This is a genomic window from Verrucosispora sp. WMMC514 (genome assembly GCF_027497295.1).
GTDB lineage: Bacteria > Actinomycetota > Actinomycetes > Mycobacteriales > Micromonosporaceae > Micromonospora > Micromonospora palythoicola.
This window is the reverse complement of record NZ_CP114906.1, coordinates 2,059,768-2,521,140: the sequence shown is the minus strand read 5'-3', so window position 1 is coordinate 2,521,140 and position 461,373 is coordinate 2,059,768. Positions and strand designations below refer to the sequence as shown.

The following is a 461,373-nucleotide window of genomic DNA, read 5'->3' as shown; positions in this document are numbered from 1 at the left end:
GGGCCAGCGCGTCCAGGGCGGCCTCCTCGGCCTCCGGCAGCACCCAGCGGACGTGGGCCTTCTCCGACACCCGGCACCAGTACGCGGCACGCGCGGCGGCCAGCCGCTGCGTCGGATAGATCGCCGCGTTGGCCCGCTCCAGGGAGGCGCGCACGGTCGGATCCTCGGCGGCCTCGGGAGCCAGCCAGAACTCGAAGCCCTCGTGCAGGCTGACCTCCAACGGGCCGTCGACCAGGATGTCCTGCAACCGGGGACCCGGGCCGGGCAGTGGTGGCACCGCGACCTGTGCGCCCGGGGCGGTACGCAGTGCGCAGAGCAGCGACTCGGCCAGATCGCGCGAGACGTCACCGGACTGGAGATGACGCTGAAGCCCGATGAAGATGTGGCCGTCGTCCCGGCTCATCGCGGGAGCGGCCATCGGCAGCACGGTGGCCAGGGTGACCGGCCGGTCGCCGTGCTCGTCGACGAGTGCCGGGATCAGCCGCAGGGGCGCGGAGGCGGCCGGCACCAGCTCCCGCAGGGCGATCCACTCGGGCTCGTCGACCAGCCCCTCGAAGGGCCGGGGAACGAAGACGTCCCGGATCCGTTCCCGCTTGCCGGAGGCGGTGGCCGCCCGCTGGTTCTTTCGACGCTTGCTCACGGCGACACAGCCTAGAGCCCTCCGGCGGCCGGTGGGGGCCGGACCCGCCTGCGCGCCGCGACGACGGGTCGACCCACCGGTTCAGCCGGTCGTCACCAGCGCCGGCCGGTCGCCGACCGGATCGAAGTCGGCCCAGACGCTCTGACCGAGCCCATCGCGTTCCACACCCCAGCTGGTCGCCAGACCGGAGACGATGTGCAGGCCGCGCCCGTCGGCCGCGTCCGGATCGGGTGGGCGGATCCGAGGGCCACTCGCGGCCCCGCCGTCCGTGACCCGCAGTCGCAGCTGCGGCCCCTCGGGCGGGTAGCGCAGCCGCCAGGCGACCCGGACCACGCCGCCCGGCAGCGGGTCGGCATGCCGGACCGCGTTGCCGACCAGCTCGGCCAGGACCGCCACCAGATCCGCGAGCATCGCCGGGGAGACGGCTCCGGCCAGCTCGGCGGCGAGCCGGTGCCGGGCGATCCGCGCCCCACTGGGATGGTGCGGCACCACCACGCACCACGCCCGTTCGACAGCTGTCGTCGCCACCTCTGCCCCTCTTTCGCCCCGTGACCCCCACTGTCACCTGCGGGGCAGCCGCACCTCTGCGACCGTACCCCCACCACTTCTCGGACGAAGGAATACCCAGCCATTCTGTTGTTCAACGATCCGGCGGACCAGATAGAGGCCGAGACCGGTGCCGGGATAGCGACGCCGGTCACCGGAGTCGCCCTGCCAGAACCGGTCGAAGGCCCGTTCCACGTGCTCCGGGCGTACGCCGATGCCCCGGTCGGCGACCCGGAAACAGACCGTCTGGCCGTCCGCACCGGCGGCGACGTCGATCGGGGAGTCGGGTGGGGAGTACTTGCCGGCGTTGGTGACGAGTTCGGTGAGCACGGTGGCCAGGCTCTGCCGATGCCCGATCGCTCTGGGCAGTTCGGCCGGCACCTCGAGGGTGGTCCGTCGACGCAGGTCCGCGGGCAGGTCGGCGATCGCGACCCGGAGCGTCTCGGTCAGGTCGAAGGGGGCCGGTGGCCCGTCGCCCGGCCACGCCTCGGCCGCGGACGAGAGCAGCCGGTCGAGCAGCCGGGCCAGCTCGTTGGCCCGCTGGCCGATGACCCGGGCCGCCTGCCGCCGGTCGGTCTCGCTCAGCGACTCCCAGTGGTCGGTGAGGGTGTCCGCGTAGCCCTTGATGACGGTGACCGGGGTACGCAGTTCGTGGCTGGTGACCGCGACGAAGAGATCCCGTTCGTGGTCGTGCCGCTGCTGGTCGGTGGTGTCGCGGAAGGTGACCACCCGCAGGGCGCCGGGGCCCGGCAGCTCCCCGGAGGTGATCCGCAACCAGCGTCCGCTCGGCAGTCGATGATCGAGAACCTGCCCCGACGGCGGCAGCGGGAAAGGTAGCGGTTGGTTCATCGCCTCTGCCGTGGACCGGCCGGTCACCTGCGCGGCGGCCGGATTCCAGAGTCGTACCTGGGCGTCCCGGTCGACCACGGCCAGACCGTCGGCGAGCGCCGCGACCACCGGACCGTCGCCGTGCACGGGCAGGCCGCTCTGGTCGCCGTACATGTGGGCGATGCACGAGCCGAGGTATCCGACCACGCCGCGTTCCTCCGCCGTGGGTTCCTCGTCGCCGGCGAGGTAGAGGGCGTGCAGGCTGCCGACGGTGTGGCCACCGATCTCGGCCCGGGAGACGACCATCCGTCGCAGGCCGCGCTCGGCCAGTTCGCTGGCGAGCGCGTTGGTGAACCGGTCGGTCCGTACGCACTGCACCCGGGGACCGGCGAGCAGGCAGATGGTGACCGGGTCGTTGGCGGGCAGCGGCCGGCCGACGGTCCACTCGGCGGCACCGGTGGCGGCGATCACCCGGCCGCCGCTCGGCGCGAACTCGACGAACGCCATCCCGGCTGCCCCGAGCGCCGGCTGGGCCACCCGGAGCAGCTGGGTCAGCACCGGCAGACCCGCGTCACCAGAGTTGATCATCTCGATGACGGCGGTGTGCCCGGCGATCAGAGCCGAGTAGTCGGTGCGGTCCGGCATGACCCGAGTGTGCCTGCCGGCCGCGTTTCCGGGCACCCCCGGCCCGGCTGCGATTAGCGACGCAGCCGGGCGAGAGTCTGCGCCGGACGGTCGGTGATCACGCCGTCCACCCCCGCTGCCAGCACCAGGTCGAGGTCGGCCGGTTCGTTCACGGTCCACACGTAGACCTGGTTGCCGGCCGCCCGCAGCGCCGGCACCAGGGCCGGGCGGGCGCGGACCAGCGCGATCCCCGGTCCGGCGATGCCGGCACCGAAGGGCAGCCGACCCATGGGCAACCAACGGGGCAGCACTTCCAGCAGGAGCACGGTCGGCAGCGCCGGAGCCAGCGTCCGGATCCGGCGCACCGCCAGCGGGGAGAAGGACATCACAGTGACCCGTACCGGTGCGTCCGGGCGTGGCTCGGCCAGCCCGTACCGGTGCAGCAGCGTGACCAGCCGCCGCTCCACGTTGCCGCCGTAGCGGGACGGATGTTTGGTCTCCACGAGCAGCCGGACCGGCCGGCCGGCGGCCAGCACCGCCTCCAGCAGCCGTTCGAGGGTGAGCAACCGGGTGTGTGCGTCGTCGAGCACCTCGTCGCCGTTGGCCGGAACACCCCCCGGATGCCAGGAACCGAAGTCCAACTGCTCCAACTCGGCGAGCGTACGGGCGCTGACCAGACCGCGACCGTTGCTGGTCCGGTCCAGCCGCCGGTCGTGTACGCAGACGAGGTGCCCGTCCCGGGTCAACCGGACGTCACACTCCAGCCCGTCGGCGCCCTCGTCGAGGGCGCGCAGATAGGCGGCGAGGGTGTGCTCCGGCAGGTCGTACGAGGCGCCACGGTGGGCGAAGACGAGGGGTCCGGCCACGTTTCGTGTCCTACAGAACCCGGCCCGGCTGCCCGTCGGAGCCGACCACCGGTCGACCGGCCGACGCCCAGTCGCCCATTCCTCCGGTGACGTTGCTCACCTGTTCCCAGCCGTTGCGCAGCAGATACGTCACGACCTGAGCGGATCGTCCGCCGGAACGGCAGATGACCGCCACGTCGCGGTCCGTCGGCACCTCGGCCAGGCGGGCGGGGAGCTCCATCATCGGCAGGTGGTGGGCGCCGGGGGCGTGGCCGGCGGCCCACTCGTCGTCCTCCCGGACGTCGAGCAGGTACGTCTGATCGTTGATCGCGGAAACGGTCACGGTGGGTATCTGAGGTCCGAACACAGGTACCAAGCCTAGAACCTCGCCGCGCGGCTGCCCGCGACCGCACGGCGGCCACCGTCCGTTCCCGGCCCGGTGCCGGTCAGAGCCGGGTCACCCAGCGTGGATGGGCGCCGGCCCAGTCCGACATCCGGCTGCCGCGAACCGCCGCGAACAGCCCGTCACCCTCGTCGTCGAGCCGGACGTAGGACACCTGGTCGATCATCTGGGGGTAGGACGGTACCTGCACGCCCCGTAGTCCGTCGGTGGCCAGGCCGTGCAGGGCCAGCAACAGGTCCTCCACCGGCACACCGTTGGTGTCCACGGTCAGCGAGTCGCCGACGGCCCCGATCAGCCGGTGCAGCCGTACCGGGTCGGTGCGCAGCCGGGTCTCGCCGGCCTGTTCCAGCATCGCCCCCAGCAACTGCTGCTGATGGGTCTGCCGGTCGTAGTCGCCGCCCGGCAGGTCGTAGCGCTGGCGCACGTAGTCCAACGCCTGCGCGCCGTCCATCCGCTGGCAGCCCGGACGGAAGACCCGGTCGGTGTGGATCGACCGAACCTCGCTGCGTACGCACATCTCGACCCCGCCGAGCAGGTCGATCACGTTTCGCAGGCCGGCGAAGTCGACGAGTGCGGCACCGTCGAAGCGGAGGCCGGTGAGTCGGGCCAGGGTGGCCGAGAGCAGGTGCGCACCGGGCTGGCCGCCGCCGCCGTACTCGTACGCCGTATTGATCTTGTCTTCGCCGCCGGGGTAGCCGCCGCCCGGCGGAATGGCCACCAGCAGGTCGCGCGGCACGGAGACCAGGTAGCCCTCGCGTAGCCCGGGCGGCACGTGCACGATCAGGATGGTGTCGGTGCGCTGCTCGGAGCCGGCGTCACCGGGACGCCGGTCCGAACCGACGAGCAGGTAGTTGAGCGGGCCGTCCAGGTCGGTGTGGTCGGCGCGGGCGCTCGGGTCGAGCAGCTCCGCCCGGGTCATCGTGCCTTCGTACCGGTTGGTGAGCACCCGCAGCCCGACCACGGCGAGCGTGGCCAGCAGCAGCACCGTCAGCCCGATGCCGAGCAGCACGCGGGGCCATCGCGGTCGTCGGGCCGGCGCGCCCGGCGACCGCTTTCCGCTCGTCCGTCCAGTCCTGGCCGTGACGTCCCTCCCGCAGACCTGACATGAATCCTTCTCACGTCAGGTTACGGAAGCGTCACCGGGAGTGTCGGCGGTTCGGTCATCACGAGCCGGCCGGTCACTTCCGTGAGGAGATCACCTCGGGGTTGTAGAACACGAACTCGGCGAGCTTGTCCTTGCGAACCGCCTGGAACATGTCCAGGGTCTGCTCGCTCAGCGCCTCGGTGCCGTTGCCCTTGGCGTTGTACGTGCCGCCGTTGGTCTTCAGCATGATCAGCTCGTTGCCGGTCACCCCGCGCATGGTGAACACGAAGTCCTCCACCGGCACCCCACCGGTGTCCAGGATGAACGCCTTGCCGGCCGCCTTGATCAGCTGGTTCAGCTTGACCGGGTTGGTCAGGCTGCCGTTCTGGGTGGCCTTCTTCGCCATCGCCTTGATCAGCTGCTGCTGGTTCTGCTGGCGGTCGTAGTCGCTGTTCTTGAGGCCGTACCGCTGGCGGGAGAAGTCCAGGGCCGCCCACCCCTCCATCTCCTGGCAGCCCTTCTTGTGCACCACCGGGGTGCGGGGCTTGCCGGTCTTCTTGGCGTCCGCGTTCCACATCGGCTCGCCGTCGACGTACGACATGTGGATCGAGGTGACCTCCTGCTTGGGGCAGATGCGCACCGAGCCGAGTGAGTCGATCACCTTCTTGAAGCCGCCGAAGTTGATGATGGCGGCACCGTCGAAGCTGACCCCGGTCATGCCCTTGATCGTCTGCGCCATCAACTGGGCGCCGCCCTCCCAGCCGCCGCCGTTCTGGGCACCGGCCTGGAACGCGCCGTTGATCTTACCGACGCCGCCCGGGTAACCGGTCTTCTCGAACGCCGGGATCCGCGCCTCGGTGTCCCGGGGAATCGAGATCAGGTACGCCTGGTCGTGGGTGGCTGGGATGTGCAGCACGATGATGCTGTCCGCGCGTACGTCGTCGGCCGCCCAGCGCTCCCGGGCGTCGACCCCCAGCAGCAGCATGTCGATCGGGCCCTTGAGGTCGGCCCCACCCTCCGCGGAGGTCTTGCCGGCATCGCCGAGCAGGTTGCGCTGGGAGATGCTGCCGGTGGCCTGACTGATCACCGCCTTGCTGCCGACGATCGCCACCCCACTCGTCATCATCAGCGCGGCACCGAAGACCACGGTGAGCCGGGCCCAGAGCGGATCCTTGCGCCGGGTGCGCTTCTTGCCGGACTTACCGGACCCGGCGTTGCGGGTGGGCGGGGCGGCGGACGCGCGCGGCGGCTCAAGCAGGGAGGGGCTGTGAACCGGCATGCGTGCTCCAGCTCGTGTACGCAGAAGGGGGCGGGAACACTTTACGTTCGCATTCCGGCGCTGGCGAGTTCACGTGGTGTCCAGTTCACGTTCTCCACCACGTCATCCTGCTGAAATGGCCGATCGTCCACAGCAAAGTAGACGATCGGCCGTTCCTGGCGTACCGGTCGTGGTCAGCCGTTGCCGGTGGTCGACGGTTTGTTGGCCCGCATCCAGTCGGCCATCGTGTCCCCGGCCATCGCCCGGTACATGGTCAGCGCCTTCTCCCGGTCGGAGACGACCACCGACTCACCGTTGATGGTCTGGCTGCCCAGGTGCGGGCTGGTGACGAAGGTCAGGTTCTCGCCGCGCAGATTGCGGAACTGCACCGCCATGTCGGTGAGCGAGAAGCCCTGGTCGACGGTGACCGCTTCGGTGACCGACTGGAGGAAGGCGTTGAGCTTCTTCGGGTTGGTGAGCGTGCCGGTGCTCGCCGCCTTGTCCATCAGCGCCCGGAGGAAATCCTGCTGGTGGCGCATCCGGGCGAAGTCGCCGTCCGGGAACTGCTTGCGCTGACGGATCCAGTCCAGGGCCTCGGCGCCGTTCATGTGGTTGGTGCCCTTGGTGAACTTCCGGTACGGCTTGTGGATCGAGGTGATGGTCTGCTCCACCTCCAGGTCCACCCCGCCGAGGGCGTCGGTGACCTGCTTGAACCCGGCGAAGTCGATGGCCATCACGTGATCGATGTGCACGTCGGTGAAGCACTCGACCGTGCGTACCGCCAGGGGTAGACCACCGAACGCGAACGCAGCGTTGATCTTGCGCCGTTGACCCGTCTCACATCCGGCACCGGCGCTCTCCGGGATCGGCACGTACAGGTCCCGGGGGATGGAGACGAGGTACGCCTGCTTGTGGTCGGCGGGGATGTGCATGACGATGATCGTGTCGGCCCGCCACTCGCCGGCCCGGTCCATCGGCGCGTCCGGATCCCGCGAGTCGGTGCCCACCATCAGGATGTTGAGCGCACCGTTCACCGCCTTGGCCGGCCGGTCACCGGTGATCTCCGAGAACGGGTCGGTGCGGGCCATGTTGTTGTCCAGGCTGCGGGCGTAGAACCAGGCACCCGCGCCGGCGATCAGGGCCAGCACCAGCACGGCGACGCCGGCCACCAGCGCGATGCGGCGCCAGTGCGGTCGCCGCCGCCGCGGCGACGGACCGCCACCGGGACCCCCCGGACCCAGCGGACCGCGCGGTCCTCCCGGCCCGGCGGGTGGGACCGACTCGTCGTCGTACGCCGGGTGCCACCGGGTGTCGGCCGGTCCGCCGGCCCGGCCCCCGCGTCCCGGGCCCGGCACTGCCGCCCGGCCGGCGCTGCGGTGCAGGTGAAGGGCCGGCAGGGCGGCGGAAATGGTCGCTGACATATAACTCAATGTACGCAGCACGAGCCAGTCTCGCCCCTACCGAGCGGTGCGCCGCCGGTGTCGGGCTACCCCAACCGTTGGCGGAAGTGCTCGATGGTGCGCCGCAGCCCCTCCTCGGGAGCGACGGTCGGCTCGTAGCCGAGCGCTTCCCGGGCCAGGGTGAGATCCGGGCGACGCATCTCCGGATCGTCGGCACTGCGCGTGACGAATGTCACCTCGGAGCGGCTGTCGCAGAGCGACACGATCGTCTCGGCCAGCTGCCCCATGCTCATCTCGTGCTCGGTGCCGCAGTTCACCGGCCCGCTCTCGGTCGAGTCGAGCAGCAGCAGGATGCCCCGCACCAGGTCGGCGACGTAGCAGATGGAACGGGTCTGGTTTCCGGTGCCGTGCACCGTGATCGGTTCGCCCCGCATCGCCTGCGAGATGAAGGTCGGGATGGCCCGCCCGTCGTCCGGCCGCATCCTCGGCCCGTAGGTGTTGAAGATTCGCACGATCGCGGTGTCCACGCCGCGACTGCGGCGGTACGCCATCGTCGCGGCCTCCGAGAAGCGCTTCGCCTCGTCGTAGACGCTGCGAACGCCGATCGGGTTGACGTTGCCCCAGTACGTCTCCCGCTGGGGGTGCTCCTTCGGGTCGCCGTACGCCTCCGAGGTGGAGGCCAGCAGGAACCGGGCGCCGTCGGCGGCGGCCCGCTCCAACAGGTGCAGGGTGGCGACCGAGCCGACCCGCAGGATCTCCACCGGCAGCTTCTCGAAGTCGGTCGGGCTGGCCGGCGAGGCCATGTGCAGGATCGCGTCGAACCGCTCCGCCACCGCCGGATGGCTGGGCAGCCCGTCGGAGATGTCGGCCTCCACAAGCGTGAAGGTCGGCGTGTCGAGCAGGTGTGCGACGTTCTCCTTGGAGCCGGTGACGAAGTTGTCGAGGGCGACGACCGTGCAGCCGCGTTCGATCAGGGAATCCACCAGGTGCGACGGGACGAACCCGGCCCCGCCGGTGACCAGGATGCGGTGACCGGGACCGAAGCGCTGCTCAACCTTCATGAGTTGTCAGCCTAAAGGAGCGCGATGACCGCTCCGTCGGGACGGTCAGGCCAGTCCCCGGTAGCGGCCCCGGTGGTGCAGCAGCGGTTCCACGTCGTCGCCCAGTTCCACCCGCTCGATGGTCGCCTCCACCAGCAGACCCCAGCCGTACTGCCGGGCACCGTCGAGGCGGCAGCCGGCCCAGCCACCCGCGTCGTCCGGCACCGGCCCGTACGGCGTGTCCAGCCAGGCACCGATGGCGAAAAGGCCGCCCGGCGAGGGGAACAGGCCGGCGAACCGGTCGGCGAGCTGCCGGTGCGCCGGGCCGAGCGGGGCCACGGCGAAACAGCCGGCCTCCTCGACCGCCGCCCACAGCTCCGACTCGGCGTCCACCAGCCCGAGCAGACGTCCCGGCTCACCCTCGGCGACCAGGGTCGACGACACCGTCAGGCCGGCCGGCCCCGGCGCCGTCCAGAGGGTCACCGGCGCGGCGAGCCGACCCCGCAGCCGGCGTACGGGTGAACGATTCCCGGCCGGCGCGGCGAACGGGTCGGTGTGGTGGATCCGGGCACCCGGCTCATGATTCACGTGAAACATTGTGACCCGTCCGCCCGGTTCGACCGGCCCTGGCCGCGGCTTCGCGACATGCCGGCCCGGTGCGGTATCCCACGAACGGGACACCGCACCACGCCGCGTCCGGTGCGGCCTCAGCGTCGCGGGGTGACCAGGGCGAGCAGTTCGGGCTGGCGGCGGTCCAGCACGTCGCCGGCCAGGTACGCGCCGAGCAGCGCCGCGCCGACGCCGTAGGCCACGCCCAGCGGCAGGCCCAGCCAGAGCCACGCGTCGCCGAGCAGTGCCGCGGCGAGCACCATCGGTGCGGCGAGCGCCCCGGTCGCCACCATGGCCAGCAGGGTCAGTATGCCCTTGACCACCCCGGCTCCGCTGTTCATCGCGAACGGGTTGCTCGTCTCCGGCAGCGAGTACGCGCCCAGCACGGAGACGAACAGGTTGACCGCCAGCCCGGCACCGTAGGTGGCGACCAGCGCACCCGCCATGAATCCGATCCACGTCGGCCGACCGAGCACCAGCGCGATCACCACGGCGACCACCGCCAGCATCGGCAGCACGTAGAGCGAGAACGCGGTGATCCGGGCGCGCAGCTCCAGCCGCCCCGGCACGCCGGCCACCACGTTCGCCGCGTACGCGCTGCCGTCGAAGCCGAACTGGTTGGCCAGCGTCACCGCGGCGAGCAGACCGACGAAGAGCATGGAGAGGCTGACCAGCACCGGCGAGGTCTCCCCGGCAGGGCTGAATCCCTGGTCGCTGTCGAAGGTGAAGCCCTGCCCGCCGAAATTGACCATCACCGGCACGAAGAGACCGACCACCGCGATGGTGATCAGGTTGGCGCGTCGTCGGGCGTCCCGCCACCAGTAGCGCGCCTCCCTGGAGACCAGGGCGCCGAACCGGTCCCGGCTCAGCCAGCCGGCGGCCCGGGGGAAGAGCTGGGCCACCACGCCGCCGCTGACATCGGGCCTCGCCCTGGTGGGTCCGGCGCTCGCCGCGCCCACCATCGCCGACTCCAGCGAGCGTGACCACCAGGCCAGCAGCGCGACGATCGTCACCACGGTGATCAGCAGCTTCACGGGAGCGGCCCAGGCCCGGCCCTGCGCCACGTCGATACCCGCCGTCCACGGGGCACCGAGGGGGGTCCAGCCGATCACCGTCGCCACGCCGGTGAGCCGGTCCCAGTCGGTGTCCTGGATCGCGGCCAGGCCGGCGAGCTGCAACGGGCCGAGCGAGGCGGCGAGCACCGCGAGCAGGACGGCGGCCAGGTCGCGTACCCGGCGGGAGCGGAGCATGGAGGCGAACGCGCTGGTCACCGCTCGGGCACCGGCGACGCAGAGGAGCAGCCCGCAGACCACCCCGACGGCGGTGACCACGGCGGCCGACCAGCCGCCGAACACCCCGGCGGTGACCACCAGCCCGGAGAGGGCCAGCAGCGCGGCGACCGTGGGCACGCTCACCAGCGCCGCCGCGAACAGCCCGGTCACCAGGGTGCGTCGGGACAGCGGCAGCAGCGCGAAGCGGGCCGGGTCGAGGGTCTCGTCGACGCCGAAGAAGACCAGCGGCAGCAGCAGCCAACCGAGCACCGTCAGCCCACCGGCGAAAGCGGCGACCAGCAGGGCGTACCGGTCGTCGCCGGCCAGCCCGGGAGCGGCCAGGCCGAAGAAGGCGCCGACCGCGAACCAGAGCCCGATCAGTGAGCCGACCAGGAACAGCGCCACCCGCCAGCCCTGACCACGGAAGTTGTTGCCCATCACCCGCAGCTTGAGCCGGACGAAGTGACGCGCCGAGACCGGCCGCACCTGGCTCGCCGGTGCGGTCACCGGGACAGCCACGCCAGCTCCTCACCGGTGGCGGTACGGCCGCCGACCACCTCGACGAAGACGTCCTCCAACGAGCGGTCGCCGCGTACCTGCTCCAGCGTGCCGACCCGCTTGATGGTGCCGGCGGCGAGGATCGCCACGTGCGAGCAGAGTCGTTGCACGACCTCCATGACGTGGCTGGAGAAGACCACCGTCCCACCGCCGGCCACGTACCGCTTCAGGATGTCCCGGATGAGTGCCGCCGAGACCGGGTCGACCGCCTCGAACGGTTCGTCGAGCACGAGCACCCGGGGACCGTGCAACAACGCGCAGGCCAGACCGATCTTCTTCTTCATGCCGGCGGAGTAGTCGACCACCAGGGTCCGGCCGGCGTCGGCGAGGGCCAGCACGTCGAGCAGCTCCGCCGCCCGCTGGTCGACCACGGCCGGGTCCATGCCGCGCAGCAGACCGTGATAGGCGAGCAACTCGGCTCCGCTGAGCCGGTCGAACAGGCGTACCCCGTCCGGCATGACGCCGAGCAACCGCTTCGCGGTGACCGGGTCGGCCCACACGTCGTGGCCGAGCACCCAGGCGCCGCCGGCGTCGGGACGTAGCAGTCCGACGGCCATCGACAGGGTGGTGGTCTTGCCGGCGCCGTTCGGGCCGAGCAGCCCGTAGAACGAGCCGGCCGGGACGTCGAGATCCACGCCGGCCACCGCGACCTTGCCGTCGAAGCTCTTGGCCAGGCCGCGCAGCGCCAGCGCCGGGTGCTCACCAGTCATGCGCCCGACCGTATCCCGTGCCGACCAGCCCGCCGCCCGACCGGAGGAGGATCCGCAGCTCATCCCCGAGGCGGACCAGCGCCGAGCCGGTGCCGCAAGCGCATTCACGAGTGGAGGGCGTCGGGGGCGTGCAGGCGGAGCATGGTGCGGCCGATGTCGGCCGGGGCGCGACGGCGGGTGGCCAGCGAGACCGCGATCATCACCGTGAAGGCCAGCGGCACCGTCCAGGCGGCCGGCTGGGCGATGAGGGTGGCCGGCCAGCCGGTCAGGGCCGGCCCGAGGACGGTGACCAGGACCGACGCCACGGCGGCCCCGCCGCCGACGAGGATTCCGGCGGCGGCGCCCGCGTCGGTGAGACCCCGCCACCAGATGCCGAGCACCAGCAGCGGGCAGAAACTGGACGCGGCGACCGCGAACGCCAGGCCCACCACCTGTGAGACGTCCAGACCGGAGACGTTGAGGGCGAGGACCGTCGGCACCACTCCGGCGATCACCGTGGCCAGCCGGAAACCGCGCACCGAGCCTCGACCGAGCACGTCGGTGGAGATCACCCCCGCGACGCTGGTGAGCAGCCCGGACGAGGTGGACAGGAAGGCCGCGAACGCCCCGGCGGCGACCAGCGCCGCCAGTAGTCGACCGGTGGTCCCGGCACCGAGTGCCGCCTCGGGCAGCAGCACCACCACGGCGTCGGTCTGGCCGGTGATCAGCAGTTGCGGTGTGTAGATCCGGCCCAGCACGCCGTAGATGGTGGGCAGCAGGTAGAAGACGCCGACCAGGGCAAGCACCACCAGTGTGGTCCGGCGGGCGGCGGCCCCGTCGGGGTTGGTGTAGAAGCGCACCAGCACGTGCGGCAGCCCCATGGTGCCCAGGAAGGTGGCCAGGATCAGCGAGTACGTGCCGAACAGCCCCCGGTCGTCGGAACCGGCGTCGCTGGGCAGCAACCAGTCGGTGGCACCGTTGGCCACCCCGGAGACCTCCGGCACCGGTTCACCCTCGGCGAAGCTCAGCTCGTCGCCGGGGCGTACCTCCAGGGTCTGACCGTCGGCGAGGGTGAGCACGGCGCGTTGCTCGACCACGACGGTGGTCGCGGTGCGGAACGTGGCTCCCTCGGGCGGGGTCACCGCCGGGCGACCGTCGGCCTGCCACTGCAACGCGAGGAAGATCGCCGGTACGGCCAGCGCGGTCAGCTTGAGCCAGTACTGGAACGCCTGCACGAAGGTGACCGCCCGCATCCCACCCAGGGCCACGTTCGCGGTGACGACGGCGGCCACCACCAGCGCGCCGACCGGGTACGGCGACCCGGCCAGCGTGGCCAGCGTCAGACCGGCACCCTGGAGCTGCGGCACCAGGTAGAGCCAGCCGATGAAGATCACGAAGACGGTGGCCAGCGTCCGTAGCCGGCGGGACCCGAGCCGCAGCTCGCAGAAGTCGGGCAGGGTGAAGGCACCGGATCGACGCAGCGGCGCGGCAACGAACAGCAGCAGGGCCAGGTAGCCGGCGGCGAACCCGACCGGGTACCAGAGCACGTCCACGCCGTACTTGAGGATCAGCCCGGCGACGCCGAGGAAGCTCGCCGCCGACAGGTACTCGCCGCCGATCGCGGCGGCGTTCCAGGTGGGGCTGACCACCCGGGAGGCGACCAGGAAGTCGGAGGTGGTGCGGGCCAGCCGCAGCCCGTAGAAGCCGATGGCGACGGTGACCAGGGTGACCGCCACGATCGCCGGTACGACGAGATTGTTGCCCACGTCAGCGCTCCGGCCGCTGGACCAGGTCGGTGAAGTCCTGCTCGTTGCGCTCGGCCAGGCGGACGTACGTCCACCCGACGGCGACCAGGAACGGGAAGGAGAGCACCCCGAGCAGCAGCCACGGCAGGTTGACGCCGAGCACGGTCATCCGGCCGACCGAGGGTGCGATGGCGAACAGCCAGGGCAGCCCGCCCAGCCCGACCATCACCACCGCCGACAGTTGCAGGGCCAGCGCCAGCTGAGCGCGGACCAGGCCACGGACGAGCGCCTCACCGACCCGGGTCTGCTGGGTCAGCTCGGTGTGGGTGCCACCCGCCCAGCGCGACCGGCGGGACACCTCGGCCAGCACCACCCGGGTACGCGCCGGTGGCCCGGTTCCGACGGTCGAATCGGAGGTTGCGTCGGGTTCGGGTCGGCGGGGTGCCGGCGGTGCATCCTCGGCGGCCATCCCGGCAGTCTGGTCCGCCGGACGGGATTGTCAAGGGGCCTGTGGACAACTTGTGGATAACGAGGTGGAGCTGTGGACAACCGCATGGCCCGGGGGCGCCTGTCGCCCCCGGGCCATGCCATCAGCTGGTCGAGATGACCAGATCAGCGGTCATCGAACCCGATGCGGGCACGGTGAACCGGGCCAGCCGTCGGGTGCCGTCCGGGTCGGTCACCTGGTACCGGCCCGAGTACATCTGCTCATCGTCGAAGTACACGTCGTAGCTGAAGAAGATCCGCTGGCGGCCGGTCAACCGCATGGTGAACTCCCCGTTGGAGACCCAGCCGCTACCGGCGTAGTCACCGGTGTCCACGCTGTGGGCGAGCACCCAGCCGCTGCGCAGTGGCGTGCCTTCGGTGTTGCGGAAGGTGCCGTTGAGCTGCACGCCACGCCTGAGCGTCGCGTCGAGGTTGGCGGTGGCGCCGGCACCTACCTGCACCGGAGTCGCGCTGAACCGGCTTGCCGCACCGCCGGACCAGACGGTCGCGTACCCCCCACGGCTGAAGACCACCGGCCACTCGTACGGGCCGAGCCGGCTCAGCGTGTAGTCGCCCTGGTCATCGGTGACGGCGTCCTCGGCGCCGACGCCAGGATGGCCGGTAAGCACCGAGACGTTGACGTCCGGCAGGGCAGCGCCGGTCTCGGCGTCGGTGACCCGGCCGGTGACCTGGCCCGCCCGGTCGAGCTGGATCACCGGGCCGGTGGCCACCTGGCCGACGGTGGCGGTGACGGTCGCCGCCTCCCGCTCGTCGCCGGTACCGCCGGCGGCGCCCACCCACTGCCGGCCGTACGTCGTGTTCTGCGGTACGGCGAAGAGCTTGTACTCACCGGCGGTGAGCGGACCGACGCGAACCTGGCCGCTGCGGTTGCTGCAATTGCCGTAGCCGTCCCGCAGCGTCGCCCGCTTGGGCGCGAAGGCGTCCAGGCAGACCCCGGAGACGGGCGAGCCGCTCTGTCGGTCCAGGACGGTGGTGGTGATGACCGCGCCCGGACGGAGCTTGATGGTCAGCTCGGTGGTCTGGTCGGCACGCACCCGTACGCCGGTGCGCTCCCGGGGGAAGTACCGGCCGTCGGGCGCGTACACGTAGATGTCGTGCCGGCCCTGGGTCAGGTCGCTGATGGTCACCCGGCCGCTGCCGTTGCTGCACCCGTCGTGGGCGCAGAAGTTGGCCACCGGTGCTCCGGTCACCGAGTCCACCGCGCTGATCCGTACGGAGCCGGTGCCCAGCAGGCTGTCGGTGATGGCGGTTTGCTCGCCGCCGCGCACGGTGACCAGTTCGGCCTGGTCGGATTCGAGCTGCCCCGGGTAGTACTGGTGCCGCTCGTTCGTGTAGAGGCCGACCTTGTAGGTGCCGGCGAGAAGCTGGGCCTCGAAGGTGCCGTCGGCGCTGGTCCCGTCCGAGTGCACGCTGTACATGTTCGGGGTGTAGACGTAGACGTCCGCGTTCGTCAACGGTGCCCCGGCGGCGGTGGTGAACCGGCCAGACAGCGTGCCCACGGACAGTACGGTGTCGTCGGCCACGACCCGCGCGCCTTCGGTGACCTCGAAGAGGGTCGCGCTCTCCTCGTCCACCTGCCCTGGCACGTACTGCCTCTGGTAGGAGCCTTCGATCGGCTCGAATTGCACCCGGTACCGGCCCGCGACCACGTCCATCTCGTACCGGCCGTTTTCGTCGGTGCGTGCGCTGGCCACCAGGTTGGCGTCGGCCTCGATGGCGAGCACCCGCAGGTCGAACACGGGCTCACCGGCGGCGTCCAGGAGCTGGCCGGAGATGGTGCCGGTGGGCAGTAACTGTTCGTCGACCGTGGTCGTGGCACCCGCGGTCACGACGACCGGGTCGGCGTCCCAGGGTCGCAACTGTTGCCGGTAGTACTGCTCCGGACGGCTGTCGGGCAGGTATCCGACGGTGTAGGACCCCGGGTTGAGCTGGGGCAAGGTATACGCACCGTCGGCGTCGGTCATCGTGCTGGCCAAGACGTCGTACTCGCCACTGGGATAGACGACGACCGGGACGTCAGGTGCGGCGGCGCCGGCGGCGGTGGTCAACCGGCCGCTGATCGTGCCGGTCGAGGCGGCCAGCGCGGGTGTGGCGCCCGGCAACAGCACGGCGGCGGCCGTGACGCAGGCCAGGGCGGCCCGGCGGATGAGGGGGATATGCATAGCTGTCCAAACCGGAGGGGGTGGGGCGGCTCAGGCAGGCACCGCGCCCACGCCGGTCCCGCGCCCCGTGTTGGACCGGCCACCGGAGGATAGAACAGCAATGATCTCTATAGGGGGCGAGAACGGCTCACCGGCCGGTCAGCGGCTCCACTCCTGCTTGGCGGCCCGGACCAGCTTGTCCTTCAGCTCGCGGGTGTGCCGCCGGCTCACCGGCAGCTCGGTGTCGTCGATGACCACCACGTAGCCGGAGTTGACCAGGCGGAGTTCGGCGATCAGCCGCAGCTGCACCAGGTACGACCGGTGGATCCGGACGAACCCCGCATCGGCCCATCGTTCGGCGAGCGTCGCCAGGGAGACCCGTACCAGGTGCGAACCGTCCGCCGTGTGCAGCCGGGCGTAGTCGCCCTGCGCCTCGACCCACCGCACTGCGGAACGGGGCAGCATCCGGGTGGTACCGGCCAGCTCGACCGGGATGGTGGGATCCTCCTCCGCCCGGGCCAGCGCCGCGGGATGGGTGGGTACCACCCGCGCGCCGACCACCCGGCGCAGCGCCTCGGCCAGCCGCTCGGCGCGTACCGGCTTGCGTACGTAGTCGGTGGCACCCACGTCGAAGGCGTCCGCGGCGCCGTCGTCGTACGCGGTGACGAAGACGATCGCCGGCGGTCGGGCGAAGCGGCGCAGTACCCGGGCCAGCTCCATGCCGTCGAGGCCAGGCATCCGGATGTCCAGGAAGACCACGTCCACGTCGTCGTCGCGCAGCACCCGCAGCGCCTCGGTCGCGTCACCGGCCGTGTGCAGCCGGGCCACCCGGGGGTCGGCCCGCAGGTGGTACGCCAACTCGTCGAGTGCCGGTGGCTCGTCGTCGACCGCCAGCACCCGCAGGAAGCCGGCGCCGGGGGCCGGGCCGGAGCCGGTCACGAACCGGCCCGTACGCCGGGGTGGAACTTCGGCACCCGCATGCTCACCTTCGTACCCGAGCCGACCCCGGTCTCGACGACCAGGCCGAAGCCGTCGCCGAAGACCGACCGCAGGCGCTCGTCGACGTTCGACAGCCCGACGTGCTGGCCCGGATCGTCCCCCGGGTCGCCGGTGGACCCGGCCAGCTCGGCGATCCCCGCGGTCAGCGTGGCCGGATCCATCCCCACTCCGTCGTCCTCCACCGTTATGTGGCATTCGGCGCCCGCGTCCCGGGCCTCGATGCTCACCATGCCCGTGCCCGGCTTGCGCGACAACCCGTGGCGTACCGCGTTCTCGACAAGTGGTTGCAGGCACAGGAACGGCAGGGTCACCGGCAGCACCTCGGGGGCGATCTGGAGCCGCACCTGGAGCCGGTCGCCGAACCTGGCCCGTTCGATGGTCAGGTAGCGGTCGATCGAGCGCAGCTCCTCGGCCAGCGTGGTGAACTCGCCGTGCGCCCGGAACGAGTACCGGGTGAACTCGGCGAACTCCAGGATCAGCTCCCGCGCCCGTTCCGGGTCGGTGCGGACGAAGGAGCCGATCGCGGTCAGCGCGTTGTAGATGAAGTGCGGGCTGATCTGGGCGCGCAGGGCGCGTACCTCGGCCCGGGCCAACCGCTCCCGGGACGAGTCCAGCTCCGCCAGGGCCAGTTGGCTGCCGGCCCAGTGGGCGGTCTCCAGGGTGGCCTGGACCAGACCGGGTGCCGGTGCGCCGTCGGTGACCGCGACCAGCGCACCGGCGATCCGGCCGGACGCCCCACCGAGCGGGGCCACCACCGCGCCCCGGACCGGACAGTCGATCCGGTCGCAGGTCAGCTCCGCCTCGCCCAGCACGGTGGAACGCTCGGACGCGATCACCCGTCGGGCGGCGGTCCGGAGCTGCTCCCGGTGGTGCGCGCCGCGTCCGTCCAGCGCGAGCAGGTCGTCGGCGTCGGTCAACGCCAGCCCTTCCGCGCCGACCAGGGTGCGCAGGTGACGGGCGGCCTTCGCCGCGCCAGCCGGGCTGAGTCCGGCCCGCAGCGGTTCGGCGGCCAGTCCGGCGGTGTGCAGCACCTCGTAGGTCGCCCGTTGTCCGGGCGTGGCGATGCCGCGCCGACCGCGCAGCCGACCGACCGCGTACAGCGCCCCGGCCAACACACTGACCAGTGAGAAAACGCCGATCACGGCGGAGATGTTGCCACCCACGTCGACGATCCTGCTGGTTGCGGGCGCTGCGGGAAAGGGGTGGGCGCCGGTCAGTAGGCGCCCTTGCGCGCGACCACCACGCCGACGGTGCGCCACAGGATGCTCAGGTCGTACGCCAGCGACCAGTTGTCGACGTAGTACAGGTCCAGCCGGACGGCCTCGTCCCAGGAGAGATCGGAGCGACCGGACACCTGCCACAACCCGGTCATCCCCGGACGGACCAGCAGTCGGCGTCGCACATCACCGAGGAAGTCACCGTCGTCGGCGGGCAGCGGACGCGGCCCGACCAGCGACATCTCACCCTTGAGCACGTTGATCAGCTGCGGCAGCTCGTCGAGCGACGAGGCGCGCAGGAAGCGGCCCACCGGGAACACCCGCGGATCCTGCTTCATCTTGAACAGCATGCCGTCGGTCTCGTTCTGGTCGACCAGGCTGGCCAGCCGGTCCTCCGCGTCGACGTACATGGTCCGGAACTTCCACACCCGGAACGTGCGCCCCTCGTGCCCCACCCGGGGTTGCCGGAAGAACACCGGACCCGGGTCGGAGATCCGGATCGCGATGGCGATCGCGATGAACACCGGGATCAGCGCGAGCAGTCCGAGCCCGGCGGCGACCCGGTCCATCATGTTCTTGGCCAGCAGCGCCGGCCCGGAGAGGGTGGGCTCCTCGACGTGCAGCAGCGGCAGGCCCTCGATCGGGCGGATGTGCACCCGGGGCCCGGCGATGTCGGTCAGCTGTGGGGCCACCACCAGGTCGACGCCGGAGCCCTCCAACTGCCAGGCCAGGCGGCGCAGCTCACCGGGTTCGGCGCTGGCCGAGCCGCAGACCGCGATGGTGTCCGCGCCCATCTCGCGGACCAGGGCCAGCACGTCGCGACCGGCGTACACCGGGACCGGGGTCTGCACGCCCTTGGCGGCCGCGTACCCGTCGGTGATGTGGATGGCGACCGGGACCAGCCCGGCGGCCGGGGTGCGGGTGACGGCTGTGTACACCTCCAGGCACTCCGGCAGGGTGCCGACCAGCACCATCCGGTGCGCCGCCTGCTGGATGTTGCGCCGGACGGTGTGCAGCACGAAACGGGCCAGGATCCGGCCCAGCAGGATCAGCAGCAGCGCCAACAGCAGCGCCGTGCCGACGGTGAACCGGGACAGGTCGGTCTTGGTGGCGAAGGCGAGGAACGACAGCGCCGCGCAGACGGCGACCCCAGCCCGGATCACGCGCTTGAACTCGTCCGGCCCCAGCCCGAGACAGCGCCGGTCGTAGGCCCCGTTGAACCAGAGGGTGACCAGCCAGCCGAGCGGCAGCAGCAGGAACGCCACCGTGTAGAACCAGGTCGGGTCGTTCTGGGCCTGGTGGAAACCCGCGGTGGCCTGGTCGAAGGTGCGGATCGCGGTGTAGCTGGCGAAGGCCGCGGCGGCGAAGTCGAGCAGCAGCAGGATCGCCGTGTACGGCCGGTGCCAGCGCGACACGCGACGCCGCGCCCGAGCCCACGCCGATCGGGGTACGCCGTTCGGAGACGGCGGGTTCGGCGGCTGGATCTCGAAGCTGTCGACGTGCCGCACGAGTCTGCTCCGGCCTTCGTTGGTCACCGGGCGCTGGAGGCTAGCCGTCACCTCACCCATGTCCTCCCGCATGACCCGTGGCGTTCACTCGCCGTGACCGCCCGGGTCGCCCACCGTTCCAGTTTCCCACGCGAGTTCCGTTCCGTCGCCGACCCGAGGGACATTGCGCGGCGGCCACCTACCGCCTGGGATCTGGCCGGCCCCATGCCATCCGGAAGCCGGGGACCGGGGCCACTATACCGATGGATGGCGGCCCCGGTAGAGCGCCGGACCGGTGGTTGCGCACCGCGCGTCCGATTCCGCTCCGTAATCAGTGAGTGGTGTTACTCACCGTACGAGTCTGGACAACCGTCGGTCAGCAAGCGGCTTTCCGCCGGTCTGGCAGGTGGGGCAGTACTGGAGGCTGGAGTCGGCGAACGAGACCTCCCGTACGGTGTCGCCGCAGACCGGACAGGGCAGCCCGGTACGGGCGTGCACCTTGAGCCCGGACCGCTTCTCGCCCTTCAACTCCGCCGCCCGCTGCCCCAGCGACCGGGTCACCGCGTCACCCAGCACCCGTCGGGTAGCCGCGTGCAGGGTCGCCATCTGGTCGTCGGACAGCCGGTCGGTCAACGCGAACGGCGACAGCTTCGCGGCGTGCAGGATCTCGTCGGAGTACGCGTTGCCGACCCCACCGAGCACCGACTGGTCGGTGAGCACCCCCTTGACCTGGCCCCGGCGGCCACGCAGCGCGCTGGCGAAGGTGGCCAGGTCGGCCGAGAGCGCGTCCGGCCCGAGCTTGGCCACCCCCGGCACCACCTGCGGGTCCGTAACCAGGTAGGCGGCGAGCTTCTTCTGCGTACCGGCCTCGGTCAGGTCGAAGCCGGAACCGTCGTCGAGGCGTACCCGGATGGCGATCGGTCCCTTGCCGGGGCGTAGCGGGACGGTCGAGGCGAACGCCTCCCGGTAGTGCAGCCAGCCGGCGCGGGCCAGGTGGACCACCAGGTGCAGACCACCGTCGAAGACCACGTCGAGGAACTTGCCGTATCGCCGGGCGTCGGTCACCGCCCGGCCCGCGACGGCGGTCGGCGCCGGGTCGTACGTCTTCAGGGCGCTGATGGCGGCGACCTCCAGACGGTCGACACGCCGGCCCACCGCACGCTGTCGCAGGTAACCGGCGAGCGCCTCCACCTCCGGTAGTTCGGGCATCGTCCAACGGTAGCCTTCTTTCCCGTGAGAATCGTGGTGGCGCACAACCGGTACCGAGAAGCTCAGCCGTCCGGTGAGAACACCATCGTCGACGCCGAGATCGCCCAGCTCACCGCCGCCGGGGTGGAGGTGCTGCCGTTCCTGCGCAGTTCGGACGAGATCCCGACGATGCCGAGGACGGCGAAGGCGCTGCTGCCGATCTCCCCGATCTACGCTCCCCGCGCCCAGCAGGAGCTGGCCCAGCTGCTCACCGAGCACCGGCCGGACGTGCTGCACCTGCACAACCCGTACCCGCTGCTGTCGCCCTGGGTGGTGCGGACCGCGCACCGGCACGGGGTGCCGGTGGTGCAGACGGTGCACAACTACCGACAGGTCTGCTCCTCGGGGCTGTACTTCCGGGACGGCATGATCTGCCAGGACTGCCGGGGTCGGGCCCTGGGCGTGCCGGCGGTGGTGCACCGCTGCTACCGGGGATCGCGGGCGCAGAGCGCGCTGATGGCCACCACGCTGGCCGTGCACCGGGGCACCTGGAAGTCGGTGGACCGGTTCATCGCCCTGACCAGCGCCGTCGCGGATCACCTGCGCGACTACGGCATCCCCGATTCGCGGATCGTGGTGAAACCGAACGGGATTCCGGACCCGGGTACGCCCGCTCCGCTCGGTCGGGGTTTCCTGTTCCTCGGCCGGCTCTCTCCGGAGAAGGGGCTCGGCCTGCTGCTGGAGGCGTGGCGCCGGCACCCGGACGGGGCGCTGGGCCCGCTGCGGGTGGCCGGGGACGGCGAACTGCGCCCGCTGGTCGAGGCGGCGGCCGAACGCGCGGACGTCACGTTCCTCGGCCCGCTCGATCGGGCCGGCGTCCGCGACGCGCTGACCGCGAGCGCCGTGGTGCTGGCCACCTCCACCTGGCACGACGTGCTGCCCACAGTGATCATCGAGGCGCTGGCCAGTGGGCGGCCGGTGCTCGGCACCGCGCTCGGCGGCATCCCGTACCTGCTCGGCGCGGACACTCCCCGCGAACCCGCCGGCACCGGTCCGGCGGTGACCGCCTCGGCACCCGCCCCGCCCAGCCCCGGCGGGCCCACAGCCCCCGTTGCGCAGGCCGGCGGGGCGGTTACCCAGCCGCAGACCGGCCTCCCGGTCGGGATCCGGGCCGGCGAGGCCGGCTGGGTCGTGTCGCCGGACCCGGCCGCGCTGGCCGCTGCGCTGCCGATAGCCGCCGCCGGAGCCGCCGCCCTGTCCAGTTCCGCCCGGAACCGCTACGAGCGCACCTTCCACCCCGACGTGGTCACCAAACGCCTCATCGACGTCTACGCCTCCCTAACCCACCCCTGATCAACCCCACCAACAGCCTGGTTGATCATGAGGTTGGCGGCACTAATTGATCTTCAAGGTGCCGCTAACCTCATGATCAACGGGGTGGGGCAGGGTTAGCGGAGGGAGGTGTGGGCGGAGAAGGCGATGCTGGCCAGGAGGAAGGCGCCGTTGACCGCGGTGAAGGCGATCATCGCCCATAGGGTGAGGGCTGGGGCGACGGCCAGGACCAGGGCGGCCACGAAGATGACGGCGCCGTAGTCGCGGACCAGCTTGACCAGGCGTACCGGCAGGCTGGTGGAGGTGACCATGCTGGCCGCGTTCGGGCCGGACTGCATCACCGAGGTGACCAGGTTGACCATCCAGGTGCCGGCGAACGCCGCCACCAGCCAGGTCGGCGTCGTCGGCCGCTGCGCCACGGCGGTGGCGGACAGGGCGGCGACCAGGGCGATCTGGGCGGCCACGTCACAGAGCACGTCGACCCGGGCGCCCGCCGCGCTGCCCTGCCCGGTCACCCGGGCCAGCTGACCGTCGGCGCAGTCCAGGGCGTACGCGATCTGCCAGCCGACGAGTGCGACCAGCCCGACCAGCGGAGCCGGCACCTCCCCGGCGGCGACCGGCCCGGCGAGGGCGACCACGGTGACCGAGGTGGCCAGCCCGAGCAGCAGGTTGGTGATGGTCAACGCGGTCGGCCGGAGCCCGAGACGCTGGGCGACGAGCGCGAAGACCGCGCCGATCCACTGGCTGACCGACTCGCTGAACAGGCCACCGCCCCGGTTCACCCGGTGGAAGTCGGTGACCGTGGGGTGGGACGGCTCAGCCAAGGTGCTCACGAAGGGCGTCAACGTAGTCTCCCAGCCGGGTACGAAGGTCGTCGGCGGACAGCGTCAGGTGTTCGAGGATCGTGTAGCGGTCGGGACGGGTACGCGGGGCGAAGGCCACCGCCTCGACGAACTGCTCGTCGGTCAGCCCGAGGTCGCCGGGTCGGGTGGACAGCCCGTGCCGGTGCAGGCAGCGGGCGAGCTGGCCGAACCGTTCCAGGTCGCCCCGGAGGAAGGTGCAGAAGAGCGCACCGAGGCCGGCCTGCTCCCCGTGCGAGGCGGTGCTCGGGAAGAGGTGGTCGATGGCGTGCGAGATCTCGTGGTCGCCGCCGCTGGCCGGCCGGCTGGACCCGCAGATCGACATCGAGATGCCGCCCAGGATCAGCGCCTCGGCCAGCGTGGTCAGGAACCCGTCGTCGGTGATCTTCCCGGGATGGTTGACCAGTGCCTCCGCACCGGTGCGAGCCAGCGTCACGGCCAGCCCGTCGATCGGCTCGCCGCGAACCTCGTGGGCCAGCTCCCAGTCGGCGCAGGCGCTGAGGTTGCTCACCGCGTCGCCGATGCCAGCCTGGGTCTGCCGGTCCGGTCCGTTCTCCACGAAGTCGAGGTCGACCAGGACGGCGATCGGGATGTGCACCCCGTACGAGCCCTTGCCGCCCTCGTGCGTCAGCGACGCCACCGGAGAGGCGATCCCGTCGTTGGCGAGGCTGGTCGCCACGGTGACCATCGGGATGCCGTAGCGGGTGGCGGCGTACTTGGCGGTGTCGATGGTCTTCCCGCCGCCGATCCCGACCACGGCGTCGTAGTTGCGGCGGCGCAGCTGGTCCCCGAGCTCGTTGGCGGAGTCGACGCTGCCGCCGGCGACGGTGAACACGTCGGCCGACCCGAGCGAGGGCCGGCACAGCTCCACGATCTTCTCGCCCTGACCCGGGCCGACCACCACCGCGACGTCGCCGCCGCTGGAGATCCGACGATCGGCCAGCAGCGAGCCGAGGTCGGCCACCGCACCCCGGCGGACCTCGATCGACAGCGGCGTCGCGACGGTACGGGCTAGTAGCGGCACGCGATCTCCCGCGCCCGGGCCAGGTCGGCGTGGTTGTCGACCTCGACCCAGGCCACGTCACCGATCGGTGCGGCCCGGACCTCGCCGCCACGGTCGGCGAACTCCTGGTACCCGTCCTCGTAGTACAGGTTCGGGTCGCGTCGCCAGGTCGCCTCCAGGGCGTCGGCGAGCGGCTCGGCCACCTGCGGCTCGATGAGCGTGGCCCCGATGTACTCGCCGTACGCCTCGCCCGGGTCCATCAGCTTGGTGATCCGGGTGAGCTGGCCGGCGGCGTCGAAGGTGGTCTTCATCTCCTCCTCGGCCAGCGGCTTGAGGGTGTCGACCGCGAGCAGCACGCCCGGCCCCCGCTCGGCCAGCAGGGTCTTCTCGATGCTCACCGGGTGCACGGTGTCGCCGTTGACCAGCAGAACGCCCCGGGAGAACCAGGCCCGCGCCAGCCAGAGGGAGTACGCGTTGTTCCACTCCTCGGCCTTGTCGTTGGGCACCAGGGTGATCGTGACGCCGTACCGACGCTCCAGCTCTGCCTGGCGTTCGCGGACGGCGTCGGCGGCGTAGCCGACCACCACCACGACCTCGGTGAGCCCCACCTCGGCCAGGTTGCGCAGCGCGATGTCGAGGATGGTGATCTCGCCGTCCACCGGCACCAACGCCTTGGGCAGGGTGTCGGTGTACGGGCGCAGCCGGCGACCCGCGCCAGCTGCCAGCACCATTCCGACCATGCCCGCATCAGTTTCTGTTCTCGCAGCGTTCACCGAAGGAGGATAGCGCCGCCCGGGGCGGCGCTGTCGCCGGTCAACCGGCCACCGCTCGTCCCCGTCCGGCGGCGACCTCGGTCAGCCCCGGCAGAACCGCCGGGTCGGCTCGTCACCCGGTGACCGCGGCCCGGCCGCGTCGCTCACGAACCGGTGGACCGCAGGACGGCGAAGGCCCGCTCGGCGATGTGCCGGATCAGCCCGTCGTTGACGTCACGGTGCTCGTCGAGCAGGTCGAGGTCGCCGGGGCCGAGCCAGCGGTACTCGGTGTGCTTGCCGGCCTCCAGCACGGGTGCGGCCAGATCGCCGTCGACCCGGACCAGCCAGTCACTCTCGATCCGGGCCAGGCCGTCGTCCCCGACGTAGCGGTACTCGCCGATCTCGGCGATCACCTCGGTGACCCGCCAGCCGGTCTCCTCGGTGACCTCCCGGTGCAGCGCGTCCTGCACGGACTCGCCCGGTTCGAGGTGCCCGCCGACGATGTCCCAGCAGTTGGGGAAGAGCCGCCGGTGTGGCGAGCGGCGTTGGAAGAACAGGCGTCCGTCGGGGGCGACGATCAGCGCTCCCGCGCAGCGCAGCGGCTCGGTGGGCACGTCAAGCACAGTAGTCGCGACCGTACCGCCACGACGATGTCCGGTCTTGTCCTGGAAACCTGCGGGGCTCACCATTGCGGGTAACCGGGTGCAGCCGTCCCAAAGGGGTGATGTGTCATGCAGGTTCGGGAAGCCATGTCCAGTGAGATCCTCGTGGTCGGTCCGGAGCACACGCTCCGGCAGGCGGCGCGGATGATGTCGGAGCGCGGTATCGGGTCGGCGGTGGTGATCGACCCGGATTCCGAGGGCATCGGGATCATGACGGAGCGCGACGTGCTCAACGCGATCGGAGCCGGGCTCGACTGCGATATCGAGCGGACCGGGGCCCACCTGACCTGGGACGTCGTCTACGCGGGGCCGGAGTGGACGATCGAGGAAGCGGCGGCGGCGATGGCCCGGGGTGGCTTCCGGCACCTCGTCGTCCTCGACGGTCGCGAGGTCGCCGGGGTGATCTCGGTACGCGACATCATGCGCGTGTGGGCGGCCAGCCGGATGGTCGGCACCGGCTGACCACGGTGGGCCATCGGTCGATCCGTCGCGGGTTGGGCAGGCTGATTGGCGGGTAATGCCCTAGCTGCGGGCGCGGGCGGAGCGTGTCCCGCGTGGGGAGGCGTGATGCGTGGCGCGGACCGGTTGATCCAGCAGCAGTACGAGATGCTCCTGCGGCGGGACGTGGCTCGCCTGCCGGAGCTGTACGCGACGGACGCCCACTACGCAATGCCGGGCGTCACGGTGCGTCCGCCCGAATTGCCGGCCCTGCTGCGTACCTGGACGGGTGCCTTTCCCGACCTGCGGGTCGAGCCGCTCGGTGCGGTACGCACGGCCGGTGGAGCGGCGGTCGAGCAGTTGCTGACCGGCACCCATACCGGCGTGCTGCACACGCCGTTCGGGACCGTCGCGCCCACCGGACGGGACGTCGCCTGGGAGGTGGTGGACGTGGTCCGGGTGCGCCGGGGGCGGATCGCCGCCTGGCGGTCCTACTTCGACTGGGGCCAGCTGATGACTCTGCTGGGTCTGCAGGTGGCGGGGACGTCCCGGCGGCCCTCGGAACCGGTGGGCGTTCCGGCCTGAGCTGCCGCACAGTCGGCGCGGGCGGGTCAGCCACCGGACGCGCCCGTTCACCCGACCCGGTGGCTCAGGATGCGGACATCGCCGTGCCTTCCGCGTACGTCCCACCTCCGCCCGTACGCTGAACAGCCATGACCGCCGAGCAGCTGATCTCCTTCGCCCGTGGCGCCCCCTCACTGGACATCGTCGATGTCGAGGGGCTCAAGGCCGCCGCCGTCCGCGCCTTCGACGCCGACCCAGCCGGGGTGACCGCGTACGGCACCTCCGTCGGTTACGTCCCGCTCCGCAGGTGGATCGCCGAGAAGCACGGTGTCGAGGCGGAACAGGTGCTGGTCACCAACGGCTCGTTGCAGGCCGACGCCTTTCTCTTCGACCACCTGGTCCGCCCCGGCGACGCGGTGGTGGTGGAGCGGCCCACCTACGACCGCACCCTGCTCAACCTGCGGAACATGGGCAGCGAACTGCACGCCGTCACCATCCAGCCGGACGGGATGGACACCGCCGAGCTACGCAAGCTGCTGGAGTCCGGGGTGCGCCCCCGGCTGGCCCACGTCATTCCGAACTACCAGAATCCGGCGGGTGTGACGCTGTCCCTGGAGAAGCGTCGCGAACTACTGGACCTGGCCGCCGAGTTCGGTTTCACGATCTTCGAGGACGACCCGTACGCCGACATCCGGTTCCGGGGTGAGGCGCTGCCGTCGATGCTGTCGATGGACACCCGCAACGTGGTCGTGCACGCCTCCAGCTTCACCAAGACCGTCTGCCCGGGCGTTCGGGTGGGCTACCTGGTGGGTCCGGCCGACCTGATCGGCGACATCGCGAAGAAGGCGACGAGCCTCTACATCTCGCCCGGCATGGTGTCCCAGGCGATCGTGCACCAGTTCTGCGTGTCGGGGGACATCGGCCGGTCGATCGAGACGGTGCGGGCGGCCCTCGGCGAGCGCGCCACCGTGCTCGCCGAGTCGCTGCGCCGGCACATTCCGCAGGCCCGGTTCGTGGAGCCCGACGGTGGCTACTTCCTCTGGGTCGAGTTGCCGGAGGACGTCGAGGTCGACCGGCTGGCCCCGGCGGCGGCCGAGCGTGGCGTCGCGGTGGTCAAGGGCAGCGACTTCGTCCTGGACGGTGGGCGGCACGCCCTCCGGCTGGCCTATTCGGCGGTCACCGCGGACCGGATCGACGAGGGCGTTCGGCGGCTGGCCGACGCGATGACGTCGGTGCGTGGCTGAATTTCTGTCGGCTTTCTGACAGAACAGCGATACCGGCCGGCTCGGGTCTCCCACTGACGGGGCTCGGGGCCCACAATGCTGCGAGCGTTACTCACCACGCGTAGGCACAACCCCCGCCCCCACGGCGCCGGGCGGGCCGGATCGCCCCCTCACCCCCCGATGCGGTCCGGTCCGTCCGGCGCCACCCCCCGGCCGTCCGGCCATGATCGCTACGGCGGCGTAACCTGCAAACCGCAGCCGGCGGGGGGGAGGGCGTGATGACGGAGCGGACGCGGCGCACGGGGACGACCGCCCCGGCCACCGCCGGCAACCGGACCGCGAGCACCAACGGCGGCCGGGCCCTGCGGCCGCGGAGCTGGTCGCCGGTCCGGGCCGTGACTCGTCGGCTCAGCCCGGACGGACCGCAGTCCGGCCAGCCGTCGACCGAGCGGCCACGCAGCGCCGTGGTCGACTGCGCGCTCTACCTCGACGGTCAGCGGCAGGCCGGCGACTGGGACTACGCCGACGCGCTGGCCGCGGCGCGTGGTGCCGAAGCGGGTTTCGTCTGGCTCGGCCTGCACGAGCCGGAGCTGGCCGAGATGACCGAGATCGCCACTACCTACGGGCTGCACGAGCTGGCCGTGGAGGACGCGGTCAAGGCCCAACAGCGTCCGAAGCTCGAACGTTTCGGCGAAGTCAGCTTCCTGGTGCTGCGCACCGCCCGGTACTGCGAGCACACCGAGCTGACGGAGAACTCCGAGGTGGTGGAGACCGGGCAGGTGATGCTCTTCATCGGCCCGCAGTTCGTGATCAGCGTCCGGCACGGTGACGCCTGCCGGCTGGCGCCCGTCCGCGAGGAGTTGGAGGCTCGCCGGGAGCTGCTGCTCAACGGCCCCTGGGCCGTCGCGTACGCGATCACGGACCGGGTCGTCGACCTCTACCTGGAGGTCGCCGACCAGCTCGAGGACGACATGGACGTGCTGGAGACGGAGGTGTTCGACCGCCAGACCAGCGGCCGGATCCAGCGGATCTACCAGATGAAGCGGGAACTCGTCGAGTTCAAGCGGGCGGTGATGCCGTTGCAACGGCCGCTGGTGACGCTGACCTCCCAGATGAACCGGGACGTGCCCAAGGAGGTGCGCCGCTACTTCCGGGACGTGCAGGACCACCTCAGCCGCACCGTCGAGCAGGTCAACTCGTACGACGATCTGCTCAACTCGATCCTCCAGGCGCGGCTGGCCCAGGTCACGGTCGATCAGAACAACGACATGCGCAAGATCGCGGCTTGGGCGGCCATCGCCGCCGTGTGGACCGCGATCGCCGGCATCTACGGCATGAACTTCGACTTCATGCCGGAGCTGAGGATGACCTACGGCTACCCCGTGGTGCTGGCCCTGATGCTCAGCATCTCGTTGGCCCTCTACCGCTGGTTCCGCCGCAACGACTGGCTCTGACCCTCGCCCCACCCGACCGCGCGCCGCGCGGTCGCGTCGACCATGAAGTTGTTGCCGCGCTCACCGGAGTGTCGCGGCAACAACTTCATGATCAACCCCGTCGGGGGCGGGAGGGGTCAGGCGCGGGTGTTGGACTTGTGGTTGGTGGCCTTGCTGAGGTCGTCGGCGGGGCGGCCGGTGGTGGTGCGGGCACCCTCGGCGGTCGAGGGGACCTTTCCGGAGGTGGCGACGCCGGACGGGGCGGTAGCGGTGGTGGCGCTGTCGCTGGCGGCCACCGCCGAGCTGCCCGCGCCGGTCGAGACCTTGCCGGCACCGGCCGGACCGGCCGTACGCACCTCGATGGTCTCCACCTCCTCGTGCATCGGCTCAAGCGCGGCACCCGCGTCGTACTCGGCCCACTCCTGCTGCTCACGGTGCCGACGCAGGGCCATCGCACCGGCGAGACCGGCCACCGTGCCGGCGGCCAACAAGCCGATCATGGTCCCGCTCCGGCGGGACTTCTTCTTCGCCTTCATCTTCTTCGCCTTCCTGGTGACCGAGGCCTGCTTGGCGAGGGCTGCCTTCTTTCCCTTGACGGCCCGATCGGCCGCGTCGGACTGCGCGTGACGCACGGCCAGCGCGAGCGGCGCGAGAGCCGCGGCCGTCGACGCGAGGCCGCTCGACGCCCGGTCCCGGACGACGACGGCGGTCGGTGCCACCGCACCGCGAGCTGCCTGGAACCGAGGGCCGACCGTGTCGCCGGCGCCTCTCGCGGCATGCGTAGCGGCCTGCCGCAGGTGACCGATGCCGCGGTTCAGTTCGGTCCGGGCCAACTGCGCCTGGCTCTTGCGCCGCCAGTTTCCAAACACGGTCCCACCTCCTGGGAGTTGCTCTGTCTCATCCTCCACCTTCGGATGCCTCCGCATGTCCAGATCGGGCACATGGGAGGATCCGCATGGAACTGACCAACGAGTAAGGAGTACCCGTGGCCGAGGCTGTCTACGCCACCGTGCACACCAACGCCGGCCCGATCCGGCTGGAACTCTTCGCCAACCACGCGCCGAAGACCGTTCGCAACTTCGTCGAGCTGGCCGAGGGCACGCGTGAGTACACCGACCCGCGGACCGGGCAGCCGGGCAACGGTCCGTACTACGACGGCACCATCTCGCACCGCGTGATCAGCGGGTTCATGATTCAGATGGGCGACCCGACCGGCACCGGGCGTGGCGGGCCGGGCTACACCTTCGCCGACGAGTTCCACCCGGAGCTGCGGTTCGACCGGCCGTATCTGCTGGCGATGGCGAACGCCGGGCCTGGCACCAACGGTTCGCAGTTCTTCATCACCGTCTCGCCGACGCCGCACCTGAACAACCGGCACACCATCTTCGGACAGGTGGCCGACGAGCAGTCCGCGAAGATCGTCGAGGCGATCGCCAACACCCCGACCGGCCCCAGCGACCGGCCGCTCCAGGACGTCGTCATCGAGCGCATCGAGATCGAGCGCTCGGCCTGACCCGCGCTGGACCCGGCCCGCCGGCCGAGGCTGGGCGCGGCGGGCCGGGCGCGGGCGAGCTGGACGGGGCACACGCCTACCCGCCTGAGCGGTGGCTCGGGGTACCTTTGCTCGCATGACTGAGCGCTCGGGTGTCTGGGGCCAGCGATGAGCGAGTCCCCGCCGACCACGCCGGCCTGCTATCGCCACCCGGGCCGGGAGACGTACGTCCGCTGCACCCGCTGCGACCGGTCGATCTGCCCCGACTGCATGAACGAGGCGTCGGTCGGCTTCCAGTGCCCGGAGTGCGTGTCGGAGGGACGCCGTAGCGTGCGGCCGGCGCGCACCGCCTTCGGTGGCGGGGTCGTCGGTCGGCAGGGTTACGTGACCAAGACCCTGATCGCCCTCAACCTGCTGGTGATGCTGGTGTCGATCGCCTCGGACCGGGGCGGCGACGCGGCGGCCGGCGGCAACGGCTTCGGCGGGTTGATGGGCGGCGGCACCCCGTTGACCGAGTGGGGCGCGGTGCTGGGTCGGGCGATGTTTCTCGACGGCACCGTCGGCGGCGTCGCCGAGGGCCAGTGGTACCGCCTGGTCACCGCGATGTTCCTGCACTACGGCGTGGTGCACCTGCTGCTGAACATGTGGGCGCTCTGGGTGCTCGGTCGTTCGCTGGAGGCGGTGCTCGGGCCGCTGCGCTTCGCCGCCCTCTACTTCATCGCCGGCTTCGGCGGCAACGTCGCGGTCTACGTGTTCAGCGCGCCCAACCAGATGTCTGCGGGAGCGTCGACCGCCATCTTCGGCCTGTTCGCGGCGATATTCGTGATCATGCGGCGACTCGGGCGGGACACCTCGGCCATCGTCCCCATCCTGGTGATCAACCTGATCTTCACCTTCACCGTGCCGCAGATCTCGATCGCCGGTCACCTGGGCGGCCTGGTGTTCGGCGCGCTGATGGCCCTGGTACTGGCCTACGCGCCGCGCTCGCGCCGGACGCTCGTGCAGGTCGGCGGTGGCGCGATCATCCTCGTGGTGCTGCTCGGGCTGGCCCTGGTCCGCACCGCCGCGCTACTGGGCTGACCGCTGCCGGCGCCGTGCCGGCGGGACTGGTCCGCACCGCCGGCCCGGGTGCGCCGGAGCGGATCAACCGGTGCCGCCGGGACTCGCCGCCCGGGCGGCTCGCAACGCGTCGGCGACCTCGGCCGGATCGGTGCCGAGATCGAGCCGGCTGAACAAATGCAGCGAGTCGCCCGTGTCGATCTCCAAGGTCGGTCCGGCGAGTCCCCGCCCGGACCGACGGTGCACCTCGATGGTCGCCACCGTCGGCCAGGGCAGGTGCCGCCGGCTCAGCATTCCGGCCGGCACGGTGACGCCGGTCGCGTCCACCGCCAGCCGTACCGGTGCGAGCAGATCCCGCAGGCCCCAGCCGACGAGGACCGTCGCGGCCAACCCGCCGAGCACCGGCCGGAGCGGGTCACCCGCGGCGAGCAGCAGCCCCAGGGCGAGCACGACAACCGCCGCAACCAGCTTGAGGACGGGTAGGGCGGGTGGCACCCGCCACTGCTGTGCGATCGTGTCGTCCGCCACGGCACCAGCATGCCAGCGCCGCCGGGAAGCGGCATCCGCGCCGGGGCCGCGCCCGAGGGCGGGGTCGGGGAGGCTGCCCGGGTGGGGCGTAGGATCGGGGGCAGCCCAAGTTACCGGGGAGTAGACATGAGTGACGCGGTTATCGTCGGTGCGGTACGCACCCCGGTCGGGCGGCGCAAGGGCAGCCTGGCCACGGTGCACCCGGTGGATCTGTCCGCACACGTGCTGCGCGCCCTGGCCGAACGCACCGGGATCGATCCGGCCCAGGTGGACGACGTGGTCTGGGGCTGTGTGTCGCAGGTCGGGGAGCAGTCGTGGAACGTCGCCCGCAACGCCGTACTGGCCGCCGGCTGGCCGGAGTCGGTGCCGGGTACCACGGTTGACCGGCAGTGCGGTTCCAGCCAGCAGGCCCTGCACTTCGCCGCGGCCACCGTGCTCTCCGGCCAGGCGGATCTGGTCGTCGCCGGCGGGGTCGAGTCGATGACCCGGGTGCCGATGGGCTCCAGCGTCGCCGGTGGGATGCCGTTCAGCGAGCAGATCCTGAACCGCTACCGGGGGGTCGAGGGAGTCGCCGAGGACTCCCCGCTGCCCTTCAACCAGGGCGTGGGAGCGGAGCTGATCGCGCAGCGCTGGCGCCTGTCCCGGTCCCAGCTCGACGAGTTCGCGCTGACCAGCCACGAGAAGGCCGCCGCCGCGCAGGACGCGGGAGCGTTCGAGGCCGAGCTGGCCCCGGTGGCGCTGGCGGACGGCGGCAAGTTCGCGGTGGACGAGGGCATCCGGCGCGACACCTCGCTGGCGAAGCTGGGCGAGCTGCCCACTCCGTTCCGCCCCGACGGTGTGGTCACCGCCGGCTCGGCCTCGCAGATCTCCGACGGTGCCGCCGCGCTCGCGGTCACCACGAGCGAGTGGGCCAGCCGGCACGGGCTGCGCCCGCTGGCCCGCGTACACACCGCCGTGGTCGCGGCCGACGACCCGGTCGCCATGCTCACCGCGCCGATCCCGGCGACCGCGAAGGCGCTACGACGCGCGGGGCTGGGCATCGAGGAGATCGGGGTGTACGAGGTGAACGAGGCGTTCGCCCCGGTACCGCTGGCCTGGTTGGCGGAGACCGAGGCGGACCCGGAGCGGCTCAACCCGCGCGGCGGCGCGATCGCCCTCGGGCATCCGCTCGGCGGCTCCGGTGCCCGGATCATGACCACGATGCTCGCCCACATGCGCGACAACAACATCCGCTACGGCCTGCAGACCATGTGCGAAGGCGGCGGCATGGCCAACGCCACCATCCTCGAACTCCTCTAACCACCCACCCACCCACCCACCTCCACCCCACCCCACTACGCCGGTTGATCAAGAAGTTTTGGTCGGGCTGAGCGCGATCGGCGACCAGAACTTCTTGATCAACGTGGCGGGTCCGGGTGGGGCCGTGGGCGATGTGGAAATTGCAGAAAGCATGTCCACCGGCCATGTCACCGCGGGGACCGGGTCGTTGGGCAGGTCATGGACGTCTTCTCCCGAACGTTCCTTCCGGCCGCCGCCGAGGCCGGCTTGGCGGTGCAGACCGCCAGTCGGCACATGCCGGTGTTCCGTCGCTGCGTGGGTTCCGGCGACGCCACCGTCCTGGTCACCCGGTGCAGCCGGCCCGACCGGCCGGTCCACGGGGAGTATCTGCTGCTGCTCACCCATCGACGGCTGGTGGTCACCCGGCAGACGCGGGTGCTGCACCGGCTCCGCCTGCACCTCAACACGGAGCTCCGCGAGCTGAGCCACGTCACCTGGAGTCCCGACCCGCGGCTGCACTGCGTCGAACTGGCCGCCACCGCGATCGACGGCATCCGCGAGCGGTTCCTGATCCGCACCCAGCGCCCGAAGCAGGTGTGGCAGCTGGACGCCTTGCTCGATCACGCGTTCCGGACCCGCGTCCGCAGCGCACAGCCACGGGTCGTGACCACCGTCGCCGAGCCCGCCACCGCTCGGCCGGTCACCTTCCAGCCCGTCGTGGCACGCTGAGCGGGTCTTCTTACCGAATCCGAACACGGCCTGACGCTGCCGGATCCCGTCGATCGGCAATCATGGCCCAGTGACCGCCGAGAACCCGCAACGCGGGCTCGTCCTCGTGGTGGAGGACGAACCGAGCATCGCCGACCTGGTCCGGCTCTACCTCAGCCGGGACGGCTTCGGCGTACACGTCGAACGGGACGGCAGCGCCGGTCTCTCGGCGGCTCGCCGGCTGCGTCCGGTGGCCTGCGTGCTCGACATCGCCCTGCCGGGTCTGACCGGCACCGAGATCTGCCGCCGGCTACGCGAGGCCGGCGACTGGACCCCGGTCATCTTCCTCACCGCCCGCGACGACGAGGTGGACCGCGTCGTCGGCCTGGAACTGGGGGCCGACGACTACCTCACCAAGCCGTTCAGCCCCCGGGAACTCGTCGCCCGGCTGCGGGCGGTGCTGCGCCGCGCCGCCGGTCCGCCGGGTGGTGCCGGGCAGCCCGTCGTGCTCGGCACGGTCACCGTCGACCCCGACCGCAGGTCGGTCACCGCCGACGGCGTGCCGGTGCAGCTGACCTCCACCGAGTTCGACCTGCTGGCCCACCTGATGAGTCGGCCCGGTCGGGTCTTCTCGCGGGAGGAACTGCTGGCCGCCGTGTGGGGGTACGCGGCACACGCCGGCACCCGTACCGTCGACGTGCATGTGGCGCAGGTGCGGGCGAAGCTCGGTGGGGCCAGCGTGATCCGGACCCATCGCGGAGTCGGATACGCCGCCGATGGCTGATCGTCCCGGCCGTACGCTCACCGCTCGCGCGGTGTTGGTGACCTGCGCGGTGGCCCTGGTGTCGGTGCTGGTCACCGCGATGGTCGCGGTGCCGGTGGCGGTCCGCGCCGCCGAACGGCGGGACCGGCAGGCGCTCGCCGCACAGGCACAGGTCGCCGCCGAGCTGCTGCGGGCGCGCCCCGGCCGGGTCCGGGAACTGGCCGGCGAGCGGTTGATCCGCCAACTCGGAAACCAGGGCACCACCATCTTCCTGATCTCCGGCGGTGAGGTGGACCGTGCCGGCCTGCCTCCCCAGGTGGTGAGCCGGGTGTCCAACGGGCGGAATGTCTCCGGTCGGCGGTTGGTCGACGGGAAACGGGCCCTGGTCGAAGGCCGGGCACTGCCCCGCGGCGACGGCGTGGTGCTGACCCGTCCACTCGGCGCCGGGGTGTGGCGTGAGGTGCTGCGCGGCCTCTGGCTTCCGCTGCTGGCGGGGATGGTCGCGGGTGCCATGGCCGGTTCGCTGCTCGCCCGTCGGCTGGCCCGGCCGATCCGCCGGGCGGCCCTCGTCGCGGCCCGGCTGCGAGCCGGCGACCGCACCGTCCGGGTGCCGGTCGAGTCGCCGGCCGAGGTGGCCGACCTGGCGTACGCGCTGAACGGGCTGGCCGCCGCACTGGCCACCAGCGAGGGACGACAGCGGGAGTTCCTGCTCTCCGTCTCGCACGAACTGCGTACCCCGCTCACCGCGATCCGTGGCTACGCCGAGGCGTTGGCCGACGGGGTGGTCGAACCGTCGGCGGCGGCCGAGACCGGTCGGACCATGCTCGACGAGGCGGAGCGCCTGGACCGCCTGGTCACCGACCTGCTCGCCCTGGCCCGCCTGGAGGCGGTCGACTTTCCCCTCGAACCGGTGCCGGTGGACCTGGTCGCTCTGGCGGCCGACGCCGGCCGGACCTGGGCGGACCGCTGCTCCTCGGTCGGGGTGACGTTCCGCACCGAACTGCCGGGGCAGCCGGTGCCGGTGTACACCGACCCGGGGCGGATCCGGCAGGTGATCGACGGGCTGCTGGAGAACGCGCTGCGGGTGGTGCCGCCGGGTGCGCCGGTGGTGCTGGCGGTCCGGCCGGCCGGTGCCGATCCGAGCGCCGGCGGAGTGGTCGAGGTCCGCGACGGTGGACCCGGGTTGACCGACGACGACCTGACAGTGGCCTTCGAGCGCGGGGCGCTGCACCAACGCTACCGAGGGCTACGCGAGGTCGGCAGCGGGCTCGGACTGGCGCTCGCCGCCGGACTGGTCCGCCGGCTCGGTGGTGAGACAAGCGCCGGGCACGCTCCCGAGGGCGGTGCCGCGTTCACCATCCGGCTGCCGGGATTCCTTACCTGACCCGAACGTCGGCCTGACGGTCGGCTCACCCGGTCGGTCCACGCTGGGGACGGATCCGCGCCGACCGTGACGCGGCGCGACGAGATCCGGCAGACCAGCACCGACGAGAGGACGAGGAATGGCACGCAGGGGATCCTTCACCGCCACCGGCGCGCTACTGGTGACGGTCGCGTTGGCCGCCGCCGGCTGCGGGGTGGGCCGGGCCGAGCGGGACACGCTGCAGGACAGCGCCGTCGAGGTGGTCGCCGCGCTGGGCGCGGAGGGCCAGGCACTGGCCGCGCTCGGTCTCGACCCCGAGGAACTGGACGCCGACCCGGGCACGGCCGCGCCGGTGGAGCCGACCCCGAGCGCGGCCGACAAGCGCAAGGAGCGGGTCGAGGAGTGGCGCAAGCGCCGGGCGGCCCGGGTGCTGCTGCGCAAGAACACGTTGCACGGCGACGTCGTGGTGCAGACCAAGGACGGCGGCACCAAGACCGTCTCGGTGCAGCGCGGCGAGGTGACCGCCCTGACCGACGACAAGATCACGGTCAAGTCGACCGACGGCTTCACCAGAACCTGGACCTTCACCGACGACCTGCGGGTGATCGAACGGCGCAAGTCGATCGCCGCCACGGACATCAAGGTCGGCACCAGGCTGGGCGTGGCCGGCACCGTGTCCGGCGAGCAGGCGCAGGCCCGTCTGATAGTCGTACCGTTCGAGCAGAAGTGACAGTGGGCCCGCCGGGCCCGGCGCGGTGATCGAACCAGACCACCCGGTGCCGGGCCGGCGGGCCCGCCTGCTCCCGGCCTCAGTAGACCCGGGAGCCGATGAAGTCGTCCCGCCCGTACCCGACGGGCTGGGCGAACGACCGCGACTCGAACGACCACTGCTGCCGGGAACTGCTGGAGCAGGTGGCCAGCCGCAGTCGGGGCGTACCGAACAGCGGGTTGTCGAAGGCCAGACAGAGGTTGGTGGCACCGGCGGCGCGGATCTGGTTGCCGGAGAGGGTGAACCGCTGGTTGGTGCCGCCGTGGCAGTCGTAGACGTTCACCGCCGTGCCCGAACTCAGCGATCCACCGGCGACGTCCAGGCAGCGGTCGTGGGAGAGTTCGGAGTGCAGCGACTGCCGGGTCGGGTCGTACCAGAAGCCCTGGTTACGTCCGCCATGGCAGCGGTACGACTGCTGCGCCGTGCCGTTGCGCGAGTTGTAGCCCTTGCCGTCCACGCAGGTGCCGGTGGCGGCGTTGCGCAGCTGCCGGAACTCCATCAGGCCGGCATAGAGCTGACCGTCGCCGGTGCTCGCCGGGTCGACGCAGGTGCCCTGCTGCTGGCCGGAGGCGTAGAACTGGGTGATGCACTGGGCGAACATGCCGTGTCCCCGGTAGTTCGGGTGGAACGACTGGCGGGCCGCGTTCTCGTCCCAGATCCCCACCTCGATGTAGAGCCCGCGTACCGAGGTGTTGTCGGTGCAGACCTCGTGGCCGTGGAAGAGGCGGCTGGCGTCGAGGTAGCGGGTGCCGGTGTTGGCCGCCGCCGCCCGCAGCGCCGACTCGAACAGCGGCACCGCCTTGTTCCGGGCGAACGCGGCGTCGGCGAGGTACAGCAGGCAGCCGCCGGAGTACCAGCCGGGGAAGTTCGGGTTGTCCTCGACGTCCGGACTGCCCGGGCTGGAGTACGACATGAACACCAGCTCGTAGTCGGAGCTGAGATAGCCGGCGTTCGTCATGGTCCGGCGGATGTCGGTGAGCGCCTCCTCGACGGCCCGGCGGCTGCCGTCGGTGCGTACCGTCCACTGGTCGGTGTAGGTGGGCCAGCACGGCCCCTGGAAGAGGACGCGGCGGAGCGCGCAGTCGGTGGCGACCGGGCCGAACTGGATCGTGCCGTCGCCGTTGGCGCCGGCCACCACCCAGATCAGCTTGATGTGCGTGTTGCGCGCCTTGATCGCCAGGTGGTCGCCCTGGTTCAGCTCGTTGTGCTGGGTCGGACCACCGGCGATCAGGTTCCACGGGGTGGCGCCGGAGCAGGCGATGTTGTAGCGCTCGTCGGCGGCGATACCGGTGCGGAAGACCGCCTGGTCGTACGAGCGGTCGCACCAGTTGCCCGGCTGGTGGGTGCCGGGCACGTAGTTGCCGACCCCCTCCCCGGAGATCTGGCTGTCACCCATGGTGATCAGTGCGGTGCGGCGCTGGTCGATCGGCCGGATACCGGGGTCGCCGTAGAGCGCGGTGGCCTCGGCGGCGCGGATGGTTTCGAGGTGGGCGGGGAGCGGCTGGACGGCGGGACGGTCGGCCGCGGCGGCGGGTGAGGCCGTGGCCAGCATCGGCAGGACGAGAGCGGTGGCGAGGACGGCGACCTCGGCAAGACGCCGTCGAGGTGTCCGTTCACGCCTGGCGTGGGTACCAGACATCGACGCACTCCTTTCGGTCCGATCGCGGGACGTCGATCGGGTTACCGGACGGTAACGCGTGCGATGCAGGTATGTGAATACGTCTCGGAATACTTGCGTGCTGCGGCGAACCGGGCCAATGGTCCTTTACCGGCCCGGACCGCTCGACGTGCCGCGCTGACCGGTCACCGCTGCTCCGGCAGGGCGTAACCGACGTAACTGCGGAACTCCAGCCGCCAACCGGCGGGCACCAGGTCGGCGCAGAGTTTCCGGCTGCCGACACAGAGGATCGCGTCGACCGAGGCCGGATCGGCCGGTGGCCGATCGTCAAGCACCGACTGGAGCGCCAGCAGGTCGGGCGGGTTGCCGTCCGCGTCGCGGAGCAGCAGCCACCAGGGGTACTCCCAGTCGTCGTTGCGCTGGGACAACCCGATCCGGCGCGCGTCGGCGGCCCGGACCGCGTCGGCCGCCCACCGGTACTCCGCCGCCCACTGCGGACGCCGGATGAACCGGCTCTCCCAGTCGGAGGTGGTGAAGACCGAACCCGCGCCGACCAGTCGGCGCGGAAAGCCGTACGACACCGCCAACACCCCGGCCAGTGCGCAGGTGGCCAGCACCGTCACCGCGAGCCCGGCGGCGAGGGGTCGCCGACCGCCGGTGCCCGCCGGATCACCGCCCCGGACGCCGGACGCGACCCGACCCGAGCGGCGGAAGAGGGCGTCGAGCCAGAGACCGGCCAGCGGCACCGATGCCGCCAGGGCGTAGAGGATCAGCCGGTTCCCCCACGGTTGCCACTTGATCATCGCGGTGTGCAGCACCACGGCGACGACCACCACCAGGGCGTACCCGCGCAGCGCCCCCGCCGCGCCCGGACTGACCCGGGTCGGGCCGCGCAGCGCCGCCAGCGCGCCGATCAGCGCCAGCGCACCGGCCAGCGGGAAGGCCACCCGGTCCTCGTCCGGATACCAGGACGCGACCGGGAAGATCTCCCGGCCGAACGTGATCGCGCGGTCCTGCGGGTCGACCCCGATCAGCCCGGCCAGCCCGATGATCGCCTCGGCGGACACCTCGCGCAGCGGCGCCAGCGGAGTGTCCAGCGCGGTGTGTCCGATCCGGAGCGCGTTCACCAGGACCGATGGTGGGTCGTGGCGTTCCATCGGCACCGACTCGCGCAGCCGCTCCGGTCCCAACGGGTGGCCGAACTCGACGTACACCCGGCCCAGGAAGGGGCCGACCACCGCGGCGGCGACCAGCAGGATCAGCACCGAGGCACCGACGGTACGGGTGATCCCGGCGACCGGGGCCCGGCGGTGCGTGGTCGACCCGTCGAGGTACGCCAGGCGTAGCTGGCCCACTCCCCAGAGCACCAGCAGCGGCCCGACCGCGAGCAGTCCGCTGGTCTTGGTGACCGCGGTCAGCCCGGTGGCCGCGCCGAGCGCGAGCAGGTCACCCAGGTGCGCCCGTCGACGCAGCCCGTCCAGGGCGAGGGTGCCGGCGCAGAGCACCCAGGCGGCGCAGACCAGGTCGGTCTGGGTGCTGGTCGCCTGCAGGGTGACCATCGGCGTGGTGGCCAGCACGAACACGGTGAGCAACTGCGCCCGCCGACCGCCACCGAGCTGCGCGGTCACCCGGGCGGCCGCGAGCAGGCAGACCAGGCCGGCGGCCCACTGCACCAGGTGATGCAGCGCGTCACCGCCGGTGAGCAGCCGCAGGTGCAGCAGCAGGTACTCGGCGCCCGGTGGAATGGTGACCTGCCGGTGGACCGCGGTCGCCCAGAACGTCAGGTCGCCCTGGGCCACCCACCGTTCCACCTTGGGCAGGTGGTACGTCTGCGAGTCGTAGTTGTTCGGCGCGGCCAGCAGGGCGATCAGCAGTTCGACCAGGAGCAGCCCGGCGACCGTACCGGCGAGCAGTCGTTCGCCACGGCTGGCCGTACGCCAGAGATCGCCGGCGGCGCTGCGCCAGCCGCCGGTCGTGGCGGCACCCGGCCTGGTGTCCGGATCGGCCGGCGCCGGACGGTCCGGACCCACGGTGACCGTACCGACCGTCGCCGTGGCCCCCGACGCCTCGCCGGCACCCGCCGACGGCCCCGCCGCACCGGATCGGGCAACGCCCGCCAGCGACGGTGGCGTGCCACCACCGACGGTCACGGTGCCCGGGAGCCCGGCCGCGTCCCGCTCGCGGCTGCGGTTGTCGACCCGCCGTCGCCACACCGCCGCCAACGCCGTCACGACGAGGAAGCTCAGCCACGTCAGGGCGAAGGCGGGCGCGGTGAGCAGCCGCAACGCACCGAGTACCTCGACGGTCGCCACCGCGAAGGTGCCGACGACAAGGGTCGCCCGGAGCACCGCGAGCCGTCGGGATGCCACGACGCCCACCTTCCGTGGCCGTAGGGCCACGCCGAGTAGAACGAGCGCGGCGACGGGAACCAGGACGAACGGGAAGCCGGCGGCCGACATGGCCGGAAGTAAACACCATCAGCCTGGACGCCCGAGCGTGGATCGCCGTCGGTGGTCGTCGCCACCTGGCTGACCTGCCGGGCTAGGCTATGGCCGACACATTGCCCGCCCTCGTGGAGATTCCCGTGAAGCTGTCGATCCTCATGCCGGTCTACAACGAGGAAGAACGCATCGCGGATGCCCTCAAGCAGGCGCTGGCGGTGGAGTATCCGTGCGAGATCGAGCTGCTGGTGGTCGACGACGGCAGCCGCGACGGCACCGGGGAGATCCTCGGGCGTGCCGACGACGCCCGGCTGCGGGTCATCACCCACCAGCGCAACGCGGGCAAGGGCGCGGCCATCCGCACGGCGGTGGCCAACGCCGACGGCGAGTACATGGTCATCCTCGACGCCGACCTCGAGTACGACCCACAGGACATCCCCAAGCTGCTGGCCCCGGTGCTGGACGGCCGGGCGACGGTGGTCTACGGCAACCGCACCTTCGGCAGCCACAGCGCCTACAGCTTCTGGTACGTGATGGGCAACAAGGGCGTCACCATGGCGGCGAACGTGCTGTTCAACTCCTACATCGGCGACCTGGAGACCTGCTTCAAGCTGATGCCGGTCGCGCTCTACCGCTCGCTGGACGTGCGTTCCCGAGGGTTCGGCATGGAAGCCGAGGTGACCGGCAAGCTGCTGCGGCGCCGCATCCGACCGTACGAGGTGCCGATCAGCTACCGGGCCCGGGGACGCGAGGAAGGCAAGAAGATCACCTGGCGGGACGGTGTCGAGGCGCTCTGGATCCTCGGCCGCGAGCGCACCCGTCGCAATCCCGGCACCACACCCCGCTGACCGTCCTGCCGGCCGCGCCACGAGGTGGCTGCCGGTCGCGGCAGGTCGGGCCGTACGTCGCTGGTGCAGACCGCGACATGCCGCGAACCGAGCAGCGCTCAGACCAACGCCGGTGACAGGAAGTCGGTGATCGAGCGGCGCAGCCCGGCCGCGTCGAGCCCGTGCCACCGGGCGTGATCCGCCGCCGAACCGTAGCGCCGTAACTCCTCGCGACGAACCCCGAGCGCCGACAGCCGGTGCGGTCGATCGGCCAGCGCGGCCGAGACCAGCCGGGCCGAGGTGCCCGCCAGGTACGGCTCGACCAGGATCACCGCACTGTCCACGAGCGCCCGTAGGCCGGCGGTGTCGAACGGGCGGGGCCGGTGGGTGTACGCCACGGTCACCGGCAGGTCCGCGGTCGCGTCGAGGGCCGCGTCCACCGTGGGACCGACCGCCACCAGCAGCGCCGCCCCCGGCCCGGCGTCCCGGAGCACCCGCAGGTCGCCCGCCTCCGGGTACGCCCGCGCGTTGCTCTGCGTGGAGAGCCGCACGTATGCCGAGCCCTGGCCGCAGACCACGGCGCGCAGCAGCCCGGGTACCTCGTCCCGATGCCCGGGCACGTGCACCGTCCAGTCGTGCAGGGTGTCGATCAGGGCGACGTCCGCCGGGCTGAGATGGGTGCGCCCGGCTGCCGCGCGGTCGTACGACGCCCCGACGCTCACCAGCACCGCGCCGACCCCCTGATGGTCGAGATCCAGCTTGATCTGCTCGTACGCCCGCTCCACGAGGAACGGTGCGTAGCTGTGCACGATGGGGCGCAGCCCGGTCAGTGCCAGGCCGCCCGCCACCCCCACCATGAGCTGCTCCCGGATGCCGACGTTCACCACCCGGTCGGGATGCCGGGCGGCGGCCGGAGCGAACGCCGCGGCGGAGATGTCGGCCAGCACGACGACCGTTCGAGGGTCGTCCAGGAACTCGGTCGTGGTGGCCACGAAGGTGTCCCGCACGATCACTCACCGTCCCCGACGAGCGCGACGACAAGATGTGGCCGGTGACCGTGGTGTCCGGTCAGTGCCGGGTGGAGGGCGTCCCGGTCCCGCCCGTCCACTGTCGCGGCGGTCCAGCCGTTGGCGGTGAACCGGGTGGCCACTCCGCCCGGCCAGCCGTGGGTGGCGGAGAAGTTGTCGACCACGATCGCGGTCAGGTTGCCCAGCCCGACCGCTCCGGCGTACGCGATCGCCTCGTGATTCGAGCCCTCGTCCAGCTCGGCATCGCCGAGCAGCACGTAGACCCGGGGGGCGAGCCGGCCCTGGGCGCGTAGCCCGAGTGCGGTGCCGACGCCCAGCCCCAGACCGTGCCCGAGCGAGCCGGAGCCGATCTCCACGCCGGGGATCAGGGTGCGGTCCGGGTGGTCGCCGAGCCGACTCGACGGCCCGCCCTGGTCGTCGAGCCAGTCCGGCGGAATGAAGCCCCTCGCGGCGAGCAGGGCGTAGTAGCCGGCCACCGCGTGGCCCTTGGAGAGCAGAAAGCGGTCACGGTCAGGGTCGTCGACGGTCGCCGGGGTGATCCGTAGCACCCGGTCGTAGAGCACCTGGAGCACGTCGAGGGTCGACAGGACGTTCGCACCGAACTCCCGGCCGGCGCGAACGCGCTCAAGCAGCGGGGCGAACTGGTCGCGTCCGTCGATCGGCGCGGCGGCCTCGGCGACCCGGGCCGTGGTGGCGGATGTGGTCATACGGATAGCCTGCAAGTTGAAGCGGGGTTCAACTCAAGGCGACGTGATGCAGGAAGCATTGACCATTGGCCAACTCTCCGCCCGCAGTGGGGTGGCGCAGTCCGCGCTGCGCTACTACGAGCGGCTGGGGCTCATCCGGGCCGAACGGACCAGCGGCAACCAGCGCCGCTACCACCGTGGTGAGCTGCGCCGGGTGGCGTTCATCCGGATCGCCCAGCAGGTCGGCATCTCGCTTGAGGAGATCCGTGCCGCGCTCGACTCGCTGCCCGCCGCCCGTACGCCCACCGCCGAGGACTGGGCCAAGCTCTCCACCGCCTGGCGGGCCAGGCTCGACGAGAAGATCCGGCTGATGAGCCGGCTCCGCGACGACCTGGACGCCTGCATCGGCTGTGGCTGTCTCTCGCTGCGGCGCTGCACCCTCTACAACCCCGAGGACAACCTGGCCGGCGACGGCCCGGGGGCCCGGCTCGTGCTACCCGGTTAGTTTCCCGACCGCTGCCCGGCTGCCGGCACGTGATCCGGCTCAGCCGACGGTGAGCAGGACCTTGCCGACGTGCTCGTTGGACTCGACGAGTCGATGCGCCTGCGCCGCCTCGGTGATCGGCAGTCGCCGGTCGATCACCGGTCGCACCCGGCCCGCCTCGACCAGCGGCCAGACCTGCTCGCGCACCCCGCGTACGATCGCGGCCTTCTGCTCAAGTGGCCGGGAACGCAGCGCGGTGGCCGCGACGGTGCCGCGCTTGGCCAACAGCGCACCCAGATCCAACTCACCCTTGCGACCGCCCTGCATGCCGATCACCACCAGCCGTCCGTCGGCGGCCAGGGCGGCGACGTTCCGACCCAGGTACGACGCGCCCATGATGTCCAGGACGACATCCGCGCCCCGGCCGTCGGTGACCCGCCGGACCTCCTCGACGAAGTCCTGCTCCCGGTAGTCGACAAGCAGGTCGGCCCCCAGCGCACGCAGCCGCTCGTGCTTGCTGGCCCGCGCGGTCGCCACCACCGTCGCGCCGAGCGCGGCACCGAGCTGGATCGCGAACGTGCCGATGCCGCTGCCGCCGCCGTGCACCAGCAGCGTCTCTCCCGCCGTCAGGCGGGCCACCCGCACCACGTTCGACCAGACCGTGCAGGCCACCTCCGGCAACGCGGCGGCGTCGACCAGGTCGACGCCGGCCGGCAGCGGCAGCAACTGTCCGGCCGGCACCGCCACCCGTTCGGCGTACCCGCCGCCGGCCAGCAGCGCGCAGACCTGGTCACCCACCCGCACACCGGCCACCCCGGGACCGGTCGCGCTCACCACCCCCGAGCACTCCAACCCGGGGTACGCGGGCGCGCCCGCCGGCGGCGGATAGTGCCCCTGCCGCTGCAACAGGTCGGCCCGATTCACCGCGGTCGCCCGTACGTCCACGACCACCTCGCCCGGACCCGGCCGCGGGTCCGGCACCTCGCTCCAGGTGAGTACGTCGGGTCCGCCAGGCTCGGCAATGGTGATCGCTCGCATGGCCCAGTCTTACCCGATCCCGGGCCGGCTCCACGTCGCGCCCCGAGCGACCACGCAACGTCAGTGCTCACGGCGCACCGGGTAGCTCGACCGTTCGCCGACGTACGCGGCGTGGCAGACTAGGCACGGCCGCGCACGGCGTGGTCCGGGAGGGTTCGCCTAGTGGCCGATGGCGCTGGTCTTGAAAACCGGTAAGGCAGCGATGTCTTCGTGGGTTCGAATCCCACACCCTCCGCTCACCTGGCCCGCGAGTGGGATCCCGGCTCGGCGAGGACGGCTCAGGCTGCTGCCAGCGCCGCCAGGGCGCGCTCCATCGCGGCGTTGAACTCCTCCGGCTTGAGCGGTAGCCGGGATTTGACGTCCCGGCTCCACTGGTCCGCGAGGACCTCGGCGGAGCCTGCCTCGACTCCGTCGAGCGCCGCGTCCGCCAGGTCCGACGGTGCGATCTTGTCCACCGGCCAGCCTGCGGACATGTCGGTGTCGGCCAGGCCGAGGTGCACCGCCGTCACGAGAGTGCCCTGCTCGGCGAGTTCCAGCCGGACTCCGTTGGTCATGGCCCACGCGGCGGCCTTGGTCAGGTGATAGGCGTTGGCGCCCCGGACCCCGAACCACGACATGGCGGAGAGGACGTTCACGATCGCGCCCCCGCCGTTGCTGGCCAGCGTCGGGGCGAACTCCCGGATCATCCCCAGATGACCGAACACGTTGGTCTCCAGTTCGTGCCGGACCGCGGCCAGCGAGCCGGTCACCAGGTCGGTGCCGGTCTGGATTCCGGCATTGTTGACGAGCAGCGAGACGTCCGAGGCGGCTTCGGTGGCGGCGCGTACGGAGGCGGCGTCGGCGATGTCGAGCGGCAGCACCTCGACCCCGGGCAGATCGATGGTCTCGGGCCGGCGGGCTGTCGCGTAGACCTTGCGGGCGCCCCGTTCGAGCAGGCGCCTGGCGAAAGCGTGGCCCAGGCCGCGATTGGCTCCGGTGACCAGGGCAACCGAGTTGTTGATATCCATGCCGGCTACGCTAAAACCTGACGCTGACGTCAGAGGCAAGCTTTGGACGTCGGTGCCGGCGTGAGAGGAGTCACCATTGACCACCGAGGAGCGACTGATCCGGATCGGCGAGGTGGCGCGGGAGGCCGGCGTCTCGGTACGCGCCGTGCGCTACTACGAGCAGCAGGGGCTGCTCACCGCGGAGCGCAGCCCGTCCGGGCAGCGTCTCTACCGGCAGGACGCGGTCACCCTGGTGCGCTTCTTCCAGCAGATGTACGCCGCCGGCCTGACCAGTCAACGGATCGCCGAACTGCTGCCCTGCTGGAGTTCCGGGCACACCGACGCCGAGCAGCGAGCCATGCTGCGCGCCGAGCGCGACCGCATCCAGGCCAAGGTCGACGACCTGCGGGCCGCCCTGGACCGCCTCGACGAGGTCATCACGATCACCGACGCGCATCCCTAGGACTGGTCGACCGAGTGCCACCCGCCTCAGGTGCTCTCCGGAGGGCGCTTCCGCTGTTCCTCGCGGATCTTCTCGTCGGCGAGCCGGTCCAGTGCCCGGCGGCGTTCGTCGTTGAGGGCAGCCTCGTCACGTCGGCGCACGGCATCGATGACGGCGGTGATGAAGTCACGCCAGACTCCGGCCAAGAGACTCCTTCGCTAGTTGTTGCAGGGTGACAACCGCCGTGAGGCGCTCTCGGTTACGGCGGACTTGAGGCTGGTTCTGTCGAATGTCAGCGCGGCACAGGGTATGAAAGGGGCGCAGAACACCACTTCCACCGGAAGGACCTGTGTCGATGACCCTGGAACGTCCCATCGCTCCGGACCCGTACGAGCTGCTGCCGACCGTCGCCTCCTTCACGCTGACAAGTGACGATGTGCAGAACGGTGAGCCGATGGACGCCGCGCACGCGCACGGCAGCACCGGCGGCGACAATGTCTCGCCGCAGTTGGCCTGGTCGGGCTTCCCGGCCGAGACCAAGGGTTTCGTGGTGACCTGTTTCGACCCGGACGCACCGACCGGCAGCGGCTTCTGGCACTGGGTGCTGGTGAACCTGCCGGCCGACATGACGGAACTGCCGCGCGGCGCGGCCGAGAAGGATCTGAAGGGCGCGTTCACCGTACGCAACGACTACGGGGAGCACGGTTTCGGCGGTGCCGCGCCGCCGCCCGGCGACCGTCCGCACCGGTACGTCTTCGCGGTGCACGCCCTCGACGTCGAACGCCTCGACGTCACCCCCGAGGCGACTCCCGCCTACGTCGGCTTCAACCTCGCCTTCCACACCCTGGCCCGGGCCACCATCCGCCCCACCTACCAGATCCCCGGCTGACCCGACCCAGCCTCGATCGATCATGAGGTTGGCGGCGACTTCGATCTCTGCAAGTGCCGCCAACCTCATGGTCAACGGGACGGGGTCGGTCCCGGGCAGCCTGGTTAGGCGGGGGTGCGGGCCACGGCGAAGACGGATTGGCCGAAGGGGGGACGGACGAGCTGCTCGGCGGCCTTGGTGGCGGGGAGGACCAGGGTGTCGTAGACCTTCACCATCGGGCCCTCCTTCGGCATCAGGCGGAAGACCTTGGTGGCCATGAAGTAGCCGATCAGGCCGAGCGCGTTCGCGTAGTGGATCTTCTCCACCTGTAGGCCGGCCTCGGTCATCGCGTTGGCCAGCGTCTTCTTCGTGTACCGCCGGACGTGGCCGGTGGCGATGTCCGCCGGGCTCATCGCGAACTGGAAGGCCGGCACGATGATGACCACCGCGCCACCGGGCCGGACCAGCTGACCCATGCAGCGCAGCGCGCCGACGTGGTCCTCGATGTGCTCAAGCACGTTGTAGGAGACCGCCGCGCTGTAGTCGCCCCGCTCCGAGTTGGGCAGCAGCATCTGGCGAACCTCGATCGAGGGCCGGTCCGCGAGACGCTCCTTGAGGGCGACCAGTCGGTCCGGGTCGGCCTCGGTGGCGGTGAACCGGGGGAAGCTCTCGCTCCACTCCAGGGCGTAGTCGCCGAGGCCGCTACCGATCTCGATGGGGTTGTCGCCCAGGTAGGGCACGGCCAGCTCGACGAACCAGCGCCGGTGATTGACCGCCGTGGCGAGGCCCTCCAGGACCTCGGACTGCACGCGCTGATCCCCAGTGATTTCTGCCATGCGTCGCTTCCTCACGATACGACTCGACCCGCGTCGGGACCGACTGAGTGAACCATCCGCTCGGACGGCGGGAATATCGGGGCCCGCGATGGCCGATTAACGGTAGGGGTGGCTGCACGATCGGTGGTGGCCAGCGAACCTTGCCGATACTACGCCAGTGCCCCGAAGCCCGCACGCTGGCCACTTAGGCCAACTACGCTGTGAATTGTTATGACTACTCCCGATTCGGCGCGACAGCTGCCGCGGTCCGAGGCGGGAAGGGCGGCGCGCCGGCCGGAAGGACCGAGTGGCGGGGCGGGTCCCGGACGGTGGAGGGACGCCGCGGCGGTGGCGAGCTTCGCGGTTTTCGGCCTCTGGATCACCGCACGGATGTGGCTGAATCCGCACGACGGTATTCGCGACAACCCTACCGATATGGCGCAATTCGAGTGGATGTTGGCGCATGGTGCCCGGGTGGTGACGGAATTCGCCTACCCGTTTTCGTCGGACCGGATGAATGTGCCGGAATCGGTCAATCTGATGGCGAATACGTCGGTTCTGTCCGTCTCGTTGCCGATGACGCCGATAACCCTGCTCTTCGGCACCCGGGCCGCGTTCCTGGTATTCCTCACCCTCGGCCTGATCGCCACCGCCACCGCCTGGTACTTCCTGCTCTCCCGCGTGGTGCTGCCCGGCGCCCGCGGGCCGGCCTGGCTGGGTGCGACGTTCTGCGCGTACGCGCCGGCCATGGTCTCCCACGCCAACGCGCATCCGAACATCGTGTCGCAGTACGTGGTACCGCTGATCATCTGGCGGACCCTGCGGCTCGGTGACTCCGGGCGATGGTTGCGCAACGGTCTGCTCCTGGCCCTGGTGATCGTCTGGCAGGCGTTCCTGAACCTGGAGATCCTGCTGATGACCGCGATCGGTGTCGCCGTGGTGGTCGTCGCGATGGTGATCGGCCGGTCCGAGCTGCGGGCCCGGGTCCGTCCGTTCGCCGCGGGCATCGGGGTGGCCGCCGTCGTCTCCGCCGTGCTGCTGGCCTACCCGCTGTACGTGCAGTTCTTCGGTCCCGGCGCCTACCACGGGCTGTCCTGGGTGATCCGGGGCTACTCCACGGACCTGGCCTCGTTCTTCGCCTACTCCCGCGAGTCACTGGCCGGTGACGCCCGCAGCGCCGCCGGACTGGCCAAGAACCCCACCGAGGAGAACGCCTTCTTCGGTTGGCCGCTGGTGATCCTCGTGACGGCACTCGTGTGGTGGCTGCGGCGCAACGTCGTGGTGCTCGGCCTGGCCGCCGTCGGGCTGCTCTTCGCGGTGCTGTCGCTCGGCCGGGAGATCCGCTTCGATCGGCGTGGCACCGGCGTACCCGGGCCGTGGGCGCTGCTGGAGGAACTGCCGGTGCTGCACTCGGTGGTGCCGACCCGCTGGGCGCTGGCCATCACCCCGATCATCGGACTGATCCTGGCGTACGGTGCGGAGCGGGTCCGCGACCTGGCGTCCCGGTACCCGGACCGTCGGTCGCAGATCCGGCTCGCCACGGTGACCGGGCTGGCGATGGCGTTGGTGCCGGTGCTGCCCACTCCGTTGCCGACGAAACGGCTCGAACCGGTCCCCGCGTTCGTCACCTCCGGTGCCTGGCGGCCCTACCTGGCCGGCGGGCGCAGCGTGGTGACGTTGCCGTTGCCCGACACCGAGTACGCCGAGCCGCTGCGCTGGTCCGCCCGCACCCGGCAGGAGATGCCGATCGCCCGTGGCTACTTCCTCGGCCCGGACACCCGGCCGGGGCAGGACCGGGTCGCCCTGTTCTCCGCACCTCCGCGCCCCACCAGCAGCTTCTTCGGCACCATCCGCCGTACCGGCGAGGTGCCGCCGATCAGCGAGCGGGCGCGTCGGATGGCGGTGGAGGACCTGCGGTACTGGCGGGCCGGGGTGGTGATCCTCGGGCCGCACGAGCACGCCGACGCGCTGCGTACCGGGATGACCGAGCTGACCGGCATCCAGCCCGAGCACACCGGCGGCGTCTGGCTCTGGGACGTGCGCCCGCTGACGGAGTGAGCGGCGGGACCGGCTCAGCTGCGGATGCAGCAGCCCTGGCAGACCTTCGGCTGGGGCAGGGTGAACGCCAGGCAGCAGGTGCGGCGCTGCACGACCGGCTCACCGTTCGGCCCGGGCACCAGCTCCACCAGGTCGGCCAGATCGAGTGCGCCGAGCAGTGTGTCGATCGCCTCGACCGTGGAACCGGGCACGTTGTCGGCGGCACGCAGCAGCCCGTGGGCGATACCGGACGCCACCGAGCCGAGGAGGGTGCGGGCGCCGATCCGCACCCTGCCCTGGATCGCGGAGACCACGGGCGACAGGTGCCCGTCCAGGAGGGTGGCGCGCAGTGCGGTGAGCAGCTCCCGCTCGTCGGCCACCACCCGCACCTGGGGCAGCCCGGCGAGCGCCAGCGGATCGTTCGGCAGCACCGCGACCGGGATCGACTCGCGTAGTCCCACGGTCACCAGGGCACGCCGGTCGGCGAAGTGGATCAGTGCCTCGGTGTGGTCGAGCAACGGCACCCGACGGGCGGCGGCCCAACCGAGCACCACCGGCAGTGCGGCCCAGTAGCTGTACGCCTTCCAGGCGAGCGCGGCGGAGGCGTGTGGGGTGCCACCCCAGAGCCGGACGGCCGAGTCGAGCAGCTCCGGCAGTCGGGCACCGGTGAGGGTGGTCGCCGGGGCCCAACCGGCCTCGTCGACGACCAGTAGGCCCGGGGCCAGCCCGGGCAGGTCGTCGGTGCCGAACATGGCCCGCAGGGTTCCGGTGACCGGCGCCAGGGGCGTGGTGGCCGGATCCTGACGGGGCAGCACCGCTGTCACCTGATCCACCCCCCACTCGATCCGAAGCGTCCATGACGCCTACTAAGGCTAGCCTAACCACACTTCTGGGCACAGGGAAACCCGACGGTGGGATCGGGTGGGCGACGCGGGTCACGGCGCTGGCGAGCGCTACGCACGGTGTCGGCGTGGAAACTGCGGGCAGTATCGGTAGGAACCGCACATCAGTCAAGGTTCTTGTCGACTAGGTGCCAGATGAGTGTGCGGCCGGCGACTCAACGTGAAACTTGGTACTCCCGGCCACGAGGAAGCTGATGACGACCTCACCGCTCGATCGGGCTGCCGACTCCTTCGCCGCCGAACTCGCCCGGCACCGGACGGAACGGGGGCTGTCCAAGAAACAACTCGCCACCCTGATGGGCTTCGACCCCTCGTACGTCAGTCACGTCGAGGGACGCCGGCACCGGCCCACGGAGGACTTCGCCCGGCGCGCCGAGGCCGTCCTGGAGGCCAGCGGCGCGATCTGGCAGCGCTTCCGGGAGTACGACGACCTGCGCCACGCCCGCGGCGAACGTAACCATCGGGAATCCAGCCTGCCCGGCCAGTGGATGCCACCCGGCACCGGACTGATCGTCGAGCGCGAGACGGCCGTCCTGACCCACACCGAGGACGCCTATCGCTGCGTCATCCGCCGTGAGCTGTACAACGCCGGGGTCGAGCCGGTCACCCGCTACCTGATCCGCGTCGCCGTGGACCGCTATCCGAGCGATCCGGGCCGCTCCAACCGCCACCACCGGGAACACCCGCTCAGCTTCGCCGAACTGCAACTGTCCGCCTGCCGCGAGGAGTCCGGCGAGCGGGAGACCATGCACTGGCGCGCCAAGCACGACCGGGACGCGTTCAAGGAGATCTGGCTGCTCTTCGAGAACGGCGAACGCCGCTTTCCGCTCTACCCCGGTCGCCGCGCCACCATCGAGTACGCGTACACGGTCGGGCAGGACAAGTGGGGGCCGTGGTTCCAGCGGGCGGTCCGCGTACCGACTCGGCATCTCGCCGTACGCCTGGATCTGCCGGTCGCACTGGATCCTCAGGTCTGGGGCGCGGAAACCTCGCTCTCGGCGGAGGAAGGCCCGCTGCGCACGGCGGTGACCCGTCGCGACGAGGGCGAGCGAGCGATCTTCGACTGGGCGACCGACGAGCCGCCACTGAACGCCCGGTACCGGTTGCAGTGGCGGTTCCGGGCCCAACCGGAGCCCGAGACGGACGGCGGGCGCGTCCGACCGTCGGACCGGATGCGCGGGCTCGGCATCGTGCAGCGCGGCGCCGACCAGCTGCGCCAGCCGGCCCGCCCGTTCGACCTGCCGCGCGAGGAACCGGTCGCCCGGGAGATCGTCGACCGACTGGTCACCGCGCTGGCCCGGCTGGACGAACTGCACCCCTTCACCAAGGGGGTGGGAATCGCCGCCCCGCAGCTCGACCTCGACCGCGCCGCCGCGGTGGTCCGCCCGCCGGACCGAACCGCCGAGCCGGTCGTGCTGCTCAACCCCCGGGTGGTCGACGCGGCACCACACACCGACGAGCAGTACGAGGGGTGCCTCTCCTTCTTCGACCATCGCGGACTGGTGCCGCGGCCGCTGCGGCTGGACGTCGAACACGCACAGTTCGACGGCGGTCGGATCATCACGTCCTTCGAGTTCGGCATGGCCCGGCTGGTCGCGCACGAGATCGACCACCTCGAAGGTCGGCTCTACGTCGACCGGATGGCACCCGGTGTGCCGCTGGTGCCGATCGAGGAGTACCGCGAATCCGGCCACCCGTGGCGCTACTGAACCCGATGTGACGACCGTCCGGGCACGAGGCGCGACCCCGCCCGCCCGGGTGGGAACGACGGCCGGACGGGCGAGGTGGCGCGGGGCGGTGCCGGGCCGCCCGATCGGGGGACCGGGGCGCGTGCCCCAGGGGGCAGGGGCACGCGCCCCGGCTCGGGGGGAGCAAAGTTCTACAGGTTGCCGAACGTGTCGTACCGGGTCCGCTGCGGCGGTACGTCGTCGGCGGCGAGCACCCGGAGGGTGGCACGCACCATCGGCGCCGAACCGGAGATGAAGCAGTCGTGCGTCGTCCACGGCCCGTACCGGGCCACCACGTCGGAGATCTCGCCCTGCTCGCCGTCGAAGTCCGGGTCGTCGCTGCACGCCGGAGTCACCGAAAGCCACGGATGGGCGGCGACCAGATCCCGCAGCCGGTCCAGACCGTACAGGTCCGACTCGGTCCGGGCACCGTAGAAGACGTGCACCCAGCGGGCCCGGTTGTAACCGGTCAACTCCTCCACCAGCGCCTTGATCGGAGCCAGTCCGACGCCACCGGCGACGCAGAGGATGTCCCGCTCGGACGAGCGGTCGACCGTCATCGAGCCCATCGGCGCGGCCACCCGCAGCAGGTCGCCCGGCCTGGTACGACGGACCAACGCGCCGGAGACCCAACCGGCGGCGTCGGCCGGCGTCCGGACGTGGAACTCCAGGACGTTGTCCTCGTTCGGCGCGTTGGCGATCGAGTACGTCCGCCACACCCGGGGATGATGGCGCGGCACCTCCACACTGACGTACTGCCCCGCCTTCCAGGACAGCGGATGCTGTAACGCCCGGCAGGTGAGGACGGCCGTGTCCGGGCCGTGCCGCTGGTGGGTCAGCACCTCGGCGTGCCAGAACGGTGGGTCGTCGTCCGCCGCCGCCCCGGCGAGCATCTTCTCGGCGATCGCCGCGTACGCGTCCCGCCACGCCTGGTCGTACTCCAGGTTCCAGCCGTCGCCGGCGATGCTGCGCAACGCGTCCAGCAGCGCCACGCCCATCGTGTCGTAGTGGGCCGCCTCGACGTGGTACTTGCGGTGGTCCCGGCCGAGCGCCCGGAGGAACTCGTCGAAGCCCTCCGGGTCGTCCACGGTGTGGATCGCCGCGATGATCGCTTCGAGCAGTCGGTCGCCCTGGCCGGTCATCTGGACCGGGAAGAGCTTGCGCAGCTCCGGGTCGAGGAGGAAGAGCCGGGCGTAGAAGTGACCGCTCAGCCGAACCCGGTCCTCCTCGACCAGGGTCCAGCTCTCCTTCAGCAGCCGCGCGAAGTTGTCCACCGGGGGCGCTCCTTCTTCTGACGGCGGATCGGGCCCAGACAGAATCTCCACGGAGCGTGTATGAAGGTCGCACAGAATGTGCGATCGCATCATGAGGGTTGCTCGCCGGAGGGCGGGTGTCACCAGGAGCGTCGGCGGTCGGGCAGAGTGGACCGGTGACCGTTGAGCTCACCCGCCCGGTGTCCCGCCGGCTGCTCGGCACCGAGACGCTCCTGGTACTCGGTCTCTCGCTCGGCCAGTCGGCCGTCTACGCCGCCGTGTCGATCATCGCGAAGTTGACCGCGGAAGGTGGCCTGTCGCGACAGACCGCCGCGCTGAACACCTCCGCGTCGGCCCGGCCCTACCTCGACCTGGCGTACCAACTGCTCGGCATCGTCTTCGCGTTGCTGCCGGTGCTGCTCGCCGTACACCTGCTGGCGCGGGATCCCGGCGACCCGGCGCAGATCCTCGGCCTGGACGCCGGACGGCCCGGGTCGGACCTGGCCCGGGGCGCCGGGCTGGCGGCGCTGATCGGGCTTCCCGGCCTGGCGCTGTTCTGGGCGGCGGCCCAGCTCGGCATCAACGCCACCCTGGTGCCGGCCGCCCTGCCCGACCTGTGGTGGACGGTGCCGGTGCTGATCCTCGCCGCGTTCCAGAACAGCATCCTGGAGGAGGTGATCGTGGTCGGCTACCTGATGACCCGACTGCGCCAGCTCCAGTGGCGGGTCGGCGCGATCATCGCCACGAGTGCGCTGCTGCGCGCCTCGTACCACCTCTACCAGGGCTTCGGAGCGTTCATCGGCAACGCGGTGATGGGAGTGGTGTTCAGCCTCTTCTACCTGCGTACCCGTCGGGTCATGCCACTGATCGTGGCCCATGCCCTGCTGGACATCGTCGCCTTCCTCGGCTACGCACTGCTTCCCCGCGAGTGGTTCAGCTGGCTCTGACCAGCCAACCTCCCTCCCGGCGAAGCTCGCAGCCGCCGCCCGGTCCCCGTGTCCCGACGCGAACCTCTTGGTCAACCGCCTCCGTCAGTGACCGGGGCGAGGCCGGCGGGCTGGGCGGTAGTCGGTGGTGGCGCGGTAGTGGGTGGTGGCGCGGTAGTGGGTGGTGGCGCGGTAGTGGGTGGTGGCGCGGGCGGCCAGCCGTTCGGCCACCGACGAGTTGCCGGCCGCCGCGGTCAACGCCGCCGTACCCGGCAACAGCCGGGACACCAGCCGCAGCACCAGCCAACCACCCGCCTGCGCGGCCAGCGGGGCCGCCAGTCGCCAGGCCGCCTCGACCGCCCGAAGTCCAAGCTCCTCCTCCGGTCCCTGCGCCGCCCGCGCCGCCGCCACCGCCGACTCCGCGCTCGCCAGGTCGGGGTGCACCTGAGTCAGGGTGAGCAGCTCCGCGGCCCGAGCCGGATGCGCTGGATCATGGCCGTACGCCGCCGCCAGATGCAGCACCAGGTTCGCCTGCGACCAGAGCACCACCGCCAGTTCGACCACCGGCGCGACGACGCCGGTGAGCGCGGCGGTCGCCCCACCGACCCCGGCCTGCCGGGCGAAGCGGCGAGTGGCGAGCCGGGCCAACCCGTCCGCATCCGCACCCGGGTACAACTCCCGCAGCCGCCGGGCCCACTCGGCCGCACCGGGTCCGAGGGCCTCCACCGCGGTCAGCGCCAGCAGCTCCGGGGCGAAGCCCGGGTGGTCGAGCACTCGCGCGACGATCACCCGCAGCTCCGATTCCGGCGTACGCTCCGAGACGCCGCGCCCGGCGACGGCGTCGAGCGGCGCGGCCCCAGCCGTCGCGCTGGTGGTCGTGGCGTCGGTGGCCGGTCCGCTGCCGGCCGTCGCGCTGGTGGGCGTGCCGCCGGTGGCCGTCTCGCTGATGTGCGTGTCGTCGGTGACCGGTCCGCCGGTGGCCCTCCGGACTGCTTTCTTCGTGGCTTTCCGGGCCGCCTTGACCGGTGCCGTCTCGGTAGCCGCAGCCGCCTCGTCTGAGGCGGCAGCCGCGCCGGCTGTCGTTCGCCGCGTGGCCTTCCTCGCCGCCTTCGCAACGCTCGGCGCCGCGCTTGCCGGTTCAGGTGCCTTCTCGTCGCCCGCTCGCGCCCTTCTCCGCGCCGCGGCCTTTCCTGCCGGAACCCCTCCGGCCTCGGTCGCCGCCGAACCCGTCGTCGCACCGCCCGTCTGCTTCGAAGCCGCCTTCCCGGTGTCGACGGGGCCGGTGTCGATGGTCCGGGAAGCCGTGCCGCTGTCGTCGCTCCGCTGGCTTCCCCCCTTCGTGGCCTCGACGGCTCGGGCGTCGTTCGACGGGGCTTCGGAGCGGGAGCCGGCAGATCCAGCCTGCGTTGGCAGCACCCTGTCCGGGTCCGCCTTCCGGCGGGTGGGGCGGACGTCGGCCGGAGCCTTGTCCGCCTTGGCGGGGTCGACACCCGCGGCCGCCGACTGGCCGGCCCGACCGCGGCGACGCGCCGAGGGTACCGCCGTCGCATCCCCGCTCTTCCCGATGGCCGGCGAGACCGTACGTTCGCCGGGGTCGACCACCCCGGAGCCGCTGGTGAACGGCGGCACCGGAGCGACCGGAGGCGCGGCGGGGTCCGCCCCGGACCGGGGTGGCAGCGGTTGCTCCGGCACCGGTGGCGGCTGGAAAACCACGCTCGGTGCCGCCTTCGACCGTCGAGGACGGGACCCGGCAGGATCCTCCTGATCCTCGGGCGGCGGCGGTGCCGGCGGTGCCGGCGGTGGCGTGAAGGTCGCCTTCGGGGAGCGTCGACGGGCTCCCTCAGCAGGCTCACGGCGGTTGTGCTCGCTGGGCGGCTGCTCCTGCATGTCGATGGAGCGTAGTCCTGATCACACCAATGCACAGCGGGAGCGGTCCCCTCGCACCTGGGCGCAGCCTGTTCCGGTAGTCGCTTTGCTCCCGGCCGGGCGGGGCCTGTATCCTCGGGCCCGGTGGTCTGCGGGCCACCTGGGAGACTTCGCCTAGTCTGGTCTATGGCGCCGCACTGCTAATGCGGTTGGGGTCTTAAAGCCCCTCCCGGGTTCGAATCCCGGAGTCTCCGCGCGAAAGCCGGTGTGTAGACTGGCCGAGCACCAGCGCCCGTAGCTCAACGGATAGAGCATCTGACTACGGATCAGAAGGTTAGGGGTTCGAGTCCCTTCGGGCGCGCCACGCGATCAAGGCTGTGACCAGCGGAAACGTCGGTCATGGCCTTGACTCTTTCCCAGCATGTGCCATGATCTCCCACGATGTGGGAGCTTGGTGCTCCGTTGGTGCTCCAAAGTTTGCGTGCCGTCTGAGGGGCGGTTCGTGCGCGTGTGTGCTGACCAGTGCGTGTGCGTGTCGCACCGTCTGGATCATGGCTGAGGTGGCCGTCATCCGAACGCGGATGACTGTCCATTGTGATCGGCGATGTGGATCTTACTAGTGGTGATGCTGCGGGGGTGTCGCGGTCGGTGCTCAGCTGGGTCGACGCCGTGGCGGTAGGGCGGCACGGCCAGCTGGAGGCGGATGGTTGGAGGTGACGATCATGTGCCCGTGCATCTGATTGCGCCACGGTTGATCTGGTGGCGTGGTGGGGGCGAGATTTCCGATCGGGAAGGGCTGAGGTGGCGTGGGCAGCCGAAGCCGACCCTCGTGACGGAGAGCCGGTTGCTTGATCGAGGCCCCGCCTGCGTTGACGGGCGGTAGGCGACACGGCGCGGCCGACCCTGAGAACCGGTCGGGACGCGTTCAGGGGCCGCCGGGCGGCGCGGCAGCGAGTCGGACAGCGCCCTATCCACGAACGCTGTCCGTGTTGCCGGCAGCCCATGGCGGCGTTCGACCGGGCACGCTCATGGCACCCCTCTATGTCAAGGCGTGGCCGGAGAGAGTGTTCTAGGGCGGGGCTTGGCGGGTTCGGGAAGTGGCTCGTCCGAAGTGTCGGGCCTTGGGCCGACGTGGTCATCATGCCCTCTCCCTGAGACAGGTCGGTCACCGATCCAGTGCCCTGATAACGACCGCGGGCAGGGGTCGCGTTCGCGCCGCGGTGTGCTGGCGTGCGACGGCGGACTAACCGCCGCCTGAGATCGCTCCAATCACAACGCACGCGGTCGCCTGGTGGCTGGGTGTGTTGTGGTGTCAGAAGGCCGCCAGCCGCGCGTCCGGGCCCGAGCCGCAACGGTGGGCGGCCAGCAGATCGCCGGGCCAGCTACCGCCGGGCGCCCGCCGCGGGTCGTTTTCCGCTTGTGCGACGACGATTCCGCTGAGCACGCGCTCGACATCCAGGCGGGGTAGCTCGCCCTCGGTCGCGCGTCGTAGCTCCGGGGTGATCAGTTCGTCGCCGAAGTCGGCTCGAACGGCAAGCCGCACCAGACGGGCCGGGGCGCTGATGCGCTCGGCGATGTGAGGGCTGGTGTGGACGGCGATCGCCGTCCACACAGCTTCGAGTCGGTCCGTCGTCCAGCCATGCCCGGTGAGCAGGTCGACGGCCAGGTCGGCGCCCTGCACCTCGAAGCGTTCTGGACCGCTCGCCAGCCTCGAAGCCCCAATGTCGTGCAGGAGGCAGCTATGTACCAGCACTTCGTCCTCGACGTCGAGGTTGTCCTGCTCGCGCAGCGCCAGCGCATAGCGCAGAACCCGGATGCTGTGATGAACGATCGCCGGATCACAGGCATCGTTGAGAAGGGCCAAAGCTGCCGGCCCTGCGGGGACTGCGTACACGAGGCTGTCGGAGATGCCCATCCAAACCTCCTAGCAGATCGGCCACCTGCGCCTCGTCAGAGCAGCGTTGACCACTGCCCCAGGTACGGGCCTGGAGCGGCGTCGTTCAGCAGAAGCCGTCAGAGGCGATGGCATCGTCGGTCACAGCGTTGTACGCGCCGAAGGTTGGCAGGCGAGTCGTCAGACAGCGGTCAGGCCGCCGTCGATCGCGAGCGCGGCTCCGGTGACGAACTGGGCTTCGTCGCTGAGGAGGAAGGCCGCGAACGCGGCGATCTCCTCGGGCCTTCCGATCCGGCCCACGGGGTGCATGGCGCCGGCAGCACGGAGGGCCTCCTCCGGGTTCGGGCCCATGTTGCCGCGCAGCAGGGGGGTGTCGACACCACCGGTGACGAGCGCGTTGATCCGCACGCCCGTCGCGGCCACGTCGAGTGCCGCCGACCGGGTGAGCCCGACAACGCCGTGCTTGGCCGCACTGTAGGCAGCCATGCCAGCCATGCCGGTGACACCGAGGTTGGATGCGTTGTTCACGATCGAACCCCCGCCGGAGGCCTGCAGTGCGGGGATCTGGTGCTTCAGACCGTGAAAGACGCTGTTGAGGTTGAGTGCCAGTTCGGCACCCCAGGCGTCACCATTGATGTCGGTTACCGGGCCGTACGCGGTGGCCGCGCCGACGTTGTTGAAAGCGCCGTCGAGCCGGCCGTAGTGGTCAACCGCCTGCTGGACCAGCCGCGCCACCTCGGCCTCGACCGTCACGTCGGTCGGCACGAAGAGGGCGTCGCGCCCGGCGGAACGCATCTCGGCGGCGAACGCGTCGCCGGCGTCCTTGCTGCGGGCCGCCAGGACGACCTTGGCGCCTTCGGCGGCGACCCGCTCGGCGGTGGCTCTGCCCATGCCGGAGGTGGCACCGGTGATCAGAATGACCCTGTCTGCGAATCGGGTGGACACGATTGATCCTTGTCTCTTGTCAGTGGAATGTTTCAGTGGATGGTTCAGGCTGGGTAGTCGGTGTGTGGTTCAGAAGGTGAGCACGAGTCGGCCGCGGACACCGCCGGCGGCGAATCGGCGGTGCGCGTCGGGTGCCTCGGCGGCGGGTAGGGTCTTCGCCACCCGCGGAATGAGCACACCCGCCTCTGCGAGCCGACGGATCTTGTCCAGCTTGTCCGTCCGGCCGGCGTAGTCGGGCACGAACGGCGTCAGCACCGTGATGCCCCGGGTGCTCGCGGCCTGGTAGCCGCCGGGCTCGTCCGCTTGGCGGACCTGGATCAGGGTGCCACCGTCACGAACGACATTGAACAGCCTCGTTCCGAGCAGCGCCACGTCGGCGACGGCGTCCACCCCGTCCGGGAAATGCGCCCGGATACCGTTGACGACCTCGGCTCCCCTGGCCACCACGATGGCTGCACCGGATTCCCGGACCAGGGCCTCGTCGGCCGGGGCGGCGTCGGCGACCACGGTCAGCCCGGCGTTGCTAGCCATCTGGACCAGGTAGCCGCCGAGCGCCCCGGCGGCCCCGACTACGGCCAGGGTCGAACCTGGCGCGAGTGCCAGCTGATCGAGCGCCAACAGCGCGGTGAGCCCGTTCATCGGCAGCGTCGCCGCCGCCTCATGACTGACGCCCGCTGGCGCGCGGACGACCCAGCTGGCCGGACGCACCACGTACTCCACGTAACCGCCACCGCTGTTCTCCAGGGTGCCTTCCGCGGTCGGGGTCACCGGCAGGAGCATCGCCATCACCCGGTCACCGACCGACAGATCGGTGACCGTACCCGGGCCGATCTCATCGACCACGCCCGCGACATCCATTCCGGGCACGTAGGGCCCTGGCACCCCGGCCAGGGCCGACGCGTGCACGCCCGAGCGCAGCAGGATGTCGGACGGATTAACCGCCGCCGCGTGTACGCGTACCCGAACCTCGCCAGGGCCCGCATGCGGTTCCGGCAGTTCGATGACGCGCAGCACCTCCGGCCCGCCGAATTCATGTAGACCAACAGCTCGCACGACACATCTTCCTCTCGTGGTTCATCAAACAACCGGCGTACTGGGTTCGCCGGTGCTCCCGCCGCTGGGCAGTTCACACCCGTGCGCGTCGCATCCGGCCTGGTCGCCAGCACCGAGGACCGTCAGCTCCGGTTGGCGCTCAACCCAGGCCCGCCTCAGTACCTCGGAGAAGGCTTCGACCGACTGGGCACCGGAGACGCCGTACTTCCGGTCGATCACGAAGAACGGCACGCTGGTGATGCCCAGCTGCGCGGCCTCGCCCTCGTCCCCGCGCACCTCGTCGGCGTATGCCCGCCTGTCGGCTAGCACGGCGCGTACCTCGGCCTCGTCGAGTCCGGCGCGGATGGCGATCTCCACCTGGTGCTCGGAGTCGTAGATGCTTCGTTTTGCGGCGAAGTTGCCCTGGTAGAACAGCGTCAGCAGCTCATCATGCAGGCCCCGGGCCGCCGCCAGGTGCAGCAGACGGTGCAGGTCGAAGGTGTTGCCATGGTCCCGGAAGTCGACAAGGTAATCGAGTCCTTCCTTCCTGGCGATGCCCGCGAGGTTCTCCTCGGCCGCCCGAGCCTCGGCCGACGTCAGGCCGTACTTCTTTGCATGCGCCGCCCCGGTCGTCGGGCCGGTGTGGGCAAGCTGAGGGTCGAGTTCGAAGGAGCGGTGGGTCACCTCGACGTGGTCCCGATGAGGGAACGCGGAAAGCGCCTTGTCGAAGCGAGCTTTGCCAACAAAGCACCATGGACAGGATATATCCGACCAGATTTCGACATGCATGGTCTGCCTCCCTATTGGCAAGGGTCTGTCGCGTGCAAGGAGGTAGCGCCTGCGGCTAGCAGAAGCTTGGGCCTACCTTGTGGGTGGCATCTCCGGTGGTCCTACCTGGCGGACTGTGGCCCGGACCCGTCAAGAGTTGTTCGCCCGGGGGCACGCATGCCGTCGAGCAGGATGGTGACGACGCGCCGCCACCCGCCGGGTCCCGCGTCGACACCGAGACAGTGATCGGTGTCCAGCGACGCGCGTGAGCAGATCATGATGTCCTGCCAAGTCACGTCGGCACGCAGCTCGCCGGCGGCGTGCGCCCGCTCGGTCAGTTGGATGACGGCGTCCTGGAGTGCGGCGGTCCGCTCCGCCAGCTCGGGTGACGGCGGCCTTTCGCACGCTGCGGTGACCTCTGCCAGGCCGCGACTGTCCCGATGTGCTCCCGCCAACTCCATGACGAAATCGGCCAGCCCGCTCCATGGATCCGGGCGCTCGATACAAGCTTGTGCGGTCTCGCACAACTCGTCGTAGAGGCCGAGGACCACGGCGTCGAGCAGTGCCTCTTTGGTGCCAAAGCGCCGGTACAACGTGCCCACTCCCACGCCCGCAGCCGTGGCGATGTCCAGAGCCGACACGTCGAGCCCACGGGCGGCGATCGCCTCTCGTGTGGCGACGATCAGTTGGCGTCGGTTGCGGCGAGCATCCGCCCGGACGTCAGACATGGCACCCAGGCCAGACATATAGGATCCGGCGCTCCTCACTGCTTCCGATCGCCTTCGACGCGTCCCGCAGCCGGGAACCTTTACTGGAATGACTCACGGAGCCTCCCTGCGCATCCATCACCAATCGAGCATAACTAGGCGGACGGGTATCGTCCGCATCTGACTCTAACTCAACAGGACGGGTGTCGTCCGCTTTCTGGGCCTTCGGCAACGTGACCCTGGCCACCGTCCCGTCAAGGGCGGGAGCGCCCACAGGCGGGGTTGACCGATTGAACGGGTTCGGCCCGTCGGCGACCGCCAGTGCCGGCGCGACGACGCACGCCGGCGTCCGCGCCGATTGTCAGCCGAAGACTGGGGCGCGTGCGGGCGCGCTGAAACCGGCGGGACGCGTCCGCCACGGACGCCGGATCAGACGACGACCCTGTCACGTCGGATGACAGGGAATCGGCCAGCAGACAACAAAGTTGCGGCTGTCCGACCGCCGCCTCCCCGCCCCGCTCCCACGCCGCCTGCTGCCTCTCGGTCGCGGGTCGTCGCATCAACGACCGGCGGCCCGTCCGCCCATGCCGGGTGGCACCTCGACCGCGCCCTGCCCGACCCGGGCGTCCAGCCCTCAGGTCGCCAATGCCGGTCAACTCGGCTCAGCAGGGCGCCTGTCGGCGGCATGTCGGCTCCGGTGCCGCAACCTGGGGTGGTCAGGGCCACCTAGTCGACCGCCAGCAGAAGCGGACGAACATCGTCCCATTGAGCTAAGCTCGCTGTCAGCTAGAAGCGGACGCCTTCCGTCCGGGTAGAGACGGAGGGGCAAAGTGCGGGATTGTCCGATCTAGGCCCCTTCGCCTTACGAGGGCACGAAATCCGAGCCGTCCGAGACCGTTACAGAGACGAAAGGAACCACGTCATGAACAAGCAGGAAACCCGCCGGGCAGGGACGTTGCGTTCGCGGGCCAGCGCGGCGGTCGCGGCGGCCGCGTTGCTGGTCGGCGGTGGGGTGGGCCTCGCAGCCCTTACCTCCCAGGCGGCGAGCGCGCACGACCACTCGACGAGCGCCTCGCCCAAATCACTCGCTGACCGCGTGCAGCGCTTGGAGGACATCGAGGAAATTCACCAGCTCAAGGCCCGCTACTTCCGCTTCGTGGACGAGAAAAAGCACGATGAACTGGCCGCGCTGTTCACGCCCGATGCCAAGCTCGTGACCGACGGGATCACCTGGAAATCGCCGAAGGAGTTCGCCTCCACGATCCGTGACCTCACCGGCGCCGCTCCGTCAGCTCACTCGGGAGCCATGCCAGAGATCACGATCACCGGACCGGACACGGCATCCGGAACCTGGTCGATGGAAGACATCCTTACCTTCCCGGCCGGCCCGAACGCTCCCGAGGGGCACAACGGCTACGGGCAGTACCGCGAAACCTACAAGAAGGTCAACGGTGAGTGGCTTATCGATTCGCTACTGCTCACCCGCTTCTGGATGGACCCGCTGCCCGCCTGGACTCCTCCGGCGACCACGACCCCTTCGACCCCCAGCACCCAGCCAGCAACCACGAACGGCAAGTGACGCAAGTGGCGTGTCCGGTTGCGTAATGGGACGGCGGGTGGACGTGCCGGTGCCCTGGCCTGGCGAACTGTCAATCCTGTCAACGCTTCCAGTGCTGCTGCTTGGTCGGGCGGTTAGCTCATGTCGATTGCGTATGCCTGTTCGCGTACGTCGGCGTCGGGGTGTCGGCGCAGCCGGATCAGCAGGTCCCGCCATGGGGTTTTCCACCCGTAGCCGGCCCCGTGGCGGACCAGGGCAACCGCGAACAGGCCGTTGGTGAGGTCGCCGCGTCCCGTCAGGCGTGTGATGGTGTCGGTGAGGGCCGCGGGGTCGGGCGACTCCCGGAGGTTTTGTAGGCGGGTGCCGACGCGTTCGGCGGTGCGAGCGGCTAGGACGGGCCGGTCTGCGCACACTGCGGCGATTTCGTCGAGGTTGTCGAGTCGGCCGAGGTCGACCAGCAGGCCGGTGGCGGTGCTGGCGAAGGCGGGCCGGCCGGCGAGCCAGCGCGCGGCTTCGATCAGGGCGGTCCGGTCGGCGCTGGTGGGATGGTGAGCGGATCGGATCACCGCGCCGTGTGCGAGGAGTGCGATGCGGCGTCGGGCCGGGCGATCCGTGGCCGGGTCGCCCGGATGGTCGTCCTGGGCGTCGCGGTCCACCAGCCGGGCCAGCGCGGTGCCGAGGATGTCGTCGCCTCCGGCCTTGAGCAGGTGGGCGACCTCGGTGGGCACCATCGTTTCGTCGAGGTCGGTGAGTCGGTCGGTGACCAGGTCGGTGATTCCGGCCAGCCACGGTGACCAGTCCCCGAGTTGGTGGAAGGCGGTGCGTCGAACTTCCCGGTCGGTGGCCTGGCAGGCTTTGACGATGAGCGCGCCGTAGGCCGGGCGGTGTCGGTGCGGGATCGTGTCCGGGGATGCGTCCAGGACGGCGCGCCGTTCCTCCCGGCTACCGTCGACCGCGGCTCGCAGGATGGTCCAGCTTGCCTCGGCCTGTACTCGCTGCCGGGCGGCGGAGACGATCGCCGCGCGTAGGTCGCGGTGCGCGTCCGGGTGGTGATATGTGTCGAGCAGGGTCGCCATGACCTGCGGCGGTCCGTGGCGTGCCAGGAGCCGGGCGGCCTCTTTCCGGCTTGTGATCTTCGCCGGGCCGGTCAGCACCTCGGTGAGGACAGGGACCAGCCGGGGCGGCGCGACGTGCCGGGCGGCCCGGCCGGCCGCGTACAGCGCTACCCGCGCCCGGTCGCTGTCGGCGTAGCGGAGCAGCACCGGCAGTGCCTCGTCGGGCCGGTCGGTCCAGACCAGCGCGCCCAGCGCCGCTTCGGCGATCGCCACGTCGGGGGCGTCGAGGTGGCGCAGCACCAGCTCGCGGCCTGCGCCGGGCACGTGTGCGGCGGCTCGGATCGCCGCCGCGCGCTGCCACACTCCCTGGTCGGTGTCGGCGAGGATCAGCTCCAACTGTTCCACGAAGCGGGTCTGTTGGCGGGGCAGCCAACGCTCGGCGTGCGGCACCCAGGCGGGCACCCACCGTATTCCCGGTTCCACGAACCGGCCGCGTGGGCGGCGTTTGAGTACCTGGTCGAGCAGGTCGGTGCGGGAGGCGCAGATGATCGCCCACACCTCGTGGAGCGTCACCGCTGTCGGATCGGTGGCGAGTACCTCGGCGACGCGGTCCGAGCGGGTACGCGGGTCATCGAGCCACAACCGGATCGCGGTGCGGGCCACCGACGCCAGCGTGTGCGGGCCGATCGCCTGACGGAGTAGGTCCTGCAGTTGTGGCAGCCGCCAGGCCCGCTTGCCGAGCGCGTGGGTGAGGGCGAAGAGCGGGCCGTACCGGCCGCGGGCGATGCCCGCCTCGATCCAGCCGCGTAGCCGCTCGAAGACCAGTGTCTCCTGCCCGCGGCGCAGGACGGTGTCGAAGCGGCGCAGTACCGGCACGGCGGCGCCGGTGCTGACCAGGTCGATTGTCAGTAGCGCCCATTCGCGTAGCTGCGGCTCGGCGACGTGGTGCTGCAGGACGTCGGCGGCGAGCGAACTCAGCGCTGTCGTGGTCGCGGCGGAGGCGTCGCGGGCGTCGACCGCGTCGGTGGTCAGCTGCGTGAGCCCGGCTACCGTGTCCGCGGTGAGGAGCGGCGCCACCTTCGCGAGCGCGGTGAGCGCGGCGGCGCGTACCGGGTCCTGCTCGTTGCGCAGCCGGCTGAGCCGCACGACCATTTCCGCGACCACCCGCGGGTCGCGGGAGCGGCGGGCGGCCTGCACCAGCAGCGCGTATCCGTGTGCCCGCTCGTCGGCGTCACCGGAGCGCAGCGCGACGTCCAGCGCCGCTGACGCGTCCGGCCAGGCCAGGTACGCGCTCCAAAGGCGCACCTCCGCCTCACGCTCCTGAATTCTCGCCAGGCCCAGCACCCGCCTCGCCTCGCGGATCCGGATCGCGGCCGGTAGCACCTCCATGATCTCGGCAGCCGGGATCAGCATCGCCGTGTCGACCTCGGACAGTGCCCGGTCGTATAGGTCCGCGCGTCGGGCCGGGGCGACGGCGTCGAGCAGCGCCGCCAGCGCCCGGCTGTGTTCCCGGTACCGGCTGGCCAGGGGCACCAGCTCGTCGGTGGGCAGGACCGCGAGGCGGCGCAGTAGGGCCGGCGGGAGCACGTTCCGGCGTAGCCAGGCCGCGCGGCCGGGTGTGGTGAGCAGCCGGGCGACGCGAACCGGATCGTGTGCCGCGAGTCGTCCGTACGCGTCGAGCGGGCCGGGTAGCGACTCCTCCGGTGCGTACCGTTCGAGCAGATCGAGTGCCTGCGCCGGGTCACACCGCAGCACCGCGGCGGCGGCGTCACCCCAGATCCTTGCCCGCGGTTCGGGCGGGGCTGCGGCCAGCCGCTCGCGGATCCGCTCCAGGAGCGGACCTTCATGCCGCCGGACCAGCCGCTCCAGGCGCAGCGCGTGCTCCAGATCCGGCAGCAACGCCCGTACTGTGTCGTCGCCGCAGGCTGGCAGTAGCGTGGCGGCCTCCTCGTCACCGAAGTGGGCGTGGACCTCACTGATCAGCGCGTCGGCGACAGCCGGCGCATACCGGCGGCGCAGGCTTCGATAGACACGACGCCGCTCCATCGCGGACCGGTCGGTGATATCGCCGACCGGGATGTCGGCGCGCAGCGCCGCGGTGAGCGCCGCACCCCTGATCGACGGCTGCGGGTCGCGGGCCGCCGCGGCGATGCCCTCGGCATCGCGGGTCGCCATCGCCGCGACCAGGGCCAAGTGCCGCGCATAGGGATCCTGCTCGCGCAGATCCCGACAGACCTGGACACGATCAGTCGCGGTACGTGCCCACTCGACGAGCCGGCTCATCCGCACGGGGTACGGCAGCGGATCGAGCGACGTCAGCAGGCTGCGGGTGGCGGTCAGCACGGCGTTCATTGTGCCCGCAGGCGCACCGTAACGAGATCGATTAAACGTCCAGCGCGACCGTCGCTTAGTCGGCCACTATCGATGTATATCCCAGTAGCCGAGACAACGGGAAGGAAGTTCTTGACAAAGCCTAGAAACAATACATCGATCCCCAAATCGGGCTGCGGGAAGGAATTTGATCAAGGCTCTGAGCTGTGGCGTCTGACTTCTCGTCTACGGATCAGAAGGTTAGGGGTTCGAGTCCCTTCGGGCGCGCAAGGTCATAAGGGCCTGAGCTGTCGCAACGGCAGTTCAGGCCCTTACTTGTTTCGTCTGTTGTGGTCGGTTGGTTGCTCGGATGGTGCTCGTGCGACGAGCATCCCTAGGGTCCGGGTAGGGTCCCGCCGGGTTCTGACCAGTCCGAGCCTGTTTCGGTCTCCGGCCTGCGGCGTTCTGGTGTCGATAATTGTGGAGCGAGAGGTCTTTTCCGTGCCGCTGGCTGGTTCCGGCGGTGGTCCGTTACGGTGACGTCGCTTTGCGTCAATGGGCTGTTGTTGCCGTAGTGGGCTGTGGAGGGGCGGGCTTCATGATCGACCCGCAGCGGATAGCTGAGGCGAAACGCGCACTGGGTGCGACGCTTGCCGCGTGGCGCCACGCTCGGGGGCTGACGCAGTTGGAGTTGGCTCGGCGGGTGCCGGTTTCCCGAACCACGATCGCGGGGGTGGAGGGCGGGCGGCAGTGCCCAGACCGGGTCTTCTGGCAGCGCTGTGAAGCGGCCCTGGCAGCTGGTGGAGAGCTGCTGGCGGGCTATGACGAGTACCGAGGCCTCAGGCAGCAGCTTGATCAAGAGAAGGCTGAAGCGGCACAACGTGCCCGGTGGGGCGAAGTTGAGGATCAGCCGCCGTCGGCTGGTGTTGCTGGGGTCGCCACGTTCGCGGCAGGCAGGCCGCTGCGAGAAACGGCAACTGAAGGTTCGGCGGCTGGTGCGCCGAGTGGCCTGCCAGCAGTACCGTCTCAGGTCGCCGATGTCGTGGTGGTCCGCGAGAAGGACCTGGCCGAGGGAGACGCGGTTACGCTTGCGATCGTGTCCGACGGGCAGGCGAAGTCATGGCGGGTAAGTCGACGAGCTGTGCTGGAACTCGCCGCCGGCCTCGCCACACTGCCAGCGATGACCGCATCTGGCATGCGGGCGGTGGACCCGGCCGTCGTGGAGCACTTCGCCGAGCTCCGCGCGCTGCTGGTGCAGGCAGACGACCGGCTTGGTGGTCTGACCATCCTGTCGACCGTTGAGCAGCAGATCGCGCTGATAGCCGCCCTGCGCCGGCAGGCACGCGGGTCACTTCGTGGCCGGCTTCTCAGCACGGAGGCTCGCTGGAGCGAGTTCGCGGGCTGGCTTAGTACGGCAGCCGCCGTTTGAGATCTTGCTGGTCAGGTGGGGTGGACGCGAGACGGCCACCGCGTGATCGTCTGTGCGTTGTGGACACAACATCAGATCGGGCGGTGGCCGCGTGCCACAGCGTAGCCGTTGTCGGATGGGAACGTGTGCTGGCCGGGGTGCTCGGGTGCTTCGCGGGCCGGTTCGGGCGGGTCGAGCCGCGACGTGCGGCCCGACAGTTCGTGACCGGGCTGCTGTCCGATTGTGAGGTCAAGACGTGTTGGCAGTTGGCGGAGCAGGCCGGACACGCCCGGCCGGACGCCATGCAGCGCCTGTTGTACCGGGCGGTGTGGGACGCCGACGCCGTCCGCGACGACCTGCGCGATCTGGTCGCCGGCCGGTTCGGTGACCCGGATGCGGTCCTGATCCCGGACGAGACGGGGGACCTGAAGAAGGGCACTCACACGGTCGGGGTGCAGCGGCAGTACACGGGCACGGCCGGCCGGATCGAGAACAGCCAGGTAGGGGTCTTCCTCGCCTATGCCAGTGCGCACGGGCACACCCTGATCGACCGACGCGTGTACCTGCCGGTGTCATGGACCGACGACCGCGATAGGTGCCGGGCCGCCGGTGTGCCTGACGAGATCGGCTTCGCGACCCGGTCGGAACTGGCCGCTGACATGATCACCGCCGCCCTCGACGCCGGTGTTCCAGCAGGGTGGGCCGCTGCGGACGAGGCCTACGGCAACAGCACTGCCTTCCGCGCCCACCTGCGCGGACACGGGCTCGGCTACGTCCTCGCGGTCTCCCGCAATCACCTGATCCCGCTCGACGGCGGCAAGACCCGCGTCCGGGCCGACCGGATCGCCGCCGACCTACCCGCCACGGCGTGGCAACGCCGCTCAGCTGGCGCCGGGTCCAAGGGTCCACGCTTCTACGACTGGGCGTGGCTCGACGACGTGTGCACCGACGCCGACCCCGACGACGACGGCCGGCACAGCCTCCTCATCCGCCGTAACACCACCACCGGCGAGCTGGCCTTCTACCGCTGCTGGACCCCGCGACCGACCAGCCTCGCCCAACTTGTTCGGGTCGCGGGCATCCGATGGACGGTCGAGGAAAGCTTCCAGGCCGCCAAGGGCCAGGTCGGTCTGGACCAGCACCAGGTCCGCCGCTGGGACTCCTGGCACCGGTTCACCACCCTCACATTGGCCGCCCTCGCCGTCCTGGCGATCTGCGCCGCCGACGCCGCCCACAACGACCCGACCGACACCGGACAGATCAAGCTCACCGTCAACGAGACCCGCCGCCTGATCAACGCCCACATCATCCGCCCGCTCCACGACCTCGCCCACCGTCTGCGCTGGTCACAACGGCGACGCCGGCATCAAGCCCAAGCCCGGCGATCCCACTACACACGCCGCCTCAACCTCGAACTACAGCCATGATCCCAAACGGCGGCTGCCGTACTAACCCACCGATTCACGGCAACTGGGGCGCCCTCGGTCGACCGTGCCCAGATCTCGGCGCAGCACCCGCCCGATGGAATGACACACTCACATCGGATCCGCAAGCATGGTTGTTCCCCGGCTATCGTCTCAACTACTTCGGGTAACCACGAGTCTCGGGTCCTCTGTGCCTCAAGTCGGTGTTGACGAGGCGGTCCGGCCGCGCGGCTCCCGGCCGGACCGTGGTTAGTACGGCAGCCGCCGTTTGGGATCATGGCTGGAGTTCGAGGTTGAGTCGGCGTGTGTAGTGGGCTCGGCGGGCTCGGGCTTGATGCCGGCGTCTCCATCCTGACCAGTGCAAACGGTGGGCGAGGTCGGTGATCGGGCGGATGATGCAGGCGTTGATCAGTCGGCGGATCTCGTTGACGGTCAGCTTGATCAAGCCGTGGTCGGTGGAAGCGTCGGTCGCGGCGTCGGCGGCGCAGATCGCCAGGACGGCGAGTGCGGCCAGGGCGAGGGTGGTGAACCGGTGCCAGGAGTCCCAGCGGCGGACCTGGTGCTGGTCCAGGCCGACCTGGCCCTTGGCGGCCTGGAAGCTCTCCTCGACGGTCCAGCGGATGCCCGCGACCCGCACGAGCTGAGCGAGAGTGGCCGGCTTCGGGGTCCAGCAGCGGTAGAAGGCCAGCTCACCGGTGGTCGTGTTCTTTCGAATCAGGAGGCTGTGCCGTCCGCCGTCGTCCGGGTCGGCGTCGGTGCACACGTCGTCGAGCCAGGCCCAGTCGTAGAAGCGTGGGCCCTTGGATCCGGCCCCGGCCGAGCGGCGTTGCCATGCGGTGGCGGGCAGGTCGGCGGCCACCCGGTCGGCGCGGACGCGGGTCTTGCCGCCGTCGAGCGGCACCAGATGACTGCGGGACACCGCGAGGACATAGCCGAGTCCGCGTTCGCGCAGCAAGGCACGAAACACGCTGCTGTTGCCGTATGCCTCGTCCGCGGCGGCCCACCCCGCCGGGACACCGGCATCAAGGGCTGCGGTGATCATGTCGGCGGCCAGCTCGCACCGGGTCGCGAACCCGACCTCGTCGGGCACCCCCGCGGCGGCGCAGCGGTCACGGTCGTCGGTCCACGACACCGGCAGATACACCCGTCGATCGATCAGAGTGTGCCCGTGCCGGCTTGCGTAGGCGAGGAACACCCCGACCTGGCTGTTCTCGATCCGCCCGGCCGTGCCCGTGTACTGCCGCTGCACCCCGACGGTGTGGCTGCCCTTCTTCAGGTCTCCCGTCTCGTCCGGAACCAGGACCGCGTCCGGGTCACCGAACCGGCCCGCGACCAGAGCCCGCAGGTCATCACGAACGGCGTCGGCGTCCCACACCGCCCGGTACAACAACCGCTGCATCGCGTCCGGCCGGACGTGCCCGGCCTGCTCCGCCAACTGCCAACATGTCTTGACTTCAAGGTCAGATAGCAGACCAGAGACGAACTCTCCCGCCGCCCGCCGCGGCTCCACCCGCCCGAACCGGCCCGCGAAGCAGCCGAGCACCCCGGCCATGACCCGCTCCCACGCGGCGGGGTCTACGCTGTGGCCTGCGGCCACCGCCAGATCTGAAGTTATGTCCACAACGTACAGACGATCACGCGGTGGCCGCCTCGCGTCCACCCCACCTCAACAGCAAGATCTCAAACGGCGGCTGCCGTATTAGCGACGATCTCGGGGACCGGGCGGCCGGCGACCGCTGGTTGGACCGTGCGGGAAGCATGGCGCAGGAAGCCGAGGACCAGGAGTTCTCGGCGTACGTGCTGGCCCGCAAGGCGCAGCGGATGGTGGGAACCGGCGACGAGGACCGCGTCGTTGGGCTGGCCCGCGCGGCGTCCCGGCTGCCGAACGCGCCTCCGCTCGTGCAGGCCTTCGCCGCAGTACAGGAGGGACACGGCAGCGCGATCGAGCGGAACGTTTCCGCTTTCCAGGCCGCGATCGAGCACGCCCACAAGCTCGTGGCAGCCGCCTCGCCGGCCGGGGATACCAGCGCGCTTGGTTCCTTCTGTACCCGGCCGTACCTGGCTGCGCAGGAGGGCGAGGGATGGCTGCGTCTCGATCAACCGTGGCGGGCTGTCGACAGCTTCACCGCTGCGGTCAACGAGTGGCCAGACCGCTACCGCCGCGAACGTGGTGTGTACCTTTCCCGCACCGCACACGCATACCTGGCAGCCTCGCAGCCCGCCCAAGCCGCGACGGTTGCTGCTGAGGCGTTGTCCGTGGCGACCACGACCGGCTCGGCTCGGGTCCGCCGCAACGTCACCACCCTGGCCCGACACCTCGAGCCCTTCTCCCGACAGCCGGACGTGCGTCAATTCCTCGACCAACTGGCCACCCCCGGATGAAGGATCAATCACCTGGGCAGACCCGCCGGCCGCAGCCGGCGCCTCAGGTCGCCTTTATTGGCCGCGCCAACATCGACATCACCGTTCGGGTTCCTCAACGGCCCGTGGCCGGCCGGACAATGTTCGCCTCGGCCCCCGCCACGACCACGGCTGGGGGCAAGAGCCTCAACCAGGCCCTGGCCGCCCGTAAGACCGGTGTCCTCACCAGCCTGATCAGCGCCGCCGGTGACGACCCGTGGGGCACCTTTCTGCACCGAGCCCTTACCGACGCGGCCGTCGACGTGTCGTTCTTCCAGCTCGTATCCGCAGCGTCGACCGGTGTCGCGATTATCGAAGTCACTCCCGACGGAGAGAACTACATCGTCCTCGCCCGCCACCCGGAAACCGAACTCACCGGCGAACACGTGCACCGTGGACTCCAGCAGTTACAGGCACCGATCGTGGTGACCCAACTCGATCTCCAGCCGGATGCCGTCGATGCCGTCTTTCGGCATCACCGCGCCCAGACGATCGTCGGCAACCTCGTACCCCATCCCACACTCGGGCGGACCGCGCTGGTCCCGCTCGACCTGTTCGTATCGAACGAGGCCGAAGCCGCAGCGATCCTGGGCCGCCACCACGTCGATCCTTCAGTCGCGGCCGAAGAACTGCGCAAACTCGGACCGCGAGCAGCCGTGGTAACCGCCGGCGCTCACGGCGCGGCGTACAGCAGCCCCGATCACACCGCGCTCATACCCGCGCAACATGTCAACGCCCTCAACACCAGCGGAGCGGGCGACGCCTTCCTCGGCACCCTCGTCGCACAACTCGCACGCCAGGCACCACTACCGCACGCGGTCGTCGAGGGCGTTGCCGCCGCGACAACCTTTGTCCAGATTGGCGGAAGATAGTCGCCTGCCCGATGCGTAAGGACGGCCGGGCGTAAGTAACGGTGGTAGTGCCTGCCGTTAGGTCACTGACCAGGCCCGACTTGCCCGTCGCCCAGGCCTGCCAAGCAGGCGCCAACGAGCGCCATAGCGCCAGACCAAACGGTGACTCAACAGCGATCCTGTTCATCCGTCGAGTCGATGCAGGGCTCCTCTGTCAGTCGGGACGGGAGAGCAAGCTGCAACGGATTCCTTGAGCCAGTCAGCGGCCCGCCTTCGCGTGGTACTCATCCACGATCTCCTGTGGAATCCGGCCCCGGTCAGAGATGTCCTTGCCCGCCTTCTTGGCCCACGCCCGGATGGCCTTGTTCTGCTCGCGGTCGACCCCGGCAGAGCCTTGACCACGAGCGGCACGACCACCCACGACCATGCCGCCGCGACCAACCTTCGTGCCATGGGCAACGTACGGAGCGAACACCTCACGCAACCTCGCCGCGTTGCCATCCGAGAGGTCGATTTCGTACTGCACACCATCGAGAGCGAACTTGACGGTCTCGTCCGCGTCTCCGCCATCCAAGTCATCGACCAGCTTATGAATAATCTGCTTCGCCACGTCTGGCACATTCCTCTCGAACAAACAATCCTACGAAGGTTCGAGCACAATAACCTGTCCTGCACTTGCTACGTCAACATGGGCCTCGTGTAACCGCCGCAGTCTCTCTGGCGTTCCAAGACAAGCGCGCCGTGTGCAACCGGTAGCGACTCGTGCGCGAGGCGTCTACGGCGGTGTGTTGGAAACAGGCTCGACACGGCAGCGGTGCGGACGGATCACAAACTGAGGGCCATCCGGACAGCTTCCCAGCCGGGGAGAGTGCTCGACGCACGAATTCGGATGGTGCGACGTGAAGGTTCGTAGATCATGCGGTTGCTGGGTAGCAGATCTGATGGATTGGAGCCGTTGTTGATGCCCAGGTCGGCGCGACCTGCGCGAACGATTTCCCGGTTCCCGTACGATACGCACCCGCACCCGCGCTGAACTCCGGATCGGACAGGCGTCTCGTCTCAGCCATGAACCTCTACTCCTCATGTTCTGGCCTCCACGCTACGAAGGGAACCGCAGGATCCTGCGACGGTTTAGGGAGCCGTTGCAGGCTAAAGATTCGGTTCCGGGCGACATCCAGTACCTCTGAAAGTTCTTCTTCGAAGGCCCGGTGGGTGATGATGTTCGACCGGTAAAGCCCGTCGTCCGAGGTGAACTCGTTGAAGATCCCGCGGCAGGCGCGGGAGAGCGTCTGCCAGTGCTCGCGGGTCTCCGGGTCATCGCGACTGCTAGGCACGAGGACCGCAGTGATGACGCCGGCTCTACGCAGGATCGTCGTCAGTTCGCCAAGCGCCTGCCATCGTTCTGGCAGGCGGGTCATCCAGGCGTCGACGATCAGCACCAGGATCTGGTTGTAGCGGGCGGCCAGCTCGGCGCTGTGCGAAAGCTGGTCCATCTTCACCACTGTGGACTGGTAGCTGTGGTCGGCGGCGATCTCGCGGGCGTAGTCGATGAGCGGCTCCGGCATCGTTGGTCGGTACGGTGCCCACTGCAACGCGTCGTCGCCGTACACCGTGACGTGCTGGCGTATCACGCGCATCTCGTCCCGGTTGGACGCGGCCACGACGAAGTGCACGAGCATCGGGTCGGTGGCGTCCCCGCCGGCGGGGACGCCTGAGACAGCTTCGTGTGGGACGTTCTTCCGGTGGAAGGCGCTCTCGACGGACTGATAGTCGACTGCGCGTACCGGCAGGGTATTGGCCTCCACGCTGGCCACGATCTGGCTGGCCAGCTCGAACACGAAGGTAAGGTAGTCGTCCCTGTGCCGTTGCAGGCGCATCAGCTGCCGGATCCCGAGGCGCCGGTAGAGGTCACCGAGACTGTCGGAGTAGTACTGCAACGGGTGGGCCACCGGGTGGATCCGGTCCGGCTGTGCGGGAATCCACATCAGCGGCTTGATCAGCGAGGCGTCCACCCGCCCCTGGCTTTCGAACCGGGCGGTGCGCTCGGCGAAGAGCTGCCACTCCTGCCCGCACACCCGGCTCTGGAAGTACCTGGGTGTCATCAGCGCAACAAAGGACCGGCAGCTACCGAGCGCCTCGACCAGCTCCTGCGGCCACCGCTCGCCGGGCAGCATGGTCCGGTCGATGAACCCGACCCGTTCGTCTCGGGATAGACCGGCGGTCAGCCGCACATCTGCACTGAGATCCTCGAAGAAGCGTTGGACGAGTGCGTCCTCGTCGCCTCTGGCGTAGCTGAGGAAGAAGTAAAGGGTGCCACCTTCACTTGTTGAAACGGGGGTTTCTGCCTCACGGTCGAGGTGTACCGGCACCGCCGATCCGCTCGACTGGTGCTGCGGTGTCACGAGTGACTGGCTCGGCTGCACCTCGTAGTCTCCGTCTTGGGACGACGGAGACTCGTCCTGCGCGGTAGGTGCCGGGGATAGGCCCAGCTCGTTGATCGCCGCGGGGTCAAGGGTAGCGAAGGTTTCGGCTTCTAACTCAATGGGGCCGCCCATTCCGACGAGAGCGGGAAAGCTGGCTTTCGAGGTGCCGGTGTGTTGGGCGATGTAGTTCGAAATGACGGTGTGGACGAGGAGTTTCTCGCTGGGGCGGAGCTGGCCGTGTAGGGCGTGTCGGATGTCAGGTGGAAATGTGAATGTGTCGTCGCCGGTCTGTGTCAGCAGCCCGCCGAGGATGACTTCGGCGAGTGCAGAGGGGTCAGCGGTGGGCAGGACTAGGTGTTGGACGAGCCGCATGATCGGCAGGGTCAATGGTACGGCGGAGAGGCAGATCGCGAGTTGGTGGGCCGCCGGGGAGGCGTTGGCGAGGAACCTTGCCATTAGCTGCTGGTTGTTGTCCGAATTGCGTTTAGGGTTAGGGTTAGGGTTAGCCGGTGGCGGTGCGGCGACGGCGAGTGACAGGTCGGACGCGGGGCCGGCGACGAGGCGTGCCCAGGAGGCGAGGCCGGTCGACTCAACTCGGAGGACTGGAATCGGCGTGTGGTTGGTGGCGCGTCGGCGACGGTAGGCAACTCGCCATTCGATGTTGGGGGTGCCCGATGTCCGTGTGCTCAGTCGTGCAGGTAGGCAGGGGAGGCCGGTACGGTTCCACATGGCTTCGGGTAGGGCGTGCAGGACGGCGACAGGGCCCGTACGTGCCCAGTCGGTGAGGGCTGCTGTGGCTTCACCGGCATGCCAGGCATTGGCAGATCCGTCGGTGAGGACAATGAACAGTCGGCGGCGCGCTGGGTCGATCAGTTCGCGATGACTGCGGGCGGCGGCGCCTAGGCGAGGTTGTAGGGCGACGCGGTCGGTTGTGGTGGTCAGCCACCATGTTTGGATGTCACGGAAGGCGCCGGTCCGGGTTAGCACGGCGCGCAAATCGTTGATCATCGGGCGCCATAGCCGCATGGCTGGTGCGGCGTCGACGGCCAGAACAACATCGAACCAGCGTTCGGGTTCCGGGCGCAGCACCGGTGCTCGCACGCCGGTGCGCGCAATGAAGGTGGCGGTGGCGTCTTCGTCGAGGATCCGGCGGTGACGGGAAGGCCTGTAGCGGCGCAGGGGCCGTAGTGCGCGTAGGACCTCCGGCCGGCGGAGAATTCCAGGCAAGGCCGGTATCCGGACAGGGTGGCCCCGCAGCGGGGTACCAGATGTCGTCGCGGCGGTGGCTAGCGGGACCGGTGGCTGTTGGGCAGCCGTATCGGCCGGTGCTGCGTCAGCGACTGTGCTGTCGGGTGAGACTGGAGGCGGCTGCCTGACTAGCCGGGCGTCGGTGGTCAGTGGTGGAGCGGTCAGGTGCTCGGCCAGCCAGATAGCTTCAGCGAGTTCCCGCGCGGTGGGCTGGATATCAGCCCGGTGCAGCAGCTGGGAGAGACGGTGGATGGACATGACGGTCAGTCGGGAACGTTGAGGTGTCGCAGGATCAGGTCGGCCAGTTCGCTGCGGTCATTAGCGTGCGTGACGTCGCTGTGCATGGTCACGAAGATGGCATTGAGGAGTTGGTCGGTGGCCAGCTCTCCCGTGGTGCGCTGTTGAAGGAAGCGATTGACGATGTCGGTGCTCGCGGCGAGGGCCTCTGCGCCGAGGTGGGAGCGCACGATCGCTTCCAGATGTTGGTGATCGGGTTCGGTGATGTCCAGTCGAACGCATCGGCGAAGGAAGGCGGGTGGGAAGTCCCGCTCGCCGTTGCTGGTCATGACGACGATCGGGAAGGCCCGGCAACGTACGGTGCCGTGGTTGATGCGCACTGGGGCGCTGGCGTGTTCTATGCCGACTTCAACCTCGTTGTCGGTGTCGGCGATGCGGACCAGCTCCGGAATCCGGAACTCGCCTTCTTCGAGCACGTTGAGTAGATCGTTGGGCAGGTCGACGTCGCTTTTGTCGATCTCGTCGATGAGCAGGACACGGGGGCGTTCGTAGGGAAGCAGAGCGGCGCCGAGCGGGCCGAGTTGCAGGTAGCGGCCAATACTGGCGGGCGACTGGCCAGGCTGGAGGTTGGCGTCCTGCAGGCGGGCGATTGCGTCGTAACGGTACAGACCGTCCTGCAGGGTGCTCCGGCTGGTGATCGGCCAGCGGAGAACAGGGGACAGTTTCAGTTCGTGGGCTATGGCGTAGGCGAGGGCGGACTTACCGGTGCCTGGCCGGCCGGTGACCAGCAGGGGACGTCGGAGCAGGAGCGCGACGTTGACCAGCTCGATCTCTCGGCCGTGGGCCTGGTAGGTGCGGGCGCGTTCCAGCTCGTTGGGATAGTCGGCGGCCCAATTGTCGTGGTAGGGGTGTTCCACTATCGGCTGACCCCTGAACTGGCGCCACGGCGGCGCTGGCGGCATGTCCCAGTCGTGGGGCTCGCCGTTGCCGCGGAAGATCTGTCCCGTCATGGCGAGGGCTCCAAGGGTTGATAGGGCGGTTGTCGGATGGGTGCCAGTGGGCAGATCGTCCGGGTTGGATCGTCGTAGAGCAGCACCACACCGTGACAATCGCGGTCGGTGGGATCGGGACACTGGCTGGCAATCCGGTTACGTAACAGGCGGACCGCCTCCGGGAGGTCGCTGACCTCGCCGTCGGTCAGGATGGCGCGCGACGCCTCGTAAAAGCGCTGCCCCGTGCAGTCCGGGTGGGCGGCAGCATGGTCGTGTTCGGGACAGGCGCCGCGTCGCCACAGCCCGATCGGCAGACCAGACTCCAATGCCACCCGCAGCATGTCGATGGCTGGGGCGTACGAGGAGGGCTGCCGGGTCAGCGCGATGACGCTGGTCTGCGGCCGCTGTTCGAGTTCGGCGGAGAACTCGATCTGCGAAAGGTGTTCACGGCAAGTAATCCAGCGGACGTCTACTGGGCTGGTGGACGTCGCGTGCCAACGTCGCTGCCAGTCATGCCAGGTGAGCTCGTCGGCTTGGCGGTCGTAATCACGCAGCACGGTCCGGTACTTGCGTCCCAGGGTCAAGTAGGGCCTGGTCGGTGTCAGTTCGTCAAAGGGCTCATCGAACAGCTCCACCGGCACCACAAACTCGATTAAAGGGCTGCCGCCCAGCCAGGACAGCGCGTACCGCAGTTGCTCGCTGACTGCTTGCATGACGTCGGTCAAAGTGTGCACAGCGTCGGGATCCTGGTAGAACACCTGGTGACCACGTGCAGTGTCCTGCACTGTCACTGTAAGCCGGAACCGTTGCGCTTGAGCGCTGCCCGGCACGATCTGTATGGATACGACACCCCCGTGGCCTTCGATGAAGGCCATGGTTTGACGTAGCGACTGCAACTGCTCTATTTGTCGGTGACGGGCGGCGAACGCGGTGATCCAGTCATGCAACTCCTGCCGCACTGTCTGCGGTGCTGCGCGGACCAGGTGGTGCGCCATCTCCACCACAGACCAAACGACCTGCGCGGGTGGACCTGCGTTGTCCAACAGGGCATAAAGCAGATCTCGATACGCTGTCAATAGATTGGCCGGAGGGCGGTTGTCCGCGCAGAAGCGCCCGTATATCCGTAGCAGCCCATCCTGGGTGGGTGGAGCTAGTTCGGCCACTAGGCCGAGGAACTGGGCTTCCTCGGTTGGCAGGACGAGACGGTCAACTGCCCGTCCGCGGTGCCGTGGCCACGCTGGACGTCGATGATGGAATCGGTCGTGCGCCGCCAGCAGGTCATGTCGGCGGTGTTGCCCCGGCTGAGCAGGCAGCTGGCGTAGTGCGTCGATGGGGACGAGATAGCCGCCGCGGTCGGCGCCCTCACCTACGGTGGTGGTGACGATCCCACACACCGCGCCCACGTCTAGGTCGAGTACCGGGCCGCCGGACATTCCAGGCACGACCTCTAAACCCGCGAACTGCCACAGACGGCCATTGCCGAACTCGTGCCACCCACCCAGGTGAGCGTCGGCCGCTCGCAGCCGTAGTCCTTCGCCGAGGGTGGCCGAATGGCCGAGCACCAGCAGATCGCCGGTCGGTGGTGCCTCGGAAAGCCAGGCGCAGGGATGACTTGGTGGCTCTGTCACCTGGATGATCGCCAGGTCAGGATAGGGCCACAGGTTGCCGTACCCGTCTTGCGGCGTACGGTCGGTGACTGTCCCCGTCAGCACCTGCCCATGCCAACCGACCTCGACCTTCATGCCCACATCCGGAACGACGTGCGCACAGGTCAACACCGCACCAGGAGCGATCCACGTGCCCGAGCCGCCCTGCTCCGATCCCTCCCCGACGTCGACCCCGACCCGTACGCAGCAGTCAGCGGCAAGATCACGGAGCCCGCTATCTCGATCGGTCACTGCCAGCTACCAATCAGGTTGTTGCGGATGCCGGACCGATCGCTGCATGGTCAGCCTGCCCTTTCCAGGTCAGCGTGACCTTGACACTCGCGGTGGCTCCCGCCTCCGCCAGCACACTCGTCAATCTGCCCGCCTTCAGGGCAAGCTCCAGACCAAACTCCACCTGCAACTCATCCGGAACCAGCTCATCGACAGCCTCTCGCAAGCATGCCGAGACACCTCGCACCGTACGACGCAGGTCCTCGATGTCCAACCGACGCAGCGTGTTGGCCGCGACGTTCGCCGCACCATCAACGGCGACCATCGCCCAGATGACCTCACCCGTCGGCAATTCCACCTGAATCGACCTGCTGCTCATCCCCGCCTCCGCAGCTCCACAATGCACACATGCTCTTTAGTGACCGTGACGTTACAGTCACCCGGGCTGGTTACGCATGAGCCATCAGCCGGGTTGTTTCACCCCAGTTGGCCGACCTCTGCCAGCCGTGCAAGCCGCGACCACCAGGAGCCGTAGCTTGGGTCCGACGCTGGCGGCGCGCTGGGCCGATCAGATTAGGCGAGGGCGGCCGCACGGTAGTCAAGAAAGGATCCATCCTGGCGTCGAGGTCTGTCATCCCGTTGCCGAGGACTTCGCCACCCAGCCCGCCGCCGCCGTGTGCGCACGCGGCTCCGAACCGCTGTGCGGCGGTCACGCGAGTACGGCACTCACCGCCCGTGAATCAGTAACATCCAGCGGCCTACCCGCTGCCGTCAACCGCCGATCCATCGAGGGGAGCTGAGGGGCCAACCCCGGCTCGGTGTCGTCACCCTTGGGCGAACTTCAGTTGCGGCACGTCGTACAGGTCGGTGTTCGGGTGTCGGTACATCGTGGGTGAGGTGATCTCGATGATGAGCATCTCGGTGAGGAACTGGACGGTGGCGTCGAGGAGGTGGCTGGTGTGGGCGGTGGCGCTGTGTTCCTTCAGGCCGACGGTGATGTGGATGTGGGGGGTGATCGTTTGGGTGGTGTCGTCCAGGCGATGGTGCCGCCGCCGAGGGCTTCGATGTTGGTGAGGTCGACGTGTGACCAGACGGGGGCGTCGGGGTTGTCGAGTCTTTGGCAGGTGCCGACGATCTTCGTGGTGGACACGCCGGCGATGAACATGGGGATGTAGCCCTGGCGGATGCCGTGGGTGTGGCAGGCGTCGGTGAGTGCGGTGAAGAAGTCGTCGCCGTGGTCGAAGACGACGCCGATCATGCGGCCAGGGTGAGGTCGTGGCTATGCATCCGTCGTGCTCGTTCCCGTGGGCTGGTGGACAGTGGTGGGCCAGGGCCAGGCGGTGGGGTCGGTAAGTCCGCCGGCGGTGGTGATCGCGGTGGCGATGTCCTCGGGTTTCGCGGCCGCCGCGAGGAGGGTGTGCAGCAGGATGCGGGCTTTGTAGGGGTGTAGCCAGCCGGCGGGGATGAGGCCGCGTGCGATGAGGTCCTGTTCGGAGCCGGGGAAGCCGTAGGTCTGGGTGAGGGTGGGCCCGGCGGGGGTGCGAGAGGCGAGGACGACGGGGATGCGTGCGGCGAGGGTGGTGAGGGTGCCGATGAGGGGTTCGGGGACGTGGCCGACGCCGAAGCCGGCGACGACGAGCCCGTCAACGAGAGCGCCGATGGCGTCGAGGACGGTCGGGTCGTCGTCGAGGGTGACCGTGTGCAGGGCGACGCCCGTCTGGGTGGTGGGGTTCGGCGGGGGGACGGTCAGCCGGTACGGCAGTCGGGTCAGCATCCGTACGGTGCCTTCCAGGACGTAGCCGAGGGGGCCGGTGTCGGGTGAGCGAAAGGTGACGGCGCTGGTGGAGTGGGTTTTGGTGACCCAGCGGGCGGCGTGGATCTCGTCGGCGAAGACGACGAGACAGCCGTGGTTCCGGGTGTGGGGTGAGGCGGCGGTGTGGAGGGCGGCGAGGATGTTGGCGGGTCCGTCGGCGCCGGCGAGGGTGGGGTTGCGCATCGCGCCGGTGACCACGAGGGGTTCGGGCCGGTGGTGGAGCAGGTCGAGCAGGTAGGCGGTTTCCTCGATCGTGTCGGTGCCCTGGGTGACCACAACCCCATCCGCACCGCCAGCGAAGGCGTCGGCTGCGGCGGCCGCGAGTTCGGTGAGGTCGGCGATGGTCAGGGACGCGCCGGGACGGCGCCGGAAGTCGACCACCTCGATGTCGATGCCCGCGTCGGCGAGCCCGGGCACGGCGTCGACGAGCTGCTGGGTGGACAGGGTGGGGCTGACCGCGCCGCCGGTGTTGCTGGTCATGGCGATGGTGCCGCCGAGGCCGAACACGACCACCTTGGGTGCGGACGTTGTCGAGGTCGAGGGCACCGGAACTCCTCCAAGATGTACGGCGATCGTGGTGATGCGGCGAGCCTGTTGGGGACGGCTTGTCGACGGGAGGCGTCCCGCGCCCAGCGCATCTGGTTCGATCCGGTCGTCCTAGCCTGGGATGGGCTATAGGTCGGCGAACGGGGTCCAGCGTGCGGTGTCATTGCGTTGTTGGATGGACCGTAGTCGGACCGCGAACTCGCGTGCGACGTGTGGTCCTGAGGCGAGGAGCGGGACGGCGGCGACGACCATCTTCAGTTCCCGGGCGTCCCTGAGGAGCGGCCACGCTGGGTCGGTGGTGACGTCGTATCCGTAGGCGGCGGCGAGGCGCTGGTGGGCGCCGGGGCGGCGGAAGCGGACTTCACCGACAGGGACGGCGACGAGGTCCGCCTGCCAGGGGCCAAGGCAGGTGGCGTCGAAGTCGCACAGCACGGGGCGGCCGTCGTGGCGACGGAGCAGGTTCCCGACGTGAGCGTCACCGTGGACCAGCCGGGCTGGTGTCTGCTGGTGGAGCTCAGCGATCTGGGGGTCGAGTCGGTCGCACCAGTCGAGGAGGAACTGACGGTCGGAGTCGGACAGGGCCTCGGCGTCGGTGAGGCGGGCGCGGGCGTCACCGACCGGGTTCCATACCGGGAGTGGCAGGTCGGCAGGTTCGAGTTGGTGGAAGAGGCGTAGCACTGCGCCGAGGTCGGTCACCTCCGGTGCGGGCGGTTGGGGCGGCAGGTAGGTCCAGATGGTGGCGTGAAGCCCGTTGACCGCGATCGGTTGTTCGTGGCCGGGGGCGAGTCGGATGGTGGGTGCGTCGATCTGGGCGAACCAGCGGCCGAGGGCGGCTACCTTGACGACCCGGTCGTGGAGGCGTCGGGAGCGGGTGATCCGGATGACGATGCCAGCGTCGGGGATGGCGAACACGGCGTTGTTGGTCAGCCGCAGCAGCCGCAGATTGTCGCTGTCGACGCCGAGTCGTGCCGCTATGTGCTGTGCGGCCTGCCGCATGGTGGCTTCGCCGTATCGGCCGCCGGGCTCGGGGTTGTTCGTGCCGTTGGTCATGCGGCCGGCGGGGGAATGCGGGTGATGGTGTGTCGGAAGTCGGCGAGACGGCTGTGGCGGGTGTCCGGGGGGATGTCGCGGGAGAGGTTGCGGACGCGGTCTCGGACTCGTCGCGAGGTCAGGTGCCGTTCGTGGTGGATCACGTCGGTGCCGACGGCGATGGCCTGGTCCGGTTCGCCGGCAGGAGCGAGCGCGCTGCACAGACCGATCTTGTTGAGCACCGTGCTGCGCACATTCTGCGGGCCGAACGTGCTGATCGCAGCTTGGGTCCATTCCACGGCGGTATCGGCGTGGCGGTGGTCGTGGCGGGCGAGGTCGCGGTGCACCCGGCCGTACTGGGCGAGTAGTTCGCCGCGCTCGTAGAAGCGCATCCAGGCTGGCTCCTGGTCGGGATCGATGTCCTCGAAGTGGCTGCGGGCGTGCTGCAGGGCGGTGGTCGCGGCGGAGTGCTCGCCGACTGCGGCCAGGGAGGCGGCCTCGGTGCCGCGCAGCATGGCCAGCAGGGCGGGTGTGGCGTCGGAGCCCAAGGCGTCGTAGGCGAGGCGGATGGTGGCGAGGGCGTCGTGGTTGTGGCGCAGGTGCTGGAACTGGCGAGCCTGGCAGTAGCGGATCCGCGCGGCGAGTTGTCGGTCGCCCACGGTGACGGCGGTGCGTTCGGCGGCGAGCCAGTGGCGACCGGCGTCGCTGTGTCGCCCGGCGTCGAACGCGGTCCAGCCGGCCAGCTGCCGGGCACCGGCAACCGCCGTGGCGAGGCTGCTGGCCCATCGGCCCGCGTCGGCTTGGTGGAGCAGGACGGAGGTGGCTTCGGCGAAGCGGCCGACCTCGGCACACAACGCGCCGCCGCCGATCTCGTAGTCGACCGATCGGTACAGCGTGGTGACGGCTTCAATGCGGGCGACGTCACTAGCACCGACGCGCCGACCCACCCCACTCACCGTCAGGCCCAGCAGCCCGGAACCGGCGACGACACCGGCGATCGACGCCAACAGACTGCGCCGCTGCATGTCGACGCCGGTTGTGTCGACGCGATGATCGTCGCGTGCCGGCGCGCCCCCGTCTAGGAGGTCAGCGTCGGGGTCGTCGGCCATCGTTCCTCCGTCCATCGCCGTTACCCAGCGTGCGCGGCGTGCGGCCTCGGCCTTCTCGGTACGGTGTCTGGTCTCGAGTCGGCGGTAGGTGTCATAGGCGGCGATGAGTTCGCCTTGGGCGTTGAGGAGTGACTCGCATTGCCGCCAGAAGACCCGGTCCACCACCTGATGGCCGCGCTCGACCATGGCAACGGTGCTGCGGCTGCTGCGGACCTGCCGTGCGAGATCACTCTGGATGAGTTGGCGTGCCTTACGCCAGCTGGCGAGCTTGCGGCCGAGCTCCTGCCGCGCTTCCTGGAGCTGCTGGCGGTCGATCATGAGCTGCCTACCCATCTGGAGACTGTCGCCCCGGGCGCGGCGGCAGTGTTCGACGCACGGCAAGCCGACACTAACGAATCGCAGTCGACATCGGCTGGCTCGCCTCACCGTGCTGAGCACTCGCTGAGGCAGACACGTCGCCACCAGGTGCCTCGAAGTCTGCTGACGGCGTCGCGGGAGGCAGCGGCCCCTTGACCTGGCCCGGCCAGTGCTCACCCGCGGGCACCGGAGGGACGCCGAAGATGGCTTCGGTGGCGGCGTGGGCGAGCGTGGACTGGGTGGTGGCGGGTATCCCGATCCTGTTCCAGTGGAAGATCACGTGTTCGGCGATGACCGCGCGCACACCGCGGGTGAGCTTTCCCGTTTCGCGTAGGCGGTGCAGGGCTGTGCCGGTGGTCTCGAAGGCGGCCTGCCAGTCGCCGGGTGTGCGGGCGGTGCCGAGGAGCAGGTGACGGACCTTGCCCGTGAACGACTCCCAGGTATCGGCGTCGGGTGCGGGCCGTTGGTGGGGTTGTGCGGTGCGGCGGTGGGCGAGGCGTGCCCAGACGTCGCCTTGTTCGTTGAGGTCGAGCCCGGCGGCGCGCATGAGTGCGGTGCACAGGACCAGGGAGCGTTCCCGCCGGTCGGTGGGCTGGTCGTGGAGGTAGGTGAGCAGGTGACGGCTGTCGTGGTGGAACAGCGTGTGGGCGGTGTCCATCCCCTGGGGGCCGCCGAAGGTGTGGATTTCGGGTTCGTAGATGTCGCCGCTCCAGGCGCATCCCTCGGTGAGCAGCTCGATCAGCGGCTGAGGGCCGGTGGGCGTGGTGGGTAGGTAGCGGATGCGCCACGGTCCTTTGCGGATGAACCACCAAGCGCTGATCAGGCCGGCGGTTTCGGCGGCGGGTAGTACGCGGCTGAGGTGCGTTACCGCCTGCTGTTCGCGGTCGTGGCGGCTGCGGCCGGGGTAGCTGATGGTCACGTGCTGCCAGGCGGTTCGACTCATGGCGGGGCCCCTTTCAGGTGAGCAGGAGGCAGGCGTCCCACCCGGTGGCGGTGGTCGCGGCGGTGGTGAGGCGGCAGCCGGTGGTGCCGTCGAGAAACCCGGCAGGTTCGTCGGCGACGGGCGCGGCGTTCTGGTGCAGGCGTGCCAGGTCCGTGAGGGGTGTGGGGGTGAGGGCGTCGGCGGCGATGCGTCGGCCGGTGGCCAGCAGGCCAGCGGTGCCGTGGCAGAGGCTGCGGTCGGTGAGCCGCCGCAGTTGTGCGGGGTCGGTGACGCAGGTGGTGAACGCGGTTTCGGCGAGGCGTTGGCGGGTGGTGTCGTGCAGGGCGAGGGCGGCCAGTTGGTGGGCACGGGCGATGCCGGGTGTGCCGTAGCACCAGGACGGGCGCCCCGGCTGGTGTGGGGCCGGTACGCCGCGGTGCAGGTCGTCGAGGGTGAGGGTTTGCGGCCACCAGATGCCGGTTTCGGTGTGCTGTTGCCAGGTGTCCAGCCACCGGCAGATGCGGGTGATCGCAGTGGTGTGTCCGTCGACGGTGATGCCGTCGCGGTGGGTGAGGGCGAGCAGCGCGAGGGGGCCGGTGATGCCGTGGGCGATGCCGTGGTTGGCGTGCCCTCCTGGTGGGGGTGGCTGGTGGCGGTGGGGTCCGTTGGCGCACCACCAGCCGGGCAGGTCACCGACGGGTTCGGTGAGCCGGACCAGATAGTCCAGGACGTGGCGGAGCAGGACGTGGTCGCCGAGGCGGCGTAGGACGACGCCGAGGCCGGTCAGGCCGCGGATGAGGTCGTACTCGGCGTAGTGGGGCTGCTGGCGGGAGTCGATGCGGCGGTGCGCCGTCTGCAGCCGCCGGTGGGTGACGGTGGCGGTGCCCGTGGCGGCGATTGTTCGTGCGCGGGTGAGGCCGGGTTCGTGGCAGGTGGCGAGGACGAAGGCGAGGGCGGGGGCGCCGTAGAAGAGGCTGGCGCCGGCGGCGATGCTGACGCCGTGGGCGGTGGCCTTGCGCAGGGCGGCGTACGCGGCGGCCCGGTTGCCGGTTTCCAGGTGCAGCAGGGCGACGCCGGCCGCGCCGTCGGCGAGGGACTGCCCGGTGGTCATGCCGGTGCCGGTCGGGTGCGGGCGATGGTGCGGGCCAGGCGCAGGCAGTGCCGTTCGGAGGCGAGGTCGACGCCGATCATGCGGGCGTGGTGCAGGTGCAGCAGGTCGGCCAGCACCTGGTCGAGGTCGAGACCGTCGACGGCGGCCAGATCCCGGTAGGCGGCGACTGCTGCTGCCAGGTCGCCGTCGCGGTGCGGGGTGCGGGCGAGGTCGAGCTGGGCGGGGTCGAGGCGTGAGCCGCGGTGGTGGGGGACGTGGTCGGCGAGCCAGCGCAGCCCGTGACCGGTGAACGCGTCGACGATGGCGATCATGCCGGCGGCGGTGCGGGCCTGCCGGTCACCGGTCAGCCGCCGCAGGACAGTGCGGGAGTCGGCGGCGAACACCGCCTCCGCAGCCGTGAGGGTGTGTCCGGTGCCATGGCGGGTTTCGGGCCGGTAGGTGTGCAGGCTGTAGTCGTGCACCACACCGTCGCCCTCCAACCGCTGCACCCATTCGGCGAGGGTCCTGGCGGTGACAGTGAACTGGCCTGCGTCGCCCAGGGGGATGCGCAGCCGCAGGTGAGGTTCCGGGTCGGGGTAGCGCAGGAACCACCAGCCCGCCGGCAGCAGCGGCGCGGTCCGGCGGGCGAGGTCGATGACGATGTCGTCGACCCGCCCGGACAGGTGGCCCTCCAGCCACGACGACTGCCCGGGCCGATGCCGCACCGTGCACGCCTCCCGGGCAGGTCGAGGCGGACTGGCCGGTGGGGTGTGGGTGAGGGTGAGCAGCAGTTCGGCAGGCCGGTTGTCGATCCAGCCGGCTGGTCCCGGGGCCTCGGTGACGACCGTGCGAGCCTGCCGCTGCAGGTGCCCGCGTAGCACCGCCAGGTGGGCGTTGTCGTTCAGGTCCAGGCGCAGCTGCACGTCGTCGGCGCCGACCAGGATCTCGTCTGACAGCTGGCGGCGTTCGCGCCACCGCTGCCAGGCATCACGCCACCGCGGCCACGCCACACCCCGAGGGAGAACCGACTGGTCGATGAGCCAGCGGGCGGGATGCAGGATGCTGCGTCCGCGTCGCACGCGGGGCAGGAACGGCAGATCGGCGGCGTGTCCCCAGTCGAATCTGCCGCACGGTGCCGCCCACGCGGTCCCAATCTCGGTCAGGAACCGCACCAGCGGCTGCTGCAGACCCGGGAGCAGCACACTGTTGAGCAGCAGCGGCTCGACCGGCCGCCCGCTGAGGCGCGACACCAGCCACAGCCGCTGTCCGTCGCCGGTCACCGCCAGGTCCGTCACCGTGAACGGCGGGTCAGGATGGAAATCGCCGACGGGCAGGACGGGCAACACCTCGGCAGTGCGGGCAACCGCAGCCAGGTGAGCGTCCAGCGGCGGCCCGGACACCTGCACCGCGACCGCGCCGGGCAGGACCGTCGGCAGGTTCCGGTAGACGTCCTGGAAACAGGCCCGTTCGGCGGGGGTGAGCAGGTGCAGGAACCGGCCGGCGGACACCCCGGCGTGACGGGATCCGCTGAGCACCGTCAACGCGAACCTGCCTCGATCCACGTCTTGCGGGGTTGCGGCGGCGAGGGTGAACCGCAGCTCGGTGTGCGGGACCGGCGGCCGATCATCGCCGTCCCGGAGGCGGCCGATCAGGGCGTCATCGAGGATCACCTCCGCGCCGCCGTCCAGCGCCGACTGCTGGGCCAGCTGCCCGAGCAGCCGGTCCCGACCGGTGACCAGCGCCGGTGCGCGCCGAGTGGAGCCGCGGTAGCCGGCGGGAAAGCCCAGCACGGTCAGCACCTCGCGCACCGGCACGGCCGCACCCGGACCCCACCGCTGGATGAACGCCCGGTGGTACTCCACCCACCCCCGCATCCGCGGCGCGACCGTCGTCAGCGTCGCCGCAGCCCGGCCGGCCTCCCGCAGCACCGCCGGCGGCAGCGTCACCGACACATCGACACGCAGATCCACCGCGACCTGATCGCCGGGGTTGGGTAGCGGGGCGTGGCGGGCCAGGTGAGCGGCGGGGTCGGTGACGGTCATCGCCGGCCGCACCGCCGACAGCAACACCCCAGCACCGACCAGCGAACCCAGCATGCGCTCGGCCGCGCCGATCCTGGCCGGCTCCGGCCCGGCGACCTTGGTGGCAAGGTCACCGAACGCGATCGGGGAATCCGCCGCGTGCAGTGCCGCCCGCACCGGCCCGGTCAGGCGGACCTCGACGTCCCACCGGCGGTCGCCGTCGGCGCGGGCGCAGGGCAGCACCCACACCTCACCGCGCTGGTAGCCCACCGCGTTCGTCACCACCGCCACACCGCGCAGCACCCTCAGGTCCTGCTCGACCCGGGCGGTGTGCGCGGCGATGAACCGCCCGTCCGGCCGGACGACCCTCCGGTGCGCCTCGCCGCAGCGAACCGACGCCCGGGCACCGAAGTCGACCGGGGCTACCCCGGCAAAGGTGCCGAACGGTGTCGCCCGGCCGGTCCACCGCAGCACATACCGCACCATCGACTCAACGAGGCGCCGCAACCGATCCGGATCAGCAGGCTCGCCGGTCACCGCCCGGGTGACCTGCTCGCACAGGTGCGGGGAGGCGCAGGCGACGGCCTCCGCGAACCCCGGCAGCGCCCACACACTGGTCAGCCACTGCCGCCACTGCTCCGGTCGCTGCGCGGTCAGGTCGGGCCACGCGGGCAGGGTCAGACCGCTCGGGTAGGCGGCGACTCGGATCAACGCCGCACCAGCCGCAGGAAACACGCTGCACCACCGAAAACAAGGGGAAGGGGCCCGGTGTCGGCGGACACCGGGCCCCGACAGAGGGTGCGGACAGGGGTTACTTGCTGCCGCCGGAGCAGGCGTTGGAGCCCGTGTTACCGGAGCCGCAGTTGTCGTCGGTGCTGGTGGCGTACCCACCGGCGGCGGGGCCGGCGTCCACCAGCGTGATGTCCAGGTCGAACTCGTCGAGGTCCGTGGTCTCCACTCGCTGTGCCTTCCTATGCGGGGGTGAAGGTGAGGACGAGGCGGCTGTGCCGCTTGTCCAGCACCGTCCCGGCCGGCAGGTCGCCGTCGGGAGTCCGTGCGGGCAGCACGTGCAGCACCGGAGCCGGTTCGCCGCCGTCCACCCACGCCCGCATGTGCGCCACCATCCGCCCTGCCGCGCCGGCGGCGTCCGGTCCGTGGGCACACGCGCCAAGGTCGAACATGTCATCGGTCCAGCGCAGCGCCGACCGGTAGACGAACGTGCCCCCATGCAAGCCTGCGGGCGTGCCGAACCGCCACGCCGGAGCGACGACGCCGGCGTCGACGGCCTCCTGCTGCGCCGCAAGCACCACGAACTGATCCACCTCGGCGGCAAGACGCGCCGCCAGCCACAAGTCCAGATCAGCCAGGACCGTCCGAGGCGGCAAACTCACTCCCGCCCACGCCTGCTCCCGCGGCCGCGACAACAGCCCACCCACCAGGTTCGGGCTGACCTGCTGACCCTCATCCAGCCGCAGATGCACACCGTCGGCGACGTCGATGTACCGCACGTCATGGGCTCCGGCGCCTTGCATCGCCACGAACCCACACAGGCGCTGGCTGAGGCTGACCAGCCGGTCACCGCCACGACGCAGCGCCCACGACCGGGTCATCCCGAACGTCCGCAACGGCACCACCAACACGCCGCCCTCGACCAGCTGACCGGTCCACGCCGCCGGGATGTCCCACGCACCAACGGTCACGATGATCAGGTCGAAGCAGGGATCCGGAACCAGCGGCTGCTCGGCGTCGGCGCACACCACGGTGACGTCGCCGTACCCCGCCGCCGTCAGACACGCCACCGCACGCTCGGTCACCTCCGGGTCGATGTCCACGCTCGTCACCGACCCCGACTCACCGACTAACTCGCGCAGCAGAGACGCGTTGTAGCCACCCGAGCCGATCTCCAACACATGCCGGCCCGCCAACCCGTCATCGAGAGCGTCGACCGCCTGACCTAGCATCTCCGCGATCAACCACGGCGCCGACACCGAACTGACGGTCTCCTCGCCGCGCCGCTTCGTGACCACCGCACTATCGCCGCGGTATGCCTCCTCGACCGCCACGCCCGGCGTGAACACCTCGCGAGGCACCGTCCGCAGCGCCGCCTCCACCTCGGGCTGCATCACCAGCCCTTTCGCCTCATGATCAGCGACCAGTTGGTCGACCATCGCGTTCCGGAGGCCTTCGCCGCTTACCGTGCCGACACTCATTGCTGTCACTCTTCCTATCCGCCAGGGTCGTCCCATCGAACGACCCGCTCTTCCCTCTGGTCCTGCGGCTCGCAGGGCGGCCTCGGGGGTATAGATCCCTATGAGCCGCAGGGCTCCAGCGTTCGTGGGACCGGGCGCGCCGGCCGGTCAATCACCTGGACCATCGCGGTAAATGCGTTGCGTCAGGTCTAACGTCGCCTCAGTTCAGCGCGTATTCGGGGTCGGTTGGCCGCCGATCGGGGGAAGCGACGACCAACCGACCAGCACCACCGGGGCAACAGGTGGCGGTCCCACCGGAAGGCGCAGATACCTCTTGGCTAATCACGGGCCCGGGGTTGCGCGGATCATCAAGGGACCGGGATACGGGATCCATGAGGTGAACTCCTTCCGTGGACGAAGCCGACGATCGGCCGTTCGGGGCCGCGCTCATCGCATCACCACTCAACGCCTGCCCGCCGGTGTCGAACACCCTCGACACGAATTCTCGACACCGGACAGTGCCCGATGACGGCGTAGTGACGATGCAGAGACAGGTAGGGTTGAGTGCCACTCGTGCATCGGTTCAACCTGCTGCCAGTACCTGCGCTGGCGCAACGCCAACGCCCGCCACCCTGACGTCCTCGCCGCGTAGCGCCACGAACGCGCCTGCAGTGAGCGACAACGACGCTGGGCCAGCCGCGATCGCGCAGCCTGCCCGATTACCTCAACGCCTTTTGCAACGGCACAAGCGACGGTGCCTGCGCGACGTGGCCCAGGCGGATTCACCCATACACCGTCCTTGAACCGGTCGATTGCGTCGGCAACGAAGCCGTGCTTGCGTTAAATCGCCTGTGCACGAGGGCTCGGATCGGCGACCCACAGCGCCGTCGACTCCGCTGGGTCGATGACAGCCTCCAACCTGGCATGCCCAGCGCCCGTGTCGTGCTCGGGCTGCATACACAGCGGGCGGAGCCCAAGGTGCTCGCGGGTTCGCGAGAGGGAGGCCCTGCCATCACTTTGGGTGGGATCTCTTCATAGAATAGTGACAATCTTCGTAGTTTGATCTTATGGCGAGGGGTGGGTGGGTGCTGTGCCCCGTTGTAGTCGACGGTGGGTATGGACTGGACGTGCCCTGTTTAGCGGGATCGCAGTGGTGCTCGTGGCCCATTTCGCCATCGTCGGGCTCGACGAGGCGGACAAGTTGGCCAGCAGCATCGGCGCAGTCGTGGCATTGGTCGCCTTGGGAGCTCCGTACCTTCTGCCCCCACCTTCACCGCAAGAGGCGTTGATGCCTGCTGCCGACCTCGTCGAAGGCTCCGGAAAGGCCACTGCCACCGGCGGCGGCCAGGCCAACACCGGATTGCGTACGTCGGCGGCGAGCCGTACGGCGCAGGTCATCCGTTCGGGGGATGCGACAGCCGATGGCCCTACGTCAGTGGCCAACACCGGCATCCAGCGCGGGATCCGGCCGTGACTACCAGCGAGGGACCGACCCACCCGCCGCCGGGTGCGACCATCACCGCATCCGGTGATGCCTCCGCAGCAAACGGTGGTATCGCCAACACCGGCATCATGGGCGATCTCACGATCAACCATCATCCCGTTGCCATCCAGCAGCCGGTGTCGGCAGTCCAAGTGGGACAGCCCCCTGCCCTAGCATCGGCGTTCCAGCCACGGCAGGATCTCAAGGACAAAGTCCTCGCTGCCCGTCGGCGCGGCGATGACGTAGTGCTGGCCCAGCCTGATGACGTATCCGCCAACGCCGGGCTAGGCACCCGGCTCCTAGCGGGCGGCGGGGGCGTCGGGAAGTCCCAACTAGCCGCGTGGTTCGCCCACGACGCTGCCGAACACGGTACCGACCTGGTGATGTGGGTGCGGGCCAGCAGCCCCGATCAGGTCATCAACACCTACGCGCGCGCCGCGGCACGGGTCGATGCGCCCGGTGCCGACGGCACCGATCCGATCGCCGACGCCAAAGCGCTGTTGGAGTTGCTGCACACCACCGACCGCACCTGGCTGATCGTCCTCGACGACGTCACCGACCCCGCACACCTGAGTGGGTGGTGGCCGCCGCATCGGCCCACCGGATGGACCCTGGCCACCACCCGGCTGCAAGACGCCACGCTCGCCAGCTCCGGCCGGCAGAAAATTGACGTGGACGTGTACACGCCGAGTGAGTCGGTGGCATACCTGACCGACCGGTTCACCGACGCCAACCAGCCCTATCTGCTCGATGCGAGCGCCCCCGAGCTGGCCGCGGCGCTGGGGCACCTGCCCTTGGCGCTGTCTCACGCCGCCGCCTACATGATCAACCAGGAAGAAGGGTGCGCGGTTTACCTAGACCGCTACACCAATCGCAGGGAGCGGCTAGTGGAACTCATGCCCGCCGACGCCGATCCTGACGCCTACGGCCGACCTGTGGCCGTCACTCTTCTCCTCAACCTCGAGGCCGCCGACACCACCACCCCCGAAGGGCTGGCCCGTCCCGCCCTCGCGATAGCCGCCCTTCTCGATCCCACCGGTCATCCCGACTCGCTCTGGGCCACCACCGCTTTCATCGACTACCTGTCAGACAGCCGAGCCCACGCCACCGATCAGCCCGTCACCGCCGATCAGGCATGGAAGACGTTACGGCTGCTGCATCGCTACGGCCTGCTCACCCACACACCCATTGACGGCAACCGCGCCGTACGCATCCACGCCCTGACCGCCCGCGCCACCCGCGAGACCACCGAGACCAGTCAAGGACTCGCTCACTCCGCAGCCAACGCCCTACTGCAACTATGGCCGTCGAACGACAACACCCACCCCGAGCTGGCCGCAGCACTGCGTACCAACACCACCACACTGGCAAGCCTCGCCACGGACCTACTCTGGCAGCCCAGCGGGCATCCGTTGCTGTACCGAGCCGGCACCAGCTACTTCGACGCCGGCCTGCCCGGTATTGCCGTCACCTACTGGAACCACACGACTGAACAGGCCGGTCGGCTGCTCGGCGACGAGCACCTCCATACGATTACCGCACGCGCCAATCTTGCCGCCTCTTACTGGCAGGCAGGACGCACTACCGAGGCCATCGGTCTCGAGGAGAAGGTGCTCGCTGACCGGAAGCGGCTGCTCGGCGACGAGCACCTCCATACGATTACCGCACGCGCCAATCTTGCCGCCTCTTACTGGCAGGCAGGACGCACTACCGAGGCCATCGGTCTCGAGGAGAAGGTGCTCGCTGACCGGAAGCGGCTGCTCGGCGACGAGCACCTCCATACGATTACCGCACGCGCCAATCTTGCCGCCTCTTACTGGCAGGCAGGACGCACTACCGAGGCCATCACCCACGAGAAGCAGGTGCTCGCCGACCGGAAGCGGCTACTCGGCGACGAGCACCCGGACACCCTCACCGCACGCGCCAATCTCGCTGCCTCCTACCTGCAGGCAAGACGCACCACCGAGGCCATCATCATTGAGGAGAAAGTACTCGCAGACGCTGTACGGGTTCTCGGAAACGAGCACCTCCACACGATCACCGCACGCGCCAACCTTGCCGTCTCCTACCGACAGGCAGGACGTACCACCGAGGCCATCATCCTCCTCGAGAAGGCCCTCGCCGACCGGGAACGACTGCTTGGCAATGATCATCCTTTAACGGCAGCGACGGATGCGGCTCTGCAAGAGTGGGTCTAACGCGTCACAGCCGCCAATCCTGGCACCCCCTCTGCCGCGCATCTTCGGCCAGTCGATGAGTACTCAGGTCAGCCGTCTACAGCCACGGCCTGGCCTTACGCCAACACCAGGTCGTTGAGCCGTCGCACCGACCGGTCGATCTGCTTAGCCCGGATCACGCCAATATTGAAGAGACGTGCTCGGCCAAGCGTCGCCAGTATTCGACAACCGTGTTCGGCGCCGCGCGGAGGTCTCTCCTGGCGGGATTCATCGCCGTCGCCAGGACGGGACGGTCACCCCTTCCCGTTCGCTGCTCGCTGTAGTTGAGGCGTGACGTGAATGTGATCCTCATGTTTGACTGTCGGGTATGCGAGCGGGGCAGGCGCGGCTGGCGATCGATTGTGGAAGCGCCACGACGACCGCGGTCCTGGCATGGCCGGACGGGTCCTGGTCACCGCTGCTGTTCGACGGCGAGCCAGGGCTGCCCAGCGCGGTGCTGGTGGCTGGTGATGGGTCGGTGGTGACGGGGCAGCGGGCGTGGCAGGCGGCCCCCACCGATCCGCAGCGGTTCATACCCCGGCCCCGGGGCCCCGCCGACGAGCAGGTGAGCGTGGCCGACGTGCAGGTCGCACCCGCGTACCTGGTGGCGGCAACCCTTCGGCGAGTCATGGATGAGGCCCGCGCGGTGGCCAGCGGGCCGGTGGAGGATGTGCGGCTGGTGGTGCCGGCGGGGTGGGGGCCGCGCCGGCGGACGTGGCTGCGGCAGGCCGCCCACCGCGCCGGCCTTGCGCAGCCACGCCTGGTGGAGGCACCGGTGGCGGTGGCCTCGGACGCCCTCGCCTCGGGTGTGCAGCTGCCGGTGGGGTCGGTGGTCGTGGTGTGTGACCTGGGCGCCGGTGTCGAGGTGAGTGTGCTGCGGCGCGGTCCGGCCGGGTTCGAGGTCCTGTCGACCCTCGCCGACCCCGACGCCGGTGGTGACGCCATCGACGCCGCGTTGACCGCCACCCTGCTCCCCGACAGCAAGGTGCCAGTGGGGGATGGGTGGGCGCTGACGGCGAGCCTGCGCACAGCGAAACACGCCCTGGCAGGGCATGCGGCGGTGGCCGTGCCGGTGCCCTCACGGCCGGCGGTGGTACTCAACCACACGGCGGTAGAGCAGGCCGCCCGCCCGGCCCTGGTACGGGCGGCGGGCGTGGTGCGCGACGCGGTCGACGCCGCCGAAGTCGACCCCGCCACGATCGCCGCTCTGTGGTGCGTCGGAGGCACGGCGCAGATGCCGCTGGTCGCCGACGTCCTGGCCGCGGAGACCGGGTTGCGACCGCTGCTGGTGCCGGATCCGGTGGTGGCGGCGGCCCGCGGCGCGGCCGACGCCGGCGGCCTCACTACGGAGCAGGCGACGTCGGTGGGGGAGCCGGTGCCGTCGGTGTGGCGGGCGGTGGCGATCGGGGTGCCGGGGTTCGCGTCGCTGGCGTTGGTGTCACACGCGCTGTTCACGCCGACGTGGCATGGCGGGCTCATGCGGGAGTGGGCGTTCATGAACTGGGGTGAGGTGGCGATGGCGTCGGTGTTCGCCGTGATCGCCTGCCTGGCCGCCGGCACCGTGCTGGGTTCCACGTTGGCCGCCCGCACCGACAGCGGGGTGCCGTTGTCGGCGGGGGCGCAGGTCGCCACCGGCATCCTCACCTCCGCCTGGCTCGGTGTCGCCGTGGTGGGCATGTATGCGGTGGTGGGTTCCCAGTACATCGGCACCGAGTTGGGGGCGTTCCTGCGCTGGACGCTGGTGCCGGTGGTGCCGATGCTGGTGGTCGCGATGGTGCTGGCGCTGATCGCGTTCCGCCAGTGGCGCACCCCAAAGGGCGGCTGGTCGGACTTCCTCGCCTTCCCGGTGACCTCGGTGGTGACCGCGGCGGTGGGGATGATGCTGGTGCAGTGGTCGCTGCCCGCGACCTACGCGCCCGGCATGGAGGTGTGGCTCGGCGTCGGGCAACGGGTGGGTGGGGTGCTGATCGGGGTCGGGGTGATCACCGCGTTGGTGTCCGGGTGGTGGTTGCGGCTGGTGATGGGTGTCCCGTTCGCGATCCTCACCGCCACCCTGGTCGGCCGGTACAACACCGGCACCGTCGCCGGTCTCTACATCGTCGCCGCCACCGTGTGGTGGCTCGGTCGCCTGTGGACCCGCATCCTCTACACCGCCCCCACCCACCCCCGCCGCAGCCTGCCTCTACCCGGCCCACCACACCCGTGACGCGCACGCCGGGAGGGGGTGGGTGATGCGGTGGCCGCAACGGGCCGCGGCAATGCTGCTGACCACCGTCCTGCTGGCCGGCCCGCCGATCCTGCTGGTACGGCTGGTGGGCTGGCCGACGACCGACACACCACGCGTGGCGCTGTGGCAGTGGGTCCGCGACCCACTGACCGAACAGAACCTGACCCTGATGCTGGTGGTCGCGGCCTGGGCGCTGTGGGCCTTCATCGCCTACCTCGTCACCGCCACCACCGCCACTCGGCTGTGGGCCGGCGTGCGATGGCTGCGCCACCTACCGCTGCCCACCCCCTGGCAGGCCACCGCCACCGGCATCGCCGGCGCCGCCGCCCTCACCATCACCACCCCCACCGCCCTGAGCACCGTGGACGAGCATGCGGGTACGACGGTCGGCACCCTCGATACCCACCCCTCCGACGGCGCTGAGCAACCAAATGCCGCCGACGGTGTCAGTGTTCCCGGCGGCTGGCTGCCCTCGCAGGTCGCCGAGCAGGTCGGTGCCGCAGCGAGCCTGATGTGGCTGCGACGCCGCCGCGCCTACCGCCCTGCTCACCCCGGCCAGACCGGCCCTGTCGCCGATGAGCTGGCACCGCTACCGGCCACCGTGACCGAGGTCCAAGCCGCGATCGCCACCCACGACAAGCCCGCCCTGACCGGGGCCGCAGCGGGCGGGATCCTGCCGGAAGGGTTTCCGCCCGCGGGAGCGAGCATCCTTGGCCCGGGTGCCGCAGCCGCCGCTCGCGGCCTGCTGGTGACCGCCCTCCTTGCCCGCCTACGGGACCACACCGCACCGGAGGTGGTGGTCACCCGCGACGCGGTGGCCGCCTTACTCGGTCCGGCGGCCCCGCGACTACGTCCCGGTCCAGGGCTGCGGATCGCCGACGACGCCGACCACGCCGCAACACTCCTGTCGGCAGCAACCGCGCCCATCCCAGCGGGCGGGGGCGGGCGGCCGCGGTCGGTGCTGATGCTCGCCGCCCCACCCAGCGGCCGCCTCGCGGACATCCTTACCGCCGGCCCTGTGACCGCGGTCGTCGTCGCGTCCTGGCCGCACGCACCGGTCTGGCACGTCGACACTGACGGCCACACCACCACTGATGCCGGCGACGGCCAGGTGGTCGGGCCGCGGATGTGCGTGCTGGATCCGCTCGCCACCACCGACCTGCTCACCGTTACCGGACACGCCCACCCCGCACACCACACCACCCCGACGCAGCCACGAATACCGCGCCAGACCGGCCCGCAACCCGCCCCCGTGGACCCAGGGCCGCGACTACAGGTCCGGGTGCTCGGCGAACCGGACCTGCTCCTCGACGGCGCACCCCTGCCCGTGCGGCGCAGCGCAGCCCTGCACGCCGTCGTCTATCTGGCCGTGCACGCCGGCGGGGTCGACAGCCAGCAGTTGGCCGAAGCGTTGTGGCCGGGACTGCCCGCGCACCGACTCACCGCACGCCTCTACACCACCCTCAGCGACCTACGTACCCTGCTGCGCACGACCACCGGACACACGATCATCGACCGCACCGGCGACCGCTACCGCCTCAACCCGGACCAAGTCGACGTGGACCTGTGGCACCTGCGTCGCGCGGTCACGCACGCCGCGTCCACCCTCACCGATCACGGCGCCGCCTGGCAGGCGGTCGTGAACGCCTACACCGGCGACCTCGCCACCGGACACGCCTGGCCGTGGCTGGACCCGCACCGCGAGGCCGCCCGCCGCCACGTCCTCGACGCCTACGCGGCCCTGGCCGCCAGCGAACCCGACCCGAGACGGGCACTGGCCTGGCTCCAGGGCGGGATCCGCGTCGACCCGTACAACGCCACCCTGCACCAACGTGCCATCGCCGTCCTCACCGCCCTGGGCGAGCACACGGCGGTCGCCGAACTGTCCGACCGGTACACCCGGCGTCTTGCCACGGCAGGCCTCGACAGCGCCCTGAACGCCGCCACCGTGCCCGGCCCTACCACCTGAAACTCTCATTTGTCGGTGTACAGGACCGGGTTTACAGGCAGGTACGTCCCGAAGTACAAAGATCCGCATCTATGAAGAGCCGACGACGCTTTGTCGAGCAAACCCCGTGCCACAACGACGGACCCATTCCCCGACTACACCCCGTCGCTGCCGGGGGTAGTCGCGCTCCGGGTGGTTCACCTGTCCGTTTGCGCTGCTCTTCCGGGAGACTCAAGTGCCGACCGACCGTGTGCATCAGGCCGTGATAGCTGGGGAGGATGTCGATCAAGGTGGACAGGATGGCCGATGAAGCGTGGTGCGGCTTGAGCGATCCGCTCGTGGTCTGCTCGCGTGGCTCCGTGGTGGAGCTGGCGGCGGTGCTACCCGCGTCCGGCAGATTCGTGGTCGCCCGCCTTGACGGCACGAGGATGGCAGATTCGGACCACGTCTTCTACGCGTTCTCGAACGCGTTGCTCTTCCCCAGCTACTTCGGCTGGAACTGGAACGCACTGTCCGACTGCCTCCGAGATCTGCACTGGCTGCCGGCGGACGGCTACCTGGTGATCGTCGACAACGCACCCCAGCTGTTGCCGGACAGCGCCCAGGACCGGCACACGCTCCTCCGTATCCTCGCCCGGGCAGCCCGCCACTGGGCCAGCCCGCTCGGCCGACCGCAGGGGCAGGTCACCCCGTTCAAGGTCCTACTGTTGTGCGACCGCGACGAAGAGGCAGTGCACCTACGGCACGACATCACACAGGCACTCCACAACGGGCACTGACGTCCAACCGCACACGAGGGTTGCCGTCCACTGCTCGCGCGGGATCAGGATGCTGATCGTGCGAGGGATCCGTCTCGACGTGCGCGGCGGCCGGATGTGCTGGCCAAACATGACGCGTGGCGGGCCGTGTGACCTCCACGAGCGGTCCGATGACTCGGGTCGAGTACGGTGTCGGATCGACTGTAGGGAGCGTCATGTTCCAGGGGCCTGTTCAGCGGATCTTTCCGGATCTTGACCCGGGCAGATTCTGGGACGACAACGAGTATGCGCGGGCCGCCTACGTCGATGTGCCTCCGTCGCCGACGTTGATCGATTCGGTCGAGGCGGAACTGGGCTACCGGCTGCCGGCGTCGTACGTGACGTTGATGCGGTCGCAAAACGGCGGGATACCGCACCACAGGTGCTGTCCGGCGCCGAGCCGGACCACGTGGGCCGACACTCACGTCGCGGTGGAGGGCATCATGGGTATCGGACGGGAGAAGCGCTACTCACTGGCAGGCGAGGCCGGCAGCCGGTTCTGGATCGAGGAATGGGGCTACCCGGCGATCGGCGTGTACGTCGCTACCTGCCCATCCGCCGGGCACGACATGATCGCCCTCGACTACCGGGACAGCGGGCCCGACGGCGAGCCGCGAGTAATCCACGTAGACCAGGAGTGGGACTACCAGATCACAGTGCTGGCACCGAACTTCGTGTCCTTCGTGCAGGCCCTGCGCCCCGAGAGCGAGTTCGACGAAGAGGCTTGAAGCTTTCCGCCCGACGCACACCGAGACTGCCCGGTTACACGACGGGAACTACTACCACTCAGCGGCGCGACTGGCGCCAGGTTGGTACGAGCGTGATGACGCCGGTGTAGCGCCATCGGCGGTGCCAGGTGAGGATGCTCCACCGGAATTCGTTGTCAGGCCCTGCTGGGGGCGCAGCCTGCCGACACAGGAATGTCGCGGGAGGTCCGCGCAACACGGGGCCGCAGCGCGGCGGCCGGGCTGGGCCGATGATCTAGATTGGCGTCAGTCGACACGCGGGGGATACATGACGGTCTTCGGCTGCGAAAGCTGCGACGCCACTCTGACGGTTCCGCTGTCGAGGGTGGCGCTGCCCGTCCACGCGGACCAGAAGTACGGGAACGGGCCGGGGTCGCTTGCGCCGGCACTGGAGCCCGGCACGTTCGCGGTGAATCCGCTCCCCTCTGGCTCGCCGTGGCGCCGGTGGGCCGAACTCGAAGCCAGTGAGGCCGAGGCGCTCGGCTGGTACGCGCCCAGGTTCAGCATCTCCGCCGGGCCGGTCGACCGAGTGTTGCTCACCCCGGGAGACGTCCGCGACGCCGTCATCGACCCGGCACGGGTCGGCGACTCCGCGTGCTGTGGCCTCGACGGCGACGAGCCCAACATGGTCTGCGTCACCTGCGGCACCCCGGTGGCCACCCGGATCGACGACTGTGGTCTGCGGCAGGCGATCTGGCTGGACCCGCTGACCACCCGCGTAATCGAGGACGGTCCCGGCCCGCACCCGGTACTCGACTGGGCGGACCTGATCGACCAGCGGCCCGGTATCCCGCCGTCCGAACCGGCCGGCGGCTGAGGTTCCCCCGATAGCTCGGAGACTTTCGATCATGGTCTGATAGGCCCTGACCAGGAGGTTTTCTGTGCCCGCCCCTCGTAAGTACCCGGACGAGTTGCGCCAGCGTGCGGTGCGGCTCTACCGGGAGTCCGACCCCAAACCGGTGATCAAGCGCTTGGCCGAGCAACTCGGTGTGCATCCCGAGGCGCTGCGTAACTGGATCCGCCAGGACCAGGCTGATCACGGTGAGCGCTTCGACCAGCCCACCACCGCCGAGGCCGAGGAACTGCGCCGGCTCCGCAAGGAGGTCGCTGAGCTGCGCCGAGCCAATGAGATCCTCAAGGCCGCGTCCGCTTTTTTCGCATCGGAACTCGACCCGACCCGGCGACGGTCATGACGCTCGTGAGCGAGCTGCGCGACCGCTTCGGGGTCGAGCCCGTCCTCCGGGTCCTGAACATCGCCCCGTCGACCTACTACGGGTGGCTGGCCCGCGAGGCCACTCCCGGCCCGCGGGAGGTCGAAGACCGCGGGCTGCTGTCGGAGATCGTCGACATCCACGACCGGTCCGGGCAGACGTATGGCAGCCCGCGCGTGCATGCCACCCTCGCCCGCCGGGGCATCCGCGTGGGCCGCAAGCGCATCGAGCGGCTGATGCGTGAACACGACCGGCAAGGAGCCTTCCTGCGTAAGGGCTGGCGGGGCGGGTCCACGAAGCAGAACCCGAAGGCCGATCCGGCACCGGACCTGGTCAACCGGAACTTCACCACCGACGCCCCGAACCGGCTGTGGGTGGCCGACGCGACCCGAATCACCTGCGGTGATGGTGTGCTCTGGCTGGCCGCGGTCCGCGACGCGTTCTCCAACCGGATCGTGGGCTGGAAAACCTCCGACCGGTGCAACACCGACCTCGTCCTCGGCGCCCTCGAGTACGGGATCTGGTCACGCGACGTGCGTGACGGTCAGTTGATCCATCACAGCGACCGCGGATCGACCTACACCGCGATCAAATTCTCCGAACGCCTGGCAGACAACGGGATCCTGCCCTCGATGGGCTCCGTCGGGGACTCCTACGACAACGCCCTGATGGAAAACTTCTTCAGCACCCTGAAAATCGAACTGGTCTACCGCACCTCGTGGCGTACCCGAGACGAAGCGGAGAACGCGATCTTCGCCTACATCGACGGGTGGTACAACCGCGAACGCATCCAGAAGGACCTCGGCTGGCTGTCACCCGACGAGTACGAAGCCGCCTGGTACACAAAGAACATCGATACACCGAACCCCGTGAACACCACCCACGAACAGGCTCTAGCCTGCTAAAACGCCCTCCGCGTTATCGGGGGAACCTCAGGCTGGCACCCGATGTGGGCGGCCGCCGCCGCCTCAGCGCTGGCACACCTGCTGGCTGCCTCGGGCGGCGACCCGATCCTGATCCCGGAACACCAGGTTGCCGAGGTATTCCGGCCCACTCTCGGCCGTCTCGTCGGCACGGTTCCGGAGCGCACCCTCGTCCTGGCCGGGCCCGGCCTTCCGGAGGCCGACGGCGACTTCGCCCTTATCCCGGAACATCCGCAGACCGGTGAACCCTGGCCGGTGGCCCCGTCGCTGAAACCGGTCCCGCTGGCCTGGGACGTCTGGCGGCACCTCGCGTTCCATCAAACCTCGAAGCCGGTCGGGCGGTCGGTCCCGGTCCCGCCGGAGACCCTGCCGGCACTGCTTCCGGGCCACCGCTTCGAGCCCGACGGCCAGATCTTCCTCAGCGTTCTGGCCCGACTGTCCGAGGTCAGGCAGCCACAGTTGCGTGCCATCTATGAACGAGGCCGTCCCTACAACTACACGTTCTACGTCTTCTGACCGCCTGGCTCGCCGTGATAGCGCCCTTCGTCCGGCGGGTTCACTCTCATCGGCTACTTTCGAGCGCAGAGCCCACCGCACGCCCGTCACAGGCTGTGACGCCCGGTCGGCGGCAAATCCGTATACCTGCGAGGTGCGATGCTCAAGACGGACGGCGGTGGATTGCCATGTGTGGGTGACTCAATGCTGGGCCGCCTGGAGCATCAGGCAGCGCGAACCAGCGGTCTTCAACCACCTTGCGTAGGTAGCCCTCTCGAACAAGTTGGGTGCAAGCCACGACGATGTCCTCATTGCTGTAGCCGTCGTCGGCGGCTTCGTCGAGGAACCAGCGAATTCGCCAGGCATCGAATGCTTCAACCTCGCGCCCGAGCAGCGGATCGGTGACCAGATCGACGTCGACCTCCCGGCCGGTGGAACTGATCATCCGGCACCCGGCGCCGTGGACGTTGTACTCGATGCCGCTACGGGTGAGGCCCTCCCGGGGCAACTCCCGGCGCGACCGGACCGCTGCCAGAAGATCCGCGATGTCTGCGACGGGGGATAAGTCCGCGAGCAGCCGACCACGTATCTCTTGCAGGGCAGCGGCGAAGCGCCGCACAGCGTCAACCGACGAAGCATCCGGGGCCATACGCCCCAGTATGAGTGTCCTGCCCACAGGTGTGATCACTGTCGCGGCAGGGTCAACGGACATCCGCTCATCGGCAGAGCCGTGAGCGGCTGGTCATGTTCCGGAGGCCATGTAGGCGGCCAGGATGTAGTTGGGGTGTCGGTCGAGGTTCTTGCGGGCTCGGTCGTAGCGCATGGTGGTTCTCGGGTCGGCGTGGCGGGCGGCGATCTGTACGTCGCGGAGGCTGACGCCGGCGTCGAGCATGGTCGTGACGAAGGTGTGGCGCAGCATGTGGGGGTGCATTCTCGGCATCCGGATGCCCGCGGTGTGGGCGAGGTGCTTGAGTCGCCGGGTGGCGGCGTGTCGGTCCATCCGCCGAGCGTGGGTGTTGCGCAGGATCGGCCCGGCCTGACGTTCGTCGACGGCCCGGTCGATGGCTCGGGCCACTGCTGGTGGTAGTGGGACGAGGACGACCTTGCCGCCCTTGCCGCGTACGCGTAGTACCCGGTGGCCGTGTTCCTCACCGAGGTCGGTGATGTTCGATCCGGAGGCTTCGAAGATCCGCAGCCCGAGTAGGCCCAGGAGGGCGACCAGGGCGAAGTCGTTCGGGTTCGAGGACTTGCGGGCGGTGGTGATCAGCGCTTCGAACTGCAGGTGTCCCAGTCCGAGGGTCGGTGACTCGGCCGGCACGGTCGGCCGGCGGACGTAGTCGGCGGGCGAGTGTTCCAGGATGGCGTCGATGACGCAGACCCGGTAGAAGCCGACCACGACCAATAGCCGGCGGGAGACGGTCGAGGGCTGGTACCGGCGGACGTCTTGCAGCCAGCGCACGTACCGCTCGATGTCGACCCGCGCCGCAGCGAGCGGGTCCAGGTCTTGGTTGGTGCACCACCGGAGGAAGACACGCAGGTCGGACTCGGTGTGGACACGGGTCTGACCACGGTAGCGGCCCAGGAAGGCCGACACTGCGGCGTGTACGACGAGTTGAGCGGTCGGTACGACACTGGCGGAGACAGGGGAGGTAGCCATATATCACCGTGCGTCACCACCGGCGATGAACACCAGTCCACCCGGAGCGGCAGATCCGGATGCCAGGTAGTGCGCTTCAGCCGGAAGGCTCCTTCCCGAACTTCGCTGTAGATACACCGCTGCGATACAGGTTGCCCTGCGTGCCCATCGTCGATCTGCTACGAGCCGTACTGACCGCACCGGGCCTGACCGGGCACCGTGGATCGGGGCATCCCGCTGGAACTCAAGCGTCTAAGCCACCGCGGAGAAACTACGAGGCGGATGTCGGTAGTCGGGTTCAGACTTGTGTTGCGTTCTGCAGGGAGGTGTGGTCGTGACCGCCGAGTTGAGGGCTCCGATGACCGAGGAGCTCGTGTGGGCGAATGTCATGCGCCCGCGAATTCCGCTCGTGTACTTGGACTTGAACACGATCATCTACATCGCCCGGGCGCTGGGCGGTGACACGAAGGTCCCGGAGAGTTACGTTGACCTCTACAAGGCGGCTCTGCGAGCGAAGCTTGAGCAGCGGGCCATGTTCCCGCTTAGTGGAGAGCACCTGTGGGAGATCTCGAAGATCACCAACCCGAAGCAGCGCGGCGACCTCGCGGACATCCTCGAGACTTTGTCTGACTACAACTACCTGTTGGGTCGCACGGTCATCGCGGAGCTCGAGTTCGAGGCAGGCATGGCGCAGATCATGGGTGAAGATATCTCGGCAAAAAGCGTGCTGCTCGTCCGGCCGACGTTTGGCCAAGCGTTCGGGTGGGTCGGCGGGATGAAGATCCGCAATGGCGCCGGAGGCGACGGCTCCGAAGCCGTTCGTGCAGAGATGAGCGACGCCGACTTCGACAAGCTGATGGCGAGGATGAACTACGAGATGGAGCGCCGAATGCTGCGGGGCCCATCTGATGAGGACCTCGAGGTCCTCCGAGCCGATCCGAACTTCCAGCCTGAGGTGGCGCTCGAAGGTCAGAAGCAACGGGTTGAATGGGAGCTCGACACCGAACGCGTGCTCAACGAGCACCCGAAGTGGCGCCGTGGCCGGCTGCGGGATCTCATCGGCGCGCGCGAGATCGTGCACGAGTGGATGGACATTTACACCCGGATGCGGATCGATCGTAGGAAGGGGGGAATGCCTGATTTCGAACCAGCGGATGATGAGTTGAGGTCGTTCATGGGCTCGATGCCCCACACCCAGGTAGCGATCAGCGTGAAGACGAGGTACCACAAGAATCCACTGCACAAGTGGACGGTGAACGACATCGTCGACATCGACGCAATCTCAGTCGCTTACGCATACTGCGAGGCGGTGTTCCCTGACAAGGCTGTACGGGCGGCGCTGCAAAGTTCGAAGGAGCTGCGGACGATCGGGACCTTCGTGCCTCGGCGTCCCGAGGAGCTCACCGACTGGCTGGACAGCCTGCCGACGGTAGTTGCGCCCCACCTGTTGGTGCCCCATCCGATCCCGCGGCCGGCTCGCGCCGATACTGCCCGACGCCCTTCCCACCTGCTGTCCCAGCCGAACGCGGCAAGGGATGGGCGCGCGGGGTAATGCCGCTACCAGCGAGCGACCCGACAGTAGGTACGGCCGGGTGATGCGCACCCTTACGGACGCCGTCCCGATGGCAGCCTGGGTGGATAACTGAGCGGCGGGGCATGCCAGGCCCGGCGTACGCTCGTGGCCATTGCCGAACAGGTGTAACAGCGTGGCGGACGACGCCCGCGTTAGGACGACGGCGACGCGGAGGGTGGTGCCGGCCATGGAGAACGGCATGACGCCGGTTGACGAGTTGACCGGCATGATCGAGCAAAGCAACGACGTTGACGTCCGACTGGCCCTATACGGCGAGAAGGATGCCTGGAGGATCGGCTACGGCGAGGTACTCATCGACGCCGACAGCCCTCTCCGCGAGCGTAACTGGACATACGGCGAGGACGCTTTCGTTGAGCGCCGCCTGCCCGGGCCCTTGGCCGCCGACCTGGTGCGGGGCATGTCGCAGCAAGTCGCCGAACTAACGGTGTCTGCCCCGGCCGTACAAGACAGCGGCAGCTTCCAGCGGATCGCCAGTCAGGTGCGCTACAACAACGCGGTGTTGCCGTGGCCACGCACCGAATGGCAGCTCAGCCCGACGACGCAGGTCCCGACGCGGCCGCGGAAGGTGCTGGTCGGCGACGGGCCGAGCTTCCTCAACACCGAAGCGGCATTCAACGCCTTCTTCTACAAGACCACCGTCGAGAACGGTCCCCGGCCCACGCACATGCTGTGGCGCATCGTCCGAGCTGACCGCCGCGGCTGGCTCGACCGTCTCACCATCGCCCCCGACGCGCTGACCGTGCACGTGAAGGGAACCGAGCTCGCCGGAGCACAAGTGGAGCTGGCCACCCCGGAGAACCGGCAGATCCGCCCGGTCGGCACGACCGGGCGCCTCCGGTTCCGGCTGCCGCGAGGCCTCGCGCCTGCCACCATAGTGATGTTGCGCTCCGACGACGACTGGCTGGACTTCCGCTACTTCCCCGCGCCTGGGCCCGGCGGCGACACCGACAGTTCGGTCATCTGGGACCTGCCCGGCGCTGACGCGAGCGTGCTGATCGCCGGCGGCGAATCGCAGTACGTCGAGTTCAAGGAGCAGCTACCCGTCAGCGAGCACAGGAGAAAAATGCTCAAAACGGTGGCCGCGTTCGCCTCCGGCGAGGGCGGAACCGTGCTGATCGGGGTGACCGACGACAGCCAAATCGTCGGCGTTGACGCGACGAAGCTGGACGAGCTCATGCTCGCGCTGCACAACATGATCCGCAGCAACATCGATCCGGACCCAGAGGCGACCGTGCGCCCGGTGTCGGTGGACGGCAAAACGGTGCTGCTGGTCGAGGTCCCCGTCGGGACCGGCTGGCATGCATACAACCGGGAGAAGCCCGAGTTCTATCTGCGCCGGGGCGCCAACACCGTCCCGGCGCGGCTGATGGAGATCACCAGCCGCTTCGTGCAGCGACAGACCCTGCAGTGGTAGCAACGCCTGGGCGAGGTAAGGACAACGCCCAAATCAGCGCCGACAGCGGAAAGAACTGGGGCAGACCCGTGTCGGCGGTGTCGAGCCGGACGTGGAAACGCGATCGACGACCAAGAGAGCCGCACGCGACTCGCGGCAGGTGAGTGCTGCGAGCGACGGATAGATGATCGCGGACGACGCACCTCGGGAACTTCGCGGAGAGCGGTTTGGTGTCCGGTAGCGTGGTCTGCCGGTATTGGAGGGGGCATGGGGCAGGCACGACGACATCACCAGGTTCCGCAGTTCTACCTCCGAGGCTTTGCGGATGCGGCTGAGCGCGTAAAGGTCGTCCGGTTCGGTGCGACGCCTCGCACGTTTGTGGCCGGGATCAAGAACGTCGCGGTGGAGGCGGACTTCTATAAGGTCGACTGGCTCGACGCTGACCGCGAAGGTCTCGCTGAGCAGCTGATTGGGCAGGTGGAGTACGCGGCGGCGGAGCCGCTTCGGCTGCTCGCAGGGCACGGTGAGTTGTCGGCCGAACAGCGATATGCGGTGGCGTCGTGGGTGGTGCTGCAGTACTTGCGCGGGCGTGGCAAGCGGGCGGACTCGGTAGGGCTGCAGAAGGTGATGCTGCGCGCGGACCTGGCGCTTGGCGGTAAGCAGCGCATGGCGTCGCAGCTCGGCCTCGATGACCCTGCTGCAGTCGACGCCCTGTGGGAACGGGTGGTGGTCCGGGGCGAGCTGTCGGACCCGCCGACGGCGCGGCGCAATCATCTGCGGACGATGTTCCAGACCGTGTCGAAGGTGGCGGCGGAGTACGCCCAGGCGCAGTGGCAGGTGGTGACGTTCCAGCGGCGGCGGCTTTTTACGTCCGATCAGCCTGTGTGTCTGTGGCGCCGGTCGGACGACGACCCGGGCATTGGTCTGCTCACTGCGGATATGGTGTCGATTGCGCTGGACCGGAGAACTGGTCTGGTGATCTTCCCGAGGATTTTGTCCGGTACGACGGGTGTCTCGGCGCCGACGACGCAGTACTACCGGTCATTCGCGATCAACACCTGGATGTCGGCCGAGGAGTTAGTGATCCTGCACCCGGACGACGAGTTGCCTGACTGGCTGCCTGCACACCGCCCTGCACGCCTGGGCACGCTGGAACTGCCAGACGTCGCGCAGTTCATCGAGATGGGAGAAGCGGTGCGGGCGCACCATGACCGCCAGCGGGCGGTCGACCCGGCGTCGTGACCAGCGGAGAGGCGAGGGCTGCGTACGACGAGGCAACGCAGCTACAGGCGATCGGCGCGACAGGGCCCAGAGCTAGTACGGCAGCCGCCGTTCGGGATCATGGCTGGAGTTCGAGGTTGAGGCGTCGGGTGTAGTGGGCTTGGCGGGCTCGGGCTTGATGGCGGCGGCGCCAGTCTGACCAGCGCAGACGGTGGGCGAGGTCGCGGATCGGGCGGAGTACGAGGGTGTTGATCAGCCGGCGGGTCTCGTTGACGGTCAGCTTGATCAGACCGGTGTCGGTGGAATCATCGTCGGCTTCGGCGGCGCAGATCGCCAAGACGGCGAGGGCGGCCAGGGCGAGGGTGGTGAAGCGGTGCCAGGAGTCCCAGCGGCGGACTTGGTGTTGGTCGAGGCCGACCTGGCCCTTGGCGGCTTGGAAGCTTTCCTCGACCGTCCAGCGGATGCCGGCGACCCTCACGAGCTGGGCGAGGGTGGCCGGTCTGGGTGTCCAGCAGCGGTAGAAGGCCAGTTCACCGGTGGTGGTGTTGCGGCGGATCAGGAGGCTGTGGTGGCCGCCGTCGTCGGGGTCGGCATCGGTGCACACGTCATCCAGCCAGGCCCAGTCGTAGAAGCGTGGGCCCTTGGATCCGGCGCCTGCGCTGCGGCGCTGCCACGCCGAGGCGGGCAGGTCGGCGGCGACCCGGTCAGCCCGCAGGCGGGTCTTGCCGCCGTCGAGGGGGACGAGGTGGCTGCGGGACACGGCCAGGACATAGCCCAGGCCGTGTTCGCGCAGGTGAGCGCGGAAGGCGCTGCTGTTGCCGTAGGCCTCGTCCGCAGCCGCCCACCCGGCCGGGACGCCGGCGTCGAGGGCAGCGGTGATCATGTCGGCGGCCAGCTCGGACTTCGTGGCGAAGACGACCTCGTCGGGAACTCCGGCGGCCTGGCATCTGTCCCGGTCATCGGTCCACGACACCGGCAGGTAGACCCGGCGGTCGATCAGTGTGTGCCCATGCCGGCTGGCGTAGCCACAGAACACCCCTACCTGCGCGTTCTCGATCCGGCCGGCGGTGCCGGTGTACTGGCGTTGCACCCCAACCGTATGCGTGCCCTTCTTCAGATCCCCGGTCTCGTCAACGACCAGCACCGCGTCCGAGTCACCGAACCGGGCCACGACCACGTCACGCAGATCGTCGCGGACGGCGTCGGCATCCCACACCGCCCGATACAACAACCTCTGCATCGCATCCGGCCGCGCATGCCCGGCCTGCTCCGCCAACTGCCAGCACGTCTTGACCTCGATATCCGCCAGCAGCCCGGTCACGAACGCCGCCGCAGCCCGCCGCGGCTCGACCCGCCCGAACCGACCCGCGAACGCATCACACACCCCGGCCAGAACCCGCCGCCACCGGGCAGGGTTTACGCTGTGGCACGCGGCCACCGCCAGATCTGAAGTTATGTCCACAGCAGACAGACGATCACGCGGTGGCCGCACCTCGTCTACCCGGCCCCACCAGCGACATCTCAAACGGCGGCTGCCGTACTAGAACAGCTAACTTGCTCTTAGATTTCATGGCCTACCGCGGGCCGCCTCGAAGGATGAGAATCGGGGGCCGATTTTCTTCACAGCCCGTCCTGCCGCAGTCGAGCGGGTGACGCTACGACAGGTGCGCTCGGCGGATCGGGCGGGTTAACTGCCGCCGGGACCCGGCGCAGCTGGGCAGAGCGAAGCAAAACCATCAGCCCGTGCCTTCTTCTGCGGGAAGTAAGCACCGCAACTCTCTAATGAGCCCGATGAGTTCGATGACGTCATTCTTCGTGGCGCGAGTGTCACGCACACCGTGAGCAAGCCTATTTCTCATATCCTGGTGCGCTCGAATCTGATTAAGCTGTTCCTGGCTTAACACTCCTTCCTCTGTCAACGCTGCACCGAGGCTCGCCGCCAAAGGGCGGTAATCGATGTCGCTGCGAGAAGCGAGCATTGCCACGCAGGACTCAAGTGCCGCAAATCCTGCTAAGAACATACCGCCAAGCAAGGCGTCATTGTTTGGATACTCCGCAACCAATGCCAGGAAAGTCTCGATTTCATCCACGCGACGCTCAATCTCCGGCAGCGGAAGAAGCTCGGGAGATGGCTCAGGGAGGATGATGAGCTCGAAACTCCATCCAGGAATCTTCTTAATGGCGTTGCGCAGCAGGCGAAGCTTTTCCACCTTTCGTTCGTCTTGCAGGCTGTGCCGCCCAACAGCGATCTCATAAACAACGCCAGTTCGGCCGTCGGTCACGACCGCATCCAAGCGCAACGAGCCAAGAGGGGCTGGCAGCATGTCTGCGCTAGGCTCGAAGTGAAAGTCAAACCCTTCGGGAATCTTCCCAATCCTTTTTCGAATTTCTTCTCTCATCAAAGGCCGACCCACAGGATGTTCCTCTCCTCGACCGGAAAACCGATTCTAATAAGAACGAATGGCTGTTGCCAAGCCAAAGCATCGACCAGAGCTTCCGAGGGATTGATAAAGCGAAGGTTCGGATCCAGGGGGCGCCGGGAGCCCGAAACGTCCTGCACCAACTGGTCATCGACAATAATGCCGGGCAAAAGACCATCCACGATTGGCTTAAGGCAATTGTCAACGTCAAGCCTCTCGCCGGGCCTGTTATCCCAGCGGTCCACATCGTAGAAGTAGGTCACTCCGACCGCCACGGGGCAATCTAGCGGGAATTGATCGCCCACGAGATTGGCCGAGCGCTCCCGTACGGCCTTAGTCCACTTCGCCTTGCGCGATGGCTTTCTTGTCTGCGCCGAGACGGGAACTCCCTCAACAGCGAAATCCCACACTTTGCAACCTACTGTGAGCTGGGCGGCTAGCTGTGGCAGCTTACAGTGCAGGAGCCGCCGCGGGTAGCAACGCAGCGAGATGGCCACGCACTATCATCGGCAGATCCGCATGCCAAGAGGACGGGCGATTCAGCAACATCCCGTAACGCAACGTTACCGACTTGGACCGTCGCCAGAGTGGGCAGCGACTCGCCGGGCGCAAATCGACCTTGGCGTCGGGGTTGCACTTGCAGCCGTATCTAACCTCTGGAGTCGGATCTGTACACCGACACCATTCTCTGCGTCGTCGAGCCCGATACGCCTGCCGGCTGATCGGTGCTGCGTCCTGCTGTGTAGCTGCCTGACCTGGGGTTGTGAGGTCGTGTTAGGTGCTGTGAGGTGCTGTAAGCCGCCGATGCGGCATCGGCGACCCTGCCTGCTCCTACGGTCGGTGAGACCACACCAGCCGATTGGCATGGATCTGGGGACGGAGGCAGGGCATGGCGAAACCACCGGTCTCGGCCGCCACCGTGGTCGCGGTCGTCCTCGCGGCAGCACCACTCGTCCTGGCCTACCGGGCAGGCTGGTTGCGCCCGACCACACCGTCACCGGAGCAGATGAGGGCATGGCTGCAGCAGCCGCTCACTACCGGCTTCCTCACCACGCTGCTGCAGACCTGCGCGTGGCTGCTGTGGACTTTGCTCGCCACCAGCGTTGCCCACGGCTTGGACCGGCAGCTGCGGGCACGTATGCGGTGGCGGCTCGCGCTGCGCCTACCCGGGCCGTTGCAGGGTCTCGCGGCGGCGGTGCTGGGCGCCACCGCCGTGACCTCGTCCGCCCTACCCGCCGCCGCGCACACCGGCTCCACGGCCGACGCGTTCCCCGCGCTACCTCACGGCGACGACACAGCCCGGCCGGTGCTTGGCCCGCACCAACCGTCCAGCACTATCGAGATGGGCCGAGCCGCCGCCCCCAGCGTGCTCGATGCGGCAGTACACGACTCTGCGGATCAACGTCTTCGGGCTGGCACTGACACCGGGCGGCCGGAGCAGGGACACCGGCCGGCGGCACACACCACCAGCGTCTCGTCCGAACAGCCCGCTACCTGCCGGGTGGAACGTGGCGACACGTTGTCGGACATCGCCGCACAGTGGCTTGGTGATCCTGACCGGTGGCCCGAGATCTTCGCCCTCAACCGGGGCACTCATTTCCCCGACGTCGGCGGCACGCTCACAAACCCGGACCTGATCTACCCCGGCTGGCTGCTGACGCTGCCCGACGACGCCACCCCACCGGCCAGCACACCATCCCCCACCCCACCGCCCGCCGACCCCAGTCCGGCAGAGCCCGAACGACCTGCCCCCGCCCAGCCGCTGCCAACGGCGACCCCGTTCGAGACCCCGACGGCCGAACCGGCTCCACCCGGGCAGCAGGACGATGACGACGGCGTGGTGGAACCTTCCGCACCGGCCACCGAACCCGCCGCACCGACGGAACCCTCACCGATCCCCACAACCCCGACGACCAGCCCCGACAGCGGCGACGAACAGCAGCGTCCTCACCCTCAGGCGGAACCGCCGGGTGTTCTACTCGGCACGGGGAGCTGGCTTGACCTCGGGCTCGTCACGGCGATCCTCGCGGCCGTCGTCTTCGTCTGGGCACAGCGCCGTCGCCGCTACACCCCCCAACCCCCCACGCCGCAGCTGCGCATCAACGACCCGAGCCTCGCCCCGATGCCGAAACTGGTCGCCCGGATCCGCCGCAGCCTGCGCCCGCCAGCGTCCGACACCCCACACGAACTCGTCGCCGACCAGGACGTGAGCGCCGACGACGAAGCCGATAGCGTGCCGACAGGCGTGGCACGACCACTTACGCCGGCGCTCGACGGTCCGATGATCGAGGTGTGGCCACCCGCCGGGCTTGGACTGACCGGTCCTGGCGCCCACGCCGCAGCCCGCGGTTTCCTGGTATCGGCCCTCGCCGCAGGCGGGATGAACGACGCCCGCGGGCGCGGCGGCCAGGTCGTCATCCCCTCCAGCACCCTCACCGCCCTGTGGGGCACCACCGAGGCCGTCGTCCTGCCGGACACGCCGCGGCTGACCGTCACCGACGGGCTCACCGACGCTCTGACGCTGCTAGAAGAGCAGACCCTGCACCGCACCCGGTTGTGCTTCGACGCCGAAGTCGATACCACCGCCAGCCTCCACGAGCTGAACCCGCAGGCCGGACCTTTGGCACCGATGGTGCTCATCGCCGATGCCACCGCCGCGTATGAGCGGGCCCGTATCGCCGCGCTGCTCACCCAGGGACAGCGGCTCGACATCCACGGCGTCCTGCTCGGCGCCTGGCCCGACGGCGACACCGTCGTCGTCGCCCGCGACGGATCCGCCAGCCCCGCCGACGGCACCGCCCACCGACACAGCCACCACCCCTCCGACATCGGACGCCTCACCGTCATCGACCCGACCGAAGCCACCGACCTGCTGAGGGTCCTCGCCGAATCCCACACCGGCCACACCCCGCCACCAGCGGACGACGCACACCCAACCGTCGACATCCCACCCGGCCCGGCAGTCACCGACAACCGCGACAGCACACCCCACCACGCGGGCGACCTGCAGCCCGGGCCCGGCGAACCGCATCCGCAACCCGCTCCCACCGCAGACGAACCAGCCACACCACAAGAGGCGACCCAACCACCAATCCCTCAAGACCAGCCTGAAGCCGACGATGCCGATGCCGCTCAAGACGACGCAGCGGCCACCGGTCGAGTCCGGGTCCAGGTCCTCGGCGACGCCCGCATCGTCGACATGGCCACCACACTGCCGCTGCGCGGCAAAGCCCGCGAACTGCTCACCTACCTGGCCGCCCGCCACGGTGTGGCAAGCCAGGAAACCATCCTGGAAGACCTGCTACCCGACGCCGCGACCAGCAAAGCACCACACCGGCTGCACACCTACGTCTACAACCTGCGCCGCGTCCTCGCCAGCACCGGCGGCCCCGCCACCTACCTGACCCACCCCGGCCGCCGCTACATCCTGCACCGCGACACCCTCGACGTGGACCTGTGGCGCATGAGCGACGCCCTCGACGAGGCCAACCGCGCCACCACCCCCACCGCCCGCATCGCCGCCCTCCGCCGCGCCGTCACCACCTACCAAGGCCCACTCGCCAACGGCAAAGACTACGAATGGATCGAACCGTACCGAGAAGCCGTGCAACGCCAAGCCGTCGACGCCGCCCTCGCCCTGGCCGACGCCCTCCACGACCAACCCGGCGAAGCGCTCGCCGTGCTCACCACCGCCATCGGCCACCACCCGCACACCGAAGCCCTGTACCAGGCGGCCATGCGCGCCCACGCGGCACTCGGCAACCCCACCGCCATCCGCGACCTGCACCGCCAACTCGCCCGCGCCCTCAACGACATCGACACCACGGTCAGCGACGACACCACCGCCATCGCCCGAACCCTGCTCAACCAGCCGCAGCGCAGCCAACCCGCCAACGGCGATGACAAGGGCCCCTCATGACCGCCACACCCGCGGTCACGGGCCGCACCAACGGCACCACCTGGCATCCCGCTGCCTCGCCCAGCCATCTCCCCGCCGAACACAGCCCGATCCGAGCCGGTCAGCCCGTCGGCGAGCATACCGACACGCAGCTGAACCGGGCCGTCCACCGCGCCGCGCAGATGCGCACGCTCTTCTACGTCGTCGTGCTCCTCGTGGCACTCGCCGGACAGGTCACCGCCGCGACACAGAAACTCGACATCCACCCCCTCATCGCGATCCCCGCCGTCGGCGCCCTGGAACTCGGCGGCATCGTCGTGATGACCAACGCCGACGTACGCCGCCGCCTCGGCGAACGAGCGATCGCCTCCCGCATCCTGTCGGCCGCCATCGCCGCCGGCGCCGTCGCCTTCAACTGGCTGGCCCACGACAACCACCTCCTCGGCGGCTTCTTCGCCGGCATGTCCGCCCTGGGCTACCTCGTCTGGCTGATGCACGTCGAGAACGGACGACGCGACCGCCTCCGCGCCACCGGCGCGCTACCCGCCACCGCCCCGGCCTACGAACTCCTCGGCCACTGGCTACACCACCCCCTCATCACCCACCGGGCCCGCACCATGGCCAAGGCAGACCCCCGGCTCGGCCTCTACGGATCCCTCGATGCGGCACGGAACGCAGTGCGCTGCGAACGGCGACAGACCGCGATCGCAAGAGTTCTCCACCGCAAGATCAGGTCCGCGGTCGATCCGGCCACGGCCGCGATCGCCGTCCACGTCTACAACCTCGACGAGATCGCCGCCCGCCTGGCCGACACCGCCGACTACGACGGCCTCACCACCCTCATCGCCGCCGACTTCACCCCAGCCCGCATCGCCGCCGGAGCCGAACGACGCAAGCAGGAACGCCTCGACCAGAAGCGCCTACAGCCCAAGGACACCAATTCCGGCCGGCAGCCGATTCCGCCCAGCGACGAGCCGCCAGGGATTCAATATGTTGAGCCGACGTCGCGCGCGGCGGCCGAGGCATCCGTCGCCGAGCCCAGAGGCCAGCACACCAACAGCTACCCCGCCGACCTCGATCGCCCCGCCGAGCTGGCAGACGCGCACGCTCCAGAAAACCCAGACCTAGAGCAAGCGCAGCAGTCCCACCTGGGTCTGGATGGCTTGGCCTCCACCGACCACAGCCCGCCAACCGCCCGAGGAAGCAGCACCGATGGAGCCGGCAAGACGTCGGGACCGGGCATTCACGAAAAGTCGTCACAGTCACCTGGCGCGACAGCCGCCGCCGTGGCCTACTGGCTCGGCCTCGATCCGCAAATGGCGTACGACGAAATCGCACGCCGGATCGGTCGGACGGAGCGAACCGTACGTCGCAACCTACCCCCCGGCTTCCGTCGATCACGCGCGTCCCGTCGACAGTAGCTATCTAGCGCGGGAAGTTTCGTTCGGAGGGTGGTCCGGAGTCGGCGAAGGAACCTCACCTAGCTGAGGGCCCGAAGGACGATTTGTGGCAGTGTCTTGTCCCGCCGTCGCCTGCCCCCGGCGACGCAGCCAGTTCAGCAGTCACCGTCACCGTCATCGATGGCGATCATGACCGATCCCTACTGACCTGACCCACTGGGAGGCGATACGAGCGCCACTCCGAATTGGAGTCGGAACGGACGACTGTCGGCGGCTCCGATAAGTCGGCTCAGAGCCGGTGTCGGCTTCCTTCCACTCCACAACTTGACGTCCACTTGGGCTATCCAGGTTCCGACTGGCTCCTATACGTTGTGGAGCTGTTTGGGTACATGGAGTTATGTGATCGGAGGAAGTGGCATGAGCTATGCGCAGGGGACCAACGTGCTGCTCGTGCTGGTAGCACGTGCGCGGCGCTGTCTCTTCCTGATACGCCGAGGCCTCGCGGTGGTCTTGCTCACCACGCTGATGGTGACCGCCGCACCGGTAGGCGCATCGGCGGCCTCTGGCGAGACGTTGCTCTGCAGGTCCGCTGACTACAGCTGTTTGGCTGGCACCGGCTACGCGGGACAGTCGGTTTGGGCTTCCTGGGGCCCCGGGCACAACTGCGTCAGCTACGCGGCCTACCGGCTGAGGGCTAATGGGGCGGCGCAACCCTGGGCGCCGATCGGCAATGGCAATCAATGGGATGAGAAGGCACGAGCAGCGGGCGTGCGGGTTGACACCACGCCTGCCGTGGGCTCGATCGCCCAATGGGACACCGGCAGCTTCGGACACGTCGCGTACGTCGAGGTCGTGACGCCGAGCTACATCGAGATCAGCGAAGACTCCTACCTCACCGACACTTCGGGCTACTCGTCACGCAGGCGCCTCGACCGCGGCGGCACCACCTTCCTGTCCGCTGAATTCATCCATGTACGCGACGTCGCCGTCTCACCCGGACAGCCCAGCGCGCCCGGCATGCCACGAGCGCTGGCTCACGGCAGCCGGGTGAACCTGCAGTGGCCTGCAGCTACGGGCGCGAGCGAATACCAGGTGATGCGCAACGGCGTGCACCTGGCCACCGTTGCCGGTGCGGGCTTCCTCGACACCCAGGTATCGCCGAAGCAGGCATACAGCTACACGATCGTGGCTCGCAACGGCTCCGGCGCCACCGCCGGTCCGAGCCAGTATGTGCAGACCACCGGCAACGCGGGCGACCGGGCATACCTTGCTTCGGGTTTGGGTCCGGCGGTCTGTGGTCGCGCTGGTGATCAGTCCTTCCAGTCGCTGGTCTGCAGCATCTGGCGTCCCACCGGATGGATCTCGTCGTCCTCGCCAAAGGGAGACTGGGGATACGCCACCGACCGCGCCTGGTTGGTCAACGCCGACGGCACCATCTCCTACTGCCGCCGCGTCAACGCGGGAGACCAAGCCCGCTGCGACCGCTTCGACGGCACTACCTGGACTTCGGCCACCTCACCCCGCGCCGACCTGGCCTACCCCGAAAACCGCGCCTACCTGAGCACCAAGGACGGACCCGCCGTCTGCGGCCGTGCCGGCGACCAGTCCTCCCAGTCGCTGGTCTGCAACATCTGGACCAGCACCGGATGGATCACCAACCGCTACGCCCCCGCCAACGACTGGGGATACGCCACCGACCGAGCCTGGCTCACCAACACCGACGGCACCATCTCCTACTGCCGACGCGTCGGCGACGGAAGCCAAGCCCTCTGCGACCGATTCGACGGCACCACCTGGACCTCCTCCATGTCCCCACGCTACGACCTCGCCTACCCCGACAACCGTACGTACCTCGCTTCGGGTTTGGGTCCGGCGGTCTGTGGTCGCGCTGGTGATCAGTCCTTCCAGTCGCTGGTCTGCAGCATCTGGCGTCCCACCGGATGGATCTCGTCGTCCTCGCCAAAGGGAGACTGGGGATACGCCACCGACCGCGCCTGGTTGGTCAACGCCGACGGCACCATCTCCTACTGCCGCCGCGTCAACGCGGGAGACCAAGCCCGCTGCGACCGCTTCGACGGCACTACCTGGACTTCGGCCACCTCACCCCGCGCCGACCTGGCCTACCCCGAAAACCGCGCCTACCTGAGCACCAAGGACGGACCCGCCGTCTGCGGCCGTGCCGGCGACCAGTCCTCCCAGTCGCTGGTCTGCAACATCTGGACCAGCACCGGATGGATCACCAACCGCTACGCCCCCGCCAACGACTGGGGATACGCCACCGACCGAGCCTGGCTCACCAACACCGACGGCACCATCTCCTACTGCCGACGCGTCGGCGACGGAAGCCAAGCCCTCTGCGACCGATTCGACGGCACCACCTGGACCTCCTCCATGTCCCCACGCTACGACTTTGGCTACCCCGACACGTTCTGACCCGGTCACCTCAGCCGCGGTACTCCCCTCGGGATCAACGCCGGACGGCTGCGGCCGACGCGCAACGTAGCGGACAGCGGCCTCATCCTCGGGCAGCTGGGAACCGGTCTGGTGTCGCTCGTCCGACGGCATGTCACACAGTCGGTTCGACACCGCCCCGCGAGCGCGAAAGCGGGGCGGTGTCTACCCTGTCGCGGTCAGGCGGTGCGCAGCGCGGTGGCAGCCGCGCGGGCGATGAGTCGTCCGGCGTCGGCGGGGTTGCCGAGGACGGTGGCGTGGGCGCCGGCGAGTGGTCGGGCGTCGGGTGGGCCGAGCCAGAGCAGTCCGCAGCCGGCGCGGACGAGTCGGTCCAGGCGGGCCTGACCGTCGATCAGCTCGCTGCTGGTGAACTCGCCGTCGCTGACCACGACGAGTAGCCGTGCTCCGGCGCGTGGATCGGCCAGCCCGAGGGCGGCGTCGAGAGCGTCGACGGCGAGAGGGAAGCCCTGGGTGTGGCCTTCCCGGGCGAACAGGCGAACCTTTGCCGGTGGCTGTCCGGGGTGGGTGACGGCGGTGACGTACTGGCCGAAGGTGACGGTGGCACTGGTGCCGCCGGCCCAGGCGGCGGCTTGAGCGGTGATCCACGCCGCGGAGGCGATCGGTCCGGCGAACGCGTCCACGGACGGGGAGACGTCGGCGACGATGCCGACGTGGATCGGTGGCTGGGGTGTTCGGCGGCGTTCGGTGCGCCGCCACGGCTGGGAGGTGGGCAGCTGCCCGGCGGCGCGTTGGGCGTCGGCGGTGAGCGCGGCGCGGGTGACGAGCCGACCCGGTGGTGTGGTCGAGGTGATGACGGTGTCGGTCGGTTCCCGGTGGGCGGCTTGCCGCAGGGTGCGGGCGAGGTGCCGGGCGGCGGCACGTTCGTCGTTGTCGGCTGGTCGGGTCCGAGGCGCGGGTGGCCGTGTGCGCACCAGCGGGGACCCGAGACTGCTGGCGCCGCCTCCACCGCCGGCACCTGTGCTGGTGCCGAACACCGCGGCGGCCGCGTCCTGGGATCGTGCGCGCTGGTTGGCTTCGGCTTGGCGCTGCGCGGCGCGTTGCTGGGCGCGGGCAGCGGCAGCCGCGGCGGCGCGGGCGGCTTCGGCGTCGTGGCGGGCCACGGCACCGACGACGCTGGTCGCGGCGTTGCGCAGCACACCTCCACCGGCGGAACCACCACCCCCGCCCTGTCCTGGACCGCCCTGCCCGGCCTGACTCGTTGCGGGGGCGGGTGGGGTGGTGTCGGGGTCGATGCCCAGGGCGTGGCACCAGCGTCGACCGAGGGCGAGCATGGCGTCGGTATCGTCGTCGGACACCTGGTGGGCTTCCTGCCAAAGCCGGGTGAGGGTGCCGAGCAGGGGCAGGCGCAGGATCCGGGTGACCGCTGCGCGGAGCTGGTCTGCCTCGTCGGGGTCGAGGACACCGGCGTCGACGCGGCCGAGGACGAGCGCGGCGCTGGCGGCGGCCGCCCACGGGTCGTCGGTGGTGGGGATGTCGTCGAGCAGGATTGTGGTGACGGCGGCGCGTAGCCAGCGGCGGTCGCCGGGCCGGCGCCGTAGTTGGGCGGCCTCGATGCGGGATTCCTCCAGCAGCGCGGCGGCTTCGGCTACCCGGGCGGATCCGGACCCGAAGGCCCAGCGGGTGTGCTGGGAGTGCGCGGCCTCGTGCACCATTAGCCCCCATGCGACTGGGTACTGTTCGCGGGCGTCGGGGTCGTGGGGGTCCACGTGGCGGGGGTCGACGCCAAGGTAGGTGCCGTCGATTTCGATGGTGGCTTGTTCGCGGATGAAGCAGGCGGGTGCGCCGCCGCCGGCGCCGGGTTCGATGACGACGAGCAGGTCCTCGCGTCCGGCGATCGGGGGGATGTGCGCGCTGAGCGCGGCGGACAGGTGCAGCCAGGCGTGGTCTGCCGGCAGCGGTGTGGACGCGGCGTCGGGGTCAGCGTTGAGGTGCTGCGACAGGGACATGGTGCTGCCCTCCTCGTTGGTTGGGTTAGATCTGGTGGCCGAGGGCCAGCGGCAGGATCTTGGCTTTGGCGAAGGCTTGGCCGACGGCTTTGTGGACGACGTCGCGGTCCTCGACCGGGGCGAGGCCGATCAGGTTCGCGGTGGCGGTGTCGATGCCGAGCACGTCGGTGATCCGTTTGAAGGCGAGCAGTTCCCGTAGCTGGGGTGCCCAGCCGATTTCGCCGCTGTCGTACTGGGTGGCGAGGTTGCGCGCGGCGCGCACCATCCGGGAGTCGACGCCGAGCGCGGCGGCCAGGTCGTAGTCGGAGGACACCTTGACCTGGGTGGAGAACCGGGAGGCGAGGGCCTCGGTGAGCACGGCGCCGTGCACGCCGGGGTTGTGGCCGGCGACGATGTAGAAGCCGGGGGCGGCGGTGACGACCCGGCCGGCGGCGGCCTTGAGGATGATCTGCCGGCGGCCGTCCATGGCCGGGTAGACCACGGCGAGGACCTTCGGCTGGATCAGGGTGGCGTCGTCGATGAACAGCACCCCGCCGGCTTCCATCGCCCGCGGTAGCGGGCCGGGCACAAACTCGTAGCCGCCGCTGTCGGTGGGCACGTAGTCCCCGACGATGTCGCCGACGGTGGTGTCGCCGTCGCCGGGCACCGTGTACAGGTCGGTGCCGAACGCGGCCTCGATCAAGGAGGTTTTCCCGGTGCCGGGTGGCCCGTACAGCAGCACCGGCACGTCGGCGTCGCGCAGGTCGCGCAGCACGTCGACGTCGGGGCGTTTGGCCAGCAGCCGCGGGTAGTACAGCTGCCCGTTCGGGCGCCGCACCGGCCCGCTGGTCGGCTTACGCGGCCCCACCGACGCCGCCGTCGGACGGGTTGAGGTGGCCGGGCGGGTGGCGCTGGTGGCCGACGCCGGTGGTGGGATGGGGGTTGCCGGTGCGGTGGCGGAGGCCGGTCGAGCCGGCTGCGCTGGCGGTATGGGGGTCGGGTGCGCCTGGTGTTCGGCCGTCCCAGCCGGGGTGATGCGGTATCGCTTGGGTGAGCCGGGCAGCAGGTCGGCGTGGCCGCGTTCGGTGAGCCGGTCGCAGGCCTGACCGATCGCGCCGGAGGACCGGCCGACCAGTACCGCGGCGATGTCACCGACGTCCATCGCACCGCTGGCATTGGCCAGGACGGCGAGGACCTGGTTCTGCAACTCGCCCGCGCGCAGTCGCGGCAGCCCGCTGACCGCGTTGATGCCGCTGCTCGTGGCCGACCCGCCGGGCGTGGGTGTGCCCGCTGTCGGTGGCGTCATCGCTGGTCCTCTGACACCGCCGGCCGGTGCGGCGGGGACACGACCGCCGTCACCCGCTGCGGTACTCACGTCCTGGTCGCGGCTGGTGGGCGGTGGTGCGGGGTGAGGGTCCATGAAGTGTTCCTCCTGTCGGAATGGGCAGGAGGTGGCCCCGCCTCCGGCGCGGCCACCTCCCGAAACGGGGACGTTGGTCGGCGCCGCTGGACAGGCCCTCGGATAAGGGCGTGGCGGGCTACCGGTGGTGGGGCCGGAGTGAGGCATCGGTCAGCTACAGACCGCGTCGCGGATACGTGGGAGCTGTTGCCGCTCGCGCCGTTCGCCCAGCAGCGCCGGTGTGGGCAGCAGGTTCGTGTGGTGGCGGCTGATGGGCATTGGTTGGCGCCGGCTGCGGATCTGCGCGATTCGCTGGGACCGCCGGCGACCGGTGCGGTGGCCGCGTCAGTAAGGGCGGCTAGTCGGGCCACTCCTCCCAGTTCCACGTGCCGGCACCGACAGCGAACATGTCGTCGTCGTCCGGGCCGACGAACTCCCGCACCCCCGCGTCGTGCAGCAGGAGCACGTCGCCGCTGGCGAGCAGCTGTCCGGGCAGGAAGTCGGGCAGCGACCCGTCGCGGCGCCACTGCGCGTCCAGATCGGCCATCAGACGCGCGACCACGTCCCGGGTAAAGCGGGGCATGTCCCAGCCGTTCCAACGCGGCGGCCCGATCTGGCAGGGGTACGGGCCGCCGTGCGCGCCGGAGATCCGGACCACGGCGGGACGCCACGGCTCCCCGTCGGCGTCGCGGCTGCCGCTCGGGGTGAGCTGCCGGGCAGCGCCGAGGCCGACTGCGGTGGCCAGCAGCACCGCGATGGCCCGCCACGCCCGTCCGATCGCGGTGACGGTGTCGGCAACGATTCCGTCGAGGTCGTCGGGGTCCTGGCTGATCGTGTACCGCAGGTGAGAATCGGTAATGCCGGTGACGTGCTCGATCAGGACCGCGCAGAGTCGAGCGGACTGGATGTCGGTGGTGGCGACGCGCGAGTCGGCCAGCAGGGCGGTTTCGTCGAGGTCGTAGCCGAACAGGGTGCAGACCCGCACCAGCGGGCTGTGCGATGGAGGCATCGTGTTCTCCCAGCAAGAATCGTCAGCTCGCGAGGACGTGGTGGCCGCGTGCACCGGCTGCAGGCGGCCCGTCCTCGCGGCGACAGGTGAACGGGATGGGTGGTCTCGTGTCGGGCATGACAAAGCCCCACGCGGGGCGCGTGGGGCGGGTTGATAGCGAGCACCCGCTGGCCCGCGACGGATGGTGCTCGTGTACGGCTGCGAGGCCGAGTAATTGGGCTAGGGGCGGGCGAGCAGTGGTTGGACGTGTGGCGGGTAGGCGTAGCCGTCGTCCCACGGGAAGCGCCCGTGCTTGTCCGGCCACACGATCTGCCGCAGGCGCACGCGGTCCTTGCCGTATCGGGCGTAGGCCGTGCCCGGATGCAGCGCCTCGGTGGCCAGCCCGTCGACGATCGCTACGTCGTAGCCGACGATGAGGTCGCCGAGACGTTGCTCGTGGACCAGCGGCGGCATACCACCGTGCAGGCGGTGAGCCAGGTCGTTGAGCAACTCGTGGGCGATCAGCGGATGGAGCCCGGCGATGATCAGCTCGGGAAGATGACGCTCGGTCAGGCCGACGGTGTAGGCGAACGCGGCGTCGGCGTCGCCGGGCTCCGGCACGACAGCGGTCACCGACCAGCCGACGTCGTGGATGTGCTCCTGCTGCCGTCGGAGGTATTCGTCGGAGGCAGGCATGCGGTTCTCCTTCGCTCGTAGGCGGGGCATGGATGTGGTGAGGTCCCGGCCGTCACGCAGCGAGGCGTACGGCAGCCGTCACGGGATGTCGCATCGGCGCGGATCGGCTCACCGCAGGGGCGGGGCGCGTGGGGCGGAACCAGCCGGCGAAGGTTTGCCTGACACCGGCGACGGCCGGAACCCGCGCACGTCCGGAGGCGAACCGTCGGGGACGGCGGGCAACGTCCTGTGCCCGCTGTGCGTCCCGCAACGGTGGACACGGGTACACCTCGTGCACGCAGCGCAGGTTGCCGCACCGGCCCCGGCGGTGCGGGTCCGGTTGGTGATCGGCGGTGACACGCATGGCCAAGCGCCACAGCAGGACGTCCGTAACGTCGTGCGGCACCTCGGCGGGGGCGGCGGGCAGCATCGAACGGGTCTCCTTCCAGGGGAGTGGATCGGTGGGTGGTCACCACCGGCGTGCCGCCGTGGGCGTGGGAGTTGTCCTACCGTCGGGTCCGGCGGTGACCGCACCTAGGGACGCTCGACTTTGCGGTGAGATCAAGTCGTCCACGGGCGACAGCGGACAGCGAGATCCGGTGGATGGCCAGGTAAGCAGCCGTTTGCCGCAACTACCCCATGGGCAGCGGCTTCGTTGGCGGGACGTGCGACCACGTGCTGAAGCGGATGGTCAGCTGCCAGATAGTGATCAGATCTGCAGGAGCTCACGCTCGCCGGCACCTGGTACGGCGGCTTCCTGCTCGATTGAACCGCGCAGACGAGGACGCAGCGTCGCAGCTGAGGTTCCGTTCGGAGTAGGTCGTAGGCTTCGGGCGTGACGGTCGGACTGACCACACCGCAGGGGCATTTCCTGCACGCCGTGCTGCTCGGGGATCGTTCGTTAGCGCGCCGGCTGCAGTCACGAGCCAAGCAGGATGCGACGGCATATGCTGCGGTGCTGGAGGGCGCGTTCGTCGTGGTGATCGGCCGGCTACGCCAGACTCGGTTCGGTCCTACAGAGATTCGCCTGTTCTCGCAGCAGGTGATGGGCCGCATCCGTGCCGACGCCGGGGTCACAGTCGATGACGTATCGCGGATTATCCATCTGGAGCTGGGAAACGTGGTGTCCGGCGATGACGTCGTCCCTGCGCATAGCGTTGCCGGACAGCAAGCGGTGGTCGCTGCCGCCACCACTGAGCTGAGACTCACGCCGGGTGAGATCGACCGCGTGATCAGTGAGGCCGAGTCACTCGCGAGGCAGTGGGGTTTCGAACTCGTGCCCTATCGGCCCAGCCTGCTGATGCGCTGGCGCTTCGAGCTAGCAGAAGGCCGCTGGTACGGATCCGCCGATCGTAAGCGTTGGGCTGCCGAGCGGATGGGAGCCTTCGTCACCTGGTTAGGTGCCCTCCGGTCATGAACGCCGGCGAACCCGCCACAGCTCGCCCCCGCTGCTACGGTCCGGCCCGTGTAGACGCACACGGCCAGCGGCTGCTTTCGTGCAGATAATGGCTGGTGTCGCCGAGATCGCGGCCTACAACGCTGCCTGGCGCGTGGCGAAATCAGCCTGTCGGGGCGTGAGGCAGTGTTGTCGACCAGACTTGGCGGGACACCACAGCGGCGACCGGGTAGCCCTTACAGATGCGCAGATACGATCGTGTCCGTCCGTCCCCGTCGGCTGACGCGCGACACCCGTCCGCCAACTGATGTGCGGCACCTCCGCACGGTGATAGCGGTGGAAGACGATGTCTGCATCGATCAGTAGAGCCACCGGTCGAGCACCCCGGGCCAGAAGTGGGTGGTATGGTCGCCGTCCCCGAACGCGGGCGGGTCAAGGTCCCGGATGCGTTCAAATAAGTCGGCAAGCTCCGCGAGCGCTTGCTCTTCGGCCTGTCCGTCTTCGTCCCAGCGGTCGATGACGGTTGAGCTGGTCAGCCAGGTACCAACCATGTGCAGCGAATACAGCCAGTGGATGATCGTTGAGTTGACGAATCCGGCGCTGCCGTCCGACGACCATATTTGCACCTCACCGGTCCCCGGCGCGGCACCGTACACCCAGCGCGGGTCGTCGGAGTTTGCCAACCGGTACATCGTCGGCTCTGCGTCGAATGAGACCCACCGACGAGGTCATCAATCAGCGGTACACCACAGGAGACCAGCGGCCTTCTGCGGCGCGGGAAGCCACCACGTCGCCACGTCCAGCTCGGTAGCACGCACCACCCGCCCGGCACCAGCCCAGGCCGCAACCGCTTCGAACGCGGGAGGCAGCGGAAGATCATCAACGGGCACGCCGATGAGGGTAGTCCGGGCGAACTTCCAAGCGCCCAGTGGTCGTAGCGGCCATGCACCCATCTTCGACCTAGCAGGGCGCTTCGTCGTCGGCAACCTGCCGCCCCTAGATGACCGGCGCCTGTCGCACATCACTCGGCAGGGCTACGTCGCACATCAGTTGTCGGTTCACAGACGCGGTAGACGCGGTCGAGCCTGTCCCTCCGCCGACCGACGTGCGAAACGCGTCCGCCAACTGATCCGCCATAGTCGGTGCGCGGAATGCGGCATGAGCGTCTGGCCGAAATAAGTGACTGCTTCACCACGCCTTAGCTGACGCGATGGCGTCGGCCAGCGTCTGTGCGGCCTCCTCCATGCTGTAGTCGTCGAGATCGAACCCTCTCCTTAGGCGAACCGGCTTGGCCTCCAGCGGCCTGAAGAGCATCTCGTTTGGGATCCTTTCATCGAAGAAGATTGGCTCGTAGGGATGCTCGGAATAGGGGTCCACGCTCCTTCTTGAAATAAAGACAGATGGGTAATGACTTGAGCTCCCGGCAAGGTCGAGGAGCTGCGTACTATTGAAACCGTACCAAAGAAGCCATCGCGCCCGGCCGTCGCTGTCCAGGACCTTTAAGAACCATGAATTTCCATCTGCATCCCTCTCCTTTAACAGCGCGAAAGATGAAAGGTCGGGGTAGCCTTGCAGTTCCGCACGGAAACCGAGCGGTGCTAGTTTGTCGCTAATCAGGGACGCGAACACGGCTGGCAATCTGCACCATAAAGTGTACTGGTCGCGCAATGAAGTCAGAAGACGATTCTGCGCTACTGCGCGAACGTAGCCCGGTGCCGCCATCGTTTTCACGGTCCTTCGAAGCACGCTTACGAATAGTTCATACAGAGGTAGTATGTTGCCATCGTCGCTGGCCGCTAGGGCGTCATAGTATTGACCCCGGTCGGCACCTGACTTAATCAGTAGAGGCGGGAAGGCGTTACGAATGAGGGCAAAGTTGGCGAGTATCCGCGCCATCCGCCCATTCCCGTCTTCAAACGGATGTACGTGCGTGAGCCAAGCATGAACCACAGCTGCTTCCAGAGCGGGGTCGATCGCCGACCCATACCACCAGGATGACAGTTCCCCCATAGCTCGTGGAACATCCCAGGGCTCAAGTGTGCGATGAGTGCTTCCACCGATCGCATTACTTCTCTTCTTGTAGTCGCCAGCGTGCTCTTCACCAGCACAAACTATCCCATGGAGGGCGCGGATCTCAAATTCTCGGAGTCGCTCGTCCGAATCAGCCCACTCGTCGGCCAACTGGTGAGCACGGTAGAGCCCAAGCGCCTGGTAGACTCTCTCGTCGCCGCGTAGGGCGGTCATAAAAGAGCCGACCGGAGCGTTCAATAATTCTTTATGGGCGACTACCAATTCTCGTACCTGGCTCGGCGTCCAATCGTATCCCTCAATCTTGTTGCTTTCCGCTACAAGGTCACTGCGTAGAGCTACCAAATATGGACCAAGGATCTCACTGGCTTCCACCTTGATTCTTTCGTGAACGGCCAGTGCGCGGCTGCGAATATCCGCAGCCCTTTCCAGGATCTTCGCAACACGCAACTCGGCGGCAGGGTCGCCCGTCGTTAGATAGGGCGTGCCAGCAAGCATTTCAAGGGACGACGACTCCACTCGCTCACCTTACATGAGTCAAAGCGACTGTTCCATTGATTGCCTGAACTTCCGAACACTGGCTGAATTGTTCTCAGATCACAAGCCCAGTAGCAAGCGAGAATGCCACTATTCAGATCTTCCGCGACTTTATGGTGCAAACGCCACAAGCGGGCGCACTCACATCGGCTAGATCCGCACGTCAAAGGGGATTGGCTGGAGCTGCCAACTCCTCGGCAAGAACGTCGACATGGATTTCGCCAGGTCGAGGGGCGAGTTGCACTTGCAGCCGCACCTCGGTACTTGGACCGGTGTGCAGACCGAACGGATGATCGCGGACTCGAGCGGGCGCGAGACCGGGTGCCGGTCGGTCTGGATGTCACGGTTGCGCTCGCGGCGTGGCGAGCTGCCACGGCCATTGGTAGGCGCCGATGGCGTAGCAGCCGTTGTTGTCCTGCGGTACGCGATCGTCTTCTATCCAGCGGCTGGTGATGCCGTTGTCGTGCTCCCATTCGACGATGGCTAGGTTGCCGTCGAATCGCAGGTGGGGGTGTTCGCCGGGCATGTCGCTGGGGTGGAGGTCGGTGAGGTGGGTGGCCATGCGTTGCACGGCGAAGCGGGGGAAGCGGCACAGCAGACCGGTTCCGTCGCAGGTGGTGTAGTCGACGGCGACCATGGCGCGGTAGTGGCCGTCGCCGATCTGCTGGCAGGTGACGGTGGCTGGGGTCCAGGTGGCCAGCGGTGGGGTGATGTCGCCGCGGGTGTGGGCGATGCGGTAGCGGTCGTTGGTGTGGTCGCGGGTGGGGTCGGGGTGTAGACCGAACCAGTGCAGGCCCTGCTGGTTGGCGAAGCGGAGCAGGTCGAGTAGGTCGCGTCGGCCGTCGATGTGGCTGCTGTGCAGGGGCAGGAATCCGTGCCCGTCCTGGGCGGGTATCGGGTTGCCGGTGGCTCCGGTGGGGGTGTGGGTCCAGGTGTCGGCGCGGACGCGGTGGGCGGTGCCGTCGGCGTTGTACCAGCGGGGGAGGCCGTTGGAGGTGAGCCAGTCGCCGTCGGCGTCGTGGGACCAGATGAGCGCGGCCTGGTCGGGCATGCCGGCTGCGTACTGCTGTCGGGTCCTGTGGTGGGCGATGGTGGCGGCGGCGTGTTCGGCCAGCGGGAGGATCTCGTCCACCCTCCACCAGACTCGATGTGTCATGGCGGCCGTTCCTTCCAAACAGGAGGGCCACCCGGGTGCCGCACGGGGGGCGCGGGCCGGGTGGCCGTCGATCGTGGGATGTGGGGGTCGTTGTCCGCGGGCGGGCGGTGCCGCGAGAGCGGCAGGCGCTGCGGGGTCCACGGGCGGCTGGGCGGCGTCGCCGCGGCGGGCTGCGGTCAACCGCTGTGCGCGCTGGTGGCGAGGCCATCGGTCAGCGACGGCTGGTCATCGAGAGGGCGGCGACGTGCCGGCCGAAGCCCGCGCAGGCCTGTGGGCGCCGTCGGTCAGGAGGCGGTGAACTCGGCAGTGCGTTAACGCGTTGGCCGCGACGATGTGGTCGCGACGTACGCGCGGGGCTACGGCGCGGGACTCGCGGTTGCCGTGGTGCAGGGCGGTCTCCTCCGCGCGGCGGGTCACCGGTCCTGGGAAGGGGTGGGGTCGGGTCAGCGGGATTGCGCAGTGGGGTGCTGCGCTACCCAGAGGCGGGTGATGGCGCGGAGGTGCTCGATCTGCGCGGTCCGTCGGCCGATGAGTGCGTCGAGGCGGGGTCCCCGCGCCTGGAGGGCTCCGGTGTAGTCGATGACCGGGATCCGGTCGTCGGGCCCGGCGGTGAGGACGTGCTCGACGTCGCGCAGCGCGTCGCGGAGGGTCGGGACGAGTCGGGTGATGTGGGTTTCGGTGCTGGCGAGTGCGGTGAGTACGTCGCGCAGTTCCGAGGCCACGGTCGGCTGGTCCGTGCCGGTGGGGAAGGCGTCGGTGAGCGCGTGAGCGTCGATCCGTACGCCGCAGTACTTGAGCACGAGCTGAGTGTCGATCATGGTGCTGTCTCCTGGTCGGGTGCGGAGCTTGCGAGGGGTACGCGGGTGTGGTCGGGTGTGCCGGCCCGGTGGTGGCGCTGTGTCGGCTGCGCCTACTGGACGTCGTCGGGGCGAAGGATGTGTCCGCCGTGGTCGGCCGGTGAGAAGACGCCGTTGACCCGCGACCAGGGCCTCGCGCATGTGGTGCAGGTCCATGCCTGCCCGACGCCTGGTGCGCCGTAGGTGGCGACGAAGGCGAGGGTTCCGGCCGCTTCGCAGTCGTGCTCGCCGCCGCGGGCCGGGTCATCGTTTGTGGTGTTCATGCCGTATTCCTGTCGGTGATGGATCGACGATGTGCCGGCGCGTTATGGCTGCTGCCGAGGGGTGCACCCTTGCCGGCCATGAAGGGCTCGGGGTCGACCGCGCCGGCAGCGCTGGCGTCGCCGCGAAGGTGCACCTCGTAGTGCAGGTGGGGGCCGCTGGATCGGCCGGTGGAACCGACGACGCCGATGGGCTCACCGACGGTGACCTGCTGCCCGACCGTCACGATCGGCGGCTTGTCGAGGTGGCAGTAGCGGGTCATGACCCCGCCGGGGTGGTCGATGTCGATGTACCAGCCGCATCCGGCGGTGAGGTGGGGGTCGCCGTCGCGGTGGCAGCCCCACTCGCGTCCGGTGCCGCGATGGATGGCGTTGCAGCGGACCGTGCGGACGGTGCCGGCGGACGCGGCCCGGATGGTCGTGCCGCGGGGAACGCTGAGGTCGACGCCGTCGTGGCTAGGTCGCTCGTGGCTGCGAAACCCGGACCCGACTGGGGCGAGCACCGGCTGCGTCCACGGGCCGGGCGGCCCGCACCCGGGCAGCCCGTTCGCCGGTAGGTGGGTGTGGGAGGCGATGACGGTGACCAGCTGTGCCGCCGGGTGTTCCCAGGTTGCGTAGGCGTCGGGGTAGGCGCTGATCTGCACGGCCTGCGCGGCGTCGGTCAACGGCATGCTCTGCCAGCCGCTGATTGTGAGCAGCGTGGCGTAGAACGCGCCGGCGGCGTAGGCGGGATCCTGGAGTTGCGCCGGTGTGCCCCAGCCCTGGCTGGGGCGTTGCTGGAACAGGCCGACGGAGTCGCGGTCGCCGCCGGGCAGGTTCCGCAGGCTGCTTTCCTGCATCGCGGTGGCGACCGCGATGACCCAGCCGCGGGCCGGGACACCGAGCCGGGCGCCGGTGGTGACGATCGTCGCCGCGTTCGTGACCTGATCACCGTCCCACCCGTCGACCTGCGGCCAGGCACCGACTGTGGCCGGCGGCCCGGCCGGGTCGGTAGATGGGTGGATCGGCAGGCAGGCGTCGGCGGCGGTGCTGCCGGTCAGTAGGCCGCCGAGCCCTCCGGCGCAGAGCACGACCACGGCGACGACCGCGATGACGGCCGTCACCAGGGACCGGATGTTCATGGATGCCTCCAGGTGTCGCCGAGACAGGAACGGCCAAGGGCGTGGCGGGTGCCCGGGCCCGGCCCGGGTGGTGGGGCGCACCGCCGAAGCGAGACCGCGACGGGCTGGTCTTGCGGGAAGGGTCAGGCCCTGGCAGTGGCGTCAGCGGGGGTGTGGTATGGGCCAGTCGCGGGGGCGACCGCCGCTGGGGATGTCTCCCATGTGGTCGGCGTAGCCGTGCACCACACCGCCGTGGGCCTTGGCCCAGTACATGGCGATGTCGGCCAGGTGCAGCAGAGCCTCGGGATCGTGGCCGGCCTGACCGGTGCTCGTGTAGCCGACGCTGGCGACGATGTCGATGTGCCGGCCGTCGAGGACGAACGGGACCTGGCTGAGGTCCGACCAGGCGCGGTCGGCCACCGCGGCCGTGGTGTCGCCGCCGCCGTGGACGATGAGGGTGAACTCGTCGCCGGAGAGCCGGGCGGCGAACACGTCTGTGCGGGTCAGTCGGCGTAGCCGTTCGGCGACCTGGGCCAGCAGGGTGTTGCCGGCCCGGTGCCCGAGCCGGTCGTTGACCAGCTTGAACCCGACGAGGTCAACAACGATCACACCGACCTCACGGCAGGTCGCGACCGCGTGCGTCAGCCGTTGGATCGCCGCCCGCCGGTTGGGTAGGCCAGTGGTGTCGTCCTCGGTGGCCTGCCGGTGGTACCGGTCGCGTTCGACCTGCAGGGTGTCGACCAGGGTGTGCGCGTTCGCCGCGACCCGGTCCAGCGTCCGGGCCCGGGTCCGGGCGCGGGTCAGCAGGGTCCACAGGCGCAGCGCCCACAGCCCGGCGACGGTCAGCCCGGCGAGGAGCCCGCCTGCGGCGGTGAGGACAGAGGTGAATGTCTGAGACACTGGTTATCGCTCCTTGTGTGTGAAGGAGCACCGGGGGCAGGCGTCAGCGCGCCAACGTCGAACGCCCGCCCCCGGGCTGCCACGGGTGAGGGCGCCGCTACGCGGCCTGGTACGTCGCGACCGTGGTGTCCAGTCGCGTGACGGTGCCGGCGATGACGAGCTTGTCCAGGGCGTTGGCCACCGCTCCCGCGCTGGCCTTGTTGACGTCGCCGCCGTCGTGGGCCTGGTTGATCAGCTTGCAGATCTCGGCGATTTTGTAGGCGGAGTCCGGGTGGCGTCGCAGCAACTGCTGCACCTGGTCGCGTAGCTCGCCCTTGCGGCGTCGGGGCCGCGCCGACGTCCGGCGGCCGTCGCGCTGCGGTGTGCTGTCGGCCGATTGGTTGGCCTGCGCCGGTTGCGGGTGCGCGACGTGCGTCGGTGAGGTGGCTTCCGAGACGCTGGCACGGTCATCGGGGCCCGGTTCGTCGCCGGGCTGGTCCTCGCCGGCATCGCTGCTCGCCGCAGCACCTTCGGGCGGCGACGCCGATCGGCTGTCTCGCGCGGGCGGTGCTTCCGGGCCGGGCTCTGCCTGCTGTTCGGGGGTCTGCTCGATCGTCACGGCCGGAACTACCGCCTGCTGCTGCGGCGGCGTGCTGGTCTGGTGGTGGGGTGCCGTCGTGTCGTCGGTGTGCTGGTCGGGAGGCTGGTGGTCTTCGGTGGGGGCGGCGGTCGTGGGCTGCAAGTCCTGCTCCGGCGGGCCGCCGCCGCGCGGCGGTTCGTCTGCGGCGGGGTCGTCGTCGGGTGGTGGGGCAGGCGGGTTGCGGCTGCCGTCGGCGACAGCCGCGGCGGCTGTGGCGCCGGTGTCGGTCACCTGCCACAGCGTGGTGCGTTGCTCGGTGCGGATCCGCTCGGCGTAGCCGGCGCTTTCCAGTTCCCGCAGTTTGGGGGTGGTCGTGGGGTAGGCGATGCCGACGGACGCGGCGATGCTCGCGGCGGTGGCCGGGCCGCGCTCGGCGAGCGCGGTCAGCACCCGCTCCAGAGTGGACGGATTCGTGGTGCTGTCGATCATGCGATTCCTTCCTGCCTACAGCGGTCGCATGGGTGAGGCGTGCACTCATGCACGCTTCGACCCGAGCCCGGATCAAGTCGTGTGGGATGAAGTCCCCGCCGACGGGCCGCGAGCCCCCGAACCACGACCGGCGAGTGGGGGTGTCGCGGCCCGTATCGGCTGGGCTAGCGGGCGGCGGTGTAGGCGTCGCGGACGGCCGCCGGGATCGCGCCCCGGTTGCGCGGTTCGGGTAGCTGCTGCTCGCGCCAGTGGGTGGCCCACCACCGTCGGATGTCGGCATTACGGCCGGCGCCGGTGTTCTTCGGTGTCGGTGTGGTGGTGGGTTTCGGGAGGCGGCGGGCGACGGCGATGAAGGGCTGGAAGGCGGCGGCCATCCGGTCGAAGTTGGGGCGGGACAGGTCGATCTCGTACCGCACGCCGTTGAAGGCGAACTGGTAGGTGCCGACCTCGTCGGTAGATCCGTCGAGGTCGTCGTAGACGACGCTGGTGGTTCTGATAGCCATCGGTTCGGGTCCTTTCGCATCGGAGACACAAGAAAGCCCCCGGACCGGTACGGCAGCGGGGGCGAGGAATGGGGGATCGCGGGTCTGGGTGCAGCGGGCGGATCCCCTGCGGCGCGGTGGAGGCGGTGGGGGCTATGGGGTGCCGAGGCCGAGCTTGGCGCCGATGACCGGGCCGTGCCGTACCGCGGCGACGGCGGCCGGCAGGTGCCGGCGTTGCCAGCCGTGCAGGGCAGCGGGCAGGTCGGCGTCGTAGCGGCGGTGCTGGGTGAGCGCGACGGCCAGCCCGGCGGCCTGCTCGATGCCGTTGTTGGCGCCGCGTGCGGTGTGCGGGCGCACCGGGGCGAGAGCGTCACCGAGCAGGACCGCGTGCCCGTCACCGACCGGCCACACCATGCGGGTGGGCGGGTCGATGTCCAGCACCGGCACGGCCATCCGGGTGGTGGTGGCCGCCACGACAGCCGCATGCTCCGGCGGCAGCAGCTGCGCGGCGTGCTCGTCGACATCGGCGCGGGCGGCCGGGGTGATGTGCCGGGGCAGGGCGAACACGCGCCGGGTGGGCTCCGCCCCGAAACGCCGCTCGTACTGCGCAGCGGTGCAGCCGAGGTAGAACGTCCAGTCGCAGCCGCCCGGCACCGGCGCGATATTGAACTGGACGCCGGGGCAGGGCTCCAACCGGAGAAAGTCGTGCAGGCCGGGCTGCGGGGCGCGGTCGGTGATACCGCGGTGCGCGACGTAGCCGGCATAGCGCAACACCCGTACCGGGTCCAGCAGCTGGCGGCCGATCGAGGACCGGCCGTCGGCGAACACGACCAGGTCAGCCGGGTCACGGCGGCCGTCGGCGAAGGTCAGGACCGGCCGGCCGCCCTCGTGGGTCAGACCGGTGACCCGCATGCCCGTGCGCACCACGCCCGCCGGAACCCGCGCGGTCAACGCGCGGTGCAGCAGCGTCCAGGTGGTGTTGCGGCCGGGATAGGTGCGCAGGACCGTCTGGTGCGGCCGGCGGTCGCGGACTGCGACCTGCCGGATCGTCTCGGAGTCGTAGGCGACGACCTCGCGCTGGGCGATCCCGAGACGGTCGAGCACGTCGAGCGCGGTGTGTTCGAGGCCGATCAGCCCGCCGCCGCGCGGGGCGGACGGCGGCATGGCTTCGTAGACGGTGACGTCGAAGCCGGCCCGCAGCAACAGCAGGGCGACCACGGGGCCGGTCAGGCTGCCGCCGACCACGGCGACGCGCAGCCGACGCACACCACCGACCGGGGCGGTGCGGGTGGCGGGAGCAGGGTTCGGGTCCATCAGGGTTCCCTTCGAGGTAGGGGTGGGAACCCGGGCACGGCCCTATGGCCGTGCCCGGGGGTGCGCCTTGTGCGCGGGGGTCGGCCGGGCAACGGCCAGGTCGTGCGAGTGCGGGCGGGTCTCAGTCCGAGACGAAGACGGTCGACAGGCGGCAGCGGGAGACCCGGCGAGATCCGGAGGCGGGCCGGCCACGCCGGCGATCACCGCAGGTGTCTGCCCGGGACGAGGTGTAGGTCGGCCCTTACGCGGGCCCGGCGGGTTCCGACGCCCCAGCCCGGGGCGGCCGGCGGGACCGCCGGGTGCGAGGCCGGCGGCGGGCGACGGCCAGCCGCAGGTCGGTGTCGATGGTGACCATGTCGAAGCCGGCGGCGTGGCCGGCGCGGAGCAGATCGAGCAGCCTCCCGTCGCCGAGGACGATCCGAGCCTGGATGAAGGTGTGCTGGCGTGGTGGACCGCCGAGCCATTCGGTCCAGGTGATGCCGTGGATAAACCGGCGACCGTCGGCCGTGCGGTGGAACGGCTCCGCGGCGGCGTCGTCCGCGGCCGGGCTCGGCTGGACGTTCCCGTCGAGGTAGAGGCGGTCGTCGAGGTCGCTGCCGCAGTCGCGCATCAGGTGCAGCGCCGGTGGAACATCAGCGGTGATGGTGCCATCGAGGTCGACCCGCTGGCGGGCGGCAGCCGCGGCGTCGGCCAGTCGCCGGACCGTCGTCAGGTCGAACCAGAGTCGCAGGGGCATGCGAGGTCACCCTTTCGAGGACTGGGGCACTCGGGTTGAGGTGGTTGGGGTCATCACGGCCGCCGGACGCGCGGCAGCCGCTGCTGCGGACCCGGTCGGTCGTGTGGTCACGACTGGAGGTCGACGGCGAACAGCCGCTGGTCCTCGTCGAGGGAGTCCAGATGGCGGGCGGCCTGCTCGAGATAGGTGATCCGGTCGGCGAAGTACGCGCTGGCCGGTTGCAGCCGGTCGCCGCCGGCGGTGAGGAACGCGTCGGTACACAGCGCCCACAGGGCGTGGTAGTTGGCGTACGCGCTGGCACCAGCCTGGAACATCTCCAGGTCTCCCACGTCGAGGCGGCCCGGCCCGTACGTGGCGGCGTTGTGCATCCGCACGGCCTGCACCCGCGGCTGCCGGTGGAACTCCGCGGTCGCCATGTCTATCGGGTAGGCCGCCGGGTCGGACAGATGCCGCTGCAGGAACACCGGCCACGCCGTGGCGGCCTTCGTTCCCGCGACCACGCGCGCCCAGTGGGCGTGGCGCACGGTGGCCCCGACATAGGCGCCGTGACGCATGCCGGCCAGATCGAGCAGCCGGATGGGCCCTCCGGCGCAGTACCGGGGTCCGGCCGCCGTCTTGCGCAGGTCGATCAGCTGCCGACGCTGCCACGGGTAGAGGGCAGGCGACGCCCAGAACCGGGGGCAGCTGCTGCCCGCCACACCGAGGTGGCGTTGCAGGTTCCGGGTGCTGTCGAGCACCTGGGACAGGTCCCCGGACACGCAGACGATCATGGTGCGGACGACTGCCGGCGGTATGGCCACGGAGGCCGGGGTGGTTGTGGCAGGGGGCGTCCTTTTGGCCATGCGGTTCTCCTCGCTGGTGGGCGTGCTGCGGGCACGCGGAGGTGGCCGGGCCACTGGATGCGTGGTCGCCGACTGATAGGGGCTGGGAGTGGTGCGGGGTGGTGGTGCGACCGTCGGGGTCGTCGCGGGCTGCTGGGCCGACCAGGCCGGTGAGGGCGGGTGGGCGTCAGGCGCCGGGGTGCGGCGACGGGGGTCCGAGGGTGGGACCGACCGGGGTGGAGATAGATGAGGGTGTTGTTGTGCCGTGAACCGTAGCGGCCCGATCTGTCAGCACGGAGAGAGCAGCAGAATCAGCGAAAGGCTGGTGACCTGCGGTGTCAGCAGCGGGCGGCAGTCAAGAACGGCTCGGGTAGCGGCCTTGACAGAAAGTCGTGATCTGACAGGGAAGAGCCCCGTCTGTCCCTTGGCGGCAGGTTGACAATGGACGCTAGGTTCCGGCCATGGCGGGGTTCTGGGACGTGATCGACGCCGTCGGGTCGTTCGGCAGCATGGCCCTGGCGGGAGCGGCTGGCTTCGTCGCCTACCGGCTCTACAGCGTCGAGTCCGAACGCGACCGCAAGGCCGAGGAGCTGCAACGGCAGCAGGCGGCGGACCGGCTGCGCCAGCAGGCCGCAGGCGTCGGTTTCTGGCACGACGCCGCGCGGGACACCTATTGCGTCTTCAACGCGTCATCGCTGCCGATCTACCAGGTAGTCGTCTGGAGATCGTCGGTGGGGAGGAACCAGGCGGCCAAGGTTCATCCCGCGCTGCGCCCCAACGAACTACTCGAAGTGCCTGACGGCAGGAAACGGCCCGCGGCAACAGGCGTGCAGACGGTCACTCTCGTGCGGCGCGGCGACGACACCAGCGTCGTGCGTTTCGCCGACAACGCGAACACGTGGTGGGAGCGAGACCTGCAGGGTTCGCTCAGTCAGGTCGAGCCGCCGCTGTAGTGACTGCCGCAGGTTCACCACTGCTGGGACACGTCACTGTCGGCGGGGTGGTCGCAGTGTCCTGGACGGCCCCCGCATCGCGGTGAACGAACCGGTTCGGGTTCGTGGCCGCGTGCGGGCCGTGGTCACTGGGAAGTTCGTGCAGGTGCCGCAGCCGGTCGGGGTCGCTGGTGAGGGTCCAGACGCGTCCGGCGGGGTCGGTGCCGTGCACGGCGGTGGCTACCGGCATCGGCGTGGGGGTGCCGGTGAGCGCGTCGAGGAGGTGGCGTTCGCGGGCCCGGCTGGGCAGATGGAACAGGACGGGGTAGCGGGGGCCGAATTCGGTGACTCGTTGGTAGGCGCGCAGTTTGGCCAGGACTCGCCCGAGGGGTTCGGTGCCGTTGTCGTGTTCGAGGAAGAACCCGACGGTGGTGTCGTCGACGGTCCAGATGCCGTGGCCGTCGGGTTGGATTCCGGCGGCGCCGTAGGCGTTGGTGGTGTGTTGTTCGGACCACCATCGGTGCAGGCGCGTGTGGGGGTGGGTGCGGGTGTGGGCGATCAGGTCGGTGAAGAAGTCGTTGACGCCGAGGAGGTGGCGCAGTTTGCGGCTGCCGATGATGCGGTCGGCCCGGCTACGGCTGCTGCGGGGCGGTTTGGCGGCGGGGTTGTCGGGGTCGTGGTAGGCGTCGCGGTGCAGGCGCAGCCCGAGTGGTCCGAGCGCGTACAGGTATTGGGTGGAGTCGGCGGCGCTGGTGTCGACGAACCGGTCGACGGCGGTGATGCGGTGCAGCAGGGTCAGCCGCAGCCGGGCGCTGCGGTCGGACGGGAACAGGGCTTTGGTGATCTGGCGGGTGGACAGCAGGTAGTGCTCGGCGAGCCAGGACAGCAGCAGCCGGTCCCGGGGGGTGAGCCGGCGGGTGTGCCGGTAGGGGTCGGACGAGGCGGCGCGAGGCGGAAGACGACCGGACACGGGCAGGTGCTCCTAGGGAGAGTGAGCCCTCCTTCCGGAGGGTGTCTGAGTGAGCCCCGACGACACTGGCGAGTCGGCAGGCCGCGGTGCGGCACGAACAGCGCGGTCACGGGTTCTGTCAGCCGGTGTCGTCGGTGCGGGGTGGAAGGGGCGGTGGATCCCGTCGGGGATCCCGGCACGGAAGCCGGCACCGGCCGGGGTGACAGGACTGGTCAGGGCGAGTTCCTGGCGGGCCTGCGGCGCCGGTCGTCGGGTCGCTGGCTGTGCCGTTTGACCAGAGCGTCGATCGCGGACGGGTCCTGGGCGGGCATCGCGGTGGCGACCTGCTGGCGGATCGCGGTGGCCTCGCCGATGACCGGCAGCGGCGGGCGGGTCCGCAGGGTGAACGCCGGGGTCTGCCGGCCGTCGACGACCAGCCGACCGACGGCGGTGTACGCGTTGAGGTGGGCCAGGTCGTGCTCGTCCAGCTCGGGCAACGTGTGCCGGGCCAGCACGCGGGCGTCTTCCGGCGCGACACTGAAGTAGATCTTGTTGCGGGCGTTCGCGGACACGGCGGCGAGCAGCTCGCGGGGGAACTGGGCGAGGTCCTGGTGTGCGAGGGTCATCGCGAGGCGATACTTGCGGGCCTCGGCCAGCATCGTGTCCAGACTCGCGGCCAAGGTCAAGAAGTTCTGCGCCTCGTCGAGGTAGATCGCGCAGTCCCTGCGCCGCTCGGCGGGGATGCTGGCGCGGGCGGTGGCGGCCTGCCAGACCCGGGCCAGGATCAGCGAGCCGAGCAGCCGGCTGGTGTCCTCACCCAGCTCGCCTTTGGGGATGCGGACCAGCAGCACCCCACCGTCGAGGATCGTCGACATGTCGAAGCTGGACCGGGGGAAGCGCATCGTCGTGCGGACGAAATCCCTGAGCAGGAAGGCGCGGAGCCGGGCCAGGACGGGGCCGATGATCTGGGAGCGCAGCGCGGGGGACAGGTCGTCGTACCACTGCCAGAAGCCGTGCAGCCCGTCCGGGTCGTCCAGGTCGACGGTCATCGCCGACCGGAACTGGGCGCTGGTGAGCAGGGGCGGGATGTGTTGGAGGGTGACATTGGCGTGCCGCAGCAGGGTCAGGCACGACACCCGCATCACGTCGTCCATCCGCGGCCCCCACGCTTTGGAGAAGATCGACCCGAAGATGGACACGAGGTTGTCGACGACCAGGTCATGGTCGTCGCCTTCGAGGGGGTTCATCGCCGGCGGGTTGGGTTGGGCGGGATCGAACAGCACCACCCGATCGGCCACGGTGGCGGGAATCCGGTCGAGGACGTCGAGGACGAGATCGCCGTGCGGGTCCAGCACGACCGTGCCGCGCCCGGCCCGAATGTCATCGACGATCAGGCTGACCAGCAGGGTCGTCTTACCCGAGCCGGTCTGACCGACCAAATGGGTGTGGTAGCGGGCGTCCGGCACCGACACCGCGACCGCGTGCCCGCCGACCTCGGCGTCACCGAGCACCTTGCGGCCCCGCCCACCCCCGGGCACGGCGACCGGGGCCGGCATCGACTTGGCGCGGGCACGGTCCAGTCCGGGCACGGCGAGGTCACGCGGCAGCCCCGCCATCGCGGCGAGCTCCGGCGTCGAGGTGAGAAACCCAGGCCCGAGGCGCCGCGCCGCGATCACGTGGACGGGGCGGCGCATCCGGGTGCGGTGCGCGAGGCGGTTGCGGCCGGCGTAGACGGCGAACGACGACGCGACCGCGTCGGCGACTCCCCGCAGCCGGTGATACGGCAGCGTGCCGTCCCGCAACGGCCGGGCGGCGACCGCGTACCGGATGCCGGTCTCCCACAACTGGTGGGACGTCTTGTCCAGGACCGCCCGCACATCCCGCTCCACCCTCGGGTCCCGGCGACCGACCGGCGCCACGCTGCCGCGGGACCGGGTGGGACCGGGCAGGAAGATACCGATCAGCTCGGTCAGCGGCGCGGCGAGATTCACCGACGGCACGCCGCTGGTGCCCTGCCGCAGCCGGCCGGCGGCCCGTCGTGCCCGCCCGGCGCGGCGGGCCGCGGCGGGACGGGCGAGGATCTGCACACACGCGTGCTCACCGGCGTGCAGTTGGGCGCCGGCGGCCATCAGGGCGCGCAGCGGGTCGGCGTCGTGGTCGGCGGCCAGCGGTAGCCACTCCGCGGCCACGGGCAGCAGATGCCCACCCACCGCCGCGGTGGCGGTGGTGGTGGGGATCGGGTCCGGGGCGGGTGCGGTGGTGGTGGCCGCGGCGGGCCACGCCGCGCGGACGGCGGCTTCGACCGCCCCGTTCGGGACGGTGCCGGGCACCCACACCGAGATCACCAGCCGTCGGTCGGTCCAGGTGTACTGCCAGACGATGTGCGGGATGCCGTAGAGCAGCCGCCGACGGCGGGACGGGGTGAGGATGCCGGCCAGGTTCGCCCACAGGGCGGCGGCGCCGTGCTGGTCGACCTCAGGTGGTGGGGCGATGGTGACCAGGCGGGCACCGGCGGCGTGGTAGCGGTGTCGCCACAGGGCGACAAGGTTCCGCCCGGCGACCCAGGCGCCGAGCAGGAGGCCGGCGACGCCGAGCAGCCAGGGCCGCTCGATGGCCCAGTGCGCTGCCTGCAGCACCCATCCGGTGACAGGTGGAGCAGGGATCGTCGGATCGGGATCCGGATCGACAGTGGATGGTGACAGGGAAAGCCAATGGGTTGCCATGCGGGTGTCCTTCGCGGGGGAGGCGAACGGCAGGCGGACGGCGCCGCACCCGTGCTGGGATGCGGCGCCGTCCGCCTGCCGTGTCGGTGAGCGGGGTCTAGACGCGGTCGGTGTCGTCGACCAGGTCGAGGGGGTGGGTGGTGGCCAGGGCATGCTCGGTGTCGCTGGAGATCGCCTCGAACGCGGTGCGGTTGGTGCCGCTGATCAGCAGCCCGTGACCCCGGTCGGCGGTGAGGAGTAGGCGTCGTTCACCGGCGGTCAGGCCGAAGGCGTCACCGACGGCGTCGATGGCCTGCGGGGCCTGGCGCAGCAGGATCTGGGTGGCGGCGTTGGCGACGACGGCGTGGCCGAGGTCGGTGCCGAGCACGTCGGCGGCGTCCTGGGTGACCACGGTCAGTCCGGTGTGGCGTTTACGGCCCGCTTTGGACAGGCGGAACAGGAACTTGGCGCCTTCGCCGTCGCGCATGAGCAGCCACGCCTCGTCGACCACGACGATCCGCCGCGGTGGGGATGTGTCGGCGGGTGGGGCGTCGACCTGCCGCCAGATCGCGTCGAGGGCGAGCAGGGTACCGACACCGCGCAGCTCGTCGGGCAGCTGCCGCAGCGACCAGACGACCAGGTGGCCGTCGGGTCGGGTGGTGCTGGGCCCGTCGAACAGGTCTTTGAACGAGCCGTCGATCCAGGGTGCGAGTCGGGCGGCGAGCTGCCCGGCGGCGGGGTCGGTGTCCGCGGTCAGGGTGGTGGCCAGGTCACGCAGCAGGGGTGCGGGCCGGTGGTGGGTGCGCGGGTCGGCGGTGATCCCGGCCTGCCGGTAGACGGCGAGGATGGCACGGTCCAGGGCTGCCCGCTCGGCCGGTGGCGGCTGGCCGCCGACGAGGACGGCGATGAGGGTGTGCAGGAACAGTCCGCGGCGGGTGAGCACGTCGGGGCGGGTGTCGCCGGCGGGCAGGTCGAGGGGGTTGATCCGCACCCCAGGGGCGCCGAGCCGCACGGTCGTGCCGCCGACGGTGTCCGCGAGGCGGAGGTATTCGTCTTCCGGGTCGATGATCGACACGTGGACGCCTGCGTACAGGTGCCGCAGCGTTTCCAGTTTGACGAAGTAGCTTTTGCCGGCGCCGGATCGGGCCAGCACCACGGCGTTGTAGTTGTCCTGGGCGAAGCGGTCCCACCAGACGACCCCGGTGCCGGTCGGGTTGATGCCGTAGAGGACGCCGCCGGTGGGCGCGGGGTCACCGGGTAGCGGTGCCGGCAGGTCGGGTGAGGCCAGGGGGAACGCGGCGGCGAGCGCGTCGGTGTCCATGGTGCGGGGCATCCGCAGCCCGTCGTAGGCCAGCGGCAGGGTGGTGGTCCAGCCGGCGAGTTGCCGCCAGGTGGCCGGCTGCACCTCCAGCAGGGTGGACGCGGCGGCGGCCTTGACCTGGGCACACGCCTGGATGAGTTCGTCCTCGGTACGGGCGTGTACGGTGACGTACACGCCGACGCGGAACAGCTTCGCCGCGCCGCGGGCGAGCCGGTCGGCCAGGTCCGTGGCATCGGCCGCGGCGGCCTCGGTGTAGGGGTCGGCGAGGGCGCCCCGGTCGGCGTCGAGACGCCGCGAGGACTCCAGCCGGGCGCGTTGCTTGCGTAGCCGGGCGGCGGCGACCGGCGCGGGCAGCGGGTCGATGTGCAGGGCGACGTCGACCCGTCCGGGGTAGGACAGCAGCGGCTCCAGCCACGCGGGTCCGACCTCGGCCGGGTAGCCGGTGACCACGAGGGTGGCGGTGTAGCCGTCCCCGACGCGCAGCCACCGCGGTGTCACCTCAACCGCGGCAGGCCCGACCGCGCCAGCCAACCCAGTCGAACCATCACCGGCCACAGCCGTGTGGGGACGGAGTCGTCGAATGCCGATCACCGGGTTCTCCTTCCAGCGGACGTGTGGTGGGCGGTGACGGTGATGACCGTGCCCGGGGCAGCCAGGCCACCCGGGCGCGGCGGCCGGTAGGGATCGGCGGCAGCGGCGAGCGCCGCGGTGGCCGCCGACCCGTCGAGGACGCGGGCGGCCACACCGAGCCCCGACAACGCGCGGACGGTGTCGTCACCACGGCGCCGCGCACCCTGATCGCCGCCGCCGGTGCGGGTGACCACGAGGACCTGGCGGCGCAGCGGATCCCGCCGCTGCGCCAGGTCGGCGAGGAACACGGCGTGGTCGGCGCACGCGGCCTCCAGCGCGGGGTGCGGCTGCGTGCGGGCGGCATCGGCCACCGCCCGGGCGTGGGAGGCCAGGTCGACCGGCTGCGCGGACACGAGCACCTGCGTCGGCGCGGACAGGCTGTTGAGCCACCGACCGAACCCGTCAATGAGAGCGGCCTGCTCGTCGGCGGTGCGCAGCGTCAGGTTGACGGTCCCGGCGGCGACGATCGCCGCCCGGTCACCACCCACGGTGATCTCACCGCCGTCGTCGATCGCGGTCGCGGGCAGCCGCAGCGGCGCCGGCAGCGGCAGTCGCGTCGTCGGCGGTTGCACCCACTCGGGCACTACGGCCGCGGCTTCCCCGGCCGGCGCGAGGCCTTTCGGGCTGCGGGAGTGACGCGCCGCGTGGAGCAGCCACACGTCCATCGGCAGTCCGTCACGGCGGCCGAGGACCAGGCCGACCACGACACCGCCGACGACCACGCCAGCGACGACGATGACCTCAAGCGGCAGCACGGCCCGCAGCCCGCTACCGGCGCTGTAGAACAGCAGCCCGGCGACCGCGAGGATGGCCAGCTGCCGCCAGGTCAGCCCGTAGGCGACCTTGTCCGGCGCGTCGACGTCGGCGGGAACCCGCGCCCGGAAGGGCTCCTCTGTGGCGCTACTCTTCGTACTCATTGATGATCACTCACCTTTTCCGTGTTGTGGATGCCAGGCGGTGGTGCTGGTGGCGCGGCACCGAGGCCCGGACTTGCGTGTGGGGTTGAAGGAGGGCACCGGGCTCCCGTTGCCCGAGCAGTGGGCGCCCGTCGGTGGGCGACGATCGTGGAAGGACCCGAGGCGATGACTGGTTGGTCTGCGGTGGCCGGCACCCACGCGTTCGTGGTGCCGGGCGAGGAACAGGCGCGGGCACTGGCCGAGGACCTGGCCGCGTACGGCTTCTCCCTGGTCACGGCCAGACCGGCCCGCCATGCGGCAGGGTGGGCCGTGACCGCCTTCGACGAGGGCCCCTACCCGCCGGACGCCACCGGACACCGCACCATTGACGCGGTCGGGAGGCAGGCTGCCGCGGTGGCACGCCGGCATGCCGGCTATCCCGACGGCGGCAGCCGCTGCGACTCGTCCCTGCTCGCACGGATCCGGCCGGTGAACACCCCGATCGAGCACACCAACCCCGGTGCCCGGCCGCCGGTCCCGGACGTTGTCATCGGTGCCGCGTCGCCGCCCGCGAGCCTGGCCCTGGCACCCGACCAGGTTCGGGACGTGCCGATCGATCTGTCCGGGTTGGACGAGATCGCCTGGGCGGATCTGGAGCACGCCCATGGGACCGCCGACGATGTTCCCGATCTGGTGCGGGCGCTGGCCGACCTGTACGGCGACTGGGAGCAGACCCTCGACGAACTGTTCGGCGACGACCTGCTGCACCAGGGAACCTGCTACACGGCGACCGCGCCGGCGTTACCGTTCCTGACCCGCATGATCGCCTCCGGGGCGCTGCCGGCCAAGCAGCGGCTCGACCTGCACGTGTGGCTACTCATCGCGGCCGGCCGCCGCGCCGAGGATCTCCTCGGCGACGCCGACTACGCCGCCATCAAGGGCCGGCCACCCGCCGTCGACGAACAGGTCCAGTAGGTGCACCACGCCGTCGGCGCGCAGCTTCCCGCGCTACTGGCCCGATGGGACAGCGAACCGCCCGCCATCCAATACGCGTTGGCCTGCCTGGCAGCGCTGTACCCCCACCACGCCCACCCCGTCGGCGAGGCCATCGCGGACATGGCCGACCAGTTCGACGGGACGCGGCCAGGCGCGTACCTGAACCTGGCGCACGCCCTCGTACGAGGTCAGGACGATGAGGCCCTGGCCATCGCGACCGACATCGTCGGATGGGAACCCGACCACGACGCCGCATTGTTGGACGCACCCGACGTTCCGGCGGCGGTCAAGGCGAGCCACATCCTGACCCGGGGAGCCCTACGAGTCCTCAGCACCACCCGGTAGTCCACCGCCCGCGTGACACCGGCCGCCGCCGTCGTCGGTCATCTCCTGAGTGTTCTGATGACGGACAGGCCGGGAATGCTGCGGGCGACCTGCTGCACGACGACGACCCGCACGACCGTGCCGAGGAACGCGGTCGGGCCGCGTCCGCCCTGGCTGGCCCACCGACCGACCAGCGCGGGAATCTTCACCGTCGTCCACAGCAGGACGATCACGATGAACAGGTTCAGCACACCCCCGGGCTCGACCGGCAGTCCCAGGACGGGCAGCAGATGAGCCTCGTCCAGCAGCATCCACTGACCGGCGGTGAGGGTGAACGCCTGAGCAGTCGGGATCACCAGGCAACCGCCGTAGGCGCGCCACCACATCCGGGCGATGCCCTCCAGGGCGGGCACGGCATGGCAGGCCAACGCCAACGGCGCGATCGCGGTCATCACCAGCAGGGCGATGAACCGGCCGATCAGCTGGAACGCCGTCATCACGATCAGCACCGTGATGACCAGCACGAGGATGAGGAACAGCAGCGACGCGGTCGCGTCACGCCCAGCGTCGACGTGCCGGCGCACCGCCGCGAACGCGCTGTCCCCGTCGTAGGTGCCCTCACTGACAGCTCCGGTCAGCGCGTTGGCGACAGTGATCAGCTGCCCGCACAGCAGCTGGGAGACATGCGCGGCGACGAACCCGACGACCAGCCGCGGGACGAGGTCCTTCACGGTGTAGCGGGACTGCTCGTTGCCGCCGGACACCATGACCATGACACCGGCGGCGACGAACACCAGCACGAACACGGTGTCGACGATCCAGATCGACCGGCCGGTCAGGGCCCGCACCTGAGGCAGCGCCGTGACCTGCGGGGTCGTCAGCAGCACATCGGTGATCAAACCGAACACCGCGTTGAGGCAGGCCAGGACCGCCTCGATCAGCCACTCGACGACCTGGTCGAGGATCGGACCCATCATCCAGCTCACGGCTCACCCCCCGACGACGCCCTGCATCAGCTGCAGCAGAACCGGAGCGAGCACCGCCAGGCCGTAACCGACCAGGGCGTTGCGCAGCGCACTCTTGGCCTTGTCGACCTGGCCGGGGTCACCGCCCGCGGTGGCCCAGTAGACCCCCGCGAGCACCAGGAACAGCGTGGCGATCCCGGCCAGCAACCCCATGATCAGATTGCGGAGATTGGTGATGACGACCGGCAAGCTGTTCGCCGCCAGATAAGGCCCGTCGCCTGCCGAGGCGTGGGCGACACTCGGCGAGGCGAGGACCAGAACAGCGAAACCCGCCGCCGCGACAATGCTGGCGACGCGGCGGACATTCGGGGAACGGGTGCTGCGGATGTGGAACATGCGGTTCACCTCCCACCCCGCCGCTCATCGGGCGGGGCGATAGCCGGAACAAGGGGGTCGCCGTCGAGCGCGAGGTCGGCATGCCGCACCTGCCTCGGGAGGAGCTGGCCTCCCTTACTGGGTGGTTGCGGTCATCGATGAGGTGTCAGCGCATGCGATGGCGCGGCACCCGAGGGGACACGGCGTCGCTCCCGCTGCTCGACGGCGGACAGGATCCGCACCAGCCCTGCAGTGCTGCTCGTGGGGTCCCGCACCTACCAACCGCCGTGTGTCAGCCGTGGCGAACACGTGCCGGCCTGACAGCGCTCTGACACGCCGTCGCGAATCTCTGACACCGCGAGCAGGAACACCCGGCCCTCATCTGGCGTCAGAGCCGAGCCGGTGCGGCTTGAACGGGTGTGGGCCTGACGCTGATGCGCCAGGCCCACACCCGTCAGATGACGCAACAACTCCTCAGGTGGCTCCCACCACGCGGCGAGTGCCGGCCCTGCCGGCACGGATACGGCTGCGACGCTGGGCCCGCGCCGCCGTGGCCGCGACCGCAGCGGCCGACGCGACCCCGGTCAAACTTCCCTCCGCCACGGCCCGCGACAACCGGTCATCGGCACGCGCCAACCGCATCCGCAGCGCATCCACGGTGATACCGAGCCGGGCCGCGATCGGTTCCGGTGCCCGCCGACCCAACCGCACCTCGATCCACGGCTGCACGTCCGCCTCGTCGATGATCCGCAGGATGCCTGCACGCCGCACCAGCAGATCCGGGTGACCGTAGGGAACCATCGGCGTCCGGGACCCGGGCACCACATGCTCGATGTCCTCGACCGGCACCACCTGGTCGTCGGCCAGCCGCACCTGCCGCCCGGCCCGAAACGCCGCCATGGTCAACGACGCGTACACCGCCGGCCCCGTCAGGTCACAGTGATCACGCAACGCCTCCAGGAAACCCGTCAGCACCTCGTTGTCGATGTCGGCAGCATCACCCCGGTACCCGGCAGACAACTGCCCGGCGATCCGCACGAGCGCGGGCATCGCCATCCCGACCGCGGCAATCGTCCACTCCTTGCCCCGCAACCGGGCCCGCAGCACCAGCTCCCGCCACACCGCATCACGACCCGCGTACCCGCCGGGATGGGTCAGCAGCCAATCCCGCAGTACCGGCAACGGCACGACACCGCACGGCAGTACCAGGTCCTGGTCGATGTCACGCGCCAGCCGGTCACAGTCGATGGCCAGCGGCGCCGGCCCGCGCGTCAGCGCCACGAACGCCGCGTCAGCGGCCAGTAGATGAGAGGCCGGCCAGTGCAAGGTGTCGGACACGAACATGTCAGAACTCCAGAAGACAGAGGGCGGACACGACTGCGGTGATGCCGCCGACGGACATCGGCGGACCCCGTGCTTGCAGTACGTCACCGGTGTCTGTCCGGGGCATGACAAACGCGCCCCGGGCCTGTCGCCGACCACGGCCACCCGGGGTCTGACGCCAGGCCTCTCCGCCGGCCGATGACACCAGCCCTGGCCCACGCGGCGGCCCCTTGACCTGCGCTGTCAGCCCGACGACTGCAGCGAATTCCGCTCCGAGCATTGCTCATCGCGACTCCTGCAGCCGTTCTGCCGAAACCCGCCGGACTGTCAGAACCGGACGTCTGACACCACGTCGCTGACAGAATCCGCCTGCCCATCCCGGGCTCGTGTCCGGGCAGGGATGTCAGAGGTGTCCGCCGATGACAGGGACATGCCAGCGTCCGCGGCGTCGGTGAAGGACGTCGCGGACGGGGTAGGCGCCGGACATGTCCCTGTCGACGGTGACCGTGCTGTCCGACGTCGACGTCCCTGCCGCATCCGCCGAGGTCGGACCGGACAGTGGCCTGCCCGGACACCGCCGCCACCGCGACGTGGTCACCGTCGGCGTCCCTGCGCTGTCAGGCCGGTTGGCGTCCCTGTCAGATCGGCAGGTGTTCGCTCCGGCTGACAGACACCGATTGGTAGACGTCAGCGCATCACGGCGCGGCGCGGAGCCGACACCACATGAGCGAGCACTCCACGCCACAACCCGCCCACCCGGACGGCACTACCCACGTCCCTGCCATGGATCTGATCACCGGCGACCCGCCGGTGCCGATCACCGTCTGGCGCACCGCCCGCAGCAACAACGACCACCCCGGCATCTCCCGCCGGCTGGCCTACCGGCTCGTGGCCGCCTACAGCCGACCCGACGACGCGGTCGTCGACCTCACCGACACACACCTGCTGACCACCGCCTGCCGGCGCGGCAGACGCCGCCACCACCCGGCCTGGTTCACCGGCGACCCGGCGCTGGTCATCGGCCCCGCCACCCCGCACCACCCGGACACCTCCGACGACCCGAATACCGACGGACCGGATGAGGCGCCAGCATGGTTCGGCGACGACCTCACCGACGGTGACCCGGCACCCGCCGACAACCCACCCCACGCACTCGACGGTGGCGGTGACGATCTTCAAGGGCGCACCAGTCTCGTCGTGGCCACCTGGCCCCTGGATGCCAGCAGCGACACCGCCAACCGCGTGCGCCTGGCATGGTTGCTCGCCGCATGCACCCGGCTGCTGCGCCCCGGCGGATGCCTCGTCCTCGTCGTCGTCCCCGCCGGCACGATCGCGACACCCGAGGACTTCACCCCCGTCGTCGACGCCGCTGCCAGCGCCGGACTCGGATACCTGCAACACATCGTCGCGGTCACCGCCGACACCGACGGCGACCGATTCACCTACCACGCCACCGACGAGGAACTGCTGTCCCTCGCCCGCGCCACCGGCGCCGAGCAGATCGTCCTCCACGTCAAGGTCCACGCCGACCTGCTCGTCTTCACCACCCCACCCGGCGGCGACCGGCATGCCTGACCCCGAACCGCAGCCTCCCACTGGCACACCGGACAGCCCCGACACGACCGCGGCCTGGCCGCAGGACCTGTCGGTCTGGGCGACCGCCCAGTCGACCGGCCCCGTCCAACGGCGCGGCCGATACGTGCCCCAGTCGGTCAAACACCCCGCCCGGATGCTGCCGGCGATCGCCGCCCACGCAGTGCGCTCCTACACCCAGTCCGGCGACCTGGTCCTCGACCCGATGTGCGGCATCGGCACCACCATCGTGGAAGCCATCCACGCCCACCGCGACGCCATCGGCGTCGAATACGAATCCCGCTGGTCCGACATCGCCGACCTCAACATCACCCACGCCCACCGACACGGCGCCACCGGACGCGGCTCCGTCATCCGCGGTGACGCCACCCGCCTCACCGCCCTGCTCCCCGCAACCCTGCACGGACAGGTATCCCTGGTCGTGACCTCACCACCGTACGGACCAACCGTGCACGGCCTCGTCCGACCCGGCACCGACGGCGTCACCAAGTTCGACAACCGCTACGGCGACGACAAAGGCAACCTCGCCTACCGCAACTCCCTGGCCGCGCTGGTCGACGGGTTCACCGACATCCTGCGCGGCTGCCACACCCTCCTACGCCCCGGCGGAGTCGTCGTGGTGACCGCCCGCCCATGGCGCAAACGAGGCGAACTGGTCGACCTACCCTCAGCAGTCCTGGCAGCTGGCACCGTCGCCGGCTTCACACCCCTCGAACGGTGCGTCGCCCTGCTCGCCGCCGTCCGCGGTGGCCGCCTGATCGCCCGGCCGTCGTTCTTCCAACTCCAACAGGTCCGCAAGGCCAGAGCCGGCGGCGTGCCGATGCACCTCATAGCCCACGAGGACGTCCTCGTCCTCGGCAAGCCCCAGAAGCCGCGAACCGAATTGACGTGACCATCGCACCCAGGGCCACGAAGGCGAGGGCGGGCAGGGCCCCTCCACAGCGCTGTCCCGCACTGGCCGACCTCGACAGAGCTGCGGGTGGAGACGCACAGCCGAAGCAAGGATAGGTGCGGCTGCGAATGCGCAACGACGCTAAGCGGCCTATTTCCGCCGACTACTTGGCGGCGATCCGCGTCGGTGACATTGCGTAACAGGGTTCTCTGGTGATCGCGTTGCCAAACCGGTCGTCTGGATTGTTGAAAGCTATTTGCACGGATGCGGACTTCCGGACACAAGCTGGCATGACTCCGGCTCCGAGCGGTCAGCATCGGTGCGTACGAGGATGACACGCTGCCGCTGGCAAGTACCAGATCGTGTCCGTCGCATGATCCGGAAAGTGGAAGGTGCCGAAGACTCGGAACAGACGGGCGGCTACTCGATTTTTCGGTGCCAGCGGGTCCGCAGCAGGGTCGCCGCGAGCCAGAGTGCCCCCGCCGTCACCGCGATCAGTGCCGCCAGCATCGCCCAGTAGCGCCATGCCTCCGGTCGCCACATCGCGTCGGTGTACAGCCGGCCCCGCCGTTGGGCGTTGAGGTCCGCATAACCGCCGGCGGCTGCCAGACCGAGGCGAGCAGGGAGCACGACGGCGGGGGCTGCCAGCCACGCTGGCAGATGGAAGAGCGAGCCGTTGAGCACCACCTGCGCGATGGCCAGGACGGTACTGGCGGTCACGGCCTGCGGCACTGTCCGCGCCGCCGCAGAGATGAGCACGCCCAACGCCATCGAGGCGACCAGCAGGAGGAATAGCACGACGAAAAGGCTGGTAACCGGCGGTACTCCGAACGCGGGTGCGAAGCCGTCGCGGCGAGTCAGGAACGCCACCGTCATGACGGCGGCCAAGCCAGCACATACGACGATGTAGGCGCCAGAGAGTGTGAGGACGAGCTTGCCGGGTCGGACACCCGCCCGCCAGTCGCGCTTGAAGATCGCCTCGCATGTGACGATGTCTAGATATGTAAGCGCGGTGCCGCTTAGCGCGGCGACAGTGACGAGGATCGCTAGCACCTGGGTCAGGTTCGGGTCGGCTCGCAGGCCGCCCGCTGCCGCCGCCACCGCCGCCCCACCCAGGGGCAGGGCGAGCGTACCTACGCCGTACCAGGGTCCTCGGCGTAGCAGCACCGTGAACTGCCGGCCGAGCGGCGGCTGCGGCAGCCGCAACCAGGGCCGTCGGGGCGCCTGGCGCTCCCGATCCGCCTCCGGATTGCGCCGCCCGGCTGCCTCCAGCAGATCGGTCCAGCCGGTTTCGGCGGCAGCCACGACGAATTCGTCCGGGCGGCCGGCGCGTGCCAGCCGTCCTCCGGCGTTAAGCAGCAGCACTTGGTCGGCTTCGGCGACATGCGCCACGGTGTGAGTGTTGATAACAACAGTGCAGCCGGCGCGGCTGATCCGGCGGAGGGTACGCATCAGCTCACGGTCCAGTGCGAGATCAAGACCGCTGGTCGGCTCGTCGAGCAGCAACAGGCGCGGCCGGCCGACCAACTCGATGCCGATCGACACGCGGCGCCGCTCGCCACCGGAGAGATCGTCGACGCGGGCGTTGCGACGGTGTTCCAACCCGAGGACGTCTATGGCTTCGTCCACCCGGCGATGCCGTTCGGTGGTCGTGGCGTCCGTGGCCAGCCGCAGGCGGGCGGCGCCGTCGAGGGTTTCGGTAACGGTCAGCTCGCCATACAAGTCGTCGCGTTGCGGCACGAACCGCACTAGGTGTTGAAGCAGCCGCTGGTTCCGGCCGGACCTAAGCAGCACGCCACCGACCCGCAGCTCGCCGTCCGTGATGCGGCGTCCGCCAAGGACTGCGCCGAGCAGGGTTGATTTGCCTGCGCCGGACGGCCCGATGACGGCGACCAGAGTACCGGGTACCACTTTGAACGTGAGTCCAGTCAAGGTTGGTCGGCGACCGTTGTGCACGCACAGCCCGGCCGCCGACACCGACAGGCCGCTTGAGCTGGCCGTGGCTGGGACGGCCGGCGGGTCTTGCAGGACGGCTTCGAGGTCGGCGACGCTCAGAAAGCTCTGCCCGACGATCGCTGGGGAGCCCGGGCGCACCGGTGCGGAACTGCAGGAGATTCCGTCGACGAATACGCGGCCACGTACCGCCACGATGAGCCACTCGCCGTCTGCGTCGCGGCGGACCTTTGCGTGCCCGGCAAGTACCGTTGGGTCGTCGACCTCGAAATCGGCACCGGTGCCGACGCGGCCGACGGTGTGCCAGTGATCCGTCGAGGGTGCTGGCGTCAGCCCGGACAGGGCGTGCGGAGGCAGGGGTGGAGTTGCCGACGGCGGTGGCGGTCCGAACAATCCAGTCAGTGACACGCTGGAGCAGCCGGCCAGTCTGACAGTCGCCGAGGCGACAATATCCGCGCTGTTCAGCTGCATCCGTGACAGGGCCTGGTGCTCAGTCGCGTTGAAGACCCACTCGCCGAATGGCCAAAAGACGCCGAGTGCTGATGATCCGTCGATGGGCCCGTCTCCGGGCACGATCGTTGGCTCTGGCCCGGCCAATACTACGGTCCACGGCCGGTCCGGGGTCAGGGTCTGTCGCCGCCCGCTGGGCAGTTCGACGTCGATGGGGCGCAACTGGACTCCGGTTTAGTTAAAAAGATGATCGAGGTAGACGGCGGCTAGAACGGCTACAACGCCGACGGCGACTAGGACCGGCACGAGCATGCGGCGCCGGCGCCGGGGGCCACCGGCCGGTGACTCGGCAGGGTCGGACCAAACGAGTTCTGGTGCCGGGACAGTGGCGGTGACCGGACTGGGAGACTGACGTCCTAGCGGCACCGTCGGCGCCATCACTCTGTCTGCCGCCTGCCGCGGGACACGTAGGGCTGGCTGCTCGGCCGTGACGTGGAACCAGCCTGTATCCAGAATCAGCATGCCGCTCTCGCCCGCGGTGATCCAAGCGCTGGCCCGCTCCTGCCACAGCGGCTGCAATCTCGCGACGTCATCCCGCCTCGTCGCCGAACGGACGAGCAGCTCGACCGTGCTCTTCTGCAGGTACTGCGTGGCGTTGCGCTGCACGTCAGGGCCGAGCCCGCGCAGGGCGAAGTCGTCGAGCAGCACGAAGAAGATGCACCAGGCGAGCTTGGCGAGGTCGCTGGCCGGGCCGGGCGGGTCGCTTATGAGCTCGTTGAAATAAACAGGGGCTGCCGGCGGACCCACCCGGCCCCACATGCCGATCATTGCGTCGCAGTCGACCAGGTAGATCCGGTGATGGTCGGGGCTCACCAGTACGTTGAGGGGTTGGACATCGTTAACGACGACGTCGTAGCGGTGCAGCCACAGCATCACCTTCGCAATGTGCCCGAAGGCGGTGAGGGCCTCGACCGTCGCCGCCTGTAGCTCGGAATGCGGCAGGTCGGGGTCGAGCCGGCGGAGATCCGATAGCGTGCGTGCGGGCTGCCCGCCGGTGGTGAGGCCCGGCGGGGTGCGGGGCATCAACAGGCCGCTCGCCGCGCTGCTGCGGTAGACGACGGCGATCGGCCAAGCGCACCATTCGTCGAGCTGCCGACGATCGTCGTCGGTCAGCATCGAACGCCACTCCACAAGCCGATCAAGCGCGGCAGTGTTCAAGCTGGCCAGATACTGCGTCCGGTACCGCTTGTACAGCATGGCCCGGCCGTCGAGTTCGCACGGCAGGATCTCCGCGGTGCCGCCGGCCGCGATCGGCGGCGGAAAGATCCGCAGCCGTGATTCGTCGATCCGCACGGTGTTCACCTCTCTCCGGTCCACACGGCCAGCACCGTGCGGTCATCGAGGTGATGATCATGGTGAAACGCCACGTCGTTGACGAACGACAGCTCCGTGGGCGCTGTGGCCCACCGGACCGCCAACTCGGTGGCCAGTCGCGAGCGACCATCGAGCGCGGCGGCGAAGCCATCGGTGGCCAGCACCACTACCGCGCCCCGCGAAAGGCGGTACTCACGACACATCGCCCTCGCGTACCGTGGCAGCGCCTCGGTCTCGCCGCCGGTCCGTCGGTGGTAGAGGCACTTCCACGTCCCATCCGCCAGGCACCACACCTCGGAGTCGCCGACCGCGGCGATCCGCAGGCGGAGCCCGTCTGCGGCGTCGGTCAGCTCGGCCAAGACGAGCGTCGTGGCGGCCGAGTACCGCTGCTGCTTGAGCCACGCGCCGAGATCCTTCGCCAGCGACTCGATCTGGTGCTCAAGCGGGATTCCTGGTCTGGCGTGGGTGAGCCTGAGCGCTTGAACGATGGCCCGGCGGGCGGCCTCCCGTGAGTCCCGTTTCGACCCGACCCCGTCAGCCACTGCGAGCAGCAGGCCGTCTCGCTCCGGCGTCCACCGCACCCCGAGGGCATCCTGACCTGACTCGCCGACCTCCGCGTGAGTGAGGCCGCGCAGTGAGGCACCGCGGACCTCCCAGCCGAGTTCAGCGACGACCCCGCTGAAGAAGCTGGAGTTCTCCTGGGTGCCAGTGATGACCATCGACGGTAATGGGGGACGCACCCAGCTTGTCTGGTCGGTGGGGCCAACGATCAGCGGGGTGACCATGGCTGGCGAGTGCGCCTGTGCCGCCGGCGGGACTTCGTGCTGCAGTGACGACGGATCCTGCTGCGACGTATCGGGCGGCGGCTCCGACAAGGCGAGCGACTCTACCCGCTGATCAGCCTCCGAACGTTGCTTCTGCCGGCGGCGCCATTTAGGAGAGCGCAGCCGCAGCGGATTCACCCCGCTGGCCACCCGGGGCCTGGGGTGGCGGGAAGCGGCGGAGGATGCCCGCCGCCGCCGGCTCCGCAGCAGCAGCCCACCCAGCACCCCAACGACGAGCATGTCCGCAGTGAGCACATACGACAATGGAATCGCTGACTCGGCGATGAAGAAGGTGTTGCCGAACAGCAACCCGAAACCCCCCAACAGAAAACCGATGATCCAGATGATCGGCCGCAACACCGATGTAGCGGGCGCGGTTCTCTCCCGGCTCACTGGCCACCCCCGAGACGGCGCATACCGGGCGGGGTTTCGATGATCATCGTGCCAGCCGCCGTAGACAGTGCCACGCTGTGCACGATCGCGTTGACGATGTTTTGGGCCAGGAGGGTCGCCGGGAGCGTGTTGTCGGCGATGAATGCATTGTGCCGAGCGCCGTCCCCCGTCGCCATGGCGACGAGTACGTCCTCCCGGGCGCCCTGTAGGCCTACGGCTGCGATGCGGCCATTCATACCGCTGGTGATCTCATCGCGCGCCGCCAACCAGGTAGCCTGGGGCTGCTCGGAGTTGCCCACGTATGGGTACCCATCCGTGATGAAGAAGACGAGTGGATCGGCAACCCGGACAGGCTCGGAGCGGCCGTCGGCCCCGAGGGTAATCGAAGTGCGGTCCTCGTCGATGCGTTGGTGCAGCAGCCGCAGCGCGGCCACGTAGTCGGTCTGACCGCCCTTGGGCCAATCCGGCATGACCGGAATCTCGCGCAGCGACGCGGCGGGCAGCATCAACGTGGCTGTAGACGCAAAGGAGATCAAACTCAGCCAGCAAGTGGTCCGCACAATCGCACGCTTGCGCAGCGAGAGCACCAAGTCGGGCAGAAGAATCTGGAAGCGCTCGAACGGCGACTCCACCTCACCTGGTGCGGTCCGGCGCATCGTGTCCGACACATCGAGCACGAGGTAGATGACATGAAACTTGCGTACCGTCGTCGGCTCGTCGACCGGCTCGTACAGCGTGTCGGTCATCCGCGCACCTCCAGGCTCGCCAGCTCGTCGAACGCGCCGATGGCAACGGCGTGCGCCACGAAACCAGCCGCGTTGGCGGCGGCATCGTCAGGCTGGTAGTAGCTGTCGCGATCCACGCCCCAGTCGGAGATGGCTTTGACGACGATCCACGGCACGCCGGCATCGGCCGCTGCCGCATACAACCCTTGGGCCTCCATCTCGCCGCCGAGGGCACGGCTGTGCTCGGCTTTCAGCTCGTCACGGCGCCGCCGCGAGTCGACCAGCACCTGCCGAGACAACAGCAAACCGAACCAGACGCGGGCGATTGTCCAGTCGGTCGCGGCCGCCTGCAGTCGGCCCACCACGGCCGCCCGGACGCCGACCCGGTCGCCGAGCAGCTCCAGTCGATCATCGAACTCGATCCGCCGGTCAAGGTCGTAAACGGTGTTGGCGACGATAACGTCGGCTAGCCGCTGCGGGGGCGTCCAGTCCTCCCGTAGCCCATAGCAGATGCCGACCATGATGATCAGATGCGGCTGCCACTGGCGGATAACGGCCGTCGCGGTGGCCTGTGCCCCACCCGGACCGCCGGCGCCTTGCCGGGCACACTGCGCCATCCCGAGGGTGGTTCGACCTATGGCCCCGAGGTCGTAGGTGACGACTTCGCCGGCGAAGGACCGCTCAGGTGACTGGCCGGTGACGGACCGAATGGCCCGTAGCACGGCGTCCCGTTCGCCGTCAGTGACGGTCAGCAAAAGAACACGAGTGTTAGTCAAGGATCGCTTCAGCCTTTCGAACTCGATGATTGCGCCCCGCTGCCGACCGACGGCCAATTGGACGGAGACCCAGGCGACAGGGACCGTCATGAGGCCGACCAGGCTGAGCAGCCAGCCCAGCACCAGCGCCTGATTCGTCGCAGGGCTGAGGCCCGGGGCGTTCTGGAGCAGCAGTCGCCAGGCAAGCCAGTGCAGCGCGGCGAGGTATGTCTCCGGCCTCTCGGCGCAGCCGGCACCCGCGCATGCCGCGCGCTCGGCGGAGGCGACGAAGAGGGCCAGTACCGCGACGATGACCACGATGCCGCCACACCAGACCAAGAAGAACCCGCCGCCGGCCCTTACCGGGGCGCGGTAGTCGCGCACAGGGTCGAGCGGCAAACGCAGGGCGACTCGGCTATCCGGCCCGTACGGTTGGTACAGTGCCTCGGCCACGGTGCCGCGCATCCGTCCGGTCGTCACGCCACGGTTGAGGCAGACCAGTACCTCCCGCACCTGGCCGTGGGTCAGTTCCACGCCCACGCGCTCCGCGTGCAGTTCGGCCTCGCGACGGACGAGCTCGGCCATGCGGTCGGCGGCGAGCCGCAGCAGTCGCCGACCGTCGTCCGCAGCGGTGTGATGACACACCGGCATCGACCAGTTCCAGCCCGGGTACGACTCCGCCGCAATCTCGTCGAGCGGACGTACCGGCCGCCCGAGGACCCGGCGCAGCGCCACCGATTGGCTGACGACCTGGGCGACCATGAGGACGGAGACGTGGAGCACGGCGAGCAGCGCCAGCCACACGATTACCGACGGCGGGCCGGCATCGCGACCAGAGGCAGCGAACGCCAGCACGGCTGCGACCGTGAGCGCAGTGCCCGGCGGGACAGCGAACAGCAGTGTGTCCCAGCGGCGATCGAGCAGCCGGAGCAGCCGCAGGCCGACGCCGCCGCGGACGGCCGCCGGCAGCGACACAGCCAGCGGTCGCTCAAGTAGCGCGAAGCTGTCTGGGCCGGCCCGCACGAACCGCCCCTCGGCCTGAGCCACCAGCAGCACGATGCTCAACGGACCGCGAGATCGCACAATGCCCAGGACGCTGCGCGGGCGCACGACGCCGACGGCCTCACACCCATACTCGGCGGCCCGGACGGCGCGGGCGGCTGCACGACATTCCGCGAAGGTCATCGCTGCCATGGCGCCATGCTGTCTGAAGTGAACACTAAAAGCAGTGGCGAAGCGGCTACGAGCAGTAGCCGAACAGGCTGCCCAAGACGGCGTTTGGCAACGGCCTCGATAGGATCATCGTTACTCTTCTGGCCCAACGTTGATCAACTCACATACGTCGAATGTTGATACCCACCTAGACAGACACCTTGACGATGGCCCTGCAGAATTTCTCCGCGCACCGGACAATCCTTCACGGCAGATGACATCCGTTCCAGGTCGGCGGGTTCATCCGGTCGGCAGGTCCGGACACGGTGTGGACAATGGAGGCGTTCTGTATGACCGTCGGGCGGGTCGACGCTGAGTACCAGCGAGCGATCGGGCGGTTCTGCGGCGAACTGCGGCAGCTTCGGACCGATGCCGGACTAAGCGTCGACGCACTGCTAGCGGCAACCATCACGCCACCACTGGGGCTCAAGCGTTCTCAGATCTACGAGGTACTCGCCGGTCGCGTCGTGGAGCCGCCGGCGTGGGACTTCATCCGGGTGTTCGTCGCTGGGTGTGCTGCGCATGCCCAGGCCACCCGCCGACCGCTGTCCATCTCGACCGATCCAGAGTACTGGCGGCGCGAGCACGGCCGCCTGACCGAGCGGTATCAGGCCGCCAGCCGGTCGCCAGGCGACGCCAAGCAGCGACCCTCGGATAGTTGCGTACCCAAGGTTCTCACCCTGCAGGAGACGATTCTGTACCCGGTCCCGGCCGCTTTCGGCCGCCGGGTCGGCGTAATTACGGCGGACATCCGGCAGGTCCGCTGCGCGGGTATCTGGGTCAACTCGGAGAACACAGACATGGTGATGGCCCGCGTGCAGGAATCGTCGACGTCGGCGATCATCCGCTACGAAGGTGCACGGCGCGACGCTGCCGGCCGCGTAGTAGAGGACACCGTGGCCCAGGAGCTCGAGGCACAGGTAGCCGGGCTCCGTCCGGTCGGCCCGGGCGAGGTTGTCGTGACCGGGGCCGGTGCGCTGCGGGAGCGCAACGGCGTGCGATACATCATGCACGTCGCTGCGGTGCACGGACAGCCGGGCGCGGGGTTCCATCCCGTCGCGCAGGTGGGTCGCTGTGTCGAGAACGTCCTGTTCGCCGCCGAGCGGCTAGACGTTGGCCCGGACGGGTGGACGATCCTGTTCCCACTGTTAGGCGCCGGGGTTGGCGGAGGCAACGTGCTCACGACGTCCCGCACCCTGGTTCACGCGGCGGTCAACTACCTGCAGACCGTCCCAGCGACCAGGGTCGGAACGGTGCTATTCCTCGCCTACACCGACGTCGAGCTTGACGCCTGCTTGGTAGCGCTCGACGAGGCAGGGGGCATCATCCGATAGCGAATGGCCGTACACCGACGAGTGAACGCCAAGCGGTGTGTAGTGGAACTAGACCGTGCCGCTGACGCGGTAAGCCGTGGGTTGTCCGTTCGTCCGGCTCGACGGCGAGGCCACCGACGCTTGTGATTCGCCGCGCACCAGCCGTACTCCCTTGCCGCACCGCGTCGATCCACGCAACAGGTTGGCGGGCAAGTTCTCGCCGCGCCGCCTGATCGTACGCGGAATACCCGAGCTCACCGCGCGCGTCTCCCCGAGACGCTCCAACACGCAGCCGGCCGCTGGCTCCTGCCATACCCCGCCACCCTGTCCCTTCGAGGGCCCGCCACCTGTGGTGGCGGGCCCTCTTTCTCGCGCCAAGAAAGACGAACGCCATGGACAGCAACGCCAACAACACACCCTCCCAGAGGGCGCCAGCGTCCTCGCCGGTCTGGACGATCGAGCGCATCCGCGCGCTCGGCGCGGTCACCGATGTCGCCACCACCGGCGAGATCTTCGGCCTGTCCCGCAGCAGCGCCTACGAGTTGGCACGCGGGGACCGGCTGCCGGTGCCTGTGTTGCGGGTCGGCTCCCGCTACCGGGTCTCCGTCGCGGCGATCCTGGCCGCCCTCGGCGTACCCAGCGAACCCCCGACCTCACCAGCGACTTGATCACCGCCCCACGACGAGCGTCGATCACCACCCAACGGATACCCACAACCCGATGCCCGCCCACCGGCGGCATCGGCGAGGAGAGAACTCGTGGCAGACGGATCCATCACCAAGCTCTGTAGCTGCCGCACAGACGGCAAACGTCTCGGCGCCCGTTGCCCCAAGCTGCGGCGGGGCAACGGGTGGAATCCCCACCACGGCACGTGGCGCTACCAGCTTGAACTTCCCCTCGACGCCGCCGGTAGGAGGCGGCAACTGCGCCGCGGCGGCTTCGACACTCGAGACAAGGCCGCCGACGAACGCGACCACGCCCGTGTGCTGCTCGACCTCGCCGGCCGCGACGAGATCCGACGCCGGCAGATCGCAGACCTACTGCACGCGCTCACGCCCCAGCAGCCGCTGCCCGACCGCGATCACGTGGCCCGCCGTATCCGCGCCGCCGTGCCCATCGGCACCCAGCTCACTGTCGGCGAGTACCTCGCCGAGTGGATCAAGGGGCGGACGAAGCTGCAACCGGCGACGCGGCGCAGCTACCAGGACCACATCACCGCGTACTGGGCACCCCATCTGGGGCAGGTCGCTCTGCAGGACCTCACCGCAGCGCACATCGAATCGGTGTTCACCGCGATCGAGTCCCGCAACGCCGAGATCGTCGCCGCCAAGGCCAGCCCCGTGAAGGAGGTCCGGGACAGGGTAAAGGGGAAACGTACGGTCGGTGCCGCCAGCCAGCAGCGCATCCTCGCGACCCTGCGCAAAGCCCTCAACGACGCCCGCCGTCTCTACCACCACCGCCTAATCGACCACAATCCCGCCGAGTCCGTCGAACTCAGGTCCGGGAAGTCACCGAAGCCTCGGTTGTGGACCGACGCGGCGGTCAACCGGTGGCGCCAAACCGGACAGCGACCCGGCCCGGTGATGGTCTGGACACCCGCCCAGGTGGGCGAGTTCCTCGACATCGCCGAAGCCGAAGAACCCGAGCTGTATCCCCTGTTCGACCTGGCCATCCACCGCGGCCCGCGTCGAGGTGAGCTGTGCGGTCTGCACGACTACGACGTCGATCTGGCAGCCGCCGCGATCACCATCACCAGCCAGCGCACCAGCGTCGGCTATCAGGTGATCGAGAAGGGGGTGAAGTCGGCGGCCGGGGACCGGGTCGTCGACCTCGCCGACGACACCGTCACCACCCTCCGCACCTACCTGATGCGTCGCGCGGGGTGGAAGCTTGCCGCAGGCGACACTTGGGCCGACACCGACATCTTCTTCGTCCGACGCCGTGACGGCCAACCCTGGCACCCGGAGACGGTCACCGGCCGCTTCGACCGGCTCGTCGCCCGAAGCGGCCTGCCACCGGTCCGGTTCCACGACATGCGGCACATCGCCGCGACCCTGATGCTCGCGGCCGGGGCCAGCATCAAGGAGATCCAGGACACCCTCGGCCACTCCTCGTACACGATGACCGCCGACATCTACACCTCCGTCCTCGCGGAGTTGAAGAGGACCACCGCCCAGGCGACGACCAAGCTCGTGCCACGCCGCAACCGCCCGAAGGCGGCATAGCGCCCCACCGACGGCACGTTGCTGACCTCGACGCGGCAAAAGCCCGACGCAGGTCCGGCGGCCAGGTGGGGCCGTGTAGCACGTCTGGGTGTTCTCGTGCCGATGGTGAGAGTGCTCCGGCTGGTGGGAGGAGCACGTTCGGTCAGTCCGGCTGGCCGACAACGATGCGGTTGGCCTCGAAACCGAGTCGTCCGCCGACCCAGCGGCCGCCGCAGGTGACCAGCACGATCCGGTGCGGATCATGCTGTGCGAACAGGTCTGGGGCGCGGCGGGGCAGGTCGTTCTTCGCCACGGTGTGCACCTCGGTGATCCGGTAGCGGTGCAGACGTCCGTGCCGGTCGGTGACCTCGATCGGGCCGCCGTGCTCGGCCTGCCACAGTTCGGCGAACGGTCCAACGTTGCCCTGCCAGTTCACATGCCCGGCGAGTACCGCCGCTCCGCGTGCGGCTGCCAGCTCCGAGCCCCACCAGGTCACCTCGGTGACCCCGTCGGGTACGGGCAGCGTGCCGTCGGCCCGGATGTCCCGGCGTACGAGGCGGGCCGTGCTGCCTCGCGGCAGCCGGACGGATCCCGCCGCCAGCAGAGTCGGCTGGGACGGCGCGGTGACGGCCGTGCCGGCGGTAGCCACGGCCGTCGGTTCCGGGCTGGCGGCTGCGGTGGGTGTCACCGGCCTGGTCGGTGTCGTTGTCGGGTCTACGGGGCTCGGTGTCGGTGCGCTCGTCGCTGTCCGCTGGTGGGACAGTCCGGCGGTGGGCGGTGGCGGCGTTTCGGGCGACGAGACCACTAGGACGGCGGCGGTGACCATGCCGGCCACCGCCGCCGTCAGCAATCCGGTATGACGGGTCGTGGACCGTGCGCCCATCAGGGCAGTTGACGCGGGTCACCCGGTACCGCCCGGTGGCGGCGTCGTAGCCGCAGCAGGGCGAGCAGGGAGAGCACGGTCGCGGTCGCCGCGAGGGGCGAGGCTGGGCTGCTCGCCACCGGCCTTTCGACGAAGGTGGCGGCTGTGGCTTCGGCTGGCTGGTCGCCGGCAGGGATTTGCGTGGGGACAGCCGGCTGCGGCCAGGGCGGGCAGCCCTTGGGAAGTTTGAGTTGGAGCAGTTTGGCCACGCGTAGCCGGCCCTCGGGTGGGGACCAGAGCAGCCGGACGTCGAGGAGGTCGGCGGTGGCCTGGTCGAAGTTGGCGTTGCGCTGCCGGGTCTTCGTCATCGCACTGAGGAAGGCGTCCAGATCCGGATTCCCGGGTGTCGCGGGGCCCAGGTTGGCGGGGAAGATCGACCGGAAGTTGGCCAGGGGCTTCCCGCCGGGGAACACGTTGCCCCGATTCGCCGTCAGGCTCTGCCGGCCCTTCGCGTCCCGGGTGTTCACCAGGGCCAGAAGCTGTGTGTTGGTTCGGCGGGTCAACTCGGTGCCGCCGGTGGCCAGCTTCGGTTGCTCGAGGAGCACCTGCCCGTAGTAGCCGCTGTGGAGGGCGAAGGCGATGTACTCCTCCATCGTGCTGATTTCGGGGTCCTGGTGCAGTGTTTCGTGTGCCATGGCCACGCCCAGCAGGCTGAAGTTCTCGAAGCGGTACCGCTCGTTGAACAGGATTTCCGGGTCGCCCTGGGCATCAGGTGAGACCTGCGCGACCGTGGACGCGGGGAGCGCCGTGAAGATGACCCGGGCGTAGAGGCCGGAGCGGATCGTGTCGACGCTGACCTCGGACGGCCCACCGACCAGCGACGCCAACGCCGCCCGCAGGTTCGGGTCCGGAATGATCTTCTTGATCTTCCGGTCGTCGAAGACCGCCAGACCTCGTGCCACGACCCCTGGATGCCGCTTCGCCCGCGGCGACAACGCCTTGGCCAACTGCACGCGTAACTGCGCCTCGGTGATCCGTCGCGGTGGCGCCGGCACCATCGGCGGCGCCTGCGCATAGGTCTGCGGCGTGAACAGGTTCACGTTCGTCGGCGGGAACGGCGGTTGGGCCAGCACCCGCTCGGCGGGACAGGGTTTGCCGCCGCCGCGCGGCTTACCGTCAGCGGCCGACACGGGCGCAGGTACGCCGGCCACCGCCACCAGGGCGATCCCGACGGTGATGAACATGCTCGCGGCTCGGCGCATGATCGAGTCACTCCTCTAGGCACGGAACGCATCGACGCCGAACCGCGTGACGGGCCGGCGAGCCCTGCTCAGCAGGCCGAGCGAGGCAGTCACAAGCAGTCAAGCAACGACAGCGACCCCAAAAACTCACAAAGACTCGCTTATAACTCGAAAAGGCGAACAGCCTTACACATGCCGAGTGAGAGCTGCCTCGCCGAGGCAAGAGCTCGCATCGATGGCGTGGCCTCCCCTACCGCGCGGAGACCGTCAAACCGGGGACGTTCACGGCTGCCGCCTGCCCACCTGCGGCGATCGGCTACCGACCGGGCACCACGTGCGGCCCTGCTCCAGCTCGGTTCACTCTTGTCGGTCATGAAGCGGTGGGCCGGCGTTAGGTTGTGATCGTGGTGGTGGTCATCGTGGTGGAGAAGTTCGGCGCGGACGGCTTCCTGGAGCGTTCGTGGGATCTGCCGCCCGGTGTCGTAGAGCCACTGCGTGCCCACGTCACCGTGACGCGTGACGGTGGGATCGTGGACGTGTGGCCGGTGACGTCGGAGGTCGCCGTCATCGTGCAGCCCTGGATCGATGAGCCGATCGATGTCACCTCAGGTGTCTGGTTCGTCAGCTCCGCCCGGGAGGGCGCGTAGGACGGCCAGCGCCGACCGAGGTAGCCAGATTGCGGCGGCGATGACGAGCTGGTTCGGTAGCGGGAATGCCGTGTGGTGTTGGGTGGCCAGGGCGCGGCCGTTGCGTGAGCCGGCTACCGCAGCGCTTGCACCCGTTGACCACCCCGTCGCTGCCTGTTGTGCCAGGGCGTGGCTACGTTCTGCTGCCGCGGTCGGACCGTAGGCTGCCACGACGTGACGACCTTCGACGCGCCCGTGGCTGCGGACTCGACCGTGATGGCTGTCTGCGAGGTGGAGGTCAAGTACCGGGTCGTAGACCTTCCCGCTCTGGAGATGGCTCTGGCCGCGCGTGGGGTGGTGCTGTCGACGCCGATCGTTCAGGACGATCAGGCTTATGCGCGGGTCGGGTGGGAGTACGGGCAGTCCAAGATCGGTGTGCCGTTCGCGCGGCTACGTACGCAGCGAGGGCGGCACCTGTTGACGGTGAAGACTCCGGTAGCCAACGAGCAGTCGTGTGTGGAACACGAGACGGAGGTGGCCGATCGGGATCAGATGCACGCGGCGATCCAGCAGTTGGGTTTCTACCCGACGGTGCGGATCCGCAAGGCCCGCCGCACCGCCACGGTCGGCCGGATGTCGCTGTGTCTGGATGAGGTGGACGGCATTGGCTCGTTCCTGGAGATCGAGCGCATCGTTGCGGCCGGTGAGGCCGGCGAGGAGGTCCAGGCGGATCTGCACCGGTTCGCGGTCGCCTTGGAGGTGCCGTTGGAGCGGACCAGCGCCACCTACGACTCGTTGATCCGCGCGGCGCAGACGACCAGGGTTTAGAACAGCGTGGTCGGCACGGCCACCGGCGACACCGCAACGATGCTGGTGGTGTCGGTGGGCAGGTCCAGGTCGACGGTGACCGCCGCGTGGTCGGTGAGACCATGCTCGCGCGGCTCCTGCAGGTAGCCGCCGCCGCGGATCGTGTCTTGTAACGCGGCGCCGATGTGCCAGTAGTCGAAGCGGTAGCCGTTGCCGGCCCGCCCGAACCAGCTGTGCTGCTGGACGCCGGGGGCCAGGTGGGTGTGTGCGTCGGTGAGTCCGGCGGCGGTGAGCGTGTCGAACAGGGCGTACTCGAACGGCCGCCACACCCCGGGGTAGGGCGGCTGGTGGTCGCGGGGGATGACGTTGTAGTCCCCGCCGAGCACCAGATGAGCCCGCTCGTCGGCCGTCATCCGGTCGAGGGTGTCGGTGAGGGATGCCAGGAACGCCCGTTTGCGTGCGACCTTGGCCGGGGCGCGGTCGCTGGAGGGCACGTAGACGCCGAGGACCGTGACCGCCGGCTCGGTGTCGATGGTGGCGGCGACGGCCCGTCCGGGGACGCTGAGTCCGGCGGTGAGATCCGGGCGGGCGGTGACCGGAATCCGGCTGATCATCGCCGCGCCCCGGTCGCCGGGCAGGGGTGGGTGGTGCACGTGGCAGCCGGCGCGACGGAACTGGTCGAGCAGGTAGGCGGTGCCGTCGCCGGCGCTGGTTTCGGTCAGCAGCAGGATCTGCTCGGGCCGGTCGGCGAGCCACCGCAGTAGCCCGTCGGCGCGCCGCCGGGAGGTGGCCTGGATGTTCAGCGTCAGGATCGACAACACACCGGCGAGCCTGTCAGGCCGCGCGGCGGTGGGCGAGGAGCGGGTCCAGCGTGTCGAGGATGGCGGAGGTGACCTGGTCCGGGTCCCGGCCCCGGCAGTCAACAATGGTTTGGTGCCATGACTGGCGGCGCAGGAACGCGACCGCCTGGTCGTAGAGCTGCAGCTCCCGCTCGGGAGTGCCGGTGGCCTCCAAGCGGGTCAGCTGCCGGCGGGCGGTGAGGCGGGCGCCGATGGTGTGCGGGTCGTCGACCAGGTAGAAGCAGACGGCGGGTTGCAGCACGTACCGGTTATAGCTCCAGATCTCCCGCAGGTCGACCGCGTCGACACGCTGCAGCACCAGGGAGGACTGCACATACCGGTCGCTGATCACGATGTGGCCGGCGTCGAGCGCGGGGATGATCTCGTCCTCGACGTGCAGGGTGCGGTCGGCCGCGATCGCGAGGGCGAGGGCCCGGCCGTGGATGACATCCTCGGCCTGGCGCAGCAGCTCACCGAGCCTGGTCCGGGTGGGCTCGGATGTCAGATGCACGAGGTGGCCGCGGTGGCGCAGCCGTTCGGTCAGCAGACCCGCGATGGTGCTCTTCCCGACGCCGTTGGGCCCCTCGATCACGATGAACATGACCGGTCAACGCCGAACGGTAGGGGTCGGCAGCAGCGGGAACCGGACCGCGTCGGGTGGGCACTGCTCGGCGTCCGGCGCGCCGATGCGCTGCCCGACGGCGACCACCGCCGCAGGGCAGCCCTTCCCGCAGGAGCTGGTCAACGCGCACGCGCCGCAGGTCGCATCGGCGCCGACCTGGTAGCGGTCGTGGAACCGGTACGCCTCGAGGACGTCGGCGATCTCGCCGTCGAAGATGTTGCCGACGAGGAACTCGCGGTCGCTGTACCGTGACTGCGGTGTCCGGGCGGCGAAGACCAGATAGGGACACACGGCGGTGTCACCGTTGGCGAACACGTAGATCAGGGTGCCGGCGTCGCAGCCGGACAACGGCCGCTCGTCGTTGGGGAACCGGATCGGCACCAGCTCGACCCGATCGGCCAGCGGCGCGGTCGCTGCCGTGATCGCCCGCATCGTCTGCTCCGGTGCGGCGAGCCGGCCATGGGACTTGATCCCTCGGCCGAAGCTCGACAGCGGGTTCATCAGCACGTACTCCGCGCCCAGGTCGGCGGCGAACGCGCACAGCTGCGTGAACTCCTCCGGGCGGGTCAGCACGTTGGGCGTCGACAGGATCCCGTGCAGCAGCCCGGCGTCAGCGAACCTGCGGGTCGTGTCGACGGTGACCGCGAAGGAGTCCCGGTTTCCCCGGAACCGGCCGTGCGAGGCAGGACGGAACCCGTCGAAGCTGACATTGACCCGCACGGTGCCCAACTCGGCGAGCGCGGCGATCTGCGTGTCGCTGGTCTGGGTCGCGTTCGTGCAGATCTTCACGGGCAGGTCCATCCGCGCTGCCGCGGCGCACATCTGCACCAGGTGCGGATGCGCGAACGGCTCCCCGCCGGTCATCGTCACCCGGGTCACCCGGGCCCGCCGCAACCTCGGCAGGACCACCTCGACCATGTCCTGAAGCGCGATGTCGACTCCGGTGTCGGTGGAGGAGACGAAGCAGTGCGCGCAGTGCAGGTTGCACCGCTCGGTGATCTGCACCAGCGCCTTCCGCTCACCGTCGGCGACGGAGGTGCGGAAGTAGCAGGAACTGGCGTGGGTGTCGACGACCAGACGTTTCCTCATGACCCCTCCCAGCGTCCGCGGGCCGCAGACGTTTGCGCCGCCTGGCCTTGCCCGTGTGGGACTCCTCGTTCAGGAGACGGCTCGTCTGCTCGTGTCGACCACCCTCGACACCGAAATCCGACACGCCCGGCAACCCGGTCACACCTGCGGTAGGGCACCTGCGCACCCGCGAGCCGAGACGGGACGGAAGGTCTCACGGCGCGATGCGATCCGCCGGGGAGGGGCTGCCGTCGGCGCTACCGGCACCGGGCCGGCGTGGGATGTCGAATCTTCGCGTCGACAGTGGTCGACACCGCACCGTCTGGCAATAACTGATCCCACGACATCGACCGCTGCGGCATCCGCACAACCCCGGTACGGCAGGTGACCCGACACCCGCCCGAGCCGGTCGCCGGGGTCGCAGCCCGGTGAGGCGAGCGGACGCTCGCGTCACCCGCTCGTGGGGAGGCACAGGTGCGAGTCCCGTCTGACCCGTCCGCCGACCGGACGAACACATCTGCGGCTGCGTCCCGGCGCGGCGGGACGCGGACTCGCCCAATTCGGTGTCCGCGCCGCCACCCCGAGCGCCCCGGGTCTCACCCGACGGCGGCAACCGTCGGCCCACTCGTGAGACCCGGGGCAGCATCCCGCCCCCTGTCACACCGTCTCGACGACGAAGGAGCCTTCTCCGTGTCATGCGTTCGGACCCGTCACCGCCCGTCACGCCGATCGACAATGCGCACCCGGCTGGCGGCGACACGAGCCCCCACACCTGCCAGCCCGTCGGTCGAGGACGGGTGGGGTTACGCGATCCGGCGGGTGTGGCGCAACGGCAGCCACGACCTGTTCGGGTTCACCACCGACCGGCACCAGGCCGACCGGGCCCTGGCTCGCGACCAGCGCTACTGGCGTAGCGGCCCGGTGCGGCCGGCGGCGGTGTACGTGGTGGCGACCCCGGCCTGCGCCGTGATCGCCCATCCGGTCGACGGTTGCCGCAGCTCGTCGTGCCCCGACTCTTCGCAGCGGGGTGAGGTGCGGTGACGGCGGGCGTGCAGGTGGCGCTGGAACGCAAAACGGTGACGCCGTTCGGGTTGTGGGTCTTCGGAGCGCAGGCATCGGCGCCGCTGGTGGTGCTGGTCGGCGGTATCCCGGCGATCTACGCGACCACCGGGGTGAGCGCGCTGCCCCTGACCTATGTGCTGGTCGCCGCGGCAGTGGGCGTGCTGGCGGTCGGGTACACGGCGATGGCGCGTCAGGTCGGTCACCCGGCGGCCTACTACGGCATCCTCGCCCGCGGTCTCGGACCTGGCTGGGGAGTGGCCGGCGGCATGGTCGCGTTGGTGGCCTACAACGCGATCCAGATCAGCCTCTACGGGCTGCTCGGCGCGACCCTCGCCGCCCAGGCCGGCGGGTCGTGGTGGGTGTGGGCGGGCATCGCCCTGGCGGCGGTCGCGGTGTTCGGGCGGTGGCCGATCCACCGGTCGACCCGGGTCCTGACCGCCGTCCTGCTGGTGTCGCTGCTGATCGTCGCCCTGTTCGTCCTGGCCGGCGTCGGTCACGCCGCGGCCGGCGGCCTGTCCTGGGAGGGCTTCGACGCCTCCGGGTTGGCGGTCGGGGGCATCGGCGGGGCGGTGGCGTTCTGCGTGGCCTCGCTGATGGGCATCGACGCCCCAGGGGCGCTTGTCGAAGAGGCCGTCGACCGGCGTGCGGTCAGCCGGGCCACCGTGGTCGGGGCGCTCGTCCTCGGCGGGGTGTACGCCGCGGCGGCGTGGGCGATGGGTGTGGCGGTCGGCCCGCACACCGTGGCCGACCGGGCCGCGGCGGACGCTGATCTGCCGTTGACGATCCTGGGCTGGTTCGGCGCCTGGCCGGTGGCCGTGGCCGGGGTGACGCTGCTGCTCGGGGTCGCCACCGCGACGCTCAGCTTCCACAACGTGATCGCCCGGTACGTGTTCGCCATGGCCCGCGAGGGGGTGCTGCCGGCCAGGCTCGCCGGAGCCGAGGACGGCAGGCGGGTCAGCGCGCCGCGCGGCGGATCGCTGACCCAGACCGGCATCGCCGCGGTGGTGGTTGCCGGGTTCGCCGCCGCCGGCGCCGACCCGCTCGCGCAGATGTTCACCTGGCTGTCCACGGTGGGGGCGATGGGCCTGCTGAGCCTGCTGCTGGCCGCGTCGCTGGCCACGCTCCTCGTCCCCCGTCCTGGACTCGGTGAGCGGGCCAGCGTGTGGCAGTGGCGCCTCGCACCCGTCCTGGGTCTGATCGCCGGGACGGTGCTGCTGGGCCTGATGGTCCTCAACGCGGGCAGTCTCCTCGGCGCCGCACCCGGCTCCCTGGTCCCGCTGCTGCTGCCCCTGATCATCGCCGCCGCCGCGGTGATCGGCGGGCTGTGGGCCGAGCATCTGCGGCTGTTCCGGCCGCAGGTCTACGCCGGTATCGGCCGTGGCACGCCGGCACCGAATGCCGTGCCCGACGCCATCACCATCTCGATCTGACGAGGACCGCGATGATGACTCACACCCAACGACCTGCCGGGCACCACAGCGGCCCGGTCGACCCGCTGCATCCCGGCTGGCACCCGCAGCACGGCCAGATACCCTCCGATCATCGACCTGCCGACGGGTACGGCCAGCCGCCCGGCTATGGACCTGCGTCCGGCTACGATCCACCGCCCGCGCCGGGCTCCGCAACGCCGTCCCGCTACAGACCGGCCGCCTACCCGTCGGAGCCGGCACCCGCACCGCCCCCACCTGTGCCTCCTGTATCGGCCGGGCAGTCCGGCATCGAGGCAGCGGGGCGGGACGAGCGGTGGTGGGCGGATCTCCGTCAGCAGGTGGTGTACCGGTGCACACGTCTCAACGCCGGGCACCTGCACGCCGCCGACGAGCGCTACGGCACCCGCGAGGCCCTCGGCCCGCACGCGGTGATGCTGTTCTTCACCTCCGACGCCCCGGCGGAGCCGCAGGGTTTCCGGCTGCACACCGCCGTCCGGCTGTTCCTGTCCGCACCCGAGTCGCACCATCTCCCGGCGCTGCTGACCGACCTGGCCGGCATCGCCAGAAACAACATCGCCTCTGCGGCGGCCGCCGGGCAGCCGTGGCATCCCCTGGGGCCGCAACGGTCGATGGTCAACGGCGGCGACATGACCCTTCCACCCGACGCGACCTACGCCGGGGTGGGGGTGAGCACGCTGGACTCCGCCGACGGCTCCTGGCATCAGCTCGCCCACGCGCTGCGCAGCCCGTCCGGCACCGCCTACAGCAGGTCGGCCTTCGACCTCAAGGGCCAGTGCTACGTGCTGCTGACCGACGACACCGCCATCAAGGTCGACCGCGACCCCCACGCCCGCCGCACCGGCGACGGCGTGCGATCCAGCAAACCCCTCGACGCCACCTGGAACCCGCTCTGGCACAACCCGCACGCCACCCTCACCGAGCAGGGCGACTCGACGATCCGCGAGGTGTGGCAACGTCTCGCGGCCCTGCACGCCATCCTCCGGGCACACCTGGGCGGGGAGCCGGCAGCGTGACCCTCGATCTGGCCGCCGCCGCGGACCTCACCCGCGACGACATCGACGTCACCGCCGTCCTCGACCACCTCATCCACGCCGCCGATGCCGCCGCGGCGACGAGCATCGGATACCCGGGCGCGGTCGACCTCGACCACACCCCGGTCATCACCCGCCTCGGCCACCGGCTGTGGAACAACATCGGCGACCCCGCCACCACCGGCGGCGTGGCGCACACACGGGTACTGGAACAAGCCGTGACCGGCTGGGTCGCCGACCTGCTCGGCATGCCGGCCGACGACCGGTGGGGCTACGTCACCACCGGCGGCACGGAAGGCAACCTGTCCGCCCTGCACGCCGCCTACCGACGGTGGCCGACCGCCCGCATCTACTACTCCACCGCCGCCCACTACTCCATCCCCAAGATCGTGAGCATGCTCGGCGCCTACACCGTCGTCGTGCGGGCGCACCCGGACGGGGAGATGGACTACGACGACCTTGCGGCGCAGATCCGCAAACGCCGGCGATGGCCCGCGATCGTGGTCGCCACGGCCGGCACCACCATGACCGAAGCCGTCGACGACACGCACCGCATCCGGACGCTCTTCACCGAGTACGGCATGGTCGGGCACCTGCACGTCGACGCCGCCCTGTCCGGCATCCCCCTCGCCCTCGACGGGGCCCTCCGCCTCGACGACGCCAGCGGCATCAGCAGCATCGCCATCAGCGGACACAAGTTCCTCGGCGTGCCCACCCCCTGCGGGGTCGTCCTCATCCGCGACAGCGCCCGCACACCAGCCCGCCAGCCGATCGCCTACACCGCCAGCGTCGACACCACCATCACCGGCTCCCGCTGCGGCCTGGCCGCCGCCCTGCTGTGGCACGCCATCGCCCTGCACGGCCGCGAAGGCCACCGCTGGCGCGCCAGCCACGCCCGCAGCATCGCCGCATACGCCGTCGAGCAGATCCGCGCGACCGGCTGGACAGCCCGCCGCTGGCCCCACGCGTTCACCGTCGTCCTGCCCACCCCACCCGAGCCGGTACGCGCCAAATGGCTGCTGGCCACCGACGGGCCCCTGAGCCACCTCATCTGCATGCCCGGCATCACCCGCGGCCAGATCGACGCCCTCGCCGCCGACCTGGCCGCCGCCATCCAGGCACCGATCCCACACCCCCGCACACCACACCCCACGTTCACCACCGCGCCCTGACCCTGGCACCCGTTCACGGAGGCGACACCCCATGCCCACCGGCTACGTCTTCCACCCGCACTACCTGTGGCACGACACCGGCACCAGCAACGGACTCCTGCCCCCAGATCCGTCCGCGGGCATCCCACCCGGCACGCACGTCGGCAACGCCGACACCACACGCCGCATCCACGACCTGATCCACGCCAGCGGCCTGCTCCGCGACCTCGTCGCTATCGAGCCCCGCGAGGCCACCATGACCGAACTCCTGCGCGTACACACCAGCGACCACGTGCAGCACATCAAACAGCAGAGCGACCAGCCTCGGGGTGGAGACGCCGGCGACGGCTACTCCCCGGTGGGCCGGGGCAGCTACCGCATCGCCCGACTCGCCGCCGGCGGCCTGACCGAACTCGTCACCCGAGTCGCCGAAGGCGAGGCCACCAACGGCTACGCCCTGACCCGACCACCAGGCCACCACGCCACCGCCGACCACGCAATGGGCTTCTGCCTGTTCAACACCATCGCCGTCGCCGCCCGCCACGCCCAGACCACACTCGGCCTGCCCCGCATCGCGATCGTCGATGTCGACGTCCACCACGGCAACGGCACCCAAGCCATCTTCTACGCCGACCCGACCGTCCTCACCATCTCCATACACCAGGCCAACTGCTACCCACCCGACTCCGGCCACCTCCGCGAGAACGGTGCCGGCCCCGGTGCCGGGTACGCCCTCAACGTGCCGCTACCGGCCGGCACCGGCCACGCCGGCTACCTCCACACCATGCACCAGGTCGTCCTGCCCGCCCTCGACCGCTTCGCCCCCGACCTGATCCTGCTCGCGGCCGGCTTCGACGCCAACGTCTTCGACCCCCTCGCCCGACAGATGCTCACCGCCGACACCTACCGACAGATGACCCGACTGCTCGTCGACGCCGCCGGGCGGCTCTGCCACGGCCGCCTCGTCGCCGCACACGAAGGCGGATACAACCCCTGGTACGTGCCGCACTGCGCCCTGGCGTTCCTCGAAGAACTCGCCGGCACCACCACCCACCTGCCCGACCCGTACGCCGCCGTCGTCGCCGGCTACGCCGCCGAACCGCTCCTGCCCCACCAACGCGACGCGATCGAAGCCGCCGCGCAACTCGTCGACCGCATCAAATCCGCCACCTGAGCTCACAGCCCCAGGCGCGGCCGGCGCCGATGCCGCCGACGTCACCCACGTCCAACCTTGAAGAGGAACCGATGACGATCACGTCGCTGTCGGCCAGTCCTGGGCCCCTGCATCTGTTGCTCGACCCGGTCATCCGCACGGACCTGGATCGGATCGACATCCGATCCCATCAGTCGGTGCTGGAGATCGGGGTCAGCCCCGGTGAGATCACCGCCCGGCTGGCGCAGCTCGTCGGCCGTTTCGGGTCGGTCACCGCCGTCGACCACGACACCAGCCGCCTCACTCCGACCAGCGTCATCGACGTCCAGCAGCGCGACCTCGACCGAGACCTCCTGCCCGGCACGACGGACAGCTATGACCACATCGTCGCCCGCTGGCCGTACGGCCCTCTACGCGACCCGGTCGACGTGCTGGAACAGATGATCGCCCGGCTACGGCCCGACGGCTGGCTCCTCCTGGCCGACATCACCCCCACCCCGCCGCGGATCCACCGGACACCCGCAGACGACGACACGAGTCTGATCGACCGCATGCTGCACCAGATCCACCACGCATTCACCGGCCCCGACGGCACGCCGACATGGCCCAGCGACATCGCGACCCTGCTCGTGGACCACGGCATGGTGCAGCACTGCGTGCACACCATCACCGAAACCTGGACCGGTAACGGTCCCGGTTGCCGCGTCCTCGTCGACATCGCCGCACAGCTACATCCCAGCCGGGCCGGCATCACCGACACCGACATCGACCGGTTCACCGGACTCATGACCGACCCCCGTGTGCTCCTGGCCTCCTACGAGCGGCGGGTCATCCACGCCCGTAAGAGCAAGTGAGGCGCGGCCGCTCCATGACGACCCCGACTCTCACCGCCCGCCGCCTGCTCACCGCACTTCTCGGTGGCGGCGCCATCCTGCTGACCGCATGCCAGCCCGGCAATGCCGCCGACCCGCGACCGAGCGCCACCGTCTCCTCAGCCACCACACCCTCGGCCAGCCCACCTACCCGGACAGCCACGAGCCCTGGACTGACCGCACAGCAGCGGCTGACGGTCCTTGCGGAGACCGTCAAGAGCACACCCGCCGACAACACCAGCGACCTTCCCTACACCTACCTGCACCTGCAAACCTGGGCCCGCGCGACCAACACGATCGTCCGCACCGACCTTCAACGCTGGCGGCACACCGCGGACAGCTCCGGCACAGAAATCACCCGCCGAGCCCCGGATTTGCCGGGCGTGGACCATCGCCCCACCCGCCAGGAACGGCGCCTGTTCGACCAGGCCACGCCGACCACCACCCACTACCCAGCCGGGGAACTGCACGCGTACCTACCCGGTGCCGTTCCCACCGACGCGGCAGCATTGGCACAACTGCTGGCACCGCCCGAGCTGGCCGACGAGCCCGCCTACCCCAGACTGCTGGCCAGCGGTGTCGTCGGGCTAGCCACCAGCCACCACCTCGACCAGCAGCAGCGAGCGGCGACCCTGCACGTCCTCGCCACGATCCCCGGCATCACCTACCACGGCACGATGACCGACCTCGCCGGACGCACCGGACTGACGTTCCGGGTAGAGGCCGAAGGGTCAACCTCGACACTGATCATCGACCCCGCCACGGGGCAGCTGCTCGCCGCGCACGAGACAGTCGCCGGGATCAAACCAGGACTGTTCTCCTACGTCCTCATCCTGGCCCGCGGCCACACCAGCGGCGACAACGTCACACCCGCCACCACCGGGACGATCAGATGACAAGCTGACCAGTCGAACCTCTTCGGGATGCCGACGCAAGATCCGGTCCCCGTCGGCCAGCGGAAAGCCTCCCGTCTTCGTCCGGACGGGACGTGTCGAGCATCCGAACCGCACAGCGCGCCCGCAGCAGCACACGGACCCATACGGCCGTCACTAAGCAGGTCGAACAGGTCTGAGCTGCCGGACCTCGATGTGCCCATAGACGCCGCTACCGGCAGTGACTGGCACGGCCGCGCTTTGGCGTCCTGGTGCCGGCTGGCTCGTGGTGCGCTCCCAAGTCACCAATCATCTGCCGCCATCGCGGCGTGATGCGACTGGCTTGGCGCCAGTCGCTGGACTGCAGGACGGCTGACCCGACACGCCCGCCTCCGCGTGGCGCGCAAGCAGGACGACCAGCATCCGCTAATCTGCCAATGGCAAGTTGCCATGGGCGGATCGGATTTTGCGTTCTGCAAGTCAAGTGGATCGCGCGAGGGTAAACGGAGGATCTCGATGATGGTTACCGGTGGCGGTGTGAAGACGGACCCACTGTCCGACATCGACACGTCGTCCATGCGCCTATCGCTGGCGGTGTCGCCGCCGAAGACCTCGACGGCGGGCCCGTGGCGGGCGGCCCTGATGGTCCGGAGCGAGACAATGAACCGAGCGGTGATGGCCGCCGTTGCCCTGCCCGCGGGAGCAGCCCTGGGCGACATGCGCATAGCGATCCTGGCAGGTGTGCTGCTGATCGTATTGGCGTACCCGACAGGGCGTGAGTCGGTGAGAGTCATCCTGCAACCTGTGTACGGCCGGTGGCACTCCGATGACGGCGATGGCGGCAGGGGTGGACCGAGGACGGTCAGGCCCGAGGCCGAGGTGATTCCTATGCCCAGGCCCCGTCATGCTCGGAGCGGTGAGCGGGATGGTCAGTGAGGCCGGTAGCGGTCGAGGATCTTTCGAGCAGTTTCGTCCTCGCCGGGGACGGCCTGGTCGTACAACGCGCGGAACGAGGCCTTGTAGCCGTCCACCATGTCGGCGTCCTCGACGAGGGCCACGTCGTCGGGCTGGTTGTCGAGGTAGACCACGTCGGGATCAAGGTCCGAGTCGAACTCGTGGAAGGAGAACGGGCCGATGAAGCCGGTTTCGGCGGCGGTTTCCTGCTGGAGGACGACCAGGTCGAGGCGAGGTAGAAGCCTCACGATCTTGTCGATCTGATGTCGCATCACGTCGGGGCTGTGAACGGGCTTGAGCGCACGCTCGTCCAACACGACACGCACTGTGCATAGCCGATCAGCCGTGAACACCCGAGCCTGCCGAGCCATACGTAGCCGAACCCTCGCCTCGGCAGCCTGACTGTCGTTGCGGTAATGCGGACCGGCGGTAACCACGAGCCGTGCGTAATCCTCGGTCTGCAGAAGCCCGGGAATCAGGAAAGGGTGGTACTGGCTGATCTGTGCGGCATCGTCCTCATAGCCCAGAAAGTCCATGTAGGAGGCTGACACGTACTCCCGGTACTCCGCCGCCCAGTGGCGTCTGCGCGCCAACCGCGCCAAGTCGATCATCTGACCGACCTCGTCAGGTTCGCTGACGCCGTAGAGGGACAGGAGCGCCCGGAGGTCGTTGACCGAGATGCTCACCGTGCCGCTCTCGATACGAATGATCTTGGATAGCGACCATTCCATCGTACTGCGGACGTCCTCGAGCGAGTAATTGCGACGAAGCCTCATACTGCGCAGCGCCATGCGCAGGCGCCTGCGGTTAGTCGTCGGCCCCTGCCCGCCCGTCCTCACGTCCACGCCTTCCCGCCGATAATTGCAACAGGCAAAAGGATTGCTGAAACTTGCCTGTGGCAGTTTGCTTTCGCCTGTCCGGCTATGGCTAGTGGCAATAAGCTAGCAGACCATCCCATCCAGCCCTGCGCGGGCCAATGGACCATGACATTCGTAGCCGAAACCGGCACTGCCCTGCTACTTTGCTTACAAAGAGCAATCACCTGTAAGACGCAACGTGAGGGTGGTTGCTCGACTGGCGGGCATCCTCCACGCCGACGAGCTACGAAAACGGCAGATGATTTCGTCCGATTCGCACAACCACCCATAACTACGACCCCCAGCACGAGTCAGAAAAATTCAGGAGGAAGAATGGAGAAGAACGAGTACTCGGCGCCCTTGTGGACACGACGCAGCTCCAAGTGCGCCAACGACCACTGCGTCACCGTCTCGCGCCATGATCGCGGTGTAGACATCTTCGACTCCACCGACCCCGGAACCGCACTGTCATTTCCCGACAGCACATGGAGGGCCTTCCTCCTTACTTTCGCGAACCCGCGATCTTCGCGAGATTCAGAGCCGACGTGACTCGCTTGATCGGCGTCCCCAAGCCCAGTTCTGTGTCAGCCCTGGGACTGTCGGCTAGTTGACACCACTGGCAGGGCGTCTCTCTGGGGCGCCCTGCTTCATTCGGTCTCTCCTTCACGTACCGACAGCAATACGTACGCGAGCCCACCGTTGCTCGGTCACGATGGTCCCACCAACAGGACTTCTTGCCGCTAGACACTACGAAAGGCCGGCCCTGCGATGTGGGCACGACACGGCGGAGCAGCACCGGAACGCCGACCGTGGAACTTCCACCGACGCCGCCGAGCAGCCTTGCGGCCAGCGAGCATCTCTCACGCGATACATGTCGTCCGGCCATCGCCGACGACGCCCGACTCGGAGTAGCCAATCTGCGAAGACGAGGAGATGGCCCGCATCAAATAGATCTCCGGAGGGCAGCTGACGGGAACCCAATCCAGGCAAAATACATTTCTCACGTAGAACCTCGCCCACCCTTCGCGGAAGAGGGCGACCATGACCTTGATGCGACTGCTCCGCCGGCTGAGAGCGATGTGACCCGACAAGCGCTCCGATCGTGTCCTGTCGTACGACCGCAGCCATCGGTGCAGGTGAGGACAATGTCCGCCGTGACAGAGGTCGAGTGGACAGCGGCTCTCGCCGAGTTCGTGCGCAGCCGGGCAGCCGGTGAGGCACCCGACGAGATCACTGCCTTGGCGATTACGGAACGAATCATCGAGTCGTTCCCCGAACCCACACCTGCGCACGCCGTGCGATGGAAGCTCGCCGCCTGGCGGCGCCAACCAGTGGACCCGGCCGTCGCCGACGCTGTCGAGCGGGTCGCACGCGTCCTCATTCACACCGACATAAGCGCCACCATCAGTCGTCAGCAGGTGGGCTCCCACGCCGGACGTCCGCTCGATCTATTCGTGGCAACGATGGCATGGGGATTCGGCGAGCAGGCGTACGGATGGCACCGCACACGCCGGATCCTCGACCGGGACGGACGACAACGCCTACCCGCGCTCGTGGACGCGCTCCGCGGGAACGCGAACCGCCCGGCGCAGACGTGGCACATCCTGATGGGCCCGCAGGGTCTACGCGGACTGGGCCCTGCCTTCGGCACGAAGCTTGCCTACTTTGCCAGCTAGAGCAACGAACGCGGCGACGGCCCGTTGATCGCGGTCCGATGGACAGCGTGGGCGTTCTGGGCCTTCGAGGGAACGTGGGACATCCGATCGTCGCCGCACACCTACGCCGAGTACGTACACCACTGCCACGCATGGGCGACCCGGCTACACCGCCGGCCCGACGACGTGGAGCGGGCGTTCTTCCTCGCCGGCCCATACATCCGCCGACAGGTCTGGCACCAAGCGATGCAGTAAGCCTCCCGGCTGACAGTGCCCCACCGCAGGGTTGAGCATGATGCCTTTCCGGCCTGAGCGACCTCTCCGTCAGGACCGGACCCAGCCTGCTACCCGCTGACGCGCGCCCGGCACCGCATCAGCGAGGCACGCAGCGACCCGGGCGATGAATAACCCCAAGACCCATCCCACAGATCCCTAATCCGCTCCGGCTTGCCGGGCGGCTACCTCCAGAGCTACGAGCTCCGCCTCATCGAACACCGCCTCCGTCCGCCCCACCAACGTAGCCTTCCGGCGGGTACCGCTTCGCGGCCTCCGCGAGGGGACGTACACGGTCCAGACCGGCGAAAACCCTCTTCCCGTCGTGCTTATACCGACAGCTGCCGCTACCTGATATCGATGTTCGATCACGGCCTGACGCACCTTGTCGATGTCATCGGCATCCCCCGCCGGCTGCTGCCACCGGCGCTTCACCTCAACGAACAGCCGATTGTTCTCGATACCCCGCAGACCTCGTCGATGGACGACAAGGTCCGGCTGCATTCGCGTCCTCTTGGCCCTGTCCCGAACCTTCATGGCCCCTTTCCTGCCCTGTCGGTCGTACTCGGCGTCCACGTGCCACATCGGATCCACGTGCGCCACAAGGTGATGGGCGAGGCGAGCGGTCAGCGCTCGCTCGCCGACTCCGTAACGAAGCAGGGCCCAGTCGTGCACGTACAAGTCGCCGAGAGCCCGCCTCAGCCACATAAGGGCTACCTGCCCCGCGTCGAGGAGTTCGTCAGCCCTCATCGGCTCGCCTCATCGATTCCCTGGTACGAGTACACCTGGACGTCATCCCAGCGCTCGCTCTGGGCGTACAGATGCGCCACCACCGGCATCGCGCACTCCGATGCACCGACGTACAACCCAGCCTGCGGCATCCTCACCACCGCCGGGAGGATGCCCGCTGCCGTCGTCTCCACCAGCATCATCCGCCCGTCGACCGGTCCGCCGAGGAACCAGGCTTCCACCGCCGCCACACACTGATGATGCCCGTCGGCATCCGCGCCGGCCATCGTCCGCCCGGATCGACGCACCACACCCGACCTCGCATCGGGCCGAGGGGGCCTGTGCCCGTATCGCCTGTTCATGACCTCGAGTCGGTACCTCTCGCTGCCCGGCCCGGACCACTGGCTATCCACGCCGACCAAGCCCTCGTGCACTTGGTTGAGCAGGTGCCCTTGTATAGCGGCGACGATCTGTCAGGCATGGGAGTGCGCGGGCTACTGCTGTCCGCCTCGGCCCGGGTCAGGGACTGGGTTCTGGTCGAGGCGGACAGGCCGCCGGAAAGGTGAATCAGCACGTCCTCGATGCTTCGTAGGCACCATTCGGAGCCTCGCCGATGACGTCGAACAACGCCGTGAGGCGTGCATACTCGGTGGTCCTTCGGATCCGGCCGACGACGTCAGGCCGGCAGCGGTCCAGCACGGGCTGTGGCGGGTGACTCCATGCGGATGGCCTCGGCGAGTTTGTGCCACAGTCGCCAGCGGTCGTCGACCTGCACCGCATCAGGTAGGGCGCGGCGGACCGCTTCGGCGTAGGCGCCGGAGAAGTCTCGGCACACCACTCGGCGCCGGGGTGCTCCCGCAGCTACTTCTTCAACGTGTGGGCCTTGCTGTCGGGTAGCACGTCGATGCGCCCACGGGTGACCGCGTTGATCAGGACGGTGGCGTGATGCTGACGATGGCACAGCGTGGCGTCGTCGACCCCGAGCGAGCGGGGGACCCGCCGTTTGGGCAGCGGAATGCGCAGCAGCCCTACAGGAGGTGTGCCGTGACGACCATCGCCAAGGTCGACAACAACCGAGCGCCGCTGCGTCCAGCCAAATGACGCACCCCGGCAGCGACCTGGGAGTTCAACTGTTGAGTACGCCACACACCGCCCTGCTGAGGGGAAGTCCAAGATCGAGATCAAGCATGCCTGAGCGTTTTTCATCCTCGGTAGGTCGGGTTCTCGACGTGGTGCAGGACGAGGATGGCCTGCACGATCGCGGTCGTTCGGGATGGGCTGCAGCGCAGCTTGGTCAGGACTTTCCAGGTTTTGAGGGTGGCGACGGCTCGTTCGCCGCGGGCGCGGATGCGGGCGTGGGCCTTGTTCACGGCCTTCTGCCGACGTGACAGCGTTGGGCGGTAGCGATGGCGCTTGAACGGGGTGCGGACTGAACCGCCGGCGCCTTGGTACGCCTTGTCCGCGAAGGTCATCACGTTCGCGCTGGTCAACACGGCGATGATGTCGTGGGTGCGGGCGGCGGTCAGGTCGTGTGCCGAGCCGGGCAGCGCCGCCGATGTCCAGACGAGGCGTCCGGCCGGGTCGGCGATGACCTGCACGTTCATCCCGTGCCGTCGGTGTTTCCCGGAGTAGTACGGCTTCTGGTCGTACACGCGGTCGATCGGGATCAGGGTGCCGTCGAGGATCGCGTAGGCCAGCCGTCGGATCCTGCTCATTGCCTGGTGCAGGTCGTCGGTGGTCGCGGCGAGCAGCGTGATCGCCGCGTGGACATAGCGCCAGGCGGTGGCGAGACCGATCTCGAATCCGGCGGCCAGACGGGCAAAGGTGTCGCCGTTGCGGAGATGGGCCAGCACGAGCAGGGCTTGGCGGCCGGGGTCGAGGCGCCGCCACCGGGATCGTCGCTGGTGGCGATGGGTGCGGATCAGGGCGGCGACGTGGTTCAGGGATCGAGTGGACAACGGGATCGAGGCAGGGTAAGACAGCAACGAGGCTCCCGGGAGGGGCATCTTTCTTGGTCGATTGCTTGTCTTACCGGGAGCCTCACCTCACCCGGCTACAGGCCTCCTCCACGCCGCTGACCTGCACCATCAGGTTGGAAATGGCTCCCTCAAGCACTACATCGTCGACGACGCTTTAGCTGCCCTACCTAAGCGCCTGCCCGTCGGTGGGAAGGACTGCGGCGCGTGCCACGCCGGTGTGCAGCGTGCTCACGAGCCATGAACGATCGGCATGGTTTCGTGGCTCGGTGAAGTACACCAGAATGGCGTCCTGTAGCAACGACTCGTCAAGATCGAGACCATTGCGCGGTGCGACAATAACGGGGAACAAGTCGTCCTTGGCCCCAACGGTAGGAAAACTCGGCCCCTTCTGCAACCTCCACGGTGTGGTGTGGATCCCGTGCGTAGCCAAGTGGTCCCGTACGTATTCGACCTCGGCGCGTAATGGACCAGTCACCACGATGACGGGACCGAACTGACGCCTGCGCACGACCGCCTCCGTCATCGCGTCTAGCCGCGGATCCGGGCCGAGGTCTTCGAGAAGGTCAACAAGATTCCACGCCATGTCCACTTGGCTTGTGGCGTCTGTTCTGGGTTGCTGCCCCTCATTGATGAGCCGCATCAATGCCGAGTGCAAAACGGGGCGGCTGGGGATGTCGTCTTTCTTGTTCAGCAAGGACAACGCTTGTTGGAGAACGTAGCGTTCAGTCGGGCTGAGCGTTACCGGGTAATTTTCAGGGCTGACGTTGCCCTTACCACTCAGACTGATGGCCTCGGCCAGAGTAACCTCGGCCACTGAGGGGTCATGCAGCCATGACGGGGGAGTTTGGCGAGGCTGGCGGTCGACCAAAATGGTCTGACGAGCCCGGTCCACGATGCCGAGGACAGCAGGCAACGTGGCGCTGTCCGGCCGAGGAACATCGTCGAGAACAAGCAAGGCAAGAGGCAGCGATTGCAGCGCTAGCCGCACGGGACCGCGGTCGACGTCGGGAATCGTGGCGAGGAATATTCCGCTTTGGGGATCAGCCGACGATCGGCTGGCAAGTTCCAGGGCGCGGTGCGGGGTTAGGTAGCGCACCGGAGCAACGTCCTGGCTCTCAAGGACAGCGGTCCACTGATCGAGCAGCACCTGACGCGACGACACAATCAGGACATAGCCGGTGGGGGCAATCCGCGCGATGAATTCCGCCAGGATGCGCGTGATACCGGACCCGGTAGGCGCGCGCAGGATGATGTGCCGTGCGCCGCGGACACGATCCAACCGCTCGGCGAGTAGCTCATGTGCAGACGGGCGGGCGGTCATTGGACCATCCTGACTCTGCGCTGTAGCCACACACGGGCGTTCATGACAAGGTCGACCTCATCCGGCGTCACCACGTCCCGGAAGTGAAAGACCTTGTTACGAACATCCCGTACAGGTTCGAGCATTGAGAAGACCAACTCGCGGCTACTACCGAAGGTGCGGCTGAAAACCCGGCCGAAACGCTCGGGGCCGTTGATGACGGCGATCAGCTCGCCAAACGTCAGGTCCTCGAGGCGTTCGGCAGGGCTGCCATTCATGCCTTCGGGACGAACCGCGGCGACGAGCGCGCGTAGCTCGTCCTCGTCGGCACACGCCCGTTGAGCCAGGTATCGCGTCGCCAGTTCGACATCACGCAAGATCATGAACTGGTTCGTGGTGGTCCACAGGTAGCCGTTCACGTCGGCGGCGGTGACGACAGCGACTAGCCGCTCTTCATCCCCCACCAACACCGCCCCCTTCTGATGCAGCGCCTCCAACGCGTCCTCGACCTCGGAGCCGGCCCTGACGAAAGCCAGGTCCTCAAGGAAGTCGCCGACGGGATAGGACAGGGGGTCATCCTGCCGTCGCACGAAGGCAAGGTTTAGCGCGAGCGACCGATAACTGAAGACGCCTACTACAAGGCCGTTCAACGTGACCGGCACCTGATCGAAGCCGCGACGGGCCATAACCGCGATCGCCTCCGAGACCAGCGTATCGATCTCGACGGTGGCAACCTCCTGGTCGGCCGGCACCACTTGACCCACGCGCAGGAAGTGGTGCTGCGGCGTCACGTGCCTCAGCCGTGCCACCTCCCCGGGCAACTCGCTGCTTCACATTGAGCCTACTTGGGACTCCTACGCCGTCGATGTGCGGCCGGCTCCGCTGCAGTGCCAACCAGCCCTCACCTCCCTGCGGTTGAGACAGGCGGCACCTGATCTGCCGAAACAAAGCCGAACGGTGGCTAGCGCGCGCCTGAGTCAGTTCGTCTGCGGCGGAGGGATCCGCTGTCTGCCGCGGTGGCGCACCTGAGGAAGATCCTCTGATCGGGGTGCGCCGCGAGCTAGATCTCCGACCTTGAGTCGGCCAAGGTAACGACGCGCAATCTTCGCCACCGTCGGGCCGCTGAGGCTCGCGTTCGCGACTAGCGCCGACAGCATCTGTGCACGGCTGACCAGAATCCCTTCATCGGCGGCCAGCCGGACCAGAAGATCCAGGTGAGCGTCGACCTCAGCGGGCCACTGGACTGAGGTCGTACGGCGCTGCGAATCCTTCAACAGGCCCACACGCCACCCCACCCCTCTGTCACAAAGAACATATCTAATATATATTAGAGGCATGGCCCGTGCGGTAGTCGATCAGGCGGTGAGCGGCTCGACGGCTCGTCGTAGGGTTATCACGTTGGCGGGTCGGCGCTTGATGCCGACGCCGGTCTTCGACACCTACTGGAGATTCGCGGAGGCCCGGCAGCGGATCTACCTAGCCCGGCTAGGTGGAGCGCCTCATCCCTGGACCGAGGATCCGATCCTCGCGCACTACCGGTTTACCAACTGTTACCGCGCTGCCGACCGGGTCAGCCAACATCTAATCCGCGAGGTTATATACCGCGGGGACCAGGCCTGGAACGAGGTCTTTTTTCGGACCGTGCTGTTCAAATTGTTCAACCGTTCGTCAACCTGGCAGCGGCTCTGCGTGGCGGTAGACACACCGACCTGGAGTGGATATCGGTTCGAGATCTTGGATCCCGTGTTGAGTGAGGCCCTCGCGGCCAAGGAGCGGCTCTACTCAGCCGCGTACGTGATCCCGCCCCCCAACCTCGGTGAGGCGCGGAAGCATCGCAACCACCTGCGCCTGGTCGAGATGATGATGGAGGCATCGGCACCCGCCAGGATCGCCGAAGCTCGAGGGTTGCGCCAGGTGTTCGAGATCCTCCGGTCTTTCCCTGCGTTCGGAAACTTTTTGGCCTACCAGTTCGCGATCGACCTCAACTACGCTGCCGCACTCACCTTCGACGAGATGGAGTTCGTCGTGCCGGGGCCTGGCGCCCGCGACGGTATCCGCAAGTGCTTCGGCCTGGCCGCCGACGGAATCGAGGCCGACGTCATCCGCTACGTCGCCGACACGCAGGAACACCACTTCGCGCGACTGGGACTGTCGTTTCCCACTCTGGGGGGCCGTCGCCTCCAACTGATCGACTGCCAGAACCTGTTCTGCGAGGTCGACAAGTACTCTCGGGTCGCTCATCCGGAGGTCGCCGGAATCAGCGGCCGAACCAACATCAAGCAGAACTACCGCCAGGACACACAGCCGCTGACGGCATGGTTCCCGCCGAAGTGGGGGATCAACGACCGTCTGCCCACAGCATCCCTTGCCGAGTGATCACACCCCCGACCGCCTACATGAGGAGCGTCCGAATGTCCCTAGAGCTGTCGGCCGACGGCGATGTGGCGTACGAGGATGCGGTGGCTGTCCTGGTCACTGCGCTGGACCAGCTCGGCGCCCGTATCCACCGCGACCTGCATGTAGAGAGCAGCCACATCGACCTCAGCGCCGACCCGCAGCTAGCCAACACCCTCACCGGGTTCTCGGCATTCGCGGACGAGTGCCTTGCTGTACTGGACAACCCCGCTGTCGCCCGTGCCCTCGCGACTTGCCGGATCAGCCAGACGCGCTAAACGCCACGCCGCCGCGCCCTACGTCAGTTCGGCGAAACGCGCCAACATCCCACGCACGGGCACAACCGGAGGCTCCAGATGCGCGCGGCCCGCCACAACGGTCAGGTGGCCCACCTGCAGTCCAGTCTGCTCCGCGACGTGGGCAAGGAGTTGGCCGAGCGCGAGGTAGTTGCCGTAGCCACGTTGGACCAGGTATTGACTGCGGTACGTCGCTAGCAGATGCACACGACCTTCCGTGTCCAGCTGGAAGGAACAGTGACTCAAGCAGGGGAACGCCATCGCGTTGTTGTCCCGGCCAGGGATGTAGACCGGCACGTTCGCGGCCGCATCGTCGGCAACCGCTAGGGCAGTCTCGTAGCGTGCCTGCTTGGGGTTCCCACCATCGCGCTCCGTGCGAATGCGGGAGATGACCGCCCCGATCTGGTCGAAAGGGCCATCACTGCCCGGATACTGGATCAACCGGTGAAAGTAGGTGCCGCGTCTGTTCTGCGGGAAGCGCTTCTGCAGCAGCGGGTACATCCGCACGTAACGCTGCACGAGCTCCGCGTGGTCTCGGCTGGACGAAGCGATCGCGGCGGGAAAGATCGTATTGGCGACCGTGTCCACGCTTGGCAGGTCCTTGGCCGCGAGCAAGGCATCCATGGCCTCTCGCACTGAGCTTGTTTCCGCCACCGGGTCGACGATACGAACCACAGTGTGGATCGCCTTCCGCTTCGGCTCGCCGTCGAGGCGACCCGCCACGGACAGCCAGGCGGTGGACACGTTAGATGCCTCGACGCTGATCATGCTCACCGTCGCGCTCCGCTCATCGGCCCGACCAGAAGCTGAGATCGCGCGCTGGCGATGAGCCCTCGGTGATCATCCGGCGTGGGCATCAAGGTGACCGACCACACTTCCCGCCGATCCCGCGACCTCACCGTCAATACCGATTCACTCTCAATGCATCCGATGATGTCGAACTCGACGCCATCGCCGGGAGCGACAGCACGTGGCTCGGCGAGCATGACTATCGCGTCCGGGCCGGTGAACTCGGGGTCGGCACCCAGCCAGGGAGCCCGAACAACGAGCCGGTCGCCCGGCTCGACGGGCAGCCGGCAGCCTTCGGTCAGGCCACTCAGGTCCCACACCCGACTGGCGGCCTGTCCACCTAGGCGAGCACGTAACCGCGCGGGCTGAACGGCCGCCCAGCCTCTCACGGCTTCCGGCCGCACCATCCGCAGGTGCTGGACGTGCCGCAGCGTCCCGCGATACGACGTGCCCAGGTGTAGCGACAGCTGGTAGACGTCCATGGCCTCCCGCGGTATATCCAGGCCAAGTCGGGTCAAAGTCGTCTTGACGGCCCGGATCGGCATCAGGAACCAGGCCGCGAACGCCTCCGCCTGTTTCTCCTCGTCGGGCCACTGCTGCGGCGGTTTCGCAGTGAAATCGGGGCCGTCGGCGAGGCACCGCCCGTGTCCTAGCTCCGCGTGACCGAGTTCGTGCGCGGCAGTGTGCCGGATCGTGGCCTCGCTCATGGCGCTGTTCAGGAAGATGCCACCATGCTGGCTCGGGCCGGGTGGGAAGTACATGCCGAACAAGCTGGGCATGTCCTGTCCGGCAACCATCAGACCGCAGCTCCTCAGCGCGGCGAATACATCAACGTAGCGGTCCTCAGGCAGATCGAGACGACGCCGCAGATTGGCCGCAGCGATGCCGGCGACCCGGTGGGCCATCAGCCAGTTCACGATGACGCTCCTCGACGCTGCGGCACGGGATGCTCGTCCTGTCCGTCGCCCTCCGCGTCAGCCTGGTAGGACATCTCCAGGAACTGCGCGAACCGCATCACCTGATTGAGGTCCTCCGGTTTGAGGTTCGTCAGCCGCCGAGGAAGTCCGGCGACTGCGTGCTCGGCGGGGATAGCATCGAGATCCTCGTCCAGAAAATAGCTGACCGGGTATCGATACAGTCGAGCCAGCTTCTTCAGCTCCAGGCTGTCGACCCGCCGGGCGCCTCGCTCGATCTCGCTGATCGCGGAGCGCGGGATGCCCGTCCGCTCCGATACCCACTGCTGCGAGAAGTTGAGGTACTCGCGGGTCTTCTTCAGGCGATCACTGAGCAGAGTCGAGTCACCGAGGCGGCCGACATCGGGATCGGGCGTCGTGGTCATGATGAGGGGCTCCTGTCACTGGTGGTGCCGGCGGCAAGTACGACCTCCGCGAACGCGCGCACGGAACGCATCGACCGAGCCGAGTCGACGTCAGCGGGGATCTCGACCCCGAGTTCCTGCTCCAGTTGAACCAGGATCTCGACCAGGCGGAGAGAGTCGATCGACAGCTCCCAACCGCCATCCATCAGCTCGTCGCGCACGTCAACCTCGGACTGGCCACGCTCCTCAGCGAGGAGACGCACGACCACCTCGATGATGGCGTCCACAGTAGAACCGGTCAGGCTCCGCATCACTCACTCCGCCGGTTGTCGGGAAATCCATCTTGCTGCTGGACTATACGGCAGTCCTTGTGGGACAGTCAAACAAGGAACTTGGCTTTGTTGGATAATCCGTCAGAGGTTTGAGGAGTGTCGCGTGGAGATGACCGTGTACCAGCGCTCGGCGGCCAAGACCATCCAGCCGCTTCCCGCCGGTGGTGACTACGTCGCGGCCGCCCTGCTCGGCCTCGCCGGCGAGGCCGGCGCGGTGCTGACCGCCTACAAAAAGCAGCTGCGCGATGGCCCGGCCGACCCGGAGTTCCGGGCCCGCATGCGCGAGGAACTCGGCGACGTTCTCTGGTACCTGTCCACCGTGGCGCACCACCTCAGCCTTGAGCTCGACGACGTGGCCACCGCCAACCTCAGCAAGATCAGCGACCGCTGGCGACACACTCCGGCCGACGCGATCCCATTCGACGACGACCTCGACGCGAGCGAGCAACTCCCACGACACGCCGACTTCGTCTTCACCCTGACCCGCGGTCGTGAAGACCGCGAAGTATCGGTGCTCACCTGCAACGGCAAGCAGGTCGGCGACCCGATCACCAACGCCTCACACATCGCCGACGGCTACTGCTTTCACGACATCTTCCACCTGTCCTACGCCGCCGTCCTCGGCTGGTCGCCCGTCATACGGTCACTGCTGAAACGCAAACGCCGTAGCAATCCGGAAACCGACGAAGCCGAAGACGGCGGCCGCGCGATCGCCATCGAGGAAGGCATCTCCGCCCTGGTGTTCGCCTACGCCAGTCGGCACCACTACCTCGAGGGCAAGAACCACATCGACAACGACGTCCTGGACACCATCCAGGGCATGGTCGCCCACCTTGAGGTCGGCGCACACCGGGCAGCAGACTGGGAGAAAGCGATCCTCACCGGCTTCGCCGCCTGGCGGACACTCCGCCACAACGGCGGCGGCATCGTCCGCTTGGACCTCGATGCCCAAAGCCTCACTGTGGTCGAACCCGAGCCACCCGCCGCCGAGGAAACCTCCACGGCCAAGACGTTCAGAGCGGTGGTGGCCAACCTGCATCGACGGAAAGACGCTTCCTACGGCAACTCCTGGAAGCGGCGTGGCGAGCTCATCTCGATCATGGCCAACATCGCACGCAAGGTCGACCGCCTCAACATCGTGGCCGCCACACCGGAAGCAACCGCAGACGAGAACATCATCGACACCGCAGTCGACCTCTACGTCTACGCGCTGAAGTACCTGACATACCTCGCCGACACCGACCCCACCGTGCTGACGGACGTGCTACCTGACCGCGAGACCAGTTGGAGCGACGGACCCGATGGCGTCGAACGCCTCCTCATCGCCGCCGACCTCTCACCACTCGACACCGGAGCAGACGATTCAGTCCAGAACCTCGTCTCCGCGATCAATTACACCTTCTCCGAACTTGAAGGATGCTTCTTCAGCGACGGAACCGCCCCCGCCCAAAGGCGGACTCAGCTGACTGCTCAGCTTGCCGACCACGCCATCAGGATCCTGTCTGCCCTCCGGGCAAGTCAGCCCAAGCTGTATCAGAAGTTCCTCGACACCTGGCAGCAGTAGAACTCTCACCCCACGATCTGGCCGTATGGGGGCGGTCTGCTCGGCCTGCCGTACCCGTTGACCTTCAACGGAATTCTCTCGCAAACCATCGGTGGTGGCCGCCACGGTCGATCGGTCGCGGCACTTCGCTGCCGTGCTGCTCAGCCCTGGTTAAGTCTGCGTCGGTGATGTTGCTGAGCTCCTGGTCGTCTCGTCTTCCGCCGGACCGCGGAGTGTCGGCTCCGCCTGAAAAATTCAGCCGGCGTTGACACTGTCCTGTTGTGGTTGACGGCCTGCGAGTCGGAAACATCTCGATCGGATGATCAACGAGAACCAGCCCAGCAGCCTGGCGCGATCTCGAAGTCCCAGTCGTGACCGTTGAACGAGCTTGCTCGGCAGTGGCGCCAGGCCCGTCGTCAACGGTTGAACGGCCACACCGAGAATGTGCGGCGACGTTTGGCGAGGACGTAACGCACCATGGCCTTCGTGATGTCGTGTCGGCGCCGGCCGTGGTAAATCTCGGCGTACACCTCGTCGGCGGTGAATCTTGGGTTTTCTGCCGCGACCTTGAGAATGTATCGGGTCTTGGCGGCGTCGAGGTTGGGGTCTGGCTGTGGAGTGCGGCGCTGGAGGGGGCGGTTGATGCGCCGACCCGATTTGTCGAAATAGACCACGCGGGGACCCTCCAAGCGCCGTCGGATGACTCGACGCTATGAACACGTAGCGTTGCAGGTCCATGACTGATCATGCGGAACCATGACGGTGAAATGGCAGTACCCTGTCCGGTCCTAAGCTGTCGGCGCTGATCCGGCTGGTAGCTGGGCAGCCCCAAGGGAGGTGTGGGGAACTGTGACCGTTCATCTTGCGGTCCTAGACCCCTTACCAGTGTTCCGGGCTGGCGTTGCAGCGGCGTTGTCGAGTGTGGGGCGCCTCGTTGAGGAGCCCACCGATGTCTTGGCCTGGTTGCGTGAACGGCCTGGCGGGATGGTGCTGTTGACCCTGGACTCCGCCGAAGACCTAGATCGTCTGACCGCGCTGTGCCTCGTGCGGCCCCGCCCGATCGTCCTCGCGCTGCCGTCCGGTGACGTCTCCTCGCTGGGCGTTCGGGCGGTGCGGGCCGGCGCGCGGTCGGTGGTGGCGCGCGCGGCGACGGTGCCGGCGTTGCAGCGGGCGGTGGCTGCGACACTCGACGGTGAGGCAGTCATGCCGGCCGACGTGGCAGACCTCCTAGTGGCCGGCAAAGCCGGCCGGCCCTCCCGCCGCTCGGCACCCTCGGCGCCGCAGGTCGCCTGGTTGCGGCGACTGTCCAAGGGCTGGACCGTGCCCCGCCTGGCTTCGGAGACGGGTTACTCCGAGCGAGCCATGTACCGGCTGCTCCAGTCGCTCTACCAGCAGATCGGCGTCAAGACCCGACTTGAGGCGATCATATTGGCGCACGAGCAGGGATGGTTCGAGGACTAAGCGGTTCGGCCTGGCCGAAAGCGCGCCAACTCCGTGAGTACAGGCTCGAGGCGGGAGTCACCGTTGGCCAGCGTCTGCACCATGAACCTCAGGCGGTCGTCTAACCCAGGAGTCCGCTCGGCCGGCTGCGGTCGAGCCCGGCGGAACGCCTCCAGGGCCGTGGCGGGTTCTGCATTGTCGAGGAGGACCGCGTAGCACCGGGCGATTCCGGTGAAGTCCCAGGCCACGAGATCATTCTTATCGGCCCCGGTGCGTCTGCGCGTCTCGTCATCGAGCTGCTGGAAGAGATCTCTTGCGGTGCCAGGGAGGCCGCAGCGTTGGGCGATGATCCCCCGCAGCGCGAGCTCCGCGGTGTCCTGGCCGGCCAGCCGGTAGCGGGCCGACTCTTCGATCGCCTTGCGGGCCGCAGGGAGATCGCCAAGGTGCACGTGGGCGAGGGCGAGAGTGGTGAGTGACTGCCGCAGGTTGGTCGGTTCCCGGTGGACGCGGGCGACTTTTATGGCCTGATCGGCGGCCGACCGCGCGTCGCTGTGTCGGTTCCGGTAGAGATACAGGTTGGCCGTTGAGTTGAGCAGTTCTGCCTGTGCCGAGGGGTCAGGGCGGGCCGGGATGAGTTCGGCACACTTCGCCAACATTGTCAGGGCGTCCGGGATTTGGTTGAGCTCGGCGTACCAGCGTGTCAGTCGCAGCGCGATGTCCAACGCTAGTCCGGGGTCGACCTCGTGGGCGGCATCGAAGGCTGCGAGAGCGTCCGCCACCGCTTGTCGGTAGTTCCCGTGCCGCTGCCGACAGTCGGCGATGCCGATCAGTGCGGCGGCACGGTCGCCGTCGTCCTCGCCGGCCAGCGCTAGGGCCCAAGCGTAGTACTTCTCGGCCTCCGCGAGGTGGTCGTGTTCCCAGAACATGAAGCCCATGTTTATGTGGATCCGGCGTATCGCCTCAGGCTCCGGATTCTCCTTGGCGATGGTGAGCGCGGCTGTGTAGGCCGCCCGCGCTGCGGGAAGATCGCCGCTGTAGGAGTAGATGTCGCCTAGTGCGGCGAGATTCATCATCTCGCCCTCCGGGTCGTCGTCGAGGTGGCCGCGCACGGCTTCCCGTTGGGTTCGCAGCTCGGCACCGCTGCCCCAGTGGCGTACCAGGTGGGCCATTGACTCGATGAGGCTGTGCGCCGGCTCGTACATTCCAGCCCGGAGCCAGGCGTCGACGCGCGCGAAGTGCATGGTCAGGTCGACCATGCCCTGCACATCGTCGTCGTCCTTCTGCATGGTTTGCAGCACCTTGGCTGATCGGAGCAGGAGGTCGCGACGGGTCGGCCGCTCGCCCTCGTTCGCGTTCCGGTCTCCCTCAGCCAGCCGCGCGAGGATCGGCCAGATCTCGCTTCTGCGCAGATACCGGCGGCCGTCCCGGCCCTCAAGGATGAGACGGGCAGTAACGAGTTCCCGCAGGGCCGGCTCGATCCGCGCTGCGGGAACGTACGGCTCTAGGACGCCGATGACGGCATCGGTGCGAACCGGAATGCCGAGTGCTGCCAGGCCCTCAGCCGCCCGCTGTTGTTCGATGGGAAGGTTGCCGACGAACAGTTGCACCAGCCGCTCGTGTACTTTATTCGCCGGTACGGAGGACAACCATTGCCCAACCTCAAGGGAGTGCAGCCCCGGCGGATCGCTGCTGAGGATCGCATGGAGGAGTTCGGCGAGTCGCGGGCTGCCAGCTAAACCGCCGTGGATGCGCCGCAGATCATTTTCCGGTAGCGCGGAGAGGCCGTGTCTGTTGTCCGGATCGAGCTCGGCGAAATGCTCGCGCAGTGACGGCGGTTCCAGCCCGTCGACGACAATCCGACACGCCGTACCTGTCCACGCCACGCCTGTCGTCGCTGCGGGAATGCGCTGCGTCACGAACACGACCTTGATGACAGGGAGCAGCCGGCCCTGAACGGCCTCCATTGCCAGGTCGAGCTCCGAGTCGCGGAGGACGCCATCCTCGTTGAGGAGGTTCTCTGCCGAGTCCAGCACGATCACCGGCCTGGCATCTCCGGCTTTGCCCAGGCTATCTAGGGCGATCTCCAAGCGTGCCCGCGCAGATGGACCGGCCACCTGATTCGACCCAGGCGGCTCGATGTCCTCTATCAGGGTCGGTACACCGATCTCACCGTACGGTGTGGCGTCGTGCCAGCGCACTGGCGAGGTCTCATCATCCGGATCGCCCCAGCCCATATCGGCGAGCACTTCACGCAGCAGCGCGGTCTTGCCGATCCCCGGCGGACCACTGACCACGATGACCGAGGTGACCTGATCGTCCAACGCCGCACGAAGGCGACTCCGCTGACCCGTCCGGTTGACAAAGAGGGAGCCGCTGTGGACCCGCCGATCCGGCGCCCGCGTCACCGTCGTGCCTATCGCTGCGAGGGGAGTTCCTGCATCGAAGGGCATCGGCGGCTCCGCCGGCGGGTCCACTGCACCGAGCAGCACCCGGGTGAGCCGGCCCGCCAGCCGCGCACACCAGCGGCGAGCATCCGCCGTGCCGGACGTGTACGCAGTGTGCAGCATCGCCTGCGCGAGGAGGGACACCTTCAGCTGCCGGTGCCACTGCACCGGATCCCAGCCCTTCCTGACAGCGAACTCGAGCGCCGGTTCGCGCAGCGCGTCGATCACCTTCCGCACGTCGCCCGGCATGCCGTCATCGAGGCGCGGGTCGCGGTGGTCGCGTTCCAGGTAGGTGAGGAACGCTAGGCGGCTACGCGGGGAAGAGGCCCCGATCTCGCGCCAGCAGAGCGAGACCAGCAGGGCGGCGAGATCCCGACTGAGCGGCGCCCGCGCCTCGTAGGTGGCCAGGTCGATCAACCGGAAGCCGGCCGCGTGGGCGGCCCCGTCATGCATCGGTACGAGGACGTTGTCCCCGTGTAGGTCGCCGTGTGCCCGGCCCACCAGATAGTGGATCTGCTCCCGGGCCGCGGGGAAGTCCTCGGCGAACAGCCGCCATGGGTTGGGCAGCGGCCCGTCCTCGTCCGGCAGTTCTAGAAACGCAGGAACGAGCAGGTCGTGCCGTTGAGCCCAGTCGCGTAACCACCCATCTTCCTTGAAGCTCTCCCCCAGTTCACAAGCCAGCAACTCGGCCACTGTCGAATGCTCGGTGTCGTATTCTGAACCGGCCCAACCCTCGAGAATCTCCTTCCACACCACTGCGCTGACATGCGCGAGTTGGTCGAGTTCCACGGTTCCCAGCGGAATGCCATCGGCGATCGACTGGCCGATCACGATGGCGCCCTGGCTACACCGAACCGGCGGGAAGACGATCTCCGTGAGGTGGTGTTTGCGGAACCGAGTGGGTGACTCATTCAGGGCTGCCTTGTGCCGCCGACTCTCCCGCCGATGGTTCACTGGCACCGGCGGACAGTACTTGATTACGCACCAACGCGGGTTGGGCGCTCCGTTGGTGCTGGCGATTAACGCCTTCGTCAACCGGGCTCCGGTGTAGCCGCGGCGGAGCGCCAGGATGCTCCCGGAACGGATCTCGAGGCACTCGTCGAGCAGCGACTCGATGATCTCCGACGCGACGGCCGCGTCCTCGAACTCGCGAGTTAGCTCCTCCAAAGTGGTCATGACCGAGGGAACCGCGCTTCCAGCTCCTGCATCCTGATCTGAAAATCGGACTTGTCCTGGTCGTGGTACCGCTGGAAATACCAGACCGGCAGGCGCGGCTGGAGCTGCCGCATGTGATAGAGCGTGTCCTGCACCTGACGGGCGAAGAACGTCAGCGCTGCGGGGGTGGCGATAACCGGCGACGACGGATCGTCAATGACCGCACGTACCAACCCCAGTACGCGCAGCCGTTCCCGGATGCTCGCCATCTGCGTGCGGTACATGTCTAGGCACAGCAACAGCAGGCCGAGCGAAGGCACGAACCATCCCACGACCAGCCTGCTCACCGTCGCGCCGGCGGCCAGAGTGAGCAGGACACCCGTCGCGGACCACAGCACCAACACGCCGAGCATCATCTGGGCGAAGCGGAACCTGACCCGGGATCCCCAAGCCAGATTCTGTTCCAGGCAGAAGAGCAAGTCGTAAGGCGCCGCGGCGCTTGCCACCAGGTAGTACCCTCCGAGTCGATCTTCGTCACCGCGGAAACGCCGGCTGAGCCGGCTCACCTCGTCGTGGCCGATGCGATCCCCGATCGCGACGCGGTTCCACGGGAGGCCGAGCAGATCGGCGTCAAACATTTCCTGGAGCGTCGCGGCGATCCGCAGGTACCGTTCAGACCAGGGTGCCATCACCCCCTTGTAAACTGCGGCCCAGATCGCGCCGATGAGGGCGACCGCAGCGCCGTAGCGTGAACCTGGGCCGGTCAGCAGGCCACCGACGGCCAAGGCGATCGAGACGCCGATGCTCAGTGCCTGCGCGCGCTGGTTGTAGAGGTGAGCCACGGCGATGGCCTTGAGTAGGCGTAGAGCCGCGACGCTGTCCTGCCGCGCGACAATTGGGTGCATGCCCGCCAATGGCCCTCCTGTGCGTGCAGGTCAACGCAGCGATTTTCACACGCTCGGTACCCCCAGCGATACAGTCAGTTCGTTGGCGGTAGCTTCCAGCCAGACTTCATGCCCGACTCGCTGTACACGCAGCTCGATGGTCGATGTGATCACGGCCGTGCGGCGTGCCGCCCACGCCGCAGCAGGTCAGGTGATGGCATGGTGCTGGTTGACGGTCTTCTGCCGGCAGGACAGTCGCGGTCGGTGATGACGGCGCTTGAACGGGTGCAGATGCTGCCGCCAGCGCCCTGGTATGCCTTGTCAGTGAAGGTCATGACGTTGGCGCAGCTCAGAGCGTCGATCAGGCCGTGCGTGCGGCGGTCAGGTCATGCACGGCGCCGGGCAGGCAGGGCGAGGCCCAGACGAGACGTCCCTTGCAGTCCGCGATCACCTGCAGTCACCCCGTGGCTTTGTGCTTCCCGGAGTAGTACGGCTTCTGGTTCGCGACCCGATCGATCGGGATTAGGGTGCCATCCAGGATCACGTACGCGAGCCGGGTGCTGGCCCATGTGACGGAGGATAGCCCGCACCATCCACCTGTCTCTATCGCCAGTAGGGACCACGGCGCCGGGTGCGGAGCCGACAGCCCTCAACGCGGTCCAGGACCGCCTACCGCTACTGAACGGCCGCCATGAACGTAAGGATCTCGTTTACGTAGTCGGTCAGTACTGCTTCGGTTGCTGTCTTTTCGGGAACCGCTGGGGCGTGGACTGTAAGAGTCACCCATACCTTCGCGGTTCCGTGAACTGCCGCGAGGCGGTCGATGCGGGTGGTGATCTGGCCCCCCAAGTGTTCGCTCGGGCCTGTGACGGGCTCCCCGAACTGGATCCGCGCCTGGTCTCCTAGACCGTCAAATGGCTGCGAGGATCCGGGCAGGGCAGCCTGGCCATCCGATGGCGTTGACGTGTCAATTTGCACCTGAATCAGGGTGCGCCGATCTTTGTCAAGCGCTGTGGCGAAACACCGCCGATGGTCCTTCCCGGCAGGTAGCGAGGGGATCGACCTGTACCTGGGGGGCGTTTCGGCGAGGTCGGTCATCCAACCGTGGTCGAGGCGCTCGCACAGGTCGTCGACCAGTTGATAGGACGGGGGTGTCGGCTTGGCCTGCACCGGGGTGGCCTGGTTGGCGCAGCCAGTCAGCAGGAGCGTAAGGGCGAGCGCGGAGACGCTCCGCCGCGCGGCTGGTGTGAACACGCGCGAATCATGGCATGACGTAGTCCGATGGGTGGCCCCGTCTCGGGATGTGACTGCCCGGCGTTGGCCGCGCCGGTGGCGCGTGTACTCGGTCTCCCCAAAACCCTACGAGGAGGAACCCCTTGCCCCTTCGTCGAGGACGCCGAGGGCCGGCGACCTCGACGCCATGGGCCAGGTACGAACTCAGCCACACTGCGTCATGAGGAAGTGCGTAACGAGTGACGAAGTCCGGTTTGTGGTAGCAGCTTGTGACCGCTCTTTACATCGATCGTTCGGCATCCTTACAGTTCGCGCATCGATCGGGCTTGATCACGGGGGTGCCGGGTGGCTGGCGTCTGCATGGCTGCGTCGCAGCGTTGGTGGATAGCGGCGTTGGTGCCGACATTGGTGGCGTCGATGCTGGCAGCGCCTACCTCGGCCGAGGCGGCGGCGCCGAAGCCGGCGCAGGTGTGCCAGGACGAGCAGCCGGATGCCGCTGCGGCGGGGGCGATGGTCGGTGTGTGTGGTCGGCGGGTGGAGATCCTCGCCGAGCGCACCGAGTGGTCGCAGATGTTCCTGAACGTCGACGGTTCGCGGACGTTGGAGCAGACCATCGAGCCGACGCGGGTGCGCAAGGGGAAGTCGTGGGCGCCGGTGGACACCACGCTGAAGGTGTCCGCTGAGGGGATCACCCCCCGCGCGACGGTGCTACCGATGGTCTTCTCGACCGGTGGCGACGCGCCGCTGGCCCGGCTTCGCGACGGTGATCGGGAAGTGGCGATGACCTGGCCGGGCCGGTTGCCGACGCCGGTGCTGGAGGGCGCGACGGCGGTCTACCGCGACGTCCTGCCGGATGTTGATCTGCGAGTCACCGCGCAGCCGATGGGCTTTTCCGAGGTGCTGGTGGTGAAGTCGCGTCAGGCGGCGACGAGCGCCGAACTGGCGTCGTTGCGGTTCGGGTTGGCGACCAAGGGCGTCACGGTGAGCGCGACGACGTCAGGTGGGTTGGCGGCCCGGGACGGCAAGGGCACCACCGTGTTCGCCGCGCCGGCCCCGATGATGTGGGACTCCTCGGATGCGCCGGAGGCCGATGCGTTGGCCGGGCCGGCGGAGAAGCGTTCGAGTGCGACGAGTCCGCAGCGTAAGCCGAGTACAGCCCAGCAGCAGAGGCAGCTGGATGAGCAAGCGTCGGTGCAGGTCAAGCCGAGCCACGCCGAGATAGGTGAGACGGCACGGCGGGCGGTGATGCCGGTGCGGGTCGACGGTCAGGCGATGACGATCGTGCCCGACAAGGCGATGCTGGCCGACCCCCGCACGAAGCTGCCCATCTACATCGATCCGTCCTGGACCGGTGGGATCGCCAGCAACGCGTGGACGTCGGTGTGGAGCAAATACAAGTCGAGCTCGTTCTGGAAGAACTCGTCGGCGTTGAACAACGGGTCGACCTATGGCTCGGCGGGCGCCGGACGTACTGAGGACTGCTCGGGCTGTGCTGATCACATTGTTCGGTCTCTGTTCCGGATGAACATCGCACGGGCGTCGGGCACGGAGGTCACCAAGGCGGAGTTCCGGATCGAGCAGCGACACGCGTGGACGTGTAGTCCGGTGAGTAACGCGAAGTTGTGGAAGACCGGGGCGATCTCGTCGAGTACGACGTGGAACAACCAACCGACCTGGGACAGCAGCCGTACGGCGCAGGTGAAGGGCAACCGCAAGCACGGGGCCGCACACGGCTGTCTTGGTACCGGCACCATCGAGTTCAACGTCACCACGATGGTGAAGGAGGCGGCCAAGAACCGGAAGTCGGAGCTGACGGTCGGTCTACGGGCGATCGACGAGAGCACCAAGAAGCAGTGGAAGCGGTTCAACCACTCCTCGCCGAAGCTCGCCATCACCTTCAACAATCTGGCCAACGCTCCGTCGGACCGCAAGTCGGACGGCAAGGGCTGCGCGACAGGTGCGTCGCGGCCGTACGTGCTCACGACCACGCCGGAACTGTCCGCCAAGCACTCGGACCCGAACGGTGACCAGCAGTCGCTGAGGACCGACTTCCACTGGTGGCAGGTCGGTGGCGCACGAAACGACACCGACAAGATGTCCTCCGCGTCGGGTAACCCAGGGCCGGCGTCGAAGGCGATCCCTGCCGGGAAATTGACCGACGGGCGCAGCTATGTGTGGCAGGCCCGCACGTGGGATGGCTCGCATTACGGCGACTGGTCCGGCACCTGCGAGTTCACCGTCGACGCGACACCGCCGCCACCGCCGGCCACCGTGAGTTCCACCAACTACACCAATGACGGCGTTCCTCGCGGCGGTGTCGGCTTGTCCGGCACGTTCACCCTGACCGCGCCGACGACTCGGCCGTACGAGGTGAAGGAGTACGCCTACAGCCTCGACTCCGGTGTGCTGACCGCGGCGAAGACCGTTGCGGCGCGGACGAGCGACTACGGCGCATCGCTCAGTGTGGCGCCGCGGCACGACGGCGTGAACATCCTCTACGTGTGGTCGAAGGACCATGCGGGACGGTTCTCCACCCCGGTGACGTACACGTTCACCGTCCGGGCCGGCTCCGGTCCGGCCGGCGAGTGGACGTTCGACGAGACGGGTACCACGGCCACGGACGACTCCGGCCACGGTAACGCCCTGACCATCGATGCTTCGGCCTCGCGTGTCGCCGGCCGGTCCGGGCTCGGCACGGCGCTGTCCCTGCCGGGGAACACGGCGGCGAGCAAGACGGGCACGATCAACACCCCCCATCCGGACACCGGCGTGTCGACCCCGGTGCGGACCGACGCGAGCTTCACCGTCACCGCCTGGGTCAAGATCAGTTCACTGTCCGGATCCGGCGCGCAGGCGGCGGTGAGTGCGAACGGCTCCCGCATGCCGGCCTACCACCTGGGTTACGTCGTCAGTGGCCAACGGTGGCGGTTCACCATGGCCACGGCCGACACCGACAACGCCCCGATGGTCAGCGTGCACTCCAACGCCGCCCCCACGGCGGGTAAGTGGACGCATCTGGCCGCCACCTTCGACGGGGCGTCCAAGAAGATGACCCTGTACGTCAACGGGGTGGCGCAGACCGAGACCGTGACGTTGTCCGGCGGGTTCAACGCCACCAGCGACTTCTCTGTCGGCCGGCGTAAGTGGAACGGCGGCTACGACAGCTTCTTCAGCGGCGTCGTGGACGACGTGCGGTTCTACAACTTCGTCGAGACCGCGACCAACCTCGCCAAACTCGCGGTGCCGCTACCACCAGCGGTCACCTTCCCCAACGGCAGCGAGGCCACCGCGGGCGGGCAACTGACGGTCAGGTTCGACGCCCGCGGAGACACCAACGTCACCAAGTTCCGGTACAGCATCGACGGCACCGGTCTGGGCAGCACCGTCAACGCCACCACCGCCGGCGGTACGGCGACCGTGACCGTCGACATCGGCAGCGGCCTCGGACCCCGCCTGGTATACGCGGTCGCGGTGGACGACGGGAACCGGGTCAGCGACATGACCACTGACGAGTTCACCGCACGGCCGGCGGCGAGCCTGTCCGGCACCGTGTGGAACGAGTACTTCATGCCGCAGGCCGATGTGGTGGTGCAGTTGCAACCGGGCGGCCACCAGGCCACCTCGGCCGCTGACGGCAGCTATGCCATGACCGGCTTCGCACCCGGCACCTACACGATCACCGCCACCCTCGGCGGCCGCTGCGGCCTGTCGTTCAGCGCACCGCTGGAAATCCACGGGCAGGACACGACGTACGACATCCTCCTGGCCGCGTTCCGCGACGACCTGGGGCACACCTGCTCCGAGCAGACGACCGCGTTCACGACGGCGTCCACCGCGCTGGCGTTGACCGGTGACGACGCGGTCGCTACGGTGCCGTTGCCGTTCGCGTTCCCGTTCTATGGCGGGGCGTACCGCAGTGCCTGGGTGGACACCAACGGTCTGCTGACCTTCACCGATCCGGGCGGTTCACACCCGTACACCGGTCAGCCTGCTCCGGTGGCCCCGGCCGCTGCGGTGGCGCCGTTCTGGGACGATCTTGTCGTCGACGCTTCGGCGAGCGTGCGGACCGCGACCACCGGCTCGGGAGCCGGGCAGCGGTTCGTGGTGGAGTGGCGAAACGTGCACCGTAAGGGCAACACCGGCCAGCGGGTCTCTTTCGCGACGGTCCTGGCCCCTGACGGCACCGTGACGACCAACTACGACCAGCTCGACAACGCCGCCGAGCGGGGTGCGCACGCGGTCGTGGGGATCGAGGCGGAGGACGGTCAGGACCGGTTGCGGTACTCCGTGGCGGAGCCGGTGCTGGCGAGCAGCAAGGCGATCACGTTCGCCCGGCCGGAGTCGGAAGGCGAGTTGGAGCTGCACAGTCTGTCCGGCACGCTCACCAACGCCGCCGGTGCCGCGGTGGTGGGTGCGACGGTCACCCTCGACCCGAGCGGGGTGAGCACCACGACCGGCGCGGGTGGCGCGTACAGCTTCACCGGCCTGGTCGCGGACAGCTACTCGGTGTCGGTGCGGATGGCGGGCCGCTGCGGCGCGGTGGCCCGTGAGCAGGTGGAGTTGTTCGCCGATGTGGTCCGTGACCTGCGACTCGGGCCGGACTACGGGGGTCTGGGCTATGCCTGTACCACTGGCGCGTCGAGCTTCGTGTCGGCGTCGACGGTGCTGGGGTTGACCGGTGACGATGCGGCGACGATGGTGGCGCTGCCCTTCCCGGTGCGTTTCCACGGCGAGTCGTACACCTCTGGTCGGGTGCACACGAACGGTCTGGTGAGTTTCGGTCCGTCCTCGGGTGAGCCGGACACCTGGGCGAATCCGACGATGCCGACGCTGGCGGCGCCGAATGCGGTGGTGGCGCCGTTCTGGGACGACTTCGAGGTGGACGCGTCGGCGAGCGTGCGGACGCAGACGGTGGGTTCGGCGCCGAACCGGTCGTTCGTGGTGGAGTGGCGCAACGTCGGGTTCCGGCCGACCAACGCGCAGCGGGTCACCTTCGAGGTGATCTTCCACGAGGACGGGCGGATCGCGTTCCACTACGGGGCGATGTCCACCCCGACCCAGCAGGGTGCGGGTGCGACCGTGGGTCTGGAGAACGCCTCGGGGACGGTGGCGGCGCTGTACTCCTTCCAGGAGGCCGTGCTGACGGCGAACAGCTCGATCACCTACACCCCGGCGTCGGCCGGGACGGTGGAGGGCGTGTTGACCACGGCGGTGACCGGTAACCCGGTGGCCGGGGCGACGGTGACGTTGAACCCGGGCAACCGCAGCACCACCACCGCGGCCGACGGCAGCTACCAGTTCACCGCCGTGCCGGTCGGTGAGTACAAGGTCGCCGCGTCGACCGGCGACAGCCGGTGCGCCGGCCAGTACGCCCGCGAGATCATCAATCACCCCGGCGGTGTGTCGGAGGTGGACCTGTCGGTGATGGTCGACGGTGACGAGTTCGGCTACAAGTGCGCCGCCGGGGCGCGGACGTTCGTGCCCGGTGACACGGTGGAAGCGTGGCAGGGCGACGAGACGGTGTGGCAGAAGAACCCGCCGTTCCCGGTGAAGCTCTACGGTGAGACGTACACCTCGGCGTGGATCAGCGCCAACGGTCTGATCAGTTTCAAGGACCCGGCGTACTTCGGGTGGATCGGTTCCTGGCCGGGGTCGATCCCGTCGCCGGCGGCCGAGGGCTCCCCGAACGCGGCGGTGTACGTGCTGTGGGACGACTGGGTGGTCGACTCGCAGGCCCGGATCGCCACCAAGGTCAGCGGCACCGCGCCGAACCGGCAGTGGGTCGTGGAGTGGCGCAACGTGCACATCTACGGCGACACCAGCACCCGGGCGACCTTCGAGGTGGTGTTCAAGGAGAACGGCGAGATCACCCTCGCCTACGCCGACATCGACCCGAACAAGTCGATCGAGCGCGGCGGTGAGGGCACCGTCGGGATCGAGAACGGCGACGGTTCCATCGGTTTCCAGTACCTGTTCCGCGAGCCGTGGCTCGCCAGCGGCCAGGGCGTCACGTTCACCCCGAACCCGCCCGGGCAGGGCAGCGTCTCCGGCACCGTCACCTGTCAGGGCACCGCGGTGGCCGGGGCGACGATCACGGTGGCGGACCGGACGACGACCACCGCCGCCAACGGCACCTACCAGATCACCGCCGTGCCCGCCGGCAGCTGGGCCGTCATCGCCACCACGCCCTCCGGGGCGTGCCGGGGCTCGGACGTTCGGCAGGTCGTGGTCGGCACCAACACCCAGGCCACCGCCGACTACACCCTGGGCGCCACTGTCGCCGGTGGCGGCTACCGGCTGACCGAGCAACCCGTCACCTACACCCCCGCCAACAGCACCGTGCTGTCACTCACCGGCGACGACGCCTACACCTCCGTCGCGCTGCCCTTCCCGGTGACGTTGTACGGGCAGACCTACAACACCGGCTGGGTGGACACCAACGGACTGGTCAGCTTCCTCAACCCCGGCGAACCGTCACCCGACGCCTGGCCCATCCCATCGCCGGCCAGCCCCGAGGAACCCAACGCCGCCCTGTACCCGTTCTGGCACGACTGGGTCGTCGACGCCAACGCCAGCATCCGCACCGCCGTACGCGGCAGCGCACCCAACCGGCAGTTCGTCATCGAATGGCGCAACGTCCACTCCTACGAGGACCCCCGCACCCGCGTCACCTTCCAGGCGATCCTCGACGAAGCCGGCGGCTACAGCTTCGCCTACACCGACAACGACGGCACCTTCCTCGAACGCGGCGGCGGCGCCACCATCGGCATCGAAAACGCCGACGGCACCGCCGCCATCCAGTACACCTACCGCCAACCCGTCCTCCGGCCCGGCCTGGGGCTGCGGTTCAACCCGCCCACCCCGTAAGCCGGCGACACACCGGCTCCCGCTACTCGCCCTGTCGCCCCTCGGACACCCCCGGAGGTCACCCGGTGACGCCGAACCGCCCCCGCCACGGCATGCTCACGATCACCCGCTCCCGCACCCGACGGAGGGCCATCGCCGTCGCGGCCGCCATCGTGATGGCCGCCGGCCTCCTGCAGGTACCAGAACGGGCCGCGGTCGCCGCCGCCTACACGAAGCCGCCCATCACACCGGTACCCGCCGTGCCGGTCACCGACGTCGCCCCCGCCGACACCCCGCAGGCGCGCCTGAGCCGGGCCAGCGACAAGCCGGCACCGGTCTGGCCCGCCGTCGGTGCCGCCCGCATCGCGGTGGCCGCCGACGGCGGACCCGCACTCGGCAAACCGGGCGGCCTGCCCGTGCGCGCGACAGCCAGCGATTCGACGATGCGACGGCTCGGCGCGCCACCACGACAGGTCGACATCGAGGTGCTGGACCGGGCGACCACGACCAAGGGCGGGATCAAGGGTGTCCTGCTGCGGGCTGCGGCCAAGGACGCGAGCAGCGGAAAGCTGAACCTCAGCATCGACTACGGGTCATTCGCCACCGCCTACGGCGCCGACTGGGCCACCCGGCTCAGAATCGTCGCCGTACCCGAGTGCGCCCTGGCCACCCCGCAGCAGAAGCAGTGCGCGGCGACCCCGCTGGCGTCCACGAACAACCTCGCGACCCACACGGTGTCCGCCGACGTGAGCGTCACCGCGCAGGCGTCGCTGTTCGCGGTGTCGGCTGGGGCATCAGGTCCCGCCGGTGACTACAGCGCCACCCCGCTGCAGTCCTCATCGACCTGGTCGGCCGGCGGCAACAGCGGAGACTTCACCTGGTCCTACCCCATGCGCGTGCCGCCGGCACCGGGTGACCTCACCCCGCAGCTCGCGCTCGGCTATTCCGCCCAGTCGGTCGACGGCCGGCACGTCGCGAGCAACAACCAGCCGTCCTGGATGGGAGAAGGCTTCGAAGCCTGGCCCGGCGGCTACATCGAGCGTCGCTACCGCGCCTGCGCCAAGGACATGGACGGCAACGCCAACAACACCACCAAGACCGGCGACCTGTGCTGGGCAACGGACAACGCGGTGCTGTCGCTGGGCGGGCACTCCGGCGAGCTCATCTACAACGCCAGCGAACAGCGGTGGCACCTGCGCGCCGACGACGGCACTCGCATCCGACGCGAGACCGGCGCCACCAACGGCGACAACAACGGTGAACACTGGGTGGTCACCACCACCAACGGCATCGAGTACTGGTTCGGCCGGAACCGCCTGCCCGGCTGGACGTCGAACAAGCCGGTAACCAACTCGACCTGGACAGCTCCCGTCTTCGGCAATCACCCGGACGAGCCCTGCCACGCCACCACGTTCGCCAACTCGCACTGCGGGGGCGACAACCAGGCATGGCGGTGGAACCTCGACTATGTCGTCGACCTCAACGGCAACTCGATCTCCTACTGGTACGAGAAGGAAACCAACCGCTACGGCCGCAACCTCACCGCCACCGACGCCGCCCGCTACGACCGCGGCGGCTGGCTCGACAAGATCGAATACGGCACCCGCAACACCAACAACGTCGACTCGATCTTCTCCACGCCCGCCCCGATGCGCGTCGACTTCGCCGAGGCAGACCGCTGCAAGAGCAACTGCACCACCCACACCGAAACCACGTGGCCGGACACCCCGTGGGACAGCGAATGCACTGCGGCGCCCTGCACCGACAACCATTCGATCACGTTCTGGTCGACCAAGAGGCTGGCCAGCATCACCACCCAGGTCCGCAACGGCAGCGGCTACGACAACGTCGAGCGGTGGACCTTCACCCACGGCTTCCCGGACCCCGGCGACGGCACCCGCGCGGGTCTCTGGCTGGAGAAGATCTCCCACGCGGGGCTCGTCGGCACCACCAGCACCGTGCCGGACATCGAGTTCACGCCGGTTCAGAAGCCGAACCGGGTCGACGCGATCGGTGATCACTCGCCGGCGATGAACTGGATGCGGATCACCCGGATCCGCACCGAGACCGGCGGCACCATCAGCGTCAACTACTCCGACGCCGACTGCGTCGCCGGCCAACCGAAGCCGGCCCCGGCAGACAACAAGCGGCGGTGTTACCCGGTGATCTGGGAACCCGAAGGCTACAGCTCACCGGTCACCGACTGGTTCCACAAATACGTCGTGACGACGATCTACGAGGCAGACAACACCGGCGGCGCCCCACCCCAGGGCAGCCCGCGCGTCGTCTACTCCTACAAGTACTTCGACGCCGCCTGGCATTACAACGACGACGACGGAATCATCGACAAGAAGGCCAAGACCTGGTCCGACTGGCGCGGCTACGGCCGAGTCGAAGTCACCACCGGTGACCCCGGCGAGCAGACCGCCACCGAAACCCGCTACTTCCAGGGCATGCACGCAGACCGGGCCTCCACCACCGTCGGTGACCGGCGCAGCGTCACGATCGACGGCATCACCGACCACGACTACTACGCCGGCATGGTCCGCGAGCAGAAAACCCTCAACGGCCCCGGCGGGCCGTCGGTGTCCCGAGTGACCAACGAACCCTGGGCATCCGCCGCCACCGCCACCCGGACCATCAACGGCGACACCGTCACCGCCCGATTCACCCGCATCGCCACCGTCCGCTCCTACACCGCCCTCGACGCAGGACGCGGCGAACGCGTCACCCGCACCACCACCAGTTACGACGCCTACGGCATGGCCACCACCATTGACGACTACGGCCATGACGGCGTCACCGGCGACGAACAATGCACCAAAGTTCACTACACGCCACGCAACAGCGACATCTGGCTCATGGACCGGCCCCACCGGACGCAGACCTACGCCGTCAAGTGCGCCGACACCACCGGCACCCTCACCGAAAGCCAGGTCATCGGGGAGACCCGGACCTCCTACGACGGCAACTCCTTCGGCACCGTCCCCACCCGTGGCCTGACCACCCTCACCGAGGAGATGGCCACCTGGAACGGCGGCGCTCCCACGTTCACCACCACCGGCCAGGCCGGCTACGACGCCCACGGTCGCGTCACCTCCTCGCGCGACGCGATGAACTACGAGACCAAGACCGCCTACACCCCCGTCACCGGCGGACCGGTCACCTCGGTCAAGATCACCAACGCGATGCTGCACGACACCACCACGACGGTGTCACCGGCCTGGGGCTCGGTCACCAGCAGCGTCGACGCCAACGGCAAGCGCACCGACCTGGCCTTCGACGGCCTCGGCCGCATCACCAAGGTCTGGCTAGCCGACCGCGACAAGGACACCGATCCGGCCAGCGTCGTCATGGACTACCGGATCCAGAACGGCGCCGCCAGCTACGTCGCCACCTCCCGGCTCAATGCCGCCGGCGGCTACGTCACCTCCTACGCCCTCTACGACGGTCTGCTGCGTCCCCGCCAGACCCAGGCGCCCTCCCCGTCCGGAGGACGGCTGCTCAGCGAGACGTTCTACGACTCGGCCGGCCGGGAGAAGAAGGTCTTCGGCGTCTACCACACGACCGGGAACCCCGGCGGATCTCTGGTCACGGCCACCGAACGGGCCCTGGTGCCCACGCAGACCAGGACCGACTACGACGGCGCCGGGCGGGTCATCGCCAGCGTCTTCCAGCCGTACGACGTGGAACGGTGGCGGACCAAGACCTACTACGCAGGTGACCGTACCGACGTGACCCCACCCGGCGGTGGTACCGCGACCTCCACCGTCACCGACGCCCGCGACCGGGTCGTCCAACTGCGCCAATACCACGGGCCCGCCCCCACACCGACCGTCGCCGGCAGCTGGGACACCACCACCTACACCTACAACCGCAAGGGCCAGACGGAACTCATCACCGACCCGGCCGGCAACTCCTGGAAGTACACCTACGACCTACGCGGACGGCAGGCTACGACCGAGGACCCCGACCGAGGCACCACCACCTTCACCTACGACAACGCCGGCCGGGTCAAGACCACCACCGACGCGCGACAAAAGACGATCGCCTTCGTGTACGACCCGCTCAACCGCAAACGCTTCGCCTACGACAACCAGGTCGGCGGCACCATGCGCGCCCAGTGGATCTACGACACCCTCGCCAAGGGCCACCTGACCCAATCCACCCGCTTCCTCCCCGGCGGCGCCAACTACCAGGTCAAAGTCACTGGATACACCGACACCTACCAGCCCGAAGGCACGCAATACATCATCCCCACCTCCGAGACCGGCCTCGGCGGCACCTACAACTACACCAACACCTGGAACCCCGACGGCACCCTCGCCTCACTCAGCATGCCTTCGACCCGGTCCGACCTCGGCGCCGAAACACTGCTGTACAGCTACAGCGACCTGGGGCTGCCCACGACACTCGAGACGCTGACCGGCAGCACCACTACCAGCTACGTCGACGAAACGATCTACAACGCCCTCGGCCAACTCGACCAATACGACCTGCACACCGGCAGTGGCGGACACGTCTGGCAGCGCTTCACCCGCGAACTGGAAACCGGCCGACTCACCGGCATACGCACCGACCGAGACAGCGTCGCCCCCCACACCCTCGGCGAGACCCGCTACACCCACGACCCCGCCGGCAACATCACCAAGATCGCCGACGTGGCACCCGACCCGGTCGACGACACCCAGTGCTTCACCTACGACCACCTCCGCCGACTCACCCACGCCTGGACACCGACCTCAGGCGACTGCGCCGCCACCCGCAGCGCCGCCAACCTCGGCGGCCCAGCACCCTACTGGCACTCCTGGACCTTCGACGCCATCGGCAACCGGAAAAAGCACAACATCCACACCACCACCGGCGTCAGCACCACCGACTACCACTACCCCGCGACCGGTGCCGCCCGACCCCACGCCCTGACCTCCACCAGCGGCGCGAAAACCGGCACCTACACCTACAACGAAACCGGCGACACCCTCACCCGTCCCAGCCCATTCGGCACCCAAACCCTGACCTGGGACGCCGAAGGACTCCTCGAAACCGCCACCGACACCACCGGACAGACCCGCTACATCTACGACGCCGACGGCAACCGGATCATCCGCCGCGACCCCACCGGCGCCACCCTCTACCTCCCCGGCCAGGAAATCCGCTACACCAACGCCACCAGCGCGAATACCTGCACCCGCTACTACAGCCACGCGGGCAGGACCATCGCCTCCCGCACCGCCAGCGGACTCACCTGGCTCGCCGACGACCACCAGGGCACCCAGAACATCGCCATCGACAACGTCACCCAGGTCGCCACCACCCGCCGCCAAAGCCCCTACGGCGAACCGCGCGGCAGCAGCCAACCCACATGGCCCAACCTCAAGGGATTCGTCAACGGCGACACCGAACCCACCGGCCTCACCCGCCTCGGCGCACGCCACTACGACCCCGCCATCGGCCGCTTCATCTCCGTCGACCCCATCCAAGACATGGCCCAGCCACAGCAATGGCACGGCTACTCCTACGCCAACAACAACCCCATCACCTTCAGCGACCCCAGCGGTCTCTACGCCACCGGCGACAACGACGGCCACGTCCGCGACATGAGCCCCCAACGCGGCGTCCACAAAATCGTCGACTACACCCCGAAGGTAAGTAAGACAACCAACCAACGTCCGCCAACCGTACTAGTCAGCAACATCAACTACACGATCAAGGTGGACCACTCCGACGGGCAGGTTTTTCTTAACACTTACCCTGTGCCCCCGGGAATGAGTGCCTCGCTACTAACCTCGCTCATGAAGAACTATTGCCAGGACGGCATATGCGACGAGATCTTCAAGTGTGGCAACTTCATGTCCTGCGAGATGGCGCAAACTGACCAAGAAGCGGCCATGGCCATTTCGGGGATATGCAATCAAGATCTATGTACGAAATCCTTCCGATGGGCTAATGCGAAAGATCACTACAATCTGACCGCATACGTTCACGGCTGGGACGACGGCAACTTCGGAGGAACTAAACTTGCCAGTGCGCTTGCCAGTTCTCTGGGTGGAAAACTCGCCTACCGATCACAACTGTCGGCCTGTCGCGGGAGCAGCTTCATCCCTGGCACCCGAGTCCTCATGGCGGACGGCTCAACAAAGCCGATCGAAGAGGTGCAGGTTGGAGACCTCGTAGTCGCTGCAGACCCTGAAACTGGAGAAGAAGGTCGACGACTCGTTACGCATGTAATCGGCAGCGAAGGCGAGAAGACTCTCGTTGAAATAACTGTCGCCAGCGATGAGCTGGAAGTGGCTAATACGGTCGTCGCAACTGACGAACATCCGTTCTGGGTGGCGAATCTCAGTCGCTGGATCGAGGCCCGTCACCTGCATCTAGGTGACGTCCTCAAGACTGCTGCCGGAACCTACGTGCAAGTTGCGGCGCTGCGCACTTGGACTGAGTGGCAGTCCGTGCACAACCTCACGGTTGATGACCTCCACACGTACCATGTTGTGGCAGGGGACGCTACACTGCTGGTTCACAATACGGGAGGCTGCAATCGGAACGCCAAGGGACAGTTCACGTCCGGCGAGAATGAGGACGCCGATCGAGGGCGCCAGATTCACAAGATAAGTTACCGGGCTGCGTTGGGTGATGGTTATGACTACGAGCACACCCTTCCGAGTGGGCGCCGGCCTGACGCCATCGACTGGCAGAACCGAATAGTCCGCGAACTAAAATCTGACGCAGCGAGCAGCCAGGCAAAGGGGCGCCGTCAGCTCGCTGACTACGTGGCAGAGTTGGAGAGCGTGACGGGTAAGAAGTGGACTGGCGTCCTGGATACGTACTCACGGCGTTAGGCTGGCCCAATGAAGGTAAAGCAGGAGTTTTCCCGGATCCTTGAAGAAGAATTAGACGGGATGCGTTTTCGTCGGCGCGGTACCAACTGGTACCGCCTTGGTCAAGAAATTTACTCAATAGTGAACATTCAGTCGTCGAGGTGGGACTCGCTGTTTTACGTCAACCTGGGGTTTGCTCCGGCAGGCGATGTTCCAGGAGGCTGGCTCGCTGAGTCGAAGTGCATGCTTCGCTTTCGGCTCGAGGCGATCAAACGAGTGCGCCCTGATAGCCTGCGCCTCCTAGACGACAGTGTTATAAGTGAGAGAGTCGACCAGCATTGGCGGTCGGCGGTAAGAGCTGGGCTGGTTCTGCCGATTGTGGAAACCCTCAAACGTGCCGACAGTGTCGAAGGTCTAAAGGGTTTGCTCGAGACCGAAATCTCAGACCGGGTCATGATACATAGAGACATGCGGAGATTCCTTGCCTTACCTGAATAGCCTACGGATCGACAGGTGGGGGTTCGAGGTCTGTCGGGGCGCGGTTCGGGCGCTTTGTGGTTCTGCCGACGGCCGGAATCTGGCTGGGAGGAATGTCGCAGAACGGAGCATCCGTTGCTCCAAGGCTGCTCGAATGCCGAGTGCGGAGGCCGCGCAGGGCGGTGAGCCACCAGAACTCGAATAGTGGGTCGTCGATGACGGTGTCGAGGAACGCGCCGAGCTGCTCGGCGGTCCACACTGCGGTAGATCCAGTACCCCGGACCACGAGCCGTGGCGACCATGGTTGCTCGGTGGCTGCTCGGAAGTCAGGGAACTGACGCGGACGAACCGCTACCCCCGCGGATTCGACCGGAGGCGCGGGATCAGCTTGCCCATCGACGGTCGAAAATTGATGGCGCCGCCACGACATAGACCTGCAAGAACCGAACCGGATAAAGGCGGACTATCGGGCTCGCGGTCGGACGAGTTGTCGGTTGAGTGCTGGTCGTAGAGCTATGCGCTCGTGGCTTTGCACTACGGATCAGAAGGTTAGGGGTTCGAGTCCCTTCGGGCGCGCAAGATCATAAGGGGTCTGACCTGCCGGAACGCGGGTCGGGCCCTTTGTGCTGTCTGGCCGGTGTGGACGGTGGGTGTCACGTGGGTGCGATGTGGGTGCAGCCCCGGAACCGACCTTCACGCGGGTTTGTCGGGACGTGACCTGCGGCTTTGCGGCCTGCTTGCGCTTCAATGGGGGCGGAGTACCTGTTTTCGGTTTCGTCGGCGCGGGGGTGCCGGCTTTGGGGCCGTGGTCGGGCCGGAGCAGGGTGGTGGCGTGGTGGTGCCAGCCGTGGCGTAGGCGGGTGAGGATGCGCCAGTTCTTGAGGTGGGCGTGGGCGTGTTCGTTGGCGACGCGTTCGCGGGCGAGCAGGGTGTTGGCAGTTTTCTCGGCGCGAGTGAGTTTGTGGTTGCGGCAGGCGCGGCGGCCGACGACCAGGCCCGCTTCGGCAGCGTCCCGGCCACAGGCGGGTGCCGCCCAGGGCGATACTCGTCCAGGGCGGCACACTGCGGGCAGTCAACCGGATGGCCGTCAGGCCCGCTTGGTGAATGTCGAGCGTGCCCAGGCGTAGCCGATGACCGCGATGGCCAGACACCAGATCAGGGCAGGAATTACGTCACCGGCCGCCGGTGCGCTGTTGAGCAGTCCGCGCACGGTCTCGATGATCGGGGTGAACGGCTGGTATTCGGCGAACTGCCGCAGGCCGGGGCCCATCTTCTCGGCGGGAACGATGGCGCTGCTGAAGAACGGCAGCATGACCAGCGGTACGGTGGCCAGGCCCGCGGTCTCCGGGGATTTGGCCGACAGCCCGAGCGCGACGGTGAACCATCCGGCGGCGACGGCGAGCAGCGCGATGATTCCGGCGATGCCGAGCCAGTCGGTCAGGCCGGCGCTCGGGTTGAAGCCTAGTAGGAACGCGACGCCGACGAGGGCGCCGATGGCGATCAGGTTGGTCAGGACGCTGGCGACGACGTGTCCGGTGAGCACCGCGCCGCGGGAGATGTCCATGACCTTGAACCGGTTGATGATGCCTTTGGTCATGTCGGCGTTGACCGATGTCGCGACGGATCCGAGGCCGTAGCAGACGGCCAGCAGCATCAGTCCTGGCGTGGCGTAGTCGATGTAGTCGACGCCGACGTCGAAGGCGTCGCCGAACATGTACACGAACATCAGCATGATCACGATCGGCATGAGGACCGCGTTGAACACCGATGTGGGGTTGCGGGTTGTGTGCTTGGCGTTGCGGCGCAGCATCACCAGCGCATGGGACTTCACTTGGCTGCCACCTCCGTGGTCTGGCCGGTGAGGGCGAGGAAGACGTCGTCGAGGTCGGGGCTGTGCACGGACAACTCCTCGGCGTTGAGCGAGTATTCGTCGAGTCGGTCCAGCAGTGTCCGCAGCGACTTGGTGCCGCCGTCGCTGGGCACTCGCAGCGTCAACGCGTCGTCGTCGCGGGTGGCTTCGGGCAGGGCCTGCGTAGCAGCGTCGAGTTCGGCGGCGGTGGTGAACCGCAGGCGGACGTGGGTGCCGGGGATCAGGCGCTTGAGCTCGTCGGGGGTGCCCTGGGCGACTAAGCGGCCCTGGTCGAGCACGGCGATCCGGTGGGCGAGCTGGTCGGCCTCCTCCAGGTACTGGGTGGTGAGGAAGACGGTGACGCCGTCGGCGACCAGCCCGCGCACGATCGACCACATGGTGTGCCGGCTGCGCGGGTCCAGCCCGGTGGTCGGCTCGTCCAGAAAGATGATTTTCGGGTTGCCGACCAAGGTCATCGCCAGGTCGAGTTTGCGGCGCATGCCGCCGGAGTAGGTCGAGGCAGCCTTGTCCGCCGATTCGGTGAGCTCGAACCGTTCCAGCAGTTCGGTGATGACGCGCTCGCCGTGGCGCACGCTGCTGAGGTCGACCGTCAGGCGCAGGTTCTCCCGGCCGGTCAGCAACTCGTCGACGGCGGCAAACTGGCCGGTGACGCCGATCGCGGCGCGCACCTGCCTGGCCTCGGTCGCGACGTCGTGGCCGGCGACGCGGACGGTTCCGCTGTCGGCCTTGATCAGGGTGGTCAGCACGTTGACGGTGGTGGTCTTGCCCGCCCCGTTCGGGCCGAGCAGCGAGAACACCGTGCCCGTGGGGATCTCGAAGTCGATCCCGTCGAGCACGAGCTTGTCCTTGTACGCCTTGCGCAGCCCGGAGACCGCGACCGCGGGGGTCGTCACGTCGTCACCTCTGCCGTGTCGAGCGCAGCGCCGATCTTGCCGGTCATGGCCGGGACGGCGTCGGCCGCGTATGCAGCCTCGAGCACGGCGTCAACTGGCTGCTCGATGGCGAGGTTCCAGGGGCGGCGCGCGGTATCGAAGCCGCGCTTGCCAGGGAGCCAAACCTGGCCGCGGACGATGGGGCGCGAATCGCGCAGGGCACTCATGTTGGTCCTTTCGTGCAGGTGGACGAGTGTGTTGTGTCTCCACCCTGTGACGGGCCGGCTCATTGATCAATGCCGACGTGTGCAAGGATCGTGAAGCTAGATTTAACGATCTGGGGGGACCTATGCTGGAGCGCCACGAACTGGAGGCGTTTCTCGCTGTCGCCGAGGAACTGCACTTCGGTCGCGCCGCTGCACGGCTACGGGTCTCGACCGCGCGAGTCAGCCAGACCATCCGTAAGCTGGAACGGCAGGTTGGCGTCGCGTTGTTCGACCGGACGAGCCGCCGGGTCGAGTTGTCCCGGGTCGGGCGCACGCTGTACGAAGACCTCCGGCCGGCCCATGATCAGATCACCGCAGCGCTCGACCGAGCGATCGAGGCCGGCCGAGGGTTCAGCGGCATCCTGCGAGTCTGCTTCACCGGCGCTGCCGGCGGCCGACTGCTGGTCCGTGCAGGCCAGGCGTTCCGGCGGGACCATCCCGAGTGCGAAGTACAGATCCGCGAAGCGCAGCTCGGCGATCTCATGCCCTGGCTGCGGGGTGGCGACGTCGACCTGACCCTGGCCACCTTCCCGGTCGACGAGCCTGGCGTGGTCACCGGTCCGGTCCTGGTGTCCGAGGCCCGGTTCCTGGCCGTGCCGGTCGAACACCCCCTTGCCCGTCGTGACGCTATCTCGGTCGAAGACCTGGCCACGGTCACCGTTCTTCAACTGCCCGACACGCTGCCGCGATCCCTACTCGCCGATCGAACTCCACATAGCACTCCGGCCGGGCTTCCCATCAGAGCCGGACAGTCCGCCGCGACGTTCCAGGAGATCCTCGCCCTCGTTGGCGACGGACAGGGCGTCTTTCCCGTCGGCGCCAACGCCAGGCGCTACTACCCGCGCCCCGATGTCGCCTACGTACACCTACGCGATGCGCCACCCCTACAGTGGGGCCTGCTCTGGCGCGCGGACGGTGCCACCGCCCGCGTCCGCGCCTTCGTCGAAGCGGCCCAGAACGTTGCCCGCCCGTTGAACCAGCCGCAGGGTTGCGTCGATTTCGGCTCTGTCTGGGAAACGTAGCGCCAAACGGCCGCAGCTGGAGCTGTCTCTCGGCCCGGTCGACCCCGGGTTAGATCCCGCTCGCGCAGGGCATGCCGGAATAGCAGCATCTCGACGATTATTGACATAGGTCGTAGAGGGCATGACCGAGCGGCAAGACCGCCCGCTGTGCACAGTTTACCCGGTGAGCTGGCTTCGTTGCTCAAACCAACCGGGCTACCACATCGCCAGCCGCGTCGCGGCCGACGACGCTGACCTCGGTGAGGTCCATCCCGTTTCGCTCAGCACCGCTGCGGGGAAGCCAGACAGCGTAGGCGCCGACCTGGCTACTACTAGGCGTTGGCAACGAATGCACGGCCGCTGTACTGGTGCTGTCGAACATAGTCACCGAAACGGTCGCGATGGCTCCTCGAATGACGCCGACGAGGATAATCCTTCGGGACTGCGGATCCTGGGGCACGGGAACGCCGCAAGGCGACGACCGGCCGCGTCGAAGCGGCCGCGATCGTGGCTGCCCGGCCGCCGAAGCTGCCGCGCGGCGCGGAGTACATCGTCGACGCGTGGTTGTGGGGCGCCGGGCAATGAGTGCTCCCAGCTCGCCGGCAAGTAGCTGATCGCCACCGGAGACCGAGCCCGACGCCGTCCACCCGAGTCCGGCGAGCAGACCGACGGTCCGGAGCGGGTGTCGCTGGTCTTCAGCGAGGACGCGTGCTGCTGGGCGCTGCACTACGACCTGAAGGTCGACGAGCCGGTCGCGTACGCCGAGCACCTCACCAACCGACGCCGTCGTCGAGGGCCTGGCCGACACGCTGATCGCACTGAACCGGCCTGGCTCTGTCCCCACCTCCCTCCGGGCCATCCTCGTCATGCATCACATCATCAGAAATGTGGATGTCGGTTGCCGTCTATATGAATATGATGGCTCTCAAGCTTGAGTCACCCTAGAAAGAGGAGGGAAATGACAACTGTCCTTACGTCGCCGAGTGCGAGCCCATTGGAGAAGATGGCTCGTGCCAGGTGGCCTGCTGAGAGTGCCGGACCAGAGAGTAAGCCCTCAGGATCACCGAATCTGATTACGGGTGTCATGACTGACTACATCATCTAGTGCCAGTCTAGGGCGGCGTACGGCCCGTGCCAGTGGAGCCGGGTCGATCAAGTCTGAGTAGCCGCCCTCGATTTGCTTTAGGAGTTGCAATGACCTCGACCGAGTTCCGCACGAACCGCCTGTCCAGCACAACGCTAGGGAGCATGCGTGACGCTGTAAAGGGTCGCAAGCTAGCCCCGACGCCGCCCGTCATGGCCACGCCCGCTGCACTCGTCGTTGTCACCGCCACGGTCGTCGTAGCCACTAGCGGCTGACCGTCGATCCCAAACGTGTGGGGTTGGTTTGCAAGGCCGGATCCACCTTACGGTGCGGAGGCTTGAGCAGAGATGGGTCTGCTGAAAAGCGCGGTACGCTTCGTTCTTGCACCGCATTCGCTCAACAGGCAAAAGACGCTCATCGCCGTCGAGCGGCTGAGCGCACTGACCCACCCGGTGTCCAGCCTCGAGCAAATGACCCGGACAGCGGACGGCGCCACAGGCGGCCTCAACGATCTCGCCTTAATCAGGCAGACCTTCGTAGGTTCCGGCCCACTGACCCGGCTGGCCGCCAGCCCACCCGGCGGTCCGCAGAGCACTGCAGCGCTGCATGCATTACGTGCTTGCGCTGCCGTCCCGCTGCTTGCGCCCACCGGTCGGATGCCCCAGATCAGGCTCGCGGCAAACGCCGCGATCGCCCTTACATCCATTCCGCTCTACGCCCGCAGCATCCACCGCGCGGACGGATCCGATCATGCCTCATTCCTGGTCCAGGCGGCGACGACGTTGGCCCGATCCAGCCAAGACCCGCGTGTGGCCGACGCCGTGCTTTGGTTCCTCGCCCTCCAGTCCACCTTGAACTACACAATCTCGGGCTGGGCCAAGATGGTGAGTCCCACATGGCGGTCGGGCCAGTCGCTTCCTGGCGTACTACGCACTGTGACGTACGGCGACAAGGACGCCTGGTCGCCTGCCGCCCGTCATCCGCGCCTTAGTCGAGTAGTCGGCAACTCCGTGCTGGGCCTGGAATGCGCATTCTCGCTCACCTTCGCCTGGACACTACCCGGGCACCCGCCGGCCGGCACACGCTGTGGACGTATGCGCATGCCCCACGGTTCGAACACCGACGCCAGCGGAGCGGTCGTCGCGCAGATCAAACGGTTCGCTCCGGGCTTCCGCGAGGTGATCATGGCAAAGAATGTCATCCGCGCAAGCTCGCAACGTAGTCACAACGCCAACTACATCGGTGGTGATATCACCGGTGGCGCGATGACGATGTGGCAGACCGTCATGCGGCCGGTGCCGCGATGGAACCCGTACCGGACACCGGTCCCCGGGGTGTATCTGTGCTCGGCGTCGACACCGCCCGGCCCTGGTGTACACGGGATGGCCGGTCTGGCTGTCGCCAGCCAGGTTTTGCGGCGCGAATTCGGGATAGCTGCGGATCCGCTGCAACTACTGCGCTAATCCAGTGCCCAATCGGATTCACGACCAAAGGAGATTGTCTCATGTCCCAGCGTCCAACTGCGGTGTCCTTTCTCGTCGTGTGCCTGACCGCCCTTGTCGCGCTCGTTGTGGGCACGCCCGGGCCTGCTAGCGCGGCGATCACGACACCGTCTCCGTGGTCTGCTGAGTACGGCGATGCGACAGCTAGCGGCACCTTCACCCGCACCGTACGCACTGTCACGGACCTCTTAACCATTACGACGGTGCAGGTAGAGGGCGAGTTGATCAATCGGTCGAGTACCTGCTACACGTTTCAGTGGCAGCTTAGCGGCCTCAACCCCGGGTGGAGCGACGGCCCCACGCTGTGCGGATCCGGTCAGACGCCTATCTTCGTCTCAGGGAGCGCCACGGGCTTCGGCACGGCACAACTTCAGTTCCGCATTTGCCGATCGGACGGGCCGTGCGGACACGCGACGCGGTACTGAATCCCGCGATGATCGATCGTCTGGATGGACTAGTGCCTCGTCATGCGGCCTTGAACGGGTAATCCGGGTGGCGGATCTTGGATCCGGGGGCGAATCCGGATTTCGGTCGGGCGCGTTGGTTGCGCCAGCTGATGTAGTCACCGATGACGGTGTCCTGTTCGATGTGGCTGCGGTGGTCGGTGCCGTTGAGGTCGAAGTCCCGCACCGCGGCGAACTCGGCCTCGATCCAGTTCAGCCGACGCGTGGGTCGTAGGAACGCCAGGTCGACGTGGGGGTTGCAGGTTCAACGGCCACTGAACCTGCAACCCCGTCCCGGCCGGGCCTGGCGACCTCACCGACAGCCGGTGCAGCTAAGGGCCACTTACACCCGTGACCAGGGTGTACGGCACATGATCGCCGCCCTGGATCTGACCACCGGCCGCCTGCACTACCGCATCCGGGACCGCAAACGCTGGCGCGAGTTCCTCGACTTCCTCAAGACCTGCGCCGTCGATGGCCCGCCCAACGCCTCTACCTGATCGTGGACAACTTCTCCCCGCACAAGCACCCCGAGGTCCGCGCCTGGTGCACTGCCAACCAGGTGGAGCTGGTGTTCCTGCCGACCTACGCGTCGTGGCTGAACTGGATCGAAGCCGAGTTAGCCGCAGTGCGGTACTTCGCTCTCAACGGCACCGACCACCGCAGCCACGCCGAACAGGATGCCGCCATCGGCCACTACATCCGCTGGCGCAACCAGCGCGCCAAACCAAAATCCGGATTCTCCGCCCCTTCCAAGATCCGCCATCCGGATCACCCGTTCAAGGCTGCATGACGGGGCACTAGTTGTAGTGCGCAGGTGCGTTGTTGACGCGGCTGATGGGTGGTTTGCCGTCAAGTGAGGTGTTGGTTGCGATGGTAGTTGTAGCCAACGGCCTGCGCTGCTCATTCCCTCAGATCGAGGATGTGCAGCCGGTAGGCTTTTACTACTGCATGTGTGCGGTTTCGGGCGGACAGCTTTCGCAACAAGCTTAGAACATGCGTGTTTACCGTGGCCCGCGTAATTAGAAGGCGTTCTGCGATTTCCTGGTTGGACAGCCCTTCCGCAAGCAGGCGGAGAATATCATTTTCGCGCTCCGTTATTGATGCTTTTCCCCCGTCGGAAATCATCTCCCTTTATACCACGATATTGTACGTTCGTCGACCCGAGTCGATGAACCTATTCTGACCGGTCGCGGCTCGGGTCTTAGAGGGTGTTTGAGAAGTTCTCGTGATGGATGGCGTGTCGCGCCGTCGGTTACTGTAGGGTGTTGCGACGACCGGTTGAAACCGCCTTCGCTGCCCCTGTCGCTTTGGAAGATCACCCCTTCGACGGTGCCGCCGCGGGTGACGGCGGCCATGTTCAGCGCGGCGACGATCAGCCCGGCGTCGTGGTGCACGCCCATGGCGTAGCCGAGGATGCGCCGGGAGTACAGGTCGATGACGGTGGCCAGGTAGAGCTTGCCTCAATGAGCCGTCCGGCCCCCCGGCGTGGCGCGACCTGCCCAACTACCACCTCGTTGCGATGCAGGACCGCAACATCCCCGCCGAAGCTCTGACGTTCATGGCCGAGCGCGCCAACGGCACCGCGGTGCAGGCGCCGGGCGCCTCCCACGCCGTACTCGTCTCACAACCCGACACCACCGCCGACCTCATCGTCCGCGCCGCGACGGAGACGACCCGGTAGGGCCGGATCGCCCTGGCCGCAGCGGCCGTCACACACCGGGATGGCGACCGCCCGCACCATGATGGCCGGTTATCGCGTGCCGGTCCCGCGGCTGAACAGGAGGCGGTGGAACCAGGTGGAGCGGAAGCCGGTCGGCTGGTAGGGCAGCTCGACCGCCTCGGTGAAGGCGCCCCGTGCGGTACGCACCGTCACCAGCGCGGCGTAGTCAGGATGGATGCCGTCCATGCTCAACGTCCGTGAGAAGTCGACCTCCACAATGTCGCCGTGTGCCACCTCGACGGGTACGGCGAAGATCGGCACGTACACCGGGATCCACGTGGTCTCCCGCGTCAGGGTGTCGACCGGCGGGGCGCCCGGATAGGTCCACAGCCGCAGCCAGAGCAGCAGGCCGTCGATACGTGCGTCGTCGGCGACCACCAGCACCACCGCCTCGTTGCCCTCGGTGCGGGTACCGGATGCGAAGTCCAGGTCCTCCACGATGCCGGTCGAGCTGACCAGATGCCGGTACGTGACACCGCTCAGGCACATCCGCGCGTCGAACGGCGTGTCCCGGAGCCGGAAAAGCTCGTCCAGGTAGGGCGGAGCCAGCGGGGAGAGCCGCATCCCTGGGGCGATGTCCCGGGCACAGACCGCCGAGGCCATGGTGCACGCACGGACCGGGATCATGGCGGCGCCGGGCCGGGTCAACCGGCTGCGGGCGTCATTGAGGATGGCGGCCGCGCCCGCGGATCCGGCGATGGCGCCGATGGTCGTGGAGACGCACACGTCGGCGGGCTCCCGTAGCAGCAGGTCGGTCGACTGGCCGTCGAAGCGGGCGATCCGGTCCCGCCCGGGATGCCGGCGTGGTGCGAGCCGGGACGGGGGACCGCCCGTGACGGCCACGACGGAGGAGGCGCCACGGTCTGCGGCGTACCGGGCCCAGATGGCGTCCCGACTGGTGTCGATCTCCAGAACGCGACGGCCGCGGGCGACCTGGTCGAGTGCGGTCCGGAACGCGCCGGTGCGGATCCGGTCGGTGGCGCGTACGGCGTGGGCGAACTCGTCGATCACCGGATATTCGCTGATGGACGGGAAGAACACCGGCTCGGTACGCCGACCGCGCTCCACCCGTCCCTCGATGTCCGGCCACGACGGCAGGGCCAGCCCTCCGGGATCCATCGCGATCCCCATCAGCGCGCCGGCGCAGCCGACCACCCCCTGTGCCCGGGCGAGTCGCCGCAGGGCCGTCATGACTGTCCACACTGGCGCGGGTCTCCTTCGGTTCTCGGCCGGGCGGTAACGGCGCGGTGGGTAGGTCAGACGGCGGTGCCGGGCCCGCAGGTGACGACCCCGCCGTGCGCCGGCCGGCACGGGCGGGTGCGGAAGTTCGTCGGGTCCCGGCTGCCCGGGGCGCTGCCGACGAGGGAGGTGGCCGCCGTGCCGCTGTAATGGGCCAGCGTGACGAGGTGGACGGCCAGGTCCCTGGTTGACGACGCGCTGCACCCGGTGGCACTGCCCGGCGTGCGAGCCGGACACCTCGCCGGCAACGGTGACTTGTTTCGTGAACAGAGTCGGATGGCTGCACTGCGAAGTGCCGGAGACGCCGGGTACCTCCGGGGGTGGTGGAGGTGGCGACGGCGCCGCCGCGGTCTCGTCCGAAGTGCTCCACGTCGTGGCCGGCGGGCCGTGAGGTGAGTGGCGAGTGTGCCGGCCGTCGCCACCAGCAGGCCGACCCGAAGCACTCTGAACACGTTATGGGTTCGCATGGTTCTCCTCTTTAAATTGATGTGAACACGGTGTTGAGAAATGGCGGAACCAGCTCAACCGCATGTCAACGGGACCCAACCATGACTAACTGACCGCGGGTATTCGATCATGAGCCCGACGTGAGAATCGTTCGAAAGTAGGATTTCGGCCCGGACGTTTCCGACCCTCCCGGGGTCGCCCGCTGGGCGGCGGGTCCGGCGGGACGCCGTCGCCGACGCCGGGAAGAGAGCGCACGCCGAGCCAATACGCCCACTATGGACAGTATTGCGCAAGGCCTTGCCGATGATCCGCGTCGCTTCGGCGTCGACCCTCTCCCCGGAACCGCACTTGCGCCCAGATCGACGTTTTGTTGTCATCCAAGTCGAGATCGTGGCTGCTGACGGAGCGGCAGGAAGCTAGGCGTCGGCATTGACGTTCGTTATACTCGGCGCGGCGCATAACGGTCATTCGTGAAGCGTGGGCATCTACGACCGGAGCGCGGTACTTCTGGTAAGAGGCAACACGGGGGAGTGCGTTGTTAATCGACAAATCTCGTATCACGTCGGCCGCGGCGATCCCGCGCCCGGCAGTTCATCCGACCATTGCACCCGGCGCCCGGCAGCAGCGCGCCAAGCAGAGTTACGAACGGGTGCCCATCGGGAGCCTGCTGCCCGCCGACTCGCCCCGGCTCGACGGCGAGAACGAGGAACACATCCGCCGGCTCGCCGAGTGTGCCGAGCCGCTGCCACCCATCGTGGTCGACCGCCGCACCATGAAAATCGTCGACGGCATGCACCGTTATCGCAGCGCCCAGCTCACGGGCGCTGAGCAGGTGACCGTCCGCTACTTCGACGGCAGCGTGGACGACGCCTTCGTACTGACCGTCAGCCTCAACACCAAGCACGGCCTTCCGCTGACCCGGCAGGACCGGCTGGCGGCCACCGCCCGGATCCTGCGGACGCATGCCCATCTGTCGGACGCCGCGCTGGCCGGCATCTGCGGTGTCTCGGACAAGACGGTGGCCAAGATCCGTCGTCAGCTGTTCGACCCCGAAAAGTCCGGGGTCGAACAACGGGTCGGCCGGGACGGACGCCGGCGGGCGGTCGAGTCCGGCGCCGCGCGGGTGCGGGCGGCCGAGATCATACGGCGTAACCCGGTGGCGAGCCTACGTCAGGTCGCCGCCGCCGTGCGGCTCTCGCCCAGCACGGTCAAGGACGTCCGGGACCGACTCGCCCGGGGCGAACCACCGGTGCCGGGCCGGGTCGCCGGTCCGGCACCGGCCCCGGAGCAGGTACGGCCTGCCGACGAGGCATTGGTCCGAGCCTGCCTGGCGAACCTGCAGAGCGACCCGCGCGTGCAGCAGAACCACGTCGGCCGATTCCTTCTGCGACTGATCCGCGGCAACGCCATAGACCCCACCCGGTGGGAGGAACTGGCCGACACCGTGCCGCGGCAATGGGCCCGTCCGCTGTCCGAGGTCGCCGGGATTTATGCCGCGGCGTGGACCCGGTTCTCCAGGCGGCTGGCCGCCCGCAGCGCGGATCCGGTCTCCCGCTCGTCACTCTGACAGATCGGCCGTCGGCCGATCGCCCTACTTCGGAGCCCAAATGAAACTCTGTCCTGCCGGTGTCGGGGCGGCCCTGGTGCTGGCGCTCACGGCGCCGGTCATCCCCGCGTCCCCCGCCACGGCCACTGCCGTGTCCGGGGTCGCCTGGACCGCCTGCGATCCCGAGGTCCTCCATCCGGTACCGGTTTCCGAACGCGCCTCGTTGAGCTGCGGATCGGTCGCGGTGCCGGTCGATCACGACGTGCCGTCCGCCGGCACCCTTCCGCTCGCTCTGATGCGGCGCCGAGCCGGCGATCCGAATCAGCGGATCGGCACCCTCTTCGTCAACATCGGCGGTCCCGGCGGGTCCGGTTTCCTCTACACCCGTCTGGTCCACGAACGCTTCGCGCCGTCCGTGCTGGCCCGCTTCGACATCGTCGGCTTCGATCCGCGCGGTGTCGGCCGCAGCGGCCCGGTGCGCTGCTTCACCTCCCAGGAGCAGGTGTACGGTCTGCTGTCGCGCAGCTTCGCCGCTCCGGTCCAACCGGCGGAGATCGCCTCCAGCATCGACGCGGCCGACGAGTACTCGCGGCTGTGCGCCGCCAACGCGGGCCCGCTGCTCGAGCACCTGTCCACCCGGGACGTGGCGCGTGACCTCGACCTGCTGCGTGCGGCGGTGGGTGACGACAGGCTGAGCTACGTCGGCCTCTCCTACGGCACGTTGCTCGGCGCGACCTACGCCGCGCTCTTCCCCCAGCGGGTGCGCTCGATCGTGCTGGACGGAAGCGTCGATCCGCAGCTGCGTACCGCCGACGGCGCGCAGTATGTCTACCAGCGCTCGCAGGGCTTCGAACTGGCGCTGAACGCGATGCTGACCCAATGCGAGGGCAGCGGGACCCGCTGTGCCCTCGCGCCCGGCGCCCGTGCCAAGTTCACCGCGCTGCGGGAGCATCTGCGCACGTCCTCGTTGAAGCGCGCGGACGGCTCGACCGTGACGTTCAGTTCGTTCGTCAGCGAGCTGGTGTCGCTGCTCCAGCAACCCGCCCTCTTCGACGAGCTGGCCGCCTCGCTGCAGGCGGACTACGAGGTGATGCGTACCGGCAAGGCCCGGAGCCCCGCAACCACCGGGACGGCCGGGGAGACGGCGTACCACGGGGACGACTCCTATTTTGGGGTCAACTGCACCGACATGCCGTTCCCCGACGCGCTCGACCCGGCCGCCACGGCGACCGCCTGGGAGAAGGTGTCGCCGACCTTCGGCCGGTATCACGCCTTCCTCGAGCCGGCTCAGTGCCCGAGCTGGCCGTCCACCGGCGCCGATCGCTACAGCGGGCCGTGGGCCAACAGGTCCGGCCGCACGATCCTGGTGTACGGCAATGTCTTCGACCCGGCCACCCAGTACCGCTTCGCCCAGCGGATGGTGAGCCAGCTGGGCGACGCCCGCCTGGTGACGGTCGGCGCCTTCGGTCACACCATCCTGGGTGACTCCGCCTGCACCGACCAGATCACCGCGGCCTACCTGGTCGACGGCCAGGTCCCGCCGGCTGGGCGAATCTGTCAGCCGGACCTGACCCCGTTCAGCTGAGCGGCTCACCCACGGTTCGGTGTCACGGCCGTGGACACCCTGTGCAGCAGCCATTCCAGGGGTCCACGGCCGATGAACCGGCGCCAGAGCGGGAGCGCCAGCAGCGTCACCGCCACCGTGACAGCCAGGGGCACCGAGGAGCCGGCCAGGATCGCCGAGCTGAAGCCCGGTGCGAACCCGAGCTGGAGCGCCGCGATCAGCACGATGTGCCCGGCGTACGCCGTGAGCGGCAGCGCACCCACCGACGCCAGCGGATAGAGCAGCACGGGTACGCCGCGGGCGAGGACCAGGCAGAGACCGATCACCGCGAGGGCCAGACCGGTGACCGCGAAGATCTCCATCGGGGAACCGCTGTGCCCGGCCGTGTCGAGCAGCATCAGCGGGTGCCCGGTGGACACCGCGCCCAGCCCGGTCGCATTGAGCGTCCGCGCCTCGCCGACTGGGATCCCCATGCTCGCCGATACCGCGCGCCATCCGCCGAGCGGCTCCATCACCGTCCACGACAGCGCGTATGCGCCCGCCGCCAGCGCGGCGCCGCCGCCCAGCAACGCGTACTGCACGCGGCCGGCACCGAGGTCGAGCCGCCCGACCGCCATCCCGGCGAGCACTAACGGCAGCCAGGTCAGCACCGGGTAGGGCCCGGTGATCAGGATTCCCTCCAGCGCGGCCGCCCAGCCGTCCGCCGATACCAGGGTGGCCGCCTGCGGCACGTGACCGCCCTCGTAACCGTTCAGCACGGTGGAGCGCAGGAGGAAGGACAGCAGCGGCCCGGTGATCGCGAGATTCGCGGCGAGGACCGCCAGGGTGCCGGCCGGCAGTTTGACGAGTGGGATCGCGACGAGGAACAGCACCGCGTAGACGGTCAGGATCTCCTTGATCGTGGTGCCGAGCAGCGTCAGCCCGAGGCCGAGCAGGAAGAGCAGCGCGGCGCGGACCGCCAGCTGCACGCACCGCAGTGCCAGCGGCCCCCCGGTGCGGGGCTGGGAGCCACCGGTGACGAGCGCGACCGAGACGCCGGCCAGGAGCGCGAACAGCCCGGCGGCCCGTCCGTTGAAGGCCTGGTACGTCCAACCGGTGGCGGTTTGCGGCCCCAGGTGGGTGGCGAACATGCCTAGGACCGCGCATCCACGGGCCACATCGATGCCGATGTGCCGGGCCGCCCGACGGACGGACGTGAGCGATTCACCAGGTGGGAAGCCCGCGACCTCCGGCGGCTTGTCGGAGACTCTGAGTGATGAGTCGGTTGCCCCGTGTGCAACGTCCATGAGGCAAGTATGTGGAAAGTACGGAACTTCCGACTCCTACGTGAGACGGAGAGCGGGGATGAGATTCCTGGTCGTCCCCGCCGTCGATGTCCGCGCCTTCCTTCCTTCGGAGGATTTTCGGGGGCCGGAGGTCGCGGATGAGGCCCCCGAGGTGGCCCGGCGGTCTCTTCGCCGCAGGTCGACAGGGATCATCGTCGTGTCAATGCGGGGCTGGAAGAAATTTCGCGGGTGGCCTCGAACATGAGAGACCGGGTAGCTTCACTTTCGACGTACCGGCCACGCTATTCGGCCGTCACACTCATTCGCCGACGACGATAATCATGCGCCCTCTGGCGGCGGAGAGGGAATGTCACTGCAGTCATGGGGGATTCGTTGTGACGTCCAATTTTGTTGAGCAACCCACCTTCGCCGTGGTTCCGGGCGTTCAGGTGCGGGCGGTGATCGAGGGAAGCGCCTCCACCGTCATTTCGATAATCGAGGATGCCTACCGGGCGCACGGAGGCGGCCGGACCGTCAATCCCGATTCCTACTTCCTGCGGTTCCCGGACCGTCCGGAATCGCGCATCATCGCACTGCCGGCCTCCCTCGGCGGCGACACCGGTGCGGTGGACGGCATCAAATGGATCTCCAGTTTCCCCGGCAACATCGCCTCCGGCCTTCCGCGGGCCTCGGCCGTGCTGGTGCTCAACGACCCGGCGACCGGATACCCGTACGCGTGCCTGGAATCCTCCATCATCAGCGCGGCCCGCACCGCAGGGTCGGCCGCCCTGGCCGCCCGGGAGCTCAGCCGGGACCGCGGCCGACCGGTCCGGCTCGGCATCGTCGGCACCGGCCTGATCGCCCGGCACGTCTATCACCACCTGCGCGCCCTCGACTGGGACTTCGACCAGGTCGAGCTGTTCGACCTGGTCGGCGGCTACGCGGCCGCGCTCGCTGAGCACATCGACAAGGCGGCCGGCCGTGCGGTCGCGAGGGTTCGGGACTCCGCCGAGGGCGTGATCCGCGACAGTGACCTGGTCGTGCTGACCACCACCGCAGGTGAGCCGCACCTGACCGAGCCCGGCTGGTTCGATCACCACCCGCTGGTGCTGCACCTGTCGCTGCGCGACCTGTCACCCGAGGTGATCGCCGGCGTGGTCAACGTGGTGGACGACGTCAACCATTGCCTGAAGGCCAACACCTCGGTGCACCTGCTGGAGCAGCGGACCCACAGCCGGGACTTCATCGCCGGAACGCTCTGCGACGTGCTCACCGGCAAGCTCGCGGTGCCGGCCGACCGTACCGTCGTGTTCTCGCCGTTCGGCCTCGGAGTCCTAGATCTGGCAGTCGGCCGGCATGTCTACGCGGAAATCGCCAAAGCCGGTCAGCTCATTGATGTCGAAGGATTCTTTGCGGAGCTGGACCGCCACGCCTGACCGTCGGCCGGCGACTTCGATTTACAGCAAGAGGGGGTAGGATGCCCATTATCGCTCGCGCTGACGAGTTCAATACCAGCGACCTTTTCGTCGACCTCGCCGAAGGCTTCGGAATTCCTCTCTACCTCAAGTGCGAGGGTTTCAACTTCGCGGGATCGATCAAGCTGAAGGCTGCGCAGGAGATGGTGGAATCGGCCGAGCGTCGCGGCCTGCTCCGGCCCGGCGACACCATCGTCGAATCATCGTCGGGAAATGTCGGTGTCGCGCTGAGCACCATCGCGGCAGGCCGTGGATACCGTTTCGTCTGCATCATCGACCCGCACTGCAACGAGACCATCCGACGGCAGATGATCGCCCTCGGCGCCGAGGTGCACCTGGTCACCGAGCCGGACGGCCCGCGCGGGCTGGTGGGTGCCCGGATCGCCCACGCCCGGGCCCTGTGCGCGCGACACGACGACTACGTCTGGCTCAACCAGTACGACAACCCGGACAACTGGGCGGCGCACGCGCAGTCCACCGGCCCGGAGATCGTCAAACAGTTCCCGGACGTGGACGTCCTGTTCATCGGCGCTGGCACCACCGGCACCGTGATGGGGTGCGCGCGCTATTTCCGCGAGTACCGGCCGCAGACGCGGATCGTGGCGGTGGACGCGGCGGGGTCCTCACTCTTCGGCGGCGAGCCCAAACTGCGCCGCATTCCCGGGCTGGGCAACCGCATCAAGCCGGGCATCCTCGACACCTCGTTCATCGACGAGGTGGTCGTGGTGGAGGAGGCGGAGACGGTACGGATGTGCCGCCGTCTCGCCCGGCGCGGCTTCCTGCTCGGCGGCTCCACCGGAACGGTGGTCAGCGGCGCCGCGCGTTGGCTCGCCGGATACGTCGGCGGCCCGCTGATCTCGGTGGCGGTGTCCCCCGACCTCGGCAGCCACTACCTCGAAACGATCTATCGCGACGAATGGGTGCACCAGTACTTCGCCTGAAGAGGAACGGGAGCCGTAGGATGCTCGTTGACGAACGTGACCAGGAGATCCCCCTGGCCCGGGTCACCGCGCGGTGTCACGACCTGGTCGCGGAACTGCGGCACTGTGGGGTGACCGAGAACGACCGTGTCGTCTTCTCCGCCGCCAATTCGGCCGAGTTCGTTGTCGGCCTGTTCGCGCTGATGGAACTGGGCGTGTCGATCGCCCTGGTGGACCGCGGCGCCACCCAGTCCGACTGCGCCGCCCTGGTCGGTGAGTCGGGCGCACGCTGGTTCCTCTCCGACCACCCGTCGCTGGACGCGGCGTTCGATCGGGTCCGGGTCGGCTGGCTGCAACTGGGCGAGCTGACCGCCGAGCGGGTCGAGCCGGTCGCCACGGGCACGTCCGGCCTGTCCTTCGACCGCTGGCGCAACCGCCGGGACGCGTTGATCGTCTGGACGTCCGGCAGTTCCGGGGCGCCTAAGGGCATCGTCCGCTCCGGCGCGTCGGTGCTCGACAACGTCGAGCGCACCCAGGCCCGGATGGGCTACCACGCCGACGACGTGCTGCTGCCCCTGCTGCCCTTCACCCACCAGTACGGGCTGTCCATGCTGCTGCTGTGGCGGCAGGTCGGCGCCACCCTCACCGTGCTTCCCAGCACCCGGGTCGATCGGGCGCTCGAGGTCATCGAGCGCCGGAACGTGACAGCGGTGGACGCCGTCCCGGCCGCATACCGGGCGATGCTGCGTCTGACCGACGGGAACCGGCTCGCCGGTCGCCGATTCTCCTCGGTCCGGCTGTGGTGCGTCGGCGGTGAGCCGCTGCGCGACGACCTGCGCCGGCAGTTCGCGGAATGGGCCGGACAGCCGCTGCTCGACGGGTACGGCAGCAGCGAGGCCGGCAACATCGCGCTGGCCACCGTCGAGCTACCGGAGCACAGCGGGCCGCCCCTGGACGGGGTCACCGTGGAGATCCTCGACGAGGCCGGCGCCCGGGTCGAGCCCGGCACCGTCGGCGAGGTCGTCGTGCGCACCCCGGACATCATGGTGGGCCTGCTCGAACCGGGCGGGCGGGTCCGGCCGGTGCATCGGCCGGCGCACCACACCCAGGACGTCGGCTTCGTCGACGAGAGGGGCAACATCCGGGTCCTCGGGCGCAAGTCCGCGGTGCACCGCTTCGGGCACACCCTCTATCCCGACGTCATCGCCGACAAGGTCAGCGATTGTGGCGTACCGGTCCGGGTCGTGCCTGTGGAGGACCCGGCGCGCGACACCCAGCTGGTCTTCGTCGTCGCCGACACCGAGGGCCGCCCGGCGGCGCACTGGCGGCGGGTGCTCGGTCGCCGCCTGGCCGAGTACGAACGGCCCAACCGGGTGGTCGTGCTGGACGCCTTCCCGCTTCTGAACAACGGGAAGGTCGACGCCCAGGCCCTCACCGACGTCGCGGCCTCGGCGGTCGCCCTCAACGGCGTCAAGGGCGTGCTGCCGGTCGGCCACCCGAACGAGGCCGCGACCGACGTGTCCACCATCCCGTTTCCCGATCGCGCCGCCCGGCTGGCCGATCTGGCCGCGATGCTGCGCCGCCGCCGCTCCGAGGTGATCGACCTGCTCACCGAGGTCAGCAACTACAAGACCGCGTACGGCGAGGTGGACGCGGCGATCGCAGCGCTGGAGGGCGCGGTCGACGAGGTGACCCGGTACGCGCCCGGCCCGGTCAAGCAGATCGGCGTGCTCATGCCGTCGAACATCCCGCTCTACAGCTACATCCTCTACCTGGTCATTCCGTCGCTCTACAGCGAGCGGGTGGTCTTCCGGCCGTCCCGACGGATCGAGGACCAGGTCCGCAAGCTGCACTCGATGATGGCCGACGAGCACCGGCTGCCGATCGTGCTGGACGAGGCCGACCAGCGGGAGTTCCTCGAGAACGAGGGCGGCCGCTCGGACGTGCTGGTGTTCACCGGCACCTACAACAACGCCGAGAAAATCCGCTCCGGCCTGCGTAAGGACCAGCTCTTCCTCTACTTCGGCCAGGGCGTCAACCCGTTCATCGTCGGCCCGGACGCGAACATCCCGGAGGCGGTCGACGGTCTGCTACGGGTGCGGATGCTCAACTCGGGGCAGGACTGCTTCGGGCCCGACGTGGTCTTCGTGCACACGTCGATCAGCGCGCAGTTCTGCAACCTGCTGTGCCGCCGGGTGTCCGCGCTGCGGTTCGGCCGCTACGACGACCCCACCGCCGAGTACGGCGCGATGTTCTACCCGGACGCGTTCGACGCCTCGCTGTCGTACCTGCTCAAGAACCGGGAGTACCTGGCCGCCGGCGGCCAGGTGAACCTGGCCGACAACCACCTGCACGCGACGGTGCTGATCCGGCCCGCCGACACCGCCCTGAACCCGCCGGAGTTGTTCGCCCCGATCTTCAGCGTGGTGCCGTTCACCTCCGCCGACTGGCTGCACAAGGCCATCGACCACCCCTACTTCGAGGAGCGTGCGATGGCAGCCACGGTCTACGGATCGATGCCGGAGACGGTGGAGATCCTGCGGCGCCGGCACACGGTGAGCGTCAATGAGACGCTCATCGAGGTCGACAACGGCAACGCTCCGTTCGGCGGCACCGGCATCCGGGCCAACTACGCCGCGATCGGCAGGAAGCGCACCGCCGAACCGCTGCTGCTCAGCAAGGCCGTCGCCGACCACCTGGGCGGCCGTGACCGGCGAGGTGACGTGTGAGCGCGGAATCGGTCACCGGCTGCTGGCAGGCCGCGGTCCAGACCCTCGCCGCCGCCGGAGTGGAGACGGTGTTCGGCCTGCCCGGTGACGACCTGGAGGCGCTGGCCGCGGTCACCGCCGCCGGGCTGGGGTTCACCCTCTGCCGGGACCAGCGCAACGCGGCCTTCATGGCCACCGGGTACGCGCTCCAGTCCGGCCGGCCCGGCGTCGCCGTCGTCGGCAAGGGCCCGGCCGTGACCAACACCGTCACCGGTCTGCTGGAGGCCCGGTCGTCCGCGGCACCGGTACTGCTGCTGGCCGGCGGGACCGCGCTGGAGCAGCGGACCGCCGGGGCGTTCCAGGAGCTGGACCAGCTCAGCGTGGTGCGGCCGCTGGTCAAGTGGGCCGAGCGCGTCGACCACCCGGACCGGCTGGCGCCGCTGCTGCGTCGGGCACTGTTCACCGCGGTGGACGGCGTTCCCGGTCCGGTCTACCTGGAGCTGCCGGACCACCTGCTCACCACGGACTTCACCCTGCCCGCGCCGGCGGTGACCGCTCCGGAACAGACCGCAGGGCTGGTCGTCCGTCCCGACTCCGCGACGCTCACTGCGGTGCGTGCCGCGCGGCGCCCGATCATCCTGGTCGGCGGCGGCATGCGGCACCGCAACGCCGACCGCCGGGTGGAACGCCTGGCCGAGGCGCTGGGGGCTGCGGTGGCCGTCACCGCCAGCGGCCGTGGGGCGGTCGACGAGTCGACCCCACTGTTCGCCGGCGTGGCCGGCCTCTACACACCGGAAGCCGCCAGAGTCCTGTGGGCGGACACCGACTGCGTCGTCAGCCTCGGCAGCCGGCTGGAGGAGACGGTCCGGTTCGGGTGGCCGGACGCGCTCGGCGTCACGGTGCCGGTGATCCAGGTCAACGTGAGTGCCGCCGAACTGCGTACCGAGCTCGCCGGTCCCGCCGTGATCGCCGACGCCGGCGCGCTGCTCGACGCGTGGCTGGAGCGGCTCGCCGGGCACACGCCCGCCGCCGACTGGGCGGGCCGGGTCGCCGAGGTGCACACCAGCCTGCGGTCCGCGCCCCGGGCCGCCGCCGGCAGCGGGCCGGAACCGCGGATCGCCGACGTGCTCGACGCCCTGACCCGGGTACTTCCCGGCGACCTGGTCCTGGTGCAGGAGAACGGCCTACAGGACATGTGGTCGTACCTGTTCCCGCTCTACGCCTGCGACGGCGGTGCCGGCTCCATCGTGCCGTCCGAGCAGACCAGCCTCGGCTTCGGCGCGGCCGCGGCGGTCGGCGTACGTCGCGCCGCCCCGGACCGCGCGGTGGTCGCGCTCGTCGGGGACGGTGCGTTCGACCTCTTCGCCGCCGACCTGCCGACCGCCGTGGCGGAGGGCGGCATCCTCTACGTGGTCCTGCGCAACGGCGGCTACGGCTGGCTGCAGACCCAGCTCGACCAGCGCACCGCACCGATCCCCGGCCGTGCCTTCGTCGATCCCGGCGCCGTCGGCATGCGGGCGCCGGACGTACCCGGCCTGCACCAGATCACCGTGACCGGCCGGGACGCCCTCGACGGCAACGTGACCGAGGCGTGGAAACGCTGCCAGGCCGGCCAGGTGGTGGTGCTCAACGTCCCGGTGAGCCTGACTGACGCCCTGTTCGCCGGGCACACGGCCGGCGGCGACTTCCCCGAACCGCCCGAGAGGAGCTGAGGATGCCCGACACCGTGCAAGGCCGCCGGAGAGTGGTGGTGACCGGGTGGGGCGCCGTCACCCCGCTCGCCCTCACCGTCGACGAGACCTGGCAGGCGATGCTGGCCGGCCGCAGCGGAATCGGCCCGATCACCTGCATCGACGCCTCCGACCTGCCGACCAGCATCGCCGGTGAGGTGACCGGGTTCGACCCGAAGGCCTACCTTGATCACCGGCGGGTTCGCCGGATGGATCCCTACTCGCAGTACGCCTACGCCGCCGCCGTCCAGGCCGCGCAGATGGCGAAACTCGACACCGACGGCGACCTCGGCCCGCGCGCCGGGGTGCTGATCGGCAGCGGGTACGGCCCGATGACCTCGCTGGCCGAGCACGTCGTCGCGATGGGCGAGCGGGGCCCGCGCGCGGTCAGCCCGTTCGCCCCGGTCACCGGCGCCATCGACAGCGCGGCGGGGGAGATCAGCCTGGCCTTCGGCGCGCAGGGCCCGAGCCGGGCGATGAGCAGTGCCTGCGCCTCCGGTACCGACGCCATCGGCGAGGCCGCCCGGTGGATCCGGCACGGGGTGGCCGATGTGGTGGTCGCCGGCGGTGCGGAGAACATCCTCACGCGGGTCGACATGGCGGGCAGCGGCAACGCCAAGGCGCTGTCCACCCGGGTCGACACGCCCAGCGAGGCGTCCCGGCCGTTCGACGCCGACCGGGACGGATTCGTGATGAGCGCCGGCGCCGGGGTGCTGATCATGGAGTCGGAGGAGCACGCGCTGGCCCGTGGCGCCCCGATCCTGACCGAGGTCGCCGGGCACGCGTCCACGTCGGACGCCTACCACTGGACCGCGCCGCATCCGGAGGGGCGCGGGGTCCGCGCGGCGATGTCCGGCGCGCTGGCCGACGCCGGGCTGACCCCGAACCAGGTCGACTACATCAACGCGCACGGCACCAGCACGCTGCTCAACGACGTGGCCGAACTCGCCTCGATCCGGGCGGTCTTCGGCGACCGGGCCGAACAGATCCCGATCAGTTCCACCAAGTCGATGACCGGCCACATGATCGGTGCGGCCGGCGCGTTCGAGGCGATCGTCTCGGCGCTGGCCATCAACACCGGCGTGGTGCCGCCGACGATCAACTGCCATCGGCCGATCGATTCGAGGATCAACTTCGTCGCCCACACCGCCCAGGAGCACGTCGTTGACGTCGCGATGAGCAACTCGTTCGGGTTCGGCGGCCACAACGCCGTCGTCGTACTGCGCCGCTGGCAGCCCTGACCCGGGCACGGACCAGCTACGAAGCTCCAAGGAAACGGGGACCCCATGCAGGAAGCCGCCATCCGCCGCCGGCCGCTGTCGGTGGCGCAGCAGGGGATTTGGTACGCCCAGCAGCTCAACCCGGACAACGTCTCGGTGATGTCGGAGTACCTGGAGATCCACGGTGCGATCGACGTCGACCTGTTCCGCGAGGCGCTGCGGCGTACCGTCGCCGAGGCCGAAACCGTCCAGGTGCGGTTCGAGACCGACGAAAGCGGCGTCTGGCAGTACCCGCTGCCCGAGGTCACGCTGCGGTTCATCGACCTGGCGGACCGGCCGGACCCGCTTGCCGCCGCCGAGGAGTGGATGCGTGGCGACCTGCACAGCGGGTTCGACCTGCACGGCGGCACCCTGTCGGTGGACGTGCTGTTCCGGGTCGGCGCCGACAAGTTCCTCTACTACCAGCGCAACCATCACCTGATCGCGGACGGGGTCAGCGGCCGGCTGTTCACCGACCGGCTCGCCGAGATCTACACCGCCCTGGTGGCCGGCACCGAGTACCGCCCCGCGTACTTCGGCACGCTCGACGACTGCCTCGCCGACGAGGAGGCGTACCGCTCCTCGCCGGCGTTCCAGCGGGACCGGGACTACTGGACCCGGCGGCTGGCTGCCCGGCCCGCGCCGGTCGGCCTGACCGCGAAGACCGCCCCGGCCAGTGCCCGGCCAGTCCGGCGGACGGTCATCGTCGACCCGACGGTGATGGACCGGCTGCGTGCGGTGGCCCGCCGGAACAGGAGCACCTGGACCGTCGGGCTGCCGGCCGCGGTGGCCGTCTACCTGCACCTGACCACCGGCGCGCGCACGGTGCCGATCGGTCTGCCGGTGGCCGCCCGGCGCACCAAGGTGATGCGGGAGACGCCGGTGATGGCGAGCAACATCCTCGCGCTGATCATCGACATCGACCCGGCCATGACCTTCACCGAGGTGCTGCGCCGCACCACTGAGGAGATGCGCGACGTCATCAAGCACCAGCGGTACCGGCAGGAGGACATCCGGCGCGACCTCAAGCTCGGTGGCGCCGGCCAGCTGGCCGATGTGGTCATGAACATCATGCCGTTCGACTACGACGTCACCTTCGCCGGTCACCCGGTGACGGCGCACAACCTGTCCAACGGGGTGATCGACGACATCGAGATCACCGCCTACGACCGGCTGGACGGCGGGCCGGTGCGGCTCGACGTCGACGGCAACCACGAGCTGTACTCGGCTGACGAGGTGGCATACCACCAGGACACGCTGTTGCGGCTGCTGAAGCGCCTGGTCGAGACGCCGGACGTGCCGTTGGCCAGGATCGATCTGATCACCGACGAGGAACGGGAACGCGTCCTGGTCGAGTGGAACCGCACCGCTGACGACGAGGAGCGGACCGGAGTCGTGGAGCGGGTGCGGTCCTTCGCCCGCGACACCCCCGACGCGGTCGCGGTTCAGGACGACGAGCACCTTCTGACGTACGCCGCACTCGCGGGCCGTGCCGGCGCCCTGACCACCCGCCTCCGAGCCGCCGGCATCGGCCCCGGCGACCTGGTGGCGTTGCCCACCGACTCCGGTGCCGGATTCGTCACCGCGGTGCTCGGCGTGCTCGGGGCCGGCGCCGCCTACGTGCCGCTCGACCTGGACGCGCCGGTCGCCCGGAACGCCGGGGTGCTGCGCGACTGCGCCGCCCGCCTGCTGGTCTGCCGGCCGGCGCTGGCCGGTCCGGCCCTCGAACTGATCGACGCCGCCGGAGTCCCGGCCGAGGTCCTCGCGCTCGACGACAGGGTCGAGGCCGTCGACGACCTGACCGGGCCGTACGGCACCGAACTGGACCTCGCATACGTCCTGTTCACCTCCGGCTCCACCGGCAAACCCAAGGGTGCCATGGTGCACCGCCGCGGCATGGTCAACCACCTGCTCGCCAAGGTCGCCGACTGCGGCCTGGACGCGGACACCACGGTCGTCCAGAACGCCCCGCTAACGTTCGACATCTCGATCTGGCAGATGCTCGCGCCGCTGATGGCCGGTGGCCGTACCCGGATCGTGCGCCGGGACACCGCCACCGACCCGGCCGCCCTGTTCGGACTGATCGAGCGGGAGCGGATCGGGGTGCTCGAGGTGGTGCCGTCGCTGCTGCGCACCGCGCTGGACTCCTGGCAGGAGCAGCCCGCTACGGCGCCCCAGCTCAGCACCCTGCGGTGGCTGCTGGTCACCGGCGAGGCCCTGCCCGCCGACGTGGGTGCCCGATGGCTCGAACGGTATCCGGCCGTGCCGCTGATGAACGCGTACGGCCCGACCGAGTGCTCCGACGATGTCACGCACGCGGTGCTGCGGACCGCGGCAGACCTCGGCGACGGACCGGTGCCGATCGGATCCGCGCTGCGTAACACCACCCTCTACGTCCTGGACGACCGGTTGCGGCCGGTGCCCGTCGGCCGGCCGGGAGAGCTCTACGTCGGCGGTCTCGGGGTCGGCCGCGGCTACCTGAACGACTCCCGGCGCACCGCCGCCGTCTTCGTCGCCGATCCGTACACGCCCGGTCCCGGCGCCCGGATGTACCGCACCGGCGACTACGTACGGTCCCGGCCGGACGGCAGCCTGGTCTTCCTGGAGCGCCGCGATCACCAGGTGAAGGTCCGCGGCCACCGGATCGAACTGGGCGAGATCGAGACGGTGCTGAGCCGGCACCCCGGCGTCGGGCCGCTGGCCGTGGTGGTGCGCGAGGACCGGCCGGGGGACCGCCGGCTGGTGGGATACGTGGTGCCCGCCGCCGGCGCCGGAGCGGTGGACCTGCGCGCCTACGCCGAGGCGGAACTGCCCGCGTACATGGTGCCGGCCGCGTTCGTGGAGCTGGACGCGCTGCCGCTGACCGTCAACGGCAAGCTCGACCGGCACCGGCTACCGGCACCCGAGTACACCACCGGGTACGAGACGCCGTGCACGATCACCGAGGAGCGGGTGGCGGCCATCTTCGCCGACGTCCTCGGGGTCGGCCGGGTGGGTGCCGGCGACGACTTCTTCGAACTGGGCGGCGACTCGCTGCTCGCCACCCGGCTGGTCGGCCGGGTACGTTCCGTGCTCGGTGTCGAGCTGACCATCGGCTCGGTGTTCGAGTCGCCGACGGTCGCGGCGCTGGCCCGGGTGGTGGACACCGCCGGGCAGGCCCGTCGTGCGATCACGCCCCGCGAGCGTCCCGAGAGCGTGCCGCTGTCGTACGCCCAGCAGCGCCTGTGGTTCCTCAACAAGCTGGGGGAGTCCGGCGGCCTCTACAACATCCCGCTTCCGCTGCGGCTCACCGGGCCGCTGGACAAGGCCGCCGTGATCGCCGCCGTCGGTGACGTGGTGCTCCGGCACGAGCCGCTGCGCACCGTGTTCGCCGAGGTGGACGGCGAGCCCCGACAGCGGCTGCTGGACGAGGCCGAGACCGCGGCCCAGATCGCCGGCGCGTTCGAGGTTCGGCCGGTGACCGCGGCCGAGTTGCCGGCCCGGCTGACCGAGGCGAGTGGGCACCACTTCGACCTGGAGTCCGCTATCCCGATCCGGGCGTCGCTGTTCGAGCTGGGCCCGGAAGAGCATGTGCTGCTTGTGGTGGTGCATCACGTGGCGGGTGATGGGTGGTCGTTGGGTCCGTTGTTCAGGGATTTTGGGGTGGCTTATCGGGCTCGGGTTGTGGGTGTGGTGCCGGTGTTTGGTGTGTTGCCGGTGTCGTATGTGGATTTTGGGTTGTGGCAGCGGGAGTTGTTGGCGTCTGTGGGTGGGCGTCAGGTGGAGTTTTGGCGTGAGGCGTTGGCGGGTGCGCCGGTGGTGGTGGATTTGCCGGTGGATCGGGTGCGTCCGGTGGTGGCGTCGTATGTGGGTGCTCGGGTGGATGTGGTGTTGCCGGTGGGGGTGCATGCGCGTGTGGTGGAGGTGGCCCGGGCGCGTGGGGTGAGTGTGTTCATGGTGTTGCAGGCGGCGGTGTCGGTGTTGTTGGCGCGGTTGGGTGCGGGCACGGATGTGGTGGTGGGCACGGCGGTGGCGGGGCGTGTCGATGAGGTGGTGGAGGACCTTGTCGGGTTTTTCGTGAACACGTTGGCGTTGCGGGTGGATGTGTCGGGGGATCCGTCGTTCGCGCAGTTGTTGGAGCGGGTTCGTAGGGCGGATGTGGCGGCGTTCGGGCATCAGGATGTGCCGTTCGAGCGGTTGGTGGAGGAGTTGAATCCGCAGCGGTCGTTGGGTTGGCATCCGTTGTTTCAGGTGATGTTGGTGTTGCAGAACACTCCGCAACCGGATCTGGACCTGCCCGGCATCGAGGTCGCGGTGGAGCGGATTCCGACCACCACCGCCAAGTTCGACCTGCTCTTCGACCTGGAGGAGACCTTCGACCGGGACGGCCGTCCGGCGGGGATCGTCGGTGGCATCGACTACGCGACCGATCTGTTCGACCACGCCACGGTGGAGGGCTTCGCCGCCCGTTTCCGCCGACTGACCGAAGGGCTGCTCGCCGACCCGAGGGCGCGGATCAGTGCGGCCGATGTGCTCGCACCGGCTGAGCGCCGCCGGGTGCTGGAGTCGTGGAACGACACCGCGGTGCGGTGGGACGACAGCTCCCTGATCGAAGTCCTGGAGTCGGCGGGGCGGCGGTTTGGCGATCGGGTTGCGGTGGTGTGTGGGTCGGAGTCGGTGACGTATGGGGAGTTGCACGAGCGGGCGGGTCGTTTGGCTGGTGTTTTGGTCGGGCGGGGTGTGGGTTCGGAGTCGGTGGTGGCGGTGGCGTTGCCGCGGTCGGTGGATGCGGTGGTGGCGTTGTTGGCGGTGTGGAAGGCCGGTGGTGCGTATTTGCCGGTGGATGTGTCGCTTCCGGTGGAGCGTATTCGTTTCATGGTTGCTGACGCGGGTGTGGTGTGTGCGATTGCTGATGATTCTTTGGCGGGTGTGTTTCCGCGGGTGGTGGGGGTTGGTGAGCGGGCGGATGAGGTGTTGTCCGGGGTGGTGGTTCCGGATGATTCTTTGGCTTATGTGATTTACACGTCGGGGTCGACGGGGCGTCCGAAGGGTGTGGCGGTGGCCCGGTCCGGGGTGGTGAATTTGCTGCGTTGGGCGGGGGACTTTTTCGGTGTTGATGGTTTGTCGTCGGTGTTGTTGTCGACGTCGTTGAGTTTCGATGTGTCGGTGTTCGAGTTGTTCGCGCCGTTGGCGGTTGGTGGTCGGGTGGAGGTGGTGCGGGATTTGACGGTGTTGGTGGAGCGGGGTGGGTGGTCGGGCAGTTTGGTTTCGGGTGTGCCGTCGGTGTTCGCGCAGATCGTGGCTTCGGGTGTGGATTTGGATGTGGCGCGGGTGGTGTTGGCCGGTGAGGGGTTGCCGGCGTCGGTGTTCAACGCGATCGACGCGCCGGAGATCGTGAATATTTATGGTCCGACTGAGGCGACGGTGTATTGCCTGGCGTGGCGTTCGGCGGGTGGGCGGGTGTTGTCGCGGCCGGCGTTGACCGGGCGTCCGGTGGCGAACACGCGGGTGTATGTGTTGGACGCCGGGTTGAATCCGGTGCCGCCGGGTGTGGCTGGTGAGTTGTATGTCGCGGGTGCTGGTGTCGCGCGTGGTTATCTCGGGCGGGCGGGGCTGAGCGCGCAGCGGTTCGTCGCTGATCGGTTTGGTCCGCCTGGTGCGCGGATGTATCGCACGGGGGATCTGGTGCGGTGGACCGCTGGTGGGGACATCGACTATCTGGGCCGGGTCGACAACCAGGTGAAGGTCCGGGGGTTCCGGATCGAGTTGGGTGAGGTCGAGGCGGTTCTGGCTGGTGTTGACGGGGTCGAGTCGGCGGTGGTCGTGGCCCGTGGTGATCATCTGGCCGGGTATGTGACCGGTGGGGTGGACGCGGCGGTGGTGCGTGAGCAGGCGGTGCGGGTGCTGCCGGGTTACATGGTGCCGTCGGTGATCACCGTGTTGGACGCGATGCCGATGAACGCCAACGGCAAGTTGGACCGGGCGGCTCTGCCGGATCCGGTGTTCACCGCCGGCGGTGGTGCTCGGGCTGCCGGGTCTGTCACCGAGGAGCTTTTGTGTGAGGTGTTCGCCGAGGTTCTGCGCGTGGAGTCGGTCGGTGTCGATGACGTGTTCTTCGACCTGGGTGGGCATTCGCTGTTGGCGACTCGGCTGGTGTCACGGGCGCGGGCGGTTCTCGGGGTGGAGTTACCGATCCGTGCCGTGTTCGAGGCACCCACCCCGGCCGGGTTGGCGGTGCTCGCCGCGGACGCCCCGCCGGCCCGGCCCGCGATCACGGTGCGTCCGCGTCCGGCGCGGTTGCCGTTGTCGTTCGCCCAGCAGCGGTTGTGGTTCCTCAACCGGCTCGACACCGGCGGTCTCTACAACATCCCGATCGCGATCCGTCTCACCGGTGACCTCGACACTCAAGCGCTGATCACCGCGATCGGCGCGGTCGTGACCCGACACGAAACCCTGCGCACCATCTTCCCCGACCAGGACGGACAACCCCGCCAGGAAATCCTCACCCCAACCGAAGCCCAAGCCCGGCTCCGGGTGAGCACCAGGGCCGTCGACCTGCGCGAGGCGGCGAACGTGACGTTCGACCTCGCCACCGACCTGCCGATCAAGGTGTCGCTCAGCACCCGGGCGCCCGGCGAGCACCTCCTGGTGATCGTGCTGCACCACATCGCCGGGGACGGTTGGTCGCTGGCGCCACTGCTGCGGGACCTCGCCGACGCGTATCGAAGCCCCGGAACCCCGCTACCGCAACTGGCGATCGGCTACGCCGACTACGCCCTCTGGGAGCAGGAGCAGAGCGGCGCGCACGCCCGGCACCTGAACTTCTGGCGGCGATACCTGGAGGGCGCACCGGACGTCGTGGAGATCCCCGGCGACCTGCCGCGTCCGGCCGTGTCGACGCATCGGGCCGGGGTCGTCGAATACCGCCTGGACGCGGACCTGCACCGGCGACTCACCATCCTGGCCCGCGAGCACAACGCCAGCCTCTTCATGGTGCTGCACACCGCGCTCAGCGCCCTGCTCACCCGCCTCGGCGCCGGCACCGACATCGTCATCGGCACCCCCGTCGCCGGCCGCACCGACACCGCCCTCGACGACCTCGTCGGCCTCTTCGTCAACACCCTCGTACTACGCACCGACACCAGCGCCAACCCCACCTACACCGACCTGCTCCACCAGGTACGCCACACCAACCTGGCCGCGCTCGCCCACCAGGACCTGCCCTTCGACCGCCTGGTCGACGACCTCAAACCCGAACGCTCACTATCCCGACACCCCCTCTTCCAAATCATGTTCGCCCTGCAGAACAACACCGACCCCGACCTACCACTCGACGACATCCACGTCGAAGCAGTCGACCTCGGCACCGGCCCAGCCAAATTCGACCTCACCATCGAGGTCAAGGAAACCTTCGACGGCGACGGTGCCCCGGCCGGTCTGACCGGGCATTTCGTGTACGCCGAGGATCTCTACCAGCACGGCACGGCCGAGCGCCTCGCGCGGCAGTTCACCAGGATCCTCGAGGTCCTGACCGAACGACCCGGCGAGCGCATCGGCGACGCCGTGCTGCTCGACGATGGCGACTGGCTCACCGCGGGCAGCCCGGTCGAGCACCCGGCGCTGCTCGATCGGTTCGCGGCCCGGACCGAAGCGACCCCGGACTCGACCGCGCTTGTCACGGCGACCGAGCGGCTCACCTACCGGCAGCTCGACGACCGGGCGGACCGGCTCGCTCATCGACTGCTCGCCGCGGGCGCCGGCGCGGAACAGGTTGTCGCGGTCGCCCTGCCGCGCACCGCCGACCTCGTCACCGCCGTGCTGGCGGTGCTCAAGGCGGGCGCGGTGCTGCTGCCGATCGATCCCGACCTGCCGGCCGAGCGGATCGCCTTCCTCGTCCGCGACGCCGGGGCCGGCCTCTTCGTAACCGCGGGCGGCACATCCGTGCCCGAGGGGGTACGGGTCATCGACACCCGCGACGAATCCGGCGCGGTGCCGGACGGCCCGGCCGACGTACGGGTGGACCCGCGGGCCGCCGCCTACCTGATCTACACCTCGGGCTCCACCGGACAGCCCAAGGGTGTCGTGGTTCCCTACCGGGGTCTCGCGGCCCTCGCCGCGGAGCACGCCGACCGGTGGGCCGTGAGCGCCGGGCGCCTACGGGTGGGTCTGACCGCCGCGTTCTCCTTCGACACCGCCTGGGAGGGCACGCTGCTGATGGCCGCCGGCCACGAGTTGCACCTGGTCGACGAGCAGACCCGGCTCGACGCGGAGGCCTTCGTCGCCCTGGTCGACCGGGAGCGGCTCGATTTCCTCAACGTCACGCCCACCCATCTGCGGGCGCTGATGGCCGCCGGGCTGTTCGGCGCCGACCGGCATCACCCGCGCGTCCTCGTGGTCGGTGGTGAGGCGATCGACCGGGGCCTGTGGGCGGACATCGCGGCGCTGCCAGGCACCTCCGGCGTCAACTTCTACGGCCCCACCGAGACCACGGTGGACGCCTTCGGCCAGGACATCGTCGCGGGCACCGAACCGGCGATCGGTCGGCCGCTCACGGGAATGGCCGGGTACGTGCTCGACGAGCGGCTGCGGCTCGCGGTGCCCGGTGCGGTCGGTGAGCTCTACCTGGCCGGCCCGCAGCTCGCCCGGGGCTATCTGGGCCGGCCCGGACTCACCGCGGAACGGTTCGTCGCCGACCCGTTCGGTGCTCCCGGCGAGCGCATGTACCGCACCGGTGACCTGGTGCGGCTGCGGCACGACCGTGTCCTGGTCTTCCACGGGCGATCCGACGGCCAGCTCAAGATCCGTGGGTTCCGCATCGAACCGGGGGAGATCGAGGCGGCGCTGACGGCGCTCCCGGGGGTGGCGCAGGCGGCGGTCGTGGCCCGTACCGACGCGCGTGGTCATCAGCGGCTCGTCGGGTACGTCCGCCCGGAGACCGGCACCGCCGCGGCACCGGAGGCCCTCCGGTCCGCCCTGCGCGCCACCCTGCCGGACTACCTGGTGCCGGCCGCGATCGTCGCGGTCGACGGGTTCACCAGGACCGCGAACGGCAAGCTCGATCACCGCGGCCTGCCGGAACCGGACTTCGGTGCCATCGCCAGCACCGCCGCGATGCCCCGTGACCAGCGTGAGAAGGTGCTGTGCGGGATCTTCGCCGAGGCGCTGGGCCTGCCCGGTGTCGGTGTCGAGGACAGCTTCTTCGATCTGGGTGGCGACAGCATCGTCTCGATCCAGGTCGTCAGCCGGGCCCGCAAGGCCGGACTGGTGATCACCGCCAGGGACGTGTTCGTGCACAAGACGGTCGCCGGACTGGCCGCGGTCGCCACTGAGACCGACGGCTTCGCCGTGGCCGCCGACGACGGGGTCGGCGAGGTGCCGCTCACCCCGGTGATGCGTGCGCTGACCGCCAGCGGCGGCTCGTTCACCACCTTCAACCAGACCGAACTGATCGTCGTGCCAGCCGGGCTGGAGTGGTCCGAGCTGACCGGTGCCGTGCAGGCCGTGCTGGACCGGCACGACATGCTGCGGGCGGCGTACCGGCCGGAGGACGACGGATCGCTGGTCGTGCCGCCGCCGGGCACGGTGGCCGCGGCGGCCCTGATCCGTCGGGTGGACCTGGCCGAGGCGGGCGACCCCCGCGCCGTCATCGCCGCCGAGGCCGACGCCGCCCGCCGCCGGCTGTCGCCCGAAGCCGGCCGGATGATCGACCTGGTGTGGTGCGATGCCGGCGACACCACGCCCGGCCGGCTCATCGTCGCCGTCCACCACCTGGTGATCGACGGAGTGTCCTGGCGGATCCTGCTCAGCGACCTGGCCGAGGCGTGGCAGGCCGTCGCGGACGGTGGCACCCCGCGGCTCGCTCCGGTCTGGACGTCGTTCCGCGCCTGGTCGCGCCGGCTCGCTCAGGCAGCCCGCGAGCGGATGACGGAGTTCGAGCACTGGCAGACCGTCCTCGACGGTGCCGACCCGATCCTCGGGAGGCGCAAGCTGGACCCGGCCACCGACACCATCGGCAACGCGGTCACCCGCCGAATCGGGCTGGCGGTCGCGACCACCCGGGCCCTGCTGACCGAGGTGCCCGCCGCCTTCCACGCCGGTGTCGACGACGTGCTGCTCACCGGCCTGGCCCGGGCGGTCAACCGGTGGCGGCAGCGACGCGGGCTGAACAGCGACAGTTCCGTGCTGATCGACCTGGAGGGGCACGGCCGGGACGAACTCGTGCCGGGCGCCGACCTGTCCCGCACGGTCGGATGGTTCACCAGGGTCTACCCGGTACGCCTGGATCCCGGTGACCCGCGGCGGCCCCTCGACGAGTCCGTCAAGTCGGTCAAGGAGCAGCTGCGGGCGGTCCCCGGCGGGGGACTCGGGCACGGGCTGCTGCGACACCTGCATCCGGAGACCGCCGACCGGCTCGCCGCCCTGGGCGATCCGCAACTGGCCTTCAACTACCTGGGCCGCTTCCGGACGTCCGCGCCGGACTCCACTGCGGAGCCGTGGACCCTGGTGACCGGCGCGGAGCAGCTGACCGCGGTCGGTGACGACGACCTGCCGTTCGCCCACGCCATCGAGATCAACGCGGTGGCCGAGGACGGCCCGGACGGGCCCCGGCTGACCGCGACACTGGCCTGGCCGCGGGGGCTGTTCACCGACGCCGAGATGGGTGACCTCGCCGAGGACTGGCTGCGCGAGCTGGATGCGCTCGCAGCACTGGCCGACGACCCGATGGCGGGCGGCCTCACACCGTCCGATCTGGAGCTCCTGCCCCTGAGTCAGGACGACATCGACCTGCTCGAGGACGACGAGACCGACTGAGCGCAGCCGAGCGCGAGAGAGGTACGCACGTATGAAGAAGTCCGCCGTCGAGAACATCCTGCCGCTGACGTCGTTGCAGGAGGGATTTCTCTTCCACGCGCTGTACGACCGTGAGGGCCTGGACGTCTACACCGCGCAGATGGCCATCGAGCTGACCGGCGAGCTGAACGCCAGCGCACTGCGGGCAGCCGGCGAGACGATCGTGCGGAGGCACGCCAACCTGCGGGTCGCGTTCCGCTACCGCGGTCTGGACCGGCCGGTGCAGGTCGTCCGGCGCGAGGTGCGTACCCCGTGGCGGGAGGTCGATCTCAGCAACGCCGAGACACCGGAGGACGCGTACGCCGAACTGCTCGACGCCGAACGGGCCCGCCGCTTCGACATGGGCCGGGCCCCGCTGCTACGGTTCGTCCTGGTCACGCTGCCGGACAAGACCCACCGACTGGTCCTGACCATGCACCACATCCTGATCGACGGCTGGTCGGTCCCGGTGCTGCTGGACGAGCTGTTCGCGCTCTACGAGTCGCACGGCGACCCGGCCGGGCTGCCCCGGGTGGCGCCCTACCAGGACTATCTGGCCTGGCTGAACCGCCAGGACCGGCCGGCCGCGCAGACCGCCTTCGCCGAGGCGCTCGCCGGCCTCGTCGAACCCACGCTGGTGTCGGGAGCGGAACGGGGTGACGCGGTCGCCCCGGAGAGCGTCCTGGTCGAGCTGTCCAAGGACCTGACCGACCGGCTCACCGCGACCGCGCGCAGCCGCGACCTGACCCTCAACACGTTCCTCCAGGCGGCGTGGGGCATCGTGCTCGGCCGCTACCTGGGCCGTACCGACGTCGTGTTCGGCGGGACGGTCTCGGGCCGCCCGCCCGAACTGCCCGGAGTCGAGCACATGGTCGGGCTTCTGATCAACACCCTGCCGGTCCGGGTCCGGTGGTCCGACCGGGACTCGCTCGCCGACGTGCTGACCTCGTTGCAGCGCCGACAGGCCGAGCTGATGCCGCACCAGCACGCCGGGCTCACCGAGGTGCAGCAGGCCGCCGGGTTGGGCGAGCTGTTCGACACGGCCACCGTCTTCGAGAACTATCCGGTCGATGTGGACAGCACGCCCGCGCTGTCCGACGGGGTACGGATCACCGATTTCCAGGCCCGGGACGCCACCCACTTCGCGGTCAGCGTGGTCGGTATGCCCGGCGAGCGGCTGTCGTACCGGCTGGACTTCCGGCCGGACGTCTTCGACGCGGCCACGGTGACCCGGTTCGCCGAGGGGATGCGGAGGCTCCTCGAGACCGTGGCCACCGAACCGGATCTGCCGGTCGCGGCCGTCGACCTGCTTACCGCGGACGAGCGCACCCGCATCCTGGAGACCTGGAACGACACCGGCCGCCCGGTCGACCGGGTGACCCTCACCGAACTGCTGGATCGGCAGGCCGCCCGGACGCCGGACGCGATCGCCGTGACCGGCGGTGGCACCGAACTGACCTACCGGACCCTGCACGCCGAGGCGAACCGGCTGGCCCGGGTGCTGATCGCCCGCGGCGCCGGCCCGGAACGGCTGATCGCGATCGCCCTGCCGCGCCAGCCGATGCTCCTCGCCGCCCTGCTCGCCGCGCTCAAGAGCGGCGCCGGATACCTGCCCGTCGACCCGGACCAGCCGGCCGATCGGCTCACCGGCATGCTCGCCGAGACCCGGCCGGTGTGCCTGGTGACCACGGCCGCCATCGCGGGCGGGATGCCCGACACCGGTGTGCCGGTCGTGTTGCTCGACGACAACGACCTGCGTACGGAGATCGCCGCCCAGCCCGACAACGACGTGTCCGACTCCGACCGGCTCGCTCCGCTGACGACGGCACACCCGGCGTACGTCATCTACACCTCCGGATCGACCGGTAAGCCCAAGGGCGCGCTGATCGAGCACCGGGCCGCGGTGAACTACCTGGCCTGGGCGGTCGACACCTATCCGGCGGTGGGTGACAGTGTGCTGCTGCACTCGCCGATCTCGTTCGACCTGACCGTCACCGGGCTCTACGCCCCGCTGATCTGCGGTGGCCGGGTGCAGCTGGGAACCCTGACCGAAGACGATCACCCGGACACCCGGTTCGCCTACCTCAAGGCCACCCCGAGCCACCTTCAGCTGCTCAACGTGCTGCCCGCCGAGTTCTCCCCGACCGCCGAACTGGTGCTGGGCGGTGAGCCCCTGCCCGGCCGGCAGCTCGACGTGTGGCGTGTCGCCCACCCCCGGGCGCGGGTCATCAACGAGTACGGGCCGACCGAGACCACCGTCGGCTGCACGTGGCTGACGATCGAGCCGGGCGACGCCATCGACGCCGAGGTGCTGTCCATCGGCCGGCCCATCTGGAACACCCGGGCGTACGTGCTGGACGCCGCCCTGGCGCCGGTCGCTCCGGGGGTCGTCGGCGAGCTGTACATCGCCGGAGACAACCTGGCCCGCGGCTACATCGCCCGGCCCGGCCTCACCGCCGGCCGGTTCGTCGCCGACCCGCTCGGCGAGCCCGGTGCCCGGATGTACCGCACCGGCGACCTGGCCCGCTGGTCCGAGGACGGGTTGCTGTGGTTCGCCGGGCGCTCCGACGACCAGGTGAAGATCCGCGGCTACCGGGTCGAGCTGGGCGAGATCGAGTCGGTGCTGTCCACTCACCCGGACACCGGACCGCTGGCCGTCCTGGTGCACGAGGAGGCGGGTGACAAACGGCTGGTGGCGTACGTGGTATCCGCCGCCGGCACCCGACTTGACGTCGCCGCACTACGGGCGCACGTGGCCGCGGAACTGCCCGCGTACATGGTGCCGGCCGCGTTCGTGGAGCTGGACGCGCTGCCGCTGACCGTCAACGGCAAGCTGGACAAGCGCGCCCTGCCGGCCCCGGTCTTCGGCGAGGGCACCGCCCCGGCGGCCACCGGGCGGTTCCGGTCGCCCACCGAGGAACTTCTCGCCGGTGTCTTCGCCGACGTGCTCGGGGTCGCCTCGGTCGGCCGCGACGACAGCTTCTTCGACCTCGGCGGGCACTCGCTGCTCGCCACCCGGCTGGTCGGCAAGGCCCGTTCCGTGCTCGACGTCGAGCTGACCATCCGCTCGGTGTTCGAGTCGCCGACGGTCGCGGCGCTGGCCCGGGTGGTGGAGACCGCACAGGGCGCCCGCCCCGCGGTCCGGCCGATGCCGCGCCCCGACGTCGTGCCCCTGTCGTACGCCCAGCAGCGCCTGTGGTTCCTCAACACCCTGGAGGAGAGCGCGGCCGCCTACCACCTGCCGCTTGCCGTCCGGCTCACCGGTGAACTGGACCGGGAGGCGCTCGTCGCCGCGCTGGGTGACGTGCTGGACCGGCACGAGGCGCTGCGCACCGTGTTCCCGCAGGCCGACGGACAACCCCGGCAGGAGGTGCTGGCCCCGCCCGAGGCGCGTACCCGACTGACCGCCGCCGTCGAACGGTGCGAGACCGACGAGGACCGGCTGCCCGGCCGGCTCGCCGAGATCGTCGCCCGACGGTTCGACCTGAGCACCGACCTGCCCGTGCGCGTCGCCCTGCTCGACCTCGCCGACGACGAGTGCGTGCTGCTTGTGGTGGTGCATCACGTGGCGGGTGATGGGTGGTCGTTGGGTCCGTTGTTCAGGGATTTTGGGGTGGCTTATCGGGCTCGGGTTGTGGGTGTGGTGCCGGTGTTTGGTGTGTTGCCGGTGTCGTATGTGGATTTTGGGTTGTGGCAGCGGGAGTTGTTGGCGTCTGTGGGTGGGCGTCAGGTGGAGTTTTGGCGTGAGGCGTTGGCGGGTGCGCCGGTGGTGGTGGATTTGCCGGTGGATCGGGTGCGTCCGGTGGTGGCGTCGTATGTGGGTGCTCGGGTGGATGTGGTGTTGCCGGTGGGGGTGCATGCGCGTGTGGTGGAGGTGGCCCGGGCGCGTGGGGTGAGTGTGTTCATGGTGTTGCAGGCGGCGGTGTCGGTGTTGTTGGCGCGGTTGGGTGCGGGCACGGATGTGGTGGTGGGCACGGCGGTGGCGGGGCGTGTCGATGAGGTGGTGGAGGACCTTGTCGGGTTTTTCGTGAACACGTTGGCGTTGCGGGTGGATGTGTCGGGGGATCCGTCGTTCGCGCAGTTGTTGGAGCGGGTTCGTAGGGCGGATGTGGCGGCGTTCGGGCATCAGGATGTGCCGTTCGAGCGGTTGGTGGAGGAGTTGAATCCGCAGCGGTCGTTGGGTTGGCATCCGTTGTTTCAGGTGATGTTGGTGTTGCAGAACACTCCGCAACCGGATCTGGACCTGCCCGGCATCGAGGTCGCGGTGGAGGAAGTCTCCTCGCCGGTCGCGAAGTTCGACCTGCTCTTCGACCTGGAGGAGACCTTCGACCGGGACGGCCGTCCGGCGGGGATCGTCGGTGGCATCGACTACGCGACCGATCTGTTCGACCACGCCACGGTGGAGGGCTTCGCCGCCCGTTTCCGCCGACTGACCGAAGGGCTGCTCGCCGACCCGAGGGCGCGGATCAGTGCGGCCGATGTGCTCGCACCGGCTGAGCGCCGCCGGGTGCTGGAGTCGTGGAACGACACCGCGGTGCGGTGGGACGACAGCTCCCTGATCGAAGTCCTGGAGTCGGCGGGGCGGCGGTTTGGCGATCGGGTTGCGGTGGTGTGTGGGTCGGAGTCGGTGACGTATGGGGAGTTGCACGAGCGGGCGGGTCGTTTGGCTGGTGTTTTGGTCGGGCGGGGTGTGGGTTCGGAGTCGGTGGTGGCGGTGGCGTTGCCGCGGTCGGTGGATGCGGTGGTGGCGTTGTTGGCGGTGTGGAAGGCCGGTGGTGCGTATTTGCCGGTGGATGTGTCGCTTCCGGTGGAGCGTATTCGTTTCATGGTTGCTGACGCGGGTGTGGTGTGTGCGATTGCTGATGATTCTTTGGCGGGTGTGTTTCCGCGGGTGGTGGGGGTTGGTGAGCGGGCGGATGAGGTGTTGTCCGGGGTGGTGGTTCCGGATGATTCTTTGGCTTATGTGATTTACACGTCGGGGTCGACGGGGCGTCCGAAGGGTGTGGCGGTGGCCCGGTCCGGGGTGGTGAATTTGCTGCGTTGGGCGGGGGACTTTTTCGGTGTTGATGGTTTGTCGTCGGTGTTGTTGTCGACGTCGTTGAGTTTCGATGTGTCGGTGTTCGAGTTGTTCGCGCCGTTGGCGGTTGGTGGTCGGGTGGAGGTGGTGCGGGATTTGACGGTGTTGGTGGAGCGGGGTGGGTGGTCGGGCAGTTTGGTTTCGGGTGTGCCGTCGGTGTTCGCGCAGATCGTGGCTTCGGGTGTGGATTTGGATGTGGCGCGGGTGGTGTTGGCCGGTGAGGGGTTGCCGGCGTCGGTGTTCAACGCGATCGACGCGCCGGAGATCGTGAATATTTATGGTCCGACTGAGGCGACGGTGTATTGCCTGGCGTGGCGTTCGGCGGGTGGGCGGGTGTTGTCGCGGCCGGCGTTGACCGGGCGTCCGGTGGCGAACACGCGGGTGTATGTGTTGGACGCCGGGTTGAATCCGGTGCCGCCGGGTGTGGCTGGTGAGTTGTATGTCGCGGGTGCTGGTGTCGCGCGTGGTTATCTCGGGCGGGCGGGGCTGAGCGCGCAGCGGTTCGTCGCTGATCGGTTTGGTCCGCCTGGTGCGCGGATGTATCGCACGGGGGATCTGGTGCGGTGGACCGCTGGTGGGGACATCGACTATCTGGGCCGGGTCGACAACCAGGTGAAGGTCCGGGGGTTCCGGATCGAGTTGGGTGAGGTCGAGGCGGTTCTGGCTGGTGTTGACGGGGTCGAGTCGGCGGTGGTCGTGGCCCGTGGTGATCATCTGGCCGGGTATGTGACCGGTGGGGTGGACGCGGCGGTGGTGCGTGAGCAGGCGGTGCGGGTGCTGCCGGGTTACATGGTGCCGTCGGTGATCACCGTGTTGGACGCGATGCCGATGAACGCCAACGGCAAGTTGGACCGGGCGGCTCTGCCGGATCCGGTGTTCACCGCCGGCGGTGGTGCTCGGGCTGCCGGGTCTGTCACCGAGGAGCTTTTGTGTGAGGTGTTCGCCGAGGTTCTGCGCGTGGAGTCGGTCGGTGTCGATGACGTGTTCTTCGACCTGGGTGGGCATTCGCTGTTGGCGACTCGGCTGGTGTCACGGGCGCGGGCGGTTCTCGGGGTGGAGTTACCGATCCGTGCCGTGTTCGAGGCACCCACCCCGGCCGGGTTGGCGGTGCTCGCCGCGGACGCCCCGCCGGCCCGGCCCGCGATCACGGTGCGTCCGCGTCCGGCGCGGTTGCCGTTGTCGTTCGCCCAGCAGCGGTTGTGGTTCCTCAACCGGCTCGACACCGGCGGTCTCTACAACATCCCGATCGCGATCCGTCTCACCGGTGACCTCGACACTCAAGCGCTGATCACCGCGATCGGCGCGGTCGTGACCCGACACGAAACCCTGCGCACCATCTTCCCCGACCAGGACGGACAACCCCGCCAGGAAATCCTCACCCCAACCGAAGCCCAAGCCCGGCTGGAGCATGCGGTCACCGTCACCACCTGTCCGCCCGGCGATCTGACCGCCCGGCTGCAGCACGCCGCGAACACCCGCTTCGACCTCGCCACCGACCTGCCGCTGCGGGCCTGGCTGTTCACCGGGGAGCCCGGTGAGTACGTCCTGTTGCTCCTGCTGCACCACATCGCCGGGGACGGTTGGTCGCTGGCGCCACTGCTGCGGGACCTCGCCGAGGCCTACCGGAACCCGCGAACCCCGCTACCGCAACTGGCGATCGGCTACGCCGACTACGCCCTCTGGGAGCAGGAGCAGCAGGGCGGCATGCTGGCCCGGCAGCTCGAATACTGGCGCGGGCAGCTGGCCAGCCTGCCGGACGCGGTCGAACTGCCCACCGACCTGCCGCGTCCGGCCGCGTCGACGCATCGGGCCGGGGTCGTCGAGTACCGCCTGGACGCGGACCTGCACCGGCGACTCACCATCCTGGCCCGCGAGCACAACGCCAGCCTCTTCATGGTGCTGCACACCGCGCTCAGCGCCCTGCTCACCCGCCTCGGCGCCGGCACCGACATCGTCATCGGCACCCCCGTCGCCGGCCGCACCGACACCGCCCTCGACGACCTCGTCGGCCTCTTCGTCAACACCCTCGTACTACGCACCGACACCAGCGCCAACCCCACCTACACCGACCTGCTCCACCAGGTACGCCACACCAACCTGGCCGCGCTCGCCCACCAGGACCTGCCCTTCGACCGCCTGGTCGACGACCTCAAACCCGAACGCTCACTATCCCGACACCCCCTCTTCCAAATCATGTTCGCCCTGCAGAACAACACCGACCCCGACCTACCACTCGACGACATCCACGTCGAAGCAGTCGACCTCGGCACCGGCCCAGCCAAATTCGACCTCACCATCGAGGTCAAGGAAACCTTCGACGGCGACGGTGCCCCGGCCGGTCTGACCGGGCATTTCGTGTACGCCCGGGACCTGTACCACCACACCACCATCGAGAGCCTCGGCCAGCGTCTCACCCGGGTACTGACCGCCCTGGTCACCGACCCGGGGCGGGGCATCCACGACACCGATCTGCTCACCGCGTCCGAACGCGATCACGAGCTGCGGATCTGGAACGACACCGTGAGCCACCCGGCCGGCACGACGATCGTCGGTCAGTTCGAGGAGTGGGCGGCGCGCGTGCCGGACGCCCCCGCGATCGTCTCCGACGAGGGCACGCTGACCTACCGGGAACTCGACCGCCGGGCCAACGCCTGGGCCAACCGGCTGCTCGCCACCGGGGTGCGGCTGGAGGACCGGATCGCGACGCTGCTCGGCCGCTCACCCGACCTGGTGGTCGCCGTGCTCGGTATCCTCAAGGCTGGATGCGTCTACGTGCCGCTGCACGACTCCTATCCGCTGGAGCGGCTCAACTTCATCCTCGATGATGTCGCGGCGCCGCTGTTGCTCACCGACCGGGAGACGCTGCCGGACGGCCTGCGGGTCACCGCCTCGGTGCTGCGGGTCGACCAGCCGGCCGGCGCCGCCGACCACGCTCCCGACGTCAGCATCGGGCTCGACCAGGCCGCCTACATTATGTACACGTCGGGCTCCACCGGTGTGCCGAAGGGCGTCGCGGTGACCCACGTGAACGTCGTCGAACTGGCCACCTGCGTGGAGTTCTACGGCGACGCGCACCGCCGGGTCCTGATGCACTCGTCGCACGCCTTCGACGCCAACACGTACGAGCAGTGGGTGCCGCTGCTCACCGGCGGCACCATCGTGCTCGCTCCGGACGGCGAACTCGAGATCGAGACGCTGCGGCGGCTGGCCCGGCACCATGACGTCACCACGGTCTTCCTCACCACCGGACTGTTCCGGCTGTTCGCCGAGGAGGCGCCGGACAGCTTCGCCGGCATCCGGGAGCTGTGGACCGGCGGCGAGGCTGCGCCCACCGACGCCGTGGCGCGGGTACGGCGTGCCTGCCCCGACCTGACCGTGGTGAACGTCTACGGGCCCACCGAGGGGACGGCCTACGCCACCCGGCACCCGATCGCGCCGGGGGACGACCTGCCTCGGACCGTGCCGATCGGGCTGCCGATGGACAACTCGTTCGCGTACGTCCTGGATCCCTACCTCGGCCTGGTGCCGCCGGGCACGGTCGGTGAGCTCTACATCGCCGGCGCCGGGCTGGCCCGCGGCTATCACGGACGGGCCGCCCTGACCGCCGAACGGTTCGTCGCCGATCCGTACGGGCTGCCCGGGGAGCGGATGTACCGGACCGGCGACCTGGTGCGCCGCGTCGCCGGTGGGGCGCTGGAGTTCGCCGGACGCGCCGACGACCAGGTGAAACTTCGCGGCTTCCGGATCGAACTGGGCGAGATCGAGGCGGTCCTGGAACGGCATCCGGCCGTCACCCAGGCGGTGGCGATGGTCCGCCAGGACCGGCCGGGCGAGCGGCGCCTCGTCGCCTACCTGATCGCCGGCACCGACCTGGACCTGGCCGAGGTCAACCGGCTCGCGACCGCGGCGATGCCGGAGTACATGGTGCCGGCGGCATACGTGATCCTGGACGCGCTGCCGCTCGCCGGCTCGGGCAAGGTGAACCGCAAACTCCTGCCGGTGCCGGAACGCGAGACCGGCGGGCTCGGTGGATCGCCGGAGACCGCTGCGGAGCGTGCCCTGGCCGGGGTCTTCGCCGAGGTTCTCGGCCGGTCCGAGCCGGGAGCCGAGGACGACTTCTTCGAACTCGGCGGGGACAGCATCCTCTCCATCCAGGTGGTCAGCCGGGCCCGCAAGGCCGGCCTGGTGCTCACGGCACGCGAGGTGTTCGAACACCGGACGGTGCGCCGGCTCGCGGCCCTCGCCCGGCGCCCGGTCGACCCGCTGGGGAGCACCGACGACGGCACCGGCCCGGTCCAGCTCACCCCGGTGATGCACTGGCTGGGGGCCGGCGGCGGCACGATTGACGGCTTCAACCAGTCCTACCTGGTCACCGCGCCGGCCGGGCTGACCGAGGAGACGCTCACCGGGGCCGTGCAGACGCTGCTCGACCACCACGACGCGCTGCGGGCGCGACTGGAGTCCCGGGAACTGCTGATTCCGCCACCCGGCTCGGTCGCGGCCGGTGACGTGGTGGTTCGGATCGACGCGCGGAACGCCCCGGACGGGTTGGTGGAACGGGAGACCGAGGCCGCCCGGCGGCGGCTGGACCCGTACCGCGGCGTCATGCTGCAGGTCGTCTGGTTCGACGCGGGTGACGGGCCCGGCCGGCTGCTCGTGCTGGCCCACCACCTGGTGGTCGACGAGGTGTCGTGGCGGATCCTGCTGCCCGACCTGGCCGAGGCCTGCACCGCTCCGGGCACGACCACCCCGCAACCGGTACGGACCTCGCTACGCCGGTGGTCCACCGAGCTCACCGAGGCCGCCACCGGCAGCCGCTGGACCGGTCAGCTGCCCTACTGGCTGGACGTCGTCGGCGGCGAGAGCCCCCGGTTCGGCGCCGACCGACTGACCGCCGGGCGGGACACCCTGGCCACCGCCCGCTCGTACCTGTTCGAGCTGGACGTGACCCGGACCCGGGAGCTGCTCGGCCCGGTGCCGGCCGCGTACCGCCTGACCGCGCACGAGGTGCTGCTGACCGGGTTCGGGCTGGCGGTCCGCGAGTTCTCGGCCCGGCGTCACGGCGCGGCGGTTCGTACCCCGCTGATCGATCTGGAAAGCCACGGCCGGCACGAGGACGTCATCGACCCCACCCTCGACCTGTCCCGGACGGTCGGCTGGTTCACCGCGATCCATCCGATCCGACTGGACGTCCCTCCGCTGTCCTGGGACGCCCTGACCGCGGCCGGCGCCGAGACCGGAGCGGCCGTCAAACGGGTCAAGGAGTCATTGCGGTCGGTGCCCGACCGCGGGCTCGGCTGGGGCCTGCTGCGGTATCTCAACCCGGCCACCGCCGAGCGGTTGGCCGGGGCGGACCCCGCCCCGATCGGCTTCAACTATCTGGGCCGGCTGGCCGGCGGTGAGGACGCCGGGCCGGGCGGCGCCATCGGTGACCCGACCCTGGCGTTCGGCCACGTACTCGAGGTCAACGCCTTCGTCCGGGAGACCGCCGGAGGAGCCCGGCTGGTGGCCGACCTGACCTGGCCGGCCGCGCTCCTGACGCCGGACGAGGTGGCGGAGATCGCCGGGCTGTGGGGGGACGCGCTGGACGCCCTCGCCCGGCACGCCGCCACCCCGGACGCCGGCGGCCTGACCCCGTCCGAACTGTCCATGGTGTCGCTGTCGCAGCAGAACATCGATCTGCTCGAGGCGAAGCTGAACAAGGCTGCGAGGAAGTCGTGACCACCGCGATCGAGGATGTCCTGCCGCTCTCCCCGCTGCAACAGGGCCTGCTGTTCCACACCCTGTACGACCCGCACGGCCTCGACCTCTACACGGTGCAGCTCTACGCCGAGCTGGACGGGCCGGTGCACGAGGATCGGTTGCGCACGGCGGCGCGGACCCTGGTGGCCCGGCACGCCAACCTACGCGCCGTCTTCATGCACGAGGGCCTCGACGAGCCGGTCCAGGTGATCCGCCGCACGGTCGAGGTGCCCTGGGAGGTCGTCGACGTCGCCGGCGAGGAGGACTTCGCCGCGCACTACGAGAAGGAACGGGGCCGCCGGTTCACCCTCGACGAGGACGTGCTCCTGCGGTTCACTCTCTACCGACTGCCCGGCCGGCACCGGATCGCGATCACCCTGCACCACATCCTGCTCGACGGGTGGTCCATACCGTTGCTGCTGGAGGAGTTCTTCGTCGGGTACGAGGCCGGCGACCTGCCCCCGGTCGCCCCCTACCGGGACTACCTCGCCTGGCTGTCCCGGCAGGACGGTGCGGCCGCGCTGGCCGCCTGGCGTGCCGTGGTCGACGAAACCCTCGAACCGGCGCTGGCCGGCGTCACTTCGGAACCGGGGCTGCCGCGACTGCCGCACAGGCACACCGTGGAACTGTCCGAGGAGCACACCGCGCTGCTCAGCGCCGTGGCCCGCGGGCGCGGCTGGACACTGAACACCGTCGTCCAGGTCGCCTGGGGGCTGGCGCTCGGCCGGCTCCTGGGCCGCCGTGATGTCGTGTTCGGCGGCACCGTCGCCGGGCGGCCGGCCGACCTGCCCGGTGTGGAACGCATGATCGGGCTGTTCATCAACACCCTGCCGGTACGGGTCACCTGGTCACCCGGCACCACCCTGGCAGACCTGCTGACCAGCGTGCAGCGCGGGCAGACCGATCTCATGCCGCACCAGTTCGCGCCACTCGCCGAGATCCAGCGCCAGGCCGGCCGCGGACAGCTGTTCGACACCACCCTGGTCTTCGAGAACTATCCGGCCGACCCGATCGGGTCCGGTGACCCGGTGCCGCTCGGAGATGGCGTACGGGTCACCGACATGGAGGCGCGCGACTCCACCCACTACGCCGTCACCGTGATCGGCATTCCCGGCCGACGCCTGTCGCTCCGCCTCGACCACCGGCCCGAACTGGTCGGCGACGAGACCGCGGCCCGGCTCGGCCGGTGGCTCGTGCGGCTGCTCACGGCCGTTACCACCAACCCCGACCGCCCGGTCTCCGACGTGGCCCTGATCGAGCCGGGCGAGCGCGACAGCGTGCTGCGCGACTGGAACGCCACCGACCACCCGGTGCCCGCCCGAACCCTGGACGTGCTGCTGGAGGAGCAGGCGGCCGGCACCCCGGACGCGGTCGCCGTGGTGGCCGGCGACGAGGCGGTCACCTACGCCGTACTGCACGAGCGAGCCGGCCGGGTGGCCCGGCACCTGATCGAGCGGGGCGTCGGGCCGGGCACCGTGGTCGCGGTGGCGCTGCCCCGCTCGGTGAACCTCGTCGTGGCGCTGCTGGCCGTGCTCAAGGCGGGCGCCGCCTACCTGCCGATCGACCCGGACCTGCCGACCGAACGGGTGGCGGTCATGCGCGCCGACGCTGCGGCGGTCCTGGTGCTGGACGACGAGGCGGTCGTGGCGGACTGGTCGGCGCGGGGTGAGGCGGTCACCGCCGCCGACCGCCGGCCGACCCACCCCGACGACCTCGCCTATGTCATCTACACCTCCGGTTCGACCGGGGTGCCGAAGGGCGTCGGGGTGCCGCACCGGGGGATCGTCAACCGGCTCGCCTGGACCCAGGCCGAGTACGGCCTGACCACGGCCGACCGGGTGCTGCAGAAGACCTCGGTCGGTTTCGACGTCTCGGTGTGGGAGTTCTTCTGGCCGCTGACGGCCGGGGCCGGCCTGGTGATGGCCCGGCCCGGCGGGCACCGCGACCCGGCCTACCTTGCCCGGGAGATTCAGCGGCACCGCGTCACCGCCGTCCACTTCGTGCCCTCGATGCTCGAGGTGTTCCTCGCCGAGCCGGCCGCGGCGGGCTGCCGGGGCACGCTGCGGCGCGTCCTCTGCAGCGGCGAGGCGCTCCCGGTCGCGGCAAAGGACGACTGCCTCGACCTGATCGGCGCCGAGGTGCACAACCTGTACGGCCCGACCGAGGCCTCGGTGGATGTCACCGCCTGGCCGTGCGCCCGCGACGAGACCACCGTGCCGATCGGCCGGCCGGTCTGGAACACCAGCACCTACGTCCTCGACGACCGCCTCGCCCCGGTTCCGCCGGGCGTGCCGGGGGAGCTCTACCTGGCCGGCCGGCAACTCGCCCGCGGCTATCTGGGGCAGCCCGGCCGCACCGCGGAACGGTTCGTCGCCGACCCGTACGGTCCGCCCGGCACCCGGATGTACCGCACCGGGGACCTGGCCCGGTGGTCCGGCGACGGGCACCTGCTCTACCTGGGCCGCGTCGACGACCAGGTGAAGATCCGCGGCCAGCGCATCGAACTGGGCGAGATCCAGTCGGTGCTCAGCCGGCACCCGCGTGTCCGACAGTGCGCCGTGCTGGTCACCGACGGGCTGCTCGTCGCCTACGTGGTGGCCGAGGACGGCATCGCGCCGCGGGACGCGGACCTCGCCGCCCACCTGTCCGCCTCGCTACCGTCGGTCATGGTGCCCGCCGCGTTCGTCCACCTGGACCGGCTGCCGGTGACCGCCAGCGGCAAACTGGACCGGCGCGCGCTGCCCGCCCCCGACCGCGGCAGCCGAGGCGGCCGGGCCGCCGCCTCACTCATCGAGAGCCGGCTGTGCGCGGCCTTCGCCGAGGTGCTCGGCCTCGACACGGTCAGTCCCGAGGACGACTTCTTCGCGCTCGGCGGCCACTCGTTGCTGGCGGCGCGGTTGGTCGGCGCGGTGCGTACGGCGCTGGGCGTCGAGGTGCCACTGCGTGCCGTCTTCGAGGCGCGGACCCCGGCGGCTCTCGTACACCACATCGGCGCCGGCGGTGACGGTGTCCTGCCGCTGCGTCCCGGCGGCGACCGGCCTCCGCTTTTCTGTCTGCCGCCCGCGGCTGGATTGAGCTCCTGTTACGCCGGGATGCTCGATGAGCTCGACGACGACCTGCCGGTCTTCGGGCTGAACGCGCCGGACCTCTCGGGGTACGAGACGATCGGCAGCCTCGCCGAGCACTATGCCGAGCGCATCCGGGCCGTGCGCCCGCACGGTCCGTACCGGCTGCTCGGCTGGTCGGCCGGCGGCCACCTGGCGCACGAGGTCGCTGTCGTGCTCGGCGGCGAGACCGAGCTGCTCGTTCTGCTGGACGCGTATCCGCCCGAGCGGACCGGGCCGGTCAGCCGGGCCGAGGTCTTCGACAGCGCGTTCGGCGGCACCGGCCTCACCGTCGCCGACCTCGACCGGCCGGACGGTCGGGCACGGGTGCTCGACCTGGTACGCCGGGAACTCGGCCTCGACGAAGCGGTCGCCGCGGACGTGGCCCGCGGGGTGCTGGAGACCTTCCTCGCCACCACCCGGGCAGTGCTGGAGCACACCCCCGGCGTGTACCCCGGTGATCTGCTCTTCTTCCAGGCCAGGGACGCGGCACACGGCCCGGAGCACACGCCCGACCGCTGGCTGCCCTACGTGACCGGGGACATCGACGTCCGCACGGTCGACTTCGCGCACGCCGACATGACCCGCCGGGAGGTACTCGGCGCGGTCGCCGTGGCCGTCAACAAGGCCACGGCCCACGACAAGGAGGACCAGCGATGACCAACCCCTTCGACAACGCCGAGAACACCTTCCTGGTGCTTGTCAACCACGAGGGTCAGCACTCACTGTGGCCCGATTTCGTCGAGGTGCCCGCCGGCTGGCAGATCACCTTCGGCCCCGGCACCCGCGAGTCCTGCCTCGCCTACGTCGAGGAGAACTGGACCGACATGCGGCCGAACAGCCTGATCGCGGCGAGCGCTCCGAACTGACGACCGACACTCTTCGAGCGGGGAGACGGAGAACATGCGTTACGAGAACAACGGCGGCCCCCTGACCGTGGCGATTCTGGAATCCAAGGAGAACCGGGAGTTCGGCAGTCTGTGCCGGAAGGTTCGGGCTCTACACGACGGCGACATCGACTCGCCGGAGTGGGTGGCGTCGGCTCGGACCGCCTGGGAGGACGCGCCGGCCGGGTTGCGCCGGACGCTGCGTGAGTTCCGCCGCGACTCGGGGCCCGGCGGCGCGCTGCTGCTGCGCAACCTCCCGCTGGACGAGAACCTGCCGGCCACCCCGACCGAGGACAACTCGGTGCTGCGCAAGGCAACCGTGTCGGCGACCGCGCTGATGTTGGTCGCGCACGGTCTGGGCGATCCGGCGGCGTTCCGTCCGGAGAAGGCCGGCGCGCTGGTGCAGAACGTCGTCCCGGTACCCGGCCGGGAGGACGTGCAGGGCAACGCTGGCTCAGTGCACCTGACCTTCCACACCGAGAACGCCTTCCACCCCCACCGGCCGGACTTCGTCAAGCTGCTGTGCGTCCGGTCGGACCACGAGAAGATCGCAGAACTCCGCCTGGTCTGCTCCCGGCAGCTACTGCCGAAGCTCAGCGAGGAGGCGCTGGAGGTGCTGCGCTCGCCGCGGTTCGTCACGGCGGCGCCGCCGTCGTTCGGCGGGGCGTCCGGGGCCGCGGAGCCGCACGCGGTGCTCTCCGGTGATCCCGCCGACCCGGATCTGCGGATCGACGAGGCGGCGACCGTGCCGCTCGACGGCGACGCCGAGGCGGCGTTGCGAGAGCTCTCCAAGTGGTTCGAGGACCTGCACATGGCGATCCGGTTGCGTCCCGGCGACCTGGCCATCGTCGACAACCGGGTCACCGTGCACGGCCGGTCGGCGTTCACCCCGCGCTACGACGGCCGTGACCGCTGGCTCCAGCGCACCTTCGTGCTGGCGGATCTCCGGCGCTCCCGGTCGCACCGGGCCGGCGACGGCTACGTCGTCTCGGCCTAGGTGGGTGCCGGACGCGGCGGCCCGCCCTCCGGGGCCGCCGCGTCCGGTCGTCCGTCACCACCGATACACCGCGCGACGAGGGATGACGAATGAACCAAGCGGACATGGACGAGCCGGCCATCGAGGCCCGTGGCCTCGTCAAGGACTTCGGCGGGCACCGCGCACTGGACGGCATCGACGTGGTCCTGCCCCGGGGTGCGGTGCTGGCCCTGCTCGGGCCGAACGGTGCCGGCAAGACCACGACGGTACGGATCCTGACCACGCTGCTGGAAGCCGACGCCGGCTGGGCCCGGGTCGCCGGACACGACCTTGTCTCGGACGTCGCCGGGGTACGCCGCTCGATCGGCGTGTCCGGCCAGTACGCGGCGGTCGACAAGAATCTCACCGGCTTCGAGAACCTCTACCTGGTCGGCCGGCTCTACGGGCTGAGCCGGCGGGCCGCCCGGGACCGGGCGGACGAACTGGTGCACCGGTTCCGGCTCGAATCGGCCCGTGACCGGGTGTCGAAGACCTACTCCGGCGGGATGCGGCGCCGGCTGGATCTGGCTGGCGCCCTGGTCGCCCGGCCGGCGGTGGTGGTGCTCGACGAGCCGACCACCGGGCTGGACCCGCGATCCCGGCTGGACACCTGGGACATGGTCCGCGAATTGGTGGACGACGGCACCTCGGTGCTGTTGACCACCCAGTACCTCGAGGAGGCCGACCAACTGGCGAACGAGATCACGGTGATCGACCGGGGGCGGGTGGTGGAGCACGGCACCGCCGATGAGCTGAAGGCGAAGGTCGGCGGCGAGCGCTTGGACGTGGTGGTCGCCGACCCGGCGGGAGTCGAGCCGCTGGCCGAGATCCTCGCCGAACTCGGCGCGGGGGAGCCGGTCGTCGAAGCCCGGATGCGCCGCGTTCACGTACTCGTCGTCGGCGGGACGAAGGTCGTGGTCGAGGTCCTCGATCGGCTCGAGGCCCGCGCCGTCAAGGTCGTCGAGGTGTCGTTGCACCGGCCGCGGCTGGACGACGTCTTCCTCATGCTCACCGAGCATGATGTCGCAGACACGCCGAATCCGGCCGGCCCCCACCGGAAGCGATGGTTCCGCCGATGACCGTGCTGACCAAAGGCCTGACCGACGCGTCCATGGTGGCCTGGCGCAACCTGCTCAACGTACGGCGTACCCAGGATTGGATCTTCGCCGCGGTCCTTCAGCCGATCATGTTCGTGGCCCTGTTCGGCTTCCTCTTCGGCGGGCTCCTCGGCGGGCCGGCCTACCGAGAGTTCCTGCTGGCCGGAATCCTCGCGCAGACGTTGGCCTTCAACTCCGCCTTCACCGTCGTGGGTCTGGCCTCCGACCTGAACAGCGGCATGATCGACCGGTTCCGTTCACTGCCCATCTCGCCGAGTGCGGTGCTGATCGGACGGACCAGTTCGGATCTGGCGGTCAGCGTGGTGGCGCTGGTGGTGATGACGCTCTGTGGCGCGGCGATCGGCTGGCGCGTCCGCGGCAGCCTGCTGGACGTCCTGTTCGCCTATCTGCTGCTGCTGCTCTTCGCGCTGGCGATGTCCTGGATCGGCGCGCTGGTCGGGCTGCTCTCACCCAACCCGGAAGTGGCGCAGAGTGCCGGGCTGATCTGGTTGAGCCCGCTCACCTTCGTGTCCAGTGCCTTCGTTCCGGAGCGCTCGATGCCGCCATTGTTGCGAATCCTCGCGGAATGGAACCCGGTTACGGCTGTCATCAATGCCTCGCGTGATCTCTTCGGGAATGCGAATCCGGTCGGCGTGGAGCGGATGACGGGTTGGCCGGCCGAGAATGCGGCGCTCTACTCGGTGCTGTGCTCGGGGGTCATCATCGCGGTCTTCGTGCCGCTGAGCCTCCGGGCCTTCCGCCGTGCGGCCGCGCGGTGAGGCGGCGGGGCAGTGAGTACGGGGAGGTGCCGGCGATCCCGGCGTCACGGCACGTGAGCCGAACGCAAGAAGCAGGCGTCACGGAGACGCCTGCTTCCTGCGCCTGCTCCCAGACGGGGGGGCTGGGGCGGGGCGTTCAGTGCCGTTGTTGACCGGCGCTCTTCATACTGCGGTACGCCACGGTGATGACCAGGAACAGGAATCCGCCGAGCGTAAGGGTGAGCAGACCGTTCAGCAGGACTGGCAGGTCTGGGACCAGAAGTGACTTCACAAAGGAGCCTCCGGCGATGACGGCAACGTAGAGCCACCACGGCGCCCATTTGTTGTCGTCCCGCTTCTCCGAGTTCATGGAATGACTCCTCTCGGTATAGGCGTGCGGATTTTCAAGGTCCGGCAAGTGTTCCGCAGATTTCCGGGCAGGCCATCCGCAGGCGGAATGAGATCGTCTCATCAATTAGTAGGATGTGAGTTCCGTTAATGCGTGCTAACGTCGCTTTCGTGTATTCGGGGACTTACTGTGGCCGTGCCGGCCGGCGCTCCGTGGCCGTCCGGTCCCCGGTGACGAGCGGGGTCCCGGCGTGATGCGCCTGGGCACCCTGCGGGCGGAAGACCGTGACCTGCTGATCGTCGTGGGTTCGATCGCGACGGGCGCGCTGCTCTACATCGCCGACCTCTACCCGCTCTACGTGAGCGGCTCCACCGACCCCGCTCCGATGTGGATGCGGGTCGGTCTGTTCATCGCCATCTGCGCCACCGAGCTGCTGCGGCGCAAGGCTCCGGTGGTCGCGCTCGTCCTGGGCGCGGTGATCGTGACTGCCGACACCATCCACGGCCCGAGCATCCCGGTGCTGCTGGTCTTCGCCGATCTGCTCTACGCCGCCACGCTCTACGGCCCGGCCCGGCTGCACCGCGACATGGCGCCGATCGCGGCGGGCGGCCTGCTCGTCGTGGTCGTGGCCTCGTTCCTGATGCAGCAGGACTGGCGGCAGCCGCTGATGGGCTCGGTCACCGCCCTGCCGTTCATCGTCATACCGATCTGGTGGGCGACGAACGTGCGGCAGCATCGCAACATCGCCGAGGTGGAGCGTGCCAACGCACGCCAGCTCGCGAAGATCGCGCGGCTCGACCGTTCGGCGGCCATCGCGGCCGAACGCGCCCGGATGGCCCGCGACCTCCACGACATCATCGCCGGGCACCTCTCCTCGATCGCGATCCAGTCCGAGGCCGTGCTCTCCATGAACGGAGAGGATCCGGTGATCGTGCGCCGGGTGCTGGCGTCGGTGCGGCAGAACAGCGTCCAAGCGCTCGAAGAGATGGGCTCCATGATCCGTCTACTTCGGGCGGACGGGACGGGTGCCGACGAGACCGAGGCACCGACCGGGCTCTCCGACCTGCCGCGGATGGTGGAGTCGGTGCGGGCCAGCGGCATGCAGCTCGAGGTTGACTGTCAACTGGACGATGACGCACCGTTACCTGCGGCCGTCGACCTGACCGCGTACCGCGTCACCCAGGAGGCGCTGATCAACGTGTTGAAACACGCTCCGCAGGCAAAGGCCCGGGTCGACATCCGGCACGAGACCGACAAGCTGATCGTGGAAGTGACCAACGATCTCCCCGGGCGCCTGCCCGCCGCGGCCCCGGTTCCCGAGATCGGGCACAACGGGCTGCTGAACATGCGGGAACGGGCCACCGTCGTGGGTGGCACCTTCTCGGCCGGTCCCCGAGGGGGGTCCTGGCTGGTGCGCGCCGTCCTGCCGGCCACCGGGAGCGAGTCGTGACGATCAAGGTGGTGGTCGCCGACGACCACGGCTCGGTGCGGGCCGGCATCGCGCTGATCCTCGGCAACGCGCCGGGCATCGAGGTGGTGGGCGAGGCGGCCGACGGGGCGGAAGCGATCGCGCAGGCCCGGTCCTGCCGACCCGACGTGATGCTGATGGACATCCGGATGCCGGGGATGAACGGCATCACAGCCACCCGGACCGTGATCGCGGAAAGCCTGTGCGAGGTCCTCATCCTCACCACCTTCGATCTGGACGAGTACGTCTACGGCGCGCTGCGGGCCGGCGCGGCCGGGTTCCTGCTGAAGTCGGTCGAGGCCGGCCCCCTGATCGACGCGGTCCGGGTGGTGGCGGCCGGCGACGGCGTGCTGGCCCCGGAGATCACCCGCAAACTGATCTCCACCTTCGCGTCGAGTGGCGGGCCGCTGCCGCCGGCCAAGCCCGCCGTCAACCTCGACGAGCTCACCAACCGTGAGCGGGAGGTGCTGATCTGCCTGGGGCGGGGGCTGTCCAACGCGCAGATCGGCGCCCAGCTCTTCATCGGCGAGACCACGGTCAAGTCGCACGTGTCCAAAGTGCTCACCAAGCTGAATCTGCGGTCCCGGGTCCAGGCCGCGATCCTGGTTCAGGAAATGGACCTCACGGACCTGAACGACCAGCAGTCGTCACCGCACCAGGAGGTGGATTCGTGTCCCGATGGATACGCACCCGGACTCGCCAGGAACCGGCCGACCTCGATCTGATCTGCTTTCCGCACGCCGGCGGCTCGGCCAGCTTCTTCCGGCTCTGGCCTGACCTCCTGCCGACGCGCATCCGGCTGCACACCGTGCAGTACCCCGGCCGGGAGGAGCGGCTCACCGAGCCGTGCGTCACCAGCATGGCGGAGATGGCCGACGCCGTCGCCGCGGCGGTCCTACCGGTGGTCACCGGGCCGGTGATGCTGTTCGGGCACAGTATGGGCGCCGCCCTCGGCTACGAGACGACCGTCCGTCTCGAGCGGGCCGGCGTGGTGGGGGAGGGGCTCGTCGTCTCCGGGCAGCCGGCGCCGCACCGCCGGAAACCCAAGTCCCTGCACCTGGCAGCCGACGAAGAACTGCTCGCCGACATCGACCGGATCGGCGCCGCGGGCAGCAGCCTGCTGCGTGCCGACGCGGATCTGCGTGACCTGCTGCTGCCGATGATCCGTGCGGACTACCGGGTCATCGAGACCTACCAGTCGCCGGCCGGCCAGCGGCTGCGGACGCCGATCACGGTCTTCCGTAGTGACGGCGATGAGGACGTCACCGCCGAGGAAGCGGCGGCCTGGGCCGACCGGACGCTGCACTACCGGGGCGAGCGAGTGTTTCCGGGCGGCCATTTCTATCTGCAGGAGCGGTGCGCGGAGGTGGTCGGCGCGCTCGTCGACGAGGCGATGGCCGGTGAGCGCTGGGACGGGATCGGCCAGCCGGTTCCCTGACCTCTCCCGTCCCACGCCATCGATCAGCGGGAATTGCCGTTGCTTCTCTTCCGGGCCTTCCGGATAAGGCTGCTCATGAACAGCAGAGCCAGTCCTGCCACGCCCAGAGCAATGCTGGCGAACGGCTGCAGCTCAGGCACTTTGTTGACGATGAAGAAGCTTTCCTCGGTGTTCTGCCCGAATAGTCTCTGGGCCAGCGATCCGAAACCTTGCAGGAGGAGGAAGACGGCTACCACATCGAGCAGAATCATGATTCGGTTCCTCTCTGGACGGTTGTCCGGAGAGTACCTCAGGGCAATTGGCGAAGGCATCATTCCAAAGGCGGGGGTAATGGGAATTCTCGACGGGAAGAACATTCTGGTGACCGGCGTCATAGCGCCGAACTCCATCGCCTATCAGGTGGCCCGGACGGCTCAGGAACAGGGCGCGACAGTCGTTCTGTCGGCCTTCGGGCGGGTCGGTCTGGTGGAGCGTCTGGCCCGGCGGCTGCCGGCCCCGGCGCCGGTGGTCGAGCTCGACGTCACCAACGAGGAACACCTCGACACGCTGGCCGCCCGGCTCGGTGAACACGTCGGGGCCGTACACGGTGTCCTGCACTCCGTGGCACACGCGCCGGCCGGCGCACTGGGCGGCTCGTTCCTGCGGACCAGGTGGGCGGACGTGGCCGCGGCGGTGCACGTGTCGGCGTACTCGCTGCAGGCGGTGACCCGGGCGGTGCTGCCGCTGATGGGGCCGGGCGGCTCCATCGTCGGCCTGGACTTCGACGCGAGCCGGGCCTGGAGCCAGTACGACTGGATGGGCGTCGCGAAGGCCGGCCTCGAGTCGTGCTCCCGGTACCTGGCCTCCTACCTGGGCGGCCAGGGCATCCGGGTGAACCTGGTGGCGGCCGGGCCGCTGCGCACCATGGCGGCCGTGGGCATCGGCGCGGACGGAGTCGACGGCTTCACCCGGCAGGCGCAGGGCTGGCACGAGCAGGCGCCGCTGGGCTGGGACCCGACCGACTTCGAACCGGTGGCCAGGAGCTGCGTGACCCTGCTGTCCGACTGGCTGCCGGCTACCACGGGGGAGATCATCCACGTCGACGGCGGGGTGCACGCGATCGGTGACGTGCCCGGTGGGCGCGCCGCGGCGGATACCCAGCGCCCGGAGGAGGTCTGGGTCCGATGATCGTCGCCATCATCGTCGCGTGTGAGATCGGCTTCTGGGCCATCCTCGCCGCCGGCCTCTTCGCCCGGTACGTGCTGCGCCTCAAGCGGCTTGGTGGGTTCCTGCTGTTCTGCGTACCGGTCACCGACCTGATCCTGATCACGGCGTCGGTCATCGACCTGCGCAATGGCTCTCCGATCGACGCCACGCACGGGCTGGCCGCGCTCTACCTGGGGTTCAGCGTCGCGTTCGGGCCGGATCTGGTCCGCCGGGCGGACGGCTGGTTCGTCCATCGGTTCGCCGGTGGCCCACGGCCCGTCAAGCCGCCGAAGTACGGCGCGGCCCGGGTACGGTACGAATGGCGCGCGTGGCTCCGTTGCTTCCTGGCCTGGATCATCACCTGCGCGGTGACCGCGCTGCTCGCGGTGGTGTCCGGCCATGGTTTGGACGACCTGGTGACGGGTCTGCGGGCGCTGACCTCCGGGGGTCAGCCACCGAACCTGGCGATCTACGGCTACACGGTCCAGGCCACTGTCGTCACCCTGGTCTGGTTCATCGGCTGGCCGCTGCGGATGACCTTCTCCCCGCCGCGGCCGCCGTCGACGTCCGACGCGCCGGAACTCGTACCCGATCGGCGCCGACGGTGACGTCGGCGCCGGCCGGGGCGGTCAGCCGATCAATCCGCCGTTCACCTGGATCACCTGCCCGGTGATGTAGGAAGCCCGGTCGGAGGCGAGGAAAGCCACCAGCTCGGCGACGTCCTCGGGTCGGCCGAAGCGACCGAGCGGCACCGCGGCCAGCGCGTCCCGACGGATCCTGTCGTCGAGGCCGGCAGTCATGTCGGTCTCCACGAAGCCCGGCGCCACCGCGTTGACCCGGATCTTATGGCGTCCGAGCTCCTTGGCGAGGGCCAGGCTCATCCCGTTGATCCCGGCCTTGGCGGCGCTGTAGTTCGCCTGGGCGGCCGCCCCGTACACGCCGGCGGTCGACGAGATGTTGACGATCGAGCCGGCCTTGCGGCGGATGAGGTCGCGCACCACGGCGCGGCACACGTTGTACGCGCCGTTCAGGTTCGTGTCCAGCACCGCGTCCCACTGCTCGTCGGCCATCAGGGCGAGGTACGTGTCCCGGATGATCCCGGCCGAGTTCACGATCACGGTGGGCGGCCCCAGCGTGGTGCGTACGTTCGCCACGAAGTCACCCACCGCCGCCCGGTCGGTCACGTCGGACGGCCGGTGCAGGACGCGTACGCCCCGTTCCCGCACCTCGGCGGCCGTCTTCTCGGCGGCGGCGCCGGCCGACTGGTAACAGAAGCCCACGTCGTAGCCGTCCTCGGCGAGCCGCACGGCGATCGCCCGGCCGATCCCGCGCGCCCCGCCGGTGATCAGAGCGATGCGGCTCTCCACTCTTTCCTCCCCGATTCGGTGTTCATGAGTGAGGAACGGTAACTGCCCCGGACCAACGAGGGAAGAGGGGATGGTGTCGAAGAATCTCGCGAACCTGCCCCAGCCCGCATCGATCGGTGACGAACAAGTCGTGTCGGCCATCCAATAATTCCGAATTGGGCGTCACCCAAAGTGATCACAGTTGCGGCAGGTCATCAGAAATGCTGGCGAAGTTTCCGTCCTGGGGGCAGACATGGCAATGTTCGAGGTGGAGGCGGAAAGGCCCGTAAGGGCCCTCGTGGCCTTGGAGAACGAGGTGCTGCGGGCCGGCATCGCAGCGCACGCTGCGGGCGGAGAGCCGGAACATGTGGTCGCGGGCAGCGTCAACGACGGCCGGATGTGCGTCCACCGCGACAACCCGGCCGCAGGTCATCATTCGGGCCATTCCGCCGCAGCCGATGTCGACCGCGAGCCGGTCACCGGGGGCGACCAGCTCGCGGGCGGTCATCAGGTACCAGGCCCGGTCCCGCCGTGCGGCGTCAGCCAGTTGTGGCGCCAGCTTGGCCCAGTCGACCTGGCGGTCGGTGCTCATCTGCCCTGTGGTCCGCGGCGGGCGTACTTGTTGCGGAACTTCTCGACACGGCCTTCGGTGTCGAGCAGGCGCTGCTTGCCGGTCCAGAAGGGGTGACTGGCGGCGGAGATCTCCACGTCGATGACGGGGTAGGTGTTGCCGTCGTTCCATTCGACGGTCTGGTCGCTGGTGGCGGTGGAGCGGGTCAGGAAGGCGTAGTCGGCGCTCTTGTCGCGGTAGACGACGGGACGGTATTCGGGGTGGATGCCGGGCTTCATGCGGGTCGTGCTCCTTCGGTATCGGCGTCGGTCAGCTCATCCGCCCCGAGGGGGAAGCAGCCGGCGAACGGGTCGGGGTAGGTGCGCCAGGTTTCTTCGCCGTCGGCGAGTTCGGCGTCGGTGAGCAGGCAGTTGGAGAGGGTGCGGTGCAGGTCGACGGGGTCGGTGTCGAGGCCGATGAAGACCAGGTGCTGGTGGCGGTCGCCGTAGTAGGGGTCCCAGTCGAGGGCGGCGGCGAGGCGGCGCTGGTCCTCGACGTATTCCCAGCGGTCTTCGGGCAGGCTCACCAGCCAGTGTCCGAGGGATCCCATCGCCAGGCCGCCGCCGGCGAACTCCCAGGCCACCACGGTGTCGGGCTGACTGGCCAGCCAGAGGTGACCCCGAGAGCGGATCATCTCGGCGTTCACGTCTTCCAGGACGTCGTGCAGGCGCTGGGGGTGGAACGGGCGGCGGGCGCGGAAGACGGCGGAGACGACTCCGCAGTCGGGCTCGGGCTCGTGTGCGCCGAGGGTGTAGCCCTGCAGACCGCGGGCGAGCATGCCGGGAGTTTCCGGCCGGTGTCGGTGGGTGTGGCGCAGTTGGCGGGTCAGCGCGCTGGCGTCGACGAGGTCGCCGTCGACGCGCAGGTGGGTCGCCCAGGGCGCCATCCGGTGCAGGAGGACGGCCATCCGGCCGGTGTCGAACTCCCCGTCGCAGGACTGTCCCCAGAGGACGAGGGTGTCCGCGTACTCGATCTGCCGGACGATGACATCGGCGAGCGCGCGGTGGTCGTCGTCGGCGGCCTGGATGCCGAGCGCGATGAGGTCGTCGGTACTGGCCAAGCTGTCGAGCAGGTGCTCGGCGTCGAGGACGGTGACGTAGGAGTCGACCCGGATCAGGTCGGTGATCGGTGCGCCGTCGACGAGGCAGTGGGCGCAGGCGGCGGCGACGGCTTCCGGTTCGACCACCTCGGGCAGCATCAGCACCAGGTCCTGGCCGGGGTGCGTGCGGGTGAGCCGGACGAGGGTGGGCAGCACGTCTTCGCGCAGGGTGCAGGAGGCGCAGCCGTGTCGCAGCGTGACCTGCTCGTCTTCGACGAGGCCGGCGCCGGTGCGGACCACCCGCCGGACGACGCCGTCGCGGATGCCGGTGAGGTCGTGCCGCACCAGCAGCAGCGAGGTGTCGGCGGCGAGCAGCGCCCGGGCGACGGCGAAGGTCGCCGCTGGCCAGAACCCGGACAGCACGGTCAGTGACGGGCGGGTGTCGGAGTCCGCTGTCCTGGCACGGGTCGGGGCCTGTGGTGACGACGACATGAGCTTCCTCTCGACACAATTGAAAACGATTGTCATTATAAGCGCATGCGGGTCGTCGAAGTGAACAGGGGTGTGCCGGTGGGTGCGGCAGGGGCGGAGCGGGGCGGTGACGTCCTTACCGTCACGGTCCACTTCACGCTCGACCCGGGCGGCAGTGCTGAGGGCGTCGATCGGCTCGCTGCTCTGCTGGCTTTCCTGGGTGGCGATTCGGGACCGGTGTCGCCGCCGGTGCGAGGGTCGGGCCTTCATCTGCGCATCGATCCGCGAGCGCGGGCGGTCTACCGCGACCGCACCGCGATCGTGTTGACCCGTCGGGAGTACGACCTGCTGCTCTGTCTGGCTCAACATCCACGTCAGGTATTCACCCGACAGCAACTGCTCGACCAGGCGTGGGGGCAGCCGTACACGGGGCCGCGAAGCGTGGACGTCCACATCCGGCGGCTGCGCGCCAAGATCGGCACCGACGTGCCGGTGGTGACGACGCTGCGCGGTGTCGGCTACCGCCTGGGCACTGACTGTGCCGTCGAAGTCGTCGAGGACCCGGCGCGGATGTGGCCGAACGACTGATGTAAGACTGAAAACCGTTCTCGTTACCATCATCGTGTTGTGTGAGGAGTCATCACTGTGTCCAGACGTTGCGACGTCACCGGTGCGAAGCCGAGTTTCGGCAACGCCGTGTCCCACTCCCACCGGCGCACCCGCCGCCGGTGGAATCCGAACCTGCAGAACCACCGTTACTGGCTGCCGTCGGAACGGCGGTGGGTCAGCCTCACCCTGACGGCGAAGGCGTTGAAGGCCGTGGACCGCAAGGGCATCGAGAAGGTCGTCGCCGAGCTGCGTAGCCGGGGAGTGAAGCTCTGATGGCCCGCCAGACCGACGTCCGGCCGATCGTGCGGCTGCGCAGCACCGCCGGCACCGGCTACACGTACGTGACCCGCAAGAACCGCCGCAACGACCCCGACCGGCTGACCCTGCGCAAGTACGACCCGATCGTGCGCCGGCACGTCGAGTTCCGCGAGGCACGCTGATGGCCAAGAAGAGCCTGGTCAACCGGCAGGCCCGCCGGGAGGAACTGGTCGCCCGGCACGCCGAGGCGCGGACCGGGCTGAAGCGGCTGATCGCCCACCCGGACACCGACCCGGAGGTACGCGCCGACGCCGTCCGCCGACTCGGCCGGCTGCCGCGTGACTCCAGCCCGGTGCGACTGCGCGTACGCGACCAGATCGATGGCCGCCCACGTGGGGTGTTGAGCCGGTTCGGACTGTCCCGGGTCCGGTTCCGCGAGTTGGCCCTGCGCGGCGAGCTGCCCGGGGTTCGCAAAGCGTCCTGGTGATCTCACGGGCGCCCGCATCGCCCGAAGCAACCGCAGCACCGGCCAACCCGTCCCCCGATCACTGATCGCCTACGACCATTGAGCAGGGGTCAGGACTTACTAGGCGAAGTCTGGGGTCACTGAACCTGTGGACATGATCTGCTTCACGGCGGTGACTAGAAGCGCTAATCCTGGTCTCAGCTTGATCTTGGACAATAGGCAGCCAGGCATCGACTAAAAGGGGGGCGGGTCGGCGTGCGGATCATGATCGCGGATGATGACGCGGCCATCCGTGAGTCGCTGGAGCGGGTGCTCCAGGTCGAGGGTTACGAGACCACCAGCGTCACCAACGGTCTCGCCGTGCTCGACGGGGTTGGCGGGGCCGGCGGTGACTCGCTGGACCTGCTGATCCTCGATGTGATGATGCCCCGCCTCGGCGGGTTGGAGACCTGCCGGCGGTTGCGGGCCGCGGGTCAGGATCTGCCGGTGCTGATGCTGACCGCCCGTGACCAGGTTTCCGACCGGGTCGCGGGGCTGGACGCGGGTGCCGATGACTACCTGCCCAAGCCGTTCGCCACCGAGGAGTTGCTGGCCCGGGTGCGGGCTCTGCTGCGGCGGCGCACGCCGGGCGACGGGGAGTCGCAGATCCTGTCGTTCGCCGATGTGCGGGTCGATCCCGACAGGTTCGAGGCGTGGCGAGGCGAGCGGCCGCTGCGGCTGACCCGGACCGAGTTCTCCCTCCTGGAGGTCCTTGTGCGCAACGCGACCCGGGTGTTGACCCGCGACGCGCTCTTCGAGGCGATCTGGGGCTTCGACATGAGCGCCACCGCCAACAACCTTCAGGTGTACGTGAGCTACCTGCGCCGCAAGCTGGAGGCCGAGGGTGAGCCGCGATTGATCTACACGCTGCGCGGCCTGGGATACACGTTGCGGGAGACTCCTCCGTGAGCAGGCCCGCCGGCCGGGAACCGCGCCGGCTGACCCGATGGTGGCGCCGGCGGTCCCTGCGAACCAGGCTGACGGTGATCGCGGCGACGGCCATCGCGGTCAGTGTGTTCGTGTCCTTCCAGGTGGCCAGCGAGCTGCTGGACTGGCAGCTGCGGGAGAGCGTCGAGAATCAGCTGCGCGCCGACGCCCGCGTCCTGGCGACGGACACGGAGCGCGGCGGTCTGGCGCAGGTTCCGCTACCGCCGTATTCCGGATCCGGTCGGCTGGTGCGGGTCATCCTGCCGGACGGCTCGACCCGGACACCGGCCGGCCAACCCGCGCTGCCCCCGGTCAGCGAGCACGCCGGGCGCGTGGCGCAGGGCGCGTCGGCCGACCTGATGGAGTCGAACGACAGCGACGAGGACGGTTACCTCGTCTACACGTTGCGGGCGGGCGACGGCGCGGTCCAGGTGGCCCGCGTCGTCGACGACAGCCCGGTCAACCAGTTCGGGTTTGGCATGTTGGTGATCGGGCTGCTCTGCGTGGTCGGTGGCGCCCTTGTCGGGCGGACCGTGGCGCGGACCGGGCTGGCACCGATCGACCGGCTGACCGCCGCCGCGGTACGTGTCGCGCACACCCGGGATCTCGACGCCGACATCCCGGACGAGGGCGGTGGGGAGATCCGGCGGCTGATCCAGTCGATCAACGACATGCTCGCCGCGCTCCGGGACTCCCGGCGGGCCCAGCGGCTGCTCGCCGAGGATGCCGCCCACGAGCTCAAGACCCCGCTCACCAGCCTGCGCCTCAACATCGAGCTGCTGATCCGGCTCGACCGGCGCGGCACCCTCGACACCGCCCTCTCGGCGGAGAGCCGGACCCGGCTGCTCAACGATCTCGGCGCCCAGGTGGCCGAGTTGAGCACCCTTGCCGCCGAGCTGACCGACCTGGCACGCGGTGACGTCAGCGACGAAAACACCGAGCTGCTCGACCTTGCCGACGTGGTGATGGCCGCCGCGGCCCAGGCGCGTTCCCGCGTGCCGGACATCGAGATCGCCCTCGACCTCACCTCCGTGTGGGTGAGCGGGCGTCCCGCCGCGCTCCACCGGGCGGTGCTCAACCTCATCGACAACGCCGGGAAGTGGTCCCCCGCGGACCAGCCGGTCCAGGTCCGGCTCGGCGCCGAGGGCGCGTCGGCGAGGCTCGAGGTCGACGACGCCGGTCCGGGCATCGACGCCGCCGACGCCCCGCGGGTTTTCGACCGTTTCTACCGTGCCGAGAGTGCCCGGGCGTTGCCCGGATCCGGGCTTGGGCTGTCGATCGTGCAGCGGGTCGTCAACGCCCACGGCGGCCGGGCCACCGTCGCCCGCTCCGCACGCGGTGGCGCGCTGCTCCGGGTCGACCTTCCGACCGCGGCCCCGCCCGCCCGGATAGCGCCCCGCACCGCCGGGTAGGACGGCGCGGTGCGCTGAGCGCCGAAGGCGACCAGGAACCCGCCGCCCGGCGGCGGCGCGACACGTGGCGGACGAGTTCGCCGAGCGCGGTGATGGACAGGGCGAGACCGAGGCCGACCGTCAGGCCCAGCGTCGAGTTGGATTCGAAGGCGACGCCGCCGAGGTAGCCGATCAGGCCGGAATAGCCGGCCCAGGTGACGGCGGCGATGGCGGTGAAGAAAGTGAAGCGGGTAAGCGGGTAGCCGGTGGCACCGCTGGCGGTCACGATCGCGGTGCGGCCGCCGGGGACGAACCGGCCTGCGACGATCAGGGCACCGCCCCGGCGGTGCAGGTGCGGGGCGATCCTGTCGGCGGCGCGGATCAGGCGGCCGCCCGGACGGCGCTCGCGCAGCAGGCGCCCGATGAGGTAGCCGATGTGATCACCGACGAAGGCGCCCAGCGCGGCGAGCACGATGATCAGCGGAAGCGACGGGATGCCCGACACGGCGAAGACCGCCGCCGCGATGACGACCGACTCCGACGGCAGGAACGGTAGGAACGCGTCGAGGGTCGCCAGCGCGAGGATCGCCAGATAGATGACCGGAGAGGTCATCGCGTTCTCGATCATGGCCATCAGGTCCATCAGGACCGCTCCTCCCCTTCGAGCACCCAGGCGCAGAGCCCGACTACGACGAGCACGAGCGCCAGCAGAACCCGCTCGGCCAGGCCCGCGAACGGGAGGAGGCCCTGGCCGAGCAGCATCGCCGGCCCGTTCACCGCCGCGAACGCGACGCACGCGGCGAACGCGGACCAGCCGGCCGCGCGCAGCCAGCGGACCCGGGCCGGGTCGGCCCCGCGCCCGGCACGCTTGGCGATGAGCAGGGCGAAGAGCGGTGGCAGCGCCGCCATCAGCGCCGCGCCGAGGCGATGCAGCCCGGCGGCGACGCCCGGTTCGGTTCCCGGCAGGTTCGTGGGGAACACCACCACCGCGAGCAGGGACACGCACCACACCGACAGCAGCACGGTGAGGGGCCAGGCCGGTGACAGCACGCGCCGGGCGCCGGCCAGGAGCCACGCGCCGGCTGCCGCGAGCCCGCACGCCGCCAGGGCCAGCAGGACGGCGCCCGGCACGGTCCGGATCGATTGACTGACCATCTGGTCCACCGGGTCGACGTCGCCGACCAGCAGCAGACCCGCTCCGGCCGTCGCGCCCAAGCCCAGGCTCAGCTGGACGTTGCGGTACCAGCGGGAGGTGCGCGCCCGGACGACCGTCGCTGTCATGCGGCGACCCCGGCCGGCGCGGGGGCGGGCGCCTCACGAGCCGGCCGGATCCGGTAGAGCTGCTCGAACGCGGACACCGTGTGGGCCTGGTCATGCTGCTCGGCCACGGCACGAGCCCGGTGCCCCAGCTCCTCCGCGTGCTTCGGGTCGCTGAGCACGGTGAGCAGTCGCTCGGCGAGCGCGACAACGTCGCCGGGCGGGAACAGGTAGCCGGTCTCCTCGTCCCGTACGAGGTGGGGCAGGGCCGCGGCGTCGGCACCGATCACGGGCCTTCCGCTGGCCATCGCCTCGAGCGTGACCAGGCTCTGCAGCTCGGCGGTGCCCGCGTTGACGAAGACCGTCGACGCCGCGTACGCGGAGGGAAGATCCTCGTCAGGGATGAAGCCGGTGAACGTGACATGCTCGGCGACGCCCAGTTCCCCGGCGAGCGACCGCAGCGTCCGGTCCTCGGACCCGGTGCCGACCAGCAGCAACTGGACATCGAGCGACCGCCGCACCAGCGCGAACGCCCGAATCACGACGTCGAGGTGCTTCTCGGCGTCGAGCCGGCCCACGTACGTGATGGTGGGCTTGCGCGCGAGGCCGTAGGCCCACCGGAACTCGACCGCGGGCACCTGCTCGCGGAAGCGGGCGAGGTCGATGCCGCACGAGATGGGCAGAACCGGCCCGGACACACCGGAGACGACGGCGAGCGCGGCGGCGTACGGGGTCGGGGCCGTGACGATGTCTGCCTTGGCGAACACCCGGGCGGCGTCGCGCCATGCCCACGCGTGCGCCCTCGCCCGGCCACCGTCGCCGATGGGCAGGTAGTGGATCAGGTTCTCGGGCATGAAGTGGTTGGTGGCGATGATGAACAGGCCGCGCTCGTGCGCCGCGTCGACCAGCGCCCGGCACAGCGGGAAGTGGCTCTGCACGTGCACCACGTCGGGCTGAACCTCGTCGAGGATCCGGCGCGCTGCCGCGCGCAGTCCCAGTGGTGGGCAGAAACGGAAAGGTGAGCGGCCCGGCACCGGCATGGACCGCACGCGGTGCTCGACGACGCCGTCGCTGGACATGCCGGCCTGGCTGCGGGTGTCCGTCGACGGCGCGATCACGTGCACCTCGTGCCGGGCGGTCAGTGCCACGGCCAGGCGCTGGGCGAAGTAGGACGCCCCGTTGACGTGCGGGGCGTAGGTGTCGGCACCGATGAGGATGCGCATGGCACAACTACCTTTCGTAGGCGGTGTCGCTTTTCCTAGGTGGTGTCGCTTCATGACGAGGTGGAAGAGAGCGACCGGCACAGCGACGGTCGCGGTGAGCAGGAAGATGCCGCCGGGCAGTGCGAGCAGACCGGACAGTTGCCTGCCGAGGAGAGCGCCGAGACCGATCAGCACCAGGCCGCGTACGGCGGCGGTGGCACCCACCCAGGCGGCGAATCTCCGGTACGGGAGCCCGGCGAGCCCCGCCGACACGAACGCCGGGAGGGCGAAGACGTCGACGAGCTTGGCGGTGATCACCAGCCGAGGCAGTGACATCGTGGCCAGCCGGTCGAGCAGCGACGTCGCCTTGAGCCGGCTCAGCAGGTAGGCCACCCAGGGCCGCCGGGCCGACCGCCCGGCGAGGTAGAGCAGGCTGTCGCCCACCACCTCGGCCAGCGCGACGATCACCCAGATCGGCCAGAACGCCGCAGCGCCGGCGCCGACCAGGGTGCCGGCGGTGATCGTCGCGGCCGGCCCCTCGATGAGCACGAAGAGACCGAGCACCAGGTAGGGGTGCTCGAGGACGGCCTGTGTCAGATCCATGCCGAGACGCTTCGGCCGCAGGTTCCGCACCGCTCGTTCCTCCGCGGGGCCGACCGGGGTAGCTCCGTGGTAGGGGATCCGATCACCGACCACGGCACCCACCGGCCTGCCAACCGACCGGCCGGCGCGTCTCCGGGCGGCGCTGCGTCGACTGCCATCACTAGCCCCCTACATGCGGGTTACGTCGCTTGTCTGAGGCCCAGTGATACGGAGCGAATCTGAGGCGACCGTTAATGCGGCGCTCAGGCTCCGTCAGGTCGGAGAACATCTCCGACAGCGCCCTCGCCTGCGGGGCGGGTCGCCCGAGGGCGAGCTGGGCACGGGTGCTCTGCAGCAGACACGCCTCGTGCCCGTTCGGTCGATCCCGCCGGTCCTGATGTCTCAGGTGACGAAGCGCAGCGTCAGGTACGGACCTCGGCCGGCGCCGGCCGCGCGTTCGGCCGTAGCACCCACCACAGCAGGCCGACCCAGAGCGCGGTCAGGATCGCGGCGCCGAGCAGGTCGGTCGGGTGGTGCATGCCGCGGTACATCCGGGACAGCGCGACACCGGCCGGCATGACCACCGCGAGCGCCACGGCGAACCAGCGCCACCGGCCGCTCAACCGGTCCATGACCAAAACGGCGATCGCCACCCAGATGCACATCGTCGCGGCGATGTGCCCCGACGGGAACGACGACGTGGACATCGGGCTGTCGAGCTGCGGCACCGGCGGGCGGTCCCGCTGGACGCTGGCCGCGGTGCACAGGAACAGGGTGAGCTGGCCGACCATGGTGAGCACCACGAACACCACCGGTCGCCACTGCCGCCACACGGCCGACGCGATCGAGCAGAACACCAGCGAGACGGCCAGGATGGCAGGGGTGTCGCCGGCCGTGCTCCACACCCGGCTCACGTCGTCCAGGGTGGGCGTGCGCAACGTCTGCAGCCACCGGACCACGCCGTCGTCGAAACGTCCCAGCCAGGTGCCCTCGGTGTGGTTCGTCAACAGGTAGCCGACGACGTACAGGATGCCGAACGTGAACCCCCAGCCGGTCAGGATCTCGGTGGCCTTGACCCACCGGTGCGGGATCGGACGGCCGCTGTCCGGCGCCGGTCTGATCGCCTCGGCGGCCTCCGGCTCCAGCCCGTCGTCGCGCGGCGCCACCGGGTGCGTCGCCGCGCGTCGCCACAGCCCGAACGCGTACGCCGTGACGCCCAGCCACAGCGCGCCGAGCAGCCAGCCGGCCAGCACGTCGGTCAGGTAGTGCACGCCGAGCGCGATCCGGGTCACCCCGATCGCGACCACGAGCAGCGCGACGGCCGCCGTGAACAGCTTCCGGTAGCGCACCGCGGGCAGGAACACGAGCAGCAGCGCGCCATAGACCACCATCGACCCGAGCGCGTGCCCGCTCGGGAAGCTGTTGCCGGGCGCGATCGCCACCGGTGCCTCGACCACCGGGCGCATCCGGCCGACCAGCGACTTCACCGACGGGTCGAGCAGCAGCGCGCCGGTGGTGGTGGCCAGCAGGTAGCCGGCGAGGCGGACCCGCCGGCGCACCAGCAGCAGCAGCGCGGCGACGCCGACCAGCCAGAGCATGACCGGCCGCCCGCCCAGCCGGGTTGTCTCGTGGAGCGCGTTCACCAGGTACGGCCGGGGCGACACGACCTCGTTGAGCTCCCGAACGACATCGCCGTCGACGTCGGTCACCGGCTCCAGGTGCAACCGGACGAGGAGCACCAGCAGCCCGAACCCGAGCCCGATCGCGACGACCAGCAGCGGCACCCACCGGCCGACCAGCCGACCGGGCGGCGCTTCCCCGGACGGTGCCGCGTCGACTGCCATCAATGGCCTCCCGGTACGAGCTACATCGCTTATCCGATGCCGGCTTGGTACCGAGCGAATCTGAGACGACGATTAAGGGACGTGCGGGCGGCGCGGGTGAAATGGCACCGTGGTACCGCCGCTCGGCCGAGAAGGACGACCGTGGTACGACGAGACGGGCCGAAATCGGGCCTAGCGTTCGGGCTATGACGAAGCTTGACAGTCCACTGCGGAGGCCCGGGGCGGCCACCATGGCGCTGGCGACGGCATTTCCCTCCGCCACCGGCATGACCTGGCGGCTCTGTGTCGCCTGGGCATTGTCTGTCGGGTAGCACCTCGACGCCACCCACGCTGGTGCGTGTGCTGGGCGCCTGGTTCGACCACCCGGCCTGAGCGCCGCATTAACGGTCGCCTCAGGTTCGCTCGGTATCAGTAGACCTCAGACAAGCGACGTAACCCGCACGTAGGGGGCTGGTGATGGCAGTCAACGCAGCACCCACCGGTCGGTTGGCAGACCGGTGGGTGGGTGGTGTGCGCACATCGAATCCGGTCGGGGCAACGACCACAAAGCGGTGAGGCACACCGGTTCATGGAGCACCGTGTGAATCCTGACCAGCCATCTGTCGGAATCCCTTACAGCACCCTGATCAACCACTTATCGGAGGTCTCGTGTCCTCACGTCAAGATTCCACGGTCGTCGACCGGCAGTTCGGGAGCGCGCTGTCAGCCGACGCTGATGACGCTGCGGCCATGCTCGTCGGCGCGGTCAAGCGATACGGTGTCGGCCAGTCGGCCGTCGTCGCGCTCGACGACGTCAGCATCGCGTTCCCGGCGGGGAAGTTCACGGCTGTGATGGGCCCGTCGGGTTCGGGAAAGTCGACGATGATGCACTGCGCCGCCGGGCTGGATCAATTGACGTCGGGCCGCGCATTCGTCGGCAACACCGATCTGTCGGGTCTCAATGACCGCGAGTTGACCAGGCTGCGTCGAGAACGGATCGGGTTCGTGTTCCAGGCGTTCAATCTCGTGGCGACGCTCACGGCCGAGGAGAACATCTGCCTGCCGTTGACGTTGTCGGGGCGCCGGCCGAGCGCCGCAGTGCTCGACCAGGTCGTGGCGCTGCTGCGCCTCGGTGATCGCATGCATCATCGGCCGACGGAGCTGTCGGGTGGCCAACAACAGCGAGTCGCCGTCGCCCGGGCGCTGGTCGCCCAGCCGCAGGTGGTTTTCGCCGACGAGCCCACCGGCAATCTCGACACCCGGTCCGGACAGGAGATCCTCGGATTCCTGCGATCAGCGGTCGATCTGCAGCACCAGTCGATCGTGATGGTCACGCACGATCCCAACGCCGCCGCCTGGGCGGACCACGTCGTGTTCGTCGTCGACGGCCGAGTGCACGACGTGATGGATCACCCGTCGGCCGATTCGGTGATCGACGTGATGAAGGGCCTGGGGCGATGAGCCAGATGATGCGGAGTGCGGCTCGAAGCGTGCTCGCGAGTCGGGGTCGGTTCGCGCTGACGGGCGCGGCGATCACGCTGGCGGTGGCGTTCCTCGCCGCGACGCTGGTGCTGTCCGACTCGATGCGTGGCCGAGCGGCCGGTGACATCGCCGAGGCGCTGGCCGGGACGGACGCCGTGGTGCAGGGCGTCGTGCTCGGCGAGCCCGGGGGAGGGCCGGGAGATCCGGAGAGGCCGGTTCGGCGATCACTGGATCCAGACATCACCGAGCGCGTGGCTACGGTGGACGGCGTCGACGGGGCCGCCGCCCAGTGGGTCGGCTTCGCGAAGCTGGTCGTCGACGGATCGTCAGTCGGAACCGGAACGGCGAGCGACGTCGGTCGCAACTGGGTCACCGACCCGGGGCTCAATCCGTTCCGGCTCACGAGCGGGCGACCACCGATCGAGGTCGGAGAGATCGTGATCGACCGGTCTCTCGCCGGTGACGCAGGCTTGGCTCCGGGTGACGTCGTGCAGGTCCTGACCACGACGGGCTTGTACGACGCGACCATCACCGGTGTCGCGACGTTCGCGTCGGCGGACGCGGCACCGCTGCAGCGAACCGTGCTGTTGCCCGACGGAGCGGTTTCCGCCTGGCTCGACACTGCGGCGCCGACGGAGGTGCTCGTCGACGTCGCGACGGGCGCTGACCGCGCCGAGGTGCTCGGTCGATTGTCGGCGCTGACTGACGCCGAGGTCGTCGACGGGCCCGACCACATCCGGAGGATGCAGGACACCGCGACGTCACCGCTGCAGTTCCTGACCGTGTTTCTCCTGGCCTTCGCCGTGGTCGCGGTGTTGATCGGTGTGACGATCATCTTCAACACGTTCGCGCTCACCGTCGCCCGCCGCCGGCGGGAGTCGGGTCTGTTGCGTGCGATCGGTGCGGAAAGACGCCAGGTGCTCGGCGGAGTGGTGATCGAGGCGGCGCTCGTCGGGACCGTCGCCACGCTCGTCGGCATCGTGTGTGGGGTCGCGGGAGTGGGCGCGCTGCGCTGGCTCGTCGGACTCGCCGGGATCACGTTGCTCACCGGACCGTCGATCGTGAGCGCGACCTCGATCGCGGTCGCCGCGACCGTCGGCATCGGCGCAACGATCCTCTCGGCGTGGATCCCGGCTCGCCGGGCGGCGGCGACACCGCCGATCGAGGCGCTACGCGAGAGCGCGGCGGAACCCCGGGTCGTGAGCCCGGCGCGAACCGTGACCGGGCTCGTGCTCGCCGCGGCGGCGATCGCTGGAGCAGGTGTGGCTGTGGTGGTCTCGAGCGCGACGTGGGTCGTGCTCGTCGTTGCCATCGTGCCGGCGCTCGTGTTGTGCGGCCCGGCGCTCGTGACCGCCGCAGCGCGTGGGAGCGCACAGTTGGCTCGCCGCGCCGCCGGTGTGGGTGGCTCGATCGCGACGCGCAACCTGGCGGCGAGCCCCCGTCGATCGGCGTCGACGGCGCTCGCGCTCATGCTCGGCACCGCGATGGTGACGATGTTCGCGATCTTCGCGAGCTCACTGACGAGCGCGGTCGGGACGGACGTTCGTGAAGGACTACAGGCGGACCTGGTGGTCACGTCGGCGACCGCCGATCTACCGACGATCGACCCCACCCTGGCCGGCCGGATCGCAGCCCTGCCCGACGTCGACGCGGTCGCCGCGCTGTCGGTCGCCGAAGGGATCGTGGCAGGCAGAGCCGAGGCGATCGGCGGCATCGACCCGACGGCACTGCCCACCACGTTCGACCTCGACCCGATCGCCGGCGACCTCGCCGACCTGGGCGAGGGGGGCGTGGCCGTGGTCGGCGACGACCCGACGCTGCTCGGCGGCACCCTCGCGATCGAGTTCGAACGCTCGACACTCGAAGCGCCGATCGTCGCCGTGGTCGGGCGGAGCACCGGCGGTTTCGAAGCCCCGCTGTACTTTCTCGACCGTGCGACGCTCGACACCGTGGTCGGTCGTCTGCTCGACGCTCTGTTGTTCGTCGACCTCGCCGACGGAGCGGCCGCGGACGCCGCGGAAGACGTGCGGGCGCTGGTCCGAGCCACGCCCGGGTCGTTCTTCGAGACTCGGGCGGAACACGTCGCCAACAGCGGGAGCGAGATCGCGGCGTTCCGGAACTTCATCGACGGGATGCTTCTCCTCGCGAGTTTCATCGCGCTCCTCGGAGTCGCCAACACCACGGCGCTCGCGATCAAGGAACGCTCTGGAGAGCTCGGCCTGCTGCGAGCGGTCGGCACGACTCGCCGAGAGCTGCGTCGAATCGTGCGGCTCGAGGTGGCACTGCTGTCGTTCGTGGCAGCATCGATCGGTATCGCCGTCGCAGTCGGGTTCGGCTGGGCGCTGATCACCGTCACCGGTGGCGCGGAGATCCCATCCGTCGTCGTACCGTGGTCTCGCCTCGCGGTGACGCTCGTCGTGGCGGTCGCAGCCGGCGTCGTCGCCGCAGCGTGGCCCGCGTTCCGGGTCTCCCGGGTGCCCGTGCTCGAGCTGGCGGCCCGGGACCGCTGAGGCGCAGGTCCTGCGCCTGGACCTGGCGGTCGTCACATGCCCCCGGCCGACGGCTTCGCGTTCACAGGATGCCGATCTGGACAGGGGCTCGGTGTGCTACGCCAGCAGCGTCTCCCGCATCCGCGCGCCCAGGTTGATGCCGCCGACCACGTGAGGGCCGGTTGGATCGTGGACGGCGAGGGTGTTGTTGCGGCGCATCACCTCGCGGACCGGAGGCGGCAGCCGGGGCGGGTCGTCGATGGCCGCGAGCACCTGCCCGGCGGTCGAGATCAGTCGGTCGGCCAGAGCCGCGGCGTCGGTGTCCACCCGGACCTGGCCGTACTCGCAGCCGATGACGGTGAGGTCGAGCACCTCGAACACTCGGGTCAGGAGCGGGGCCGGGTCGGTCACCCGGCCGAGCCGGGGCGCGTGGCTGCCGACCACTGCGACGGCGGCGGTCACCTGCGCGTACGGGTGGAGGCCGCTCGGCAGCGCGATCAGTGGCCATCGCAGCGCCGCACCGGCCTCCTTCCACAGCGGCCGGTAGTTGCGGCGGTGCACCAGGAGTCGCCGACCCGTGCGTCGATGCACGTCGTGGGCCTGGGCCTGCAGGTCCGTGTGCGCCTCGTCGGCGGCCTCGCACACCATCCGGGCGGCCACCATCAGGCCGTCGTCGTCGTCGAGCATCCGGGTGATCGCTTCGACCTGCTCCGGAAACCGGACCGGCGAGCCGGCGCCGTAGCGGTGCCGGACATCGCGCAGCAGTTCCTGCTGCCGCTCTGGATCGAGCTGGACCCGCTTGCTACCCAGCAACCGCCGGAGCCAACGCATCTCGCCTCGTTTCAGCCGCCGTAGACCGCAGCAATGCTAGTGCGCCGTACGTCCCTCGTACCGCGTGGGGTGTTGAGCCTTCTTCCTCACGAGCGATGCGCGAGGCTCAACTGCCTGGAGAGTCGGCGTCATCGGCGCGAACTGCGGCGATCCCCGGTAGGCAGCCGGGAAAGCGGCGATGGCGGACTGCAGGTCGGTCAAGGGTCCGCCGTCGATCGGCGTGCGGGCCACCAGTAACTGCGCGGTGCCACGCCAGACCGCCATCGCGTACTCAGCCACGGAGGCATGGCACAACAGCCTGCCGGCGGACGTGCTCAGCTGCAGGTCATCGCGGCGGGTACACACACGCCGGATGGCGCGGGCTGGACGGGATCGAGCGGTTCCGGGTGCACCTCTGGCCGGAATGAGGGCGGCGAGGCGGAGGCCGGTGCCACCCTCCTTCGGGAGGGCTGGTCAATGGGTGTCCGCCGTCGGGGGCGGCGCCTTCTCGGCCAACTGGGCGTGGCAGACGGCCAAGAGTTGCCGCAGTCGGGTCAGCCGTGTGATGTGCCCGTCGATGATCTCCAGCCGGCGGCGGAACATCTCGCTCGCCTGTGGTAGCCGGATGCGGTCGGGCACGGTGTGTTCGGGCAGAGTGTCGCCGTCGAGCAGATGAAGATGGTCGCTGAGCGTGGCGATGTCGTCGACGGTGAGGCCGAGCGACAGCAACTCGCGGATGATCTTCACTCGGACCACGTCGGCATTGCGGTAGGTCCGGTGCCCGGTGCGGGTGCGTATCGGTGGCGGCAGCAGTCCTCGCTGTTCGTAGAAGCGCAACGCCCGCGGTGTGGTTCCCGCTGCCGCCGCCGCGTCACCGATCCGCATCGTGCCTCCCGACCGTCAGAGTTCCACGAGGACGGCGCCGACATGCCGTCCCTCGACGACCTCCTGGAACGCTTGGGCGGCCCGGTCGATTCCATGGATGCGGGTATGCGGGAACCGGATGCTGCCGGTCTGCAGCCAGGCGCCGAAGCGCTGCGTCCATTCGGTGAGCGCGTCGGGGTGATCGGCGGCGTTGAACCCGCGCAGACTGATTCGCTTCAGCACGATGGGCACGAGGTCCAGTTCCAGCGTGGCGGTCGTGCCGGTGCCCTCGGCGGCGAGTTGCGCCGACAGCGCGCCGATCAGCACGATGCGGGCGTGGGGCCGGGCGGCCTGCACCGCCGCCTGAAGTTGTTCGCCGCCGACGGTGTCGAGCGCCAGGTCGACGCCGTCCGGGGCGGCGTTGGCGAGCTGTGAGCTGATCGGTTCCGCTCCGCGTACGACGACCGCGTCGTAACCGAGTTCGGTGGTCAGGAAGTGGGCCTTCGCCGGTGAGCCGGTGGTGCCGATGACTCTGGCCGCGCCGAGACGACGGGCGATCTGGCCGGCGAGGGAACCGACCGCGCCGGCGGCGCCGGTGATCAGCACCGTGTCGCCGGTACGGACGGCGGCGGCGCGGGTCAGCGCCGCGTACCCGGTCCAGCCCTGCGACAGGTGAGCCAGCGGATCCGGTAGCGGGTCTCCGAGCCGACGACACCGGTCGACCGGGACGACCGCGTACTCGCGCCAGCCGAGGTCGTGCCCGACCAGCTCGCCCGGACGCAGGCCGCTGGAGTCGGGGGCGGCGACGACCTCGCCGATCGCGGCGCCGGGCAGCGGATCGCCGGGTCGTGGGCCGGGCAGTCCCGCCGCGGCCGCGCCGATGAGGGTCCGGAGCAGGGCCGCGGAGACCAGGAAGGCACGGTTGCGGACCAGGACCTCACCGGACGCGCGGGGCGGCACCGGGACCTCGACGATGGTGAAGTCTTCCGGGCGCGGCAGGCCGTCCGGAGTCGTGAGCAACTGAACCTGACGATGGAGGGACGGCAGGGGAGACACGGAACGCTCCTTGTTCGGTCGGTGGAGCGCGACCGTAAATCCTGACCCATGCGTCAACTGCAAGACTGGGCGTCGATGCCGGGCAGCCCCGGGGCGCGGACCTCTGGCCCAGGTTCGTGCCGTTCGGCGGATTTGCCGGACGAGATTCCGGCACCCACGGACTGGTACAGCAGGCTGTACTTTCTGGGCCGCGACACGTCGGGGCCGACCTTGCGTCGCTATCGTCTCTGCCGGGAGGTACGGATGCCGCGCAGGGACGCCGCTGACGCTTCGGCCGCTGCGGGCCAACTGGACCCGCAGCGTTGGCGGGCGGCGCGGCGGTACCTGCGTCGCCGCCTACGAATGTCTGTCGACGCCATCGAAAACCTCGTCGGCGGCCTCGGCACGTCGATCCTGGCGCTGGCGGCCGTACTGCTCCTGCTCCTGGTGGCGCTCGCCAGCCTGGTCGGCGTCGGCCTGGCGATGGTGCCGTCGACGGCGAAGGCGGTCCGGCTCGCCGCCAACCGGGAGCGGGCCCGACTGTCCCGGTGGGACCGCGACCTGCCCCTGCCGCCAGCGGTCCCCACCAGCCTGCGCGACGTCCTGCGCGACCCGTGGGTTCGGCGCGAGTGCGGGTTCGTGGCCGTCCACGGCACCGTCGGGTTCGGGCTGGGGGTGCTCGGGCTGTCCCTGCCGATCTCCGCCGTGCAGAATCTGCTGTTCCCGCTCTACTACTGGGTGCTGCCGCCGGAGGCGGGCGGCCCGGGCTTCATCGACTGGCGGATCGACGGGTTGCCCGACGCGCTGCTGGTGGGGCTGATCGGGGTCGGCTGGCTCGCCGCGACCGTGGTGCTCAACCCGCCGTTGGCCGGGCTGCAGGCGCTGCCGGGGCGACGGTTGCTGGCACCCCCGCGCGATGTCGACATGTCGCTGCGGATCGCCGAGCTGACCGCCACCCGGGCGGCCGCGCTGGACGCGCACGCCGTCGAGCTGCGTCGCATCGAGCGGTCCCTGCACGACGGGGCGCAGAACCGACTGGTCGCGGTCACCGTACTGCTGGGGGCCGCGCGGCGGGCGATGCTCCGGGATCCGGCGCGGGCGGCGGAGATCCTGGACCGCGCGCACGAGTCGGCCGAACTGGCCCTCGCGGAGCTGCGCAGCGTCGTACGCGGGATTCTGCCCCCGGTGCTCGACGACCGGGGGCTCGCCGCCGCGATCGACGGGCTGGCCGCCGGCTGCGCGGTACCGTGCGTGGTGGAGGTCGACGTCCCGGGCCGATGCGCCGCGTCGGTCGAGGCGACGGCGTATTTCGTGGTCGCGGAGGCGCTTACCAACGTCGCCCGGCACAGTGGCGCCGCCTCGGCGGCGGTCACCGTGCGGCGCAGCGTCGACCGGCTCTACGTGTCGATCGTCGACGACGGCCGGGGTGGTGCCGACGAGGGCCACGGCTCGGGCCTCGGCGGCATCCGGCGGCGGGTGCAGGGCCACGACGGCCGGTTCACGTTGACCAGCCCACCAGGTGGGCCGACGACCCTACTCGTGGAGCTGCCGTGCGGATCGTGATCGCCGAGGACGACGCCCTGCTGCGGGAAGGTCTGTCGCTGCTGCTGCGGGCCGAAGGGCTCGACGTGGTCGCCACCACCGACTCACCGACGACCTTCCTGGCCGCCGTGGACGAGTTCCGGCCGGATGTCGCGATCGTCGACGTCCGGATGCCGCCCACCCACACCGACGAGGGCATCGTGGCCGCCGTCGAGGCCCGGCGTCGTCGACCCGACCTCGCGGTGCTGGTCCTGTCGGCGTATGTCGAGCAGGCGTTCGCCACCGATCTGCTCGCCGGCGGCGCGGTCCGGCTCGGCTACCTGCTGAAGGAACGGGTCGGCCGGGTCGAGGAGTTCCTCACCGCGCTGCACCGGGTCGCCGACGGCGGTACGGCGATCGACCCGGAGGTGGTCGGCCAGTTGTTCGCCCGCAGCCGTCCCGACAGCACCCTGAGCCGGCTCAGCGGCCGGGAACGCGACGTGCTCGTCCTGATGGCTGAAGGGCTCGGCAACGGGGCGATCGCGCAGCGGCTGTTCGTCACCGACGGGGCCGTGCACAAGCACATCCGCAGCATCTTCGCCAAGCTCGGTCTCGCCCCGGACGACCGCGCCGACCGGCGGGTGACGGCGGTGCTGCGCTATCTCGAGGACGCCCAGCGCCGCGTTCGGTGATGCCGGCGGTGCGCGACTGGTACAGCCTGCTGTACCCCGGTTGGCCAGTACGCTGGATCGTCCGACAGCCCGTCTGACCATAGCGTTTCTCCATGTCATCGTCCTTCGACGACAGGGAGAGGTTGGTCCAGATGTCCGTCCGCGTTGGACGCCCCGCTGACCCGGCGGTCCGCGTGATACAGCTCGCCCGTACGTATGGTTCCGGACCGCAGGCGGTCACCGCGCTCGCCGGTGTCGACGCGGAGTTCCGCCGCGGCACGTTCACGGCGGTGATGGGGCCGTCCGGTTCCGGCAAGAGCACCCTGCTGCAGACCGCGGCCGGCCTGGACCGGCCCTCCTCCGGGCAGGTGTGGATCGGCGGCCAGGATCTGTCGCGGCTGTCGGAGACGAAGCTGACCAAACTCCGGCGCAACCGGATCGGCTTCGTCTTCCAGGCCTTCAATCTGATCGGCGCGCTGACCGTCGAGGAGAACATCCACCTGCCGCTGCGGCTGTCCGGGGTACGCCCGGACGCCGTCTGGCTGCGCCAGGTGGTCGAGCGGGTCGGGCTCGGTGACCGGTTGCACCACCGCCCGGCCGAGTTGTCCGGCGGGCAGCAGCAGCGGGTGGCGATCGCCCGGGCGCTGGCGATGCGCCCCGAGGTGATCTTTTGTGACGAGCCGACCGGCGCGCTGGACACCCAGACCGCCGCCGACGTGCTGGCCCTGCTGCGATCGGTGGTCGACGACGCGCAGCAGACGGTGATCATGGTGACCCACGATCCGGTGGCGGCCTCGTACGCCGACCGGGTGATGGTCCTGGCCGACGGTCGGATCGTGCGGGACATGCCCCAGCCGGGTGCGGAGCAGATCGCCGAGCAGTTGGCGTGGCTCGGCCGCCGCCAGCTCGTCACCCAGGAGAGCTGAGCCATGCTGATGCTCGCTCTCCGGATGCTGCGCCACCGCATCGGCAGCGCGGTCGCCACCCTCGTCGCGCTCACCTGCGGCGTCATGATCCTCATGTCGATGGGCGTGATGGTCGAGTCCGGGATGCGATTCACCCCGGCACCGCAGCGGTACGGCGCCGCCGACATCCTGGTCGCGGAGCGCGACCTGACCATCGAGATCACCGAGTTCGGTGAGACGTCCACGGTCACCGTGGACCTGCCCACCGGCGGAAGCGTGCCGGTCACCCTCGCCGAACGCATCGGGCAGCTGCCCGGCGTGGCGGTCGCCGCCGCCGACCGCTCGATCCAGGCGGTCGTGCCGATCGACGACACCGCGCAGGGGGCGGTCGCGCACGGTTGGAGCAGCGCCGCGCTCACTCCGTACCGGATCGTCGACGGCAACCAGCCGGACACCACCGACGAGGTCGCCATCGACGTCCGGCTCGCCTCGGCGGCCGGCACCCGACTGCGGCCCGGCGACCGGATCGCGGTCCTCGCCGGCGGCTCGGTCAACCAGTACCGGATCAGCGGCATCGTGGACCGAACCGCCGCCGGTGACACCCCGTCCGCGCTGTTCTTCACCGACGACCACGCCGCGGCGCTCAGCGGCAGCCCGGACCGGGCCGACGTGATCGGGATCGTCCTGGCCCATGGCGCGGACCCGGCGGCCGTGACGGCCGAGGTCGACCGGCTGGCCGCCGAGACCGGCGCGACGGTCCACACCGGCCCCGAACGGGCCGGAGTCGAACAGTCCGAGGCGCTCATGGCGGCCGACATGCTGATCCAACTCGGTTCCGCGCTCGGTGGCTACATCGCCGGGCTCGTCATGTTCGTCGTCGCCGGAACGATCGGCCTGGCGGTCCGCCACCGCCGCCGCGACCTGGCCCTGTTGCGCGCCGTCGCGGCGACCCCGGGACAGGTACGGCTGCTGGTCGTCGCCGAGGTCGCGCAGTTGGCCATCATCGCGGTGGTGCTCGGCGTCCCCGCCGGACTGTGGGTCAGCGACTGGGTGCACCGGCAGCTCATGGACCGGGGCTTCATCCCGCACGGCTTCCCGTTCGACGGCGGACTGCTCACCGCGGTGGCGGTCAGCGTGGCGACCGTGCTGGTGGCGGTGTCGGCGGCGCTGATCGCGGCCCGCCGTACGGTGCGGATCCGGCCGACCGAGGCGCTCGGTGAGATCGCCGTGGAGCCGGCCCGCAGCAGCCGCCTCCGGCTCCTCGCGGGTCTGATCGCACTCGGCGGCGGGGTCACGTTGACCGTGTTCACCACCGCCCTGCGTGGCCAGGCCGGACTCGGCGCGGCGCTGGGCATGCTGTTCGTCTTCGTGCTCGCCGCCGCTCTGCTCGCACCGTGGATAAACCGGTACGCGGCACAGGTGCTCGGTCCGGTGCTGCGCGCCGTCTGGGGCGACAGCGGATACCTGGCGGCGGCCAACCTGCGGGCGAACGCACGGGGCATGGCGACCGTGCTCACCGCGTTGGTGCTGTCGGTCGGCTTCGGCGGCTCGATCTGGTTCCTGCAGGACAACCTGGATCGGGAGGCCATCGCCCAGACCCGCGACGGCACGCTGGCCCAGCACACGCTGGTGTCGGCGGTCGGGCTGCCGGCGAGCGCCGCAGCGGACGCCCGCGAGCTGCCCGGCGTCGTCGCCGCCACACCGATCCGGCGTACCTCGGTGATCCTGCCGGTGCTGGGGGGCGCCGAACCCTTCGGTGCCCAGGCGATCGAACCAGCCGGGGCCGACCGGACCATGGACCTGTCGGTCACCGGGGGCAGCCTCGCCGACCTGCGCGGCGACACCGTGGCACTGTCCGATCTGCAAGCGTCCACGCTGGGAGCGGAGCTCGGCGACCAGGTCGAGTTCTGGCTCGGTGACGGCACCCCGGTGACGTTGCGGCTGGTCGCCATCTACGAACGCGGGCTCGCCTTCGGGGACGTGACCCTCAATCGGGAGACGGTCGATGGCCACACCCCGACCAACCTCGACGACGAGATCCTGATCCGCACCGAACCGGGCGACGCCGAGGCCGTCGCCGGGCTTGCCGGCCTGGTCGAGCGGTACCCGGGTAGCGGTCTGATCGACACCGGGGCCGTCGGCGCCCAGCTCGCCACCGACCTGGCGCTCAGCGCCTGGATGAACAAGCTGGTCATCGGTGTCATGGTCGGCTACGCCGCCCTCGCTGCCGCCAACACCATGATCATGGCGGCGCTGGCCCGGGGCCGTGAACTGGCCCTGCTGCGGCTGGTCGGTGTCACGGCCGGTCAGGTCAAGCGGATGGTGCACGCCGAACAGGTCGGCCTGCTCGGCACGTCGCTGCTCATCGGTGGTGCCATCGCCGCCGTCACGTTGGTCTCGGTGGTCCGGATGATGACCGGACAGCTGGTCCCCTACGTTCCGCCGCTCGGCTGGATCTCGATCATCGGCGGTACCACGCTGCTCGCGCTGGTCACCACCATCGCTCCCATCAGCGCACTCCTGCGGACGCCACCGGTCAACAGCATCGGCGTCAAGGAATGACCGTCAGCCGGTCCGCCGCAGGCACCGACGAGCCGTCGTCGGCTCCGTGGACCGGCGCACGGGGCGACCGATCCGAACACTCACCAGGAGGTTCCATGTCACCGCAACCCACCGACAGCTCCGGTAAGGCGATCACCAACGACGGCACCGCGACGCCGCGTAAGCGGTTCGGTGCCGGCCGCCGCACCGGCGCCGCCCTGTCGCTCGTCGCACTGGTCGGGATCGCCGGCGTCGGACTCCAGTACGCCGACGCCGCGCAGGCCCACCGCCCGAAGAAGGACACCGTCCAGAAGAGCCTGGACGAGCTGGTCAGGGCCGGCGTCGCCCCCGGGGCGCTGGTCTCGGTACGGGACAGCACGGGTCGCGTCACCAACTACACCGCCGGGGTCAACGATCCGCGGACCAGGGCGAAGGTGCCCACCGACGGGTACGTACGGATGGCGAGCAACACCAAGATGTACACCGCAGTCACCGTCCTCCAGCTCGTCGACGAGGGCAAGGTGAAGCTGGACGAGCCGGTCGAGACGTACCTGCCGGGGCTGGTCCGTGGGGAGGGCTTCGACGGACACACCATCACGGTCCGCCACCTGCTGAGCATGACCAGTGGCCTGCCGGAGTACGACCTGCCGGACGTCTCCGTGTGGGGCAAGAGGTACTACGAGCCGCGCGACATGCTCGACTCGGCGTTCTCCAAGCCGGCACACGCGCCGGCCCCCGGCGGGCAGGTGCAGTACCGCAACGCCAACTACATCGTGGCCGGTCTGCTGGTGCAGAAGGTCACCGGTCGCCCGATCAGCGAAGTGATCACCAACAAGATCCTGAAGCCGGTCGGGCTGCACGAGACGTACTGGCCGGAGGTCGGTGACAAGACCGTCCGCCGGCCGCACGCCAAGGGTTACCTGCCGGACCCGGAGACGATGAAGTGGGTGGACACCACCCAGGTGGACCCCTCCATCGCCTGGGCGGCCGGCCAGATGATCTCGACTCCGAGTGACCTCAACAAGTTCCTGGTGGCGCTGCAGACCGGGAAGCTGATCTCACCGGCGACCCTGGCCGAGATGCGCGACAGCAAGGTCTTCCTTCCCGGTGGCGACGCCTTCCCGGACCTGGTGTGGCACTACGGCCTCGGCACCACCGGGTACGACCTCTCCTGCGGCGGTCGGGCCTGGGGGCACGGCGGCGACATCGACGGGTACTCCAGCCGTACCGCCATCACCGCCGACGGTCGCGCCGTGACCGTCGTGGTGACCGCCGCCACCAGCCCGGTCCCCGACGGCATCTTCCAGGTCCTGGACGCGTTCGACGCGGCCCTGTGCGCCGGCAGGTAGCCGTCGCCGGTCAACTGACCCGATCCCTTCGCCCGAACAGCCACTGACGGAGCGACCGCCGTCCGTGCCGGAACGCCTGGCGCACCCGGCCCGGGCGGCGCGCTGGCCGCTGTCCGGAACCGGCGTGGCCGGACCCGGCACTACACGGCCGGGATCGGCGACCTGCGCACCGGCGCGGCGTGTGGATCCACCACTGACGCTCGGCCGTCCGCTAGCGTTCGATGTGGACCGGCGGCCGATTCGCGTAGGGGCCCACCCCGGATTCTTGGAGACACGAATCGGAGGTTGCTTTGGCGATCTTGCTGGCCAGCATCGACGCCACGCCCACCCCCGGCCGGCGAATGATGACGATCATCGGCGGCGACTTCGACTCCTTCGGTCACCCCGAAACCAACGCCGCCGTCCTCTGCTGGGCAGGCACCGAACAGATCCAGCTGTTCAGCGAGATCAGCGATGGCCACCGCCCACATGTCACGGTCGAGGCCTGGGACGGGCCGGCACCGACCGACACCGGCGAATGGGAAACCCACGGGCACGCCGAACTGCATTCCACCAGTGGCACGCTGGGTATCAGCATCTTCGACGAGAAGATGCTCACCCCGTTCATGCCCATCGGAGCGCCGGGAACCTACCTCGTCGACGTGCATGCCGCCGGCAGGCGTCAGATCCGTGGGTTGTACGGGAAACCCGCGTGGTTCGCCGACGAACTACCCACCGGCATCGAACGTTTTCTGGTCCGTGTCTGGCCCAAGCACAGCGCCACCAGCACCTCACCCGACAGGCCGCACCGTACGGCCACCAACCCGCGACCGCCGGGTGGTCCGCTGGTGGCACCGGATCACGGGTAGGGCCGGCACAGGCCGCGGTGGTGGCTGGACCGTGACACGGACCGGTCGACCTCGACCGTGCGTCGGGTCAGCTCGCCGGTCAATGACCTACGGGCTCGGGTCTGCGGGTCAGCCCCTGCTTCTTGACATGCTCGATCAGCGCCACGAGGACCTCTTTGGACGACTGTCGCTCCCGCGCGTCACACATCATGACTGGCACGTCCGGGTCGAGGTCCAGGGCCAGGCGAACTTCGTCGAGGCTGTACTGGCGCGCGTTCTCGAAGCAGTTGACGGCAACGATGAACGGCAGCCTCGCGCGTTCGAAGTAGTCGACGGACGGGAAGCAGTCGGCGAGCCGCCTGGTGTCCGCCAGGACCACGGCACCCAGGGCGCCGATGGTGAGTTCGTCCCAGACGAACCAGAAGCGGTCCTGGCCCGGCGTGCCGAACAGATAGAGGACGAGTTCCTCGCTGATGGTGATCCGGCCGAAGTCCATCGCCACAGTCGTGGTCGATTTCGCCTCGACACCGGAGATGTCGTCGACTCCCACGCCCTGCTCGGAGAGGACCTCTTCGGTCCGCAGGGGCTTGGTTTCGCTGACGGATCCCACGAGGGTGGTCTTGCCTACGCCGAAGCCACCCGCGATGAGGATTTTTATGGCGGTGGGAAGGGTCGCTTGGCCCGTCCGCTCAGAGTTGACGTAGTCCATTGATGAGCGCCTCGAATACGCTGTCGTCGGGAAGGGTGGCGGCTTGGCGAGGGTCGTTCACCTGAACGAATCCCTGAGCGATCAGTCCGTCGAGCAGCACTCGGACGGTGCCAAGGGGCAGGCTGAGATGCGCGGCCACTTCTGCGAGTGCCAGCGGCCGTTGGCACAGGTGAATGATCCTGGCCTGCTCTGGTGCCATCCCCACCTCCGACGGCGGGACCGATCGGGTCGAGAGGACCAGAGCGACCACGTTGAAGCTGTTGGCTGGCTTGGCCCGCCCGCCGGTGACGGCGTACGGCCGGACCACCGGCCCGGCTGCGTCATCTAACCAGACCGGTTCTTCGTCGGGCATCGTCATGGCGGCCCCTAGTTGTTGGTGTGCTGACTCGGCCTGGTCGGGGAGGCGAGGAACTTGCCGGCTCGCGCGACGACCATCGCCATTTCGTACGCGACAAGTCCGACGTCGGTGTCTTCGGCCGCGAGGACGGCCAGGCAGGCGTTGCTCCCGGCCGCGGTGACGAAAAGGAACGACGACCTCATCTCGATGATGGTCTGTTGAACGGGTCCGCCGCCGAACCGCTTGCTGGCGCCCTTCGCGAGGCTCTGGATCCCCGATGCCATCGCGGCCAGGTGTTCCGCGTCGTCCCGGCTGAGCTGGGCGGAGGATGCCATGAGCAGCCCGTCAGCGGAGAGCACGATGGCATGCTCAGCCTGCTTGACCCGCCCGACCAGGTCGTCGAGCAGCCAGGCCAGATCGCCCGTGGAATTCTGCTGCACTTGCCCGTTCCTCTTTCTCACCGGTCGGTTTCGGCCGCGGACGTGTTGTCGGCGGCGTCGGGTTGCTCGTCGTCGGCGGCGTCGACGAGACGTGCGGCGTCATCGCGGCCGCGGCGGGTGCCGGATTGGTAGGAACTCATCATCCTTCGGATGTCGTCGGGGGATCGCCCCGCCTCGTCGTCCGGTGGCTGTGTCTGGCCTGGGGACGATTCGCGCAGTTGTCGCGCGATGTTGGCCTGGCGGACCCTCATCGGCAGGCCGTGCTCGGTGTGCTCGGTGTGTCCGGCAGCAGGTCCGGGCCGCTGTTTGACGCTGGGCGTGCTCTTGACCGGCTCCTCGGTGACCGTGGCGGCGGCGTCAGCGGCGGCACGCAGTGGACGCACCGCTGGCAGTTCCATCGTTTCGCCGTGCACGGGTGCGGGCTCGGCGACGGCGAGCGCGGTCTGCCGCGCCGTGGTGACCCGCTGGGCCTCGCCTGCGGCAGCCGGGTCCCCGGTCACGCCCGCGGTCGGAGCGGGACCGGCGCCGATCGGGTCGGCGGTCGCCACCAGGTCCTTGGGGATCAGGACAACCGCCGTCGTTCCGCCGTAGGGCGACGGCTTCAACCGGACCGCGAGGTGGTGCTTGGCGGCCAGCCGACTGACGACGAAGAGTCCCAGCTTCTTGGCGTCGGCGAGGTTGAACTCGGCGGCGACGGCGAGGTCCGCGTTCGCAGCGGCCAGATCGTCCTCGGCCATGCCGAGACCTCTGTCCTCGATCTCGATGGCGAAGCCGTTGGCCACGAGCTGCCCGCGCACCTCGACGGGGGTGCTCTTCGGCGAGAAGGTCAGGGCGTTCTCGATCAGCTCGGCGAGCAGGTGGATGATGTCGCCGGCGGCCCGGCCGGCGAGCGCGACCGACCCGAACGGCATCACCTTCACCCGGGTGTAGTCCTCCACCTCCTGCACGGCAGCGCGGGCCACGTCGACCATCGGCACGTTGCGGCGCCAGCCACGGCCGGGCGTCGCACCCGACAGGACGATGAGGTTCTCGGCGTTGCGCCGCATCCGGGTGGCGAGGTGGTCGACGCGGAAGAGGTCCTCGAGTTCGTCGGCATCCTCCTGCCGGCGCTCCATCTCGTCGAGGAGGGTCACCTGGCGGTGGACGAGGGCCTGGGTGCGTCGGGCCAGGTTCAGGAACACATCGCGTACGTTTCGGCGTAGCTCTGCCTGCTCCACGGCCGTACGCACAGCGGTCTCCTGGACGGCGTTGAACGCCTGGCCGACCTGCCCGATCTCGTCCGAGCCGAAGTCGAGGGGCGGTGCCTCGACGGCGACGTCCACCTTCTCGCCGCGCTGCAGCCGCTCGACCACGGCGGGCAACCGCTCGTCGGCGAGTTGGTGAGCCGCGTCCCGTAGCCGCTGCAACTGCGCCACCAGAGCGCGCGCCGTCGTGATCGACAGCACGATCGACGCGGCAACGGCGATCGTGCCGAGACCCGCCGCGAGAAGCAGCCGGATGATGACCCAGACGGCGACGCCCACGGCACCGGACACGATTCCGTTGCCACCGGCGGTGACGACTTCCTGCAGCTCGGACTGAGCGTCGTCAACCACACTGCGCCACTCGGCGGCCTCGACGGGCAGGCTGGACCGGGTGCGGCTGGTCTGTGCGACGCTGTCTTCGATCGCCCGAAGACGGCGGAACGTGTCGCCAGCAAGCAACTGCTCATATCGAGCGCGGTCGGCGGGTGACAGCTGGATCGAGGTTTCCGAGCCCGCGAACCGTTGGGCGCCCACGAGCTGCGCGAACTGCGCCTGCTCAGCGGCGGTGATTCGACCGCTGGCGAGGACGCCACTCAAGAGCGCGTCCTCTTGCGAGATCAGCTCCCCCATGCGGTTCAGCTGGATGAGCGCGGCAGCGTAACCCGCGATCGTCTTGTCGTCCAGGCTCGCCGTGGCGTGGTAGATGCCGAAGATCGAGTCGATCGAGTCGCCGAAGGCCTTCGCTGCGCTCGAGCGGTCGATGGTGCGTGCGTCGACCTGCTTCCTGATACCGCCCAGGGCGTCCAGACTGACGTAGGCGGCGTCGAGTCGTTGGGCCAACGTGGCGCTGCCCGCCAGATCCGTCTGCCAACTCCGTGCTGACTCGGTGAACGTCGCGGCGAACTGCTCGGTCTGCCGGCGCTGCGTGTCCAAGGACGCTCGCGCTTGACTGTCGTCGGAGCCACCCAGGTAGGCCAGCGTGAGTCGGCGTTCGCTCTGCAAGGCGGTCAGCAGGGGCGCGCTCGGCTCGTACACCTTGCTGTTCAGCGTATTGACCCAGAGCAGGTTGAGACCGTCCCGGAGGGTCACCCACGCCGCGAACGCCCACAGGGCAGTGAGCGACAACAACATCGCGACCACTTTGGTGCGGATATTGGTACTGCGAAAGCGCATCACACCGTCCCAGTCGGCCGTTGCACCTGGCTAAGTCCTCGGTGAATTTCTGACGCCTGCGCGTCCCACATCAACGGCGCGCGACAACGGGAGCACGCTAGCAGCGTCCAAGAAGGTCCTCAAGCGTCCCTGATCACCGGCTTGCTGGCTGCCTGCCGCGGTTTGGGGGCAGTTGTCGTGACGGTCGCCGCAGTTATCTCGTGCCGTTGCCGCACAAGGTGCAATGCGGCGAGCACCGCAGCGCGGACAATCGCCAGCGGGTGGTAGAGCTCCTTGCCGTACCACAGGGGAGGGGCAGGCTCCCGGCCCGCCGTCTCACAGAGGTACGCGTAGCCACGCCTCGTGGCCGCCTGGACCTCATCGGCCCTCGGGCGTGCTGCCAGGAGCACCTGCAACGCGTACGCGGTCTCCTCAGCGGTGCCGTCCCACCGTCCCCACGACCCGTCGACCCGCTGCGTGGACAGGACCCAGTCGACCGCCCTCGCCACCGCGTCGACCGCGGTGGGCCCGCGGCCGAAGTCTTGAAGAGCGAGGGCACAGCACATCGTGGCGTAGTACGGCGAGGCATGCCATCGGTCGCGCCACTGCCCGTCCGGCTGCTGGCGCTCCCGCAGCGCCACCGTCAACCGATCGATGGCGGCCAGGTACCGCGGCTCCGGATCGACTCCGCTGGACACGTGCTGACCGAAAGCGTCCAGGACGTGAGCGTTGGTGGTGACCGACCACCCGTCCTCACCAGGCCAGGTGCAGAATCCGTCCGCAGTTTCGTATGCCCAGAGAGGGCCGGGGTCCACAGGCTGGCCGAGATGTCCGAGCGCACACAGCGCCACGGCCGTGGTGTCTGCGTCGGCGGGCAGCCCCGGCCCGGTCGGAGTGCCCAGCGGGCTCAGCGCGGCGCGCAGGCTTTCCACGATGCGCGGCGGCACCTCGACTCGAATGCCGGCCCGTGCCAGTCCGCTCACCACCCACGCCGCTTCGAAGACAGTGATGGGCAACGGACACGGCACCGGGCCGTCGCCGGCGACAGTCGCCAGATGAGCCAAGGCTTGGTTGCTGGAGGGGCCCGATTCGGTGTTGCCGATCCAGGCGGCGGTTGCCGCCGGTGAGGCGCCGACGGTCCCGGGCCCCGCCGGTCGAATGCCTGCGGCGCGAGCTGCGGAACCCAGGACCTCCAGGAAGTGCACCAGTTTGCCCGGCAGTTCGACTCCGGCGGCAAGAGCTTGTCGGACCTTGACGAGACGGCCGTCGTCCATCCCCGTTGGCAGGCCTAACCGCCCGCCGTACCAGGGTTCGAGGCACGGCACCGCCATGTGCTCAAGCCGGGCGAGATGCTGGTTGATGCCCGCCACGAGGGACGGCACGATGAGATCCGCACCTGGCGTGTCGGGCACCAGCAGATCAGCCTGTAGCCAGGTAGTGAGCGCCTGCAGGCTGCGGGCGACGGCAGGGGCCAGGCGCGCCGCCACGTGGTCCCGATGTGCGCTCGGTCCCGTGGAGCGGAGGGTCGCGAGCAGCGCGTCGGTGGCGCTGAGGGTGGGAACCAGCGCATACCCCTGCGGTGGACCCCACCCTCCGTCCGCCCGCTGCGTCCGCAGCAGGAATGCGATGCGCTCGGCATGCCCCCCCAGCCGCGGCGACAGCGACACGAGCCGAGCGGTCTCGTAAACCGATGGGGCGACCTGACCGTGCGGCTCCGCCTCCAGCCCGGCGATCAGATCAGCTACGGCACCGGCAATGTCGCCGTTCAATGTTTGGACGGGGATGGCCGGGCGGCTCACAGGCTGCCCCAGAAGTCCGACACCTGGTAGAAGCCGGCGGTGAACGAGATCTGGCGTCGCAGAAACGCGGCCTGTCGGGGACACGTTTTCTCCAGTGGCTCGATCAGTTCGTGGCAGCTCTGGATGATCGCGTTGAGCCTGGCGGTCACTTCGGTTCTGCTCACGAGCATGAGCGCGTTGAGATCTCCCCACTGGAGGTCGCGCTTACTTGTGCCCAGGTCGTTGATCAACCGGATGGCGCGCTGCACCTCGCGGCTGGCAGCCAACAGGTCGTCGACGTGGTCCAAGCAGTCCTGGTCGCCGAGATGGGCCCAGTGCGTCACGCTGACCAGCACGACAGCGGCGTTGTCCGCGTTGGCGAGGTACTCGTCGAGAGTCAGCGCAGTACGCCGCGAGGCCGGTGGCGCCTGGCACGCGATCTTCCATCGCCACTCCTGCGCCATCGCTGCGACCATGCGTCCGATCTCGTCCCGCCACATCGGGCCCATGGCCGCGAACGCCGGCGCCGACACCAACTCGTTCCGTATCTCGGCCAGCAGCAGCGCCAGCGGGTGTCCACCGTCGACGCACGGATCGCCGTTGGCGGCTGTGACGCAGCTGGCGACGAGCGCCTGGACATCGTCGTCCGTCTGCGCGAGGTGGTCGAACTGCCAGTCCGCCGCAAACACCCATAGCACGGTCCGAGCTGTCAGCCTCAGTTGGTCGCCTGGGTACTCGGGGGCGGTGAACGCTACTGACATCGCGATGCCGCTGATGAGCGCCGCGTCGAAGGGCCGCGCCGCGAACAGGTCCTGATGGCGCGTCACGACCTCGTGCAGGTCGCGATCGAGAGTGACGGCCAGCGCGCAGACTCGTGCCTGCTCTTCAACAGTGAGCGCGTCGCCCGTGGCGACCGGGACATGCGGGCTGGGCGTCACGAGACTGAGGAGTGGTCGTGCCGCGGCAGCAGTGTGAGGGTGTTCGGCCGGGGCCGCAGTGAGGCACCGAGCCGCGCTTTGAGGTCGGCCGGCTCCCCGAGTTGGAACCGGTACCGACTCAGCAGCGTGGCGATGATGATCGGGGCCTCAAGGAGGAAGAGGTGCTGGCCGACGCACTGGTGCGGGCCTCCTCCGAAGGGAAAGTAGCTGTAGCGGTGCTCCCGCCTCGGGCGGTCGGGGGCGAACCTCTCCGGGTCGAATGCCTCAGGGTGATCCCAGAACTGTTCCATCCGCTGGGTCGCGTACGGGCTGACCAGGATGGTTGCTCCGGCCTCGATCCGGACCCGACCAAGGACCTGCTCCTCGACCGCTGTTCGTGGGATGTTCCAGCCGGCTGGCCAGAGGCGCAGCATCTCATCCAGGACCATCCGGGTGTAGCCCATCCGTGGGATGTGTGCCCGCTGTACCGGCCCACGCCCGACCACCTCGTCGACTTCGGCGTACAGCCGGTCGGCAACCTCGGGGTACTTCTCGAGGACCGGCCACAGCCAGGACAGGACACCGATCGTGGTCTCGGTGGCCGTACTGAACATGGCGACCACGTCGCTGCGGACCTGCTCCTCGCTGACCTGAAGTCCGTTGGCCCTTGGGCGGCACAGTGTGGCGATGATGTCGTCGCCGTCGCCCGGGTTCGCGCGCTCCGCGCGGATGATCGGTAGGACCAGCGCGTCGATGGCCGCGACCGCCTTGCGGAACGCCCGGTCACCGGGCAGGGGAATCCAGTAGGGCACGCCGGGCGCGAGCAGACGAACCACCATCGTCCGGGTGATCGTCCCCAGGTGACCGAAAATCTCCAGCGCGTCGCCTACGGGGATCTTTCGCCCGAAGAGTACGCGGGTTGTGGCTTGACACACGATCCGCGACATCAGGGTCATGGCGTCCACAGCCGCACCCTGTCGAGCCGGCTCACCCAGCGCGTCAATCGCCTCGGCGATGGCGACCGCCATCTGGTCGACCAGCCGCTCGACACGCTGTTTGGTGAACAGCGGTTGCAGGGTGTCCCGGCTGGACTCCCACACCTCTCCCTCGGTGACGAGGATCGCCTCCCCGACCACCCGGCGGATCGAACGCCAGAGCATGCTCTCGCCGTCGCGGATGTAGGTGGTCCTGTCACGCAGGATCTGCTGTAGGTGCTCGGGGTGGGTGACCAGGTAGGGGCGCATGGTGCCCAGGTTGAGGCGTACGACCTCACCGCCGGATTCGCGTCCGAAGTGGACAAGAGCCGCGAGCGGATCCCGGAGCACACGCGGCAGTGTGTCGCGCAGGGGAATGGTCCTGGCGCGGCCGGCGGGTTTCGCCTCAGGCATGAGCACCTCCACGAGCTGTTGTCCTCCGAGCGTATGGCCAGGCAGGCCCCCGCAGCAGGGGCCCTGCATGATCAACTTTCGCGTTCTATCGATAACTCCTGATTTGTCTGAGGTGGACGGCGGTCCGGCGGATGCGGCTCTGCGAGACGAGGTGATCATCGGTAACATCCCGGACTCGGCTCAGAGGGTGGGTGGAGGTGAATCCGTTGCTGCCGTGCGAGGTGCTCGACACGTCCGTGCTTCCACCGAGTGACCGTTTCGAGCGCTGGTACGAGGTCATTGCCCGCGAAGCCGCTCCGACCTACGTCAAGAGCCCGCATCTTGCCGACTTCAAGGCATTGGCCAAGCGAGTATCCCTGGGAACTGTCCTGCTGGCTGAGTTGCGCTACCCAACCCTGGACACCATCCGTTCGCCACGGCTGGTCAGGCGGTCGCAGCCCGACACCTACCAACTGGTGCTGATGACCACGGGAGAAAGCGTTGCGCACCAGGAGCGCACCCAGTCCTCCGTGCCGCAGGCGTCGTTCACCCTGCTGGACAACAGCAAGCCGTTCACTGGCACCCACTACGCGTCGGGGCCGACGCTTGCGAGCTCCATCTCACTTGTCATCCCCCACCAGGCGATGCCGCTGCATCCAGACAAGGTGCGCGGGCTCCTCGCAAGCTCAATCAGTTCTGACACAGGCATGGCGGCTCTGCTTGCTCAATTCGTCCGCCGGGTGGCAGCGCGCCCCGAAGAATTCGCCCCGAGTCAGGCGGCGACGCTGGGCGCGATAGCGCTCGACCTCGCGGCCAGCACCCTGGCGCAGCGCTTGGCTGTTCAAGAGCTGCTGCCGGTCGAGGTCCGCGAACGTACGTTGCGTACCGAGATCGAAACCTTCATCGAGAACAACCTTGGCCGCACTGATCTGACCCCTCGTTCCGTCGCCGCCGCGCACCACATTTCGCTGCGAATGCTCCACCGGCTCTTCGCGTCCGAGCAGCACACCGTGGCGGAGCTGATTCGGCACCGGCGACTGGCTCGGTGCCAGCGGGATTTGCTCAATCCGTTGCTCGCCGATCGACCGGTCCACAGAATCGCGGCTCGTTGGGGATTTCCGGCCTACGCGCATTTCAGTCGGCTTTTCAAGCACACTTTCGGCATGTCGCCGCAGCAGTACCGCGACCTGCACCGTTAGTTCCCGGCCGACCGTGGCTCCCGCGCTGCCCGGCGGAGAGTTTCGAGTCCGGTGCGTCCTTGACGGGCGCGGCTGCTGAGCTGCGAACGCGCCACGGGCCGTACAAGACGGCACAGAAGTGCAACCTTCTGGCACCAGCGGTCAACATCCCAACTGTTCGTTGATCGCAAACTGGAGCAGCGAGCGGGACCCGGGCGATAGGGCGGGGGCTACCAACGGGGGTGCCTCTTTCGTTCGGGACGCTGCACCGTAGGCCACACCTCGGTGTCACATCGCCACCGCTTCCCACCGCCCGCACCGCCCCTCCGGGGGTGGGAAGCGGCGCTTGCGACTGCGCGTACGCGACCAGATCGACGGTCGCCCACGTGGTGTGTTGGCCCGGTTCGGATCGTCCCGGGTTCGGTTCCGCGAGTTGGCCCTGCGCGGCGAGTTGCCCGGGGTCCGCAAGCGTAGCGGTGACGACACCACCCAACGTGCCGTAGGTGGGCGAGGTGTGCAGGGGGATCGGGGCTGACAGGGCCGGTGACCCCGGCGGAGGTGTCCGGGGCCACCGGCGGCCAGATCGCGGGGTCGGTGCAGCTGCGATGTGCGGCGCCGCCGGCCGGGCCGTCTCCCTCGTGCCGGTGGCATCTCGGGGGCGGACGCGCAGCCAACGCGGTTCGCACATCCCCCGTGCTGCGGCCAGGCCGCGTCTGGCGATCGATACCCGACCGTGATGCAGTCTCCACCTGTCGGGGACGTCAAGCCGGGATAGTCCGTCACTATCGTTGTCCACTGCGGTGCTACGGCCACCAGAGTGGTCGGGTATCGCTAGTGAAGCATGGTCGATCCGCACCTGCAACTATTGTGGATCGCAAATCCCGCTTCATCACCATTGTGGCGCGCTGGGATGGGAGGACGGTCATGGCGGACGGTGGCGCAGGCGAAGGTGGACCCTCCTTCGCCGCGCGGCTCAGACACCTGATCGACACGCACGTCAGGCCAGGTACCGGCGAGCCGTACTCCCCGGACGATGTCGCCAGGGGGACGGGCCTGTCGACCAGCTACGTGAACTATCTGCTCAGCGGCGAGCGGGACAATCCCTCGCGCTCGGCGATCCAGCAGTTGGCGAACTTCTTCCGGGTGCAGCCCAACTACTTCTTCGATCCAGTGGCGGAGTCCGAACCCGACGAGCTTGACGTCGATCCCGACCTGGCGACCATCACGGTGCTGGCGCGCGGGCTGCCACCGGGAGTCCCGCGCGCCAGCCTGCGCAGGATCGTGGAGCAGGTCGCCGCTCTGGAGGCTCGCAACAAGTCGGTGCGCCGGGGCCGGCCGACGCGCTAGCCGGACGTTTCCCAGCCCTGGCGAGCCAGGGCCTAGCCGATCAGCAGGAACGTCGGCACCGTCACGACGAGACCCACCGCGGTCCCGGCGATCACCTGACCGACGGTGTGCTCGCCAAGCTCCACTCGCGACCAAGCCACGAGGACGACCCCGGCGGCGGCGAGCAGCAGAGCCGGTCCGAAGACGATGACCAGGACAGCGGCCGAGCCGGCGGCGACCGCCGCGTGGATGCTCAACTTCCACACCAGGTTGACCAGGGTGACGGCCAGACCCAGCGCGAACATCACGACGACCATGGCGATCACCGGCCGGGGTGCCCGGAAGCCGACCAGGAGGGCCAAGCCGACCAGCACCGAGACGAGGCCGTACACCAGTGGCGTGCGCCGCTGCTCGCGTACCCGGATGTGATGGTCGCTGAGGCGCCCTCGGCGCACCCCCCACCAGATGAGGCTGTTGGGGATCACCGAGCAGAACAGCGCGCCCACCAGCGCCCAGCCGAGGCCCGGCCCGACGGCCGGCGCGCTGGTCCGCAGGGCGACGACGAACGGCATGACCGCGGCCAGGAGCGTTGGCGCGAACACCTCGGTAACCACCCGAGCGATTCGGGTGGAGGGGCTACGGCTGGCGGAGTCGCGGGCATCGAGCACCTGACGCATTCTGCCGCTTGCGGTACCGCCCGGGACGGGCCACCAGTGGGACCGTTGCCGCCGCCGTGCTCCAGGCCCTGAGAGTCGGCCGGCTTGGCTATGCTGCCTGTCTGCGACCGCCACCATCGTGGCTGAGGCGTGCGCTGAACGCCGACATCGGCGGCCGGAGGGATGCAGGAGCGAAGGGCTGTTTCGGGCACCGTCCGCAGAAGGGTCAGAACAGACGATGTGGCACCAGAAGCGCCGGGCACACCGGCTGCTGCGTCGGCTCGATGTCGCCCTGCCGGTGCCGATGACCGTTCCGGCGTTGGTGTCGGCGCTCGAGGAGGAACGCGGTCGGCCGATCCATCTCGTCGCGATGACCGTCGACGAGCCGGCCGGGCCGTGCGGGCTGTGGGTGGCGACGGCCGAGGCCGACTATGTCCTCTTCGACCGCGACTCGCCGCCCGTGTTGCAGGTCCAGACAACGTTGCACGAGCTGATGCACATCGCGCTGAAGCACACCGGCACGACGGTTGTCGCCGGTGCCGACCCTGTCGAGACGGTACTGGCCAGATCGTCGTCGTCCTTCGACCAGCAGCAGGAGATGGACGCCGAGCTGCTGGCGACCTACCTGGGAGCTCGGTTGGACCGGGTCGAGGAGGTAGGCGCCTTCGAAGACCTGCACGAGGACACCGCAGCGGTGATGTACCGCATCGCCGCGGCGCTGACCCACTAGACGGGAATGGCAGATGTTTGTCGCTGTCGGCCATGTGGTCGCCGCGCTCGTAGCCGTTGCGGCGCTCGTCGTCAAGCTGGGCGCCCTGCTGCGAGACCCGAAGGACCAGAAGATCTGGGCGAGCGTGGCGATCTGCCTGGGCTGTGGTCTCGCCGTCACACTCGGCTGGGCGCCGGTCCACAGCGCCGTCGACCAGTTCACCCGCGTACCGAACCTGGCGAAACTCGCCGAGCACGGCTCGGCGCTGCTGACGGCCACCGCCATCCAGTTCCTCTTCCTGCACCTCGGTGACCCGCAGCGGGCACGGCGGCAGATGCGTCGGCGGTTGGTGCTGCTGGCCGGGGTGTTCACGGTGATGGCGACGATGTTCTGGGCGGCGGACTTCCCGACCTCCGAGCCACTGCGCTTCGCCGACCGGTACGGGGACCTTCCCGAAGTCGGCGTCTACATGCTGGCGTTCCTGCTGTACCTTGCCGTCTCCGTGGCCGACATCCTGCGCATGTCCCTCGGCTACGCAAGGTACGCCGGCACCCGACTGAAAGTCGTCATGCGCCTGCTCAGCGCGGGAGCCGCGTTCGGCGGCGTCTACGTCGGCCACAAGGCATTCTTCATCGCTCTGAAGCTGGGCGATGTCAGCGCGCCGTGGTCGGAACCGGTCGTCTCACAGACCCTTGTCACCCTGTCGGTGTCGTTCACCTGTTCGAGCTTCGTGCTGTCGACGATCTGGAAGCGCGTCGACGACCTGCGTGCCTGGCCGCGCAGGAGCGAGGCGTACCGGCAGCTGCACGAGCTGTGGTACCTGCTGTATCGGGCGTTCCCGACGATCGCGCTGCAGACGCCGCGTCGACCTGAACGTGCCCGCGGCGTCGCGTGGGGCGTCGGCCAGCGACTGTACCGGCGATGCGTGGAGATCGGTGATGGACTGCAAGCCACCGGCCAACTGGACCCACGCCTGAAGGCGGTGGCCCGGCACCGTGCCATCGAGGCGGGCTGGGACCGGGACCGGGCAGCCGCGGCCGGCGAAGCGGCGGCCATCCTGTCGGCGGTGCGCCGCCAGCGGCAGGTACGACTCGCTCGCCCTGAGGCTGGTGCCGGACTGGAGCAGCGGTCGCCGATGATCGAGCGGATGGACGTGGACGCGGAGGCGCGGCGGCTAGGGATGATCTCCGCCGCGTTGCGGGAACCCTTCGTACGCGCCGCCGCAGCCGACGCCGCCGACTCTGGCCCCGAGGTACACCAGAGCCGGGCGACCTCAGCGGGTGGCGGCGGTCGGCGTGACCCTGGTCTGCCGGGTGTCGCCGCCGCGCAGGTAGGTTATCGAGACGGGCTGGCCGGGCTCGACCGACCGCAACGCGCCGATGAACGCCTCAAGCGTGTCGATGCGCTCACCGGCCACCTGCGTGACGATGTCCCCGGGCCGCAGACCGGCGGCGGCCGACGGACCGTTTTCGTCGACGTCGCGGACCAGGACACCCCGGTCGGTGCCGGCATTCAGCGACCGGGCGATCTGGGGGGTCAGGCGCGCCACGGCCACCCCGAGGTACGGCTGGGTGACCCGGCCGTCGTCGAGGAGGTCGTCGGCGATGTCCAGGGCGGTGGCGGCGGGGATCGCGAAGCCGATTGACACCGCGCCGGTCTGCGGCGGCAGGTAGGCGTCGTTGATGCCGATGACCCGGCCCGAGTAGTCGGCGAGCGCGCCGCCCGAGTTGCCGGGTGAGATCGCCGCGTCGGTCTGGATCAGGTCGACCAGGGCGTTGCCCTGACCCGCCGAACCGGGGATCTCCCGACCGACGCCGGAGACGATGCCGGCGGTGACGCTGTTGAGGAAGCCCAGTGGGCTGCCGAGCGCGAGGACCGGCTCACCCGGTGGCGGAAGCTCGGTGTGGAACGGTGCGGGCGGCAGGTCGGCGCGCTCCGCGCGGAGCACGGCGAGATCGGTGACGGCGTCGGCGGCGACCACCCGGGCCGGTACGCGGGTGCCGTCGGCGAGGGCGACCTCCACGTTCTCCTCGTCACCAACGACGTGCTCGTTGGTGAGGATCAGCCCACCCTCCCGGAACACGACCCCGGAGCCGAGACCCTGACCGACCCGAACGGTGACGACCGAGGGCTGCAGTCGGGCGACGATCTGTGGCAGATCGGCTGCGGCCGGTGCGGGCGCGGCCGACGACGCGGCGGTCGGCGCCGCAGCCGCTCCTTCGTCGTCGGCGGCCGTGCAGCCGGCGGTGGCGATCAGCATCGCTCCGCCAGCCAACAGTGCCACCCAGCGCGATCGGACCGTCACGGTGTAGTCCTCCCGGTGGTAGTACAGCGGTCGGGTGCCCTGGCTGGCCCGCTACCCGAACCTCCCGACGGCAAACCCCGCGGCTGCCCGCGAGGTCGGAACGTCACGGTGCCGGGCAGCAACCGTCATCCGTTCGTCGCACTACCCTGCGGCCGGACCGAGCGGCGCGGTCCGTATCGAGATGGAACGGGCGGGCTCGGCGTGATGCCGGGCCCGCCCGTCTCGATCATGATCTTCAGGGTCTTCGGGTGCCGCCGCACGGATCGGTGGACCTGATCGCCCTCGACCCCGTGGTGGTCGTTATGCGAGGGGTGCGAGGCGGAATTGTTGGTTGGGTTGTCCGTGGCAGTCGTAGAGCTGGATCTGGGCTCCGTTGTTGCTGCTCCAGACGTCGAGGCAGCGTCCGGACTGGACGCCGGTGATGGTGCCGTTGGAGTTGACGTTCCATTGTTGGTTGGTGCCGCTGTGGCAGGTGTAGATCTGGATGGCGGCGCCGTTGCCGGAGCCTGCGGCGTCGAGGCACATGTTGTCGTAGACGCGTAGTTGCCTGTTTGAGGTGTAGGTCCAGGACTGGTTGGTCTGCTTGTTGCAGTCGTAGAGCTGGACGCGGGTGCCGTTGTTGCGGGAGGCGTTGGGTACGTCGACGCAGCGGCCGGACTGGGTGCCGATGATCTCGTTGGCCGAGCCGGAGGGCGGTGGGGTGGTCGGCGTCGGCGTGGGGGTCGGCGGCGTGGTCGGCGTCGGCGTTGGGCTGCCGGTCGGCGGCGTGGTCGGGTCCGTCGGCAGCAACGGGCAGGTGCTGCGGTAGGTGACCACTCCGCTGCTGTCCAGCAGCGGGCAGAGGAACTGGCTGTACCGCGAGTCGTTGTCGACGAACATCTTCAGGAACGGCAGCATGGTCCGGATCAACACCGGGTTGGACCGGCCGACCATGAACCCGTGGTCCCCACCGGCGACCTCGAGGTAGACGCTCTCCGTCGAGGCCGGAAGGCTGTTGTACAGGTTGAGGGCGTAGGACGGGGTGACCACCGTGTCCGCCTGCCCCGAGATGACCATCGTGGGCACCCGGTCGTTGGCCAGGTTCTGCGACGGCGAGTACGGCGTGATGCCGACCGCCGCCTTCAACGACGAGCGCCGGATGGCCGCGCTGAGCGCTCCACCGCCGCCCATCGAGTGACCGGAGACGGCCAACCGGTTCGGGTCGACCCGGTCGCGTACCGGGCTCTGCTGCGTCAGGTAGTCGAGCGCGGCGAGCAACTGGGTGCCTCGGGCGGTGTCGAAGTCGTTACGGCTGTTGGTCTCGATGCCGATCACGACGAAGCCGTGCGAGGCCAGCCACGGGCCCATCCAGGCCAACTCGGCGGAGAACAACGCCGTGTAACCAGGCGAGATCGCAATGGCACCGAAGGTGCCCTGGCTGGTGTCGGTCGGGTAGTAGATCCTGCCGCCGTTGAAGCCGTACCCGGTCGGGACGCTTACCGACGTGTTGGCGAACGGGCCGTTGACGGCCGCGACGCTGGCCCGGGTGGGGTCCGGGCCCCGCTGGTACGGGTTGTCGGCGGCCGATGCGGACCCGGTCGCCACCGTCACGGTGAACATCCCGACGGCGGCCGCGAGCCCCGCCGTGGCGAGCTTGAGCAGCCGACGCCGAATGCCGGGGGACACTCGGCCGGCATGATCTTCCCTCGCGAGCGGGGGGTGATGTGCGTGTCCTCGCACTGTCGATACCTCCTGGTGGTGGGGTGTGTGAGGGATGGGCGGGCCCGGACTGCGCCGAGCCCGCCCGATCCGGCTGTGCCCGAGCCGGATCCGTCGCCGTCAGCGCTGCAGGGTCAGCACTCCCGGGCGGTACGGCAGCAGGCCGTAGTCGCCGCCGGAGTTGGGGGAACGGCCCTGGTAGAGCATCTGCAGGTTGCAGGGGTCGATGGTCATGGTCTGGTCGGCGTTGGTCCGGATCAACTCACCGTGGCTGATGTCGTTGGTCCAGGTGGCGCCGCTGTTGGCCTTACCGGCGAACGGGTTGCTCTCGCTGGTGGCCTGGGGGGTCCAGCTGCCGCCGAGGCTGGTGGCCGTGAAGGACCGGAAGTAGCGGCCCTGCGAACCGATCGCCTCGACGATCATCAGGTACCGCTGCTGGCCCTGGAGCTTGTACACCTGCACCGCCTCGAACAGGTTGTTCGTGGTGTCGGTCATGATCGTGGTGTAGTTCGACCCGAAGCTGCCCGGGAAGTTCCCGATCGGCATGCTCGCCCGGTAGATGCGGCCGTTGTCACCGGCGAAGAACAGGTACATGTTCTGGTCGTCACCGATGAGCGCCTGGTCGATCGGGCCGGTGCTGGAGTTCGAGATCGACCCGGTGAACAGCGTCTGGTGCGCCGACCAGCTGTTCACGTTCGTCGGGTCGGTCGAGGTCCGGTACGAGAACGCCGGTCCACCCCACTGGTAGGCCAGGACCCAGATGTTGCGGGGTGCGAAGTAGAACAGTGAGGGGGCGACCGCCGCGAACGGCATCGCGTTCTGGCTGGCCGAACCCATCTGGTTCCAGTTCGAGAACAGGCCGAAGTTCATCGACCCCCAGGTGGTGCCGGTGTCGTGGGTGGTCCCGTACACCAGGTGCTGACCGTTGTACGGCGCGTGGGTGAAGTCCTTCAGCGAGACCCAACCCGACCTGGGCTGCGCCAGGGCGCCGGTCGACGACCACCGGTAGCTCGACGGCAGGTTGCAGGTACCGGTCGGCGGCGGGGTGGTGGTCGGCGGTGTGGTGGTCGGCGGGGTCGTGGGGCCGCCGAGCGGGTTGAGGCGGAACTGCTGGTTGGGCTGCCCGTGGCAGTCGTAGAGCTGGACCTGAGCTCCGTTGCTGGTGCTCCAGACGTCCAGGCAACGCCCGGACTGGACGCCGCTGATGGTGCCGTTGGAGTTGACGTTCCACTGCTGGTTGGTGCCGCTGTGGCAGCTGTAGATCTGGATCGCGGCGCCGTTTCCGGAGCCGCCGGCGTCGAGGCACATGTCGCCGTAGACGCGTAGCTGCTTGTCCGAGGTGTAGGTCCAGGACTGGTTGGTCTGCTTGTTGCAGTCGTACAGCTGCACCCGGGTGCCGTTGTCACGAGAGGCGTTGGGTACGTCGACGCAGCGGCCCGACTGGCTGCCGACGATCTCGTTGGCCGAGCCGGACGGCGGTGGGGTGGTCGGCGTCGGCGTGGGGGTCGGCCCCGGCGTGGTGGGCGTGGGAGTCGGCCCGGGGTCGGCGCTGTTCAGCGCGTCCAGGGTGGCCGTGTACGCCTGCTTCTTGTTGCCGTTGTTGTCGAACAGCAGCGGGGTGCCGTACGAGCGCCACGAGTCGCTGTCCCGGATGCCCCACACGGTGATGCCGTTGCAGCGGGGCACCGCGAGGCAGTCGTTGACCACGTTGCGGTAGGTGTTGGCCTGGGTGGTGCCGGAGCCTTCGATGTCCAGCTCGGTGATCTGCACGTCCACGCCGAGCGCGGCGAAGCTGGACAGCGTGGTGCGGTAGTTGCTGTTGTACGCCGACTGCGCGTTGAAGTGCGACTGGAACCCGACGCAGTCGATCGGCACGCCGCGCTGCTTGAAGTCCTGCACCATCCGGTAGACGGCCTGGGTCTTGGCCCAGGTCCAGTTGTCGGTGTTGTAGTCGTTGTAGCAGAGCTTGGCCTCCGGGTCGGCGGCCCGGGCGGCCCGGAACGCGGCCTCGATCCAGTCGTTGCCGGTGCGCTGCAGGTTCGAGTCACGCCGCGCGCCGCTGTTGCCGTCCTCGAACGCCTCGTTCACCACGTCCCACGAGTCGATCTTGCCGCGGTAGTAGGAGGCGACCCGGGTGACGTGGTTGAGCATCGCGTTGCGCAGCGCGGTGCCCGACATGTTCTGCATCCAGCCGGGCTGCTGCGAGTGCCAGGCCAGGGTGTGGCCCCGCACCTTCCAGCCCCGGGACAGGGCGTGGTTGACGATCCGGTCCGCGTTGCCGAACGTGAAGTTGTTCTGCTGCGGCTCGGTCGCGTCGATCTTCATTTCGTTCTCGGGCGTGACCGAGTTGAACTCGCGGTTCAGGATCGTCGTGTACGCACCGTCGTTGAGCTTGTTCGCCGCTACCGCGGCACCGAAGTACCGGCCGGACTGGCCGGCAGCCGCGGCGAGGGTGGTCTCGGCGGCGTGGGCGAGACTGGGTAGCAACGACACGACGAGGGCCGCAACTATCGCGGCAGTTCCGGAGACGGAGAGCGTTCGAAGTCGACGCCCGGAGGGACGGGTCCGGGAGATCATGCTGATCCTCCAGTGGTGGGATAGGACAAACGCGGTCGCTGTTCGGTGGAAGATTCCGCTCGGGATCGGCGGAGTCCCACGATGTCGAGCCCGCCGGTCGATGCGGGACCCACATCTGGCGCACCCGGTCGGAAGTCGGCTCCGGCCACTGACCAGCAGGTGAAGGGTTGCGATGAGTGGCCAGGTCGCCCGCCGGGAGGTGGTTGCGGCGTGGGGTGGTGGTGGACGTGGTGACCTGGGATGGTGGTGGGGCCTGGTGCTCGGGTGCGGCGCCTCCAGCGACTGGAAGTGATGTTAACGATCACATCGATCGATGGCTCTCAGGCTGGCAGATAAATCCATTGTTTTCAACCGGTAGTTTCGGGCGGCGACCGAAAGTTTTTCGGACGATGCTCGGTGCTGCTGGTCATGGGCGTCCGGCGGTGCCACATGTCCGTCCGTTCAGGTCGCACTGGTACGGCCGCACGGCGGCGGCGATGTCGTCTCCTCCGTCGCTCACGCGGGTTGGGCGAGGCGGGGCCAGGGGTAGCCGGCGGCCTCGGCTTCGGCGAGAGCCGCGCGGACGGCGTTCCGCCAGTCCTCGCGGGGGACGTACCCGAGGGTGCGGGCGGCGTGGTCGGAGGGGCAGTCCCAGTCTTCGGAGACATGTACCAGAGACCGGGTCAGGAAGGGTTCGGAGCCGGGCAGGAAGGGGTGCAGCTTCTCCATCAGCCAGGCGAAGGCGTACCCAACGCTGTACGGGACGCTGAACCAGGGCCGCGGGGAACCGGTCTCGTCGGCGATGAACTCGATGACGTCGCGGGCGGCGGGCGAGGTCGGGCCGCAGATGTTGAACGACTCGTAGTCGTCGAGCCGGTCGGCGGTTGCGGCCAGCGCGAACGCCTCACCCAGGTCGCCACCGCCCACGAGTGCGATTCGAGCGCGTCCGCCGGCCAGCCAGGGCACGAGGCGGGTGCGTAGCCGGGGTACGAGTGCCGGCACCATGCCGAGGGCGTTGCCGGCCCCGACAAAGTGCCCGAGGCGCATGGTGACCATCTGGGTGCCGCGATCGCTACGACGGCGCATGTAGTCGTCGAGGTCGATGAGCCGGTCGAGGTGGGGCCAGAAGCCGGTGCGGCGGGTCGGGGCGAAGTCGTCTATCGGGCCGCCGTCGGCGGGGCGCGCGGCGATCGCGATCGTGCTGGTCTGGACGAACCGGCGGACACCCCGGTCGATCGCCTGGTCGATGAGGTCCCGATTGGGCTCGAAGAACTGACGGCGCTCCAGTTCGGCGTGCCCCCAGAAGGCACCCCAGGTGCCGGCGTGGCAGACGACGTCCACGGCATCGACGACGGCCTTGCGGTACCCGGGGTCGCGCAGGTCGCCGACCCGGGTTTCGCCAGCGAACTCGGCCGGAAGTCGGTCGGGCGTGCGGCAGGCGGCGATGGCGGTGACGTCTTGCCGGGTGGCCAACGCGGCGAGGATGTTGCGGCCGAGGAAGCCGGTGGCACCGGTGACCAGAACTCGGGTGGTGCGTGTTCGTCCGCTCATGCCGTCGCCTCGGTCGGGCTACCGGCGGCAGAGGACGGAGCGGACAGTAGGACGATCACGGTTGCTCCTTGCTGTCGCTGGGCGGACTACAGGGTTCGGATCCAGCCGATCAGCCGGGTGGTCTCCCGGTCGACGTACGCGGGGTCGTCGAGGCTGTGCGCGATCAGCGACACGCCTTGGAGCGCGGACAGCAGGTGCAGGGCCAGGTCGGCGGCGTCGGCGTCACGTCCGAGCGCGCGGAACTGCTCCTCCAACCAGCCGAGCAACTCGGTGAAGATGGCGCCTGTCTGCTCGGCCAGTGGACCGCCGGCCTTGTGCAGCTCGGCACACAGGGTGCCGACCGGGCACCCGCTGCGGGCCAGTGCCGCGCGGTTGTCGGCCGTCATCTGCACGAACGCCGCCAGTCGCGACCGGGCATCACCACTCTGATTCCACTGTCCACGGAGCGTGGCGTAACGCCCGGCGTGTTGTGCGACGAGCGCTTCGCCGATGGCCTCCTTCGTCTTGAAGTAGTAGTAGACGTTGCCCAGCGGCACCCCGGCCGCGGCGGCGATGTCCGCGAGCGTGGTGCGGGCGAATCCCTGCTCATGCACCAGCCGAACGGCGGCGTCGACCAGGCGGCTGCGTTTGTCGGGATGGCGGTTCAACATGCCCCCTCGGCACTCAGTTAGTTAGCCAACTTACTGACCGGGGGTGCGGTGGTCAACCCGTGCTGATCGCGGTAGCCCTGCTGAGGCTGCCGCCGGTTTCACCTCTGTCTGGCGGGTATTCAGCCGGACCGCCGAGGCCGGCGGTGACATCTGCACGCAGTGAGGGAGCGCAGCGTCATGCCTGACTCGCAGCCCACCATCGTTCTCGTGCACGGCGCGTTCGCCGAGTCGGCGAGCTGGAACGGTGTGATCGAACGGCTGGCCCCCGCGTACGACGTGGTGGCCGCCGCCAACCCGTTGCGGGACGTCGCGGGTGACGCGGCGTACGTGCGAGACGTGATGCGCGGGATCGGCGGTCCGGTCGTCCTCGTCGGCCACTCGTACGGGGGAATGGTCATCACGCAGGCTGCCGCCGGCGATCCATCGGTACGGGCGCTCGTGTACGTCAACGCCCTCGCCCCGGACACCGGTGAAACGGCGCTGTCGCTGTCCGGAAAATTCCCCGGCAGCACGCTGGCTGACACGCTGGTGAAGTATCCGTTGTCCACCGGCGGTAACGAGGTGGCGATCGGCCAGGACGCCTACCACGCGCAGTTCGCCGCCGACGTGCCGGCCGACCTTGCCGCGCTGATGGCCCGGACCCAGCGGCCGATCACCGAACGTGCCCTGGGCGACGAACTCTCCGGGGCCCCCGCCTGGCGGTCGCTACCCAGCTGGTTCATCTTCGGGGACGCGGACCGGAACATCCCGGTCGCCGCGCACCGGTTCATGGCCGAGCGGGCCGAACCACGTGGCCAGCGGGAGATCGTCGGCGGCTCGCACGCGATGGCGGTGGCCCAGCCGAGCGAGATCGCCGAGACGATAATCGAGGCGGTCCGCGGGTCGTGAGCCGCCGTGGCGGCCGGCTGTCGGGTGCCGGCGATCCCGGTGCCGGTGCGTACCGCGCGCGGCCGTGGGTGCCCAGTGCCCATGGCGCGGTACACGAAGCCTGAGCTGCGCGAACAGCTCAAGGAAGAGATCAAGGCGTCCGACCGGGGTGGCCGTCCGGGACAGTGGTCGGCGCGCAAGTCGCAGCTGCTCACCAAGGAGTACCAGAAGCGCGGTGGCGGCTATCAGGGCCCGAAGGACGAGCGGCAGAAGTCCCTGCAGCAGTGGGGCGACCAGAAGTGGCGGACCAGGCAGGGCGGCACCCGGGCGCGACACGACGGCGAGACCGACCGTTACCTGCCCGATCAGGCGTGGAAGCAGCTCTCCGCCGAACAGCGGCAGGCGACCGACGCCAAGAAGCGGAAGGCGTCGAAGTCCGGGAAGCAGTACGTCGCCAACACCGGTCCGGCCAAACGCGCCCGGCGGAACGCCGTCTCGTCCGTGTCGCTCACCGATCTGCCGGTAGCCGAAGCGGCCCGACACGTCCGCGACCTCGACACCGGCCAGCTCCGGGCGGCACTGCGGGAGGAACGCGCGGGAAAGGGCCGCAAGACGCTCATCCAGCGCCTGGAGTCGGCACTCAGCCGCCGCTGACCGGCGCCGGGAGGCCGGACCGCGCCGGGGAGTAGGAGGCGCCGGCACGGGTACGCCGGGGTGTGGCGGTGATCAGCGACTACGCGCTTCTCGGCGACTGTCAGGGTGCCGCACTGGTCTCCTCGGACGGGTCCGTGGACTGGTGGTGTCCACCCAGATTCGACGCGCCGAGCGTCTTCGCACGGCTCCTGGGCACCACCGGCGGCCACTGGTCGATCCGGCCACCGGGGCCGCACACGACCACCCGGCGCTACCTCGACGGGACCATGGTGCTCTGTACGGAGTTCCACACCCCGAGCGGCGTACTGCGTCTGACGGATGCCCTCGGCCTCGGCTTCGGTGAACGCGGGCACGGGATCGGCTTCGGGTCGCCGCACGTGCTGCTGCGGCAGGTCGACGCGGTCGCCGGCACGGTGGAGGTGGCGATCGAGGTCGTGGCCCGGCCGGAATACGGACGAACAAGTCCATCGATCGCCGAGACACCGCTGGGAATCGAGATATCCGGCGGTACCGACCGGCTGGTGCTGACCAGCGACCGTGGTCTGACAGTTGACGGTCCGGTGGTGACCGGACGGTTCACGCTCACCGAGGGTGACAGCGCGGTGCTCGCGCTGCATCATCGCCGGGCCGCGGACCAGCAGATCGGGCCGCTGGACGGGCGTGCCGTACTGCGCGACACCATCGCCGCCTGGCAGTCGTGGGATCGCATCCACCAGGGCTACCAGGGGCCCTACCGGGAGCAGGTCCGGCGCAGCGCACTGGTGTTGCAGGCGTTGACCTACCAGCCGACCGGCGCGGTGATCGCCGCGGCCACCACCTCGCTGCCGGAAGTGGTAGGTGGCGCGGCGAACTGGGACTACCGGTTCGCCTGGCTCCGCGACGGCAGCTTCACCCTGAAGGCGCTCTGGGTTGCCGCCTGTCCGGACGAGGCGCGCAGGTTCTTCGACTGGATCGCCGCGTCGATGGGATCGGTGCGGGGGGCGGACCACGTGCCGATCATGTTCGGCGCTGCCGGTGAGCGTGACCTGACCGAGCACCCTCTGGAGCACCTGGAGGGCCACCGCGGCAGCCGACCTGTCCGGATCGGGAACGACGCCTGGCAGCAGAAGCAGCTCGACGTCCTCGGCGAGGTGCTGGAGTGCGCGTGGGTGCTGCGGGACCAGATGGCGGACCTGTCGCCCGCGGCCGCGGAACTGCTTCGATCGCTGGCCGACCGGGCCGCCGACACCTGGCGGCAGCCGGACGCCGGCATCTGGGAGGGACGCGAGGGCGAGCGGCACTACCTGACCTCGAAGCTGGCGTGCTGGGTGGCTCTGGACCGGGCCGTCAAGCTGGCGCGCGATCTCGACGCCGAGGCGGCGGTCCCACGCTGGTCGAAGGCCCGAGACGAGGTACGAGCGGCGATCCTGAACGAGGGGTGGAGCCCGGCGAGCGAGGCGTTCACCGGCGCGTTCGGCTCCGACCACCTCGATGCCAGCGTGCTCGGCATGCCGATCCTCGGGTTCCTGCCCGGCGACGACGAGCGGGTCCTCGCCACGGTGCGAGCCATCGAACGCGACCTGACCCGGGACGGTCTGGTGCAGCGTTGGACGGGCGCGGGCGACGAGGGCGCCTTCATCACCTGCTCGTACTGGTTGGCCGAGGCACTGGCCCTGGCCGGGCGGATCGACGCGGCCCGGCAGATCTTCGACAGCGTGACCGCCCGGGCGAACGATCTCGGCCTGCTCTCGGAGGAGATCGACCGCAGCGACGGCAGCCAGATCGGCAACTTCCCCCAGGCGCTGTCCCACATCGGCCTCATCAACGCCGCCTGGGTCATCGACCAGGCGGAGGCCGGCGTCCGATCCCGTTCGGTTAGGACCGGGGCAGGCGGGTAATCGGCCGCCCGGCGTCGACGAAGGAGGCCGTGATGACCGGACGGCTGGCGGGCAGGACCGCTCTGATCACCGGCTCCGACTCGGGAATCGGGCAGGCCACCGCGATCGAGTTCGGCCGGGAGGGAGCCGACGTGGTGGTGCACTACCTGCACGACCACGCGGGCGCGAACCACACGAAGGCCGAGATCGAGAAGGCCGGTCGGCGCGCCGTTGTGGTGCAGGGCGACATCAGCGTCGAGCATCAGGTCGAGGCGATGTTCGACGAGGCCCTCGCGGAGTTCGACCGGCTCGACATCCTGATGAACGACGCGGGCGTGGACGCCTCCGGCATCCCGGTGGCCGACCTGGACACCGAGACCTGGGACCGGTCGATCCGGACCAACCTGTACGGGATGTTCTTCTGCTGTCGGCGGTTCATCCAGCACCGCCGTGACCAGGGCGGACACGGCAAGATAATCAACATCACCTCGATTCACCAGGAGGTGGCCCGGGCGGGCGGCTCCGACTACGACGCCAGCAAGGGCGGCATGCTCGAGCTGGCCAAGAGCATCGCCCTGGAGGTCGCTCCGATGCGCATGAACGTGAACAACATCGGCCCCGGCATGGTGCTCACCCCGTTCAACCAGCAGGCGATCGACGACCCGAAGTTCCTGGAGGAGCAGGTGCAGTCGATCCCGTGGAAGCGGGCCGCGCAGCCGGAGGAGATCGCCAAGCTCGCCGTCTTCCTGGCCAGCGACGACGCCGACTACGTCACCGGGTCGACGTATTTCATGGACGGCGGCCTGATGCAGAACCAGGGCCAGGGCGCGTAACTGTCCGGCCCGTCCTGCCCGAGGTGCACCGGTCGCCGGCGAGCTGACGCGCCAGGTGGTGATGCAGGCTGTTGAGGTGAACGCCCAGGAGCCCGCCGACGAGGTCCGCATTCCCCGGGCCCAGATCGGTTCCAGCCCGCAACACCTGTTGACGACCGTGCTCGGCGAATATCTCGACTCCTCGCAGGCCGATCTGCCGTCCACGGCGGTCATCGCGATACTGGGCGAGTTCGGGGTGAGCGAGTCCAGTGCCCGTGCGGCGTTGTCCCGACTGGTCAAGCGTGGTCTCATCGCGACGCGCGGCACCAGACGACCGCCGGTCTATCACCTCACCTCGCAGGCGATCGCCAAGCACCGCTCCCGGATGCGGCACTTTCTGAACTTCGGTGCCCAACCACCGCGGTGGACCGGCGAATGGGTGATGGTCTCCTTCTCGATCCCCAGCTCCGGCCAGGCGGTTCGCCACGGGGTGCGCAGGTCGTTGAGCGCGCTACGGTTCGTGGGTCTGTACGACAGCGTGTGGATCCGACCAGGACGCGAGACCGCGCCGGTGCGGGAGGCGCTCGACGAACTGCTGCACCGCGTCGAGGGCGCTCGTTGGTCGATCATGCAGGTGCGCTTCGACGACGAGTCGGGGCCACACGGTCCGGCCTCGGCGTACGATCTGACCGCACTCTCCGCCGCCTACACGGCCTTCATCGAGCAGTACGCCGACCTGCGGGTAGCCGCCCGCAACGGCGAGGTGGACGCGGCCAGTGCGCTGGTCGCCCGGACCTCCGCCATGGATTCCTGGCGCAGGTTCCCGGACACCGATCCGGATCTGCCCCATCATCTGCTGCCCCGGCCCTGGCCTCGCCAACGGGCCAGGGAAACCTTTCTCGACATCCACTCCGCGCTCGGTGCGCTCGCCCAGGCACGTCTGGTCCAGGTGGCGACACCGTACTGGCCGGACGCCGCCTCGTGGATCACCCATTTCCAGGCCTCACGCGACCCCGCCCGGCCGGAGCCGATCGGCGGGAGCACCGCAGCCACCCCGCGGGCCGACGGCGGTCCGAGCCCTCGGTAGCCGAGCGATACATTGACACTTTTCGTTGCGGGAGTGATAGTAACTGCACACAGCTCCCATCGGATCGCCTGTGGGGACCGCGGCCGGGCGGTCCGCAGCACCGACCTGACCCGTGGCCAGCGTTGGCCGCCGTGGTCGGGGTGCGATTGAACCACCGCCACCGCACCGCAGGGAGCGCCGTCCCGAATCCGCTGGAGGGTGCATGAGCAGGAGATCGAAGATCTACGCGGCCCTGGTGGCCGCGATCGTCCCGGCCACTGCCGTGATCGTGACGCTCGGCGCGTCACCGGCCGGCGCGGCGGTCGGTGGTTCCGGTCCATACCCCGCCGACCACGAGACCTCGGCGAGCCTGGCCAATCACACCATCTTCCGGCCCCAGACACTGCCGGCCGAGCGCCTTCCCATCCTGGCCTGGGGCAACGGCGGCTGCTCGGCCAACGGTTTGTCGCAGGGCAACTTCCTCCGCGAGATCGCCTCCCACGGGTTCCTCGCCATCGCCAACGGCGCCCCGAACGGATCCGGCTCCACCAACGCCCAGATGCTCACCCAGTCCATCGACTGGGCCGTCGCGGAGAACTCCCGGCAGGGCAGCAAGTACTACGGCAAGCTCGACACGTCCAAGATCGCGGTCGCCGGCTTCTCCTGCGGGGGCCTGGAGGCCTACGCCGTCTCGAACGACCCCCGCGTCACCACGACCGGGATCTTCAGCAGCGGCCTGTTGAACGATGCCGACGACTACCAGCTCCGGAGACTGACCAAGCCGATCGCGTACTTCATCGGCGGGCCCAGTGACATCGCGTACCCGAACGCCATCGACGACTGGGGCAAGCTGCCGGCCGGACTGCCCGCCTTCATGGGCAACCTGAACGTCGGGCACGGCGGGACCTACGACCAGCCGAACGGAGGCGAGTTCGGCCGGGTGGCGGTGCTCTACCTCAAATGGCGACTGAAGGGGGACACCACCGCCGGCACCAACTTCGTCGGCGCCAACTGCGGCCTGTGCCGCAGCCAGTGGAGTGTCCAGCAGAAGAACCTGACCCTCGACGGCGATCCGCCGCCCACCACCCCGCCGCCCACGACTCCGCCGACCACCCCGCCCAGCACTCCGCCGACCACGCCGCCGAGCGGGACCCCCGCCTGCACCGCCGTCTACTCGGTGCAGGACCAGTGGAACAGTGGTTTCGTCGCCAACGTCAGCGTCACGGCCGGCAGCACCGCGCTCACCGGCTGGCGGGTCACCCTCAACCTGCCGAACGGCGCGTCGGTCAGCTCGATGTGGAACGGTGTGCACACCGGTACCAGTGGCACCGTCACCGTCACGAACCAGAGCTACAACGGACGGCTGGCCCCCGGTCAGACCACCAGCTTCGGATTCCAGGGCACCGGCAACGGCAGCGGAGCCACCGTCACCTGCACGGGCACCTGAGCCAGCCCGACGAGTCAGACCCCGGGACGGGCCGGGTACCGTGCCCGTCCCGGGGCAGCCCTCGGTGTGCGCGCGGCGCACCCCGCGCCGCGCCGGTCAGGGCAGCCAGCCGGGACGGACCAGACCGGCCTCGTAAGCGAACACCACCAGCTGGGCGCGGTCCCGGGCACCGAGCTTGACCATCGCCCGGGACACGTGCGTCTTGGCGGTGGCCGGACTCACCACCAGCCGCGTAGCGATCTCGTCATTGGACAGCCCGGTGCCGACCAGGGCCACCACCTCCCGTTCCCGCTCGGTCAGCTCGGCCAACCGCCGGGGCGCGGCCGGTGTGGCGGTGCCGGCGGCGAACCGTTCGATCACCCGCCGGGTCACACTCGGCGACAGCAGCCCGTCGCCGGCCGCCACCACCCGCACCCCCTGGATCAGGTCGGCCGGTTGGGTGTTCTTCACCAGGAAGCCGGCAGCACCCGCGCGCAACGCCTCACCGACGTACTCGTCCAACTCGAACGTGGTGAGCACGACGATCCGCACGCCGGACAGCTCGGGGTCGGCGGTGATCTGCCGGGTGGCGGCCAGCCCGTCCACGCCGGGCATCCGGATGTCCATCAGGACCACGTCGGGAACGGTCTGCCGGGCCAGCCGGACCGCCTGGGCGCCGTCGCCCGCCTCGCCGACGACGGTGATGTCCGGCTCGCTGTCCAGCAGCGCGCGGAAGCCGGCCCGGACCAGCGCCTGGTCGTCGACGAGCAGTACCCGGATCACGCGGTCGCCTCCCGTGTCTCGTCGCTGCCCAGCGGCAGGGTGGCGCGGACCCGCCAGCCGCCGCTGCCGTCCGGCGCGGGGCCGGCGCTCAGTTCGCCGCCCAGCGCGGCGGCCCGCTCCCGCATCCCCGTGATGCCGTTCCCCGCCGGTGGAACAGGACCCGGCTCCGGTGGCGGCGCGCCGCCACCGTCGTCGTCGACCTCGACGACCAACGCCTCCGGTCGGTACCCGATGGTGACGGTGGCGGCGGCACCCGGCCCGGCGTGCCGGCGGATGTTGGTGAGCGCCTCCTGCACGATCCGGTACGCGGCCCGATCCACCGCGGCGGGCAGTTGTCGGCTCGTCCCGTCGATCACGGTCCGGGTCGGCAGTGCGGCGTCCCCGGTCAGCTCGGCGAGCCGGTCCAGTCCCGGCGCGGGCGTACGCGGAGCGGCCCCGCCGGCCGGGTAGAGCGTGTTCAGCACGGCCTGGACCTCGCGCAGCGCCTCCGCGCTGGACTGCGCGATCGCGTCGAGCGCCGCCCGCGCCTGCTCCGGGTCGCGGTCCATCAGGTGCAGACCGACACCCGCCCGCATGTTGATCAGCGACAGGTGGTGGCCGAGCACGTCGTGCAGCTCGGCGGCGATCATCAACCGCTGCTCGCTGGCCCGGCGGCGTTGCCGCTCCTCGGACAGCCGGCGCTGCTCCGCTATGCCGTTGCGGACCTCGGCGGCGACCAGGATGCCGATCTCGGTGACCAGGCCGGCACCGGCGATCAGCGCCAACGCCGCCAGTGCCTGGTTCAGCGTGGCACCGCTGACCAGCACCCAGAAGGCGTACGACCCGGCGGTTGTCGCCGCCACCAGCCACCGGTGCCCGGCGGCCATGACCGCCGCCGCACCGATCATCGGCGCCAGCAGTGTCACCCCGACCGGCCGGCCGAGCAGGTGGTACGCCAGGGTCACGGCGACCACGATCAGGAAGTTCCGCCTCGGGAACCGGTGCCGGTCGGCAAGCGCCAGCCCACTGAACACCAGCAGCACGTACCCGACAATCCCGACGCTGGCGTGCTGCCAACCGGCGACGATCGCGGTTCCGACCGGCTGCGCGAGCGCGGTCAGCACCGCCAGCCCCGGCCCGGGCCGCGACGTGGGCGGTTCGTCGGGGGATGCCACGTCGGCACCGGGGCTCGACCGGCTCATGCCCGCACTGTAGGCCGATCGGAGTCGCCTGCGGCAGCCCGGACGGGAGCAACCCGGCGTACCCCCGGCGGAGTAGGCCGCTGCTGCCGCTGCCGCGCGGGGAGTAGCAGCGGTGCCGCCGTCGCGCCGACGCGTCGACCGGTCATCGCCGGCAGGCTCGGTCGTATGGCAATCGACATCTCTCGACGAGGAGTTTCCCGATGAAGGCGATCGTGCAGGACCGGTACGGCTCTCCCGACGTCCTGCGGCTGCGCGAGGTGGACGTCCCGACACCCGGCGACGACGAGGTGCTGGTCCGGGTACTGGCAAGCTCGGTCAACGCCTACGACTGGCACGCGATGCGGGGCGACCCGTATCTGTCCCGACTGTCGTTCGGGCTCCGCCGGCCCACCGCGCCGGTCCGGGGCCAGGACTTCGCCGGCCGGGTCGAGGCGGTCGGTCGGGCGGTGACCCGCTTCCGGCCCGGCGACGAGGTGTACGGCGAGGCCGGCCCCGCCGGGGGTGCGTTCGCCGAGTACGTGTGCGTGGCCGAGAAGTTGGTCGAGGCGAAACCGGCGAACCTGAGCTTCGAGCAGGCGGCGGCGATCCCGCTGGCCGCCACCACCGCTCTGGTCTGCCTACAAGACGGCGCCCGACTCCAGGCGGGGCAGCACGTGCTGATCAACGGGGCGTCCGGCGGGGTGGGCACCTTCGCGGTGCAGTTGGCCAAGGCGTACGGCGCACAGGTGACCGCGGTGTGCCGGACCCGCAACGTCGACCTGGTCCGGTCGCTCGGCGCGGATCATGTCGTCGACTACACCAGGGAGGATTTCGCCCGTACCGACGCGGTCCGTGCCGGCCGCCGCTACGAGGTGTTGCTCGACCTGGTCGGCAACCGGTCGTTGACCGACTGTCGGCGGGTGCTCACCCCGGACGGGACACTGCTGCTGTCCGGCGGCGGCGTGTTCACCGGCGGCAGCGTCTTCGGGCCGATGAGCCTGCTGCTCCGGGGGCCGCTGGTGGGCCGTCTCGTCCGGCACCGCATCGTCGCGCCGTTCGCGGCGGGTGGCCGGGGGCACCTCGCGACGCTGCGGGAGTTGGCCGAGTCGGGCGGGCTCACCCCGGTCATCGACCGGACCTACCGGCTGGACGAGGTGCCCGACGCGATCCGGTACGTCGAGACCGAGCATGCCCGCGCCAAGGTGGTGGTGAGCCTTCTACCCGACAACTGACGGTGATACAGCCCTCGTTTCACCACCTAGCCGTGGTGTTGCTGCAACGATGCAAGACGTGGGAACTGCGAAGACTACGACGCCCGCCATCTCGCCGCTTACCGGCGAGCCGATCAAGCCTGCCGATGCCGAGCGGCTCGCGGGAGTGCTGAAGGCATTCGCCGATCCGGCCCGGTTGCGACTGCTCAGTCTGATCCAGTCGTCTCCGACGGGAGAGGCATCCGTCAGCGACCTCACCGCGCCGCTCGGGCTTTCCCAGCCGACGGTGAGTCATCACCTGCGGATCCTCACCGAGGCCGGTCTGCTCGAGCGGGACAAGCGCGGTGTCTGGGCGTACTACCGTCTGGTGCCGTCGGCGATCGCCGCGATCGCCGACCTGTTGACGCCGCCGCGCAAGCGAGCGGCGAAGAAGAGCCGCTGACCGGGAGCGTCGACGGCCGGCACCTGTGCCGGCCGACCCGGCACCTGGCCTGCACGACGACGCCGAGCCGATGGCCGTTCTCCTGGCCATCGGTCCGTCGGCGGTTGCGGCCGACATCGCGTGTACTGGCCACATTGTGGGCGATTCACCGGTAATTCATCGACGTTCATCTATACTCGGCGAAGCGTGGATCCCGTCCCATCCATCTGAGTCAGGACAGAGCCATGAAACGCATCCCGCTGAGAGCCACTGTGCCCGTCGGGCTGGCGATCGCATTGATCGCCGGCCCGCTGGGGACACCGGCCACCGCGCAGGCGACCGTACCCATCACCCTAACCGGCGCCAGCGCCAGCAGTCCCAGCGCTGACGTCACCATCGCCGGGCGGGCCGTGACGATCACCGCGCCGGGCACCTACGAGATCAGCGGCACCCTCAACGACGGCTATCTGAGCGTCGACACCGCGGCCTCGGGTGCCGTGAATCTGATTCTCAACGGTGCCACGATCAGCAACTCCAGCAACGCGCCGCTGCAGGTCGCCGACGCCGACGAGGTCGTGATCACGCTCGCCGCCGGCACCACCAGCCAGCTCTCCGACGCGACCCGTTACGTCTACCCGGACCCGAGCACGGACGAGCCGAACGCCGCCCTGTTCAGCACCGCCGACCTGCGGATCAACGGGACCGGCGCGCTGACCGTGCGGGGCAACGCGTACGACGGCATCACCAGCAAGGACGGCCTGGTCATCGAGTCCGGCACGATCACGGTGAACGCGGTCGACGACGGCATCCGGGGTAAGGACTTCCTCGACATCACCGGAGGCAGCCTCGACGTCACCGCGGGCGGCGACGGCATCAAGTCCGACGACACCGAGGCGGACCGCGGCCGACTCGCCATCACCAACGGCACCGTGCGGGTGAACGCCGGTGACGACGCCATCAAGGGAGAGAACACCGTCGCCATCTCCGGCGGCACGGTCACCGTCACCAACTCCTACGAGGCGATCGAGAGCCGGCAGGTCACCATCAGCGGCGGCAACGTCAACGTCACCGCCCGCGACGACGCGATTAACGCGGTCGAGGACGGGTACGGCGACTTCGACGTGGCACCGAACGCGTTCGTCCGGTTCACCGGCGGGACCACCCTGGTCAACTCCAGCATCGACGGCATCGACTCCAACGGCTCGGTGACCTTCGCGGCCGGCACCGTCGTGGTCAGCGGACCGAGCACCGGCAGCCCCGGCGAGGGCGCGATCGACTCGAACGGCCCGGTCCACTTCACCGGCGGCACGATGCTCGGGGCGGGCTCGACCTCGATGGCGGTGCTGAGCCTGCCGCCGACCTCCGGCCAGGGCTGGGTGGCTCCCCAACTGTCCAGCAGCCAGCCGGCCGGCACCCTGCTCCACCTGGTCTCCGGCGGCCAGGTGCTCGCCTCCTACCGGTCCCCCAAGAACTTCCGCGAGGTGGTCTTCTCCTCCAACCGGATCCAGCACGGGCAGACCTACGAGGTCTACCGGGGCGGTAGCCTCTCCGGCACGACGATCGGCGGCATGGCCACCAGCGGCGGCAGCATCGCGGGAGCCACCAGGCTGATGACCGTCACCGCCGGCCAGTACCGTGGCGGCCTGGTCGGCTGGCCGCCCGGCGGTCCGGGTTGGCCGCCGCCGACGACTCCGCCGCCCACCACCCCGCCGCCGAACCCGACCACTCCGCCGCCGAACCCGACGACCCCGCCGCCGAGCGCTGGCGGCTGTACGGCGACCTACAGCGTCGCCGGCCAGTGGCAGGGCGGCTTCCAGGGCGAGGTGCGGGTCACCGCCGGCTCGTCCGCGATCAACGGTTGGCGGGTGACCTGGACGTTTGCCAACGGCCAGACGATCAGCCAGGTGTGGAACGCGACAGTCAGCGCCAGCGGCTCGGCGGTGACGGCGACAAACGTCTCCTTCAACGGTTCGCTCGGCGCCGGCGCGAGCACCACCTTCGGGTTCCTCGGTAGCTGGAACGGCAGCAACTCGGTACCGACCCTGACCTGCACCGCGACCTGATCGGTAAGCACCGCCCGATCAGGGAGCCCGGCACCGGCTGGTGCCGGGCTCCCTGGCCACGGGCTGACAGACTGCTCGCATGCTGCCCCCGCGCTGTCACGTCTGCCATCTCGAACCCGCTCGACCACCGCTCGGCGACACGCGCAGCGACTTCGTTCTGGTGCACTTCGCCGACGCCGTCAACCCGCCACCCGGCTGGGTGGGGCACCCACCAGGCGCGGTGTGGTTCTGCGGGGAGCACGCGCCACTCGGTGCGGATCGGGAACATCTCGGCAGCGAAAGCGCACTACGCGACATCGACATCAAGCTCGGTCGGTTGCCCAGGCCACTGCCGAAGGTCGACTGTTAGCGAACTCCGGCGTCGGTCAGGGCCGGGAAGCTCCGTACGGCAGGTGTTCGACTGAACGACCACCGAGCTTGGTGGCATCGTCAAGTAGAGACATGTTCATGTTTGCTCATGAGTGGACATCATCCCCACCACTGCCACCACGATCACCGATCCACCGACGAGGTGCCGTACGGTCAGGTCAACGTCGCGCCGGCACTCGGCCGGCGGGCGCTGCTGGCCGGTGCCGGCGGCGCGCTGATGCTGGCCGCGCTGCCGACCTCGGCCCGGGCGGCCAGCACGACGATGGCCAACGCCCCAACCACGACCGCGGCGGCCGGCGCCGCCCGGACCTCCCTGGTCACCCAGGGCACGATGCTGGTGCACGCCGACATGCACAACCACACCGTCGCCTCGGACGGCGACGGGAGCCCTGAGGCCGCGTTCGCCTCGATGCGTGAGGCCGGTCTCGACGTCGCCGCGCTGACCGACCACGCCACGCTCTTCGCCATCGACGGGCTCAGCTCGTCGGAGTGGCGGACCACCGGTGACCTCGCCAACGCCGCGAACGACCCGGGCCAGTTCACCGCGATCCGCGGATTCGAGTGGTCCCATCCGTTGCAGGGGCACATCAACGTGTGGAACACCTCCGACTTCGCCGACCTGTGGCGGGCCGGCAGCACCGGCAGCCTCTACCGCTGGCTGATCGGCCGGCCGGGCGGGCTGGCCAGCTTCAACCACCCCGGTCGGGAGGTGGGCCGGTTCGACAACTTCTCGTTCAACGCCTCGGCCCGCGACCAACTGGTGGGGTTGGAGATGTTCAACCGCACCGACGACTACCTGTTCGAGGGCTGGTCGTCCGGGATGACCTCGCCGCTGGTGGCCTGCCTCAACGCCGGCTGGCGGCCGGGCCTCACCGGCGTCACCGACGAACACGGCACCACCTGGGGCTTCCACGAGGGCAAGGGCCGCAGCGGCCTGTGGGTCACCGAGAACACCCGGGCTGCGGTGTTCGAGGCGATGGCGGCCCGCCGGTCCTTCGCCACCCGGGTCTCCGGCCTGCGGGTGGACGCCACGGCCAACGGCGTACGCATGGGTGGCGTGCTGAACGTGACGTCCGGCGACGTCCGGTTCCTGCTCGACCTCGACCGCGGCCCGGCCTGGGACGGCAAGCCGCTGCGCATCCAGGTCCTGCGCCCCGGTACGTCCGCGCCGACCGTCGTCGACGTCATCGACACGGTAAACGGTCGGGTCACCGACTTCACGGTGCCGCTCAACATCGCCGACGGCGACTGGGTGGTGCTCCGGGTCTCCGACCCGTCCCTGCCCAACGGCACGCCCGGCCCGGCCGGTCACCCGTGCAACGACTTCGGCGTGGCGTACACCAGCCCGTGGTGGCTGCGCCCCTGAGTGTGACCGTTTCGTCCGGCACGGGTCGGCGCGGCGCCAGCAGGTCGTCGAGGTGGCCGGCACGGGGCCGGATCGCCATGGTGGGCCGACGACGGCACGTCGTCGGCCCACCATGTGCCTGTTGGTTACCGGACCCGAAGCCGCTGGTGGACAGCGGCAGCGGGCGCGTAGTTCCGGTCACCGGAGTAGGCGACGTGGACCGGGTACACCCCGGCCTCCACTTCGGCGGTTGGCAGCTTCACCACGGCCTTGCCGCCGGCCAGCGGCACCACCTGGGTGGCACCACCGAAGGTGACGGTGATCTCACCTGTCACCTTCGGTGCCTTCTTGTGGCGGGCCTGGGCCCGCACGTCGACGTGCAGCTTGAAGATGTCGCCACGGACGATCGACGCCGGCGTGGCCTTTGCCTTGATCACGGTCCGTGCCGTGCCCACGGTGTCGACTTCCGACCACAGGTGGTCGCGGGCGAAGATGGTGAACAGTTGGCTCGCCGTCATGCCGTCGTGCGCGCCGGGGACCTGGGCCGTCTCGGCGGCGTATCCCCGAGTCCGGAAGTTGTCCGCGATGGCGTTCTGGTTGTTGAGGTTGCCTTCGAAGACGCCGTTGCCGAGGAACACGAAGAGGTCGTCGTCCCCGACCGCGGCCGCGACGTTGTCGTAGTCCTGAGCGGACAGGGACGGGTTGCCGGAGAAGTGCCCGTAGTAGGCGAACGTGGTCGGGTAGCCCCTGATGACGTGGGCGCCCGTCATGCCGCCGTAGGAGAATCCGGCGTAGGCGCGGCCCTCCCGCTCGGTCGAGACGTTGTACTTCTCCTCGATGAGCGGAAGGATCGTCTGGACCAGGTTGTTGGCGGCGTTGGTCTGGTTGTAGGAGCCGAAGCCGAGGCTGGTGCCGGTGAAGTGGTTGCCCATGGTGACCACCACCGTGGGCTCGATCTCGCCCTTGGCCGTCATGTTGTCCAGGATGTTGGGGACGTTCGCCGGGACCATGAAGTCGGTCTCGTCACCGAAGATGCCGTGGGCGAGGTACGCCACCTTGTACGGCTCCGCCCGCTTGGGGTTGTAGTCGGCTGGCAGGTAGACACCGAGGTAGTGGCCGCTGTCGCCCAGAATCGTGGTGTAGGGGATGTACGAGACGGTGCCCCGCTTCCTGCGGTCCGCGATCGGAAGTTCGTACTCGGCACGCTCCTTCAACACCGGGTCGTTCTGCTTCCTGCTGTACGGCACGTAGACGGCGTCGAGGACGTCGTTGTTCCGGACCCGGAAGGAGGCATCACCCGGAGGTCGGGGATGTGTCGAGGCGGGATCCCAGATGCGCTTGTTCTCCCAACCCTGGGTCGGGTCCCAGACCCGGTACCAGTAGCTGATCCCGCCGGCGTGCAGGGGCAGCGAGACCGACCAGTAGCCCTTCGAGTCCCTGGTCATGTCCCTGAGGAACTCGGTGCCGCCGGAGTGGTACCGCCCCGGCTGCCACTCCTCCGGCTGGTAGCGGGTGTTGCCGGTGTCGACGTCGAGCAGAGTCAGATCCCCGGCAAGGCGGACCTGCGTAGCGCTGGGATTGTGGTAGACGAAGGTGACGGTGTATCCGGTCGGTGAGCCGCGATCCGGCTTGACGGTCGCACCCTCCACCACCGGGCGCTTTCCTCCGGCGGCGGCTGGTGCGGAGAAGGTGGCGCTGGCACCAACACCGAGCGTCATGATCGTGAGTAACGAGATCGCACGGCTGAGCCGGCGTCCGATCGGTCTCCTCATCTGGGACTACTCCTCTATGGTCTGGCGCGGCCTCATCGAGATCTACGGCTTCTTCCGGACATCGACCACCGAGGGACGTTCCGTCTCACCTCCAACCGACGTCCTGCGGGCGCGCGGTCAGCCCCAAGGCCAACCCGTGCACGTCCTATGCCGGCCCGATGGTCTGCTAAATCGAATTAGCCTCGGTAGTGTGGCCGGGGTCACCTTCAAGTGTCAAGGGTGTTGCGGTGGTGTTGCGCGATCTGTCGCTCCTGCGCACGGCCCGACGGGGCCGTGCGCGAACGCGGCGAGCGCCGTCACCGCGTTCGATCCGGCCGACCGTCGACCGCTCCGAGCCGCGGATCGACATCCGGTGTCCGCGACCACCCGAACGGGTGGCGACGTGAAAAGCGCGTTAAGAAACGCCGGTTCCCCGTGATGGTCGCGTTATAGCCCCTGTCGTCGGGGGGCGAGTGGCGTTGTGATTGCGCGGCGCGGCCGGATGGGGCCGCGCGGAACCTGGTCCGGAATGAGGAGTCAGACGTGTCTGACGTGCTGTTCGTGCTGTTGACGGTGGCGCTGTTCGCGGCGCTCGCCCTGGTGGTGAGGGGCGTGGAGAAGCTGTGAGCGCCGTCAACGCCATCGGTCTGGTGCTGGCGATCGGCCTGGCCGTGTTCCTGGTGGTCGCCCTGCTGTTTCCGGAGCGGTTCTGATGACCGTGACGACAGCCGGTGTGCTGTTCATCCTCTCGCTCGTGGTGGCGTTGGTCGCCGTCCACCGCCCGTTCGGTGACTACCTGTACCGGGTGGTCTCCGGGGCCAGGCAGTCGCGTGTGGAACGGGGCGTCTACCGCCTGGTCGGGGTCGACCCGGCCGCCGAGCAGACCTGGGGCGTGTACGCCCGCAGCGTGCTGGCCTTCTCGGCCGTGTCGATCCTGTTCCTGTACGGGTTCATGCGGTTGCAGAACCACCTGTGGCTGTCGCTGGGCTTCGACCCGGTGATGACACATGGCGCGTGGAACACCGCGGTGTCGTTCGTGACGAACACGAACTGGCAGTGGTACTCGGGTGAGTCGACCATGGGTCACCTGGTGCAGATGGCCGGCCTGGCGGTGCAGAACTTCGTCTCCGCCGCCGTCGGCATCGCGGTCGCCGTCGCGCTGGTCCGGGGCTTCGCCCGCAGCCGGACCGGCGAACTGGGCAACTTCTGGGTCGACCTGACCCGGATCACCTTGCGGATCCTGCTACCGATCTCGGTCCTCGGCGCCCTTGCCCTGATGATCGGCGGTGCGGTGCAGAATCTGTCCGCCGGCACCGAGATCACCACCCTGACCGGAGGCAACCAGACCATCACCGGTGGCCCGGTGGCCAGCCAGGAGGTCATCAAGGAGCTGGGCACCAACGGCGGCGGCTTCTACAACGTCAACAGTGCCCACCCGTTCGAGAACCCGACCACCTGGACGAACTGGCTGGAGATCTTCCTGCTCCTGCTGATCCCGTTCAGCCTGCCCCGGGTCTTCGGCCGGATGGTGGGTCAGGTGCGGCAGGGCTACGCGATCGTCGCGGTGATGGCCGTCCTGGCGATCGCGAGCATCACCCTGACCAACGTCTTCGAGCTGACCGGCGACGGCACGGTGCCGCAGGCGGTCGGGGCGGCCCTCGAAGGTAAGGAGGTCCGGTTCGACGTGTCGAACTCGGCGACCTTCGCGGCCGCCACCACGCTCACCTCCACCGGTGCGGTGAACTCGTTCCACGACTCGTACACCGCCCTGGGCGGCATGATGCCGCTGGTCAACATGATGCTCGGCGAGGTCGCCCCCGGCGGTGTCGGTGCCGGCCTGTACGGCCTGCTGGTCCTGGCGGTGATCACCGTGTTCGTCGCCGGCCTGATGGTCGGCCGGACGCCGGAGTACGTCGGGAAGAAGATCGGTGCGCGGGAGATCAAGCTCGCGTCGCTGTACTTTCTGATCACCCCTGCTCTGGTGCTGATCGGCGCGGCGGCGGCGTTCGCCACCGGCAACAACTCGACCGCGCTCAACGTCGGGCCGCACGGGCTGTCCGAGGTGCTCTACGCGTTCACCTCGGCGAGCAACAACAACGGCTCCGCGTTCGCCGGCATCACCGTGAGCACGCCGTGGTGGAACACCGCGCTGGGGCTGTGCATGCTGCTCGGCCGGTTCCTGCCGATCATCCTCGTGCTCGCCCTGGCCGGTTCCCTCGCACGCCAGCAACCCACCCCCACCTCCGAGGGCACCCTGCCCACCCACCGGCCGCTGTTCGTCGGGATGGTCGTCGGCGTCACGGTGATCCTCGTCGCGTTGACCTTCCTGCCCGCCCTCGCGCTCGGCCCCCTGGCTGAGGGGCTGTGACCATCATGAAAGAGAAGGACATGACCACCTCCACGCCGGCACCGCACGGCACCGCCGACGCGGCGACCGCCGGCACACCGGCCGTCCAGGGCAACCGGGCCGGCGGCGGCCTGCTCGACCCGAAGCAGCTGCTCACGTCGTTGCCGGACGCGCTGCGCAAGCTCGACCCGCGCACCCTCTGGCGCAACCCGGTCATGCTGATCGTCGAGATCGGAGCGCTCTTCACCACCGTCCTCGCGGTGGCGGACCCGTCGGTGTTCGCGGTGGCGATCACCGTCTGGCTGTGGCTCACGGTCGTCTTCGCGAACCTGGCCGAAGCCGTGGCCGAGGGCCGGGGCAAGGCACAGGCCGCCGCCCTGCGCCGGGCGAAGACGGACACCGTCGCCACCCGCGCCCTGGGCTGGACCGCGGGCGCCGCTCCCGGCGCCTACCGCACCGAGTCGGTGCCCGCCCCACAGTTGAAGCAGGGCGATGTGGTCGTCGTCGAGGCCGGCGAGATCATCCCCGGCGACGGGGACGTGGTGGAGGGCATCGCCAGCGTCGACGAGTCGGCGATCACCGGCGAGTCGGCGCCGGTGATCCGGGAGTCCGGTGGTGACCGGAGCGCGGTCACCGGCGGCACGAAGGTGCTCTCCGATCGGATCGTCGTGATGATCACGCAGAAGCCGGGCGAGAGCTTCATCGACCGGATGATCAACCTGGTCGAGGGGGCCAACCGGCAGAAGACCCCGAACGAGATCGCGCTGAACATCCTGCTCGCCGCGCTGACGATCGTCTTCCTGCTGGCCGTCGTCACTCTTCAGCCGCTGGCCATCTTCTCGAAGGACTACCAGGGCGCGGCACCAGACACCCAGGCGATCACCGACGCCGGCGTCAGCGGGATCGTGCTGGTGTCACTGCTGGTCTGCCTCATCCCGACCACCATCGGGGCGCTGCTGTCCGCGATCGGCATCGCCGGCATGGACCGCCTGGTGCAGCGCAACGTCCTGGCGATGAGCGGCCGGGCCGTAGAGGCCGCCGGCGACGTGAACACGCTGCTGCTGGACAAGACCGGCACCATCACCCTGGGCAACCGGCAGGCCGCCGAGTTCGTTGCGGTCGACGGGGTCGACGTGACCACGGTGGCCGACGCGGCGCAGTTGTCCAGCCTCGCCGACGAGACCCCCGAGGGCCGGTCGATCGTGGTGCTCGCCAAGAACGAGTTCGGGTTGCGCGAACGCGAGGCCGGCCTGATCCCGCACGCGACCTTCGTGCCGTTCACCGCGCAGACCAGGATGAGCGGTGTCGACCTGACCCCGGACGGCACCGTCGACGCCGGCGCCGCCGGAGCGACGCGCCGGATCCGCAAGGGTGCGGCCACCGCGGTTATGAAGTGGGTACGGGAGAACGGCGGTCACCCGACCGAGCAGGTCGGGCAGCTCGTGGACGAGATCAGCGGCCTCGGCGGCACCCCGCTTGTCGTCGCCGAGCACGCCGATGGCGAGCCGGCCCGCGCGCTGGGTGTCATCCACCTCAAGGACGTGGTGAAGGCCGGCATGCGGGAGCGGTTCGACGAGATGCGCGCGATGGGCATCCGGACCGTGATGATCACCGGCGACAACCCGCGTACCGCCAAGGCCATCGCCGACGAGGCAGGGGTCGACGACTTCCTCGCCGAGGCCACCCCGGAGGACAAGCTCGCCCTGATCCGCAAGGAGCAGGAGGGCGGCCGCCTCGTCGCGATGACCGGCGACGGCACCAACGACGCCCCGGCGCTCGCCCAGGCCGACGTCGGCGTCGCCATGAACACCGGCACGTCGGCCGCCAAGGAGGCCGGCAACATGGTCGACCTCGACTCCGACCCGACCAAGCTGATCGAGATCGTGGAGATCGGCAAACAGTTGCTGATCACCCGGGGTGCGCTGACCACGTTCAGCATCTCCAACGACATCGCGAAGTACTTCGCGATCATCCCGGCCATGTTCGCCGGCATCTACCCCAGCCTGGATGCCCTCAACATCATGCGACTCGCCAGCCCGGAGTCGGCGATCCTCGCGGCGGTCATCTTCAACGCGATCATCATCGTCGCGTTGATCCCACTCGCGTTGCGGGGGGTGCGTTACCGGCCCGCCGCCGCGTCGAAGCTGCTCAGCCGCAACCTGCTGGTCTACGGCCTCGGCGGCATCGTGGTGCCGTTCGTCGGCATCAAACTCATCGACCTGCTTCTCCAGCTCATCCCAGGGATCTCGTGATGCGCCTACCCAACTGGCTCGCCCGGCACCTCGCGGCGCTACGCGCGCTGCTCGTCTTCACCGTGCTGCTCGGCCTCGCCTACCCACTCGCGCTGGTGGCCGCGGGTCGGATTCCCGGCCTCGCGGAAAAGGCGGACGGATCACCGCTGACCGTCGACGGGCGGACCGTCGGCAGTTCGCTGATCGGCCAGTCCTTCACCGACGCGGACGGCAACCCGGTCCCGCGTTACTTCCAGTCCCGCCCCTCCGCCGCCGGGGACGGCTACGACCCGACCGCCACCGCCGCCAGCAACCTGGGCCCGGAAAGCGTGGTCGACACCATCGCCATCGACCCGGAGGAGTCGACGCCGAGCCTGCTCACCCAGGTCTGCGCGCGTAGCAGGGCCGTCGGCGAACTCGACGGCGTGGACGGCCGCCGACCGTACTGCACCGCGGACGGGGTCGGCGCGGTGCTCGCGGTGTTCCGCGCCGACGGCCTGACCGGGGCGGTGACCCGGGTGGTGAGTGTCAACCAGGTCGCACCGGCCACGCCGTTCGTCACCAGCTACGAGGGTGTACCGGTGGAACTGGCCCGGCCCGGCGAGGACTATGTCGCCGCCGGCGGCCTGGTCACCCCGATCCGGGGTGACGCACCGGCCGACCCCGCGGTACCCGCCGACGCCGTCACCGCCAGCGGCAGTGGACTCGACCCGCACATCTCCCCGGCGTACGCCGAGCTACAGGTGAACCGGGTCGCACGGGAGCGCGACGCGGACCCCACGGCGGTCCGTCGTCTGGTCGAGGAGCACACCGCCGGTCGGTCGCTCGGCTTCATGGGTGAGCCCGGGGTCAACGTGCTGGAACTCAACCTGGCGCTCGACCGGGAGTTTCCCGCCGGCTGAGAGGTTCGGAAGGGCCCCTTGCGGTACACATGGCGATGACAAGGGGCCCTTTCCGTCGTCGAGAAGGGGAGGGGTGCGATGGCGCGCGGGGAGCTGCGCATCTATCTCGGCGCCGCACCCGGCGTCGGGAAGACGTACGCGATGCTGGAGGAGGCGCACCGGCGGGCCGAGCGCGGCACCGACGTGGTGATCGGGTTCGTCGAGACCCACGGTCGTGCGCACACCGCCGCGATGATCGGCGACCTGGAGCAGGTGCCCCGCCGCACGATGACCTACCGGGGCGTCGAGTTCACCGAGATGGCTCTCGACGCGGTGCTCGCCCGGCGACCCGAGGTGGCCGTCGTCGACGAGCTGGCCCACACCAACGTGCCCGGCTCCCGCAACGACAAGCGCTGGCAGGACATCCAGGAGCTGCTGGACGCCGGGATCACCGTGCTCACCACGGTCAACGTCCAACACCTGGAGTCGCTCAACGACGTCGTCGCCCAGATCACCGGCACCACCCAGCGGGAAACCGTGCCCGACGCCGTCGTCCGCGCCGCCGAACAGGTCGAACTCGTCGACATGACTCCCGAGGCGCTACGCCGACGGATGGCCCACGGCAACATCTACCGCCCCGACAAGATCGACGCAGCGCTCGGCAACTACTTCCGGGTCGGCAACCTCACCGCCCTGCGCGAACTGGCGCTGCTCTGGCTCGCCGACAAGGTCGACGAGCAACTCGACGCGTACCGCGCCCAGCAGGGCATCTCCGCCACCTGGGAGGCCCGCGAACGGGTTGTCGTCGCACTGACCGGCGGGCCGGAGGGGGAGACGCTGATCCGCCGCGCGGCCCGCGTCGCCGCCCGCAGCAAGGGCGCCGACCTGCTCGCCGTGCACATCGCCCGCAGTGATGGGCTCGTCGGCGCCGACCCCGCGCAACTGGCGCGGCAACGGGTCCTGGTGGAGAGCCTCGGCGGCACGTACCACCAGGTCCTCGGCACCGACATCCCCGCCGCGCTGTTGGACTTCGCCCAGGGCGTCAACGCCACCCAACTGGTGCTCGGTGCCAGTCGACGCGGGCGCTTCGCGCAACTGTTCTCCCGGGGCGTCGGGGTCACCACCACGGCACTGTCCGGTCCCATCGACGTACACCTGGTCACCCACGCCGAGGCTGGTCGCGGTCGGCGCGGTCCGGCGGTGCCCGCCGCGCTGTCCCGGCGGCGCCGGCGGTACGGGTTCGCGCTCACCGTCGTGGGTATGCCCGCCCTGACCGCGCTGCTCAAGGCGTTGCCCGACCTCACCCTGACCAACGACATTCTGATCTTCCTCGCCGCCGTCGTCGGCGTCGCGCTCGTCGGCGGGCTCTGGCCGGCGCTGCTCGCGGCCCTCGGCGGATCTCTGTTGCTGAACTGGTTCTTCACCCCGCCCTATTACACGCTGACCATCGCCGAGGCGGACAATCTCCTCGCCCTGGGCGTTTTCGTCGGCGTCGCCGTGGCGGTGAGCTGGGTGGTCGACGTGGCGGCCCGGCGGACTCGGGAGGCGGCTCGGGCCTCCGCCGACGCGCAGACCCTGGCCACCGTCGCCGGCAGCGTCCTGCGCGGGCAGCGGCCCCTGCCGGCGTTGCTGGAGCGGCTCCGGGAGACCTTCGCGCTGCGCGCGGTCAGCGTGCTGGAACAGACCGGCGAGGCGACCGGCCGGCCCGACCGGGACCGGGAGACGCAGGCCTGGCGGGTCGTGGCCAGCGTCGGCGAGTCGCCGGCCGGCACCCCGAGTGCCGGTGAGACGGCTGTACCCGTCGACGACCGGTTGACCGTCGTGCTCTGCGGCCGACGGCTGGAGGCCGCCGATCGGCGCATCGTCGAGGCGTTCGCCGCGCAGGCCGCCGTCGCGCTCCGGCAGGAGCGCCTCGCCGAGGAGGCCGCCGCCGCCCGGCCGCTGGCCGAGGCCGACCGGATGCGCACCGCACTGCTCGCCGCCGTCAGCCACGACCTACGTACCCCGCTGGCCTCGGCGAAGGCCGCCGTGTCCAGCCTGCGCAGCCCGGACGTGGAGTTCGACCCCGAGGACCGGGACGAGCTGCTGGTGACTGCGGACGAGTCCCTCGACCGGCTCGGCCGGCTGGTGGCCAACCTGCTCGACATGAGCCGCCTGCAGGCCGGAGCACTCGGCATCACCGTCGCATCGATCGGTCTGGAGGACGTCGTGCCCCGCGCCCTGGACGAACTCGGCCCAGAGGCCGCCGACGTCAGCACCGACATTCCGACCGATCTCCCCGCGGTCACCGCCGACCCGGGTCTGCTGGAGCGGGTGCTGGTCAACCTCGTCGCGAACGCCCTGCGGCACAGCCCACCCGGACAGCCACCCACCATCACCGCAAGCGCCCACTCCGGCCGGGTCGAACTCCGCGTCATCGACACCGGCCCCGGCATCCCCGAGGACCAGTGGGACCACGTGTTCCTGCCGTTCCAACGCCTCGGCGACCGGGACACCACCACGGGCGTCGGCCTCGGCCTGGCCCTGTCCCGCGGGCTCGCCGAGGCGATGGGCGGCAGCATCAACCCCGAGACCACGCCTGGAGGAGGACTCACCATGGTGTTGCGACTACCCGCCGCGACCGCGGCCACGGAGGGTGCGCCGGAATGACCCGGATCCTCGTCGTCGACGACGAACCCCAGATCCTGCGCGCCCTGCGCATCAACCTGCGCGCACGGGGCTACGACGTCGACGTCGCCGGCACCGGAACCGCCGCGCTGAAGGCCGCCGGTAGCCACCCACCCGATCTCGTCGTGCTCGATCTCGGCCTACCCGACCTCGACGGCGTCGACGTCATCCGTGGGCTCCGTGGCTGGACCGCCGTACCCATCATCGTGCTGTCCGGCCGCGCCGGCAGCGACGACAAGGTCACCGCCCTCGACGCGGGTGCCGACGACTACGTCACCAAGCCCTTCGGTGTCGACGAACTCCTGGCCCGCATCCGGGCCGCCACCCGCCGGCACACCACCGGAGCGGACGCGGCCAGCCGCACCGCGCGGCTCGGCCGGCACACCGTCGACCTCGCCACCCGCACCGTCGTCCGCGACGACGGCACCGACGTCAAACTGACCCCCACCCAGTGGGCGGTGCTCGAAACGCTGCTCCGCAACCCGGGCAAGCTGATCAGCCAGCGCCAACTGCTCCACGAGGTGTGGGGACCGGGATACGAGACCGAGACCGGCTACCTGCGCCAGTACCTGGCCCAGCTACGCCGCAAGCTCGAATCCGACCCCGCCCGACCCCGGCACCTCATCACCGAACCCGGCATGGGCTACCGCTACCAGCCATGAGTCGGACAGCGGCCGCCAGGACAGCCGTCCGAGACGGTGGTGTCGGCGGGCGGGCCACCGACACCACACGTAGTGCGGGCACCTCAGGTGCTCAGCCCTCCTCGTCCCCGCTCTCGTCATCGCCGAAGGCGTCGAAGACCTCGTCGGCGACCATGCCGCCGGCGAAACCCAGTGCCGCCCCGCCGACCACTCCGGCGGCGACGGCACCCATTCCTGGGCCACCGTGCCGCTCCTGGTGGTGCTCCTGCTGGTAGTGCCCTCCGGGATGGCCATATGCGGCGTGTCCGTAGCCGGGCTGACCGTAGCCCTGGACGGGCGGGGTGTAGCCGTGACCGGCGTGCAGGTTCTGGTAGCCGTCCAGGGCCTGCCGGATCCACGTGTCGACCTGGGTGGCCCAGTCGAGGTTATCGGCGTCGGCGTGCGCGGCGTGGTAGCGGCCGAAGCTGTCATGGCCACCAGCGAACAGACCGCCGCGTTTGTCGAACTCCAGCACGATGTCCACGCCGTGCTCGTTGGCGACGAAGGTCAGCTCAACCTCGTTGACGCCGTGGGCGTACTGCGGCGCGCTGTAGTACTCGATCTCCTGGTAGAACGGCAGCGTCTGGTGTACCCCGGCGATGTGGCCGCGCTCGAGATCGGCCGCCTTGAACTGGAAGCCGAGCCGGCCGAAGGCGTCGAGGACGCGCTCCTGCACCGGCAGCGGGTGGACGTACACCGGGTCGAGGTCGCCCTTGTCCACCGCACCGCGGACGGCCACCTCGGTGCGTAGACCCATGGTCATCCCGTGCAGGTGCTGCCCGTACAGGTCGGTCACCGGGGTCTCCCACGGCATCATCAGCTGGAACGGCAGCGACAACTGCTGGCCCTCCCGCAGGACCAGGCTACTGGCGACGCCGACACGGTGGAACTCGACGAGGGCGTCACCCTCTTCCGCTCCGTCTTGTTCCACCCGAGTGACCAGGCCGACCGTGATGTGGTCGATCTCCACATCGTGGCTGCCGCCGGTCAGGTTGACCTGCCCGCCCAGCACCAGCCCTGGGCGGGTATTCGGACTGGACAGGACCGTGTCGACACTCGGGCCGCCCACCCCGAACGCGCCAAGCATCTTCTTGAACACTACGAACTCTCCCTCAGTGACCGGCGACCGGGCGGCATCTGGCTCGCGTGGAACTTTCCCGCGAAAGCCTTCTGCTGCAACAGGATCAATGACGTCCATAGTGGATGTCGTTGCGGCGGGAACCTACCAACGCAACCTGAGAGATAGCTGAGTGTGCCCTCTCGAATACTGAGGGGTGTTCATGGTTTTCGACATCTTCCGGCAACGCGAAGATGTCGGTTTCGGGTCAGGCGGCCTCGTGCGCGCCGATACCTGGCGGCGCGCTGCGCAGCCGCACCCGGGCGATGGCTCGGCCGGACACCTCGGTCACCTCCGCCGTCAGGCCTGGCAACTCGACCACCTCGCCCGGTGCCTTCGGGATGTGGCCGAGCTGGGCCAGCACCAGGCCGGCCACGGTGGTGTAGTCGCCCGCCTCGAGCAGATCGTCGGGAAGGTCGACGCCCACGTCCGGCAGGTCGTGCAGCGGGAAGCCGCCGGGCATCAGCAGTGCGCCGTCAGGCTCTCGAATCACCGACTGGACGTCCCTGTCGGTCTCGTCGTAGATCTCCCCGACGATCTCCTCGACCAGGTCCTCCATCGTGACGATCCCGTCGATCGCACCGCGCTCGTCGACCACGAGAGCGAACTGCTGCCGCTGCTGACGCATCTCCCGGATCGCCTCGGTGACCTTCAACGTCTCCGGCAGGTACAACGGCGGGCTGACGTATGCGGCAACCGGCCCCTCCTGGTCGAGCAGGTCCCGCATGTGCACCAGGCCGACCGTGTCGTCCAGACCGCCCCGCCCCACCACGGGGGCGCGGGTCTGCCCCGACGCGCCCAACTCCCGCAGTGCCTGCGGTGCGGACAGTGAATCGCTGAGGGTGACGACATCGCGACGAGGGACCAAGATCTCTCGCAGGACCCGCTCGGCGACCTCGAACGCCCCTGAAATGATCATCCGGTGCTCGGGGGTGAGGTTACGCTGCGCGGCCACCATGTCCCGCAACTCCTCGGTGGTGACCTCCTCCCGCCGCGCCCCCGGATCGCCGCCGGTCATCCGGACGACCGCGTCGCTGGCGGCGCTCAACAGCCACACGGCCGGCCGGGAGACCGTCGACAGCGCGTCCAGCGGGCGGGCGACGAGCAGCGCCCATCCCTCGGCGCGCTGCATCGCGATGCGTTTGGGCGCCAACTCGCCCAGGACCAGGGTGACGAACGTCAGCAGTATGGTCACCACGACGATGGACGCCGGCTCGGCGGCGCCACCGAGGAATCCCAGGGGTTCGACGAGTGGCTGGGCCAGGGACACCGCCGCCGCCGCCGACGCCAGGAAGCCCGCCAGGGTGATACCGATCTGGATCGTGGCCAGAAACCGGTTCGGGTCCCGTGCCAACCTGGCGAGCACCCGTCCCCCTCGGGAGGTTCGCTCAAGGCGCTCCAGTTGGCTCTCCCGTAGCGACACCAGAGCCATCTCGCTGCCCGCAAACACCGCGTTCACCAGTACCAACACCAGCACCAGCGTGACCTGCACGCCATAGCCACCCACGGCCTGTTCGACGCCTCCCATGCCCGGCCCACCCGGAGCATCAACCGTAGCGATGGTGGGAAGGGAACGACGGGGCACCCGACAACCTGGCATACGGACGGATGAGTGCGGACAGCGGCCACCCGCGCTGGGTGGGCGTTCGACGGGTCGCCTTCGGGTGTCGGGCACACAGCAACGACTCAGGATGCCTGCCTACGCTGGCTGGCATGTCCGACGACGGTGAGCCTCCCAGTTCTGCGAAACCCGTGGGCCGAGCGAGGTTCTGCCGATGACCGAGTGGCTGCTGCTGGCCGTGGCGGTGCTGCTGATCGCGGCGAACGCGGTGTTCGTGGCCGCGGAGTTCGCCTTCGTGACGGTCGACCGGGCGACGGTCGAGCGCGGGGCGGAGGCCGGTGACCGCCGGTCCGCCGGCCTGCTCAAGGGGCTGCGGACGTTGTCCACCCAGCTGTCCGGAGCTCAGCTGGGCATCACCGTCACCAGTCTGGTGGTCGGCTTTCTGGCCGAACCGTCACTGGCCGCGCTGTTGCGTGGCCCGCTCGGAATGACCGGGCTGTCCGACTCGGCGGTCACCGCCCTGTCGGTGACGCTGGCGCTGGCGCTGGCGACCGGCTTCCAGATGGTCTTCGGTGAACTCGTACCGAAGAACTGGGCGATAGCGGAACCGCTGCGCGTCGGCCGCGCCGTGGCGGGAGCACAGCGTGGCTTCACGACCGCCGCCGGTCCGCTGATCCGATTCCTCAACGGTACGGCGAACCGGATTCTGCGCCTGATGGGCATCGAACCGACCGAGGAGTTGGCCTCGGCTCGCTCTCCGCAGGAACTCGCGTCGCTGGTCACCCGGTCCGGGCATGAGGGCACGCTCGACGCGCGGACGGCGGAACTCGTCGCGCGCTCGATCGATTTTGGCGAGCGTACGGCGGCCGACGTCATGACGCCGCGTAATCGGGTTCAGTTCGTCTCCGCCGACGCGCCCGCAGGGCAGGTGCTCAGCCTCGCCGCCGGCAGCGGTCACGCCCGATTCCCGGTCACCGGTGCCGGCGTGGACGACGTCATCGGCGTAGTGCACTTCAAGCACGTCCTGGCGGTGCCCACCGCACAGCGGACCACCCGTCCGATCCGGGCGATCATGGTGGATCTTCCGGAGGTGCCCGAGACCATGCCGCTCGACCCGCTGCTGGCGGTCCTGCGCGGGCACGGGTTGCAGGTGGCGGTAGTTGTCGACGAGTACGGCGGCACCGCCGGCGTCGTGACCCTGGAAGATCTCGTCGAGGAGATCGTCGGTGAGATCGCGGACGAGCAGGACGCTCCCCACCGCCGCCACCACCGCAGCGCCGACGGTACCTGGACCCTGTCCGGCCTGCTTCGTCCCGACGAGGCGTCCCGGCTGATCGGCCTCGACCTTCCGGAGGCACGGGACTCAGACACCCTCGGCGGGCTGGTGACCGAGCGCCTCGGCCGTTTCCCGCAGGTCGGTGACACCATCACCGTGTCCGTCGCCGACCGGAACCACCCCGACGCCGATGGTCTACCCACCTCTGCCCGGGCGGAACTCGCGGTCATTCGGCTCGACGGCCGCCGGGTCGACCGGCTCGCCCTGCGTCCCTGCGTCGACAACCAGCCCAGCAAGGAAACCTCGTCATGAGTGACGCCACCGCGATCCTGTTGGCCGTCGTGCTGCTGGCCGGCAATGCCTTCTTCGTCGGGGCGGAGTTCGCGCTGATCTCCGCCCGGCGTACGCAGATCGAACCGCGTGCGGCGGCCGGCTCGTCCATCGCCCGTGTCACGCTGCGGGCGATGGAGAACGTCTCCCTGATGATGGCCGGCGCGCAACTCGGCATCACGGTCTGCTCCCTCGGCCTGGGTGCGATCGGCGAACCTGCCGTGGCGCATCTGCTGGAGAAGCCCTTCGCCGCCGTCGGCGTGCCCGAGGCGCTACTGCACCCGATCGCGTTCACCATCGCTCTGGCCGTCGTCGTGTTCCTGCACATGGTGCTCGGCGAGATGGTGCCCAAGAACATCGCCCTCGCGGGTCCGGAGCGCTCCGCGCTGATCCTGGGCCCGGTGCTATACGGCATCGTCACTGTTCTCCGCCCGCTGATCTGGCTGCTCAACCAGATCGCCAACGCGGTTCTACGTCTTCTCCGGGTCACGCCGAGGGACGAAGTCGCCTCCACCTTCACGAACGAGGAGATCGCCGGCTTCATCGCCCAGTCCCGGCAGGAAGGACTTATCGACCAGCACGAGCACGACCTGCTCACCGGAGCGCTGGCCTTCAACGATCAACCCGCCGCCGCCGTGGCGCTTCCGCTGGCCGCACTGGTCACGCTGCCTCAGGACACCCCCGTGGCGGAGCTTGAACGCCAGTGCGCGGCGACCGGATACTCACGTTTTCCGCTCACCGATCCGCAGGGCAGCCTCACCGGATACGTTCACGTCAAGGACATCCTTGGACTGCCAGCGGAACAGCACGAGGAGCCGCTCGACCCGGCACTGATCCGCCCGCTCGTCACCCTGGATGCCGCCCGGCCGCTGCGCGACGCCCTCACCGTCATGCAACAGCGGGGTGCCCATCTCGCCACCATCGTCGACTCGACCGGTGAGCTTCTCGGCCTGGCCGCCCTGGAGGACGTGGTGGAGAAGCTCGTCGGCGAGGTCCGCGATGCGACCCAGCGTGTCCCCGACCATGCCGGGGTCCACTGAGACGCTTCGCCATCGGCGCGCGACTCGCCGCCGAGCCGGTGATCGCGGCAATTTTCGATCTTTTTAATGCGCCTTTCTCCCGGATATTCGAGGTGGAGTGGTGGCGCGTAGATCAAGACGACGGTGGCGAAATCCGAACAACCGATATCAATAGACGATCATTGATATCTTGTCCGATTGGTGTGATACTCGCTGGAAGCGCTCCCAAACCCGTCCCGGTGAGCGTCTCAGAAATGGAGGATGCACCGTGAGTTCACACCATCCCCACCGATCCGGCCGGCGATCCCGGCCGACCGTCCGGGCGCTGGTCCTGGCCCTCGCCGTGGTGGCCGCCCTGCTGCCCTGGACGGGTGCCGCCCAGGCCCACGGCACCGTGATCAACCCGGCGACCCGCGCGTACCAGTGCTGGCAGAACTGGGGCCACCGGCACATGGATCCGGCGATGCAGACGCAGGACCCGATGTGCCACCGGGCGTTCCAGGCCAACCCGGACACCATGTGGAACTGGATGAGCCAGCTGCGGGACGGCCTCGGCGGGCAGTACCAGGCCCGTACGCCCGACGGGCAGCTCTGCAGCAACGCCCTCTCCCGGAACGACGCCCTGAACCAGCCGGGCGCCTGGAAGGCGACGAACGTCAGCCGCAACTTCACGCTGCGGTTCTACGACCAGGCCAGCCACGGCGCTGACTTCTTCCGGGTCTACGTCACCCGGCAGGGTTTCAATCCGAACTCGCAGCGCGTCGGTTGGGGAAACATCGACCAGATCCTGCAGACCGGGCGCTACGCGCCGACGCAGAACATCTCGTTCAACGTCTCGATCCCGTCCGGGCGTAGCGGCCAGCACGTCCTCTTCGTGATCTGGAAGGCGTCACACATGGACCAGACCTACATGTGGTGCAGCGACATCAACGTCACCTGATCCACCCGACCGTCAGGCACAACTCGGCTCCGGCCCGGCACGACCGGGTCGGAGCCGAGGCGTCTCGGCGGTCGTGACCGGGTGCGTCCGGTTCTCCGGTGGCCTGCTCGTACGCCGCAGCATCGGCAGGCGGCGAGGTAGCCTCGGGCGGGTGCGGATCATCGCGTTCCTGGCCGTCTCCGTGGTTGTGCTGGCCGCCGTCCTGCTGGTTTCCGCGGTTCTGACCGGCGGCGCCCGACGCCGACGTCACGCCGCGCAGGCGTCCGCCCGCTGGGCGGTGCGGCACTACGCCATACCCGGGCGTGGGCACACCGTCGTCGGGGTCACCCTGACCGACGCGGACGGGCGGGTGCACGGTGAGCACGTGGTGGCGCGGATCCCGGACGATGCCCAGGACTGGCAGCGCGACTTCGTCGCGGCGCGTCAGGAGGCGGAGGAGCGCGCCTTCCATCTCAACATCGACCGTCCACCGATCGAGGGCTGACAGGGGCGGACCGGCGTTCGTCGGCCTGGCGGCTACCGTCCCTCGTCGCGCACATCGACGAGGGTACTGCCGTCGCCGAGCTGCTCGCGGGTGATGATGCTCAGGCTGCCGTCGGTCTCCAGCACCACGGCGGCAAGGTTGTGCAGGTCGCCCGCGCCCTGGCTGCGAGCGGCCTGCCGGATCTCGCTCTCCGCCACCCGGGTCGACCGCAACGTCTCGGTTCGTAGCCGCCCGTCCCGTAGCAGCATGGTGGGCCGGGCCTTGAGCACCTTCTGCGACGGCGGCCAGCGGACGGCGAGCAGCGCGACCACGTACTGCAACGCCACCAGCAGGATCAGGGCGAGGATTCCCTCCACCAGCGACACGTCCCGCGACAGCAGGATCGTCGCCAGCGTCGAGCCCAGCGCGACCGTGACCACGAAGTCGAAGGCGTTCAGCTTGGACAGCGTCCGCTTGCCGGAAACCCGCAGGACCACCACGAGCGCCGGGTAGACGACCAACGCGATCACGAGCAGGCGTACCAGGTCGGCAGGATTGTTCAGCACCATCGTGGTGATGTACCCCAACCCGGGGCCCGCAAAGAGCCCCGCCGGTCAGGTCACCCGTCCAGGTGCCGGAGCCGGTTGCTGACATCGTGCACTCCCGGCGTGCGCCAGGCGAGAGCATGCGCCTCGGCGCTCAGCCCGGCCGTGCTGACCGTGCCCTCGAGCACCACCACCCGGTTCTGCACCTCGATGCAGATGCGCTCGTGACGCAGTCGCGGATCCTGCTGCATGCGCGTGAGCAACCGACAGGCCAGTCGGGTGTCCGCGGTGGTGGGCTCGGCGTAGAACAGCGGGGGCAGGTCATGGGGAAAGAACCACGGGTGGGTCATGGCTGACTCCTTCAGGGGACGGGGTCTGCTAGGACTGCCCTACCCGGCGGCCACGGCGGACAACACGACGAACCGATGACGGTCTCTGCCCGTGACTGTGACGGTCGGCGTAGTTCGGCGCTCGACGTTTGCGGTCGGTGATCTCGGGTAGCGCACTGCCAGGCGGCCGACCACGGCTCTGCCGCACGACCGCCAGGAGGACATCACCGTGACCCGCCCAACGCTCCCGGAGGACACCAGGAGCGAGCGCGGGTGGACGGGGTACCGGTGAACCGGCCGGCGCGGCGATGAGCCGGCCCACCGACGGTGAGCGGACGCCCGAGGACGCGGTACTGCACGGCGTCGCCCGGCGGCTCGACAAACCGATGGGTGCCCTCGGTGTGCTCTTCGTCCTGGTCGTCCTCGGGCAGGCGCTCGCCGGACATCCCACGCTGTCCACCGCTCTGACCGTCCTGGGCTGGGTGCTGTGGGCGGTGTTCGTGGCCGAATTCGCCCTGCGCGCCTGGCTGGCCCGCCATGACGCCCGCCGGTTCTGGCGACGCAACTGGTGGCAGATCATCTTCCTCGCCGTGCCGTTTCTCCGCTTCGCCCGGGCCGCCTCCGCGCTGCGCGCCGCCCGAGCCGGCGGTGTCATCACCGCGGCGGTACGCGGCTCGCGCTCCGCCGGCCGGCTGCTGACCGACCGGATCGCGTGGCTGGCGATCATCACGACGACGGTCGTCCTCAGCGTGGGCCAACTGCTCGTCGTCACCGGTTCCTACCGGTCGTACGGACCGGCGCTGCACGACGTCGCCCTGGCCACCATCACGGGTGAACCACTCGGTGCGGACGATCCGTTCGCCCAGGTCGTCGAACTGGTGCTCGCGATCTACTCGGTGGTCGTGTTCGGCACCCTTGCCGGTGCGTTCGGCGCCTTCTTCCTCAGCGCCGAGCGGGAGCGAAAGGCTACGGCGACATGAGGCGGCCCCGGACCGGCGCCGCCCGGCTCGCCGAGATACGGCAGAGTTTCTGGCTCATTCCGGCACTCTTCGCGGCGAGTGCGGTCGTGCTGGCCATCGGCCTGTCGGTGCTGGAACTGCGGCTGCGGCTGCCGGTGGAGAGCATTCTGCCCAGCGGCCCTCCCGGTGCCCGATCCCTGTTGTCGTCGATCATCACGGCGATGATCTCGTTCACCGCGCTGGTCTTCTCCATCACGGTCGTGGCGCTGCAACTGGCCAGCAGCCAGTACTCCCCACGGGTACTGCGTACGTTCCTGCAGGACCGGGTCATCCAGTCCACGCTCGGGACGTTCGTGGCGACGTTCCTCTTCGCGATGGTGGTACTCGCCGCGCTGCCGGCCCGCGACAGCGACCGGCTGCCCGAACTCTCCCTCGCCGTGTCGATGTCGCTCGTGCTGGCCAGCACCGCGATGTTCATCTACTACCTGCACCACATCACCACCGTGATGCGGGTGTCGCACATCATCGTCGCCATCGGCGCACAGACCCGCCGGACGATCGACCGGCACGTGCCGGAGCACGAGGAGCCGGCCGAGATCATCGGCGAGGTGGTGCAGGTCGTGCCGGCCACGGCGGCGGGACTGGTCACCAGCGTCGACCTCGCCCTGCTCGCCCGGCTGGCGCGGGAACACGACTGCGCGATCACCGTCGTACCGGCGCCGGGAGACTTCGTGGTCGCCGGTGCGCCGTTGCTGCACTGCCACCGGCTGCCCGGCGTCGGGCCGCGTCCACTGCCCGACGAACGCGTCGCCAACTCGGTCACCATCGACGTCGAGCGCACACCGGGCCAGGACGTGGGGTTCGGCCTCCGTCAGCTGGGGGACATCGCCACGCGTGCGCTGTCCCCCGCCTCCAACGACGTCACCACCGCCGTACGCGCCGTCCAGGAGGCACACGACCTGCTCCGTCGGCTCGCGACCCGGCCCGATCCGGTCGGGATCGTACGCGACGACGACGGCACGGTACGGGTCCTGGCGAACCGCCCCACCTACGACACCTACCTGGCGATGATCGTCGACGAGCTGCGCAACACCGCCGACGGAGAACCACGGATCAGCCGGCTGCTCGACGCCGTCGTCGCCGACCTGGACTCCGTCGCGCTCCCTGCCCACCGGCCGGCGATCCGGCGGCGGCTGCCGACGAGCTGACGACCTGGCCCGAGGTTTCCGCAGCACTGCTGCTCGTCGCCCCGGCCAGGGTCAGGTCGCCCGACCGAAGGGCGGCCCGGCCTCGGCCAGGAATGCCGGCAAGGTTCGCGCGGGTCGTCCGGTCACCCGCTCGACGGCCTCGGTGACCTCCGCGAAGCTACCCGCCCGTACGCGCTCGAAGGTCAGCGCGAAGAGTTCCCGTTCGAACCCGGTGGTCCCGTCGACGGCCTCGTCGACGGTCATCTCGTGCAGGGCAACGGGACGTCCTGCCGCGGCGGCGAGCAGCTCCGCGGTGCGCGGCAGTGTGAGTGACTCCGGGCCGGTGAGTTCGTACACCTGGCCGGCGTGCTTCTCGTCCAGCAGCGCCCGCTCGGCCACGGCGGCGATGTCGCGGGCATCGATCCAGGCCAGGCTGGCGCCGCCGCTGGAGAACGGCAGCTTCCCGTCGGCGATCTGATCACGGTAGAACCGCGGGTCGGTGAAAACCTGCATGAACCAGCTGGGCCGCAGGATGGTCCAGGCGTGCCCACTGTCGCGAACCGCCCGCTCGGCGCGCGGTGCCCATCCGTCGGCACCCATGTAGTCGGCGTCCTGCTCGGACAGCAGGACGATCCGGGCCTGAGCGGGCGTCTCATCGAGCAGCGCGCCGATGAGGTCCGGCGCGTCCGCCCGATCCGGTCGGACGAGGTACACGGCGTCGACGCCGTCGGTCGCCGCTTTCCATCCCGAGGGGACGTCCCAGGAGAAGGCGGTCGGTCGCACGCCATCCAGGTCGACCGAGGCCGGGTTGCTGCTGCCGCCGAGCACGTCGACGTCCTCGTCCTTGACAAGCAGCCTGGCCAGCGGTGACCCGGTCTTGCCACGGACTCCGGTAATCAGCACGCGGGACGTACCGGCCCGCACCGAGCTCGGACTCTTCACGTCGAACCCCCATGTTGTTGAGTCACTAAAGTTCCTTGCTCAACCTAAACGGCATTACCTGAGAGAGTCAACTAATCTGGGGCCGTGACCGAGTTGGCCGACACCCTCACCCGGCAGTTGTGGGACTTCGTCTTCGCGTACGACGCGGCCTACGACCGTGCCGCGCAGGTCGCGGGGCTCAGCGCCGCACAGGCGTGTCTGCTCGAACACCTGCCCGAGGACAGTCGCCCGATGGGAGAGCTCGCTCTGGAGTTGCGGTGCGACGCCTCGAACGTCACCCAGCTCGTCTCTCGACTGGAGGCCCGTGGCCTGGTGGCCCGGGTGCCCGATCCGGACGACCGGCGAATCAAGCGCGTGTTGATCACTTCGGCGGGAGCTGACGTGCGTCGTGCCGTCCGGGGGGCGTTCGAGTTTCCGTCCGAGCGGTTGGCATCGCTCACCGACCAGGAGCAGCGCCAGCTTTCCGGCCTGTTGGCAAAGGTGTTGGGTCCGGCCTCGTAGGACCGTGCCGGCGGGTCGGCTCCGGACCGCGACCCGGCCGGAAAGGTCCCGTCCGTGCTGCGGCCGGGTGACTATGGGTAAGCATCGATGTTAGCGTAACCATGACTCTCTGTTGTCGTTGCTCGCCGTGAGTTCCGACTGCCGCCTGGGGCGACGATGTCGCAGGTGGTCAAAGCAGGCGCGTGTAGGTCGCCCTGCGGAGGATGTCCGATATCTCCGTAACGTCGTAGCTCGTGATTCCGGGAACATTACGGCTTGACGAACGGCATGTTATCGCCCACAGTCGATGGGGCAAGGACGGCGATGCCTACGGCTTACCGGGCGAGCCTGCTTCGTCGGGCCCATGGACCAGGCGTGTGCGGGGACACGCGGACATCCATGTTAGCGCTAACAGAAGCGTCGCAGGTGCTGGGCGATGCGCCCGTCCTCGGGTGAACCGGCCGGCTCTCGGTCATTGAAGGAGGAACATGTCTGCCCTTGGTAGGTCTCCATCTCTCCCGCCGCCCTCGCGGCCACGTAGGTGGTTGTTGCGGGCCGCCGCGGCGGGTGTCACGGCGGTCGTCGCCGGTAGTGCCGCCGCCGTGGCGGTGTCGACACCGGCCGCCGCCGCGACGGTCGACACGAACGCGTGGTACGTGTTGGTCAACCGCAACAGCGGCAAGGCCCTCGACGTGTACAACCTGGCCACGAACGACGGCGCCCGGATCACCCAGTGGTCGCGGAACAACGGCAACCAGCAGCAGTGGCAGTTCGTGGACTCGGGCGGTGGCTACTACCGGCTGAAGTCGCGGCTGTCCAACAAGGTGCTGGACGTCTACAACTGGTCGACCGCCAACGGCGCCGCCATCGTGCAGTGGTCCGACCACAACGGGTCGAACCAGCAGTTCCGGTTGGCCGACTCCGACGGGGGCTACGTCCGGTTGATCAACCGGAACAGCAACAAGGTGATGGAGGTCCAGGGCGCCTCGACCGCCGACGGCGGAAACATCGTCCAGTACGACGACTGGAACGGCGCCAACCAGCAGTGGCAGCTCGTCCGGGTCGACGGCGGCGGGAACCCGACGCCGACGACGCCGCCGCCGTCGGGTACGTGCAATCTGCCGTCGTCGTACCGGTGGTCGTCGACCGGGCCGTTGGCGCAGCCGCGGTCGGGTTGGGTGTCGTTGAAGGACTTCACCCACGCGCCGTACAACGGTCAGCACCTGGTGTACGGGACCACGCATGACAACGGCACGTCGTGGGGTTCGATGAACTTCGGCCTGTTCTCGAACTGGAACCAGATGGGTTCGGCCAGCCAGAACGCGATGCCGTTCTCGGCGGTCGCGCCGTCGTTGTTCTACTTCGCGCCGCGTAACGTCTGGGTGCTGGCGTACCAGTGGGGTGGGCCGGCGTTCTCGTACCGGACGTCGACGAACCCGACGAACGTGAACAGCTGGTCGGCGCATCAGACGTTGTTCACGGGTTCGATCTCGAATTCGGGTACGGGCCCGATCGATCAGGCGCTCATCGGTGACGACCAGAACATGTACCTGTTCTTCGCCGGCGACAACGGCCGCATCTACCGGGCGAGCATGCCGATCGGGAACTTCCCGGGCAGCTTCGGGTCGAACTACACCACGATCATGACCGACACCACGAACAACCTGTTCGAGGCGGTGCAGGTGTACAAGCTCCAGGGCCAGCAGCGGTACCTGATGATCGTCGAGGCGATCGGTTCGCAGGGCCGGTACTTCCGGTCGTTCACCGCGACCAGCCTGGGCGGCAGTTGGACGCCGCAGGCGGCCACCGAGAGCAACCCGTTCGCCGGTAAGGCCAACAGCGGCGCCACCTGGACCAACGACATCAGCCACGGTGAGTTGATCCGGACCAACGCCGACCAGACCATGACCGTCGACCCGTGCAACCTGCAACTGCTCTACCAGGGCCGTGACCCCAGCTCCGGCGGCGACTACGGTCGCCTGCCGTACCGTCCCGGCCTGCTCACCCTGCAACGCTGACCACACCACAGATTCGGCTCCGAGATGCCTGATGTCTCCGAAGGAGGGCACTCGCCGTATCGGATGAGCGGAGGCACACTCCGCGCCCGAATCGGGTAGAGCCGGACCGGGCGGGCTCGGTGCATACCGAGCCCGCCCGGTCGTCGGTGCCCGTTTGCCGGATCCGTGGCCGGGAAGTCCCGCGAGTGCGGCGGCGCTGACCGTCGCCGGCGGGAGGGGATGCCGACGATGACGAACCATCCGTCCACCGCATCACCCCTGAGTGCCGTGGACGTGCCAGCGCGCCTGACGATCGGGGTGGAGGAGGAGTTCCTGCTGCTGGACCCGGACACCGGGGAGAGCCTGCCGGTCGCCGACCGGGTACTGACATCCCTGCTCGGAAGGGCTCGCAAGCAGAGTCGGCAGGAGTTTCGGCACAGCATGGTGGAAATGGTCACCCCGGTCTGTGCCGACCTGACCGACCTCCGGACACACCTGATCACCCTGCGGCGTGCCGCGGCGGAGGCCGCGCGGTCCGCGGGAGCGCGGTTGGTCGCGGTGGGTGCCACTCCGGTACACGAGCCGCACCGGACAGTTCCGGACGAACCCCGCTACCACGCCATGTCCCGCCGTTTCGGCCCGGTCGCGCACGATCCGGCCGTGTGCGGCTGCCATGTGCACGTCGGTCTGCCGGACCGGGAACTGGCGGTGCAGGTCTGCAACCATCTGCGTCCGTGGCTCCCGGTGGTGCAGGCGCTCACCGCCAACTCGCCGCTGCACGACGGCGCGGACACCGGACACGCGAGTTGGCGTTCCATGCAGCTGGAGCGCTGGCCGAGCATCGGTCCCACCCCGTACTTCGCCTCGGTCGCCGACTACGACGCCACGGTGGCGGAACTGGTCGATGCGGGAGTCATGCTCGACGCGGCGATGGTCTACTGGTACGCCCGACCATCGGCCAGCTATCCCACCGTGGAGGTCCGGGTGGGCGACGTCTGCCCGGGGGTGGACGACACGGTGCTGGTCGCGGCCCTGGTGCGAGCGCTGGTCGCCACCATGGTCGACCAGGTACGAGCCGGCGTTCCGGCACCCCACCTGCGTAGCTGTCTGCTCGCGGCGGCCCACTGGCGAGCCGCGCACGACGGGTTGGACGGTCAACTCGTCGACCTGCGTGGTGGCGGTGCCCGTCCGGCGTGGGACCTGGTGGAGGAGCTGTTCAGCACGGTGACGCCCGCGCTGGTCCGGCACGGCGACCTGGCCTACGTGCTGGAACAGTTGGCCCGGCTGCGCCGCGACGGCACCGGCGCGGCCCGGCAGCGGCGGGTCATCGCGCGTACCGGTGGGAACGTGCGGGCGGTCCTCGACCACCTCGCCGCCGAGACCACCGCCGGCTGAACCGGCAGCCGGCACGCTCAGCGGATGTGGTGGGTCTGGAGCCAGAGTTCGAGCAGGCCCAGCTGCCACAGTTTGTTGCTGCCCGCAGCGGCCTGCGCCTGGTCGGGGTCGGTGAGCAGCGCGTCCACGTACGCCGGCCGGAACAGCCCACGCTCGCGCGCTGCCGGCGCCCGCAACGCCGCCACCACGAGGTCGCGGACCGGGCCGTCGACGTTGCGTAGCGCGGGCACCGGAAAGTAGCCCTTCGGCCGGTCGATCACCTCCGCGGGCAGCACCTCGCGGGCAACCTCCTTGAGCACGCCCTTGCCGCCCTGGGCAACCTTGTGCTGCGGCGGGCAGGCTGCCGCGAGGGCGACCAGATCCTGGTCGAGGAACGGGGTGCGTACCTCCAGTCCCCACGCCATGCTCATGCTGTCCACCCGTTTGACCGGATCGTCGGGAAGCATCAGGTGGGTGTCCAGGCGCAGCACCGCGTCCAGGGCGGTCTCCGCGCCCGGCGCCTCCAGCTCCGCCAACACCAGGTCCCGGCTGGCATCGACGTCGACGGCGTGTGCCGGACCGACCACGCGGATCAACTCGGCGTGGTCCCGGTCGAAGAAGGCGGCGATGAAGGTCCGCGCCGCCTCCGCACGAGGCACCCCGGTCAGCGGCTGGTGATAGCCGTACCCGGCGAACACCTCGTCGGCGCCCTGCCCGGACTGTGCCACCTTCACGTGTGCGGCGACCTGCTCGGAGAGCAGATGGAAGGCGACCACGTCGTGGCTGCCCATCGGCTCGGTCATCGCCTCCACCGTGCGGCGGACGGCCGGCACCAGGTCGTCGTTGGCGAGCTGGATGCGGACGTGGTCGGTGCCGTACGCGCGGGCGACCAGATCGGAGTAGTGGAACTCGTCGCCGGCCTCGCCGTGCCGGCTGTCGAAGCCGATGCTGAAGGTGCGCAGGTGCTGCTGCCTGGCCTCGGCGAGCAGAGCCACGATGAGACTCGAGTCGAGACCGCCGGAGAGCAGCACGCCCACCGGCACGTCGGCGACGAGCCGTCGTCGTACGGCGGTGCGCAGCGCGTCGCCGATCGCGGCCCGCCAGTCCCGGTCGTCCCAGCCGGCGTGGACGGGATCCCGGACGTAGTCGGGTTGCCAGTAGCGGCGATCGCGGCTGCGTCCGTCGGCCTCGACGACCCGCACGGTCGCCGGGGGCAGCTTTCGGACACCGCGCAGGATGGTGCGGGGCGCGGGCACGATCGAGTGCCACGACAGGTAGTGGTGCAGCGCCACCGGATCCACGTCGGTGTTGACCTCGCCCGCCTTGAGCAGCGCCGGCAGCGTCGAGGCGAACCGCAGTCGACCCGGCGTCTCGGCGAGGTAGAGGGGTTTGATGCCGAGTCGGTCCCGGGCCAGGACGAGCCGACGCCGGACGCGGTCGACCAGGCCCACGGCGAACATCCCGACCAGATGGTCGACGAACTCCTCACCCCACTGGGCGTACGCCACCAGGATCACCTCGGTGTCGCTGGTGGAGCGGAAGGTGTGTCCGGCGGTCCGTAGCTCCTCGCGCAGTTCCGGATAGTTGTAGACGCAACCGTTGAAGACCAGCGCGAGACCGAGATCCTCGCGGACCATGGGCTGGCCGCCCGCGTCGGACAGGTCGATGACGGTCAGCCGACGGTGCCCGAGGGTCACCCAGCCGTCGCTCCACAGGCCCTCGCCGTCCGGGCCCCGGGAGCGCATCGCCTCGGTCATCCGGGTCACCGCGGCGGCGTCGGGCGTGTTGCCGTCGAAACTCGCCTCACCGCTGATGCCGCACATCACGTTCCGCTGTCATGCCCTCTTCCTCACGTCTGTCCGGGTACCGGTGGGTGGCACCCGAGGCGAACCTCCTACGACCGGTGGTCCTGGTTACCGGTCCAGCGACCGCCCGTGGTGGCGCCGTCGGTCCGGATCACGCTGTGGTTGCCGTCGAGGTCGTTCTCCACGACCCGGCAGTTGACGCAGTCGGCCCGGTCGGTGACCCAGATGCCGTGGGTCTGGGTGGCCGAGCCGCTGTCCCGGATCAGGTTGCCGCGGATCGTGACCGAGTCGGCGATGGCGTTGACGGTGATGCCGGCCCGGGTGACGGGCGCGGGGGGCAGCTCGTACGGCGTACCGGGCGCTGGGGTGTCGGCGCTCCAGCTGCTGGCGTCGTCGGGACGGATGGGAGCGAGGGTGAGGGTGGTGGCGTCGTTGGCGGCGACCACGGCGTACCGGTGGCCGACGCGGAGCACCTTGCCGCGGTGACCGTCGGCCGGCCAGTCCGCGCGCTGGTCAACGAGGGCGTTGCGGGTGTAACGGACGGACTCGCCGCCCCCGGAGACGGCGGGGGCGCACTGGCGGCCGTTGTTGCGGATCCGGTTGTTGATGATGACGGCGTCGCGCAGTGGCCGGTCGAAGCGGATACCGTCGCGACTGTTGCCCCAGATGTCGTTGCTCTCGATCACGATCTCCTCGGCGGCGGCCCGGCCTCCGTCACCGAGATCCTGGTGGTGATAGCCGTACCGGCCGTTCCCGGTGATCCGGTTACCCCGCACCGTGTAGGGGCCGGAAGTGTTGCCGATGTTCACCCCGTCGCGCAGGTTGCCGTCGATGACGCAGTTGGTGAGCAGCCCGCCCTTGCCGGGGACGCCGGTGGTGCCCTTCGCCGAGACCTGGAAGCCGGCCTCCAGGTTTCCCGTCATCGTGCATTCGGTGACGATGAGCCCGTCGGCACCCCAGTCGGAGATGCCGAACCGGTTGCTCTCCGCGTGGCAGCCGCTGATCCGGATCCCGCGCGGCTGAGGTCGGTCGGGATACTGCATCTCCAGGAAGATGCCGTTCGTCGCGTTGCCGACCGCGACGCAGTTGGTGATGGCCAGCCGTTCGATCGGGCCCCAGCCGCCGATGCCGATGCCGATTCCTGCCCCGCCCATCTCCAGTCCGTTGTCCATTCGGCCGCATTTCAGCACTCGGACCGCCTCCACCAGGGTGTCCTGGAGGAAGTCGCAGCCGAAGCCGGTACCGGCCGTGTGGTGGATGAAGAGGTTCCGGAACAGCGCGCCGCTGACGTACTGCAACCCCAGCCCTTTCGCCAGCGGGTTGTACTGCGCCGACGCCACGCCCTTACCGTCGATCTCGAAGTCGGCGAACGTGCAGTAGGCCAGGGGGCGGTCCGGACCGGCACCGTGCAGTTGAGCGGTGTAGAAGGCGAGCGGCACCGGCTGGGACCGGTTGCCCTCGTTGCTCAGGACGAAGCGGGTGGCACCCGGCCCGGCACCCTGCAGGGACACCCCACTGCGCCAGACGGTGCCGGCGTCCCGGATCGCGTACACCCCGGGTGGGCAGTAGATCACGCGTGCCCGCCCGTCGGCGGCGAATGCGTCACCGAGCAGGTCGACGAGTGCGGCCAGCGCCGGCTGGTCGTTGGTGGTGCCGTCGCCGGACAACCCGTGTTCCCGGGCGTTGCAGAGCAACGGTGCTCCCGCCACGGCGTACGGCCGCACGCCGGACCGAGCGGCTGTCACCTGACCTGACACAGGACATCACCCTCCCCGTGACGGCAGGTCGACCGGAAGCCGGCCGCCGTCAGACCCTCGGGCTGTGCGGCGGCGGGCCTGCCTCGACGGTACGTGGGTGACGTCCTCGGCGCGGACGGATCCCGGAAGAGGGCGAAGTTCACCGCCACCGCTGTGTCGTCGGGCGGCGGTTACGCAGGTGCGCGTGCGGGATGGCGCGAATCCGCGCCACCCCGCACGTCGCTGCTGTCAGCGGGCGGTACAGGACAGGGTGGGTGTGCCGTTGGTGCCGTTCCAGGAGCCGTTGAAGCCGAAGGTGGCGCTGCTGTTGGCGCTCAACGAGCCGTTGTGGCCGACGTTCGAGGCGGTGACCGACGAGCCGCTCGAGGTGATCGACGCGTTCCAGGAGTTGGTGATGCTCTGGCCGTTGGGCCAGGTCCAGTTGACGGTCCAGCCGGAGAGGGCGGCGTTGCCGGCGCGGACGGTGACCTCGCCACCGAAGCCACCGGGCCACTCGCTGGTCTTGCGGTAGGTGGCGGTGCAGGCTCCGTTACCGGTCGGCGGCGGAGTGGTCGGCGGCGGGTTCGAGGGCGGCGGGGTGGTCGGCGGCGGGTTCGTCGGCGGCGGAGTGGTGGGCGGCGGGTTGCCGCCCCCGCCGAAGGTCACGTCGCTGCAGATGTAGTACGGCTGGTCGAGGTGGGACGCCTGCCAGATCGTGTACACGACGTGCCGGCCGGTGCGGTTACCCGCGTTCACCTGTGCCTCGTAGAGCCCGGTGGTGGGGTACGAGCCGGTGCGGAGCACCAGTTCCAGACTGTTCCAGGTGAGGGGCTGCGTGGTCGGATCGAAGCCCTGCTTGGTGATGTAGATGAGCATGTAGTCGGCACCGTGCCGGGCGCCGTCGGTGAGCGTCAGGGTGAAGTTGTTGGGCATCGGCTTGGCGGTCCAGGCACCGACCGCGTCGAGGGAGGCGTACAGCCCGCCCTGGGTACGGCCGCCGCTGCACAACTGCCCGTCCGGGATGACGGCCTGGTGGTTGCCGCCGACGTTCTCGCGGAACAGGCCGTTCCAGTTCCACATCGTGTTCGGGTTGGCCTGGAAGGCCTGCCAGCACATCGGGTCGCTCTGGGCCATGGCCGGGTTGAGGTGGTCGTCACCCCAGCGCTCCCAGCATCCGTAGTTGCGGGACGGCGGGTTGGTGACCGACCCGTGCGCCGAGGCCGGGCCGGGCTGATTGACCACGACCATGGTGAACGCGGCGACGAGGACGGAGGCCGCGCCGAGTCCTAGGCGACGTGCTGTTCGTGCGAGTTTCATTGATGCTCCAGTTGATCCGCCGACGCCGGTGTCACCCGCCGGGGTGCCCAAACCCCGGGAGGAATGCGTCGATCGACATGACGATCTCAAGGGGCAGGCGTGCGAAACGCGCTGCCTGCGACGGCCTGGCGGCTCCCAACCGCGATAGTACCCATCATATCCACTCACGTGAATCTTTTCCGGAAGGGCCGGGCACTCGCCTAGCCGTCGAGGGCGTCCTGGCAGGCCCGGGCGAGCCGTCGCTGGCGGGTCAGCCTTCGCCACAGGCCGAGCGGCGGCGCGAGGGCGGTACGCGCCGGCGCCGCCGTCACGGCCAGGACGCCGTCGGCCAGCTCGCCCCGGATCGTCCACGGGGTCCACCGTTCGAGGTCGGGGGCGGAGAAGTCGTGCCCCAGCAGCACCGCCGGACCGTCGGCGGGTAGCCGGCCGGCGAGGCTCCGTACGCGGACCGACTCGCCCACCTGGCCGTCGGCCCGCGTCACCGAGTCCACGTACAGCCGCCGGTCATCACAGGCGACCGCCAGCACCTCGCCGGTGCCGTCGGGCCGGGCACCGATCGTGGTGGCGGTGTCGACGTCCAGCACCACGATCAGCCGGGGCAGGTACCACCAGTGCTCCCGGCGCAGCAGCGGTGAGTCGATCAGCGCGCGTGCCGGCGGGTACTTGCGCAGTTCCTGGTCGAGCAACCGGTCCGTGAACAGCGCGCCGTCGCGATCCTCGGTCAGTCGGGGCCGGCCGGTCACCGCGACCGGCCGCCAGCCGCGCCCGGTGAGCCGGTCGTCGGAGACGACAAGTGCCGCGACCTGCGCGGCGGCCAGCCGGCGGGCCAGGGTGACCTCGGCGTACGGGAAGGCGACGGCGGGCCGGTCGCCGAGCAGCAGCGGCGTGACCGGACGGGCCTGTGGTAGGCCGTCCGGGTCGATCCAGGCCAGCTCGCCGACCGTGGCGGCCTGGATCGCGCGGCGAACATGTGCACCCTCGTCCATGTGATCCGAGCCGTTCGGTTGACCTTGGAATGTGATCCCCGTTACATTACCGGCAGGTTTCGGGATCTGCACACGAGCGCCCGCCCCCACGGGCCGCAAGGAGGCAGCCGTATGCCCGCCATCGTCGTCGTCATCGCGGTCATGGCGATGTTCGCCCTCGGCTACCGGTACTACTCGCGTTACCTCGCCGACCGGGTGTACGGGTTGGACCCGGCCTACGTCACCCCGGCGCACCGGTTCGCCGACGGAGTCGACTTCGTCCCCACGAACAAGCATGTCCTCTTCGGCCACCACTTCACCTCGATCGCCGGAGCCGCCCCGATCGTCGGCCCGGCGATCGCGGTCTTCTGGGGGTGGGGACCGGCGCTGGCCTGGGTCGTGCTCGGCACCATCTTCGCGGCTGGCGTGCACGACTTCGGGGCGCTCGCGGTCTCGGTGCGGCACCGGGCGCGCAACATCGGCACCCTCGCCGCGGACGTGATCAGCAAGCGGGCCCGTACGCTCTTCCTGTTGATCATCTTCTTCCTGCTCACCCTGGTGAACGCGGTCTTCGCGGTGGTGATCGGCAACCTGCTCGTGGCGTACCCGGGCGCGGTCATCCCGATCTTCGTGGAGATTCCCCTGGCCATCGCGATCGGTCAGTACATCTACCGCACCCGCAGCGCGGCGCTGGTGCCGTCGCTCATCGGCGTGGTCGCGCTCTACTTCCTGATCTGGGTGGGCAACCTCTACCCCGTCGAGATCACCGGGCTGGCCGACGCGCTGGGCTTCGATCGGACGCGCGACCTCTGGGTGGTCATCCTCTTCGTCTACGCGTTCATCGCTTCGCGGCTGCCGGTCTGGTTGCTGTTGCAGCCGCGCGACTACATCAACTCCCACCAGCTGTTCATCGCCATCGCGGTGATCTTCGCCGGGGTGCTGGTCGGGATGGACCGGATCGTGGCGCCGATGTTCAACGACGTGCCGGCCGGCTCACCGAGCATCTTCCCGTTCCTGTTCATCACCGTGGCCTGCGGAGCGATATCCGGGTTCCACTCGCTGGTGGCCTCCGGCACCACCTCCAAACAGCTCGACAAGGAGACCGACGCCAGGTACGTGGGCTACGCCGGGGCGATCGGCGAGGGCAGCCTCGCCCTCGGGTCGATCATCGCGGTCACGGCCGGGGTCGCCGCCACGCGCGCCGAGTGGGAGGGGTTGTACGCCAGCTACGCCGACGCGTCGGGCGGCGCCACCCGCAACTTCGTGAACGGCATCGCCAGCTTCGCCACCAACCTCGGCATCGAGTTCCAGCTCGCGACCGTCTTCGCGGCGGTGGTGGTGATCTCGTTCGCGGCCACCACAATGGACACCGGCGTCCGGTTGCAGCGCTACATCGTGCAGGAGATCGCCGAGTTGGTCGGATGGCGGCGGCTGTCCCGCCACCTGACCCTGGCCGGGCTGCTGGCGATCGCCGCACCATTGACCCTCGCCCTGCTGCCGGGCGGCGGGGACGCCGGCTACACCTTCGGGGTGCTGTGGCGACTCTTCGGCACCACCAACCAGCTCACCGCCGGGCTCGCCCTGGCCGTCATCGCGGTCTGGGTGCTGCGCCGTCGGCGCAACCCGGTCGCGGTCATCGTGCCGCTGGTCTTCCTGCTGGTGATGACGACCTGGGCACTGATCGTGCAGTTGCGCGAGTTCGTGGCGGCCGACGAGTGGGTGCTGGCACCGCTGGACGCCATCATCTTCGTCCTCGCGCTCTGGCTGATCGTGGAGGCGGTGCTCGCCCTGCGTCGCGCCAGTGGTCAGCCCGTCGAGCCGGATTCCGGGCCGGGCCCGGACAGCGGCGGTGCGGGTGCCGACGACTCCGAGCCGGCCGACGAGTCGCGGCGAGCGGTCGGTGCCGAGTCGGCAGCCGGTGCCGGTGCCACCGACGATCGCCGCTGATGGCCCGGCACCGGGTCCTGCTGATCCGGCCGTGGGATGCGCCCGGGGCCGGCTCCGGCTGCTGCACCGGGGCGGCCGACAGCTGTGTCGAAGGCCGGCACGAGGATCCCGCGTCGGCGCGGCAACGGGCCGGCCAGCGGCCGTTGGCCGAGGTCTACCGGACGGTACGTGCCGGTCTGCCAGCCGAGATCGCGGTGGAGATCGTCGACCCGCGGAACACGCTGTTCCTGTTGCCGGCGATCGTGCACGATGGTCGCCGGCAGCGACGGCCCTGGCGGGCCCTGCTGCGAGACCTGATCCGCAGTACCGGGTACGCGGCGATAATCGTGGACGGCCGGGTGGTCAGCGAGTCCGGCCTACCCGGGGCGGAACAGGCCCTGCACCTCATCCGCCAGGCACTCGACCCGTCGGCCACCCTCAGCCGCCGCAACAGCCGCCCGACCGGTCGGTAGCCGGCTCGTCGGTGCCGACCAGATTCAGCGGTGCGGCGAGCAGACCGCCACTGATCCCGGTGGCCAGGCCCTTGCCGGTCGATTCGACGGCGGGGCCACAGCAGTCGTCACCGGTGACCGACTCCGCGGGGTTGCTGCGGCAGACGCCGGTTTCGGGCAGTTCAAGCCGTACGTCGCGGGCCGCCTGCCAGTCGCCGGCGAGGGCGGCGACCACGGATCGGGTCTGTTCGTAGCCGGTGGCCATGAGGAAGGTGGGCGCACGGCCGTAGCTCTTCATGCCGACGGCGTAGTAGCCGGGCTCCGGGTGGGCGAGTTCGTCGACGCCGTGCGGCGGCACGGTGCCGCACGAGTGCTCGTTGGGGTCGATGAGGGGAGCCAGGGCGCGGGTGGCCCCCATGATCGGATCGAGGTCCAGGCGCAGCTCGGCGGCGATCGTGTGGTCGGGCCGGAAGCCGGTGGCGGCCACGATCCGGTCCACCGTGACCTGCTCCCGGGCCTCGCCGCGTCGGACGGTCACCGCGACCCGACCGGCGGTGGGAGTGATCGCGTGGACGGAGAAGCCGGTCAGCAGGCGGATCCGACCGGCGTCGACGTGCGACCGCAGCCTGGAGCCGAGCGCACCGCGAGCGGGGAGCGCGTCGGCGTCACCGCCGCCGTAGGTGCGGGTCGGTGACGGTGCTCGGATGGCCCACGTCACCTCGGTGCCGGGTGCGGTCGCGGCCAGCTCGGCGAGTGAGAGCAGGGTGTTGGCGGCGGAGTGTCCGGCACCGACGACAAGCGTGTGCCGACCGGCGAAGCGGGCCCGGTCGGTGCCGAGGACGTCCGGCAGGGCGTGCTCCAGGTGAGCGGCGGCTTCGGTCTCGCCCAGGGCGGGCAGCCCGGACGCGCCCAGCACGTTCGGGCTGCCCCAGGTGCCGGAGGCGTCGATGACGGCCCGCGCGAGGATCTCCCGGCCGTCGGTGAGGCGGATCAGAAAGGGAGCGGACTCCCGGCCGGTGGTACGCAGCCGGTCGTAGCCGAGTCGGCTGATCGCGGTCACCCGCGCGCCGTACCGCAGATGTGGCTTGAGCTGCGGCAGGTTCGCGAGCGGCTGAAGGTAGTGCTCGACCAGGTCGGCGCCGGTCGGCAGGGCGTCCGGGTCGGGTGTCACCCAGCCGGCCTCGTCCAGCAGGCGGCGGGCGGCCGAATCGATGTTGTACCGCCAGGGCGAGAAGACGCGGACGTGGGCCCATTGCCGCACGGCGGCGCCGGCGCCGTCGCCCGCCTCCAGAACGATGTACGGCAGCCCGCGCTCGTGCAGGTGGGCGGCGGCGGCGAGGCCGACCGGCCCGGCACCGATGACGGCGACGGGCAGTTGGTCCAGGTCGCTCATCAGCTACTCCTCGTGTTCGATGGTTGTCGAAACAGGCGGGCGGTCCGGCCCGTCGTGTCGCACGGGCGGCATCCGCCTTCTGTCTCGATGTTCTTCGAAACAGAGATTTGCACGTTGATTAGACTGATGTCAACCTAGGGGTATGTCGAAGCGGGCGGTGCCACTCTCCCTCGATCTCACCGCCGCCCCGTGCTGCCCGCCGCTGGCGCAGCAGCGGGTGTCAGGTGAGACCGCCGTGGTGCTGGCACCCGCGTTCAAGGCCCTCGGTGATCCGGTACGACTGCAACTGATGTCGATGATCGCCTCGGCCGAGGGCGGCGAGGTGTGTGTCTGCGACCTGACGCCGGCCTTCGACCTGACCGGCCCGACGATCTCGCATCATCTGCGGACGCTGCGAGAGGCGGGTCTGGTCGATTCCGAACGCCGGGGCACCTGGGTCTACTACCGGGCCCGGCCCCAGGTGCTGCGGCAGTTGGCCGCCCTGCTGGCCGTCGAACCGACACCTCCGTCCGACCGGTAGGTCGGGTGACCGGCCCTCGATCGACCGCCACCGGTCAGGGAATCCCACCGTCGCGCTCGGCGTTGCCTCCGGCGTACGGCGTGAGACCCGAGCCGAGGAGAAAACGGACATGAAGGTACGGACATCCCTCCGGTCGCTGAAGCGGAAGCCGGGTTCGACGGTGGTGCGCCGACGTGGCCGGGTGGTCGTGGTGAACCGGCTCAACCCGCAGTGGAAGAGCCGCCAGGGCTGAGCTGGTCACCAGACGATCGGCGCCGGCCGACCGGCACCGCGGCCGACGCCGTTTCGTCGGTGCCTCGGTGCGATGGCTGGTCGTCGTCGGGCGGCTGCGGCGGTGCGATCCAGGCGACCAGCACCACCGAAATGATCATCAAGAGGAACCACGATGTCAGCTTCGTCAGTGACACCGGATGCCAACCGTCCGCCTGGCTCGGGTAGAGCCAGGCGTTCGACCAGGTGGCGATGTTCTCGGCCAGCCAGATGAAGAAGGCGACGAGGACGAAGGCCAGCAGCAACGGCATGCGTAACCGGGCCCGGAAGATCCGGAAGTGCATGACGCAGGGACCGAACACCAGCGCCACGGCCGCGACGAGCGCCCACCGCACGTCCGGCAGGTAGTGGTTGGTGAAGAAGTTGACGTAGATCGCGGTCGCCACCAGGGCCGTCAACCAGCGTCTCGGATAGCGCGTGAAGCGCAGGTCGAACAGCCGGTTCACCCGGACCAGGTAGGAGCCGACCGCGGCGTACATGAAGCCGCTGAACAGGGGCACCCCACCGAGGCGGAGCACCCCTTCGGGCTCGTACGTCCACGAGCCGACGTGGGTCTTGAACAGCTCCATCACCGTGCCGACGAGATGGAACAGGACGATCACCCGCAGTTCGCGCCGGCTCTCCAGCCGTCCCGCGACCATGGCGACCTGGATGGCGACCGCAGCGACGGTGAGGGCGTCGTTGCGGGCGAACGCGGCGTCGTCCGGGTACCAGAGGTGCGCGGCACAGATGATCGCCAGCATGGCGGCACCGAACACGCACGCCCAGGCCTGCTTGAGCCCGAAGACCACGAACTCGGTGAGCCACCCGGCCGGCCCCTGACGCGGTAGCCGGGCCAGCGCCGCGCGGAAGCGGGCATCGATCGCGCGTTCGGCCGTGGTCAGCGCGGCCCGGCCGTCGGGGGTGTGCTGCATCGCCCCGAGGCTAGCGCGTGTGGAGCCCGTGCCATCCGGCGCGGACCGGCCCCCCGTGAGGACTCCGCGCTGGGTGTTGATCTCGCTGTTCGGCGTCGCAGCGGGACCGTTCGGTGGTACGACTGAGGCGCCATCCCCGGCGACGCGCGGAGGGCGACGATGTCCAGTGGGCTGCCGGCGCGGCTGTTGCGGCGGCGCGAGATCTCCCGGCGGGCGTCGTTCCTGGAACTCTTCTTCGACCTGGCCTTCATCCTCGCGCTGAACCGGTTGTCCCGTGCTCTCGAGGAAGACCTCAGCCTCGGCGGGGCGTTCCGCACGGCGCTGCTGCTCGCCGCCATCTGGTGGGTCTGGTTCGTGACCGCCTGGTCGACCGACTGGTTCGAGCCGCGTACGCCACTGATCAGCGGGCTGCTGCTCTGGGTGATGTTCGGCGGGATGCTGATGGCCGCTGCGGCACCGACCGCGTACGCCGGACACGCGCTGGTGTTCGCCGGTGCCTACGTGGCGATCCATCTGGGTCGGGCGGCCATGTTGCTACCGGCCCTGCACGGGCATCCGCTGCAACTGCGGACCCTGCGGGTGGCGATCTGGTTCGCCGTCTCCGGGGTGCTGTGGCTGACGGGGGCGTTCGTCGGGCCGGCCCAGGTGGCCCTCTGGACGGCGGCGGTGGTGCTGGACTACGCGATGGCGCGACTGCGCTGGCCGACACCGGGGCTCGGACGCAGCAGTTGGGAGAACCTCCAGATCATCGGGGAGCATCTGTCCGAGCGGTACCAGCAGATCTTCATCATCGCGCTGGGCGAGTTGATCCTGACCGCTGGCATCACGTACAGCCAACGCGGGTTCGACCTGGGTCGCACTCTGGCGTTCGCCCTGATGTTCATCAACGCGGTCAGTCTCGGCCGGCTCTACCTCGTGCCCGGCGGGATGCGGCTCGGCGCCGCGATCGAGGCCATGGGACCGCCCGGTAGCAGGCTGGGCCTGCTCGCCGGCTACCTGCACCTGGTGATGGTCGCCGGCGTCCTGGCGACCGGGGTCGGCTCGCGACTGATGATCATGGAACCGTTCTCCCATGATCTGGCCGCCGTGGTGACGATGGCGGCCGGCCCGGCGCTCTTCCTCACCGGCTGGATTCTGTTGGCGCTGGCCGTGCACAATCGGCTCTCCTGGCAACGGCTGATCGGAATGGTGGCCATTCTCGTCGCCGCCGCAGCGGGCCGCGAACAGTCGATGCTGGTCAACTCCGCGATCATCACCGGTCTGCTGATCCTGATCGCGCACAGCGACACGCTTGTCGCCGGGGTACGTCGACGCCGACGGCCGTGACCGAAGGCACCTGGCAGCGCATCCGCGGAAGATGAGACCCTCCGGTTGTCCGGAAGCCGGCTCCGCCGTTCGTCATGTCGGTGGAACCAACCCTCCTGACGATTCGAAAGGCACTCACGTGAAGTACATGATGCTGGTCTGCACCGATCCCGAGCCGGACCCGGAGCCGAGCAACCACCCGGACGTCGAGGTGTGGGTGGCCGACAACGACGCGGCCGGCCGACGCCTGCAGGGTGCCCAACTGGCTCCGGCCTCGGCCGCCACCACGGTCCGGGTCCGCAATGGCCAACTGCTGGTCTCCGACGGGCCGTTCGCCGAGGTCAAGGAGATGATCGTCGGCTTCGACCTGCTGGAGTGCGCCGATCTGGACGAGGCGATCGAAGTTGCCCGGGCGCATCCGATGGCCTGGGCCGGGCGGATCGAACTCCGTCCGTTCGCCGACTTCGAGCAGTGACGGATCCGGCCGCCGGGAACGCGGTGCCGCGGACGTCGACCGCCGACGACGGCGCGGCGGCGCGGCGACGTGCCGGGAACGGGGGCACGGCGGCCGATCGGGCCGCGGCGGCGCGAGCCGTCGCGGCCACCGCCGTCGAGGCGTACCCGCGGATCGTGGCGGCCCTGATCCGGATCACCGGAGACTGGACGCTGGCCGAGGACTGTACGCAGGAGGCTCTGGCCCGGGCACTGGATCGTTGGCCGGTGGACGGGGTGCCGGCCAACCCGGCGGGCTGGTTGATGGCCGTTGCCCGGAACCGGCTGCTCGACGTGCTGCGGCGGGCCTCGGTCGAGCGGCGCAAGCTGCGCGAGGTGGCGGTGCTGGCGCTGACGGCCGCCACCGCGGAACCGGTACCGGACGAGGAGGTGGTGGACGACCGGCTGCGGCTCATCTTCACCTGCTGCCATCCGGCACTCGCGCCGCAGGCACGGGTCGCGCTGACCCTCCGGACGATCTGCGCGGTACCGACCGCCGACATCGCCCGGGCCTTCCTGGTCAGCGAGTCCACCATGACGCGGCGGCTCACCCGGGCCAAGACGAGGATCGCCGAGGCGGGTATCCCGTACCGGGTGCCGCGTGGCCGTGCCCTGACCGAACGGCTGCCCGGGGTGCTGGGCGTGCTCTACCTGCTGTTCACCCAGGGCTACGACGCGGACGGCGAGCCGGCCTTCGCCGAGGAGGCGATCCGGTTGGCCCGGTTGCTGGTCCGGCTCATGCCGGAACAGCAGGAGGCGACGGCCCTGCTGGCGCTGTTCCTGCTGCAGCACTCCCGCCGGACCGCCCGAAGGGACACCGACGGCAACCTGATTCCGCTCGATCGACAGGACCGGTCCCGGTGGGACCATGCGGCGATCGCCGAGGCCGACCGCCTGCTCGTCCGGTTGACCGAGTCCGGCCCGTACGCGTGGCAGGCCCGGATCGCGGCGTGCCACGCCACCGCGCCCAGCGCCGAAGCCACTGACTGGCGACGGATCGCCGACTGCTACGACCAGCTCTTCCAGGCGCAGCCGACTCCGGTGGTGGCGTTGAACCGAGCCGTCGCGCACGGGTACGCGTACGGGCCGGAGGTCGGGCTGGCTCTGCTCACCGAGGCGCGTGCCGGCGGCGGACTCGACGGCTATCCGTTGACGCTGGCGGTGGAGGCGGACCTCGTCGCCCGGCAGGGTGACCGGGAGCGGGCAGCGGCGCTGTTCCGCGCGGCGGCGGACCGGGTGCCCGGCGATGCCGAGCGGCGGGCGCTGCTCGATCGGGCGCGGAGGACCTCCGGAACCGGTTGGTGAGGAGCGAGATCCGGGACAACGGGGCTGCGCCGATGACGGCGCCGTTCGATACTGCGCGTATGGTGCGGTGGACCTGGGGGTGTGTCGGCGTTCTGCTCGCGTTGAGCCTGGCGGCCTGTGACGATCCGTCGCCGGACGCCGCGCCGGTGTCGCCGGCACCGGCGGCGACGTCCGCGGGATGGACGGCACCGCCACTTCAGCTGCCCACCGTCGGGCCTGGCGACCCCTGCCCGGTCACCGAGCCCCGGCCCTGGTCTGACAGCGATCTGGCGCACCGGGTGCTCGGCCCCGGCCCGCTGTACCCGGTGGCCGACTACTTCCCCGACGGTGCCCTGCAACTGCGCGACGAGGACCGGGAACCGGACGGCACGTATACGAAGAAGGTCCGGTGGGTCGGCTCCGGCTACACCGGCCCGGTGCTGGTACGGGCAGCACGGATCGACGCGCCGGGCAGCGCGGGTGTCCGGTTCTCCTACACCGGTGAGTCCCGCGACGACGGGTACTACGCCGTGCTCAGCCAGCCGGACAGCGACCTGCCGGCCACCACGACGGTCAGCGGACCGGGTTGCTACGCCTACCAGGTCGACGGGGCATCGTTCGGCGTGACTGTCGTCTTTCGCGCCGTCCCGGCTACCAGCCCGCCATCCTGATCGCCGGGTGTGACCGAAACACGGGCGTGGTTTCATGGGCCCATGGCGAACCCGGTCATCCTCTCCGTCGACGACGACCCGGCGGTCTCCCGGGCGGTCGCACGGGACATCCGGCGCCGCTACGGCGACCGGTACCGAGTGGTCCGTGCCACCTCGGGGCCGGAGGCGTTGGAGGCGCTGCGCGAGGTCAAGCTGCGTGGCGACCAGGTGGCGTTGCTGCTGGCCGACTACCGGATGCCGGAGATGAACGGCATCGAGTTCCTGGAAGCCGCGATGGATCTGTTCCCGGCCGCGCGCCGGGTGTTGCTGACCGCGTACGCCGACACCGGTGCGGCGATCGACGCGATCAACCTGGTCGACCTCGACCACTACCTGCTCAAGCCGTGGCACCCGCCGGAGGAGAAGCTCTACCCGGTGGTTGACTCGCTGCTGGAGGCGTGGGCGGCCAGCCCGGCCGCAGGGGAGAGCGAGATACGGGTGGTCGGGCACCGCTGGTCCGCCGAGTCGTTCACGGTGCGGGACTTCCTCGCCCGCAACCTGGTCCCGTACCGGTGGTTGCTGACCGACGACCCCGAGGGCGGCCGGCTGCTCGCGGCGGCCGGGGTCACCCCGGCCGACGTCCCGCTGGTGGTCACCACCGACGGCAAGGCGCTGGTGGCACCCTCGGAGGCGGAACTGGCCGGGCTGGTGGGACTGGAGGTCACCCCCACGGCGGACTTCTACGACCTGGTGGTGATCGGCGGCGGGCCGGCCGGCCTGGGGGCCGCCGTGTACGGGGCCTCGGAAGGGTTGCGCACCGTCCTGGTGGAGCGGCTGGCCACCGGTGGACAGGCCGGGCAGAGCAGCCGGATCGAGAACTACCTCGGCTTTCCCGACGGGGTCTCCGGGGCGCAGCTCACCGAGCGGGCCCGCCGGCAGGCGTTGAAGTTCGGCGCGGAACTGCTCAGCACCCGGGAGGTGGTGGGCCTGGCGGAAGCCGGGTCGGCGCGGCTGCTGCGGTTCAGCGACGGGCAGACACTCGCCGCCCACTCGGTGGTGCTGGCGACCGGCGTGTCGTACCGGATGCTCGACGCGCCGGGTCTGGCCGACTTCAACGGCCGGGGCGTCTTCTACGGTTCGGCGGCCAGCGAGGCGCCGAGCTGCGTGGGAGAGGACGTCTACATCGTGGGCGGTGCCAACTCGGCGGGGCAGGCGGCCGTCTACTTCTCCCGCTACGCGGAGCGGGTGCACCTGCTGATCCGGGGCGCGGACCTGAGCACGTCGATGTCCCGGTACCTCATCGACCAACTGGGCCGCATCGACCAGGTGACCGTGCACCCGCACACCGAGGTGGCGGGCGCTGCCGGTGACGAACACCTGCAACGGCTGACCCTGCGGGACACCCGGACCGGCGAGCAGCGGGAGGTGGCGACGTCCTGGCTGTTCGTCTTCATCGGTGCCGAGCCCCGGACCGGTTGGTTGGACGGCACGCTGGTCCGCGACGAACGGGGTTTCGTGGTCACCGGACCGGACCTGGTCGCCGGGGGACGTCGGCCGGCGGGCTGGTCGCTGCCACGCGAGCCGTACCATCTCGAATCGAGCGTGCCCGGTGTGTTCGCCGCCGGTGACGTCCGCGCGGCCTCGGTGAAGCGGGTGGCCTCCGCCGTCGGTGAGGGCGCGATGGCCGTGTCGCTCGTGCACCGGTACCTGGAGGCACAGTGACCAACGGGGATCCTGGCGTCGGCCCGGGCCGGCTGACCGCCGACGACCTGCGGACGCTGTTCCTCTTCGAGTCGCTCGACGACACCCAGTTGAGCTGGTTGGCCGAGCAGGGCCGGGTCGAGCGGCGGGGCGAAGGTGACCTGGTCTACGCCGAGGGTGATCCGGCGGAGTGCTTCTTCGTCCTGCTCGACGGCACGGTGCGGCTCTGCCGCACGGTGCACGGCGACCAGGTGGAGATCAGCCGTACCGCGCAGCGCGGGGTGTACGGCGGAGCCACCCAGGCGTACCTGGGTGACGACCGGCAGTACCGCAACAGCATGTGGGCGCTCACCGACGCCGAGTTCTTCGTGCTGCCGGCGGAGCAGTTCGCCCACGCGGTGCGCACCTGGTTCCCGATGGCGATGCACCTGCTGGAGGGGATGTTCATCGGGATGCGGGACACCCAGACGCTGATCGGCGAGCGCGAGCGGCTGCTGGCCCTGGGTTCCCTGTCGGCCGGCCTGACCCACGAGCTGAACAATCCGGCGAGCGCGGCGGTGCGGGCCACCACCAGTCTGCGGGAGCGGATCGCCGGCATGCGGCACAAGCTCGCCATGATCGCCGACGGCCGGCTCGACGGCCGGCGGCTGCATGCTCTGGTGGGACTTCAGGAGGAGGCGGTCGAGCGGGTGGCCAAGGCGCCGACGCTCTCGCCGTTGGCGACAAGTGACGCCGAGGACGAGTTGACCGACTGGCTGGACGACCGGGGCCTGACCGCCGGGTGGGAGCTGGCGTCGACGCTCGTCGGCGGCGGGCTGGACGTCGACTGGTTGGAACGGGTCCGCGCGTCGGTCGGCGAGGAGGACCTGGAGGCGGCGGTCCGCTGGCTGGCCTACACGGTCGAGACCGAACTGCTCATGCGGGAGATCGCCGACGCCGCCACCCGGATCTCCACCCTGGTCGGTGCCGCCAAGCAGTACTCCCAGCTCGACCGGGCACCGTACCAGGTGGTGGACGTGCACGAACTGCTCGACGCCACGCTTGTGATGTTCAAGGGCAAGGTCGCCGCCGGGGTCCGGCTGGTCCGGGAGTACGACCGGGACCTGCCATCGATCCCGGCGTACGCCGCCGAGCTGAACCAGGTGTGGAGCAACCTGATCGACAACGCGCTCGGCGCGATCGGTGGCGACGGGGTGCTGACCGTCCGCACTCTCCGGCAGGACGACTGGTTGATCGTCGAGATCGCCGACACCGGGCCGGGCATCCCCGACGACATCCGCCCCCGGATCTTCGAGCCGTTCTTCACCACGAAGCCGGTCGGCGAGGGTACCGGCCTCGGTCTGGACATCTCCTACCGGATCGTGGTCAACAAGCACCACGGTGACATCCGGGTGACCAGCACGCCCGGCAGCACCCTGTTCCGCGTCCTGCTGCCGATCAGTCCGCCGGAACCGCCGGCCGGCTGACTCGCCGCCGGCCCCGGTCGAGATCACCCGCCGGCGGTCAGGCGCTGCGGTCCAGCCGTACGCCGGCCGCCTCGGCGTGGTCGAAGCGGTCGTTGACGAGCACCACGTCCCGGCCGGCGTTGGCCAGCAGGGAGGCGGCGAGGGCGGCCCGGTAGCCGGACCCGCAGTGCACCCAGACGGTGCCCGCCGGGATCTCGGCCAGTCGGCGGGGCAGCTCGGGCAGCGGCACGTGCACGGCGTCCTCGACGTGGCCGTCGCGCCACTCGTTGCCCAGCCGCACGTCGAGGACGACCTGCGGGGCGGGCAGCCCGGCCGGTGCGTTCCCGGCCTGCGCGGCGGCCAGCGCCGGGAAGTCCGCGAGGGGCAGCTCGCGCAGCTCGGCGGGCTCGTCGACCCACTGCCGGGGGTCGCCGGTCGCCTGGGCGGCGGGCCGGTCGATGCCGATCCGGACCAGCTCGCGCTGGGCGTCGGCGACCTGCTCGGGTGTCTCGGCCAGCAGGGTGACCGGGGTGCCCCAGTCGATCAGCCAGCCGAGCCAGGTCGACATGGGGCCGTCGAGGCCGAGGCTCACCGTGCCGGCCAGGTGCGAGACCGCGTACGCCTTGCGGTGCCGCAGGTCGACCACCCACTCCCCGGCGGCGATGCGCTCCCGCAAGCGTGCCGCGTCGGCTCGCGCCACCGGGGTGAGGTCCACGGGTGCCGGGCCGGCGGTGTTGGCCACCCCCATGTGTGCGTAGTACGCCGGATACGCGTCCAGACCGGCCAGGGTCTCGGTGACGAACTCGGTCGCGGCCAGCCGGAACACCGGGTTCACCTGCTTCTCCCGGCCGATGGTCGAATCCGGGGCGTCGGCCTGGCTCGCCGAGCAGAAGCTGCCGAAGCCGTGGGTGGGCCACACCTGAGCCCCGTCCGGCAGCAGGTCGGCGAGCCGCCGCGCCGAGGTGTGCTGACGCTTGGCCAACTCGTGCGCGTGCTCCGCGCCGAGCAGGTCGGTGCGGCCGGTGGTGCCGAACAGCAGCGATCCTCCGGTGAAGACCCCGGTCGTGGTCCAGCCGCCCTCGGTGGCCTCGTCGACCAGGTACGACAGGTGGTGGAAGGTATGACCCGGGGTGGCCACGGCCCGCAGCCGTAGCGCCTCCGACACCTCGACGACGTCGCCGTCGTCGACGGGTACCCGGGCGAAACCAACCTCGTCCGCGGCGGCGACCAGGTACCGTGCCCCGGTCAGCCGGGCCAGGTCCAGCCCGCCGGAGACGTAGTCGTTGTGCAGGTGCGTCTCGACCACGTGGGTGATCCGCACGCCGGCCGCGCCGGCGAGGTAGAGCACCCGGTCGATGTCCCGCTGCGGGTCCACGACGACCGCGACCCGGCCGTCGGTGGCCAGGTAGCTGCGGTCGCCGAGGGACGACGTCGTGATGACCGACACCTGCACCGTCATGCCAACTCCTCGGTTGTTCGTCTCCAGCGAGTGCTTACCCGGCGGGGGTGCGGAGATGCCGCCCCGATCGGGTAACCGATCCGAATATACCCCGGGGGGTATGCATCGGCCACTCGGGCGGGCCGGAACGAACCGGGCGCCGGTCCGCGGTCGAAGTAACTCCGACCGCGGACCGGCGTTGTCACCTACCGGTCACAGGCGTGCGCACTGACCCCAGGCCGGGCCCCGCACCGTGTTCGCCCGACCCTCGTTCACCGGGGCCGGAGTGTTGCCCAAGCAGGCCAGCGGGCCGCTGACGGTGTTCGCGGCGACGACCACCGGCTGGCTGCCGGAGTTGCCGGTCACGCCCACCGGGCCGCTGACGGTGACTCCGTCGACCCGCACCCCACCGAGGTTGGCCACCAGCGCCAACGGTCCGTTGATCCGAGCCTTGCTGATCTTCAGGTCGCCGGTGGCGCCGATCACCATGACCGGACCGGAGACCTTCGTCCCGGACAGCTCGAACAGTACCGGCCGAATGGCGGACACCGGGCCGTTGATGGTGCCGCCGGTCACCCGCAGCGAGGCCCCCGCGGCGACCGACACCGGGCCGGCGATCGTGGCGTTCTCCACGCAGGTCAGACCGGTGGTCACGAGCAGCGGCCTGGCGTGCCTGCCGGTGATCGTGGTGGTGCACTCCGGACCACCCTGGCCGACCGACGACCGCGGTTCGGTGTCCGCGGTCACCGGCGAGTTGGCGGCGAAGTAGTTGACCAACATGGTGAGGTCGTTGTCGCCGGTGGTCACCGGGTCGGTGCCGCCGCCGAGGGTGGTGAAGTTGTCCCCGCCGGCGGCGAGGAACGAGTTCACCGTCACCCGGTAGCTGCCCGCCGGGTCGATCGGCGTGCCGTTCAGCTTCATCGAGGTGATCCGCGAACCCTGGGCGGCCTGCGGGTCGTAGGTGTAGCTGAAGCCCTCCGACACGCCGAGCCACAACACCGGGCGGGACGCGCCCGCCGGCTGCCACTGCTGCTCCAACACCTGCTTGATCTCGGCACCGGTGTAGGTCTTGGTGACCACGTCGTTGGCGAACGGCTGGACGGCGAAGGCCTCGGCGTAGGTCACCGTGCCGTCCTCGCCGTACAGCAGGTCGGCCCGCAGACCGCCCGGGTTCATGAACGCGATCTGCGCCCCGCCCCGGCCGGCGTCGCGGGTACCGGCGAGCTGCACGTCGGCGATGAAGTTGCCAAGCGCCGACTCCTTGCCCCGATCCTCGTTGCCGTCGGTGTACGCCCGCCGGATGTCGGCGGTGATCTCACCGAGCTTGCGCTGACCCAGCTCCTGCGCCCGGACCTTCGCGGCGGCCACGATCTCCGCCACCGCCGGATCCTGCGGTGCGCCGACGACGTCCACCAGGGACGCGTCGGCGGCGGTGATGGCACCCGCCTCCGGGTCGAAGGTCAGCGTGACCTTGCCCAGCCGCTTGCCGTAATCCTCGGCCTGCACGATCGGCCGCAGCTTGTCGGTGCCGGGAACCGGCACCTCGAAGGCGTACGGCTGGTGGGTGTGCCCGCTGAAGATGACGTCGACGGTGGCGTCGGCGCGGGTGAACTCGCCGAAGACCGGGTCGTTCGCCAACGCCTCGGGGGAGTCGATGTTCTCCGTAGCGGCGCCCTCGTGCGCGAGCAGCACCACCACGTCGGCCTCGCCGTTGTCCGGGTTGCCGTCCTTGAGCTGGCCGGCGACCAGGTTGGCCTCGGCCACCGGGTCGCGGAAGGTGATGCCGGCGATGCCGTCCGGGCTGACCAGCGAGGCGGTCTGTTCGGTGACCACGCCGATGAAGCCGACCCGGACGCCACCGATGGTGTCCACCGCGTACGCCGGCAGCGCCCGGGTGTCACCCCGGTACACGTTGGCACCCAGGTACGGGAAGTCGGCCCGGTCGGTGACCCGACCGGTCAGGTCCGACATGCCCTTGTCGAACTCGTGGTTGCCGACCGCCGAGACGAGCAGGCCGGCCTGGTTCAACGCGTCGATCGTCGGGTTGTCGTCGTCGATCGCCGAGATGAAGGTGGAGGCACCGATGTTGTCACCGGCGGAGACGAACGCGGTGTTCGGGTTCTGCTCCCGCAACTGGTTCACCAGACCGGCGACCTGAGCCGCACCGCCGACCGGCTGACCCCCCACGGTGGCCGGCGACTCCAGTCGGCCGTGGAAGTCGTTGATGCTCAACAACTGGAGGTCCACCGGACCGGTGTCGACCCCGGTGTCGATGCCCACGACCAGCGGATTGTGGTCGCTGGCCCGGTACGGGTCCGGTGCGTAGAACGCGGCCAGGCTGTCGTACTGGAAGGCGTACGACTCGACCGCGTTGATCTGCCAGACGTCGACACCGGTGACCCGCGACGCCAGCGACGGCGAGGCGAGCGCGTGGTCGAGCGAGCCGGACTCACCGTTGAAGACGTAGCTGGTCTTCCCGGTGTCGTTGAGGTTGCGGTACTCCTCGTCGTAGAGGACCTGCATCGGATCCTCCTGGGTGTACGCGTTGAAGTCACCCAGCAGCAGCACGTCGTCGGTCCCGCTGTCCGCCTTGACCTGGTCCACGAAGGCGGCCAGCGCCCCGGCCTGCCGGACCCGGTCACCGTTCCAACCGCCCTGACCGTCCCCGGCATCGGCGTTGTCACCGGTGCCGGCGCCGCTCTTGGACTTGAAGTGGTTGGCCACCACGACGAAGTCCACCGAGCCGGCGGTGAACGTCTGCGCGATCGGTTCGCGGGCGTTGGACCACACCGTCTCGTCGTTCACCGACCGCGACGGGCCCTTCGGCTGCGCCTTGGCCGGCTTGAAGATGATCGCCGTGGTGATGACGTCCTGCTCGGCCGCGCTCGGCAGCTCGGCCGGAGTGCGTACGTAGTCCCAGGTGCCCGCGCCGTCCTCGCTGTTCAGGGCGGCGACCAGGCGCTTGAGCGCCTGCTGCGGATCCTCGGCGTCGAACCGGACCGAGTTCTCGATCTCCTCCAGCGCCACCACGTCGGCGTCCAGTGCGGAGATCGCCGAAACGATCTTCGCCTCCTGCTTGGCCAGCGCCGCCTCGTCGGCGGCACCCCGGGCGTCGCCGCCGAAGTGGACGAAGTAGTTCAGCACGTTGAAGCTGGCCACCCGCAGGTCGCCGCCGACGTCGACGGGTCCGGCGGTCCGCGGGTTGGTGGCCTTGAACGTGGTGCGGGCGGCCGGCGCGGTGTCCGCGTCGACCGGGCGGGTCGGCTGCAGGCGCCACTCGTTGAAGCCGTACGACAGCACCGACGGGCCGAACGCCTCCACCTGGTCACCGACCCGCAACGGGCTGGCCGGCGAGACGTACGGCGGCAGCAGCCCGGCGGTGGCCAGGTTGGTCGTCCGGCCGTCGTCGACCAGCAGGCGACGCAGCTTGTTCTCGGCGGCCAGGGCCTGCGCGGTGTCCGAGCCGGGGCGGGCCACGTCGGTAGGCGTCCGGGCCGGCTGGTCACCGGCGGTGAGCGCCACCTCGCCGTACCGGTTGGTGTTGTACACCTCCGAGACGGCGTACGCGCCGACCGGCGCGACCAGCATCGACTCGACCGACTCGCGGGCGGCCTCGTCGAGCGGCAGCTCGACCGGGACCGGTGCCGGCAGCGGCGCACCCTGCGCGCACACCTGCACGTCGGTCCGGGCCGCGACGGTGAGCTGGGTGAGGCCGTTGAACTCGCTCGCCGTGCCGCTGACCCGGACCCGGTCGCCGATGGCGACCGCCGGGTGGTTCGCGGTGTTGCTGGTGAGGTACACGAAGATGCCGTCCGAGGCGGTGCCGGCGGCGACCGGGCGCTCGGCACCGCTGCCCGCCGTCTGCACGTACACCCCGTTGTAGCCACCGGTGCGGTGGTCGGCGGTGACGACACCCTCCACGGTCACCCGGCTGCCGGCCAGCGGCGTGGCCGTACCGGTGCCCTGTACCTCGGCGATGGTGTGGTCGACGGTGACGGTGCAGCCGGTCGGGTCCGGATCGGGATCCGGGTCGGGCGCGGCGTTGCGGACCCCGAAGGTGTTCGCCGCCGGCGCCTGCCAAGTTCCGTCGATCTTCTGGAGCGAGTGGCCCGCCGGGGTCGACGCGGTCTCCTGCACCCCGATGTCCACCCCGGTCCGGCCGCTCGCCGGTCCGCCGACCGCGGCGAAGGTGCCCTCGTAGGTCAGGAACTCGGCGACGTCACCGCCGGGCGCGACGAGCGCGACGCCGTCGGGGGCGCCGTTCTGGATGCCGTCCGCCGGGTACGACTCGACGACCACACCCGAGGCCGGCACCGCGCCGCCCAACGTCCGGGTTCCGTACGCCGCGCCGTTGGCACCGTTGTAGAGGACAATCTGCCAGCCGGTCAGGTCGAAGCCGACCGGCCCCTCGATCTCGATCGCCTCGCCGGTGTCCGCGCCGACGTTGTCGTAGTGGATCTCACTGATGAACGGCACGGTGGGCGCCGGGTCTGCGGCGGCTGCGGTGCCACTGGAGAGGATGAGCGTGGTGGCGGTGACCAGTACGCCCGGGATTGTGAGTAGTCGGGTACTTCTTGTGCGCTGCATGTAAGCGGCCTCCGAAGGGAGTAGACCGTCGGAGGATAAGCGGCACCGGTGTCCATGCGGGAGCCGCCGGGTGTACCAATGCGGCAAAGACCGTGACGCCGGTCCTCGGTCAGCCCGCCCGGGCGACGGGGCCGATCAGCTGACGCTCGGTGCCGGTCATGCTGAGCATCACCCACTGCACCTTGCCCCTGGTGATCAAACCGACCATCTCCGGATGCAACTGGGTGAACCAGCTCTGCACGCTGGCCAGACCGAGAGCGTTCGCGGCGGTGGCGGCCTCGGCCTCGGTGAGCCGCTGAAGCACCACGATGTCGCTGCGTACCAGGACCTCGACGTCCCAGCCGGCCAGGTCGTCGCGGACCACCAGGGTGGCCCGCCAGGGCGCGCTGAGATTGGTGTCCGGCCCGGTCACCGGCCCGGTGTCGATCACCACGAGCTGCGGTTCGGTGGGTGTGGCCGGCACCGGAGGAGCGACACCGGGCGGCAGGAACGAGGCGATCTCCCGGCCGATGACGCAACGCCGCAGCAGGGCGTCCCACTCCTGCTCCCGCGCGGTCTGGATGAACAGCCGGGCGCCGAGCGCCAGGGACCGGAAGGCGAGCAGCTCGGCCGCGCGTACCCCGCCGGTGAGCATCAGCCGGGTCGGCTCGGCCCGGAACACCCGCAGTCCCACCGGCTCCTGCTGACGGTTACGGCCGACGACCAGCCCACCGCCACCGGCGACCAGCCGTAGCCCGGCGACGGCGGCACCGTCCGCGACGTGCAGCCCCATCCGGCTGCCGGGAAACGCGACGCCGTTCATCGCAGGAAGCCTCCCAACGGCAGGGTGGCGGCCACGCCGTGGGCGTGCTCACCGTCGAGTCTCTGCAGCCGACCACCGTGATCGCGGATCGCCCGGTCGAGCGCGTTGTCGGCGGCGGCCAGCGCGGCCGGGTCGGCGCCGATGAGCCGGAACGCCACCTCCACCAGAGCGTCGTCGTCACCGGGTCGATCATTCTCCCGAGCCACCGAGACCGACACCACGCCAGCTGCGGCGGGCAGCCCACGCAGCAGCGGGTCCAGTTCCCACCCCCGGCCGGGCCAGGCGAGCAGTCGATGACAGCTCTGCGGGACACCCTGCACCGACCAGTTCCGCCAGCCTTCCCGGGCCAACGGTCGGTCCGTACCCACCGCACCGCCGGTGAGATGGGTCAGTTGGGCGACCGCGGCGAGCACCTCGTCCCGGTTCAGCAGCCGGGCCGTCGCCCGCTCCTGCCGCAGCTGACGGCGGGTCCGCCGGATCGCCGCGGTGAGCGCCGGCCGCAGGTCGCGGTTGGCATGGAAATCGGGGGTCCGCGGCGCATGCAACACCACCCATGCCTGCCGGCTGGCCGGGACGCCACCGTTCGTCAGCTCGCGGTACGCCCGGTCGACCGCCGCCGCCCGGGCACGGGGTGCCGGCGTCACCTGGATCAGCACCTGGACCGTCACCACCGGCGTCGCCGGGTCGGCGGCGGGCAGCAGGGCCACCGGCGACGGCAGGGCCTGTGGCGCGCCCATGAGCAGCGCACCCTCGGTCGGATCGACCTCCAGCACCGCGCTGAGCCCGCCCCGGTGGGTCAGCAGCACGGCCGGCTGATCGTCGATCTCGACCTGATCAAGCTCGACGGTGCTCTCCAGGTGGCGCAGCAACTGCCAGGGGCCGTCGGACCCGGCGTCGACCACCTGTCGACTGCGCCCCCGGTACGCCCACCACACCGCCAGCCACTGGTGGAGCCATCGGCCCCGGCGGCGCACCATCGTCGGAGCGAGCAGCAGTACGGCTACGGCGGCCACGGCGATGGTCAGCGGCAGGCCGTGCGGCGTGGCCGCCAGCACCGCCGCCGCGCCGGCCTGCCAGGCCACGAGCTGAGCCACGTGGATCCCGCCGACGCGCGGCTGCCGTCGGTGTGGGCGTACCACCGGGACCGGCGCGGCGTCCTCGGCGGCGACCCCCGCGACGGGCTGTCCCGTCGCGGCGGCCGTGGCCTGCGGTGCGACCCGGCTCTCCGGTGACCGAGCGGCGGGCGCGGCGACGGCGGCCGGTGCCGCAGCGGCGGCCCGACTGGTGTACGCGGTGCCCACGGTGGCCCGGCCCGGCCCGCGCTGGGCCGCCCAGTTGTGTCCGGGCCCGGTGCCGCCGAGCGTCGGTGCCGGCACCGCGCCCGGCTGGGGCAGGCGTTGCTGCGGCGGCGGTGCCGCCGCCCCCGGGTGATGCTGCCAACCCGGCTCGCCCGGCTGCGCCGCACCCGGATGCGTCACCGCGCGTCCCTCCCTGCCCGGCGCCGCATCGTCATCGCCCGATCGCGACGCGCACGTCGGCCACGGTCACGGTCCGCAACTCGTCGAGGCTCGGTCGCTGGCCGGACTGCCGCAACCGCTGGGCCTGCGCTTTCCGGACACCCTCGAAGAGCTTGCGCGCCTCCCGGGCATTGCCGAAGTTCTGGTCCCGCTCGATGGTGCCGAAGTGCTCGCGGAGCACCTCGGAGACGCCGTCGGCGAGCAGGTACTCGTCGCCGCCGGCCATTCGTTCCACGATGACGACCAACTGTTCCGGGGAGTAGTTGCCGAACTCCACGGTCTTGGCGAAGCGGGAGGCCAGACCGGGGTTGGCATCGAGGAACTGCAGCATCTCACCGGTGTAGCCGGCCGCGATCACGGCGATCTCGTCGCGGTGATCCTCCATCAGCTTGACGAGCGTGTCGATGGCTTCCTGCCCGAAGTCGCCGCCGGTGCCCGACGACCGGGACAGGGTGTAGGCCTCATCGATGAAGAGCACACCGCCACGCGCCAGTTCGAACGCGGCGGCGGTCTTCTCGGCCGTGTGGCCGATGTACTGGCCGACCAGGTCACGTCGGGAGACTTCCCGGAAGGCGCCGCCGGGCAGTGCGCCCAACGCCGCCAGCAGGTCACCGTAGATGCGCGCCACCGTGGTCTTACCGGTGCCGGGGGCGCCGGCGAAGATCAGGTGATGGCTGACCGCACCGACGGGCAGCCCGGCACTGCGCCGCCACTCGTTGACCTGAATCTCGTCGATGAGAGCGCGTACCTCCTCCTTCACCGACTCCAGGCCGACCATCGCCGCCAGTTCGGCCAGCAGCTTCTCCACCCGGGCGGCGTCCTGACCGGTGGTCGCGCGGGCGGCGTCGGCGCCGAAGGCGGCCTTCCGGTTCACGGTGCCCTCGACGACGGTCGGCTCGGCTCCCTCGGCGATCTCGATCGCCGGCTGGCCGGTGTTCTCCGTGGTGCACTCCTCGACGGTGCCGCGGCAACCCCGGGCGAAGGAGACCGCCGGCCCGCGGGTGTCGCGGATCCGGCAGCGACGAAGCACCGGGGCGCTCTGATGGACCACCGCCACACCGGCCTGTCCGGTCTGGGAGATGTCGCAGGTCTCGATGGTGGGCCGGCCGTACTGGTAGATGTAGATGCCCCGGTTGCCGCAGCGGGTCACCGTGCTGGTGCGGATGGTCGGGGCCGCGCCGATCCGCACGATGATGCCGTCCTCGCTGAGATCGGTGAACTCGCAGCCTTCGACGCTACCGTCGGAATCCTCCACCACCAGGCCGTACCGTCCGCCGGTCACCCGGCAACGGTCGAGGGTGAACTCGGACCGGCCGGCCACCTGGATCGCCGCGCCGAAGCCGGCGCTCAGCTCGCACCCGGTCATGGTGAGCCTCGCCCGGTCGGCCACCACGACCGGTGCGTCACCCGCCTTCAGGACCAGGTCGCGCAGCTCCAACCGACCCGAGTTGCAGGAGACCGTCGGGTAAGCCCCGGCGGACGCGTCGATGGTGACCGTGCCCGGGCCCTGCGCCGCGACCACGGTGACGGCACGATCGTTGACGAACAGGGCCTCGTGGTAGGTGCCGGGGCTGACCGAGACGACCGCGTCGTCGGTGGCCACCGCCAGTGCCTCCCCGATGGACGGGTAGGCACCGGGCTGGTCCGGGGAGACGAGAAGGGTGCGCGTCATGGCTCCGGCTCTGGACGGCGAGGAGGGGGCTGGACCGACGATATCCCAGGCGGTCGACGCGGTGTGAGCCCCTCGATGCCAGTGGTGCCCGGACACCACCCCCGTCGGGCACCCGGTGACGGTTAGGCTCGCTGGCGGGCCGGGCGAAACCTCGCCGGGAATCCCCTGTCGACAACCGGGAGGACGGGATGGCGCAGCCACGAATGCTGCCACTGGCGGCCGGCGCGCTGTTGGCCGACGGCACCGTCCACACGCACACCTCGGTACGCGGCGATCTCGCCCCCGACCTGCATCCGGTGGTCCGGCGTTTCCTGCACGGGCTGCCCGTCGAGCAACGCGAGCGCTATACCGGCTGGTGCGCCGAGGCGGTGCTGATCTCCGACCGGCTCTACGCGGCCGAGGCCGGCGGCCCACCGCTCGACGCGGCCCGAGCCCGCGCGCTGCTGTGGGGCGCGAAGATCCGGGTGACCCGGGTACGGGAGGAGGGTGACCCGCACCACGGCCAGGTGCAGCCGCCCTGCCGTTCCTGCGCCGCGCTGCTGGACTGGTTCGGTGTGGAGGCGCTGACATGACTGAACGTTTTCCGCCCCTGGTGGCACAGACCCTCGCCGCCGCCGGCTGGTCGCCCGACCGGTCCGACCAGAGCCGAGGCCGCGAGTGGGGGCTGCGGATCGCCGCCCACGCCACCCCCGGTGGTCGTCAGCACACCGTCACGGATCGGGCGATCGAGGCGTACGCCGAGTTCGGTGGCCTGCGGGTGAGCCCGCAGGGCGAAGGTGAACAGGTCGCGCCGAGCGACGTCCACCTCGACCCGTTCCTGGTGCGGCACTCGGTGGAGACCCTCGCCGAGCTCGCCGAGGCGATCGGCGCGCCGTTGAGCCCACTGGGTGAGGAGGGCGACGGCAGCGGAATCCTCGCTCTCGACGAGCACGGCCGGGTGTTCGTGCTGGACCACACCGGGGACTGGTTCCTCGGCGCGAGTCTCGACGAGGCGCTCACCACGCTCGTGCTCGGTCATCGCCCCCAGCGGGTACGGGCGGACGGCACCTGGTGACCGGCTGGCAGCCGACCACCGCCGCCGAGCGCGCGCTGTTGGCCGCCGCGGAGGCCGACGACCGGGAAGGCTTCCTGACCGAACTCGTCGCCGGTCCGCTGCTGCTGCCCGTGTCGCCGGCTGCGGCGGCCGGCCGGGAAACGGTGGCCTGGGCGACCGGCCAGCACGACGGCGTCACGCACGTGCTCGCGTACACCTCACCGGCGGCAATCGCCGCCGGGCTGCCCGGCCGGTCGGTGAGCTACCGGGTGTCGGGCCTGGTCGACCTCGCCGTCGACTGGCCCGACGACGAATGGATGTTGGCGATCGACGCCGGGTTGCCGATCGGCGTCCGGCTGGCCGCTGACGAACTCAGGGCCCTGGCCGAGCCGGTAGTGGAGGCCGAGCGACCGCTGCGCGAGGCGGTCCGCCGGCAGGACCCGAACGCCCTGATGGCCGCACTGCTCCGAGCCGAACTGGTGCTGCCGGTGGACCCGGACGGACCGGCGACCCGCGACCTGTCCGATCCCGAGTTTCCGTGGTGGACCCTGCCCGACGAGCAGGGCCGGGTCAGCCTGCCCGTGTTCAGCTCGGAAGCCCGGCTGCGACAGGTCCTGGGCGAGCGTGACCTCGTGCTGGTCAGCAGCCTCCAGCTCACCGACCACTGGCCGGACCTCTCCTGGCAGTTGCTGCTGAATCCGGAGACGCCGCTGGCCGCGGCGCTACCCGGCGAGGCGCTGCTGACGTTGCGCGACTGGCTCGGCGAGTTGCGACAGGTGATCGACGAGGCAGCCAAGCAGGAACAGGCGCGCCGCGACACGGCCAGATACGCCGATCCGTCGGCGGTGGGGGTGCCGGTGCCCCGTCCGGCACCCGAAGCCGATGATGACGATCCCGACCCTGCCGCACCGCTGCTGCTGCAACTTGTCATTCCGCACCGATACCTGACGTCCTACCTGGACGGCGGATACGACCGGGCGGCTGGACTGGTGCACGCCTGGCACGGACCGGGACGGGACACACCGACCCGGCTGTACCGACGGCTCGGGCTGCTCGGTGAGGGCTCTCCGTTCGAGGAGTCCGACGAGTGGGTGGCGGTGCTGCGCTGGCCGCCCGGCGAGGCCACGCCCGACGAGTGGGGTCAGGGCCAACCGCGGATGGAGTCGATTGTCGTACCGGACGGCACCGAGCTGCGCTGCCTGCACGCGGACGGCCGGGACGAACTGTTGGCCCGCTTCGACGCCGCCGCCCGCCGCTGGTCCCCGGCCTAGCTGCTAGCCACCGCGGCTGGCGAACCAGGCCCGCGCCGGTGGACTCTTGATCAGGACGAGCGACACGCCGGCAAGCCCGCCCACCACCAGCGGCGTGACCATCGTCGGCTGATAGCTGAGCTTGCCCTGCGCCAGCAGCGTCACGATGACGACGACGAAGAGCCCGAAGGTGAACCCGGCCGGCACGGCCAGCCCGGCGGGATTGTCGCCGGTCCAGGCCATGAAGATCCCCATGGCCGCGAGCAGCACCACAAGCAACGCGATCGCGAGTACGCCGGCACCGATGCCCACCACCAGGATCTTGCCCAGCCCGTCGCCTTCGGCGCGCAGCATCGCCCGGAAGAAGGCGAACCCGGCGATCAGCCAGGTGACGATCGAGGGCAGCATCAGCAGGGCGGCGATGGTGACGACTACCGGCCGCCGGCCGGGCACGGGTGCGAGGCCGACCCCGGGTGGGGGCGATGGAGTGATCTGCATTCGTCCGCCCCCGCTCGTCATTCGGACGGGCGGCGCCAGGCGGCGTCGCCGGTGTGGGGGGAGCGAGCCGGGAGATCGGTCGGGCCACCAGGTGCGCCCGGAGCCGGTGGTGCCGCGATCCCGCCGCCGGCGAGCGCCGGCTCCGGGGCGGCCCTCGCCTCACGACGCCGCCGTGCGCGGCGACGGAGCTTGACGATGGCCACCACCCCGCCGACGAGCAGGGCGAGGAAGACCACCCAGACCAGCACAACGATCACGATTTCCTCGTAGTCGGGACCGTCGCTTCCGGCTGCCCGCGCGGCGGCGAGCGGGTCGTCGATCTCCGGCTCGCTGGCTGGCGCGGTACGGCTACCGCGCCCGTCGGGCTCTCCGGTCAATGCCTCCCGCAGGTCGAGTACGCCCCAACCGTAGTAAAAATCGCGCCCCGGCTCGCCGGCGTCCAAGGTGGTCTCGAGCAGTCGCGCGAACAGTTGATAGGCGCTCAAGTCCGGGTACTTGGCCTTGATCAGGGCCATGGCACCGGAGACGATGGCGGTGGCGCTGCTGCTGCCGGTGGTGGTCTGGTAGCGGCCGCCGGGTACGGCCTGCACGATGTCCTGACCCGGTGCGGCGATGCTGACCTGGTTGTCCAGGGTGCCCGCCACGGAGGCTTCCTTGCTGATGGCCCCCTTGCTGTCGACCCCGTTGACGGCGAGGCTGCCGGGATGCGCGGCCGGGTGGCCGACGAGGATGTCGGTGTCGTTGCCGGCGGCGGCGACCACGATCACGTTGCTCCGATAGGCGCGCTCGACCGCCCGGTTCAACTCGTCGTTGAAGCTGCTGGACAGCGACACGTTGATCACGTCGGCACCGGCGTCGATCGCCCAGTTGATGCCGGCGGCGAGCGCTGTCGGTGCGATCAGCGGTGCGCCGTCCTTCTTGATGGTCACCGGAAGGATCTTGGCCTTCGGTGCGACGCCGAGGACCCCGTCGCGGCCCCCGGCCCCGTGCCCGTGACCGGCGATCAGCGAGGCCATGCCGGTGCCGTGTCCCTGGCGGTCGACGCGACCTTTGGTGCGGTCGTCGTAGAGATCCAGGCCAGGCAGGACGTTGCCGCGCAGGTCCGGATGGTTCGCGTCCACCCCGGTGTCGATGACCGCGACGGTGACGCCCTCGCCCTGGGTGATCTTGTGAAGTTCGGCCAGTTCGAGGGACTTGACGTGCCACGAGTCGTCGCGCACTGAGTCCGCCGCCGCAGGTGCGGCGGGCAGAACGAGGGCAGCCAGGACACTCGCGCTGGCGAGCGCGGCGGCTGCCGATCGGGTGAGGACACGCATGCCCGTCAGCCTTCCTTTGTGGGCCGCCGTGCCGGACAGCCTGGATTGGACGGTCACCGCATGGTACGGGCCGGGCACCCAGGGTTGGGTGACCGGCCCGCCCCCGGTCAGCTCTGGCCGAGCGCCCTGCCCTGCTCGCCGGGCCGGTGTTCGACCGGCGCCTCGACCACACCGACTGCGGATGACTCGGTGACCCACAATTCGTCGTCGCCCTCGCCGTACGCCCCGGTCTCGTGGTCTCCATCGCGTGGCGCACCGTTGCGCGGGGCGGCGGCGGACGGCCCGCCGCGTCGGCCACCCAGCGACGGTGCCGGGCCGGTGCTGGGCGCGGGCCGAGCGCCGCCCGCACCGGCGCGTCCGCTCAGATCGGGCCGCGCACCGCCGGTACCTCCGCCGGTGGCGGGCTTGCCGACCGGTGGCTGGCCCGCCGTGGGCTTTCCGGCCGCCGGCTTTGCCGGCCTGCCGCTCAACGGGGAGCCGGTGCTGGCCGGGCGGCCCGACGTGGCACCCCGCTGCCCGCCGAGGCTCGGCGGGGGTGCGGCGGGGCGCCCCGGGCCGGCGCCGAGCTGGCCGGGGCGGGCGGTGGATCCTGGCAGCCGCGGGCTCGACGGCGGCGGTGCGGCCGGAGTACCCGGCCGGCCGCCCAGGCCCGACCGACCGCGACCACCACCGGGGGCGCCGGTTCCGGTGTTGCCCGGCAGGGTCGGTCGGTTCGGCGCGGTGCCCCGCCGGCCAGCGGGCGGTGCGCCCGACCCACCGCCCGGACCGCCGGCGCCGGGCAGCGTCGGACGGTTGGGTCCCGGCCCTCGGCCGCCGGGTGCGCCTGCACCACCGGCACCCGGCAGGGTGGTTCGCGGGGTGTTCGGTCTCGCCGCCGAATTCGGTGCGGTCAGGCCGGGATTCACCGGCCGCGGCCCGACCGGCGGTACCACTGCCGGGCCGGGTGCCACGGGGGTGGTCGGCGCGGTGGTCACCGGCGGGGCGGTCGGCGGTGGCGCGACGGGCGCGGCGGTACCGCCGGCGAGGCCGACGCCCGCCGGCAGGTTGGCCGGCGGCGGGGCGGCCGGCCCGGTCGGCCCTTCCCCCAGTTGCGGATTCGTCGGCATGTCCGGCCGGTTGGGCATGTCCGGCCGGTTCGGCGCGACACCGGTCACGGGCGCGCCGGGCGGGGGTGCTCCCGGGACACCGGGCCCAGGAATCTGGGACGGGTTCTTGATGACCGCGTCCATCGGGCCCTTGAACTTCCCGCCCCGGGAGATATTGGAGATGTAGACGTCGATGTAGAGGTCCGCCAGCGGCTTGGTGATGTTCTTGGCGCGCTGGTGGTACTCGTTCTGCACGTCCTCGTACGACTTGGCGTCATTGCCTGTGACACCGGGGACCCATTCGACGAGGTCGACAGCCTGGAGGCCCTCGTCGTTGGTCCGGCGCTCCCCCTGCCGGATCTGCTCGGCCCGGTACTCCTCCCAGAGCGTCTTCATCTCCCGCTGGGCAGTCCCGATCTTGCTGGCGAGTTGGTCGAGGCCGGTGGCGTTGTTGCTGGCCACCTCCTTCCACTCGTCGAGCGAGTGCAGCGTGGCACCCACGCGGGACATGAAGACCCGTGCCGCGGGTGACTGCCAGCGGGCGTCCAGGGAGTCGGCGTGGCGCTTGAGATTGTCCCGAGTGGTCTGCAGCAGGCTGGCCGCTCGCCGCCACATGTCGGCGAGTGCCGTCGTCCGCTCGTCACTCTCCTTGCGGACGTACTCCCACATCTGCTCGATGTTCACCGAGTCCCAGGCCGTGGGCTCGTACGGCGTGGCCCCGGCGGCTCGCTCGGCGGCGTAGTCGTCCGACACGCCGGAGTACATCGGATAGCTGACCGGCTGCCAGCCGTAGTAGTCGTCGCTCATCCCCGCTCCTCAGGCCTCGCCCCTGACACCGTCACCGGAGATCCGACTGGTTCAGCTGGAGATCGTCGCCATGCATGCGCTCGCTGTCACCGTGGATCAGATACGTGCCCGAGCCCTCACCGACGACCTCCGCCCGCGCCCACTCCGGGGTCTCCTCGCTCTGCTCCCCGGTGGGGCAGGCGTCGAGGCCGTAGTAGGGATTCATCGGCTCCGGGTTCAGCGCCGCCTCCGGCACCGCGTCGGCCGGGTTTTCCGCGCCCTCCTGCCATCGGCCGCTGAGCGTGTCCTGACCGTCGACGGCGGAGAACGCGTTGTAGACGTCGTCGTTGGTGGCCTGGGCCAGCGCGTCCCCGGTCAGATACTCCGCCGAGATGGACATCGCGGCCATGCTGAGCGCGGTCAGGCCCTTCATCACGTCGGCCATCAGGTGGGAGATGGACATCCGGCTCTCGTCGTGTCGGCCCCGGAAGAACGCGGCTTCCTTCATCCCGCCGCCACCGAACGGTGCCTGCACCGTGAGCATGGGGCGCAGGCCGTTGTCGAAGCTGGGCTGGAAGTTGGTCTCCATCTCCCGCTGGATGGCCAGCGCGAAGTCCTTCAGCTGCTGGATGTCGACGTCGATCTGTTCGTCGACGAGCCATTCGTCGCCCATGTCCCCTCCCCCGTTCGCTCACACGATGCCGGCGCGGTTGCTTCCATCTCCGACTGGTCGGGGGTCAGGCAGCCGCGCTCTGTAAGTCCACTCTGGCCGACAGTAGCCCGATCGGGCAACCCCGTACCGGGCTCAGGAGCGCGGCGGAAGGTGCACCAGCTGCACCAACCGGGTACCGCCGCGCCGGGACACCAGCCAACCCCGGCCCGGCGGCAGCGGCCCCGGCCGGACGGTGCCGAGCAGCACCCCCTCGTCCCGGTTGCCGGACATCACGATGCCGGGCGTGCTGATCTCCCGGAGCCGCATCAGCACCGGTTCGTACAGCGCCCGGCTGGCACCGCCGGTACGCCGGGCGATGACCACGTGCAGGCCGATGTCGCGGGCCTGCGGCAGGAACTCCAGCAACGGGGTCAACGGGTTGCTCCCGGCGCCGGCCACCAGGTCGTAGTCGTCGACGAGCACGTACAGGTCGGGACCCTTCCACCAGTCGCGGGCCCGCAGCCGCTCGGCGTTGATGTCCGGCGGTGGTAGCCGGTCGCGCATCACCGTGGCCACCTCGGTGACGATGCTCTCGGTGACCTGGGCGGTCGAGCCGTACCCGATCAGGTGCGGCGTGTCGATGTCGCCGAGCAGGCTTCGCCGGTAATCGACGATGACCAGCCGAGCCTCGGTCAGCTCGTTGCGGTCGACGATCGTCTGCGCCAGCGCCCGCAGGAAGGTGCTCTTACCCGACTCGCCGTCACCGAACAGGATGAAGTGCGGATCGGCGGCGAAGTCCACGTGCACCGGCTGAAGGTCCACCTCGGCGATACCGATCGGGATCCCCGGCCGGCCGGTGTTGGGCAGGCTGCCGTACGGCACCACGGGTGGCAACAGCCGGATCGGCGGCGCCCCCGGCCCCTGCCAGGCGGCGGCCAGATCGGTGACCAGCTTCCGTGCGCCCTCGGGCAGGCTTTCCGCTTCCTGCGCGCTGTCCGCTCGCGGCAACGCCGCCAGGAACTGCTGCCCGTCCGGCGTGATACCCCGGCCCGGTGACTTCTCCGGCACGTTCATCGCCGCCCGCCGGTCCAGGTTGGAGTCGCTGGCGTCGGCCAGCCGCAACTCCAGCCGGGTGCCGAAGACGTCCCGGACGGCCGGTCGCAGGTCCATCCACCGACTCGCGGTCACGATCAGATGGATGCCGAAGGAGAGACCCCGGTTGGCGATGTCGTTGATCGTCGGTTCCAGGTCCTCGAATTCGGTGCGCAGCGTGGCCCAACCATCGATGACGAGGAAGACGTCGCCGAACGGGTCGTCGTCGTGCTGGCCGTGCCGTCGGGCCCGTCGGTACTCGGCCATCGAGTCCACCCCGCGCTCGGCGAACCGCCGCTCCCGCTCACCCATCAGCAGCTGCAGCTCGGCGACGGTACGCCGGACCAGGCCGGCGTCGAGGCGGGTCGCCACCGAGCCGACGTGCGGCAGGTCGCGCAGCGAAGACAGCGCACTGCTGCCCAGGTCGAGGCAGTAGACCTGGGTCTCCCGTGGCGTGTGGGTCAGTGCCAGGGCGGTGACGACCGTCCGCAGCAGGGTGCTCTTGCCGCTCTGCGGGCCGCCGACGATCACCGCATGGCCGGCCGAACCCGCCAGGTCGAACCAGAGCACGTCGCGGCGCTGATCGAACGGCTTGTCGACAATGCCGACCGCGACCTGCAACTCGCCGAGCAGGCCGGCGTGCGCGACGGTGATGCCACGAGCGGGATCGGCCGTCATCGGAGGCAGCAGCTGGTCCAGCGTCGGCGGCTCGGCCAGCGGGGGAAGCCACACCTGGTGCGCGGGCTTGCCCCGACCGGCGAGCCGACCGACCAGGATGTCCAGCACACTCTCGCCCATCCCGTCGGCCGGCTCCGGCGCAACTTCCTCCCGGGGAGTGCGGGTCACCGGGGGTGCCACGTAGCTGGTGGTGTACTCCCGGACCCGGTCCTCGCCGTCGCCGGCGGCGACCGCCGCCGCCGTCTTGCTGCGGTAGGTGCCGGAGACGTACGCGGCCTTGAACCGGATCAGCGGCTCGGTGCCGAACCTCAGGTATCCGTGCCCCGGCGACCGGGGCAGCTCGTACGCGTCGGTGGCCCCCAGCACCACCCGCGACTCCATCGCCGAGAAGGTCCGCAGACCGATCCGGTACGACAGGTGCGTGTCCAGTCCCCGCAGCCGACCCTCCTCCAAACGTTGGCTCGCCAGCAGCAGGTGCACCCCGAGGGACCGACCGACCCGACCGATCTGCACGAACATGTCGATGAAGTCCGGCTTCGCGGTCAGCAGTTCGGAGAACTCGTCGCAGATGATGAGCAGGCTCGGCAGCGGCGACAGCGGTGCGCCCGCCGTCCGGGCTTTCTCGTAGTCCCGCTGTGAGGCGTAGTTGCCGGCCGCGCGGAGCAGCTCCTGCCGACGGACCAGCTCGCCGTTGATGGAGTCGGTCATCCGATCCACCAACGGCAACTCGTCGGCCAGGTTGGTGATCACCGCGCTGGTGTGGGGTAGGCCGTCCAGCCGGGTGAAGGTGGCACCACCCTTGAAGTCGACGAGCACGAAGTTGAGGCTCTCCGAGGAGTGGGTGGCCGCCAACGCGAGCACCAACGTGCGCAGCAGCTCGGACTTGCCGGAACCGGTCGCGCCGATCAGCAGCCCGTGCGGCCCCATGCCGTCCTGTGCCGACTCCTTGAGGTCCAGCTCCACCGGCCCACCGTCAGCACCCACCCCGATCGGCACCCGCAACTTGTCGCGGTTGGGGCGCGGCTGCCACGCCCGATCCACGTCGAACTCGTACGGATCGCCGATGTCGAGCAGCTCGGCCAGGCCCAGCTCGGTGGTGAGCGGAGTGTCGCCCCCGCCCCGCGAGGCGGCGGAGAGGCGGAGCGGAGCCAGTTGCATGGCCAACGCCTCGAGCTCGGCCACCCGGCACTCGTCGGCCCGGCCGATCTCGGCCGGACCGTCCACGGTGATGCTGTGCAACCCGCGGTCCGCCGCCACCTCCAGCACCAGCCGGGCCCGATCGAGCAGGCGGGGCGCCGGCGTGGACAGGTCGAGCAGGGTGACGCCCTCCACCCCACCCTCGGTCATCAGATGATCCGAACCGGCGGTGTCGCCACCGTCGATGACCACCAGCACGTGCGGCCCGGCGACCTGGGGCGTACCGCCACTGGCGTTGAACCGGGGCCGGCTGGCCAGCACGTCGTCGAGCATCGCCTCCAGGCCGGTGACCGACGGTGCCACCAGGCGCAACTGGCCGAGCGCGTCGGTGCGGGACGGGTGCAGCGCGTGCGGCAGCCACTTCGTCCATTCCCAGTCCGCCCGCCGGTCCGGCGCCACACAGATCGCGACGAGCATGTCGTCGGGCGCATGGAACGCGGTGGCCTGGGCGAGCACCGCCCGGACCATGCCCCGGGCGGCGTCGGTGTCACCGCGCAGGTGCACCCGGGCGAATCCGTTGAGTGCCATGGTCACCGGCAGGTCGGGCACCTCGCCGTAGGTGGTGAGGAACCGGCGTAGCGCGAGGGCACACATCGGTTCCAGCTTCTCCAGCGACGTGGCCGGCGGCGGCACCAGCGGAGTAGCCAGCTCCTGCGGCCCCAGGCCGATGCGTACGGTGGCGAAATCCACGTCGCCACGACGACGCTCCCACAGCCGGGGGCCCAGCGGCAGGGACCAGAGGATGTCCGGGTCGGGGTGCCGGTAGAACGCCGCTTCCCGCTGCTTGCGGATCGTCTTGAGCACCCGGCGCCGCTGACGGGACAGATGTGTCATGTACTCGCGGCGCTTCTGCAGCATCTCCTGCTTGCCCGGTCCGCCGGAGTTGTTCGTCAACTGTGACCCGAGCATCCCGATGGCGGAGAGTCCGAACAGGCCACCGGTGACGTACCCGAGGGTCGATCCGCCCCGGCCGGCGAACATCAGGGCCATCGCGAACGAGCCGGCGAGCATCGGCAGCAGCATGAGCATCTGCCCCCACGCCTTGCCGCTCGGCGCGGGCACCTCGGGCGGCGCGTCCAGCAGCACCTCGCCAGAGGGATACTCCGGCTCCGGCTGGCGGGCAGGTCGCTTGACGACCACCGTGCTCACGTGACAGACCTCCGTCGCCTCGGTGCGGCGCGGTGAACCGCCCCCGCGTCACCGGCACATGGTAGGTAGCCTTTGCCCGTCAGGACAGCCGCGGGCCGCCGGCCCGCTCCTCGTACCGAGGGGTCGATAGTGGTCACCCAGGCCGGAACCGGACTCGCGCGCATCGCCGTCGTCGCCCCCAACCGCCGGTTGGATCTCGCCCTGCCCGAGCACCTGCCGCTCGTCGGGTTGCTGCCCGCGGTGCTCCGACAGGCCGACGAGGAGCCGTCGGACGGCACCAGTCACGGAGGCTGGATGCTGCGACGTGGCGACGGCAGTCCGGTCGACCTGGCCCGTACGCTCGCCGTGCAGAACGTTCGCGACGGCGAGACGCTGCACCTGGTGCCGCGGCGCACCGAGTGGCCGGAGCTGGCGTACGACGACCTGATGGAAGCCGTCGCGGACGGTGCCCGACGGCGCGGGGTGGCCTGGAGTCCCTTCGCGACCCGGCTGACCGGCCTGATCGTGGCCGGCGTGCTGCTCCTGCTCGGCCTCGTCGTGATCGTGACGTCCGAGGAGCCCGGCTGGCTCGGCGGTGCGGTGGCCCTCGGCGCGGCCGGCCTGCTGCTGGTCTGCGGGATCGTGCTGTCCCGGGCGATGGCCGACTCGCTCGCCGGTGCGGTCGTCGCCGCCGCCGGGCTGCCGTACGCCTTCGTCGGCGGTGTGCTGGTGATCGGCACCGGTGAGTCGGTCTGGGCGCTGGGTGCCCCGCACGTGCTGCTCGGCTCCGCTGTGCTGCTGCTGTCCGGGCTGCTCGGTCTGCTCGGCGTGGGCGACGCGACGAGGGTCTTCGTGGCCGTCGTCTTCGTCGGCTTCTGGGGCATGGTCGGCGGGTTGATCGCGCTCGGCTCGATGGACGCCGCACAGGGCAGTGCGATCGTCGTCGGTGCGGTGGTGTTGCTGCTGCCGGCCATGCCGCTGCTGTCCGTACGGCTCGGCAAGATGCCGATGCCGGCGCTGCCGCGTACCGCCGCGGACCTGCTGCGCGACGAGCCGCAGCCGAAGCGGGAGGTGATTTACCAGGCCACCGCCCGAGCCGACGAGGTCTTCACCGGTATGGTCTTCGGGGCGTTCGTCGTCACCATCGCCGGCCTGGTCGTACTCACCGCGACCGGCACGCTCTCCGCCCTGCTGCTCGCCGGCATCATCTCGCTGGGCTACCTGCTGCGCGCCCGACTGGTGTCGACGGTCCGACACCGGGTGCCGATGCTGGCCGTCGGTCTGGTGGGCCTGGGCCTGCTGCCCCTGATCGGTGCGGCCGACGCGTCGACCGGGGCGCGGGTGCTGGCCGTGCTGCCGATCGCCCTGGTCGCGGCCGGACTGTCGGCCGCCGCCGGGCTCGCCTACAGCCGGCGCGCGCCTTCGCCCCGACTGGCCCGGCTCGGCGATGTGTTCGACATCCTGCTCCAGTTGGCGGTGGTGCCGGTCGCGTGCAGCGTGCTGGGTCTGTACGCGTTCATGCGGGCGATCAACGGCTGACGCCTCCGTCACCAGTCGCGATCGTGGGCCTCGGCCATGGGGCCGCCGCGGATCAGTTTGACGATTGCGGTGTCGATGTCCGGGCCGACGAAGAAGTCGTCGGCCCAGTGCAGCATGAACACCCGCCCCTGCGCGTCGGCGACCAGTTCGGACGGTCCGTCCTCGTTGTTCCCGATCGGATAGACGGGGTTGTCGAACTCTTCGGCGAAGGCCCGGGCCGCCACCGTTACCACCCCGCCTTCCGTTGGGTGGATGTAGCTGGTGAAGCCGCCGCCCAGTCGGCCACTTCGGCCGAATTGAGGCAGCTGCAGGCCGCCGAATTCCGCAAGGGCGGCGCGTACGACCGGCGGGCACGCCAGCCCGGCGAGTTCGTCGGCGAAGCGGACCATCCAGTGGTCGGCCGCCGCGCTGAGGTCGCGGCCAGGGAACCAGCCAGCGTGCTCCAGCACCTGCCGCACGTCAGGTGGAAAGCGTCCCTCGGCGGCTCGGCGCTGCGCGTACCGCTCGGCGATGGTCTGCCACGGCAGCGAGGACCACTGGGAAACCTCGCCGGTCTCCCGGTCGATGACCAGGCGGGGGTACCCGGTGGACGACGGCGGCAGCAGCGGACCGTCAGTCGCGACGGCTACGGGTTCTACCAGGCAGACGACATATCCGAGATCGAACTCGAACAGGTTCACATCGAACGCCGTCTGCTCGTTGGCCCATTCGCGGGCGATGGCCAGGGCCTGGTCACGGCTGATCATCGGACTCCTCGGGCTGACCTGTCCCTCGACGACGGCCAAGGGTAATTCGCGGCCAGGTCGGGCTCACCAGTCGCGGTCGCTGGCCTCGGACATCTCGGTACCTCGGATCAGGTTGACGATGGCGGTGTCGATGTCCGGGCCGACGAAGAAGTCGTCGGCCCAGTGCAGCATGAAGACCCGCCCCTGCGCATCGACGACAAGCTCGGACGGTCCGTCCTCGTTGTTGCCGAGCGGAAAGACGGGATTGTCGAAATCCTCGGAGAACGCATGCGCCTTGTCGGTCACCACACCACCGACTGTGGGATGGATGAAACTCATGTAACCGCCGCCCGGCTCCCCGTGACCACCGAACTGCGGCAACTGGAGACCACCGAACTCGACCAGGGCGGCTCGGGCGACGGGTGAGCACTCGAGCCCGGCCAGCTCGTCGGCGAAGCGGGCCATCCAGTGGTTCACCGCCGAGGTCACGTCTCGGCCGGGATACCAGCCTGCCTTGTCCAACACGTACCGCACGTCGGGCGGAAAACGTCCCTCGGCGGCCCGGTGCTGCGTGTACTCCTCGGCAACCAGCGACGGCGGCAGGGAACGCCAGCTGGACACTTCACCGGTCTCCCGATCGACGACGGCTAGGGGATACCCGGTGGCAGAGGGCGGCGCGGGTGGCCCTTCAGTGGGGGGCGCGGCCGGGAGAACGCGCCAGGCGACGTAGCCGAGGTCGAACTCGTACAGATCGACTTCGGGCGCGGGTCCCGGCTTGCCCGCACTGGCCCATTCACGGGCGATGGCCAGGGCCTCGTCGCGGCTGATCATCGAAGGACTCCTCGGGCTGCCGTCGTCGGTTCCGCCGGCCGACGCCGGATGCGGGCACCGGGCGGCTCGACGCCGTGCCTATGGTAGGCACCGCGGTCCGGCGCTCGTGACCGTGCGGGCGTACGCCAGGGGAGGCTGCCATGCCGTCGCGGCGGGACCAGGTCCAGTCGTACCAGTTCTTCGTTCAGCGGATGACCTCCGCGCTGGTGGCGCGCGAGCCCGATCCGGAGGCGGCGCCGTTCCGCCGACTGGGTGGCGCCGGCTTCGCCAGCGTCATGGTGGCCGTGCTCTGTCTGGCCGCGGTGGGGGTGTACGGCCTGTTGCGGCCGGGCGGTGCGACCAAGTGGAAGGAGGGCGGCGCGGTCATCCTGGAGAAGGAGACCGGCACCCGCTACCTGTACCGGGAGGGCCGGCTGCACCCGGTGCTCAACTACGCCTCCGCGCTGCTGGCGATGGAGACCGCGGCACCGACCGTCTCGGTCTCCCGCAACTCGCTCGTCGGCACCCCGCGGGGCCCGCGCATCGGCATTCCGTTCGCCCCGGACGCGCTGCCCCCGGCCAACCGCATCCTGGACGGGCCCTGGACTCTCTGCACCCAGCCGGCGCGTAACGCGGCCGGCGGTGTCGTCGCGACCACCGTGCTCACCGTCGGGCGGGCGCCCGGCGGTGGACGGGATCCGGGTGACAGCGCCCTGCTGGTACGCGACCGCAAGACGGACCGGCTGCACCTGGTCTGGCACGACCACCGGTACGAGATCCGCAGCGAGAAGATCGTGTTGGAGGGTCTCACCTTGAGCGCCGAGCCGGTGGTGGAGGTGGGCGGTGCGTGGCTGAACGCCTTGCCGGCCGGTGAGCCGATCGCGCCTCGACGGGTGGCCGACCGGGGAGCATCCTCGACCGCGTTGCCGGACGCCCGGGTCGGCCAGGTCTTCGTGGTGGAGAGTCAGGGCGGCAGCCGCCAGTACTACCTCGCCGAGCGGACGCGCCTGGTGCCGATCACCCCGCTTCAGGCGGATGTGGTGATGGCCGACACGGAGACCCAGCTGGCCTACCCGGGCGAGGCCAGGCCCTACCCGATCGAACTGGCTGCCGGTACCGCCGCGGCGGCGCCCAAGGCGGACGCGCCGGCGCAGGGCCGGCATCGCGCGCCGGAGCAGCGGCCGGAGATCGCCCGGCTGGCCGGCGACCAGCCGGCGATCTGCGCCGCCTACCAACCGGGCGCGGACGAGCCGACGCTGCTGCTCGACGCGCAGGTGCAAGCGGTGCGGGAGCCGGTGCGCACCGGTGAGCAGACCGGTGACGGCATTCCACTCGCCGACCGGGTCGTCATCGAGCCGGGTCACGGCGTCCTGGTTGCCGCGGTCTCCTCCCCGGACCAGGAGCCGGGCACCCTCAACCTGGTCACCGACCTGGGTCACCGCTACCCGCTCGCTTCCGAGGGGGTGCCCGCCATCCTCGGCTACTCGGAGGTGCAACCGGTCCGGCTGCCCGCCAGCCTGGTGGTCCGGCTGCCAGCAGGTCCCGTACTCGATCCCACGACGGCGAAACTCGCGCTCGACCCGGAGTGATCTGACCAGCCACAATGGAGAACCGGAATGAGTCACGGTCTAGCGCGGGCTGGACACGACCCGTTACCGTTCGTATGACGATGGTGCGTGAGCACCGACTGACCGGGCGCCCCGATGGATCGGGGCGATCAACTGAGGACGGGGGTGACTTCCGCCATGTCGATGAACACCGACACCGGCTTGATGCTGAAGACCGAGGGTGACGTCGATGCCGTCGCCGATCGGCTCACCAGCAATCTCAACTCGCTGATGGACCAGCTCGCGCCGCTGTACGACCAGTGGAGGGGCGCGGGTGCCGGTTCCTTCCAGCAGGTGCGGGAGCGGTTCGACCAGGACATGGCCCGCCTCAACGTCGCGCTGCGGGCGATCGCCGAAGCGGTCGGGTCTGCCGGTAAGGACTACGACGTCAGCGACGAGGAGATCCGGGCCGACATGGACAGCGCGGGTGCCACCGCCGGCCAGATCACCGCTGCGCTGAAGCTCTGACGGGGGAGAAGACTCATGACGGAGATTCGGTACAACTTCGCCGGGTTGAACGCCGCGGCGGACAGTTGCAGTGGAGCGGTCCGGAACCTGACCGGAGAACTGGACGGGCTCAAGTCCGGCATCGCCCCGCTGCTCGCCACCTGGGACGGTGACGCCCGCGAGGCGTACTTCCAGCGGCAGACGGAGTGGGAGTCGGCCGCCAACGACCTCCGTGACCTGCTTGGTCGGATCGAGAAGGCGCTGCGCGAGTCGGCCGGGAAGATGCAGGCCCGCGAGGCGGCCAACCGCGCGAAGTTCGGCGGCTGAGAACCCGCACCACAGCACCCGATGGCCCGGCCCGCGCCGGGCCATCACCCTTTGCGCGGGTAGCGCGTGGCCACCGTCCGACGACCAGCACGACCGCGTCAGCCGCGCGGCATCGAACTCGGTACCCGGAAGAAGACTTCCTCCGGCTCGTCGATCTCGGGCTCCGTCGGGGCAGAGGCCGATGGACGGGTGGGTCGCCACCGCGTACGGCGGCCACGCGGCAGCAGTGCGGCCAGCACCGCGACTCCTACCGCAACCGTGGCCAGCGCGAGGCCGATCCAGAGCGCCAGTCGACCGAACACCGCCCAGCGCTCCGCGCGAGCCTGCGCCGCCGCGTCGTACGGCACATCGGGCAGTGGAGGTTGGGCCACCGGTTCCCCGGTGGTGAGCCGTTCGGTGACCGCCCGGTACGGGTTGACCACCCCGCTGCCGTAGCCGCGTGCGGCGTCTCCCCGGGCCGGGTCGGCGGTGGCAAGTATCCGCTTGGCGACGTCGCGGGCCGACAGGTTCGGCTCCGCAGCGCGGATCAGGGCGGCGGTCGCACTCACCATCGGTGCGGCGAAGCTGGTCCCGTCGAAGGTGTTGTGCCCAACCAGCCGGGTGGCGGCGACCACCGCACCACCCGGGGCGGTGATGTCCACGTAGGGCCCGATCTGGGACTGCCGGATCCGTGCACCGTACTGGTCGATGGCGCCTACACCGATCACACCGTCGTAGGCCGCCGGGTAGGGCAGCGGATCCGGGCGGGCGCCGTCCTGATGCTGGTTGCCGGCGGCGGCGACCAGCACCACGTCCTTCTCCAACGCGTAGCGCACGGCCTGCTCCACGTCCGGGTCCGGCTGGTACAGCGTCACCGACAGGTTGATGACGTCGGCACCGTCGTCCACTGCGCGCCGGATGGCCTGCCCGAAGACAGCCCCGGTCACGGTGTCGCCGCCCGCGCCCGGGCCCTCGTTGGCGTTGCGTTCGCTGACCCGGATCGGCACGATCGTGACATCCGGCGCCAGACCGTGGAAGCCGACCCCGTCCTGCTGCCGGGCGGCGATGATGCTGGCCACGGCGGTGCCGTGGGATACGCAGTCCACATCGCCGCCGGGGGTGCCGCGTAGGGCGTCGAAGCCGGTGGCCACCCGGCCGGCCAGTTGAGGGTGGCTGCTGTCGGTGCCGGAGTCGACAACGGCGACCCGCACTCCCGCTCCGGTGCTGAACGGCCACACCCGCTGCGGGGCGAGCCACCGTTGATGCCAGGGCGTCTCGGTGTTGACCTCTCCCGGATCGCTCGGATTGTCGCAAATCGCCGGTGCGGCAGCCGCCGGGCTCGCCATGGGAACCGTCAGCGTCGCGGCCAACATGGCTCCCAGCAGCGTGGACGTCGCCACAGGACGGTGCCGGAACATGTCTGTACGCCTCCCGTCAACCGGTCCCGCAGCATCCTAGCGGCGGGCGGCAGCCGAACCGGGCACACCGATGTCGTGCCCATTCAGTATGGTCGAGTTGTCACGCCCCGGTCTGGATGGCGGTTGGGACCTGCGCGGGGAGGAACGCCATGGACGTACAGGCGCTGCGCGCTCGGGCCGACGAGCTGATGGCGCAGTTCGAGCGGATGCGCTCGGGTGTCGGCGATCTCCAGCAACAGCTCAAGACGGTGAAGGCCACCGTCACCTCCGAAGACGGCCTGGTCACCGTCACGGTCGGTCCCCGTGGCCAGGTGACGAAGGTCGAGTTCGATCCGCGGATCTACCGCCGGCCCAACTCGAAGGAGCTCTCCGCCACGGTCACCGAGACGATCCGGCGGGCGACCGAGCAGGCCATGGCCGAGGTCGAGAAGCTGGTTCGACCGTTCGTACCGGACAGCCAATTTCAGGCGTACATCGATCACGATCTCGACGGCATCTTCCGTCAGCTCGACAGCGAACTGCCCGGGGAGGAACGGCGATGAGCGAGCTACGCGAGACCTTCGTCAAGCCCGACGCTGCCCTGGAGGGTGCCAACGAACTCGGCGCGGCCGGTGCCCGGCTCGCCATGACCTGGCAGAACCTCGCCGCGACCATCACGACGCTCAACGGCGACCGTCCGTGGGGTGACGACGAGCCGGGCACCGAGTTCAACAAGACCTACCTCGGTGGCGACGATCAGCCGGCGCAGCGGGTCCTCGACCTCGCCGCGGATCTGGTGCCGCTGGTCGAGGTGCTCGGGCCCACCGTCAAGGGCGCGGTCGAGGGCACGGTCGACACCGACGACATGGTCAAGACGCTGTTCGGCGGCGACGACAAGTAGCAGCTCACCCGCTACGGGTCGACATCGGACAGAGGGGCTTTCCGGGTGGCGATACCCAATCCCAGGAACTCGCTGGGCGAGTACGCGTGGGTCTGGGACGCCATTGCCTGGGTGAGCGCCGGCGAGGCCTGGCCCAGCGGCGACGAGGACCGCATGCGGGAGTTGGCCGACGCGTGGCAGGCGCTGGCCGACACGGTCAGCGAGACGCTCGGCCAGGCCGATCCGGCGGTCATGAAGATCCTGCAGAGCTGGGGCGGTGGTGCCGGCGAGGCGTTCGGCGGCTTGTGGAACCAGATCGGTGTGGACCCGAACACCGGCCTGCCGCTGATCCAGGAGATCTCCGCCGCGTACGCCGCCGGCTGCGACCAGGCCGCTCTGGAGATCGAGTACGCGAAGCTGACCGTGCTGATCGCGGTCATCATCACCGTCATCGCGGTATTCGTCGCGCTCCTGATGGCCTGGCTGGGCGGGGTGTCCGCGGGTGCCATCCCGGGCATCCTCGCCGGTGGCCGGCAGGCGGTGACTATCGCCTTCCGCCGGTTGATCGCCCAGATGGGTCGGCAACTGCTGACCCGGGCGGGGATGCGGGCCGCGCTGCGGCTGGCCGGCACCCGGCTCGGCCAGATGGCTACCAGCCAAGGCCTACGGCGGGGCCTCAATCGCCTCGGTCGTGAGTTGGTGGAGGAGATCGGCGAGGAGCTGATCATCGACGTCGGCGCCCAGGCGTACCAGATGCACACCGGTACCCGGCGAGAGTGGGATGGCAACCGGACCCTCACCGCCGGCGTGGGTGGCGCGTACGGCGCGGTGCTCGGCACCGGCATGAACTGGGCCGGTCGGCGAGCGGCGCCCCGCATGCCGTTCTCGTTCAGCCCGTCGCAGCTCTCCTTCCGCGGCAGCGGCCTGGTGCGGTGGGGCAGCACGAGCCTCACCTCCGGCGCCCAGAACGCCGTCATCTCGCCGGCGGCCAGCGTGCTCGCCAACGGCACGGTCAACGGACAGTGGGCGATGCCGGGAGCGGACGCCTTCCTGGGCGGCTTCACCAGTGGTGCCGGCCGCACCGGCGCGACCCTCGCTGGTGGCGCCACCGGCAACCTGATGGCGCGGGGCACGAACGCACTCCTCGGCAGGCTGGGGGTCGACGTCGCGCCGAATGTCGGGCCTGCCGGCGGGACCGACCCCGGCCTCGGCGTCGGAGGGGCGAACGGCCTCGGCGACCTCGGCGGCGGTACCAACGGCGCCGGGGCCAATTCGACCGGGGCAGGCGCCACGTCGGGTGCCGGTGCGACCGGTGGAGGCGCCACGTCGGGTGCCGGTGCGACCGGTGGTGGCACGGGCTCGGCCTCGGACGGCGGCTCGGCTGCCTCGGGCGGTGACTCCGCGGCGGGCGTCGGTGGATCCGGCTTGGACGGTGCGGGCAGCTCCAGCGGAGCGGGCGGTAGCTCCGGCGCCGGGACGACCGACACGGGCGGCGGTGCGGTCCAGAACGGCGTCGGTACGGACCCCGAGAGCGGAGCGGGCTCGATCAGCCTCGCACCCCCCTCGACGGATGGTTCGGTGGCACCGACGACCGATGGCTCCGCCGCACCGGCGGTGAATGGCGGGCCGGCGACCGCAGACACGACCGCCGACCCGTCGCACGTCGGCGGCAACACCGGCATCCCGGTGGCCGTCCCTGCCGATGTGATGGCCTCAGCGCGGGACGGCACGCCGGCCGTCAGCGACGGCGGTACCACCAACGACCAGAGCGGCGCGCCGGACAGCCGAAGCGCGCCGGTAACCGAATCACCCGGCACGGACCGGACCGGCAGCGATACGAACACCGACACCGACGTCAGCGACCGGACGACGAGCGAGGCGACGGTTGCGACCGACGGCGGTCTGGTCACTACCCCACCGCCGGAGGTGACCGCCGCCCCGGCCGGCGACGGCTCGACCGGACCCGGCCGGACGATGACCAGCAGCCCGGTATCCGAAGGCCCCTCCGCCACCGGGGACGTGCAGCCCACCGTGCTACCCGGTACGACGACCGCATCCCCGGTGACCGCATCCCCGGTGACGGCACCCGCCGCTCCAACGGTCGGGACACCTCCTGCCACGGTCACGCCAACGGGCCCGACCGCCGTAACGACCCCGGCGTCCCCCACTGGTGCACCTGCCGCAGCCGGCCCGCAGGTGGCGAACACCCCCAACAGCTCGACGCCGACCACGAGCGGTACCCAGACCACAGGCACCCAGCCCGCCGGCAACACCGCCACGCAACCGACCCCCGGCCGGGGTACGCCGCCGGTCGGACCGACCGTCAACCCGACAGCGGCGAACACGGCCGGCTCGATCTCCCTCGCGCCCGCTACCGGCCCGACCACGGCGAACCCCGCGCAGCCCACCGCATCCACGCAACAGGTCGGGCCCACCCAACAGGCGGGCACGCCGGCCCAACAGGCCACCCCGGCCCAACCGGGACAGTCGAGGCCGGATGCGCCTACACCCGTGCCGGCCGACCAGCCCACCCCGGCGGTGCCGGCACAGACGGCGGGCATCGAGCCGGTGACGCCGTCCCTGGACGCGACTCCGACCGTCGACACGGAAACGGACCCGAACTCCGAGCGCAACGATCCGGCCCAGCAGCGCACCGACGGGCCGGTCGTGGTCCCGGTGCCCACCAGCAGCGGCACCGTCCAGAGCGGGCCTACGAACCCCGGCACCGAGACGGCGACCGGTCCAGTCGACCCGCAGACCCTCAGGCGGTCGGAGGGGCCGACCGGACGCGGTACCCACAGCTGGCAGCTGGAGCCGACGTCGGTGGACGGCGACCCCAACGGTCCCGAAGCGGAGCAGGCCCTGATCGAGGCGTCCCGGACGCTGGCCGAGACCGTCCGGCGGGAGGTGAAGGCCGGAACGATATCCAAGGGCAAGCAGCCCGGCATGGCCGGTGCACTGCTGATGCCCGACGGCAGTATCACGACGCACACCAGCATGACCGCCGACAAGAGCACCAACCCGGCCACCCAACCCGCAGTACATCCGCTCGCACAGGCAGCGCTTGATCGTGCAGCAACGGCGCTGCGTACGGGGAAGGGCGCCGGACATGGCAAGTGCGCCGAGGTTGCCCTGATTTCCGACCAGCTCTACCTACTGGAACAGCAATGGCGGAACGCTGGGCAGCCGGGGAACTTCGAGCAATATGCGCTGGACGCCCTCCGAGGCGCCAAGATCGTGACGCATCAGATCGCCACCGCTCGGTCCGGTGGCGTCACATACGAGCTCGGGCACTATCGGCCGCCGTGCCGCTCGTGTGCGCACTTCCTGCCAGAGTTCAATGTCGAGCCGATCACCGACCCCGAGCGAGACGTCACCGTCTACCAACCGCCGGTACCCGGGGTGGTGGGCAATGGGCTGCCACTGAGCGACGGCCGGCCGTACGGGCAGCCGGAGGGTCTGCTGCCGCCGGACCAAGCCGATCAGGATGCGCTCGACGCGGCCGTTATTCGGGATCCGGCGACGGGACGACCTGCCGTGCACCCGGATCCACGGCTCGGTTCGTGGGCCGACCTGCTAAACGATGGCGGGCCGACCGTTCCAGGACGCGCAACGAACTGCGCCGATGTTGGGCTGTCCGTCCTGTCGGCCTGGTACGGACGTCCCGAGGTAGCGGCGCCGACAGTCCCGTCAGCCGAGGTGGAACGGGGCAGCACCACCCGGCAGGAGCAGGCACTGGGCTCCACCTTCGGACACCACGGCAGTGGCGCTCGCGGGTTGGATGCGGTCGCTGACGCTCTCCGCGCGACTGGTCCCGGGGCCGCTGCCCTCATCATCGGCCAGTGGCCGGGCCCTGATGGCCGCGCCCACACCTGGAACGCCGTGAACCACAACGGCACGATCATCTGGGTTGACGGGCAGCGTGGTGTGGTCTCCGACATCGCCCCGCTCTACGCCGGTGAGGTGGACGGCGTCTGGTCGATCGTGCTGGACGCCGAAGGCGATCCGGTCGGTAGGGCCACGCCCGAAGCCAGCACACCGGCTCCGATCCCGCCGGCCTCGACCGCGGACCTACCGAGCGGAGGTCGGGATCAGAACGACTTTCCCACCGGGCGGCCTGGCGCAGCCGTCGACCCGAACAACCCCGACCGCACGCCGGACGACCCGAACGGTACCGACGGGACACCGACCGACCCGACCAAGCCAGACCCGAGCACGCCGGATGTCATGCCGGCTGATCCGAGCACCCCGGATGCGAACACCGATCAGGATCCCGCTCCGGCCGTCTGGCCGGACATGCAGGGCTGGCCGATGCCGGACACGCGCCAGTTCGGGCCGGAGCAGTTGGCCCCACTGGAGGATCCGCAGTACCAGGACGATGTCGAGGACAGCCTGCGTACTCCGGAGGGGTATGAGGTCTTCGCCGACCCCTCGACCCATCCGTACGGTCAGCTGATCAACGACGGCGGGCCGGATCAGCCCGGTCGGGCCAACAACTGTGTCGACACCGTCCTCGCGGCGCTGGCCAGCTTCTACGGCGATCCGCAGGTCTCGCATCCGCGTTGGCCGGACCGGCTCGACGACGGCACCGTCGACACGACACTAGGCGAACTGAACGGCTTCGGCCGGATCGAGAGTTGGATCGGCGGCGACTGGACCGGGGACAACGACGCCCTACCGGGCACCCCCGCAGAGCGGACGGCCGCGCTGGCTGACCAGTTCGAGCAGCTGTATCAGCGGGTTCGCGACGCCGGCCCGGGCGCGTCCGCGGTCATCGCCGTCGACTGGATCCTGTTCGACGAGAACACCGGCGACCCGCTGCTCGACGCCGAGGGCAACACCCAGCCGGCCGGTGAACACGTCTTCCTGCTCGTCTACCCGCAAGGCGCGGACGGGCCGGTGTGGTGGGATCCGCAGTTCGGCAGCACCACCACCGATCCACTGCCGGGCGACTATGTTGGACTGACGCACAACCTGTGGTCGATGGAGGTGCAGCCCGCCCATGCCGATGAGCAGGGAGGAAGCCCGGCAACTGATGACCAGGTTGCTGGGGACGGACAACCCGGTGGCGGTGTTCCCGTTCGAGTTCGGCTGGGCGGCCCAGGAGACACTCTCCCCGCAGCAGCGGACCCAGGGCCGGCAGCTGGGCCAGGGGGTCTTCATCATCGACCAGACGGGGGTGGTGACCGTGCATCCCAGCCTGCCGCCACCGTTGATCATGAAGCGGTACGCGGCGGCCCGCCGGGAGGGCCGGATCACCGGCCGGCAGGTCTGGCCGGCTCCGGATCCGACGGGCTGAGCGACTCCGACGCCACACCTGACAGTCCCTACCTGGACGGGCTGCCGGACACCGACCGGGCCGCCCTGCTCGACGCCCTGGCCGAGGCGCGGACCGAGGCCGATCAGATCCTGGCCGATCTGCACGGCGTCAACGCCGAGGTGAACGCGCAGCTCGGACTGACCGGCGCGGACGCGCTCAGCACGCTCGGTGAGCAGCACCGCGTCAAGGGTGCCGAGTCCCTGGCCCGCAAGTACCGCACCGAGTTGGAGCCCCTCGGGTACGACATCGGTCCGGCGCTGGACACCGTGAACGATGTGGTGCGGTTCTCGGTACGGGGACCGGAGTCCGAGGCGTACGGGCCGGCGGTGGACGCGCTGCTGACCTCGCTGGAGGCCCGGGGCTACCAGGTCACCGACCTGAAGAACTTCTGGCACCCGGGAAACCGTTTCTTCGGCCTGAACTGCACGCTCACGGCGCCGTCGGGGCGTACCTTCGAGCTGCAGTTCCCGACCGGCACCAGCTACCACGTCGGCGGACAGACCCACGACCAGTACGAGGTGATGCGCGATCCGGCGCAGACGCCGGCCGCCCGCGTACACGCGTTCCTCGACATCCTGGCGGTCAACAAGGCCAACGGCATCGCGGCGAGCATGCCCGGGGGCATGGACAGCGCCCGGTTCGACACGCCGAAGGACACCAGCTTCGCCAAGTGGATGGCCGCACCCCGGCAGGCGAGCATCCGAGAGTCGTACCTTGACTGGCTCAGCCAGCAGGGTCTGACGTTCGCCGACGTGCTCGCCGCGCGAGGATTGGCCCTGTCCGACCTGCCGGGTCTGGACCCTGACCTGATGGGGGGCGCGCATGGCAGCGCTGACGTTCGGCTACTTCCTCCTGCGCAGACCGGAGGATCCGGACGGCCCGCCGGTCAACCTGATCGCGGAGGCGGACAGCGCCGGGCCGACCCAGGCGGTGATCTGGGACCGACCGAAGCGGGCGTGGACGTTCCGCCCGGACGTGGCGGCGGCGATCCTGTGGGCGAATCCGGAACGCCACGAGATCCAGCAGGTCGACCGGGCGACGGCCGAGCGCCAGGTGGCGCACTTCGCGACGGTGCCGTTGCCGACGGAGGACGAGCTGACGGAGATCTGCCGCTCGGCGGTCTGACCGCGGACGGCACAGGTGCTCCGGCTCAGCCAGGCGAGTCGGACCAGGCCGACCTGGGTTCGCCGGTTACGGCCGAAACCCCGTCGGTACCGCTCGACACCGACCACGGTCTGGCGCAGACCCGGCGTCTCGGGCCGGGTGAGCTGGCCCCGTTGGAGGATCCCGGCTACCAGTGGGAGGTCGAGCAGAGCCTGCGTACGCCGGGCGGCTATCGCTTGTTCGCCGATCCGTCCACCCACCCGTACGGTCAGCTCGTCAACGACGGCGGCCCGGGCCAGCCGGGTCGCGCCAACAACTGTATGGACTCCGCGCTCTCGGCGCTGTCGAGCTTCTTCGGAGACCCCCGGGTGGCCTTCCCCCGCTGGCTGGACATCCGGCCGGACGGTTCGATCGAGACGGTGACCGGCGAGGCGAGTGGGCTCGACCGGGCCGAGGAGTGGCTCGGCGTCGAGTGGTCCGGCGGATCGGAAGGGCTGCCGACGACTCCGGCCGAGCACGCCGCGGCCGTCGCCGAGCAGTACGCGCAGCTTCATCAGCGTGTCGCGGCGGCCGGTCCGGGTTCGGCGGCCCTCGTCGTGGCCGAATGGGTCCGGACGGATCCCCTCAGCGGCGATCTCGTCCTCGACCGGGGGCACGTGCAGGTCCAGGACTCGCACGCCTTCGTCCTGGTGTATCCGGAGGGTGCCGACGGGCCGGTCTGGTGGGATCCGCAACGAGGGACGACGTGGCCGCAGCCCCCGGCCGCGTACCTGGCACAGACGTATGCGCTGTGGTCGATGGAGACCATGGCGGAAAGGGTTACCGATGACGGAGGACGAGGCGCAGACGCTGATCAGGCGCCTGCTCGGCACGGCGAACGAGATCGAGCTGCACCCGTTCGAGTTCGGCTGGCTGGCGAAGGAACAGCTGTCCCCACAAGAACGGGCGGAGGGCAGGCAACTGGGCCACGGGAGCTACATCATCGACCGGACGGGAGTGATCACAGTTCAGATGAGTCTGCCGGTACCGCTGCTGATCGCGGAGTACACGCAGGCCCGCCGGGAGGGCCGGATGACGGGTCGGCAGGTCTGGCCGACGGAGGAACCGACGGCCTGACGCCGCCGGCCGAACCGGCCGGGGAGGTCGGGCCATCGTCCGTCGACCCGCCGCCGGGCGACCCCGGGCCCGCAGCCGACCCGGACGGCCCCGACCTGCGGCAGGCGGCAGCCGGTACGACCTTCGGTGGTGCGCTGCTCGACGCCGACCCCGCGCGTACCACGATCGCCGTCGAGGCGGCCCTGACCACCGGGCCACTACCCGACGGGGCGAGCGCCGACCCCGCCACCGCCACAGTCGCCCTGGCCACCCTCGACGGTCCCTATCCGGTACGCGTCGAGCCGACCCCGGCCGCGGCGGACGCGGCGGTCGCACCAGTGGCCGCCATCCGCTACACCGCCGACGGGGCCGTCGTGCAGGTGTCCACGAGCGCCCACCCGGACCACGTCCGGCGGGCGGTGGCGGCGGCTCTCGCCGAAGTGGACGCGATCGCCCAGCAACGGGCCGAGGGGCTGCGGTTCGACGCGACCACCGCACTCGCCGAGGGCGCCCGGCCGGAGGGCGACGGCACCCGCGTGCTGACCGCACGCGACCTCGGCCACCTCGCCGAGCTGCGGGTGGTGCTCGCCGACAGCGCCACCGCCGCCGATCCGGGCACCGCCGGTCAACTCCGTGCCGAGGCACTGAGTCTGCTCGTCACCTCCGGTCTCCTCGAACAGGAACCGGCGCACGTCGTGCACGGGCTCGGTGGCAACACACCGGTGGTCGGGCCGGAAGCGGCCCAGGCCCGCCTCGACCTGATCCACCATCTCCTCGGTCCGCTCGCCACCGAGGTGGAGGCCCTGATCGGGCTCGCGCACGGTGGTGGTCAACAGCTCGTAACCGACATCCGGGCGGCCCAGTCGGCGATCCGTGCCGAGGCGCGGGCCTGGGCACAGCAGGCCACCGCCCTGCGCGACGCGGCCGATCTGGCATTGACCGCCAGGGTGGACGCCACCCTGGGCGTGGCGCCCGACCACGTCTTCGACCGGCTCGTCATCGGTGGCGGTTGGGCCGCGACCGCCGACTTCGTCACCCTGGGTGCCGCGGCGGACGCCGGCCACGGCCTGCCGTCGGTGCTCTGCGTGTCCCAGGGACACGACCCGTGGGCGGAGCGCCAGGCGCTGCTGATGGGGCAGGTCCCCTCCGAGCTGGAACTTCCCGGTCTACCGTTCCAGCCGGCCGACCTGGCCGAGGAGGGCACCCAGTTCACCCCGTCGGACGTCTTCGCCGACGCGGTGGGCGCGGCGCGCGCGCTCTCCGGCATGCCGACCTACCAGGGCACCGCCACCTCGATCACCCCTCGACCGGCCGACGCCACGGGCTGGCCCGACGGCGCCAACTTCCGGGTGACCGTCAACGGCCGGGACATCTACACCACCTCCGTCGACATCGCCAGCGGGCCGGGACCGTCCCGGGTACCCAGCGTCCCGACGAACGCCACCGGCGCATACGTCGACCCGGACACCGGGTACCGCGTCGACCGCTCCGGCGGCACGCCGCTGTTCCAGGACCCGGACGGCAACCAGATCGCACCGGAGAGCCTGCCGCCGCAGGTACGAGCGGTCCTCGGCGGCCCGGGCACCAGCCGGGGTGATCTGCCGCTGCTCGCCGACCTGACCGGGCGGCCCACCGATCCGCTGGTGGTCGACCCGATGTCCGGGTACGCGGTGGACGTCACCACCGGCCAGGTTGTCGACTCCGGCGGCTCGCCGGTGCACACCGGTGCCGTGCCCACCGAGGTCGCGGCTCGGCTGGGCTTCGCTCCGGACGGGTCCTTCACTGATCCTCGGCCGGCCGCGCCACCTGTCGACTTCGGTGGGCAGAACCTCGCCGACGCGTACCGTCCCGGTGACCGGGTGCTCGTCTTCGGCGCGGGCGCCTCCGGCGCGTGGGACATCGAGCAGGCAGTGGCGTCGCCCGCCGCGAGCGTCGACTGGTCGGCCCGCGCCGTGGACCCGCCGCCCGGCCAGCTCACCGGTGACCCGGACCAGGACGCCGAGGCGCGTCTGCGGCACAGCTTCGGCGGCGGCTACAACCGGCGGAACACGCTGCCCGACGTCGGTGCCTACGCCGACACGGTGCGGAGCCAGGTCGACCTGTCGCTCCGGGAGATCGTCAGCCTCCGGCACACCGTCGACGGCGGCTTCCTGGTGGAGTTCACCGACGGCAGCCGCCAGGCGTACGACCGGGTGGTGCTCTCGATCGGCCAGGCGGCCGACTTCCCGGGGGGTGTCGCCAACCTGGTATCCGGGCTGGGGCTGGAGCCGCTGAACGGACCTGTGGCCGTGCCGGACGCCGAAACCGACGTGCTGGGCCTTCGTGATGCCTCAGGGCGGCTCCGCGTCCTGGGTGCGGCGAGCGTCGCTCCGGGTGTGGTCGCCGAGACGTCCAACCCGTCGGACGTCCGTGCCCTCCTGACCGCCCAGGCCAACGCGTTGCCCGACGACTCCCGCGGCATCCAGCCCAGCATCCGGTTCCATGCCCAGCGCATCGCCGAGGCCAATCGACCCGCACCGCCGAGCGCACCGGGTGACAGCCAGGCCGTACCCGGTGCCCCGTCCGGGCCGGACGACCTAGACGTCGTGGTACCTCGGGGGCCCCTCCCAGGCCCAGCGGACGTCGAGCCAGGGCAGCGGTCCGAACCGGTCGAGAAGTCGCTGCCCGAGAGCGGGCACCTCGACGTCGATCGGTCTGCCGTCACTGTCCTGACCGACGCCGTACGGCAGGATCTCGACCCGGTTGCGGTCGAACTGGACGTAGCGCAGGCGGGGGAGGTTGCGGCTGGCGGCCAACGCCTCGGCCCCGTCGGCACCGACATCGCAACGGGACAGACCGAGCCAGCGCAGCCGGCCCAGGCAGCCCGATCCAGCGAGGTGCCGCACGCCGGCGTCGCCGATGGGGTTTCCGCCCAGGTCCAGCCCGACCAGTTGTCCCAGCAGGGGCGACGCGGCGATGTCGGCGATGCGTCCGGAGACATCGGTAAGCACCAGGTGCCGAACGGGAACGCTTCGCCAGACCTCGGTTCCGTGGTCGAGGAAGGCGTCGGCACGCATGGTCACCGACTCGACGAATCCGCGCCGCAGCCGCCAGTCGTCGACCAGCCGCTCGACGGGGCGGGCGAGTCGCGGTCCGATCCTGCGCCCGAGCAGCAGACGTCGGGGGGTACTCCCGCCGTCGAGGTCGAGGCGGATCAGCTCGGCGTGCTCGGGGTCGGTGGTCTCGATGGCGTCGGCGTAGCGTCGCCGCAGGTCGAGGTCGTCGGGGTCGGCGAGGATGGTGGCGTAGAGGTCGGCGGTCATGGCCATGACGGCAGCGTATCGACGGACGGCGCGAGCACCGCCCCTCGTGGCCTGTCGTTGCCGGAGAGCCGACGGTTCGGGCCGGGTGAACTGGCTCCGCTCGAAGATCCACGTTTCCAGGACGATCTCGCGGCGAGCCTCGCCACCGGGCAGGGGTACGCGGTCTTCGCGGATCCGTCGACCCATCCGTACGGGCTGCTGGTGAATGACGGTGGACCAGAACAGCCCGGTCGCGGCAACAACTGTCTCGACTCGTCGCTGGCGGCGCTGGCCAGCTTCCACGGCGAGCCGCAGGTGTCCGTACCGCGCTGGGCGGATCGCTTCGTCGACGGCTCGATCGATCGCGTCACCGGCGAGCGGGGCGGACTGGAGCGCGCCGAGGCGTGGATCGGCGGCGAATGGATCGGTGGTTCCGGCAACCTGCCGATGGACCTGTCCGCCCGTACGGATGCGGTCACCGCCCAGTACGCGGACCTCTACCGGCAGGTGGCGGACGCCGGCCCCGGGGCGTCGGCGCTGGTGGTGGCCGACTGGCTGTTGCTCGACGCGGCCGGGAACGTGGTCCTCGACGAGGCTGGCCGACCTGAGGTCGACAGCTCGCACGCCTTCGTGATCGTCTTTCCGGCGGGCGCCGACGCGCCGGTGTGGTGGGATCCGCAGACCGGGACGACGTCGGCGGAGATGCCCGCCGCCGATGTGCGGGAAACCCACGCGCTCTGGGCGATGATGGTGCCTGACGGAGAGGGGCGAGTTGACCGAGGACGAGGCGCTGACGCTGATCAGCCGACTGCTGCGGACCGGGAATCCGATCCTGCTACGGGAGTTCGAGTTCGGCTGGCTGGCCCGGGAGAGACTCTCGGAGCAGGAGCGGGCCTCGGGGATGCACGTGGGCCAGGGCAGCTACATCATCGACCGCTCGGGAGTGGTCACAGCACACACCAGCCTGCCGCCGCGTCGGGTGATGGAGGAGTACGCGCAGGCGCGACGGGAGGGCAGGATCAAGGGTCGCCAGGTGTGGCCCGAGGCGGAGCCGACAGTCTGACCCGGACCGACGGCTCGATGCCGTCGGACGACCCGACCGGGAGCACCGGACCTACCGGCCCCGGGGGCCCTCCGGGGCCGGGCATCGACTCCGCGATCGACGCTGAGGGGCCCGATCTCCGCCGGGCCGCCGCCGGTACGACCTTCGGTGGTGCGCTGCTCGACGCCGATCCGGCCCGGACCGGGGAGGCCATCCAGGCCGCGGTGGACGGCGGGGCACTGCCCGACCGTGCCCGCGTCGACCCGGCCAGCGGCACCGTAACCCTGGACACGCTTGACGGCCCGTACCGGGTACGCATCGAGCTGACCGATCCGGCGGCGAACGTGCCGCTCGTCCCCGTTGCCACCGTGCAGTACCACCCCGACGGCGCGGTGGTGCGGGTGTCGACCGGGGCTCATCCGGACCACGTCCACCGTGCCGTGGCCGCGGCCCTTGCCGAGGTGGACACCGTCGCTCAGGATCGGGCCGCGGGGCTGCGCGTCGACGCCACCACGGCGCTCGCCGAGGGCGCTCGAACGGCGGGCAACGGTTCCCGGCCTCTCACCGCCCGAGACATGGGCCGCCTCGCCGAACTGCGGGTCGTACTCGCGGAAAGCGCCGCCACGTCCGAGCCGGGCCGAGCCGGTCAACTACGAGCCGAGGCGCTGAGTCTGCTCGTCTCCTCCGGGCTGCTGGAGCAGGAGCCTGCCGCCCCCGTTCACGGACACGCTGCCAACGTGCCGATGGTCGGCCCGAAAGCGGCCCAGGCGCGCCTGGATCTGATCCGGAACCATCTCGGCACCCTCGCCCCGGAGGTCGGGAACCTGCTCGGGCTCGCCCAGAGCGACGGGCAGCAACTCCTCGCGCAGCTGCGCGCCGCTCAATCGGCGGTCCGTGCTGAGGCCCGAGCCTGGGCGCAGCAGGCGACCGCCCTGCGCAACGAGGCCGACCTCGCGTTGACCGCCCGGGTGGACTCCGCGCTGGATGCGGCACCCGACCACGTCTTCGGTCGGTTGGTGATCGGTGGGGGTTGGGCCGCCACCGCTGACTTCGTCACGCTTGGCGCTCCCGCCGACCCGGGGGCCGGCCTCCCACCGGTGCTCTGCGTCTCCCAGGGGCACGACCCGTGGGCGGAGCGGCAGACGCTGCTGATGGGGCAGGTCCCCTCCGAGCTGGAACTTCCCGGGCTGCCGTTCCAACCGTCCGACCTGGCCGAGGAGGGGACCGGGTTCACCCCGTCCGATGTGTTCGCCGACGCGGTGGGCGCGGCCCGTGCGCTCAACGGCATGCCCACCTACCAGGGACTGGCCACCTCGGTCACGCCGCGCCCAGCTGACGCCACCGGATGGCCCGACGGTGCGAACTTCCGGGTGACCATCGGCGGCCGGGAGGTCTTCACGGCGGCACTGGACATCGCAACCGGCCCCGGCCCTTCCCGGGTGCCCACCGCGCCGACCGGTACCGCCGGCGACTACGTCGACCCCGCCACCGGTTACCGCGTGAGCCGCTCCGGGACCACGCCGGTGTTCCGCGACCCCGCCGGTGCGGTCATCGGTCTGGAAAGCCTCCCCCCGCACGTACGAGCCGTCCTCGGCGGTACGGGTGCCTTGGACCTTCCGCTGCTCACCGATCTCAGCGGTCAACTGACCGATCCGTTGGTGATCGACCCGTCCAGCGGCCACGCGGTGAACATCCTGACCGGGCAGGTGCACGACCCGGCGGGCGACCCGGTGGACCCACGGGCACTGCCCGAGGAGGTTGCGGCCCGTCTCGGCCATGCCCGGGACGGCTCGTTCACCGATCCCCGCCCGGCCGCGCCGCCGGTCGACTTCGGCGGACAGAACCTGGCCGACACCTACCAGCCGGGCGACCGGGTACTGGTCTACGGGGCGGGACCGTCCGGGGCGTGGGACATCGAGCAGGCCGCTGCCTCCGCAGCGGGGCGCATCGACTGGTCGGCCCAGGCCAGGCCGCTACCGGCCGACCGGGTGACGGGTGATCCCGTCGTCGACACCCGAGCCCAACTGGAGTTCAGTTTCAGCGGCGGTGACAACCGGCGTAACAACCTGCCCGGCCTCGGTGCGTACTCAGACGCTGTCCAGGCCCGCGTGTCGGACAGGTCGATGCGCAGCATTGTCGGCATCCGACACACGGTCGACGGAGCGTTCGTCGTCGGGTTCAGCGACGGTACCGAGCAGGTCTACGACCGAGTGGTGCTCTCGATCGGGCAGGAGCCCCGGCTTCCCGGCGGCGTGCACACCCTGCTGTCCGAGATCGAGTTGGCAACACTTGAAGGACCGTCCATCCGAACGAAGGACCCGGTCCCTGACCTGCTGGGGCTACGTGACCGCAGTGGTCAGCTCAGGGTCCTCGGCGGTGCCAGCGTGGCCGGGGCACTCCTGGCCAGGGTCGATGAGGGCCTGACGGAGGTCGTCCTGCGTCAGGCAGCGGCACTGCCGGACGACTCGCAGGGCATCCCGCCCAGCATCCGGTTCCACGCCCAGCGAATCGCCGAGGCGAACCGCGGTGTCCCGCCGGTGTCGCCGCTGGTCGGCGGCGCCGCGCCGCCGGATCCTCCTTCAGACCTCGTCCCAGAGGGCGATGCTGTACAACCTCCAGCCCCATTGGATGTCGAGCCAGGGCAGCGGGCCGTACCGGGCGATCAATTCCTGCCCGAGCGGAGGCATCTCGACCCAGACGGGCGATCCGTCGATGTGCTGCCCGTGGCCCTGAGCGGTGACCTCGACGGGGTTGCGCCGCAGGTCGACGTAGCGCAGGGCGGGCAGATTGCGGGTGGCGGCGAGGGTCTCGGCTCCGGCCGGGCCGATGCCGCAGCGCGCCAGGCCCAGCCAGCGGATCCGGCGCAGGTGCGGGGAGTCGACGAGGGTGGCGAGTCCGTCGTCGCCGATCGGGTTCCCGCGCAGGTCGAGGGCGACCAGGCGGTCGAGGCAGGCGACCTGGGCGATGTCGGTCATGAGTCCGGCGGCTTCGGTCAGGACCAGGTGGCGGACGGGGTGGTGGGCCCAGACCTCGTCGCCGTGGTCGATGAGGGTACGCGCGGTCATGGTGACCGATTCGATCAGTCCGTTGCGGATTCGCCAGTCGACGAGCAGGTGAGCGACGGGATCGGCGAGGCGCGGGTGGATCCGCCGGTGCAGGAACAGCATCTCCCGGGTGCCGTCGGCCCCTTCCAGGTCGAGGCGGATCAGCTCGGCCCGCTCGGGATCGGTGGTCTCGATGGCGTCGGCGTAGCGTCGCCGCAGGTCGAGGTCGTCGGGGTCGGCGAGGATGGCGGCGTACAGCTCGGCGGGCGTGGCCATGACGCCAGCGTATCGACGGGCGACTCGATCACCGCCGGTGCCGTTCCGGGCTCCACCTTCCACGGTCTGGGTCGCCCGGTCGCCGACCCGGCGGCGGTGCTGGATCTGGCCCGGTCCGCGCTGCCGCAGATCGCGCAGTACGCCCAGGTGGACGCGGTGGCCCCGGTCGGGCCGGACCTGTTCGAGATCCACTCTGCCGGGCAGCAACCGCTTACCGTACGGCTCGCCAGTGCTCCGTTGCCCGACGGCCTGGTGGCCCGATCGACCCGCGACCCGGACGGCGTCCTCACCGTCACGGTGTCCGACCGGGCCGCCGAGCCGGTGGTGGCGCGGGCGCTGGCGCACGAGGTCGCCGAGCTGGCGGCGCTGCACGAGGCCGGTCGGGCGCTTGTCGGTCCGCTGGACCCGGGCAACACCCAGGGCCCCATCGACCCGGCGGGGCTCACCGCCCACGACCGAGGTCGAATGGCGGAGATCCGGCTGCTCGCCGCCACGTACGCCGCCGCCGACCTGGCCGCCCGACCCGCCGTGCGCGCCGAGATCGACGCCCTCGCCGGTCACCTCGGCCTGCGGGTCGGTGACCCGGACGTCCGGTCGCGGTGGGCGGTGCTACCCCGGGACGTGCTGGCGCACCTCATGCGGCTCAGCGTGCCGTCGATCACGACCGACGCGGTCTCCACCGTGCTGGCCGGTGCCGCCATCCTCACCGAGGTCGAGCGGATCAGGATGATCGACTACCGGGCCAGACTGGCTCCGGACTTCCAGGTGCCCCAGCAGGCGGACCTGGACGCCCGGCTGCGGCACCTGGCGACCGAGGCCGAACACGCGCAGGCCGGCATGCCACGGATGTCCGCCTTCGCCGGACAGATCGTCGGTGTCCCGCAGGCACAACTCAACCGGATCCGGGCGGTGGATCCGCAACTCGCCGACCGGCTCGCCACCGAAGGCATCTACGTCGACCTGACCGGCCGCTACGACCTGCGCCCGTACATGGTGCCGAACGTGCCCGCCGTCGACCTCGGCGCCGCACGCCCGGCATTCGACCTGACCACCGAGGCCGGGCGGCGCGCCCAACTGCACGAGGACCGACAACGCGCCCGCGCGGCGCTGCGTGGTCTCCACGGTGACCAGGCAGCCGCCCTGCTCACCGAACACGAATTCCACTACCAGGGCACCGCGAGGTGGATGGGACTGGTGCCGGACGTCCTGACCGACGTCCTGCGCAGCATCACCCCGGCGCCGACGGCCATCGGCGCGACCGTGGAGAACTCCGCGACGCAGGAGACAGCGGCCGAGATCCGGGTCTCGGCCGACCGGGTGACTCTGCCACCGGAATCGGCCAACCAGCCCGGTCCGGTCTACGGGTCGGCACTGGACGCCCGCACCGGGCAACCTCCGCCGCTGTTCGACGGGCCGCCGAAGCGGGAGGACGTACAGCAGGGGGCGCTCGGCGACTGCGGCATGATCGCCGTGATCGGCTCGGTCGCCGGTCGACTTCCGGACAGCGTCGCGCAGATGTTCCACCCGAACCCGGACGGCTCGGTCGACGTGGTGCTGCACGAGACAAGTGGGCCCGACCGCGCGATCACGCCCACCGGTCGACAGCTGCGGGTCACCGTCTTCCCGGACGTGCCGTTGCACCCCAACTCGAACGGCCACAGCGTCTACGCCGACCAGTCCGTGGTCGGATCGGCCTGGGCGTCGCTGCTGGAGAAGGCGATCGCGGCGATCGACCGTACCTGGACCCAGCAGCGCCACGACCAGTGGCAGCAACAGTGGACCGCCCGGCCAGGTGTGGACGCCACCCAGGCGGCCCCGCTCGGCTACGCCCGGCTGGACAACGGCAGCAGCCGCCTGGTGCAGGCCGAGTTGCTCAGCCAGCTCACCGGCCTGCCGACCGGGGTCAGTGAACTGGACCCGACACCGGGCCGGGAAGCCGACGTCGAGGCACGACTGGCAGCCCTGTTGGCCGCCGGCAGCCCGATGATCACCGGCACCCGGCCGGCCGACGCCTACGCTGCCCAACCGGGCAGCAAGCCACCGTACGGACTGGTCGCGGGGCACGCGTACGAGATCGTGTCGGTCACGAACGGCGAGGTGCAGCTGCGTAACCCGTGGAACGCGCAGCATCCGGCCCCGATGCCGCTGCGCGCCTTCCTCGACCTGATGAGCCCCTGGTACGCCCACGTCGAGTTGGCTCGGAGCACCGTCGCGGCGCTGCCCGGCTCGGCGTTCCACGGTCAGGGCCGACCCGCCGCCGACGCCCCGGCCGTGGTGGACCGGGCCCGGCTGGTGCTACCCACCCTGGCTGAGCAGGTCGGCGCGGACCAGATCGTGGCGGTCGGCCCGGACGCCTTCGAGCTGCGCGCGTCCGGTGTGGCGCCGCTGCGAGTCCGGGTCACCGCCGCCCCGCTGGCCGACGGCGTCGTGGCACAGACCATCCGCAACCTGGACGGCACCTTCACCCTCACCGTCGCCGACCGTGCCGGAGACATGGCGGTCGACCGTGCGGTGGCGCACGAGGCCGCCGAACTACTGGCCCGGCACGAGACTGGTACCGCCCACGTCGGGCTCTTCGACCAGGGCGCGGCGGAGGGGCCGATAGATCCCGCCGGCGTCTCGGTCCGGGACCGGGGTCGGGTGGCCGAACTGCGCCTCATGGCCGCCTGGTACGCACAGGCCGATCCCGCCGCCCGGCTCGCCCTGCGAGCCGAGATCGACACCCTGGTCGACCGCTTGGGCCTCCGCTGGGGTACGCCCGACGCGGCCGCCCGCCTCGCTGCCCTGCCTGCCGACGTGTGGACCCACGTGATGCAGCTGAGCCTGCCGGTGATCACACCGGAGGCGGTGGCCGACGCCCTGGCGTTCAACCCCAACCAGACGATGGTCGAGCGGTTCCGCGCCATCGACTACCGAGGCCGGCTGGCTCCCGACTTCCAGCCGCCGCCCGCCGCCGAGCTGGCCGCGAAGTTGCGGGAGTTGGCCGTGCACGGGGAGCAGAGCCAGTCCTCGCTACCCCGGATGCCCGCCCTCGCCGGGCAGCTCATCGGCCTGCCGCCGAACCTGCTGGACCAGGTCCGCCGGCACGACCCACAGTTGGCCGATCGGCTCGCCACCGAGGGCATCTACGTCGACCTGACCGGCCGCTTCGACCTGCGCCCGTACACCCTCGAAGGTGCCCCGGAGTTCAACCTGGAGAGGTCCGTACCCGCGTACGACCTGAACACCCCAGCCGGCCGCAACGCGCTGCTGACCGAGGACCGATCGCGAACCTATGCGGCCTTCAACGTCGAGTACGGGTCGAATCCCGCCGCCATGGCGGTGCTCGCCACGCACAGCTTCCACTACCAGTCCGACGCGCGGCGGATGGGGCTGGTACCAACGGCGCTGACCGAGGCACTGCGGTTGATGATGCCGCCTGACCCGGCCATCGAGACCGAGGTCAGCCCGACCGTGACTGCCGACGAGGTCGCCGTGACCGCCGACCGGGTAACGCTGCCTGACCCAGACCCCGAGTTTCCGATCGAGTACGGTCACGCACTGCTGCCCGCGACGGGCAAGCCGGCACCACTTTACGACGGCACGCCCCGACGGGCGCAGGTGCAACAGGGCGTGCTGGGCGACTGTGGGATGTTGGCCACGGTGGCCGCCCTCGCCGGGCATCGGCCGGAAAGCATTCCTCAGTTGTTCGAGCCGCAGCCGGACGGCACGGTGGACGTCCTGCTGCACGAGACTGTGTTGCGCGGAGACGGGTCGGCGGCGACTGGCCGGCGCATCCGGATCAACGTGCACCCTGACGTCCCGGTGCATCTCGGCAGCTCGTGGGCCGCCTATGCCGACCAGTCGGAAGTCGGCGTCGGGTGGGCAGCGGTGTTGGAGAAGGCGCTCGCGGCGGTGGATCGCACCTGGACCAAGGAGCGGCACGAGCAGTGGCAGGGCGACTGGCGCGGGTGGGAGAGCAAGGATGATCCGCACCGTGCCGCTCCGATGGGCTACGCACGGCTCAACGTCGGCAGCACCGCCCTGATGCAGGCCGAGCTGCTCGCCCAGCTCACCGGCCTGCCGGCCCGCCAGACGCTGCTTGATACGACACCGGGTCGAGAGGCCGAGGTCGAGCGACGACTGGCGACGCTGCTCGCGGCCGGCAGCCCGATCACTATCGCGACCTGGCCAAAGGAGAGATATCCCGGGCTCGCCGTTGTGCCATACGGGCTGAAGCCGAAGCACGTCTACGAGATCGTGGCGGTACAGAACGGCCAGGTGCAGCTACGTAACCCATGGAACACGGAGCATCCATCGCCGATGCCGGTGCGAGCGATGCTGGACCTGATGGGGCCGTGGTGCGCGCACCTGGAGCAGCTACCGGCTTCCGCTCCACCGGCGCCTCGAAGGGGCGGTGGCCACGCAGCGAACGCCCAGCCACCGGTGCCCTCGCCCCGAGTGTCCGTCGAGCAGATGGTCGATCGTCCTCAGGCCGTCCCCAGCCCGGGCTCTCCGCTGATCGATCAACCCAGCCTGTCGGCAAAGCCCGCGTCGCCACACCGCACCCTTGGTCGCACTGATCTCGATGACGAGCGGTATGCGATCAGCTACTTCGCCATGCTCGCGCCTGGCGGTAGCGTGGCTGGGCTGATGGTGTCCGAGGTCGGCGACCCGGGACGCTCGCTGCACTGGACGGCGAGTGGCGTTGTGCCGGGGCAGGCGACGCCGGCACCGGTGGATCGTGCGGATGCCGAACGGATCGCCCGCGACGTGCTCGGTTTCGCGCTTCCCGCCGAGCCGGCGCTGTACGACATGCTGGACACCTGATCGTGCCTAAGGGAACCGGGAGGTTACTGGTGCGTTCATTCACTCATGTGGCCGCCGTCCGGAACAACACGACGACGCCTGTCGGGCCGGCCCGGTTCGGGGTGCGCTGGGTCGACGTGGGGCCGCCGGTACGTGCCGAAATCATCGTCATGCCCTTCCAACGTGACGAGAGCTTCGCCCACGAGGTCACGCTCGGCGAGACCTTCCCGGTTGGCGAGGAGACTTGGCGCTTCGCGGATCTGGACATGTCCAGCGCGGACGACTGGAAGGTCACCGTCCGTCGGGTGGACAAAGACGAGGTGATGGAGCCGCCGACCGGCCGGCTGTGGAAACGAGCACGGCTGCGACCCTACGGCCAGTTGGACGAGACCCAGCTCCAGTCGCTGGAGGCCGCGCTCGGGGCCTCGCTCCCGCGTGAGTACCGCGTCTGGCTGGCGCGGAACAATGGTGCGCAACCCGAGGTGCCGCACCACATCCCCGGAATGCCTGTCGCCCTGCTTCCGTCGGCTCCGCTGTTCGGCGTCCACCCCGAATATCCCCCGTTCGACCTGGTGCACGCCCAGCGTCGATACCGCGACCCCTGGCTGTCGCGGGCCTGGCTGGTGATCGCGAATACGGCCAGTGGGCTGCTGGTTGTCTCGGCGGAGTTGGGCAACGAGAGCGTCTATTTTGTGAGTGAGCTTGACCTGGTCGGCCCACCTGGCCCGGCAGCTACGGCCGCCCGGGAAAGGAAGCTGCGGGCGGTGGCCTGGTCGATGTACGAGTTCATCGGCCGGCTGACCCCGATGGAGATGGACCACTTTCCCCCCGTCGAGATCCACCCGCCCGGGACGTTTACGGATCCCGCCAACTACGAGCACGGGCAGCCATGAGAGCGGCACGGGTGGACGGCACAGCCGCCGATTCGCTGAGCGACCCGATCGTTGCGCAGTGCGCGGAGCCGGCCGCGCCAGCCGGTCCACGCCGAGGGCGAATGAACGCCTCGCACGCGATGTGCCTGCCCGCGCGTCGAGCCGGCGCCGAACGACATGCTGGACCTGATCGTGCCTGAGGAAACTGGGAGGGCAGGGCCCTTGCGCTCGTTCACTCACGTAGCCGCCGTGCCGAGCAACGCGACGGCGAGCGTCGGACCAGCACGGTTCGGGGTGCGCTGGGTCGACGTGGGGCCGCCGGTGCGTGCCGAGATCATCGTCATGCCGTTCCAGCGCGACGAGAGTTTCGCCCACGAGGTCACGCTCGGTGAGACCTTCCCGGTGGGCGAGGAGACCTGGCGTTTCGCGGATCTCGACATGTCCAGCGCGGACGACTGGGAGGTCACCGTCCGCAGGGTGGACGAGAACGAGGTGATGGAACCGCCGACCGGTCGGTTGTGGAAGCGAGCGCGGTTGCGTCCGTACGGCCAACTGGACGAAACCCAACTCCAGTCGCTGGAGGCTGCGCTCGGGGTTCGACTTCCAGTGAGCTACCGCCGCTGGCTCGGCCAGACCAACGGTGCCGAGCCCGAGACCGAACACCACGTTCCGGGTAAACCGTTCTCCCTGTTGCCGGAGCGCCCGCTGTTCGGCGTGCATCCCGGTCACCCACCGATCGACCTGGTGCATGCTCAGCGCGTGCACCGGGACCCTTGGCTGTCGCCGGACTGGTTGGTGATCGCCAATCCGTCCGGTGGACTGCTCGTGGTCTCGGTCGGGAAGGCAGGTGATGAGATGGTCTACTTCGTGCACGAGCTTGACCTGGTCGGCCCATCCGGACCAGCAGCCTCATCCACTCGGGAACGGAAGCTCCGCGCGGTCGCCTGGTCGATGTGGGAGTTGATCGGCCGGCTGACCCCGGTGGAATTGGACGACCTGCCGCCGGCTCAGCTGCTGCCGCCGGGAACCTTCACCGACCCTCGCAACTACGAGGCCGGGCCGAGGTAGCCGCGGCGGCGGTGCGTCAGACGAGCCGCGCGAGCATCCCGGCGTACGCGTCGCGGACGGCGGTGAGTCGGTCCCGCCGGAACCGTCCGGGCTCGCGCTGGTACAGCTGCCGGCCGCGGTCGCTGGTGAAGGCGTCCGCCGGGACAACGGCCCCGTCCGGTGGGATGAACTTGGCGACCTCGTCGAGGGCGGCCACGGCTCGGGTCAGCGCTGCTCGGGCTCGCTGCCCTGCCTCGCCGGCACCGGGGTCGGCCGGCACCTGTCCGGCGTACGCGTCGGAGACCCACAGCCACTCTCCTGGGTCGAGCAGCTGTGAGGGTTCGTCACCGCCGTAGCGAAATCCGCCGCCGGCGGAAGTGGCCGTCGGTGGCAGCCGGAAGAGGAACTCCCGTTCCTGACCGCAGCCGGCGCAGGTACCCGTGTACCGGCTGGCCAGGTCGCCGTCGTCGAGGACCACGACCGCACTATCTCGCGGGAAACGCGTCTCCCCGCAGGTGCAGGGGTGCAGATCCAGGTAGAGATGCGCCTCCGCGTTGGTGCGGCTCAGCAGCGGACTCATGCGACCCACCGTACCGATCGGAGGCTTTCGCCGATGTCCCGGTCCAGCCGCTGGCATACTCGCCGACCATGGTGCTGTCACGCGGCTGGGCAGTGTTCCTCGCCGGAGTGGGGATCTGGAACTGGGTGATCTGGCCGAGGTTCGCGGTGGCCATCTGGAATGACCCGAGGTCGTGGGCGAGCGGGGTCGTCGGGGACTGGCCGGCGACGGGCTTCCTCTGGGTGCACGCACTGCTCATCGCGGCGTCGTTGGCTATCGGTACGGCCGTGGGTCTGCTGGGCCTGCGGGGGTGGCGGGCACACCGACGCGGTACGCCGTGAGTCACGGTCGGTCGGCCCGGCCGTGCTCCACCCGGCAGAGCCGGAGCAGCCGCGTCAGGCTCAGGTGTCAGTGTGACGGGGGCCGCGCCCAGCCGATTTGACGATCAATCCGCCGGACGCGTAACTTTCTCTCTGCCAGCGCGGAAGGGGCAAACAGGGCGAAAGCTCTGAGAGTCACAATCCGCCAGGTACCGGGTCCACCGGGGATCTCCTCTGTGGGCACGGCCGGGTGGGGCTCTGCCGGGCCGCCTAGGGGCGGATTTGGTGGGGCGGAACCGACCGGGTAAGGTTTACGACCGGCAGGGAACCGGGCGAGCCTGCGGGCAACCGCAGCGGCCGGCCTGCCAAATCCGATGACCGAGTCAAGCGGGCAACCGCTGCGCTCGTTCGCGGGCGCCGAACCGCCTGAAGCGTGACGGACCGGGACAAGCCGGTTTGACTCGCCGCAGAGGGTGAGGTAACGTAGTAAAAGTGCCCGGTGCGGTTGTGGTCGGGTGTGGTGCCCCGGATGGGATCCACGGTGTGGGTTTCGGATGGTGTGTGGTTGTTCTTTGAGAACTCAACAGGGTGCTTGATAAGCCAGTGCCAAGTTTTGTTTGATTCCCGGGCTGGCCAGTTTTTCTGGTTGGTTTGGATTCCTTTGGCAACAATTTGGTTTGTTGCTGGGATGGATTTTCCAGGTTTTTGTTGGAGAGTTTGATCCTGGCTCAGGACGAACGCTGGCGGCGTGCTTAACACATGCAAGTCGAGCGGAAAGGCCCTTCGGGGTACTCGAGCGGCGAACGGGTGAGTAACACGTGAGCAACCTGCCCTAGGCTTTGGGATAACCCCGGGAAACCGGGGCTAATACCGAATATTCACTTGCGGACGCATGTTTGTGGGTGGAAAGTTTTTCGGCTTGGGATGGGCTCGCGGCCTATCAGCTTGTTGGTGGGGTGATGGCCTACCAAGGCGACGACGGGTAGCCGGCCTGAGAGGGCGACCGGCCACACTGGGACTGAGACACGGCCCAGACTCCTACGGGAGGCAGCAGTGGGGAATATTGCACAATGGGCGGAAGCCTGATGCAGCGACGCCGCGTGAGGGATGACGGCCTTCGGGTTGTAAACCTCTTTCAGCAGGGACGAAGCGCAAGTGACGGTACCTGCAGAAGAAGCGCCGGCCAACTACGTGCCAGCAGCCGCGGTAAGACGTAGGGCGCGAGCGTTGTCCGGATTTATTGGGCGTAAAGAGCTCGTAGGCGGCTTGTCGCGTCGACTGTGAAAACCCGTGGCTCAACTGCGGGCCTGCAGTCGATACGGGCAGGCTAGAGTTCGGTAGGGGAGACTGGAATTCCTGGTGTAGCGGTGAAATGCGCAGATATCAGGAGGAACACCGGTGGCGAAGGCGGGTCTCTGGGCCGATACTGACGCTGAGGAGCGAAAGCGTGGGGAGCGAACAGGATTAGATACCCTGGTAGTCCACGCTGTAAACGTTGGGCGCTAGGTGTGGGGGGCCTCTCCGGTTCTCTGTGCCGCAGCTAACGCATTAAGCGCCCCGCCTGGGGAGTACGGCCGCAAGGCTAAAACTCAAAGGAATTGACGGGGGCCCGCACAAGCGGCGGAGCATGCGGATTAATTCGATGCAACGCGAAGAACCTTACCTGGGTTTGACATCGCCGGAAATCTCACAGAGATGTGGGGTCCTTCGGGGCCGGTGACAGGTGGTGCATGGCTGTCGTCAGCTCGTGTCGTGAGATGTTGGGTTAAGTCCCGCAACGAGCGCAACCCTCGTCCCATGTTGCCAGCAATTCGGTTGGGGACTCATGGGAGACTGCCGGGGTCAACTCGGAGGAAGGTGGGGATGACGTCAAGTCATCATGCCCCTTATGTCCAGGGCTTCACGCATGCTACAATGGCCGGTACAATGGGCTGCGATACCGTGAGGTGGAGCGAATCCCAAAAAGCCGGTCTCAGTTCGGATCGGGGTCTGCAACTCGACCCCGTGAAGTCGGAGTCGCTAGTAATCGCAGATCAGCAACGCTGCGGTGAATACGTTCCCGGGCCTTGTACACACCGCCCGTCACGTCACGAAAGTCGGCAACACCCGAAGCCGGTGGCCCAACCCTTGTGGAGGGAGCCGTCGAAGGTGGGGCTGGCGATTGGGACGAAGTCGTAACAAGGTAGCCGTACCGGAAGGTGCGGCTGGATCACCTCCTTTCTAAGGAGCACCATCCCGCGAAGGTGGGTATGGAGCCCGCGCTGTCCGAGTGTGATGGTGGGGTGCTCATTGGCGGAGACACTGGTGAGTCGGTGCCGGCAACGGCCGAAATTTTCTCTTAGTACAGCCACTGTTGGTGGTGGGAACGGGTTTTCGGTGCGGCTGGTGGTTGGCGTAGAGCACCCTGTTGGGTCCTGAAGGAACAACCCGTGTGGTTGGTCTTTCAGAGCCGTGGACGGATCCTTGGTGGGGTTTGTCAGGCGCCAGGCATGGCCTGGTCTCGCATACCGCCGGCGGTGGTCGGGTCTGGTGTGGGGCTTGTGGGTTGTGGGTTGGTTGTTTGTTGAGAATTGCACAGTGGACGCGAGCATCTTTGTGGTCAAGTTGTCAAGGGCGGACGGTGGATGCCTTGGCACCAGGAGCCGATGAAGGACGTGGGAGGCCGCGATAGGCCTGGGGGAGCTGTCAACCGAGCTGTGATCCCAGGGTGTCCGAATGGGGTAACCCGGCATCAGTCATGTGATGTCACCTGCACCTGAACTCATAGGGTGTGTGGAGGGAACGCGGGGAAGTGAAACATCTCAGTACCCGTAGGAAGAGAAAACAATAGTGATTCCGTGAGTAGTGGCGAGCGAAAGCGGATTGAGGCTAAACCGGTTGCGTGTGATACCTGTCAGGGGTTGCGTGGTCGGGGTTGTGGGACCCTGCTACACGAGCTGACACTCGTGTGAGGAGTGATAAAGCCAGTTGTTAGCTGAATGGTCTGGAAAGGCTGACCGTAGACGGTGATAGTCCGGTAGGTTAAAGCAGCTGGTCTTCTGTGGGTGTTCCCGAGTAGCGGCGGACTCCTGAAATCTGCCGTGAATCTGCCAGGACCACCTGGTAAGCCTAAATACTTCCTGGTGACCGATAGCGGACGAGTACCGTGAGGGAATGGTGAAAAGTACCCCGGGAGGGGAGTGAAATAGTACCTGAAACCGTTCGCCTACAATCCGTCGGAGCCTTGCGGGGTGACGGCGTGCCTTTTGAAGAATGAGCCTGCGAGTTAGTGGCATGTGGCGAGGTTAACCCGTGTGGGGGAGCCGTAGCGAAAGCGAGTCTGAAGAGGGCGTTTGAGTCGCATGTTCTAGACCCGAAGCGGAGTGATCTAGCCATGGGCAGGCTGAAGCGCGGGTAAGACCGTGTGGAGGGCCGAACCCACCAACGTTGAAAAGTTGGGGGATGACCTGTGGTTAGGGGTGAAAGGCCAATCAAACTCCGTGATAGCTGGTTCTCCCCGAAATGCATTTAGGTGCAGCGTCGTGTGTTTCTTGCCGGAGGTAGAGCACTGGATGGTCTAGGGGGCCTACAAGCTTACCGAAATCAGCCAAACTCCGAATGCCGGTAAGTGAGAGCGCGGCAGTGAGACTGCGGGGGATAAGCTTCGTAGTCGAGAGGGAAACAGCCCAGATCACCAGCTAAGGCCCCTAAGCGTGTGCTAAGTGGAAAAGGATGTGGGGTCGCATAGACAACCAGGAGGTTGGCTTAGAAGCAGCCACCCTTTAAAGAGTGCGTAATAGCTCACTGGTCAAGTGGTTCCGCGCCGACAATGTAGCGGGGCTCAAGCACACCGCCGAAGCTGTGGCACTCACACAATGACTTCGCATCACTCTTCGGGGTGGTGTGCAGGTGTGTGGGTGGGTAGGGGAGCGTCGTGCCGGGGGTGAAGCAGCCGAGTGATCGAGTTGTGGACGCGGCACGAGTGAGAATGCAGGCATGAGTAGCGAAAGAAGGGTGAGAAACCCTTCCGCCGGATGACCAAGGGTTCCAGGGCCAGGTTAATCCGCCCTGGGTGAGTCGGGACCTAAGGCGAGGCCGAGAGGCGTAGTCGATGGACAACGGGTTGATATTCCCGTACCCGCGAAGGAGCGTCCCTGACGAACCTCGTTGTGCTAACCACCCGAACCAGCCGAGACCTTCGGGTCGAGGTTGGGGAGCGTGGGAACCTGGCGGGTAGTAGTCAAGCGATGGGGTGACGCAGGAAGGTAGCTGAGCCCGGCCGGTGGTTGTGCCGGGGTAAGCGTGTAGACCGCATCATAGGCAAATCCGTGGTGCATGAAGGTTGAGACGTGATGCCGAGCCGATTCAGGTGAAGTCAGTGATCCTATGCTGCCGAGAAAAGCCTCTAGCGAGTTTCGAGCGGCCCGTACCCCAAACCGACACAGGTGGTCAGGTAGAGAATACCGAGGCGATCGGGCGAACTGTGGTTAAGGAACTCGGCAAATTGCCCCCGTAACTTAGGGAGAAGGGGGGCCGGAGACGTGAAGCCCCGCGCGGGTGGAGCGTTGTATGGCCGCAGAGAGCAGGGGGAAGCGACTGTTTACTAAAAACACAGGTCCATGCGAAGAAGTAATTCGATGTATATGGACTGACGCCTGCCCGGTGCTGGAACGTTAAGGGGACCTGTTAGCTCTTCGGGGCGAAGCGGAGAACTTAAGCGCCAGTAAACGGCGGTGGTAACTATAACCATCCTAAGGTAGCGAAATTCCTTGTCGGGTAAGTTCCGACCTGCACGAATGGCGTAACGACTTCCCCACTGTCTCAACCACAGGCCCGGCGAAATTGCAGTACGAGTAAAGATGCTCGTTACGCGCGGCAGGACGGAAAGACCCCGGGACCTTTACTATAGCTTGACATTGGTATTTGAGTCGGCTTGTGTAGGATAGGTGGGAGCCGGTGAAGCTCATACGCCAGTATGGGTGGAGGCAATCTTGAAATACCACTCTGGTTGATTCGGGTATCTAACTTCGGACCGTTATCCGGTTCAGGGACAGTGTCTGGTGGGTAGTTTAACTGGGGCGGTTGCCTCCTAAAGGGTAACGGAGGCGCCCAAAGGTTCCCTCAGCCTGGTTGGCAATCAGGTGTTGAGTGCAAGTGCACAAGGGAGCTTGACTGTGAGACTGACGGGTCGAGCAGGGACGAAAGTCGGGACTAGTGATCCGGCACTTGCGTGTGGAAGCGGTGTCGCTCAACGGATAAAAGGTACCCCGGGGATAACAGGCTGATCTTCCCCAAGAGTCCATATCGACGGGATGGTTTGGCACCTCGATGTCGGCTCGTCGCATCCTGGGGCTGTAGCAGGTCCCAAGGGTTGGGCTGTTCGCCCATTAAAGCGGTACGCGAGCTGGGTTTAGAACGTCGTGAGACAGTTCGGTCCCTATCCGCCGTGCGCGTAGGATACTTGAGAAGGGCTGTCCCTAGTACGAGAGGACCGGGACGGACGAACCTCTGGTGTGCCAGTTGTCCCGCCAGGGGCACGGCTGGTTAGCTACGTTCGGAAGGGATAACCGCTGAAAGCATCTAAGCGGGAAGCCTGCTTCAAGATGAGGTATCCCACCACCTTCGGGTGGGTAAGGCCCCCAGCTAGACGACTGGGTTGATAGGCCGGAAATGTAAGCCCGGTAACGGGTTCAGTTGACCGGTACTAATAGGCCGAGGACTTGACTACAACGATCGCTCGCGTCCACTGTGTAACTCACAACAAACAAACACACACCCCTGACACGATAGTGTCAGCGAACGGTGTTGTTTGACATGTTGATAAGGTTACGGCGGTCATGGCGGAGGGGAAACGCCCGGTCACATTCCGAACCCGGAAGCTAAGCCCTCCAGCGCCGATGGTACTGCACCCGGGAGGGTGTGGGAGAGTAGGACACCGCCGGACATTCTTCGTTTGAGGGCCACCCCTGATGGGGTGGCCCTCAAACGCGTTGGGGCTCCTTCCGGCTTACGCCCTCGGCCCAGCACGCGTTCGTCGCCGCGGTGTCGGCGGCGCGATTATCGGCCCGTTCGAGGAGATCTGGCATCCGGCTGCCTATCGCTCTCGCGTGGAGATCCGGGTGCAGGAAGAACGCATGGTTCCGACGCCGTCTCCCGATGACCTGGGTAGGCCCCGATGACCTGGGTAGGCGGCGCCGTCGAGAAGTCGGTCAGGCATAGTCGCGAAGCTCGTCGGAGCGCCTCGACTGGGAACGGCCCCGCCGGCGCGGAGCTGGCGGGGCCGTGACCGAGCTGGCGCCCGGTGGACGTCAGGCGGGTTTCTTGGCGCAGATGAAGCGGGGTTCCGCACTGTAGGTCCAGCTGAACTTCTCCCGCTTGACGACCTTGCCGTCCTTCTTGATCACCCGAAACGCGTCCTGGGTGAAGCCCTGGCTGCCGTTGGCGGGGATGCAGCTCGGGCCCGGTTCGAGGTAGACGGTCTTCGGCGAGGTGATGTTCCGCCGCGGGCCGTACTCGGTCTTCACGCTGTCCCAGATCTTCGTGCTCCACATCGACACCGTGACCGAACTGCCGGTGTAGGAGGTGTCGATCAGCACGCCGTATTCGGTGTTGTTGCGGAACTTGAAGTCGAGGTTGGGCCAGAAGATGGTCGACTCGATGACCGCCGGGTACCGGCTGAAGTAGTACGAGTGGGGCTTGTGCTCGACGTCCTCCAAGCCTGCGTAGTAGGAGGCGTTGAAGAGGGTCGTGGTGAACTGCGAGGTGCCGCCGCCGACGCCCGGCACCAACTTGCCGTCGAGGATCACCGGCGCGTCCCGGTAGCCCTGGGCGTAGCCGCGTTCGCCGGTGTGACCGTTCAGCGAGAACGTCTCGCCGGGCAGGACCACGGTGCCCTTCACATCGTTGGCGATCGTCACGATGTTCTGGCTACGGGGCGAGGAGAGCCCGCCGGTGAAGTTGGTGGTGAAGGACGACACCTTCTCCTTGATCCCCAGGCTGCGGAGCTTCGCGGCGGTCAGCTTCGGCTCGACCGGCTTCAGCTCGGCGGAGACCGTACGATCCGTGCCGCTCGGCAGGACGGCGAGCAGGTCGCTACCGAGACTGCTGGTGTCGACCTGCTTGCCGGGCCGTCCGTCCTTCACCTTCGGTTTGCCGCCGGAGATGCTCATCGTGGCGTTCTTCGGGGCCACCTCGACGGTGTCGAGCTTGCTGCCGAGCGCGGCCTTCAGCTTCTTGACGTCCACGCTGGGCGTGAGCTTGCCGGTCTTGTCGGCCTTGAACCGGAGGCCCTTCGCGATGGCCGTCGGCGGAATGGTGACCGAACCACGCTCCGTGGTCAGCTTGACCGGTGCCGCCACCGCCGGCTCGGCCAGCTCGGCGACCAGCCGGTCAACCTCCTCGGCCGTGGTGGCCGGGTGGTTCTCGACAAGCGGGACGGTCACCGGCTGCCCGTTCAACCAGCCCTGCTTGACGACCTCGGCGGAATGCTCCGGGTCGATGGTGAGGCTGGGCTTCGGGTAGCGCACCTTCGGCTTCGTACCAGAGAAGGTGATCGCCGGCATGGTCATCTTCCGGCCCTGGTCGCCCACGAGCTCCTTCAGCGCGGTCTCCAGCTTCGGCACGTCCACCGAGACAACCGGCTCGACCTCCCGCGAGCCGACCAGGCGGTCCACGGCGTGGGCACTCGTCGCGGCGGCGGCGGCCACGGTGGCCTCCACGTCGACGGTGAGCCCCACCTCGGCGGGATTGATCTCGGCCGTCCGCTCGCCGACGCGTACCTGGATGGGGGCCTGGAGTTCGGCCGCCCGGCGGTCCAGCTGCGCCTGTAGCTCCCGCGCGGCGTCCGTCCGGCTGCGCCCACCGAGTTCGGTACCGAGGACGCTGGTGCCGCGCGGGACGTCACCCGCGTAGGCCCAGACCGCCACCGCGCCCACCGAGCCGAGCACGGCGGTGGCCACGCCGGAGGCGAGCAGCAGCCGGAATCGGCGGGAGCGGGATCGGTCGCCGTCCGGCGGAACGGGCGCCGGTCGGACCGGCTCCTCGATCGGCCAACTGACCGCAGTCACCTGCACCGTCGGCCGATCGTCGGCCGGCGGGGGGCGTTCTTCGCCGTACAGCGTCACAACTACCTCTTAGCGACGTACCGCATGCGGAGCCAGGGGATCCTACTCCGGAAGAGAACCACGGTAGCCAACCGAACCACCGTCGGGGAGCCCGAGTCGCCACGGATCCCCAGTCGTGCCCGTTCAACGTGGCGGGCAGGCCGAATTGTCACTCCTGGTGACGGTCGGATGTCCCGCCTGTCAGTGCCGACCGCGCACGAACACCAGCCAGGCCATCACCACGGCAGACAGCGTGGCGACGGTCAGCGAGCAGCTCAGCACCCCCGTCACGGTGCGTGGCGCGACCAGGGCGGCTGCCGCGGTCAGCCCGGCCGTCGCCAGCCAGAGCGGCGCGGCGGGCCATCGCGCGGCGGTCGCCACCCGATCGTTCACCAGCATGAAGACCACCGCGTAGAGCGCCCCGACGGCCGCGAACATCGGCGCCGTCCCTGCCAGGTGCAGATAATCGGCGCCGCCGACGAGCCGGAAGGCCAGCTCGCCGGCGACCGCCGAACTCACCACCAGGACCGCCCCGCACGCCAGGATCAGCGCCAGGGCCACCAGTCGGGCCCGCCGATCACCCTGGGCCAGCCGGGGCAGCACCAGCAGCGTGACGACCTGAGGCGCCCAGAGGGCACCTTTGCTGAGGACCGCGCCGACGGCGTACGCGCCGGAGTCGGCCGCCGGTAGGAGTTGGCGGGCCAGGATCAGGTCCGCGTACGAGATGGTGAGCATCGCCAGCGTCGCGCCGCACGCCGTCATCACCTGCCGCGCCCCCAGTCGCTGCCCGGCGGGGCGCCGGGCGGGTGACGTCCCGGTCACGACATCGGGGCGATCGGACGTGGCCGGGTCGGCCGGTCGCGGGTACTCGGGTGAACTGGCGAGACGGGCCAAAAGCGGCAGCGCGAACAGGCCGGTCAGGGTGGTCAGGAGCAGGCACACCTCCGGCCCCCGGCCGAGCAGCAGCCCGGCGACCAGTCCCCCGTAGCGACCGAGGGCCACCGCGACCATCGCCGCGGCGAGCCGCAGGAAACGTTCCTGCCCCTGGAGTTCGCCGAGCCACCGGCCGCTGAGCACGGTGGCGAACGTGGTGGTGGCGAGCAGCAGCGTGAGTGCCAGCGGCAGCCGCAGGGCGACGGTCAGCACCGGTGCGGCGGCAGTCGTCACCCCGGCCGTGAGGGCTGCGGTTCGTAACCCGAGACGGCGGGTGTCACCAGCGCCCCGGCGGGCCCGGTGGGCGGCCACCGCGATCTGCAGACCGAAGCCGGGTACCGCCGCGATCGCGGCCAGCGCGAGAACCGTCGCCAGCGCGCCCAGGTCGGCGGCGGTGAGCCGGCGCGCACCGAGCATCGGAACGACGTACGCCAGGGCATTGGTCACCACGGTCGCGACGGTGACCGCGGCACCGGCCGCGCCGAGTCGCACCCGTGCGACGTCCCTGCTGGTGGTCTGGGCCATGCCGGCTCGGCCTACTCGGGCTTCGGTGCCGGGTTGCCGATCGCGATTTCGTTGGTGCAGAACGAGATGTCCGTCCCGCGCACGGTCAACTCGACCGAGTCCCCGCCGCCGATGATGCGGAAGAATCGCTGGTTGAGGCCCTTCTTGATCGGGAACTCGGCGGTGCCGGTGCCGAGCCGTAGCGTCGCCGTGCCGGTCGTCGAGCTGAGATAGCCGATCCGGACCACCCAGTGCCAGTCCTGACGGGGCTCGTTGAGCGGCATCCGTACGCTCTGCCCGCCGGAGACGAGGTAGCCGCAGCCTTCCTGTGGTCCCGGCTGGATGGTGCTGCCGATGACCGTGGCCACCTGGATCCGGCCGAGGGAGTCCAGCACCGACAGGTTGTCGGCCTCGTCCACGAACGTGGGGCGGGTGCCGAAGGCACGGAAGAACCGGGACTGCAGGTTGTACGGCCAGGACAGGTTGGGCACGACCTCGTTGGGCACCGGGCCGTCGAAGAACACGGTGTCCGGCGGCGCGCTGGCCATCTCGATCCGCACCGTGTCGACGTACGACCTGCCGGACTTGGCCGCCCACTCGTCGCTGTACCGGGACGTGGTCCAGACGGTGCCCAAACAGACGGCGACGAGCACCAGGGCGAGCACGACGTGCACCGCCTCCCGGTAGCGCTCCGGCAGCGGACCGAACAGCCCGGGCGGAGGAGGAGAGTCGGCGACCAGCGGTCGCCGTTCCGGCTCGGCCGGTTGCTCGACGGCCTGGCGCGGGGACGCCGATGGAGCCGTGGCGTCGCCCGGATCCGGCCCACCGGCCGGGTGCTGGCTGGCGACCGGCCCCGGGCTGTCGACTGCGCCGGCCGCACCGTCCGGCACGCGTTCGGGGGTCAGCACCGACGGCACCGGCTCGGCTGCTGCGGTGGGCTGCGGCTCGGGGTCGACGGGAGCTTCCGCGTGGATGACGCCGAGCCTCGCCACCACCTGTCTCGGTGGCCCGGTCCGGACCGACTCGGCCAGCACCGGTGTGGTCGAGCCGGCCGGCGGGGTGGACGACACGGGGTCCGGTGCGGTCGGGGCGCTGCTCGGTACGGCCACGGTGCGGTCCGGAGTCGTCACGTCCGCTGGTTTCGGGTGGACCTCCGGTCCCGCTGGCGAGATGTCGAGGTTTGCCGGTTCGGTTTCCCTGGTGCCCCGGGACGGCCGGGCCAGCCCGACCACGGCGACGCCGAGACAGATGGCGGCCACCACGACGACGTCACTGACATACCGGGGCACGCCACCGGCGACCCCGCTGAACGTGGAGCCGAGTCGGGTCGCGGCCAGCATGCCCGCCACCAGGACCAGGTACGCCCCGAGCAGCAGCCAGGCGCGGCCGGCGCGACGACGGCGGCGTACGGTCGCCACGATCAGGGCCACGACCAGGGTCCAGGCCACCCACCTGCCAAGTTCCGGTGGTGCCGCGACCGGTGCGCCGTCCCCGGCCCCCAGCCATCGCCACGGCCCACCGACCAGGCCCGGCATCACGGTGGACCCGAGCATCTGGGTGAGGAAGGTGAACACCTCGCCGACCGATGTCGGCCGCCGCAGCGAGGACTCCGAGTTGATCAGGTAGGCGGCGAGGAAGCCGAGCGACAGCGCGGTCAGCAGCAACCAGGAAGGCCACCAGCGGCGGAGGGTGATCCAGAGGGTACGGAAGAAGCCGCCGTCGGCGTAGAGGGCGGCAGTGAGCAGGAAGACCAGCGCGACGACCAGGATCGCCTTCTCGAAGAAGACGAGGCCGAGCAGCACGGACAGGGCCAGCGTCAGCAGATGCCGCTTGCGCCCGGTCTGCACGTAGCTGACCTGTGCGCTCACCGCGAGCACCATGGCGATCTGCATCGGCAGCATGTTGACCCCGACGGCCCACCACGACGTGGCCTCCAGCGTCAACGGGCTGAACATCAGCGCGCCGAGCGGCAGGAGCAACAGCCAGGACGGTCGCAGCAGCCGGCGCAGCAACCGGAGGAAGGCGATGCCGAGGATCGCCTGGCCGAGCGCCATCAGCAGCACGTACGGCCAGTACACCATCCCGAGGTGTTCGGTGATCAGCCAGGTGATCAGCCGGCCGGCGGGCATGAGGTGGTTGTTGTAGAGGGTGAGCAGGTGCCCGACGGTCAGGTCGGCCTCGGCCGCCTGTGTGATCATCACGTAGTCGTCGGCTGCCAGGAAGCCGCGCGAGGCCAACTGGGCGCGCCACAGCACGCTGAGGGCGACGATCGCGAGCGCCACCGTCCGGATCCGGTCCGCACCCAGCCAACCGCCGGTGCCCTCCGCCGCCGGGGCACCCCCCGTGGGCATCGACGAACCCGCATCAACCCGGTCCCGGCGCGGCGCGTCCGGACCAACGGTCCGGTCGACCGTGAGGGAAGGCGGGGAAGGGTTCGCTGCCATGGCGGGAACACTGCCACACCGACCGTCGCGCCTTACATCAGGTCAACGGATGGTTCGATGGTCATCGGCCCGACCACGGCCGCGTACAGTGGCCGCCACCAGCGCGGCCGATCGCCGCGCGCCGGCAGTGGTGAGGTCGACGGATGCGGGAACGGCTGGTGCCGCACGTGGTGGCCGCCACCGTGACGACGGTGGTGCTGGCGCCGCTGGCCCTGCCCGGGTACGTGCTGCGCTACGACATGGTCTTCGTGCCCCGGCCGGCCTTGAGCTGGGAGGTCATCGCCCCGGCCACGGCCCTGCCCCGGGCCGTCCCGCAGGACGCCGTGGTGGCGCTGGTCTCGCAGCTGCTCCCCGGGTGGCTGCTGCAACGACTGGTGCTGGTGGCGATTCTCTACCTGGCCGCGCTGGGCGCCGCGCGGCTGGTGCCGACGCAGCGGGTCGGGGTGCGGGTGGTGGCCGCCCTCGGGTACGCGTGGACGCCGTACCTGGCCGAGCGGCTGCTGATCGGGCAGTGGGGGCTGCTGGTCGCGTACGCCGCACTGCCCTGGCTGGTGCGGGCCGCGATCGGGGTGCGTGACGGCGAGCGGGGTGCCCTGCGTCGGCTGTTGCTGGCCGCGGCGGCGTCCGCGATCACTCCGACCGGCGGGCTGCTCGCCCTGGTCGTGGTCACCGTGCTGCTGGTCGGGCGGTACTCGGGAGCGGCCCGGACCGCCCTGACCGGGATTGGTACGACGCTGCTGCTGAACGCGCCGTGGCTGGTGGCCGGGTTCGTCAGTACGGGCTCAGGCCGCTCCGACCCGGTGGGGGTGGCGGTCTTCGCCGCCCGCGCGGAGAACTGGGCGGGGCCGCTGGTGGCGCTGGCCGGCACCGGCGGAATCTGGAACGGACAGGCCACCCCGGCGTCCCGCGGCGGATGGCTGATACCCGTGGCGACGCTGCTGGTGCTGGCGGTCGCCGGGTACGGCGTGCCGGTGCTGTGGCGCCGCTGGTCGGCGCCGGTCGTCGGTCGGCTCGGCCTGCTGGCGGTCGCCTCGTGGCTGGGTGCCGCGCTCGGGGTGCTGCCCGGTGGGGCGAGCCTGCTGGGCTGGCTGGTCACCGCCGTGCCCGGTGCCGGGCTGCTCCGCGACGGGCAGAAGCTGCTGATGCCGTACGTGCTGCTGCTGGTGGTCGCCGGAGCGCTCGGCGCGGAGCGACTGGCGGGACGCCTCGCGACCCGGTTCGACCAGGCCACCGGGCGGGTGCTGCTGGCCGGCGCGGCATTGCTGCCGCTGGCGGTGCTGCCCGACCTCGCCGTCGGCGGCGCGGGACGGCTGCGGCCGGTGGCGTGGCCGGCGGACTGGGAGACGGTGGCGCGGCTCGTCGACGAGCGGCCGGGCGAGGTGGTGTCGCTGCCGTTCCAGGAGTATCAGAGCTACGCGTGGAACGGTGGCCGGGTGGTGATCGATCCGGCGCCTCGTTACCTCGGCGTGCCGGTCCTGATCGACGACACGCTGCGGGTGGACGGTACCGCGGTCGCCGGTGAGGACCCGCGCGCCGCCCGGCTGCGTGAGCTGCTGGTGGCCGGCGAGCCGGTGGCCGCGGCCGGCCCGCGCTGGGTGCTGGTGCAGCGCGCCGCCGGCCCGACCCCGGACCCGGCGACGCTGGCCGGACTGCGGCCGGTGTACGCCGGTGCCGAGCTGACGTTGTACGAGAATCCGGCGTGGCGTCCGGCGGCGCGGCCGAGCCGTCCCGGCCCGGTGGGCCTGGCGCACCTGTTGGCCGGAACGGTGGTGCTGGTCCTCGTTTTTTCGGGCACTGCGCGATTGTGCTACCGCGTGGTAGCGTCCCGGCACGCGAGTCCCGCGGAAGGAGAAGGTGGATGAGGAACCTGCCCGCGTTCGTCGCCGTCGGGGTACTCGGGGTCGTGCTCGGCATGCTCGGCAGCGTCGGTCTGGCGAACGTGCTCAGCCCGTCCGCCAAGGAGGCTGCCAACACCAAGGTGAGTGAGCAGACCGAGGCCCCGCTGTACGGCACGCGCTGACCTCGAACGGCGCGAAGGCGCCCGCAGTACGCGGGCGCCTTTCGTCGTGTCCAGGATCGTTCGGGTGCCCGGCTGATCAGCCGCTGCGCGGAGTTGCCGCCGTGACCAGCTGTGCGAACCGGGCGCCGGTCGCTGTCCAGGTGTAGCGGGCGGCGTGGGACAGGGCCGCCTCGCCCATCGCCTTGCGTCGGACGTCGTCGGCGAGCAGTTCCCGAACGGCCGCCGTGAACTCCCGCTCGTCGTCGACCAGCAGGCCGGTCTCGGTGTCGACCATCGCCTCGGCGACCCCGCCCGCGTACCTGAAGGCCACGGTCGGGGTGCTGCGGGCGGCCGCCTCCACGATGGTCAGGCCCCAGCCCTCCTTGAGGGACGGGGTGAGCGCGAGCCAGGCCGAGCAGAGCAGGGCGTGCTTCTCCTCCTCGCTGACGAAGCCGGTGAACCGCACCCGGTCGCTGATGCCGAGGGCGGCGCATCGCTCGCGCAGCGGCTCCTCCCACCACCCCTGCCCGGCCACCACCAGCTCCAACTCGGGCAGCTCCGCGGCGAGTTCGGCGACCGTACGCAGGGCGATCTCGACCCGCTTGTGCGGAACCAGGCGGCCGAGCACCAGCAGCGACGGGTTGCGGGTGCGGGGCAGGGACGGACCGGTCACCGGAGGGGTTCCGTTGGGTACCACGTCGATCCGTTCGGCGTCGACGCCGAGGGTCGCCAGCTCGGCGCGGGTCGCCTCGGAGACCGTGACGTAGCGGCACCGCCGGTAGAGCCGTACCGCGAGCCAGGATTCGATCCACCAGCCGAGTCGGCACATCCACGGTCCGAACACCACCGGCCACTGCTCCCGGTGCACGTGGTGGACCAGCGCGATGACCGGCCGCCCGGCGTAGAGCGGCGCGAAGAACGGCACGCCGTTGCAGACGTCGACGATCAGGTCCGGTCGGCCGAGACCTCGTCGGCTCAGCGGGCCCAGGCCGAACCGGCTGGCGAGGCAGACCAGCGCCGCCCGGAGGTACACGGTCATCCGCGAACCGCGCCGCAGCACGCGTACGCCGGATTCGGTGGTCCCGGCCGGCCCGGCGTTGTCGTGGGCGGCACAGAGCAGAGTCACCCGGTGACCGAAGGTGACCAACTCGGCGGCGATCCGCTCGATGTAGACCTCCGAGCCGCCGCCCTCGGGATTGGTGGTGTCTCGCCAGTTGAGGAACAGGACGTGGCGGGAGGGGGTGTCGGTGTTGTCCACGCTGCTCCTACTGGTGAGTAAGTGAGCACGATCGCGCCACCCTAGGGCGGTCCGGCCCGGCTGCGCAATGGGCAGATCTGGCGGCGACGATCCGGTAACGGGTCGGGGACGAGGGGTTTGCCGACGGGCCGAAACCTTGGCAGGGTGTGCAGCGCGACCGCGTGCGATGCCCGGCGTCTGGTGCCCGATGTCGTCGCGGCAGGTGTTGTGACCTGCGGTGGGACATCGTCCGCAGGCGTGACGAGGAGGTGAGGCGGCGGTGGTTGCCGACCGTCCCGCGCCGGCGCGCGTCCTGTCCCGCCGTTCACCGGTGGTGCTGCTCAGTGCCGCCCTCGCGCTGCTGCTCGCCGGCTGGGCGGCGGCGTCGTACATCCGGGCCGATCGGGGCACCCCGACCTGTGTCGAACAGGTCCGGCTCCGAGTGGTGGCCGCTCCGGTGATCGCCCCGGCCCTCGACCGGGTGGCCCGAGCCAACGCCGGAAGCCAACCGTGCGTCTCCGTCGAGGTGCGGGCCCGACCGTCGGTGGCGGTCACCCGGGAACTCGCCGACGACGGCGACGTGGCCGACGCGTGGCTGCCGGAGTCGACGTTCTGGCTGCGCCGGGCCCGTGCCGCTGGTGCTTTCGAGGTACCCGGACAGGGCACGTCGGTGGCGAGCACCCCGGTCGTGCTGGCCGTCACCGACCGGATCGCACGGCGATCCGGTTGGCCGGACAAGCCGCTGAACTGGGCGTCGCTCCTGGGTACCCGGGCGAAAGCGGTCCAGGTCGGGCTGCCCGATCCGGCGGCCGACCCGGCCGGGGTCGGCGCCCTGCTCGGCGCCCGCGCACTGGCCGACGACAACCGGGACTCGGCCGCGACCGTGGCGGCCACGTTGCGTCGGCTCGCCGAGCGGACCTTCAGCCCGGCCGAGGAAACCAGCTCGTTGACCCCGAACCAGGACCTGCCCGGCCGGGTGAGCGTCGTCGCCGCCAGCGAACAGGCGGTGCTGGAACACAACGCCCTGGCGGCCAGCGGCAAGCTGGTGGCGGCGTACCCGGAGGTCGACGTGCCCTGGCTGGACCTGCCGTACGTGGTGCTGCCCGCCGCGCAGGGGCGGGCCCGTGACGCTGCTGGCGCGTTCCTCGACACGCTGCTGACCGGCGAGGCCCGGGAGGTGTTCGCCGGTTACGGCTTCCGGACCGCGGCCGGTTTCCCGCCGGCCATGCCGGATGACGACCGGCTGCGGGCCGAGGAACGTCGGCCGGTGCCGCTGCCAGCCGAGCAGACGGTCAGCGACGTGCTGACCGGTTGGAGCGGCGTCCAGCGCAGCGCCCGGATCCTCACCCTGCTGGACATCTCCGGTTCGATGGCCGCGCCGGTACCCGCCGGTGGCACCCGACTCGACGCCACGGTGCGGGCCGCTCGGGAGGGGGCGGCGCTGCTGCTGGACAACAGCGAACTCGGCATCTGGGCCTTCTCCACCAAGGTCGACGGTGACCGGGACCACCGCGAGATCCTGCCGGTTCGCCCACTGGGTAGCCAGCGCAAACGGTTGACCGAGGCGTTGGCCGAGATCCGGGTCAAGCCGCAGGGCGGCACCGGACTGTACGACAGCACGCTGGCCGCGTACCGCGACGCGCGCCGCAACTGGACGCCGGGCCGGATCAACCTGGTGCTGGTGATGACCGACGGGCGCAACGAGGACGACGACAGCATCGGCCGCGCCGACTTCCTGGCCGAACTCAAGCGGTTGCAGGAACCACGCCGCCCCTTGCCGATCATCTTCATCGGTCTCGGTGCGGACATCGACCCGGAGGAGCTGAAGGCCATCACGAAGGTCACCGGCGGGCGGGTCTTCGTCACCGAGCAGCCGGGCGGGATGCGGCGCATCTTCTTCTCGGCACTGGCCGACCTGAGCTGCCTGCCGCCGGAGTGCCGCCGATGAGGGGAATTCCGGCGCGGCTGCGCCGCTCGCCCGGCACGGTGCTGTCGCTGCTGCTGCTCACCGCGATCGCCTTCGGCCAGCGACCCGGTCAGGTCACCTTCGACACCAAACTCGACCTGGCCGCGAACCCGATCCACTTCATGGCCCGGGCGCTGCACCTGTGGAACCCGGAAGCCACCTCGGGTGAGTTACAGAACCAGGCGTACGGCTACCTGTTCCCGATGGGACCGTTCTTCGCCGCCGGGCAGTGGCTGGGGGTACCGCCCTGGATCACGCAGCGGCTGTGGACGACACTGCTGCTGGTCGCCGCCTTCTACGGGCTGCTGCGGCTGGCCCGGGCGCTGCACATCGGCACCGAACCGACGCGGTACGCGGCGGCGCTCGGCTACGCGCTGGCTCCGCGGATCCTCACCGAGGTCGGCGCGCTCTCCTCGGAGACACTGGCCGCCTCGATGCTGCCCTGGGTGCTGCTGCCGCTGGTGACCGTACGCCGGATCGGTTCTCCGCGCCGGGCGGCGGCGCTCTCCGCCCTGGCCGTGCTCGGCATGGGTGGAATCAATGCGGCGGTGGTGCTGATGGCGCTGCTGCTGCCCGGCGTCTGGTTGCTCACCCGACGGTGGGACGCGCAGCACGTACGGCTGGTCGCCTGGTGGTGCGTCGGGGTCGTCGGGGTCTGCCTGTGGTGGATCGTGCCGCTGCTGCTGCTCGGCCAGTACAGCCTCCCCTTCCTCGACTACATCGAGTCGTCCACCACGACCACCGCGGTGGCCTCCCTGTTCCAGGCGGTACGCGGCACCAACCAGTGGGTCGCGTACATCGTGCAGGGCGAGCCGTGGTGGCCGGCGGGCTGGCTGCTGATCGACCATCCGGTGTTGATGGCGCTGACCGCGGTGGTGGCGCTGATCGGGCTGGCCGGGCTGGCCGGCAACCTGCTGCCGCAGCGGCGCTTCCTGGTGACCGGGTTCCTCACCGGGCTGACCCTGCTCACCATCGGCTACGTCGGGGCGGTCGACAGTCCGCTCTCCGGGGTGGTCCGTGATCTGCTGGACGGCCCGTTGGCACCGTTCCGCAACGTGCACAAGCTCGACCCGGTGCTGCGGCTGCCGCTGATGCTCGGTTTCGCGCACGGTGTCGACGCGGTGGCCACCCGGATGCATCACGCCCTGGCCCGCCGCCGGCCCGGGATCCGGCTGCGTCCGCTGGTCTTCGTGCCGGTGCTGCTGCTCGTGCTGGGTGCGGCCGCACCGGCGTGGCTGGGCCTGTTGCGTCCCGGCCCCGGCTGGTCCGACCTGCCGCCGCACTGGCGATCGGCGGCGACCTGGCTGGCCGACCGCGACGCGCTGGCCCGCACGCTGGTGGTGCCCGGCTCCGGCTTCGGACAGTACGACTGGGGACGCACCGTCGACGAGCCGTTGCAGGCGCTGGCCGAGGCGCCGTGGGCGGTGCGCAACCAGATCCCGCTGGGGTCGGCGGGCAACACCCGGATGATGGACAGCGTCGAGGAGGTACTGGCCAGCGGCCGGGGCTCGGCCGGCCTGGCCGACCTGCTCGCCCGCTCCGGCTTCCGGCACCTGTTGCTGCGGAACGACCTCGACCGGACCCAGGTCGACGCGCCGCCGGTGACGGTGCTGCGTCGGGCGTTGGCCGACTCGCCCGGTATCGCCCGGGTGGCCACCTTCGGCACCACCGAGGCGCTGTCCCGGACCCTCGGCAGCCCGGTGGACGACGGTGCCGGCTCCCCGCCGGCGATCGAGGTGTACGAGGTGCGGCGGCCGGTGCCGCCGGCCTCGGCGGTGCTGACCGCCGACGTGCCGACGGTCAGCGGCGGTCCGGAGTCGCTGCTTCCCCTGCTGGAACAGGGGGTGGTGGAACGGGACCGGCCCGTGGTGCTCGCCGGTGACCGGGCCACGTCTCCGGACGACGCGGTGGGTGACCGGTGGATCGTCACGGACGGCCTACGCCGCCGGGAGCGCGACATCGGTCGGGTCCGGGACAACCTCTCCCAGACGTTGACCGCGAACGAGGCAGGACGACAGCGCCGGGTCGCCCTCGACGTGCTGCCCTTCCCTGGCGAGCAGCACCAGACGACCGCGACCTACCAGGGCATCCGTGCGGTGACGGCGTCGTCGGCCGCGAGCTTCGTGGACAGCTTCGGCCCGGCCGACCCGTCGCACCTGCCGTTCGCCGCCATCGACGGGGAACGCGGCACGGCCTGGCACTCCGCACCGCTGGTCGGGCCGGTCGAACAGTGGCTCCAGGTGGATCTGGACACCCCTCGCCAGGTCGACAGCGTGCGACTCGCGTTCGTCAGCGACCTGGCGGTGGGCTGGCCGGTGCAACGGTTCCGGCTCACCACGGACCGGGGTTCGGTCGATCATGAGGTGGCGCCCACGCTGGGCGGTCACTCGTACTACACGCTGCCCGGCCCCACCAGCCGGATCCGGGTGACGGTGCTGTCGGTGGCCGGCGGCCGCCTCGACGGTGCCGTCGGCATCGAGGAGATGTCCATTCCGGACACCGAACCACGCCGCGCGCTGCGGGCCCCGGCGGATCTGCCGGACGACCTGTCGACACCGGTCAGTTGGGCGTTCAGCCGTGGGCCGGCGGACCGCCCGGCGTGCTATCCGGCGCGGCGGACCGGCCCGGAGGCGGTGCCCGCCGGTGGCTCCGGTGGGGCGTCCACCCGGCCGGACGGCACGGTGATCCGTTGCGACCGGTTCCTCGCGCGGGTCGGTGAGGAACCACTGGGCCTGGACCGGTTGTTCCGCAACCCGGCCGCCGGCACCTATCGGCTGGAGCTGACGGCGGTGCCGCGGCCGGGTGGTGAGCTGACGCTGTCCGGTACGAAGGTACGGGCGGCTTCGTCGTCCCGGCTGAGCGGTGACCCGGCGGTCGCCGGGTACGCGGCGATCGACGGTGACCCGGGAACGGCCTGGCTGGCCGGCACCGGGGACCTGCGTCCCACCCTGACGCTGAGCTGGTCCGGCGAGCGTCGTGTCGACCGGTTGCGGCTGCGGGGGAGCGAGTTGCCGATCGGATCGCTGCCACGACAGGTGGAGATCCACACGCCCGGCCGCGAGGTGCGGGTGTCGGTCGAGGCCGACGGGACGGTCCGCTTCCCGGCGGTGCGTACCGACCGGCTCGAGATCGTGGTGCGGGAGACCGAGCAGCGCTTGGCGGATCTGCGGGGCAACGGCTGGCCCGCCACGGCCGGCATCGCGGAGGTGGAGATCCCGGCGTTGGCGAGCCTGCTGAGCCCGGTCGACACCGATGCGGTGGTGGTGGAGCGCTGCGGTGACGGGCCGACCGTCGAGTTGGGCGGTTTCCGGTACGACACCTCGATCTCGGCCAGCCTGTCGGACGTGCTGGCCGGACGGCCGGTGCCGGTCGGCATCTGCGGCGAGGACGGTGCGGTGCTGGACCTGCCGGCGGGCGGACAGCGGCTGGCCACGTCGCCGTCGGCGGGCTTCGTCGTGCAGGACGCGACGCTGCGGCCGGAGGCCGAGGCGCGCCCCGGGCCCCGGCACCGGGAGGTGACGGTGCTCGACTGGGCGGCGACCGACCGTACCGTCCGGGTCGCCGCCGGTGAGCAGGCGTTGCTGGTGGTGCCGGAGAACGCCAACGCCGGTTGGACGGCCACTCTCGACGGAAAGACGCTGGCCAGTTCCCGGGCGGACGGGTGGCAGCAGGCCTGGGTGCTGCCGGCCGGCGCCGGTGGTGAGGTCCGGCTCGTCTTCGCCCCTGACCGGGCGTACCGGGGCGGTCTGGCGGCCGGCGCGGTGGCGGTGGCGGCCGTGCTGGTGCTGGCCGCCTGGCCGGTGCGCCGCCGGACGACGACCGACGGGGACGCCGCGGTGCCGGGCGGGGACGCGGCGGACGCCATCGCGGCGGAGGCTCCCGCCTGGGTGATCGGGGTGCTGCTGGTGGTGCTGCTCGCCGTGTTGGGCGGGGTGCTTCCGGTGGCCATCGTGCTGGCCGCGATGCTGCTGCGACAACTGGCGGTACGCGCGCTGCCGGTGGTGGTGCTCGGCGGCCTGACCGTGGCCACCGTGACCGCCGTGGCCGGTCGGTTGCAGGGCCACGGACAGGACTGGGCCTACCGGTCGTGGGTGCAGGCGGCGATGCTGGTCGCGATCGGCGCGGTGGTCGCCGCGGTCGTCCCGGTCCCCGGTGTACGCCCCGAGCCGACCATCCCGCATGATGTGACGCCGGGCACGTCCGGTGGGCCGCCGGAGGCGGCCGTCGGCCGGGGTGAGGACGAGGACGGGACGGTGGCGCGGTGACGGCAGCGGACGACCGTACGCGGCGGGCGGAGCGACGCCGATTCGCCTCCCTGCGCCGGTCGGTGGCCCTGTTCCGGGCGTTCCTGGTGGAGCAGACCGACCCCGACCACTTCTACGGACTGCTGGCCGCCGACTCGGTACGTCAGGTGTCCGGCTACACCGAGCTGGCCGGCCGGACACTGCTCGACGTGGGCGGCGGCCCGGGATACTTCGCGGCCGCCTTCCGAGCTGCCGGTGCCCGCTACCTCGGGTTGGACCCGGACGTCGGGGACTTCTCCGCGGCCGGCGGGTCGGTGGCGGGAATGCTGCGGGGCAGCGGCACGGCACTGCCGATCCGTAGCGGCAGCGTGGACGTGGCGTTCTCGTCGAACGTCGTCGAACACGTCGCCCAGCCACCCCGGATGCTGGACGAGATGGTGCGGGTGACCCGGCCCGGCGGGCTCATCTTCGTGTCCTACACCCCCTGGTTGTCGCCGTGGGGTGGCCACGAGACCGCGCCCTGGCACTACCTCGGCGGCAACCGGGCCCGCCGGCGCTACGAGCGGCGGATGGGTCGGCCGCCCAAGAACCGCTACCGGGAGACGCTGTTCCCGGTCTCGATCTCGGACACGCTGCGGTGGGCGCGGGGCAACCGCGACGTCGAGGTGCTGGACGCGTTGCCGCGCTATCACCCGTGGTGGGCGCGGTGGGTGATCCGGGTGCCCGGCGTCCGGGAGGTGGCGGCGTGGAACTTCGTGCTCGTACTGCGCAGGGCCGGTGAACGGCAGCCCGGTGCGGTGGAGAAATCAGAGCTGACCGGGGGTCGCGTGGCTATGTGACTTGGTAGTAACCTCGCGGCCATCCCACTGATTGACATCGACGATATTGAGCTCCTCAGGGAGGAAACATGAAGCACCGCGCCGTGGGTGCCGTGCTGTTCGGCGGCGGCGTCCTGCTCCTGGCGCTGGCCGCCGGGTTGGTGTTCGTCGTCAAGCCCGCGATGACCAAACTGCCCTACGACCTCGATTCGTCGACGTCGGTGGCCGAGGCCAAAGGGGCGACGTTCCTACAGATCACCAACGGTGCGGTCGACATCGTCGATCAGACGGATCTGAAGTCGACCGTCCAGGTCACCCCGGAGCGCGCCAAGACCGCGGCGCTCAGCGGTGACCTCGCCGGTGACGCGGTGGTCTGGCGGGTCGGCCAGACCGTCGAGCGGACCGATACCAAGGCGTTGGTCAGCGCGTACGGCGCCGAGCTGGCGCTGGATCGGGTCTCCGCGGCGGCTGTGGACTGGAACGAGCAGTTCCTCGACGAGAGCGGCACGCCGGAGAAGGTCGCCTTCGCCGGCCAGGTCTACAAGTTCCCGTTCAACTCCGCCAAGGAGAACTACGAGGTCTTCGACCGGGATCTGCGGCAGACCCGGATGGCCGAGTTCAAGGGCACCGAGGACGTCAACGGCGTCGAGGCGTACCGGTACGAGCAGGTCATCACCGACGAGAAGCTGCCGTTGGCCACCGACCGGGTGGGACTGCTGCTCGGCGCGCTCGCGCCCGGCTCCACCTCGGGTGACGTCGTCTACAGCAACACCCGTACGGTCTGGGTGGACCCGGTCACCGGTTCCTACCTGAAGGTCCGGGAGCAGCAGAAGAAGGTGCTCGTGCCGAACACGGGCACCCCGGTGACGCTGCTCGACGCCGACTTCTCCTACAACGAGGAGACGGTGGCGTCCTCGGTGGACCGGGCCAAGGAGAGCCGGAACCAGCTCAACATCCTCGGTGTCTTCGCGCCGCTCGGTCTCGCCGTGCTGGGCCTGGTGCTGATCCTGGTCGGGCTGCTGGTCTCCCGTAGCCGTAGGCCGGCCACGGTGGCCAGGCACGCCGCCGTGGACCCGGCGCCGACCCGCGTCGACCAGCCACCGGTGCGGGACGACGCGCGGGAGGGTGGGCCGTTGACCGACGAGATCCCGCCCGCCTCGACCAACTGGAAGTCCGAGGAGCCCACGGTGCCGAGCCAGCGGGCGGCACAGGGCGAGTCGGAGAAGCAGTAGCACCAGAAGTGATGTCGGGGGGCGGGCCGTCGGCCCGCCCCCCCTGCGGACATCGACACTCGGGTGTCCGGCCCGTCATCCGCCAGACCAACCGACCGCACAGGTGTCAGAGGCGGGCCAGGGCACGGCGCAGCGGGTCGAGACCGAGCCCGCCGAGGTCGAGCGCCTGGCGATGGAACTCCCGCAGGTCGAAGTCGGCGCCCTTGCGGGCCTTCGCGTCCTCCCGCGCCTGAAGCCAGATCCGCTCGCCCACCTTGTACGACGGCGCCTGCCCCGGCCAACCCAGGTAGCGGTTGAGCTCGAAGCGCAGTATCTCGTCCGGCACCCGGCAGTGCGCCCGCAGGAACTCCCAACCAAGCTCCGGGGTCCAGCGCTCACCCGGATGGAAGTCGAACGGGTTGTCCTTGGGAATCTCCAGCTCCAGGTGCATGCCGATGTCCACGATCACCCGGGCCGCCCGCAGCGCCTGACCGTCCAGCATGCCGAGCCGGTTGCCCGGGTCGTCCAGGTAGCCCAGTTCCTCCATTAGCCGCTCGGCGTACAACGCCCAACCCTCGCCGTGCCCGGAGACCCAGCAGAGCAGCCGCTGCCAGCGGTTGAGCAGATCGGCCCGGACTGCGGTCTGGCCGATCTGGAGGTGATGGCCGGGAACCCCCTCGTGGTAGACGGTGGTCACCTCCCGCCAGGTGGAGAAGTCCGTCAGGCCCTGCGGCACCGCCCACCACATCCGACCCGGCCGGGTGAAGTCCTCGCTCGGGCCGGTGTAGTAGATCGAGCCGTCGCTGGTCGGCGCGATCATGCACTCGATCCGCCGGACCTGCTCGGGGATGTCGAAATGGGTGCCGTGCAGGTCGCTGATCGCCTGATCGGCCAACTCCTGCATCCAGTCGCGGAACGCGTCCCGACCCCGGATGGTGCGCGCCGGGTCGGCGTCCAACGTCGCCACGGCTTCGTCGATGGTCGCGCTCGGACCGGCGATCTGAGCGGCCACCGTCCGCATGTCGGCCTCCAACCGGGCCAACTCGGCGAACCCCCAGGCGTACGTCTCGTCGAGGTCGATGCGGGCACCGAGGAAGTACTGGGAGGCCAGCTCGTAGCGTTCGCGGCCGGCGGCCTGCTTCTCCCGCCCGTGCGGGGCCAGCTCGGTGCGCAGGAACTGGCCGAACTCGGCGGTCGCCGCCGTGGCCGCCGCCGCGCCGCGGCGCAGCTCGGAGCCGAGGGGGCCCTGTTCGCCCAGCCGTTCGACAAGCCCGTGGAAGACGTTGTCACCGTCCGGATCGACCCAGACGTCGCACTGCTTGGCCACCTCGATCAGCTGGGTACGCGAGCTGACCCGCCCGGCCGCCGCCGCCTCGCGCAACGTGGTCTTGTACTCCTCCAACGCGTGCGGGAAGAGGTTCAGCCGGGCGGCCAGGTTGGCCCGGGCCTGCTCCCCGTCCGTGGGCATCAGGTCGAAGACCATCCGGATCTCGTGCAGCCCGCTGGTGATGACGCTGACCTCGCTGGTGGTCTCGCCGGCGTCGTACAGGTCCAGTTCGAGACCGAGGCGCTCCTGCATCGCCTCGCGCGCGGTGCGCTCGGCCTCCGTCTCCGGCTCGATGGTGTCGAGCTCGGCCAGGGCACGTCGGGCCAACTCGGCGCGCGCGGCGTACCCGTCCGGTGACAGGTCGTCGAACTTGTCGTCATGGCCGGCGATGCCGACATAGGTGGCGCCGGTCGGGCTCAGCGCCGCCCACTCGGCGACGTAGCGGTCGGCCAGCTCGTCGATTCTTCCCACGCTGCGCACCCTACGCGAGGCGGGCGCCGAGGTGGTGCCGCCGAACCGGTCAGGGCAGCAGGTCGGCCGGGTCGAAGTCGATCGGGAACGGCTCGTCGGCGCGGAGTCGGTCGCCGCTGACCGCCTTGGCGAGCGTGTCGTAGCCGCCGAACTTACCGAGGGTGAACAGCTCCACCGCGACGTGCCGCAGCCGGCGGGAGATCTCCACCCGCATGAAGTAGGGCACCCGACCCTCGGCGCAGCGCATCGGTTTGTCGACGAAGTCCTGCCGGCGGCTGCCGGGGGAGACGAACTCCACGGCCATGGTGCACAGGTGGGCCGGGATCCAGCGATCCTCCTCGTCCGTCTTCGGCAGCGCGTGCAGCACGGTGACGTCCGGCTGGATCCACCGCTGCGGCGAGAAGGTGAGGTTCACCTGCCCGAAGACGTAGAAGCCGTGGGCCTCGGCAGAGGGTGAGATCAGCCGGGCGAGCTTCATCTCGCCGTAGCTGTTCGTGCCGACCTCGGCGGGCGTCATGACCAACCTCCCGTCGATGCACTCGTAGCGCGCATCGGGTAGCTCAGGCAACGGGAGGTAGCGGTCGGCGAGCTGGGTCGTCCACATGCCGTCGAGGTCGACGAGCGGGTCGAAGCGGATCGGCATCGCCATGGTGTTACACCTCCTCGGTCGGTCAACGCTCTACAAATGTATGTGGTTTCTGTGGCGCGCGACACGACGGCCGAAAACCGCAGGACAATGTCGTACCCCGGCGGCAGAGTGTCAGGGGTGACAGGCGACTTCACCCCTGACCGACCGGCGCTGCGGAGCTGGCTGCCCGGCTTCATCGCCCTCGCCGCGATCTGGGGTTCCAGCTTCCTCTTCATCAAGGTCGGGGTGGCCGAGCTGCACCCGCTGCACCTCACCCTCTACCGGGTCGGCTCCGGCGCGCTGACCCTGCTGGTGGTGCTCGCCGTGCTGCGCGACCGGCTGCCCCGCGATCCGCGGGTCTGGGGCCACCTGACCGTGATCGCCGCCTTCGGGGTGGCGCTGCCGTTCACCCTGTTCGGCTACGGCGAGCAGCGGGTCGAGTCGATGCTCGCCGGCATCTGGAACGCGACCACTCCGCTCGTCGTGCTGCCGCTGGCGGTGCTGGTGTTCCGCACCGAGCGGCTGACCGTGCGCGGTGCGGTCGGGCTGGGGCTCGGCTTCACCGGGGTGATGGTGGTGCTCGGCGTCTGGCAGGGCATCGGTGGCGCGCACTTCGTGGGCCAGCTCATGTGCTTCGGTGCCGCCGCCTGCTACGGCCTGGCCATCCCGTACCAGAAGAAGTTCATCGCCGGCAGCACCCTGTCGGGGTTGTCCCTGTCGGCGGCGCAGCTGATCGTCGCGGCGGTCCAGCTCGCCATCGTGGCACCGGTGGTGGCCGGTGCGCCGCCGCTGCCGACCGCGCTGTCGCCGCGGGTGCTCGCGGCCGTGCTGGCGCTGGGCGCGCTCGGCACCGGGCTCGCCTTCGTGATCCATCTGCGGAACATCCGGGTCGTGGGCGCGACCACCGCCTCCACCGTGACGTACCTGATCCCGGTGTTCGCGGTGCTCATCGGTGCCGTCGTGCTCGGCGAGCGGCTCACCTGGCACCAGCCGGTCGGGGCGCTGATCGTGCTGCTCGGCGTGGCCGTGTCGCAGGGCCTGCTCGGCCGACGGCGTCGCCGGGTCGCGCCGGGGGTGGGCGCCCCGACGGCACCGCTCGTCGAGCCCGCCACCCGCTGACCGAACGCGGGCGAGCGGGGCGGTCAGGCACCTGTCCAGGCCACCAGTTCGTCGGCCGTCCATGTGTTGACCACGCGGTCGGCGGGGACTCCGCACAATGCGGCCCGCTCGCAGCCGAAGCGCTGCCAGTCCAACTGGCCGGGCGCGTGCGCGTCGGTGTTGATGGCGAACCGGCAACCGGCCTCCAGCGCCCGCCGGATCAACCGCTTCGGCGGATCCTGCCGCTCCGGGCGCGAATTGATCTCCACGGCGGTGTCGTGTGCCACGCAGGCGGCGAAGACGGCGTCGGCGTCGAAATCGCTCTCCGCCCGGGTCCGGGCGCGGTGCCCCCGGTCGCCCGGCCCGGTCACCCCGGCCGGCCGCGACGAGACCATCCGGCCCGTGCAGTGGCCGAGGATGTCCAGGTGCGGGTTCGCGATGGCGGTCAGCATCCGGCGGGTCATCTTCGCCCGGTCGTCGTTCAGCCCGCTGTGCACCGACCCGACCACCACATCCAGCCGGGCCAGCAACTCCTCGTCCTGGTCGAGCGAACCGTCGGCGAGGATGTCCACCTCGATACCGGTGAGGATGCGGAACCCCTCCGGCAGCGCCTCGTTGAGCCGGGCCACGTGGTCGAGCTGGCGGCGGAGCCGGTCCGCGGTGAGCCCCCGGGCCACCTTCAGCCGGGGCGAATGGTCGGTCAGCACCAGGTACTCGTGGCCCAGCTCCACGGCGGCCAGCGCCATCTCCTCGATCGGTGACCCACCGTCTGACCAGTCGGAGTGGGTGTGGCAGTCGCCGCGAAGGGCGGTACGCAGGGCGGTGGCCTCGGCGTCCAGGTCAGTGCCCTCGGTGGCGACCAGCCGGCGCAGGTAGACCGGCTCCTCCCCGGCCACCGACTCGGCCACGCAGCGGGCGGTGACGTCGCCGACCCCGGTCAGCTCGGTGAGCTTGCCGGTCCGGGCCCGCTCGGTCACCTCCTCGGCCGGCAGCGCGGCCAGCGCCTTGGCCGCCGACCGGAAGGCGCGTACCCGGTAGGTAGCCTCGTTCGCCCGCTCCAGCAGGAAGGCGATCCGGCGCAGGTCGGCGATGGGGTCGCGCTCGGTCATGCCATGAAACCTACGCGGCCGCGCCGCCGGTCGCGGGACGACCGGCGGCGCGGGGCGGAGCAGGGTGCGCGATCAGGCGTACGGCAGCCGCACCAGGGAGCGGTTACCGACACCGAGGGTGGTGGAGTTGTTGCCGATGGCGGACCACACCTCCACCCGGACGGTGCCGCTGCGCAGGTTGCCGAGGGAACCGCTGCTGGAGTGCAGCCCGGCGGTCTGGGTGTAGTGCTCCCAGCCAGGTACCGGGTCGGTGGCGAAGTAGCGGTACGTCTCCACCCGCTCCCAACTGCCGTCACCGGTCAGGTCGTACGAGACGCGGGCCTGCACCCCGTTGCCGACCGCCGTGCCGGCGTCCAGGAACAGGTCGAACGCGGTCTGCCCGCCGTTGTGGTCGAGGTTGAGCCCGGTCGCGGTGAACACCACCGGGTTGCGCGGCGTGCCGTCGTGGTTCGCGCCACCGGCGCTGCCCACGGTGGTGGTGCCGGCGCTGCCGGAGGCACCCAGACCGCCACCGGAGAGCAGGTAGCGCACCGGTGAGCTGGACGGCGGGTCGGTCGGCGTCGGCGTGGGCGTGGGCGTCGGGGTCGGGGTGGACGTCGGGGTCGGTGTCGGGCTCGGTGGCGTACCCCCGCCGCCGCTACCTCCGCTCCAGGTGTGCGCCCCACTTGTGATGGTGCGCCCGGCGGCCACGGTCAGCTGCGTGCCGTCGGAGAACCGCACGGTCAGCGGCGAGCCGGAGATGTTGCTGGCGACGTACGTCCGGCCTCCGTTGCGGTTGAACACCGCGGCCAGCGGGTGGTCGGCGGTGATCCCGGTGTCGACCCGGCCGAGAGCCGCCAGGTTGCGGACCCAGTGGAAGGTGTGCGCCCGGCTCTCGCCCTCCTCCGGGGTGTAGCCGGGGTTGGCCCGCAGCTTGGCCAGCGCCGCGTCGGCGTCACCGAGGGCGAGGAACTGCCAGTGGATGTCCTGCCACACGGTCGGCTCGCCGCCGTTGTTGCGGACCAGTTCGGCGTACTTCACCGAGTTGTAGTTCGGGTGCTGGCCCAGGTAGAGGTGCCCGCCGGTGATCGGCAGCAGGTTGATGCCCTGGATCATCTCGGGCTCGGCACTGAACCAGGTGGCGTACGCGCCGCCGTCACCCCAGACCATGCCCACGTTGGAGTGCCCGAACTCGGCGGGGAAGTTCTCGCCGGTGACGTCGAACCAGTACTCGTGGATCGCCGCGGCCTGCGTGGTGTAGAGGTAGATGCCGGCGTCGCGTACCGCGGTGTTGCCGGTGACCTGCCCCCACTGGATCAGGGCGTTGGCGAAGTTCATCCCCTCCGACGACGACTCCTGGTTGTTGCCGCTGGCGAACGCGCCGTGCCCGGAGGCCCAGTCGTGCCCGGCGTAGATGTCGAAGTCGCGCAGGTACGGGAAGCGGGTGTCCGACCGGTCGTAGTTGTTCGCGTCCCGGATGAGCAGGTCGATCATGCCGCCGTACTGGTCCTGCCGGGCCCAGTTCGGGTCGAACTTGGCGAGCGTGGCGGCGGCGGCGATGTAGTAGCCGTAGTGGAAGTGGTGGTCGTTGAGTTCCTGGTCGGAGCCGTACGACGCCGGGTAGCCGATGAGTGTTCCCCACCGCTGGTCGTAGTAGAACAGCCGCTGGGTCTCGCCGGACGAGGCGGTGAGCCAGTCGTTGAGGGTGGTGCGGATGGCGTTCAGCGCCGAGGTGCGGGTCTCGCTGTCCCCGACCAGGTCGGCGATCTCGGCGATGCGGGCGGCCCGGCCGAGCCCCTTGCCGGTCCAGTAGGTGTCGTTGCCGCGCTGGTCCATCGGGTTGGCCCGCACCGCCGCCAGGTGCTGCCGCAGCGTGGTCAGGTCGGCGCCGGTTCCGGTGGCGACGGCGGGCAGCTCGGGCAGTACCCCGTTGAACCGCATCGAGGTGCGGAACTCGTCAACCCCGGTGACCACCTTCATCCGGCCCCGGGCGGACGGGTAGGTCGGTGCGATCGGGGTGGCCCCGGTCAGCGCCCGCCACTGGTGCGGGTAGAGGCTGACCACCGTCCGCGTCTCGGTGCCCTCGCGGGGCGTGGTGGTGAAGGCGTACCGGGTCTCCACCCGGCTGGTCGCCGCGTTGTAGCTGTAGCTGACCCGGGTGCCGGTGACGTGGGCGTGCGCGTACTGACCGTAGGTGTTGGCCAGCTGGGTGCGGGCGCTGCCGCCACCGGTGGCCGGGAGCAGCGCGACGGTGAAGTAGCCGCGCCCGGCGAGGTTGGAGCTGATCCGGCTGCCGCTGACGGTCCAGGTCGCGCCGGTCGGCGCGTACGCCACGTAGTCGTGGCCGCGCACGGTGAAGCCGACGCTGCTGCCGCTGTTGGACCAGACCGTGGGGCTGCCGCCGGTCGCGTTGATCACCGCGTCGCCGCCGGTGGTCCGGAAGTACGCGAGCGGCAACCCGTGGCCGATGGTGGCGCGCATCGTCCGCGCCCCGTCGCTCCAGTACGGGGTGACCGTCCAGTCCGTCCAACCGTCCACCAGCGCGTTGGGGGCGGCCAGTCCGGCCACGCCGACCCGGATGTCCTCGACGTACGGGTACTTGAACTCGCCGACCCCGGTTGCGGTGCCGGAGATGGCGGGAGTCGAGGTGGCGGAGAAGCCCAGCCCGTCGGTGACGGGTTGGTAGGACACCGGATGCGCGTGCAGGGGCTCGCTGAAGGTGCAGTTCAGCCGCTTCCACAGCAGCGACGACCACCAGTCGTTGGTGGGTACGGCCCCCGATGGCGCGGCGGCGGTGACGTACTGCCGGGGGTTGCTGGCGATGGTGCCGCAGCCGCCGGGGAGCGGGCCGACCGCGGTGGTGGTGTAGCTGCCGGCACCGACCGGCGCGGCCTGCGCCGCGGAGCCGGCGATGACGGCCAGCCCGCCGAGGACCAGGGTCGCGGCGGCGGTGGCGGCCAGGATTCGATGGTGGGGGCGGCGTGGGACGGGAGGTCTCATCTTTCCTCCAACGCGTGCCGGCCCGGCCGCGCCGGTCGGCGCACGCTTCGTCGGTATTGTGAACGTTAGTGACCTGAGAGAGCGCTCTCTCTAGTTACGCCGGACGGTAGTTCACCAGCGAGACCTGCGTCAATGTTTCGGACTGATGAAACGCGGATGACGCCGGATCAGCGCGTCGGCGGCTTCCTCGGGCAGCCGTGCTTGCGATGCCACTCGGTCACCTCGGCCGCCGGCGCCCGGTTGCCGCCCTTGCGCCACGAGTCGAGGTACGGCGCGGGCCAGACCACACCCCGGCGGATCCACCAGCCGTCCTCGCCCAGGCACGGCGGGGAGATGCCGAAGTGCAGATGGCAGACGTTGTTGGCGTTGCCGGTGCGGCCCACCGTGCCGAGCTGCTGGCCGGCCCGTACCCGCACCCCGGCGTCGACGCCTTCGGCGATCTCGGTCAGGTGTGAGCCGTAGTAACGCACCCCGTCGTCACCGATGACCGACACGGACAGGCCGCCGTTGTACGGCCCCTGTGGACCGCTCTTCCGGTACCGGTCACGCCGGCTGACCTCACCGATCGTGCCGTCGGTGACCGCGACGACCGGCTCACCGCAGTCGGCGAAGATGTCCGTCCCGGGGTACGCCGAGTGGGTCGGGTGATACGACACCTTCTTGGCGCGTACCGGAAAGACGTGCGGCAGGCCCGCGCGCGGTGTCGCCGGCTGGTCCGGACGATCGGGCGCCGCGCTGGTCGCGCCGGGTGCGCCGGTGGTCGCCACGGCCGTCGGGCTCACCCCGGCCGTCGGACTCAGCCCGGCGGTCGGGCTCGACACGGCGGTCGGGCTGACCAGTGCGGTCGGGCCGGCGCCCGTCGGTGCGTCGGGCACACCGCAGCCGCTCGCCGCGAGCACCGGCGCGAGCAGCAACAGGGCGTACGCGCGCCGGCGTCCGATCGTCAGCGGAACCATCCGGCCATCCTGACAGACTCGGTACGGTGGTGGGCACAGCGTCCGTGCGTGCGGAGGAGTGGTACCGGTGTTGCCGTACAACCCGTCGGGCCTCTTTCCCACCGGACGGCCACCACGCCCGACCTACCGGGAGCCGAATCCGGTCGGCGGCGGCGGCGTCGCGGCGGGTGCGTTCGGAACCCTGGCCTGGCTGGTCCTCTTCGGCCTGCTCGGTGGCAGCCTCGTCGGGTACGTCTGGTGGACCCTGCTCGCCGGCGCGCTGGCCTGGCTCACGGCCCTGGTGATGGTCGGGTACGGCGACCGGGGAGTGGCGGCCGGCATCGCGATCGTCACCGCCGGAGGCTGGAGCATCGCCACCGCGGCGGTCGTCACCCGCTGGATGAGCAGCGGCGACTGGCCGCTCTGGTGAGCACCTCCGGCGGCGACTGCGCTGCGTCGTCGCGCGGCCACCGAAACCCGTCTTGACTTCGACGGCCACGACTCGGCACTCTCCCGGTATGGCCTGGACCACTCCGCGGCTGGATCCCGATCGCAGCCGCCGCCGCCTTCAGCTCCTGGCGCAGTTGGCGGACGCGCGCGCGGTACGCGAACGCGAACGGCCACAGCGCGCCCGCACCGCGCAGCTCCGCCAACTGATCGCCACTCGTCGGCGTCTCGCCGGCTGAGCGGCTCCGAAGATCCTTCCCCAGGAATGACCGGCCCTTCGGGGCGTTGACCGGTCGCCTGCCGACCCGACCGGCTAACGTGCACGCGTAACGGATCGGCGAGTGCTGTGCCGAGGCAACTTGGGGGAACCGTGTCGTACTTCGCTGCGGCCGTCGTGCGCGAGAAGGGCGGCTGGACCGCCGCCGAGCTCAGTCTGCGGGGTGCCGCCGACGTCGATGAGGTCGCCGAGCGGCTCCGCGACGTCGCCCCGGACGCGGACCTGTCGCTGCTGTTCGTCGAGGCGGACGACACCTATCTGGTGATCCTGCGCCTCGACGAGGGTGAGGACCTGCGGGTCTTCGGCTCCGACTCGGCGTACGCGGAGGAATCCCGGCTGGGTGCCCTGCTGGTCGGTGACCTGAAGACGTCGGTGACCGGGCTCGACGAGCCCGAAGAGGTGCGTCCGGCCGCCACCAGCGGTGACGAGGACAGCGAGCAGCCTGCCGTCGACCCGGAGGCGGACCCGGTCGGCGAGGCGGATCTCCTGACCGACCTGGGCGTCCCCGCGCAACGGCTGCTCGCGCTCTGCGCCCACGAGGGAATGATGCCGGCCGACGTCACCGCCGAGATCTGCCAGGTCCTGGGCTGCGTCGACGACGTCGAGGAACTGCGTGAGGTCTGAGCCCTCCGACGTCACCGATCCGGCGCTGGAGACGGTCCGGCCGGGGCAACCCACCCCCGGATCGGTCGGCCGGCGCGGGCCGGGAGCGGACGAGCACCTGGCCGACCCGACCGGCACCGGCCGGCGACAGCGCCACGAACTCTGGATGCGCCGCGCCCTCGAAGTCGCGGTGACCGGGGGTGTTGCGCCCTCAGGCGGCGATGGCGCGGCGACCGCGGCGGGTGGTGACGATGTCGAGGCTGAGCCCGGCCAGTCCGGCGACGTACCGGTGGGCGCGGTGCTCTACGGGCCGGACGGCCGTGAGCTGGCGATCGGTCGCAACGAACGCGAACTGACCGGCGACCCGACCGCGCACGCCGAGGTGCTCGCGTTGCGCCGGGCGGCCGAGCGGCTGGGACACTGGCGGCTGGACGGCTGCACCCTCGTGGTGACCCTCGAACCCTGCACGATGTGCGCCGGCGCATCGGTGCTGGCCCGGGTCTCGACGGTGGTCTTCGGTGCCTGGGAACCCAAGACCGGCGCCGCCGGTTCGCTCTGGGACGTGCTGCGCGACCGCCGGCTCAACCACCGGCCCGAGGTGTACGGCGGCATCCTGGAAGCCGAGACCGCCGCCGTCCTGCGCGCCTTCTTCCGCTGACGCCGAGGGTCAGGAGCGGAGCAGCGTGCTGGCGACCGCCCGGGCGGTGTCGGTCCACGGTGCCGGCCGCAGGGTCGCCGGGTCGAGGCGGACGACCGTGCGGTGTCCTTCCGCGTACGTCGTGGTGCCGTCGAGCGAATGGAAGCGGAAGGCGTACCGGGCGCTGCTGGTGCCGAGGTGCTCCAGCCAGAAGTGCACGGCGACCGGGCCGGTGCCGGTGACGGGCGCAAGATAGCTGATGGTGAACTCGCGTACCGCGTGGAAGACGTCGGGCGTGCTGGCCCGTCCGGCCTGGTAGGCGACGCCACGGTCGGACCAGTACGCGGTGAGCGCCCGCTCCAGCAGCAGCGCGTACCGGGCGTTGTGCAGGATGCCGAGCGCGTCGAGGTCGTCGAAGTGAACCATGGCGGGCTCGACGTGGCCGTACTCGACGGCTGGCTGTTCGGCGACTGCGTTACTCATGACGGGCCTTCCGGTAGCAGAGCGGGATCGGGGCAGAGCGCCCGCAGGCGGCCCAGCACGCCGTGGCGAGCGTGCCGGTAGGTGACCTCGGGGTCGAGCAGGCGGGAGCGCATGGCGGCGGCGATGCCGTAGGCGTCGATCTCGTACGCCAGCAGCGCGACATCCGTGTCGGCGGGCAACTCGCCCAGCTCGACCGCCTCGGCGACGAGCCGTTCCAGGAACGCCGTCCAGGCGGCGATGACCTCGGCGAGACGGTCACGGACCGCGCCGGGCCGGGCATTGAATTCGAACTCCGTGGTGGCGAAGAAGCAGCCGCCGGGCAGCACCCGGCCGGCGTAGAAGACGATCCGGGCCTCGTGCAGGGCGTGGATCCGGCGTACGCCCCGGGGGGTGCGCAACGCCGGGCCGATGATCTGTTCCTGCCACTGGGCGACGGCCCGGTCGATGGTGGCGAGCTGCAACTCCTCCTTCGATCGCCAGTGCGCGAAGAGGCCGGACTTGCTGACCCCGAGCGACTCGGCGAGATGCCCGAGCGAGAGCCCGTCGAGACCGCTCGCGGAGGCCAGGCTGACGGCGGCGTCCAGCACGGCGGTGCGGGTGCGCTGCCCCCGGGCGAGCCGGCCGTCGACGGTCATGCGGTGAGACTACTAAAAAGAACGACCGGTCGTATACATTCATCGAGTGGAGGCCGTCACACCGACGCCGACACAGCGACGTCCCGCCACCGCACGGGGGGTGGCGGGACGTCCCGGTGGCGCTCAGGCGGTGATGGTGTCCAGGGCGATCTCGACCATCTGGCTGAAGGTCTGCTCCCGCTCCTGGGAGGTGGTCTTCTCCCCGGTCTTGATGTGATCGCTGACGGTCAGCAGGGTCAGCGCCCGCGCCTTGAACCGGGCCGCGATCGTGTACAGCGCCGCCGACTCCATCTCCACCGCCAGCACGCCGTACTCCGCGAGACTGTCGTAGAGGTCCGGCCGGTCGGTGTAGAAGGCGTCCGCCGCCAGGATCGGCCCGACCCGCATGGCGACGCCGCGCCGCTCGGCCACCTCGACCGAGGTACGCAGCAACCCGAAGTCGGCGACCGGGGCGTAGTCGATCAGCCCGTCGAAACGCATCCGGTTCATGTTCGAATCGGTGGACGACCCGATCGCCGCGAGCACGTCGCGGAGCTGGAGATCCTCGGTGAGCGCGCCGCACGAGCCGACCCGGATCAGCGACTTCACGCCGTACTCGTTCACCAGTTCGTGGGCGTAGATCGACGCCGAGGGCATGCCCATGCCGGAGCCCTGCACGGAAACCTCGACGCCGTTCCAGCGTCCGGTGAAGCCCAGCATGCCCCGGACCGTCGAGTAGCAGTTCGCGCCCTCGAGGTAGGTCTCCGCGATCCACTTGGCCCGCAGGGGGTCACCCGGCATCAGGACCCGCTCGGCGATCTCGCCCGGCTTCGCGCCGATGTGCGTACTCATGGCGTCGATCCTGCCAGGCCGGGCTGGCCGGGACCGGTTCGGCGTCGGAACCTGTGGTCCTGTACCCTCGTCGGCGGTGGCGTGTCCGAGCGGCCTAAGGAGCACGCCTCGAAAGCGTGTGAGGGTTTACGCCCTCCGAGGGTTCAAATCCCTCCGCCACCGCTCTCAGCAGCGAGAACGCCCGGTCGGTCCGTCAGGACCGCGCCGGGCGTTCCGCTTTCTCCGACGCGCGTGCTTGCCGGTTTCCGCCCATGCGGGTCGTCGTGTCTGGCCGACCGGACATGGTTTTTGATCTACGTATCCCTAGGATGTGGGAGCGACTACGGGGATGTGAGGTCTTTCGATGCGGCGGAAGCTTGCCGGTTTCAGTGTTCTGACGGTGTTGGCCGGGCTGGCGGTGACCGCACCGGCGCAGGCGGCCAGCGAGTTCCGGACCATCACCCGCGACGGTGTCGTGATGCAGCAGCAGCGGGTGGCGAAGGCGGTCACCCCGATGAAGGGGACGGGTGCGACCCGGTCCGACTTCGACGGGGACGGTGTCGACGACATCGCGGCAAATTTCGACGCCGGCGGCAACAGTGTGCTGCCCCACCACACGTCCGGTGCGGTCGTGGTGCGTTATTCGTCCGCGCCGCACATCGACTACCTGACCGGCACGACGACGATCGGCCTTGGATCCGGCTTCGGCAACGAACTGGCGGCCGGTGACTTCAACGGTGACGGGTTCGACGACTTGGCGATCGGTGCCGACGTCGAGGTCGACTTGAGCAACAAGGCCCCCGGTGGCGCCGTCTGGATCATCCCGGGCAGCCGTACCGGCCTGGTGGTCGACTCGACCAGGCGATTCACCCAAGGATCGCCGGGTGTGCCCGGCGATTCGGAGGACTACGACGGGTTCGGCGATGCGCTGGCCGCAGGCGACATTAATGGTGACGGACGTGACGATCTGGCCGTCGGTGCCTACAAGGAGTCGATCGGCAGTGTGGTGGAGGCGGGTGCGGTCACCGTCCTCTACGGCGGGATCGACGGCCTGACCGCCAGCGGTGCCCAGCAACTGCATCAGAACCAGGCCGCGGTGCCCGGCACGTCGGAACATCGGGACCTCTTCGGGCGGTCTCTGGCGATCGGGAAGGTCAACAACAACAAGTACGCCGACCTGGTCATCGGCGCGCCCAACGAGAACGACGGGTCGGGCGCGTCCGGCAGCGGGATGGTCACCCTGATGTGGGGATCGGCAAGCGGCGTGAAGCTCAGCGGCGCCACCTCGGTCACCGGCGCCGCGATCCACCACGCGACCGGCCATCGGTTCACCGTGGCCTGGTATCTCGGCAGGTCGCTCGCGGTCGGTGATGTCAACGGAGACGGGCTGGGCGAGGTTGTCGCCGGAGCACCGAGTGCCCAGGGCCCGGAGCCGAACATCAACGCGGGTCTGGTGGCGGTCTTCACCGGCCGCCGCACCGGTGGTCTCTCCGGCAGCGCCGTGAAGGTGTTCACGCAGGCCACGCCGGGCGTGCCAGGCACGCAGGAGGACGAGGACCGGTTCGGCGAAACGCTCGCGGTGGGTGACGTGACCGGCGACGGCCGGGCCGACGTGCTGATCGGTGCGCCGGGCGAGGCGATCGGTACGAAGGCCGAGGCGGGCACGATCGCGCTGCTCAAGGGAAGCAAGTCGGGGCTGACCGCCAGCGGCGCGCAGGGGTTCGACCAGAACCACTCGGTGGTTCCGGGTGCGGCGGAACGCAACGACCGGTTCGGCGCCTCGGTGGCGATCCTGAACCTCAACGGCACCGGCCCGCTGGACGCCGTGGTGGGATCGCCCGACGAGGAAGTGACCGGAGATTCGGTGGGGTACGGGTCCGGGACATTGTCCCGGTTCCACGGGGCTTCCGGCGGGCTGGTCCCGCAGTCGGGTTCGTGGAGCGGGAGGTCGCTGAACACCGACCGCATTGTCGTTCAGGAATACGGCTGGAACCTGGTGCATGGGTAACAGGTGCGGCCCCAGGATGGTGAGGATCGCGATGCGGCGGAGAGTTGCCGGAGTGTCGGCGCTGGCGGTGGCGGCCGGCATGGCGGTGAGCGCCCCAGCGCAGGCGGCGGACGAGTTCCGGACCCTTGATCGGGAAGGCGTCACCCTTCAGTACCACCGGGTGGCGAAGACCACCACCGCGGTGACGGGGACGGGTGCCACCCGTTCGGACTTCGACGGTGACGGTGTCGACGACATCGCCGTCACGGGTGACCCGGGCGACTACAACCTGCCGCACTATCCGACCGGCGTGGTGGTGGTGCGCTACTCGTCCGCGCCGCAGGTCGACTACTTCGCCGGGGTGCTGCCGCCCGACGGTGGCTGTCACTGTTTCGGTCTGGCGTTGGTGGCCGGCGACTTCAACGGCGACGGCTACGACGACCTGGCGATCGGCGACATGGACGAGGTGGACCCC

At 69.7% G+C, this 461,373-nt stretch carries 347 protein-coding genes, 5 tRNA genes, 3 rRNA genes, 11 pseudogenes and 1 other annotated feature (2 of these 367 cut by a window edge); of the genes and pseudogenes, 183 read left to right on the top strand and 183 right to left on the bottom strand.

Annotated features, from left to right (window positions below; translation table 11 throughout):
- The 19 genes and pseudogenes from O7597_RS11260 to O7597_RS11170 form a co-directional block, all read right to left on the bottom strand.
- Positions 1 to 640: the 5' portion of a DUF5926 family protein gene (locus O7597_RS11260; RefSeq protein ID WP_269740614.1), read on the bottom strand. 245 nt of this gene lie to the left of the window's left edge; the window shows 640 of its 885 coding nt (coding positions 1-640); it begins with the start codon at positions 638 to 640; the stop codon falls past the left edge of the window.
- 81 nt (positions 641 to 721) lie between these two features.
- A complete protein-coding gene (locus O7597_RS11255) occupies positions 722 to 1,135 on the bottom strand; it encodes an ATP-binding protein (RefSeq protein WP_269742698.1) in 414 nt (137 codons plus the stop codon).
- Between the two features lie 66 nt (positions 1,136 to 1,201).
- Entirely contained in the window at positions 1,202 to 2,659 is a 1,458-nt protein-coding gene (locus O7597_RS11250) for an ATP-binding protein (RefSeq protein WP_281582688.1), read from the bottom strand.
- A gap of 53 nt (positions 2,660 to 2,712) precedes the next feature.
- Complete coding sequence (locus O7597_RS11245; protein WP_269740616.1) at positions 2,713 to 3,504, bottom strand: glycerophosphodiester phosphodiesterase family protein; 792 nt, start codon at positions 3,502 to 3,504, stop codon at positions 2,713 to 2,715.
- Positions 3,505 to 3,514: 10 nt separating this feature from the next.
- Complete coding sequence (locus tag O7597_RS11240; protein WP_281582687.1) at positions 3,515 to 3,850, bottom strand: rhodanese-like domain-containing protein; 336 nt, start codon at positions 3,848 to 3,850, stop codon at positions 3,515 to 3,517.
- Positions 3,851 to 3,929: 79 nt separating this feature from the next.
- The gene (locus O7597_RS11235) at positions 3,930 to 4,868 is read right to left on the bottom strand and encodes an LCP family protein (RefSeq protein ID WP_281583235.1); all 939 of its coding nucleotides are present in this window, start codon (positions 4,866 to 4,868) and stop codon (positions 3,930 to 3,932) included.
- 196 nt (positions 4,869 to 5,064) lie between these two features.
- Positions 5,065 to 6,249, bottom strand: coding sequence for an LCP family protein (locus tag O7597_RS11230; RefSeq protein WP_269740618.1), 1,185 nt, complete (start codon positions 6,247 to 6,249; stop codon positions 5,065 to 5,067).
- Between the two features lie 173 nt (positions 6,250 to 6,422).
- Complete coding sequence (locus O7597_RS11225; RefSeq protein ID WP_281582686.1) at positions 6,423 to 7,649, bottom strand: LCP family protein; 1,227 nt, start codon at positions 7,647 to 7,649, stop codon at positions 6,423 to 6,425.
- Between the two features lie 65 nt (positions 7,650 to 7,714).
- Positions 7,715 to 8,689: an NAD-dependent epimerase/dehydratase family protein gene (locus tag O7597_RS11220; protein ID WP_281582685.1), complete on the bottom strand. Its 975-nt coding sequence runs from the start codon at positions 8,687 to 8,689 to the stop codon at positions 7,715 to 7,717.
- 45 nt (positions 8,690 to 8,734) lie between these two features.
- Positions 8,735 to 9,265: pseudogene (locus O7597_RS11215) on the bottom strand (flavin reductase family protein); the annotation flags it as partial.
- A gap of 110 nt (positions 9,266 to 9,375) precedes the next feature.
- Positions 9,376 to 11,067 carry an ABC transporter permease gene (locus O7597_RS11210; RefSeq protein ID WP_269740621.1) on the bottom strand — a complete coding sequence of 564 codons (1,692 nt, stop codon included), beginning with the start codon at positions 11,065 to 11,067 and terminating at the stop codon, positions 9,376 to 9,378.
- Positions 11,052 to 11,816: an ABC transporter ATP-binding protein gene (locus O7597_RS11205; RefSeq protein ID WP_269740622.1), complete on the bottom strand. Its 765-nt coding sequence runs from the start codon at positions 11,814 to 11,816 to the stop codon at positions 11,052 to 11,054. The genes O7597_RS11210 and O7597_RS11205 overlap by 16 nt, the downstream gene beginning before the upstream one ends.
- 104 nt (positions 11,817 to 11,920) lie before the next feature.
- On the bottom strand, positions 11,921 to 13,561 hold the full coding sequence (locus O7597_RS11200; protein WP_269740623.1) for a cation acetate symporter: 1,641 nt from the start codon (positions 13,559 to 13,561) through the stop codon (positions 11,921 to 11,923).
- A 1-nt stretch (position 13,562) separates the two neighbouring features.
- Complete coding sequence (locus O7597_RS11195; protein ID WP_269740624.1) at positions 13,563 to 14,009, bottom strand: hypothetical protein; 447 nt, start codon at positions 14,007 to 14,009, stop codon at positions 13,563 to 13,565.
- A gap of 121 nt (positions 14,010 to 14,130) precedes the next feature.
- Positions 14,131 to 16,209 carry a carboxypeptidase regulatory-like domain-containing protein gene (locus O7597_RS11190; RefSeq protein WP_281582684.1) on the bottom strand — a complete coding sequence of 693 codons (2,079 nt, stop codon included), beginning with the start codon at positions 16,207 to 16,209 and terminating at the stop codon, positions 14,131 to 14,133.
- A gap of 138 nt (positions 16,210 to 16,347) precedes the next feature.
- A complete protein-coding gene (locus O7597_RS11185) occupies positions 16,348 to 17,127 on the bottom strand; it encodes a LytTR family DNA-binding domain-containing protein (protein ID WP_269740626.1) in 780 nt (259 codons plus the stop codon).
- Entirely contained in the window at positions 17,124 to 18,350 is a 1,227-nt protein-coding gene (locus O7597_RS11180) for a histidine kinase (protein ID WP_269740627.1), read from the bottom strand. Before O7597_RS11180 ends, O7597_RS11185 begins: the two co-directional genes overlap by 4 nt.
- Positions 18,351 to 18,400: 50 nt before the next feature.
- Positions 18,401 to 19,972 (bottom strand): sugar transferase, encoded by a 1,572-nt coding sequence (locus tag O7597_RS11175; RefSeq protein WP_164448911.1) that lies wholly within the window; start codon positions 19,970 to 19,972, stop codon positions 18,401 to 18,403.
- A 267-nt stretch (positions 19,973 to 20,239) separates the two neighbouring features.
- Positions 20,240 to 21,100 (bottom strand): DNA-formamidopyrimidine glycosylase family protein, encoded by an 861-nt coding sequence (locus tag O7597_RS11170; RefSeq protein ID WP_269740628.1) that lies wholly within the window; start codon positions 21,098 to 21,100, stop codon positions 20,240 to 20,242.
- Positions 21,101 to 21,124: 24 nt separating this feature from the next.
- On the opposite strand from O7597_RS11170, the gene O7597_RS11165 reads away from it, so the two are divergent.
- Positions 21,125 to 22,432, top strand: coding sequence for a glycosyltransferase family 4 protein (locus tag O7597_RS11165; protein ID WP_281582683.1), 1,308 nt, complete (start codon positions 21,125 to 21,127; stop codon positions 22,430 to 22,432).
- A gap of 95 nt (positions 22,433 to 22,527) precedes the next feature.
- Here the strand turns inward: O7597_RS11165 and O7597_RS11160 are convergent, their stop codons facing one another.
- The 4 genes from O7597_RS11160 to O7597_RS11145 form a co-directional block, all read right to left on the bottom strand.
- Positions 22,528 to 23,244, bottom strand: a complete 717-nt coding sequence (locus O7597_RS11160) for a CDP-alcohol phosphatidyltransferase family protein (protein WP_269740630.1) — start codon at positions 23,242 to 23,244, stop codon at positions 22,528 to 22,530.
- Complete coding sequence (locus O7597_RS11155; protein WP_269740631.1) at positions 23,228 to 24,295, bottom strand: iron-containing alcohol dehydrogenase family protein; 1,068 nt, start codon at positions 24,293 to 24,295, stop codon at positions 23,228 to 23,230. The genes O7597_RS11160 and O7597_RS11155 overlap by 17 nt, the downstream gene beginning before the upstream one ends.
- Positions 24,283 to 25,014 (bottom strand): phosphocholine cytidylyltransferase family protein, encoded by a 732-nt coding sequence (locus tag O7597_RS11150; protein ID WP_269740632.1) that lies wholly within the window; start codon positions 25,012 to 25,014, stop codon positions 24,283 to 24,285. Before O7597_RS11150 ends, O7597_RS11155 begins: the two co-directional genes overlap by 13 nt.
- A gap of 176 nt (positions 25,015 to 25,190) precedes the next feature.
- Positions 25,191 to 25,640 (bottom strand): NUDIX domain-containing protein, encoded by a 450-nt coding sequence (locus O7597_RS11145; RefSeq protein WP_281582682.1) that lies wholly within the window; start codon positions 25,638 to 25,640, stop codon positions 25,191 to 25,193.
- Between the two features lie 117 nt (positions 25,641 to 25,757).
- On the opposite strand from O7597_RS11145, the gene O7597_RS11140 reads away from it, so the two are divergent.
- From O7597_RS11140 to corA, 4 genes are all read left to right on the top strand, one after another.
- Entirely contained in the window at positions 25,758 to 26,150 is a 393-nt protein-coding gene (locus O7597_RS11140) for a CBS domain-containing protein (protein WP_269740634.1), read from the top strand.
- 105 nt (positions 26,151 to 26,255) lie between these two features.
- Positions 26,256 to 26,711 (top strand): ester cyclase, encoded by a 456-nt coding sequence (locus O7597_RS11135; RefSeq protein WP_269740635.1) that lies wholly within the window; start codon positions 26,256 to 26,258, stop codon positions 26,709 to 26,711.
- Positions 26,712 to 26,839: 128 nt separating this feature from the next.
- A complete protein-coding gene (locus O7597_RS11130; RefSeq protein ID WP_281582681.1) occupies positions 26,840 to 27,934 on the top strand; it encodes a PLP-dependent aminotransferase family protein in 1,095 nt (364 codons plus the stop codon).
- Between the two features lie 374 nt (positions 27,935 to 28,308).
- Positions 28,309 to 29,367, top strand: coding sequence for a magnesium/cobalt transporter CorA (gene corA, locus O7597_RS11125; protein WP_281583234.1), 1,059 nt, complete (start codon positions 28,309 to 28,311; stop codon positions 29,365 to 29,367).
- A 116-nt stretch (positions 29,368 to 29,483) separates the two neighbouring features.
- On the opposite strand, the gene O7597_RS11120 is transcribed toward corA, so the two are convergent.
- On the bottom strand, positions 29,484 to 30,272 hold the full coding sequence (locus tag O7597_RS11120) for a hypothetical protein (RefSeq protein WP_281582680.1): 789 nt from the start codon (positions 30,270 to 30,272) through the stop codon (positions 29,484 to 29,486).
- 59 nt (positions 30,273 to 30,331) lie between these two features.
- Here O7597_RS11120 and O7597_RS11115 point away from each other — a divergent pair, with 59 nt between their 5' ends.
- Complete coding sequence (locus tag O7597_RS11115; RefSeq protein WP_164448853.1) at positions 30,332 to 30,859, top strand: peptidylprolyl isomerase; 528 nt, start codon at positions 30,332 to 30,334, stop codon at positions 30,857 to 30,859.
- Between the two features lie 147 nt (positions 30,860 to 31,006).
- The gene (locus O7597_RS11110) at positions 31,007 to 31,918 is read left to right on the top strand and encodes a rhomboid family intramembrane serine protease (RefSeq protein WP_269740638.1); all 912 of its coding nucleotides are present in this window, start codon (positions 31,007 to 31,009) and stop codon (positions 31,916 to 31,918) included.
- 63 nt (positions 31,919 to 31,981) lie between these two features.
- On the opposite strand, the gene O7597_RS11105 is transcribed toward O7597_RS11110, so the two are convergent.
- Entirely contained in the window at positions 31,982 to 32,425 is a 444-nt protein-coding gene (locus tag O7597_RS11105; RefSeq protein WP_281582679.1) for a PH domain-containing protein, read from the bottom strand.
- A 126-nt stretch (positions 32,426 to 32,551) separates the two neighbouring features.
- On the opposite strand from O7597_RS11105, the gene O7597_RS11100 reads away from it, so the two are divergent.
- From O7597_RS11100 to O7597_RS11080, 5 genes and pseudogenes are all read left to right on the top strand, one after another.
- On the top strand, positions 32,552 to 33,724 hold the full coding sequence (locus tag O7597_RS11100) for an acetyl-CoA C-acyltransferase (protein WP_269740640.1): 1,173 nt from the start codon (positions 32,552 to 32,554) through the stop codon (positions 33,722 to 33,724).
- A gap of 198 nt (positions 33,725 to 33,922) precedes the next feature.
- Positions 33,923 to 34,432, top strand: coding sequence for a hypothetical protein (locus O7597_RS11095; protein ID WP_269740641.1), 510 nt, complete (start codon positions 33,923 to 33,925; stop codon positions 34,430 to 34,432).
- Positions 34,433 to 34,502: 70 nt separating this feature from the next.
- The gene (locus tag O7597_RS11090; protein WP_269740642.1) at positions 34,503 to 35,195 is read left to right on the top strand and encodes a response regulator transcription factor; all 693 of its coding nucleotides are present in this window, start codon (positions 34,503 to 34,505) and stop codon (positions 35,193 to 35,195) included.
- Positions 35,188 to 36,575: pseudogene (locus tag O7597_RS11085) on the top strand (HAMP domain-containing sensor histidine kinase). Before O7597_RS11090 ends, O7597_RS11085 begins: the two are co-directional and overlap by 8 nt.
- Before the next feature lie 101 nt (positions 36,576 to 36,676).
- A complete protein-coding gene (locus O7597_RS11080; protein ID WP_269740643.1) occupies positions 36,677 to 37,267 on the top strand; it encodes a hypothetical protein in 591 nt (196 codons plus the stop codon).
- A 79-nt stretch (positions 37,268 to 37,346) separates the two neighbouring features.
- Here O7597_RS11080 and O7597_RS11075 read toward each other — a convergent pair whose 3' ends face one another.
- Both O7597_RS11075 and O7597_RS11070 read right to left on the bottom strand, forming a co-directional pair.
- On the bottom strand, positions 37,347 to 38,945 hold the full coding sequence (locus O7597_RS11075; protein ID WP_281582678.1) for a ricin-type beta-trefoil lectin domain protein: 1,599 nt from the start codon (positions 38,943 to 38,945) through the stop codon (positions 37,347 to 37,349).
- A 164-nt stretch (positions 38,946 to 39,109) separates the two neighbouring features.
- Positions 39,110 to 41,293 (bottom strand): hypothetical protein, encoded by a 2,184-nt coding sequence (locus O7597_RS11070; RefSeq protein ID WP_281582677.1) that lies wholly within the window; start codon positions 41,291 to 41,293, stop codon positions 39,110 to 39,112.
- A gap of 215 nt (positions 41,294 to 41,508) precedes the next feature.
- Between O7597_RS11070 and O7597_RS11065 the strand changes: the two genes are divergently transcribed.
- On the top strand, positions 41,509 to 42,213 hold the full coding sequence (locus O7597_RS11065) for a glycosyltransferase family 2 protein (RefSeq protein WP_269740646.1): 705 nt from the start codon (positions 41,509 to 41,511) through the stop codon (positions 42,211 to 42,213).
- Positions 42,214 to 42,311: 98 nt separating this feature from the next.
- Here the strand turns inward: O7597_RS11065 and O7597_RS11060 are convergent, their stop codons facing one another.
- Positions 42,312 to 43,199, bottom strand: coding sequence for a transketolase (locus O7597_RS11060; RefSeq protein ID WP_269740647.1), 888 nt, complete (start codon positions 43,197 to 43,199; stop codon positions 42,312 to 42,314).
- Between the two features lie 2 nt (positions 43,200 to 43,201).
- Complete coding sequence (locus tag O7597_RS11055; RefSeq protein ID WP_269740648.1) at positions 43,202 to 43,927, bottom strand: transketolase; 726 nt, start codon at positions 43,925 to 43,927, stop codon at positions 43,202 to 43,204.
- 46 nt (positions 43,928 to 43,973) lie between these two features.
- Between O7597_RS11055 and soxR the strand changes: the two genes are divergently transcribed.
- Entirely contained in the window at positions 43,974 to 44,411 is a 438-nt protein-coding gene (gene soxR / locus O7597_RS11050) for a redox-sensitive transcriptional activator SoxR (RefSeq protein ID WP_269740649.1), read from the top strand.
- Between the two features lie 39 nt (positions 44,412 to 44,450).
- Here the strand turns inward: soxR and O7597_RS11045 are convergent, their stop codons facing one another.
- Positions 44,451 to 45,428, bottom strand: coding sequence for an NAD(P)H-quinone oxidoreductase (locus tag O7597_RS11045; RefSeq protein ID WP_269740650.1), 978 nt, complete (start codon positions 45,426 to 45,428; stop codon positions 44,451 to 44,453).
- A 148-nt stretch (positions 45,429 to 45,576) separates the two neighbouring features.
- On the opposite strand from O7597_RS11045, the gene O7597_RS11040 reads away from it, so the two are divergent.
- Positions 45,577 to 45,663: transfer RNA gene (locus O7597_RS11040), tRNA-Ser, on the top strand.
- A gap of 43 nt (positions 45,664 to 45,706) precedes the next feature.
- Here O7597_RS11040 and O7597_RS11035 read toward each other — a convergent pair.
- A complete protein-coding gene (locus O7597_RS11035; RefSeq protein ID WP_269740651.1) occupies positions 45,707 to 46,435 on the bottom strand; it encodes an SDR family oxidoreductase in 729 nt (242 codons plus the stop codon).
- A gap of 76 nt (positions 46,436 to 46,511) precedes the next feature.
- Between O7597_RS11035 and O7597_RS11030 the strand changes: the two genes are divergently transcribed.
- Positions 46,512 to 46,877 (top strand): MerR family transcriptional regulator, encoded by a 366-nt coding sequence (locus O7597_RS11030; RefSeq protein ID WP_269740652.1) that lies wholly within the window; start codon positions 46,512 to 46,514, stop codon positions 46,875 to 46,877.
- 26 nt (positions 46,878 to 46,903) lie between these two features.
- Here the strand turns inward: O7597_RS11030 and O7597_RS11025 are convergent, their stop codons facing one another.
- On the bottom strand, positions 46,904 to 47,062 hold the full coding sequence (locus tag O7597_RS11025) for a hypothetical protein (protein WP_269740653.1): 159 nt from the start codon (positions 47,060 to 47,062) through the stop codon (positions 46,904 to 46,906).
- Positions 47,063 to 47,211: 149 nt separating this feature from the next.
- Between O7597_RS11025 and O7597_RS11020 the strand changes: the two genes are divergently transcribed.
- Positions 47,212 to 47,745: a YbhB/YbcL family Raf kinase inhibitor-like protein gene (locus O7597_RS11020; RefSeq protein ID WP_269740654.1), complete on the top strand. Its 534-nt coding sequence runs from the start codon at positions 47,212 to 47,214 to the stop codon at positions 47,743 to 47,745.
- A gap of 104 nt (positions 47,746 to 47,849) precedes the next feature.
- Here O7597_RS11020 and O7597_RS11015 read toward each other — a convergent pair whose 3' ends face one another.
- On the bottom strand, positions 47,850 to 48,560 hold the full coding sequence (locus O7597_RS11015) for a class I SAM-dependent methyltransferase (RefSeq protein WP_281582676.1): 711 nt from the start codon (positions 48,558 to 48,560) through the stop codon (positions 47,850 to 47,852).
- A gap of 369 nt (positions 48,561 to 48,929) precedes the next feature.
- Here O7597_RS11015 and O7597_RS11010 point away from each other — a divergent pair, with 369 nt between their 5' ends.
- Positions 48,930 to 50,597: a hypothetical protein gene (locus O7597_RS11010; protein ID WP_269742702.1), complete on the top strand. Its 1,668-nt coding sequence runs from the start codon at positions 48,930 to 48,932 to the stop codon at positions 50,595 to 50,597.
- Between the two features lie 14 nt (positions 50,598 to 50,611).
- Here the strand turns inward: O7597_RS11010 and O7597_RS11005 are convergent, their stop codons facing one another.
- A complete protein-coding gene (locus O7597_RS11005; protein WP_269742703.1) occupies positions 50,612 to 51,328 on the bottom strand; it encodes a hypothetical protein in 717 nt (238 codons plus the stop codon).
- A gap of 344 nt (positions 51,329 to 51,672) precedes the next feature.
- On the opposite strand from O7597_RS11005, the gene O7597_RS11000 reads away from it, so the two are divergent.
- Positions 51,673 to 53,187, top strand: a complete 1,515-nt coding sequence (locus tag O7597_RS11000) for a peptide deformylase (RefSeq protein WP_269740656.1) — start codon at positions 51,673 to 51,675, stop codon at positions 53,185 to 53,187.
- A gap of 170 nt (positions 53,188 to 53,357) precedes the next feature.
- Here the strand turns inward: O7597_RS11000 and O7597_RS10995 are convergent, their stop codons facing one another.
- Positions 53,358 to 54,479 carry a globin domain-containing protein gene (locus O7597_RS10995; RefSeq protein WP_269740657.1) on the bottom strand — a complete coding sequence of 374 codons (1,122 nt, stop codon included), beginning with the start codon at positions 54,477 to 54,479 and terminating at the stop codon, positions 53,358 to 53,360.
- 155 nt (positions 54,480 to 54,634) lie between these two features.
- Between O7597_RS10995 and O7597_RS10990 the strand changes: the two genes are divergently transcribed.
- On the top strand, positions 54,635 to 55,405 hold the full coding sequence (locus O7597_RS10990) for a CPBP family intramembrane glutamic endopeptidase (protein ID WP_269740658.1): 771 nt from the start codon (positions 54,635 to 54,637) through the stop codon (positions 55,403 to 55,405).
- Positions 55,406 to 55,489: 84 nt separating this feature from the next.
- On the opposite strand, the gene O7597_RS10985 is transcribed toward O7597_RS10990, so the two are convergent.
- Positions 55,490 to 56,173: a hypothetical protein gene (locus tag O7597_RS10985; protein WP_281582675.1), complete on the bottom strand. Its 684-nt coding sequence runs from the start codon at positions 56,171 to 56,173 to the stop codon at positions 55,490 to 55,492.
- Between the two features lie 1,240 nt (positions 56,174 to 57,413).
- Here O7597_RS10985 and O7597_RS10980 point away from each other — a divergent pair.
- Positions 57,414 to 57,504, top strand: a tRNA-Ser gene (locus O7597_RS10980).
- Between the two features lie 34 nt (positions 57,505 to 57,538).
- A tRNA-Arg gene (locus tag O7597_RS10975) sits at positions 57,539 to 57,614 on the top strand.
- Between the two features lie 948 nt (positions 57,615 to 58,562).
- Here O7597_RS10975 and O7597_RS10970 read toward each other — a convergent pair.
- The 5 genes from O7597_RS10970 to O7597_RS10950 form a co-directional block, all read right to left on the bottom strand.
- Positions 58,563 to 59,165 carry an HD domain-containing protein gene (locus O7597_RS10970; protein WP_269740660.1) on the bottom strand — a complete coding sequence of 201 codons (603 nt, stop codon included), beginning with the start codon at positions 59,163 to 59,165 and terminating at the stop codon, positions 58,563 to 58,565.
- A 159-nt stretch (positions 59,166 to 59,324) separates the two neighbouring features.
- A complete protein-coding gene (locus O7597_RS10965) occupies positions 59,325 to 60,089 on the bottom strand; it encodes an SDR family oxidoreductase (protein WP_269740661.1) in 765 nt (254 codons plus the stop codon).
- Positions 60,090 to 60,158: 69 nt separating this feature from the next.
- Positions 60,159 to 61,142 (bottom strand): NADP-dependent oxidoreductase, encoded by a 984-nt coding sequence (locus tag O7597_RS10960; protein ID WP_269740662.1) that lies wholly within the window; start codon positions 61,140 to 61,142, stop codon positions 60,159 to 60,161.
- Positions 61,143 to 61,166: 24 nt separating this feature from the next.
- The gene (locus tag O7597_RS10955) at positions 61,167 to 61,910 is read right to left on the bottom strand and encodes a DsbA family oxidoreductase (protein ID WP_269740663.1); all 744 of its coding nucleotides are present in this window, start codon (positions 61,908 to 61,910) and stop codon (positions 61,167 to 61,169) included.
- 101 nt (positions 61,911 to 62,011) lie between these two features.
- The gene (locus O7597_RS10950) at positions 62,012 to 62,617 is read right to left on the bottom strand and encodes a TetR/AcrR family transcriptional regulator (protein WP_281582674.1); all 606 of its coding nucleotides are present in this window, start codon (positions 62,615 to 62,617) and stop codon (positions 62,012 to 62,014) included.
- A gap of 901 nt (positions 62,618 to 63,518) precedes the next feature.
- Between O7597_RS10950 and O7597_RS10945 the strand changes: the two genes are divergently transcribed.
- Positions 63,519 to 64,175, top strand: coding sequence for a nuclear transport factor 2 family protein (locus O7597_RS10945; protein ID WP_269740665.1), 657 nt, complete (start codon positions 63,519 to 63,521; stop codon positions 64,173 to 64,175).
- A gap of 113 nt (positions 64,176 to 64,288) precedes the next feature.
- Here O7597_RS10945 and O7597_RS10940 read toward each other — a convergent pair whose 3' ends face one another.
- On the bottom strand, positions 64,289 to 67,561 hold the full coding sequence (locus O7597_RS10940) for a hypothetical protein (RefSeq protein ID WP_281582673.1): 3,273 nt from the start codon (positions 67,559 to 67,561) through the stop codon (positions 64,289 to 64,291).
- Between the two features lie 556 nt (positions 67,562 to 68,117).
- On the opposite strand from O7597_RS10940, the gene O7597_RS10935 reads away from it, so the two are divergent.
- Both O7597_RS10935 and O7597_RS10930 read left to right on the top strand, forming a co-directional pair.
- Positions 68,118 to 68,948 (top strand): helix-turn-helix transcriptional regulator, encoded by an 831-nt coding sequence (locus O7597_RS10935; protein ID WP_281582672.1) that lies wholly within the window; start codon positions 68,118 to 68,120, stop codon positions 68,946 to 68,948.
- A gap of 125 nt (positions 68,949 to 69,073) precedes the next feature.
- The gene (locus O7597_RS10930; RefSeq protein ID WP_281581661.1) at positions 69,074 to 70,354 is read left to right on the top strand and encodes an IS701 family transposase; all 1,281 of its coding nucleotides are present in this window, start codon (positions 69,074 to 69,076) and stop codon (positions 70,352 to 70,354) included.
- A gap of 271 nt (positions 70,355 to 70,625) precedes the next feature.
- On the opposite strand, the gene O7597_RS10925 is transcribed toward O7597_RS10930, so the two are convergent.
- The gene (locus O7597_RS10925; RefSeq protein WP_281580117.1) at positions 70,626 to 71,903 is read right to left on the bottom strand and encodes an IS701 family transposase; all 1,278 of its coding nucleotides are present in this window, start codon (positions 71,901 to 71,903) and stop codon (positions 70,626 to 70,628) included.
- Between the two features lie 89 nt (positions 71,904 to 71,992).
- Here O7597_RS10925 and O7597_RS10920 point away from each other — a divergent pair, with 89 nt between their 5' ends.
- Positions 71,993 to 72,733 carry a hypothetical protein gene (locus O7597_RS10920; RefSeq protein WP_281582671.1) on the top strand — a complete coding sequence of 247 codons (741 nt, stop codon included), beginning with the start codon at positions 71,993 to 71,995 and terminating at the stop codon, positions 72,731 to 72,733.
- On the top strand, positions 72,730 to 73,623 hold the full coding sequence (locus O7597_RS10915) for a PfkB family carbohydrate kinase (RefSeq protein WP_281582670.1): 894 nt from the start codon (positions 72,730 to 72,732) through the stop codon (positions 73,621 to 73,623). The genes O7597_RS10920 and O7597_RS10915 overlap by 4 nt, the downstream gene beginning before the upstream one ends.
- A gap of 238 nt (positions 73,624 to 73,861) precedes the next feature.
- On the opposite strand, the gene O7597_RS10910 is transcribed toward O7597_RS10915, so the two are convergent.
- The 14 genes from O7597_RS10910 to fxlM form a co-directional block, all read right to left on the bottom strand.
- Entirely contained in the window at positions 73,862 to 74,212 is a 351-nt protein-coding gene (locus tag O7597_RS10910; protein WP_348650797.1) for an Lsr2 family protein, read from the bottom strand.
- Positions 74,213 to 74,675: 463 nt separating this feature from the next.
- Positions 74,676 to 77,531, bottom strand: a complete 2,856-nt coding sequence (locus O7597_RS10905) for a TIR-like protein FxsC (RefSeq protein WP_281582669.1) — start codon at positions 77,529 to 77,531, stop codon at positions 74,676 to 74,678.
- A gap of 5 nt (positions 77,532 to 77,536) precedes the next feature.
- Positions 77,537 to 78,520, bottom strand: a complete 984-nt coding sequence (locus tag O7597_RS10900) for a MoxR family ATPase (RefSeq protein ID WP_281582668.1) — start codon at positions 78,518 to 78,520, stop codon at positions 77,537 to 77,539.
- Positions 78,517 to 80,400: a trypsin-like peptidase domain-containing protein gene (locus tag O7597_RS10895; protein ID WP_281582667.1), complete on the bottom strand. Its 1,884-nt coding sequence runs from the start codon at positions 80,398 to 80,400 to the stop codon at positions 78,517 to 78,519. Before O7597_RS10895 ends, O7597_RS10900 begins: the two co-directional genes overlap by 4 nt.
- Positions 80,401 to 80,413: 13 nt before the next feature.
- The gene (locus O7597_RS10890) at positions 80,414 to 80,758 is read right to left on the bottom strand and encodes a CU044_2847 family protein (RefSeq protein ID WP_281582666.1); all 345 of its coding nucleotides are present in this window, start codon (positions 80,756 to 80,758) and stop codon (positions 80,414 to 80,416) included.
- Positions 80,759 to 81,361: 603 nt separating this feature from the next.
- Positions 81,362 to 81,637 (bottom strand): hypothetical protein, encoded by a 276-nt coding sequence (locus tag O7597_RS10885; RefSeq protein ID WP_281582665.1) that lies wholly within the window; start codon positions 81,635 to 81,637, stop codon positions 81,362 to 81,364.
- A gap of 21 nt (positions 81,638 to 81,658) precedes the next feature.
- Positions 81,659 to 82,738, bottom strand: a complete 1,080-nt coding sequence (locus tag O7597_RS10880; RefSeq protein WP_281582664.1) for an asparaginase — start codon at positions 82,736 to 82,738, stop codon at positions 81,659 to 81,661.
- A gap of 126 nt (positions 82,739 to 82,864) precedes the next feature.
- Positions 82,865 to 83,788, bottom strand: coding sequence for an aminoglycoside phosphotransferase family protein (locus tag O7597_RS10875; protein ID WP_281582663.1), 924 nt, complete (start codon positions 83,786 to 83,788; stop codon positions 82,865 to 82,867).
- Positions 83,785 to 85,209: a helix-turn-helix transcriptional regulator gene (locus O7597_RS10870; protein WP_281582662.1), complete on the bottom strand. Its 1,425-nt coding sequence runs from the start codon at positions 85,207 to 85,209 to the stop codon at positions 83,785 to 83,787. The genes O7597_RS10875 and O7597_RS10870 overlap by 4 nt, the downstream gene beginning before the upstream one ends.
- A gap of 55 nt (positions 85,210 to 85,264) precedes the next feature.
- The gene (locus tag O7597_RS10865) at positions 85,265 to 86,176 is read right to left on the bottom strand and encodes a thiopeptide-type bacteriocin biosynthesis protein (protein WP_281582661.1); all 912 of its coding nucleotides are present in this window, start codon (positions 86,174 to 86,176) and stop codon (positions 85,265 to 85,267) included.
- A 13-nt stretch (positions 86,177 to 86,189) separates the two neighbouring features.
- Entirely contained in the window at positions 86,190 to 87,266 is a 1,077-nt protein-coding gene (locus tag O7597_RS10860) for a lanthionine synthetase C family protein (RefSeq protein WP_281582660.1), read from the bottom strand.
- Positions 87,263 to 90,001 carry a lantibiotic dehydratase gene (locus O7597_RS10855; RefSeq protein WP_281582659.1) on the bottom strand — a complete coding sequence of 913 codons (2,739 nt, stop codon included), beginning with the start codon at positions 89,999 to 90,001 and terminating at the stop codon, positions 87,263 to 87,265. Before O7597_RS10855 ends, O7597_RS10860 begins: the two co-directional genes overlap by 4 nt.
- A 76-nt stretch (positions 90,002 to 90,077) precedes the next feature.
- The gene (locus O7597_RS10850; RefSeq protein WP_281582658.1) at positions 90,078 to 90,224 is read right to left on the bottom strand and encodes an FxLD family lanthipeptide; all 147 of its coding nucleotides are present in this window, start codon (positions 90,222 to 90,224) and stop codon (positions 90,078 to 90,080) included.
- 13 nt (positions 90,225 to 90,237) lie between these two features.
- Entirely contained in the window at positions 90,238 to 91,476 is a 1,239-nt protein-coding gene (gene fxlM / locus O7597_RS10845; RefSeq protein ID WP_281582657.1) for a methyltransferase, FxLD system, read from the bottom strand.
- Between the two features lie 574 nt (positions 91,477 to 92,050).
- On the opposite strand from fxlM, the pseudogene O7597_RS31750 reads away from it, so the two are divergent.
- From O7597_RS31750 to O7597_RS10795, 11 genes and pseudogenes are all read left to right on the top strand, one after another.
- Positions 92,051 to 92,167 (top strand): annotated as a pseudogene (locus O7597_RS31750) (integrase); the annotation flags it as partial.
- Positions 92,168 to 92,605: 438 nt separating this feature from the next.
- The gene (locus O7597_RS10840; protein WP_281582656.1) at positions 92,606 to 92,929 is read left to right on the top strand and encodes a hypothetical protein; all 324 of its coding nucleotides are present in this window, start codon (positions 92,606 to 92,608) and stop codon (positions 92,927 to 92,929) included.
- Positions 92,926 to 95,136, top strand: a complete 2,211-nt coding sequence (locus tag O7597_RS10835; RefSeq protein WP_281582655.1) for a tetratricopeptide repeat protein — start codon at positions 92,926 to 92,928, stop codon at positions 95,134 to 95,136. Before O7597_RS10840 ends, O7597_RS10835 begins: the two co-directional genes overlap by 4 nt.
- A 346-nt stretch (positions 95,137 to 95,482) precedes the next feature.
- Positions 95,483 to 97,360 (top strand): Hsp70 family protein, encoded by a 1,878-nt coding sequence (locus O7597_RS10830; protein WP_281582654.1) that lies wholly within the window; start codon positions 95,483 to 95,485, stop codon positions 97,358 to 97,360.
- Positions 97,361 to 97,385: 25 nt separating this feature from the next.
- Positions 97,386 to 99,350 (top strand): hypothetical protein, encoded by a 1,965-nt coding sequence (locus O7597_RS10825; RefSeq protein ID WP_281582653.1) that lies wholly within the window; start codon positions 97,386 to 97,388, stop codon positions 99,348 to 99,350.
- Between the two features lie 278 nt (positions 99,351 to 99,628).
- On the top strand, positions 99,629 to 100,108 hold the full coding sequence (locus tag O7597_RS10820; protein ID WP_281582652.1) for a barstar family protein: 480 nt from the start codon (positions 99,629 to 99,631) through the stop codon (positions 100,106 to 100,108).
- Between the two features lie 149 nt (positions 100,109 to 100,257).
- Positions 100,258 to 100,854: an SMI1/KNR4 family protein gene (locus tag O7597_RS10815; RefSeq protein ID WP_281582651.1), complete on the top strand. Its 597-nt coding sequence runs from the start codon at positions 100,258 to 100,260 to the stop codon at positions 100,852 to 100,854.
- A 286-nt stretch (positions 100,855 to 101,140) separates the two neighbouring features.
- Positions 101,141 to 101,686 (top strand): annotated as a pseudogene (locus tag O7597_RS10810) (hypothetical protein); the annotation flags it as partial.
- Positions 101,687 to 101,753: 67 nt separating this feature from the next.
- Entirely contained in the window at positions 101,754 to 102,065 is a 312-nt protein-coding gene (locus O7597_RS10805; RefSeq protein ID WP_269742286.1) for a transposase, read from the top strand.
- Positions 102,020 to 102,133, top strand: a sequence feature (AL1L pseudoknot). Its footprint overlaps the gene before it by 46 nt.
- Entirely contained in the window at positions 102,062 to 102,988 is a 927-nt protein-coding gene (locus O7597_RS10800; RefSeq protein ID WP_281580763.1) for an IS3 family transposase, read from the top strand. (Overlaps the previous feature by 72 nt.) Before O7597_RS10805 ends, O7597_RS10800 begins: the two co-directional genes overlap by 4 nt.
- A 42-nt stretch (positions 102,989 to 103,030) precedes the next feature.
- Positions 103,031 to 103,522, top strand: coding sequence for a hypothetical protein (locus O7597_RS10795; RefSeq protein WP_281582649.1), 492 nt, complete (start codon positions 103,031 to 103,033; stop codon positions 103,520 to 103,522).
- 142 nt (positions 103,523 to 103,664) lie between these two features.
- Here the strand turns inward: O7597_RS10795 and O7597_RS10790 are convergent, their stop codons facing one another.
- Together O7597_RS10790 and O7597_RS10785 are read right to left on the bottom strand one after the other, a co-directional pair.
- Positions 103,665 to 104,150: a hypothetical protein gene (locus O7597_RS10790; RefSeq protein WP_281582648.1), complete on the bottom strand. Its 486-nt coding sequence runs from the start codon at positions 104,148 to 104,150 to the stop codon at positions 103,665 to 103,667.
- Between the two features lie 93 nt (positions 104,151 to 104,243).
- Positions 104,244 to 105,158 carry a tyrosine-type recombinase/integrase gene (locus O7597_RS10785; protein WP_281582647.1) on the bottom strand — a complete coding sequence of 305 codons (915 nt, stop codon included), beginning with the start codon at positions 105,156 to 105,158 and terminating at the stop codon, positions 104,244 to 104,246.
- Positions 105,159 to 105,471: 313 nt separating this feature from the next.
- Here O7597_RS10785 and O7597_RS10780 point away from each other — a divergent pair, with 313 nt between their 5' ends.
- The 3 genes from O7597_RS10780 to O7597_RS10770 all read left to right on the top strand — a co-directional run bounded on the left by O7597_RS10780 (position 105,472) and on the right by O7597_RS10770 (position 109,366).
- Positions 105,472 to 106,689, top strand: coding sequence for a hypothetical protein (locus tag O7597_RS10780; RefSeq protein ID WP_281582646.1), 1,218 nt, complete (start codon positions 105,472 to 105,474; stop codon positions 106,687 to 106,689).
- A gap of 208 nt (positions 106,690 to 106,897) precedes the next feature.
- A complete protein-coding gene (locus tag O7597_RS10775) occupies positions 106,898 to 108,145 on the top strand; it encodes an ATP-binding protein (protein ID WP_281582645.1) in 1,248 nt (415 codons plus the stop codon).
- Between the two features lie 246 nt (positions 108,146 to 108,391).
- Positions 108,392 to 109,366: a DUF4238 domain-containing protein gene (locus O7597_RS10770; protein ID WP_281582644.1), complete on the top strand. Its 975-nt coding sequence runs from the start codon at positions 108,392 to 108,394 to the stop codon at positions 109,364 to 109,366.
- 97 nt (positions 109,367 to 109,463) lie between these two features.
- Here O7597_RS10770 and O7597_RS10765 read toward each other — a convergent pair whose 3' ends face one another.
- The 3 genes from O7597_RS10765 to O7597_RS10755 form a co-directional block, all read right to left on the bottom strand.
- Entirely contained in the window at positions 109,464 to 110,738 is a 1,275-nt protein-coding gene (locus O7597_RS10765; RefSeq protein WP_281583232.1) for an IS701 family transposase, read from the bottom strand.
- Positions 110,739 to 111,081: 343 nt separating this feature from the next.
- Complete coding sequence (locus O7597_RS10760; RefSeq protein ID WP_281582643.1) at positions 111,082 to 111,744, bottom strand: hypothetical protein; 663 nt, start codon at positions 111,742 to 111,744, stop codon at positions 111,082 to 111,084.
- On the bottom strand, positions 111,744 to 112,262 hold the full coding sequence (locus O7597_RS10755; protein WP_281582642.1) for a RusA family crossover junction endodeoxyribonuclease: 519 nt from the start codon (positions 112,260 to 112,262) through the stop codon (positions 111,744 to 111,746). Before O7597_RS10755 ends, O7597_RS10760 begins: the two co-directional genes overlap by 1 nt.
- 392 nt (positions 112,263 to 112,654) lie before the next feature.
- Between O7597_RS10755 and O7597_RS10750 the strand changes: the two genes are divergently transcribed.
- The 3 genes from O7597_RS10750 (at position 112,655) to O7597_RS10740 (ending at position 119,496) form a co-directional block, all read left to right on the top strand.
- Positions 112,655 to 115,684, top strand: a complete 3,030-nt coding sequence (locus O7597_RS10750; protein ID WP_281582641.1) for a BTAD domain-containing putative transcriptional regulator — start codon at positions 112,655 to 112,657, stop codon at positions 115,682 to 115,684.
- On the top strand, positions 115,681 to 117,084 hold the full coding sequence (locus O7597_RS10745) for a hypothetical protein (protein ID WP_281582640.1): 1,404 nt from the start codon (positions 115,681 to 115,683) through the stop codon (positions 117,082 to 117,084). The genes O7597_RS10750 and O7597_RS10745 overlap by 4 nt, the downstream gene beginning before the upstream one ends.
- 396 nt (positions 117,085 to 117,480) lie before the next feature.
- On the top strand, positions 117,481 to 119,496 hold the full coding sequence (locus O7597_RS10740; protein WP_281582639.1) for a CHAP domain-containing protein: 2,016 nt from the start codon (positions 117,481 to 117,483) through the stop codon (positions 119,494 to 119,496).
- A gap of 197 nt (positions 119,497 to 119,693) precedes the next feature.
- Here the strand turns inward: O7597_RS10740 and O7597_RS10735 are convergent, their stop codons facing one another.
- The 4 genes from O7597_RS10735 to O7597_RS10720 all read right to left on the bottom strand — a co-directional run bounded on the left by O7597_RS10735 (position 119,694) and on the right by O7597_RS10720 (position 124,543).
- Complete coding sequence (locus tag O7597_RS10735; protein WP_281582638.1) at positions 119,694 to 121,481, bottom strand: hypothetical protein; 1,788 nt, start codon at positions 121,479 to 121,481, stop codon at positions 119,694 to 119,696.
- Between the two features lie 25 nt (positions 121,482 to 121,506).
- The gene (locus O7597_RS10730; protein WP_281582637.1) at positions 121,507 to 122,766 is read right to left on the bottom strand and encodes an AAA family ATPase; all 1,260 of its coding nucleotides are present in this window, start codon (positions 122,764 to 122,766) and stop codon (positions 121,507 to 121,509) included.
- 451 nt (positions 122,767 to 123,217) lie between these two features.
- A complete protein-coding gene (locus tag O7597_RS10725) occupies positions 123,218 to 123,868 on the bottom strand; it encodes a hypothetical protein (protein WP_281582636.1) in 651 nt (216 codons plus the stop codon).
- Positions 123,869 to 124,087: 219 nt separating this feature from the next.
- The gene (locus tag O7597_RS10720; protein WP_281582635.1) at positions 124,088 to 124,543 is read right to left on the bottom strand and encodes a DUF4262 domain-containing protein; all 456 of its coding nucleotides are present in this window, start codon (positions 124,541 to 124,543) and stop codon (positions 124,088 to 124,090) included.
- Positions 124,544 to 125,357: 814 nt separating this feature from the next.
- Here O7597_RS10720 and O7597_RS10715 point away from each other — a divergent pair.
- Positions 125,358 to 125,939, top strand: a complete 582-nt coding sequence (locus tag O7597_RS10715) for a hypothetical protein (RefSeq protein ID WP_281582634.1) — start codon at positions 125,358 to 125,360, stop codon at positions 125,937 to 125,939.
- Between the two features lie 338 nt (positions 125,940 to 126,277).
- Here O7597_RS10715 and O7597_RS10710 read toward each other — a convergent pair whose 3' ends face one another.
- The 12 genes from O7597_RS10710 to O7597_RS10655 all read right to left on the bottom strand — a co-directional run bounded on the left by O7597_RS10710 (position 126,278) and on the right by O7597_RS10655 (position 137,178).
- Positions 126,278 to 126,601: an SUKH-4 family immunity protein gene (locus tag O7597_RS10710; RefSeq protein ID WP_281582633.1), complete on the bottom strand. Its 324-nt coding sequence runs from the start codon at positions 126,599 to 126,601 to the stop codon at positions 126,278 to 126,280.
- 505 nt (positions 126,602 to 127,106) lie between these two features.
- On the bottom strand, positions 127,107 to 128,465 hold the full coding sequence (locus tag O7597_RS10705) for a Fic family protein (protein WP_281582632.1): 1,359 nt from the start codon (positions 128,463 to 128,465) through the stop codon (positions 127,107 to 127,109).
- Between the two features lie 358 nt (positions 128,466 to 128,823).
- Entirely contained in the window at positions 128,824 to 129,615 is a 792-nt protein-coding gene (locus O7597_RS10700; protein WP_281582631.1) for a hypothetical protein, read from the bottom strand.
- 467 nt (positions 129,616 to 130,082) lie between these two features.
- Entirely contained in the window at positions 130,083 to 130,457 is a 375-nt protein-coding gene (locus O7597_RS10695; RefSeq protein ID WP_281582630.1) for a hypothetical protein, read from the bottom strand.
- 92 nt (positions 130,458 to 130,549) lie between these two features.
- Complete coding sequence (locus O7597_RS10690) at positions 130,550 to 130,759, bottom strand: hypothetical protein (RefSeq protein ID WP_281582629.1); 210 nt, start codon at positions 130,757 to 130,759, stop codon at positions 130,550 to 130,552.
- Positions 130,756 to 131,877 carry a M23 family metallopeptidase gene (locus O7597_RS10685; RefSeq protein ID WP_281582628.1) on the bottom strand — a complete coding sequence of 374 codons (1,122 nt, stop codon included), beginning with the start codon at positions 131,875 to 131,877 and terminating at the stop codon, positions 130,756 to 130,758. Before O7597_RS10685 ends, O7597_RS10690 begins: the two co-directional genes overlap by 4 nt.
- A 141-nt stretch (positions 131,878 to 132,018) precedes the next feature.
- On the bottom strand, positions 132,019 to 132,756 hold the full coding sequence (locus O7597_RS10680) for a GGDEF domain-containing protein (protein ID WP_281582627.1): 738 nt from the start codon (positions 132,754 to 132,756) through the stop codon (positions 132,019 to 132,021).
- A 97-nt stretch (positions 132,757 to 132,853) separates the two neighbouring features.
- Positions 132,854 to 133,804 (bottom strand): MarR family transcriptional regulator, encoded by a 951-nt coding sequence (locus tag O7597_RS10675; protein ID WP_281582626.1) that lies wholly within the window; start codon positions 133,802 to 133,804, stop codon positions 132,854 to 132,856.
- A 164-nt stretch (positions 133,805 to 133,968) separates the two neighbouring features.
- Positions 133,969 to 134,307, bottom strand: coding sequence for an Lsr2 family protein (locus O7597_RS10670; RefSeq protein ID WP_281582625.1), 339 nt, complete (start codon positions 134,305 to 134,307; stop codon positions 133,969 to 133,971).
- Between the two features lie 132 nt (positions 134,308 to 134,439).
- Complete coding sequence (locus O7597_RS10665) at positions 134,440 to 135,600, bottom strand: FAD-dependent monooxygenase (RefSeq protein ID WP_281582624.1); 1,161 nt, start codon at positions 135,598 to 135,600, stop codon at positions 134,440 to 134,442.
- Between the two features lie 241 nt (positions 135,601 to 135,841).
- Positions 135,842 to 136,336, bottom strand: coding sequence for a hypothetical protein (locus O7597_RS10660; RefSeq protein ID WP_281582623.1), 495 nt, complete (start codon positions 136,334 to 136,336; stop codon positions 135,842 to 135,844).
- Between the two features lie 107 nt (positions 136,337 to 136,443).
- Positions 136,444 to 137,178 carry a hypothetical protein gene (locus O7597_RS10655; protein WP_348650796.1) on the bottom strand — a complete coding sequence of 245 codons (735 nt, stop codon included), beginning with the start codon at positions 137,176 to 137,178 and terminating at the stop codon, positions 136,444 to 136,446.
- A gap of 440 nt (positions 137,179 to 137,618) precedes the next feature.
- On the opposite strand from O7597_RS10655, the gene O7597_RS10650 reads away from it, so the two are divergent.
- On the top strand, positions 137,619 to 138,110 hold the full coding sequence (locus tag O7597_RS10650; RefSeq protein WP_281582621.1) for a hypothetical protein: 492 nt from the start codon (positions 137,619 to 137,621) through the stop codon (positions 138,108 to 138,110).
- Here O7597_RS10650 and O7597_RS10645 read toward each other — a convergent pair.
- The 4 genes from O7597_RS10645 to O7597_RS10630 form a co-directional block, all read right to left on the bottom strand.
- Positions 138,085 to 139,059 (bottom strand): replication-relaxation family protein, encoded by a 975-nt coding sequence (locus tag O7597_RS10645; protein ID WP_281582620.1) that lies wholly within the window; start codon positions 139,057 to 139,059, stop codon positions 138,085 to 138,087. The two genes, O7597_RS10650 and O7597_RS10645, sit on opposite strands and share 26 nt — an antisense overlap.
- A 212-nt stretch (positions 139,060 to 139,271) precedes the next feature.
- The gene (locus tag O7597_RS10640; protein ID WP_281582619.1) at positions 139,272 to 141,761 is read right to left on the bottom strand and encodes a DUF87 domain-containing protein; all 2,490 of its coding nucleotides are present in this window, start codon (positions 141,759 to 141,761) and stop codon (positions 139,272 to 139,274) included.
- Positions 141,762 to 141,858: 97 nt separating this feature from the next.
- The gene (locus tag O7597_RS10635; RefSeq protein ID WP_281583231.1) at positions 141,859 to 143,643 is read right to left on the bottom strand and encodes an SCO6880 family protein; all 1,785 of its coding nucleotides are present in this window, start codon (positions 143,641 to 143,643) and stop codon (positions 141,859 to 141,861) included.
- Positions 143,644 to 143,648: 5 nt separating this feature from the next.
- The gene (locus O7597_RS10630; protein ID WP_281582618.1) at positions 143,649 to 144,608 is read right to left on the bottom strand and encodes a PrgI family protein; all 960 of its coding nucleotides are present in this window, start codon (positions 144,606 to 144,608) and stop codon (positions 143,649 to 143,651) included.
- Between the two features lie 165 nt (positions 144,609 to 144,773).
- On the opposite strand from O7597_RS10630, the gene O7597_RS10625 reads away from it, so the two are divergent.
- Positions 144,774 to 145,562 (top strand): hypothetical protein, encoded by a 789-nt coding sequence (locus tag O7597_RS10625; RefSeq protein ID WP_281582617.1) that lies wholly within the window; start codon positions 144,774 to 144,776, stop codon positions 145,560 to 145,562.
- Positions 145,563 to 145,928: a hypothetical protein gene (locus O7597_RS10620; RefSeq protein ID WP_281582616.1), complete on the top strand. Its 366-nt coding sequence runs from the start codon at positions 145,563 to 145,565 to the stop codon at positions 145,926 to 145,928.
- Positions 145,929 to 145,966: 38 nt separating this feature from the next.
- Here the strand turns inward: O7597_RS10620 and O7597_RS10615 are convergent, their stop codons facing one another.
- From O7597_RS10615 to O7597_RS10605, 3 genes are all read right to left on the bottom strand, one after another.
- Positions 145,967 to 146,881, bottom strand: coding sequence for a conjugal transfer protein TrbL family protein (locus tag O7597_RS10615; RefSeq protein WP_281583230.1), 915 nt, complete (start codon positions 146,879 to 146,881; stop codon positions 145,967 to 145,969).
- A gap of 15 nt (positions 146,882 to 146,896) precedes the next feature.
- Positions 146,897 to 147,268, bottom strand: a complete 372-nt coding sequence (locus O7597_RS10610; RefSeq protein ID WP_281582615.1) for a pilin — start codon at positions 147,266 to 147,268, stop codon at positions 146,897 to 146,899.
- 453 nt (positions 147,269 to 147,721) lie between these two features.
- The gene (locus O7597_RS10605) at positions 147,722 to 148,591 is read right to left on the bottom strand and encodes a hypothetical protein (protein ID WP_281582614.1); all 870 of its coding nucleotides are present in this window, start codon (positions 148,589 to 148,591) and stop codon (positions 147,722 to 147,724) included.
- 702 nt (positions 148,592 to 149,293) lie between these two features.
- Here O7597_RS10605 and O7597_RS10600 point away from each other — a divergent pair.
- Both O7597_RS10600 and O7597_RS10595 read left to right on the top strand, forming a co-directional pair.
- Complete coding sequence (locus tag O7597_RS10600) at positions 149,294 to 150,145, top strand: hypothetical protein (RefSeq protein WP_281582613.1); 852 nt, start codon at positions 149,294 to 149,296, stop codon at positions 150,143 to 150,145.
- The gene (locus O7597_RS10595) at positions 150,138 to 151,055 is read left to right on the top strand and encodes a DNA methyltransferase (RefSeq protein WP_281582612.1); all 918 of its coding nucleotides are present in this window, start codon (positions 150,138 to 150,140) and stop codon (positions 151,053 to 151,055) included. Before O7597_RS10600 ends, O7597_RS10595 begins: the two co-directional genes overlap by 8 nt.
- A 420-nt stretch (positions 151,056 to 151,475) precedes the next feature.
- Here O7597_RS10595 and O7597_RS10590 read toward each other — a convergent pair whose 3' ends face one another.
- The 5 genes from O7597_RS10590 to O7597_RS10570 are packed head-to-tail and all read right to left on the bottom strand — an operon-like array spanning position 151,476 to position 158,723.
- Positions 151,476 to 153,680: an ABC transporter ATP-binding protein gene (locus O7597_RS10590; RefSeq protein ID WP_281582611.1), complete on the bottom strand. Its 2,205-nt coding sequence runs from the start codon at positions 153,678 to 153,680 to the stop codon at positions 151,476 to 151,478.
- Between the two features lie 12 nt (positions 153,681 to 153,692).
- Positions 153,693 to 154,811, bottom strand: coding sequence for a hypothetical protein (locus tag O7597_RS10585; RefSeq protein WP_281582610.1), 1,119 nt, complete (start codon positions 154,809 to 154,811; stop codon positions 153,693 to 153,695).
- Positions 154,812 to 154,816: 5 nt separating this feature from the next.
- Positions 154,817 to 156,016 (bottom strand): protein phosphatase 2C domain-containing protein, encoded by a 1,200-nt coding sequence (locus O7597_RS10580; RefSeq protein WP_281582609.1) that lies wholly within the window; start codon positions 156,014 to 156,016, stop codon positions 154,817 to 154,819.
- Between the two features lie 29 nt (positions 156,017 to 156,045).
- Positions 156,046 to 156,795: a hypothetical protein gene (locus O7597_RS10575; protein ID WP_281582608.1), complete on the bottom strand. Its 750-nt coding sequence runs from the start codon at positions 156,793 to 156,795 to the stop codon at positions 156,046 to 156,048.
- Complete coding sequence (locus tag O7597_RS10570; RefSeq protein WP_281582607.1) at positions 156,792 to 158,723, bottom strand: hypothetical protein; 1,932 nt, start codon at positions 158,721 to 158,723, stop codon at positions 156,792 to 156,794. Before O7597_RS10570 ends, O7597_RS10575 begins: the two co-directional genes overlap by 4 nt.
- A gap of 293 nt (positions 158,724 to 159,016) precedes the next feature.
- Between O7597_RS10570 and O7597_RS10565 the strand changes: the two genes are divergently transcribed.
- The 3 genes from O7597_RS10565 (at position 159,017) to O7597_RS10555 (ending at position 162,279) form a co-directional block, all read left to right on the top strand.
- The gene (locus tag O7597_RS10565; RefSeq protein WP_281582606.1) at positions 159,017 to 160,075 is read left to right on the top strand and encodes a macro domain-containing protein; all 1,059 of its coding nucleotides are present in this window, start codon (positions 159,017 to 159,019) and stop codon (positions 160,073 to 160,075) included.
- A 371-nt stretch (positions 160,076 to 160,446) separates the two neighbouring features.
- Entirely contained in the window at positions 160,447 to 160,722 is a 276-nt protein-coding gene (locus O7597_RS10560) for a helix-turn-helix domain-containing protein (RefSeq protein WP_281582605.1), read from the top strand.
- Positions 160,723 to 160,812: 90 nt separating this feature from the next.
- A complete protein-coding gene (locus O7597_RS10555) occupies positions 160,813 to 162,279 on the top strand; it encodes a tyrosine-type recombinase/integrase (protein WP_281582604.1) in 1,467 nt (488 codons plus the stop codon).
- A gap of 142 nt (positions 162,280 to 162,421) precedes the next feature.
- Here O7597_RS10555 and O7597_RS10550 read toward each other — a convergent pair whose 3' ends face one another.
- Positions 162,422 to 162,946, bottom strand: a complete 525-nt coding sequence (locus O7597_RS10550; protein WP_281582603.1) for a class F sortase — start codon at positions 162,944 to 162,946, stop codon at positions 162,422 to 162,424.
- Positions 162,947 to 163,140: 194 nt separating this feature from the next.
- Entirely contained in the window at positions 163,141 to 164,382 is a 1,242-nt protein-coding gene (locus O7597_RS10545; protein ID WP_281582602.1) for a hypothetical protein, read from the bottom strand.
- A 383-nt stretch (positions 164,383 to 164,765) separates the two neighbouring features.
- Here O7597_RS10545 and O7597_RS10540 point away from each other — a divergent pair, with 383 nt between their 5' ends.
- Positions 164,766 to 165,008 carry a hypothetical protein gene (locus O7597_RS10540; protein ID WP_281582601.1) on the top strand — a complete coding sequence of 81 codons (243 nt, stop codon included), beginning with the start codon at positions 164,766 to 164,768 and terminating at the stop codon, positions 165,006 to 165,008.
- A 213-nt stretch (positions 165,009 to 165,221) separates the two neighbouring features.
- Positions 165,222 to 165,815, top strand: a complete 594-nt coding sequence (locus tag O7597_RS10535; protein WP_281582600.1) for a class IV adenylate cyclase — start codon at positions 165,222 to 165,224, stop codon at positions 165,813 to 165,815.
- On the opposite strand, the gene O7597_RS10530 is transcribed toward O7597_RS10535, so the two are convergent.
- Genes O7597_RS10530 through O7597_RS10520 form a run of 3 tightly spaced genes read right to left on the bottom strand, consistent with a single transcriptional unit; the run spans position 165,812 to position 168,344 of the window.
- Positions 165,812 to 166,615, bottom strand: a complete 804-nt coding sequence (locus O7597_RS10530) for an endonuclease/exonuclease/phosphatase family protein (protein ID WP_281582599.1) — start codon at positions 166,613 to 166,615, stop codon at positions 165,812 to 165,814. The genes O7597_RS10535 and O7597_RS10530 overlap by 4 nt on opposite strands.
- 13 nt (positions 166,616 to 166,628) lie before the next feature.
- The gene (tmk, locus tag O7597_RS10525) at positions 166,629 to 167,234 is read right to left on the bottom strand and encodes a dTMP kinase (RefSeq protein WP_281582598.1); all 606 of its coding nucleotides are present in this window, start codon (positions 167,232 to 167,234) and stop codon (positions 166,629 to 166,631) included.
- Between the two features lie 6 nt (positions 167,235 to 167,240).
- The gene (locus O7597_RS10520) at positions 167,241 to 168,344 is read right to left on the bottom strand and encodes a radical SAM protein (protein WP_281582597.1); all 1,104 of its coding nucleotides are present in this window, start codon (positions 168,342 to 168,344) and stop codon (positions 167,241 to 167,243) included.
- Between the two features lie 714 nt (positions 168,345 to 169,058).
- Here O7597_RS10520 and O7597_RS10515 point away from each other — a divergent pair.
- The 8 genes from O7597_RS10515 (at position 169,059) to O7597_RS10480 (ending at position 176,851) form a co-directional block, all read left to right on the top strand.
- Positions 169,059 to 169,364 carry a hypothetical protein gene (locus O7597_RS10515; RefSeq protein WP_281582596.1) on the top strand — a complete coding sequence of 102 codons (306 nt, stop codon included), beginning with the start codon at positions 169,059 to 169,061 and terminating at the stop codon, positions 169,362 to 169,364.
- Entirely contained in the window at positions 169,361 to 170,815 is a 1,455-nt protein-coding gene (locus O7597_RS10510; protein WP_281582595.1) for an APC family permease, read from the top strand. Before O7597_RS10515 ends, O7597_RS10510 begins: the two co-directional genes overlap by 4 nt.
- Before the next feature lie 257 nt (positions 170,816 to 171,072).
- On the top strand, positions 171,073 to 171,849 hold the full coding sequence (locus O7597_RS10505; RefSeq protein ID WP_281582594.1) for a hypothetical protein: 777 nt from the start codon (positions 171,073 to 171,075) through the stop codon (positions 171,847 to 171,849).
- Positions 171,846 to 173,039 (top strand): histidine decarboxylase, encoded by a 1,194-nt coding sequence (locus tag O7597_RS10500; RefSeq protein ID WP_281582593.1) that lies wholly within the window; start codon positions 171,846 to 171,848, stop codon positions 173,037 to 173,039. Before O7597_RS10505 ends, O7597_RS10500 begins: the two co-directional genes overlap by 4 nt.
- 31 nt (positions 173,040 to 173,070) lie before the next feature.
- Positions 173,071 to 174,192: a class II histone deacetylase gene (locus O7597_RS10495; RefSeq protein ID WP_281582592.1), complete on the top strand. Its 1,122-nt coding sequence runs from the start codon at positions 173,071 to 173,073 to the stop codon at positions 174,190 to 174,192.
- A gap of 71 nt (positions 174,193 to 174,263) precedes the next feature.
- Positions 174,264 to 175,025 carry a class I SAM-dependent methyltransferase gene (locus O7597_RS10490; protein WP_281582591.1) on the top strand — a complete coding sequence of 254 codons (762 nt, stop codon included), beginning with the start codon at positions 174,264 to 174,266 and terminating at the stop codon, positions 175,023 to 175,025.
- Between the two features lie 14 nt (positions 175,026 to 175,039).
- Complete coding sequence (locus tag O7597_RS10485) at positions 175,040 to 175,939, top strand: hypothetical protein (protein WP_281582590.1); 900 nt, start codon at positions 175,040 to 175,042, stop codon at positions 175,937 to 175,939.
- A 372-nt stretch (positions 175,940 to 176,311) separates the two neighbouring features.
- Positions 176,312 to 176,851: a hypothetical protein gene (locus O7597_RS10480; protein ID WP_281582589.1), complete on the top strand. Its 540-nt coding sequence runs from the start codon at positions 176,312 to 176,314 to the stop codon at positions 176,849 to 176,851.
- On the opposite strand, the gene O7597_RS10475 is transcribed toward O7597_RS10480, so the two are convergent.
- Complete coding sequence (locus O7597_RS10475) at positions 176,845 to 177,660, bottom strand: helix-turn-helix transcriptional regulator (RefSeq protein WP_281582588.1); 816 nt, start codon at positions 177,658 to 177,660, stop codon at positions 176,845 to 176,847. The two genes, O7597_RS10480 and O7597_RS10475, sit on opposite strands and share 7 nt — an antisense overlap.
- A gap of 132 nt (positions 177,661 to 177,792) precedes the next feature.
- Here O7597_RS10475 and O7597_RS31745 point away from each other — a divergent pair, with 132 nt between their 5' ends.
- A complete protein-coding gene (locus O7597_RS31745; RefSeq protein ID WP_348650795.1) occupies positions 177,793 to 178,275 on the top strand; it encodes a DUF397 domain-containing protein in 483 nt (160 codons plus the stop codon).
- Between the two features lie 596 nt (positions 178,276 to 178,871).
- Positions 178,872 to 179,636: pseudogene (locus O7597_RS10465) on the top strand (hypothetical protein).
- A gap of 177 nt (positions 179,637 to 179,813) precedes the next feature.
- Here O7597_RS10465 and O7597_RS10460 read toward each other — a convergent pair.
- The 5 genes from O7597_RS10460 to O7597_RS10440 all read right to left on the bottom strand — a co-directional run bounded on the left by O7597_RS10460 (position 179,814) and on the right by O7597_RS10440 (position 184,453).
- Positions 179,814 to 180,404, bottom strand: coding sequence for a hypothetical protein (locus O7597_RS10460; protein WP_281582586.1), 591 nt, complete (start codon positions 180,402 to 180,404; stop codon positions 179,814 to 179,816).
- Positions 180,401 to 180,634 carry a hypothetical protein gene (locus O7597_RS10455; protein WP_281582585.1) on the bottom strand — a complete coding sequence of 78 codons (234 nt, stop codon included), beginning with the start codon at positions 180,632 to 180,634 and terminating at the stop codon, positions 180,401 to 180,403. The genes O7597_RS10460 and O7597_RS10455 overlap by 4 nt, the downstream gene beginning before the upstream one ends.
- Positions 180,635 to 181,585: 951 nt before the next feature.
- Positions 181,586 to 182,368 (bottom strand): transposase family protein, encoded by a 783-nt coding sequence (locus tag O7597_RS10450; RefSeq protein WP_281582584.1) that lies wholly within the window; start codon positions 182,366 to 182,368, stop codon positions 181,586 to 181,588.
- 157 nt (positions 182,369 to 182,525) lie between these two features.
- The gene (locus tag O7597_RS10445; RefSeq protein WP_281582583.1) at positions 182,526 to 183,683 is read right to left on the bottom strand and encodes a DEAD/DEAH box helicase family protein; all 1,158 of its coding nucleotides are present in this window, start codon (positions 183,681 to 183,683) and stop codon (positions 182,526 to 182,528) included.
- Positions 183,680 to 184,453, bottom strand: coding sequence for a CBS domain-containing protein (locus O7597_RS10440; RefSeq protein ID WP_281582582.1), 774 nt, complete (start codon positions 184,451 to 184,453; stop codon positions 183,680 to 183,682). Before O7597_RS10440 ends, O7597_RS10445 begins: the two co-directional genes overlap by 4 nt.
- Before the next feature lie 544 nt (positions 184,454 to 184,997).
- Here O7597_RS10440 and O7597_RS10435 point away from each other — a divergent pair.
- Positions 184,998 to 186,038: a nucleotide kinase domain-containing protein gene (locus O7597_RS10435; RefSeq protein WP_281582581.1), complete on the top strand. Its 1,041-nt coding sequence runs from the start codon at positions 184,998 to 185,000 to the stop codon at positions 186,036 to 186,038.
- Between the two features lie 35 nt (positions 186,039 to 186,073).
- Complete coding sequence (locus O7597_RS10430) at positions 186,074 to 186,334, top strand: hypothetical protein (RefSeq protein WP_281582580.1); 261 nt, start codon at positions 186,074 to 186,076, stop codon at positions 186,332 to 186,334.
- A gap of 18 nt (positions 186,335 to 186,352) precedes the next feature.
- Here the strand turns inward: O7597_RS10430 and O7597_RS10425 are convergent, their stop codons facing one another.
- The 4 genes from O7597_RS10425 to O7597_RS10410 are packed head-to-tail and all read right to left on the bottom strand — an operon-like array spanning position 186,353 to position 188,770.
- Positions 186,353 to 187,120: a hypothetical protein gene (locus O7597_RS10425; RefSeq protein WP_281583229.1), complete on the bottom strand. Its 768-nt coding sequence runs from the start codon at positions 187,118 to 187,120 to the stop codon at positions 186,353 to 186,355.
- A 2-nt stretch (positions 187,121 to 187,122) separates the two neighbouring features.
- A complete protein-coding gene (locus O7597_RS10420; RefSeq protein WP_281582579.1) occupies positions 187,123 to 188,058 on the bottom strand; it encodes an ImmA/IrrE family metallo-endopeptidase in 936 nt (311 codons plus the stop codon).
- Positions 188,055 to 188,480: a helix-turn-helix transcriptional regulator gene (locus O7597_RS10415; RefSeq protein ID WP_281582578.1), complete on the bottom strand. Its 426-nt coding sequence runs from the start codon at positions 188,478 to 188,480 to the stop codon at positions 188,055 to 188,057. The genes O7597_RS10420 and O7597_RS10415 overlap by 4 nt, the downstream gene beginning before the upstream one ends.
- Positions 188,477 to 188,770: a phosphopantetheine-binding protein gene (locus O7597_RS10410; RefSeq protein ID WP_281582577.1), complete on the bottom strand. Its 294-nt coding sequence runs from the start codon at positions 188,768 to 188,770 to the stop codon at positions 188,477 to 188,479. Before O7597_RS10410 ends, O7597_RS10415 begins: the two co-directional genes overlap by 4 nt.
- A gap of 130 nt (positions 188,771 to 188,900) precedes the next feature.
- On the opposite strand from O7597_RS10410, the gene O7597_RS10405 reads away from it, so the two are divergent.
- Positions 188,901 to 190,355 (top strand): nucleoside triphosphate pyrophosphohydrolase family protein, encoded by a 1,455-nt coding sequence (locus tag O7597_RS10405; protein WP_281583228.1) that lies wholly within the window; start codon positions 188,901 to 188,903, stop codon positions 190,353 to 190,355.
- A 395-nt stretch (positions 190,356 to 190,750) separates the two neighbouring features.
- Here O7597_RS10405 and O7597_RS10400 read toward each other — a convergent pair whose 3' ends face one another.
- Positions 190,751 to 191,008 carry a hypothetical protein gene (locus O7597_RS10400; protein WP_281582576.1) on the bottom strand — a complete coding sequence of 86 codons (258 nt, stop codon included), beginning with the start codon at positions 191,006 to 191,008 and terminating at the stop codon, positions 190,751 to 190,753.
- Between the two features lie 310 nt (positions 191,009 to 191,318).
- On the opposite strand from O7597_RS10400, the gene O7597_RS10395 reads away from it, so the two are divergent.
- Positions 191,319 to 191,795, top strand: a complete 477-nt coding sequence (locus O7597_RS10395; protein WP_281582575.1) for a hypothetical protein — start codon at positions 191,319 to 191,321, stop codon at positions 191,793 to 191,795.
- Here the strand turns inward: O7597_RS10395 and O7597_RS10390 are convergent.
- The 4 genes and pseudogenes from O7597_RS10390 to O7597_RS10375 all read right to left on the bottom strand — a co-directional run bounded on the left by O7597_RS10390 (position 191,792) and on the right by O7597_RS10375 (position 197,511).
- The gene (locus O7597_RS10390; RefSeq protein ID WP_281582574.1) at positions 191,792 to 195,394 is read right to left on the bottom strand and encodes an ATP-binding protein; all 3,603 of its coding nucleotides are present in this window, start codon (positions 195,392 to 195,394) and stop codon (positions 191,792 to 191,794) included. The genes O7597_RS10395 and O7597_RS10390 overlap by 4 nt on opposite strands.
- Positions 195,391 to 196,278, bottom strand: a complete 888-nt coding sequence (locus tag O7597_RS10385; protein WP_281583227.1) for an S-4TM family putative pore-forming effector — start codon at positions 196,276 to 196,278, stop codon at positions 195,391 to 195,393. Before O7597_RS10385 ends, O7597_RS10390 begins: the two co-directional genes overlap by 4 nt.
- Before the next feature lie 195 nt (positions 196,279 to 196,473).
- Positions 196,474 to 196,819 (bottom strand): annotated as a pseudogene (locus O7597_RS10380) (transposase family protein); the annotation flags it as partial.
- A 113-nt stretch (positions 196,820 to 196,932) separates the two neighbouring features.
- Positions 196,933 to 197,511 (bottom strand): hypothetical protein, encoded by a 579-nt coding sequence (locus tag O7597_RS10375; protein ID WP_281582573.1) that lies wholly within the window; start codon positions 197,509 to 197,511, stop codon positions 196,933 to 196,935.
- A gap of 396 nt (positions 197,512 to 197,907) precedes the next feature.
- Here O7597_RS10375 and O7597_RS10370 point away from each other — a divergent pair, with 396 nt between their 5' ends.
- Positions 197,908 to 204,357, top strand: a complete 6,450-nt coding sequence (locus O7597_RS10370; RefSeq protein WP_281582572.1) for a carboxypeptidase regulatory-like domain-containing protein — start codon at positions 197,908 to 197,910, stop codon at positions 204,355 to 204,357.
- A gap of 586 nt (positions 204,358 to 204,943) precedes the next feature.
- Here the strand turns inward: O7597_RS10370 and O7597_RS10365 are convergent.
- Entirely contained in the window at positions 204,944 to 205,093 is a 150-nt protein-coding gene (locus O7597_RS10365; protein WP_281582571.1) for a hypothetical protein, read from the bottom strand.
- Between the two features lie 373 nt (positions 205,094 to 205,466).
- Here O7597_RS10365 and O7597_RS10360 point away from each other — a divergent pair, with 373 nt between their 5' ends.
- The 3 genes from O7597_RS10360 (at position 205,467) to O7597_RS10350 (ending at position 212,207) form a co-directional block, all read left to right on the top strand.
- Positions 205,467 to 211,175, top strand: coding sequence for a polymorphic toxin-type HINT domain-containing protein (locus O7597_RS10360; protein WP_281582570.1), 5,709 nt, complete (start codon positions 205,467 to 205,469; stop codon positions 211,173 to 211,175).
- Positions 211,176 to 211,184: 9 nt separating this feature from the next.
- The gene (locus O7597_RS10355; RefSeq protein WP_281582569.1) at positions 211,185 to 211,652 is read left to right on the top strand and encodes a DUF4304 domain-containing protein; all 468 of its coding nucleotides are present in this window, start codon (positions 211,185 to 211,187) and stop codon (positions 211,650 to 211,652) included.
- A 496-nt stretch (positions 211,653 to 212,148) separates the two neighbouring features.
- Positions 212,149 to 212,207 (top strand) — tRNA-OTHER (locus tag O7597_RS10350).
- A 511-nt stretch (positions 212,208 to 212,718) separates the two neighbouring features.
- Here O7597_RS10350 and O7597_RS10345 read toward each other — a convergent pair.
- From O7597_RS10345 to O7597_RS10335, 3 genes are read right to left on the bottom strand one after another with little or no spacing between them, the layout of a single operon-like run.
- Positions 212,719 to 213,441: an ABC transporter permease gene (locus O7597_RS10345; protein WP_269742708.1), complete on the bottom strand. Its 723-nt coding sequence runs from the start codon at positions 213,439 to 213,441 to the stop codon at positions 212,719 to 212,721.
- A 17-nt stretch (positions 213,442 to 213,458) separates the two neighbouring features.
- Entirely contained in the window at positions 213,459 to 214,394 is a 936-nt protein-coding gene (locus O7597_RS10340) for an ATP-binding cassette domain-containing protein (RefSeq protein WP_269740694.1), read from the bottom strand.
- A complete protein-coding gene (locus O7597_RS10335; RefSeq protein WP_269740695.1) occupies positions 214,391 to 214,600 on the bottom strand; it encodes a hypothetical protein in 210 nt (69 codons plus the stop codon). The genes O7597_RS10340 and O7597_RS10335 overlap by 4 nt, the downstream gene beginning before the upstream one ends.
- Before the next feature lie 122 nt (positions 214,601 to 214,722).
- Here O7597_RS10335 and O7597_RS10330 point away from each other — a divergent pair, with 122 nt between their 5' ends.
- Positions 214,723 to 215,661: a LysR substrate-binding domain-containing protein gene (locus O7597_RS10330; protein ID WP_281582568.1), complete on the top strand. Its 939-nt coding sequence runs from the start codon at positions 214,723 to 214,725 to the stop codon at positions 215,659 to 215,661.
- Positions 215,662 to 217,071: 1,410 nt separating this feature from the next.
- On the top strand, positions 217,072 to 218,187 hold the full coding sequence (locus O7597_RS10325; protein WP_281582567.1) for a hypothetical protein: 1,116 nt from the start codon (positions 217,072 to 217,074) through the stop codon (positions 218,185 to 218,187).
- A 504-nt stretch (positions 218,188 to 218,691) separates the two neighbouring features.
- Here the strand turns inward: O7597_RS10325 and O7597_RS10320 are convergent.
- A complete protein-coding gene (locus O7597_RS10320; RefSeq protein ID WP_269740698.1) occupies positions 218,692 to 218,856 on the bottom strand; it encodes a hypothetical protein in 165 nt (54 codons plus the stop codon).
- Positions 218,857 to 219,040: 184 nt separating this feature from the next.
- Here O7597_RS10320 and O7597_RS10315 point away from each other — a divergent pair, with 184 nt between their 5' ends.
- From O7597_RS10315 to O7597_RS10305, 3 genes and pseudogenes are all read left to right on the top strand, one after another.
- Positions 219,041 to 219,169 carry a hypothetical protein gene (locus O7597_RS10315; protein WP_281582566.1) on the top strand — a complete coding sequence of 43 codons (129 nt, stop codon included), beginning with the start codon at positions 219,041 to 219,043 and terminating at the stop codon, positions 219,167 to 219,169.
- Between the two features lie 2 nt (positions 219,170 to 219,171).
- Positions 219,172 to 219,462, top strand: coding sequence for a transposase (locus tag O7597_RS10310; protein WP_269740700.1), 291 nt, complete (start codon positions 219,172 to 219,174; stop codon positions 219,460 to 219,462).
- A gap of 687 nt (positions 219,463 to 220,149) precedes the next feature.
- Positions 220,150 to 220,353 (top strand): annotated as a pseudogene (locus O7597_RS10305) (alpha/beta fold hydrolase); the annotation flags it as partial.
- Between the two features lie 69 nt (positions 220,354 to 220,422).
- Here the strand turns inward: O7597_RS10305 and O7597_RS10300 are convergent.
- Positions 220,423 to 221,583: a hypothetical protein gene (locus tag O7597_RS10300; protein WP_281582564.1), complete on the bottom strand. Its 1,161-nt coding sequence runs from the start codon at positions 221,581 to 221,583 to the stop codon at positions 220,423 to 220,425.
- 1,144 nt (positions 221,584 to 222,727) lie between these two features.
- Between O7597_RS10300 and O7597_RS10295 the strand changes: the two genes are divergently transcribed.
- A complete protein-coding gene (locus O7597_RS10295) occupies positions 222,728 to 223,645 on the top strand; it encodes a ParB N-terminal domain-containing protein (RefSeq protein ID WP_269740702.1) in 918 nt (305 codons plus the stop codon).
- Positions 223,646 to 223,685: 40 nt separating this feature from the next.
- Positions 223,686 to 225,209 (top strand): alpha/beta fold hydrolase, encoded by a 1,524-nt coding sequence (locus O7597_RS10290; RefSeq protein ID WP_269740703.1) that lies wholly within the window; start codon positions 223,686 to 223,688, stop codon positions 225,207 to 225,209.
- Positions 225,210 to 225,214: 5 nt separating this feature from the next.
- On the opposite strand, the gene O7597_RS10285 is transcribed toward O7597_RS10290, so the two are convergent.
- On the bottom strand, positions 225,215 to 226,474 hold the full coding sequence (locus tag O7597_RS10285) for a DUF418 domain-containing protein (protein WP_269740704.1): 1,260 nt from the start codon (positions 226,472 to 226,474) through the stop codon (positions 225,215 to 225,217).
- Between the two features lie 320 nt (positions 226,475 to 226,794).
- On the opposite strand from O7597_RS10285, the gene sbnB reads away from it, so the two are divergent.
- From sbnB to O7597_RS10225, 12 genes are all read left to right on the top strand, one after another.
- Positions 226,795 to 227,889 carry a 2,3-diaminopropionate biosynthesis protein SbnB gene (sbnB, locus tag O7597_RS10280; RefSeq protein ID WP_281582563.1) on the top strand — a complete coding sequence of 365 codons (1,095 nt, stop codon included), beginning with the start codon at positions 226,795 to 226,797 and terminating at the stop codon, positions 227,887 to 227,889.
- Between the two features lie 41 nt (positions 227,890 to 227,930).
- Positions 227,931 to 228,869: a 2,3-diaminopropionate biosynthesis protein SbnA gene (sbnA, locus tag O7597_RS10275; protein ID WP_269740705.1), complete on the top strand. Its 939-nt coding sequence runs from the start codon at positions 227,931 to 227,933 to the stop codon at positions 228,867 to 228,869.
- The gene (locus tag O7597_RS10270) at positions 228,845 to 231,577 is read left to right on the top strand and encodes an aldehyde dehydrogenase family protein (RefSeq protein WP_269740706.1); all 2,733 of its coding nucleotides are present in this window, start codon (positions 228,845 to 228,847) and stop codon (positions 231,575 to 231,577) included. The genes sbnA and O7597_RS10270 overlap by 25 nt, the downstream gene beginning before the upstream one ends.
- Positions 231,574 to 233,268 carry a thiamine pyrophosphate-binding protein gene (locus O7597_RS10265; RefSeq protein WP_269740707.1) on the top strand — a complete coding sequence of 565 codons (1,695 nt, stop codon included), beginning with the start codon at positions 231,574 to 231,576 and terminating at the stop codon, positions 233,266 to 233,268. Before O7597_RS10270 ends, O7597_RS10265 begins: the two co-directional genes overlap by 4 nt.
- A 2-nt stretch (positions 233,269 to 233,270) precedes the next feature.
- Entirely contained in the window at positions 233,271 to 234,527 is a 1,257-nt protein-coding gene (fabF, locus tag O7597_RS10260; RefSeq protein WP_269740708.1) for a beta-ketoacyl-ACP synthase II, read from the top strand.
- 45 nt (positions 234,528 to 234,572) lie between these two features.
- Complete coding sequence (locus O7597_RS10255; RefSeq protein ID WP_281582562.1) at positions 234,573 to 245,336, top strand: non-ribosomal peptide synthetase; 10,764 nt, start codon at positions 234,573 to 234,575, stop codon at positions 245,334 to 245,336.
- Positions 245,337 to 245,367: 31 nt separating this feature from the next.
- The gene (locus O7597_RS10250; protein ID WP_281582561.1) at positions 245,368 to 256,152 is read left to right on the top strand and encodes a non-ribosomal peptide synthetase; all 10,785 of its coding nucleotides are present in this window, start codon (positions 245,368 to 245,370) and stop codon (positions 256,150 to 256,152) included.
- A complete protein-coding gene (locus O7597_RS10245) occupies positions 256,149 to 259,937 on the top strand; it encodes an amino acid adenylation domain-containing protein (RefSeq protein ID WP_281582560.1) in 3,789 nt (1,262 codons plus the stop codon). Before O7597_RS10250 ends, O7597_RS10245 begins: the two co-directional genes overlap by 4 nt.
- Positions 259,934 to 260,146: an MbtH family protein gene (locus tag O7597_RS10240; protein WP_269740712.1), complete on the top strand. Its 213-nt coding sequence runs from the start codon at positions 259,934 to 259,936 to the stop codon at positions 260,144 to 260,146. Before O7597_RS10245 ends, O7597_RS10240 begins: the two co-directional genes overlap by 4 nt.
- Before the next feature lie 34 nt (positions 260,147 to 260,180).
- A complete protein-coding gene (locus tag O7597_RS10235; RefSeq protein WP_281582559.1) occupies positions 260,181 to 261,161 on the top strand; it encodes a TauD/TfdA family dioxygenase in 981 nt (326 codons plus the stop codon).
- 89 nt (positions 261,162 to 261,250) lie between these two features.
- Positions 261,251 to 262,258 carry an ATP-binding cassette domain-containing protein gene (locus tag O7597_RS10230; RefSeq protein ID WP_269740714.1) on the top strand — a complete coding sequence of 336 codons (1,008 nt, stop codon included), beginning with the start codon at positions 261,251 to 261,253 and terminating at the stop codon, positions 262,256 to 262,258.
- Entirely contained in the window at positions 262,255 to 263,055 is an 801-nt protein-coding gene (locus tag O7597_RS10225; RefSeq protein WP_269740715.1) for an ABC transporter permease, read from the top strand. The genes O7597_RS10230 and O7597_RS10225 overlap by 4 nt, the downstream gene beginning before the upstream one ends.
- A gap of 136 nt (positions 263,056 to 263,191) precedes the next feature.
- Here the strand turns inward: O7597_RS10225 and O7597_RS10220 are convergent, their stop codons facing one another.
- A complete protein-coding gene (locus O7597_RS10220) occupies positions 263,192 to 263,404 on the bottom strand; it encodes a hypothetical protein (protein WP_269740716.1) in 213 nt (70 codons plus the stop codon).
- A 232-nt stretch (positions 263,405 to 263,636) separates the two neighbouring features.
- Here O7597_RS10220 and O7597_RS10215 point away from each other — a divergent pair, with 232 nt between their 5' ends.
- The 3 genes from O7597_RS10215 to O7597_RS10205 are packed head-to-tail and all read left to right on the top strand — an operon-like array spanning position 263,637 to position 266,289.
- Positions 263,637 to 264,833 (top strand): histidine kinase, encoded by a 1,197-nt coding sequence (locus tag O7597_RS10215; protein ID WP_269742710.1) that lies wholly within the window; start codon positions 263,637 to 263,639, stop codon positions 264,831 to 264,833.
- Complete coding sequence (locus O7597_RS10210; protein ID WP_269740717.1) at positions 264,830 to 265,576, top strand: response regulator transcription factor; 747 nt, start codon at positions 264,830 to 264,832, stop codon at positions 265,574 to 265,576. Before O7597_RS10215 ends, O7597_RS10210 begins: the two co-directional genes overlap by 4 nt.
- A complete protein-coding gene (locus tag O7597_RS10205) occupies positions 265,522 to 266,289 on the top strand; it encodes an alpha/beta fold hydrolase (protein WP_269740718.1) in 768 nt (255 codons plus the stop codon). Before O7597_RS10210 ends, O7597_RS10205 begins: the two co-directional genes overlap by 55 nt.
- A 23-nt stretch (positions 266,290 to 266,312) precedes the next feature.
- Here O7597_RS10205 and O7597_RS10200 read toward each other — a convergent pair whose 3' ends face one another.
- Positions 266,313 to 266,540 (bottom strand): hypothetical protein, encoded by a 228-nt coding sequence (locus O7597_RS10200; RefSeq protein WP_269740719.1) that lies wholly within the window; start codon positions 266,538 to 266,540, stop codon positions 266,313 to 266,315.
- 79 nt (positions 266,541 to 266,619) lie between these two features.
- On the opposite strand from O7597_RS10200, the pseudogene fabI reads away from it, so the two are divergent.
- Both fabI and O7597_RS10190 read left to right on the top strand, forming a co-directional pair.
- Positions 266,620 to 267,393 (top strand): annotated as a pseudogene (gene fabI, locus O7597_RS10195) (enoyl-ACP reductase FabI); the annotation flags it as partial.
- 59 nt (positions 267,394 to 267,452) lie between these two features.
- On the top strand, positions 267,453 to 268,082 hold the full coding sequence (locus O7597_RS10190; RefSeq protein WP_269740720.1) for a hypothetical protein: 630 nt from the start codon (positions 267,453 to 267,455) through the stop codon (positions 268,080 to 268,082).
- Between the two features lie 21 nt (positions 268,083 to 268,103).
- Here the strand turns inward: O7597_RS10190 and fabG are convergent, their stop codons facing one another.
- From fabG to O7597_RS10170, 4 genes are all read right to left on the bottom strand, one after another.
- On the bottom strand, positions 268,104 to 268,841 hold the full coding sequence (gene fabG / locus O7597_RS10185) for a 3-oxoacyl-[acyl-carrier-protein] reductase (protein ID WP_281582558.1): 738 nt from the start codon (positions 268,839 to 268,841) through the stop codon (positions 268,104 to 268,106).
- Between the two features lie 175 nt (positions 268,842 to 269,016).
- Complete coding sequence (locus O7597_RS10180) at positions 269,017 to 269,412, bottom strand: hypothetical protein (protein ID WP_281582557.1); 396 nt, start codon at positions 269,410 to 269,412, stop codon at positions 269,017 to 269,019.
- Positions 269,409 to 269,669 carry a type B 50S ribosomal protein L31 gene (locus tag O7597_RS10175; RefSeq protein WP_281582556.1) on the bottom strand — a complete coding sequence of 87 codons (261 nt, stop codon included), beginning with the start codon at positions 269,667 to 269,669 and terminating at the stop codon, positions 269,409 to 269,411. Before O7597_RS10175 ends, O7597_RS10180 begins: the two co-directional genes overlap by 4 nt.
- Positions 269,666 to 270,961 (bottom strand): GTP-binding protein, encoded by a 1,296-nt coding sequence (locus O7597_RS10170; RefSeq protein ID WP_281582555.1) that lies wholly within the window; start codon positions 270,959 to 270,961, stop codon positions 269,666 to 269,668. Before O7597_RS10170 ends, O7597_RS10175 begins: the two co-directional genes overlap by 4 nt.
- 45 nt (positions 270,962 to 271,006) lie before the next feature.
- Here O7597_RS10170 and O7597_RS10165 point away from each other — a divergent pair, with 45 nt between their 5' ends.
- From O7597_RS10165 to O7597_RS10140, 6 genes are all read left to right on the top strand, one after another.
- Positions 271,007 to 271,528 carry a winged helix-turn-helix domain-containing protein gene (locus O7597_RS10165; RefSeq protein ID WP_281582554.1) on the top strand — a complete coding sequence of 174 codons (522 nt, stop codon included), beginning with the start codon at positions 271,007 to 271,009 and terminating at the stop codon, positions 271,526 to 271,528.
- Between the two features lie 57 nt (positions 271,529 to 271,585).
- The gene (rpmB, locus tag O7597_RS10160) at positions 271,586 to 271,822 is read left to right on the top strand and encodes a 50S ribosomal protein L28 (RefSeq protein ID WP_269737955.1); all 237 of its coding nucleotides are present in this window, start codon (positions 271,586 to 271,588) and stop codon (positions 271,820 to 271,822) included.
- Positions 271,822 to 271,989, top strand: a complete 168-nt coding sequence (gene rpmG, locus O7597_RS10155; protein WP_093410686.1) for a 50S ribosomal protein L33 — start codon at positions 271,822 to 271,824, stop codon at positions 271,987 to 271,989. Before rpmB ends, rpmG begins: the two co-directional genes overlap by 1 nt.
- Positions 271,989 to 272,294 (top strand): 30S ribosomal protein S14, encoded by a 306-nt coding sequence (gene rpsN / locus O7597_RS10150; protein WP_281582553.1) that lies wholly within the window; start codon positions 271,989 to 271,991, stop codon positions 272,292 to 272,294. Before rpmG ends, rpsN begins: the two co-directional genes overlap by 1 nt.
- Before the next feature lie 243 nt (positions 272,295 to 272,537).
- Positions 272,538 to 273,221 (top strand): response regulator transcription factor, encoded by a 684-nt coding sequence (locus O7597_RS10145; RefSeq protein ID WP_269740727.1) that lies wholly within the window; start codon positions 272,538 to 272,540, stop codon positions 273,219 to 273,221.
- Positions 273,218 to 274,651, top strand: coding sequence for a HAMP domain-containing sensor histidine kinase (locus tag O7597_RS10140; protein WP_281582552.1), 1,434 nt, complete (start codon positions 273,218 to 273,220; stop codon positions 274,649 to 274,651). The genes O7597_RS10145 and O7597_RS10140 overlap by 4 nt, the downstream gene beginning before the upstream one ends.
- On the opposite strand, the gene O7597_RS10135 is transcribed toward O7597_RS10140, so the two are convergent.
- From O7597_RS10135 to O7597_RS10120, 4 genes are all read right to left on the bottom strand, one after another.
- Positions 274,533 to 275,273 (bottom strand): DedA family protein, encoded by a 741-nt coding sequence (locus O7597_RS10135; RefSeq protein WP_281582551.1) that lies wholly within the window; start codon positions 275,271 to 275,273, stop codon positions 274,533 to 274,535. The two genes, O7597_RS10140 and O7597_RS10135, sit on opposite strands and share 119 nt — an antisense overlap.
- Positions 275,273 to 275,911, bottom strand: a complete 639-nt coding sequence (locus O7597_RS10130) for a DUF998 domain-containing protein (protein WP_269740730.1) — start codon at positions 275,909 to 275,911, stop codon at positions 275,273 to 275,275. Before O7597_RS10130 ends, O7597_RS10135 begins: the two co-directional genes overlap by 1 nt.
- A complete protein-coding gene (locus O7597_RS10125; RefSeq protein ID WP_269740731.1) occupies positions 275,908 to 277,692 on the bottom strand; it encodes a glycosyltransferase in 1,785 nt (594 codons plus the stop codon). The genes O7597_RS10130 and O7597_RS10125 overlap by 4 nt, the downstream gene beginning before the upstream one ends.
- Before the next feature lie 401 nt (positions 277,693 to 278,093).
- Complete coding sequence (locus O7597_RS10120) at positions 278,094 to 279,515, bottom strand: phosphatase PAP2 family protein (protein WP_281582550.1); 1,422 nt, start codon at positions 279,513 to 279,515, stop codon at positions 278,094 to 278,096.
- Between the two features lie 185 nt (positions 279,516 to 279,700).
- Here O7597_RS10120 and O7597_RS10115 point away from each other — a divergent pair, with 185 nt between their 5' ends.
- The 3 genes from O7597_RS10115 to O7597_RS10105 all read left to right on the top strand — a co-directional run bounded on the left by O7597_RS10115 (position 279,701) and on the right by O7597_RS10105 (position 283,486).
- Positions 279,701 to 279,826 carry a hypothetical protein gene (locus O7597_RS10115; RefSeq protein ID WP_269740733.1) on the top strand — a complete coding sequence of 42 codons (126 nt, stop codon included), beginning with the start codon at positions 279,701 to 279,703 and terminating at the stop codon, positions 279,824 to 279,826.
- Between the two features lie 418 nt (positions 279,827 to 280,244).
- Complete coding sequence (locus O7597_RS10110; protein ID WP_281582549.1) at positions 280,245 to 280,955, top strand: ABC transporter ATP-binding protein; 711 nt, start codon at positions 280,245 to 280,247, stop codon at positions 280,953 to 280,955.
- Positions 280,952 to 283,486 (top strand): ABC transporter permease, encoded by a 2,535-nt coding sequence (locus tag O7597_RS10105; RefSeq protein ID WP_281582548.1) that lies wholly within the window; start codon positions 280,952 to 280,954, stop codon positions 283,484 to 283,486. Before O7597_RS10110 ends, O7597_RS10105 begins: the two co-directional genes overlap by 4 nt.
- 96 nt (positions 283,487 to 283,582) lie before the next feature.
- Here O7597_RS10105 and O7597_RS10100 read toward each other — a convergent pair whose 3' ends face one another.
- From O7597_RS10100 to O7597_RS10090, 3 genes are all read right to left on the bottom strand, one after another.
- The gene (locus tag O7597_RS10100; RefSeq protein WP_281582547.1) at positions 283,583 to 284,296 is read right to left on the bottom strand and encodes a hypothetical protein; all 714 of its coding nucleotides are present in this window, start codon (positions 284,294 to 284,296) and stop codon (positions 283,583 to 283,585) included.
- A 453-nt stretch (positions 284,297 to 284,749) separates the two neighbouring features.
- Positions 284,750 to 285,160: a MerR family transcriptional regulator gene (locus O7597_RS10095; protein WP_281582546.1), complete on the bottom strand. Its 411-nt coding sequence runs from the start codon at positions 285,158 to 285,160 to the stop codon at positions 284,750 to 284,752.
- A 15-nt stretch (positions 285,161 to 285,175) separates the two neighbouring features.
- Positions 285,176 to 286,195 carry an NADP-dependent oxidoreductase gene (locus O7597_RS10090; RefSeq protein WP_281582545.1) on the bottom strand — a complete coding sequence of 340 codons (1,020 nt, stop codon included), beginning with the start codon at positions 286,193 to 286,195 and terminating at the stop codon, positions 285,176 to 285,178.
- A gap of 243 nt (positions 286,196 to 286,438) precedes the next feature.
- Between O7597_RS10090 and O7597_RS10085 the strand changes: the two genes are divergently transcribed.
- The 6 genes from O7597_RS10085 to O7597_RS10060 all read left to right on the top strand — a co-directional run bounded on the left by O7597_RS10085 (position 286,439) and on the right by O7597_RS10060 (position 294,009).
- The gene (locus O7597_RS10085; protein WP_281582544.1) at positions 286,439 to 287,737 is read left to right on the top strand and encodes a sensor domain-containing protein; all 1,299 of its coding nucleotides are present in this window, start codon (positions 286,439 to 286,441) and stop codon (positions 287,735 to 287,737) included.
- Positions 287,725 to 288,387 (top strand): response regulator transcription factor, encoded by a 663-nt coding sequence (locus O7597_RS10080; protein WP_281582543.1) that lies wholly within the window; start codon positions 287,725 to 287,727, stop codon positions 288,385 to 288,387. The genes O7597_RS10085 and O7597_RS10080 overlap by 13 nt, the downstream gene beginning before the upstream one ends.
- A 131-nt stretch (positions 288,388 to 288,518) precedes the next feature.
- Positions 288,519 to 289,292: an ABC transporter ATP-binding protein gene (locus O7597_RS10075; protein WP_281582542.1), complete on the top strand. Its 774-nt coding sequence runs from the start codon at positions 288,519 to 288,521 to the stop codon at positions 289,290 to 289,292.
- A 3-nt stretch (positions 289,293 to 289,295) separates the two neighbouring features.
- Positions 289,296 to 291,833 (top strand): FtsX-like permease family protein, encoded by a 2,538-nt coding sequence (locus tag O7597_RS10070; RefSeq protein WP_281582541.1) that lies wholly within the window; start codon positions 289,296 to 289,298, stop codon positions 291,831 to 291,833.
- 95 nt (positions 291,834 to 291,928) lie between these two features.
- A complete protein-coding gene (locus O7597_RS10065) occupies positions 291,929 to 293,161 on the top strand; it encodes a serine hydrolase domain-containing protein (RefSeq protein WP_281582540.1) in 1,233 nt (410 codons plus the stop codon).
- A 290-nt stretch (positions 293,162 to 293,451) separates the two neighbouring features.
- Positions 293,452 to 294,009 carry a hypothetical protein gene (locus O7597_RS10060; RefSeq protein WP_281582539.1) on the top strand — a complete coding sequence of 186 codons (558 nt, stop codon included), beginning with the start codon at positions 293,452 to 293,454 and terminating at the stop codon, positions 294,007 to 294,009.
- A 79-nt stretch (positions 294,010 to 294,088) separates the two neighbouring features.
- Here the strand turns inward: O7597_RS10060 and O7597_RS10055 are convergent, their stop codons facing one another.
- The 7 genes from O7597_RS10055 to O7597_RS10025 all read right to left on the bottom strand — a co-directional run bounded on the left by O7597_RS10055 (position 294,089) and on the right by O7597_RS10025 (position 301,953).
- Positions 294,089 to 294,697 (bottom strand): ATP/GTP-binding protein, encoded by a 609-nt coding sequence (locus O7597_RS10055; RefSeq protein ID WP_269740746.1) that lies wholly within the window; start codon positions 294,695 to 294,697, stop codon positions 294,089 to 294,091.
- Positions 294,678 to 295,055 carry a DUF742 domain-containing protein gene (locus O7597_RS10050; protein WP_281582538.1) on the bottom strand — a complete coding sequence of 126 codons (378 nt, stop codon included), beginning with the start codon at positions 295,053 to 295,055 and terminating at the stop codon, positions 294,678 to 294,680. The genes O7597_RS10055 and O7597_RS10050 overlap by 20 nt, the downstream gene beginning before the upstream one ends.
- Positions 295,056 to 295,063: 8 nt before the next feature.
- Positions 295,064 to 295,474 carry a roadblock/LC7 domain-containing protein gene (locus O7597_RS10045; protein WP_269740748.1) on the bottom strand — a complete coding sequence of 137 codons (411 nt, stop codon included), beginning with the start codon at positions 295,472 to 295,474 and terminating at the stop codon, positions 295,064 to 295,066.
- Between the two features lie 17 nt (positions 295,475 to 295,491).
- On the bottom strand, positions 295,492 to 297,849 hold the full coding sequence (locus O7597_RS10040) for a nitrate- and nitrite sensing domain-containing protein (RefSeq protein ID WP_281582537.1): 2,358 nt from the start codon (positions 297,847 to 297,849) through the stop codon (positions 295,492 to 295,494).
- Between the two features lie 161 nt (positions 297,850 to 298,010).
- Positions 298,011 to 299,639: a prenyltransferase/squalene oxidase repeat-containing protein gene (locus O7597_RS10035; RefSeq protein ID WP_281582536.1), complete on the bottom strand. Its 1,629-nt coding sequence runs from the start codon at positions 299,637 to 299,639 to the stop codon at positions 298,011 to 298,013.
- Positions 299,640 to 299,665: 26 nt separating this feature from the next.
- Positions 299,666 to 300,586: a terpene synthase family protein gene (locus tag O7597_RS10030; protein ID WP_269740751.1), complete on the bottom strand. Its 921-nt coding sequence runs from the start codon at positions 300,584 to 300,586 to the stop codon at positions 299,666 to 299,668.
- Entirely contained in the window at positions 300,583 to 301,953 is a 1,371-nt protein-coding gene (locus tag O7597_RS10025; RefSeq protein ID WP_269740752.1) for a cytochrome P450, read from the bottom strand. Before O7597_RS10025 ends, O7597_RS10030 begins: the two co-directional genes overlap by 4 nt.
- Before the next feature lie 197 nt (positions 301,954 to 302,150).
- On the opposite strand from O7597_RS10025, the gene O7597_RS10020 reads away from it, so the two are divergent.
- The 3 genes and pseudogenes from O7597_RS10020 to O7597_RS10010 all read left to right on the top strand — a co-directional run bounded on the left by O7597_RS10020 (position 302,151) and on the right by O7597_RS10010 (position 304,457).
- Positions 302,151 to 303,131 (top strand): helix-turn-helix domain-containing protein, encoded by a 981-nt coding sequence (locus tag O7597_RS10020; protein WP_281582535.1) that lies wholly within the window; start codon positions 302,151 to 302,153, stop codon positions 303,129 to 303,131.
- Between the two features lie 325 nt (positions 303,132 to 303,456).
- Positions 303,457 to 303,645 (top strand): annotated as a pseudogene (locus tag O7597_RS10015) (uS14 family ribosomal protein); the annotation flags it as partial.
- Between the two features lie 389 nt (positions 303,646 to 304,034).
- Positions 304,035 to 304,457: a helix-turn-helix domain-containing protein gene (locus O7597_RS10010; RefSeq protein WP_281582534.1), complete on the top strand. Its 423-nt coding sequence runs from the start codon at positions 304,035 to 304,037 to the stop codon at positions 304,455 to 304,457.
- Between the two features lie 32 nt (positions 304,458 to 304,489).
- On the opposite strand, the gene O7597_RS10005 is transcribed toward O7597_RS10010, so the two are convergent.
- Complete coding sequence (locus O7597_RS10005; RefSeq protein WP_281582533.1) at positions 304,490 to 305,113, bottom strand: phosphoesterase PA-phosphatase; 624 nt, start codon at positions 305,111 to 305,113, stop codon at positions 304,490 to 304,492.
- Between the two features lie 217 nt (positions 305,114 to 305,330).
- Here O7597_RS10005 and O7597_RS10000 point away from each other — a divergent pair, with 217 nt between their 5' ends.
- A complete protein-coding gene (locus O7597_RS10000; RefSeq protein ID WP_269740756.1) occupies positions 305,331 to 305,822 on the top strand; it encodes a hypothetical protein in 492 nt (163 codons plus the stop codon).
- A gap of 13 nt (positions 305,823 to 305,835) precedes the next feature.
- Positions 305,836 to 306,990, top strand: a pseudogene (locus O7597_RS31740) (MAB_1171c family putative transporter); the annotation flags it as partial.
- Positions 306,991 to 307,074: 84 nt separating this feature from the next.
- Here the strand turns inward: O7597_RS31740 and O7597_RS09995 are convergent.
- The 5 genes from O7597_RS09995 to O7597_RS09975 form a co-directional block, all read right to left on the bottom strand.
- Positions 307,075 to 308,106, bottom strand: coding sequence for a trypsin-like peptidase domain-containing protein (locus tag O7597_RS09995; protein ID WP_281582532.1), 1,032 nt, complete (start codon positions 308,104 to 308,106; stop codon positions 307,075 to 307,077).
- A 300-nt stretch (positions 308,107 to 308,406) separates the two neighbouring features.
- A complete protein-coding gene (locus O7597_RS09990; protein WP_281582531.1) occupies positions 308,407 to 309,825 on the bottom strand; it encodes a ricin-type beta-trefoil lectin domain protein in 1,419 nt (472 codons plus the stop codon).
- Positions 309,826 to 309,924: 99 nt separating this feature from the next.
- Complete coding sequence (locus O7597_RS09985; RefSeq protein ID WP_281582530.1) at positions 309,925 to 312,381, bottom strand: non-reducing end alpha-L-arabinofuranosidase family hydrolase; 2,457 nt, start codon at positions 312,379 to 312,381, stop codon at positions 309,925 to 309,927.
- A 495-nt stretch (positions 312,382 to 312,876) separates the two neighbouring features.
- The gene (locus O7597_RS09980; protein WP_281582529.1) at positions 312,877 to 313,911 is read right to left on the bottom strand and encodes an NAD-dependent epimerase/dehydratase family protein; all 1,035 of its coding nucleotides are present in this window, start codon (positions 313,909 to 313,911) and stop codon (positions 312,877 to 312,879) included.
- An 86-nt stretch (positions 313,912 to 313,997) separates the two neighbouring features.
- Entirely contained in the window at positions 313,998 to 314,561 is a 564-nt protein-coding gene (locus O7597_RS09975) for a TetR/AcrR family transcriptional regulator (protein WP_281582528.1), read from the bottom strand.
- Positions 314,562 to 314,738: 177 nt separating this feature from the next.
- Between O7597_RS09975 and O7597_RS09970 the strand changes: the two genes are divergently transcribed.
- From O7597_RS09970 to O7597_RS09945, 6 genes are all read left to right on the top strand, one after another.
- Positions 314,739 to 315,449: an alpha/beta hydrolase gene (locus O7597_RS09970; protein WP_281582527.1), complete on the top strand. Its 711-nt coding sequence runs from the start codon at positions 314,739 to 314,741 to the stop codon at positions 315,447 to 315,449.
- Positions 315,450 to 315,530: 81 nt separating this feature from the next.
- Complete coding sequence (locus tag O7597_RS09965; RefSeq protein ID WP_269740764.1) at positions 315,531 to 316,082, top strand: hypothetical protein; 552 nt, start codon at positions 315,531 to 315,533, stop codon at positions 316,080 to 316,082.
- Between the two features lie 62 nt (positions 316,083 to 316,144).
- Positions 316,145 to 317,959 (top strand): glycoside hydrolase family 15 protein, encoded by a 1,815-nt coding sequence (locus tag O7597_RS09960; protein WP_281582526.1) that lies wholly within the window; start codon positions 316,145 to 316,147, stop codon positions 317,957 to 317,959.
- 32 nt (positions 317,960 to 317,991) lie between these two features.
- A complete protein-coding gene (locus O7597_RS09955; RefSeq protein WP_269740765.1) occupies positions 317,992 to 318,771 on the top strand; it encodes an SDR family oxidoreductase in 780 nt (259 codons plus the stop codon).
- Positions 318,772 to 318,847: 76 nt separating this feature from the next.
- Positions 318,848 to 319,837: a PaaX family transcriptional regulator C-terminal domain-containing protein gene (locus O7597_RS09950; protein ID WP_281582525.1), complete on the top strand. Its 990-nt coding sequence runs from the start codon at positions 318,848 to 318,850 to the stop codon at positions 319,835 to 319,837.
- A 202-nt stretch (positions 319,838 to 320,039) separates the two neighbouring features.
- A complete protein-coding gene (locus O7597_RS09945; protein WP_269740766.1) occupies positions 320,040 to 321,263 on the top strand; it encodes a cellulose binding domain-containing protein in 1,224 nt (407 codons plus the stop codon).
- A 96-nt stretch (positions 321,264 to 321,359) separates the two neighbouring features.
- Here the strand turns inward: O7597_RS09945 and O7597_RS09940 are convergent, their stop codons facing one another.
- Positions 321,360 to 322,025, bottom strand: a complete 666-nt coding sequence (locus tag O7597_RS09940; protein ID WP_269740767.1) for a response regulator transcription factor — start codon at positions 322,023 to 322,025, stop codon at positions 321,360 to 321,362.
- Positions 322,022 to 323,206: a histidine kinase gene (locus tag O7597_RS09935; RefSeq protein WP_269740768.1), complete on the bottom strand. Its 1,185-nt coding sequence runs from the start codon at positions 323,204 to 323,206 to the stop codon at positions 322,022 to 322,024. The genes O7597_RS09940 and O7597_RS09935 overlap by 4 nt, the downstream gene beginning before the upstream one ends.
- A 200-nt stretch (positions 323,207 to 323,406) precedes the next feature.
- Between O7597_RS09935 and O7597_RS09930 the strand changes: the two genes are divergently transcribed.
- From O7597_RS09930 to O7597_RS09910, 5 genes are all read left to right on the top strand, one after another.
- Positions 323,407 to 324,417 carry an NAD(P)-dependent alcohol dehydrogenase gene (locus O7597_RS09930; RefSeq protein ID WP_269740769.1) on the top strand — a complete coding sequence of 337 codons (1,011 nt, stop codon included), beginning with the start codon at positions 323,407 to 323,409 and terminating at the stop codon, positions 324,415 to 324,417.
- A gap of 49 nt (positions 324,418 to 324,466) precedes the next feature.
- Positions 324,467 to 324,838, top strand: a complete 372-nt coding sequence (locus O7597_RS09925) for a metalloregulator ArsR/SmtB family transcription factor (protein WP_210830450.1) — start codon at positions 324,467 to 324,469, stop codon at positions 324,836 to 324,838.
- 224 nt (positions 324,839 to 325,062) lie between these two features.
- On the top strand, positions 325,063 to 326,880 hold the full coding sequence (locus tag O7597_RS09920; RefSeq protein ID WP_269740770.1) for a carbohydrate-binding domain-containing protein: 1,818 nt from the start codon (positions 325,063 to 325,065) through the stop codon (positions 326,878 to 326,880).
- Between the two features lie 79 nt (positions 326,881 to 326,959).
- Positions 326,960 to 327,229 carry a hypothetical protein gene (locus tag O7597_RS09915; RefSeq protein WP_269740771.1) on the top strand — a complete coding sequence of 90 codons (270 nt, stop codon included), beginning with the start codon at positions 326,960 to 326,962 and terminating at the stop codon, positions 327,227 to 327,229.
- Between the two features lie 108 nt (positions 327,230 to 327,337).
- The gene (locus O7597_RS09910) at positions 327,338 to 328,615 is read left to right on the top strand and encodes a CehA/McbA family metallohydrolase (protein WP_281582524.1); all 1,278 of its coding nucleotides are present in this window, start codon (positions 327,338 to 327,340) and stop codon (positions 328,613 to 328,615) included.
- A gap of 125 nt (positions 328,616 to 328,740) precedes the next feature.
- Here the strand turns inward: O7597_RS09910 and O7597_RS09905 are convergent, their stop codons facing one another.
- On the bottom strand, positions 328,741 to 330,366 hold the full coding sequence (locus O7597_RS09905) for an alpha/beta hydrolase-fold protein (RefSeq protein ID WP_281582523.1): 1,626 nt from the start codon (positions 330,364 to 330,366) through the stop codon (positions 328,741 to 328,743).
- 602 nt (positions 330,367 to 330,968) lie between these two features.
- Between O7597_RS09905 and kdpF the strand changes: the two genes are divergently transcribed.
- From kdpF to O7597_RS09875, 6 genes are all read left to right on the top strand, one after another.
- Positions 330,969 to 331,058 carry a K(+)-transporting ATPase subunit F gene (gene kdpF / locus O7597_RS09900; RefSeq protein WP_091080931.1) on the top strand — a complete coding sequence of 30 codons (90 nt, stop codon included), beginning with the start codon at positions 330,969 to 330,971 and terminating at the stop codon, positions 331,056 to 331,058.
- Entirely contained in the window at positions 331,058 to 332,713 is a 1,656-nt protein-coding gene (kdpA, locus tag O7597_RS09895) for a potassium-transporting ATPase subunit KdpA (RefSeq protein WP_281582522.1), read from the top strand. The genes kdpF and kdpA overlap by 1 nt, the downstream gene beginning before the upstream one ends.
- Positions 332,714 to 332,733: 20 nt before the next feature.
- Positions 332,734 to 334,944 (top strand): potassium-transporting ATPase subunit KdpB, encoded by a 2,211-nt coding sequence (gene kdpB, locus O7597_RS09890; protein ID WP_269740775.1) that lies wholly within the window; start codon positions 332,734 to 332,736, stop codon positions 334,942 to 334,944.
- Positions 334,944 to 335,825, top strand: coding sequence for a potassium-transporting ATPase subunit C (locus tag O7597_RS09885; RefSeq protein ID WP_269740776.1), 882 nt, complete (start codon positions 334,944 to 334,946; stop codon positions 335,823 to 335,825). Before kdpB ends, O7597_RS09885 begins: the two co-directional genes overlap by 1 nt.
- A gap of 78 nt (positions 335,826 to 335,903) precedes the next feature.
- Complete coding sequence (locus O7597_RS09880) at positions 335,904 to 338,453, top strand: DUF4118 domain-containing protein (RefSeq protein ID WP_269740777.1); 2,550 nt, start codon at positions 335,904 to 335,906, stop codon at positions 338,451 to 338,453.
- Positions 338,450 to 339,133 (top strand): response regulator, encoded by a 684-nt coding sequence (locus O7597_RS09875; protein ID WP_269740778.1) that lies wholly within the window; start codon positions 338,450 to 338,452, stop codon positions 339,131 to 339,133. The genes O7597_RS09880 and O7597_RS09875 overlap by 4 nt, the downstream gene beginning before the upstream one ends.
- 91 nt (positions 339,134 to 339,224) lie before the next feature.
- Here O7597_RS09875 and O7597_RS09870 read toward each other — a convergent pair whose 3' ends face one another.
- Both O7597_RS09870 and O7597_RS09865 read right to left on the bottom strand, forming a co-directional pair.
- Positions 339,225 to 340,238, bottom strand: coding sequence for a sporulation protein (locus O7597_RS09870; protein WP_281583226.1), 1,014 nt, complete (start codon positions 340,236 to 340,238; stop codon positions 339,225 to 339,227).
- Between the two features lie 238 nt (positions 340,239 to 340,476).
- A complete protein-coding gene (locus O7597_RS09865; RefSeq protein ID WP_281582521.1) occupies positions 340,477 to 341,796 on the bottom strand; it encodes a hemolysin family protein in 1,320 nt (439 codons plus the stop codon).
- Between the two features lie 247 nt (positions 341,797 to 342,043).
- Here O7597_RS09865 and O7597_RS09860 point away from each other — a divergent pair, with 247 nt between their 5' ends.
- The 4 genes from O7597_RS09860 to O7597_RS09845 all read left to right on the top strand — a co-directional run bounded on the left by O7597_RS09860 (position 342,044) and on the right by O7597_RS09845 (position 345,878).
- Positions 342,044 to 343,417 carry a hemolysin family protein gene (locus O7597_RS09860; protein WP_269740780.1) on the top strand — a complete coding sequence of 458 codons (1,374 nt, stop codon included), beginning with the start codon at positions 342,044 to 342,046 and terminating at the stop codon, positions 343,415 to 343,417.
- Positions 343,414 to 344,475 (top strand): hemolysin family protein, encoded by a 1,062-nt coding sequence (locus O7597_RS09855; protein ID WP_269740781.1) that lies wholly within the window; start codon positions 343,414 to 343,416, stop codon positions 344,473 to 344,475. Before O7597_RS09860 ends, O7597_RS09855 begins: the two co-directional genes overlap by 4 nt.
- 247 nt (positions 344,476 to 344,722) lie before the next feature.
- Positions 344,723 to 345,394: a lytic polysaccharide monooxygenase gene (locus O7597_RS09850; RefSeq protein WP_269740782.1), complete on the top strand. Its 672-nt coding sequence runs from the start codon at positions 344,723 to 344,725 to the stop codon at positions 345,392 to 345,394.
- Positions 345,395 to 345,545: 151 nt separating this feature from the next.
- Complete coding sequence (locus tag O7597_RS09845) at positions 345,546 to 345,878, top strand: hypothetical protein (RefSeq protein WP_269740783.1); 333 nt, start codon at positions 345,546 to 345,548, stop codon at positions 345,876 to 345,878.
- A gap of 32 nt (positions 345,879 to 345,910) precedes the next feature.
- On the opposite strand, the gene O7597_RS09840 is transcribed toward O7597_RS09845, so the two are convergent.
- A complete protein-coding gene (locus O7597_RS09840; protein WP_269740784.1) occupies positions 345,911 to 346,426 on the bottom strand; it encodes a YetF domain-containing protein in 516 nt (171 codons plus the stop codon).
- 50 nt (positions 346,427 to 346,476) lie between these two features.
- Positions 346,477 to 346,752: a BON domain-containing protein gene (locus tag O7597_RS09835; protein WP_269740785.1), complete on the bottom strand. Its 276-nt coding sequence runs from the start codon at positions 346,750 to 346,752 to the stop codon at positions 346,477 to 346,479.
- Positions 346,753 to 347,039: 287 nt separating this feature from the next.
- Between O7597_RS09835 and O7597_RS09830 the strand changes: the two genes are divergently transcribed.
- Both O7597_RS09830 and O7597_RS09825 read left to right on the top strand, forming a co-directional pair.
- On the top strand, positions 347,040 to 347,711 hold the full coding sequence (locus O7597_RS09830) for a hypothetical protein (RefSeq protein ID WP_269740786.1): 672 nt from the start codon (positions 347,040 to 347,042) through the stop codon (positions 347,709 to 347,711).
- Positions 347,708 to 348,898, top strand: a complete 1,191-nt coding sequence (locus tag O7597_RS09825) for a DUF2254 domain-containing protein (RefSeq protein WP_269740787.1) — start codon at positions 347,708 to 347,710, stop codon at positions 348,896 to 348,898. The genes O7597_RS09830 and O7597_RS09825 overlap by 4 nt, the downstream gene beginning before the upstream one ends.
- A gap of 51 nt (positions 348,899 to 348,949) precedes the next feature.
- Here the strand turns inward: O7597_RS09825 and O7597_RS09820 are convergent, their stop codons facing one another.
- Positions 348,950 to 349,819, bottom strand: a complete 870-nt coding sequence (locus O7597_RS09820; protein ID WP_281582520.1) for an NAD(P)H-binding protein — start codon at positions 349,817 to 349,819, stop codon at positions 348,950 to 348,952.
- Positions 349,820 to 349,903: 84 nt separating this feature from the next.
- Between O7597_RS09820 and O7597_RS09815 the strand changes: the two genes are divergently transcribed.
- The 3 genes from O7597_RS09815 to O7597_RS09805 all read left to right on the top strand — a co-directional run bounded on the left by O7597_RS09815 (position 349,904) and on the right by O7597_RS09805 (position 353,691).
- Entirely contained in the window at positions 349,904 to 350,320 is a 417-nt protein-coding gene (locus O7597_RS09815; RefSeq protein WP_269740789.1) for a MarR family transcriptional regulator, read from the top strand.
- Between the two features lie 467 nt (positions 350,321 to 350,787).
- The gene (locus O7597_RS09810; RefSeq protein ID WP_269740790.1) at positions 350,788 to 352,317 is read left to right on the top strand and encodes a non-reducing end alpha-L-arabinofuranosidase family hydrolase; all 1,530 of its coding nucleotides are present in this window, start codon (positions 350,788 to 350,790) and stop codon (positions 352,315 to 352,317) included.
- 228 nt (positions 352,318 to 352,545) lie between these two features.
- Positions 352,546 to 353,691 (top strand): glutamate--cysteine ligase, encoded by a 1,146-nt coding sequence (locus O7597_RS09805; protein WP_269740791.1) that lies wholly within the window; start codon positions 352,546 to 352,548, stop codon positions 353,689 to 353,691.
- A 17-nt stretch (positions 353,692 to 353,708) separates the two neighbouring features.
- Here the strand turns inward: O7597_RS09805 and O7597_RS09800 are convergent, their stop codons facing one another.
- The 4 genes from O7597_RS09800 to O7597_RS09785 form a co-directional block, all read right to left on the bottom strand.
- Positions 353,709 to 355,493 (bottom strand): N-acetylglutaminylglutamine amidotransferase, encoded by a 1,785-nt coding sequence (locus tag O7597_RS09800; RefSeq protein WP_281582519.1) that lies wholly within the window; start codon positions 355,491 to 355,493, stop codon positions 353,709 to 353,711.
- Positions 355,494 to 355,564: 71 nt separating this feature from the next.
- Positions 355,565 to 357,220 carry a right-handed parallel beta-helix repeat-containing protein gene (locus O7597_RS09795; protein WP_281582518.1) on the bottom strand — a complete coding sequence of 552 codons (1,656 nt, stop codon included), beginning with the start codon at positions 357,218 to 357,220 and terminating at the stop codon, positions 355,565 to 355,567.
- 240 nt (positions 357,221 to 357,460) lie between these two features.
- Entirely contained in the window at positions 357,461 to 358,528 is a 1,068-nt protein-coding gene (locus O7597_RS09790) for a lytic polysaccharide monooxygenase (RefSeq protein WP_281582517.1), read from the bottom strand.
- A 200-nt stretch (positions 358,529 to 358,728) separates the two neighbouring features.
- Positions 358,729 to 359,514, bottom strand: a complete 786-nt coding sequence (locus tag O7597_RS09785; protein ID WP_269740795.1) for a pyridoxamine 5'-phosphate oxidase family protein — start codon at positions 359,512 to 359,514, stop codon at positions 358,729 to 358,731.
- Between the two features lie 111 nt (positions 359,515 to 359,625).
- Between O7597_RS09785 and O7597_RS09780 the strand changes: the two genes are divergently transcribed.
- Both O7597_RS09780 and O7597_RS09775 read left to right on the top strand, forming a co-directional pair.
- On the top strand, positions 359,626 to 361,440 hold the full coding sequence (locus tag O7597_RS09780) for a carbon starvation protein A (RefSeq protein WP_269740796.1): 1,815 nt from the start codon (positions 359,626 to 359,628) through the stop codon (positions 361,438 to 361,440).
- A complete protein-coding gene (locus O7597_RS09775) occupies positions 361,440 to 361,892 on the top strand; it encodes a hypothetical protein (protein WP_269740797.1) in 453 nt (150 codons plus the stop codon). Before O7597_RS09780 ends, O7597_RS09775 begins: the two co-directional genes overlap by 1 nt.
- On the opposite strand, the gene O7597_RS09770 is transcribed toward O7597_RS09775, so the two are convergent.
- The gene (locus tag O7597_RS09770) at positions 361,858 to 363,264 is read right to left on the bottom strand and encodes an NAD(P)-binding domain-containing protein (protein WP_281582516.1); all 1,407 of its coding nucleotides are present in this window, start codon (positions 363,262 to 363,264) and stop codon (positions 361,858 to 361,860) included. The two genes, O7597_RS09775 and O7597_RS09770, sit on opposite strands and share 35 nt — an antisense overlap.
- Before the next feature lie 142 nt (positions 363,265 to 363,406).
- Here O7597_RS09770 and O7597_RS09765 point away from each other — a divergent pair, with 142 nt between their 5' ends.
- The gene (locus O7597_RS09765; RefSeq protein ID WP_269740799.1) at positions 363,407 to 363,784 is read left to right on the top strand and encodes a metalloregulator ArsR/SmtB family transcription factor; all 378 of its coding nucleotides are present in this window, start codon (positions 363,407 to 363,409) and stop codon (positions 363,782 to 363,784) included.
- Between the two features lie 109 nt (positions 363,785 to 363,893).
- Entirely contained in the window at positions 363,894 to 364,016 is a 123-nt protein-coding gene (locus O7597_RS09760) for a 50S ribosomal protein L36 (RefSeq protein WP_269740800.1), read from the top strand.
- On the opposite strand, the gene O7597_RS09755 is transcribed toward O7597_RS09760, so the two are convergent.
- Positions 363,985 to 364,968, bottom strand: coding sequence for a DUF817 domain-containing protein (locus O7597_RS09755; RefSeq protein ID WP_332317142.1), 984 nt, complete (start codon positions 364,966 to 364,968; stop codon positions 363,985 to 363,987). The two genes, O7597_RS09760 and O7597_RS09755, sit on opposite strands and share 32 nt — an antisense overlap.
- A 159-nt stretch (positions 364,969 to 365,127) precedes the next feature.
- Between O7597_RS09755 and O7597_RS09750 the strand changes: the two genes are divergently transcribed.
- From O7597_RS09750 to O7597_RS09725, 6 genes are all read left to right on the top strand, one after another.
- Positions 365,128 to 366,294, top strand: coding sequence for a low temperature requirement protein A (locus O7597_RS09750; RefSeq protein WP_281582515.1), 1,167 nt, complete (start codon positions 365,128 to 365,130; stop codon positions 366,292 to 366,294).
- A 118-nt stretch (positions 366,295 to 366,412) separates the two neighbouring features.
- Entirely contained in the window at positions 366,413 to 366,748 is a 336-nt protein-coding gene (locus O7597_RS09745) for a YciI family protein (RefSeq protein WP_269740802.1), read from the top strand.
- The gene (locus tag O7597_RS09740) at positions 366,745 to 368,070 is read left to right on the top strand and encodes a sigma-70 family RNA polymerase sigma factor (RefSeq protein WP_269740803.1); all 1,326 of its coding nucleotides are present in this window, start codon (positions 366,745 to 366,747) and stop codon (positions 368,068 to 368,070) included. Before O7597_RS09745 ends, O7597_RS09740 begins: the two co-directional genes overlap by 4 nt.
- A 59-nt stretch (positions 368,071 to 368,129) precedes the next feature.
- The gene (locus O7597_RS09735) at positions 368,130 to 368,720 is read left to right on the top strand and encodes a hypothetical protein (RefSeq protein ID WP_281582514.1); all 591 of its coding nucleotides are present in this window, start codon (positions 368,130 to 368,132) and stop codon (positions 368,718 to 368,720) included.
- Positions 368,721 to 368,762: 42 nt separating this feature from the next.
- On the top strand, positions 368,763 to 370,421 hold the full coding sequence (locus O7597_RS09730; RefSeq protein WP_269740805.1) for an FAD-dependent oxidoreductase: 1,659 nt from the start codon (positions 368,763 to 368,765) through the stop codon (positions 370,419 to 370,421).
- Positions 370,418 to 371,866 carry an ATP-binding protein gene (locus O7597_RS09725; protein WP_281582513.1) on the top strand — a complete coding sequence of 483 codons (1,449 nt, stop codon included), beginning with the start codon at positions 370,418 to 370,420 and terminating at the stop codon, positions 371,864 to 371,866. Before O7597_RS09730 ends, O7597_RS09725 begins: the two co-directional genes overlap by 4 nt.
- A 37-nt stretch (positions 371,867 to 371,903) precedes the next feature.
- On the opposite strand, the gene O7597_RS09720 is transcribed toward O7597_RS09725, so the two are convergent.
- The 5 genes from O7597_RS09720 to O7597_RS09700 all read right to left on the bottom strand — a co-directional run bounded on the left by O7597_RS09720 (position 371,904) and on the right by O7597_RS09700 (position 381,861).
- Entirely contained in the window at positions 371,904 to 373,304 is a 1,401-nt protein-coding gene (locus O7597_RS09720; protein WP_281582512.1) for an MBL fold metallo-hydrolase, read from the bottom strand.
- A 192-nt stretch (positions 373,305 to 373,496) separates the two neighbouring features.
- On the bottom strand, positions 373,497 to 377,870 hold the full coding sequence (locus tag O7597_RS09715) for an ExeM/NucH family extracellular endonuclease (protein WP_281582511.1): 4,374 nt from the start codon (positions 377,868 to 377,870) through the stop codon (positions 373,497 to 373,499).
- 109 nt (positions 377,871 to 377,979) lie between these two features.
- A complete protein-coding gene (locus O7597_RS09710) occupies positions 377,980 to 378,672 on the bottom strand; it encodes a hypothetical protein (RefSeq protein ID WP_269740809.1) in 693 nt (230 codons plus the stop codon).
- Positions 378,669 to 380,150 carry a type VII secretion protein EccE gene (gene eccE / locus O7597_RS09705; protein WP_281582510.1) on the bottom strand — a complete coding sequence of 494 codons (1,482 nt, stop codon included), beginning with the start codon at positions 380,148 to 380,150 and terminating at the stop codon, positions 378,669 to 378,671. The genes O7597_RS09710 and eccE overlap by 4 nt, the downstream gene beginning before the upstream one ends.
- A gap of 31 nt (positions 380,151 to 380,181) precedes the next feature.
- Positions 380,182 to 381,861, bottom strand: coding sequence for a right-handed parallel beta-helix repeat-containing protein (locus O7597_RS09700; RefSeq protein WP_281582509.1), 1,680 nt, complete (start codon positions 381,859 to 381,861; stop codon positions 380,182 to 380,184).
- 188 nt (positions 381,862 to 382,049) lie between these two features.
- Between O7597_RS09700 and O7597_RS09695 the strand changes: the two genes are divergently transcribed.
- Genes O7597_RS09695 through O7597_RS09685 form a run of 3 tightly spaced genes read left to right on the top strand, consistent with a single transcriptional unit; the run spans position 382,050 to position 384,165 of the window.
- Positions 382,050 to 382,433, top strand: coding sequence for a YwqJ-related putative deaminase (locus O7597_RS09695; protein WP_269740812.1), 384 nt, complete (start codon positions 382,050 to 382,052; stop codon positions 382,431 to 382,433).
- A complete protein-coding gene (locus O7597_RS09690) occupies positions 382,430 to 382,915 on the top strand; it encodes an SUKH-3 domain-containing protein (RefSeq protein ID WP_281582508.1) in 486 nt (161 codons plus the stop codon). Before O7597_RS09695 ends, O7597_RS09690 begins: the two co-directional genes overlap by 4 nt.
- Positions 382,909 to 384,165, top strand: a complete 1,257-nt coding sequence (locus O7597_RS09685; protein ID WP_332317184.1) for an SseB family protein — start codon at positions 382,909 to 382,911, stop codon at positions 384,163 to 384,165. Before O7597_RS09690 ends, O7597_RS09685 begins: the two co-directional genes overlap by 7 nt.
- A gap of 3 nt (positions 384,166 to 384,168) precedes the next feature.
- Here the strand turns inward: O7597_RS09685 and O7597_RS09680 are convergent, their stop codons facing one another.
- From O7597_RS09680 to eccCa, 5 genes are all read right to left on the bottom strand, one after another.
- Positions 384,169 to 384,642 carry a hypothetical protein gene (locus O7597_RS09680; protein ID WP_269740815.1) on the bottom strand — a complete coding sequence of 158 codons (474 nt, stop codon included), beginning with the start codon at positions 384,640 to 384,642 and terminating at the stop codon, positions 384,169 to 384,171.
- Positions 384,643 to 384,659: 17 nt separating this feature from the next.
- Positions 384,660 to 385,958: a type VII secretion-associated serine protease mycosin gene (gene mycP / locus O7597_RS09675; protein WP_281582507.1), complete on the bottom strand. Its 1,299-nt coding sequence runs from the start codon at positions 385,956 to 385,958 to the stop codon at positions 384,660 to 384,662.
- A gap of 107 nt (positions 385,959 to 386,065) precedes the next feature.
- Positions 386,066 to 387,850: a hypothetical protein gene (locus O7597_RS09670; RefSeq protein ID WP_281582506.1), complete on the bottom strand. Its 1,785-nt coding sequence runs from the start codon at positions 387,848 to 387,850 to the stop codon at positions 386,066 to 386,068.
- Positions 387,851 to 387,881: 31 nt separating this feature from the next.
- Positions 387,882 to 388,502 carry a hypothetical protein gene (locus O7597_RS09665; protein ID WP_281582505.1) on the bottom strand — a complete coding sequence of 207 codons (621 nt, stop codon included), beginning with the start codon at positions 388,500 to 388,502 and terminating at the stop codon, positions 387,882 to 387,884.
- Positions 388,503 to 388,634: 132 nt separating this feature from the next.
- Positions 388,635 to 392,597: a type VII secretion protein EccCa gene (gene eccCa / locus O7597_RS09660; RefSeq protein WP_281582504.1), complete on the bottom strand. Its 3,963-nt coding sequence runs from the start codon at positions 392,595 to 392,597 to the stop codon at positions 388,635 to 388,637.
- 129 nt (positions 392,598 to 392,726) lie between these two features.
- Between eccCa and eccD the strand changes: the two genes are divergently transcribed.
- Positions 392,727 to 394,115, top strand: a complete 1,389-nt coding sequence (gene eccD / locus O7597_RS09655; RefSeq protein WP_281582503.1) for a type VII secretion integral membrane protein EccD — start codon at positions 392,727 to 392,729, stop codon at positions 394,113 to 394,115.
- Between the two features lie 8 nt (positions 394,116 to 394,123).
- On the opposite strand, the gene O7597_RS09650 is transcribed toward eccD, so the two are convergent.
- A complete protein-coding gene (locus O7597_RS09650) occupies positions 394,124 to 394,861 on the bottom strand; it encodes an SUKH-3 domain-containing protein (RefSeq protein ID WP_281582502.1) in 738 nt (245 codons plus the stop codon).
- A 63-nt stretch (positions 394,862 to 394,924) separates the two neighbouring features.
- Positions 394,925 to 395,671: an SUKH-3 domain-containing protein gene (locus tag O7597_RS09645; protein WP_281582501.1), complete on the bottom strand. Its 747-nt coding sequence runs from the start codon at positions 395,669 to 395,671 to the stop codon at positions 394,925 to 394,927.
- Between the two features lie 140 nt (positions 395,672 to 395,811).
- On the opposite strand from O7597_RS09645, the gene eccB reads away from it, so the two are divergent.
- The 3 genes from eccB (at position 395,812) to O7597_RS09630 (ending at position 398,031) form a co-directional block, all read left to right on the top strand.
- Complete coding sequence (eccB, locus tag O7597_RS09640; protein WP_269740822.1) at positions 395,812 to 397,239, top strand: type VII secretion protein EccB; 1,428 nt, start codon at positions 395,812 to 395,814, stop codon at positions 397,237 to 397,239.
- A 156-nt stretch (positions 397,240 to 397,395) separates the two neighbouring features.
- Positions 397,396 to 397,725, top strand: a complete 330-nt coding sequence (locus O7597_RS09635; protein ID WP_164449591.1) for a WXG100 family type VII secretion target — start codon at positions 397,396 to 397,398, stop codon at positions 397,723 to 397,725.
- 15 nt (positions 397,726 to 397,740) lie between these two features.
- Positions 397,741 to 398,031 (top strand): WXG100 family type VII secretion target, encoded by a 291-nt coding sequence (locus tag O7597_RS09630; RefSeq protein ID WP_164449590.1) that lies wholly within the window; start codon positions 397,741 to 397,743, stop codon positions 398,029 to 398,031.
- Positions 398,032 to 398,129: 98 nt separating this feature from the next.
- Here the strand turns inward: O7597_RS09630 and mycP (O7597_RS09625) are convergent, their stop codons facing one another.
- Positions 398,130 to 399,428 (bottom strand): type VII secretion-associated serine protease mycosin, encoded by a 1,299-nt coding sequence (gene mycP, locus O7597_RS09625; RefSeq protein WP_269740823.1) that lies wholly within the window; start codon positions 399,426 to 399,428, stop codon positions 398,130 to 398,132.
- A gap of 149 nt (positions 399,429 to 399,577) precedes the next feature.
- Between mycP (O7597_RS09625) and O7597_RS09620 the strand changes: the two genes are divergently transcribed.
- The 5 genes from O7597_RS09620 to O7597_RS09600 all read left to right on the top strand — a co-directional run bounded on the left by O7597_RS09620 (position 399,578) and on the right by O7597_RS09600 (position 422,177).
- A complete protein-coding gene (locus tag O7597_RS09620) occupies positions 399,578 to 399,970 on the top strand; it encodes a YbaB/EbfC family nucleoid-associated protein (protein ID WP_099852692.1) in 393 nt (130 codons plus the stop codon).
- Entirely contained in the window at positions 399,967 to 400,308 is a 342-nt protein-coding gene (locus O7597_RS09615; protein ID WP_269740824.1) for a hypothetical protein, read from the top strand. Before O7597_RS09620 ends, O7597_RS09615 begins: the two co-directional genes overlap by 4 nt.
- Positions 400,309 to 400,353: 45 nt before the next feature.
- Positions 400,354 to 420,258 (top strand): toxin glutamine deamidase domain-containing protein, encoded by a 19,905-nt coding sequence (locus tag O7597_RS09610; RefSeq protein WP_281582500.1) that lies wholly within the window; start codon positions 400,354 to 400,356, stop codon positions 420,256 to 420,258.
- Between the two features lie 29 nt (positions 420,259 to 420,287).
- Positions 420,288 to 421,130, top strand: coding sequence for a DUF6406 domain-containing protein (locus O7597_RS09605; protein WP_281582499.1), 843 nt, complete (start codon positions 420,288 to 420,290; stop codon positions 421,128 to 421,130).
- Positions 421,131 to 421,286: 156 nt separating this feature from the next.
- Positions 421,287 to 422,177, top strand: a complete 891-nt coding sequence (locus O7597_RS09600) for a DUF6406 domain-containing protein (RefSeq protein WP_281582498.1) — start codon at positions 421,287 to 421,289, stop codon at positions 422,175 to 422,177.
- A gap of 16 nt (positions 422,178 to 422,193) precedes the next feature.
- On the opposite strand, the gene O7597_RS09595 is transcribed toward O7597_RS09600, so the two are convergent.
- Positions 422,194 to 422,736 carry a hypothetical protein gene (locus O7597_RS09595; RefSeq protein WP_281582497.1) on the bottom strand — a complete coding sequence of 181 codons (543 nt, stop codon included), beginning with the start codon at positions 422,734 to 422,736 and terminating at the stop codon, positions 422,194 to 422,196.
- Between the two features lie 68 nt (positions 422,737 to 422,804).
- Here O7597_RS09595 and O7597_RS09590 point away from each other — a divergent pair, with 68 nt between their 5' ends.
- The 4 genes from O7597_RS09590 (at position 422,805) to rrf (ending at position 428,958) form a co-directional block, all read left to right on the top strand.
- A complete protein-coding gene (locus tag O7597_RS09590) occupies positions 422,805 to 423,056 on the top strand; it encodes a hypothetical protein (RefSeq protein ID WP_281582496.1) in 252 nt (83 codons plus the stop codon).
- Between the two features lie 684 nt (positions 423,057 to 423,740).
- Positions 423,741 to 425,255, top strand: a 16S ribosomal RNA gene (locus O7597_RS09585).
- 377 nt (positions 425,256 to 425,632) lie between these two features.
- Positions 425,633 to 428,742, top strand: a 23S ribosomal RNA gene (locus tag O7597_RS09580).
- 99 nt (positions 428,743 to 428,841) lie between these two features.
- Positions 428,842 to 428,958: ribosomal RNA gene (gene rrf, locus O7597_RS09575) — 5S ribosomal RNA — on the top strand.
- The 16S, 23S and 5S rRNA genes sit together here, the layout of an rRNA operon.
- A gap of 364 nt (positions 428,959 to 429,322) precedes the next feature.
- Here the strand turns inward: rrf and O7597_RS09570 are convergent.
- From O7597_RS09570 to O7597_RS09560, 3 genes are all read right to left on the bottom strand, one after another.
- Positions 429,323 to 431,137, bottom strand: coding sequence for a VanW family protein (locus tag O7597_RS09570; protein WP_281582495.1), 1,815 nt, complete (start codon positions 431,135 to 431,137; stop codon positions 429,323 to 429,325).
- Positions 431,138 to 431,317: 180 nt separating this feature from the next.
- Entirely contained in the window at positions 431,318 to 432,574 is a 1,257-nt protein-coding gene (locus tag O7597_RS09565; RefSeq protein WP_281582494.1) for a polysaccharide biosynthesis protein, read from the bottom strand.
- An 11-nt stretch (positions 432,575 to 432,585) separates the two neighbouring features.
- Positions 432,586 to 434,904 (bottom strand): hypothetical protein, encoded by a 2,319-nt coding sequence (locus tag O7597_RS09560; protein WP_269737376.1) that lies wholly within the window; start codon positions 434,902 to 434,904, stop codon positions 432,586 to 432,588.
- A gap of 236 nt (positions 434,905 to 435,140) precedes the next feature.
- On the opposite strand from O7597_RS09560, the gene O7597_RS09555 reads away from it, so the two are divergent.
- Both O7597_RS09555 and O7597_RS09550 read left to right on the top strand, forming a co-directional pair.
- Positions 435,141 to 436,859 carry a hypothetical protein gene (locus tag O7597_RS09555; RefSeq protein WP_269737375.1) on the top strand — a complete coding sequence of 573 codons (1,719 nt, stop codon included), beginning with the start codon at positions 435,141 to 435,143 and terminating at the stop codon, positions 436,857 to 436,859.
- Complete coding sequence (locus tag O7597_RS09550) at positions 436,856 to 437,017, top strand: hypothetical protein (protein WP_164449583.1); 162 nt, start codon at positions 436,856 to 436,858, stop codon at positions 437,015 to 437,017. The genes O7597_RS09555 and O7597_RS09550 overlap by 4 nt, the downstream gene beginning before the upstream one ends.
- A 76-nt stretch (positions 437,018 to 437,093) precedes the next feature.
- On the opposite strand, the gene O7597_RS09545 is transcribed toward O7597_RS09550, so the two are convergent.
- Positions 437,094 to 438,254, bottom strand: coding sequence for a glycosyltransferase family 4 protein (locus O7597_RS09545; protein WP_269737374.1), 1,161 nt, complete (start codon positions 438,252 to 438,254; stop codon positions 437,094 to 437,096).
- 259 nt (positions 438,255 to 438,513) lie between these two features.
- Here O7597_RS09545 and O7597_RS09540 point away from each other — a divergent pair, with 259 nt between their 5' ends.
- From O7597_RS09540 to O7597_RS09525, 4 genes are all read left to right on the top strand, one after another.
- Positions 438,514 to 440,181 carry a substrate-binding domain-containing protein gene (locus O7597_RS09540; RefSeq protein WP_281582493.1) on the top strand — a complete coding sequence of 556 codons (1,668 nt, stop codon included), beginning with the start codon at positions 438,514 to 438,516 and terminating at the stop codon, positions 440,179 to 440,181.
- A complete protein-coding gene (locus O7597_RS09535) occupies positions 440,178 to 444,464 on the top strand; it encodes an alpha-(1->3)-arabinofuranosyltransferase (RefSeq protein ID WP_281582492.1) in 4,287 nt (1,428 codons plus the stop codon). Before O7597_RS09540 ends, O7597_RS09535 begins: the two co-directional genes overlap by 4 nt.
- A complete protein-coding gene (locus O7597_RS09530) occupies positions 444,461 to 445,282 on the top strand; it encodes a class I SAM-dependent methyltransferase (protein WP_281582491.1) in 822 nt (273 codons plus the stop codon). The genes O7597_RS09535 and O7597_RS09530 overlap by 4 nt, the downstream gene beginning before the upstream one ends.
- Positions 445,283 to 445,350: 68 nt before the next feature.
- Positions 445,351 to 446,493: a DUF3068 domain-containing protein gene (locus tag O7597_RS09525; protein WP_269738650.1), complete on the top strand. Its 1,143-nt coding sequence runs from the start codon at positions 445,351 to 445,353 to the stop codon at positions 446,491 to 446,493.
- A gap of 106 nt (positions 446,494 to 446,599) precedes the next feature.
- Here O7597_RS09525 and O7597_RS09520 read toward each other — a convergent pair whose 3' ends face one another.
- Entirely contained in the window at positions 446,600 to 448,270 is a 1,671-nt protein-coding gene (locus tag O7597_RS09520) for a DUF885 domain-containing protein (RefSeq protein WP_281582490.1), read from the bottom strand.
- Between the two features lie 49 nt (positions 448,271 to 448,319).
- On the bottom strand, positions 448,320 to 448,919 hold the full coding sequence (locus O7597_RS09515) for a Uma2 family endonuclease (protein WP_281582489.1): 600 nt from the start codon (positions 448,917 to 448,919) through the stop codon (positions 448,320 to 448,322).
- 117 nt (positions 448,920 to 449,036) lie between these two features.
- Here O7597_RS09515 and O7597_RS09510 point away from each other — a divergent pair.
- Positions 449,037 to 450,152 (top strand): annotated as a pseudogene (locus O7597_RS09510) (DMT family transporter); the annotation flags it as partial.
- Here O7597_RS09510 and O7597_RS09505 read toward each other — a convergent pair.
- From O7597_RS09505 to O7597_RS09495, 3 genes are all read right to left on the bottom strand, one after another.
- The gene (locus tag O7597_RS09505) at positions 450,041 to 451,105 is read right to left on the bottom strand and encodes a PHP domain-containing protein (protein WP_269738646.1); all 1,065 of its coding nucleotides are present in this window, start codon (positions 451,103 to 451,105) and stop codon (positions 450,041 to 450,043) included. The pseudogene O7597_RS09510 and the gene O7597_RS09505 overlap by 112 nt on opposite strands.
- A 72-nt stretch (positions 451,106 to 451,177) precedes the next feature.
- Complete coding sequence (locus tag O7597_RS09500) at positions 451,178 to 454,084, bottom strand: glycosyl hydrolase (protein WP_281582487.1); 2,907 nt, start codon at positions 454,082 to 454,084, stop codon at positions 451,178 to 451,180.
- 167 nt (positions 454,085 to 454,251) lie between these two features.
- A complete protein-coding gene (locus tag O7597_RS09495; protein WP_281582486.1) occupies positions 454,252 to 455,040 on the bottom strand; it encodes a peptidoglycan DD-metalloendopeptidase family protein in 789 nt (262 codons plus the stop codon).
- A gap of 67 nt (positions 455,041 to 455,107) precedes the next feature.
- On the opposite strand from O7597_RS09495, the gene O7597_RS09490 reads away from it, so the two are divergent.
- The 4 genes from O7597_RS09490 (at position 455,108) to O7597_RS09475 (ending at position 457,004) form a co-directional block, all read left to right on the top strand.
- A complete protein-coding gene (locus O7597_RS09490; protein ID WP_281582485.1) occupies positions 455,108 to 455,449 on the top strand; it encodes a hypothetical protein in 342 nt (113 codons plus the stop codon).
- An 88-nt stretch (positions 455,450 to 455,537) separates the two neighbouring features.
- Positions 455,538 to 455,705 carry a hypothetical protein gene (locus O7597_RS09485; protein WP_170863604.1) on the top strand — a complete coding sequence of 56 codons (168 nt, stop codon included), beginning with the start codon at positions 455,538 to 455,540 and terminating at the stop codon, positions 455,703 to 455,705.
- 131 nt (positions 455,706 to 455,836) lie between these two features.
- On the top strand, positions 455,837 to 456,367 hold the full coding sequence (locus O7597_RS09480; protein WP_269738642.1) for a tRNA adenosine deaminase-associated protein: 531 nt from the start codon (positions 455,837 to 455,839) through the stop codon (positions 456,365 to 456,367).
- Positions 456,368 to 456,512: 145 nt separating this feature from the next.
- A complete protein-coding gene (locus tag O7597_RS09475; protein WP_281583225.1) occupies positions 456,513 to 457,004 on the top strand; it encodes a nucleoside deaminase in 492 nt (163 codons plus the stop codon).
- Between the two features lie 9 nt (positions 457,005 to 457,013).
- Here O7597_RS09475 and O7597_RS09470 read toward each other — a convergent pair whose 3' ends face one another.
- The 3 genes from O7597_RS09470 to deoD form a co-directional block, all read right to left on the bottom strand.
- Entirely contained in the window at positions 457,014 to 457,466 is a 453-nt protein-coding gene (locus O7597_RS09470) for a thioesterase family protein (protein WP_269738641.1), read from the bottom strand.
- A complete protein-coding gene (locus tag O7597_RS09465) occupies positions 457,463 to 458,101 on the bottom strand; it encodes a TetR/AcrR family transcriptional regulator (RefSeq protein WP_281582484.1) in 639 nt (212 codons plus the stop codon). The genes O7597_RS09470 and O7597_RS09465 overlap by 4 nt, the downstream gene beginning before the upstream one ends.
- Positions 458,102 to 458,224: 123 nt before the next feature.
- Positions 458,225 to 458,932 carry a purine-nucleoside phosphorylase gene (gene deoD / locus O7597_RS09460; RefSeq protein ID WP_281582483.1) on the bottom strand — a complete coding sequence of 236 codons (708 nt, stop codon included), beginning with the start codon at positions 458,930 to 458,932 and terminating at the stop codon, positions 458,225 to 458,227.
- Between the two features lie 75 nt (positions 458,933 to 459,007).
- Here deoD and O7597_RS09455 point away from each other — a divergent pair.
- The 3 genes from O7597_RS09455 to O7597_RS09445 all read left to right on the top strand — a co-directional run.
- Positions 459,008 to 459,094, top strand: a tRNA-Ser gene (locus O7597_RS09455).
- 181 nt (positions 459,095 to 459,275) lie between these two features.
- Entirely contained in the window at positions 459,276 to 460,919 is a 1,644-nt protein-coding gene (locus O7597_RS09450; protein ID WP_281582482.1) for an FG-GAP and VCBS repeat-containing protein, read from the top strand.
- A 31-nt stretch (positions 460,920 to 460,950) separates the two neighbouring features.
- Positions 460,951 to 461,373, top strand: partial view of an FG-GAP-like repeat-containing protein gene (locus O7597_RS09445; RefSeq protein WP_281582481.1) — the 5' end (the start) only. 1,233 nt of this gene lie beyond the right edge of the window; the window shows 423 of its 1,656 coding nt (coding positions 1-423); the start codon lies at positions 460,951 to 460,953; its stop codon lies beyond the right edge, outside the window.

Bases quoted from the DNA above. Each gene is read 5' to 3' on its own strand.
- O7597_RS11250 (WP_281582688.1), bottom strand. From the start codon at position 2,659: ATGCCGGACCGCACCGACTACTCGGCTCTGATCGCCGGGCACACCGCC.
- O7597_RS11230 (WP_269740618.1), bottom strand. From the start codon at position 6,249: ATGCCGGTTCACAGCCCCTCCCTGCTTGAGCCGCCGCGCGCGTCCGCC.
- O7597_RS11225 (WP_281582686.1), bottom strand. From the start codon at position 7,649: ATGTCAGCGACCATTTCCGCCGCCCTGCCGGCCCTTCACCTGCACCGC.
- O7597_RS11220 (WP_281582685.1), bottom strand. From the start codon at position 8,689: ATGAAGGTTGAGCAGCGCTTCGGTCCCGGTCACCGCATCCTGGTCACC.
- O7597_RS11205 (WP_269740622.1), bottom strand. From the start codon at position 11,816: ATGACTGGTGAGCACCCGGCGCTGGCGCTGCGCGGCCTGGCCAAGAGC.
- O7597_RS11195 (WP_269740624.1), bottom strand. From the start codon at position 14,009: ATGGCCGCCGAGGATGCACCGCCGGCACCCCGCCGACCCGAACCCGAC.
- O7597_RS11190 (WP_281582684.1), bottom strand. From the start codon at position 16,209: ATGCATATCCCCCTCATCCGCCGGGCCGCCCTGGCCTGCGTCACGGCC.
- O7597_RS11175 (WP_164448911.1), bottom strand. From the start codon at position 19,972: ATGGGTGAGGTGACGGCTAGCCTCCAGCGCCCGGTGACCAACGAAGGC.
- O7597_RS11170 (WP_269740628.1), bottom strand. From the start codon at position 21,100: ATGCCCGAACTACCGGAGGTGGAGGCGCTCGCCGGTTACCTGCGACAG.
- O7597_RS11150 (WP_269740632.1), bottom strand. From the start codon at position 25,014: ATGGTCGGAATGGTGCTGGCAGCTGGCGCGGGTCGCCGGCTGCGCCCG.
- O7597_RS11140 (WP_269740634.1), top strand. From the start codon at position 25,758: ATGCAGGTTCGGGAAGCCATGTCCAGTGAGATCCTCGTGGTCGGTCCG.
- O7597_RS11135 (WP_269740635.1), top strand. From the start codon at position 26,256: ATGCGTGGCGCGGACCGGTTGATCCAGCAGCAGTACGAGATGCTCCTG.
- O7597_RS11130 (WP_281582681.1), top strand. From the start codon at position 26,840: ATGACCGCCGAGCAGCTGATCTCCTTCGCCCGTGGCGCCCCCTCACTG.
- O7597_RS11120 (WP_281582680.1), bottom strand. From the start codon at position 30,272: ATGCGGAGGCATCCGAAGGTGGAGGATGAGACAGAGCAACTCCCAGGA.
- O7597_RS11110 (WP_269740638.1), top strand. From the start codon at position 31,007: ATGAGCGAGTCCCCGCCGACCACGCCGGCCTGCTATCGCCACCCGGGC.
- O7597_RS11100 (WP_269740640.1), top strand. From the start codon at position 32,552: ATGAGTGACGCGGTTATCGTCGGTGCGGTACGCACCCCGGTCGGGCGG.
- O7597_RS11095 (WP_269740641.1), top strand. From the start codon at position 33,923: ATGGACGTCTTCTCCCGAACGTTCCTTCCGGCCGCCGCCGAGGCCGGC.
- O7597_RS11080 (WP_269740643.1), top strand. From the start codon at position 36,677: ATGGCACGCAGGGGATCCTTCACCGCCACCGGCGCGCTACTGGTGACG.
- O7597_RS11075 (WP_281582678.1), bottom strand. From the start codon at position 38,945: ATGTCTGGTACCCACGCCAGGCGTGAACGGACACCTCGACGGCGTCTT.
- O7597_RS11055 (WP_269740648.1), bottom strand. From the start codon at position 43,927: ATGACCACATCCGCCACCACGGCCCGGGTCGCCGAGGCCGCCGCGCCG.
- soxR (WP_269740649.1), top strand. From the start codon at position 43,974: ATGCAGGAAGCATTGACCATTGGCCAACTCTCCGCCCGCAGTGGGGTG.
- O7597_RS11045 (WP_269740650.1), bottom strand. From the start codon at position 45,428: ATGCGAGCGATCACCATTGCCGAGCCTGGCGGACCCGACGTACTCACC.
- O7597_RS11035 (WP_269740651.1), bottom strand. From the start codon at position 46,435: ATGGATATCAACAACTCGGTTGCCCTGGTCACCGGAGCCAATCGCGGC.
- O7597_RS11020 (WP_269740654.1), top strand. From the start codon at position 47,212: ATGACCCTGGAACGTCCCATCGCTCCGGACCCGTACGAGCTGCTGCCG.
- O7597_RS11015 (WP_281582676.1), bottom strand. From the start codon at position 48,560: ATGGCAGAAATCACTGGGGATCAGCGCGTGCAGTCCGAGGTCCTGGAG.
- O7597_RS11010 (WP_269742702.1), top strand. From the start codon at position 48,930: ATGTGGCTGAATCCGCACGACGGTATTCGCGACAACCCTACCGATATG.
- O7597_RS11005 (WP_269742703.1), bottom strand. From the start codon at position 51,328: ATGTTCGGCACCGACGACCTGCCCGGGCTGGCCCCGGGCCTACTGGTC.
- O7597_RS11000 (WP_269740656.1), top strand. From the start codon at position 51,673: ATGACGACCTCACCGCTCGATCGGGCTGCCGACTCCTTCGCCGCCGAA.
- O7597_RS10970 (WP_269740660.1), bottom strand. From the start codon at position 59,165: ATGGGCATCTCCGACAGCCTCGTGTACGCAGTCCCCGCAGGGCCGGCA.
- O7597_RS10955 (WP_269740663.1), bottom strand. From the start codon at position 61,910: ATGCATGTCGAAATCTGGTCGGATATATCCTGTCCATGGTGCTTTGTT.
- O7597_RS10950 (WP_281582674.1), bottom strand. From the start codon at position 62,617: ATGTCTGACGTCCGGGCGGATGCTCGCCGCAACCGACGCCAACTGATC.
- O7597_RS10945 (WP_269740665.1), top strand. From the start codon at position 63,519: ATGAACAAGCAGGAAACCCGCCGGGCAGGGACGTTGCGTTCGCGGGCC.
- O7597_RS10940 (WP_281582673.1), bottom strand. From the start codon at position 67,561: ATGAACGCCGTGCTGACCGCCACCCGCAGCCTGCTGACGTCGCTCGAT.
- O7597_RS10935 (WP_281582672.1), top strand. From the start codon at position 68,118: ATGATCGACCCGCAGCGGATAGCTGAGGCGAAACGCGCACTGGGTGCG.
- O7597_RS10925 (WP_281580117.1), bottom strand. From the start codon at position 71,903: ATGGCCGGGGTGCTCGGCTGCTTCGCGGGCCGGTTCGGGCGGGTGGAG.
- O7597_RS10915 (WP_281582670.1), top strand. From the start codon at position 72,730: ATGAAGGATCAATCACCTGGGCAGACCCGCCGGCCGCAGCCGGCGCCT.
- O7597_RS10905 (WP_281582669.1), bottom strand. From the start codon at position 77,531: ATGTCCATCCACCGTCTCTCCCAGCTGCTGCACCGGGCTGATATCCAG.
- O7597_RS10900 (WP_281582668.1), bottom strand. From the start codon at position 78,520: ATGACGGGACAGATCTTCCGCGGCAACGGCGAGCCCCACGACTGGGAC.
- O7597_RS10890 (WP_281582666.1), bottom strand. From the start codon at position 80,758: ATGAGCAGCAGGTCGATTCAGGTGGAATTGCCGACGGGTGAGGTCATC.
- O7597_RS10885 (WP_281582665.1), bottom strand. From the start codon at position 81,637: ATGATCGGCGTCGTCTTCGACCACGGCGACGACTTCTTCACCGCACTC.
- O7597_RS10875 (WP_281582663.1), bottom strand. From the start codon at position 83,788: ATGACCAACGGCACGAACAACCCCGAGCCCGGCGGCCGATACGGCGAA.
- O7597_RS10870 (WP_281582662.1), bottom strand. From the start codon at position 85,209: ATGGGTAGGCAGCTCATGATCGACCGCCAGCAGCTCCAGGAAGCGCGG.
- O7597_RS10865 (WP_281582661.1), bottom strand. From the start codon at position 86,176: ATGAGTCGAACCGCCTGGCAGCACGTGACCATCAGCTACCCCGGCCGC.
- O7597_RS10860 (WP_281582660.1), bottom strand. From the start codon at position 87,266: ATGACCACCGGGCAGTCCCTCGCCGACGGCGCGGCCGGCGTCGCCCTG.
- fxlM (WP_281582657.1), bottom strand. From the start codon at position 91,476: ATGAGTGTCGGCACGGTAAGCGGCGAAGGCCTCCGGAACGCGATGGTC.
- O7597_RS10830 (WP_281582654.1), top strand. From the start codon at position 95,483: ATGCGAGCGGGGCAGGCGCGGCTGGCGATCGATTGTGGAAGCGCCACG.
- O7597_RS10825 (WP_281582653.1), top strand. From the start codon at position 97,386: ATGCGGTGGCCGCAACGGGCCGCGGCAATGCTGCTGACCACCGTCCTG.
- O7597_RS10820 (WP_281582652.1), top strand. From the start codon at position 99,629: ATGGCCGATGAAGCGTGGTGCGGCTTGAGCGATCCGCTCGTGGTCTGC.
- O7597_RS10815 (WP_281582651.1), top strand. From the start codon at position 100,258: ATGACTCGGGTCGAGTACGGTGTCGGATCGACTGTAGGGAGCGTCATG.
- O7597_RS10800 (WP_281580763.1), top strand. From the start codon at position 102,062: ATGACGCTCGTGAGCGAGCTGCGCGACCGCTTCGGGGTCGAGCCCGTC.
- O7597_RS10795 (WP_281582649.1), top strand. From the start codon at position 103,031: ATGTGGGCGGCCGCCGCCGCCTCAGCGCTGGCACACCTGCTGGCTGCC.
- O7597_RS10790 (WP_281582648.1), bottom strand. From the start codon at position 104,150: ATGGCCCCGGATGCTTCGTCGGTTGACGCTGTGCGGCGCTTCGCCGCT.
- O7597_RS10785 (WP_281582647.1), bottom strand. From the start codon at position 105,158: ATGGCTACCTCCCCTGTCTCCGCCAGTGTCGTACCGACCGCTCAACTC.
- O7597_RS10775 (WP_281582645.1), top strand. From the start codon at position 106,898: ATGGAGAACGGCATGACGCCGGTTGACGAGTTGACCGGCATGATCGAG.
- O7597_RS10770 (WP_281582644.1), top strand. From the start codon at position 108,392: ATGGGGCAGGCACGACGACATCACCAGGTTCCGCAGTTCTACCTCCGA.
- O7597_RS10760 (WP_281582643.1), bottom strand. From the start codon at position 111,744: ATGAGAGAAGAAATTCGAAAAAGGATTGGGAAGATTCCCGAAGGGTTT.
- O7597_RS10750 (WP_281582641.1), top strand. From the start codon at position 112,655: ATGGCGAAACCACCGGTCTCGGCCGCCACCGTGGTCGCGGTCGTCCTC.
- O7597_RS10745 (WP_281582640.1), top strand. From the start codon at position 115,681: ATGACCGCCACACCCGCGGTCACGGGCCGCACCAACGGCACCACCTGG.
- O7597_RS10740 (WP_281582639.1), top strand. From the start codon at position 117,481: ATGAGCTATGCGCAGGGGACCAACGTGCTGCTCGTGCTGGTAGCACGT.
- O7597_RS10735 (WP_281582638.1), bottom strand. From the start codon at position 121,481: ATGTCCCTGTCGCAGCACCTCAACGCTGACCCCGACGCCGCGTCCACA.
- O7597_RS10730 (WP_281582637.1), bottom strand. From the start codon at position 122,766: ATGACGCCACCGACAGCGGGCACACCCACGCCCGGCGGGTCGGCCACG.
- O7597_RS10725 (WP_281582636.1), bottom strand. From the start codon at position 123,868: ATGCCTCCATCGCACAGCCCGCTGGTGCGGGTCTGCACCCTGTTCGGC.
- O7597_RS10720 (WP_281582635.1), bottom strand. From the start codon at position 124,543: ATGCCTGCCTCCGACGAATACCTCCGACGGCAGCAGGAGCACATCCAC.
- O7597_RS10695 (WP_281582630.1), bottom strand. From the start codon at position 130,457: ATGATCGACACTCAGCTCGTGCTCAAGTACTGCGGCGTACGGATCGAC.
- O7597_RS10690 (WP_281582629.1), bottom strand. From the start codon at position 130,759: ATGAACACCACAAACGATGACCCGGCCCGCGGCGGCGAGCACGACTGC.
- O7597_RS10685 (WP_281582628.1), bottom strand. From the start codon at position 131,877: ATGAACATCCGGTCCCTGGTGACGGCCGTCATCGCGGTCGTCGCCGTG.
- O7597_RS10675 (WP_281582626.1), bottom strand. From the start codon at position 133,804: ATGATCGACAGCACCACGAATCCGTCCACTCTGGAGCGGGTGCTGACC.
- O7597_RS10670 (WP_281582625.1), bottom strand. From the start codon at position 134,307: ATGGCTATCAGAACCACCAGCGTCGTCTACGACGACCTCGACGGATCT.
- O7597_RS10665 (WP_281582624.1), bottom strand. From the start codon at position 135,600: ATGGACCCGAACCCTGCTCCCGCCACCCGCACCGCCCCGGTCGGTGGT.
- O7597_RS10660 (WP_281582623.1), bottom strand. From the start codon at position 136,336: ATGCCCCTGCGACTCTGGTTCGACCTGACGACGGTCCGGCGACTGGCC.
- O7597_RS10655 (WP_348650796.1), bottom strand. From the start codon at position 137,178: ATGGCCAAAAGGACGCCCCCTGCCACAACCACCCCGGCCTCCGTGGCC.
- O7597_RS10650 (WP_281582621.1), top strand. From the start codon at position 137,619: ATGGCGGGGTTCTGGGACGTGATCGACGCCGTCGGGTCGTTCGGCAGC.
- O7597_RS10640 (WP_281582619.1), bottom strand. From the start codon at position 141,761: ATGGCAACCCATTGGCTTTCCCTGTCACCATCCACTGTCGATCCGGAT.
- O7597_RS10630 (WP_281582618.1), bottom strand. From the start codon at position 144,608: ATGAGTACGAAGAGTAGCGCCACAGAGGAGCCCTTCCGGGCGCGGGTT.
- O7597_RS10625 (WP_281582617.1), top strand. From the start codon at position 144,774: ATGACTGGTTGGTCTGCGGTGGCCGGCACCCACGCGTTCGTGGTGCCG.
- O7597_RS10615 (WP_281583230.1), bottom strand. From the start codon at position 146,881: ATGGGTCCGATCCTCGACCAGGTCGTCGAGTGGCTGATCGAGGCGGTC.
- O7597_RS10610 (WP_281582615.1), bottom strand. From the start codon at position 147,268: ATGTTCCACATCCGCAGCACCCGTTCCCCGAATGTCCGCCGCGTCGCC.
- O7597_RS10605 (WP_281582614.1), bottom strand. From the start codon at position 148,591: ATGTTCGTGTCCGACACCTTGCACTGGCCGGCCTCTCATCTACTGGCC.
- O7597_RS10600 (WP_281582613.1), top strand. From the start codon at position 149,294: ATGAGCGAGCACTCCACGCCACAACCCGCCCACCCGGACGGCACTACC.
- O7597_RS10595 (WP_281582612.1), top strand. From the start codon at position 150,138: ATGCCTGACCCCGAACCGCAGCCTCCCACTGGCACACCGGACAGCCCC.
- O7597_RS10575 (WP_281582608.1), bottom strand. From the start codon at position 156,795: ATGACCGACACGCTGTACGAGCCGGTCGACGAGCCGACGACGGTACGC.
- O7597_RS10570 (WP_281582607.1), bottom strand. From the start codon at position 158,723: ATGGCAGCGATGACCTTCGCGGAATGTCGTGCAGCCGCCCGCGCCGTC.
- O7597_RS10565 (WP_281582606.1), top strand. From the start codon at position 159,017: ATGGAGGCGTTCTGTATGACCGTCGGGCGGGTCGACGCTGAGTACCAG.
- O7597_RS10560 (WP_281582605.1), top strand. From the start codon at position 160,447: ATGGACAGCAACGCCAACAACACACCCTCCCAGAGGGCGCCAGCGTCC.
- O7597_RS10545 (WP_281582602.1), bottom strand. From the start codon at position 164,382: ATGCGCCGAGCCGCGAGCATGTTCATCACCGTCGGGATCGCCCTGGTG.
- tmk (WP_281582598.1), bottom strand. From the start codon at position 167,234: ATGTTCATCGTGATCGAGGGGCCCAACGGCGTCGGGAAGAGCACCATC.
- O7597_RS10520 (WP_281582597.1), bottom strand. From the start codon at position 168,344: ATGAGGAAACGTCTGGTCGTCGACACCCACGCCAGTTCCTGCTACTTC.
- O7597_RS10515 (WP_281582596.1), top strand. From the start codon at position 169,059: ATGCGCACCCGGCTGGCGGCGACACGAGCCCCCACACCTGCCAGCCCG.
- O7597_RS10495 (WP_281582592.1), top strand. From the start codon at position 173,071: ATGCCCACCGGCTACGTCTTCCACCCGCACTACCTGTGGCACGACACC.
- O7597_RS10490 (WP_281582591.1), top strand. From the start codon at position 174,264: ATGACGATCACGTCGCTGTCGGCCAGTCCTGGGCCCCTGCATCTGTTG.
- O7597_RS10485 (WP_281582590.1), top strand. From the start codon at position 175,040: ATGACGACCCCGACTCTCACCGCCCGCCGCCTGCTCACCGCACTTCTC.
- O7597_RS10475 (WP_281582588.1), bottom strand. From the start codon at position 177,660: ATGGCGCTGCGCAGTATGAGGCTTCGTCGCAATTACTCGCTCGAGGAC.
- O7597_RS31745 (WP_348650795.1), top strand. From the start codon at position 177,793: ATGGCTAGTGGCAATAAGCTAGCAGACCATCCCATCCAGCCCTGCGCG.
- O7597_RS10460 (WP_281582586.1), bottom strand. From the start codon at position 180,404: ATGAGGGCTGACGAACTCCTCGACGCGGGGCAGGTAGCCCTTATGTGG.
- O7597_RS10445 (WP_281582583.1), bottom strand. From the start codon at position 183,683: ATGACCGCCCGCCCGTCTGCACATGAGCTACTCGCCGAGCGGTTGGAT.
- O7597_RS10435 (WP_281582581.1), top strand. From the start codon at position 184,998: ATGGCCCGTGCGGTAGTCGATCAGGCGGTGAGCGGCTCGACGGCTCGT.
- O7597_RS10430 (WP_281582580.1), top strand. From the start codon at position 186,074: ATGTCCCTAGAGCTGTCGGCCGACGGCGATGTGGCGTACGAGGATGCG.
- O7597_RS10425 (WP_281583229.1), bottom strand. From the start codon at position 187,120: ATGATCAGCGTCGAGGCATCTAACGTGTCCACCGCCTGGCTGTCCGTG.
- O7597_RS10415 (WP_281582578.1), bottom strand. From the start codon at position 188,480: ATGACCACGACGCCCGATCCCGATGTCGGCCGCCTCGGTGACTCGACT.
- O7597_RS10410 (WP_281582577.1), bottom strand. From the start codon at position 188,770: ATGCGGAGCCTGACCGGTTCTACTGTGGACGCCATCATCGAGGTGGTC.
- O7597_RS10405 (WP_281583228.1), top strand. From the start codon at position 188,901: ATGACCGTGTACCAGCGCTCGGCGGCCAAGACCATCCAGCCGCTTCCC.
- O7597_RS10395 (WP_281582575.1), top strand. From the start codon at position 191,319: ATGGTGCTGTTGACCCTGGACTCCGCCGAAGACCTAGATCGTCTGACC.
- O7597_RS10390 (WP_281582574.1), bottom strand. From the start codon at position 195,394: ATGACCACTTTGGAGGAGCTAACTCGCGAGTTCGAGGACGCGGCCGTC.
- O7597_RS10385 (WP_281583227.1), bottom strand. From the start codon at position 196,278: ATGCACCCAATTGTCGCGCGGCAGGACAGCGTCGCGGCTCTACGCCTA.
- O7597_RS10370 (WP_281582572.1), top strand. From the start codon at position 197,908: ATGCTGGCAGCGCCTACCTCGGCCGAGGCGGCGGCGCCGAAGCCGGCG.
- O7597_RS10355 (WP_281582569.1), top strand. From the start codon at position 211,185: ATGAAGGTAAAGCAGGAGTTTTCCCGGATCCTTGAAGAAGAATTAGAC.
- O7597_RS10345 (WP_269742708.1), bottom strand. From the start codon at position 213,441: ATGCTGCGCCGCAACGCCAAGCACACAACCCGCAACCCCACATCGGTG.
- O7597_RS10335 (WP_269740695.1), bottom strand. From the start codon at position 214,600: ATGAGTGCCCTGCGCGATTCGCGCCCCATCGTCCGCGGCCAGGTTTGG.
- O7597_RS10330 (WP_281582568.1), top strand. From the start codon at position 214,723: ATGCTGGAGCGCCACGAACTGGAGGCGTTTCTCGCTGTCGCCGAGGAA.
- O7597_RS10325 (WP_281582567.1), top strand. From the start codon at position 217,072: ATGGGTCTGCTGAAAAGCGCGGTACGCTTCGTTCTTGCACCGCATTCG.
- O7597_RS10315 (WP_281582566.1), top strand. From the start codon at position 219,041: ATGATCGCCGCCCTGGATCTGACCACCGGCCGCCTGCACTACCGCATC.
- O7597_RS10300 (WP_281582564.1), bottom strand. From the start codon at position 221,583: ATGACGGCCCTGCGGCGACTCGCCCGGGCACAGGGGGTGGTCGGCTGC.
- O7597_RS10290 (WP_269740703.1), top strand. From the start codon at position 223,686: ATGAAACTCTGTCCTGCCGGTGTCGGGGCGGCCCTGGTGCTGGCGCTC.
- O7597_RS10285 (WP_269740704.1), bottom strand. From the start codon at position 226,474: ATGGACGTTGCACACGGGGCAACCGACTCATCACTCAGAGTCTCCGAC.
- sbnB (WP_281582563.1), top strand. From the start codon at position 226,795: ATGCGCCCTCTGGCGGCGGAGAGGGAATGTCACTGCAGTCATGGGGGA.
- sbnA (WP_269740705.1), top strand. From the start codon at position 227,931: ATGCCCATTATCGCTCGCGCTGACGAGTTCAATACCAGCGACCTTTTC.
- O7597_RS10270 (WP_269740706.1), top strand. From the start codon at position 228,845: ATGGGTGCACCAGTACTTCGCCTGAAGAGGAACGGGAGCCGTAGGATG.
- fabF (WP_269740708.1), top strand. From the start codon at position 233,271: ATGCCCGACACCGTGCAAGGCCGCCGGAGAGTGGTGGTGACCGGGTGG.
- O7597_RS10255 (WP_281582562.1), top strand. From the start codon at position 234,573: ATGCAGGAAGCCGCCATCCGCCGCCGGCCGCTGTCGGTGGCGCAGCAG.
- O7597_RS10250 (WP_281582561.1), top strand. From the start codon at position 245,368: ATGAAGAAGTCCGCCGTCGAGAACATCCTGCCGCTGACGTCGTTGCAG.
- O7597_RS10240 (WP_269740712.1), top strand. From the start codon at position 259,934: ATGACCAACCCCTTCGACAACGCCGAGAACACCTTCCTGGTGCTTGTC.
- O7597_RS10235 (WP_281582559.1), top strand. From the start codon at position 260,181: ATGCGTTACGAGAACAACGGCGGCCCCCTGACCGTGGCGATTCTGGAA.
- O7597_RS10230 (WP_269740714.1), top strand. From the start codon at position 261,251: ATGAACCAAGCGGACATGGACGAGCCGGCCATCGAGGCCCGTGGCCTC.
- O7597_RS10225 (WP_269740715.1), top strand. From the start codon at position 262,255: ATGACCGTGCTGACCAAAGGCCTGACCGACGCGTCCATGGTGGCCTGG.
- O7597_RS10220 (WP_269740716.1), bottom strand. From the start codon at position 263,404: ATGAACTCGGAGAAGCGGGACGACAACAAATGGGCGCCGTGGTGGCTC.
- O7597_RS10215 (WP_269742710.1), top strand. From the start codon at position 263,637: ATGCGCCTGGGCACCCTGCGGGCGGAAGACCGTGACCTGCTGATCGTC.
- O7597_RS10200 (WP_269740719.1), bottom strand. From the start codon at position 266,540: ATGATTCTGCTCGATGTGGTAGCCGTCTTCCTCCTCCTGCAAGGTTTC.
- O7597_RS10190 (WP_269740720.1), top strand. From the start codon at position 267,453: ATGATCGTCGCCATCATCGTCGCGTGTGAGATCGGCTTCTGGGCCATC.
- O7597_RS10180 (WP_281582557.1), bottom strand. From the start codon at position 269,412: ATGAGCACCGACCGCCAGGTCGACTGGGCCAAGCTGGCGCCACAACTG.
- O7597_RS10175 (WP_281582556.1), bottom strand. From the start codon at position 269,669: ATGAAGCCCGGCATCCACCCCGAATACCGTCCCGTCGTCTACCGCGAC.
- O7597_RS10170 (WP_281582555.1), bottom strand. From the start codon at position 270,961: ATGTCGTCGTCACCACAGGCCCCGACCCGTGCCAGGACAGCGGACTCC.
- O7597_RS10165 (WP_281582554.1), top strand. From the start codon at position 271,007: ATGCGGGTCGTCGAAGTGAACAGGGGTGTGCCGGTGGGTGCGGCAGGG.
- rpmG (WP_093410686.1), top strand. From the start codon at position 271,822: ATGGCCCGCCAGACCGACGTCCGGCCGATCGTGCGGCTGCGCAGCACC.
- rpsN (WP_281582553.1), top strand. From the start codon at position 271,989: ATGGCCAAGAAGAGCCTGGTCAACCGGCAGGCCCGCCGGGAGGAACTG.
- O7597_RS10145 (WP_269740727.1), top strand. From the start codon at position 272,538: ATGATCGCGGATGATGACGCGGCCATCCGTGAGTCGCTGGAGCGGGTG.
- O7597_RS10135 (WP_281582551.1), bottom strand. From the start codon at position 275,273: ATGGACCTGATGGCCATGATCGAGAACGCGATGACCTCTCCGGTCATC.
- O7597_RS10130 (WP_269740730.1), bottom strand. From the start codon at position 275,911: ATGACAGCGACGGTCGTCCGGGCGCGCACCTCCCGCTGGTACCGCAAC.
- O7597_RS10125 (WP_269740731.1), bottom strand. From the start codon at position 277,692: ATGGATCTGACACAGGCCGTCCTCGAGCACCCCTACCTGGTGCTCGGT.
- O7597_RS10120 (WP_281582550.1), bottom strand. From the start codon at position 279,515: ATGGCAGTCGACGCGGCACCGTCCGGGGAAGCGCCGCCCGGTCGGCTG.
- O7597_RS10115 (WP_269740733.1), top strand. From the start codon at position 279,701: ATGACGAAGCTTGACAGTCCACTGCGGAGGCCCGGGGCGGCCACCATG.
- O7597_RS10110 (WP_281582549.1), top strand. From the start codon at position 280,245: ATGCTCGTCGGCGCGGTCAAGCGATACGGTGTCGGCCAGTCGGCCGTC.
- O7597_RS10105 (WP_281582548.1), top strand. From the start codon at position 280,952: ATGAGCCAGATGATGCGGAGTGCGGCTCGAAGCGTGCTCGCGAGTCGG.
- O7597_RS10100 (WP_281582547.1), bottom strand. From the start codon at position 284,296: ATGCGTTGGCTCCGGCGGTTGCTGGGTAGCAAGCGGGTCCAGCTCGAT.
- O7597_RS10095 (WP_281582546.1), bottom strand. From the start codon at position 285,160: ATGCGGATCGGTGACGCGGCGGCGGCAGCGGGAACCACACCGCGGGCG.
- O7597_RS10085 (WP_281582544.1), top strand. From the start codon at position 286,439: ATGCCGCGCAGGGACGCCGCTGACGCTTCGGCCGCTGCGGGCCAACTG.
- O7597_RS10075 (WP_281582542.1), top strand. From the start codon at position 288,519: ATGTCCGTCCGCGTTGGACGCCCCGCTGACCCGGCGGTCCGCGTGATA.
- O7597_RS10070 (WP_281582541.1), top strand. From the start codon at position 289,296: ATGCTGATGCTCGCTCTCCGGATGCTGCGCCACCGCATCGGCAGCGCG.
- O7597_RS10065 (WP_281582540.1), top strand. From the start codon at position 291,929: ATGTCACCGCAACCCACCGACAGCTCCGGTAAGGCGATCACCAACGAC.
- O7597_RS10055 (WP_269740746.1), bottom strand. From the start codon at position 294,697: ATGGACTACGTCAACTCTGAGCGGACGGGCCAAGCGACCCTTCCCACC.
- O7597_RS10050 (WP_281582538.1), bottom strand. From the start codon at position 295,055: ATGACGATGCCCGACGAAGAACCGGTCTGGTTAGATGACGCAGCCGGG.
- O7597_RS10040 (WP_281582537.1), bottom strand. From the start codon at position 297,849: ATGTTGTTGTCGCTCACTGCCCTGTGGGCGTTCGCGGCGTGGGTGACC.
- O7597_RS10025 (WP_269740752.1), bottom strand. From the start codon at position 301,953: ATGCCTGAGGCGAAACCCGCCGGCCGCGCCAGGACCATTCCCCTGCGC.
- O7597_RS10010 (WP_281582534.1), top strand. From the start codon at position 304,035: ATGGCGGACGGTGGCGCAGGCGAAGGTGGACCCTCCTTCGCCGCGCGG.
- O7597_RS10005 (WP_281582533.1), bottom strand. From the start codon at position 305,113: ATGCGTCAGGTGCTCGATGCCCGCGACTCCGCCAGCCGTAGCCCCTCC.
- O7597_RS10000 (WP_269740756.1), top strand. From the start codon at position 305,331: ATGTGGCACCAGAAGCGCCGGGCACACCGGCTGCTGCGTCGGCTCGAT.
- O7597_RS09985 (WP_281582530.1), bottom strand. From the start codon at position 312,381: ATGATCTCCCGGACCCGTCCCTCCGGGCGTCGACTTCGAACGCTCTCC.
- O7597_RS09980 (WP_281582529.1), bottom strand. From the start codon at position 313,911: ATGAGCGGACGAACACGCACCACCCGAGTTCTGGTCACCGGTGCCACC.
- O7597_RS09975 (WP_281582528.1), bottom strand. From the start codon at position 314,561: ATGTTGAACCGCCATCCCGACAAACGCAGCCGCCTGGTCGACGCCGCC.
- O7597_RS09970 (WP_281582527.1), top strand. From the start codon at position 314,739: ATGCCTGACTCGCAGCCCACCATCGTTCTCGTGCACGGCGCGTTCGCC.
- O7597_RS09965 (WP_269740764.1), top strand. From the start codon at position 315,531: ATGGCGCGGTACACGAAGCCTGAGCTGCGCGAACAGCTCAAGGAAGAG.
- O7597_RS09955 (WP_269740765.1), top strand. From the start codon at position 317,992: ATGACCGGACGGCTGGCGGGCAGGACCGCTCTGATCACCGGCTCCGAC.
- O7597_RS09945 (WP_269740766.1), top strand. From the start codon at position 320,040: ATGAGCAGGAGATCGAAGATCTACGCGGCCCTGGTGGCCGCGATCGTC.
- O7597_RS09935 (WP_269740768.1), bottom strand. From the start codon at position 323,206: ATGAGCCGGTCGAGCCCCGGTGCCGACGTGGCATCCCCCGACGAACCG.
- O7597_RS09930 (WP_269740769.1), top strand. From the start codon at position 323,407: ATGAAGGCGATCGTGCAGGACCGGTACGGCTCTCCCGACGTCCTGCGG.
- O7597_RS09925 (WP_210830450.1), top strand. From the start codon at position 324,467: ATGCAAGACGTGGGAACTGCGAAGACTACGACGCCCGCCATCTCGCCG.
- O7597_RS09920 (WP_269740770.1), top strand. From the start codon at position 325,063: ATGAAACGCATCCCGCTGAGAGCCACTGTGCCCGTCGGGCTGGCGATC.
- O7597_RS09915 (WP_269740771.1), top strand. From the start codon at position 326,960: ATGCTGCCCCCGCGCTGTCACGTCTGCCATCTCGAACCCGCTCGACCA.
- O7597_RS09910 (WP_281582524.1), top strand. From the start codon at position 327,338: ATGAGTGGACATCATCCCCACCACTGCCACCACGATCACCGATCCACC.
- O7597_RS09905 (WP_281582523.1), bottom strand. From the start codon at position 330,366: ATGAGGAGACCGATCGGACGCCGGCTCAGCCGTGCGATCTCGTTACTC.
- kdpA (WP_281582522.1), top strand. From the start codon at position 331,058: ATGACCGTGACGACAGCCGGTGTGCTGTTCATCCTCTCGCTCGTGGTG.
- kdpB (WP_269740775.1), top strand. From the start codon at position 332,734: ATGACCACCTCCACGCCGGCACCGCACGGCACCGCCGACGCGGCGACC.
- O7597_RS09885 (WP_269740776.1), top strand. From the start codon at position 334,944: ATGCGCCTACCCAACTGGCTCGCCCGGCACCTCGCGGCGCTACGCGCG.
- O7597_RS09880 (WP_269740777.1), top strand. From the start codon at position 335,904: ATGGCGCGCGGGGAGCTGCGCATCTATCTCGGCGCCGCACCCGGCGTC.
- O7597_RS09875 (WP_269740778.1), top strand. From the start codon at position 338,450: ATGACCCGGATCCTCGTCGTCGACGACGAACCCCAGATCCTGCGCGCC.
- O7597_RS09870 (WP_281583226.1), bottom strand. From the start codon at position 340,238: ATGCTTGGCGCGTTCGGGGTGGGCGGCCCGAGTGTCGACACGGTCCTG.
- O7597_RS09865 (WP_281582521.1), bottom strand. From the start codon at position 341,796: ATGGGAGGCGTCGAACAGGCCGTGGGTGGCTATGGCGTGCAGGTCACG.
- O7597_RS09860 (WP_269740780.1), top strand. From the start codon at position 342,044: ATGACCGAGTGGCTGCTGCTGGCCGTGGCGGTGCTGCTGATCGCGGCG.
- O7597_RS09855 (WP_269740781.1), top strand. From the start codon at position 343,414: ATGAGTGACGCCACCGCGATCCTGTTGGCCGTCGTGCTGCTGGCCGGC.
- O7597_RS09840 (WP_269740784.1), bottom strand. From the start codon at position 346,426: ATGGTGCTGAACAATCCTGCCGACCTGGTACGCCTGCTCGTGATCGCG.
- O7597_RS09835 (WP_269740785.1), bottom strand. From the start codon at position 346,752: ATGACCCACCCGTGGTTCTTTCCCCATGACCTGCCCCCGCTGTTCTAC.
- O7597_RS09830 (WP_269740786.1), top strand. From the start codon at position 347,040: ATGAGCCGGCCCACCGACGGTGAGCGGACGCCCGAGGACGCGGTACTG.
- O7597_RS09825 (WP_269740787.1), top strand. From the start codon at position 347,708: ATGAGGCGGCCCCGGACCGGCGCCGCCCGGCTCGCCGAGATACGGCAG.
- O7597_RS09810 (WP_269740790.1), top strand. From the start codon at position 350,788: ATGTCTGCCCTTGGTAGGTCTCCATCTCTCCCGCCGCCCTCGCGGCCA.
- O7597_RS09805 (WP_269740791.1), top strand. From the start codon at position 352,546: ATGACGAACCATCCGTCCACCGCATCACCCCTGAGTGCCGTGGACGTG.
- O7597_RS09800 (WP_281582519.1), bottom strand. From the start codon at position 355,493: ATGTGCGGCATCAGCGGTGAGGCGAGTTTCGACGGCAACACGCCCGAC.
- O7597_RS09790 (WP_281582517.1), bottom strand. From the start codon at position 358,528: ATGAAACTCGCACGAACAGCACGTCGCCTAGGACTCGGCGCGGCCTCC.
- O7597_RS09785 (WP_269740795.1), bottom strand. From the start codon at position 359,514: ATGGACGAGGGTGCACATGTTCGCCGCGCGATCCAGGCCGCCACGGTC.
- O7597_RS09780 (WP_269740796.1), top strand. From the start codon at position 359,626: ATGCCCGCCATCGTCGTCGTCATCGCGGTCATGGCGATGTTCGCCCTC.
- O7597_RS09775 (WP_269740797.1), top strand. From the start codon at position 361,440: ATGGCCCGGCACCGGGTCCTGCTGATCCGGCCGTGGGATGCGCCCGGG.
- O7597_RS09770 (WP_281582516.1), bottom strand. From the start codon at position 363,264: ATGAGCGACCTGGACCAACTGCCCGTCGCCGTCATCGGTGCCGGGCCG.
- O7597_RS09765 (WP_269740799.1), top strand. From the start codon at position 363,407: ATGTCGAAGCGGGCGGTGCCACTCTCCCTCGATCTCACCGCCGCCCCG.
- O7597_RS09760 (WP_269740800.1), top strand. From the start codon at position 363,894: ATGAAGGTACGGACATCCCTCCGGTCGCTGAAGCGGAAGCCGGGTTCG.
- O7597_RS09755 (WP_332317142.1), bottom strand. From the start codon at position 364,968: ATGCAGCACACCCCCGACGGCCGGGCCGCGCTGACCACGGCCGAACGC.
- O7597_RS09750 (WP_281582515.1), top strand. From the start codon at position 365,128: ATGTCCAGTGGGCTGCCGGCGCGGCTGTTGCGGCGGCGCGAGATCTCC.
- O7597_RS09735 (WP_281582514.1), top strand. From the start codon at position 368,130: ATGGTGCGGTGGACCTGGGGGTGTGTCGGCGTTCTGCTCGCGTTGAGC.
- O7597_RS09730 (WP_269740805.1), top strand. From the start codon at position 368,763: ATGGCGAACCCGGTCATCCTCTCCGTCGACGACGACCCGGCGGTCTCC.
- O7597_RS09720 (WP_281582512.1), bottom strand. From the start codon at position 373,304: ATGACGGTGCAGGTGTCGGTCATCACGACGTCGTCCCTCGGCGACCGC.
- O7597_RS09715 (WP_281582511.1), bottom strand. From the start codon at position 377,870: ATGCAGCGCACAAGAAGTACCCGACTACTCACAATCCCGGGCGTACTG.
- O7597_RS09710 (WP_269740809.1), bottom strand. From the start codon at position 378,672: ATGAACGGCGTCGCGTTTCCCGGCAGCCGGATGGGGCTGCACGTCGCG.
- O7597_RS09700 (WP_281582509.1), bottom strand. From the start codon at position 381,861: ATGACGCGCACCCTTCTCGTCTCCCCGGACCAGCCCGGTGCCTACCCG.
- O7597_RS09695 (WP_269740812.1), top strand. From the start codon at position 382,050: ATGGCGCAGCCACGAATGCTGCCACTGGCGGCCGGCGCGCTGTTGGCC.
- O7597_RS09690 (WP_281582508.1), top strand. From the start codon at position 382,430: ATGACTGAACGTTTTCCGCCCCTGGTGGCACAGACCCTCGCCGCCGCC.
- O7597_RS09680 (WP_269740815.1), bottom strand. From the start codon at position 384,642: ATGCAGATCACTCCATCGCCCCCACCCGGGGTCGGCCTCGCACCCGTG.
- mycP (WP_281582507.1), bottom strand. From the start codon at position 385,958: ATGCGTGTCCTCACCCGATCGGCAGCCGCCGCGCTCGCCAGCGCGAGT.
- O7597_RS09670 (WP_281582506.1), bottom strand. From the start codon at position 387,850: ATGAGCGACGACTACTACGGCTGGCAGCCGGTCAGCTATCCGATGTAC.
- O7597_RS09665 (WP_281582505.1), bottom strand. From the start codon at position 388,502: ATGGGCGACGAATGGCTCGTCGACGAACAGATCGACGTCGACATCCAG.
- O7597_RS09650 (WP_281582502.1), bottom strand. From the start codon at position 394,861: ATGATCAGCCGTGACCAGGCCCTGGCCATCGCCCGCGAATGGGCCAAC.
- O7597_RS09645 (WP_281582501.1), bottom strand. From the start codon at position 395,671: ATGATCAGCCGCGACGAGGCCCTGGCCATCGCCCGTGAATGGGCCAGT.
- eccB (WP_269740822.1), top strand. From the start codon at position 395,812: ATGCCGTCGCGGCGGGACCAGGTCCAGTCGTACCAGTTCTTCGTTCAG.
- O7597_RS09635 (WP_164449591.1), top strand. From the start codon at position 397,396: ATGTCGATGAACACCGACACCGGCTTGATGCTGAAGACCGAGGGTGAC.
- O7597_RS09630 (WP_164449590.1), top strand. From the start codon at position 397,741: ATGACGGAGATTCGGTACAACTTCGCCGGGTTGAACGCCGCGGCGGAC.
- mycP (WP_269740823.1), bottom strand. From the start codon at position 399,428: ATGTTCCGGCACCGTCCTGTGGCGACGTCCACGCTGCTGGGAGCCATG.
- O7597_RS09620 (WP_099852692.1), top strand. From the start codon at position 399,578: ATGGACGTACAGGCGCTGCGCGCTCGGGCCGACGAGCTGATGGCGCAG.
- O7597_RS09615 (WP_269740824.1), top strand. From the start codon at position 399,967: ATGAGCGAGCTACGCGAGACCTTCGTCAAGCCCGACGCTGCCCTGGAG.
- O7597_RS09600 (WP_281582498.1), top strand. From the start codon at position 421,287: ATGCTGGACCTGATCGTGCCTGAGGAAACTGGGAGGGCAGGGCCCTTG.
- O7597_RS09595 (WP_281582497.1), bottom strand. From the start codon at position 422,736: ATGAGTCCGCTGCTGAGCCGCACCAACGCGGAGGCGCATCTCTACCTG.
- O7597_RS09590 (WP_281582496.1), top strand. From the start codon at position 422,805: ATGGTGCTGTCACGCGGCTGGGCAGTGTTCCTCGCCGGAGTGGGGATC.
- O7597_RS09565 (WP_281582494.1), bottom strand. From the start codon at position 432,574: ATGGCCCAGACCACCAGCAGGGACGTCGCACGGGTGCGACTCGGCGCG.
- O7597_RS09560 (WP_269737376.1), bottom strand. From the start codon at position 434,904: ATGCCCACGGGGGGTGCCCCGGCGGCGGAGGGCACCGGCGGTTGGCTG.
- O7597_RS09555 (WP_269737375.1), top strand. From the start codon at position 435,141: ATGCGGGAACGGCTGGTGCCGCACGTGGTGGCCGCCACCGTGACGACG.
- O7597_RS09550 (WP_164449583.1), top strand. From the start codon at position 436,856: ATGAGGAACCTGCCCGCGTTCGTCGCCGTCGGGGTACTCGGGGTCGTG.
- O7597_RS09535 (WP_281582492.1), top strand. From the start codon at position 440,178: ATGAGGGGAATTCCGGCGCGGCTGCGCCGCTCGCCCGGCACGGTGCTG.
- O7597_RS09525 (WP_269738650.1), top strand. From the start codon at position 445,351: ATGAAGCACCGCGCCGTGGGTGCCGTGCTGTTCGGCGGCGGCGTCCTG.
- O7597_RS09515 (WP_281582489.1), bottom strand. From the start codon at position 448,919: ATGGCGATGCCGATCCGCTTCGACCCGCTCGTCGACCTCGACGGCATG.
- O7597_RS09505 (WP_269738646.1), bottom strand. From the start codon at position 451,105: ATGACCGAGCGCGACCCCATCGCCGACCTGCGCCGGATCGCCTTCCTG.
- O7597_RS09500 (WP_281582487.1), bottom strand. From the start codon at position 454,084: ATGAGACCTCCCGTCCCACGCCGCCCCCACCATCGAATCCTGGCCGCC.
- O7597_RS09495 (WP_281582486.1), bottom strand. From the start codon at position 455,040: ATGGTTCCGCTGACGATCGGACGCCGGCGCGCGTACGCCCTGTTGCTG.
- O7597_RS09485 (WP_170863604.1), top strand. From the start codon at position 455,538: ATGGCCTGGACCACTCCGCGGCTGGATCCCGATCGCAGCCGCCGCCGC.
- O7597_RS09475 (WP_281583225.1), top strand. From the start codon at position 456,513: ATGCGCCGCGCCCTCGAAGTCGCGGTGACCGGGGGTGTTGCGCCCTCA.
- O7597_RS09470 (WP_269738641.1), bottom strand. From the start codon at position 457,466: ATGAGTAACGCAGTCGCCGAACAGCCAGCCGTCGAGTACGGCCACGTC.
- O7597_RS09465 (WP_281582484.1), bottom strand. From the start codon at position 458,101: ATGACCGTCGACGGCCGGCTCGCCCGGGGGCAGCGCACCCGCACCGCC.
- deoD (WP_281582483.1), bottom strand. From the start codon at position 458,932: ATGAGTACGCACATCGGCGCGAAGCCGGGCGAGATCGCCGAGCGGGTC.
- O7597_RS09450 (WP_281582482.1), top strand. From the start codon at position 459,276: ATGCGGCGGAAGCTTGCCGGTTTCAGTGTTCTGACGGTGTTGGCCGGG.